The following is a 461,373-nucleotide window of genomic DNA, read 5'->3' on the forward strand; positions in this document are numbered from 1 at the left end:
GGCGGCGGTGGGGAGCACGCGGCGGCGATCGCGTTCGAAGAGCTGGACGCCGAGGGCCTCTTCGAGCAGCGCGAGCTGGGCGCTGAGCGAGGGCTGTGAAACGTGGCACTTTTCGGCCGCTCTTCGGAACGAGAGCTCCTCGGCCACCGCCACGGCATATTGAAGTTGTCGAAGGGAGAAGCTGTGCGGGGCGGCCGTCATGATAGGCAGGAGCTATCACGCTGAGTCGGAGGATGTCTTGGAATGAATCGGTGGCGCGGCGCATCTTGAGCGCTGTAGAAGATGCGCTCCCAAGGAGAAGAGCCCATGTACAAGAGCCCCAGCCACCTGTCCGAGGAAGTTCGAACCCAGATCTCCGAGACGCTCAACGCCCGCTTGGCGGACGGCCTCGACCTGCACAGCCAGATCAAAGTGGCGCACTGGAACATCAAAGGGCCGCAATTCGCGGCGCTCCACCCGCTCTTCGAGACGTTCGCCACGGGCCTCGCGAACTTCAACGACAGCCTCGCCGAGCGCGCCGTGACCCTGGGCGGCCGCGCCTACGGAACCGTCCGTCACGTGTCGAAGGCCTCGCGGCTGCCCGAGTACCCGCAAGAGACCACGCGCGATCTCGATCACGTGCGCCTGCTCGCCGAGCGCTTCGAGACGTTCCTCGAAGGCGTCCGCGAGTCGCGCTCCAAAGGTGAGAAGCTGGGCGACACGGACACCGTGGACTTGCTCACCCAAGTCGTCACGGAGTTCGAGAAGCACGCGTGGTTCTTGAGGGCGTCGCTGGAAGGGTGAACGAGCCGCTCGCCCCTTCATGCCGCGATGCCGTCGGTTTCGGGTGACCGACTAGGGGCGAGAACGACGCTTCGCCTCGAGCCTGTAAATGTACGACCCTCGCCCGCGAGGGAGGGTCGTGGTTCGTTCGGTGCAGTCGTTCGGTGCAACGGTCATTCTAAGGGCGTCGCTGGAGGGGTGAGCGGGCCGTTCGCCCCATGGCGCAAATGCCGGGAGGGCGTCGGTTTCGGGTGAGCGACTACGGGCGAGAACGACGCTTCGTCTCAAGGTCGTAGATGCACGACCCTCGGCCGCGCGGGGAGGGTCGTGGTTTGTTCCGTGCGGTTGTTGCTCGAGCTTTTACTTGCAGTAGCCGTCGATGCAGACGTTGGGCGAGAGGCACGGCTTGGTGGTGTCGCACTCGGTGCCCGGGTTCGATGTGGCGCTGCAGACGTTGTAGGTGCCCGTGGTGGCGGTGACGGCCTTGCAAATGTTGTAGCGGTCGGCGCCCTTGCACGCCTTGGGATCGGAGGGCGAGCAGTTGAGGTAGCAGTTGTGGTGCAGGCAGATGCTGCCGGCGAGGCAGGTGTCCTGCTCCCCGTCGCGGGTGCACTGGGGAGGCGGTCCGGCGTCGGGGACGGAGGCGTCCGGGGCGGGGCCCGCGTCGATGGGCGAGCCGCCATCGAGCGAGACGCATTCGGGTTTGCCCCCGGAGAGCCGGCACGTGCCGCCGTTCGGGCAGCCGTTGCGGGTGCAGTCGCCGGGGCGGCATTGGTTGTCTTTGCCGCAGCTTTGACCCGAGGGGCAGTCCGACGGCTTGTTGCAGTTCCCGGGGCCGCCGCTCACGCAAAGATTGGCTTGGCAGGAATACCCGGACGGGCAGTCGTAGTTGGACCCGCACTGGTAGGGGACGCACTCGTCCGTGTAGTACGGGTTCGGGCAGTCGTAACAGGACTGGCTACCCTTGCCAAACTCGCACACGCGGTGGCCGTTGTCCCCATCATAGACGGGACAGCCGGCCAAAATGGCCGCTGCGGCGACGCCCAGCGTTGCCATCGCGATCGCCGACCTGCGGTCTGTGAAAAGACCGAACCATCGCTTCATGAATTAAGCCTCCGGCGCGTCTGCATGCCAAACCAAGCATAGCAACGCGTGTGCCCCCTACAAGCGTTCGCAGATGCAGCGCAAATACGAAAAAAAATGAACAGGGAAAGGTGGGGTGTGCACGATGGTTCACGGGGCGTGTGGACCACGCGTCATGTCGTAGGTCGCAAACGGTGGACCGCGGGCTCGTGGGCCAGGCGCTCGCAGGTCATGCGCTCGTAGGCCAGGCGTGAGGGCGTGCTACATGCACGGGCCCCCAACCCGTATCGTCGGCCTTGGCGAGTTTCTCGAGACGCGAGGCAGCACATTCCCCTAAGGATGCGTAAAAAGGACTTGCTTCCCCAATGTACGTCCAGTGTGAGCGCTGCCAAACCGAGTACGATTTCGATGACGCGCTCGTCAGCGAGAGGGGGACGACCGTCAAATGCACGAGCTGCGGGCATCAGTTTCGGGTGCGCCGCAGCCCCGGGGCCGCCGAAGAAGACCGGTGGATGATTTCGACCGGCGAAGGCAGCACCCTCGTCTTTACATCGCTACGGGAGCTGCAGCGGGCCATCGCAGGTCAGCTGGTGGGCCGCGACGATGTGCTCGCACGCGGTAGTGCGCCTCCGCGCCGGCTCGGCTCCATCGCCGAGTTGGAGCCGTTTTTCTTGCCCAAGGTAAGCGGTGTCCCCGCGGAAGCTGTGCCGTCGCCGGCGGGCGAGCCGCCGCCGGGTGCGCCGCCGCCGTTCGCACCGGCGGCTGCGGGTGCGCCGCCGCCGTTCGGGTTGCCGCCTGGCGTAGCGCCGCCCGGCGTAGCGCCGCCTGGCGCACCGGCGCCCGGCGTAGCGCCGCCTGGTGTCGCGCCGCCGAACGTTTCGCCGGCGGCCGTTTCGCCGGCGGGGGCGCGGCCGCAGGGAAAGTCGACGCTGATCGGTACCGGCATCCCCGTCGTGGAGCAGCTGGATCCGCAGACGCCGCCGCCTGCGCCACCGATGGAGCCGCCGTTGCCGGGCGCCGGGGCGGTGGGGTCGGAGGGGGTGGCTGCGCCATTGCCGGTGGGGTCCGACGCGGTGAACGTCGCGCGCGCCATGTGGCAGACCCGCATCGGCATAGGGCCCGAAGGGGGTGTTCCGGCCGATGGGGCGCTCGCGCCGACGGTGCGTGTGCCCGTGGTGACGGACGAGCGGATCCGCGAAAATGCCGCGGCCTCCGCGCTTCCCGGAGCCTCGGCGTTGCCAGCATCCGCGCTTCCCGGAGCCTCGGCGTTGCCAGCATCGGCGCTTCCCGGAGCATCCGCGCTTCCCGGCGCTTCGGTGCCGCCCGCCACCGAGTCATCGCGCGTGGAGCCGGCCATGACGTACGCCGAGGCGCGGTTTCCCACGCCTTCGAGCGACATCGCGTCATCGCTCCCGAGCCCGCCCTTTCAGGGCCCGGCGCCCACCGTGCCCGTGCGGCGCCCGGAGCGGTACGATGGGTTCGACGGCGACGATGAAGACGACAGCGATGTGCGCCGACGGCGCCCGCTCTCCTCGATGGTCGAGCCTCTGCCCAGCCGAAGCCGCGGCGGCTGGCTTCTCTTGGTGGTCGTTCTCTTTGCCGCGGGCGCCACCGTGGTGCTCTTTGGGCGCCCTTACCTCGATCGCTTCATCAAGCCGCCGCCCGCGACCCCGCCCGCCGCGGAGCCCGATCCGCGGCTCGCGACCTTCCTCAAAGACGGCGAGGCCGCGCTCGATCAAGGGCAGCTCGACACGGCCAAGGAAAACTTCGACAAAGCCGCCGCGCTGGCCGAGAAGGATCCGCGCGTCCTCCTCGATCGGGCGCGCCTCGAGGTCGTGCAGGCGGACATTCCCTGGTTGCATCAGCGCCTTCTGGCGAACGAGGGCCGAAGCCGCGACGAGGCCAAGACCGTTCAGGCGGAGCTCGATCAGCGGGCACCCCTGGCCAAAAAGGCCGCCGACGCCGCCGTGGCTGGCGCGCCGAACGAGCCCGGCGCGCAGCGCGTGAAGGTGGACGCCTTGCGCATCGCCGGCGAGAAGGACGCGGCGCGCGCGCTGGTGGGCAGCGCGGGCCTCAACGCCGCGCAGCCCGAGGCCGCGTACGTGCTGGGGGCGCTGGATCTCGCGGAGCCCGAGCCCCCGTTTCCCACCGTGATCGAGCGCCTGCGCACCGCTGTGGCGGGAAGCGACAGTCCCTCCGGACGCGCGCGCGCGTTGCTCGTGTATGCGCTGGCGCGCTCGGGGGATGCCGCGGGCGCGAAACAGGAGCTGGAGCGGCTCGCGACCTTGCCGCGCCCGCACCCGCTGCTGGCCGCGCTTCGGGCATACGTCGAGCGCGGGGCCTCGGCCGTCGATGCGGGGGCCTCCGCCGCCGAGGCGCCCGACGCAGGGGCGCCCGGTGCGGGGACGCCCGGTGCGGGGACGCCGAGCACCTCGACCTCCGCGGCACCCCCGGAACCGCGCGGTAAGGCGGGCAAGGGAGCGCCGCCGCGCGCTGCGGCGCCCGTGAACAGCGAGGGGCGGGCGGAGCTGCAGCAGGCGGACGCCGCGAAGAATCGAAACGATTTGGCGCGGGCCAAGACGCTTTACCAGACCGTGCTCGCGCGCAACCCGCGCAACACGGAGGCGCTCTCGGGCATGGGCGACGTGGCGCGCGGGCAGCGCGATCTCCAAGGGGCGCGGGATTATTACAAGCGGGCCCTGGCCGAGAACGATTCGTACATGCCGGCCCTGATCGGGCTCGCCGATGTGCAATGGGAGATGGGGGATCGCGCTGGCGCCGTACGCACTTACAAGGATATCGTCGAGCGGATGCCCGAAGGCTCGTACCCGCACCGGGTCAAACAACGAATCGAAAGTCTGAGCGTGCCCACGCCGGCGCAAGGCTCTCCGAGCCCGGAGCAACCATGACGCATCGTCGAAATGCAAGGTGGGTGCGGCGTGCGCCGTGGCTCTCGGCCGTCGTCGCCGCGGGCGTGCTTTGCGCGGGCGCCGGCTGCAAGGGCCGGGCGCGCACGTCGTCGGGATCGGCCGCCGCGGAGAAGGAGCCGCGCACGGGCCCCGCGGTGGGCGTCATCGATGTCACCCAGGGGCTGCCCGAGCAGAGCACCGGCGGCATGTTGGGCCTGGGCGGGCGAAAGCACACCTTCGACGAAGTGCTCCGCGCGGTCGACCGGGCGCACAAGGACACGGACATCAAAGGGCTCTTCGTGCGCTTCGGCGGGACCACCTTCGGCACCGCGCGGGCGGAGGAGCTCGGCGCGGCGCTGGAGAAGGTGCGCAAGGACAAGCCCATCTTCTGCCACGGCGACGGCTACACCAACCAGACGATGCTGGCCGCCGCCCGCGGCTGCTCGAAAATCTTCGTGTCGCCGGCCGGCGAGGTCGAGACCGTGGGGATCGCCGCGCAGATCGTCTACATGCGCAAGCTTTTGGCCGACGAGCTTCATCTGACGATCGACTTTTTGCAGGTCGGCAAATTCAAAGGCGCCGAGGAGCCGCTCACGCGCGATGGGCCCAGCCCCGAGGCGCGCGCGTCGCTCGAATCGGTGCTCGCCGATATTCGCTCGACGTGGCTGACCGGCATCGGCGAGGGGCGCGGCCGCGATGGAAAGGTCCGCACCGAGGTGGTGGAGGCGGCCGAGGATGGGCCGTTCCCGGCGAAGAAGGCCAAGGAGCGCGGCTTGATCGACGAGGTGGGCTACCTCGACGAGGCCCGCGAGGCGGCGAAGAAAGAGATGGGCGCCGTGCGCGACGAGCTTCGCTTCGGCGCGGGCTCGGGCGACGACGATGGCGCGGGCGACCTCGGCGGGCTCGTTCGCGCGCTCGGGGGCGAGGGCAGGGGCCGCGCGCCGATCGCGCTGGTGCGCGCGACGGGGAGCATCTCCATGAGCTCTGGCGGCGGGATCCTCGGCGGGCAAGAGGGGATCACCGAGAAAGATCTGGGGAAGCTCGTGGCCCGGATCGAGAAGAACGACGCCGTGAAGGCGCTGGTGCTTCGCATCGATTCACCGGGCGGGAGCGCGCTGGCGAGCGACTTGCTCTGGCATCGCCTGATGCGGGTGCGGGCGAAAAAGCCCATCGTGGTGAGCGTGGGCGATATGGCGGCGAGCGGCGGGTATTACCTGGCGTCCACCGCGAATGTCATTTTTGCCGATGCGACCAGCATCGTGGGCTCCATCGGTGTGGTCGGCGGTAAGATTGCCATCGGCGGCGCGTTGGAGTCGGTTGGGGTGCACGCCGAGACCTTTCCGGCCAAGGCGGGGGACGCCAAGGCGGGAGCGCGCGCGGGGTACTCGTCGCCCTTCGTCGCGTGGGATGGGCCGACCCGGGAGCGGGTGCTCGACTCCATGACGGGCATTTACGACCTGTTTCTGGCGCGGGTGGCCGAGGGCCGGAACATCCCCGTGGAAAAGGTGGCCGCGTCGGCCGAAGGGCGGATTTTCAGCGGTCGCGAGGCGAAGAACCGCGGGCTCGTCGATGAAATTGGCGGGCTCACGGCGGCCATCGCCAAGGCGCGCGAGCTGGCGAAATTGGACGGCGATGCGGCCGTTGCCGTGATCGACAACACGCCCAAGTTCCTCGAGGCCCTCGGCGGAGGTTCCGGAATGGACGAAGCCGGCGAGGAAGAGCACGCGACGGCGGAGAAGGTCGCCGGGGCTCTGCCGCAGCTGCCCGCGTCCGCGCCGGGTTCGCTGCCGATTTCGCTGCCGGGGGTGGGCGCTTGGGTCGAGCACGTCGCCCCCGACATGCTGCCGTTCGTCTCGGCCCTGGCCCCGCTCGCCGCGCAAGAGCACCAGGTGGTCGCCCTGCCGTACGTCCTCGTCGTTCACTGAAAAACGCGAAACATGGCCGGCATTCGCTACGATGGTGCCGTGGATAAGCTCGACAATGCCATCGCTCGCGCGACCTTGCCGCCGCCCGAGTGGACCGCGCCCGCCGCCGAGGCAACGCGGAAGCGAAACTCCACGGCGCCGCCGCCCGCCCCCCAAAGGCGAACCGGCGAGCGCGCGGAGGAGGCGAGCTTGCGCGCGCGTCTGTCGGACGCGAAGCGTTCGGGCGATCGCGTCTCCGAGGCCGCGGCGGCCGTGGAGCTTGCGCGCTGGCTCGCGCGGCGCGATCGCGATCTCGACGAGGCTGCGCAGCTGGCGCTTCGCGCGCTGCGCGTGGCGGAGGATCCCGAGCTGCGCCGGGAGCTGGCCTCGTGGCTCGAGAGCTTGGGGGAGGCGGGGCTCGCGGCGGCCGTTCTTCGTGCGGTCATCGAGGACGAGGACGACGAAGACGAAGAAAACGAGGCTGGCGACGAGGGGGATACGGCGCTCGCGGGATCGCCCGGGGCGACGCTCGACGCCGAGGATCGGGCCGCCGTGCTGGTGCGCGTGGGGGTGCTGCATGCGCGGGCCGGGGATCCGGGCGGTGCGAGCGAGGCGTTCGAGGACGCGGCGCGCGTGGATGCGAAGAGCGCGCTGGCGCTCGAGCTGCGCGGCACGCTCGGATCGTGGGCGCCTGAGGTCGTAAGCCTGCAAGCGGCCTCGCAAGCGTACGTCGATGCGGCGACCCGGCGGAGGGCCGCGGGCGAAGACGCCATGGAGGATATTCTGCGCGCCTTCGAGGCGGATCCCGCGAACGACGCGGCCGCCCACGCGCTGGTGGAGGCGCTCATCGAGCGCGGCAAGGTCGCCGCCAGCGACGAAATCTGGCGCGAGCACGCCCGGGCGCTGGCGATCACCGCTCCCGCGAAGGCCAAGGCGATTCACGCGCGTCGCCGCAAGGAAGCGCTAGCCAACGGTGACACCACGCGCGCCTTGGCGGCCGCCTTCGACGAGGGGCTCGATGCATGGCACATGCAAATCGGCGAACCGGCGGCCGACCCGCCGTACGAGCCGACCGCGTCGAGCGCGCAAGGCGACGCGGAAGACCCGCACGCACGGTACGCCGCGAACGAGTCGGGCGCGCAGGACTCGCAGCCCGACGCGGAAGACCCGCACGCGCAAGGCGACGCGAACAAGTCGCGCGCGCACAGCGATGTGAACGAGTCGCACGCACCCGACCACCCCAAAGCCCCAACCGAGCAACGCACCCCCAAGGCGCCGCAGGCGCAAGGTGAATACGAAGGGACCGCCGCGGCAGCCTTCGACGAGCTCCTCTTGCGCACGGGCCTCTTCGAGATGCTCGCCGTGCGCGTGGAGGCGCGCGCCCAGATCGAAGCCCCGCGCCGTCCCCAACGAGGCGCCCAGGAGTACGCGACGTTGGCGCACCTCGCGGCCGGGCAGCTCGACGATCCGGAGCGGGCCGCGGAGGCGTACGCCGAGGTCCATGTGCTCGATCCGGCCTCGGAAGAGGCGCGCGAGGCCCTTCGCGCCCACGCCGTTCGGTTCGATCTCACGGAGGTGATCGAGGCGCTCGACCTCGGCGATCCGGAGCGGGTCCGAAGCGAGCTTCGAAAGACGATGGCGGAGTCACCCCGCCGCACCGCGCGCCTCGAGTGGGTGAAGGCGCTCTCCAACCGCGATCCCATCACCGCCGCGCGCGCCTTGGAGCAGCTGGCGACCGACGCCGCACCGCCCATCCGCGGCGTGCTCCACGCCGTGGCCTCGGAGCGCCTCTTGATGGCGGCGCGCGCCCTGAGCGGCTCGAGCGCCATGCGCACCCCAGGCGGCGCGAATTTTACGAACGCCCTGAGCGGCGCCAACGGCCCGACCGCCATCCGTGAAGACGCCGCCGCAACCCTCAATCCCGCCGCCACCGAGGCCCTCGCCGCCGCGCGCCTCTTGGGCGAGTACGCGTGCCAAGCCGATCCGACCTCACCGCGCGTCATCGGCGCCATGGCGGAGGCCTGCATCGGAGGCGAAGATTGGACCAGCGCGTCCGCGCTCGAGCGGGTCATCAAGGTCGTCTGCCCGCGCGGTCGCTTCTGCAAGGCGCTCGCCGAGGCGCTGGAGAAGCTCGACGAGGGCGGTTACGCCGTAGCCTGGACGCAGCAATACGTGGCGCTGCGCCCCGGCGATCGCACGGCCACGCAGTGGTTGATCGAGCGCGTGGTGCGCGCGCAAGAAGCCCCGCGCCTGGGGGACGCGCTCATGTGGGTCCTCTCGCAACCCCAGCCCGCCGGACCGCTCGCCGATCTGGTGGGCCAAGGGATCCGCGAGCTCTCGCAGCTCGACGCCGCGCGCGCGGTCATCGTGGCGCGGCGGGCGCTCGACGTCTTTGGCCCCCGCAAGGCCCAGCTGCGCGCCGCCTTGCTCGACGCGGCGGAGCGGGCCGGCGACAACGATCTCGCGGGGGCCATCATCGAGCGATGGATCGCCTCCGGCGCCACGGCCGAAGAGCGGCGCGAGCTGTTCATCGCCCTCGCGCAGCGGCGCATGGCCACGGGCGATCACGATGGCGAGGCGCGGGCCATCGTGCGCGCGCTCCGTCTCGGTGCGCCGGCGAGCGCGCTCGCGGAGCGTATCCTCGCGCTCACGGAGGCGGTTCTCTCGGAGGACGGCAGCCTGGCGTGGCTGGAGGCGCGGGCGCTCCTGGCAGGCGAAGGCGAGGATCCGGGGGCGGCGGCGAGCGCGTTTCGCGAGCTCGGCGCGGCGCTGTGGGATCTGGCCGGCGATCGGCATGGCGCGGTGGAGGCTTGGCTGCGCGCCGCGAAGCTCGCGCCCTACCGCGGGTACTTCACCTTGGCCGTCGACATCTCCCGCTTCGGCGATCCGCGCTTTGCGTTCGAGTGCCTCTCGGAGCTGATGGAGCAAGAGACCGATCGCACCGCCTCCGGCACCATCGCCGCCGAGGCCGCGCGCGCCGCGCTGCTGGTCGGCGAGCCCCACTGCGCGTTCGATCTGGCGACCGTCGCGCTGGAGCGCGATCCGGAGCACGCCGAGGCGCTGGAGATCGCCGAGGAGAGCGCGCGCAAGAGCGACCGCCTGGTGGACCTCTCGGCCCTCTACGACGCGATGGGCGATCGCGCGCTCGGCCGCTTTGGAAGACGCGCCGCGCACTACCGCGGGGCGCGCTTCTTCGAGCAGCACGGGGACGCGGCGCGGGCGCTCAAGCACGCGAGCGACGCCTTCGTGGCGGTCCCCTCGGAGGGGGCCGCGCTGGTGCTCCTCGAACGGGTCGCCGATCGGGCGGGCAATCGAACCTTCGCCGTCCGCACCCTGGAGCAGGTGGCGGAGCTCTCGCCAAGGCCCGCCGTTCGGGCCGGGTGGCTCCTGCGCGCCGCGTCCCTGGCCGACGGCGACGATGCCGGCCTGCGCCAGCGGGTCGACTGCCTCTTGCGCGCGGCGCTCCTCGTCCCCGACGTGGGGACCCTGTCGTTGCTCGCCGACGCCGCGCGCGAGCTCTTGCGGATCTTGCCCCAGGAGCGCGGCGGGCTCGCCTTGAGCATCTCCACCGCGACGCAGACCCTCACCGAGAAGCTCGAAGGGCCCGAGGGCGCGCGCACCGCCCTTCGCCTCGCGCAGCTGATCGTGCGCCTGTTCGACGACGCCGAGGGCGCCGCCTCCGCGCTCGCCAGCGCCTTCGACACCAACGCCGACATCGACGAGTACGCCGGGCTCTTGGAGTACGCCGGCGCCCTCTCGCGCGCCTCACGCGCCGGAGCCTTCATGGAGCGCGCGGTCGCGACCTTGGAGCTGCCGTACGCCCACGTGGGGGCCGCTGCCTTGAAGCTCCTCGCCGCCATGGCGCTCCACCGCGGGGACGAGGCCCTCGGCGACCGGCTCACCCTGCAGGCCGCCATCCGCGATCCCGAGGATCCGGAGCTCGTGCGCAAGGCCGACGAGGCCGCGCGCCGCCTGGGCGACACCGACCTGTTCGCGCGCTTCGACAAGAGCGTCCCGCCTGGCGAGCGCGCCGAAGTGTTCCGCGCGTACGCGCGCGATCGCGCCATGTCCGGCGAGTACGACGAGGCCATCGACGCCATGGAGCGGGCGCGCATCCTCTTCGGCCCCGAGGAGCGCTCCGGGGTCGAGGCGGAGATCCGGACCCTCTACGGCTCGGCGGGCCGCACCTCCGATCTGGAGCGGCGCACCCTGGCGCGGGCCGAGGACGAATCGTTTCAGCCCCGCGAGCGCGCCGATCGCTACACGGAGGTGGCCCAGCGCTGCGAGGAGCGCGGCGAGCTCGGAAGCGCCGCGTCCCTCCTTCGCAAGGCGGCGGAGCTGGATCCCGCGCCCCTGGCCCGCTGGAGCGCCCTGGAGCGCGCGGCCGAGCTGGCGCGCAGGACCGATGTCCGCATCATGGCCCTGCGCGAGATCGAAAAGCGGGTCGACGCCGACGCCCGGCCCGCCGTGCTCCGCCGGCTCGCGCGCGCGCTGGAGGACGCCGGCCAGGGCGACATGGCCATCTCCGCGCTCGAGGAGGTCCTCGACGCGCACCCCGAGGACGAGGTGTCGGACCAAACCGTGGAGGCGATGATCGTCGCCACCGGGGACTACGAGCGCCTCGCCGAGCACCTCGCGGGCCGCATCGCGCGGCTCCTGCCGCAGACCCACCGGCGCGACGCGCTGCGGGCGGTGCGCTTGCGGCGCGTGGCCATCCTCGAGCAGCGCCTGGGACGGGTGGAGGAGGCGTGCGGCGAGCTGGAGGAGCTTTTGCGCGAGTGGCCCGAGAACGACGGAGCCCTCCGCTACCTGGCCGATCTGTACGAGCGCACCGGGCAGACGCACCGCGCGGCGCCCTTGTGGAAGCACCTCTCGGCCCTGGCCCAAGGCGCGGAGACGCAGATCGAGCTGGAGCTGCGCGCCATCACCGCCACCCGCGACGCGGGCGATCTCCGCGGCGCGCTCGCCTTGGTCAACCAGCTCCTCGAGCGCGAGCCGCTGCTCATCGAGGCCATGGTCCATCGCGTGGACCTGGCGCGCTCTCTGGAAGACGACACGGAGCTCGGCGCCGCCCTGGAGGCCGCCGCGCTCTACGGCGGTGCCGACGAGGAGACGCGCGCCGATCTCTGGGTCGACGCCGCCCAAGCCGCCGCGCGCATGGGCGACCAAGTGCGCTCGCTCGAACGCGCACGCAAGGCCGCGGACGCCGCGCCGCATCGCGCATCGACCCAGCTGTTCGCCCGCGGCCTCGAGTACCGCTTGCGCGGCGCCGGCACGGAGCTCGAGGCCAAGGCCACCTTGGCGGAGCTCGCGAAGGTGAACGAGGAGCTCGAGCCAGAGGACGTGGCGCTGTCGACCTTCCTCGCCGTGGAGGCGCTCACGGCGCTCGGCCGCGTGGACGAGGCGGCGCTGCGGCTCTTGCAAGCCCACGGCGAGGTGGGGCCGCAGCCGCTGCTCGCCCTGGCCATGGCCGAGCGCAGCATGCTCATCTCCGACTTCGAGTCGGCGCACTCGTTCTACGAGGCCGCCCTGGAGGGCAACCTGCTCGGCTTTCGCTCGCGCGGGACGGTGGCCCTCGCCGCCGCCTCCGCCGCCCTTCGCGCCGATCGCCTCGAGGCCGCGCTCAATTGGCTCGACGAAGCCGCCTTTCATCCGGAGTCGCGCTTCGAGGCGCTCAAGAAGACCGCGCAGGTGGCCGCCGCACGCGGCGATCTCTCGCGGGCGCGGACGGTGCTGCGCGAGCTGGTTCGCGCGACCACCGGCGAGGAGCGCACCGTGACCTTGGCGCAGCTCGGGCGGCTGCTCCTCACCTCGGCGAGCCAGGACGACTTCGTCGAGGGCGAGCAGGTGTTCGTGGAGGCGATGGCCAACGCGCCCGAGGGCAGCGTGCTCTCGGCGCAGCTCTCGGCCGAGCTCGAGGCCCTCCGCCAAAGGCGCTCGATCCCCAGCCGCGCCCCGGAGCAGCAAGCGGGCGAGGCGGAGGTGCAGAAGGTGCTCTCGGCGCTCGATCCCGACGCAGAGCCGCACGACGTGCCCCCGCTCGCCGCGCAGCGCGAGCAGCCGGGGACCCTGACCCTGATCACGCGGGTGGGGCACCCCGCCATCCGCGAGGTCCTCTCGCTCCTCTGGGAGAGCGCGCCCGAGGTCTTCGTCCGCGAGCCTCCGACCCCGCCGGGCATCAAGGTGGTCAAGGGCGCCGAAGGTCCCGGGGTGCCGCTCTTGCTTTCGCTCCTGCAAACGGCGACCAAGCTCCTCGGCTTGCCCAAGGTGGCGCTCCATGCGCAGCACGAGGAGGGCCGCCGGGTCTCGGCGAGCGTGCTCGTGGCATCGCCCCCGGCGGTCGTCCTCTCGGGCGACCTGGGGAGCGACTCCCCGGAGCTGCGCTACGCGCTTGGGCAAGGGCTCGCGCGCGCGCTGCCGCAGAATATCCTGGTCGCGGCGCTGCCCGAGGCCGAGGGGGCGCTCATGTGGCGCGCGATGCTCGGCGCGTTCGGGCCGCCCGAGTACGGGCGCCAGCTCGATCCCAAGAGCGGCCGGCTCGCCGAGTCGTTTTGGCACACGGTGCCACCGCGCACCCAGCGGCGCATGCAAGAACTCTTGGGCGCCGCGCCGAGGACCCGCTACGATGACGTGGTCGGCATGGTTCGTCAGAGCGGGCGTCGCCTCGGTCTCTTCTTGGCAGGGGATTTTGCGGTGGCGGCGCGCGCCTTTTTGGCCGAACGCGCCCTCGGCGAAGGCGGCCTTCGGGCGCGGGGTGGGGTGGAGGCTTTGTCCCAACGGTTTCCCGAGTTCTCGGATCTGGTCGAGCTAGCGACGTCGGCCGAGTACGCGGCGGCGCGCCTGCGCACCGGCGGAGGGCGTGACTCGGGGGAGCCGCGGTATTCGCCGCCGCCGGGCGATGGGGCCTCGGGCGCGAAATGATCGGGCTCGCGGACGAAACCTCGGCTGCGAAGCTTCGTCGGACGGTCCGGCGTCGGCGGAGGGCGCGGTTCATCGCCGCCGGGATGGGGCTCGTCGGCGCGGGGCTCCTCGGCGCGTGCATCGTCGCCGATCCATTGCCCGAGCAACGAAGTCTCCCCGCGCGGCGGCCATCGATCGAGGGGACGAATCCCCCCGCCACGAAGGTGCTCACCCAGCTCACGAATACGACGCTCAGCGTTCGCGTGAGGCTCTACAACCCCGCCTTGTCCTTTCAATGGCGCGTCTTCGTCGACTGGGATCCCGTGCTGAACCCGCAGCAGATCGTCGCATTTGGCCCCTCGGGTGCACGCTCGTTCGCGGATCTCCAGATCGTCGAGTTCGAAATGCCTCGCGACACCGTCGATCTCAACGTTTGCCACACCATCGAGTTCGTCACGGCCATCGAGTTCCACCCGACTTCGGCTCATGCCGCCGTCGACGGCCGAGGGGCCTCGTCCATCTCCTGGACGTACGTGCCGATGGGCGACTATTCGAAGTGCTCCGGCTATGATGGCGGCGCGACGGACGGAGGCTTCTTCGACGCGGGCAGCGATGCGTCGAGCGATGCCATGACGCCATGAGGGTGCGCTCTCGGACGGCCCGAGGGATGGCGCTGCTCGTGCCGTGCGCGTTCGCCGTCCTGCACTGCGAAAAGCTGCTCGAGACCCCGCCGCTGGCGCCGAAGAACGACTGCCGCGAGCACGCGTGCGAAACGTTCGTGCCGCCTGCCCGGTGCTCGCCGCAGGCGGGCTATTGCACGTCGTCGGAGAGTCTCTCGTACTTCCTGCTCGTCCGTGTGCCGAGCGGGGCGCCGACGGCGGCCGATTCGACCTTCATGGTGACGTCGGACGAGCTCCGAGGCGCGTCGAGCGCGGGCTGCCCGGTCGGTGAGCTGTGCTTGCAGGTGCCAAAGCTCGGGAGGGCTTTGGGGACGTACGAGGTCACCCCGGCCATGGCCAACACCGTGGGCCGCAACTTGGGTAACCCCGCGGGCACCACGACCCTCCCCGCGCACACCGTCTTTTATCCGTTGCGGCCAGGGGTCGCGCCTACACCCCTGCGGGAGCCCCGCCCTCCGCTCGCCATCGATTTCGGCTTCCCGAACCTTCCCCAGATGGGTACCCGGATCTCGCCCGCGCCCGTGTCGACGGGCCTGGGCCCCTTCGGGACACCCTCGCTCGCGTGGTCGGTGACGCTCCCTCCTGGATTCTATTGGCGCGTGGTCATGCCCGATCCGCCCTTCCACGATGCGTTTCCGCCGAGGGAAGACTTGGTCAAGGTCGATGCCAATGTCGACAAGTTCGAATTGTTTACGCTCACTGCGCTCGACGACCCGGACGGGCGCCGCTTCACGATTGGGTCCGCGAACGGTGCGCTCGATCTGAAAGGATTCACCGCCGTCCTGCAGAACAGCATCACGCAGCGGGCGATCTCGCCCGTGGTCACGCTCGGATCGGGCACCAACCAGGTCAAGCTCTCCACCACGGGCGTCGAGACGCTGCAAGACAAGCCCGTGGAGCTGGTGGTCGCACCCCCGCCGGGCAGGGAAGGAATTCCATCGCTCATCGGCCAGGGGCCGCCGACCCCGTCGCTGACGCAGACCTATCCCCGGTTCAAGCTCCCCGTCGATGCGGCGGGCATCGTCCGCGGTCTGGGGCAGCCGGTGCAAGCCACGGTGGTCATCCGGAGTGCATTCATCGACACGGATCCGCCCAACGTGGTCCTTCGATATGCCACCACGGTCCGAACGGATGCCAATGGAATGTTCCGGACCAAACTTCCGCCGGGCCGCTACGATGTGGCCATCTTCCCCGAGAACGACTCGACGTTCGCGCTGTGGGCGACGTCTTCGGCATCTATGGCGGGAGTGGATGCGGGGACCGGAGTAGGATCGGATGGGACGCCGGAGGGCGCGTGGATCGTTCGCGACACCCCGCAGGCGCCGAAGACGTTCGCTCTTGCACCCAAGGCTACCCTGTCGGGCCAGGCGGTGCTCGGCGACGGGACCCCGCTGGCGGAGGCCGACGTCGAAGCTCACGCGGCGGCGGAGCCCTCGAGCGCGCCCCCGGGCGTGCCGCCCCCGTATTCGCTTCCGCCGTTCGTTCGCTCCATGCGAACCGTGCAGACGCGAACCGATACGGAGGGCGGGTTTGCTTTGGCGCTGGATCCGGGGGAGTACGACATCGTCGTCCGTCCCAAGGATGGGACGCGCTTTCCTTGGATCGTGTCGACCTCGCGCAAGATGGGGAACAAGGATGTGACGTTGCAGCCCCTGATCGTGCACGCGCCCATCGGGCTCTCGCGCATGCTGCTCGCCGATACGTCCTCCGGCGCCGTGCCCGTGCCCGAAGCTTGGGTCCGCGCGTTCGCCGTACCGCCGGGGAAACGCATCGCCGTGGAAATTGGTCGGACATTCACCGGGACGGACGGAAAACTGGAGCTCTTTCTGGCCGTCCCACGGAACTGAAAGCTGGTAATCTCGTTGTCAATGTCGAGCGAAGAGAAAATTCACCTGCTCGCGAGGATTGCGCGCATGAAGGGGCGCGAGGCGGAGGAACCCGCCAGCAGTCGAACGCTGACGGGTGCCACCGGGTCCATTCTTACGCTGGCGGCAGCTTCGTACGGAGCGAAGCCGGCGGATGACGCGACCGTGCCCACCGGCTTCGATCCGGTGGCGGTGGCGCTGTTCGAGTCCATCGTCGAAGGCGCCTATTTGGTCGCCTCGGCCGACGGGGTGGTCGATGACGAAGAACGTCGCACCTTGGAACGGGTCGTCACCGCAGCCTGCGGCGGCGCCGTGGCGCCGAAGCACGTGGCGGAGCTGATTCACGAGCTGCAAGCGTGGCTCCAAGAGGAGGGGCTCGAGCGGCGCATCGCCGCGGTGGCCACGCAAATCACCCGCAAGAGCCACGCGCGCGAGGTGCTTCGCATCGCCGCGCTCTTGGGGCAAGCCAGCCACGCCGTGAGCGACGTCGAACGCGACGTGCTCCTGCGCCTCGCCAAAGCCTGCGGCCTCCACCCGAACGACGTCGACGTCGCCCTGCGCGAGGTCGCCGACTCCCTCGCCGGCGCATCGTCTTAGCGCCGCGAACCCCCGTCGCCCTGCGCGAAGCTACTCGAGCGCCGCGCGCGCGCTGGCGAAGAGCTGGGACTCGAGCGCCTGCCCGCGCGCCTGCGCATCGGCCTCGAGCCGCCCGAGCACCTCGCGCTGCTTCGGGATCAGCACCACGCGGCGCTCGGGGCTCGCGTCCTCGAGCCGCGCGCTGAGCAGCGCAAAGAGCTCGTGGCTCCGGCCGAGGCGAAGCAGGCGCTCCACCAGCTCGTCCACCACGTCATCGCGCGTGGGATCGCCCTGCAGCTGACGCGTGAGCTCCTCGACCCGCGCCTCGTCGCGCGCCGCCTGCTCGGCGGTCTCCTCCTCGGGCGAAGATTCCAGATCGAACACCGACAGCGGCGACGCCGGCAGGAGCGCGACCGACTCCTCCATGTTCGCAAATTCGTCGGCCGAGAAGCCCCCGGACGACCCCACCTCGGCGGACGACGTGGCGGCCGGGGTCAAGAAGGGGAGCGCCGTCGCCAGCGGCACCGACGCAAACGGCGGCGGCGCGATCCCCGCGATCTCCGCGCCCACCGCGCGGTACGCGGACGAAATCGCCGGATCGTTGGGGCAGAGCCTCAGCGCCGCGGCCAAGTGGCGCTGCGCCGCCAGCGAGTCGCGCAGCACCTCGCGCTCGAAGATGGCCGCCTCGAGCAGGAGCGCCGCCGTCGGCTCGTGCGCCTGGCGATCGCCGGCCGGCAACGTCTCGGCGTGATCGCGCAGCCGCGCGTAGGCGAGGGAAGCGCCGGCCATGTCGCCGAGCTCCGAGCGCCAGCGGCCCTCGAGCGCCCGCGCCTCCGCGGTCTCGTGCACCCCGCGCGGCACGTCGCGCACGTGGGCGATGGCGGCGGGTCGATCGTCCAGCTTTTCGGCCAGCGCGCGCGCCAGATCGACGTGCAGCCCCGCCGTGTTCTCGGCGGCGGCCTCGCAGAGGTCGATGGCGCGCGTGAGCAGCGCCACGCCGCGCGCCGTTTTTCCGCGGGCGATGAGCGCGCGCCCCAAGCCGGAGAGCGCCTGCGCATCGTCGGGGACGAAGCGGAGGGCGCGCTCGAAGAGCGGCGCGGCGTCCGCCACCAGCCCTTGATGCTGCCACGCGGCGCCCGCGCGCCACCACACCTCGTAGCGCGCGCGGGGGCCGGTGGCCTGCGCCTCGAGGTGCTCGGTGTCCGCCCGCGCATCTTGCGTGCGCCCCAGCGCAAGACGCCGCGCGATCCGCGCCCACCGAAGGCGCGCGACGGCCGGCGCCCGCGCGATGGCGCGATCGAGCCACCGCGACGCCTCCAGCGGATCGCGGGTCAGCTCCGCCGCCCGCTCGAACGCGCGCGCCGAGAGCACGGGGATGGGCTCGTCCTCGGCCGCCCGCTCGAAGGCCGCGATGGCCCCGCGCACATCGCCCGTCTCCGCCAAGAGCTCCGCGCGCAAAAAGTCGAGGTGCGCGGCGGCGCGATCGCCGTTCGCCTCGCGCGTGGTCTCCGCGATGGTCGCCAGCGCGGCCTCCGCCCGGCCGCCCACGAAGGCGTCGATCTCCGCGATGCGCCCCGCGAGCTCCGGGTGGCGCGGCGCGCGCTCCAGCGCCATCAAGTCGAGATCGCGCGCCCGCTCGTACTCTTTCGCGACCCGCGCATCATCGGCGGCGCGCGCCACGGCCAAGGCCTCCATGGCCCGCGTGGCCGCCTCCGTCGGCTCGGCCGAAACGGGGTGCGCCGATGCATGCAAAATCCACGCATCTTGCGCGGCCGCCACGGAGGTGATGCTCACGCCGGCCGTCCCCGGGGCCCGCACCCCCGCCTCGGGCAAGAGCGTACGGACCATCTTGGTGATCGCCCGCTCGACGATGAACCGCCCGCCCTCACGGCGCGCCAGATCCCCCAGGAGCGCATCGAGCGCAAAGATGGCCATGGCGGTGGCCGGCGCCGGGAGCCCGGTGCCGCGCGCCCGGCCCACCATGAGCGAGACGTTCTCGCCCTCGACCCGCACGGTGACGGAGAAGCCCAGGATGGCGATGCGCCCATCGTCCTTCGACGACACGGCCACGATCGCCCCCGACTTTTCGACCCCGATCCACACGTCGCAGCTGCCCGTGCCGATGAGGCCGCGAAGCCGCGCCGCCGCCCACCGAACGAGCCTCTGCGCGTGAAGCTCGACGTGGATGCGATCCAGGTTTCCGCGCCGGTGCCGAAACCGGGAGACGCCGCCCGACACGTCGAGGGGAAAGCGCACCGTTGGGAGCGCCACCACCAGCTCCAGGATCTCCAGCACCCCCAGGGACACGGGGCGACCGAGCTCCAACCCAAGTCCCCCCTTGCCGATGGCCAGCCGCAGCTCGATGCTCTCCTGCGGCTTTTTCGCCTTCGCCGCGGGTATCGGAGAAGCCGCCGGGATCGCGTCTTGCGGGGTGGATGCGGACGAGCCCGTGTCCTCCAAGGCCGGCGGGCGCACGGTGGCGCCGTCCGGGGTGGGGACGGGTGCACGCTCGGCGTTGGGCGGCCTCTGGGATCGCAAGGTTTTTCTATGGTAGCAAGCACTCCGCGAGGAGCGCGAATCGATGGTGCAGGTACGCGATGTGATGGGGCCCGGCTCGGCCCTCAGCCGGGCGCTCGGGGGCTACGAGGCCCGCGAAGGGCAGCTTCGGATGGCCACCGCCGTCGAATCGGCGCTGGCCTCCGAGCATCCGCTCTTCGTGGAGGCGGGCACCGGGACGGGCAAGACGCTCGCCTACCTCATTCCCGCCGCCCTGAGCGGAAAAAAGGTCGTCATTTCGACGGGGACCCGCGCCCTGCAGGATCAAATCGTCGGCAAGGACCTTCCGCTCGTGGCCCAAGTGCTGGCGCCGCACGGGATCCGATTTCGCTCGGCGATGATGAAGGGGTTATCGAATTACCTATGCAAGCGCCGCTTCGAGGAGCTGCGTCAGACTGACGCCGACCGCTTCGTCCTCGACACCGATCTGGTGCACATCGAGCGCTGGGTGCCCACGAGCCCCACCGGTGACCGGGTGGAGCTCTCGATGCTCCCCGACGACTCGCGCGCGTGGTACGCGGTGCAGTCGTCGACCGATACGCGCATCGGAAAAGGTTGCGCCTACAACGATACCTGTTTCGTCACCCAGATGAAGCGGGAGGCGGAGGAGGCGGATCTGGTGATCGTGAACCACCACCTCTTCTTCGCCGATCTGGCGCTCCGGCGCGGTCTCGGGCGAGGACCGGGGGGGCGGCGACCCGATATGGCCAGCGTCATCCCCGCCTACGACGCGGTGATCTTCGACGAAGCGCACCAGCTCGAGGATGTAGCCACGACATTCTTCGGCATTCGCGCGTCGAGCGCGCGCATCGACGCGCTGGTCCGCGACGCCTACCGCACCTTGGCCGCCGCCGGACGCGGCGAAGCACGCGGCATGCTCGACCGCATCGAGCACGCCTCCGACGCGTTCTTTCGGGCGCTGGTCAAACGCGCGGGCACGGGCGCCGCCGAAACCCGCCGTCCGCTCGCCCACGCGGATCTCGATGGTCCGACCTACGAGCTCTTCGGAAAGCTGCTCGCCCACGTCGACGCCCTGGCGACCTACGCCGATGCCTTCGCGCGCGAGGGCGAGCCCATCGCCCTGATTGCGCGCCGCGCGGCCGATCTCAAGCGCGATTTGACGCAAATCGTCGAAGGCGCACGCGCCGCGGGCGGCAAACGCAACTCGGCGGACGACCCGCGCGCGCGGTTCACCGAGGAGGGCGGGGCGGCCTCACGCGCGCGGTTCACCGAGGAGGAAGCGCACAGCTCCCACGCGCCGTTTTCCGACGAGCAGGACCCCGACGCCCTCGACGAAGAGCCCGACGACGAAGAACCCCCGATGAATGTCGCGTGGGTGGAGGCCCGCGACAAGTCGGTCGTGATCGGCTCGAGCCCCGTGCACGTGGGCGGAACGCTCCGCGGGGCGCTCTTCGACCGGGTCTCCGCCGTGGTGTGCACCAGCGCCACCTTGGCGACCGCCGGCGGCTTTCACTTCGCCAAGGCGCGTCTGGGGGCCACGGCAAACGCCCAGGAGCTCATCGTGGCCTCCCCGTTCGACTACGCCGCGCGCGCCGGGTTTTACGTGGCGAAGGATCTGCCGGATCCGTCCCAGCCGGGCTTCGAGGCGGCGGCGGCCGAGCGCATCCTCGAGCTGGTCGAGATGACGAAGGGCGGCGCGTTCGTGCTGGCCACCTCGAACCGCGCCATGCGCAACCTTTGTGCGATCCTCCGCAGCCGGCTGCGCGAGCCCGTGCTCCTTCAGGGCGAGGCGCCGAAGCACCTGCTCCTCGAGCGCTTTCGCCAGCTTGGAAACGCGGTGCTGGTGGCGACCATGAGCTTTTGGGAGGGGGTCGACGTGCCCGGGCATGCGCTCCGCCTCGTCATCCTCGACAAGATCCCGTTTGCCGTTCCAACCGACCCTTTGGTGGCGTCGCGCTCGGCGGAGGTCGAGCGGCAAGGGGGAAATCCGTTCGCGCAATATTCCGTTCCGGCCGCCGCCATTTTGCTCAAGCAAGGATTTGGTCGGCTCTTGCGCACGCGAAAGGATGGTGGGGTCATTGCGCTGCTCGACCGGCGTGCAACCACACGCGGTTATGGACGCATGCTCCTCGCGAGCCTGCCGCCCGCGAAACGTTTAGGAAACATGGATGACGTCCGCGCATTTTGGCGCGAGCTCGGCCTCGACCTTGGAACCCTGGTGTAGGCGCGCAGGCCGTGCTACTCCCCGGTTTTCCACGACTTTCCCACGGGTCCAACATGAGCGAAATTTCAGCAGTTTTCGCGCGAGAAATCCTCGATTCGCGCGGCAATCCCACGGTTGAAGTCGAAGTCCAAACGGAGAGCGGCCGAGGTCGGGCCGCGGTTCCGAGCGGCGCTTCCACCGGTGAGCACGAAGCCATCGAGCTTCGCGACGGCGACAAGCAGCGCTACCTCGGCAAGGGCGTTTTGCAGGCCGTCCGCAATGTCAATCAAACGCTTGGCCCCGCAATCATCGGCCTCGACTCGCTCGATCAGCCGGCCATCGACAAGGTGCTCCTGCAGGCCGACGGGACCGACAACAAATCCAAGCTCGGCGCCAACGCCATCCTGGGCGTCTCCATGGCGGTGGCGCGCGCCGCGGCGGACGTCGTCGGGCTCCCGCTCTGGCGTTACCTCGGTGGGGTCAACGCCCGGGTGCTGCCGACCCCGCTCATGAACATCCTCAACGGCGGCCAGCACGCCGACAACGGGCTCGAGATCCAGGAGTTCATGATCGTCCCCGCCGGCCTCCCGTCCTTCGACGAAGCGCTGCGCGCCGGGACCGAGGTGTTCCACACGCTCAAGGGCATCCTCAAGAAGCGCAATTTGACGGTCGCCGTCGGCGACGAAGGTGGATTCGCCCCGCGCCTCGAGTCGAACGAGGAGGCCATCGGCGTCATCGTGTCGGCCATCGAGGGCGCCGGCTATACGCCCGGCAAGGACATTTTCCTGGCCCTCGACTGTGCGGCCAGCGAGTTCTTCGACAAGAAGAGCGGCAAGTACACCTTCGACAAAAAGGTCGTCTCGTCGGACGAGCTCATTGGCATCTACGAGAAGCTCACCAAGGCTTACCCCATCGTCTCCATCGAGGACGGCCTCGCCGAAGACGATTGGGACGCGTGGAAGAAGCTCACCGAGAAGGTGGGCGCGCGCGTGCAGCTGGTAGGCGACGATCTCTTCGTCACCAACGTCGAGCGCCTTCGCCGCGGCATCGACGGCGGCTACGCCAATGCCATTTTGATCAAGCTGAATCAAATCGGCACCCTGACCGAAACGCTCGACACCATCCGCATGGCCACGGCCGCCAATTACCGCTCCATCATCAGCCACCGCTCCGGCGAGACGGAAGATACCTTCATCGCGGATCTCGCGGTGGCGACCAACGCGGGCCAGATCAAGACCGGCAGCTTGTCGCGCTCGGATCGTATCGCAAAATACAATCAATTGTTGCGCATCGGGTTCGAGCTCGGCGCGGGCGCCGCCTATGTCGGGCGCGACGCATTCCGCAAAGCCGTCTGAGTCGTCGCTTTCGAGTCGGGGAAGGGGAGCGCGAGGAAATATGGCCAAGGCAAAGGTAGCCGTTCTCAAGAGCAAGCCGCAGACGATCCTCCGAGACGTGGAGCGCCTCTGCGAGCTCGCGGGGATGAAGCAGGCCCTCGGCGCGGGCCGCACGACCATCCTCAAGGACAATATCTCTTGGCACTATCCCTTCCCCGGGGCCAACACCACGCCCTGGCAGCTGGAGGGGACCATCCTCGCGCTCAAGAACGCAGGCTTCGCCGATATCTCCTGCGTGCAGAACAAAACGGTGGTGACGAACGCCTTCAAAGGGGAGGACCTGAATCACTACGTCCCCCTCTTCGAGAAGTACGGGATACCGGTGCTCTACAACTTCCGCGAGAGCGACATGAAGTGGTTGGAGTACCGGCCCAAGGCCCGTATGCACGTGCTCCACAAAATCTTTCCGGAGGGGATTCAAATCCCCGATTACTTCCTCGGAAAGAACATCGTGCACCTCCCGACGGTGAAGTGCCACATCTACACGACCACCACCGGCGCGATGAAGAACGCCTTCGGCGGCCTTTTGGCCACCAAGCGCCATTACACGCACTCCTGGATTCACCGCACCCTGGTCGATCTCCTGGCCATCCAAAAAGAGATCCACTCCGGCCTCTTCGCCATCATGGACGGCACCACCGCCGGCAACGGCCCCGGCCCGCGCACCATGATCCCGGTCGTCAAAGACTACATGCTGGCCTCGGCCGACCAAGTGGCCATCGACGCCGTCGCCGCCAAAATGATGGGCTTCGACCCGCTCTCCCTGGAGTTCATCAAGGTCGCCCACGACGACGGCCTGGGAGTGGGCGATCCGCGCGACATCGAGATCGTGGGCGACGATGTGTCGCGGGAGAGCTGGGGCTTCACCGTCGGCGACAACGGCGCCAGCATCGTGGGCGACTTCATGTGGTTCGGCCCCATGAAGCGCTTTCAAAAAATCTTCTTCCACACCCCCCTCGTGAACGTCTTCATCTTCGGCAGCGAGGCCTACCACGACTACTACCGCTGGCCGCTGAAGGACCGCAAAACCTTCGAAACGTGGCAGCGCGACACCGCGTGGGGCCGCCTCTTCGAAGCCTACGCCCGCGGCGAGGGCGCCCCACCGCTCCAGGCGCAGCACGGCGACGACGCCACGGCGTAGGCGTTCGAGACGGGCGCCGGGCATCGTCGGTGCTACATGAACAGGATGAGAACGGCGGAACTTCGGAGCCTCGCGTACCACAAGGCCGTAGCGGAGCGCCTTCGACGCGAGCCCGAGCTTCTCGACACCGCTCGGCGGAACGTCGAGGCGTGGTTGGCGAGTGGAGGCCGGTCGCGCCCGTATGCCGAGGAATGGCTTCGCATCCTCGATGGTGGCCTCTCCACCGTTCTCGCAACGCTCGAAGATCCTTCCGAGCATTCCATCGATCTGAGACACGCTTCACCCTTCGCGGGGATCGTTCCCGCAAGGGAGCGATGGCGTCTATGGAGGGAAGCTCGCCATGACGCGCGTGCAACTTGAGCACATCTTGCGCGCTGCCGGGGATATCGCGGATGACATCGAGATCATCGTGATTGGGAGTCAGGCCATTCTCGGGAGATATCCAAACGCACCCGATGCGCTTTTGGTTTCCGTGGAAGCCGACGTGTATCCCAAGAACGTTCCCGCACGCTGGGAGCTCATCGACGGATGCATTGGAGAGGGATCTCCATTTCACGAGACGTTTGGCTATTACGCGCAGGGCGTGGAGGAGGGCACGGCGATTCTGCCCGACGGCTGGAAAGCGCGACTCGTTCCAGTGAAAAATGCCAATACGCGAGGCATCACGGGTTGGTGCCTCGAGCCGCACGACTTGGTGCTTTCGAAGTACGTCGCCGGTCGAGACAAGGATCGTCGCTTTGCTCGGGACGCCTTGCGTTTCGGATTGGTTCAGAGGGAAGAGCTCGAGCTCCGACTCGGGACGTTGCCCGTCGAGCCCGGGCGGATCGAGCAAATCCGCGAGAGGATCCGGGTCGACGCGAGCTCTTGATTTCGACGCGGGGTCCAGGCTCTAGCGGCTACTCCGCCGCGTGAATGTCGTACGCCTGATCGTCGTAGACGAAGAAGACGCAGTCGGCGGCGGGGGCGCATTGGCCCCAGTGGATGGCGCGGCTCGGGTAGTAGAGGTAGTCGCCGGCGCCGACGTCGTGAGGGCCGGTGCCTTCGACGTTCCAGATCATGGTGCCGGAGATGCCGACGACGTGTTCGGGGCTGGTGTGCCAGTGCTTGGCGAAGACGGTGCCGGCTTTGAAGCGGAAGAGCGTTTCGGCGGCGCCGGTTTTGGGATCGCCGCGGGTGACCCACCCTTCGCACCCGGGTAAGCCCTCGCACGGTGTGCCGCTCTCCGCTTGGATGGAGCGGTAGACCACGGGATCGGGGCCGGGGGCCGGGGATGCGCTCTCGTCGGAGCACCCGAGGAGGGCCATGGCGATGGCGAGCAGGAAAAAATACGATGCGCGCGAGAAGGGGTAGCAAAGGGAGGGCATGGGGATCCTTCGTGAAAGTCCCCTGCATGTAACGTTCATTTCACGCTTGCGACAGATGCGCCGGAGCATCACATTGTTGCTATAGAGGAACAATGGAATGATCGCCGTCGACGAGCTCCCGTCGCTTGCCCTCTTCGCGAGGGTCGTCCACCACCGCTCGTTCTCGGCCGCCGCCGAGGAGACGGGCCTCGCCAAGTCGGTGGTGAGCCGGCGGGTCGCGCGGCTCGAGAAGGCGCTGGGGGTGCGCCTCTTGAGGCGCTCGACGCGCACCCTCTCGGTGACGGACGAAGGGCTGCGCGTGTACGAGCACGCCGCCGCGTTGGTGGCCGCGGCGACGGCGGCGGAGCAGTCCGTCGGTCCTACGGTGAAGCGGGTGCAAGGGGTGCTTCGGGTCAATGCACCCGTGACCTTTGCGCAGATGCACCTCGCGGACGCCGCGGCCGCGTTCCTCGCCGCGTACCCGGAGGTGGAGCTGCACCTGTCGACCGACAACCGCGCCGTCGACGTGGTGGAGGATGGCTTCGACGTGGTCGTGCGCATCGGGCAGCTCCGCGACTCGGGCCTCGCCGCGCGCAAGCTCGCGAGCGACCGGCTCGTGGTGTGCGGCGCGCCCGAGTACCTCGCGCGCGCCGGTGAGCCAAAGACGCCCGACGAGCTCCTGCAGCACAATTGCATGCACTACGAGGTCGTCGCGCACGCGGCCGAGTGGCGCTTTCGCGGCCCGGGCGGCGCCGTGATCGTCCCCGCGCGCGGCAACTTCGCGACCACCGATGGCACGGTGCTCTGCAGGGCCGCGCGCGCGGGGCTCGGCTTGGCGGTCGCGCCATCGTTCATGGTCGCGCGCGATGTGGCGGAGGGGCGCTTGCGCACCGTGCTCCAGGATTATCCGTGCAGCGATATCGGCATTTATGCGCTGGTGGCGCATCGAACGTACTTGCCGCCGCGCGTGCGCGCGTTCATCGATTTTCTCGCCCGAAGGTTCGCGCGCGTTCGCTGGAGCGACGCTTCGTAGCCGGCGCGATCTCGGCGCCCGTGAGGCGGACTAACGAGGGACGCCCGCGGCCGCCTTCAGATCCTCGAAGCTGCCCGTCCGGCCATGAACGCCGGCGATCGTTCCAACGTCGATATGCTGCGCCGCGATGGCGTCGTACAGCTCGCGCGTCCAGGTGTTTTTGTACGGCGGGTAGGGCGGGCTAAAGAGATCCGCTTCGAAGAGGACGCGCTCCCTCGGCAGATGCACCGCGATCATGTCGGCGGCGTGGGTGTTCGCGATCGGGTAGAGCACCAGCGGGCGCACGGCATCGGGCAAGGTGAGGGGCGCGTTCGACGGGACGGTCAAGAACTTCGCCTTGACGGGGGCCGAGCTCATGACGTCGGGCACGATGGTCGACGGCGCCGCGAAGATGCGCTCGAAGAAGTCGCGCGTGGTCTCGGACACCACGATGGTGGCACCGAGCGCCGCAAAACGGCGCAGCCCCCCGGCATGGTCTTCGTGCCAGTGGGTCGCGATCACGTGCGTAATGGGCTTTCCGGGGTGCTTCGTGCGCACATAGCGAAGGAGCGCCTCGCTGCGCTGCTCGTAGAGGGGAGCCTCGCCGAGGACGAGCCCGTTCGCGCGCTCGATGAGCATCGTATTGTGCGTATTGCCCGTGAGGAGCGTGGCGCCCGGCGCGACGGCGACCTCCCCGATTTCCTCCTGCACGCCGTCCCCCTCATTTCGAAATCCAAAGGACGCATACTGCTGATGCGTTTGATGGCTGCGGACGGCGCGCTCGGCCGCCGCGGCGTCGTAGGCGGGGGGATCGCCCGGGAGGTCGAAGAGCGATCCGGGGAGCGCGACATTGGCTTCCAGCTTCGTCCTCTTCTCCTGGTGCACGACGGCGCCATCCTCGAGCATGCGCACCTCGGCCGGGATGCGAAATCCGCCCACGGTCTTCCAGCCTGCGAAGGTGATCTCCAGGCCGATATCCCGCGTCAGGTGGTTGTTCTCCTTGGTGCTCAAGGAGACGAGCTCGTGATCGCGCAGCCGGATATGAAACGAAATGGGGTGCACCGCATCGTCGAGCGCGAGATCGACGAACACCTCGCCGTGCTCGATGCTCGCGCCCCGCAGCTTCACCGTTTTTCCTTCGCGCCGGGCGTCGCGCACGAGGAGGTGCGGGTGAAGGAGCCGCTGCTCGCGGCGCGCGGCCGCCGAGCCGTCGGAGGGCAAATTGCCGGGGGGCTGGCCCACGCCCTCGTCTCCGGTGATGCGGCCGAGCGGGCCCACCAGGATCAGCGAAAAGGCCTGCGGCGGCATCGCGCCGAGCGCGGTGAGCTGGCGCGAAACATCGAGCCGGCTGCGGTCGCCCGTGACGTCCCACTGCCCCGTGGCGGTGAAGTCGTTCACGTGGAGCGGCCGCTGATTCGGCAAGAGGGCCTCGGTCGGAAAGTAGCGCGAGCCTTTGGTCTCGTAGCGAAAGCTCGTCAGCGCCGCGAGCGGTCGATCCGTCAAGGTGCTCTCGAGCAGCCGCCACGCGGCCGCGCTATCGCGGAGCGCTTCGACGCTCGCCGCGGGGACGCCTGGATCGGGCGCCGCGCCGTTCGAGCTGCACGCCGGGATGGCGGCGGAGAGGGATAGAAGGAACGAAGAACGAACGAAATGCGCGCAAATGTGACGCATGCAGTACCTCCCTGCAGGGTGAAAGCGCGGGTGTAGCGCTGCTCACCGCCGAGCGGGAGGCCCAGGGCAGACACCATACTGTTGCCCCAGAGGAACAATCGACGCCTCGGACGCGCATCCTCCGATGGGGCGGGACCCGCGCACCGGCCCTGCCGCCGCTCAATCTTCGAACGGCTTCTTCTCGAACGTATGCTGCAACGGAGGGAGCGCATCGGACGGAGCGTCGCCCGCAGACGGGGGAACGAACGGCAGCATCGGCACGGGCGTGGGCTCCGGCGGGGCGGCCAGCTCGGCGGCGGCGAGATCGGCCGCCGAGCGCTCCAGGGCCCCGCGGTTCAGCGCCTCGGGCGCCGCGGGGCGCTTGGTACGGCGCTTCGATTTACCCGATCCGGCGGCGCTCGGATCCGACGCGCCCGACGAGGTGTCCGACAAGGCCACGGTGTCCGGGAAGGCGCCCTCTTTGGTGACCACCACCGGGGTGCTCTTGGTGCGGCCCCCCACGCGCAAGGTCACCTCGTGCTGGCTCCCCAGCTCGCCCACGACATCGACATAGCCGCTGGTCGTGACGTTGACCCGACGCCCATCGACCGTGACGCCGTCCGCCGTGGGTGGCTGCACGCGCACCCACACGGTTCGCGCGGTGGTGGTGTCGTCGACCTTCGCGGGCGCCTTGACCGCCTCCATCGCGGTTTGCGCCTGCGCCGCGGCTTGGTCCGCCCCCTCGAGCGCGGCCCGCGTGCGCGAACGCCACACGCCCGTAATGGCCACCAGGGCGAGCGCCGTGGCAAAGGCGCCCAAGAACGCCGTGCCCAGCGCGCCCTTTTTCGGCCGCAGGCGCGCGGCGACATCGGAGCTGGAGCCCGAGCCGGGACCCCATCCCCGCAGCGAGAGCGACACCGCATCGTCCGTGTTGAGAAGGTTCAGACGGCGTCCGGAGCCCGGCGCCAACGGCGCACGGGCCGCCCGCACCTCGGGCGAGAGCGGCACCAGATCGCCGGGCACGATGCGCAGATCGCCCACCAGCGACGCGATGGCGTGCGCCATTTCGCCGGCGGAGTGAAAGCGGCGGGCGGGCGCCAGCGCCATGGCGCGTGCGACGATGGCGGCCATCTCCGCGGGAACCCAGGGGGCGACTTCGTTGACGGGGCGCGCGGGCTCCGAACAGATCGCGTACATCAGCCGCACCAGGGTGTCGGCGGACGGGTGCGAGGTCTGGCCGGAGAGGAGCTTGTACAGAACGGCGCCGAGCGAGAACAGATCGCTGCGGTGATCCAGGGTGGGGAGGCCCTGCGCCTGCTCCGGGGACATGTAGTGCGGCGAGCCGACGATGGGCTCCGCGTCGGGATCGGCCGCGGGATCGGCCTCGCCGTCGAGCTCTTTGACCTTGGCGATGCCGAAATCGAGCACCTTGACCACGATTTCATCGGCCTCGACGGAGAGGAAAACGTTGGCCGGCTTGACGTCGCGGTGGATCACCCCGGCGGCGTGCGCCTTGGCCAGGCCGAGGGCCGCCTGGCCCACGATGCGCATGGCCAGATCACAAGGCAAAGGTCCTAGGCGCTTGATGACTTCGTGCAAGCTTTCGCCGTGCAGGAGCTGCATCACCAGGTAACGGCGGCGCGTATCGCGATCGGTGCCCGCGTCGAAGACTTGCACGATGTGCTCGGCGTCGAGCGAGCCCGCCGCATAGGCCTCGTGACGAAAACGGTCGCTGGCCGCGGCTTCGCGGGCGGGGAGCTGCCGGTAAAGCAGCTTCACCGCCACCGCGCGCCCCGTCACCAGGTGGCGGGCCTCGAACACCTCGCCCATGCCACCGGTGCCGATGGAGCGTTCGAGACGGTACTTTTCACCAATGATCGTGCCGAGCATGGCTCCGGGGATCGGCTGCAGCCCATCGTGCGTTGAACGTCCTACGCAGGTGGGCTTTCCGACATCCCCCATGGTGCCGCATTCGTGGCCGAAGCGCTACGATCTACTTTTGCTGAATTATTTTCGCAGGTAGTCGCGGCCTTCGCGTTCCAAATATTCGTCGTAGGTGCCGCCGAATTCCACCACCTTGGCCGCCTCGCGCTTCTCGCCGGTGCCGCCCTCGCCGGGCTGCAATTCGAGGACGCGGTTGGTCGATTCGGCCACGAAATGCCGGTCGTGGCTGACGACGACCACCGTTCCGGGGAACGGCTTCAGGCCGTCCAAGAGGCCCTCGATCGATTCGATGTCCAGGTGGTTGGTCGGTTCGTCCAGGACCAGGACATTGTGTTTGCAGAGCAAAAGCTTCGCGAGCAGCAGGCGCGCCGACTCGCCGCCGGAGAGGGCCTCGATCTTCTTGAGGGCGGCCTCGCCCGAGAACAGGAGGCGCCCCAGGATGGAGCGGATTTGCTCCTGGGTCGCGGTCTTGTCGAAGGAGTAGAGCCACTCGTAGGCCGTGAGACCCTTGGCGGTCTCCCCCAGGGCCTCGTGGTGGTCCTGCGCGAAGTAGCCGACGCTCACATCGTGGCCCCAGCGGATTTCGCCCGATTCGGGCGCCAGGGTGTCCTTCTTGGTGTCGGCATCGAGGCCGTTGAAGGCGCCGACGATCAACTTCAGCAAGGTCGATTTGCCGATGCCGTTCGGGCCGATGACGGCCATCTTGTCGCCGCGGTTCAAATTGAGGCTCAGGCCCTGGAAGATCTTCTTCTCGGGGCCGAAAGCCTTCGTCACCTCGCTGACGCGGAGCACATCGCGCCCGCTCGGCTTGTCCATCTCGAAGCGCACGAAGGGGCGGATCAGGCTCGATCGTTTCAGCTCCTTCACCTCGAGCTTTTCGATTTGCTTTACGCGCGATTGCGCCTGCTTGCTCTTCGAGGCGTGCGATCCGAAGCGATCGACGAAGGACTGGAGCTCGGCGATCTTCTTCTTCGCGGCGGCGTTCTGGGCCTGCGCGCGCTGGCGCGTCTCGTACTTTTCTTCGACGAATTCGCTATAATTGCCGGTGTAGACGGTGATCGTTTGGTAGTCGATGTCCGCGATGTGGGTGGCGACCGCGTTCAGGAAGTGACGGTCGTGGGAGACGATCACCAGGGTGCCTTTGTAGTCGACCAGGAATTGCTCCAGCCAGCGGATGGAGTCGAGGTCGAGGTGGTTGGTCGGCTCGTCGAGCAGGAGCACGTCGGGGCGGAGGAAGAGCACCTGCGCCAGGAGCACCCGCAGCTTGTAGCCGGCGGGGAGGGTGCTCATGGGGTCGGTGTGCTTCGGCGTGGGAATGCCCAGGCCGACCAGGAGCTCCGCCGCCTCGCTCTCGGCGACATAGCCGTTTTCTTCCGCGATGACCCCTTCGAGCTCGCCCAGACGAATACCGATCTCGTCCGTCACTTCTCCTGCAAGGAGTTGCTCCTTCTCGGCCATTGCATCCCAGAGCGCTTTGTTGCCCATGAGAACGGCGTCGAGAATGCGCTCCTTATCGTACGCAAAGTGATTTTGCTTGAGCACTCCGAGCCGCAGCGACGACGGGATACTGATGGATCCCATGTCGGATTCTTCCGTTCCCGCGAGCATCTTGAGCAAGGTGGACTTGCCGGCGCCGTTCGCTCCGACCAGGCCGTATCGCTTGCCCGGGTCGAACTGCATCGAGACGTTCTCGAACAGAATTTTGGGACCGAACCGTTTGGTGAGGCTTTCGAGGAGAATCACGGGCCCCTTCCTACCAAAGAAGCCCAACGCGTCGAGCGAAAAGGAGCGAAAAGAAAGACCGCGGGTCGCGCGCCGCGACCATCCAACAGGAAAAGCATGGCAGTTTTCCGTACGACATCGGATGATGAGTAAATCGCCGTGAAAGGACCGTGGACCTATGTCAGCGGCCTGCTCGATCTCCCGCGGATGAACGATCCCGCGGAGCGCCGCGCCTCCTGGCGCCAGGCCATGGCCACCCTCGCCCGCGTCAGCGCGGAAAATGGGCCCAGTCCGCTCGACGGGCTGCACCCCGACGCCCTGGTGCGGGTGGTGAAGGTCGCGCTCGGTGACGATTTGCTGGACGATCTGGACTGGCTCGCGCCCTCCGCCTCGGGGGCGGCGCTCTATGCGCTGGCGGCCGCGTTGCCGCCGGGGCCCGAGCAGCGGGAGGTGGGCCGGCGCGTTCTCGCCCGGTTGAACACGGCCAACGCCGAGACGTTCGTTGCCATGGCAACGCGCATGGCCCTCGGCTCGGGCAAAGGGCTGGGGACGTCGGCCGTTCGGGCCCGGGTGGGGCTGGTGCTGGAGCTTCCGCTGGCCTTGGGGGTCCGCGACGGTCCCTTGGCCCACGGGCTCTGTTCCTCGCGGGAGCTAATGCGCGAGTGGATCGTGATCCCCTCCACCGGCTCCTTGCACGCGCGGCGGATGGCGGCGCGTCTGCTCGAGCGGGCCGCGCGGGAGGCGGCCACGCGGGCCCAGCAAGGCGACGATCATGCGCTGCGCGTCTTTCACGCGAGCGGCCTGCAAGAGGCGTGGCGGCGGCTGCTCGGGGATCGCGAGTCGCTCGTATGGCGGTCCATCGCGGTGGCGCGCGGCCTTTTGTCGCCGTTTTTCCCCGAGTTGAAGAAGGAAGTGATGGTCGCGCTGACGCCGGAGTACACCCCCACCGAATGGCGCCGCGGTGCGACGTCGTTGGCGGCGATGGTGGCGGTGCAGCCGGAGCCCGCGCTGCGCTCGGCGGGCAAGGTCATTGCCAGCGGGGTGCTGGAGCGCGATCCGGGGGTGGCGGCCGCCTTTGCGTGGGGGCTCGCGCGCGCGGCCGAGGCGGAGCCCGAGGCGGCCCGCACCCTGCTCGACCGGCTCGTGGCCGAGGCAGGCTTCGACTCGGCGGAGGCGGTGGCCGAGCTTTTGGGCGAATACGGCAAGGTGTCGTTCGTGGAGCGCGCCGCGGCCAAGGCCATTTCCGCGCTGGCGCGCATCAGCAGCCCCGATTACCTCTCGCGCGACGACAGCGCCGAGGCGCTCGCCCGCGAAATTGCACGCGATTTGAAGCGCGAGACGCGGGCCGATCCCTCGCTGCGCGAGCAATTGGCGTATGCGCTGGAGCTCTTCGTCTCCCAAGGTGCGCGGCAAGCTTACGCGGCCGCGCGGGAGGTGCTCGCGGGGGCCAGCGCGGCGCTCGATACGCTCGACGCGCTGGCGCAAGACGAAGACGAGGCGGCGAAAGGTCGCGGCGGCACCACGGCCCGTCGCACCTCGTTGGCGGTGGTGCGCGACTTGGATATCACCTTGCTCGAGCGTCACACCTTGTCCGATCTGCTCAAGCTGGGCGGCTCCGATGCGGCGCGGCACGAGGTGCAGCTCGACACCGTGCGCGAGCGCATTGCGTCGTGGATCCTGGCGCGCGAGACCGGGCCTGGCGCGCACGAGACCTTGCGCCTTCGAAGGCTGCGGGCGCTGATTCACTTGGTCGACAGCGACGTGGGCTCGCAGGACGATCCGGTGCGGGCCGCGAACCTCCGCAAGCGCTGGTGCCGCATCGCCGCCTCGCTCATCGAGCGGTTCGAGTCGGGGCCGCCGCCGGAGCTGGTGCGCACGTTGTCGGCGGCGCTGGCGCGCGCGCTCGATGCGCTGGTGCGGGCCGAGGCCATCGAGGCGGTGGACGCGCTCTTGGTGGGGGTGGCCGTCGGCGACGATCTCGCGCAAATCGCGCTGGACGACGCGGTCTCCGGGCACGACGCGCACCTGCGCACCTTGGCCGAGGCCTCGATGGACCCGGACTTGAAGCACATGTTCGAGCGCTACGAGCGCTTCGTGGCCGCCTGCGAGCCCATGGAGCTCCACGCGCAGCTCGGCGCCTTGGAGGAGCTCGCGCGCGAGCTCTTTCTCCATCCCTCCAAGCGGGGCGAGGTGTTTCGCAAGGCGCTGGTCGGTCTGCACGCGGCGCTGGTGGCCATCGAGGAGGCGCCCACGCTCTCGGCGCTGATCGATGTGGGCGGGGAGCAGGGGCCCATCGGCGCGCTGGAGACGCACCTGGCCACCATTCAGCAGCTCACACGCTTTGCGCGCGGCCGGGTGGAGCTCGATCGCCGGGCGTCGTTCTCCGTCTTGGAGACGGCGACCGAGCGCCACTCGAAGCTCTCGCTGGTGGACGAATCGACCCCCGAGATCCTCGAGGAGGGGCTGCGGGTGCTGGTGGCGCGCGTGGTGTCGGGCGCCGAGCAAAAGCTGACGCGCGAGGCCGTCGCCGGGTGCGAGGCGGAGCTGCGAAAGGGCGTGCCGCCCTCGATTTTCCGGGTGGTCTCGGCGGTGCTGGTCTCGCTCCACGCGGCGCCGGTGGACAGCGAGGTGGTGGATACGCCGCACATCCGCGGGTCGACGGGGCGGGGACCGCAGTCGGCGCGCCTGCGCTCGAGCCCCGATCCGCTGCCCGCGTGGGTGCCGCCGCGCCGGACCATCGGCGGCTTCTTCATCGTCAAGGCGCTGGGCTCGGGGGGCTCCGGCAGCGTCTTCGTGGTCAACCGGGTCGAGGATCGGCACGATCCGAACGCGGAGCGATTTGCGCTCAAGGTGCCCGACTATTCGGCCACCGCCGCGCGCACCCTCTCCGAGCAGGCCTTCCTCGAGCTCTTTCGGGCCGAGGCCTCCGCGCTGATCGCGCTCCCGACGCACAAGAACCTCGCGCGCTTCGTGACGTTCGACTTGGCGGCGCGGCCCAAGCCCATCTTGGTGATGGAGCTGGTCGAAGGCGTCTCCTTCGCCAACGTGATCGACTCGCGTGCGCTCGACATGCAGCGCTGTTTTGCCGTGCTCGACGACGTCTTGCGCGGCTTGGAGGCGATGCACCGCGTGGGCGTGGGGCACCTCGATCTCACGCCGTCGAACGTGGTGCTGCGGCAGGGGCAAGACGGTGTGCTGGTGGACTTCGGCCTGGCGGGCCGGCACATTCGCCCGGGCTGCGCCACCGGGCCTTATGGTGCGCCCGAGGTGTGGGGCGCGGGGGGCGAAAATCAGCCTCCGACCCCGCAGGCGGCCGACGTGTATGCCTTTGGGTGCCTGGCCTTCGAAGCGCTCACGGGCGTCCCGCTCTTTCAAGCGCCCAGCGAGATGGCGCTGATCTCGGCGCACATCAGCCACGATGGTCTGCCGCCGCGGCTGCGCGCGCTCGCCACCCGGGTGGGCTTGGCGCCGCTGGGGGAGGCCATCTTCTGGACCTTGCGGCGCGATCCCGCGCAGAGGCCGCCCGTGGCCCAGGTGCGGAGCAATTTTGCGCAGGTCGCTTCGCGCTTGTCGGGCTTGAAGTGGCCTCTCTCGATCTAGATACGAGATGCGCTAGATACCGACTCGAAGATGCCCACACCCGTCACAGGAGAGCCCGATCCGAACGGCGGCGATTGCGTCGGCTGCGGGCGGTGCTGCCATCATCCATCGCACACCGTCCACTTTTTGGAGAGCGACGAGCACCGCATGGGCAAGCGGCTCTTGGAGCTGTACACGGAGGAGTACACGCAGCCGCCGGGGTTTCGCTTCATGAAGAACGTACCCACGGCCGCGGGCGACGAGACGCACTGCGCGGGGCTCGACGTGTCGGTGCCCGGCCAATATCCGTGCGCGATTTACGAGCACCGTCCCGACGATTGCCGCATCGTCGAGCCGGGATCGCCGGCGTGCCTGGAGGCGAGGCGGCTCGGGCACTTGGGGAGCTCGGTCGAGTTTCATCGGCCGAGGTGACCTTTGGCGCGGCGCGGCGCTGGCGCGGCCGCGCCGCTCAGTCCACGCCGATGACCTCCTCGATGCCTTGGGTGCCCCTATCGAACGCGCCCATGGCGAGGAGCACCGACGGTCGCGTGTCCTCGGGGTGATGGCCGCTCCCGGCGCGCGCGAGGGCGGTGAGGAACCCGATGCGCGGATAACGCTCGACGAGCTTCTTCAAGGTGCCCGGCTCGATGCGATGAACGTAAGCGCCTAGGATGTCGCAGGTCGCGCCCATGGCCGTCAAGGCGCTCTCGGCCGGGTATTGCGAGGGGGGCACGAAGAGGTTCAGGTGCGTCGAGATGGCATCGGCGATGCGGGAGACCACCGGATCGGGGTGACCGTCGGCGCCCAATCGCTCGCGTGCAATGCGCCCGCTCGCGTGGGCGAAACAGCACGCCGATAGGGGGCCCGCGACGGCGGTCAACCCCGCGTCGTGGCAGATGGCGGCGGCGTAGAACACCTCGCGATCGAACGCGATGCCGTCGTGCGCGGCCACCAGCGCGCCCAAATAGTAGGTGCGCAAGCAGTGGGTGAGCACGCTCTCGTCGTAGATCTCGAGGCCGAACGCCTCGGCGTCGCGCACCAAGCGCGTATCGGGCGGTGCCAATGTGTCGAGATCGACCGCGGCCGGCCGCAGCAAGCCCAGTCGGTGCCGCATTTCGTCGAAGCACATTTCGGCTTTTAGCGACGCGACATATCGCGCCAATTCGATTTTCTCCGTGGTGCTCATCCGGTCGCCCGTGCGCTGGCACCACTCCATCGTGCCCAATAGGGGTTCGCTCATTGCGTCTCTCTCGTATGCGCGCTAGCCGCACGCGCGATTTCGTACGCCTTCCGGCGCGGTCGTTTCCATTTTCTTCGCGCGTTCGAGTGCGTTCGAGCGCGCGTGCGCGGGTGGATTTCTTTCGCTATCGCACGAAAATACGATGTGTCAATTATTTCCAACGAGTCCGCACGAAACGGTCGATAACGCCCGATTGTCCAATGCCGGTCGTGGAGCGAAGCCGGATTGGTGAGCCGAGCGGGTGAGATGGGTGTGCCGAGGCGGCGGATTCGCGCGCGGAGGCGGGCGAAATCGGGAGGAACCCGCGCTTCCCGGGTGGGAAACATCCTTTCCGCCGTTCGCAACATCGCCTTCGAACAGGGTATTCCGGGTCCAAACAAATGCCGCTGAATGTCAATCGATGATGCGGCCGAGTTCTTGCTGAGCACCGCGGCATGGGACATATGCCGCCAATGTCATGGAGCATCCTGGTGCTCCTGACCCTCGCCTCCGCGTGCAGCGGGGCAAAGGAGCAATCGCCTCCATCGAGCGACGATCGGGTGCAAATGGACGCGTCGCAGGACACGCGTTCCCAGCTGGGGGTCGCGACGTGGGGACTTCGCGTTCGCGAAGACCGCTCCACCGTCATGCGCGGCTACGATGCATCGCAGGCCCCGGTCATCGAGCTCGAGTCCCGAGCGAGCGCCGGCTCGGACGCGACCTTCGAGTCCGCGGTCCGCGGGGCGCGGGGCTCGGCGCGCATGAAGCTCCGGGCGGGCGCGCAGCGAACGCAGGCCGACGTGCTCGAGAACACCTTCGCGACGGACGTCGAAGCGCTCCGGATCGTGGCGCGGATCGTCGCCGATCTCGCGACGCAGCGCCCGCGTGAAACGGGCGCCGGCGGGGGCAAGCACCCGAGCGCCAACGCGCTCGCCATCACGGCGGACGCGGGCACGCCGCTCGTCGACGGCGCGCGCAGTTTGTACTCGAGCTGCTCGTCGTCGCTCCTCCAATCGGGCAACGCGGCGGCCAACACCACCGCCGCGTGCGCGACGGGCTCGTGCAGCGCGGACACCGTACGTTCGGCCTCGCAAGCGCAGGGCCTCGCCGGCAGCGAGTGCGTGCAGAGCCTGCGCGAGGACCAAGGGGCGAAGGTGACCAAAGACCATCCCGAGGTGGGGCGGATGGTCATCAACGGCGCTCACTGCACGGCGACCCTGGTGGGCAAGCGCACCATCCTCACCGCCGCGCACTGCCTCGCCTACAAAACGGGCAAGGCCGAAGGGGAAGCCTGGTTCTACCCGGGCAAATCCGGCTCTTCGGAGGTGGTCGCCGACAGCAGCAACACCCGCCGCCTTCGCATCGAGGAGCTCAAGAGCTACGCCAGCGCGGGCGGGACGCGCGACGTCGGGGTGGCGAAGTTGGAGCGCGAGGCCGACGTGGTCCCGGCGGGCATCTCGGACGCGGAGCCGTTCGACCAATGGTGCCCCGTGTGCGGCGAGAACAAGGCGTCGGTCGTTTACGGCTTCGGTATTCACGCGGACTGCAGCAACAACGGCCAATGGTCGGGAAAGTCCGATAACCACCGGCGCGAGTTTTCATTTACATGGGGCAACGACACGGAGGTCCTCTGCGGCGGCGACTCCGGCGGCCCCGTGTTCTGGCAGGCTCGGAACGCGATCGTCGCCGTGAACTCCATGGGCGGGCCCGGCGCCACCGATACCTTTGGAAAGGTCACCAAAAAGAACGAAGATATCTACAACGACGTGCAGGACCGAATCAAAGAGTGGGGCGGGCGCTGATGCCGCCGCGCACCGAGGCGTGCCCGCGGGCTCCCGCGCGGCGCCAAAAAAATGGGGGGACGATGCGCGATACGGGCGCGTAGCCCCTCGGGGTCCCTCGCCGTGATGGGGCCGACCGACGACGAGCGCGCAACCTTGCGCGCGCGGGCCGCGGGTGCGCAAACCTGGAATCGCGCGACGATCAGTCGCCCGTGGGGTGGAGCCGTCGCCAGAGCGCGAGGGACTCGAACGGAGGCTCGGCCGCTCCGTCGCGTGCGGGGGCGGCGGTCGCGGGCGGGATGGGAACGTCCATCCAGCGGGCGAGGTGGGCCAGGGCTTCGGTTCGTTGCGGCGCGGGGAGGGCGCTGATGTTGGAGCCGTGGTTTCCGTCGGGGACGAAGTAGCGGAAGCTGTCGTTCTCGCGGCGCACCTGGAATGCGCCCGAGGACCATGGATCGTTCTCGCCGTAGATGAAGAGCATGCGCGTCATGGAGAAGTGCACCCAGCTCGTGACCAGCGGCATGCTGGTAGGCCGGAAGCGCTTGGCGACGCCGAGCGGGGGGAGCGCCTGGGGGAGATCGCGGAAGTTTGGTGTGAGCAGGCTGCGGATATGCGAATAGGTGTAGCCGGGGCCTCCGAGCTCGGTGGAGGCTTGATAATAATAAGGAGCGAAGTACGTGAGGGAGCGGTCTCCAATGGCGCCGACCATGGATCCGTAAATGACGCGGAGATAGGCGTACAGCTCGTCCGTGGTGGCCGTCGACCTCGGAATGTCGGCGCAGAAGCTTCGCTCGCCGTATTGCCAGAAGGTGAAGGGGGCTTCGGTGACCGCATAGTCCAGCGCCAGATGGATACCGCCCGCGAGCTCGTAACCGTCACCGGCGGCCGCGGCCTCGGCGGCCATGCGGGACTCGATCTCCCCGCGGCGGCGAAGGACCTCGACTTGAAAGGTCTTCAACTTGGCGCGGCAATCGGGATCGCCCACGCGCTCGAGGAATGTGATGTAGCGGGGATCGCTCCGTCCGAAGCTGCTGGGGGCCACATAGGGGACCGTGGCGAAGACGTCGTCGGGGTAGAAGAAGCGGTGGTAAATGGCGGTCATGCCGCCTTTGCTGCCGCCGGTCGAGAGCCACTTCTTTGGAAAGAGCGGCTTGAACGCGCGAACGATGCGATGCTCGTCCGTGGCCATTTGAAAGATATCGAGCTTGCTCCAATCCACGGTGCTTGGGCTCGGGATCGATGGGGTGAAGTAGCGGTGCTCCACCAGCAGCTGATTGGCTTGCAACAGAAACGCCGGCTCGGACCGGGTGGCCCGCGAGGTGGTGATGCCGTAGCCGGTGGTGGCGAGGACCATCGGCGCCTCGCGCGCGCGAAAGAGCAGGGCGGCGCGCTGCGTGAATTTGCCGCCCTGGGGGGCAAAGTGGTCGGCCGGCTGCTCGAAACCAAGAATGAAAAAGCGGGTGCCGGGGTACCGCGACGGCGCCTCGCGAACCTCGACGATGCCGCGCACCTTCTGCAATGCGACGAGGATATCGTCTTCGGCCCGTGACCCTTCGTCCTCGGCCGGCGATAATTCATCCTCTTCGGCCAGCGGCGCTGCGTTCGAGGGCGACGGCGGGGTTGCAGCCTCGTCGACGGTCTCCGCGAGCTGGCTTTGCGCGCGATCGGCGGGCTCGTTCCAGGGATCGGACGAGCACGCGCTCGCGATGAACGCGAGCGCGGCGGTGGCGAGCGCGGTGGATGGAGCGACTCGAAGCAGGCGCCGTGCGAGCAGCATGACACCTACTTTAGGCTACGAGCCTCCGAGCCGCGCGCTTTTCTTCATTGTTTCATTACTATTTAATAATGTCGACGCAGAGGCCATTGATGCAAGGGACGTTGTTGCAACATCCGATGCCGTTTCCACACGCTTGTCCATAAAGGGCGCAGGTGTTGGTGCCTCCATCGGGCACGGTGGTGGCGCCGCAGGTGCCGCTCACGGAGCCGGGCGGGGTGGTGCAGCTGAGGCCCGAGCAGCAATCGGCGTTGACCGAGCAGGCGCCGCCGGATGCGCTGCACTTCGTGGTCGGCGGTGCGCAGCGGAGGGTGCCGCTCGCGTCGGGGACGCAGAGGGCCCCGTTGCAGCAGTTGCCGGAGAAGGCGCAGGTTTCACCCGTTTGGCGGCAGGCCAAGCCGCCGTCGGAGCCGACCGCATGGCAGCGCGGGACGCCCACCGGATCGAGCTCGCAGTTGGTCTTCGAGCCGAGGTGCCCGCAGCAGTCGTTTCGGGACGAGGAGCCGCCGCACACGTAGTCCTTGAAGTGGCATACGTTGCCTTCGGGGTTGCAGCTCCTGGGGTTGCGGCAGACGCCCACGGCGGCACCCGGCTCTTTGTCGCACACGACGTTTCCATCACCGGGCAATCCGCTGCCGGCCGCGCCGCAGCAATCTTTGTCCGCGCGGCAAAGGTCGCCGTTGACGTGGCAGCCGTTGGCCGGCCGGCAGATCTTCACGCCGGAGGCGCCGTAGGGCGCGCACAAGCGGCTGCAGCAGGATCCGCAGCCATCGCACACGGTGCCGTCGACGCCGCCGTTGCAGTTGGTGGCCCCGGTGGGGGGAGGGCTGCAGGTGCCCAGGCTGGCGCCCGACGCGATGTTGCACATGCCGCCGCAGCAATCCTCGGAGCGCGCGCAGGCGTCGCCCGTTTGAATGCAGTACGACGAGGCGAGCGCGCACGTTCCACCTTGGCACAGCTTCGAGCAGCACTGATCATTGCCCGAGCAGCTATTTCCAGCCGTCTTGCACGTGGTGTTGAGGGCCGCGCATTTACCGGTTCCGGTATCGCATTTTCCGCTGCAGCAGGTGGTGCCGCCGGTGCACGCTTCTCCATCGGAGACGCAGGCGGAGGCTCCGCACTTGCCACCGACGCAATTGAGGTTGCAGCAATCGGTAGCATTTCCGCAGGTCGCACCTGCACTTCCGCAGGTACCCACGCCGCCGGTACAGCGCTGGGTGGTCGGGTCGCAGGTGCCGGTGCAGCACTGATCTCCGGACGTGCACGCCTTTCCGGAGGCGCGGCAGAGAGGCGGTATACCGCCGCCAGGATCTCCGCCCTGGCCGGTGTCGGGGCCCGCGTCGCCGCCGGGGAAGCCCACGGCAGCGTTGTCGCTGCTTCCGCACGCGAAGGCGACGGCGGCGATAAGGACGAGGAAGAGAGCCGTTCGGCGTATTGACATGCCCCCCCAGTGGTCCGAGCTGGCGCGGACCAGGCAGCGCTAATTCGATTTCTTCGATTCTCTCGGTCGCGGTCGATTTAAATATTGGGCATCAGGGACGAACGCACATGAGCCGCTCGGGATCGCAAATGAATTGCTCACTCGGGCAATGCGATGAGTTTACGCAGTGCACGCATCGGCCGGTGATCTTCTCGCAATGGGAGCGCCCGGGCGGGCAAGGTCCGTCGTCGAGGCATTCGATGCACCGGCCCGTATTCGGTTCGCAGATCCGGTCGTTGCCTGCATTATTACAGTCGGCATTTACTTGGCAGTCTTTGCATAGATGGCTTTGCGCGTGGCAGGTCGCATTGCCTGGACATTTGCCGGCGTCGTCGCATGCGGTGATGCAGACGTGCTGCTCGCACGCCCTTCCGGCCGGGCAATCCGCGCTCGTGGTGCACGCGACGCAGCGGTGCTCGGTCGGGTTGCAGCGCGGTAGGGGATCTTTGCAGTCGGAGTCGGCGAGGCACGCGACGCAGTTGCCCGACGCGGTGTCGCAGCGCAAGGTGGGCAAGGGGCAGGTGCCGCCGTTCGTGCGGCAATCCATGGGCAGTGCGCTCGCGTCGAGGCCGGCGTCCATGCCGGAGGTGCCTCCGTCGTCGGGGTCGCTGAACGAGAGCTGACCGTGGCACGCGGCCGCGAAAAGGCCGAGCCCAAACCAAAATTTGCGCATCGGCTCAGTCCCCGCGTTCGATGAGCGCGCGGGCGTCGCGGCGTGCAAACCCGTTTGGGTAGTGGTTCAAATAGTCCTTTGCGGCGGCGCGGCCCAGGGCGCGGTCGACGCGCGCGAGCAGTCGCCAGCGCTCGACGGTGGCGCTTTCGGAGAGGGCGCTCTGGGGATAACGCGATAGGAACGTTTCGAAGGTGGCAATGGCGCCTTGGAGATCGCCGGTTCGCTTTTGATCGGCGGCGCGGGCGAAGAGATCGTTTTGTGCGGCGAGCTCCGAGGGGGCGGGCGCAGGGGTCGGGCGTGAAGAGGTGCGGGGGTGGGGGGCGGTGGTGCGATCCGGGTTGGGCGCGGGGGCGAGGGCCGGTGCGGGGCTGGGGGAAGCGAGCTTGGAGGAAGCGGGATTCGTGCTGGGGGCGGTGCGATCCGGGTCGGGTGCGGGGCTCTTTGGGGGTGCGGGATTGGTGGCGGGGGCGGGGCTGGAATCGGAGAGGGCGGCCGGATAGCAGGTGCGGGGCCACTCTTGGCCGGCGGTGATTTGGTTTTCGGTGCCGGCGTGGCGGACGGTGACGGTGCCTTCGTCGACGCGGACGCGGGTGGTGGAGCCGTTGGCGCAGGCGAGGTCGGGTTTGACGGTGGTGACGTGGAATTGTGTGCCGCGGACTTCGACCTCGGTGTCGGGGGTGCGTACGATGAAGCGGGTGCCCTGTTTCAGCTTGGCCACGTGCGCCTTCATCGAGCCGGCGGCCAGCCAGTAAATTTGGTTTCGGTCCTGGGAGACGACCGAAAGATCGCCGCGCGACTCCAGTGCGATGCGCGTTCCGGTCGCGAGCGCGAGCTCGACGTGGGAGCCTTCGCCGGCCACCACGTGATCGCCCGAGCGGATGGGGGTGCCCGATGCGAGCGCTTCGCGTGCGCCGTCTCGTTCGATTTGCACGGGGCCTTGCGCGCCTTCGGCCATGGCGTCGATGGGCGTGTGCTGCGCGCGCACCACCAGCGCAATGGCGGCGGCGGCGGCGGCCAAGGTGGAGGCGATGGCGACGCGCTTTTGCGTCTTTTTGCGGGCGCGCTGGCGGATGGCGTCCCGGATGGCGTCGATGCGTTGGGTGCGGGCTTCGGCGTCGTTCGGGGGATCGCGAGGGGCCTCTCCGGCGCGGAGGGCCTTGGCGGCCAGGCTCGCGTACTTGGGGAGCATGCTCATGGCTCCGCCCCCGGAAGTTGCGTGAGCAGATCGGCCAGCTCCGGATCTTCGGCGATGCGCTCGTGCAGCTCGCAGCGGCCGCGCACCAAGCGCGTTTGGGCCGCGGCCACGCTGGCGCCCGTGATGGTGGCGATTTCGCGCAGATCGTAGCCGCACACGTCGTGGAGCAGGAAGGTCCACGCTTTGTCGGGGTGGATATCGGCGAGGTGCTGCCGTACGCGCTCCATGGCGTTGCGCGCAAAGAGGGTCCGCGCCAAGTTGGTGGGCCCCGCGTCCAGATCCTCGAAGCCCGCGCCGCTGAAGATCGAGCGCTCGCGCTTTCGCCGGCGCAAATGGTTGTAGACGGCGCGCGACGCGATGGTCGAAGCCCACGACTCGAGGGAGCACTCGCCCCGGTAGCGATCGAACGACTGAATGAGCTCGATCATGCTGAGCTGAACGAGATCTTCGCAGTCCACGTCCCGCGCGCCCAAGAGCCTTTGGATGGTCCGGTGGACGCACGGGTACAGCCGATCATGGAACGCGGTGGCCGCCAGCGCGTCGTTGGCGCGGAGCGACGCGATGAGCTGCGCGTCGTCCAACGAGGGCGCGCGCACCGGCGCGGGCGAGGGCGCCGCGCTCGGTGCAACGAGACGGAGTTTGGGGTTGCGCGCAGTTGCCACGTTTCCCCCCCAAAGTAACCCGACCCCCCGCCGACCAGGCAGCCGACGTCAAAAGTGCACCCGTATACCTAGCTCGGCCACGCCATGGTAAGGCGACAAGGTGGTCACCGTGCGACCATTGACGACAACGTCGGTGCTGCCAAAGTCGATGTGCGCCCCGAGCCCCGCCACCAAGGCCACCCGCGGCGCGACGAACCATGCGCCGCCGAGTTGCACATGCGCCCCCGGGACCCAGCGTCCTTCGTGTTGCGTCTCCTGCAGCGCATTGCTCGTTCGGGAAAGCGTTTCCCAGGAGCTGACCCACTCGCCCAAGAGCGCAACCTCGTAGCCGCGATCCTCGCCCGCGCCCGCGGCGGCAGCTGCACCTCCGGCCGCGCCCGCGCCGCCGGCGCCCGACGAGCTGGAAAAGATGCGCACGCGAAGCCCCGCGGCCAGCGAGAAGGCGCGCAGCTGCCCCGAGGTCTCGCCCACCGAGCCGGTGCGAAAGCCGGCGGCCCCCGTGAGCGAGAGCAGCGGCACCACGCGAAATGCACCGCGCAGCACCCCGCCCAAGGTCGTGGCATGCGCGGCGACGTCGACCAGCGCCCGCGCCTCCATCGAAAAACGCCCGGCGCGCGGGCCGCGGGCGGGGGCCGCTTCGGATTTTTCGGGCGCCTTGACCGCGGCCGGCGAGGGGGCACGGGCCGGCGGCGCGCGCGAGGGGAACTCGGTCTGCACCATCGAGGCGAGCGTAAAGCCGATGGTGCGCCCTCGTTCCTCGGCGAGGTCGCCCTCGTTGAAGGCGAAGTACCGGTCCGTCCAACCGGCTTGTCCGGCCCAGTGCGCGTGCAGGGCCACGCGGCCGCCATCGAGCCACCGCAAGGTCACGACGCCGCTCGCGTGCAGCCGGTCCCCGAGGGCCACCGCGTCTTCATCGGGCACGGGGGCCACGGGATCCACCAGCACGCGTGCGTCGGCGCCGAGCGAGCGGCCGGCGGCGCTCACGATGCCCGAGACCAGCGGGGCCTGCATTTCGCCGGGCGGAACCAGCAGCAAAATGATCAAGCCCGCGCTCATGGGCGGCTCAATTTTCTCCGAAGAGAGCCTTTTTTAGCTTGCCCGACACGTTGAAATCCACCAGCTCGTTGTAGCCGCCGACGGCGTTGCCCGCGACGAACACGATGGGCAGATCGTCCTCTTTGCAGCGCGCTTCGCGCACGACGAAGGCCTTGGTGGCCTCGTCGCCGGAGACGTCGAGCTTGGTGAAGGCGATGGATTCGCTGCCGAGGAACTCTTCGATCCGGCCGAGGAGCCGCGCGTTGCGGTCTTTCTCGAAGTAGACCATGACCGGGGCCTGTTCGCGGGCCACGCTTTTGCGGGTCTTGGTGGCGCGGAGCTGGGCCAATCGCTCCTTGGCCTCCTGGCGCTTTACGAGCTCCTCTTTGGAACAGAGGGGCTGACCGAAGGTTACGTTGACACGCCGGAGAAGGTCCTTCGGAATGCGGATGGGGGCCAGCCCATCGCCCCACGGCGACGTGATGGCACGGTGAAGGGTGGCGCGGAGGGTGCCTTTGACCATGAAATCCTCATACCATGGCTCGCACATGCGTGAGATAGCCTGCGAGAGCCGAATCCTGAACGTGGACGTGTTTGCGCGCGGCGCGGTGGTCACGCGCGAGGTGCTCTTCCCATCGGACCTGCCCTCCGATGAGGTCAGCCTGGTCCTGGAGGGCATCACCGCGCTGGCGCAGCCGGGGACCGCGCGGGCCCGCATCGCCGGCGAGCGGCCCATCGTCTATGTGCGCTCGCGCGCGGTGGTGCCGCGGGAGGTCCCCGTGCCGGGCGAGGTGCTCGCGCGCCTGCGCGATCTGGAGCGGCAGTGGGAGAAGCTCGACCTCGAGGGCCGGCACCTGCAGATGCGACGCGCTGCGCTGGGCGCCATTCGGCCGGAGCCCAAGCTGGATGTGCGCTGGCGCCGCGTCGATCCGGCGGCGCGCGTGTCGGACGCGCTGGCGGCCCTTTCGCTGGCGGACGAGCTGACCTTGGAGCTCGATCGGCGGCTCGCCTCCTTGGACGAGGCGCGCGCCGAGCTGGAAAAGCGCCTGGAGCGCGCCCGCTTGGAGGCGGCGCAAGCCGGGAGCGCCGAGCTCCTCGGCGAGGGAAGGGAGACGAGCGCCATCGTCGTGCGCCTGGGCGCGGGCGCGAAGCCCGACGCGCTCCACGTCTCGTACGCGGTGCCTGCCGCGCGCTGGTGGCCCGTGTATTCTGCACGCTTTACCTCGCCCGAGGAGGGCGCGCGCGACGCGGCGACCCATGCGCTCTGGACGCTCGAGGCCTTCGTGGCGCAGGCCAGCGGTGAGGATTGGCGCGGGGTTCGTCTGAGTCTCTCGACGGCGGCGCTGGTGCGCAATGCGCAGCTCCCCGAGCTCCTCTCCTACCGCCTGGGGCGCAAGCAGCCGCCCCCGCGCCGCGGCTACCGCCCGCTCCCCGAGGGGCTGAGCGAAATGTTCGCCGGCTACGACGAGGCGCTGTTGCGCTCTCCTCCGCCGCCACCACCTCCTCCTCCTTTGCCGCATCTTTCATCTCCGCCCTCGCCGCGCACGACCCCCGCTGCGCGCATGGCGCGGGTGCGCGCAAACAGCCGCTTGCCCGCGCCTGCCGCCGCGTATGCCGCGCACCAAGCGGAGAATGGCGACGGTGAGGGTGGGTTCTCCGCGCACTTCACCGACGATCTGGCGAAGGCCGAGCCCGTGGCGTTCTTGGGGGCGATGGCGGAGGAATCTGCGTCGGCCCCGGGTGGAGGAGGCGCGTCCGGAGCGCGGCCCCCGCCGCCGCCCGCGCCCGCGGCAAGGGAGCCCATGCCGCAGGCGATGATGGCGCCGTCGCCCATGGCTTACGGTGCGGCGGATGGGGATGGCGGCGCGCCGCTGGCGCAGGATCGTCAACGCAAGATGCTCCCGCGGCCCAAGGCGACGCGATCCATGGCGCGCGCGCGCATGCCGTTCATGGCGTCGGCCATGGAGGACGCGCCGACGGTGGTGGGCTACCCGGAGCTGTCCGAGATCGCGCCGGCCGATGCATGGCTCGACTTCGATGCGCTGGTCCTCGCCCCCATGGACGATCGCAGCGCGCGCGGGCGCCTGGTCAAGGAGCCCTCGCCCGTGTGGCGCGGCGACGACCCGACGCATCACATCGAGCAAATCCCGCTGCCGCGCTATGCGTCCGATCCGGCGGAGGCGGTGGGCATGCACGCGGCGCATGGGGGCCACGGGCCAAATGGGATGAACGCGGCGAGCGCGGCGAACGCGATCGACAAACGAGGACGGCAGGTCCGCTACGGCGCCGACGCGCCGGTGGAGATCGCGTCGGACGCCCTTCCGCACCGCGTTTTGGTCACGACGGGGAGCGGCCCCGCGGCGCGGACCTTGGTGGTCCTCCCGCGCGAGTCCACCGACGTGTACCGTGAGGCGGCCGCGCGAAATCCCTTTGCGGTCGCCCTTCTTCCGGGCCCCGCCGACGTCTTCCTCGATGGCGCGCTGCTCACCACCTCGGCCCTGGAGCTCACGGGCGAAGGTGGCACCGTGCGCCTGGGGCTCGGCGTGGAGGACCGCATCCGCGTGGTGCGCAACGTGCGGGTGCAAGAGGAGAGCGCCGGCTTTCTCGGCGGAAAGACCGCGGTGCAGCACGACGTCGCCATCGAGCTCTCGTCGTCGCTCGGTTATCCGGTCATGGTTCGCGTCTACGATCGGGTGCCGGTGACCGAGGACAAAGACGTGGAGATCGAGCTGCTCTCCACCCGGCCCAAGCCCGACAAATACGATCAAGCCGAGCGCGGGGCGCCCATTCGCGGCGGGCTCGTATGGGAGATCACCTTGGGCGCAGGCGCCCGCGAGCGGGTCGACTTTTCGTACCGCATCGTGTTCCCGGGCAAGAGCGAGCTCGAGGGAGGAAACCGTCGTGAGTAACGAAGCGCACATTTCCGAGGTTCATGCGACGATCGCCCGCACCGTCACGTTCTTCGAGGATCGCGCCGAGATCGTGCGCACCGCGCACGCCACCTTGAGGCCCGGGGCCGCGTGGATCGTCTTCTCCGGGGTGACCCCGTTCATCGACGAGCGCTCGGTGCAGGTGCGCCTCTTGGAGGGCGAGGGGCGGGTGCTGGCCGCGCGGGTCAAGCGCCGCGTGCACCACGAGGAGACGTTGGGCCGCGAGGAGCTCGACGCGCTGGAGGCCGAGCTGCGCCAAGCCGATCGCCGTCTGGCCGAGGCCAACGAGGGCATCGAGCGGGCGCGCGCGCGCGGGGAAATGACGCGCGAGCTCTTGGAGCGATGGGCGGCGGGGCTCTCGGGCGTGCCGCGCGGACTTCGCGAAAATGGCCAGGGGCGCGCGGTGGTGGACGCGTGGCGCGGCGCCTACGACACCTTGGTGCGCGCCGAGGCCGACGTGCTCGCCGCCGCCGATGCCGCGTGGTCGCTCAAGCTGCGCGCGGAGGACGAGGTGGCGCACGCCGCGTCCCGTCTGCAAAACGGCTCCGAGCGGCACGTGCGCCACGAGGCGCTGGTGCAGGTGCGGGTGGAGGCCTCGTCGGCCGGGCCCGCGCTCTTCGAGATCACCTACCGCACCCCGGGGGCGCTCTGGCGGCCGGAGCACGTGGCGCGCTTCGGCCATGGCCAGGGCGATGCGCGCGAGGGCAGCCTCGATCTGCTCACCTGGGCCACCGTCTGGCAGCGCACGGGCGAAGATTGGCGCAGCGTGGAGGTTCGCCTCTCGACGGCGCGCCCGGCGCAGCACGCGGTGCCTCCGCTCCTCGACGACGATCGCATCGCCACCCGCCGCAAGTCCGACGCGGAGCGCAAGCGCACGGTGGTGGAGGGGCGCGAGCAGGAAATTCTATCGGCGGCCATCGCCGGAGGGCGCACCGACGTCGATCAAATGCCGGGGGTCGACGACGGCGGGCTTCCCTTGGTCTACGAAGCGCGCTCGCGCGCCGACCTCTACTCCGACGGCCGCCCCGCGCGCCTCGAGATCGCGCAAGTCCGTCTGCCGGCGCGGGTGGAGCTCGTGGCCTACCCGGAGCTCGCCGAGGTCGCACACCTCCGCGCCACCGCCACCTTGAGCGAAGGCGGGCCGCTGCTCGCGGGGCCCGTGCACGTCCACTACGAGGGCACGGCCGCGGGCCGCGCGCGCACGCGCTTCGTCGGCAAGGGCGAGGCGTTCGAGCTGGGCCTCGGCACCGACGACGCCGTGCGCGTCCGCCGCGAGGTCGAAAAGGACGACGACACCAGCGCCATCCTGGGCACCCAAAAGCGCAAACGCACCGTGAACGTATGGCTGTCGAACCTCGGTCGCGATCCCAAGCGGGTGCGGGTCACCGAGCGGGTACCGGTGAGCGAAATCGAGGGGCTCGAAATCGACGTCGCGACGGGGCAGGGGTGGCACATCGATCCGCGCGATGGCTTTGCCACCTACGATCTCGAGCTCGCGGGCGACGCCACGCGGAAGCTCACGTTGGTGTACGAGCTCCGGGCGAGCTCGAAGATCGTGCTCCCGGATCTTTGAGTCGCAGGTTCCAGGAGAGAACGACGTTCCTTCGGGCCTGGAGCCTGGAGTCTCCTAGCTTCACGAGGGAACGCCGCGCCTCCCGGAGCCTGCACTTCGGAGCCTATGCTTCCTTTCGTCCGTCGCCTATAGACTCGTGCATCCTCGGAGCCCGGGGCGGCTCATTTTACGCTTCATCAATTGTGCAATTGTGTCGCGTTTGGAATCCAGTTGATCCGAGGCGCGGCCGCGCGTACGACTGAAAGTCAGCTCGATGCGCGACGCAAGACCCACATGGAGGCCGGAGCGGGCGACGATGCGGCGCATTCCGGTCACCATCCTCGCGGGCTTTCTCGGCGCCGGCAAGACCACCTTGCTCAACCGCATCCTGCGCGAGGGCCGCGGCCAGCGCATCGCCGTGATCGAGAACGAGTTCGGCGAGATCGGCATCGACGATCGGCTGGTGGAGGCGGCGGCGCCCTCCCGCGAGGCCATCTTCACCATGAGCGCCGGGTGCATCTGCTGCACCGTGCGCGGGGATCTGGTGCGCGTCCTCGGCGATCTCCCGTGCGAGCGCTTCGACCGGGTGCTGGTCGAGACCACCGGGCTGGCCGATCCGGCGCGCGTGGTTCGCTCGTTCATCCTGAACGAGGACATCGCCGCCAAGATGTACATCGACGCGGTGGTCACCACCGTCGACGCCGAGCACGTTCACCTGCACTTGGACGAGATCCGGGAGTGCGCGCGACAGGTCGCGTTCGCCGACTTGATCCTCCTCAACAAAATCGACCTGGTCTCGCCGGCCGACGTCGACAACCTGGAGATGCGGATCCGCGGGATCAACCCCGTGGCACGGCTGCGCCGCACCCTGCACGGCGACGTGGAGACGGGCCTCCTGCTCGACCTTCGCGCGTTCGATCTGCGGCGCGCGCTCGCGCGCGATCCGACCTTCCTCGACGGCGACCCCGGGTCGGACGACGGCGCGCGCGCCGGGCGTCCGTTCCGTGGGCCTTCGCGTGACGCTTCCCGTGATCCTTCCCGTGAGCATTCCCGTCATGGCGATGGCGTGGTCTCCGTGGGGATCGAGCTCCGCGGCGATCTCGATGGGGACAAGTTTCAGCGGTGGGTCAAGGACCTTCTGCAGAGCCGGGGCCGGGATATTTTTCGAATGAAGGGTATCCTCGATATGAAGGGGGCGTCGCGCCCGTTTATCTTACAAGGCGTTCATATGCGGCTCGACTGCGTGCAAGAGCGGGCGCCGAACGCGCGGACCGCATCGAGCACGTCCAACGCGCCGGCCGCCTCGAACGTACCGGCCGCGCCGAACGCGTCGAGCGCGCGCCTCGTAACGGGCCCAGGCCGGCGGGAGCGCGGAAACAAGCTGGTGCTCATCGGACGCAACCTCGACCGCGACGCGATTCAGGGAGGCCTGCGGGCATGCCTGGCGTGAGCAGCCGGCGCACGGACGGCGACCTTTTTTCCGCGCAGGATGGCTTCTTGCGCGCCATCGCGATACCGTTGATGACACGTCACGAGAAAATAAGGTTCAGAGCATGGCGATGATGAAGCAGCCCCTGAGTGAACCCCACGATGCCACCTGCGTTCCCAACGAGCACGCGCTGCGGACCATTCGTCGCAAGCCGGTGGTGTCCGACGAAGCCTTCGAGCGCGCGGCCTCCCTCTTCCGAACGGCGGCCGACGTATCGCGTCTCAAGCTCCTCGAGCGCCTCGCCGACGGCGAATGGTGCGTGACCGAGCTCGCCGAGGCCGCGGGCAGCGCGCTGTCCACCGTCTCCCAGCAGCTGCGCATGCTGCGCGCCGAGCGCATCGTCTCCCGCCGCCGCGCCGGCAAGCACGTGTTCTACTCGCTGGCCGACCGCCACGTGATCGACATGGTGCACAACGCCCTGGAGCACGCGGCCGAGCGCAGCCACGTCGTGGACGACAGCGGCGAAGACTGACGCGCCATCACGGCAAGCCGTCGCCACGAGCCATCGCGGCCAGCTGTCACCGCCAGCCATCACCCCAAGCCCGTTACCGCAAACGGCGCGAGAGCGCACGGAGCTCGTTGCGCACGAGCTCGAGCCGGGCCACGGCGTTGGCGTCGGAGAGCTCGTAGCCCGCGCGGCACGCCATGCTGGGGGGCACGCGGCGCGCCTTGGATTTGAGCGCCTTTCCCTCGGCCGTGAGGTGAACGTGCACCACGCGCTCGTCCTCGGCGCTGCGGCGGCGGGCGACGATGCCCTGTTGCTCCAGGCGCTTGAGCACCGGGGTCAGGGTGCCCGAGTCGAGCTCCAGGCGCTCTCCGAGGCGTTTGACGGTGGCGCCGTCTTCCTCCCAGAGCACCAGGAGCACGAGGTACTGCGGATAGGTGAGACCGAGCGGCTCGAGGAGATCCGCGTACGCGCGCGTGAGGGCGCGCGAGGCAGAGTACAACGCGAAGCAGAGTTGCTCATCGAGCCGCAGAAGGTCGTCGGGTGAAGGCATGCGGGCTTACCCGAGGCGGATGGCCACCTCGATGTTACCGCGCGTCGCGTTCGAATAGGGGCACACTTGGTGCGCCGCCTCGAGGAGCGCCTGCGCCTGATCGCGCGCGAGCTCGGGGATCGCGGCCACGAGCTCGGCCGACAGCCCGAAGCCCGCGCCCACCGGCCCGATGTTGACGGTGGCCGTGATCGTCACGGGGCCCGTCTTGATGCCCTTCGCCTTGGCGACGTGCGCGAGCGCGCTGCCAAAGCAAGCCGAGTAGCCGGCCGCAAAGAGCTGCTCGGGGTTGGTTCCGGACCCGCCGGGACCGCCGAGGCCCTTGGGGACGCTCAGCTGGACGTCCAAGTTTCCATCGCTGCTGCTGACCCGTCCCTCCCGGTTCACGGCGGACGCGGTGGCTGTGTAGAGGACCTTCTCGAGTTTCGCGGGATTGCTCATGCCCAAAGACGTAACGCGCGATTCGATTGTGCGCAATTAAAATTGACACAACCAAATGGTCGAGCGCGGCTCAGGCCTTGGGCCGGCGGGCGCCGTTGGTGGTCAGATGGATCGCGTAGACGGAGCTGGTGGCGCAGATGAAGAGCACGTTGCCTTTGGGGCCGCCGAAGACGAGGTTGGCCACCGGCTCGGGGAGGTGAAGCCGACCGAGGAGGGGGCCGTCGGGCGCGTAGCAGTGCACACCGGGACCGGCGGCGGCCCAGACGCGGCCTTGATCGTCGAGGCGAATGCCGTCGAAGACGCCGACGGTGTTCGTGGTGAAGACCTGGCCGCCGGTCAGCGCGCCGCCCTCGGCCACGTCGAAGCGCCGGATATGGTTTCGGCGGGTGTCGGCGATGTAGAGCGTTTGCTCGTCGCGCGAGAAGGCCAAGCCGTTGGGGCGCTCGAAATCGCCGGCGACCTGGTCCACCCGACCCGAAACGGGATCGATGCGGTAGACGTGGCAGCCGTCCATCTCGCTCGCGGCTTGGTGCCCTTCGTAGTTGGTGTCGATGCCGTACGACGGATCGGTGAACCAGATGGAGCCGTCGGAGCGGACCACCACGTCGTTGGGGCTGTTGAAGCGCTTGCCCTCCCACCTTTCGGCCAGCACCGTGATGGATCCATCGTGCTCGGTGCGGGTGACCCGGCGATTTCCCTGCTCGCAGCTCAAAAGACGCCCCTGGGGATCGAGCGTATGCCCATTGGCGTAGCCCGCCGGCTGCCGAAAGACCCCCACATGCCCCGTGGCCTCGTCCCACCGCATCATGCGGTCATTGGGGATGTCGCTCCAAACCAAGCAGCGCCAAGCCGGCACATACACGGGCCCCTCGGCCCAGCGAAAACCGGTGGCCAGGCGAAGGACCCGTCGATCCCCGCGCACGTCGAACCGGTCGTCGAGCTTCTCGAACTTCGTCTCGATGGTGTCCATCATGCAGACACCGTATAATTTTGGATGGTGTATTGTAAATATGCTTAATAGCAGGATACCATCCTGTCGTGGACCAAGTTGACCGAATGATACTCGCCGAGCTGCAGCGGGATGCCACCCAGCCGTACGCGGCGCTAGCGCAAATCGTCGGCCTCTCGCCCGGGGCGGTGCACGAGCGGGTGCGCAAGCTGCGCGAGCGCGGGGTCATCGTGCGCACCACCGTGGACGTGGATCCGGCGGCCGTGGGGCGCGGTGTCCTCGCGTATGTGCTCATCAACGCGGGGGCATGGATGGGGGGCGAGGAGACGGCCGAGGCGCTGGAGGCCATCCCCTCCATCGAGGAGGCGCACGTGGTCGCGGGCGCCGCCACCTTGCTCGTCAAGGTGCGCACGCAGACCACCGAGGAGCTCCAGGCCACGCTCAAGAAGCTGTTCGACGTCCCCGGGGTCACCGGCACGCAGACCATCGTGGCGCTCGAGACGTTCTTCGAGCGCCCCATCGATGTGGTCGCGCGCCCGGTCAGAGGAACTTCAAAAGGTGCTCGATGACGTGCGCGGGGTTCTCCTCGGCGAGCCAGTGCGCGGACTCGGGGACGATGACGGAGGTCACGTCGGTCGCCACCTCGCGCATCATCTCGCCGATCAGGGGCCCGCTGGTGCTGTGGGCTCCGCCCATGGCCAGCACCGGCATGGCCAAGGGGGTGCGCATCGACTCCTGGTTGTCGCGCGCGTCCTGGGGAAAGGCCCGGTAAAGCTCGAAGCCCGCGCGCATGGCGCCCGGCGCCGTGTAGGCGCGCACGAACTCGTCGATGTCGGCCACGGTGAAGGCCGCAGGGTTGTAGATGCGGGCGTCGTAGAAGAGCGACAGGTACTCGCGCTCCTTGCCGGCGACCAAGAGCTCCGGCACGTCGCGCGTACCATGGAAGGCAAAGTGCCAGACCCGCGGATCGACGCGGATCCGCTCCCACACGTTGGTGCCCGGCAGGGGCGCGTCCATGACCACCAGCTTCGTGGTCGCCTCGCGGTAGGCGGCCGCGTACGCATAGGCGACCATCAAGCCAATGTCGTGACCGACGATGGCCGCCCGATCGAACCCCAGGTGGCGGACCAGCTGCCGGATATCCTCCGCCATGGTGCGCTTGTCGTAGCCGTCGACCGGGCGGCTCGAGTGGCCGGCGCCGCGGTAGTCGGGGGCGATGACCGTAAAGCGCTCCGCCAGCGCCGGGATGATGGCGCGCCACTCGTACCAGGTCTGCGGAAAGCCGTGGAGAAGGACCACCGGATCGCCGCGCCCTGCCACGACGTAATGAAGCCGGACGCCGTTGACGTCGGCTTTGTGATGCCGGAACGTATGCTCGCTTGCGTTCATGATTGCTCCTCGTGCTGGCCAGTCGTGTTGGCTCATGGTCACCCCGGACTTAGTGTGCGGCGCTTCCTTGACAACCGAAACGCGGAATCTATCGTTCGCGACACATGATCGATTTCGATGACCTCCCCAAGCGGGCCCCGCGCAGGCCCAAGACGAGCGAGCTCGAAATCGTGGTGGCCATCGCCCGCGCGGGCTCGCTGGGCGGCGCGGCGGCCGCGCTCGGGTGCACGCAATCGCGGGTGAGCCATGCCCTGGGGGAGCTCGAGGGCGCCCTGGGCGTTCGCCTGTTTCAGCGCTCGCGGGTGGGCACCTCCCCGACCGAGGCCGGCGCCAAGGTGGTCGCCAAGGCGGGCGAGGCGCTCGCGCTCTTGGACGCCATCGCCGCGCCGCGCGATCGTTGCGCGGGGACGGTGCGCATCGCGGCCTACCGCAGCGTGGCCACGCACCTCCTCACGCCGCTCGCGCAGCGGATGGCCACCAAGCACCCCGAGCTTCGCCTCGAGATCGACGATGGGTGCGCCGATCGGGAAGACGTGGATCGCATGGTCCGCGAGGGCCGCGCCGATCTGGGGATCTCCCAATTGCCGGTGGGCGAGGGGTTCGCCGTCACCCCCTTTGCGCAAGACGATTACGTGCTCGTGGTTCCCATTCGCCATCGGCCCGCGCGCGCGTCGTTCTGGTCGGATTTGAGCCACCTGCCGTTCTTCGAGCTGCGCTGCTCGGGCACGCGCGCGGCCATCGCCGCCTGCCGCGAAAACGGCATGATGAACCGCACCGCGTCGGCCTTTTCGTCGGACTCCACCATCGTGGCCCAAGTGACCGCGCGGCGCGGCTTCTCCATCCTGGCGCGGTTGGCCGCCGAGCCGCTTCCACCGGAGCTGATGGCGATCCCGCTCCCCATCGCGGCCTTTCGCTCCCTCGTCTTGATCCGGCGACGAGACCGGCGGAGCCCCGCGCTCCTGGGCGTCACCAAGGCGCTTCGGAACCATTTGCGCCACCCGGGGCCGGCGGGCTTGGTCGCGCAAAAATGGCTTCGGACGACCGAGGCGTGCGATACAGTCGCCCCGTGATTCGTCATGGGATGAAGGCGCGTGCGCGGGCGCGCGGGTGGAAGCTGATGATGTCGTTCGCTCTCCTTACGGGGTGCTTGCGCGCGCCCAAGATGGAGGTCCCGACGGAGAACCTCCAGGTGGAGGAGATCGATAAACATCGCCATTCCGTTTCGGGAGGGGGTGGCCCGACGTGCGAATTCACCATCGACGAGCTCGAGCACCCCTGCGGTCTGACCCACACCATTCAATGGGAGTATCTTTCACCGGGCGATTGGGTGGTGACCTTGCGCGACAACCGCGACCGCGCGATCGTCGAACGCACGGAGTGGATCCTGGGAACGGATGGCACGTCGCTGCATCTGCACGCGCTTCCCATCGAAGGAAAACGGCGTCGCGGCGACCGACACTTCGTGCGCGAGCGCTGCGGGATCTTGCTCGGAACGTGGTACCCCGTCGCCTATCCCTTGCGCGAGCCCGCGCAAGTGGAGGGAGAGAAGCTCCACTGCGGCTGAATCGCGACGACCCGCTCGATCAACGCGGAAAGAGGCTCATATCGGCGCGATAGACGAGCGTCTCCGACGTCATGCCCGCAAAGGCTTTGACCTTCGCGCCGTGCTCCAGGGCGCGAATGTCTCGAAAAATCGATTCGGATTTTCCGTACTCTTCTTGGCTGCCAAAGCCGAGGAGCAGCTGCACCTGATTGGCGTCCCCGCCATCCACCAGGCGGTAGACGAGAAAGCTCGTGAGCCCCTGCTTATCCTGCGTATCCTGCTTATTCTGGTATTGCGCACGCAATCGCGCGAGCACCTGGGTGGCGCCCTCGGTATCGAGCACCGATAACGTGATGAGCCGCACCAGCTTCGAGGTGAGGCCGCCGGTCTGGCCGATGCTCAGCTCCGGCACCAGGGCGATCTTGTAAATGGTTTGAACGTCGCCGAACGGCACGGTGTGGAGCCCGTTGTCGGCGCGATCCTCGGCGGGGTTGACGGCTTTGTCGAAATCGGACCACGCGTGATCGAAGGTGGCGTCGATGAATTGGCCATAACGGGGACCGGAGACGACATACCAGCCGTACCAGCTCCAGGTGTCCCCGTTCGTTTTGTGCCACTGCAGGTGTTGCTTGTAGCCGTTCTCGAAGTGCTGCTCCTGCCCGCTCTTCGGTCTCCAAACCGCCACCTGCGCCACCGTGCTGCGCGCAGGCCGGCTGGCGGTGGTCTGCGCACGTGCCGTACCGGTCATCGGGCCTCCACAAGCCGATAAAAGAAAGGTCGCTGCCAAAATGGCGACGGTCGTATGCCTCATCGTCCCGCCGAGCATGGCGTTCGCGGGCCCAAAAATCGAATCGAAAGTGCGCGCGGCGCCTCATAAAGAATTTCGATGGATGGGCGCTTTGACGCGACGGCGCGATGGGCGCTTCGGGGCGACGGTGCGCTTCGGCCGCGACTGGCGCGGCGGCCCGGTTACGGCGCCGTTTTGGAGGCGCCGGTCTGCAGCATGTACGCGGCGATCGCGCGGAGCTTCGGATCGCCCAGCGACGCAAAGGCGGGCATCTGCGGATAGTCGACCCGCTTCTTCCCCGGGGCGCGCGCCCAGGTGACGATGCCGTCGGGGTTGTCGGCATAGATGCGCGCGATCTCGGTGAGCGGGGGACCGACCACGCGCCGATCGACCCCATGGCACGCGCTGCACGTGCTCTGAAACAGCGCTTGGCCCTGCGTAACCCCCTGCGCCGCCCGCTCGCGGCCGAGGGTCTGCTCGTAGGCCGCTTGGGCGGACTCCTCGGCCCAGCGTTCGGTGGCGAGGCGCATCGCCTGGCGGTGCTCGGCCAGGGCCACACCGCGGTAGACGTGGCGGCCGGTGGCCATGCAGAGCACGGTGAGCGACAAGCATCCGGCGATGAAGGGCAGGCGCTTGCCGTCGGGCTCCGGGAGCGACAAATCTTTCCACATCATCCAAATGGCCGGAATGGCCAATAGCGCGCCCATGGCGATGGCCGAAAGCACCGCGCCGCTCAGCCCTTTGGACGGAAGGGTAAACAGCACCAGCGGCCCGACGATGAATTGCGCCAACGAAACGCCGAACGCCACCGTGTAGAACGCGCGCCGGATCTGGGGCCGGGTGAGCGCTTGGAACGTCTCCTCCACGGGGTATTTCGCGCGGCCAAAGTAGCCGACCCCAAAGAGGCTCGTCAGAATGAGCGAGGCGCAAAGAAAGTGGAAATAACGCGGGAACACGTTGGGCAACACCAGCGCGCTCAAAAAGCCGCGAACGTTGGTCCAGTGCTCCGGGAACATCATGAGGTTGACATTGGTGAGGAAGACCAGCGGGATGAAGAGAAAGAGCACCACCGCCATGGCCTGGATGCCGATGTGGAGCCATTTGAGATCGCGAAGGCGGTCCCACGTGTATTTGTGCAAATAGAGCAGCAGGAAGGTGGTGGCGATGGTCGGGATCAGCAGGATCCACGCGGTGCCGGTGAGGGTGTTCGCCGTGTAGAAATGAATGGTGTAGAGCAGGTTGAGGAGCAAAAGCGGCGCCACGCCCAGCACCACCGCGAGGCTTTTGTTGACGGTGACGGTGGAGGCCAATGCGCGGGCCAGGCGGTCGTAATCGGGATTCTTCGCGCCCCGGATCTCGAACGCCAAAACGAGGATGGACCCGCCGACCATCAAATTGACGAATAGAATGTGCGCGATGAAGGCGGCGATGAGCAAAAGCTCCAGCGCGTGCCCGTTCACGGGGAGGGGAAGGGGAATGTCGCGCGGAACGGGGGTGGGATCGGGGCTCATCGTTCCACCCGCACGCCGGTGACTTGGGCGCCTTCGAGGGGCTCGCGATGGTCCTGCAAATGCACCAGGTACGCCGCGAGGGCGCGCTTTTCGAGCTCACTTCCCGGGAAGGGCGGCATGAACGGGCGGGTCGTGTGCATGGCGCCGACATAGGCGCCGATGGCGTCGCGGTCCCACGGTTTGTCGGGGCCGTACAGGGTGGTCAGCACGTCGCGGATGCCGTTGACCCCGTCCGTGGTGTGGCACCGCGTGCAGGCAAGGGCGAAGACTTCGCGCCCGGCGTCGACCTCGTTCTCGGGGGTGATGCGCCGGACGCTGGTGTAGGTGGCGTGCGCGAGCAAGCCGTCGCGCTGGAGCATGGGGTAATCGTCTTTGCGAATGCCGTTCGCGTACATGTAGCCGGCGATCGTGTACGGCTTGCGTATGAACTCGCGCACCCGCTCGAAGGTGCCGATCAAGAGCACCGCCAGAAACGCGGGCGCGATCAGGGCCCATGTGTGAACCTCGTTGGGGCGGACGGCGCCCCAGAGCGCAAGGAGCGCGATGGCGGCCGACACGGCGGCGAGCACCCCCAGCGCCGTGCGCGACCAGCCCTCGAGCGCCTGCGTGAGCAGCGCGACGGCCAAGTTCGACGCCATGGCCGAGGGGACCGCGTGCGCGTACCAGATGCCGCCGGCGGCGCAGGGCAGGATCCAGGCGAGGATCCAGCGCGACAGGGTGCGCACGGCGTTCGTGCGAAGCTCGGTGCCGGCATCCGTGGCGCCCACCGCGATGGCCAGGCCGAAGGCGCCGGCCATCACCATGGCCAGCGGCGTGCGAAACGCCAGCTGCGGCAGGTAGACGGGGTTGAACATGCCGCTGAAGAGCGTGCGGTTCGACTGCCAGGAGCCCGGATCCATCATGAAGCTCAAGATGGAAACGATGAGCGCCATGGTCGCCCACGAGGCGATGGAGAGCACCACGCCCATGCGCGCGTGCGCCCGTTTGCGCGGGCCCGTCCATTTTTTCCACGTGAGGTAGTACGCCAGGATGAGGACCACCTCCGTCACGAAGACCAGCCACTCGGTGAACCACGTCCAGAAGAACACGCGGAGCAGGCTGCCCATCGCGTACGGGTTGACCAGCGAGGTGGAGAACCAAATGCCGACCCCCGTGAGCGCGCCCACCGTGGTGGTGATGACGAAGAAGACGGTCAAGAGGCGGAACGCGAGCTTGTCCCACGCGTCATCGCCCGTGCGAACGCCCCTCCGCTCCAGGTACGAGACCAGCGGGATGCCGCCCACCGCCATGGCGTGGTTGATGACCACGTGCAGCACCGCGATGATGGCGATGAGCATGCGGTTGTTGAGAACGTCGAGATGAAAGACCGGCAGATCCATGCCGCGGGAAGTAGCGCCCGCGCCGGCCCCGGTCAGCGTGACCTTGTGTCGCGTGACACTTGGCCGCAGGGCCGAATCCGTCTTCTCCGAGTCCGTCTTCTCCGAACCGACGGCGCGCCGCGAGGACGGCGTGGCGTGCTGCGCGCGATCACGCGTCCAATCGGCGGAGCTCGTCCTCGAGGCGATCGTCGTACTCGTCGCGTGCGGCGGTCGTAGCGGCGGCGGCGGCGGGGCGCGGGCCGAAGGGGAGCTTGCCGCCTGGCTGGCGCCGCGTCCATCCGCGAACGAGCCACAGCACGCCGATGGCGCTCACCAACATGACGAGGCTGCCGCCGATGGAGATGGCGGCCCGCGGATCGCGACCGGTCTTGGGGACGGCGCGAATGCGCTCGCCGAAGCGGGCCGCGAGATCGTCCTCGATGGCCTCCGAGAGCTCGCCGCGGCCGAGGCGCTCTCGGATCTCGGCGCGGAGCTCGGTGGCGAGCGGGGACTCGTGCATGTCGAGGGTTTGCGTCCAGCAGCACGGTGCGATCAACCGGCCCTCGAGGATGGCCTCACCAGGGGCGGCGTGCGCGTGGGGATCGCCGGTGGCGGTATGCGCGTGGGGCTCGCCGCTCGATTCTTGGGCGAAGGCCGGCGCCGCGGCCCCCGCGATCGCAAGGCTCGCGCCGAGCAGCGCGGTGAGCCACCGCTTCAGGGTGCCGCGGTTCGAGGATCGGGCGATGGCGGTGGGCGACATCCGCTCATGCCTAGTGGAGAATTTTCAGCCGACCAGTGCGTCACGTCGTCGCACCCGCCGAGGGGCGCCGTTTCTACCTCGGGGATCGGCGCGCCACCAGCTTCTCGAAGAGCCGATCCAAGGCGGCCTCGGGCGCGTCGGTCAGGCCCGTATGCGGGGGCGACATCTGCAGGATGGTGCTGCGCGGCGCCACCAGCCAATGCCATCGCTCGCGCAGCGGCAGCTCCCCGATGGGACCCCCCTTGGGACCCCCCGCGCAAATGCTGGGAATGGCCTCGAGATGACGGCGCACGATGTCGGGCTCCGCCGCGGGCGACAGGGTCAGCAGCAGATGCTCGTCCAGGTCGATGCGGGCGCTCAGAAAATGGCGCTCGGCGCAAAAGAGGAGCACGCCCGCGTTGATGAACTCCTGGCGCTCGACCCGCGGCACCACCCGCACGACGGCGTAGTCAAACGAACAGCGCTCGGCCATTCTTCGCCTCCTCGAGCAGCGCGGGGATGTTTTGCACGCGGGCCTGGAGCCACGCGGCGTAGGCCGCGCGGTGCGTTGGCTGGTCGGGGAACCCATGCTCCTCGCCGAGCCAATCGTTGGGGATGCGCGCCACGATCTCCGCGATGAGCGATCCCGTGATCGTGGCCTGGAGGTGCGCGGCGGCCGGCTCCAACGCCGACGCCCAGCGCAGAAGCACGTGCTGGCGCACCTCGGCAAAGGGATCGGAGGCGCCGTCCAAGACGTCGGCCGGGCTCCAGCCGTGGTGAAAGTAGAGCGACGCACCGTGGTCGATGAGCCAAAGGCGCGCGTGCCACGCGAGCAAGTTCGGATTGCGCGGCGTGCGATCGACGTTGGCCACGAACGCATCGAACAGGACCACCCGCGAGGCGATGGTGGCATCGGGCCGAGGGCCCGCGACCGGATCGAAGGTGATGCTGCCCGGCAGGTAGTCGAGGCCCAGGTTCAAGCCGGCGCTCGCCTCCAGCGGACGGCAGATCTCCGGATCGGGCTCGCTCGACGCCAGCGCGCGATCCAGCTCGACGAGCACCAGCTCCGGGACGTGAAGCCCCAAGGCGCGGGCGAGCTCGCCGGCGATCAGCTCGGCGACGAGCACCTTGGTGCCCTGGCTGGCGCCGCGGAGCTTGACCACATAAAGCCCCAGATCATCGCCCTCGATCAGGGCGGGAACGGACCCGCCCTCCCGGAACGGTAAGACGTAACGAATGGCTCGAACGGTGCGCACGATGGCCTCGTTTCCTCGTCCACACCATAGCAATTCCCCCGGCGATGCGCGCGCGCGACGTTACTCCACCCTCGCGGAGGCATGCGCGGGCCCGCCCCCGGCGGCATGGGCCAGCTCCGTCGCCACGAACAGGACCGCCCGATTGGCCACCTGGCTCACGCCGATGTTGGTCACGGCGGCGTCGAAGGTGGCCGGTCCCGGGGGCAGCACGGCGAGGACGGATGCAGGAATGCCTCCCGATGTCTCGGAGGCTGCAAATCTGCAGGTCGCCGTGACCAGGGGGTTGGCATTCGAGGTCTTCTCCGACGAGGTGATGATCACCACCCGATCGAGCGGCTCGGCGGACCATTGGAGCGGCAAGGGCGCGGAGCGCGAAATGGGGAGCGCGTCCTCCGGGGGAATGGCCGGGGCCATGAGCGTAAAGGTCCCGGGGGCCGGCACCGATACCTCGAAGGATGGAATCTCGTCGCCGCCGCCCCGGGCGATCAGCATTTGCCCCGGCTCCCAGGGCTTGATGGAGCCGACGTCCACATAGGCATGATCGGAGTCGGGCTCGACCTCGATCCCCGGGGTGCCAAAGAGCCCGCCGCCGATGGTGAGCTTTCCGGCTGGCTTCGCTCGAAACGGCGCGGTGCGGTTGTCCGTGCACGCCTGGATCGTGCAGTGGGCCTCCTCCCGGTAGGTGCACTCCACGTCCGACGTGCTCTCGTAGTGGTCCGAGAAGGCCGCCTGGACGACGTAGAAAGAGGTGCCGGCCGGGGTGCTGGGCACATGGGTGATGTTGATGATGCCCAAGGTTTCGAGCCCCGTCGTGGTATCGAGGCCCGCGCCCCCCTGGCCGTGGTCGCGGTTTTTGCCCCCGCACGCGGGGAGCGCCAGGGCGAGGCCGAACGAGCATGCGAGGGAAAACCGGGACGCAATCATGGGCTGTATGACGTTAGGACGCACTCTCCTCCGGTTTGGCGCGCAAAAAGGTAACACGCCAGCATGAAAAAAGCGGCCGAGTCCGGGTAGGCTCCCGCCGTGGCTTTTTGGTTCGTCTATGTCGCGCGCTGCGCCGACCGAACGCTGTACATCGGAATCGCGCGCGACGTGGCCGCGCGCATCGCCGCCCACGACGCCGGGACGGGGGCTCGCTACACGCGCGGGCGTGGACCGCTCGAGGTGCTGGCCACGCGCCGGTGCGCGAGCCATGGTAATGCGCTTCGGCTGGAGCTCGCGTTGAAGGCGCTCCCGCGCGACCGCAAGCTCGAGCTCATCGCATCGCCACCCAAGCTGGCGTCCTTCGCGCGCGCGTGCACCCGGGCGCAGCGGCGCTTGCGACGCGCCCCGTGATGCATATCGATTTAGCGGTCCATCCATCCATGGTTCGTGATTTGAATTGATCGCCCCCGCTCAGTCGGGAGGCACGTACTGCGGTGGCGCTTGGGTTCATTCTATTGACTCCCACCGTGTCCGTTGCTCTCCTGATGGATGATCATGTCGCGCGCCGCCACGTCGCTCGGTGCCGCATCACTCGACGAGCTGCTGGCGCGGATCTCGGTGAAGGCGTTCGTACCCGGGCGCATTCGTTTTCGTCTCGACTTCAAAGGCGACGCGTTCCTGCGCGACGCCATCCGCCGCGAGCTCCAGCGCATCGCGTCCGTGCGCCTCGCCAGCTACAGCTCGCGCACCCGCACGGCGCTGGTCTTCTACAACCCGTCGCGCGCCGACAAGGTCGAGGTGGCCGAGGCCATTTGCCGCGGGGTGCGGGAGTTCTGGCGGGTGCACGGCGAGTGCGATCTGGGCGATCACCGGCACGCGATCGCGGGGCACATCCACGACGGCAACGGGCACGATCCCGCGCACGATGCGCACCGCGATCATGGGCACGCTCACGATCACGACGACGAGCATGGCCACGCGCACCCGCACCTCGGCAGCGACGAAGGCGTGCGCAAAGAGACGCTGCGGCTCAGCGCCGTGGGGGCGGTCCTGGCCTGGCTGGTCTCGCGCCGGCTGCGCGGGGTGCCCGTGTTGGGGAGCGGGCGCGGGGGCCCCCTGACCGATCTGGGCATGCTGCTCACCATCGTGAGCGGTTATCCCATCTTCAAGAGCGGCGCCAAATCGGCCGCGCGCGGCAAGCCCACCGACGATACGCTCATCGCCATCGCCGTCGCGGCCACCTTGCTTTTGCGCGAGAGCCTCACGGGGCTCAGCGTCATATGGTTGATCCAGCTCGGGCGGCTCCTGGAGGAGATCACACTTCGCCGCTCGCGCCTGGCCATCGCCGATTTCATGGATCTGGCGCCGCCCGAGGCCTGGAGGCTCTCGCCCGCGAGCTCGCCCGGGAAAAAGCCGGCCCTCCGGCAGGTGCCGGTGGAGGCGCTCGAGAAGGGCGACGTGGTCCGCATTTTCCACTTCGAGAAGGTGCCGCTCGACGGAAAGATCGTGGCCGGGCAAGCGCTGGTGCAGGAGAGCTTCCTCACGGGCGAGGCGCTCCCCAAGGAGAAGCGCGCGGGCGACACCGTCTACGCCGGATCCATCGTGGAGTCCGGGGAGCTCGACGTGGAGGTGACGAGCCTGGTGCACGAGACGCTCATCGCCCGCATGGTCGCGGCGGTGCAGGATCTGCAGGAGAAGCGCGCGCCCATCGAGGCCATCGGCAACCGCTTTGCGTCGCGCTTCGTTCCGATTTCACTTGGGCTCGCGGGGCTCACCTTGCTGATCACCCGCAACTGGACGAAGGCCATCACCATGCTGGTCATCGCCTGTCCTTGCGCGGCGGGGCTGGCCACGCCCACGGCGGTCTTTGCGAGCATTGGCGGCGCCGCCAAGCGCGGTATTCTCATTAAAGGAGGCGTGCACCTGGAGGGCGCGGCCCACGTGGATGCGCTGGTGCTCGACAAGACGGGGACCCTCACCGTCGGTGCACCATCCATGACGGCGCTCACCTTGTCGGAGATCGGGAGGGCGCGCGGGGAGAGCGAGTGCATCCGCCTGGCCGCGGCCGTGGAGCGTCACGCGACGCACCCGCTGGCGCTGGCCATCGTCAAGGAGGCGCGCAAGCGCGGCCTTACGCCGGGGCACGTGGTCGACTATCGGCCGCACCCGGGCTTTGGCGTGGAGGGCATGGTCGATGGGGTGCGGGTGCAGATTGGAAGCCGCGCCTTCCTCGAGCGGGCAGGGGTGGCGATGCCGGCGATCGATGCGCAGCCGGATCCGGCCATTCAAGCGGCGCAGTCGCTGGTGCACCTGGCGCTCGATGGCCATGATGCGGCCACGTTCGGGGTGGCCGATGCGGTGCGGCCGGAGGCGCTGGCCGCGATCGAGCTGGTGCGAAAATTAGGTGTAAAGCGCATCCTTTTGGCCACCGGCGATCGCGCGGCGCCGGCCCAGTACGTGGCGGCGGAGCTCGGGATCGAGGAGGTGCACGCCGAGATGCTCCCGCAGGACAAGTTCGGGCTCATCGACCGGCTGCGGGCCGAGGGCTACCGGGTGGCCATGGTGGGCGACGGCATCAACGACGCGCAGGCGCTGGCCCACGCCGATGTGAGCATCGCCATGGGCGAAGGGCGCTGCGATCTGGCCATCGAGACGGCCGACGTGACCCTGGCGCGCAACGATTTGTTCCTGGTGCCCGAGGCGCTGGGCATCGCCAAAAATGCGCTTCGCACCATCCACGAGAACTTCGGCGCCTCGATCGGGGTGAACCTGGTCGGGCTGGGGTTCGGGGCGCTGGGCCGCCTCTCGCCGTTCACGGCGGCCATCGTGCACAATTTGAGCACGATCGCCGTCGTCCTCAACTCGTTCGCGCTGCAAAAGAAAACGGCCGGCGCGTCGCGCACCGACCTTGGACTTGGAGATGCGTGATGGGGAAAAAGAAAAAGAAGAAGCGAAACGGGTCCAAGGGCGCGAACGGCGCCGCCAACGCGGATGCCGAGTCCATCGCGCTGGGGACCAAGCTCCAATACGTGGGCGTGGGCGTGGTCCTCGGGGTGGTGGCGGCGCCCGCCATCCGCAAGTGGTTGGAGCGCGCGCGGCCCGAGGTGGACAAGTTGCTCGAGCGGCTCACCGCCCAGGCGGAGGAGCTGGCCGAGAACGCCGGGGACTGGATGGCCACCGCGCGCGGCCGCATCTCCGTCAAGGACGAAGACGGGCCCTCGGGGCGCGCGCATTAGTGCATTTCCCGTACGCCTATGCGCAGCGACCAATCGGCGATGGCCTCGGGGGAGAGCGCGGCGAGGAGGGCGGGGGAGAGCGGCTTTCCCTCCGCCTCGAAGCGGGCGACGATGCCGCGCTGGACGCTCGCGTGGATGGTGCCAAAAGCGACGTCGTCGATGCCGATGGCCGCTCGATTGAGCCAGATCCACGAGAGGGCGGCGCCGTCGCACTGCAGCTCGGTCCAGGCGCGCTCCTCGAAGGGGCCGTGGTTGTGGAAGTGCGACCAGTCGTGCAGCCCCCAGAACAGGGCGTTGAGGTTGTCGGCGGCGAGCCATAAGACGTCGCGCGGGCGGACGTTGTACGTGAAGAGCTCGTCGGTGGCGTCGTCGATGGCGTAGGGCGCGAGCGCCCACTCCTCCTCGAGGCCCAGGCCAAACGCGTGGAGCTTGGCGAGCTCGCGCGGAAGAAAATCGACCGGGCGGCGAAAGACGAAGACCATGCGCGCGGGATCGGAGCCATCCAGCGGGGTGGTCGCATCGAAGGCGCGCCCGCTCGGCCGCGACCACTCGAGGGTGTCGCTCGTGCACCAGCCAAAGGCGTCGAAGACGCCCTCCGGCGTCAATCGTGGCACGGGAGGGGTGGCGAGAAGGGAGGTGATTCGCATGCCGTCCTTCGCCGATCGTGGGAGCGTCGCGTTGGAAAAACAAGCCGATGGCCAGCCGGAGCGAGGATGCGCTATCGTGCCGCTGTGTTGCGCCTTCGTCACCGCCCCGTGCGTTTTTCGTCGCTTCTTCTTACACTCCTTGCAGGACTCGCCGGGTGCGGCGGCGCCGATGCCCCGCCCGCGCAGACGGCGCCGGTGGCCACGGACGCGCCCCCTGCGCCGCCGCCCGCGCCCCCTGCGCCCGTCGCGCCCGCCCCGGCGGCGCACTCCATCGACCTCGAGGCCATGGATCGGTCCGTAAGACCCGGCGCGGACTTTTTCCTGTTCGCCAATGGCAGCTGGTACGCCAAAACGGAAATTCCGCCCGATCGCAATACGACGGGGACCTCCCTTCGCGTGACGCAAGAAGTGGAGCAGCGCACCCGCGCCCTGCTCGAAGAGGCGGCCCACGCGGGCGCACCGGCTGGATCCATCGCGCAGCGCATCGGCGATCATTACGCGAGCTACCTGGACGAGGTGACCATCGAGTCGCGCGGCGTCGCGCCGCTCGCGCCCCTCCTGGAGCGGGTGGCCAAGATCAAGGACGCGCGCGCCCTGGCGAGCTACCTCGGCGCCTCCTTGCGGGCCGACGTCGATCCGCTCAACAACACCAATTTGCACACGGATCATCTGCTCGGGCTCTTCGTCGAGCAGGACTTGAACGATCCCTCCCGCTACGCGCCGTACCTCCTTCAAGGCGGCCTGGGGATGCCCGATCGAAGCTATTACCTGGACGAGACCCCGCGCATGCAAGCGGCGCGGCTGGCCTATGTGCGCTACCTCGCGACCATCCTCCGGCTGGCCGGGGTCAAAGGCCCCGACGCCAAGGCCGCGCGCGCGTTCGAGCTCGAAAAGAAGCTCGCCTCCGTGCACGCCACGCGCACGGAGTCCGGCGATGTCTCCAAGGGAAACAACCCCTGGACGCGCGCCGACTTCGCCGCCAAGGCCAAGGGCCTCGACTGGAACGCCTTCTTTGCCGCGGCGGGGCTGGAGGCGCCGGCGGGCTTCATCGTTTGGCATCCGCGCGCGGTGAGCGGCATCGCCGCGCTGGCCAAGAGCGAGCCCCTGGATGTGTGGCGGGATTACCTCACGGCCCGCGCCATCGATCACGTCACGCGCTTCTTGCCCAAGGCGTTCGTGGAGGCCAACTTCGGCTTTTACGGCAAGGAGCTGCGCGGCTCGCAGGCGCTTCCCCCGCGCGCCCGGGTGGCGGCCGATCTGACGACCAAGTGGCTCCCCGACTCGGTGGGCAAGGTGTACGTCGAGCGCCATTTCCCGCCGGAGACGAAGCAAGCGGTGATGGCCATGGTGAACGAGATCGTGGGCGCCTTCGGGCGCCGGATCGACTCGCTCACGTGGATGACGCCGGCGACCAAGGTCAAGGCCAAGGAAAAGCTCGCGACCTTGAAGGTCGGCATCGGCTACCCCGACGTCTGGCGCGACGAGTCCGGGTTCAACGTGGTGCGTGGGGACGCGCTGGGGAACTTCGAGCGGGCGGAGCTCTTCGAGTACAAGCGCAACCTGCAGAAGCTCGGCAAGCCCGTGGATCGCGGGGAGTGGGCGATGCCGGTGAACATCGTCAACGCCGTGAACCTGCCGGTGCGCAACGCGCTCAACATTCCGGCGGCGTCCCTGGGCCCGCCCTACTTCGATCCCAAGGCCACGGCCGCCGCCAACTATGGAGCGGTCGGCTTGACCTTCGGGCACGAGATCAGCCACTCCTTCGACAACGAGGGCTCGAAGTTCGACGCCAAGGGCCGCTTCGTCGACTGGTGGACCCCGGCCGATCGCGCGCAGTTCGACGCGGCCGCCGCCGCGCTGGCCGCGCAGTTCAGCACCTACAAGCCTTTCCCCGACGCGGCGGTCGATGGAAAGCTCACCTTGAGCGAAAACATCGCCGATCTGGCGGGGCTCTCGGCCGCCTTCGACGGCTGGCGCGCCTCGCTGGGCGGCGCGCCCGCGCCCGTCTCCGGCGGGCTCTCGGGCGAGCAGCAGTTCTTCCTCGCCTTCGCGCAGAAGTGGCAGACCAAGATGCGCGAGCCGCTCCTTCGCATGATCCTCACCACCGACGGGCACGCCCCCGCGCGCTACCGCACCCTCACCGTCCGCAACTTGGACGCTTGGTACTCGGCCTTCGACGTGGCACCCTCCGATCCGCTCTTCCTCGCGCCCAACGCGCGGGTCCGCGTCTGGTGAGCCTCGGCCAGGATCCACGCGCGCACCACCCCGGCGTGACGGCTGATGGGCCGGGTGCGCGCCAGGAGCCAGTAGCCATAGGCCACGGGCACGGGCGGTGACCGGGTGGCGCGCGCGAGCCGTCCATCGCGCAAGAGCGGCTCGATCAGGGCCAGCCGGCCCAGCGCCACCCCATGCCCCGCCAGCGCGGCGTGCACGACTTGGTCGTACTGGTTGAAGCGCAGAACCCGCCCCGGGCCCAGCTTCTTGACGGGACCGAGGCCCCGCGCCGACAGCCAGCGGGACCACGAGAGCTCGGGGTGCGAAGGATCGTCGAACTCGAGCAGCACCTGCTTGCCGAGCTGGTCGCGCTCCTCCAGCTCCTCGATGCGCAGCGAAGGGTGCGCCGCGGGCACCAGCTCCTCGCCAAAGAGGCGGACGGCCGACGGCGGCGGCTCCGCGTCCGCGTGGTAGCGGATGGCCAGATCGATGGGCTCGCGCTCGAGATCGACCAGGCGCGTGGCGGTGACCAAGCGGAGCTCCACATCGGGGTGCGCGGCCTGGAAGGCGCCGATGCGCGGGAGGATCCAGAGCGACATGACCCCGATGGTGGTGGTGAGCGCCACCGCGTGCTCCCCGCGCGCGGGCCGAAGCGCGGCCACCGCGTCGCCCAGCTGCTCGAGCCCGATGTCGGCCGTGCGAAAGAACCGCTGGCCCTCCTCGGTGAAGGCGATGCTGCGGTGGCCGCGCACGAACAGCGGGCAGCCTAGAAACTCCTCGAGCGCGCGCACCTGACGGCTCACCGCCGATTGCGTCACGCAGAGCTCCTCGGCCGCGAGGGTGATGCTCATGCACCGCCCGACGGCGACGAAGCTCCGGACCAGATCGAGCGGCGGCAGATCGAGCAGGCGTCCTGACATTCCGTATTGGTATGCGAACCCCTCGAAAAGATCGATTGAAACGATGGCTGCAAGGCGCAGATTGCAACCATGACGCGAAGTTCAGTTGGGCGCCCCGACACCGAGGGCGTCGTCAGTTACCTCCTTCCGACATCGGAGCGTCCCGTCGAATACCTTTACCCACCGCCCGAGGGCGCGGTCCTCTCGCGGCACGCGTACGAGCCACGTACGATCGCCGTGCGCGACGCGCGGTGCCTGCCGCCGTCCGAGCTCTCCATCGACCGCAACGGCTTCGAGCTCCGGAGCGCGCCCACCGCCGTGCGCGATTTTCTCGACGACGAGGAGGTCCGGCGGGTGGCGTACCCCGAAATGGCGGCCGTGGCCTTGGCGGTCACCGGCGCCCGGGAGGTGCACGTCTTCGATCACGTGGTGCGCAAGCGCGAGCCGGACCGTCCACCGTTGCTCTTTGGCGTGCGCGAGGGCCTGAAGTACCCGAGCGCCACGGGCCGGGTGCACAACGACTACACGGAGACGTCGGGCCAAAGGCGCCTGGGGATGGTGCTGCAAGACCCGGAAAAAGAAGCGGCGGTGAAGCGCTACGCCATCGTCAACCTATGGCGCTCGATCGCGCAGCACCCGGTGCTCGACACGCCGCTCGCCCTCTGCGATCCGCGCACGGTGGCGCCAACGGACCTGGTCCCCACCGAGCTTCGCTACCGCAAGCGAACCGGCGAAATCTACACCGCCGTGCACAGCGCCGAGCACCGGTGGTGGTATTTTCCAGCCATGCAGCGCGACGAGATCCTGGTCTTCAAGCAATACGACTCCGAGGCGGGCGAGGTGGCGCGCTTCACGCCGCACGCGGCCTTCGATCACCCGGAGACGCCGCCCGACCATCCGCCGCGCGAGAGCATGGAGGTGCGCTGCCTTTTGGTGTACGCATGATCGACTTCTGGTTCGAGCTCGGAAGCAACTACAGCTATTTGAGCGTGATGCGCATCGAGGAGCTCGCCCGCCGCGCGGGGGTGGCCATTCGGTGGCAGCCCTTTCTTCTGGGCCCCATCTTCGCGTCGTTCGGCTGGGAGACCTCGCCGTTCGTGCTGCAAAAGGAAAAAGGCGCCTACGTCTGGAAGGACATGGTTCGGCAATGCAAAAAGTACGGCCTCGCCTGGAAGCAGCCCACGGTGTTCCCGCGGCGCGCGGTGCTGCCCACGCGGGTGGCGCTCTATGCGGCCGAAAAGCCTTGGATCGGGGCCTTCTGCAAGGCCGTCATGCTGAAGAACTTCGCGGCCGATGACGACATCGACGCGGAGGAGTCGGTCCGCGCGGTGCTCGATGCGCTGCAGCTGCCCGCGGCCGAGATTCTGCGCGAGGCCCAGAGCGCCGAGCAGCGATCGCAGCTCAGGGCGCAGACCGAGAAGGCCAAGGCGCTGGGCATTTTCGGGGCGCCGATGTTCTTTGTGAAACAAGAGATGTACTGGGGCAACGATCGCTTGGAGGATGCGCTCGCCTCGCTCGGGGAAGCGTAGCGCGCGCGCCAAGCATCTTGACCCATATGGTTCGCGCGTTAGATAGATGAGAGCGTGTCTGCAGCATCGCGAAGCCATCATCACGCCTCCGAGGAGCGCGTCGCTCGGGCGCTGGAGCGCTTCCGCGAAGTGCTTTATGCCCGCGATCTCCGTATGACCGCGGTTCGCGAGGCCATCGTCAGGGCCGTTCTCGAATATGATGGCCACTTTCATGTTCAAGAGCTCGCGCGTGTTCTGCAAGAGCACGGGGTGCGCGACGCGGCGCTGGCAACCGTTTACAGAGCGATGCCGTTGCTCGTGGAAGCCGGCATCGCCCAGCCTGCGCTGATGTCCTCGGGCGATGAACAACGCTACGAGGCGGCGTTCGAGCGCCCGCACCACGACCATCTCGTCTGCACCAAGTGCGGCGACGTGATCGAGTTCCACTACGAGGCGCTCGAGGCGCTTCAACGCGACATCGCCCAACAATACGGTTACGAGCTCACCGGCCACGTCCACGAGCTCCTCGGGCGCTGCCCCAAATGCCGTAAAAAGTCCGGCGGCAAGTGATCGGTCCGTCGTCGGGTGCGGCCGGCGCGCCTCATTCGTGGCGGCATTCGCGCCGGGGTGTGCTCCAAACGCTTGCGTCGATGCGAGGACGGCGCAGGCGCGATTTTCGGAGGAGGAGCGTGCTCGCGGTTCGGATGTACCTCGTGGTCATCGGTACGGTGGAAAACGAGCGGGCAAGAGCCCTTGGCTGCGGCGGAGGTGACGGTGCGGTAGGGAGCGCTCCTCCTGGCGGCTCGCGCGCTCGGCGGAGGCGGTGACCGCGGTCGAAATGCGGCGGAGCAACGAGTAAATGGCGGACATGGGGCGGTGCTGGTGCGAACGCAAGGCATCTCCATCCGCCGGGATGGGGCTGGGCATCGCGCCGCCCTCCGCGCCTTCGCCATGGGCTTCGATAAGGAGCTGCAGAGCACTCTGCTGGAGCCGGGGCCATTCGAGCCGCTCGATGTGAACCGCTACACCATGGGAATCGGCGGCGCGATTGGCGTTCGCGTAGCGGATTGGGTTTACGCCAGTACCGCGCAACGATGTGACATTGCAGGGCTCCCTGGACATAACGGGTCGACGCTTTCCCAATGGAAGATGGAGCATCGATCGCGACCTCCCCGGCATCCCGGCGGTGCCGATTGCGGGCATCGCGCGAATGGGCGCGCAAGCGCTTCTTCGATATCGATGGCCGCGCCTTTTGGTTTGCTCCAAACGAGGCGATCCCTCGAACCAATCGATGAAATCACGGGCGGGCAGGGGAGGTGGGTTCACCATTGCGGGCTTCGGGCGCGGCTCCCAAAGATTCGTCGACGTCATTTCCGAGATCGAGCGAACAGCTGATGCGCGCATGCACGGGCGTCGTCCAAGGGGACGACATGCGTGCTCGTTCGGACGCCCCATGATGGGAATCTGGGGGGACGCGCCGTATCCGTAAGTCGGACGCACCCCCACGCGCAATCCGCGACGAACCGAAAGGGGTGCATGCGATGACGAACGACGATGTGCAGAAGCTCATTCAGGGCATCTACGACAGCATTTTCAGCTCGGTTACGAGCGCGGAGCCGGGCGGCAAGCCGGTCATGAGCGCGTCGTCGACCGTCCTATCGCTGATGAAGCCGGGTCTGGCCATCAACTCGAAGGACTACCGAAACCCCTGGACCCCCGGGAACACCGCGGGGAGCCAAGAGGCCGCGGTCAACACCGCCGCCCTGGCCGACGTCGCCCCCCGCATGGCGTCCCTCTACACCTTGAGCAATGTGACGATCAGCCAGGTTTACAAACAGATCCTGGACGGCGTGAGCATCCCGGCCGAGAAGCCGAACCCGCAGATCGAAAAGCAACTGGCCGATGCCGACGCGGTCCTCTACCGCACCGTCGACACCATCGATCCCGACACCGGCGCGACCACCCCCAAGCGCATCGAGTCCCAATTGTACCGCGACTTCCTCGATAACGTGGCCGCGTACAATGCAGCGCGCGTCGCGTATGTCGGGGCGTATCTCGAAGCGCAGAAGACCGCCGCCGGCAAGAACACCTGGCCGCTCATCGCCACCTCGCTGCAGCTCCCGGTGAAGCAGGCCTACGATCGCTGGCGCTCGGCCGGCGCCGACAAGGTCGAGCAGGCGATGGCCATCATCAATACGTCCACGCAAAATGCCCTGCAAAAGGCCTGGGATCAGGCCAAAAAGACGTTCGAAGGCTACGGCGTGGCGCTCGACGACTCGGGCACCGGCATGTCGACCCCCGTTCAACGCAGCGCGCTGCTCCCCACCAACTGGCACAGCACCAGCTCCACCGGGTGGACCTCCTACGACTCCGCATCGGGGAGCGTGGCGACCAGCAACACCTCCGACTACAAGTCGTTCGGCGGCTCGGCGGGGTTCAGCCTCGGTATCTTCAGCATCGGGGGCTCGGCCGGTCACTCGACGCAGCATCAACATGCGAGCTCGGAGACCGACAGTTTGCGGATCAGTTTCAGCTACACCCTGGTGACCATTCGCCGGCCGTGGCTGACATTCAATCTGCTCGGCACCAAAGGCTGGAGCCTCGGCAACCTGTACGCCAAAGGGCGCGTCTCCAATGGGGCCAAGGCCGGTCAGAACGAGTCGGTCCTGCCCTTGATCCCCACCTCGTTCGTGGTGGTGAAGGACGTGGTCATCTCCGCCAATTGGTCCAAATCCGATTACGATTTGATCAAGAGCAAGACCACCGGCGGCGGCGGCTTCTCCATCGGTCCGTTCTCCATCGGCGGCACCTACGCGAGCTCCAAGTCCAAGGAGACCTACGCGGCCGCCTTCGCGGGCGGGAAAATCACCGTTCCGGGCGTTCAGATCATCGGCGTCATCAGCCAAGTCGTCCCCTACTGCCCGGGGGCCTGACGGCGATCCGCGTCGCGGCGGCGCCGCCGTCTCGGAGCGCCGCCGCGCGCCACCTGCTTTGCATGCTCTCTACGAAGGACGAGGAAGGCCCCCATGGCGAACACCACGGATTTCATCACGGCAGTTTACGACGAGCTGGCCAAAATCCTGAACGCCGAGACCAGCGCGACGAGCTATTTGCAAATGGCGTGGCCAGGATATGCGCTGAGCCCCGCGGACTTCAAGCGCGCGGATTCGCCGAATGGCCCTTACGATCCGGAGGTGGCCAAGGAGTCGTTCTCGCAATTGGCGAACATCGAACCATCGTTCAACAAATTGCGCTTCGAGAACTCGGGATTCGACGTCGACGATCTCTACGAAATCGTCCTCACCAGCGCCATCCCCATGGGCGCGACCGTCGAGACCGTGGCGGCCAACCCCATCTACCGTCTCTTCTCCGACGCGAAGTTCGAGCTCACCCAAGCCCGCCGCGGCCTCCACGACGATCCCAACGGCTTCTACTATCCCTGCAGCGCCACCCCGAGCAATTGGTACGACGAGGCCGCGGCGGCGGGGTGGGCCAGCGTGACCTTGACCCAGTCGGACGTAAAGCCGGCGCCCCCCACGTCCCCCTTCGTGAAGGCGGGGGGGCTCGAGCTGGCCAAGACGAGCACCTGGCGCATGAAGCCGGCCGCCGCCGACGTGCCCGTGCTCAAGTCGAAGCTGCAAACCGCGACCAAGGGGGCGGTGCTCAAGCCGGGGATCGCGGCTGCGCCGGTGGTGGCTGCGCCGGTGGTGGCTGCGCCGGTGGTCGCGAAGCCGGTTACCGCATCGGTGGCGGCGCCGGTGGCCATGTCGATGGCGACCCCCGTCGCCTCGTCGTCCGCGGCGACGGCGGCATCGCTCCATGTTGCGACCCCGATGGCCACGGGTGCGATCGGGTCGAAGGTGGGCACCGCCGGCGTGCCGGTGACCTCCGTGCCGGCGAAGAAATTGTTCGTGCGTGCGGCGCCGCCCACCAGCGTGCTGGCGCGCGCGGCCCTCGACGTCAACCGCATCGACCCCATCAAGACGGATCTCGGCGTCAAAAATCTGGCGCAGCGCTACGCGCTCAAGACGACCCTCGACAAGCAATTGGTGGCCAAGCCGCCATCCCCGACCACCGACGGCTTCCACATCTCGTTCAAGTTCTGCCGCGTGACCATCGAGCGCCCTTGGTTCAAGCTGGCGCTGCTCAACACGAAAAATTGGTGGATGTTCGACACCCCGGGCGGGGAGTACTCGACCGGCGCAGCGGAAGCCAACCCGGGGATGTTCCCGCTGATCACCACCTCGTTCATCGTGATCCGCGATCTCAAAATCACCGCCAACTGGTCCCAAGAAGACCGCCAAAACCTCGCCAACGCCGCTTCCTTCGCTTTCTTCGACCTGCGGGGCGGCACCTTGAACAACAACACCTTCGAGGTGAAGGGGCTCCAGGTCATCGCCTGGCTCTCGCGGTTGATGCCGAAGCTGCCCCCCTTGTCGCCACCACCGTGATCGCGCCGCCGCGAGCTCGCCGTGATCGCGCCGCGCGAGGCGCCGTTCCGTCTTCCGGAGCGGCGCCGCGCCAGTCGCGCCGATGTACGCTTCCGGGAGCCAACGACGGGTAGCGCTCTCTAAACGAACTGTCACACCCCGGCGCCCATCTCGCACATCGCGAGGTGGGCGTTTTCCTTTTTAAGCCCACAACGCTTACCGATCGGCGCCCGATGGAAAAACAGATGCCCTCAAACTCCGAGCGACAACATGCCGTCTCGACAACATGCAGCAATGTCGTATAGAATGGGGGATTTTGCCTTGTGAAAATTATCCACCTATGAGAATGGACGGGCCGCCACGCGCTTTCTTCGCGTCGCTTAGCGTTGCACATCTGGTCACCACATCGGGTAACAGGCGAGTGCAACGCAGGTTCTGCTTTGGTGGGGATAGAGTGATGTCTCGATTGGCTTGTGCGGTAGATGCCGCATTCTTGTTGTTCTCACATCTTGTTGCCTCTCTGAGAATATCGATTCCCGCGAATCGTGACCGGCGCGGTGGACGCGCAGGGCCGCTCCGATTCTTGTGTGTGGGATTGCTTCTCCTTGTTGCTCTTTGCGCGTGCGGTTCTCGTCGCGATACCGAGCAAACCGGCATCGAAACATGCGATGCCTACATTACGGCATACGAAAATTGTTTAAAGAAAACGCAAATGCCCGCGGACCAAATCGCGAGCAACCTCGCAGCGGCGAGAAATTCGATGCTTCGATCCGCCAAAGCCGGAGAAGCCTCACGTGAAACCTTAAAGGCAAGGTGCGTTGAAGCCACACAACAAATGGAGCGATCATGCCGATAGCGTCCTTTCGGGACGAGGCACCCGGATCCCATAAGCGGTGGATGCCGATCCCCCTTTCATGGCTCGGGCTCGTTGCCCTCTTCCTCCTTATTCCGTTTGTCGCTGGCGCCGATCAAGTCATCGTCCCGTCAAACAGCGGTGGTACGGGTACGTTCGGTGACGCCGCCCGCGGCTGGGCCGACCCAACCGGCGCCGCCCAAGCTTCCTATACGTTCAACCTCCCGTCGGCCAGAGGAAAGGCCCAGCCTCTGCTAAGGTTGACCTACACCTCTACAGCAGCCGTGGGCGACGTGCGCGAAGCTGGCGTTGGCTGGGGATTCGATATCCCGTCGATCGAATCGAGGGCGCTGCAAGGCGGAGACCCTACTAAAGGCACGCGGGAGTACTTCCAAGGAAAGCCTCTCGTCTTTGTCGGCCAGGTAGCCTCTCCGACTATGACCATGCTCGACGGTACGGTCGAGCAGCTTCCGTCCTGGGCAATGGGTTCATCCTATTATCGCCTTCAAGATGACTCAAGTCATTTGCGGTTCTTCGGCCGCACCGCGCAAGCAACGGATGGACGCACGCTTAAATTTCATTCCTCCTTCGCGGGGCGTCACAGATTAACTGAAGAATCAGACAATCATTGCGAATCTGGATCATGTAACAAAGTTACATATCAGTACACGCCGTTACCCAAGGACGGGGAGGTGCCCGTACTCACGGACATATTCGATACGCCCAGCCTCAGCGCTCCCGGTGACTACGGCAAGTACGCCCACCACACGCGCATCATCTACGAACCGAACGACCCTGGTGCACTCGACCCGGCAAAGCTGCCCTACGCGCCCGCATGGAAGCGAAAGCCCGCCATGCGCATCAAGCGCATCGACGTCGCCAGTAACGGCCACAATGGCGCAAAGCCACGGGCCATCGTTCGTCGCTATCACTTCACGTATGAAACTCGTCTGCGCCATTCCTACCTCACGTCAATACAGGAAGAAGGTGCGTGCACGTTGGCCGAGGAGAGCCCAGCCGCACCATACGAAGCGCCCCCAACGAATTGCCCTAGGCTACCACCTACGACCTTTGAGTACGGCGACTCTACGCCATTCTTTGGACCATCACATATGGTCGGCCCAGGATACGACACCCCGCCAACCTCGGGACCACTTTTTCCATCGCTCCAAAATGTCGGTTTCGCTGATGTCAACCGAGATGGATCGTTAGACATCGTCCAGCAGCCTGCCCCGGGGCAAGGCGGCAATGGGAAAGTATTCGTTACCAGCACACTGCTGAACGGAAATACGTTCATCGACGAGCAGCCGCTACACACGCCGAATCCGAAGGTCCTGGCAACGTCGGGCGACCTCACAATTCTCCAGCCCACGGACCTTACTAATCTAACGACTTTGCACTGGGCCCAATGGCAGCAAACGCCACAACCAGGGTACCAGGTCAACCGCATGCGGCTCATCCCCTTCCAGATTTCGGGAGACCCTCGCCAGCGGTGGAGTTTGTCGACTTCGTCGCCTCCCACGACGCTTCCCAATTCAATCGTAACAATCGGCGACGTCGACAGTAATGGGACTCCGGACGCCTACGAGTACTCGCTCGTCAGCGTCATCGATCCCGCGACCGGTGAGGCACGCGAGGTTCCCGAGGCCAAAGTACGTCTATTCGACCGCTTCAAAAGCCCGCAAGATCCTGATGAGATGCCGGCGAGCAACGCGATCAAAACGAATAACATCGCACTGAACTACAATCCGCAAGTTCCGTTCTATACCTTCGCGGACATGAACGGCGATGGTGTCACCGACTTCGTGACGATTCGCGCGCAGGTCACACAACTCCGCGGCGTCGATCCCAACACCCCTTCACCAAATACGTTCATCTACTTCCCGGGGGACGCCACTGGAAAGTTTGCCTGCAACCCCGCGGCTGAAGGGTGCAAGACGACAATCCCCCAATGCTACAACGGTGGCGGCAGCGTCCCCACATGTCCGAGCCCCTGGATTGAGCTCACCTCTGCCCCTCTCTTCACGGGAGTGCCGGAAAGGCCCACCCTGATCGAAGACGTCGACATGGATGGTCTTGCCGACATCATGCAGGTCGAGCAGCATCCACCGTTCACCTACCTCAGAATTTGGAGAAACGACGACGGCCGAAGCTTCCACGAGGTCGACCCCGACGTGGCTCCGTTCACCGGCTTTGTCCGCGTCGCGCTTGGAGACATCAACGGCAGCGGAACGACCGATGCGATCTTCATCGAGCCGGGCGATGCAGCAGGTCACCGCGCCGTCGATATGGTCGAACACTACCAGCAGTACCCCGGCCTTCTGACGACGATCAAAAACGGCGTCGGGGGGATCACTGAATTTACCTACCAAAGCGTGCAACAGCTCGACGCTCAAGCGAAGAAGGATTCGAAGCCCTGGAATTCGCATTCGCCTGTCCCCATGCACGTGGTGACGAAGGTTGTCCAGCAACAAACCGGCGGCGGCGTATCTCCCGGCGACACCACCGAGACCAAATATTCCTATCGCGATCCAGCTTATGATGCCTGGGAAGCAAGACTACTTGGCTTTCGCGAAGTGAAGGTTCACGAAGTACCGAATCTTACTATTCTCACGAAATACTATTTCGGCCGGTGCCAACCCAATGCAGGCGCTTGCCGCGAAACAAGCGACGCAGATTTCGAGAAACCCCTTACCGGAGCGCCGTATCAAGTCGATGTCTATTGGGGCGCGGATCGCCCACACTCGACAACAACAACACATTACAAAGTTGCGCGTCTCTATAAAGAACCGACTTCGGAACGAGACATCAGTTTCGCTTATCCAGATCGAGTCGATACCTTTTTGTATGACGCGACGAATTATCAGCCACATGCTGTATCATTCGACGCGGAGCTCGTCGCGGATGTTCGGGTGCCAAAGGTTGGTATCACGCTTTCGTCGGAGGTCGGACGGCAACACCTGCTTGTGGAGCAGGATCAAGACAACTATGGAAACGTCGTCGCCACGCGCGATCGCGGCCGGGTCAAGGACGACTATTCGCCGATCGATCCGGTGATCGAAACGATATATGCGGGTATGGGATTCGTTGGCAACCCTGACCTTTACGTCTTCGGGCCGAGCTCGAAGACGACTAAGGGATTTGGCAACCGGCCGGGCCTGCCTGCCGATCCTGGCCGGACGATATCGTTTACCTACAACACTATGGGCGAGGTAACCGATGTGAAGGGGACTCTTTCGGGGACGTTGCCGTTGAAGCGCTTTCACGAGAGCGACGCGCGTATCGCACCCGATCCGCCGAATGCGTCCGTGGATGGCCAAGTCCTCCTGACCCACATTCACTACGATTCGCTGGGCAACGTGGGCCAGATGTATAGTGCAGCCAACACAGCTTGTACTACGCAAAAGTATGACAAGGACTATGGGCATCTTCCGGATACGACGACGCGGTACATAAAGGGGTGCAGCGGTGCGTCCCTGAGCGACACGACGATCCACGATGTCCGGTTTGACCGTCCGCATCTGCTGCATCACGCGGATGGCACGCGATCGCAAATCGACTACGACAGCTTTGGACGCGTCGCGACGACTATCGATCCAGATCCCGACAACGTGGGAATGCTTTCGACCGCAGCGTCGATCTTCTCCTACAGCGTACCGTCCGGGGGAAGCGTCTCGGGCGTATCCGTCAAGGTCCCAACCGGGAATGGTCAATGGATGACGGCTTGGCAGTACGTCGATGGCTTCGGCAAGACCATCGCATCGATAGTCCAGGCGGACCCGGAAGCGGGAGATGCTGCCCCATGGATTGTCCAAGGTGCAACGAAATATCTGTTCGGAAGACCGTCACATGGGTGGCGCCCCTACCCGCGTTCCGACGACCCTGCGCAGCTAAGCTTCTCGTATCCAACTCGCGCTCGGGACGTGGGTGCGACCATCGACGGCATCGGTCGAGTCCACGACGCTGATGACCGGGGCCGGAGCATTTGGAATTCTTTCTATGCACTTTCCGTCGACATTTGGGACACCGAGGACCGTACCCCGAGCAGCCCTCATCAAAGTACGCCTCGAACGGTCCAGTACGATGGCCACGGTCGTATCGTCGCGGTGATGGACCGCGTCAACACGCCCAATGGGCTTGATATGGTCAGCACGAGCTACGACTACAACGCCGTCGGTCAAGTTGTGCGCATGCGAAAGAGCCACTCCCTCGGCAGCGAGAGCGTTGTTCGCTGGATGCAATACGACTCGCTCGGACGTCTCGTTCTGAACGCCGAGCCGAACACGACGAAGAACTTCACGGCGAATGCTCATGATACCGCGGCCGTGGCGGCAATGGGAGCGTGGCGTTACGCTTACGATGACGCCGGACGAATCGTAGGCACCAGCGACGCAAGAGGATGCGGCAAGAACACTTTCTATGATGGTTTGGGGCGGACGCTCGCGGAAGATTACTCCCCGTGCCTCTCTCACCATGAAAAGTATACCCCGGTTCGCCTCAGCACGGGTGAGGGCGCGGAAGTCCTCTATCAATACGATGTGCCCGGCTATTTGGATTCACCCACCTACAAGGGCAAGCTCACGGCCGTTGCCGATCGTGGTGCGATCACTCATTTCAGCTACGACGGCCGCGGTCGGGTGAAGGAAATCGCGCGCAAGGTCACACGTCCGGCGTCAAGCGGCGGTTCCTTCGATCGTGACTTCGGAGGATTGGACGAGCTCGGAATCTCCCTCGAGGTCGACGAAGCCTCAGCCACCGACGATGACGACCGTGCTTTGGCGCCCAGCCGGTATACGTCACACGTCTATCGGAAAACGTTCAGCTACGACCTTGCCGATCGTCCCATTCGCGAAGGTACGGGCGCCGACGTTGACGAACTCCTCGAGAACGGCCAGAGCAACATTCTCTACGCATACAGTGCGCGCGGTTTTCTTCGTTCGGTCGGAAGCAGCTACGGACCGATTGTCGCGTCCATGACGTACAACGTCGACGGCACACCGAGTGCGGTCACCTATGCCGATGCGGCAAAGACTGTCGCCCAGACGACATATGGCGATCACGACGTGAAGAGCTATACCATTTCGCGGCCTCCACCCTCGCTTTGGTCGGCCGACGTTCCGCCGAAGTATCTGGGCAAAGAAGCCAGTGCTCCACTTACGTTTCAACCAGTACTCGCGAACCTGTCCTTTACCTACGATGGCGTCGGCAACCCGCTTTCGATCGTCGACGGCCGCAACCCCGATGAATGGCCGGCAGGCGCGCGACCGAAGTCGCAAACAATGGCCTATGACGACCTCTACCGACTTACCTCGGAAACGGTTAAGTACGGTGCGCCAAACGATGTTGATGTCCAGATATCTCCGTTTGCCTACGAGGAAGACGATTCGCGTTCTACAATTGCACCGCGGCTCAGCCGCGACAAGCGCGTGACAGGACTCAACGTTTCGTACGACTTCTCGGGTAACACAACGTCAATCAACGACAACGACTCGACAGTATTTGACCGTTCTTCGCTCGGCACCATCACGAATGGCAAGTTGGGCGCTCATCCAGATCGGCTCACATCATCCTCGCTGGGGGTTCAAGTAGCCTATGATGATGCAGGGAACGTTGTTGAGATGTTCGTCCCACGGACCGGCGAATGTCATGCCGAGCACGACAAGTGCTCGCACCACTTCGTGTACGATTGGGATGAGCTTGGCCAACTGGCGCGCGCGAGACGTTGGGATTATCATGAAATGCCCGCAGACGAGCCACGCTACCCGGACATCCCGGGGCAAAGGCCCGATGTTGCCACGCGCTATGCGTACAGCCAAGGCCAACGGGTGGTGCGGTCGGTGGAAGGAAGGCTTTCCGCTGAACGCCATTCCGTCGAAGTCTTTGGCACTCTGCGCTTAGACAGCGCGCCATTCACTGATGACTACTCGGTAAACGCTGCGACGGAGAGCGTCTACCTCGGCGGCTTCGCTCACGTGATGATGACCGACGATGGGCTGCCCGAGAACCCGATGTCGGGCTTCAAACGCCACGTGTTTCTTACCGTGGGGGACAAGCTCGGCTCCACCAACGTGGTCATTGAGCGCGACACGGGCGAGCTTGCTGAAAACATTCAATACCATCCTTACGGCACCGTCGACTCGGACTATCGTCCCGAGCGTTGGGGCGCTCATCGCGAGCCGTATCAGTTCACCGGAAAGGAATCGGACACCGCGGTCGGTTTGACGTACTTCGGCGCAAGGTACTACAGCCCCGCGCTCGCGCGATGGATGAGCGCTGACCCGTTGACGGTCCATGCGGCCATGGGGGACATGAATCCGTACGCGTACGTTGGCGGCTCGCCACTCGACCGCACCGATCCCGTGGGGCTGTGCGACGAGAACTACTGGTGGTGCGGCTTCAACCCGCTGCCCGGCATTATCGGTGGCGGTGGTGGTGGTGGCGGCGGCGGAGGGAACGGCGGCAGCGATGGCGGGAATGGGGGCGGCTCTGGCTACAGAGCAGGGCGCACCTATGTGCCGCGACAGCCGACGTCCGGCCCCGCGGGTGGGACGTGGCTTGGGATCGAGCCGTCCTGGTTTGGCGGCTCCACGAGAACGGGCTATGCGGCGCAAGTCGCGGACGAATTCAACTCTGGTGTAAACAAACACTCGACAGTTATTGCGGCAACTGGTGTTCTAGCCGTCGCTCAGAGCACTGTCGTCGCAGCAACGGCGACGACCGGATTCTTCTCGACGGTCGCTCAAACCGCAGCGCGCGGTTGGGCCTGGGCGGGCAACTCTTGGACGTCCATTGCCCAGTGGGGTGCATCAAAAGCACCGTGGACGGTAGGCGCGGGCGGCACGATCACCAAAGTCGCCGCAAGCCTCAATAACAACCCGCTAGAATCAGTACTGGGTGGATTGTGCTTCACTGCGGGAACTCTTGTCACTACCTGCAATGACGGGCAGCAGCCGATCGAGGTAACCGTACGGCGAACGGCCTGAACGGGGTTCCGTTCGATCCGCGATGGTCTAAGGGTCGAAGAACGTCGAGGGTGATGCGATCGCGTGTGGTTTCCAGCGATCGGGCAGGAGGTTCGAGAGATTGTCGTCGGCGGTCTTGTCGATGCGTTCGAGGACGTCCGCGATGTACTCAACGGGATTGATGGCAACGCGTGTGCACGAGACGACCAGTGAGTAGAGCAGAGCGAGTTCCTTACCGGCGTCCTCGCTGTGGACAAATAGAAAATTTTTCCGGCCAAGAGCGACGAGCCTAAGGGCATTTTCTGCCAAGTTATTGTCCAGGCGGATGCGCGGATCGCGGAGAAAACGGCCGAGCGGGCGCAGGTTGCGCCATACATAGTGCGCGGCACGACCGAGCAACGTCTTCGGTCCGTGTGCACGACGAAGTTCGCGAGAAAGCAGAAGTAATCGGACAAATAGAGGCCGTGCATAGGTGCGCCGCAGCGCGAGATGCTCGGCCGTGCCAAGGAACGCGCGATGCTCTGCCTCGTGCTCGACACCGTACATTCCGGCGATGAGGTCGAGTGCTTCCTTCGCTTCGGGCACCTCCCCGGCCTCGAAAAATTTCCGACGAACGTGAGCGAGACAGCCACATCGCTGACGGAGTCCTCGCTTCTCGAGCGGGTCATATCCACGATAATCGTCGCACAGAAATGCGCCAGGCGAATCACCGAGGACCTCGAGTGGAGCATCGCCACCACGCGTGAGCTCAAAGCGATATCCCGTGAGGCGCTTGCCAACAAAGGCCCAGATAAACGCCTTCGAGGTTTGCTTCGTCAGCGTAAACGACGTCTCGTCGACATGGACGAGGAAGTCCTTCTTGATGACGTCGAAGAGCGGGGCTCGGAGGGGCTCGAGCTTTTGCGCCGCACGCCGGAACAAGTCATTCATCGTGCTTCGTGCGATGGGCATACCGAGCCGCGCGAACGACTGCTCGAGACGATAAAGCGGCGTGACGACAAGGCACTTCGAGACGACGAGGTGCGCAACGAAGCTCGAATCGTACCGCGTCTTGTCCGACCAACGCTCCGGCGGCGGCGCGGTAATGACGCATCCACCGCATCGACACGCGACGACCTCGCGCGTGTGCACAACACGTCGGAAGTAGCCCGGGACGTACGAGTAAACCTCGGATGGCTTGCCGGTGCCGACGCTGCGAAAATTCGTGCCGCCGCAAAGATGACACTTCTTCAGCGTCTCGGGCACGGGCTCCGTCTTCTCTTCTGTGACGATGTGTTCCGCGCGAAGCAAAGCCTGCTCCGTGCGGCGCTCGGCGATCTCCGCTGGCGTCCTCGGTGGCCGCGCGATCTTGGGCATCTTGCCCATCTTCTCGGTACGCCTGGCGAAGGCGCGTTTGAGCACCTCGAGCTCGGCCTGCATGATATCCATTCGAGCTTGCGCCCGCGCACCCTCCTGTTCGAGGTACTGCGCGTACTCGCGCCAAGCGCAGGAACCGTGTTCGTCGTTGTCGGGAGGAGGGACCAATAAACAGCTTTGATCATGCACTCCGCCGAATGTCGATCCCCTTTTTCGCTTCGGCGGTCGTCTTCGCGGGTTTCCACATCGGTGTGCGTCGAACGAGACGAAGATCGACACCATCGAGCAGCATGGTGAGCGACGTCGCGTCGAGGTCGATGCATGAGGCCCCTTCAGGGATCCGCGGCAGCGTGAAGCGCCCAGATTCGAGCCTTTTGTAATAGACAACGAAGCCGCCCGCGCTGAAGAAGAGGATCTTCACGCGATCCATGCGGCGACCAAGAAACACGAAGAGGGTGCCACTGTACGGGTCGGCCTTCCACAAAGACTGCACGAGCGTCACGAGGCCATCGTGTCCGCGCCGAAGGTCGACGGGCGCACTCGCGAGGACGATCTCGATGCCGGGCCCGAGACTCAACACGCGCGCGCCGCGGCGGCCACCAGCGCCGCAAGATGCTCGGCCGTAATCGCTCCACGCATCGTGATGCGTGCCGGTCCGGCTTCGACGACAAGCTCGATATCGCGCTCCACCGTCGCAGGTCGTGTCACGACGACGGGCAGCAGGCGCGTGGGGCCTGCTGTGCGCGCGCGCCGCTCAAGCTCGGATCGCCACCAGATCAACGTCCGCTCCCTGACGCTGTGTCGGCGGGCGATCCCCGCCGCGTCGCCGCTTTGCGCCAGCTCCTTGATCCGCTCAGCCCACCAGTTCGCATCATGTCTCGCCATGCGCGCAATGAACATCAAACGCGACCGCCCCGCACGGCGTCTTTGCCCGTACGGTTACCGATCGAGACGATTCGCGAGGGCGATTCGGTGCTCTCGTGGAATGAGAAAACCGACGTCATCGAATGTCGACCGGTTAACCGAACGTTCGTAAACACCTCCAATGAGCTGGCGGATCTGGACGTATCCACTCCCGACGGCATCAGCGAGACTGTACATACTACGCTCGGCCACCCCTTCTGGATTGAGGGCAAAGGATGGACGCAAACGCACGATCTCGTTGCGGGCGACCGCGCGAGGAGTGCGAATGGGTCGCTGATCGTCGTTCGAGGGTGGAGGGACAAAGAGGGAAGGTCCACCGTCTACAACTTCGAAGTTGACGAGAATCATTCGTACTTCGTGGGTCCGCTAAAGCTTCTGGTTCACAATACATCGTCCATATCAGCATCGTCGAAGATACTTGCTGCCGCGCTCAGCAAGGCGGGATTCGTACGAGGGACCGGTGAAGCTGCACACCACATCGTTGCTGGGGGCGCGAAAGCCGCGGCGCCCGCGCGGCAAGTGCTACAAAACTTCGGGATCGGCATCAACGAAGCTGCGAACGGGGTGTTCTTGCCGGGGAACATGTCGTCGGCGAATCCTGCGGCCATGGCCGTTCATGCAAAAATTCATTCTGGCGATTACTATCGGGCCGTGAACGCCGCTCTGAGTGGCGCGACATCGAAGCAAGAAGCTCTTGAAATCTTGCAGGGCATCCGACAAGCTCTGATTGATGGAGGTTTTCCGTGAGCGGGTCGACAAAATGTTACAAGCTGAGGGCGCCAGAGGGATTCGAATGGCTTCTTCCAGTGGACGAAAGCGATTTTGACCTTCTTCGTTTCAATGGTCGCCCGCGCGCTGAAGACTGGAGACCTGTCAACATGACTCGCTTGAAAGTCTGGGATGATGGGCGAAGGCTGAAGCCATCTGACTTCCCGTCGTGCTCGGGAGGAGACATGATGATTCTTAGCCAAAACGCTAAGGAAGTGCTCGGCTCGTACTTGGCGCAGTATGGCGAGCTACTTCCACTCGCGTGCAATGACGGCGAATTTTGGACGCTCAACGTGACAACGTTCGTCGATGCGCTCGACGAAGAAGCGACGCAAGCCGTGCGAGCTTCTGACAGTGGTCGAATCTTGCTAATTCGTAAGCACGCCTTCAATTCCGCCGCCCTTAGAGACGCTGGACTGTTCAAGCTGCCCCAAACCCCCCGCGGCCTGATCTATGCCACGGAATCGTTCGCTCAAGAGCTGCGGCGGCACTCGCTTTTGGGGCTCGAACTCGAGCCGATTTGGGCGCCAAATTGAAGAAATGAAAACGAGCCTGCCTCTTTGGCCGCGGGTGGACCTCTAGCCGGGTTGAAACGTGACATGCACCGGCGAGCTCACTCGTTCCAAGGGCAGGTTCGTCTTTCAAATGACCTTGCTCACTAGGCTCGCTCAGAACTCCGAGCTCTGGGCTGGTCAGCTCCCGCTCGGAGGAGGCGTCATAAGGCGTGCTCGGATCGCGCTTCTCGTCGCGCGCCCGACGACGCCATCAGCTACCAACCCCGCCGCCCTCTGGAACGGGTTGGACGACTTGGCCAAGCGGGCCACGGCGCGGGCGAGTCCACGCCTGGACATCAACGGCGCCGAGACTGTCCAGCGCCGCGTGGATCTCCTCGAGGCCAGAAGTCGGTCATGAGCGAGAATCGCGCGGCACGGATTCCGAAAGGATCCTCCGAGAAGCGCTCGATCTACGTCGGCATCGAAGGCGCCCTCGAGCGGGAGCCCAACCGCGCTCCGGAACTTCTGGATAGCCGCAAGCGTTCGCGGGCCCACGATGCCGTCCGTCTTGATCGGAGCGGTGCCCGAAACCTCGTTCAGCCGCTCTTGACGAACCGCGTTCAGAGATGCCATCGCCACGCCGTAAGGATGCAGAGCAAGACCGCGCTCGGCCGCGCGTCGCACGTCCGCCACATCGACCCATCCTTTGCGGCCGTACGGAGGATCGCACAAGCAACCGTCGAATGAGTTGTCCGGAACTTGCTTGAGAACGCGAAGGACCGAGCCGCGAACGAGCCCGTAGTTGGCCATACTAGGTATGTAGTAGGCGCGGGGGTACATTTCGCTTTGTGCCTACTACATATCTAAGGTGAGCCCCGACCTTCGCCGCGCGCTGCACGATGCTCTCGACCTCGTCCTCGACGCCGTAGCGAAGGAGGAGAACAGTTCCAAGCCTGGCCGACATCGACCGGACCGCATCAAGCACGTTCCCGTCGACCCCCAGGTGGACGAGACCACGAAGCGCAGGGTGGAAGATGCGATGCGAGTCCGCGGCTGGCGGTGATGGCAATGGCATGACCATCGCAGTAGGCGACCGCCATGCAAACGAAAACAACGTCGGGTACACCGACGACACCGTGGAAGACGACGAAGATGCGACCCTCGGTTACGGGCCCCTTGGCCAACGGAAAATACTGGGTACGAGAACCGAAACGCGCGAATGGATCCCGTCCGTCGCTCGGGACGTTCAAGACGAAAGAGGAGGCGAACGCCTTCGCCGATCAATGGGACTACGTGGCGGTGACGAAGGACCTCACACCGCACCCGGTGATCCAGAAAGACTCGTTTGTGCTGTTCGGTCAGCGCGTGCTTGATGAACGAGAGAAGGACGATGTTCGCGGGATCAAACAGGAGCGGAACCGCGTCAAGACGCATCTGGCCACCGCTTTTTTCGCGAACGAGCGCGTCGAGTCGATCACATCACAGATGATCGCGCGTTGGCTGCGAGAGCTCGGACGCAAGCAGGTGCAGGGGCGAAGCGCCAAGAAACGGCCGCGAAAGATTTCGATCGCAACGATCAAGCGATGCCTGGCACTGGCGTCGGCGATCTTCGACGAAGCGATCCAACATGATCCGCCGTTGATTCTGGTAAACCCGTGCGCGGGACTGAAAATAAAGCGGAAGAGGGCGGGCCAAGAGGCCACCAAGGAAAAGTGGGGCTACCTCTTCCTCGAAGAGCAGCGTCAGATCGCCACGTGCGAGGATGTGCCCTACGAGGACCGACTCGCGATCCGCTTCGCGGTCGGTACAGGACTGCGCCAAGGGGAACAATTCAACTTGCACTTGGAGGACGTCATCGTGGACGGTCCCGAACCCGAGGTAGTCGTGCGTTACGGGTCGAAGGGGATGCCCCCTAATGTTAGCGGGCGCCCCGAAGCGGGGAATTTCGAGCAGGCCGGTCTCGTGCGCGTCAAGCTTGATCGCCGGATGGTGGGGCCACCGTTGGACGCTGGAGGAGGTGCGAGATCTACTCGGCCACAGCTCGGTCGCGGTTACCGAAATTTATGCGCACCTGGGCGAGACGGGCGTGAAGTCGGCCGCTGCTAAAACTCGCGGCATTTTGGCTCAAGGTTATGAGCCGGGTTACGAGCCCCTCCGAAGCAGGGGCCGAGGCCGCCTGATTCCGTAATGATTTCAATGATGTGGGCTGAGAGGGACTCGAACCCTCGACCTACGGATTAAAAGTCCGCAGCTCTACCGACTGAGCTATCAGCCCTTCACGCGCTCGCGTGGGGCCCTCTAATAGCCGCGCCGGAGCAGAAACACCACCTCATTCCGCATGCGCCAGCAGGATCGTGACCTCGTTCGCCACCGCGAGGGGCGCTTTCACCCGGTCGCCCATGCGCCGAGCGAGTCCGGAGCGTTCGTGGTTGCGTGAGCACATCGTCTCGTGGTAGCCGCGAACGAGGTCAGTTCCTGCTGCGTTGAAACGGCGCGGCGCCGCCGGAGACGTTTTGTTTGCAACATGGACGAATCACCCGTCCCGAGGCGCAGGGTCATTCCCCGTTCCAACTCGCCAGAACGCGCAGCTTGGTCCACGGGATATGCGCCAGTGAATCCTCGCTGCCGTCCAGGCCGACATTGCTGACGACGCCACAGTTCGGACCAACGGGGGAGCAGCCGCGGGGGCCGCGCATACCGTTGCCGGGGGTTTGCCACGGGGCGCGGGCGGGATCGGTGAGGTCGTCGCCAGCCATGCCGATGCCGCTGATGGGGCCGGGGCCTCCGCTGTCGAGCACGTAGCCGCCGTATTTTTGCATGGCGAGGCAGATCATTCGCTCGCCTTTGGAGGCACCGCGCAAGCGGCGGCAATTGACGGAGGGATCGAGCTGCAAGCGGGCGCCCATGGGCATGCAGTCGCGGCCCATGCCGTTGCCGTCGGATTTGCCGGCGGGTTTGCGGAAGGTGCGGCAGGATCGGGTGGCGGTGAAGTACAGCGCGTGATCGATGCTGCCGGCTTGCAGCTCGCTGTATTGGATGAAGCCGAAGCCCGCTTGCACGTCCGAGCCGGTTCCAAGGCCCGCGAGCTTGCTCTCGGCCGCGCCGTTGCCGCTCAATTTGAAGGAGCCGCCGCACGAGCCATTCCAACCCGTGGGGTCTTTTTTTGCCACCCAAATACCCTTCACCGTGTCGTCGTCTTTGTTGGCCACGATGACCCAGGCGTCGCCGTCCCCCGGTACTTCGCGGGTGGCGTAATCGGGTATGTGAATGCCCTCGTCGCCCACCGAACATCCCCAATCCGGGGCGTGCTCGAGGACGGGATGGTAGAGGGGATCGCTGTTCTTCGTCATGTAAAAGGGCATTTGCCATTCGGGGCCGTTCAGGCGGGGGCGGGTGCACCCCATGCTGGCGATGATGGCGTCGGAGTTCGGGTCGAGCTTGGGGTTCGGCGGGATCACGGAGCGTAGGTAGTTGGGTGAGCCATCGGTCGCCGGGAAAAGCTCGTTGGGGCCAGGCTGGCGCGGATCCCAGCCCACCAGCGGGTTGGCGGTGAGCGCCGCGGCGGGGGCCGAGGAGGTCTCGGAGTCGTGATTGACGGGATTGCAGGCGATGAACATCAGCCATGTGGCGACGGCCGAATGCCGGACGGTGCTCCTTCCGGGAATGCGGATTCGATCGGTTCGTTCGAGAACGACTGCGCGCGTTTTCATGAGCGTTGTCCTTCTGCAAGGGGTGGCGCCTTCGCAGGCTCGGGGCCACGCGCGCAAACCTTGGATCCCTTCGGGAGACGCGGCAAGCGGTTCCTTTGTCGCCTATGTGCGAATCGATCGCTGCGCCCGGAGGCGCGAATCAGCTGTCGTATGAGACCATCGAATGTCGATGGGTGCAGCCTTCAGGTAATCCGTATTCGATTCATCGCGTGGCGCGAAACGTACGGTGCGCGCACATCGCTTCATTTCGCCAGGGCTCGCGCGGCCTGGTCGACGAACTCCGTCGTGTAGGTCTTGGAGAGGTCGATGCTCTCTTTTTTGCCGCGGACATTGGCGGAGCATCGACCGAGCACCTCGAGCACGTCCTGGGCACCGTCGGGCGGCATGCGGCCGTCGCGGTTGAACATGGTCTTCGAATCGTGAATGGCCTCGATGTAGAGCGCGGGGTTGCCGGCGGCGAAGTCTTTCGGCATCTTCGAGGCGATATCGGCCGCGGAGTGATCGGCGATATACCGCAAGGATTTGACGAGGGCGTTGGCTAGCTTCTGCACGGTGTTCCCGTAGCGGGCGACGTAATCGCAGTTCATGTAGAGGGAGCTCGAGGGGTACGAGCCTCCGAGCGCGGCGCGCGTTCCTTCCTCGGTGCGCATGTCCACGAGCACCTTGGCCTTGCCCGCGCGCAGCAGCTGGGCCACCGTGGGATCGGTGGTCATCCCCGCGTCGATGCTCCCCTGATCGATGGCGGCGATGAAGGTGGACCCGGCGCCCGCTTTGACGCCCGTGTAGTCCGCGGAGGAAATGCCATGTTGGATGGCCAAGTATTGCGTGAGAAAATCGGTCGACGAGCCGGGGCTCGTGTATCCGAGCTTTTTGCCGCGGAAATCGGCCGGGCCCTTGATGATGTTTGCCATTTTGGTGCTCACGACCTCGACCTCGCCCGGGATGTTCGCCATTTGCACCACGCTTTGGATGCATTTTCCCTTGGTCTGCAGATCGATGGTATGATCGTAAAAGCCGACGACGCCTTGGGCGTCGCCCGAGATCAACGAGATTTCGGCCGTCGATCCGCCTTGTTCGGAGAGGAGGCGGACCTTGAGTCCTTCGTCCGCGAAGTAGCCGAGTTGCTCGCTCAGTTTGGCGGGGAGGTAAATGACTTTGTCGATTCCTCCGACGATGATGGTGATGGTGCCATCCGCCGGGGCATCGTGGTGGCGGGAGTCGCGGCAGCCGCCGAGGGGGATGGCGGCGGCCACGGCGGGGGCGAGGAGGGCGAGGATGAATCGGCGGGGGCGCGGGAACATGGGGTCGAGCTCAAACCGGTTTATCGGTGTTGGTCGCCGGAGGGCGCCATTTCAAGAGGCGCTTTTCGAGGGCCGTGAGCAGCGATTCGGCTACGAGCGCGAGCACGGTGATGACGATCATCCCCGCATAGATGCCCGCCGAATCGAAGTTGCCTTGGGCGCGGTTGATCAACAAGCCGAGGCCTTTGTCGGCGCCGACGACTTCGCCGACCACCGCGCCGATCAAGGCGAAGCCGAAGGCCGAGTGCAAGGACGCGAGGATCCACGAGGTGGCGCTGGGGACCACGATGGTGAGCAGGATTTGAAGGGGGCTGGCGCCGAGGATGCGTGCGTTGTTCACCAGGTTGCGGTCGACCTCGCGGGCGCCTTGGAAGGCATTGAAAAATACGGCAAAGAACACCAGCACGAAGGCGGTAGCGATCTTCGACGCCGGGCCGATGAGGCCGAACCAAATCACGAACAGCGACGCCAGCACGATGCGCGGAACCGCGTTGGCCGCCTTGATGAAGGGGGCACAAATTTCGGCCAGCAGCGGGCTTCGGCCCAGCAGAATGCCGAGCACCACGCCTGCGAGGGAGCCCAGGACGAATCCAACCACGGCCTCCTCGAGGGTGACGGCGATTTGCACGCCAATCGAGCCTTGGCTGGTTCCTTGCGCGAACCACTCGACGAGGCGCGCGGCGACCAGGCTCGGCTTCGAATAGAAAAAGGGGTCGATCCAATAGGTCGCCGCGAGCTCCCAGCTCGCAAGCCATGCGACGACCAGCACGATGCGGACCAATGCAATTTTCACGGCGCACCCCACCTAGCGCGCATGGGCGCCTCGTCGACGTTGCGCTTCACGAGGCCCCCGCGCCGAGCGCATGGGCGCCTTGTCGACATCGTGCTTCGCGAGGCCCTCCACGCATCGCGGACGGGCGCTTCGTCGACGTTGCGCTTCATGATGCCCCCGCGCCGCGGATGGGCGCCTCGTCGACGTTGCGCTTCACGAGGCCCCCCGCGCCCGCGGATGGGCGTCTCGTCGACGTTGCGCTTCACGGTGCACCCCGCGCCGCGCGGATGGGCGCCTCGTCGACGTTGCGCTTCACGAGGCCCCCGCGCCGAGCGCATGGGCGCCTTGTCGACATCGTGCTTCGCGAGGCCCTCCACGCATCGCGCATGGGCGTCTCGTCGACGTTGCGCTTCACGGTGCACCCCGTGCCGCGCGCGTGCGTGCCTCGTCGACTTCGTCGCGGAGTGATTTCCAGATTTCGCGGTAGATGTCCAAAAATGAAGGCGTGAGCCGGATTTCTTCCACGCGGCGTGGGCGGTGGAGGGGGACGGGGAAGGAGCCTTTGACGGTGGCAGGGCCGGCGGTCATCACGATGACCCGATCGGCGAGCACGATGGCCTCCTCCAGATCGTGGGTCACGAAGATGACGGCGGCGCCGGAGCCGGACCATAAGCGTAAGAGCTCGTCGTGCATGAGCGCGCGCGTTTGGACGTCGAGGGCGCTGAACGGCTCGTCCATCAGCAATATGGATGGCTCGTTGACGAGCGTTTGCGCCAAAGCTACCCGCTTGCGCATGCCCCCCGAGAGCTGATGCGGATAGTAATCGTCGAATCCGCTCAAACCGACTTTGTCGAGCCAGACACGCGCCCGCTCGCGGGCTGCCGCTTTGGTCGTACCGCGGTAACGCAGGCCGATGGCGACATTGTCGAGGACCGTTCGCCATGGAAGTACGGCGTCCGTTTGAAATACGTAGCCCACGCCGTCGGGGATCCCATCGACCAACGCGCCGCGCACCCGGGTCTCGCCCTCCGAGGCGCGCTCCAAGCCGGACACGAGCGAGAGGGTCGTCGATTTGCCGCACCCGGTGGGCCCGACGACGGCGACGAACTCGCCGCACGCCACCGTCAACGTGAGATCGCGAACGGCGGTGTGAATGCCCCCCGAGCCATGTCGAAACCGCTTGGTCGCGCCCCGGAGCTCGATGAGCGGCGACCCAGGTGCTCCGGAATCGCGAAGAGGTTCGGAAGGATGGGCCATGGCCGCAGCTTACGGCAAGCTGCGGAGCCATTCCCGAAATCGGTTCGTTCGCGAGCTCGCACGCCGGCTCGTTCGCGCGTCCTCGCTCGTTCGCGAGCCCGCCGCACCCCCGCTCGTTCGCGCGCGAGCCCGCACGTCCGCGTACCCGTTCGTTCGCGCGCGAGCCCGCACGCCCGCTCGAGCGCCAGGGTTGCGTCAGGTGCCTAGTTGGCGACGTGTGCGGAGCCCGCACGGCCAGGCGGTCCTTCGAGCCGCGCCATCGCGTTGAGCGCGCTCGCGGACAAGGTGCGAAGGTCCATGCCCGCCCGATGCTGAGCGACCCAGCGGATGAGCGACGGCGGATCGGGGTGGTGCTCCGGGCGATAGCCGCGCCCCAAATACGGCCGCATCGTGGGCGGAAATTCACGCGACCACGTGAGCAGGAGCTTGCCCATGCGGCGCACGCTGTGGCGATCGGTTCGCTCGTCGACCTTCATCATGTACCAGGCCAGGCTGAAGATGTCCGAGAGGGTCTCGGAGACCGCCGAGGCAAAGCCGCGCACCCGCGTGACGTAGCCCTCGTCCACCCGTTGGAGCACATCGAAGGCCACGGTTTTGTGCTCGATTTCTTCGGCCGCATGCCACGCGAACATGGCGAGCACATTGGGATCGGCGCCCGCGAACCAGCGCTCGGGTCGGGAGAACAAGTAGGCCAAGAAGTGAAAGGTGAGCGCCTCGAAGCCAGCCGTGTAGGCGAGGCGGGTGGAGAGTGGGTCCTTGCGCCGGCTCGCGTCGAGGCGCAGGCGGATGCGCTCCTCGCGCGCGGGCAGCTCGGGGTAGCGCCGGGCCAGGATTTGATTGTAGCGGCGGTGCTGCTGCGCGTGCCGCACCTCCTGGCCGATGAAGGCCTTGGCGTCGTCGTTCAGCTGGGCGCCGTCGATCGTCTTCGCCGCCTCGCGGACGTTGTGGATGAAATAGGGCTCCAGCCACGGCAGCAAGATGAAAATGGCATTGGCCAATACGCTGAACTCGTAATCGTTGCACCAATGCGGCGATGTCTCGTCCGTGAGGTTGAATTTGATGTCGCGAACGGTGATCATGCGGACCTCGGAAGGGTGAAATCGTGGATGCGCGGGGGGTCGTGCGCGGGATCGCCCGGCGCGGGCGCGGCATCGCGCGCGAGCAGCGGCACCAGGTGGGCCGCGACGTTTCGCGCCCACTCGGCGTAGCCGCGTTCGGAGGGGTGGAAGCCGTCGCGCGACACGAAGCGCGGATCGGCCTCGAAGTGCACGGGCGCGTAGCTGGTGCCGGGCAGGGTGGAGGCCACGTCGCGCAGCACGGCGTCCAGGAGCTTGGCGCGCGTGCCCATCACCGCGCGGAGCGGGTGCGGGAGCGACGGAAACCGATGGATGGGCGGCAGCCCCGAGAACACCACGCGCCGCGCGCCGCCCTCGCGCAAGCGGGTGGCCAGCGCGCGCGCCCCGCCCGCCCACGCGCGCGACCGCGTCATCTGGATCGTATCGTTGACGCCGACGAGCACCACCACCGCGTCGGCGTGCGGCTCGACCTGCTGCGGCGCGTGCTTTTGCACCTTGGCCAGGGTGGCCCCGTGCCGTCCGATGACCGACCAGCGCACCGGGCGGCGCAGGCGCTCGCTCACCAGGCACGCCAGATGGTGCGGAAGGCCCTCCGTGTGCGCCTCCACCCCCACGCCGGCCGCGCTGGACTCGCCGATCACGGCGATCGAGAGCGTCCGCCCCGCCGAGGACGATCCCACGAGGCCCGTGCGCGCGCCGCCCGCCTCCGGGAGCCGTGGAATGTTCTGGCGAAGGCGGCGCCCCTGGAGGGCCACCAGCGGCAGCAGCGCCGTGCATCCAAGCCACAAGACTCGGTATTTGGTGATATCGTATTTGGTGATCTCGGATAACGCGTTGACCATGGGTGCTTCCTTTGCTGCGCGTATGCGTCCGCCGCGCGTCATGCGCGGGCCGTCGCTCGATCGGGTGAGGCGAATGGGGCTCGCTGGCCTCGTTCGCTCGGGTTGGCGTGCTCGTAAAACCAGTCGGTCACCAGACCGCCGACGATTTCCTTCGCCTCGAGGTGCGGGAAATGCCCGGCGCCCTGGACCAGCACCGACGCGTAGGGTGCGGAGAAGAGGCTCTCTTGGCCCGCGGCCGTCTCCGGCAGCACGCACGGATCGACGGCGCCTTGCAGGTGCAAGGTCGGGACGCGGATGGGATCGGCCGAGCCCGCGAGGACCGAGCGAATCAACCACCCGAGATCCGCGAGCATCGCCCGGTAATAACGAATGGGCGCGGGGAGGCTCTGGCGCAAGCAGTCTTTGATCGCGCGCATGTATTCGGGATTGGGCGTATAGCCGGGTGCCCAATCGCGCCAGAGGCGATCGACGAAGGCAAAGTCGTCCCGGATGACCCGCTTTTGCGCCACGATCGGCAGGCTCAAAAAGAGCATGTAAAGGTTGCTGCGTATTTGCGCGAAGGTCAGGTTGCGCACGTAGGTGCGCCGGTGCGGCACGGCCATGGTCACGGCCGCGTGGAACCGGTGCGGCCAATGCTCGATGGCCTCGTAGGCGGCGACGGCGCCCCAATTGTGACCGATCAAACGAATCGGCTGCGCGGGCGACAAGTGATCGGCGATGGCCACCAGATCGCGCGCGATGCTGCGCGCATCATAAGGACCCGCCAAGGTCGAAGGAAAATAGCCGCGCAGCCAGGGCGCGACCACCCGATACCCGGCGCGCACGAGCACCGACGCGAGCGACTCGAAGGTGCTCGGGTGATCGGGGAAGCCGTGCGCGCAGAGCACGAGCGGACGAGCGGGATCTCCTAGGTGCAACGTGCTGAATACATTTCCGTCGACTTCGATATCCAGACGGTTCATGGCAAACTCCCAGGGGCCGAGGGTGTGTCGAAGGGAATCGCGTACACTGGCTCATTGGTTCCTCCGTGCGCCTGAGAAGACGGGGCCGTAGCGGCCGAATCGAACGATGGAAATGCGGGTGTGAACGACGGGATCGTGTCGCCGCGGTCCTCTTCCACCGCGGGCACGAGCAGCTTGTAGAGGACGGGGGTGACGATCCGCGCGAGGATGGTCGAGCTCACGAGACCGCCCAAGATCACCAGGGCCAGCGGCGAATAGAAGCTCGAGTGCTCCAAAATGAGCGGGATCAGGCCGCCGATGGCGGTCAGGGTCGTGAGCAGAATGGGGATGAAGCGCGCCTCGCCGCCCCGCTGGATGGCCTCGTCGACGCCCAATCCGCGCTCGCGCAGCTGGCCGATGACGTCGACCAGCAGGATCGAGTTCTTCACCTCGATGCCCATGAGCGCCACGAAGCCGATGGTGGCGGTGAACGAGAGCGTATTTCCGGAGAGGTACAGGGCGAGCAGCCCTCCGATCACGCCCAGCGGGATGACCGATGCGACGATGAGGGTGCTCTTGAGCGTTCGAAACTCCAAGACGAGGATGGCCAAAATGCCGAACGCCGCCACGAGCACGGCCACGCCCACGCCGCCAAAGCTCTCCTGGCTGGTCTCGGCTTCGCCCGCGAGCTTCAAATGAATCCCGGGGGGCAGCGGGAGCTCGGTGAGCTGCGACCAGACGGCTTGGGTGAGCCGCTCGGTGTTGTACCCCTCGCGCACGTCGGCCGAGACGGTGGCCACCCGCTCGCGGTTGTAGTGCCGGATGTTGGTCGGCGAGGGCTCGAGCTCGAGCCGCGCCACCTCCGAGAGCGGAACGGCGCGCGCGTGGGCGCTCCCCACGTACGTTTGATCGAGCACGTCCAGACCGGGAAAGGCGCCGGTCCGCGCGCGCTGCACATCGGTGCGCGGCAGCGCCAGGCGGATGTCGTACGCTTCGTCGGCCGAGTCCTCGCGGTAGGAGCCCGCCACGATGCCGCCCACCGCGAGCCGGATGGCGCGGTCCACGTCGGGGGAAGCGACGGCCAGGAGCGCGGCCTTGTCCCGGTCGACCCGAACGCGCACATCGCTGCGGCGCTCCTTGCTCGGGTTGCGCACGTCGCGCGTGCCTTGGGTCGCGCGCAGGATCGTCTCGACGCGCGAGGCGACGGAGAGCAGCGCCTCTTCGTCGTCGCCCAGCACGCGCACCGCGATGGGCGCGTCGATGGGCGGGCCATTTTCGAGCTCTTTCAGCTCCAGCTTGGCGCCCGCGTCATTTGCGAGCTCGCCCCGCAAGGCGGCGTAGAGCGCGGCGCGTGCGGCCGGGGAGGGGACGTCGGCCTCGGCGAAGACGTCGGCCACATTGGCGCGCGTGTTCCGGGGGAACACATTGTAGAAGATCTGCGGGTGGCCTTTTCCCACCACGGTGGCGACGTGGCGCACCTCGCGGCGGCGCGCGAGCACCTGCTCGACGAAGCGGGCCGCGCGATCGGTCTCGGCCAGGTTCGCGTCGTTGGCGGTCTCGATCTGCACCATGAACTGCGGGGTGCCCGCCTTGGGAAAGAGGCTGAAGCCAATCTTCGGCACCAAGGTCATGGTGGCGGCGATGAGCGCAAAGGCGCCCAGCACGGTGAGCTTGGGGTAGGCCAGCGCCCGCTCGAGGATCGGCCGGTACGACGTCTCGATCATCCCGTGGAGCGCGCGCAAAAAGACATTGCCGTGCTTGCCCGAGGGCGTGAGGAGCACGCTGGCGAGAAAGGGGACCACGGTGAACGAGACCACGAGCGAGGCCACCACGGTGCTGATGACCGCGACCGGCAGGGACCGAATGAACGCGCCCGCGTCACCCGGGAGCGCCAGCAGCGGGATGAAGGCGAACACCAAGGTCGCCGTGCACCCGAGCACGCTCGCCGCGATCTCGCGCGTGGCATGGATGGCGGCTCGCCGCGGCGGCACGCCCCATCGCAGATGGCGGGTGATGTTCTCCACCACGACCACGGAGTCGTCGACCAGAAGGCCGAGCGCGATCACGAAGCCCACCACGCTGAGCTGGTTGATGGTGAACCCAAAGAGCTGGAGCAGCACCAAGCCCAGCGCGAGGCTCAGTGGGATGGAGGCCATCACCACCAAGGACGCGCGCACGCCCAGCGGCAAGAGGGTGACCAGCACCAGCACGATGGCCAGCCCGAAGTCGCGCACGAAGCCGCCGAGGCGATGCCCCACGTTGCGCGCCTGGTCGAAGCCTCGGACCACGTGGATCGAGCGCGGCAAGGTGCGGGCGAAGGCGTCGAGCTCGCGGTCGATGCCCTTGGCCACGTCGAAGACGTTCGCGCCGTCTTTTTGCGAGGCGGCGACGAGGATGGCGCGCCGGCCATCGAAGCGCGCGAGCTCGGCGCCATCGACGGGTGCGAGCTCCACCTGGGCCACGTCGCGCACGCGCACCGTGCCCCGGGCGCTGCCGCTGGCGCGCACGAGCGAGTCGCGGATCTCGTCCAGCGAGGTGTAGTCGCCGCTGGTCTTCACGCTGAAGCGCCGCGTGTCCACGTCGACGCTGCCGGCGGGGACATTGGCGCTGTCCTTGGCGATCGTGTCGTACACTTCGTGCGGCGCGATGCCGAGGACGACCATGCGCGGCAAATCGAGGGTGATCCGCACCTCTTGCTTGGGCAGGCCCGCGAGATCCACCCCGCGCACCCCGGGCACGTTTTGGAGGCGGCGTTTGAGCGAGCGCGCTTGCACGTCGAGCGCGCGGTAGCTCGCGTCCTCGGAGATCAGCGCCACCTCGCGGATGTTCACGTTGGCGGTGTCGACTTGGCGGAGCTCGAGGGAGGTGAGCTCGGCCGGGAGCTTGGGGCGCAAGGTGGAGAGCTCGCGCAGGATTTCGTCGCGCTTCTTGTCGGGATCGGACGAGGTTTGAAAGTCGATGTCGACGACCCCCACGCTCTCTTCCACCCGCGCGGCGACCTTCTTGACATCCTTCAGGGACCAGAGCGCGGCCTCCAGAGGGTCGATCACCAGGCGCTCGAGATCCTTGGGCGCCGAGCCGGGGAGCAGGGCGATCACATAGAACGAGGGGCGGGGGAAGCTGGGATCCTCGGCCTTGGGGATGGTGACGAGCGCATGGGCGCCGAGCGCAATGAGCCCGATGAACACGACCAAGGTGAACTGCCAGCGCCGAACCGAGAAGTCCGCCAGCATGGCCGTCCCCTATGGAAGGACGCGCACGGGGGCGCCGTCGCGGAGGTCCGAGATCCCTGCCTTGACCACGAGCTCCTGGTGCTCGAGGCCCGACGCGAGCACCGCTCGATCGCCCGCGATCGAGCGGATGGTCACCGGGACCCGCTTGGCCTTGCCGGCTTCGACCACATAGGCGCTGGCCTGCAGGGCGTCGCCGTCGAGCAGCGCACCGACGGGAACCACGGCGCTCGCGGGCTCGAGCTGCTCCGTCTCGACTTTGGCGGTGAGCCCGGAGAGAAGGTACGGCGGCGGCTCGGCCAGCGCGAGCTCCACCTCGTAGCCACCGGTTCCGGGCGAGGCGGCGGCCGCGATCTGCGAGACCCGGGCCACCAAGGGCGCTTCGGGCGCGACGTCCAGCACCACCCGCGCCGGATCGCCCACGCGCATGCGGACGACGTCGCGCGAGGCATAAGGCGCCCGCACCACCGCGCCTTGCGAGGAGCCGCTCACGTGAAAGGCGGGGGAGCCGGGCGCCACCACCTCGCCGACATCGACATGGCGTTGATCGACCACGCCGGCCTCCGGTGCGACCAGGGTGGCATGGCGGGCATGGAACTGCGCGCCTCGAGCGGCCGCGCGCGCGAGGGCCACGTTGGTCTGCGCGTTCTCCAGCTCGATGGCCGGCACCGCGCCGGACGCGTGAAGGACACGGACCCGCGCGAGATCGCGCTCGGCCTTGCGCGCACCCTCGACGGCCTCCGTTCGCCGTGCGTCCACTGCGGTGGGATCCAAGGTCGCCAGGACTTGCCCTTTGCGCACGCGATCCCCCTCGTGCACGGTGACCTTGGTGACGATGCCGCCCACCAGAAAGGCGAGGTTCACCTCGCTCTTCCTATGCACGACACCCGCCACCCGCAGGTGCCGCGTGTAAGGTCCGTGCTCCACCGGCGCCATGCGCACGGCGATGGCGCCGTCGCCCTCGGACTCGCGCGCCTCCACGGGCGCGGGGCGTGAGCAACCCCCGATGAGGAAGAGGAAGGTGCCCATCCCCATTCCGAGGCCAAGGAGCGAGACGGCGCGGCGCCGGTTCAATGTGCGGCCGCTCCCGTACCGTTGGTCACCGGGGCGCCGGGCCACGCGGCCGATGGTGCTGGCGGCGCGGCTTGCTCCGACGGCGCCAGCGGCGGGCGGAGCACGGGGAGCGAGCCGTCCAGCGCGCGTTCGATGGCGCGATGGAACTCCGCGATGGTGACCTCGTTGCCGCCCAGGTTCAGCGGCACCCCGGAGCGGGCGCGCGCGCCCAGCTGGATCGTCTCGGAGACCTGGATGTCCTCGCCGATGGTGCGCCAGTAGTTCCCGTAGAACGCAGCCGCGAAGTCCTGCGCCGCGCGGCTGGTGGCGGTGGGGCGCTCGAGGCGGGCGCCTTGCATGATCGATGTCCCCACGTCTTGGGGAAAGGCGGAGATGACCTGCACGCCGTCGCCGGCCCAGAGCGCCAAGGTGTTCGGGAAGATGAAGTACACGAGGTCGGCGTAGTCGAGCAGGCTCCAGTCGGCTCGATCCTCGGGCAGCGGGCTGCGTCCGGCGCTCGAGTGAACGAGCACGCTGCGCGTGTGCGGGAAGTCGAGATCGAGCAGGGAGCACTGATCGCGGTAGCGCCGGCCGGCGGTGCGTCCGTGGAGAAAGTTGATGTGGTACGACTCCTGGTTCGCCTCGATCATGAGCTTCCAGTTGATGCGTCCGGGGACGTTCTTGGCGTTGCTCACGTAGTATCCATCGAGCCCGTAGGAGCCCAAGTCGGCCCCGAACGCGCCCAGGTAGGCGTCGATGTCGAAGGGCTCGCCCGGGGTGGTGATGACGAAGATCATCCCGTGCCGTTCGGCGGCCGGGAGCTCGATGAGCTTGACCGCGTCGGTCTTCAAGTTGGGAAAGCAGCGCTTCTCGGGCAAGCTATGCAGCTTCCCATCGAGATCGTACGACCACGCGTGGTACGGGCAGACGAAGCGCCGGCAGTTGCCCTGCGGCTGCTGCGCGACCTTCACCCCGCGGTGGCGGCAGACGTTGAGGAACGCGCGCACCTCGCCGCCCGCATCGCGCACCATGAGGACGGGCGCGCCGGTGAAGTCGTTGGTGATGAAGTCGCCCGGCGCGGGGATCTGCGAGGAGAAGCCGAGCACCAGCGGGTACTTTCGGAACAGGGTCTCGCGCTCGGCCTCGAACCGTTCGCGGTTCTCGTAGATGGAGGGCGAGAAGGGCTGGGGTTGCTCCGCGATGTCCGTGGTGCCGCCCTGGACGTGGTGCAGGATTCGCTCGATGAGCGCGATCTGGGTCTCTCGTTTCACGGGCTCGCTCCTTTCGGACCTTTCATCCGACCTTGCGCGCTTCTTGCGCCCAGTACGTCTCGCGCAGGGCGGTCTTCTTGATCTTGCCGATGGCCGTTCGCGGCAGCGCGTCCACGATGTCGAGGCTCGAGGGCACCTTGAAGCTCGCCAGCTTGCCGCGGCAGAACGTGCGCATGTCGCGCAAGTCGAGCTCCGCGCCCGGCTCGAGGGACACCACCACCTTGATGGCCTCGCCCCACTCGGGGTGCGGGACACCGATCACCGCCACCTCGCGGATGGCCGGGTGCGCGCTGAGCACGCGCTCGATCTCGGCCGGGTAGACGTTCTCCCCGGCGCTGCAGATCATGTCCTTGATGCGATCGGAGATGTAGATGTACCCATCCGCGTCGAGGTAGCCGGCGTCGCCGGTGTGGATCCACCCGTCGCGGAGCGTTTGCCGGGTGGCCTCTTCGTCGTTCCAATAGCCGAGCATGGCGGCCGGGCTGCGGATGCAAATCTCACCGGTCTGCATGGGCCCGAGCCGGTCGCCTTGCGGGTCGATGATCTTCACCTCCACCCCGGGGTAAGGCTTGCCGGCGGCGAGCAGGCGCTCGGGGTGGTTTTTGTGATCGTCGGGGGTGAGCCAGACGGCCATGTTGCCGGTCTCGGTCAAGCCGTACACTTGCAAGACGTCGCAGCCAAAGGCCTTCATGGCGGCTTGGATCAGCGCGGGCGATGCGGGCGAGCCGCCGTACCCCGCGTTTCGCAAGGAGCGGAACTTCTCGGGCGAGGCGTCCGGCTCCGCGAGCATCATGGCGATCATGGCCGGGACGAAGGCCGTCATGGTGATCCGGTGGCGGGCGATGGCCTCGATGGCCTTCCACCCGACGAACTGCGGGAGCAGCACATTGGTGGCGCCCGACGCGAGCCCGCGCACCAGCCACCAGACCCCGCCGATGTGAAAGAGCGGGACGGCGCAGAGGCTCACGTCGTCCTCGGTCCAGCCGAGCCAGCGCTCCTTGCGCTCCCAGAACTCGCGCGCGATCGCGAAGAAGCTTCGGTGCGCCAGCTGAACACCTTTGGGGTACCCGGTGGTGCCGCCCGTGTAGATTTGAATGGCCGCGTCGTTCGTGTCGATGGCCGGAAAGCCGACGACCCTCGGCGCGTCGTGCGCGCGCGCCTCGAGCGGCACCACCGGGCACGAGCGCCCCGCATCGGCGGCGAGGGCCGCGAGCTCGGACGATACGAAGATGGCGCGGCAGCTCGCCTTCTCGACGATGTACGTTACCTCGGCCGGCTGAAGGCGCCAGTTGATGGGCACGAAGATGGCGCCGAGCAGGGCGCACCCGAACAGGAGCTCCACCGAGGCGATCCCGTCCTTCGCGAGCAAGGCGACCCGATCGCCCTTGGAGACCGAGAGGGCGGCGAGCTGCGCGGCCCGCTCCAAGCTTCGCTCGGCGAGCTCCGCGTACGTGATGCGCTGCTCTTCGCAGACGATGGCGATGCGGTCCGGCCGCTCCCGCGCTTGGGTGCGGATCAAGCTGGCCAAGGTCGTAACGTTGGGATCGTAGATCATGGGTTCACGCGGCGGGTTGGGATTGAAGGAAGGTTTCCTCGCGCTGGGCGAGGAGCTCGAGCAGCCGTTCGGCGATGGGATCGGGGTGTTCGACGTGCACGTGATGGGTGCCGGGGAGCGCATGGATCGCGCCCCGCGGGAGCGCTTCGCAGAGCTTCTCGGCGTCCGCGCGCGTGCGGTACGGGCTCTCGGCGCCGACGAACACGTGCACGGGCGCGTGCAGGTGCGCGAGCCATCCGAGGAGCTCCGAGGCGTGCGTGAAGAGCGCGCCGTAGCGATCGAACTCGCGCAGCGCCGGATCCCATGTCCAGCGATGACCTCGCGGGCTCGTGGCGAGGACCCTTCGCGTCAGCCGTTCGCACGCGGCGCGCGAGAGGGCGGGGTACTCGTGCTGCGTGAGCTCGATGGCCGTCTCGAGCTCCGCCATCACCGGGTGCGCGGGCACCCTCTGCGGCGCGCGCACCACGTCGATGGCGCTCCGGAGGAGCGCGACGTCGACCGGCGGCTGGTAGAGGAGCGGGATCACCGGCTCGGCGAGCACCAGGCCGCGCACCCGGTTCGGTGAGAGGGCCGCGTACAGGACGGCGATGCTGCAGCCGAAGGAGTGCGCGCCGAGGACCACGGGTTCGTCGCCGCGGCCTCCGAGGAGCGCCTCGAGATCGCGGAGCATGTCCATCACGTCGAGGAAGTGTCCGGGGGCGGCGTGCTCCGAGCGACCGTGGCCGCGCATGTCGGGCGCGATGACGTCGTGCCCGCGGGTGTGCACGCGGTGGGCGACCTGTTCCCAGACGCCTGCGTGCGAACGAATGCCGTGGAGGAGCACGGTGCGCGCCGTCTCGGCGCTGCCCCAGCGAAGGCCGCCCAGCCGGATCTGGTGGCCTTGCCACGTTTGTTCGTGGCCTCCTTGGTCGACGGTTTCGTCGGACGCGGGGGCCGGTTCCGAGGTGGCGTTTGGCGCGGGGGGGCTCTCTGCGGGGTTGCTCGGCGTGGGGGTGGTCTGCGCGGGGGTGGGTGAGGCGGAATCGGTGCGCAGGGTGTCCCAGGCGATCGGCTGCTCCAGGAGCGCCTTGGCGAGCGCGCCGATGGAGACTTGGTCCAGCTCCAGTCGTCGCGGGAGCTTGATCTTCAGGACGCGCGCGAGGCGGTTGGTGAGATCGACGGCGCCGAGCGAGTCGAGCCCGAGCTGCGCGAGCGAGGCGTTTGGGTCCAGCTTTTTGTCGGGCGCCTCGCCCAGGGCGCGCAGGACCTCGAGGTCGAGGAAGGCGCGGAGGGCCTGGGGGCGGTCCTCGGGGCTCGTCTCTGCGAGCGCGCGCAGGGCGGGCGAGTCGAGGGATGCGTTGGCCGAGCGGGAGCTCAAGCCGCTTCCGGAGGCGCGCTGTCCGGGGAGAAGCCACTGCTCGGCGGCGACGTCCCATGCGATGTCCGCCACGAGCACGTGCGCGGGGGTGTCGCCGAACAGGAGCGCTTCGAAGGCGTCGAGGGCGGTTTGGGGCGAAAGGTAGCGCAGGCCCGCGCGCTGCATGCGCGTCCTCTGCTCGAGGTCGAGCTGCGCGGCCATGCCGATGTCGGCCCACGGTCCCCACTGGATGGACAACCCCGGCAGGCCCTGGCGGCGCCGGAGCGCGACGAGGCCGTCGCAGAACGCGTTCGCGGCCGCGTAGCACGTCTGCGCAGGGGAGCCAAAGGCGGCGCCGATCGAGGAGAACAAGACGAAGAAGCGCAGATCGAAGGCGCGCGCGTGCTCGTGAAGGAGGAGCGCGCCGCGCGCTTTGGGGTCGAACACATCGTCCAAGGCGATGTCGTCCTGGGTGTGCAGCAGGCCATCGTGGAGTCGGCCTGCGAGGTGCACGATGCCTTGGAGCTTCGAGGGCGATGCTGCGAGGTTGGCAAAGAGGCGGGCCACGTCCGAGGGTTGGGCGACATCGATCCGCGCGAGCGTGATCTCGGTGCCCAGCCCGGTGAAGCGCTCGACCGCCGCCAGCGCCTCCGCCGTCGGCGTCGATCGATGGGCGAGCACGAGGTGGCGCGCGCCGAGCCGGATCAAGCGTTCGGCGCAGGCGAGGCCCAGCGCGCCCAGGCCCCCCGTGATCAGGTACGAGGCGGCGGCGGAGATGGCGCGCGCGGGATCGGCTTGTGGGGCAGGGAGCGCGCGCCAGCGGGGTTCGAGGCGCTCGCCATGGGTGAGCCAGACTTCATGGGCGCTGCGGTCGCTCGCGAGGTCGCGGCCCAAAGACGCGATGTTCGCCTCCGGCACGGGGGCGCGCGATCCGGCGCCGTCGAGCGCGATGAGGCGGCCCGTCAGCTGCGGGAGCTCGCGGGCGGCCGAGTCGACCCAGGCGCGAAGGGCGGCCGATCCGGCGGGATCGTCTGCGCCGCTGACGATGCTCAGGCGAATGTCGCGGCCGGCGCTCTTGGACGTGAGCTCGACGAGCAGGTCGCGCAGGGCGCGAAGGTGGGCGGCCGTGGCGTTGGCCGCCTCGGCGAGATTTGGCGCGGAGGCTGCGAGGTAGACGACTTGGATCGCGCCGGGTACGTCGGGGATGCCGTTTGCAGCTCTTTGGACGGCGTCGGCGAGGGGCGCGGTTGGGTCGAGGGGGAGTACGTCGCTCCCGGCATACACAGCGCGAATTTGGGCGTCGACCTGGTCTCGAAAGGGCGATGGCGGGGCGACGAGCAGCCAAGGAACGGAGTCCCTCGCGGCAGACGCCTCCGCGGTGACCGGCGCGGCAGACGCCTCTGCACCCGCAGTGCCCGGCGCGGCAGACGCCTCCGTGGTGCCCCTCGCGGCAGACGCCTCCGCGGTGATCGGCGCGGCAGACGCCTCCGTGGTGCCCCTCGCGGCAGACGCCTCCGCGGTGACCGGCGCGGCAGACGCCTCCGCGGCGACCGGCGCGGCAGACGCCTCCGCAGTGCCCGGCGCGGCAGACGCCTCCGTGGTGCCCGGCGCGGCAGACGCCTCTGCGGTGACCGGCGCAGCCGGCGTCTCCATGCGCGACGTGGTTACGAGGTCGCGCGCATAGAACACCTGCGGGACCGCCGCGCCCAAGGTTCGTCGCATGGCCTCGCGGGTGGTGCGCCGCGCGGTGACGCCTTGGGCCTCGGCGAGGAGCGTGCCGTCTTCGGCATAGAGGGCGAGCGCGATGCGGTACACCGCGTCGCCAACGCGCTCTTCCAGCACCACCTCGCAGATGCCGCCTGCGGCGCCGGGGTGGTGCACCCGCAGGGTGTCGATGCCCACCGGCAGGATCAAGTCGGCGGCGTCCTCCGTGAGGCACATGGCCACCTGGAAGCATCCATCGAGGAGCACCGGGTGGATCCGATGCGCCGCCGCTTGCTCGCGGAGATCGGCGTGGAGCTCCAGCCTCCCCACGGCGCGCCGGTCCTCGCGCACGGCGTGCACGAGCGCCCAAAAGCGGTCGCGGTGCTCGAGCCCCTTTCGCGCGTTGAGCGCGCGAAGCGCGGCGATGTCGACCGAGGTCCCGGTGAGCGCCGGGAGCTCCTTGCGCACCGGGCTGGCCGGCTTGCGCGCGTCCGCCGGCTCGCTTGTCGACGCGTGCACCTGCCCGCGGCAGAGCAGCACCCACTCGATGCCGCCATCCTGCGATACCGGTGTGAGCACTTGGCACTGCGCTGCGCCCTCGGCGCCGCCGAAGACGACTTGGAACCGGCTTGGCTCGTCGTCGGCGATGCGCAGCGGCCGCTCGATCTCGAGCGCCGTGAGCGCCGGGCTCGCGAGCCCCGCCGCGCACCCCGCCTCGAGCAGCAGCTCCGCGTAGCCGGTCGCCGGAAAGATGGCCTGCTCGAAGACGCGGTGATCGGAGAGGTAGGGCGAGCCCACGGGATCGAGCGCCCCCTCGTGCACGATGGTGCTCCCGAGCGCCGGCGTCTCCAGCCGGGTGCCCAGCAGCGGGTGCTCGCTCGCGCGGCCCGAGGCGATGACCGGGCCCGCCTCCGGCAGCCAATAGACGCTGCGCTCGAACGCGTACTTCGGGAGCTCCACCCGCGGCACCGGCGCGCCCGCGTGGACCTTCGACCAGGCGACGCCGAGCCGCTCGACCCACAGCGTGGCCAGGCATCGCTCCAGCGCCTCCAGCTCGCCCCCGCCGCGCGCGCTCGCCGCCCAGGCCACGTCGGCGCGCGGTACATTGTGCCGCCCCAGACCGCTCAGCACCGGGGCGGGCCCGATCTCCAGGAACACGCGGCAGCCTTTGCGATCGAGCGTCTGCATGCTGCGCGCGAACTGCACGGTGGCCATCACGTGGTCGCGCCAGTAGCGCGCGCTCGCCACCGCGCGGTCCGCCACCTCGCCCGTCACATTGGAGACGAGCGGAAAGCGCGGCGCGCGGTACGTGATCTGGTTCGCCACGCGCTCGAACGCGTCGAGCATGGGCCGCATCCGGGGCGAGTGGAACGCGTGCGAGACGCGCATCCACGTGTGGCGCACGCCGCGCGACTCCAGCACCTTCGCCACCCGCTCGAGCGCTTCGCCGTCGCCCGAGAGCACCACCTGCTCGGGCGCATTGATGGCGGCGACCGAAATGCCGCGCGCGTGCTCCGCGACCTGATCGCTCACCACGTCGAGCGCCGCCTGCACCGCCAGCATCTTGCCGCCGCCCGGGAGCGCTTGCATCAGCGCCCCGCGCGCGGCGATGAGGCGCAGCCCGTCCTCGACGGAGAAGACGTCCGCCACGCACGCCGCCGCCAGCTCGCCCACGCTGTGGCCGGCCACGTAGTCCGGCGTGAGGCCCCAGTCGAGCCACTGCTGCGCGAGCGACCACTCGTAGGCAAACAGCGCGGGCTGCGCGTTCGCGGTCTGGTGGATGGCCTCCGGCGGCGCCGCGCCGAACAGGATCGCAGGGAGGTCCACGCCCGCGTTCCCCCGCAGCCACTCCGCGCAGCGATCGAGCGCGCTTCGAAACACGGGCAGCCTCGCGTACAGCGCCTCGCCCATGCGCGCGCGCTGCGCCCCTTGGCCGCTGAAGAGCCACGCCATCGCGGGCCGCGCAGGCCCCTCCGTCCGCGGCCGAACCAGCCCTTCGCCCGAGCGCAGCATCTCCGAGAGGCGCGCCCGATCGGCCCCGATCGCGCACATACGTTCTTGCATGGCCTCGCGCCCGCGTTGTGCGCTGGCGCATAGGTCCGCGGGCGCCTCGTGGGTCGCGCCCGCGAAGTCCGCGTACCGCTCGCGCATCCGCTCGAGCGCCGCGCCCGTTCGCGCGCTGATGGGCAAAATATGCGGGATCCAAGCCTGGGGCGCGGGCGCGGGCGCGTCCGCGTCGGTGGTCGAGCAAAGGACCGCGTGCCCGTTGGTGCCGCTGAAGCCGAACGAGTTGACCCCCCCGTAGAGCACCTCGCCGCCGGCGCCCCAGGGCGCGCCCGCGTGCGGCACCCGAACCGGCAGATCGCTCCAAGGGATGCGCGCGTTGAGCGGACCGAAGGACGGCGCCGGCGGGATCTGCCGCCGCACCAGCTGCTCGACCAGCTTGATGAGGCTCCCCACCCCGGCCGCCGCCTCCATGTGCCCGACGTTCGCCTTGATCGACCCGAGGGTCAGCGGCCGGCTCGCATCGTGGGTCGCACGAAACACGGACGCGATGGCGTTGACCTCGATGACATCGCCGAGCGGCGTGCCCGTGCCGTGCGCCTCGATGTACGAGACGTCGCGCGCATCGAGGCCTCCGCTGGCGAGCGCCGCGCGGATGACCTCTTGCTGCGCGGGCCCGCTCGGCACCGTGAGCCCACCGGCGGCCCCGTCTTGATTGAGCGCCGTGCCGCGCACCCAGGCGAGCGGCGCGCGGCCGCTCGGGGCCAGCACGTCCCGTCGCTCCAAAATGAGCACACCCACGCCCTCGGCCCTCGAATAGCCGTCGGCGGCGTGGCTGAAGGTCTTGCAGCGCCCATCGGGCGAGAGCATGCCCGCCTGCGAGAACGCGATATGCCCCGAGGGCTCCAGGATCAAGTTCACGCCCGCCACGATCGCGCGCTCGCACTCTTCGCGCCGCAAGCTCTGGACGGCCACGTGCAGCGCCACCAGCGACGACGAGCACGCGGTGTCGACCGCGAAGGCCGGCCCTTTGAGCCCCAACACGTACGAGATGCGGCCGGCCGACGGGCTGCGGCCCATGCCGGTGCCCGCGTAGCCGGTCAGCTTGTCGAGCGGCAGCCGCAGGGCCAGCGCGTTGTAGTCGCTGCTGCAGATGCCGACGAACACGCCCGTGGCCGTGCCGCGCAGCTGCGAGGGCGGAAGGAGCGCATCTTCCAGCGCCTCCCAGGTGACCTCCAGGAGCATCCGCTGCTGCGGATCGAGCTCGCGCGCCTCCCGGGCGGAGATGCCGAAGAAGCCCGCGTCGAACTCGCGCACCCGGTGCACGAAGCCGCCGCGGCGGGTGATGCTCTTGCCGGGGGTGATGCCCGAGCTCGCGTGGTACGCGCGCCCGTTCCAGCGATCGGCAGGGGTCTCCTCCGTGGCGTCGCCGCCGCGGGCCAAAAGATCCCACAAGGCCGCGGGGCTGGTGCAGCCGCCCGGAAAGCGAAGGGCGCGCCCCGTGATCGCGATCGGGCTTCGCTCGCGCGCCCGCATGCGTTCGAGCTTGGCGGAGCTGGCGTTCACGAGCTCCAGCGCCTTGGCCAGCATGGCGTTTTCGTGTTGGTTCGAGGTGGTCACCGGCCGAGCTCCCGCTCCAGAGACGACAGCCCCAGCTCCAGCTCCGCCAAGAGCGCCGCCGCATCCATGGTGGCCGCCGTGCGTCCGCGCACCTCGCCCTGCGGTGCCGTGGGCGGCGCGGCGATCCCCGGCGGCGGCGCCACCCCCGGTGGTGCGGCGACCACCGGCGCGTACGCCGCAGAGAAGCCGGTCTCCGCGCGGGATCGCGGCACCTCGAGGTGGTCGTACAGCAAGTGGTCGCGCAAGGTCGCGAGGGTCGGGTAGTCGAAGACGGCCGACGGCGCGAGCGACACCGCCAGATCGCGCTCGATGCGGGCGCGGATGGACACGGCTTGGAGCGAGTCGAGGCCCAGCTCGAAGAAGGAGTCGTGCTCCGAGAGCGCGTGGCTCCCGCTGGCGGCGAGCACCCGCTCGCGGATGTACTCGTCCACCCGCCGCACCACGAGCTCGGGCCGCTCGCTCCCGAGCGCGCGCAGCTCCGCGCGCAGGGCGCCGGCCTCGGCGATGCTCTCGTCGGGCTGCGCGCCCAGCGGGAGCAGCGCCCGCAGCCGTGGATCCAAGAGCTCGCGCGCGTACGTGGTCCAGTTCATCTTGGCCACCAGCACCACCCCCGCGGGCGGCTGGTGAAGGACGGACGCCATCTGGCCGACCGCGCCATCCAGCGGGATCGCCTCGACCCCGAGCCGGGCGAGCCGCTCCGTGTTGCCCGCGTGCTGCGCGGCCATGCCCACCTCCGCCCAAGGTCCCCACTGCAGGCTCGTGGCGGGGAGGCCCGCGCGCTGGCGCGCCTCGACCAGCGCGTCGATGAAGGCGTTGCCGCCCGCATAGCACGCCTGGCCCGGGCTCCCGAGCGCCGCGGCGAGGGACGAAAAACCCACGAAGAAGTCGAGCTCGAGATCCGACGTGAGCTCGTGGAGGTTCCACGTTCCATCGATCTTGGGCGCGAACGCACGGGTGAGATCCGCCGGGGTGATGGCCTCGACGGTGCGATCGGCCAGCACGCCCGCCAGGTGCACGATGCCTCGAAGCGGCGGGCCGGACGCGCGCAGGCGCTCGATGTGCGCCTCGAGGGCGCGGCGATCCGACACGTCCACCTCCCAGAGGGTGATCGCGGTCCCCAAGGACGCCATGCGCGCGCCCAAGCCTTCGAGCTCGTTCGGCCGGCGGCTCGCGAGGACGATGTGGCCGGCGCCCGCCACCGCGAGCTGCTCGGCCACGATGCGCCCCAGCGCGCCCGAGCCGCCCGTGACCACGTAGCTCGCGTCGCGCTTCAACTCCGGCTTGGCCGGCGGGCGCGCCGGCACGATGGCCTGCGCCCCGATGCGCGGTGCCTGCCGCGTGCCGTCCACGTAACGAACCTGCGCATCGCGCCGGTTGCGGCGGAACTCCGAGGCCAGGAGCTCGCACGCCGCCTCGACCGTGATGCCCGCGTCGACGTCGAGCAAGGTGCACGACAGCGACGGGAGCTCCTGCTGAAGCGACCGCCCGAAGCCCCACACGGACGCCCGGCTGAGGGCTCGGAAGGCCTGCGGGGCGGTGGCTGCGGTGGAGAACACGCCGCTCGTCACGATCCAGAGGCACGTCCGACCGCGCGGCGCGCTCCCGCCAGGCGCGGTCGCGACGGAGCGCAGCAGCGGCAAGGCCGCCTCGAGGAAGCTCGGTCCCGAGAGCCGGTAGTTCGCCAGCACCACATGGTGCACCACGTCGTCATCGAGGTCGCGCGCGCGCGCATCGAGCGCGTCCGTCGCGTCGAGCGCATACGAGCGCGCGTCGATCTTGTGCACCTGCCGCAGCACGCTGCACAGCTTCTCCGAGACGTGGAGATCGTCGGCCACCACGTGGAACTTGGTGGGCCCCGCGTGCGCATCGAGCGGAAGCTCGCGCGCGGTCCACGCGAACGGCAGCGCGCGCAGGGCGCTCACGTCCTCGGCCGCCGCGCGATCGCGGGCCGTGAGCGCGAGCCCGCTCACGGTGGCCACCGGACGATGCGCCGCATCGAAGACCTCGACGTCGACCCTCACCTCGTCGGGCGTGCCGTTCGGGAGCAGCCGCACGGACGCGCGCACCTCGCGCGGCGGCGGGCCGTAAAAGACCGCGCGCGCGCACCCGGACGGCAGCCGCGGGATCCGATCGCCGCTCGCGTGGAGGAGCGCCGCCGAGGCGATGAAGCACGCATCGACGCCAATCGGCCCCCACGCTTCCTCCCGCTCCGAAGGAACGCTCACCTCGACCTCGGCCCGATCCGCCGCACCGCGCGGCACGAGAAGCTGCGCCATCGCACGAAACGCCGGCCCATGGCGCACGCCCGCCTGCTCGAGCTGCGCATAGAGCTCCTCGAGCGGAAACGCCTCCGCCGCCTCGGGCTCGGCGCGCGCGGGGACCCGTGGCGCCGCGTCCGCGAGCGCCGCAGCAGGAACGATGCGCGCGCGCGCGTGCCGGGAGAAGCGCGCAGGTGCATCCGGCCGCGCGGAGCTGATCTCCAGCTCGAACCCGCCCCCGGAACCCCGCGGCGCCGGCCGCGCCAGCACCTGCAAGTCTTGGCGCCGCTCGCTCACCCGAATGGCCCGCTCGAGCCGGAGATCCTCGATCCCGACCACCTCGCCCTCGAGCAAGGTTCGGCCCACCCGGCGCAGCACCTCGAGCACCCCCGCCGCCGGGAGCACCGGAACGCTCTCCACCACGTGATCGCGAAGCCACGGCAGACGCCGCGGATCCAGCTCGATCCGGAACACCCGCTCCCCGGCGACAAAGGCGGGGCTGTACAGCTCCGACGTCATCGGCGCCGCCTCGGGCTCTTCGCCCAGCCGGCGGGCGGCGCCATCGAGCGGCCGCCAGAACGCCGTCTTGCGAAACGGGTAGGTGGGCAGATCGAGCACCCGCCCGCGCGCCGGCGGCCGCACCGTGTCCCAATGCAAATCGTAGCCTTCTTCGAACAACGTGGAGACCAATCTCCCCCGCGCCTCGTGGCCCTCCGACAGCCAGAGGGCGCCCGGCAAGAGCTCACGCCGGCCGTACCCCACGGCCAACACCCGATGAATCTCCGCGTTCGCGAGCTCGTCGCGCGTGCCCTCCGACAACGCCAGCACCGGCGAGGGCGCGAGCGCGCCACCAAACCCAATGGCGGCCACCGCGCGATCGAGCGACGTGCCCGTGAGCACATGGGCGGCGAAAGCCCCCATGCCCTCGCCGACCCAGCGCTCCGGCGCGAGCCCGAGCGCCACCAGCGCATCCCCCAACGCGCACGCCGCCGCCAGCCCGCGAAGCTCCGCCTGCCTCGGCGATCCCGAGCCCGTGCGCAGCGACACCCCGGCGACCGCCTCGATGGCGCGCGTCCGCCCCTCGAGCGCCGCGGCCAGCGCCGGCCAACCCTCGCGGTGCGACGACGCCAGGCGCTCGAGCGCGGCCGCGTCGCCCGTCAGCGCAATGGCCACCGGTCCGCGCTCTTTGCGCTGCGCCCGGCCATGGTCTTTGCGGCCCTGAATCGCGGTCGCCAGCGCCTGGGGCCTCGCCGCCCGAAACGCGCGCCGGTACGGCAGCTGCGATCGGCCCGTATTCGAGGCCCGGCACGCCGCGTCCACATCGCCCTCGCTTCGGCCCGCGAGCCACGCCGACCAGCGCGCCACCAGATCGTCCAGCGCCTCCGGCTCCGCGGCCGACAACGTCAGCACCGGCCACCACCCGGCGGGCGGCTCCTTCGCCTCGTTCACGTCGTTCGCGCCGATCGCTGCGTTCGTTTCGATCGCCGCGTTCGTTTCGTTCACGTCGTTCGCGCCGATCGCTGCGTTCGTTTCGATCGCCGCGTTCGTTTCGTTCACGTCGTTCGCGCCGATCGCTGCGTTCGCGCCGATCGCCGCGTTCGCGCCGATCGCCGCGTTCGCAGCATTTGCCGAGGCCAACACCACATGCGCATTGGTCCCCGTGAAGCCAAACGAGCTCACCCCCGCGAGCACCTCCGTCTCGTTCGATTGGTTCGATTGGCTCGATCCGTCATGCGACCACGCCCGCGGCTCGCTGTTCGGCAGCACGTTCAAGCCCTCCCAATCCACATACGGATTGAGCTCGCCCTTGCAGTGCAAGGTGGCCGGCAGGCTCCGATGCCGCATGGCCAAGAGCACCTTGAGCACCCCCGCGAGCCCCGCGGCCGGCTCGAGGTGCCCGATCTGGCTCTTCACCGACCCAATGCGCAGCGGCTCCTGGCGCATCGGTGCCCCGAGCGCCTCGCTCAGCGCTTGGACCTCGATGGGATCCCCCAGCTCGGTGCCGGTGCCATGGCACTCCACGTAGCTGATCTCCTCCGGGTTTACCCGCGCATCGTCGAGCGCCCGCCGGATGACCTCCTGCTGCGCGGTGCCGCTGGGGACCGTGAGCCCGCTGGTCATTCCATCTTGGTTGACCGCGCTGCCGCGGATCACCCCCAGCACCGGATCGCCCTCGGCGAGCGCATCGCGCAAGCGCCGCAGCACCACCACGGCGCACCCCTCCGAGCGCACGTACCCATCGGCGCGGGCGGAGAATGCCTTGCAGCGCCCATCGGGCGCCAGCATCTTCGCGGCGTGCGTGGCGCGGCTCGCGAAGCCCGATACCAGCAGGTTCACCCCTGCGGCGATGGCGCGGGCGCAGTCCCCCCGGCGCAGCTCCTGCACGGCATAATGAAGTGCGACCAACGAGCCCGAGCACGCCGTGTCGAGCGTAACGGCCGCGCCGCGAAAACCGAATCCATGCGCCAGCCGCCCCGCGAGGCTCGCGACCGAAGCCCCCGTACCATGGTAGGCGGGATCCGCCTCCTCCAACGTCTCCTCGTGGTACTCGGTGCCGCGCGTCGCGACGAACACCGCCACGTCCCGGCGCGCCCCCAGCCGCGGCGCCATGCACGCGTTCTCCATCGCCTCCCAGCAGACCTGCATGAGCACGCGCTGCTGCGGATCGATGTCGACCGCTTCCTTCGGCGAAATCCCGAACAGCCGCGCATCGAACGCATCGATCTCCGAGATCAGCCCCCCAAACGGCGGAAAGGTATCGAGCAGCGCCGTGACCCGCTTGCGCGGCCCGAGCTTGGCCGGATCGAACGTCTCGATGGCGTCGCGCCCCTCGGAGAGGAGCCTCCAGTACGCCTCCAGGCTGTCGGCACCCCCGGGAAATCGGCACGAGGCCCCCACGATGGCGATCGGCTCCGACGCAAAATCATCGCGCATCATCGGTGCCGGCGCATCGGCGGGGGCTACGGCCGGCGCTGCATCCTCCAGCCGCTCGTACAGATGGTCGCAAAGCGCGTTGGGCGTCGGATGATCGAACAGCAGCGTGCTGCGCAGCTTCAGCCCCAGATCGCGCTCGAGCTGCTGCTTCATTTCGACCGCTTTGAGCGAGTCGCTGCTCAAATCCATGAAACGATGGTCCCCGTCGATCGAGTCCTGCTCGTCCACGATGGCGCTCAAAATATCCAACACGTACCGCCGAAGATGGCGCTTTCGCGCCGCCCCGGAATGAGACTTCAACTGCTCGAGCACACTTTGCTGGGCCATGAACCATACTCCTGAAATGCTCCAGCACCGCTCCCGAGCGACGCTGCGCAAAACGAAGCAAACAAAGAGAGAGAGCCGGCCGAAGAACGAGCGAATCCGGCCAGAATAGAACCGGCCAGAACGACCGGCCAAAACGAACGAATCCCGCCTAAACGAGCGCCGCGAACTCGATATCGCCGTCCGCGAGGCCGCCGGCCGGATCCGAGAAGACCGCCGTGGTCTGCGTGTGAATGAATTTGCTCGACAGCTTCCGCATACGCACGATCGTGCCTTTTCCTTGGAAGCTGACGGCGTTGATGGGCTTTCGAAAGCGGCTATGCAGGCGGGTGATCAACATGGCCGGGAGCTGCTTCTGCTTGAAGGTGTCCACGCTCCACGCGTGCATGGCCGGCAATGCCTTGCGCCGCACGCCGTCGGCGCAGGCCAGGTAGAACATTTGGTTCAAGCAAATGTTGAACTCCACCGCATTGAAGTGCCCCGTGGAGTCGATGTAGCACGACTCGGGGATGGAGAAATCGGCATAAATGGATACACCGGCCTCGCTGATCTCCGTGACGGCCGACTTCAGGTACACGCACCCCTTGTTCACATAGGGCCTCAGAATTTGCTCGATGAACTCCGGCTCGACCGGATATTCGGCGGCATTCGTCGCCTTAGTTGCCAGCATGGACGGCATGGCGCTCCTCGGGCGTCCCCGCCCGGCTGGGATGGGTCGCGTTGACATAGAAGGGGAGGCCGTCGTAGACCCCGATGCGGTAGCTGCGATTCGGCTCGTTGGGATCGCCGTGGGCGGCTTTGTGGATCAGCACGCGGTTGTCCCACAGCAGAATTTCGCCGCCGCGCCACGTCTTTTGATGAACGTGCTCCTCGCGCTCCACGAACTCCACGAGCTCCGCCAGCCAGCGCTTTCCCTCCTCGTAGGAGACACCCTCGAAGCCGGTGGTGAAGCCGGAGCTGATGTAGAGGATCCGCTTCTTGGTGACCGGGTGGACGATGACGGCGGGATGCGGAACCGGCGGCGCGATCTTCTCGAGCTCGTCGAGAATGTCGATGATGGCGCGATCGGTGTCGCTCGGTTGAACCTTGTAACGCCATTTCCCTTCGTGAATCGCGTTGTGCGTGTCCACGAAGGCACGCAGCCGCTTGGGCAACGCGTCATAGACGCTCTGCATATCGATGTAGAGCGTCCCGCGCGAGCTCTTTGGGATCACCCGCGGCGTGACCATGGTGAAGGGCAGCGGGTCGGGCAAAAATGCACAGTCGGTGTGCCAATAGCGCCCCGTGCCCTTGACCCCCCACTTTTCCCCGTTCGGCCCGGGAATGTTCGTCGATACGAAAATTTCGGGCCACTGGGGGTGGTGGTAGTTGGCTTGCGGATAGACCTGCGGCACCCCGAGCACGCGGGAGAAGGCGACGTACTCCGTCTCGTCGAACTCCTGATCCTTCAGGATCACCATTTTGTGCTCGTGCACGAGCGATACCAGCTTCTTGGCATCGTCGGCCGACACCTTTTGAATGGGGAGCTCGCTGACCTGGACCCCCAAATTGTCACTCGATTCGATTTTCACAGTACGTTCCTCCTCGTTGACTCCAGACCCACCGATCGACGTGAGGCGGGCGCGCGGGACGGCGGCACTTCGTTTACGCGGCGGGCCATGTAGGCGATCACGTCGGCGACGGTACGAAATGTGTTTGCCAACCTCTCGTCGACCGTGGTCGCGAATTTCTCCTCCAGCTCCAAAAGCAGCTCGATGACGTCGAACGAGTCGGCGCGAAGATCTTCGCGCAAGCGCGCCTCGTGGGTGACCGAGGTCTTCGCGCAACCGAGATGCTCGGCAATAACGAAACGGACTTTCTCGCCGATCGCGTCGGACGCATCGAATGACATGGTTCCTCCGTAAATCGCTCGTTCAACTGAGCGCAAAACGATCTTTCGCGGGCAACTGGGAAGTGCGCTGCGTGCGCCGCTCGACCCGCATGCGCACCGGCGGGCGCGCCCGCAAGGTGAACGAGGGCCATGGGTCGGACATTTTGCCAGATGGCGCGATGAGCTTGCAGCGTTGCCAGAGGCGCGCCAGCACCAACTGGCCTTCCATCAATGCAAAATGGTTGCCGGCGCAGACGCGCGGCCCCTCTCCAAATGGAAGATACGCCCCGCGCGGCAGTTGCTTTTCACCGTCGCCCAAAAATCGTTCGGGCCGGAACACGTCTGGATCGGGGTAGACCTCCGGGCGGCGGTGGGTCCCGTAAATGTTCAAGAAGATGAGGGTGCCCGCCGGAATGGCATACCGATCCAGCTGCGTGTCGACCATGGGCTCGCGTCCATTGAGGTAGACCGGCGGGTACATGCGAAGCGTCTCTTTGAAGACGGCCAACGTATAAGGCAGCTTTGGCACGTCGGCGAAGGTGGGGGTGCGATCGCCCAGCACCATGTCCACTTCTTGGGTGAGCCGCGCTTGCACCACCGGATCGGTGGCGATCACCTGAATCGCCCAGGTGAGGGCGCTGGCCGTGGTCTCGTGGCCGGCGAGCATGAGGGCCATCACCTCGTCGCGAAGCTCCTCGTCGTCGAGCCCTTCGCCCGCCTCGTCGCGCGCCCCCATGAGCATGCTCAAGATGTCGCCCTCGTCTCGTCCGCTGGCCCGCCGTTCGCGGATGATGCGGTAGACCACCCGGTCCAAATCACGCCGCGCGGAGCGAAGCTTCAATCCATGCTTGGTCGGGTATGTCGGGGGCAGGGGAATGGCTTGCCCGATCAGCCCGTTCATGGCCTGCAACGCCCGGGTGAGCGCGTCTTCGATGGCCGGAACGTCGGACGCAACGCTCGTGTGAAACAATGTTTCGGCCACGACACGAAGTGTGATTTCGTGCATTTCCGAATCGATGCTCACCTCCGAACCAAAGCGGAGCAACATCGCGTCGACTTCGTTGACGATGGCGTCGGCATAGCGGCCCACCACATTGGCTTTGAACGCCGGCGCCACGAAGCCGCGGCGTTTTTTATAACGGGTGCCATGGCTGCTGAAGACGCTCTGGCCAATCAGCCCTCGCGCGAAGATTGCAATTGCGCGGCTCTTCTTGTGATCCTCGTGCCGCTCGACCAAGACCTCGTGCATCAAACGCGGTGAGGACACGACCACCGCGCGCGTGGGACCGAGCCGCATGCGGCACAAATCGGCCCGATCTTGGGCGAGGCGAAGGAACTCCACCGGGTTTTTGCGTATCAAATGAAGATGCCCGAGCAAGCGCCGCGACGGCACCTGCGGTATCTGCTCGAACGGCAACGCGAAAGTCATGAAAGGGCTCGTCTCCGCCTCGGCCAGGAGGAGTGCTTGGGTGACCGGGCAACAGGTGCCAGATGACAGGGTGCCAGATGACAGCTGCCAGCTAACTGTTAACGGATGACGGATGACAGATGACAGATGACAAATGCCCGATTTCGGGAGCTTGGAATCGAGTCCAGATGGACCACGAGGCGCAACGTGTGCGCGAGGGCGTACTCCCCGTGTGCGGGTCTTCCAATTGTGGCGCTCCAATGCGCATGTGTTGCTAAAAGAACCTTCACGGTTCACTAAGAAGTTCCTAAGCGCGCGACGGCATATGCAGTCCTACGCATGGCTGCCATACAAAGTTCGTATCCCCGCGCGATCGAACGCGAACGAAATCATTAAATTTGCAAATATGGGAGAAAATGGAGTGGAGCAAAAATTCGTGTCACGTTGGTTGCCATGCTTGCGGCCTCGAGCGAACAAGCTCTTTACGTTGGTATGCGTGCCGCACGCGGGCGGCGGCGCATCGAGCTTTCATCCTTGGCAACGCCATCTGCCCGCGCGCGTGGAGCTGCGCGTCGTGCAGTTGCCCGGGCGGGAGGAGCGCTGGCGCGAGCCCCTCGTGCGAAGGCTGGAGCCCGCGTGCGACGCGCTCGCGCACGCCATCGAGGCGGAGATCGACGGTCCGTATGCCATTTTCGGACACAGCATGGGCGCGCTCGTGGCCTACGAGTTGGTGCGCACGCTTCGCCGTCGCGCGCAGCCTCTGCCCATGCGACTCTTCGTCTCGGCGCGCGCGGCGCCGCACGCGCCCATCGTCACCCGCGCGCACACCCTCCCGGACGACGAGCTGCGCGCGACCATCGTTCATCACGGCGGTACGGCGCACGCCATCTTGGAGGACGACGCCTTTGGCGCTGCGCTTCTACGCGTGATTCGCGCCGACTTCGAGCTCAGCGAAACATACGCCCACGCGCCCGAGGCGCCGCTCGATATCCCGCTCTCGGTCTATGGCGCCACCCTCGATCGACTGGTGCCGCCGGGACGCCTCGACGGTTGGCGCCAGCACGCGCGCGATTTCTCGCTTCGCATCTTCGAAGGCGATCATTTCTATGTGCGCACGCAGGGTACGTCGGTCGTTCACTCCATTTTGCAGGAGCTCGCGGCCGACTCCCGCGCAGCCGCGCGCTCGGCCTGACGAGGCGCGCAGGACGACCTTTGCCCGAAGACCCGAGCTCGTGCACGGGCTCCCGCGGTCGACCACAACCGCGGGCCGGTCACGGCGAAGCCCTTGCCATCCGTTTGTTGTCTTGGATAATGAAGTCATATCTTTGATATCGAAATAACGCAGATATCCGTCAATCCAAACGGAGACGAACGAAAATGCCGACCGACCCGAATCACGAGATTCGCGAGCAGCAGCAGAAGCAGCAGCAAGAACCGAGCGATGGAGCGACCGTCGTGCGCGACGGGGCCGTGATCGCGGTGCTTTGGTGCGGCATGCCCCATGCGTCGGATCATGCAGCCCTCGCGCGCGAGCTTGCGGCCATCGAGCCGGGTGCTCGTTCGGCCGTGCTGCTGGTCTCAACGGGCTCGATGGGCATGCCCACCGAGGAGCAACGCGTGGTCATGCGCGCGTTGCGCGGCCTGACGAACGGACGCGATCTGGCGCTCTTCGCGGTTCTTCTGGCCAAGGGCATCGCCGCCACCGTTCTTCGCGCCCTGCTCCCTCGAAATGGCGAGTTGAAGTTGCCCGACGGCTCGGGTCGATCGATGCATGTCTACAAGACGGCGGAGGCCGCGCTCGAGGCCATGGATCAGTCGGGCTTTGACTCGCCGCGTATTCGCGATGCCGTCCTCGCTTGGTCGGCCGCATCGCGCGGACGAAGGCGCACCGTATCGTGATTGCGCGAATCGAGCCGGTTGCTCCCCTGGCGGCGCGGCGGGCGCCTAAAATCGTTGGCATGAGGAATCGAAACGATGCGCGGGTGACATCGCGACAACGGCGCCGAGCCGGTCGATGCGCGCATGGTCTTCCATGACCGCATCGCCACGGCGGCACGCGTATCGGCCGGCATCGCTAGGGCGCTCGGCCTCGTGGGCACGCCGAGCCGGTTGCTCCCCTGGCGGCGCGGCGGGCGCCTAAAATCGTTGGCATGAGGAATCGAAACGATGCGCGGGTGACATCGCGACAACGGCGCCGAGCCGGTCGATGCGCGCATGGTCTTCCATGACCGCATCGCCACGGCGGCACGCGTATCGGCCGGCATCGCTAGGGCGCTCGGCCTCGTGGGCACGCGTAGGGGATGCGGCGGCGCAGATCGTCCAGCTTACCTTGGAGTACGATCCTGCGCCGCCGTTTCAGTCGGGATCGCCCCGCTCGGCCCCGCCCGAGAACGTGGCCGCCGTGACGAGGCGTGCGCTTCGTGCGGCGGCCAGGCTGGGCGAGCCAAACAAGCCAAACAAGACAGACAAGGCAAATAAGACAGACAAGGCAGACAAGGCAGACAAGACCCCAGACGACGCGGACACGTCGGGCTCGGACGAAACATGGTGGAAACGTGGCGTCGAAGTGGGGGAATCAGCCTTCGGAACTCTTGGTGACCAGGCGGAGATCGCAATCCGCCTCGAATCGAAATTTCCCCCGTGACTCGGGAACGATGCGGATATCGGAGCATCGCTCGCCGAGGCGTTTGCGAAGTAGAATCAGCCGGCTTTCGAGGTTATCTTTGACGGCGGGAAGCCCCAGCGCAATATCCAGCCGGAGCTCGCGGTTCGTGAACTCGGTGCGACGCTCCTCCACATACGAGCGGAGGAGCTTCCAGAGGATGCGCCCGGGCACATTGCGAATCAAGTACTGATCGTCGACGAAGATGCAATCGTCGTTTCGATACCAAGAGAAGGTTCGTGTCGCGCGGATCGCCGAACTTGGTTTCGAGCCATGCCGCGCGCGCACCAGCTCGATCATGCCTGCAACTTGATGGCCAACGATGTCGAATGCGGCCTCGTGCCACTCATCGAACCCCGCGGGATCGCGGCTCTCGGCCAGGATCATTCCCACGAGCTGGCCGTCCGAGATCAGCGGCACCACCACGCGGCTGGCCGCGTCGGCAATGCCTCCCCACGAGGGGAGCTCCCCGTCGATTTCGCGCGAAACGCGGAGTGTTCGCTTGGATTGCGCGACTTTTCCAAACAAACCCCGACCAATCACCAGCTCGGCGGGAAGGCAGGTGCCTGCGGCATGCCCGAGGCTCTCGGGCACGCCCAGGGTTGCCGCCATCTCGCTCGTCAGAAGCACGGTCGCATGCTCGACACCAAACATGTCGCGCAAGCTCGCCAGAAGGGACTTCAAAAGATCGCGCAAATCGCGGGCATGATTGAGCTCCGCGGTCAGCGCCTGCAGCTTGCGCAACCCAGTGCGCAACGACGGGGGACCAAACGACGACGCCGTCATGACCGATACCGCAGCGTGAGATATCGACCATGCCTACGCCAGCAAGAGCAGGAAGAGGCGGAGGCGGTAAACATCTCGGTTGAATGTTGCGGCCATGAAGATGTCATATCAACACCTTGCCAGGGTGACCCTAACCGGCAAGGCAGTTGCCGTACGCTTTTCGAAAAGCGTTTCGAATCGAATCGGGAATGGGTTTTCGGCATGTGAAATTACGGATGTATTTTTGACACACAGTGTTGCAGCTATATGAACTACGGAAGTGAGGAGGCATGGATTTCCAAGGATCCATAAGCATCTGAATACGACCGTTATCAGATTTGATTCTAGCTAAGGCAGCAACTCACTCGAGAGGCATAAGCCCGATGTGGCGCCGAGATCCGTGCCGAGCGCTCGGGCAACTTGAGGTGGCAGCAATTGCCGGATCCTTCTCGATGAGAAGGATGCACATTCATCCACCATGATGGAGAGTGTTAATGATATTTCACCAGCTGCGACACATTAAATTCGCAGTCGGCAGCACGAATATTGCGTACGCGACGGGTTGACGCACGGTTTATTTTATGTAAACCCCATATGTCCTCCGAACGAGCTACGTGCGCCACACCTCGGGGTGCGCCATCTCGAGAAGCTCGCTCCGTGGCCCATCGCGTGCACGAGCGTGCACCTCGACCGACCCCCCGACATGGACGGCGCGCGTGCCATGCGCGCGTGCTCGCGAAACGCACTGCCATGCGCGTGCGCGCGTGCGCGCGTTCGCGCGATCCAGGGCGATGCACGCCAGGTGTGGGGCAGAATGCACCGCCCGCGACGTCGCGCGATCCCGAGCGATGCATGCGATGTCCGGGCGGTGGCGCGCCGAGCGGCCACGTCTCGTATCGTACGATCAGGCCGTGGCCGCGAGCTCCGTCGCTTGGCGAATCGCGCGCTTGGCGTCGAGCTCCGCGGCCACGTCGGCGCCGCCAATCAACCGCACGCGCGCGCCCTTGCGCTCCAATTGCGCGTGGAGATCGCGCAGCGGCTCTTGGCCCGCGCAGATCACGACATGGTCGACCTCGAGCAGCCGAGGCTTCCCGCGCGCGGTGATGTGGAGCCCGCGATCGTCGACGCGCTCGTAGGTGACGCCCGCGATCATCTCGACGTTTTTGCCCTTGAGGGTGGCGCGATGCACCCAGCCGCTGGTCCGGCCCAGGTGCTTGCCCAAGGGCTCGTTCTTGCGCTGGAGCAAATACACCTTGCGCGCGGGTGGCGCGGCTTGCCGGATCACGCCCTCGACCCCGCCGGGCGCTCGAACTTCGCTATCGACGCCCCACTCCGCCAACCACGTTTTGGCGTCCAAGCTGGAAGAGTGCGCGTGGGTCAAATACGTGGCCACGTCGAAGCCAATGCCGCCGGCGCCCACGATGGCCACCGCCTTTCCCACCGGCTCTTCGTGGAGCAGCACATCGACATACGAGAGGACCTTCGGGTGGTCGATATTGGGAATACCCGGTACGCGCGGCTTGACCCCGGTGGCCAATACCACTTCGTCGAACCCCAGCAGATCGTCGACGGTCGCGCGGGTGCCCAGCTTCAAGGAGACCCCGGCCAGGTCGAGCTGGCGGCGGAAATAGCGCAAGGTCTCGGCGAACTCCTCTTTGCCGGGGATGCGCTTGGCCATGTTGAACTGCCCGCCGATCTCGCTTGCGGCTTCGAACAAGGTGACGGCGTGCCCGCGCCGCGCGGACTCCACCGAAAACGCGAGCCCCGCCGGGCCGGCGCCGACCACCGCCACCCGCCGGGGGCGCCGCGCGGGGGAGAAGACCAGCTCCGTCTCCCGGCAGGCGCGCGGGTTGACCAGGCACGAGGCGGTCTTGAGTGAAAAAGTATGATCCAGGCATGCCTGGTTGCAGGCGATGCACGTGTTGATCTCGTCGGCCCTCCCCGACGCGGCCTTGGCGACGAACTCGGGATCGGCGAGCAGCGGGCGTGCCATGGAGACCATATCGCAGACCCCGCGCTGGAGGAGCTCCTCGGCCACCTCGGGGCGGTTGATGCGGTTGGTGGCCACGACCGGGATGCTCACCTCTTTTCGGAGGCGCTCCGTCACGAAGGTGAAGGCCGCGCGCGGCACCGAGGTGAGGATGGTGGGCACCCGCGCCTCGTGCCAACCGATACCGGTGTTGATGAGGGTGGCGCCGGCCTTTTCCACCGCGCGCGCTTGGTACACCACCTCGTCCCAGGTGTTTCCGCCCTCCACCAGATCGAGCATCGAGAGCCGGTAGATCACGATGAAGTCCGGCCCGACCGCCTTGCGCACCCGCTCCAGGATCTCCACCGGCAAACGGGTGCGGTTCTCCACCGATCCACCCCAGGCATCGGAGCGCCGGTTGGTGCGCCGGCAGGTGAATTGATTGATGAAGTACCCCTCGGAGCCCATGATCTCGACCCCGTCGTAGCCGGCCTCGCGCGCGAGGGCGGCCGCGTGGGCGAAATCGTCGATTTGCCTTCGAATGCCGCGCTCGGACAGGGCGCGCGGCTTGAAGGGGTTGATGGGCGATTGGATGGCGCTCGCGGAGACCGAGAGCGGGTGGTAGCTGTATCGCCCCGCGTGCAGCAGCTGCAGGCAAATCTTTCCGCCCTCGGCGTGCACGGCCAGGGGGATCACGCGATGCGCGTCCGCCTCCGCGCGCGTGGAGAGCTTGCCCGAAAAGGGATAAAACCACCCCTCGCGGTTGGGCGAGAATCCGCCCGTGACCATGATGCCGACCCCACCGCGCGCCCTCGCGGCAAAGTACGCGGCCAGTCGATCGAAGCGCGCATGGCGATCCTCGAACCCCACGTGCATCGATCCCATGAGCACGCGGTTCTTGATGGTGGTGAACCCGAGGTTCAGCGGCTCCAGCAAATGCGGAAAGTGCAGAGGGCGCGAAGCGGGCGTCGAAACCGGCGGAACGGGGGAGGGCTGCATCCGGCGATCCTAAATTAGGGTAGACGATTGTGCACAATATTGGGCGGGGTGCCGTCGCGAAAGAAGGCGACGGCATTTTCGGCGGCGGTCTCCGCCATGGCGGTGCGGGTGCTCCGATCCGCGCTGGCGATGTGCGGTGTGAAGACGACATTGTCCTGCGCCAGGAGCTCCTGGTCGATATGCACCGACGACGTGCTCTCGCGTGCGAAGACGTCGAGCGCGGCGGCCCCCAGCGGACCCTCGCGCAGCGCGTTGGCCAGGGCCGCCTCGTCGACGCACGCCCCGCGCGCCGTGTTGATCAAGATGGAGCCGGGCTTCATGGTGGCGAGGAGCTCGGCCGAAACGAGACCGCGCGTCTCGTTGGTGAGCGGGCAGTGGAGCGAGACGGCGTCGGAGCGCTTGAACAGCTCGTCCATGGTCACGTACGCGGCGCCGAGGGCAGCCTCGAGCCGGGGGATGAGTGGAGTTCGTTGGGTGTAAAGTACATGCATTCCGAAGCCGCGCGCTCTCCGCGCCATGGCTTGCCCGATGCGGCCGAAGCCCACGATGCCCAGGGTGGCCCCGTGAACGCGCGCGCCGACCAAGGTGTCGAAGCGGAAACCATGAAAGCCGCCGGCGCGGACCATGCGGTCGCCCTCGGCGATGCGCCGGGAGGCGGCGAGCAAGAGGCCGAAGGCGAGGTCCGCCGTGGCCTCGGTGAGGACACCGGGCGTATTGGTCACGATCACGCCACGCTCCGCGCAGGCGGCGACATCGATGTTGTCGACCCCCACCGCCACATTGGCCACCAAGCGAAGCGCGGGCAGGCGCTCGAGCAGCGCGCGATCCACCGCATCGGTGAGGTAGGTGACGAGCGCCTCGAACGAGGCCGCGTGCGCGAGAAAATCCGGGCTTCGAACGCCGACACCGGGCTCACCGAGCGTAACGTCTCCGATGGCGCGCAGCCACTCCATGGCGCGACCGGGGAGGGGACCACTGACGAAAATGCGCGGGTGAGATTTCATGCCGAGCACAGTACGGTATGATTCTCCGAGGAAGAACCCGGATGGCCATGCAAGTCCCCATCGAGCCGTTTCCGGAAGGCACCGTCCTTCTCGGAAAATATCGGGTCGAGCGGCTTCTCGGCCGCGGCGGGATGGGCATGGTGGTGGCCGCGCTCAACGTCGACCTCGACCAGCGGGTCGCCCTCAAGTTCGTGAACGCCGAGTCCCTCCACCGCGAGGCGCTGGCCCTCCGCTTCGTGCGCGAGGCGCGCGCCGCCAGCAAGCTGCGAAGCGAGCACGTGGCCAAGGTGATCGACGTGGGCAAGCTCGAGACCGGGCTGCCCTACATGGTCCTGGAGCTGCTCGAGGGGTGCGATCTGCGCGCGGTGGTGGCCGAGCGAGGCGCCCTGCCGGTCCCGGTGGCGGTCGACTTCGTGCTGCAAGCCATCGACGCGGTGGCGGAGGCGCACCAGCTGGGCATCGTTCACCGCGACTTGAAGCCGGCGAACCTGTTTCTCGCGCAACGCGGGGACGGCGAGCGGATCATCAAGCTGCTCGACTTTGGGATCTCCAAAGTGCAAGAAGGATTGGACGAGTCGGGCGAGCGGGAGGCGACGCTCACGTCCACCACGGCTTTTCTGGGCTCCCCGGCCTATGCATCGCCCGAGCAGTGCCGCTCACCCAAAGACGTGGATGGCCGGACGGACATCTGGTCGCTGGGCGCCATCCTGTACGAGCTCTTGACCGGGCGAAGACCCTTCGATGCGCGCTCGCAGGCCGAGCTGCTCGCCGCCGTTTTTCTGCTCGAGCCGCTCCCGATCCGGGTGGCCATGCCGCAGGTGCCGGCCGAGCTGGAGGCGGCCATCTTTCGTTGCTTGCGCAAGAATCCCGCCGAGCGCTTTGCGAGCGCGGCCGAGCTGGCGGTGGCGATCGCGCCCTTTGGCTCGGGGCAATGGAACCGCTGCATGGACCGGGCCGTTCGTCTGGCCGGGTATACGGTGCCGCCGCCGGGGCTGCCGGCCCAAGGGGCGGTGGCGCCAGCGTATGCCGCGGGCACGGTGACGGGGGTGCACGCGAAGCGTGTGGCGACCTCGGTCATCATCGCCGTTCTGGTGGGCGTGCTTGCGGCGGTCGCGGTCGCGGGCGGGGCGGTGTTGTGGGCGGTGCGGAGGCATGAGGCGAAGGAGGTCGCGCCGGCGGCCGTGGTTTCGTTGTCGGCGCCGGCATCCTCGGTGTCTGCACCGGTACGCGAGGTGCCGTCGGCGGCAGAAGCGCGAAGTGCTGCGCCATCGGCGAGCGCCGCGCCATCGGCGAGCGCCGCGCCATCGGCGGGCGCCGCGCCATCGGCGAGCGCCGCGCCCGAGCCGAAACGGGAAGCCCCGCGCCCCCCGCCGCGCGATCGCAAAAAGAGCCTGCTCGAAACGCGTCAGTAGCCGCCCAGTTCGAAGCGTCCGCGCGCGACGAGCCCGGCGCTTCCCGTTCGCACATCCCCCGCCGGCACCAGATGCAGCGCCGCGCCGGATGGCCGCGCGGGCGCCGAGAACCAAAGCACCCCCGCGCCTGCGAGGGCCACACCGCCCACGATGAACGCCACGGTGGCCATGTTCGCATCGGTCTTGGCGTCGCTCCCCATGTCGATGCTGTCGCGCGGGCAGCCATCGGGCTGGCACTTGTCCTTGGCGTCCGACCAGCGCGAGCCAGCCGTCAGCCCAAAGTACGTACCGAGCCCAATCCCCACGACCCCCACGCCCGCGGAGACGACGGCCAGCGTCTTTTGCGTCGACCAGCCGCCCGATCCCGCGGCGGTCCGCGGTGCCGGCGCCGCCGTTTGCGCCTGCGCCGCCGCTTCGACCGGCTTCGCCCCCGGCGCCGGCAGCGGCCCGTATCCCCGCCACGGGGCCGCCGGATCGGGCGGCGGCGCCCATTCGTTCGAGGGCGCCACCACGATCTCGCCTTGCGCGCCCTGCGCCAAGTGGATCCGCTTCGACCACACCGGCTTGTCCCGCACCACCACCACCACCGCGTGCTCGCCCGGATCGACGGGCACCGCCGTCCCCAGCACGGCCACGTCGATCGCGACCCCGTCGCGCTCGATCACGGCGTCGGCCGGGATCCCTCGCGCCTTCACCGTCAGACGCGGAAGCTTCGGCGCGAGCGCTCGAACGCGCTCCCGCGCATACTTCTCGCGCTCCCGCTGATTCTCGCGCGCGGCGAGCTCCGAGGCTTCCACGTACCGTGCCCAGGCGCTCGCCGTCTGTCCGTTTTCCTCGTAGCAGTTGGCCAAGTTGAGCACCGTTCCCGGCCTGGGATCGATGCGATGGCTGCTCTCGAACTTCACGCACGCCTCGGCGTAGCGGCGCGACTTCATCAGCGCTTGCCCTTCGTCGAAGAGCGCCTGCGCCGTGACCGAATCGTGGCCCGATTGCGCCCGGGCAGCCGGCGTCGTTCCGAGCGCTCCGAGCGTGAGCAGAAGGAGCGAAGCCCCGATGGGCGCGAGCCTCATCGGCCGATCGTCAACGGTGGATGATGACGTTGTCAATGCTCCATCCCGCGTTGGGGACGGTGCTGCTGCCATCGTTGCCCCATCGCCATCGAAGCGCGATGCTCTTTCCGGGCAGGTTCGGGGGCAAGTTGACGACGGTGGTCACATAGCCGCCCGACTTTCCGGTCCAAGCGCTGCGGCCCATGAGCGGCGGTCGATTGAGCGTGCCAATCACCCCCGTGTACCCCGCGGAGGAGAACGTGCCCCCCGCGGCTACGATATCGACGAAGGGCCCACCCTGGATTTGAATCTCCAGCACCCCGCCGTCGTAGAGCGCCTCCGACTCGTACGCGTGGCGAAAGCGTATTTGCGCCTGATTGCTCAAGATCAAGACCTGCGGGCTCACCAGCGCGGTGTCCAGCGTATTGGCGGATCCGCGCACGCGCGCGCAGTTCGGGGACGAATCGGCGTTGTCCTGGGATACGTACCAGAGCGTGCTCCCGGACGCGGTCAGGATGGCCACCTTCCAGCCCACGGGCAGATCGGGCGCGTCGTCGAAGCTCTCCAGAAAGGAGTCGAGGCACCAGATGGGGACGCGAACGTCCGCCGTATCCATCACGCCGGATCCGGTGGCCACCAGACAGCGCTGGGTCGGCGGCTGCGTCGCCACGGTGACCGTGTACGGCTGCCCCCTTCGCGAGGGCGCAAAGGAGTGCACGCCGTTCTCGCGTACGAGCAGGGTGTCGGAGCCATTCGCGAGGGTCAACGAGCCCACCAGCCCGCTCACATCGGCGTTGACCGTGTACCCGAGCGTCGTACAGACGACGACGACGTTGGTGACATCGTCGTCGCCGTCGCGGAGCGTGCCCACCGAGTTGGCGACCACGCAGTCTTGCACCGGTGAGTGCGGCGACGACTTCACCGACACCGTGTAGCTTTGTCCTTTTCCAATCCCGATTTCGAACGACGTGGCCCCCGGCTCGACCGTCACGTCGTTGTTCGGTCCACTGGTCAGCACCAGCCCTTTTCCGGCGAGCCCGGAGACCGTGCCGCGAATTTTTCGCCCCGCGTTCAGGCCGTCCGCCCCTTGGGTCGCCGTGGGATCCCACGACATGACGCACGCACCGCATGTCATCGTCGTGAGTGCGAGCACGATGGAGCGGATGAAGGGCCTTCGCAATGGGACTTGCCCGAGCGTTCCCATGTTCTTCCCCCTTTCGATGCGCACGCGAGCAAATGGCTTTTAGGCTCGCGTGAGCCTCGCCATCGGACCCTAGCTCCATGATTCCACGGTTCCAAGAGACGACAGCGCGTGAGCTTCGCTTTCGAATTTCGAGCGTGCATCGGCGCGCGCAAAGGTGAGCGCGCGCGTGTGAGCACCCGTGGGGGAACCGATGCTTCTATCGCGAGAGCGGCGAGCTATTGCGCGGCGGTACCTTGACTCGACCATCGCCGTCGGCATCCACGTAGACGAGCCCCGTGAAGCCAATGGCGCGCGCGTCGGGGTTGGGGAGCACGTCACCGAGCGGCGTGCGGGCCTCGGCCCACGCCAAGATCGCCGCGTCGGCATCGACCTTCAACGGCACGTCGCGCTCGAAGCGCACGCCATCGCGCGCGGGCCCCGCCTCGAAGCGCGCGGCGATGTCGTCGTTCACCCAGATCTCGACGGTCTCCACCGGCACCCACGCCGGCGCGAGCACCCGCACGTGCGCGAGCACCTCGCCCTTGCCCGCCGCAGAAGGCTTGCTGCCCGCCGCGCTCCGCGGCCGCACCACCGAGCCGGGCCACTTGCCGTCCACGGTGAGGGTCACCAGCGGCCCGGAGCTCACGGTGGTATCGCCCGATCGCAGCGCTTCGATGGCGCGCGCGGCGCGGTCGCTCGGGGAGCCCGCGGGTGTGTGCACGAAGGTCCGAGGATAGCCCGCCTCCTCGTACAAAAGCCGGTGCGAGTCGCTGTTGCCGGTGGCGATGGGCCTCCTCCCGCGCCGCGCGAGGGCGACCAGATCGCGCGCGCCCTCCCGCACCTTCTCCGGGGTCTCGATCCAGAGCCCGTTGTAGGCCTCGAGCGCGTCGAAGTCGTCGGCGAACTCGGGATCGGCGGCGCCGGTGGCGGGATCGAGGTGCGTCAAATCGAAATAGCCGATTTGCGGCGGCATGCGCGCGTGATTGACCTGCACCACGCGCGCGCCCGCGTCGCGCGCACGGGCGAAGAGCTCGGCCGGCGGGATATCGTAATAGGGAGGCACGGCCTCCTCGGCCGCGCGGGTCGGCGCCGGCAGCGGAAAGGCGTTGAAATGACCCCATAAGCGCGATCCGGCCGAGGTGATTTCATCCCCGCGCACCGTGGCCAGCTGCGACAATTTCAGCTCGCGCGCAAGAGGCTCGTAGTCGGTGACGTGATTGTGATCGGTGGCCACCGCCAAATCGATCCCCTCCGAGACCAAGCTCGCCAATCGCGCCTCCAGCGACACCGACGAGTCCGGGCTCGGCGCGGCGTGCAAATGAAAATCGGCCGTCGTCCACTCGTGGGTATCGATCACGGCCGCCAAGGAGTCCGAAATGGATTGCACCCCGCCCGCGGCGATATCGACCTCGCGGCGCGAGACCGCGTGCATCGGTCCATGGGTCGCCGTGACCGCATACCGCCCGGGCGCCAGATGCACGGTCGCCGCGCCGTCGAGGAGGTACACCGAGCGGCCGCCCGGGTACGCGCGCCCCGATTTCTCCATCTCGGGCGCCGGATCGGGCGTGCCCGCGAGGCCGCGAAGGAGAACGTGGGCGGCGATGGGCCCGCCGCGTCCGTCCGTGAACCGCAAATCGAGCTGGCCCGACGGGACCGCGACCAACCTCGGTCCGCCGGGCTCACCCGAGGAGGCCGAGACCGGCACCCGCTCCGGGGCGGGCACGCCATGGGCATCGCGCACCCGAAACGACTCGCCGAGCCCCTCGGGCAGCCGCACGGTGCGCGCAGGCCCTGGCGGAAGAACGCCCTTCACCAGCGCCTGCCCGGCCGCATTGCACAGCGCGAGGTGCCCGCCGCGCCCATCGGCGAGGCCGACCGCCGCTTTGCGGGTGGAGAAGGGAAGGGCCGCGAGCGCATCGAACGCATCGCCGCGCACCACGTGCACGGTGCGCGTCGCCTCGGCCCCCTCGTAGAGCACCGCGATGGGCGCCGGAAAAATCTCGCCCGCGATGCGGATCCGCTTGCTGCGCGCGCGCATCGCAGGCGCCTCGATGGCCACCCCGATGCCGTAGCCGCTCAGCACCAAGAACCGGGTGGCGCTGTCGCCCTCCCACTCGGCGCCCAGCTGATCGATGGCCACGTCCACGATCCCGGTGTTCAAATCGTCGGCCAGCACCGCGTTGGGCGGGAGCCCCGTGGCCACCGTTCGCACCCGATAGCGTCCATCGGCGAGCGCGCAAAGATCGGTCGCGAGGTGAACCCCATCCACGTCCCCCTCGATGCGCACGCCCTCCTGGCCGATGCCCGGCTCCGCGCACCGCGATGCGCTCACGGCGCTGGCCACGAGCGGGTGCAGCTTCTGCCCGGCGTCGACCCACCCCGCGCGCCACCAGAGCAGCGGATCGGAGCCCTTCGCGCCGTCGATGCCCACATCGACGATGGCCCCGCGCAGCGGGCGATGCCCCGGCAGATCCGGGGCCGCCGCCACGGTCAGCGAGGTGCCCGAGCTCCCGTGCAAAATCAAATCACCGCGCCGCGCATAGGCGCGGGGGGCGGTGGGCGCCATGTCCAAGGTGGTGACCCGCGCATCGATGCGCTCCGTTTTGGGCGGGCTCGCTCCGCGGCACGCGGCCAGCGAAACGGCTCCTGCGGCCGTGGACAGAACGAGAGCGGCGACCCACCGGTGGCGCATGCGCATGGCGCGCCGATCCTAGCGCCCGAGCGCCCGAGGATCATGACAAGCGTGCAGCGCAGCCGTGTCATCGCGGTGACGGTGCGCGCTTCGGTCAGGAAGAAAAAAACCGCCAGGGCCCCAGGGACGCCATAGAACCTGGAGCCCTGGCGGTTTTGCGTGTCGACTACGCGCGCCGGCGCATCACTTGCCGAGGATCGAATGGACCGGCAGCAGCGGGAGCACGTTCTTCAGCGCGCCCTGCACCACCGTGAGCAGCTCCGTGATCACCTTGGCCTGATCGAGGCCCAGCCCCAGCGCGGTGAGCTCCGGAATTTTCAAGTCCAGCCCCTGCGCGAAGTCGGCAAACGCCTTGACCACGGCCTGCAAGGTCGCGTCGAGGTTGCCCGCCGCCAAGCCGTCGAGATTGAGCTTGCTCACCGCGCCCAGCGCCGCCGCGAGCTTCCCATCGAGCTGCCCGTTCAACTGCGTCGACGTCTTGAGCAGCCCCTCCAGGGTTGCTTGCACATTGCCGCCGAGGTTCCCCAAAACAGCGCCCAGATCGCCCGAAATGGCCCCGCGGATGGCCGCCTCGAAGTCCGCGCGCGCGCTGGCGATGTCGCCCACGTTGGTCGCGGCCGAGATGGAGCTGGTGAGCTGCGCCGTCGCATCGAGCGCCGCCTGCAGCGCGTTGCCACCCTTCAGGATCTCGGCGACCGCCTTGGCCGTCTGGTGCGCTTCCACATTGGCCGCGGCCTTGAGCGACGCAAAGCCGAGGGCCTCCGCGCCGGGGATCCCCGCCAGGGAGCCTTCGAGCGCGGTGCGGAACGTGAGGTTGGCCGCCGCGTGGGCCAGCGCGGTCAGCTCGGCGGAGAGCGAGCCGGAGGCGGCTGCCTTCAACGCCGCGTCGAGATCGGCCGAGAACTGCGCGGTGGCGTTGGTCGCCACGTTCAAGGAGGCCTTGCCGTCGAGCACCGCGTTGAGCGCCTGCGAGGCCTTGGCTTCGAGCTCGGCGAAGGCGTTCAAATCCAGCTTGGCGCCGCCGTTGGCGATGGCGAGGGCTTGCGTGTGCGTGGCGACCAAGGTGGCCTTCGCGAGCGCATGAACGATGGCCTTGGCGTCGGCGCCGGCCGAGATGGCGGCGGAGACCGCGCCCGCGAGATCCGCGTCGATCAGCGAACGGAGCGTGGCCGTGAGGCTCGCGTCGATGGAGCCATTGGCCGACAGGGCCGAGGTGAGCGTGCCCGCGATGTCGAGGAGCGTCTGCGCCTCGATCGACGACTCCGTCGAGATGGGCGCGGCCACCGAGATTTGGCCCGCGACGCGGCCCGCGGCCTCCAGGATCGAGGAGCCTACGATCTTGCCGGAGACGTCGAGCGCCTGCACCACCAGCAGCTTCGCGTCGATGGGGACCTTGGCCGAGAAGGCGCCTGCCCCGTCGAGGGTCGTCTCCACCAGCGCGGTGAGCTGGCCGGTGGCGCCGAGCGCCGAGATGGTCACCGTCTTGGCCAGATCGAGCGCCGCCGAGCCGGCGAGCCCCAGGTCGGCCCTGCCCGAGCCTTGGTTCGTCACATGTCCGTTTACAATCGAGAGCGCGGCGGAGCCGGACTTCGACGTGTCGCTTCCGCCCGTTTTTCCATCGTCCTGCCCCGAGGCGCAACCGGCAGCCACCGACACACCGAGGACCAATGCCAACATGCTCCAAGCCGGAGAAATTTTCTTCATGAGTTCGCTCCCTTGATTGGGCGGCATGCGCCTCGGCAGCATTGGGAATACCGCCGATTGCCAATACCGATTATCCCTGCCGCATCACCCCCCCGACGCCCGCCTTCTGCCGAGCAGCGAGGACCCGATGTGTGATGATTCCGCACGCAGAAGCATTGCGTGAGCCGTACATCATCGAACTCCGCTTCACGCGTGATTTTCCAGGGATCACCGCTCCAGCCGCGCCGCCGCGGCATATCGAACTAAGAAATGCCGAGGGGCTCCGCGCCTTGGACTCCGCGGATTTCGCGCTCGGGAGCCGATCGCCCGCGCCACGCCTCGAGGCGCGCGCCCTCGCGCGAGGGCGAAAACAAAAAAGCGAACGGCCGAACCCCCGGGTGAGGCATACCCGGGGATTCGGCCGATTCGTGGCAACTGGTCTGGAAACTACGATTGCTGCACTACTGCATTACTCCACTACTTCAGAACGGGGGTGGTCGGAACGGGGGTGAACTTCGGGTCCCCACCGCCGCCGCCGGGGCACTTCGTGCTCACCTTCACGTATGCGTCCACCACCGCGCTGGCGCTGGCTTCGATCTGGGCCTTCGCGTCGACCGTGAGCTTGCCCTGGCTGAGGGCCACGCCGAGCTTCGCGAGCGCGTCGAGCTTCGCCTTGAGATCCACGCCCACGTGGGCGTCGACCTGGAGGCAGATCTGGACGGCGGCTTCGATGCTGGCCTGGATGTTCAGCACCAGGTCGAGGACCGCGCCGATCGGGCCCAGGTTGGCCTTGAGCTCCGCGCGCAACTTGGCGATGAACTTCGCGCGGGCTTCGACGACCGCCTCGACGCTCGCGGAGGCGTCGATGTCGATCTTCAACTCGGCGGCAGCCTTGACGACGGCTTCGACGAGGGCCTTGGGGGCCTTCTTCTCGGCGAGGACCTTGAGGACCGCGTCGAGGGTGGCGTCCGCCTCGATCTTGGCGGCAGCCTGCACCGCGACCTGGACGTCGACCTTGGCCTTCGCCTTGACGTTGACGTCGGCGCACGCGTCGATGGCGGCCTTCAGGGTGGCGTTGATGGCGGCGTTGAAGGCCAGCGAGGCGGCGGCCTTGGCCTGGGCGTGAACGTCGGCCGAGACGGAGGCCTTGATGGCTGCGTCGACGGCGGCGGAGAAGTCGAGACCGGCCTTGAGCGCGATGTCCGCGGAGGCCTTCGCGTCGACGTTGACGTTCGCGTCGAGGTGCGCGTTGAGCTTGGCGGTCGCCTCGATCTGCGCCTTGATGAGCGCCTCGACGTCGACATTGACGCCGGCCTTGACGATGGCCGTCGCCTGGGAGATCTGCGCCACCAGGGCGGCGTTCGCGACGCCGTGGATGACGGCGTTGACGTCGACGCCGGCGTTGATGGCGGCCGCGACCTGCGCGGACACGTTCACGTCGACGAGGGCGTGGAGATGAGCCGCGACCTGCAGCGCGACGTCCACCGAGATGCCGGCGTTCACGCAGAGATCGATGAGCGCCTTGGCTTCGATCGAGGTCTTGGTGGTGATGGGCGCTGCGACCGTGATATTGCCAGCCACGTTCGCATTTGCGCCGAGCTCGAGGATCGACGAACCAATCACCTTACCGGAGGCATCGAGCGCCTCGACGATGGCGAGCTTCGCGTTGAAGTCGATCGGGAGTTTGATGTTGAAGGCGCCGTTTACGTCGATATTCGCCTTCGCGACGACCGAGATTTTGCCGTCCACGATCGCAGAGATTTGCACGGACTTCGCGACCGCCAGGGTGCCTTGACCCGCGAGCCCGACATTCACACTACCGGCGCCTTGCGCCGTCACGTGACCACTTACGAGCGCCGAGTTATCCGTGCCGGGGCTGGGGTTGCCGCCGTCGTCGCTGGATGAGCAACCCATCGCAACCGACGAACCGAGAATCAACGCAACCAAACCCAATTTCGCAGCAATCTTCCTCATGGGAGGGCTCCTTGTGTAGTAGTGGGCCGCACAGCGCGCGCTCGTTATGTCGAGCGCACCCTCGCAGTCGCGTCCAAATGCTTCCTATACGGGACACGACCGAACGCGAGGTCTATGCGAGCACGGGGGGTAGCCACGCGCTTGATGCCGGCGAGCACTAGTGAACGTCCGGCCTTCAAACATGTGAATGGCCAACCCGCGCGCCCCTCACAAAGAAAACGACCTCGCTGCGTAACTTTCTCCACGGCGGAAAGATTTCGCGCGATCGCACATCCGTATTTCACGGGTGCACATCCGCGAATACCAACCACCGACATGGCCTCTTACAAGGGTCATACCTGCCTACGAAATCGAGCTGCGTTTCAGAAACGCAATCGGAAATGGAGCGATTTGGGGCGGGTGAGTTGATCGTAGCCAAGCGCGCTCAAGCTATGCCCGCGTCCCGAATTCTTCGTACCGATCCACGGGAGCCCTGGATCGAGCGCGTCACAGCGATTCATGTAGACCGTGCCGTAATCCAGCTTTCGTGAGAGCTTTTCGGCGCGCTCCCGATCGCTCGTCCAAATGCTGGCGGTGAGCCCCAACTCCGAATCATTCATTTTGGCGAGCGCCTCGTCATCGGAGTCCACCGGCGCAATCGGTAGAATGGGACCAAAGGACTCACGCTTCATGAGCTTCGCCGTCTGCGGCACATCGGCAATCAGCGTTGCTTGAAAAAATCTGCCTTTGCCGTCTACGCTCGCGGTGCGTCCACCCCGTACGACACGCGCGCCCGAATCGCGCGCATCGCCCACGAAGCCCTCGAGCTCCGCGGGATGATTCGGTTGGGCGATAGGGCCCAACGTGGTTTGCGCGGCCGTCGGATCGCCCAGGACGTAAGCGCTCACGAGCGCGTCGCAAGCCTCGACGAAGCGCGCATAAAGCGAGCGGTGCACGTACACGCGCTCGACGGCGCAGCAGCTCTGTCCTGCATTGTAAATCGCGCCATCGACAATCGACTCCACCGCCTTGTCGAAATCACAATCAGCGGCGATGTAGGCGGGATCATTTCCACCGAGCTCGTACCCCACCTGCATGAATTTTCCGGCCGCGGCCTGGGAGATGCGGTGTCCACCGAAGATGGATCCCGTGAACACCACGTGATCGACCCGGGGATCGCCAACGATGCGCTCGCTGGTCGGGTGATCGCAGTCGAGCGCTTGCACCACGTGGGCAGGGGCGCCGGCGTCGGCGAAGGCCTTGGCGAAGTGGCCGCCCGAGAGCGGCGTGCGCGGCGAGTGCTTCACGATGACCGCGTTGCCTGCGAGCACGGCAGGAACGACCACGTTCACCGCGGTGAGCAGGGGATAGTTCCAGGCCGGCAGGTCGAACACCACGCCCAGCGGCTCCTTGGCGATGCGGCGCTCGAAGCCCTCCTTGGGCGGCAAGACGATGTCGGCCAGCGACGCCTCGGCGATTTCGATCATGTGGCGCGCGCGCTCGGCCATTCCGCGCACCTCGCCCCTGGACTGCGCGAGCGGTTTGCCCATCATCCGGGTGATGTCGAGCGCGATCGACTCCGCGTCCCTTTCCATGGCGGCCATGGCGCGCTCGGCGAGGGCGATGCGCTCGGAGAGCGGGCTCTCCTTCCAGGCGCGGGCGGCGGCGCGGGCCTTGTCGAGGGTGTCGTTGACGCGCGATTCGTCGGCCAGCGGGACCTTGCAGGCCGATTCGAGGGTGTACGGGTTGTCGACGTCGAGGATGGTCATGGGCGGCATGATAGAGGAACCGGTCCGGGCGGCTAGGGGAACGGAACCCTATGAAATCGAGGGGGATCACGCGGATTTAGGGACGAACCGGAGGACGAGGAGCCGATGCGATACACAGCCGACTACTGGATGCACCACTTGCAGCTCGCGCCGCACCCGGAGGGCGGCGCGTTTCGCCAGACGTATGTCGCCCCGCTCACCCTGCGCCGCGAGGCCTTGCCGGCGACGTTCTCCGGCGATCGCGCGGCCGCGACGCATATTTATTTCCTACTTCGCAATGGCGACTATTCGGCATTCCACAGGTTGGCCGCCGATGAGATATGGCACTTCTATTCCGGCGATAACGTGTTGATCCACGAGATCCGCGAAGACGGGGCCCTCCACACGCACCGGCTCGGCGCCGCCCCCGAGGCGGGCGCCGACTTTCACGCGGTGGTCACCGCCGGCAGCTGGTTCGGCGCCGAGGTCGCTCCCGGGGGCGCGTACGCCTTGGTCGGGTGCACCATGGCCCCTGGCTTCGACTTCGCCGACTTCGAGCTCGCGCACCGCGGATCGCTCGCGCGCCGGTTTCCCGAGCACCTCGAGCTCATCGCGCGGCTCACCCCGGCGCCCGCTACTTGAAGCCCGTCAGGTGCACGACGTACCACTCGCCGCGCCAGGAGATCATGGAGCTGATGCGGAAGGAGCGCTCTTTGCCATCGGGCGCGGTCCAGAAAATCTGTGCACCATACACGCGATAATAGCCGATGCGGTTGTACTCCTCTTGGGGCTCCACCCAGCGCGCTTGATTCGGCACCGAGACCCGCACGAAGCGGGCGTCGGGGACGTCTTTCACGTTTGCTGCGAGGGCGTGAATATCGCGTGCATAGTTTGCAACGAGGCGGCGCTTCCAATCGACCTCGGGGTGGGCCACCGCTTTGACTTGTTGGTAGGCCGCCACCGGAAAGAAGAACGGCATGGCGCGCTCGGGATCGTCGTGGACGATGCCGTCGAAGAGGGCGCGTGCGCGCGCTTCGAAGGCGGCCGTATCGGCGGCCGGCTTGTCGCGCGTTTGCGGCAGGCTCGCGCCGTCGGTCGCGCCGGCATCGGTCGCCGCGGGCGGGCTCGACCCTGCGTCGCCCGCGCCGGCGCGGTTCGAGCCCGCGCTGCTCGACGCCGCGGCGGGTGTGGCGGGTGCGGGTGCGGCGCGGGCGGTGCTCGATGCGCGGGGCGGGGGCGGTGCGATCGTGAGCGGTGCGGCGCTGGAGACGCCGAGGGTTGGCGGCTCGCCCTTTTGGCAAGCACAAGCAAAAAGAGCGACGGCGGCGGTGAGTCCGACCCATCCGTGGTGTTTCTCGTGAAGATTGACCAACGCGTGCAGCAACGGTTACCTAGTGCCTCCATTCGCGGAGGACTTTCATGAAGGCTTTGGGAACTCTCGGTGCCGTCGCCATTTGCCTCGTCGTCGTGGCAGCGTGCAAGAAGGAAGACGATTCACAGCAGGCGGTCGCCCCGCAGGGCCAGTATCCGCAGGGTCAATACCCGCAGGGCCAGTATCCGCAAGGCCAGTACCCCCAAGGGCAATATCCGCAGGGCCAATACCCGCAAGGGCAGTACCCGCAGCAGCCCGCCCCCACCGGCGCCAACCCCACGCCCCCGGCACCTGCTCCGGCCGGTCAAATGGCCACCCCGGGGCCCCTCGCATTTCCGTGTCAGAACGATCAGGCTTGCGGCCTCGCGCGCTGCAACACGCAGTATCAAAAGTGCGCGTTCCCCTGCCAGAGCGCCGTGGATTGCATCCAAGGCGCCCAGTGCAACCCGACCACCGGCTTTTGCTTGCCCGGCGGCCAATAGCCATTCCCATTGCCGTCCCCATCCCCGTCCCGGATCCCCATCCAAAGACGCGGGGGAGGTGGCACTCCGGCCTACGCCCGTCGCGCGTCTCTTCGAGGGGGAGAGCCCCACGAGACGGACGCTCGATGGGCCCACACGAAGTCTGGGGCTAGCTCTCGGGCTTTTCGAGCCCGAAGGCGGAGCTACTTGGCTTTGAAGGAGGGCTTTCGCTTTGCCGTGTAGGCCGAGAGCCCTTCGCGTGCATCGCCGGTGGCAAAGAGCTCCGCTTGGAGCTCGCGTTCGAAGGCGAGCCCTTCGAGGAGGCTCATCTCGAGGCCACTCTGCACGCTTCGCTTGATGCGGCCCACGGCGAGGGCGGCTTTGTGGGGCGGGGTGAACTCGTGCGCGTACTCGTCGACCTTGCGGCGGAAGTCGTCGATTTTCGTGCACTCCCAGTATTTGTTGATGATCCCGAGCCGCACGCCCTCTTCGAAGGGCACGTTCTGGCCCTCGGCGATCATCTCGATGGCGCGCGAGCGGCCGATGAGACGCGCCAGGCGCTGGGTGCCGCCGGTGCCGGGGAGCACGCCGAGGTTGACCTCCGGCAAGCCCACCAAGAAGGGACCGGTGCGGGCGACGCGCAAATCGCACGCGAGCGCCACCTCGAGCCCGCCGCCCACGGTGTGACCGTTGAGCGCGGCGATGACCAGCTTCGGGGTTTGCTCGAGCCGGCACAGCGTCTCGTTGGCGTGCAGGCAGAAGTAATATTTGAAGCTCTCGTCGGCCTCACGAAGCATGTTGATGTTGGCCCCGGCGCAGAAATATTTCTCGCCGTGACCGGTGAGGACGATCACGTGAACGTCGTCGTCGAAGCGCGCTTCGAGGATCGCCGCGTCGAGCTCCTTGAACATTTCGAAGGTGTAAGCGTTGACCGGGGGATCGGTGAGCGTCAGAAACGCAACCCCTTTGTCCGTGGCATATTGGACCAGTGTGCCCATCCGCTGAAGCTAACCCGGTAGCCGGGCGCCGCGTATGGAAAACACGCGACGCCGCCCGAAGACCGCCGCGCCCGCAAAATGGCCCGACCGGACCCGCCCGGGTGGCGTGAGGACCGATCTCCTCCTATGATCCGAACATGGGGATGTTTCAGCCTTCGGGTGTCCCTTGGCGTCGTGTGGTATTGGCGCTCGCTCCTTGGCTCCTCGCCTCGGCCTGTGTTGCGCTGACCATCGATGGGGTGGCGTTTCGTCATCCTTCGGGAAATGACGGCGATCCCATGTTCGGCCCCGGCGGTCCTGTTCCCGTCGAGCATGCACCTGCGCCCAAATCGCAGGAGCGCACCATCGACCCTTCCGAACGGATCCCCGTGTAAACGCAGCCGCAAACCCGCGGCGCAAAAGGTGGCTCCTGCGTGCGCGGCGAGACGTGCAAATTGCGGCGCGCGGGATCGCGGCGCGCGACGCGGGTCGATCCGCGGTAGTTTCCGCGGGCATGTCGCGCTATGCTCGGGCCGAAGCATGGCAGAGTCGACTATTCGTTTGCAATTGAAACAGCTTATCGTGCGCGAGCTCAACCTGGAGGGGAAGGACCCCATGACCATCGACGACGAGTCGCCGCTCTTCGGGGAAGGGTTGGGGCTCGACTCGCTCGACGCGTTGCAGCTTGCCATGAGCATCGAAGAGAGCTTTGGCGTTCGCGTGCCCGAGGGCGACGAAGCACGTCCCATCTTCCGGTCCGTGGCGGCGCTCGCCGATTACATCGCGGGCGCGCTCGTTCCCGCGGCGGCAGCCCCCGGGCGAGCCTCCTGACGGGGTCCGCGTTGACCGGACCGATCTCCATCACCGGCATCGGTCTGATCACCTCCGTGGGTGAGACGCGCGATGCCACGTGGTCCGCGCTCATGCGGGGCGAACGCGGTATCTTTCCCATCGATCTTTTCGATACGACGGGACAGCGCGCCGTGCTCGGGGGCGCCGTGCGCCACCTCACGATGGACGCGGCGCCCAAGGATCAGCAGGGCGGCGCGTGGTCCCGCTCGACCTTGCTCGCGCTGCTCGCGGCGCGCGAAGCGATGGATCAGGCGCGCATCGATCCCAAACGGACGAGGGTCGGTCTGGTGGTGGGCGCCACCACCGGGGGCATGTTCGAGACCGAGGCGCGGTTGGCCGAGCTCCACGTCGATCCGGGCGCGCAAGAGGCGCTGCTGGAGATGCTCGCACATCCGCTCACGTCGACCGGCGATTGCTTGGACGAGGCCATCGGCCCCTTCTGGCAAATTCGCACCTTGTCGAGCGCGTGCTCGAGCGGGGCCAACGCGCTGGTGGTCGCCGCGCACTGGCTGCTCTCGGGGAGGGTCGACGCGGTGGTGGCCGGAGGCACCGACGGTCTTTGCCGTCTGACCTTGAGCGGCTTCAACGCCCTCGCGGCCATCGATCCCGAGCCATGCCGGCCGTTCGACCGGCGCCGCCGCGGCCTCAATTTGGGCGAGGGAGCCGGGTTTCTGGTGCTGGAGCGCACACCCCGGGCCCTCGGCCGCGGCGCGGTGCCCATCGCGGAGCTCGCGGGCTGGTCGCTCGGCGCCGAGGCGCACCACATCACCAACCCCGAGCCCTCGGGCCTGGCCGCAGGGCGCATCATCGCCGAGGCCTTGCGCGACGCCGGCGTGGATCCGGCGCTCATCGACTACGTCAACGCGCACGGCACCGGCACGCCGCTGAACGATCCCATGGAGTCGGCCGCGCTGGGCCAGGCCTTGGGCGCGGAGCTCGCGCGCATCCCGGTGTCGACGTGCAAGGGGCAGATCGGTCATACGTTGGCCGCCGCCGGCGCCATTGAGGCCGGCATCACGGCGCTGGCCGTGCAGAAGCAGGCGGTGGTGCCCACGGCGGGGCTCGAGGAGCCGGATCCGGCGTGCCCGCTGGTGCACGTCGCGGGGGTGGGGCGGCCCATGCGGGTGCGCGCGGCCATCTCCAACTCGTTTGGCTTCGGCGGCATGGATAGCGCGCTCGTGATCGTGCAGCCGGGCCTCGTTCCGGCGCGCGCGCGCCGCGGCCGCAAGGTGGTCGTCACGGGGGCATCCACCTTGACCCCCCAAGGGCTGCGCGGCACCGCGGACGCGAGCGACGTGCTGGGCGAAAAAGAGGCGGAGCCGGCGCGCGCGGTGACCTTCGATCTCGCGTCGCGCTTGAACCTCGCGCGCGCGCGCAGGCTCGACCGCGCCTCGCGGATGATGGCGCTGGTGACCGAGCGCGCGCTGGGCGACTCGGGCGCGCTCGAGCGCAGCGTGCGCGAGCGGATGGGCGTGGTGGTGGGGAGCTCGTTCGGCACCATCTCGGCCTCGGCCGCCTTCATGCACCGCCTGTTCGAGAAGGGGCCCCGCTTCGCGAGCCCGGCGGACTTTCCCAACTTGGTCCCCAGCTCGCCCGTGGGGCACGTCTCGATTTACTTGGGCGTCGGAGGGCCTGTGCTGGCCACCGCCGATCTGGCGGCGAGCGGGGAGAGCGCGTGGGCGCAGGCCATCGAGCTGATCGAGGGCGGCGAGGCCGATGTGATGGCCGCCGGCGGCTACGAAGAGGCGAGCAGCATCGTGGAGCGCAGGCTGGCGGTCCTCTTTCAACGCGCCACGCCGGGCGAGCCGCGCATCCGCGCGCGCTCCGAGGGCGCCGCGGCCGTGATCGTCGAGGAGCGCGAGCACGCGCGCGCACGCGGGGCGCGCGTCTTGGGCGAGGTGGCGCAGCTGCTCACGTGGCGCGCGCACGATCGCAGCCCGCTGGTGCCGCTCGAGCCGCCGCGCACGCCCGAGCGCGCGCGGGTGGTGGTGCCGCGCGCCGATCCGGACGTCGATGCGCTGCTCGCGGGCTCGTCCTGGCGCAACGTCGCCCAACAGGTGTGCGATCGCGCGGGGGGCGAGCACGATGCGCTGGGGGCCATGGCGCTGGCGGCAGCGGCCGCGGAGCTCGGCGAGGGGCGCACCTCCGACGCGCTCGTCATCGGCGTGACCCAAGGGCGCGGCTATGCGCTGCGCTTGGTCGCACCGTGAGGCGGACCGCGGCGGCCCTCGCCGCGCTGGTCCTCGCGGCCAACGCGGGGTGCTCGAGGAAGCCCGTGCCGGTGGTGCCCGTCTCCCAGGCCGACTGGACCCACGCGCGCGCCGAGCTCGCGAAGATGCGCAGCGACACGCCGCGCGAGCCGTACGTGGAGCTGATTCGCGTGGCGCTCCGCGAGCCGCGCACCGGCAAGGTGATCGAAGGCCGCGGCGCGGTGGCCGTCGATCCGCGCCGGGCGATGCGTCTGGTGCTGATCGGCCCGGGCGGTCGAACGGCGCTCGATGTGTGGGTCACGCACGATGCCTGGCGTTTCTCGGTCCCGGCGCTCGATCTCACGCGCCGCGGCGATGACGGCAAGCGGACGTACGACGTGCCCGTGGGCTTCTTCCGCTGGTGGTTCCTCGAGCCGCTCGATGGGCGCCTGCTCTCCATCGCCCCCGATCGCCGCGGCGGTCGCGTGTTCGTGCTGCGCGACGGCCGCGCCACCGTGACCTTGCACGACCTTCCGCACCGCGCGGCGCGCGCGTCGGGGCCCAGCACGGCGCGGCACTTCGTGGCGGTCCGGCGCGAGGCGATCGATGCCGGCGATGCGTCCGGCGAGATGGACGTCGACCGGCTCGAGTGGGTGGCGCGCGCCGTGAGGCCGGGGGCAGGGGATCGTGCATTCTACACGCAACGATCCACGGGGTTGCAGATCGAGATCCAAGTGGAAGCGCTGTCGGATCAGTCCCCCGATCCGGCGGCGTTCGTGGATCCCGACGCGCGGGGTCTCGCCCTGTGAGCACCGGCGAACGCGCGCGCGGCGCGGCCATCGTGGCCTACGGTGCCGTCTCGTCGCTCGGCGAAGGGGCCGAGGCGTGCGGGGTGGGCGGTCCCGGCGAGCGGGCGCGGCTCGGGATCGCCCCCGACGAGCACCTGCGGCGCGCCGGCTTTGCGCGACCTTTCGCGGCGCGCGCCGTGTGCGGTTCGGGCGATCCCGGCGCTTCGGGTGATCCCGGCGCTTCGGGGGACGCCTCCGCTTCGGAGGAGCTTGGCGTCGCGCACGCCGAGCGGCTGCTCCGCAAGGCGTTTGCGTCGTGCGCGGCGGAGCTCGATCGCGTGCTCCCGGGGTGGCGCAGCTTGCGGGTGGGCCTTGCGCTCGCCACGTCCAGCGGCGGCATGCGCGGCGCGGAGCGCTTCTTTGCGACCTTGCGGGCGGGGGCGACGCCGTCGCGCGAAGAGGCCGCCGCTGCCACGTACTTCGCGCCCATGGTGGCGGCGTTCTCGGGCGACGCCCCGCCGCCATTTTCCCCCGCGACCCTGCTGGTGACGGCGTGCTGCGCCTCCACGGTGGCCATCGGCCTCTCCCTCCGCTGGCTCGAGTCGGGCGCATGCGACATCGCCCTGGCGGGCGGCTTCGACGCCATCAGCGTCTTCGTCGCCTCGGGCTTCGAAGTGCTGCGCGCCACCACCGCGACCCTTCCACCGCGCCCGTTCTGCGTCGGCCGCGACGGCATGGCCCTCGGCGAGGGCGCCGCGTTGCTCGCCCTCGTGCCGGCCGCCCGCGCGCAGCTCGGCCCCGCCCCGCAGGCCGGACGAACCTCACCGCCCCAGCCCATCGCCTTCGTCTCCGGCTTTGGCGCCTCCAGCGACGCCGTGCACATCACGGCCCCCGATCGCACCGGCGGCGGCATGGCCCGCGCCGCGCAGGCCGCCTTCGACGACGCGCTCCTCGCGCCCGAGTTCATCGATCTGGTGAGCGCCCACGCCACCGCGACCCCCTTCAACGACGCCGCCGAATGGCACGCGATGCAGAGGGTCCTGCCCGGCCAAGCCCCCGTCGTTCACCCGGCCAAAGCCCAGCTCGGGCACGCCCTGGGCGCGGCGGGTGCGCTCGAAACCTTGGCGTGCGTCGAGGCCCTCCGCCGCGGCATCCTGCCGGCGACCGCCGAGGCGAACGGCATCGACCCCGCGCTGGGCGTGCGCCTCTTGGAGCGCGCCGAAGAAGGCCGGATCGAGGCCGCGCTCAAGCTCTCGGCCGCCTTTGGCGGCGCGAACGCGTCGCTCGTGCTCACCCGCACCCCGACCTTCGGACCGCCGCGCCGCGCCCGCGACGTGTACCTCACGCGCGCCGTTCACATCGAGACGATCCCCGAGTTGCCCGAGCTCGCGGCCCTCGCGCGCTACCCGGCCGACAAATTGGCACGCGCCGACGGCCTCGTACGATTTGCGGTCGCCGCGCTGGCCGCCTTGCGCGAGCGGGACGAGGTCGGCCACCTCGGCGGCGCCGGCATCGTCGTGGGCCATTTTCTGGCGACCCTCGAGACCAACGCCACCTACGATGCGCGCCTGCGCGAGCGCGGCGTCGCGGCGGCCGAACCTCGCCGGTTCCCGTACACGTCGCCCAACGCGGTGGCCGGCGAATGCGGCGTGGTCTTTGGATTGACGGGCCCCGGGCTCGCCGTGGCCAGCGGAATTCACGGCGGCGTGGAAGCGCTGGCCGTCGCCGTCGAGCTCGTGCGGGCCGGCGACCTCGATCGCATGCTGGTGGTGGCCGTCGATGAAATTGACACTGTGTCCAAGGCGCTCGCCTCGGCCGCGGGCTATCCAATCCCGGGCACCGGTGCGGTGGCGCTCCTCGTCACGGCCGCGAAGACCTCGTACGCCCGCGTGGATCGCGCGCAGACCGCGTTTGCCCCGGGAAATAGGCTTGGACCGCCGGGTCATCATGCGCTCCGCGCGCTCGCGCGCCCCATTCCGCCTGACGAAGTGTCAAGCGCTTCACCTTGGGGTTTTGCGAAGTTGACCCTCGTGCGCCAAGGAGTTTAACTACGAGACGGTCCACTCGGAATCCGCCGCGCCCGTCAAAGGTTCCCATCCGTCATGTCAAGGTTCAAAGGTCTCACCTCCGCTCTGCTGCTCACGTTCCCGCTCGCGCTGGGCGCCTTCGGTTGTTCGAAGTCGTACATCCCGAACACCGATGTCGAGGACACGGGCGAGAACCGCAAGGTCATCAAGTTTTGCGAGGAGTATCGCCACGCCGTGGAGGAGCGGAATGTCGGGCGGCTGCTCTCCATGGTCAGCCCGCAGTACCACGAGGACGGCGGCAACACGATCGGCGACGACGATCTCGACTTCGACGGCTACAAAGACTTCATGACGACGGTGTTCCAGCAGACCGTCAACATCCGCTACGAGATTCGATATCGGCGCGTGACCTTCACCGAGACCCACAAAGTGTTCGTCGATTACACGTATGCCGCGAGCTTCCGCATCCCCGGGGTGAAAGCGCAGGAGTGGAAGCACACGGTGGCGGACAACCGGCTCGAGCTCGTACCCGAGGGCGAGGGCTTCAAGATCCTCGCCGGCATGTGAAAGGCTCGTTCGTCCTCGCGCACGTCTCGGATCTGCACGTGTCGACCTTCGGGGACACGTTCCACGATCGCGCGCGCATCGTCAAACGCAGCGTTCACCTGGCCGACGCCGATGCCTCCCGCTACGAGGAGAAGTGGGCGGAGGCCGGCTGGCGCGTGCTCCATCAACGCGGCGGAAGGCCCGGGCGCCTCGCCCTGGTCGATCCCGAGGGCTACGCCCACGCGGTGCCCTCCGCGCGCGAGTCGGGCGGCATCCACGATCCGGTGGAGCGCGCGGCCGCCAAGGCGTGCCGGCTGGAGGCCCGCCGCGCGAACACCTTGGCGCAGGCGGTCCCCAGCGATGGTGCGCTCCGCACCTTGCAGCTGGCCACGCCCAAGAACTCCAACGTGCGCCTGCTCCGCGCGGTCCGCTATGTCGAGGAGAGCGAGGTCGACGCCGTCATCATCACCGGCGACATCACGGACGACGGCGATGGCTACGAGCTCGTGGAGGCCGCGTTCCAGCGCTACAAGGACAAGGGCTGCTTGCTCGCCATCCCTGGCAACCACGACCTGTACCTCTTTCCGCTGGCGGGCAGCGGCCGTCCCCGGCCCACCGCCGAGACCAAGCGCGCCGCGTGGCGCGCGTTCGCCCGCCGCATCGGTCTTCACATCGAGCCCTGCGGCGCGTGGTTCAAGGTGCTCGCCCACGGCGACGTGGCCGTGGTCGGCCTCGACTCGTGCATCCGCCCGCAGCGCCGCTTCTTTCGCCACAACGGCGGCATCGGCGGCGAACAAATCGCCTACTTGCGCAGCATGGCCGAGACCAAGGAGTGGCAGGGCGCGCGCCATCGCCTGGTGGCCCTTCACCACCACGTGGTGCCGCTCCCGCACGGCGTCGGCCGCCGCGCCCCCTCCGAAATCGGCATGCGCCTGGACGACGCCCGCACCGTGGCCGAGGTCTTCAACGAGATCGGCGCCACCGTGGTCATGCACGGCCACCGCCACATCAGCGAAGAACGCCAGCCGGCGGGTTGCGACTTCCGCCTCCTGGCATCCCCCTCGCTGACCCTGGGTTGCCGAAGCGGCGACGCGCCCTCCTTCTGGCGGGTCGAGCTCGGAAAGAACGTCCACGCGGCCCGCGTCCGTCTCCCGATCGAAGCCGTCGAACAAGAGAACGATCCGGGCACCGAAGAGGCGACCGACGAAGGGTGACGGGCGTGGCGGACGATTGTTCGCCCGCCGATCCCGCGCGGCCCTTGGCACCCTGGCGGTCGATTCAGAGCGCGCACATGTATGCGACCAGGTCCTGCTTCTCGTCATCCCCCAGCCGGAGCCCGAGCACCAGGTTGAAGAACTCGACCGTGTCGTCGAGGGTCAGCAGACGGCCATCGTGGAAGTACGGCGGCGTATCTTTGACGCCGCGCAAGGTGAAGGTCTTGATCGGGCCGTCGTCCTTGGTCTGCTGACCGTTGATCAAACGGTGGCGGAAGAACCGCTCCACCTGCAAGTCGTGCAAGGTGCCGTCGGTGAACGCCACGCCCGAGTGGCACGTCGCGCACTGGGCCTTGCCGAAGAAGAGGCCCTCGCCGCGAAGCTCGCTCTCCGTGGCCCGGCTGCGATCGAGCTTGCCCAGCGGATCCAGCTTCGACGGCGGAAAGTCGAGGATCTTTTGCATCTCGGCCATGTTGTGCACTTGGCTTCCGCGCTCCAGCGGGTTGAGCCCCTTTCGGGTCGCGGCCTCCGGATCGCCATCGAAATAGGCCGCGCGCTGCTCGAACTCGGTAAAGTCTTCCACGCTCGCGAGCCCGCGCTGCGAGCCGAAGATCGGTTGCATGGCCACCCCGCGGAGCGACGTCGTATCGATGCGGTTGCGCATGGCCTGCGGCCGAATGTCGCCCACTTGGTGCGTGGCGCCGTTGGTGGAGCCGTTGATGTGGCAATCGAAACATGCCACCCCGAGGCTCGGGCGCGCGGAGTTGCGATCGCTGGTCAAGTTGAACTGCTGCTGCGGAAAGGGCGTGAGCAAGAGGCGCAGCCCGTCGAGCTGCTTCGGGTTCAAAATGTCCTTGAACAGCGCCCAGAAGTTCTCGGTGGTGACGAGCTGACCTCGCGACACATCGCCCAGATCCTTGCGGGTTGTGAGAAAGATCGCCGGCGGGAACTCGGGCAGCAAGTGCTCGGGGAGATCGAAGTCGAGATCGAACCGCGTCAGATCGCGCCCCGTCTGGCGCTTGATGCCGTCGATGCTCGAGACCGGAAAGACCATGCCGCCCACCGGGTGGTTCGGGTGGGGAAGGGGAAGGAACCCGGCTGGAAACGCGTCGGCGTCCTTGATGGCCGCGGGCGTCATCCCCGCGAGCTCCCGAAATCCGAGCCCGGGCGGCGTCTTCACGCGCACCCCCGTTTGAACGGGCTTTCCACGCGACGTTTTGCAGCTCGCCGGCCCGCCCTCCGCGCGGTTCGCGAGATCGTAGCGCAGCTGGAGCAAGGCCATCTGGCGCTGCATGATCTCGGGCTTCAGGGCGGCAGCCTTGGCCATGAACGCGGCGAAGTCGCCATCGAAGTCACCCAAGGTCGGCGGTGGCGACGTCGGGTTTGGAAAGACGCGGTCGGCGCCGGTGCTCTGCGCGGCGGTGCCCGTTCCGCCGCCTTCGCCGCACGCGGCCAGGCCGGCTGCAACGAGCAGCGACGCCCCCAAGCACTTGACCCATGTCGCGCAGCTCGAGCGCGAATGCGAATGCGAACGAAGCAGCAAACGTTTCATGGGGCCCGCGTTCCGCAAGAACGAGGCCGCTCCGCGTTCGTTCCATCGCGTGCTCCTCCCACGATCGCCCGCACCCGCCCTCGCCGCGCCGGGCGATCGCGCCGCCACACCGCCCACCCTCGGTAGGTGCGAAGGGCCTCGAAATGCCCTACAAAACCATCGCGACACAGTGATGCGATCTGCACGTCAAGCGTGCGCAGGTCGCGACAGACCGTGACGGGCCGCCGCGGCGACCCGCCTTCACCGCTTACTTGGCGCCGTCGGAGCCCGCATCCCGTTGCGGATCGACGGTGGGACCGAGCCACGAGCACGCGGCCGTGTTCTCGGGGTGGGCGACGGTGTTGCAGTCACCACCTCGGATGGCGTCGATGCACGCGTCCACTTGGACCGCGCCCGGATCGCCCACCGTCAGCCCGTGCAAGCACGCATCGCGGTACCAGAGAATGCACGACTCCACCTTGTCGCCGGTGCCGCTGCCGTTGGGAACGGGGCGGTTCAAATCGATGCCGGCCGTGTCGGGGCACTCGGGGGCCTTGCGGCAGCGCGCTTCTTCGATGCGGCGGCATGACTCCACCCCCGATGGATCGGTGCCGCACGCGGCGACGACAACGAGGCCGACCACGCTTGCGGCGACCGCTGCCCACGTGGCAGTACGTCGCACGTAACATGTCCGATGCGTGGAACGAGACGAACCCGTCGAACCAGGCAGACCAGGCAAACGAGACAAACCAGGCAAGCGGGGCCATCGCACGGGGGCCGACATGCCTCAGCGTCTACTATTCAATCGCCTTTCTTGCCAAAAATTCCATGCTCGCGGCGATGATTCTTGCGGTCATCCAAAGCCCATAGGTGTATCTGAAGCGGACGCATGTACATTTCACGAGCAGAGTGGGAACAGGGGCTCGCCGTGTGGTGGTCCTGGGGGGTCGTGAGCGACGAAGATTGGGAGCACGCCTTCAACGACATGCGCGCGTTGGTGGTTCATGCCGTGCGCCTGCCTTTTCGTTGCGCCGTCCTCCTCTACCTCGACACGGACCGGCCCGATGCCGTCCGTCGCAAGCAGCTCGCCGAGCTGGCCGATCATCCGAACTACAACCCGTACATCGCCTGCGTCACCCGCGATCCCCATTTGCGCGGTGCCCAAGTGGCGATGCGCTGGGTCGGTAGGCACCCGACCTACGAGAAGAACTTGTTCGACACCGTCGATCAAGGCATCGCGTGGCTCGAGGAGAAGCGAGGCACCGCCCTGCCCGCATTGCGGCTGATGGCCACCAACGTGCGCCGCATCGCCAAGCAAATGGACGCGGCGAGCGCCGGCAAGACGTAGAGCGCCGCCAGACGTCGCGCGCCGGCAAGACGTCGCGCGCCGCCAGACGTCGCGCGTCGCCAGACGTCGAGCCTGCCGAACGGGCGCTCGATCGTGCGCCGTTCGGCCGATTTTCGTGCGATCGCGCGATGCGGCCCTTGTCGGTGCTAATTACGGACACATATTATCTGTAATCGAGGCGCGCGGAAAAACATCACCTCGCCGCGCACGAAAAGGAGCTGCTGCCGTGTCTACGTCCCGTCTTTCCTTCACCGAACAGTCCAAAGTCGCCGTCCGAAAGTTGTTCGACCTGAGCGCCGCCGCCGGCAAAGAGTCCATCGAGAAGTCGCTGATCAACCTCATCGAGATCCGCGCGTCGCAGATCAACGGTTGCGCGTTTTGCCTCGATATGCACGTCAAGCAGGCCACCATCGACGGCGAGCGCACCTTGCGTCTTCTGCACGTGCCGACGTGGCGGGAATCGCCGCTGTTCTCGGAGCGCGAGAAGATGGCGCTCGAGTGGACGGAGGCGATCACCAACATCGCCGGTGGCGTCTCCGATTCGCTTTACGAGCGCGCGCGCAAGGTGTTCTCGGAGAAGGAGCTCTCGGATCTCACCGTGCTTGTCGGCGCGATCAACATGTGGAATCGTTTGAATGTACCTTTCCAATCCGTCCCCGGATCCATGGACGGACAGCTCGGCATCGCCAAGAGCGGTTTGAGCTGACGCCGCCCCCGAACCGCGATGCCCGAACGAAGCGCGCCATGATCCTTCGCAATCAAGTCGAGTGGGCGCTTCATTGCATGGGGATCCTGGCTTCGCTCCCCGAGGGGAAATACCTGTCGGCGCACGTGCTCTCGGAGTTTCATCGCGTGCCCAAGGAGTACCTCTCCAAGGCGCTGCAGGAGCTCGCCAAGGCGGGGCTCATCGAGGGCCGGCTCGGCCCAAAAGGTGGCTACCGCCTTGCGCGCACGCCCGATCGGATCACCGTGCTGGATGTGGTGGAGGCAGTCCAAGGCAGCGAGGGCTCCTTCCACTGCACCGAGATCCGCCGCAATCTCCCGGGCCTTTCGCCGAGCGATACCTTCACCCCCGTCTGCGTGATCGCCGACGTCATGTACCGCGCCGATCATGCGTGGCGCGAGGCGCTGCGCCAAACCACCATCGCGGACATCGGAGCGCGGGTGGAGAACGAGGTCTCGCCGAACCTGCTTCGCAAGACCCGGGCATGGCTCTTGAAACAGATCGACTGAAGTTTCAGCTCTCTCTCTCCTGCTCGTGCGCTCGTGCGCTCGCGCGCCCTGGTCGTGCGCTCATCCGCTCGTACAGGAGAGGGCTCCCAACGAGGGTGGCGCTTCGATGTCTGAATGTCATCCTAGGTTTATGATTCTCGGTCATGCCCTGTACGCTTCCGAACTGGCGTTCACGTGGCTCTGGTCGCTCGGCGAGGTCGGGGCAGCTTTTTTGCGCTTCGACGAGCTATCGCCGGATCCGGCCCTCGACCGCATCGTGGAGGACATCCAACGGCGCGGGTTCTATGTGGATGTGCCGGAGCGGCCCGTGCTTCGGGGTGTCGATGGAGACGGAATCGCACCGCGCACCATCACCGGCGAGAACCCGTATGTGCACATCGGCAAGCGGCGAAGGCCCGTCCATCGCGTCATCGCGCACTTGGTGCCGGCGCGCGCGGTACGTCGGGCGCGCCGGCTGCTCGTGGTGCACCACTGTTATGGCGTCCCTTCGCCGCGTGCCATGGCGGCGCTCTTCGGGCTCGACGATCTGGCCGAGACCGACGTGGCCTACTCCATCATGAACCACCACCAGCGCAGCACGTACCCGCTCTGGCCAGGGACCGGCATGGTGAGCCTGAGCCCCGCGTGCATGCTGGAGAACCTGCGCGCCGCCATCACGGGCGCGCGGACCTTGGTGCGCGGACTGCGCGAGGCGCGCGACTACGAGCATGTGTCCGTCCTCGGCTACTCCATCGGCGGACAACTCAGCTTGCATATCGCGAACACCGAGCGCGTGGACCGCGCCATTCTCTATTGCCCCGTGGTGAGCATGGAGCGCATGTCCCTCGAGCTGGGGCTCTTGCCCCGGCTCCACCCGTGGATCACCCGCTTGGCCCAGCGCCGCGATCCCCGCTACACCGCGCAGGTGCTGCGCCTGGCCGATCCGCTGCGGCACCCGCTGGCCATTCCGCAGGAGAGCATCGACGTCTTCGCCCAGCGCTACGATGCCATGACCCCGCCGCACCACCTGGAGGCCATCCGCACCAAGTACCCGCGTGTCCGCTGGCACGAGGCCGACGGAACGCACCTGGTGCCCATCGGCCGTCAGCGCATCCGAGCCATCGTGGCGGCGCACCGGCCGTGAGCGCGCACCGTCACGGAAAGAGCGCGCGCTTCTCCGCCTGAATGGCCAGGGTGCCTCCGCGGCGAAGGGTGACATGGATGGTGGTGCCTTCGGCCACGCGGGTGAGCGGCTCGAGGAGGTAGCTGTTCGGACCGACCACGTCGTAGCCGTCCACGGAGACGATTTCGTCGCCGGTGACGAGGCCGGCTTTGGCGGCGGGGCCGCCGGGGGTGACCCCGCCGACGACATTCGGGGCGGGCGGGGCCGAGTCGGAGCCGGGGAGCATGCCGCGCGGTTGAAAGCCGATGTCGGCCGGAATGCCCTTCACCCGGGAGCGCACCACGCGGATGGGCAAAGGCTCGTTCGTCTTTCCCGCTTCGAGCGTGAGCGGCACCATGACCGATGCATGGTCGCCCTCGAACATCTTCGAAAAACCATGCAGGTACACGCGACCCGACGGCGCGTGCTCGATCTCGAACCACCCCGCCGCGTCGCTCATCCGCTTGGCGTCGCGGCCCTTGAGCGAGAACGAGGACCCCATGGAAAAGCCCTCCTCCGCGGGCGAGATGGTGGCGATCATGCCCGCGACGGGCTCCCCGGTCTCCAGCGCGACGAACCGCCCGCGCACGCTCGCCTGGCCCGCGAGCGTCAGGCGCACGCCTTGGCGCTTCTCGCCCTGCGCCAAGGTGACCTTGCCCGTGGCGCGTCCCTCGGCGGTGTCGACCGAGATATCGAAGGTCCCCGCCGGCACGTCGTGCAAGGTCCATGTGCCGCCGGTGCGGAAGAACCCCTCGCTTCGCATGAAGTGCACCTTGGGATCGCTCACCCCGATGACGAAGCGCTCCGGGGAGCCACCGCTCGCCGTGGCCACCACCCCCGAGATGGACCCCGTCGCCCGCATCGTGATCGTGACCTTGGCGCCCAGCGGCACATGCGGGGTCACCGCTTCCACACCGTACTCGCGGTACGCGCGCACGCTGTACGAGCCCGGCGGGAGGCTCCCCAACGTGAAACGACCCTCGAGATCCGTTCGTGCTGGCCCGCGCCCCGGCCCGTCCCCAACCACGAAGCGCAGATCGGGCCCGGCCCCCGGCGGCGCGTTCTCCGCTTTGTCCATTTCGCGCGCGGCCTCGACGAAGAGATCGGACAGCGGCTCGCCCGCTTCGCCCACCACGCGGCCCTGGATCGTCCCTTGATGGCGCGGTGCCACCAGCTTCACCTTGGCCGTCTCGCCGGCGCGCACGGTCACGCGCACCCGGCGCGGATCGCGCGCGTCCTCCTTGGCGCCGGGTGCCCGCGGCGCGCCATCGAAACCTCCCGCGACCGTCACGGCGTACTCCGCGGGGTCGAGGCCGTCCAGGGTGAAGGTCCCGTCGTCGCGGGTGCTGCCTTGCCCGTAGCGGAGCGGCCGATTCGACTCGGGCTGGAGCGGCTCGGCGGTCACCTCGACGGCGGAGACGGGCGCGCCGCGGGCATCGACGACCGTGCCCTCGATGCGGCTCGGCGGGGCCAGCGCGATACGCACGCCGTCCACATCGCGCTCGACCTTGACCTCCACCGGATCCTTCGTCCGCGATGCCCCTTTGCCGTCCGCCTCGAGGAAATAGGTGCCCGCCACCAGGCCGGCCATCCGAAAGGTCCCGTCCGGGCGAGCTTCCGCCGCGCCGGGAGAGCTCGTGAACCCTGCGCCTTCTTTGGGCCGCGCCAAGATGCGCGTCCCACCCGCCGGCTGCCCGGCCGAATCGACCACCTGCCCGCGCACGGTGAGGCCCGTCTTCACCTTCCAGACCAGCCCGGACACGCTCTGGGTCCCAATCTTCAACGGCTCGTACGCGTCCTCGCTCAACCCCTGGAAGAAGCAATTCACGTCCACCTCGTACGTGCCGGGCGACAGCCCCTCGATGCGCACGGATCCATCGGGCGCGGTTCGTCCGCTTCGACTCTGTTGTGTGGCGGGATCCTCCAGGCGCACGGAGCCGTCGGAGCAGCCGCGCCCATCGGGGAACTGCACGCGACCGCTCACCGAAAAGGCCGGGGAGACCTCGATCCGCACCTGCTCGGTCTCGCCCACGCCTACGAATACGCTCTCGCGCGCCACGCCCCAATGGCGCGCGCTGGTGGCGAGCGGCTTGTAGCGGCCGGACCGAAGGCCAGGGATCCGAAAGCGGCCCTCCGCGTTGGTAAAGGCCATGCCTTCGCCCTCGCCGTCCGACCCCTCCAAGACGCCTTGCGGATTGCTCCCCGCGTGCACCCGCACCCCGGAGACCGGCGTCTCCGTCCCCGCTTCGACCACGCGCCCTTCCAACACCGCCTCCGGCTCGAGCACCACCTCGATGAACGTGCCGGGCGCGACCCCCGACGCATCGCCCCGCGCATACCCGACCGCCGTCGCACGAACATAGACGTTCCCCGACGGGATGGTCGCCTGCCACTCGCCCTGCGCGTTGCTCTGCACCACGGCGCCGCCGCTCTCCTCGCTGCCGCCCGGCTGGACCATCACCGTCGCCCCCACGACGATCCCTCCGCCCACGTCCTTGACCCGCCCGCGCACCCGCACGCCGCCCGGTGAGAGCGCCAGATCGATCCCCTCGCGCGCGGCGCCCGCCTCGAGCTGCACGAACATCGCATCGTGCGCGTCATCGCGCCATCGCGCCGGTTGGTGCTCCGGCGCCGAAGCGTCCACGGTGTAGCTCGCCGGTGCGAGCGCGTCGAAGCGGTAGCGCCCATCCTCGCCCGCGGCCGTGCACCGCGGAGCGATCGGGCTCGGAAGGTTCGGTCGCGCCAAGGGCGATGCGATGCACACCGTTGCGAAGGCGAGGGGGCGCGCCGAAAGGTCCGTGATTCGGCCCGCGATGCTACCCTGTGGCAGCCCCTCGCGAACCGTCCCTTCCTCCACCGCCGGGCCGCCGTTCGAAAGGGCAGGGGCGTCCTGCGCGCCCGCCGCTGGCGCCTCGGCCGCTCGGTAGCGCCATCGGAGCGCGCCGAAGACCACCAGCGCACAGAGGGCGCCAAGCAGAATGGCGCGCGCAAACCGACCTTGCATGGGGGCGTGAACGCGTCACGCAAATCCCTATTCCGCGCTCCCATGCACGTAAAAATGATTTCGAATTTTTGAATCGAGGGCGCGACAGGAAAGTCCAACCCGCCGCGGGTCCCTACGCACCCCGCGCGCGGTGCACTCCCGCGCGCCCATCGCCCGGCGTAAGCCGCGCAGGCGGCCTACAGCACGGGCCACGCCGACCGGGTCATCGCGCCGGACAAGCCCGCGCGCCGGTACACCTGGGCGGCGCGCGCGTTGGCCTCGGCCAGGATCTCCGCCTCGTTCATGCTGCGAAGCACGCCACCCGACACCACGATCCGCCCATCGACCACCACCGTGTCCACATCGCCGCCGGTGGCCGCGTAGACCAAGGTCGAGACGGGCCGAAACGCCGGCACCGTGTGCGCCCGATGGAGATCCACCACCGCGAAATCGGCGCGCTTTCCCACCTCGAGCGAGCCAATTTCCCGTTCGAGCCCGAGCGCGCGGGCCCCGCCCAGGGTGGCCATTTCGAGCATCGTCTCCGCGGGCAGCACGGTTGCGTTCCGCGATACCGCCTTTTGCACCAGGGAGCCAAACTTCATTTCGCGGATCAAGTCGTAGTCGTTGTTGGCCGGTGCGCCGTCGCACCCGAGCGCCACATTGACCCCGCGGTCCAGCAGCCGCTGCACGTCGCAGACACCGGAGCCGAGCTTCGCGTTGGAGGAGGGGTTGTACGAGACGTGCGTACCCGTTTGCGCGAGCAGCGCCACATCGCCGTCGTCGAGCCAGATCATGTGCACCAGCACGCTCCGCGGGCCCAAGAGCCCCACGCGCTCCGCATAACGCACGGGCGAGAGGCCGTATTCGCTCTGGAGGAAGGTGCGATCGGCCTCCACCTCCGCCAGGTGCATGGTGATGCCCATGTTGCGCTCGCGGGCGATGGCGCTCATCTCGCGATAGAGCTCCGGGGTGACACCGCCCGGTGTTCGTGGCCCGAACCACACGTGGATGCGGCCATCGGCGCGGCCATGCCATTTGTCGTGCATGGCCACCACCCCGCGCAAGCTCTCGCGCGACTCGATCATGCCGGGGTGCATGGCGGCCGTCTGCGTGGCATAGGTGCCGACATCCATGACGATGCCGCCGAGGCAGGCGCGGATCCCGCTCTCCTCGACCGCCTGCGCGATACCATCGAAGCCATAGCGGTGGGCGAGCATCGCCTCCAGGAACGTGGTGGTCCCCGACTTGAGCATCTCCGCGATGCAGAGTCGCGCGCTGGCGTAGCCGTCGGCCTCCGTGTAATTGCCCTGCAGCACCCAAATGCGCTCGCACAGCCACGGAATCAACGTGAGCTCGTCGGCCGAGCCGCGGAGCATGGCCTGCGCCAGATGAACATGGGTGTCGACCAGCCCGGGGATCACCAGCTTCCCACCGAGGTCGATCGTTTGCTCCTCGGGATACGACCCGCGCAGATCCTTGGATTTGCCCACCTGGACGATGCGCGGGCCTTCGACGGCGATCGCACCGTCGGTGACGATGTCGCGCGTGGGGTTCATGGTGACGAGGGTGGCGTTGGTAAAGAGCATGGCGTTGCCAAAGAGCATGTTCACTCGGCGTTGCTGGGGTCTGCGGCCAAGGCTCGGGTTTCCATCGCGGCCGGTTTGACGCCATTCAAGAAGAGGTTCAGGACGATGGCCGCGATGCTGCCGGCGGTGATGCCGCTATGCAGGATCAGCTGGAGCCAGGACGGGAATTTATCGTAGAAATGCGGATTTCCCAGCGGGATTAGTCCAAATCCAAGGCTCAGCGCAATCACCATCAGGTTGTGCCCCGAGCGAAAATCCACTTTGACGAGCATCTGAATCCCGCTCGCGCCCACCATTCCAAACAGCGCGAGCCCAGCTCCACCGAGCACCGGTGTGGGGATGGCCGCCACCACCGCGGCGAGCTTGGGAAAGAGCCCCAACACCATCAAAATGACACCGGCCGCCGACACCGCAAAGCGGCTCTTCACGCCGGTCAAACCCAGTAGTCCAATGTTCTGCGAGAATGCCGTGTAGGGAAATGCATTGAGGATCCCCCCGATCACCGTCGAAAAGCCATCGGCCCGCAGCCCTCGGGTCAAATCGTCTTTGGAGACGGGCTTTCCCACGATCTCGCCGGCGGCCAGCATGGAGCCGGTGGTCTCGGTCATCGTGATCAGCATCACCAGGAGCATCGATAGAATGGCGCTCACCTGGAAGGTGGGCCAACCGTACTTGAAGGGCGTGGTGATGCCGAGCCAGCCCGCGTCGGCCACCTTTGCAAAGTGGGTAAAGCCGAGCGGGATCGAGACGAGGGTGCCGAACACGAGCCCCAGCATCACCGCGATGTTCGCGATGAACCCCGACGCAAACCGGTAGATGAGCAAGATGAAGACGAGCACCACGAACGCCAGCACGGCGTAGCGGGGATCGCCGTAGTCGGGTGCGTGCGGGTTGCCTCCGGCGGCCCAGTTCACGGCGACGGGGAGGAGGGAGACGCCCACGATGGTGATGATCGTCCCGCTCACCACCGGCGGAAAGAACGCCAGGAGCTTTCCCATGTACGGGCTGAGAAAGACGGTGGCCGTCCCCGCCACCAGGATGGAGCCGTAAATGGCGGGCAGGCCGTGCTCTTTGCCGATGAGGATCATCGGGGTCACGGCCACGAAGGTGCACCCCTGGATGAGCGGGATCTTCATGCCGATGGGGAGCTTCCAGAGCCCCAAGGTTTGGATCAACGTGGCGATCCCGCACGTGAACAGGTCGGCGTTGATCAGGTAGATCGTTTGCTCGTGGGTGAGCCCGATCGCGTTCGATAAAATGAGCGGAACCGCTACAGCCCCCGCGTACATCGCCAGCACGTGCTGCAACCCGTAGAGGAAGAGCGCTCCGAAGGGGAGCATTTCGTCCACGGGGTGCAGTACGCGCGCGTCGTGTGCCTGCATAACGGGCAGACTACGCGAAAGGCGCTTTTGCGAAAGAGGCTAGGCCACGAGCCCGGCACGCGAGAGGGGGAGCTCCCGGATGCGCTTGCCGGTGAGCGCGAATACCGCATTGGCGATGGCGGGTGCGACGGGGGGGACGCCCGGCTCGCCAACCCCGCCGGGTAGGCCGTCGCTGGGGAGGACCTCGACATGAATTTGGCGCGGTATCTCCCCGATGCGCGCAATTTGGTAGTCGCGGAAGTTGGATTGTTCGACGGCGCCCTCGCGCATGGTGATGGCGCCGTGCAGGGCGATGCTCATCCCGAAGACCACCGCGCCTTCCAGCTGCGATTTGACCCGATCGAGGTTGACGATGGTGCCGGGATCCGCCACGAGCCACACCTCGTCGACCCGGATTTTGCCGGCGGAGTCCTTCACGACCGCTGCAACTACGGCGACGTAGGTGACGAAGCTGCGGTGTGCGGCGAGCCCCAGCGCGCGCGTTGGGGTGCCCGACTTGGTTCGATGTTCCGACCACTTCGAGAGCTCGGTGACCCGCTCGACCACCCGGCGAAGGCGACCGCTGTCGACCGGGTGCCGCTCGAGCGACTCGCCGTAGTTGCGGAGCTTCTCGGTCCCCAGCTCTTTGAGGCCCATGCGGCGGGGGGGGCCGATCACCTCGAGCAGGACGTCGCGCGGATCCTGGCCGCGTTGGTGCGCGATCTCGTCGATGAAGCTGCTCATCGCAAAGGCGTGGTTGATGTTGTGCACGGAGCGCATCCACCCGATGCGCACGTGCGCGCGCGCCTCGCACACTTCGGCGCGAACGTTGGGGATGTCGAGCGGCCAATCGAGCACGCCCTGCGCGAGCTCGCCCGCGGAGCCGTGCGTCCTGTTCGGCTCGAAGGTGGCCTCGATCGAGGGGAAGGCGGTGCGATGGAGCCAGCCGATGACCTTGCCCTTCTCGTCGAGCCCCGCGGTGATGCGCTGGGTGCACGTGGAGTGGAAGTAGCCATGGCGAATGTCGTCTTCGCGCGCCCAGATCAGGCGCACGGGCACGCCGGCCGCGCGCGCGAGGAGGGCCGCCTCGACGATGAAGTCCGGCTTGGATTTGCGGCCGAACCCGCCGCCGAGGAAGGTGACGTGGATGGTCACGCGCTTGGGATCCAAGCCGAGCGCGGTGGCCACCTCGGTGCGCGCCGTCTGCGGATCTTGCGTGCACGCCCACACCTCGCAGCCGTTGGCGTCGACCTTGGCCACCGCCGCCGGCGGCTCCATCGGCGCCTGCGAGAGGTGCGGGACGTGGTACTCCGCCTCGATCTTCTTGGCGGCCTTGGCCAGCGCGAGGTCGACGTCGCCCACCTTGCGAACGGGCTTGCCGGGCGCGCGCACCGACGCGAGCAATGTGTCGCGGTAGCGGGTGGAGTCGTACGAGGCGTTTTCGCCCGCGGTCCAGGTGATGTCGAGCGCCGCGCGGCCGCGCAGGGCGGACCAGGTGTTGTCGGCCACCACCGCCACCCCGCCCAAGGGGTGGAAGCCCGGCGGCCCCGCGGGCAGCGCCGGCATGTCGAGGATGCGCTTCACGCCGGGGGTGGCCTTGGCGCGCGCGGCGTCGTAGCGCGCCACCTTGCCGCCCACCACCGGGGGCCGCGCGATCACCGCGGTGAGCATGCCCGGGAGGCGCACGTCGGCGCCGAAGACGGCGCGCCCGGTGACGATGTCCGGCCCGTCGATGAGCGGCAGCGGGCCGCCCACGCGGCGGAGCTCGGACTTGGGGCGGAGCACGATCTCCTTGGCCTTGGGCGCCGGCAGCTTGGCCGCCAGCGCAGCTAGCTCGCCAAAGCCCAAGGTGCGCTTGCTGGCCTTGTGCACCACCGCGTGATCGCGGGCCTCGCACCCGGCGGCCGGCACGTTCCACTTCTTGGCGGCGGCGGCGATCAGCAGCATGCGCGCGGCGGCGCCGACCTGGCGCATGTCATCGTAGGCCCCGCGCACGCTGCGCGAGCCGTCGGTGTTCTGATCGCCGTAGAGATCTTCGGCGCCATCGCCCTGGACGATCTTCACCTTGGCCATGTCGGCGCCCAGCTCGTCGGCGATGAGCACCGGCAGGGAGCTTCGGATGCCTTGGCCCATCTCGGAGCGGTGGCAAACCACGGTCACCGTGCCATCCGGCGCGACATGCACGAACACGTTGGGCGTGATGCCGCCGTCGCCCTTCGGCAGCTGCGGCGCCACGCCGGGCGGCACGGCCGGGAGCTCGGCCCGCGCCTCGGAGGGGGCGAGCCCGACGGCGAGCGTTCCCACCGCCAAACCCAGCGCGGCGAGGAACGATCGCCGCGGAATGACCACCATTTGCATCGGACTGCGCTCTCGTTCGGTGTTCATCGCGCTCACGGGTTCCCTGCCGCCTTGCGAACGGCGGCGCGGATGCGGGTATAGGTTCCGCAGCGGCACAAATTGCCGGCCAGCGATTCATCGATCTCCGCGTCGGTCGGGCGCGGCTTCTTCGCCAGCAGCGCCGCGGCGCTCATGATCTGCCCCGCCTGGCAGAACCCGCACTGCGGCACCCCCAGCTCCACCCAGGCGCGCTGCAGCGGGTGGTTCCCGTCGGGCGAGAGCCCCTCGATGGTGACGACCGCGCCCCCGGCCGCGCGCCGCACCGGGGTGACGCACGCGCGCACGGGCTCGCCGTTCAAGTGAACGACGCACGCGCCGCAGAGCGCTTGCCCGCAGCCGTACTTGGTGCCCGTGAGGCCGATCACGTCGCGAAGAGCCCAGAGCAGGGGCATCTCGGGATCGACGTCGAGCTTTTGCTCCGTACCATTGACCCGTACGACCAACTCCGTCATCGCGTTGCCTCCTCTTTTGGACACACGGCGCCCGTCTCGATCCATGCGCTGACGAGCGCTCCAAACTTCGCCTGCGATCCCGGCGCGGGGGCGCGATCCGCGCCGGGCGCCCAACCCCACGCCACCAAGGGATCGTGCGCCGCGTGGTCGGCGATCGCTTGCAGGCTCTTGCCCCCGTTGCGCGCGCGATCCTTCACCTGCTCGCAAATGGCGCCGAGCGAGCGGCCCTCCCACGCCATGCTCTTGGGCGCCAGGTGCCAGTTCGGTGCCCCCGGCACCCGCGCCAGCTCGGGGTTCTTGTCCTGGTGGCACGAGCCGCACGCCATGCCCACCACGCCCTGATCGGCGGGGCCGCGCGTGACCGGAGGATCGTGCAGGAGCATCGCGTCGCGCTGGTGCGGCGAATCGCCCGCGGGGTGGCAGTTGACGCATCGTGGGTGAAGGAGCACGCGGCCCGCCTCGGCGAAGAGCGCGCGCGAGCGGTCCTCGCGATCGGAGATGCCGGCGAAGGCCTCCGGCGGACGGAGCCCGTCGGCCGGGGCCGCGGTCAGGGGAACGGAGGGCGTCGCCGCCGGCTCCTGCGACGAACCTCCGCACCCGGCGGACGAAGCCGCGAGAGCTGCGAGAACGCCAAAGGTGCCGAAGGTGCAGATCGCGGCGAGCCGCAACTCGGGTCGCCCGCGCCCTGCGAGCAGCCCTCTGAGCATGGTAGCGCGTCGGGAAAACATCCGGCCGATTGGAGCATTTTCCGATGCTCCGCGATCCGAAAATGCTACGAAAATATCGACTTTAGAGGGCGCTCGAACTTCACCTCGGTGGTCGTTCCAGGCCGCATTGGAGCGCGTACAATCGACGCCAAACGCTCCGAACGCCAACGCTAAGGCGCAAACGATTCGAGGGTGCCATGGCCGCCCGCGAAGGTGATGGCCGGCGGATTGACGCGCACGCCCCGCACACCGCGGTGCGCAACCTTGAATGGAATTTCGGTCGCGCCCTGCTGCGCGATCCGGAATGCATGGCTAAGCCCGGTCGCATCGTCCCCGACCACCAACGCCGCGTCCGTGCCCAGCTCGAACGCTTGCGCGAAGGTCAGCGCCGTGGGGAGCTTGGCCGCGTCCCACACCACGGCCTTGCAGTTGGCGGTGCACCCCAGATCGATCAGCCGGGTAGGGGCTCCGTTCGCCGCGGCCGGGGTGCTCGCATCCGCCGGGGCGAGCCCGCCGCCGAGCACGATGCGCGCGCCATCGAGCGCCGCCGCGGCCGCACCCCGCACGGCGTCGGCGGGGTAGGGAAGGGCCGTGGTCGCCGTGGCCCCCGCCGCCAAGAGCTCGATGCCCGCGCCGGCCTCGCTCCCGCCGGCCACGACCAGGCCGCGCCCGGGGGCCCAGACCGCCGCGGCGCCCGCGCGCGCCGTGATCAACGACGCAAAGGCCATCGATCCATCGGCTCCAATCTTGAGCACGCGCGCCGTCGGCGCGCCGGTGCGCGTGCCCCCGACGATGTAGAGAGATCCATCGGGCGCCCGCACGGTCGCGCCCCCGGACACCTCGGCGAAGGTCCCGCCCTCGGGCGCCGTCAGATCGCGCGAGGCCGAATCGGCCAGCGAAAACTCGGTCGCCCCGGCATCGTCGACGAGGAGCAGCGACGCGCCGCGCGCCGCGAGGCTCTTGGGCGCGCGCGGCAAGGTGGGCGGCTTCTCCAGCGGCGCCAGGCTGGCGAAATCGTAGATCTGCGTCTTGGTGGCGTTCGCAGGGTTCGCGCCGCCGGCCACGATGAGGTAACGGTCCGACACGGAGGCCAAGAGGGGCGCCTCGCGCGTGTCGTCGAGCGGCGCGGGCATGCGGGCGAGCTCGGAGGTGCGCTGCACGAAGATGGGCAACGTGCGCCCTTCGAGCGCCCCGAGCTGCACGGCCACCGACGTCCCCGTCACCAGCACCCGCCCGGCCGCGTCGACGGCGTTGGCGCGCACGCGAATCAGCGGCGTGGTGTTTTGGTCGCCCAGATCGACGTTCGATGCGGGCAGGGCGACGGTGGTCAGGTTGGTCACGGCCCCGGTGGACACGTCGATGGCGTCGACCACGAGCTTCGCGGGCGCCGGCTCGCGGGAGAACACCTCCGACTCACCGCCGGTGGAGAGCGCAAGGGTGACCTCCTCCTTGGAGCTGCACGCCGCCACCGCGCCCAGCGCGAGAGCAACGGGGACGGCAAACGCAGAGAACGAGGCGCGAGGAATCACACCCGCGGGTGTAGCAGAAAAATTGGCCCAAATGAGAAGGCAGCGCTACCGAAGGGAAGAACCAGGAAAGCATGGAGCCGGGATCGCATCCATCCACCACGAACGCCGACGGACGCGACGGCGAGCACCACGAAGGCTCCGATCCGGCGCCGGAGGAGAAGACCCCCCTCGGCATCACCCTGACCTTCTTGGCGCTGGGCGGCGCGTGCATCGTCTTCGCCGTCGCGGCGCTCTCGGGTCGCAAGTCGAGCGCGCCCACCTATGTCGATCCCCTGGGCGATCTGGTGGCGCAGCATGCGCGCGCAGCCAACTCGGGCGCGCCCTACACCGCCAAGCCGACCGATCTCGGCTCGCACGAGGTCACATTTCCCGGCATCCTCAGCGACAAGGATCGCCCCACCACCGCCCTCGCCGCCGTGCGCGGCAACAGCGCGCGCTTCGTCGCCGGTGCGCAGGATGCGCGCGACGCAGGCGCGCCGATGGCGTCCCTTCCCGCGGGCCCCATGCCCGGCGTGTCGCTTCCGGCGCAAGCCGTGCTCGAGGCTTCGCCGGTGGTGACGCGCCCCCGCGATGCGCTGACCCGGGTGGCCAGCGAATCGGGCCAGATCGGTCAGCCGGCGGCGCCATCGGTACCGGTCGGACGCGAGGGGGGATACCAGCTGCAGATCAGCTCTTTTCGCGCCCGCGACGAGGCTGCGCGGTTCGCCGACCAGCTGCGGGCGCGCGGCCACAAGGCTTACGTCCGCGAGGCGCACGTGCCGGGTCGGGGCACCTGGTATCGGGTCCGCGTCGGCCCGTTTGGGAGCCAGCAAGCGGCAGCGCAGTATCGTTCCCGCTTCGAGGCGAAAGAGCACGTCGTGCCATTCGTGATGAAGCCCCAAGAGGCCGACGCCGAGTGACCGTCACGCGCCTTGCCGCGTCCGACGTTCATTGGACGGCCGTGCACGCCACCGCGCGCGCGTCGGTTTCGTAGGTTCTCGGTTTCGCCGTTTGCCGGCAGTTTTCGATTTTTCCTTACGCGTTCGGAATTTCGACATGAAACCCGCAACGTGACGGTCCGATGTCGCCTCACGCAACTTCTGCGCGCTCGGTCGATAGGCTTGCGCCATGACGCCTCGCCTGCGATCCGGCCATGATCGAAGCGGGAGGCATGCAGCACATTGACGGTGCCGATAGAGAGAGCATGATGCCGGATATGCCGTTGCCGTTATGGGCAGTCGGGCTTGTGCTTGCAGCGGTCTCGCCGTGGTGCGTGCGAGCCGCGGGGAGGGAAATGGAACGAAGAGCCCAACGTCGCACCCGTCGCACAATCGACACTCTTGCGCGGTCTTCCACGCACAGCCGCCACGGTCAAAGCTTGCCGACGCAACCGGCCAGCCTCCGGGGTTCGCACAGCGTTGGTTCAAAGAGCGTCGAAACCTCCGGTGAGGTTGGAAGCACACGTTCGGCGGGTTGATCGAAATCGTGAAAAGGATGGCTCGAAGCACGAACCACCCAATGAGACCCCGTGAGAACCGGGCCTCGAACCCGATCGAGAACCAGCCCGATGCGAAGGCGACTCGCCTAGGGCATAAACTGGTACGGAGAGTGCACCTCTACGTTGCTGTTCGTTTTTGGCACTATACGAATTATCGTTTGCGGAACCCTTCGACGTGTCGGCATCTCGCGCCGCCGCGGCGCGTTGGGTTCAACCCTTTACGTTCCTTGCAGATGACGTTGCGCGGCCAAACGCCCCCAGTGAGGCCGTCATCGGCCTTCGCACCACGCGAAGTGCACGACGACGTTTCAAATCTGCAACCCGCATTTCGGGAGAGGAACGTCGCCTCATGTCCCACCTTTTCTCAATGAAAAGTAGCGCGGGCGTGGGGGCACTACGTAAGGTCTAAGAGGGGGAAACCGGTTCACGTACTGGCAGGAGAAAGAGAGACCCCCATGGCAAGGCTGTTCGGACTCATCGGCAATCGCGCGGATCTCGCCGCACGCGTTCTCGCCTCCGAGGCAGACGCCCTGCGCGTGCATGCCCGCGCCACGCCGGACATGCCGGGGCGTGCCCATGTGCCCCTCGGCTGGGGCATGGGCTTTTACCAAGGCGGTGAGGTGCTCATTCGCCGCCGCCCCATCGACGATCGCCCCGAGATCGATGTGGCCAAGAACGCGCACGATGTCCGGGCCGACATCCTGATCGGTCAGGTACGGCAAGCGACCGTCGGATCGCTCCGCACGGAAAACACGCATCCCTTTCGCTACCGCCAGTGGCTCTTTGCCCAGACCGGCACCGTATCGCGCTTCGACGGCATCAAAGAGCGCCTCGCCGCCAGCGTGCCCGATTTCTTGCGCGGCGGCATCCGCGGGGAGACCGACGCGGAGATCGTCTTCCACGTGTTCCTTTCCTTTCTGCACGACGCCGGCCGCCTCGAGGATTTGAGCATCGACGAATCCGTGGTGCGCGACGCGTTGCGGTCCACGCTCTCGGTGGTCGACGGGATGACGGCCGAGATCGGGGCCGAGCCGGGCGCACTCAACATCGTGGTCACCAACGGCGATGTGATTGTGGCTCTGCACCGCAACGATGCCATGGCCTACCGGCAGTTCGCCGGCAAAGCCGACGCGGACGCGCTCATCGGTGACGATCTGCAGCTTCGTCGCCGCGCCCCCGAGCTTGCCCAGATGCACTTCGTCCTCCTCGCCAGCGACATGGACGATTTGGTTGCCCCGAGCAGCTCGCTCGGTGGAAAACCGCTGCTGTCAGGTCCCGAGTCGACCAAGGCCAGCTTGGTACGCTGGAAGAAGATCCCCGAACGTGCCATCGTCACCCTTACGCGTGGGGACGAGCCGAAAATCGAGACCCTCTGACATTGCTGTCGCGGCGTTAGGCGTTTCGCTGGGGCTTCTGGTTTTTCTGGTGGCGGCGGGGGCGGGCTGCCGGTCGGTCCCCGTCACAGCCGTAACGGGGCCGGAGGCCCAGCCCGCGCCACGAAGGCCCGATGGGGTGGTGCTCGATCCACCGGCCGCGATCCCGCTGGCCGTGGATCGGGTCGCCGCCCGCGGGGTGGTGGCGCTGCGCGAGCCGTTGGGCGACGAGGCGCTCTTCGACGTGGTGCGCACGTATGTGACGGCGTTTCAGCACGAGGACGTCGACGGCCTGATCCAACTGCTCGCCTTCGACGCCGTCGCCCTCGACGCCAAGGGCCCGCGTTCGCGCTCCGCCATCGTGGACGCATGGCGCGCCCGCTTCCGCAACCTCGACTACGCAAAGCTGGTCGGCACCGAGGTGATCGACTTCGACGCCATCGAGCGCTACACGGCACAGAACCTCGGAAGCGCCGGAAGCTCGAGCAGCTCGAGCAGCTCGAGCAGCTTCGGCGTACCGGCGCGTCCGGCCGAGATGCGCGACGCCGATGTTCTCCTGCGCATCCCGGTTGCGGCTGCGCGCGTGGCCGGCGAGCGATACTTCGGCGATGTGATCCTGATGCTGCTGCGCCGCGATGGCGAGCGATACCGCATCGCGGGTCTCGCCGAAGAAGACGCGCCGTAGGCTCGAAAATCAGCGGGTATGTCCAACGGCTCGGAGGCTCGACCCGAAGGGTTTCGAAGGGCGGAGCCCGCGACCGTCCGAAAGACATGAAGACGCCCTACGACGTCGGCGTCCTTCAGCGGTACTTCTCGTGATCGATGTTGTACTTCTTGAGCCAGCGATGCACCTGCATGCGCTCCTTTCCGAGCTCCCGCCCGACCGCTGCGATGTTTCCGCGGTGGCGCGTGAGCAGCTCGCGCAGCTCGTCCTCGGTGGGCGCACCCCGGCGGCTTGGTAGCGCCTGGCTGATGGGCTGACTCGAGAACGGCGGCGGAGGGCCACCGTGCGAGAGCGGCCCGAGCGAATCGATGGAGGTGCGCGCGCCGTAGCCCTTCATGAACTCGGCGATGGCGTCGGGGAGCTGTGGGGCGTCGAGCACCGAGCCGCCGCAGAGCGCGATGCCCCGCTTGATGCAGCTCTCCAGCTCGCGCACGTTGAAGGGCCAGTTGTAGTGCATCAGCGCCACCAGGACGCTGAAGGTGAACGAGAGCCGCGGTGCCCCGTAGCGGGTCGCGAAGCTTCGGGCCAGGAGCAGCACGTCCTCTTTGCGCTCGCGAAGGGGCGGCAAGCGGACCGCGTGCTCGTTGAGCCGCGCGAAGAGATCGCCGCGAAAGCGGCCGTCGCGCACCAAGGTGTACAGATCGCGGTGCGTGGCGCAAACCACGCGGATGTCGACTTTGTCGGCCGTCGTTCCGCCCAGCGGAAAGACCTCGCGCATCTGCAGCACGCGCAGCAGCTTGGCCTGCGCCTCCAGCGGCATGTCGCCGATCTCGTCGAGGAACAAGGTTCCGCCGTCGGCCAGCTTCACCAAGCCCGGCTTATCGCGATCGGCGCCGGAGAACGCGCCGCGCCGGTATCCGAACAGTTCGCTCTCGAGCAGGTTGTGCGGGATGGCCGCGCAGTTGATCGCTTGAAACGAGCCCCGCCGACCGGAGAGCCGGTGGATGCCGCGCGCGACCACTTCTTTTCCGGTGCCCGTCTCACCCAGCACCATGCACGAGAGCTCGGTGGGGGCGATGCGCTCGACGTCGCCGGCGATGAAGTCCATCTGGCAGCCGCCCACCAGCTCGGCGAGGTGGTGCGCGCGCCTCTCACCAAAGATGGCGCCGTCGATCCGGTGGCGCACGTAGTGCTCCGCGCCGCCGGCCACGAACTTGAAGATGGCGTCGCCCACCCGGATCTCGTCGAGGTGCCCCAGCGCATGCTCGCCCACGAAGCGCCCGCCGACCATGGTGCCGTTGCGGCTCCCCAGATCGGAGAGGATCCAGCGCCCATCCAGGTACGAGATGCGCGCATGCTGCCGGCTCACGGCTTGCTCGGGGACACAGATGGGGTTCGTGGCATCGCGCCCGATGATCAGCTCGGGCACCGTGAACACATACGCGGGGTGGAATTGTTCGAAGTTCGGGGCGTAGAGCAGCACCAATCCGGGGTGTGTCGTTCCCGTGGTCTCCCCCGCCGCCCGTTCCGGTGCCCCTTCGCCATGGTACGAAGAGGAGACGCCGGTCATGTGCTTGTTCAGAGGACCGCCACCGCTCATTTTCCTCCAAAGCCTATCACCTTGGCACGCCGTCTTCTCGGTTCGGTATGCATGGTCCCCGCAAACTAGGATGGCCGCCCCGGATCGGGCGTGGCATTGGCCAAATTCGGCGAGATGCCGTAACGCGCGCCATCGATGCCCGCGCGTGCACAGATTGTGGCGAACACTCGGTCGGTATCGCCGTTCAACTCGTCGAGGGTCCCCGTGTTGTGGATAACGAAGTCGGCCACCGCGACTTTTGCCTCCAGCGGCATCTGCGCTGCGAGCCGAAGCCGCACCTGCTCCGCGCTCTCCCCATCGCGCGCCACCGCGCGCGCGAGCTGCAACGAGGGCGTTGCCGCCACCACCACCAGCGGACGAAATGCATCCGCGAGCCCATTCTCGACCAGCAGCGCGGCCTCGTAGCAAGCGAGCGGCTCGCCTTGCTCCTCCAGCGCCCGCGCGCGCTCGGCCGTGAGCGCCCCGATGCGCGGGTGCACGATGCCGTTCAAGACGCGCCGTTTTTCGGGGTCGGAGAACACGATGCCCGCCACCTTGGGACGGTCGAGCGCTCCTTCGGCGGTGAGCACCTCGGGCCCGAAGGCTCGCACGATGGCCGCGAGCCCCGAGGAGCCCGGGGCCACCACGTCGCGCGCGAGCGCATCGGCGTCGATGACGGGGAGTCGGTGGGCGCGCAGTCTCGCGGCGACCGCGCTCTTGCCCGAGGCGAGACCACCGGTCAGGCCAAAAAGGATCACTCTTGCGGTATCGCAGGGAGCGCGACGAAGCGCAAGACAAGAGCAAGACAAGGGGAGCGGCTTTGTCCAGTGTCCTTGTAGGCGGACAATGTCCCGATGCGCTCTAATGGTCTGGTGAATCGACGTCGGTTCCTTCTCCAACTGGGCGTCGTCGGTGGCGCCCTTCTCGCCACCGGCTCGGTGGTGGCGTTCTTCCGCACACGCGGTTATGCGATCGCGCCCGAGCGAGAACGCTCGCTTCTCTCCCTCTCCGCCTGGCAGCTCATCGTGGTGGAGCAAGCGGCTCGACGTATGGCCGCATCCGACGAAAGCGCTGATGTCGTTCCCACGACCGACGAAACGGATGTGGCCGGTTTCATCGACGCGTACGGCGCCAAGCTACCCGAGGACATGCGCCGGGATCTCTTCCGCTTTTTCGCCTACCTGGAGCATTTGGCGCCACTTTGTCTCCAGCTGGGCTCGCGCTTTTCGCGCTTGGCCCCGGCCGACCAGGATCGCGTGCTCGCCTCGCTCGAGACCTCGGACATGCCCCTCTTGCGCGCCGGCTTCCAGGGGCTCAAGGCGTTGGTCTTCATGGGGTACTACCGCGATCCCCGCACCTGGCGGATCGCGGGCTACCCGGGGCCATGGTTGAATCGTCCGGAGGGCGCGGGGAAGGAAAGGGACGGAGGGTGATGGTGCGCGGGGTGGAGCTCCGGCTGGCGGAAAAATCCTTCGTCACGCGCGGCCGCGATCTGCGCGCCGATCTCGCGCTCGACGCCGGCGCGGTGGTGGTCGGGATGGGCGCAGGAGGCTCCATCGCGCTGCGCGAGCTGGCGCGCGCCGGCGTCGATGTGGTGGGCCTCGAGGAGGGCGGCTACCACACGGCGGCGGACTTCAACCAGCGCGAGGAGCAGATGCTCGCGCTCCTCTTTCAAGAGATGGGCGGGCGCACCACCGAGGACATGGCCATCCGCGTTCTGCAAGGGCGCGGCGTGGGCGGCAGCACCATCCACAACACGAACCTCTGCAAGCGCATCCCCGATCCCATTTTGAACGCGTGGAGCGAGCGGCTCGGTCTTCACGATCTGCGGCCCGAGGCGCTCGCGCCGGTGTTTGCGCAGATCGAGTCGGAGCTCGGCGTAAGCACCATGGGCCCCTCCGATCGCAACGCGAACAACGAGGTGCTGCGCATCGGGATCGAGAAGCTCGGCTGGCGCGGCGGTCCGCTGCAGCACAATCGCATCGGCTGCCAGCGCAGCGGGTTCTGCGAGCTGGGGTGCAGCTACGACGCCAAGCAAAACGCGCTCAAGGTCGTTCTGCCCCAGGCCGCAGCCGCCGGCGCGCATGTCTATGCCGACATCAAGGTCACGGAGATCCAGGTCGACGGCGGCGCGGTCACCGGGGTGGAGGGCGTCGCCCTCGACGAACGGGGCGCGATGATCGCCCACGTCCGCATTCGCACGCGGGTGGTGGTGCTCGCGGGGAGCGCCACCGGCTCGGCGGCGTTGGCCCTCGCCAGCGGGCTGCCCGATCCGCACGATCAGCTGGGGCGCGGGCTGCATCTGCACCCGGCGGCGCTCGTCGCCGGAGTCTTCGACCGGGAGCTCGACGGCTTCGACGGCATCCCCCAGTCGTACGAGTGCACGGAGCACCTCTCGTTCGAGCCGGGCAGCGATCGCCGCGTCTGGATCGTTCCAGCCTTCGGGCACCCCATCGCCACCGCCGCGCTGCTCCCTGGCTTTGGCGCCGCGCACATGCGGGCCATGCGCGCGTACCGCAAGCTGGCGGTGCTCACGGCCATGGTCCACGACGAGAGCGAGGGGCGCGTGCTTCTGCGCGACGGGCGCAACGGCGGCCGCCCGCAGCTTCGCTACGAGCTCGGCGAGTCGGACCGGGTGCAGCTCGCGAAGGGCATCGTCGCGTGCGGCCGCATCCTCTTTGCCGCCGGCGCGAAGGAGGTCGTCGTCCCCGCCGTCTTCCCCTTGCGCACCCGCGATGCGCGCGAGCTCGACCGCGTCGACATGGCGTTCGTGCGGCCGCACCATCTCCCGCTCAGCGCGGTGCACCCCATGGGCAGCATGCGCCTGGGCACCGACCCCGCGCGAAGCGTGGTGGGGCCCACCGGCGAGCACCACCAGGTTCGGGGGTTGTTCGTGGCCGATGGCTCGCTCTTTCCAACGAGCATCGGCGGTCCGCCGCAAATCGGGATTTACGCGCTCGCGCTGCACCTGTCGCGGCACATGGTGGCGCGGGCGAAGGGGTGATTCGAGCCGCCCGGGGAACGCTGTTTTTAGCCGCCAGGTCGCGAGCGGGAACGCTTTTTCAAAGAATCAATCCCGCCCCGCGTCCTTCGGCTCTGCGCAAGGATCCCCCGAGACCGGCGGAATCGGGGCCGCCACGTCCTTGGGCAGCGCGATTTGCTTGGCGGTAAAGCCGATGCCCACGGAAATCCCGTTGCATGCCGTGTCCGGGCGGTTCGACCCGTCGGAGAGGATGTCGGAGGTGGCGCGAATGCGATCGGCGACGGTAGCAAGGGCGCCGCAGCCATTGAAGCCGGCGAGCACCGGCTTGAGGGCGTCGATGAACTCCTCCGTGTCGATCACGCCGGCGATGATGCCGTTGGTCGCTTCGCCCGGGGCGCTGTGCTCGAAGGTGACGATGGCCCGCTGGATGCGGATCGCCAATTTTCCTTGCGCGATCGAGAGGGACAAGATCACGTCCCCCGCGCCCCCGTTCACCCACACGCCCCCGTTGATGTACCCGTCGGAAAACTGCACCTTGGGGCTGTTCACGTCCCCGTTGTGAACGGACTCGTAGAGCACCGGCCAGTTGTCGCTGGGGCCAAAGGTTGGCGTGCCCGAGAACTTCGCCCCGCCGTACAACTTGGCGCTCACACCCGTGGCGGTCTGCTTGGGATCGTTGGTCAGCCCCTTTACATCGAGCAGGGCCGTGAAGGAGCCGTCGGTGATGGCCCCGTTGATGTCCGTCTCGGCGCTGGAGAGGACCAAGCGCAAAAGCGGCAGCACATTTTTTCCGAAGGAGTTGTCCACACCCCCCGGACCGTCTTCTTGAATGCCCTTGTCCCCGACCACCTTGCACACATCGGTCGACGTCTTGGTGGTGATTTTGTCGTCCAGATCGTAGCCGTGCTTTTGCCACGCGATCGGGTTCGTCGCACCGGAGGGGTCGGTGTGCCCGAGGAACAATTTTTGAAGCGCGAAATTTCGCTCTTCGGTCGACGCAGACGAAGAGGCGCCGCTCGGACGAGCGGGCGGGTGGACCTTGCCATCCCCACCGGAGGGCGGAGATTTGCTGTCGTCGCTGCTGCACCCACCGAAAAGCAACGTCCCTGCAAGCCCGGCCACCAAGGATGCAAGGCCCAGAACCCTGAACGTGCGCGTGTGCTTCATGTCGAATGCCTCCACCGCCCACCTGGCCACAAAGTCGGCGAACTCTACCCTTCGATGCATCGGCGGGGCAAACCGCCCGCTCCTCGTCCGTAAATTGCTAGCTGTGACCGACGGTGCCGGCCGTGCTACGTGCGGTGGCGATGGCCGACGAGTTTGTTCACCTTCACGTCCACACCCAGTACTCGATGCTGGACGGCGCCGTGAAGGTGAAAGACCTGGTAAAGCGCGTGGTTGGGGCGGGGATGAAGGCCGTGGCCGTCACCGACCACGCCAACATGTTCGGCGCGATTTCCTTTTACAAGGCGGCCAAGGAGGCGGGGGTCGCCGCCATCCTGGGGTGTGAGATCGATGTCACCGACGGGCGCCACAGCCGGCACCTGCCGCTCTTGGCGGCCTCGCCCGAGGGGTACAAGAACCTGGTCTGGCTCGTCTCGCGCGGCCATGTCGATCCCGATCCGGCCGGCCCCCCCGGGCACACGTGCGTTCGCCTCTCGGACATCGCCGATCACTCGAAGGGGCTGATCGCGCTCACCGGCTGCATGGGCGGCCTGGTCCCGCAGCGGGTCCTCGAAGAGGGGCCGGCGGCCGGCCTCGAGTCCCTGGCCAAGCTGCGCGACATCTTCGAGCCGGGGAGCCTGTTCGTGGAGCTGCAGGATCACGGTTTGATCGAGCAGCCCGTTCTCAACGAAATCATGATTGAGAACGCGCGCAAGCTCGACCTGCCGCTGGTGGCCACCAACGACGTCCACTACGCCTCGCGCGACGACGCCGAGGCGCACCTCTATCTCTCGTGCATCAAGTCGGGGCGCTCGTACGCGGAGGCCAAGGAGCGCCACCACGGCTCGAGCGAGATGTACCTGAAGTCGCCGGCCGAGATGGCCGCGCAGTTCTCCGCCTGGCCGGAGGCCATCCGCAACACCTTGCAGATCGCGGAGCGGGCGGCCATCAAGTTGAAGCTCGGCGAGCCGATGCTCCCGAGCTTCCAGGTGCCCGAGGGCTTCGACACCGAGGGCTACTTCCGCCACGTGGCCCGCGAGGGGCTGGGGACGCGCTTCCGCGAGCTCGAAGCCCTGGGCAAGACGCCCGATCGCGAGGCCTATCGGGCGCGCCTCGAGCTCGAGCTGGACGTCATCAGCAAGATGAAGTTCCCGGGCTACTTCCTCATCGTCTGGGACTTCATCCGCTACGCCAAGGAGAACGGCATCCCGGTTGGGCCTGGCCGCGGCTCGGGCGCGGGGTCGATCGTGGCCTACGCCATGCGCATCACCGACCTCGATCCCATCCCGTACAACCTGCTGTTCGAGCGCTTCCTGAACCCCGAGCGCGTCAGCATGCCCGACTTCGACGTCGACTTCTGCATGGACCGGCGCGACCAGGTCATCGCCTACGTGCAGAAGCGCTACGGCGAGACCAGCGTGGGCCAGATCGCGACGTTCGCCGAGCTCAAGGCCAAGAGCGTCATCAAGGACGTGGCGCGCGCCATGGCCATCACGCCCATCGAGGCGCAGGCCCTGGCCAACCTGATCCCGCGCAAATCCCCGGCCGAGACGTACACCATCGCCGAGAGCCTCGAGGTCGAGCCCAAGCTCAAAGCGCGCTACGAGACGGAGGCCACCACCAAAGAGCTGGTCGACCAGTCGCGCAAGCTCGAGGGCCTCACGCGGCACGCGGGCAAGCACGCGGCGGGCATCGTCATCAGCGAGGGCCCGCTCTGGGACCACGTGCCGGTCTTCCGCGACGAGAAGACGGGCGCCTATGTCACGCAGTATTACAAGGACGACGTCGAGCAGGCGGGCCTGGTCAAGTTCGACTTCCTCGGCCTCAAGACCCTCACCGTCATCGACATCGCCACGAAGCTGATCAACGCGCGCCCGGACATCAAGCGGCAGAACAAGGTGTTCGATCCGTCCACCGTGCCCCTCGACGACAAGGCCACCTACGCGCTCTTGGGATCGGGCGAAACCAAGGGCGTGTTCCAGCTCGAGTCGAGCGGCATGCAGCAGCTCTTCAAGGACCTCAAGGCCGACTCGTTCGAAGACATCGTCGCCGCCGTGGCCCTCTACCGTCCCGGTCCGCTCGGCACGGGCATGGTGCAGGACTTCGTCAACCGCAAGCACGGCCGCGCCCCCATCGGGACCATGCACGAGCTGGTCGACGAGCTGCTCAAGCCGACCTACGGCGTCATCGTCTACCAGGAGCAGGTCATGCAGATCGCGCAGGCGCTGGCGGGCTACAGCCTCGGCGGCGCCGACCTGCTCCGCCGCGCCATGGGCAAGAAGAAGCCCGAGGAGATGGCCAAGCAAAAGGGCATCTTCGTCGAGGGCGCGCTGAAAAAGGGCGTTCTGCAGGAGGACGCCGAGCGCATCTTCGGGCTGCTCGAGTACTTCGCGGGCTACGGCTTCAACAAGTCGCACAGCGCGGCCTACGCGCTCATCACGTACCAAACGGCTTACCTGAAAGCGCATTACCCGGCCGAGCTCCTTTGCGCGATCATGACCAGCGACAAAGAGCGCATCGAGAAGGTGGTGCGCACCATCGCCGACGCGCGCTCCTTGGACGTGACCGTTCTGTCGCCCGACATCAACGAGAGCGACACCGACTTCAAGGTCGTCTACACGCACCCCGAGGGGAACAAAAAGCTCTCGTCGCGCGACAAGGTCCGCGATCCGCTGGGGCCGCAGATCCGCTTCGGGCTGGGCGCGGTGCGCGGGGTCGGCGGCGCCGCGCTGGAGACCTTGTTCGAGGCGCGCGCGGCCGGCGGTCCCTTCGCCGACCTGTTCGACTTCGGCGCCCGGGTCGACGCGAAGAAGATCAACCGCAGCGTGCTCGAGGCGCTGGTGCAGTGCGGGGCGTTCGACACCTCCCTCAAGACCTTGGGCATCTCCCGGGCCCGCGCCTTTGCCTCCATCGACATCGCGCTGGAGCGTTCGCGCGCCGCCAGCCGCGATCGCGAGCGGGGCCAGACGAACCTCTTCGGCCTCTTCGACGCGGCGCCGCGCGCGGCCACCAACGGCTCCAACGGGCACGGCACCGCGCGCTCCTCGCAGAGCGCGGGCGACTACGTGGACGCGGCCGCGTGGGACCAGAAGGAAATGCTGGTCCGCGAGCGCCAATCCTTGGGCTTCTACGTGTCGGGGCACCCGGTCGAGCGCTATTTGCGCGACAAGGCGGCCTACGGGCGCCACGAGCTCAATCTCTGCGCCGACTGCGCCGGCATGGATGACTGGGCCAAGGTGCGCCTCTGCGGCATGGTCGAGGGCTACCGCGAGAAGATCTTGCGCGACAAAAACGGCGGCAAGCCCTCGGCGGGTGCCGCCAAAATCGCCTTCTTCGAGCTGGAAGACCCCTCGGGCCGGGTCAATGTCAAGGTGCGCGGCCGCGAGATCGAGTCCTACGCGCAGCTCCTCACCGGCGGCGAGCCCTTGGTCGTCACCGGCAAGGTGAGCTTCCCGCGCCGCGACGACGACGCCCCCGAGGAAGACGACGACGCCAACCGCGAGCCGACCATCTTCCTCAACGAGGTCGAGCCCCTCTCCAAGGTCGTGTCGAGCCACACCGAGCGCATGACCATCCGCCTGCGCGCCGAGCGCACCCGGCCCTCCGACCTCGACGAAATGAAGCGCCTCTTCACCGAAAGCCAAGGCGCGTGCCCCGTCACCGTCGTTCTAACCCTCCCCGACGGCGCCGAAGCCGTCCTCTCCCTCCGCGACTACCGGGTCGACGTGAGCGATCCGCTGCTGTCGGGGTTGGAGCGGGTTTTTGGCGAGCAGGTCGCGGAGATTTAGCCGCCTTGCGCGACGCTTTCCTATAGCCTCGCGTCGACCGTCTGCACCACGCCGGCATCGAGAAGCACCTGGTCTGCTGTCATCAGCGCGGCCCCGAGCGAGCAAGCGGTTGCCACGATGAGACGATCCGCGGGGTCGCGATGCGCGAACGCGAGCGCGACCGCCTCGATGGCGATGACGCCGTCCACCGGCTTCTCGATGAACCCCACGTTCATCGCGTGGTCGCGAAAATCCCGCGCGGTGATCTCGAGAGCGACGCGCCCTCTTTTCGCGAGAGCCGCGATCTCACAGAACGAGATGGCGCTGACCAAAGCGCTCCGCCCGATATTTCGATCGATGATGCGCGTGGCGCCCTTGCCGAGCTGCGGATTGCCGAGCAGAAACCAGACGAGCGTGTGCGTGTCGAGCACGATCATTTGACGTTGTCGGCGTCGAACGTCCACTCCTCTTCCGTGAGGATGGGGCCAACGATGTCGCCCAGGATCTTCCCTTTGACCGAGCCGAACGCGCTCTCCTTCTTCGCTTCGAGGGGAGCGAGACGGGCGATGGGGCGGCCATGCTTCGTAATGACGATGTCTTCACCGGTGCGCTCGACCGTATCGAGGAGCTCGAGGCACTGGCTCTGGAACTGCGAAGCCGAGAGGATGTTGGCGGCCATCGAAGAAATATGGCCACCTGACGACCCGTGGTCAACTTCTCACGATTTCCCCAACTTCGCCTCCACCTTGACCCGATCCTCCTCGTGCTTGAGCAGCGCCCCCAACGTCGCGCGCGCGAGCTCCGGATCGAGCGCGCTCGCGCCCAGGAGCACCAGCGCGCGCGCCCAGTCGATGGTCTCCGCGATGCTCGGCGCCTTGCGCAAATCCATCTTGCGCACCTCGCCGGCGATCCGCGCGAGCTCCGACGCGAGGGCCTTGGAGATACCGGGCACGCGCAGCTCCAAGATGGCCAGCTCGCGCGACGGGGGAGGGTAGTCGACGAACGCGTGAAGGCAGCGCCTTCGAAGGGCGTCGGTCATGTCGCGGGTGGCGTTGGTCGTCAGGAGGACCAGGGGCGCGTGCTTGGCGCGGATGGTGCCGAGCTCGGGGATCGTCACCTGGCGCTCGGCCAGGATTTCGAGGAGGAAAGCCTCGAACTCGGGATCGGCGCGGTCGACTTCGTCGATGAGGAGCACCGCGGGATGCTCGCTGGTGAGCGCGCGCAAAAGCGGGCGGGCGATGAGAAAACGTGGGCTGAAAAACGCATCGTCGCCCGCCGCCAGGCGGTCGACGGCCTCGCCCAAGGAGCCCGCATGCTCCGTCTGGCGCGAGACCGCGTCGCGAAGGAGCTGCGTGTAGAGCATTTGCTTCGCGTAGTCCCACTCGTAGAGCGCCTTGCCCTCGTCCAGGCCCTCGTAGCACTGCAGACGCACCAAAGGACGGCCGAGGCCTTCGCTCAACGCGCGCGCGAGATCCGTCTTGCCGACCCCCGCCGGGCCCTCGAGCATCAGCGGCTTGTCGAGCGAGAGCGCCAGCCACACGGTCAGCGCGAGCCGTGCATCGGGAAGGTAGCCCGCGCGCCGAAGCACCTGCTCGAGCTCCGTCGCGTTCTTCACGCGCTCCGCACCCAGGCGGGCCGACGCCGGCGCCGAGGTGGATGCCTGCGTGGTGGACGTCGGCCCCGTAGGCAAGATGGGCGCAAAAGGTGAGGAGGGCGAGGCAGGCGAGGGAGGCCGCGGGGCAACGGGGGGCGCCGGGTGCGCGGGTTCGTCCGTCGCGGTCGGTGCCACAAAAGGGGCATTTTTGTCGGGATTTTTCACGGTCGAGGACGCTTTTGTCGGGGAGGACGGCTCAAAGTTCACACACTTCGCGTGTCCTTGGTTATCCTCACGAAAAAATGTCGGATCGTGAAGATCTGCTCCGCGTCGATGTGACGGGAACGGTTCATCCCGTTGGCCGCACCGCAAGCCAGCAGCTCCGCTCGCGCGCCGGCGAATGGCGAGCGTTGCCAAGCCCAAAGAACCTCATCGTGATGCGCAGCGAAGAGGACAACGCTCCCGTCCTCAAGCTCGCAGGGGAGATCCGGACGCCGGGAGCGCTCTGCGATGTGGTCGCGCTCATCGCCCAATCCAGCTGGCGCGGTGAGCTCCAGGTCCTCGAGGACGAAGGCTGGCGATCGCTCTCGTTCGACGCTGGAAAGCTCGTCAGTGCTGCAAGTACCGTGCCGTCTGAGCGGTTGGGAGAGACGCTCTACCGCTTTGGTGTTTTGACGCGGGAGGACCTGGAACGGGTGATTTTGGTTTCCAACGCATCCGGAAAGCGACTAGGTGAAGCAGCCATCGAGCTTGACTTCGTTACCGCGGAAGAGCTTTACCCAATGATGTCGCGCCAAGCTGAAGAAATCTTCTATGGTGCACTTCGGGTCGGAGAGGGGATGTTCTATTTTTACGACCGGTACGACGAGAAAAGCCTGCTCCGGCGCAGCAACCTCCATACAGCCAGCTTGCTGATGGAAGGCGCCCGTCGCATGGATGAGATGCGCTTCTTTCGTGAGAAGATCCCGAATGATTCCTACGTCCCGGTGCGTTCTGGGTACCTCTCGTCCGGTGTGTCCAGCGTGTCTAGCAATGGCTCCAATGTCGTAAATGGTGGGTCTAGCTCACTTGGATTATCCGGTCGCGATTTTTCCATAAACTCCGCCACCTCGATGCACTCACTCGGCTCACCTAGTTCATCCAGTGCACCTAGCTCGCCTGGCGCACCGAGCTCGAACAGCAGCGTCAATATGGCGAGCTCGAGCTATCTGCCCCATGTTTCTCCCGAGATCGCTCCCGACATGTCTCCACACATATCTGCACAGTGGGGGGGACATTCAGGCGTCCGGTCGATAAGCGAGGTTCCAGAAAACCTCGCTGAGGTGTATGCGCTTTGTGATGGAAAGCTCTCCGTTGCGGAAATAGGCCGCCGTATCGGCCAACTCGAGTTTGAGGTCACTCGTCTCGTCTTTCAACTGATGAGCGGTGGCTTTGTTCAAGTGATCGCACCGCGCCCTCGTGGACCGGAAGCGATCGTCGAAGCATTCAACCCAGGGATCATGGAAATTCATCGGATCGTAGACGAAGTCGACGCAGATGGCGCAAGGCGCGGGCAGGAGTTCCGCGATGGCCTTGCGCGCTTCGCGACCGGTGGAGGTGTCTATGACGCGCTCTTTCAAGGGGCAGGTCCTCTGCCCGACGGGTCGTTTCGACCCGAGCGCGTTGCCCGCAATCTGGTGAAGATTGCCGGCGATGATCCGGACGCGTGGCTCATGCAGCTGTTGCACGAGTATGTTGGTTTTGCCCTCTTCCACGCAGGCTCGCTCCTACCGCGGGAGGTCGAAGCGGGTCTGGTCAACGCGGTTACCGAGCTGCTCAAGCCGGTCCGAACCCACGAAAACCCCCCGCAGGCAGCCCTCCAGCCGTGACCCAGAGTGCACCGAATTCGACCAGTCGCCGCGATTTGATCCTCGAAGCCGCCACACGCCTCTTCGCCGAAAGAGGCTACGAAGGCGCGAGCATGGCCGATCTGGCGGAAAGCGTCGGCCTTAGAAAGGCCTCGCTCTTCCACCATTTCGCCAGCAAAGACGCCCTCTACAACGCGGTCTTCGAGCGCCTCGTGACCAACTTGGGTGGTCTCATCATCGAGGCCTCCTCCTCGACGGAGGGCTCCTTCGTCGAGCGGCTCGATCGAATGACCGATTCCTTCGTATCCGCCCTCGGGGTGCAAGTCGCCGCCTCGCGGCTGATTCTCCGTGAGCTGATGGACTGGGGCCCCTTCGTCCGAGTGCGCTTCGGCGAGACGTGGCTCCCGGTCCTCAAGGCCGCCGAGCGCTTCTTCGAGGAAGGCCAGCGTGAAGGGACGTTTCTCGCTGAACTGTCGCCGCGCCACATCATCTTGAGCGGCCTCTCGCTCTACATGACCACCTTCGCCATCGGCGGGGTGGTGGAGCAGTTCGCAGGAATCGACCCCTTCGAGCCGGCGTTCGTCGAAGAGCGGAAGGCCCAGTTGCGCGTGCAGCTCCACGCGATGCTGCTGCGGAAGCAGCCGGGCAACTCTTCGCCGTCGTAGTGTTCGCGTTCGACGTTCGATCCTCCGATCGAGCGCGAGACGCAAAGAGCGGCGCTCCTCGGGCGCCGCTCTCGTCGCGGGCGCCGCCCGCCATGGCGGCGCGCGTCACATGCCGCGACGGCGCCCGAGCATCCGCGAACCGCGAAACGTCAGATGCCGTGACGGCGTGTGATCTCGTAGAGCGCGATGGCCGCGGCCACCGACGCGTTGAGCGAGTCGACCGCGCCAGGCTTCATCGGCAGGCGCACCAAGCGCCGGCACGCCTGCTTGACCGGCTTGCGCAAACCTTTGCCCTCGGCGCCCACCACCAGGACCAGCGGAAGCTCCAAGGTCGCCTCCTGGAGCAGCTCGTCGCCGTGCGCATCGAGCCCCACCACGTCGAGGCCGCGCGCGGCGAGCTCCTCGAGCGCCGTGGGCAGGCTTTGCACCCGGCATAGGGTGGCGTGCTCGACGGCGCCTGCGGAGGCGCGAAAGGTCGCGGGGCTAAGGGGCGCGGAGCTGTGCTCGGGCCAGAGGACCGCCGTCGTTCCCAAGGCCACGGCCGAGCGAAGCACCGCGCCAAAGTTTTGCGGATCCTGCAGCTCGTCGAGGGCGAGGGCCAGCGCGCGCGGACCCAAGGTGAGCTCTTCGAGGGTGACGATGGGGAGCTCGGGGGCGATGGCCGCCACACCTTGATGGTGCGCGCCGCGCGTGTGCCAATCGATGTCGGCGCGCGAAACCCGCTCGACGGGGATCCCGCGATCGTGCGCAAAGCGAGCCAGCGCATCGAGCTGCGGCGAGCCGCGATCGTCGACCAGGATCTTGGCGGGCGGCTTTCGCCCGCGCTCCTCGGAGCGAATGGCCTCGCGCACCGGTTGAATGCCGATGATGAGTCGCATCCCGTCCGGAATGGGTGGGGCGGGTTTTGCGGGTTTGTGTTTGAGGTAGGGGACCTTCACGTGCGAATGGCCTCGGCCTCGGCCAGGGCGTCGCGCACCGTGCGATCGATCTGCTCGGCGGCCGCCTTTGGATCGGCGGCATCGCGAATGGGTCGGCCCACCACGACATAGTCGGCCCCGCGCAAAATGGCTTCCCGCGCGGTGGCGATGCGCTTTTGATCGTCCTTGCCGCCGCCGCCGCTGCTGCTGGCACCTGCGGCTGGCGCCCGGGTCGCGGCTTGGGCCGCACGAACGCCGGGGGTGATGAGGGTGGCCTTCGGCCCGAGCTCCGCGCGCAAGGTGGCGACTTCTTCGGGCGAGCACACGAAGGCGCGCACGCCCTGATCGAACGCGAGGCGCGCGAGCCTTCGCGCTTGGGTCCCCGCGTCGCTGTCCACGCCCAGATCGGCCAGATCGCCGTCGTCGAGGGAGGTGAGCACGGTGACCGCCACGATGGTGCACGTGTCGCCCGCGGCCTCGGCGCAGCGCACGGCGCGGAGCAGCATTTCTTTGCCGCCGGCGGCGTGCACGGTGAGCATGCGCGCGCCCAAGGCGATGGCGCGATCGACGGCCCGCTCCACGGTGGCCGGGATGTCGTGCAGCTTCAAATCGAGAAAGATGGGCAGCCCCGCCTCGCGCGCCCAAGACAGCGCCGAGGGACCTGCCCCCACGAAGAGCTCCAGCCCGATCTTCACCAGCCCGAGGTGCGGCTGCAGCGCCAAGGTGGCACGCCGCGCCTCGTCCACGTCGGCAAAGTCGGCGGCGAAAATGAGGCGGCTGGAGAGCCGCCCATCGGGAAATCGGGATGACGGAGGAGAAATCACAGGCTTACAAGCATGTGCAGAGCGGATCGCCGGGCTTGCAATCGCACTTTTTGTCCGGGGCGGGGCTGGTGCTGCCCGCACCGGTGTTGCTGTTGTTCGCCGGACGGGTCGGGCCGCGTTTCACGGTTTGGGGCGGCGCGGTGGGGTTGTCCTTGAGCTCCTTCATCTGCGCCTGCTTCTCGGCGATCTGGCGTTCGAGCTCCGCCCGCTCCTCGGGGCTGGTGGCGTTTTTCAGCTTGCTCTTGAGGGACTCGCTCTCCTGGTTGATCGCGGTGAGGGCTGCCTCGAGCTCCGCCTGCTTATCGAGGGAGCTCTTGATGGCCATGCCGCCGAAGATGAGGACCAGCACCAGGAACGCACCCGACCCGATGGCGATGTAGAGCAGCTTCTTTTTGCTCCGATCCTGCGACAGGGCCGCGATGCGCTCCGCGTGCTCTTGCTGGTTACGCATCTGCTGGATGCGGGCGGCGTTCTCCGCCTCGAGCCGTGCGCGCTCGATCTCGGCATGGCGGATGGCTTCGAGCCGGGCAGCCTCTTCGCGTTGCCGCTGCTCCTCCGCGAGGCGCTCGTCCTCGACGGCGCGGATGCGCGCCTCCTCTTCCTCGCGCGCGCGACGTTCCAACTCGAGGCGCGCTTGCACCGCTTCTTCTTCCTGGCGACGGCGCTCAGCTTCTTCCTGCCTGATTCGGTCTTCCTCGAGGCTCATGAGCTCTTTGAGGGAAAAGAGGACCGAACTCTCTTTCTGTTCCGCCATGGGTCTATGTTCCTGTCATGACAAAAGTTACCGGTTTTAGATCGGCTACGCAACCGCACGCTCGCGCGTTGGACGTCTCCTGACGAGAGCTGCGCAGGATCGCGCGCGTACGGTCCAGTTCATGGTGGGTTCCGAAACAAAGCCGACTAAGATAGTGTACCGCTCACCCATGGCGACCCAAGTCACTGCACACATCACCGGTACCGTTTGGAAGATCGAGGTCAACGTAGGGGAGCGAGTCAGCGAGGGGCAAACGTGTGTGATCCTCGAGTCGATGAAAATGGAGATGCCGGTCGAGGCTCCAGAGGGGGGCGTGGTGCAAAAAATCGAAGTCACCGAGGGTCAAGCGGTCTCCGAGGGAGACGTTCTCATCACGCTCGACTAAACGTTGGAATCGCCTGGGGGCTTGGCCTTTGGGCGCTTCTCGTGCCGTTGTTTCCGCTGGTAGTGGCTTCGTGCAGCGAGAACAAACTCGCCGGCCCCGGCGGCGATTGTTTTCAGGCAACCGATTGTGAGGACGGCCTTGTATGCGTCCCCAGCGGCAATCGCAAGGTCTGCAGCAATGACATCACCGGCCTACAGACCCCGCCCGCAAAAGACGCATCCCTGAACGACGCCGCGCGCGCCGACGCCCCCGTCCCCAACGACGCATACCGCCCGCCCGACACCAGCGTGCCCGATACGCGCCCACCCGTGGACACGGGCGTGGTCGATACCGGCACCGACTGACGCTCGCGGAGCGTGAGATTCGTTAATCCGCCCGCGCGCCAGGCTCGCGATCCGCAGAAAGCACGATCCCCACGACGCGTGCACCCCCGCGACGCGAACCCGCCGTCACGCTCCCTTCCTCCAGGAGAGGCTTGGGGCGGGGAGTGCACCCGATGGATCACTCGCGCCACAAAAACTTCCAAGGGTTGTGCTTCAGGTCGCGCACCATCTCCTGCACGTCGTCGTAGACCTCTTCATCCATCATCAACGCGCCCACGGTGCCTTCGCCCTTCTTCACGTGGGCCACGATGGCCTGCGCATCGGCGGCGGCGGCGTTGGCGCGCGACGCCAATTCGGCCACGTCGTTCAGGGTCTTCTTCAACTTGGCCTGCGCCTCCGGCTCGCCCACCGTGGCCGACGCGCGGTTGATGTTGGCCAGCGCCTCGCGCGCGTCTTTGAGCATGGGGCCCGAGTCGCGCTGGAGATCGGTGGAGAGCTTGTCGATGTTGTCGATGGTGCGCTTGATCTTCGGATCGTTGATGGTCTTGTGCGCGTCCACGGCCAGGGAGTTGGCCTCGGCCGAGAGCTTCTCCAGGTTCTCCATGGTGCGGTTGACGCGCTCGCGGTTGTCGCTGATGGCCATGTTGAGGCCCTTGAGCACGCCCAAGGTGTTCACGGCGATGTCGCCGATGAGCTCGCGGTTGTTGCGGATGCCGGTGACCGCGGTGTCGAGCAGCTCGTAGGCCTTGGCCAGAAACAGATCGAGGCGGGGCGGGTCGATGCCCTTGACCGTGGCGCCCTCGCGCAGCGCCGGGCGGGTGGGGGTCCCGGGCTCGATTTGCAAGAACTGCTCACCGAGCACGCCTTGGGTGGTGACATAGAAGTCCGCGTCCTCGTGGATGGTGTCCTTCACGCGCGTCTCGATCTTGAGCTTGGCGCGCACCAGCACCCGGCGCCCGCTCTGCGGATCGATGGTGCCACCCATGAAGCGCAGCTCGTCGACCGAGCCCACCTTGACCCCGGCGATGCGCACCGCCGCGCCGGCCTGCAGGCCGCCTGGATTGTCGAAGTCGACGAAGAGGGGATAGGTCCTTTGAAAGGACAAGCCGCCCATCACCAGAATGAACGCCGCCAGGATCCCCAACGAGACCAAAATGAGGACACCGACTTTGACTTCGATCGATCGTTCCTTAAGCATGACGCACCGTTCTTCTCTCTGTCAGGTCCTGCTACTGCTGCTGCTGCGGCCGATCAAAGATCCATCGGTCCTTGTGCGCGCCCGTGAATGAATTGCTGAACCACTTCGTCGTTCGATTGTTTGAAGTCGTCCGGTGTGCCCAATAAACGCACTCTTCCTTTATAGAGCATGACGATGCGGTCCGCGATGTTGAAGATGCTGACCAAATCGTGGCTCACCACGATGGACGTGACCCCCAGCTTGTCGGAGAGCTCGCGAATCAGCTTGTCGACCCGCCGCGCGCTCACCGGATCGAGCGAGGTGGTGGGCTCGTCGAACAAGACGAACTCCGGATCCAGGGTGAGCGCGCGCGCGATGGCCACGCGCTTGCGCATTCCATCGCCGAGCTCCGCGGGGTAGCGATCGCCGAACTCGCCCATGTGCACGATCTCGAGCCTCCGCCCCGCCTCGAGGAGCGCCTCCTTCGAGGAGAGGCCCTTGTGCTTTCGCAGCGGCAGCGCAACGTTTTCCGCGCACGTCATGGAGTCGAAGAGGGTCGAGTGCTGGAAGACCATCGCGCACTTCTTTCGCACGGGGTACATGCCCCGCTCGTCGAGCTGGCTGATCTCCTGACCATCGAGCCAGATCTCACCGCCGTCCGGATAGAGCAGCCCGACGAGGTGCTTGATCAGCACACTCTTTCCGACCCCGGATGCGCCGATGATGAAGAACACTTCGCCGCGACGGACCGCGAAGCTCACATCGTCGAGCACCTGCTTTTCGCCAAAGGACTTGGCAATATTCTTGAATTCGATCATGGGACGATCATGGGAGGATCATGTGGGGACCAATGCGATGGCCATGCCGATGCGCCGCTCAGAAGATCAGGAACCCGGCGCCCGAGATGAAAAAGTCCAGGACGATGATGGCCAGTGAGGAATTGACTACCGCCCGCGTGGTCGCCCAACCGACACCCTCGGAGCCGCCGAAGGTGGATAGACCGCAATACCCGCTCACCACGGGAATGGCCGCGCCGTAGACGATGCATTTGGTCACCCCAGTGACCACGTCTCCGGTGTCGACCAAACTGGTGTTGAAGAACGTCTGAAACGATAAGTCGTAAGCAAAATAGGCGGTGAGGGCCCCCGTGAAATACGCCACCGTGCTCGCCCAAACGATGAGCGCCGCGGTCATGACCAGACCCGCCAGAAAGCGGGGCACGACGAGGAAATCGATGGGATCGGCGGCGCACATGCGGAGCGCGTCGACCTGCTCGGTGACCACCATGGATCCGATTTCGGCGGCGATGCCGGCGCCGACCCGGGTGGTGAGGATGAGCGACGCGATGGAGGGGCCGAGATCGCGCACCAAGAGCTCGATGTAGGTGGCCCCCAACATGGTGAAATCGGGGATCACCCGGCGGAGTTGGAGCCCCGATTGATAGACCAGGATCATCCCGATGAAGCCCATCGTGATGGATACGAAAAAGACGGAGCGGTTTCCGATTTCGTACATCTGCTTCACGAGCGCACCCCGCTCGCGGCGCCCGCGAAACACGTAGTAGAGGGTGCGAACGAAGACGGAATAGAGCTCGAGCCCGGCGCGCAGAAAATCGAGGGCGGTGGCGCCGAGCCCGGCGATGGGGCGCACCAGGGCCGACGATTCGCCGGCGGCGGCGAGCTCCGCGTGGGAAGGATCGCTCGTGGGGTGCTCTTGCGACGGGGCGGTCATGATCTATCCCAGGATGAAGCTGACCAGGTAATCGATGATGAACACGCCCGCCGCGCTGGCGACGACGGTGGCGGTGACGGAGCGTCCGACGCCGGGGGCGCCGCCGGTGGTGGAGAGGCCGAAGTGGCAGCTCGATAACGCGATGACCAAGCCGAATACGAAGCTCTTGCAAAGGCCATTGGCCACGTCGCCGAACCCGAGCAGCCCGCCGACCAAGCCATTGTAAAAGCTCTGGGGCGAGACCGTGAGCAGCGCTTCCCCCGTGAACGCCGCGCCGAAGAGGGCGAGGATGTCGGCGTAGAGGGTCATCATGAAGAGGGTGAGGGTGATGCCGATGAAGCGCGGCAGGATGAGGAACGAGATGGGGTCGATGGCGAGGGTGCGGAGCGCGTCGACCTGCTCGGTCACCACCATGGTCCCCAGCTCCGCGGTGTTGTTGGCGCCCACGCGGCCGCTGATCATGAGGGCCGTGAGCAAAGGCGCGATCTCCCGCAAGGTTCCGAAGCCGGCTCCCCAGCCGAGCAAGCCCTCGGCGCCGTAGCGCTTCACGATGGGCGCGGCCTGGATGACCATGATGGCGCCCGTGAAGAGCGCGGTCACCGCCACGATGGGCAGCGACTTGACGGACATCTTGTAGAGGTTTCGCCACAGCTCCGTCTTGTCGATGCGTGGCGGAAAGAGGCGCGCGATGATTTGGCCGAGCAGAACACCCATGCCCCCGGCGGTGGCCGCAATGTAGAGAAAGCTCTTTCCAACGTTGCCCGCGAATGAATCGAGCTTCGAGGTTCCCGTCCCACGAGACGGTCCGCGCGGATTCGGATTGCGAGCGGGCGCCGTTGCTGCAGCCATGACGCAAAGGTTAGCTGAATTGCGACAGAATGTAGTCGAGCAACGCGAGGAATCCGAAATTGATGGCGAGCACTCCGGCGCTGTAGAGGATGCCGGTGAGGATTCCCACGACGCTCCGGCGCGTCCTCCAGAAGTGCACGGGCAGGCAAAAAGGCCCGAAAGCCACCGCGGATGCGAGCCTCGTGGAGGCGGGCCAAGCGCGCTCGAGCCGCTCGGGTGAGAGGCGCCGCTCGTCCCACCATACGATGATGAACACCATCGCCGATGTCCCGAAAAGCGAAAAAACGACGCCGGCGATATCGACGAGATCCTGCGCCATCGTGCGAGCTCGCGCTCCTAGAGCGGACCCTCCGTCAGCCCGTGCACGAATTGGCGGACTCGGGGTTCCATCGTTTGGCGCGCCTCCTCGGTGGTGCCATCGAAGATGAGGCGCCCGCGGTAGAGCATGCCCACGCGATCGGTGACCGTGAGCAGGCGATCGAGATCGCTGGAGACCATGATGACGGTGGCCCCCGAGGCGCGCTGCTCGCTCCGGAGCAGGTCGAAGATCTTCTGCGAGGTGACCGGATCGAGCCCGGCGGCCGGCTCGTCGTACAAGACGATGGGCGCGCGGCTGACGGTGGCGCGGGCCACGCCCACGCGCTTCTTTTGGCCGCCGGAGAGGCCCGAGGGCATGCGATCTTCGAAGCCTTTGAGGGCCACGCACGCGAGCCGCTCGGCCACGCGCTGGGCGACTTCTTCGTCGGAGAGGGAAAAGAGGCGGCGCAGGGGGAATGCGATGTTGTCGGCCACCGACAGATGATCGAAGAGCGCGTTGTTTTGAAAGAGCATCCCGAACTTCAAACGCACCGCCTGCAGCTGCAGCTCCGACATCTGGGTGATGTCCTCGTCCTCCACCCGAATCTCGCCCCCGTCGGCCCGTAAAAGGCCTACGATGAGCTTCATGAGCACGCTCTTCCCCGCCGCGCCTGGCCCGATCAGGCCGTAGAGGCAGCCCTTCGGCACCTCCAGGTTCACGTCGTTCAGGATCGGCGCCATGCCCGGCTGGCGCCCGTGTTTGGTGAGGCCGCGAATTCGAATCATCGCCGATCCTTGCCCGGCTTGGTGACCGCCGAGTCCAGCTCCGCGCGAAGGCGCGTAAAGCGTGTAAAATACACGAACCAGGAGAACGCAAAGGCAAGCGCGAGCACCATGGGGATGGCCACCTCGAGCAGGCGCACCGATCCCCGCGACAAGACGAACGGGCCCACGTGCGTGAGCATGCTCCCTGCGGGCGAGGCAGGCGCGGGCCGGGCGATCATGACCACGGCCACATCGCCCGGCGCGAGCCCCGGCGCACCTCCTGCCACCAAGCGCTGCACCGCGATGTCGCTGATGGGCGCCGTGGGGCCGCGGTAGGACAGGAGCACGCTGGCCGACGCGCGCGGAAACGGGGGAGAGGTGTCGCGGTACGACGGGAGCCCCTCGGAGGCCGCGAGGGAGGGGAGATTCAGGTGCACCCGCGCCGACAGAACGCCCTCGACCCCCTCGAGGGTGCGCTGAAGATCGCCCGAGAGACCCGCCACCAGCTGCGCGTGCTCGGCCGCTTGACTCGGCACCAGGGCGTTCTTATCCATCGCATCGAGCACCCCCGGATGGCGGGGGCGAGGGAGCTCCTCGTCGCGCAAGGTGGAGAGGGCGCGGCCCGATTCTTCACGGGCCACCAGCACCCGGTATTTGCCTTCCGCGCCAGGGTCGGCCTCCTTGGTGGCTTCGATCGACGCACGCTCGAGCGCCACCACGATCCGATTGGCGTCTTCCTCGTCGAGGGAGACCGCCACGGGTGACGTGCAGCCTGCGAGCACGAGGCCGAGTGCGGCGGTGGAAGCGAGAAGGAACGGGCGCGCCACCGAGGTAGCCAAGCGCGACACCGATGCGAAAGAGCGAGCGTTCATGAAGGAGTTTCAACCTCGAGAGGCCAGGTGGCGCCGTCGATTCGCGGCGCCGCGGCGCTCGAGGAGCGGCTGCAGCGTCTGCGCGAGAGTGGGAAATACGTAGCCGATCGTGGCCAGAACACCCGAAAAAGCCGGGAGGCTGATCTCGGGCTTGCCGCTCTGGATGCACGCGAGGACCGCGTCGGCGACTTGGTCGGGGCTCACCATGGGTTGCGACAGGACAATATCCGGTACGTGATTCAGATCGCCCAGAAACTCGGTGTCGACCGGGCCAGGGCAAACGGTGGACACACGGACACCGACAGACGAAAGCTCCATCCCGAGCGCCCGCCCGAAGGCGCGCAAGCCCGCCTTCGATGCGCAGTAGGCCGCTTCGTCTTTGACGGGCACCTTGCCCGCGAGGCTCGCCACGTTGACGATGGACCCTCCGCCGTGCTGCGCCAAGTGCTCGGCGACCACGCGGGTGAGAAAGATGGGCGCGGCGAGGTTGGTCGTGATGATGGCCGCGAGCGTATCGGGGGATATGCCGAGCGCGGGGCCACGGTGGTTGAGCCCGGCGTTGTTCACCAGGATGTCCAGACGTCCGAAGCGTTCGACCGTGTGCTTCGGTAGCTCCCGCACACTCTCGAAGTGCGACACGTCGGCGACGTACGGCAGCGCGCGCTCCAGACCGATGCGCTGGGCTACTGCGTCGAGCTTTTCGCGGCCGCGGGCGACCAGCACCACCTTCGCTCCCGCTTCAGCGAGCTTGCAAGCAACCGAGTGACCAATACCTGCGGATGCACCGGTAACAATCGCGACTTTATTACGTGCCCATTGGTATGATTCGGACTCCACGGCATCTCCCTCGTGTTAAAGACAGCGCTGCGGCCAAGGTGGAGACGTACCGTCCCCGATGAAAAACGAGCGTAGCGTGTGCAAGTTGGTCGTTGCCACCGTCTAAAACCGGTGCTACGCGTAAAACCGCGGACGTCGCAAAGCGGCTGCGCGCTCTGCCCTCGTTGTTACCCAAGAGGGTTCTCGCGTTGCGCTCTCTCTCCTTTGTCTCGCTCTTGCGGGCCGCCCCAGTTGAAGGACCGCTACTTTTTTTCCCGGGCATGCGGTCGGCCCCTCGCAGGTTTGTGGTCGGTCCCTGTTTTCTTGGGAGGCGGCCATAAGATGGTGAAACGCTCGCTTCTTTGCTCTGTGCATTTGCGAGCAGCAATTGAAATTGACAAAACGGCCCGTTCCACCCCGTCCTCCCTGGCTTCTCTGTTTTTTTCTCTGCCCATCCATTCCATGGGGTGCGTGGGACGCGGCCGATACTGACGACGAATAAAGAAAGGGCGCGCTCGTTTGTCCTGCGCGCATGGCGGGTCTTGTCGAGTCCCTTCACGGAAGCGATATCCACGCTCAACGATCGTGCACTCCGGAGGCTACTGGGGGCGCGTGCATTTCTTCGCGGTTACGATTACGTCCGGCGGAACGCCGTGGGCGAAATCGCCATCCAAGACTCGTCCGCCAAAGGGGAGGTCCGTGGCACCGAGGCCGAGCCCTACCGTGTCCAGCTGGATCTAACGCCGGGCGGCTTTACATCCACTTGCAGTTGCCCCGCCTTTCCGAAGGTCAACGGCCATTGCAAACACGTGGCTGCGCTGCTCATCGCGCTTCGGGACCAATCCCGCGGGGGCAGCCGTGCCTTTGCGGACGACGATCCGGACCTTTCGCAGCCGTACATGGCGTCATCTTCTCATTCTCATTCGTCCCAGCCTTTCTCGGATCTCGCGTCGGCTTCGCCGCCACCGTCGTCTTCGTCTCCTTCGTCTTCTTCGTCCGGCGTGCCGTCGGGCTCGGGCTTGCTCGCCGGCCAGGTGTCCGCGACCGGTGCCGGTCCGCACCCGTCCTTCTCGTCTTCCTCGTCTTCTCAGACTTTTGCGCCAGGCGCTCCTTCTACGGTTACGTCCGGCGCACGCTCAACATTTTCTCTTTCCCGCGATCGTGGAGATTTTTCGATGCAACCCCCTGGTGGGCCCATGGGGCCCAAACCGCCCTCGTATCAAACCAATGGCCATGGACCCGCATACAACGGAGGGGGCGGAGCGGTTCCGGGGGCGGGCGAGGCCGGAATGAGCGGCGGCGGTCGGCGCGGACGGCGGCGTAGGGCCAAGCTGGCCGCGGCCGCGAGCGCCGGACTTCAGGGCGCGCGTGTGGTGCCTGTGACAGCACCGATCGGTCCCCGCGCCCCGGGCATCGTATCCACCGGCGTCGACGCGTGGCTTCCGGAGCCGATGGCGGCGCTCCCCAAGGTGATCGAGTTCCGCATGCAGGTGCGGCCCTTGTCGCTCACGATCACGCTCATCGACCCCAACGCGCGCACCGCGCTCCTTCCGAGCACGCTCCTCCCGCTCTTGGCGCAGACGCCCACGCCCGATCGCGATCCGATCCGCTTGCTGGCGCGCTTCGAGGCCGAGGGCCCGCGCAGGGTCGGCATCGAGGTGCGCGGCGAGGACGTGAGCGATCTGCTCTCCGTGCTCAAAGGGCGCCGCGTCATCGTGGAGCCGCAAATGATGGAGCTGCGCTTCGGCGACGAGCCGCTGCGCCCCCGCTTCGATCTGGAGCTCAGCGCCGATGGCGCCCAGGTCCTGGTCAAATCGAACTTTCAGCGCCCCGGCGATCCGCGCAAATTCACGGTGGCGCAGGGCGCGTGGTTCGAGGGGAGCCCGGGCTGGTACGTCGATGCGCAAGAAGGCGTCGCGCGCCCCATCGACCGGCGCGTCTCGCCGTCGAGCATCCGGCGCTTGGTGCGCGCGCCCTTCATCCACGAGCCCATCGATCGACTGCCGGCGCTCATCGCGCAAGGCCTGCCGCGCGTGGCGTTGGAGGTGGGCGCCGAGCTCCCGGAGCTCTCCCAAGTGGCGGACGTTCGCGACATCGTCCCCACCTTCCGCATGCGCGCCGGCGGCACCCTGACCGAGGCCCGCGTCGCCTTGCGCGCCGCCTACGAAGACGTGGAGATCGACGTCCGCGCCGATGGAATGACCCCGCCGGTCATCGTCAAGGCGCCGCAGAGCGCGAACAAGCGCGCCACCTGTATTCGCTGTGACATCGCCGCCCAGCAAGAAGCGGCCAACAAGCTGCGCGAGCTCGGGCTCGATCCCGACGAAGAGGGCAGCAGCTTCGTGGCGCGCGGCGACGACGCCATCCAGTTCTGGACCGAGGGCATCGGCGAGCTGCCCGACCAGTGGGATCTCTTCGTTCCCGACGACTTGGTCGATGTGCAAGTGCGCGGCGAGAGCCTGACGGCCAACGCGCGCGTCTCGAGCGGCGTCGATTGGCTCTCGCTCCGCCTCTCGTTCGAGAGCGAGGGCGTGGCGGTCACGCAGGAGGAGCTGGCGCGGTGCTTGGCCGAGGGCCGAAGGTACGTGCGCCTGGCCGACGGCTCGTTCTCGCGGCTCGACTCGGAGAAGGTCAAGGCCGTGCTCCTGCGCCAGGCGGAGATCCTGGCCACCGGCGGAGGGCAGGGCGGAAGGCTGCCGCTCTCGCAGGCGGGGCGCGTTCAGGAGCTCTTGCAGCAGGTGGGGCGCGCGGCCGTCAGCGAGGGCGCGAAGGATCTGTTCCACAAGCTGCGCGACATCGACGAGATCAAGGGCGCGCGCAAGCCGCGCAACCTCAAGGCCTCGCTGCGCCCGTACCAGGAGCAGGGCTTCCACTGGCTCTGGTTCCTGCACGAAATCGGCTCCGGCGGCGTCCTGGCCGACGACATGGGCCTCGGCAAAACGGTGCAGACCCTGGCGCTGCTCCTCGCCGTGAAGGCGGCGGACGAGAAGGCGGGCATCCCGTTCAAGGCCCTCATCGTGGCGCCCACCAGCGTGGTCACCAACTGGCTGCGCGAGATGGATAAGTTCGCGCCGTCGCTGAAGCACGCCCTCTGGCACGGCATCGACCGCAAAGAGCGCATCGAGGATCTCGAGGACGCCGACGTGGTCGTCACCAGCTACGCGCTGCTGCGCAGGGACGAAGAGCTCCTCTCGAAACTGAAGCTCCGATATGCGATTTTGGACGAGGCGCAGCAAATCAAGAATCCCATGTCGGCCACCGCCCGCGCGGCAAAACGGCTGCAAGCGGCGCGGCGCCTGGCCCTCTCCGGCACGCCCATCGAAAATCGGCTATCGGAGATCTGGTCGATCTTCGACTTCGTGAGCCCGGGCCTCCTCGGCCCGCTCGACAAGTTCGAAGAGCGCTACTCGCGCCCCATCGACAACGGCGACGCCAAGGCCGCGGGCCGTCTGCGCGCGACCATTCACCCCTTCATCCTGCGGCGCACCAAGGCCGAGGTGGCGCGCGATCTGCCCGAGAAGATCGAGTCCGATCAGATCTGCGAGCTCACGGGCGAGCAAGCTTCGCTCTACTCCCAGGTGCTCAAAGAGGTGCGGGCGCAGGTCATGGGCGAGGTGGAGCGCCAGGGCATGGCGCGCAGCCACATCCAGATCCTGGCGGGGCTCACGCGCCTGCGTCAGGCCGCGTGCGATCCGCGCTTGCTCGGGCTGCCGCGCGAGTTCGGCGACGTCGACTCCGGCAAGCTGGTGGCGCTGCGCGATCTCATCGAGACCAGCATCGCCGGCGGGCACCGGGTGCTGGTGTTCAGCCAGTTCGTCTCGATGCTCAGCATCATCCGCCGCGCCATGGACGAAGACGGCGTGTCCTACGAGTACCTCGACGGCTCGACCCGCGATCGCCAAGCGGTGGTGGAGCGGTTCCAGGCCGAAGACGGCCCGCCCGTGTTCCTCATCTCGCTCAAGGCCGGAGGCAGCGGCTTGAACCTCACGGCCGCCGACACCGTCATCCACTTCGACCCCTGGTGGAACCCGGCCGTCGAAGACCAGGCGACCGATCGCGCGCACCGCATCGGCCAGACCAAGGTCGTCACCACCTACCGCCTCATCGCCAAGGGCACCATCGAGGAGAAGATCCTCGAGCTCGGCGCCAAGAAGCGCGAGCTGGTGGGCGCCGTGCTGAGCGAGGACGTCGGCGGCGCCAAGAAGCTCACCAAGACGGATCTCGAGGATCTGTTCCGCTTCGACGACTGAGGCCCTCGGCGCGCTCGGGCAGGTTCGGTCGGCGCCGCTTCGAGAGCGTCCGGCGCCGGGCTCGGGCAGGTAGGTCGCACCGCGCTGGAAACGGGGTGAGCCATGGCCAATGGCACACGCCGTTTCCACTGGATTGGCTCGATGGTCACGCGCTGCGTCGGCCCTAGGTTTCGTGCATGAAACGAAGCACGAAAGTTGGTCCATGGAGTGACATGGGACTGGGGTCCGGCTCGCAGAGCGTGTGCTGGGGTGAGGCGCTCTCCGAGGATATTTATGCGCGCCATGCGCGCTGCCGAGCGAAGAGTTTTCTCGAGTCGCTGCGCGCGTTGCTCGAAGGTACGAGCCGCTAACCGGTAGCTGCTGGCCGCCGCGGCGGATGGAGTGCGCGCGCCGCGTGGCGCGTTCGAAAGAGGAGAGGCTCGTGCGGTTGCGCCGCCTATCGTGTGGTCGCGGGCGCGCGAGGCTCGTCCCCACGGTTTGGAGGCGCCATGCGCCGGATGCTTCTGGTGCATGGTGCGCCTCCAGGTGGGCCACCGGATCGCCGTCTTCCGGCCATGGAGCCGTCGAAGGCGCAAAAGACGTGTCGCTCTGCCGGGACCGAGCGCAAGCGAAAGTGGAATTTTGCTTGTAGACGCGTAAGATCCATATGGAAAATGATCCCCTGGCTATCCAACTCCACGATCTCGCGCCTTCGTGATCAACTGCGGTTGCGCGGTCAGAGGCCGTCCTTGGTCCTTCCGGAGAACGTCACGCCGGACATCGCGGAGACCTTGCGCCTGCTCGACGAGTACGGCCCCCTCTGCGACGCCATGTACATGATGATGTCGGCCGATGGCGCCGTGACCAACAACGAGCGCGAGGTGCTCACGGGTGCGCTGCGCAATTTGTCGGGCGACACCCTCCGATCGATTCACATCGAAGCGATGTTGGAGGCGGCGGCCAAGAAAACGGCAGAAGATGGGCGGGAGAAGCGAATGCAGGATATCATCGCCACCCTGTCGGAGGATACGACACGCGGGGAAGTTGCCTTCGTGCTCGCAGCCGCCATAGCCTTCGCCGACAACGCGATTGCCGATCAGGAAAACGAGGTCTTGAACCAATTTGCCGAGGGGCTGGGCATCGACGAAGACCGAGCGAACGAGCTTTTGGATAGTGTGGAAGAGGACTTACGCGCGATGGGTGGTTAGGGTTTGGCTTTGAAAGCAGACGATCGTCCCCCCGAGACGGTGGGCAATTTCCGAGTGATCCGGCGCCTCACCAGCGGCGGCACCAGCGACGTGCTGCTCGCGCGTCCCATCAAGCCGGCGGGCGACCATCGCCCGGTCGTGCTCAAGATGCTGCTGCCGCAGTACCAGGACGACCCGGCGTACGAGCGCATGCTCGCCAAGGAGGCGGAGGCCTACGGGCGCCTGCACCACCCGTTCATCGTGCAGCTCTTCGAGGTCTTCGCCGTCCGCGACAAGCTCGTGATCGTGCTCGAGTACGTCGACGGGCTGGCGCTCAACCGCCTGCGCGCGCAGCTGCAAGGGCAGGGGCAATGGCTCGACGACCGCGCCAGCGCCTACCTCGTATGGTGCATTTTTTCAGCGCTATCGGCCGCGCACAACGCGCGCGATCCCGAGACGGGGATCGCGGCGCCGGTGATTCACCGCGACATCAACCCGTCGAACGTGCTCATCCCGTGGGATGGGCGGGTGAAGATCGCCGACTTCAGCATCGCCAAGGTCATTGGCGTGACGGGCGACACCAAGGCCGGCATCACCAAGGGCACCTTCGGCTACATGGCGCCGGAGCAGGTCCGCGGCGAAAAGATCACCGAGCGGGTCGACATTTACACCGCCACCTTGTTGCTTTGGGAGCAGTTCGCGCGCCGCAAAGCCATTCAATATTCCGCGTTGCCCGAAATCGAAGTGATGCGGGCCATGGCCTATCCGCACCTCGTGTCGCTGGACGTGCTGCGCCCCGATCTGCCCGAGACCATCCGCCGCGCGGTGGCCACGGGGCTGGAGGCCGATCCGGCGAAGCGCGAGCTCTCGGCCGACGATATGGTGGCCATTTTGCGCGACTTCGTGTCCCCCGACGAGGGGCGGCGGCTGCTCCAAGACACCCTGTACCGGCTGCGGGAGGGCGAGGAAGAATCGACGTCTGCGGACCGCTCGTGGGCCAAAATGACCCCCATCTCGAGCCCCGACGCATCGTATAACGGTGGCACGCCTCCGGGTTCGGTGGCACGGGGGGAGGACAGCTTGCCCGCATTTCCATTGGAGTCGCTGGAGTCGCCGAGCGAAGGGGGCGCAACCGTCAGGCCGAGCTTCGAGCCGCGCGACGCGCGCGCATCGGACTCGGAGGTCGACCGCGAGACATTGCCCACATCGAGCTTTGCGTTGGGTGCCCTGATGGCGCCGCCCAACGAGGGCTCCGATTCCATCCCCGTCGACACGGAGATGCGGGGCTCGGCGTCGTCCGTCTCGTTCAGCGAGCTGCTGCTTCCGCGCTCGGCGGAGCCCATGACCACGAAGGCCGAGAGCACCACCACGACATCGTCGGTGCCGCCCCCCGATCCGCATCAAGCGACCTTGCTGGGCGGCATCGAGGTGCGGGCGAGCGGCGCTCCGGTGATTCAAGAGGCGGCCGCCGCGCCACCGGCCGGGCCGTTCATTACGCAGGTGGACGAGCACGAGGCGCCGACGTCGCGGCCTCCGCCCGTCGAGGAGACATTGGTGTCGCCGGCGCCTCCGGGCATTCCCACGCCGTCGTCGAAGTCGGTGCCCGTGTCGCTCTCGGGCGAAGAGTCGCCGATGCGGATCCCGGTGCCGGATCTCATGGGGCAGACCATCCCCACGGATCCTCTCATCCCGCCGGCCGTGGGCGGGACGAGCAACGCGCTCGCGGCCACCGTTCCGGCGATTCCGTCGCAGCTGCTTCCGCAGATGATGGCGGACAAGATGAAGGCGGAGCAGGCCAGCGCCGAGAACAAGGCCGATGTGGCCCCCGCGTCGGCGGGCGGCTCCAAGCCCGGCACCATGCCGTGGCAGCCGGAGGCCGCGGCGAGCCCCGCGTCGGGCCCGGGCGCCGAGCCGCAAAAGTCGAAGGTGGCGTGGTGGATCGGCGGCGCCGTGGCGCTGTTTGCTGTGGGGGTGGGCGCCGCGTCGCTGTTCGTTCGGCAGCAAGAGCCGCCGTCGGCCGCACCGGTGACGCAAGCCGGGTCGTCCGCGGAAGCACCTGGCGCGCCCGGCGAGGCACCTGGCGCGCCCGGTGCACCCGCGGCCGCGCCGCTTCCATCGGGGGCCGCGGCGGCTCCTTCCGAGCCGGCGAAGCCCGAGGCGCCCAAGGCGGAGCCGGCCAAGCCGGAGCCGGCAAAGGCGGAACCTGCGAAACCGGAGTCGGCCAAGCCGGAGCCGGCGAAGCCCGAGCATGCCAAGCCGGAGCCGGCGAAACCGGAGCCCCCGAAGGCCGAGGTCAAAGAGCCGGCCGCGCCGGCACCGGCCAAGGGCGACGACAAGACGGGCACCTTGGTGGTGGAACGCGGCGGCGGCCACCGCATTTTCCTCGATGGCAAGGTGGTAGGGCAGGGCGCGGGCAGTCACACCGTGCCGTGCGGCCGTCACACCATCAAAGTGGGGAGCGACGGCGCGCCCCAGGAGCTCACGATCCCGTGCGGGGGCACGGTCAACGCGAAGTGAGGGGAGCCTCTTCGCCGCGGTAAAAGTCCCAGAAGAGGCCCGCCCACGTCTCGCCGCCCTTGTCGGTGGGGTGGATGCCATCGACCCGTCGCTGAATCTTCATCAGGCTCGAGTCGAAGAATTTGCACGGCGCCGCGTTCTGTCGAATCACCTCGACGATGCCCGTGTCCTTCTTCCAGGTGGGGGGCCCGATCCAGTAGCACTCGCGCCCCTCGGTGCGCTTGGCGATGCTGGCCACGTGGTGCGCGAACCCCTGGGGCGAGGGGATGAACACGTCGTTGGTGCCCAACGTGATGAGGATCAAGTCCGGGTTGTGGCGGGCGATCAGCTTCTTGAACTTGTCGGAGTGGTCGAACGTTACGATCGAGGCGCTGGTCCACACATCGTGCACATAGTGGGCGCCTTCGGCCTTGAAGCGGGCCTCGAGCGCCCGCGAAAGGCCGCCGTAGTAGCCGACGGTGGAGTCCCCGACGTGCAGCACCGTCTGCGGGATCCGCTTCTCGGCCCGTACCGCCGCCCCCGCGTCTCCGCCGGCGTTTGCGGCCAAGGTACCGGGTGCGCCCGATGCGCCGGGCGTGGCCTGTGGGGCGGCAGCATCGGCAACGTTGTGCGCGACGTCGTTCGTCGCCGTGGCGTCGGCGACTGTGTCGGTCGCCTTGTTGGCCGCGGCGCCGGACGACGAGGAGGCGCACCCCCCGTGCAGAAGAATGGCGCCAACGAGGGGAGCGATCGCCACCAGCGGTGCCCAGAGGAGCAGCTCTTGGGCGGAGGCGCCTCGCGCGCGTACGCGTGTGCGACTACGGCGCCACGTCCGCGCAGCAGCGGAAGCCGGTCGAGTAGTCGTGGTACCAAATTTCGTGCGCCTTGGTCTTGTAGGTGCAGCCATCGCCATTTTGTTGCGTGTCGAGGTAGTAACCGCCTCGGAATGTTCCAGCTGGGTCCGCCACCCACTCGTGCAGGTTACCCACCATATCGTAGACGCCGTACCCGTTGGTGCACCCTTCGTGATCGGCGGTCTTCGCCAAGGTGCCCTCGACCTGGTTCAGCATGGGGTTGTTCATGCGGTCCATCGACCAGAAGGTGCGGTCGCCGGGGGCGCCGAATCCATAGAGCGCACCCATGGCGCTTCGACCATGATCGTTGCAGCGGCGCGTCTCGCGGGTGGCGCCATAGCCAAAGGTCGTTTTTTCAGGCCCCATGCAGGCAGTTTGCCACTCGGCCGGCTTGCAGAGGCGCTTTCCGGACCGCGCGCACGCACCTGCCGCGTCCGTCCCGCTGATGTATGCCTGCGGAACCACGTGGGGGGCGCTGATGGCCCGAACGGTCTGCCCGTCCACCGTGGAGTAAGGGGAGAAGCCGCGCTCCTCGCCGTTGGGGAGCACCTCGACCAGCGACGCCTCGTACTTATCGACGCAGAAGCGGTCGTCGATGCTGGCCATATCGGGCGGGCAAAGCCCACCGGCGACCGGCCGGTCCTCTTCCGGAAGCAGTTCCTCGAGCAGCGAGGACGGCCCGCCGTTGCTCGGCCGCGCCCCCGCCATATCCTGCCCCTGCTCGCGCCCGCCCAGCGCAAAGCCCACGCGCCCTGCGATGCGCGCCCGCCCCTCACTGTGCCGCCGTGCCTTGGCCGCCGCGCCCATCGCGCGACCGACACTTGCCTGCACGACCGTCGCCGACCCACCTTTGCCCCCCTCGAGGCCAGCCACCCCCTTGGCACATCCCCCCGCGAGTCCCATGAGAACTCCCACCAACATCGCGGCCAGTGCGACAGACCGCTTCGAGAACTCCTTCGTCGGGGGACCTTGCAACCTGCACCTCCTGGAACAACTCCAGCCAATGGCCGGAGACGCGCCAAAACGGCCGCGACCGAACCGTCTTAGAACGGCGGCGCTTTTCCTTGGAACCCTTAATCGACCCGGGTGCGAAAAATAGGTGACACCTCGGATGAGGTGTATCCAACCGACAACAGCATTTTGCTGCGACGAAATTTAGATAAATTTCGATTGGTTACCCATCGATCTCGAACCTAAAACCTCTAAGGTTTCGGATCGCATCTCTGGCGGGCTCATCACGAAACGCCTGCGGCGCGTTTCGCATCCGCCACCAAGGCGTCGAACATGTTGGCGGTCAGCCTTCCAGTCTGGGTGTTCTGCTGACTCACATGGAAGCTTCCCAGGAGCAGAGGTGCCCCCTCGATCTGCGCGCGTGCGCCATGACCGAACTTGGGCCGCGGCCGAGGAACGGCGAACCCTTGCCGCTCGAAGTGCCGGAGCGTGGCATCCCACCCGATGGCGCCCAGGGCGACGAGCACCCTCCGGTTTCGAAGGAGCGCCAGTTCCTCGTCCAGGAAACGCTGGCACTGCACGATCTCCTCGGGCGAGGGTTGGTTGTCGGGCGGCGCGCACCGCACGGTGGCGACGATGAAGACGTTCGAGAGCGAAAGGCCGTCGTCGCGGGAGACGCTGGTGGGCTGGTTGGCCAGCCCGGCGCGGTGAAGCGCGGCGAAGAGAAAGTCGCCCGAGCGGTCCCCGGTAAACATCCGTCCCGTTCGGTTGGCCCCATGCGCCGCGGGGGCCAGCCCCACGAGCACGATGCGAGCGTCGGGATCGCCAAAGCCCGGGACCGGTTTGCCCCAATAGGTCCAATCCCGGTACATTCGCCGCTTTTCATGCGCCACCTTCGAGCACCACTGGACGAGGCGCGGGCAAGCTCGGCATCCGACGATGGCTTCCCGCAGGCGTGAAAGTTCGGCAGAACCGGAAGAGGTCGAAGAAGAACGCGACGGCGCGGAAGAAGAAGAGGAAGGGCGGGGCGGAGGAGTCGGCATGGAGGAGCAGCGCGAGATTTCTCGCATCTACTTTACCCCGGGGATGTTTGGATTCGGGCGGCTTGGCCCGTATAGCTACTTTTCGCACCTCGAGAAGGCCATCGAGAAGCACTTCGCGGCCGCCGGGCGCGAGGCGCAGACGTTCATCCTCGATGTTCCTCCCACGGCCTCCATCCGCCGGCGCGCGGGGCGTTTGGCGGAGCTGATCGCCAACACCTGCGAGGAAGACGGCGTCCTTGGCCCCATCCATCTCGTGGGCCACTCCACGGGCGGCTTGGATGCGCGTCTGGTGGCGTCCCCCAGCGCGGTGTTGCCCGTCGAACCCGACGCGATGCGGTGGTTGCCGCGCCTTGCGAGCGTCACCACCATGAACACCCCCCACTTCGGGACACCGCTCGCGAGCTTCTTCGCCACCGTCAGCGGACAGCGGATGCTCTATGCCGTGAGCGCCCTCACCGTGATTGCCCTGGGCCTTGGCGCTCCTCCGCTCGCGGCGGCCAGCGCCCTGGTGATCGCCGTGGGCCGGCTCGATCGGGCCCTGGGGGTCGAGCTCGGCATGCTGGACCGCGCCACCGACGCCCTGATGCGCGTCCTCGACGACGCCCGACGCCGCGAGGTGCGCCTGTACCTGGAGGCCATCCGCGAGGACCAGGGCTCCATCATCCAAGTGACCCCCGAGGCCATGGACCTCTTTCAATGCGGCGTGGAGAACCGGCCCGGCCTCCGCTACCAGTCGACCGCTTCCATGGCGCCGCCCCCCACGCCGACCCAGTGGATGCGCACCCTCGGCGGCCCGTGGAGCGTCATCAGCGCGCCTCTCTTCGCCAGCCTTTACAGCCTCACGGCGCGCTGGGACGAGCGCTACCCCTGCGCCGCCCCCAGCGCGGGGCCCGAGACCGAGGCCATGCTCGCCCGAGCGTTTCAGCGATCGCCCGGCGCCCGCGCCAACGATGGCGTGGTCCCTATCCGCTCGCAGCTATGGGGCAAGCTCGTCTGGTGCGGCTACGGCGATCACCTCGACGTCCTCGGCCACTTTCGTGACGCGCATGGTGTGGCGAGCCATGTCGACTGGCTGGCCAGCGGCGCCGAGTTTCAACGCAGCGGCTTCGAGGCGCTCACCCGCGCCGTGGCCCGGGGCATGCTCGAAGGCGAGGGCGCGCCCGCGTCGCTTCTTTAAGAACGAGAGCGCGCCCGCGTCGCTTCCTTAACGAGGGCGCCTCGCGCTCTCCTTTAAAGGACGAGCTCCCGGTACACGGCACCGTACCCGCGGCACATCGATTCAATCGAACATCGCTCCACCACGAACCGCCGCGCGGTCTCGCCGATGGCGAGCATCCGGTCGCGGTGTTTGACGGCGTCGTGCATCCGCAGGCTCAGCGCGGGCACGCTTCGATCGTGGGCCAGAAACCCCGTGATCCCCTCCTGCACGATCTCGGGCACGCCCCCCACGGGGGATGCGACCACCGGGCGGCCCATGGACATCGCCTCCAGGTTGGCGATGCCCAACCCTTCCTCGCGCGACGAGCACAGCGCCGCGTGCGCCTGGAGCAACACCGGGCGCGGATCGTCCAGCATCCCGTGGAAGCGCACGCGGGCCTCCAAGGCGTGCTCGCGGACCAGGGACTCCAGGCTCGTGCGCTCGGTGCCATCGCCCACGATCTCCAGGCGCGCCTCGGGGACGTGGCGCAGGGCTTCGATGGCGCGATCCACGCCTTTGCGGCGCTCGAGGCGGCCCACCAAGGCGAACGTGAACGGGCCGCTGCGGGGCGGGGGCGCGCCCGTGAAGTGCGCGGTGTCGACGCCGTTGTGGATGACCCGCGCCCGCGGAAACATCTTCGGATCTTTGGCCATGGCCGTGCGGCGCACGTGCTCGCTCACGAACACCGCCGAGTGCGCGCGCCGGAGCGACCAGCGCGAAAAGGGCCAGCAGCTCGGATCGTCGTACACGCGCGTCGAGTGCTCGGTGCGCACCACCGGCAGCCCCAGACGCAGCGCGGCGCGGGTGCCCGTGACCTGCGAGCCAAAGGTGTGCAGCTGCACGATGTTCGCGCGCTCGGCGCGGGCCACCTCCACAAGCCACGCCACGTCGCGCGGGCCGAGGGCGCTCCAGAGGAAGGCGAGGGCGCTCTCGCGCGAGCGGCCTCGATCGCACACGCGGAGCCCCGCGCGCTCGAAGAGGGCGGCGAGGGCGGTGTTGGGGGTGATGAGCGCGATGGCGTGCGCGGCGCCGCTCTCGTCGGGGCGCGAGGCCAAATCGCACAGCATGCGCTCGGCGCCGCCGACTTCCCCTGCGATCACCACGTGAAGGACGCGTATCTCCATGCCTCGGGCCACCTCCCGCACGCTACGTGAGAGCTTGCACCGCGACGGCGCGCTGGGCGCGCTCGATCTTGGCCTCGAACCGAAACCAAAACACGATGGCGATGGCGAGCTGCACGCACGACGTGGAGAGCGCGATGCCCTCGAGCCCCATCACGTTCATGAGCACCACGTTGAAGCCGGCGTTCAGCCCGGCGTTCAGGGCGCCCATGCCCAGCATGATGCCGCTGTTCTTCATGGAGACATGCGCGCGCGCGAGCACCAACAAGACGCCGAAGGGCGCGAGGCCCACGAGGTGGTACGGCAGGAGGTGCGCCATCAAATCGACCTTCGCGGCGGTCATTTCGCCGTGCAAAAACACCAAGCGCAGAAGCGGCGTGCGAACCAAGAAGAGAAGAATCGAGATGCCCACCAGGAGCGCCGCCACGATGAGGACCGCGCGGCCCACCGTGGCGCGCAGCTTGCGGAGGTGCTCGAGCGTACCGCCCGCGAAGTCGTCGGATAAGTGGGAAAGCAAAACGGGGAGCAGCGCGGCCTGGAGGAGCGAGGTGGGAAGGGATGCCACGTCCCCCGAGTTGCGCAGCAACGTGAGCGCGCCCTCGACCCCGACGAACCCCGCCATCAACTGGTCCACCACCGGGTTGATGCGGGTCACGGCGCTCCCGCCCACCTCCGCCGCGACCAGCCGCGCAAAGCGAAGGGCCGGCTCGGGGCGCTCCAGGGTCAGGTGGATCTTCAGCCGGACCCACTTGAAGGCGATGACGAGCAGCACCGCGATGGCCAAGAGCTCGCCCGCCAAGGTCCCCATGGCGATGGTGAGCACCCCGAACCGATGGCGAAGGGTCGCGATCACGGTGAGCTGCGCGATCACGCCCATCGAGCTGGCGAGCGGCTGCGCCACGTAGTGGTGGTCGGCGTTGAGCACCGCGTAAAAGAACGTCTTGATGGCCATGGCCACCAGCACCACGCAAAACAGCGGCACCATGTGCATGGAGAGGGTCCACGCCTCGCCCTGGTAGTGCACGGAGAAGAAGGCCATCGCCAGGAGCCCCACCACCAGCGAGAGCGCGCTGCCGATGACCCCCGTGTGCGCCAGGATGGAGCCGAGCACGGTGGGGATGCTCTCTTTGCGGGTCAACTTCACCTCGGCGAGGATGGGCACCAGCGCCGAGTCCTGGAAAATGCTGAAGACCAAGGAGCCGGCAAAGTTGAAGACCGCCCAGGTGAATTGATACACGTCGGTGTCTTGCTTGGCGCCGAACCAGATGGCCACGAACAGCGGCAAGAGCGCCTCGCCGCCGCGAAAGACGATCTGCATCGGGAGCAAGAACAGGGTGGTGCGAACGATGGCCCGTCCACTCACGATGCGCCGTGCCCCCGCGCGGCCTCGGTTCCCCGCGCCGCCGCGGGCGCGTTCGGGCTTGGAAAGAGCGCTGCGGTGTCCGAGAGCCCGATGACCCGGATCCCCTCGGCGCGCGCAAAGGCGAGCAGGCCCTCCAGGCGCGAAAGAATGGCCCGGGCCTCGCGCTCGTTCTTCGCGTACGGGCTGGCGTCGGGGATGATCTCCACGTTGTGGAACATGGCGTTGAGCACCACGGGCCTGCCGGGGACCGCGGCGTTGGCGCTGCGGATTTCCTCCTGCGCCAGCCGGATCATGGCCTCGCTGCTCGTGCGGGTCGGGCGCAGCCAGCGCGGCTCGAGCCGGGTGCCGACCACGGGCAGCCTTCCGAGCGGGTGCGGGCGGATGGTGAGCGGCACCTCCAGGATGGGGCTCGAGCCGGGCCTCCCTGGGTGGACGGGATCGGGATGGTAAGGCTGCGTGGGCGCATCGAGAAAGGCGAGGCCGGGGGCGCCGTTGGGGGCCCAATCCATGTGCGGGGTGACGCTGGACTCGACCGCGTACCCGAGCTCCTCGAGGATGGGGATGGAGTGCGGGCCGATGCCAAAGCGCCCGGCGCGGAAGCTCGTGGGCTGGCGGCCAAAGGTGCGCGCGAAGAGCTCGGTGAGGTAGCGAAGCTTGGCCGCCTCCACGTCCCGCGGGTAGTCGCGCTGGAAGGCGTCGGTCACCTCGGGCTCGAAGGCGCCCGGCTCGGCGAACTCGCCGTGCAGGTGGGTGCCGAGCTCGTGATCGCCCTTCAAGTGCGCGAGCGCATCGGCGCTGCGTTCATCGCGGATGACCTCGGCCGAAAGCAAATACGTGGGCTTGGCGCCGTAGCGGGAAAAGAGCGGCTGCAGACGGCCCGCGATGCCCTCCAGCACCCCGGCGAAGGCGAGGGGCCGCTGCGAGCGCCACTTTGGGCCCTTGTCGCACTCGCAATCGATCGTGACGAGAAGATAGCTGGCCATCGTTGCTGCGGAAGCCTCGCGTGCCGGGAGGAAGAAGGACGAAGAAAGCGGAAGAGGGAGGGGAAAAGAGCGAGAAGGAGGTAAAAGATACGAGAAGCCACCTCGCCTTGCTGGGTGGCGAGCGGATACCTAGCATGCCGGCGCAGCCCGAAACCGAGCAACCTTCCTCGCCGAGAACGCTTCGCGCGCGCCGCACCGATCCCGACGCGACCCGCTTCGACCCGCTGTTTTTCGAAAAAGATCCGCTCTTTTGGCCCATCGCCGCCGCGGCGGCCGTCTTTCGCGGCTACCTCGATTGGCCGCCGGTCGAGGACTATGCGCGCGCCTTTCGCGGCGCCCCGTTGCCCATTTCGTTCGAGCCCGCGCGTCCAAAGCCCAGGCGCTCCCGGCGGCGGGCGGCGGGCGAGCCGGAGGCCGCGGTCGACCTTGGGGCGCTGTACGACGGCCGCATCACATTGACCCGCTCCGTGCCCACCCGGCCGCGCTCCTGGCACGACTTTCTGAACGCGCTCATCTGGGCCACCTTTCCCGCCGCCAAATCCGCGCTTCACGCCCGCCAGTACGCCGCCATGTCCACCCACGTGCCCGCGTCGGCCATCCGCCTTCCGAATGCGCGCACCCGCGAGCTCGACGCCCTGGCCATGCTCGACGAAGGCGGCGTGATCGTGGCCGCCCGCGAAGCCTCGGGCCCCGCCGACGCGCGCGATGCGCTCATCTTCGGCCACGCCTTGTACGAGGGCTTGGTGCTCGGCGGCCGCGCCATGATCGCGCGCTACCTGGCGATTTCCGAGGGCCTTCCCGAGGGGGCTTCGGATGGAACGATGTTCGGGCCGGGCGACTTGGGTGACGTGGATGATGCGCTCGCGGCGCGGTTGGCCGATGCCGCGAGGCCCATCCTGCCGGAGTCGCTGCCGCGGGTAGCGCTCCAGTCGCTTCGCATCCCCTCTGCACAGTTGGGGATATAACGCGACAATCGTTCGGCGCGCGAGCACACCTACTGGTCGTGCGAAGCGGTTGTGGTAGCGTCCCACATTTAATGGACCGCCTTCTTTCCGCGTCACGATCCGCTCTACCCGCCTTGGTGCTCCTCCTGTCGAGCGCCGGGTGCTTCAATCGCGCTACGTTCGAGGGGGACTTCCAAAACGCGCCGCTCGCCCAGAACCCCTTCGTGGCCGGGCCCGAGCACGCGCAAGCACCGCCCACCGCGAGCACGCGCCAGGGTGACTCGTTTCGCATCACGCTTGCCGATAGCAAAGAGGTCTGCGTGAGCGGGCAAACGTCGGACGACGCGGCCCGCGTCCGGGTGGCCACCTTTGTCTTGGAGTCCTACAACTCGCCGGACGAACAGGGGAAGGTGGCGTCGGTCAAGAGCAAGCGGGTGAAGATCATCCAGGACACGGAGCGCTCGACCAACCGCGGGGTGGTGGAGCCGGTCACCGTGTTCGAAGCGTGCTTCGACAACAAGCACGTGTTCACGGCGGAGACCGCGTACCTCACCTTGCAGCCCGAGGCGCAGCACGTGGCGAACAAGCTCTTCGTCGCGTGGCACTTTACGAAGGATCCGGTCGTCCGTGAAAAGCACGCGCTGGACCTGCCCCAGCTGCTCCCCGGCCGCGACGAGGTTCGCATGCACAGCAGCGTGCCCCGAAGGCCCCGCGAGCTCGAGCGCTTCGAAGAGCACGGCGGGTCCGCGAACTAAAGGAAGGCGACGCCCGGTCGTCGGGCGTCCTTTCGGACCGGTCTCGTGGGCTTGGCCCTCGAAAATCTCTCGTTTACCTCTCGTTTCGAGCCTCGCCGAGGCAGGTGTCTTCGCGGGCCATTTCGTTGCTCGAGACGGTAACGGAGTGCGAAAAGCCCTGCTATAGGACCTGCCATCTTGATAAGGCGCAAGGTCCGGGTTCTTTTTATCAATGACACGGCGCGTAACGGTGGTCCGGGACGCAGTCTCTTCTATATCTTGAAGTTTCTGGACCCGGCGGTGGTTCATCGCGCCGTCGTTCTTCCGCGGCCCGGGGTCATCGGGGAGCTTTACGCGAAGGGGGGCGTGGTCGACGATTTGTTCTTCGAGCAAAACCTCGTCGAGAACCCCATCGAGCCCTGGGACCGTCCCATGCAGCGCGAGGACTTCGACGCGGCCATGCCGCTCAAGGGAGTCCGTCTCGTCGGCAATGTGGTGCGCGGGGCCCGCGCCATCGCACGACTGACCGCGCTCGCGCGCCGCGGCCGTTACGACTTGCTCTACTGCAACGGCACCAACGCGGACTTCGCCGGCGGCGCGCTGGCGCGAACCTCGGGTGTGCCGGCGCTGTGGCACGTGCGCTACACCTCGATCCAACCTGTGCTCGCGCCGCTACACGATCGGCTGGCCGCGAGCCGTGGCGTGCGCCGCATCATCTGCGTGTCGCGCGCGGCGGCGGCGCTCTTCCCGCACTGCCCGGAGAAGGTGAGCGTGATCCACAACGCCCTCGACGTGGACGAGTTCAACACCGCCCACGTTCGGCCCAGCTTGCGGGCCGAGCTCGGGGTGGGGCCCGAGGTGACGATTTTCGGAAGCCAGGGAAGGATCCTGCGGCGCAAAGGCTATATCGAGATGGTTCGTGCAGCGGGGCTCGCCCTCTCCACCCTCTCGGCCGCCGAACGTGAGCGCGTGCGCTTCGTCGTCATCGGCGATACGCCTCAGGATTTCCGGCCCGATCACGTGGCCGAGTGCCGGGCGCTGGCCGAGAGCCTGGGCATCTCGAAATCCGTGCATTTTCTGGGCTTTCGCGAGGACGTCAAACCCTACGTGGCCGATTTCGACGTGGCGGTGGTGCCCAGCGTGTACCCCGATCCGCTCCCGCGCGCGGTCATCGAATCGATGGCCATGGGCAAGCCGGTCATCGCGTTCGACGTCGGCGGCGTGGCCGAGATGCTCGCGGACGGCGTCACGGGCACCCTCGTCCACCTGGGGGAGGCGGGCGCCGAGAACGGTCACGCCACGAAGCATCCGGATCGCGGTGTGCAAGGACTGGCCAACCAGTTCGTGCGCTACGCCCGCGATCCCGGGCTGCGTCTCGAGCAGGGAAGGGTCGCGCGGATGCGCATCGAGAAAGAGTTCAGCGGTGAGCGGCAGGCGATGAAGATCCAGCACGAGATTTTGCGGGCGGCCGGCTTCGTCGAGGGTGGCGAGGGCAACGAAGAGCTCGAGGCGGCTCCTTGATCCAGCGCATCGTTTCCAAGGTCGTCGACTGGAGTGGTCGCAACGCGCTCATCGTCTTGATGGTGGCCCTCGCCGCCATCGTGGCGAGCTGGAGCTACGCATCGCACCTTCAACTGAGGGCCGATCTCCTCGAGCTCCTTCCGCGCGACAGCCCCGGTTTCAAGGCGTTCGAGCATCAGCTCGGGCGGGTCGGCGGCGGCGCGGATCTCATCGTGGTGGTCGAGTCGCCCGAGCGGGCCGCGAACGAGCGCTTCATCGACGCGCTCGCGGGCAAGCTCGAGGCGAAGATCGCCGAGCACAAAGAGTGCGTCGCCGTCTGCAAGGACGATCAAGCGTGCCGCGCGACCAAGTGCGGCCCCGATCTGATCTCGTACCTGGAGACGGGGACGAAAGAGGTCCGCAAGTTCTTCCAGGACAACAAGTGGCTCTACGCCGACGTGAAGGATCTCGAGGAGGCCGACAATACGCTCGACCACCAGATCGCCTTCGCCACCGGCTCGGTGACCGATCTCTCCTCCGAGGAGCCCGCGCCGGCCTCGAGCGCCGCGCCCGCGAAACCGAAGGCCCCCAAGGCGCCCGCGGCAAAGGGAGCGGCGGCCAAGGACACCGCAAAGGGCGAGCCGGCACCCGCCGCGGCGGAGAACGCGGAGAAGCGAAAGCCCGCGCTCGGCCTCGACCAGTACCGCGACCGGTGGCAGCAAAAGGCGAACAAGAGCGACGATTTCCCCACCGGCTACTTTGCGACGCCCGACGGGAAAATGCTGGGGTTGCGCATCATCTCCAAGACGGCCGGCATGGGCGACGCGAACGGCGACGCCTTGATGCACATGGTCGAGCAGATGGTCGCCGACATGAACCCGCGCTCCTTTCACCCGGAGATGCAGGCGGGGCTGGCGGGCAACATCGCCAACGTGATGGAGGAGAAGGCGTCGATCGTGAGCGACGCGGCCTGGGCGACCGGCGCGGCGTTCGTGCTGATCGTCGCGGGCTTGGTCGTGTTCTTTCGGTCGCCGTGGTCTTTGGTGGTCATCATCGTGCCGGCCATCATCGGGGTGGGGTGCGCCTACGCCTTTGCGATGGTGACCTACGGCTATGTGAACACCTCGGGCGCGTTCCTGGGCGCCATCATCCTGGGCAACGGCATCAACTACCCCATCGTGCTCCTGTCGCGCTACCGCGAGTTCCGGGCGCGCGGCCTCTCCGCCGAGCAAGCGCGTCGCGACGCGGTGTGGAACGCGTTTCGCGCGGAGCTGGTGGGCGCCAGCGTGGGCGGGATCGCCTATGGATCGCTGGTCATCACCAACTTCCGCGGCTTCAGCCAGTTCGGGCTGATTGGCTTCGTCGGCATGCTCTTGGTGTGGGTCTCGATGATCCCGGTGGTGCCGGCGCTGGTGGTCATCATCGAGTGGATTCAAGCGCGGCTGCCGCCGTGGCTGCGCGATCCGGCGCCCAAGATCGAGAAGGACGGGAGCAAGGGGGTGATCATCAAGCAGATCGCCCTGATGACCGAGCGCCGTCCGTGGCTCTTCGTGGGCGCGGCCGTGGTGCTCAGCCTCGTGACGGCGTGGAAGCTGCCGGGCTACCTGCACGATCCCTGGGAGTACAACTTCGATCGGCTGGGATCGCGGGGCTCGAAGTCCTCGGGCGCCGGCGCGTGGTCGACCAAGGCGGAGCATGTCTTCGGCGGCAAGATGAACATCGCGGGGGCGCTCATGCTGGCGGACACGCCGGAGCAGGTCCCGCTGGTCAAGGCGCAAATCTTCAAGAACGACGCCGCCGATCCACAAGGTCAGCTCATCGCCGACGTGACGACCATCGCCGATCTCCTCCCGGGCACGCCGGAGGAGCAGCAAAAGAAGCTCGAGGTGCTCGATCGCATCCGCGACCGTCTCAGCCCCGCGGTGCTCGCGTCGATCGATCCGGCGGAGCGCACGCGGGTGGAAGAAATGAGGCCGCCCGAGAGCCTGCGGGAGCTCGCCGGCAAGGATCTACCGGGCCTCTTGCGGCGAAGGTTCGAGGAGGCCAACGGCACCATCGGCACCGTCTTCTATGTGAAGCCGCGCGAAATCTCGCTCTCCGACGGCTACATCGCGCTGCGCATCGCCAAGACCACCGACAACGTTCGCTTGCCCGACAACGTGGTCGTACAGACCGCGAGCCGCTCGACCATCTTCGCCGAGATCATCCGCTCGATGGAGCGCGACGGCCCGCTGGCCACCGGCGCATCGTTCCTCGCGGTGTGCGTGGTGGTGCTGGTGGCGACGGCCAGCCTTCGCGGCTTCCTGGTCGTCATCGGTTCCCTGGTGATGGGCGTTCTCTGGATGATCGGCGGCGCGGCGCTCATCGACATGAAGCTCAATTTCCTGAACTTCATCGCGCTCCCCATCACCTTCGGCATCGGCTCCGAATACCCCTTCAACGTCTTCGACCGCTCCCGTCTCCTCGGCGGCGACGTCACCGGCGCCCTCAAGCGCACGGGCGGCGCCGTGGCCCTCTGCAGCTACACGACCACCATCGGCTACGGCGCGCTCCTCTTCAACGACAACCAGGCGCTCCAATCCTTCGGCAAGCTGGCCATGTCGGGCGAGATCCTCTGCCTCGCCGCCGCGCTGCTGGTCCTTCCATCCATCCTGCACCTCTGGCCGCAAAAGAAGAACCAAGAGGTGACGGCCCGGGATAGCAGCGCGCCGGCGGAGTAAGGCGCGAAGGGGGACTGGCGCGGGGGGTGGTTCGGGGTTAGCCTGGCGTTATGCGTGCTCGAAAATTACTCGGTGAAGTGCTCGAGCTACCCGAGGAGCAGCGGGACGAGGTCACGCGCGAGCTCATCGCTTCTGGCTCCCCGCCCAAGCCGGAAGAAGGTGCGGAAGAGGCATGGGGTCGCGAGATCGAACGCCGAGCCATCCGCGCGTTGAAGCCGGACTGGACTGGGCGCGACGCGGCCGATGTCCTCGCTGATGCCGAGGTGGCCATCCGCCGCGTGCGATGAAGGTCGTGCGGGTGGATCCCGCTGCGGACGAAGAGCTCATCGACGCTGCCGTTTACTACGAGACCCAAAAAGCTGGGCTCGGCGCGGACTTTCTTCGCGCCATTCGCGAGCGCCTCGCTGCGCTTCGCACCGACTCGATGGAGAGCAGCCGGCCGCCTGGCGTCTCGCCGGAGCTCCCCGTACGGCGCGTCTTCGTGCGACGTTTTCCGTACGTCATCGTATTCGTCGAGACGTTCGACGAGGTGCGGGTGATCGCGATCGCACACAGCCATCGCAAGCCGGGGTACTGGGCGAAGCGCCTTTAGCCATTCGCGCGCGGCGCGGGGCTTTAGACCAAGTCGGTGGCGCGGGGGGCGGTGTTGCCCTCGGCCCAGTCGAGGAGGCGGCCGACCTCGTGGCGGAGGAGGCGGAAGCGCATGTCGGCGGGGTGGATGGCGATGCGGGCGGGGACGGGGATGCGCGGGGGGAAGGTGGCGCGGGCCAGGCGGCAGAAGGCGACGCTGGAGATGAGACGGCTGGGGGTGCGGCTCGCGTAATTGAGGACGAGGCTCGGCTTTTTGCGGCGGGTGGTCGGGGCGTACATGTAGAGGTGATCTTCGGTGTACGGGATGCCGCGGTCTTGGAGGAGGCCCAGCATCCAGTGCGGCATCGACCACGCCGGGGGGATGAAGCCGTCGATGCGCAAGCCCGCGCCGGTGAGGATCCGTTCGCCCTCGGTGAGGCGCGCCTTGGCCTCCTCGGGGGAGACGTCGCTGAACTCGGCCTCGCCGCCCGAGACGACGCGCTGGGCGAAGAAGCGCGAGGCGCGGCTACCGGGGCGCGCGTCGTCGCACAGACGGGGGGCATCGGCGAGGTGGAAGAAGCCGTGGAGGAAAATTTCGTGGCCGCCCGCTTGGAGGGTGCGGAGCCAATCGCAGAACGAGGCGTCGGCCTCCAGCGGGTGCTCGCCGTGGAAGTTGGGCACCACCAAGAGCGCGGGTTTGCATCCGCGCGCGTGCGCCATTTCCAGCGCGAGCTCGATTTCACTGCGGAATGCGGGTGCGACGTCGTGAATCGATACGTGAACGCTCACTGGGTTTTTCCTTTTTCGAGAGCTCCTCGTACATCGAATAGAGCCGCCGGAAGTGATCTTCTTCGCTCGGTACCCGCTCGGCCGCCCGCCGCGCATAATCGGTCACCTCCGCCCGATCGCGCGAAAGGAGGCGCTCGCACGCGTGCATGCAGGCCATGGCGTCGCCCGACGGATAGATCTCGGAGCCGCCCGGGAGCGCTTGCTCGGCGGCGCCCCCCTCGTCGGGCACCACGATGGGCAGCGCGCAGGACACCGCCTCCGCGATGCCCAGCCCGAAGGTCTCGAAGGGGCAGCCGTGGATGAGCAGATCGGCGCTGGCCATGATGCTCGCCAGCCGCCCGCGGTCCTTGTCGAAGCCGAAGAACAGCACATCGTCGCGCCCGGCCACCCGGGCCTTGAGCTTGTCGCGCTCGGGCCCGTCGCCGAAGATGGCCAAGGTCACGCCCTTCATGTTCGGACGCTGGCTCAAGGCGAAGAACGCATCGAGCACCACGTCCCAGCGCTTCTCGACCGCAAAGCGCCCGATGGCCACCAGAAGAGGCCCCGAGCGGGCGCCCAAGAGCTCGCGCTTCAGCGATTCGCTGCGGGCGTCGGGGTTGAACACCCCCTTGTCGACGCCAAAGGGCAGGTAGGAAACCCTTCGCACCCCGTGCGCCACCAGCTTCTCGGCCTGCCACCTGGATGCTGCGAACGTCGCGTCGCATGCGTCGGCGATGCGCCGGATCCACGCCCAGAGCGGCTCCACCACCAGGTCCACGGTCTGGGTCGATAGCCTTCGGGTCAGCGGTCCGCGCAGGTACGTGTCGATGAAGTCCGCGTGCCATACGAAGGTGCGGATGCCAAAATTTTTCCGGGGCAGCGAGAGGCAGCTCGCCGCGGCGACATAGGGCGAATGAATCTCCACCACATCGGGCCGCTCTTGACGTACCAGACGGTGTACCGCATCGACCCGCCAGAGAAGATGATAGGTGGGGTCGTAAGGTAGCGCAGGTCCACCTACATGTAGTACTCTGCTCTGGCCGGTAGAAGTGTGTGCTTCCCCGGCTACCTGCAGCGTGGTTTTTTCACCGGGCGCGACCACCCAGTGGTCATGGCCCAGCTGGCACGAAATATGACCTTTGGCAGTGAGATGGCTTCGAACCCCGCCTCCCCTTTTCGAGTAGAACTCGGTCACGTCGACGACCTTCATGCCCGGGACTCCGCAAATGGAGGACCCGCCTCTTCCCCGCACCAAACACGCGCGCAGGGAGAGGCGAGCTCTGGGAATGGTACGAACGGCACGCCCAACGCGACCGTCCTGCGCCTCGCTTCGAGCGGGGCCGCCTCGAAATCAAACAACTCCGCGAAAAAACACGATGAATCGGTCTCGTTTGGACTGGAGGAGCTCCCTCCGTTTGCTCGTTTGGCAGCACGACAGGGGCGTCCTTTGCGGGTAGCCATTCTCAGTGACTTCACGCGGATACCGTATGCCAACGGTGCAGCATTTCAGACACGCTTTCTGTATCAGGAATTGCGTCGGTGTGGTCATGAAGTCACAGTCATCGGTCCACACGATCCGGATGCCAGGCCGGAGGATCTCGCACCAGGTACCGTATCGCTACCCAGCCTCCCACTGAAGACGTACCCCGGGGTGCACATCCCACTTCCTCTTGCCTCATGGGTGTACGACGCCGACCGATGGAACTTCGACATCGTGTTTGCGCAAACGACATCCTTGCTGGTCGAGTTCGGGCTCTGGCTGCGCCGCATGAAGGGCATCCCGCTCCTCATCGTGAACACCACGCACCTGGCGGCCGCGTACGACGTTCTGTTGCCGGAGAAGCTCTCCAAGATCGAAGCGGTGCACGGCGGCCTGGAGATGTTTTTGCGCGGGCCGTACGAGCAGCTCTTCGCGAGCATCTACAACGAGAGCGACGGTCTGGTGGTCCTGTCCGAGGGCCTGCGCCGCTACTGGCGCGAGCGCGGTGTCACCGCGCCGATTCACGTGATCCCGCGGGCGGTCCAGCCGGAGCTGTTCGATCGGCCGCTCGGCGCCGATCCGTACGCGCACTTGGGCGGCGGCCGGCTTTCGCGGGGCGCGCGGCTCCTCTGCGCGGGGCGCCATACGCGGGAGAAGTCGCAAGACCGGCTGATTCGCATCTTCGCGCGCCACATCGCGAAGGCGGAGCCGGATGCCACCTTGACCCTCCTCGGCGAGGGGCCCGACACGTCGTACTACAAGCGGGTGGCGGTGGAGGAAGGCGTCGCGGATCGGGTCTTTTTCCCGGGTGAGGTGCCGTTCTCGCAGATGGCCGACTTCTACGCGTACGCGGACATCTTCGTTCACGCGTCGCTCAGCGAGACGTACGGCAACGTCATGGGCGAGGCCCTCTGGTGCGGCACGCCGACCGTGGCCTTCGCCGACGGCATGGGCGTGAGCTCGCAGATCCAAGACGGCGTCAATGGCGTGCTGCTCGCCCCGGGCAACCGCGGCGGCGGTCGCGATGAGGCGGATGTCGCCTTTGCGCGCGCGGTCCTCAGCCTGGTCCGCGATCCCAAGCGCCGCGGCCGAATCGGCCAAGCGGCGGCCAAGATCGCCCGCGAGCGCGCGCATCCCCGCGTCGTCGAGGAGCGCATCGCCGACGCATTCCAGCACGCGCAGGACCACGCCGCCGCCTGCGGCCTCCGGCCCGTCGCCGACCGCCCCAAGGCGCTCCAGTGGTACACCACCTTCCGCTACTTCCGGCCGTGGACCACGTTCATGGGCGGCATCTACCTCTTCGGCCACCTGCGGCCGGCCAAAGAAGAGAAGCGCAAGCAGATCAAGCACCCGCAGATCAGCAGCTGACCCTTCGGGCAACGGCCCGGCGGGCGAGCGAATCGACCACCAGGGCCGGAAGCCGGATGGGGATCAACCGCCAGGGCGCCGCGAGAATTCGACCGTCATGGCGCTGCGAGAATTCAACCGCCAGGGCGCCACGAGCGCCAAGAGAAACTCAAAAGGTTCTCTTGGCGCTCGTGGTGTCCTGGCGGTTGCCTTTTTTGGGACCTCGCAGCTAGCTCGGAAGTCGTGCCGGCGCGATTCAGAGCGCCGTGCGGTACAACCACCAGCCGCCGCGGTGATCGGCCAGGCGGAGGTTCTGCGGGATGATGGGCGCAGAGGCTTCGGGGCGGGTGCGGATGAGAACGTAGTTCCAGTCTTCGAGCTTGAACGTGGACCAATCCACACCGTGCAGATCGCTCTCCGTGTAGGTCGGCGGAAGGCGCAGGGCGGGGTTTTCCTTCGTCGGATAGAGCGCGGAGCCCTGGTGGAACCAGATGTCGCTGACGACGGCGGGGCGCTCGGTCAAGAGCAGCTTGTCGTAGTGGATGAAGGGGTGCGCCGTGAAAATGTCGCTGTTCGGATCGAGCGGCACGTTCAGGAGGCTCGACTCGGCCGGGACGCTCGCCAGCACCTCGTGGTAGCCGCGCGCCTCGTGCTGAAAACGGTACGAGGCCACCAGCGCAATCGTCGCCATGCCCGACGCCAGCGCCGGGGCGGCCCGGTCGAGCAAGCTCGCGAGCCATCGATGGAGCGCCGGACGGCGGATGGCCATCAAGCAGAGGAACAAGAACAGCGGTACCAGCCGGCCATCGACGAAGCCAAACCAGCCGATGGTGTGCGGTAAAACGAGGAACATCACCCCAACGGCCACCGCACCCGCCAGGAGCGCCCGCGTGTGCGCCTCGCTCGCCGTGGTGGCAGTGGCAGTGGCAGGGGCGAGCGCGCGGCCCGTCGTGCCCTCGGGGCGGAGCTTTCGCACGGTGGCCACGGTGCACGACACCACGATGAGCCAAACGACGCAGCCGATGAAGAAGTCGATGCCCGTTCGCGTCATCAACGTGGGCGTGATGAGCAAGGTGAACTTGTCGTAGGGCCCTTGAAAGTGTGGCTCGAGGTTGCCTGCGCTCACGCTCACCGAACCCGGCGGTGTCGTTCCCGCCCGCTCGAGCCAGGCCACGTACCCCGCCAGGAGCAGCGCCGGGATCAGGGCGCGCAGCCGCAAAAGACGCTCGAAGCGATTGCCGGTCGACAACGTCGCGATGCCGGCCACGAACAGGAACAGCAAGAACGCATGTCCGTGCGCGATGAAGAGCATCGGCGCGGCGATCGCCATCACCAGCTCTTTCTTGGCGGTGCCCTCGCCCTCGCCCGCCGCGCCGGTCGCGCCGGTCGCGCCGGTCGCATTGGTTGCACCCGACGAGACGCTCGCATCGGCGGCGACGAGGAGCTCCAGCCAGAGGGCCAGGCAGACCAACATCACCGCAAGGCCGAGCAGGTAGCTCGCAAAGCCCAGGAGGGTCATCATCCCAAACGAGAGGACCAGCCCCATGAAGCCCATGGTGGGGGAGGGATCCCCGTGCAGCCGCTTGCGCGCGAACAGCAGGGCGGCGGGGGTCGCGAGCATCGGCAAGGTGGCGAGCGCTCGGACCGCCCCCACCGGACCCACCACCGCCGCGAAGTGCTCCCCGAGGAAACGGAAGAGCGAGTACGGGCCGACGTGGGGTGCCAGCACGAAAAAGCGTTGGTCGAACGTCGACTCCGCAAAGCGATGACGCAACGCAATGAGGCCCGCGTGGGCGGGAAGATCCTGGAAAGGCAGCGCGTCGAAGATCCAGAAAACGAGCACGCTTGCGATCCCGACCACCCCCAGCCCCAGCCAGGCCCAGCGCGTGCGCGATGTCACTTCGGCGGAGCCCGGGCTCCCGACGTTGACACTGGAATCCAAGCTCGCGCCGGCGAGATCGGGTTCGGGCGCGCCGGAAACGCCTGAAACCTGGGAAACCGGAGAAGGCTGTCGGGTGGCGTGCGTCGTCATCGGTTCAACGCGGCGGCGGCGGAGAAAGGGTCAGTCGGATCGGTCGGGTGCGGGAGCGAGCTCACGTCTGCGAACGTGGCTTTGCAGCGCTCTCCAACGCCGAGCGTAGAGCAAAGAGTGTGCGCGTGTGCGGGTTTTTCGGCTTCAATCTTCCTGTGCGTGGGCGCTGACATCCCGTACGGAGGTGTCTCGGTGCTTGCTGTCTTTGGCTTCGACCGCCTGACCGAAAAGGTGCAGGTACTGCGCAGCGCTGGCAACGGAAAAGACAAGCGAAAGGTAGACAAGCATACGCCCCACGTGAACGAGGTCGACGACGCCGAGATCGATCCCGAGGTACGAGAGATGATAGGGGTAACCCAGCACGAGGGCGATGATCCCAATCATTTGGAGCGCTGTTTTGGTCTTGCCCTCCCGCCCTGCCGAGATGACCACGCCGGAGTTGGCCGCCACGCTGCGCAGTCCGGTGACGCTGATCTCGCGTCCGAGGAGCACCACCACCACCCACGCGGGGATGCGTCCCATGGGGACCATCCAGACCAGGCCGGCCATGACGATGAGCTTGTCGGCCAGCGGATCGAGGAACTTCCCGAGCACGCTGACCACGCCCATGCGGCGCGCGAGGTAGCCGTCGAGCGCGTCGGTGAGCGCGGCCAAGGTGTAAACCAAGGCGGCCCAGAAACAGGCGACGGGGGTCTGCCGATCGAGCAGCACCAGAAAGACCGGGATCATCACGATGCGGAACATCGTGAGGAGGTTGGGGAGGTTGACCGCGTCCTGCGCGAGGGTGCGGCGGTGTTCTTTGCGATCCTGGGCGGTGCGCGACGGCGCCTTCGGGGGGAGATCTTGGGTCATCGTCCGGCGACCAACACGGTTCCTGCACCCACGAAGTTGATGAGGCCACGCTGCCCGCCGGGGGCTTCACCCGGTGGAACGGCGGTGGGAACGAGGTGCCCCGTCCACCCGAGGACCGATGGAGCGCGCACGGTGGCGGCTTGGTCGGGGGTCACCTCCAAGGTGGCGAGCGGCTCGATGTACTCGATCGCCAGAGGGCCGGGGCCGCGCAGATGGACGACGAAGATGGGCTCGTCGTCGCCGCGCGCGAGCCGTCCGTTCTCGAAGGTCATGGAGAGGTCGAAGGCGAGGATGGCGTCCTCGCGCAAAAAAAGAACGTCGTCCTCGCCCAGGGCGGACGCGACCGCCGACCGCCCGGGGCGCGGGGAGAGCACGACGACGCCGTTGCCCGTCGCATGCACCACGGTGCTCGAGATGCCCCCGAACGAGTCGCCGTGGCCGCGTCCGCGTCGCTCGAGGACTTGCGTCGTCAAGGAGCCCGTGTAGCTTCGCAGGGCATCGAAACGCAGCGCGACATTGCGCGATTCGCGGTGCATCCCAGGGCTGCGCAGGTGCACGACGATCTGGCCGGCGGCGGTCGTGGACAGCGCTTCGTCGGGTGCCGGGGTGACGCGGGCCGCGCGCAGAAGGTGCTGCAGCGCGACGGGGGCGGCTGGCGAACGCGGAGCGTGGGCAGGAGCAGGAGCGGACACGGGGACGTGGGCGTTGGCGGCGGGCGATCCGGAGATGGCGCGAGGGTGCGGTGTGTGCGCAAATGGCGGGGCCGCGGACAGGGGGGCCGAGCGCGGCGCGTCGGACGGGAGCTTGATGGCCTCGCCGATTTCGACGGGGTGCCACATTTCGGGTTCCGGTCTGTGGGTCTCGGCTTGGGCGAGAACGAACGAGAGCTCGCCGGAGTCCAGCTCTTCGAATGGCTCGGCGGCGGCACGCACCTCGCTCGTCTCCGGGACGAGGCGCGCAAAGGGCGGTTCCCCCTCGCGCGCTTCGTGGGCGGCGGCAAAGGGCAATTCGGCCTCGCGCCCTTCGCTCGCGCCATTGGGGATGGCGGTGGTGTTCGTGGCCTGCCTAGCTTGCGAGACCTGCGTGGCTTGCGACGCCTGCGAGGACCGCGACGCCTGCGGGATGGATGCAACGTGCGCGGCGCGCGCGCTCGGCGCCGTCTGCGCGCCGTTTGCGTCTCGAGGCCCGCCCGAATCGGGCGCCTCGCGCCCCTCACGCACCTCTTCGAGGTCGCGCGAGAGCGGCGCAAGATCCGACGAGACGATGGATGGGCGCCCGCCGCGGCGCTCCGTCATGCGACGGGCCATGGCGGTGTGGCCACCCCGCTCGAACGCAAGCTCGGCTTTGTCGTAGTCGCCCAGCCGCTCGTAGGCGAGGCCCAGGTAGCCCCACGCGCGGCGGTGCTCGGGCGAGACGGTCACCACCTCTTCCAGCTCCTCGCGCGCCCGCTGCGCCTGGCCGGTCTTGAGGTAGCAAAGCGCCAAATTCAGGCTGAGCGAGGTGCGACCCGGGTGATCGTGCTTGAGCTGCTCGTAGATCTGGATCGCCCTTGGGTAATGCCCGATGCGAAAGTACACCACGGCGAGCAGGTCCTGCCCTTTGGGATCGCGCGGCTGCAGTTGGAGGGCTTGCTCCAGCTCTTCCTTCGCCTCGTGCACGCGGCTGTCTTGCAGAAGCTCGCTGCCTCGAAACAGATGAAAGAGGAACTCTTCGCCCGCCGGATCCCGCGAGCGGTCCGATCGCGGCAACGTGGACGCCCGGCGCTCCGGCGAGAGCGATCGAGGGCTGCGCCGTCCGACGTTGTCATCCATGATTCGGGTGATCTCCTGGTTCGGTGGTGGTGAGCCGGCGCACGGGTCGTGCGCATCGCGCAAGCCGGCGGATGGATCCTACTCTTACCAGAGTGCCTGCGCCCAGCTTCCTTGTGCGATGCGAACATCGAAAACGGCGCCGTGCGTTACGGTGGCCATCAGATAATGAAACGTGGCATGGGCCCCCCAGGCCATCCATGCGCCCCGGTCCTTCATCCACAACGCCGCATACCCCACGCCGAGCAAGCCCGCCAACACCGTCTCGAGCGGCGCGCCGCCCTGGGAGCCCCACGATGCCGCCGCGGCAACCAAGCCACATATGACGAGCTGAGCCGCGCGGGTGAGCGTGCCGCGAAGCGCATGCAGGATCACCCCCCGCAAGAGCAACTCGTCGCGCACGGCCACCAAGGTCGCCACGAGCAGGCCGTTCACCAAGGCGAGGATGCCGAGTTGCGGCGCCATGTGAAGCGAGGCCGCGCGCGCGAGGAGCGCGACGACCAAGAGAACCACCGCCAGGGCCGCGGCAAACGCCGCGCCGCGAAGCGCGCGCCGGGCAATGGCGCTGCTGCTCGGGGCGGGGGCATGCGGATCGGACCACATGACGCCGATGCGACCCGCCCCAAACTCCGTGATCGCCGCCTGAATGGCCGCGGCGCCGACGGCGTTCTTCTGGAAGTACACCCCCACGAGCAGGATGCCTGCTTGGAGCGCGAGGCCCGACCCCAGCGTCTTCGCCACCTGCGCGAGGGGCTTCATCCGAGGCCCCCGTCGTTCCGAGGCCCGCCGCGGCTAGAGGTCAAAGAACGCCCTCGAAGTTCGGGCCTTGCGCCAGAAGACCGGGCAAGCCGCCCGTGTGGAGGAACAGCACCCGTGCGCCGCGGGGGATGGCGCCGCGCGCGACCGCTTGCGCGAGGCCGAACATGGCCTTGCCGGTGTACGAAGGGTCGAGCAAGATGCCGCTCGTCCGGGCCACGCGCACCAAAAAGGCGCGCTGCTCTTCGCTCATGACGGCGTAGGCCGGGCCCTTGGCGCCGTCGTCGACCACCAGGCGCGCCTCGCGGGTCAAGCTGGGGTCGAGCGCGCGCGCCTCGTCGATGATCCGGGCGATGATTTGCTCGAAGTGGTGGCGGTTGTCGCTGACGGCAAAGGACCACACCTGCGCGGCCACGTCCGACTCGCCCGCGCCCAGCACGGTGCCGGCCGCCGTTCCTCCCGAGCCGCACGCGTGCGCGATCACGTCGAAGGCGATCCCGCCGCCGGCGATGCCATGATCGAGCTGCAAGCGCGTCTCGCGCATGGCCTCCACATAGCCGAGGGCGCCCAGGCCATTCGAGCCGCCCTCTTGAATCAAGTAGGGGCGCTCGCCCGCGTCCTCGAGGGCATGCGCGGCGTCGGTCATGATGCGCGTGCGATCGCGGTACTCTTGGGCCGTGGTCGGCCGAATCTCGGCGCCGACCAGGCGATCGAGCAGCATGTTGCCGATGTGCTCGGGGCGGCCTTCGGCGTCGCCCATGCGCAAGAAGAGGATGCAGCGCAGGCCCAAGCCCGCGGCGGCGATGGCGGTGGCGCGCGCGTGGTTCGACTGGGTGCCGCCGCAGGTGATGACGCAGGTGGCCCTTCGGTCGATGGCGTCGCCCAGGAGGAACTCGAGCTTGCGCAGCTTGTTGCCGGCTTCGGCCCCGCCGGTGGTGTCGTCGCGTTTGATGTAGAGCTCGACCCCGAGCATCGACGAGAGCGCCTTCGAGCGCACGATGGGCGTGGGGCCGTGGATCAGCGGGATGCGGGCTCTCACGCGAACGTAACCAGTTTGGCGTTGGCTTCCACGGCGGCGCCCGTGTCGGCGTGCACCTCGGCGACCGTACCTGGCGCTTTGGCGCGCAGCTCGTTCTCCATCTTCATGGCCTCGATGATGAGGAGAGGTTGCCCCGCGGCCACCTCATCGCCCTTCTTGACGAAGACCTTCACGACGCGCCCCGGCATCGGCGACTTGACGACCTTCTCCCCGGCGCGTCCTGCGCCCTTCGTGGCCGCATCGGCGGCGCGCTGCCGCTCGCTGACCACGCGGACGTACGAGCGGTGGCCGCTGGCGATGACGCCGACATCGGGCGGGGAGCCTTCGGTGGTCAGATCGACCAGGTGCCCTTCCACCCGCACGGACAGCGCTCCGGAGCTGGGGATGGACACATGGTCGACGTCGACGAGCTCGCCGGAGACCCGCACCTGGAGCTCGCCGCTCGGAAGTTCCGTGACGTCGACCTCCACGGGCGCGGCGGGCCTGTTCGAGGTGGACGAGGAGTCGGAAGCAGGCTCGCCCCCGGTCTTGGGAGCATCGAGGGTGACGTAATAGCGCATCGGGCGAACGGACGTTAGCCGAAGCAGTCTTTGTCGGCCAGCCCAGAGCTATTTCACACACCGCCGGCACGTGGCTGCGCTATGGGGCTACTATGTCCGCCGTCCTCGTTGGCAAGCCGTTTTCTCTTCAGGATCTCGAAGATGTAGCCCTCCGCGGTCGCGCCGTGGAATTCGATCCGGGCGCCCGCGCCAAGGTGATCGCCTCCCGCGCGGCCATCGACCGCATCGCCGAAGGCGGCGATCGGTCGCCCCGCGTCTACGGGGTCAACACCGGCTTCGGCGCGCTCAGCGAGACGCGCATCGGGGCCGCCGACATCCGCGCGCTCCAGCGCAACCTCGTCCGCTCCCACGCCACCGGCACCGGCCCCGATCTGTCGATCGCCGAGGTGCGCGGGATGATGCTTCTGCGCGCGCAGGTGTTGGCCATCGGCCACTCGGGGGTGCGCCCGATTTTGGTCGAGCAGCTCCTGGCGATGCTCAACGCGGGGGTGCACCCGCGCATCCCGTCGCAAGGGTCGGTCGGGGCATCGGGCGATCTCGCGCCGCTGGCCCACCTGGCGCTGGCCATGATCGGGGAGGGCGAAGCGTCGGTCGAGGCCTCGGTGCGCGCCGGCGCCAATCCGCACGCGGGGTATCGACCCGTCCACATTTCCGGTGGCGATGCGCTGCGGATGGTGGGGATCGCTCCGGTGGAGCTGGAGGCGAAGGAGGGTCTTTCCCTCATCAACGGCACGCAGTTCATGGCGTCGCTCGGGACGATGATGCTGCTCGAGGCGGAGCGTCTCTGCACGGTGTCGGACATCGCGGGGGCGATGAGCCTGGAGGCGCTGAAGGGAACGAGCCGTCCCTTCGATCCGCGTCTGCAAGCGGCCCGTCCGCACCCGGGGCAGGAGCAAACGGCGTCGAACCTGCGGGCGCTCTTGACCGAGAGCGAGATCATGGAGAGCCATCGCGACTGCGGCAAAGTGCAGGACGCCTACAGCCTGCGATGTATGCCGCAGGTCCATGGCGCGACGCGCGATGCGCTCGGGTGGGTGCGCACGGTGCTCGAGCGCGAGGTGAACAGCGTGACGGACAATCCGAGCGTGTTCCTCGATGCGAGCGGTGACAAAACGGGAGAGATGGACATCATCAGCGGGGGGAACTTCCACGGGCAGCCGCTGGCCTTGGCGCTGGACTTGGCGGCCATGGCGGTGGCGGAGCTGGCGAACATCAGCGAGCGGCGGGTGGAGCAGCTGGTCAATCCGGCGTTTTCGACGGGCCTCACGCCGTTTTTGGCGCCCGGGAGCGGGCTGCACTCGGGGTTCATGATCGCGCAGGTGGCGTCGGCGTCGCTGGTGAGCGAAAACAAGGTGCTTTGCCACCCGGCGAGCGTGGACTCGATCCCGTCGTCGGCGGGCAAAGAGGACCATGTGAGCATGGGGAGCATCAGCGCGCGCAAGCTTCGGGAGGTCGTCGCCAACGTGCGGAACGCCGTTGCGATCGAGGTGATGACGGCGGCAGCGGGGCTGGATCAGCGCAAGCCGCTCGCGCCGAGCAAGGGCGTTCGCGCGGCCTACGCGAAGGTTCGGGAGCTGGTGGCGCCGCTGACCGAGGACAGGCCGCTTTACAAGGATATCGCGGCGGTGTCGGCGTTGATTGCGTCCGGGGAGCTTACCCGTGCGGTCGAGGCCGAAATCGGCGCGTTGCGCTGAGCTGGAACTCGGTTTAAAAGGCCGAGTGGGCCCCTTGGCGGAAAGGCATACGCAGTGAATTTAAAATTCACGGCTCGAAAGGGCGTGCGGGTTCGAATCCCGCAGGGGCCACCGCGTTGAGCGGCGGCCGGTCTCGGGGAGACCGGCTGCCGGTTCGCACATCGGAGTTGGCGCTCGCGGTTGCCGTTGGCACGTACCGCGCGGGGGCGCTCGCCCCCTCCGCGCTGCGATTCGAGCCTCCCGGTTCGGGCGGAGAGGTGGCAGCTTGGGGGGATGATGACGGACGGGGATGCGGAGCTGTATCGGGGGTGGGGCGGTGAGCTCGTGGCGTCGTGTTACGACGAGGGCACGGGGGCGTTCATGTTCATTTGTGTCCATTCGACGGTGAGGGGGCCGGCGGCCGGGGGGATTCGGCTGAAGGCTTATGATTCGCCGGGGGATGGCTTGCGGGATGGGATGCGGCTGTCGCGTGCCATGTCGCTCAAGATGGCGATTTGTGGTGCGCCGTTGGGCGGTGGGAAGGCGGTGATCGCGCTCGATTCGGCGCGGGGTGATGTGTCGACGGGCCAGCGCGGGCCGCTGTTGGAGCGGTTTGCGGCGTTGCTCGCTTCGTTGAAGGGCACGTATTACGGGGCGCCGGATATGAATACGGGTCCGGCGGATATGGACTTCATTCACGCGCGGAGTCCGTATGTGTTTTGCCGCACGGAGGAGCGCGGCGGGTCGGGTAGTACGACGCAGCACACGGCGTTGGGTGTATTTTGCAGCATTCTGGCGAGCGCGGAGTTCGCGTTTGGATCGCGGAGTTTGGCGGGGAAATCGGTCGTGGTTCAAGGTGTGGGCGAGGTCGGTGCCGCGTTGGTCGGGAGGTTGGTGAGGGCGGGGGCGCGCGTGACCATCAGTGATGTCGCGGAGGACCGGGTCGCGAAGCTCGCTGCGGAGTTCGGGGTCGCCTCGGTCGCGCCGGAGGCGGCGGCGGCAACGGATTGCGATATCTTCGCGCCGTGCGCCACGGGCGGCGTGCTCAATGCGCGCAGCATTCCCGAGTTGCGATGCGCCGTGGTCGCGGGTGCCGCCAACAATCAACTCGCGACACCCGAGGATGACGCGCGCTTGCATGAGCGCGGCATTCTGTACGCGCCGGACTTCGTCGCCAGCGCCGGCGGCGTGCTGCACGGCGTGGGGCTCGAGCTTTGGCGCTGGAGCGAAGCCCAAGTCGATCGCGCCGTGGAGCAATTGGGCGATACCTTGCTGGAGGTGTTTGCGAAGGCCCGCGCCGAACGAATTGGAACGCACGCGGCGGCCGAGAAGCTGGCGCGCGCCAAGTTGGCCGTTCCGCGCGCGTGAGGCTGCGCGCGCGCTTCAGCGCATGCGCGTTTCAACGCGAGCGCGCGGCGCGCTCCAGAAATTGCGCCATGGCCGACGAGAGCTCGCTGTACGCCGGGGACTCGAGCGGGGCGTGGGCGCCGTTGGAGAGGACGATGAGCTCCTTGCTCGTGGGGATGCGTTCGTAGATGGGCATGCTCATCGCGACGGGCGTCCATGTGTCGGCGCCGGGGTGGATGAGGAGGAGCGGACACGGAAGGGCGAAATCGTGACGGGGTGGAGCGTAGGTGTGGAGGCTGCGAAAGAAGTGGACGGGAACGCGGCGGCGGCCGATGAGCGGATCGTTGCAGAGTGCACGGGATAGCGTGGGATCTGTGGTGAGCGTTTCGATGGGGGTGAACCAGGTCATGGGGAGGGCGAGCGCGCCCGCGAGGTGTGGCGCGAAACGGAAGGCGGCGAGGGCGAGATGGCCCAGCCAGGGGGCGCGCGCGGCGCGGACGAAGGTGTCGCGGTCGCGCAGATCGATGAGGGTGGTCGCGAGGACGCCGGCGACGGTGGGGGCTTTTTGAGCGGCCCAGAGCGCGGTCACGCCGCCGACGCTCAGGCCAGCGAGGACGACGGGCCCGAGCGAGGACGCTTCGCGGGCGAGATCGGCGATGAGATCGACCCACGTAGCGTAGTCGAGGCGCGTGCCGTGCGGTACGCGGGTGAGGCCGTATCCGGGGAGATCGGGCGCGCGAACGGCGAAGCCGGCATCGAGGGCGGGGAGGGCGAAGGGGGCGAGCAGACGGCCGTGGCCCCCCGCGCCGTGCACGAGGATGACGGTGCCTCGGGCGGGGCCCTCGGGCGACCAGTCGTCGACGTGGACGTGGTGGCCCCGCCAGGGGTGCCATGCCTCGACGGGCGCTCGGTGGAAGCCGATGCCGAAGGCGCTCGCCACGCGGGCGCGGTAGTCGGAGGTCGCTGCGGAGTCGTCGTAGGTCGGGAGCTCGGCCCGTGCTTGCGTGTCGCGCATGCCGATGAATGTTGAGCTTTTGCTCGGGTTCATCTACTCGGGTTCATCGGAGGTGCGAGCATGGCCGCCGCGCGCAAGAAAGCCCCACGACGAAAGCCGATTCAGACGCGATCGCAGGAGACGGTCCGCGCCATCGTGGACGCGGCTGCTCGGGTCCTCGCGCGACGCGGGTACGCGGCGACCACCACCAACCACGTGGCGGCGCGCGCCGGGGTGTCCATCGGATCGTTCTACGAGTACTTTCGCGACAAGGACGCCGTGGTCCGCGCGGTGCTCGAGAGGCACCTCGCGGCGGGCGAGGCGCTGTTCGCGGAGCGCGCGGCCGCGTTGGGCGCGGGGCAGGGGACGTTGCGGGAGCTCCTGGGCGCCCTCGTGCAGGCGTTCATCGACTTTCATGCCGATGATCCGCGGCTTCATCGGGTGCTCTCGCACGAGGTGCCGCACTCGGCGGCCACCGTGCGGCGCGTGCTGGAGCTCGAACGTCGCATCGTCGCCATCATCGCGGGGATCTTGGCCGCGCACCCCGAGGCCCGCGTTCGCGATCCCCGCCTGGCCGCGCAGCTGTGCGTCGAGACGGTCGATGCCCTCGCGCACCGCTGGATCGTCGACGAGGGCGGCGAACCGATCGCGGCCGAGGCCCTCGCCCATGAATTGACGGAGCTGCTCGTGGCGTACGTTGCGCGAGGCACCTCGCCGCGCCCGCGCGGGACCTCCGCGTGAGCGCGCGCGATGCTACCGTCGAACCGATGAGCCGCTCGCTTCATGTTCGCGCCAATGGCCTGTTGCACCACGTCCTCGAGTGGACACCGGACACCCCGAAGCACGCGAGCCGCGATCGCGGGCTCACCGGCCACGCCGACCACGCCAGCCCCGCGCCGGGCGCGAACGTGCCCACCGTGCTCCTCGTGCACGGCTTCATGGACGTCGGCGGCTCGTGGGACCTGGTGGCGCCCCACTTGGCCCGGGCCGGATTTCGCGTGCTGGCGCCGGACTTGCGCGGCTTTGGCGATACGGAGCGCGCGCCCGAGGGGAGCTACTACCACTTCGCCGATTACGTGGCCGACGTCGCCGCCCTGGTCGATGCCCTCTGCGGCGAGGCGCCATTCGACTTGGTCGGTCACTCCATGGGCGGCACCGTGACCACCCTCTACGCGGGGGCACACCCCGAGCGCCTGGCGCATTTGGCCCTGCTCGAGGGCTTCGGCCCGCCCGACAACTCCGCCACCGTGGCACCGGCCCGCATGCGTCGCTGGCTCGACGATCTGCGAAAGCACCGCGCCGCGTCGTCGTCGCCCGGGTACGAGCGCGCGCGTTCCTTTGCGACCTTGGACGAAGCCCTGGTGCGCCTCCAGTGGAACCATCCCGCCGTGCCCGATGCCGTGCTTCGCTCGCGCCTCGTCCACATGGTCAAGCCGGTGGAGGGCGGCCGGTTCGCCTGGCGGTTCGACGAGCTCCATCGCACCACCTCGCCGACTCCCTTCCGCGCCGATACCCACCGCGCCTTCATCGCCCGCGTCGCGTGCCCGGTGCTGGCCGTGAGCGGAGGCGCCGACGGCTTTCACGTCGAGGACGAAGAGAAGCGGATTGAGACGTTCGCCGATGTCGCGCGTGCGGAGCTCCCCGGCGCGGGGCATATGATGCACTGGACCCAGCCCGACCGCCTCGCGGAGCTCCTGCTCGCGTTCTTCACGCGCCAGCGCGCCCGTCACTCGGACTTGGCGCGGTAGCCTCCGGATGGCGAAGCGGGGGCCGCGCTCGGGCGGGTGAGGGTGAACGCAAGCACCACCGAGACCAGCGCGACGCACGCGCCGGCCGCGAAGGGTGCGGCGATGCCCACGTGCGTGTAGACGATCCCCGTCAGGGTGGGGCCGATGGCGCGCGCCAACCCGCCGGCCGACTGCGCAAAGCCCAGGATCGACCCTTGCCGCTCCGGCCCCGCGTGCTCCGACGCGAGCGACGACAGGCACGGGTTGATCACGCCCATGCCGATCCCCAGGAGGAGCAGCCCGCCGGCCACCATCGCCGCCGTGGTCGCCCGCGAAACGAGGAGCAGCCCGCACATGCTCGCGAACGAGCCGGCCAGCACCAGGTTGCGCGGCCCCCACGCGCGCGTGAGCCGCCCGATGAGCCCTCCCTGGATGACGAACATCATGAACCCGAAGAGCCCGAAGACATGGCCGATCTCGCGCTCGGTCCACCCGAGCCGCGCGTTGGTGAGCAGCGGCAGGGTCACGTTGATGGTGCTCATGTAGAGGAACGTCAAAAAATAGAGCGCGAACACCTTGAGAATGCCGCGGTTGGTCAGCGCTTCCCACAACGTCGCGCGCTTCGCCGCGCCGTGCGCAGCAGCCGCCGCGGAAGCAGTAGCCGCCGCCGCGGAAGCAGCCGCCGGCGAAGACGTGCCTGTTGCCTTCGTCTCCGGCATGAAGAAGAACGCGCCCACCAGATCGGCCACGGCCAGCGCCGAGGCGAAGAGCGGAGGTGCCCACGGCCCGAGGTGGCTCACGGAGCTCCCGATCACGGGGCCCAGCACCATCCCCAGCCCGATCCCGGCGCCGATGCGGCCCATGCCCTTGGCGCGATCTTCGGGCCGGGTCACGTCGGCGACGGCGGCTTGGCACGCCGAGATGTTGCCGGCGGTCGCGCCGGCCATGATGCGCGACGCAAAGAGGAGGGGCAGCGTCGAGAGCTCGGTCGCGAGCGCGAAGAGCGCCATCGACAGCGCGTTGCCCGCGAGCGAGATCAGGATCACCCGGCGCCGGCCCACGCGATCGCTGAGCCGGCCCAGGATGGGGGTCGCCAGGAGCTGGGTCACGGCGAACGACGAGAGGATGAACCCCACCGTCACCGCGCTGCCGCCCATCGATTTCACGTAGAGCGGGAGCAGCGGGATGATGAGACCGAACCCCACCAGATCGAGAAACACCGTGATGAAGGCAAACGTGAGCACCCTCCGCTCGCGGGAAGCGGCGGAGCCACGCATCGATGTAGGGTCGGTCACAACGCGTCGATGCTCCTCACGAACGTGGGCTTCTTTCGCAACTGCGTCGCCCGTTCGTACGCGTAGGCCACGCGCAGGAGCGCGGGCTCGGACCACGCGCCGCCAAAAAAGAGGACGCCGAGCGGCAGCCCGCGCACCTCGCCGCAGGGCACGCTGACGCTCGGATAGCCGGCCACGGCCGGGAGCGTCGAGCTCGACCCGGTGAAAATATCACCGTTGGCCGTGTCCGTGATCCACGCGGCGCCGCCGGTCATCGTCACGATGATGTCGAGCTTTTGAGCGCTCAGCGCGCGATCGATGCCCTCGTCGCGCGCGAGCTTGCGGCAGGTGGCGAGGGCCTCGCGGTACGGCGCCGCGTCGAGACCTCCCTTTTGCAGCGCCTTCTCGAACAGGTCCTGCTGGAACCACGGCATCTCGTCGCGCGCGTGCTCCCGGTTCCAGCGAACCACGTCCTCGAGCGTGCGCAGCGGCTGGTTGGGGCGCGTGGCCAAGTAGGCGGCCATATCGGCTTTGAGCTCGTACAGGAGGACCTCGAGCTCCGGCTCCTCGAGCGCCCGGGTGACGTCGCGGAGCGTTCGCAGGCCGCGCTCGTTCGGCGGGAGAGGCTCGAGATCGACCACGATCGCGCCCAGCTTGCGCAGGGCCGTGAGCGCATTTTCGAACGCGCTCGAGAGGGCGGGGATCATCCAAGGCTCCCCGCGCACCACGCCGATGCGCACGCCGCGCGCGCCCTGGGCGTCCAGAAAACGCGTGTAGTCGCGCTCTGCGCGGGCCTGCGCGGTGGCCGGATCGCGCGCATCGGAGCCCGCGATGGCGCCGAGCACCACGGCGGTGTCGGCCACCGTGCGGGTCATGGGGCCCGCCGTGTCTTGGCTGTGGGCGATGGGGACGATGCCCGCGCGGCTCACCAGCCCCAAGGTCGGCTTGAGCCCGACGAGGCCGCAGAGCGACGCGGGGCTCACGATCGAGCCGTCGGTCTCGGTGCCGATCGACACTGCCGCCAGGTTCGCGGCGATGGCCGCCGCGGAGCCGGAGCTCGAGCCGCTGGTGTTGCGATTGAGCGCATAGGGGTTTCGTGTGAGCTTGCCGCGGGCGCTCCACCCGCTGATGGAGTGCGTGTCGCGGATGTTGGCCCACTCGCTCAAGTTCGTCTTCCCCAGGATGACCGCGCCGGCCTCGCGCAGGCGCTCCACCACGTGCGCGTCCCGGGACGCCCGCGAGCCCGCGAGCGCGAGGGAGCCCGCGGTGGTCTGCATGCCGTCGCCCGTGTCGAGGTTGTCCTTCACGAGCACGGGGATGCCGTGCAGCGGCCCGCGCGGGCCCTTGGCCTTGCGCTCCTCGTCGAGCCGGATGGCGATGGCGCGCGCGTCGGGGTTCAGCTCGATGACGGATCGAAGCTCCGGCCCGCGGCGGTCGATCGCCTCGATGCGCGCCGTGTAGGCGTCCACCAGCTCGCGCGCCGAGAGCTCCCCGCGCTTCATGCGCGCGCCCAACTCGGCGACCGTCGTCTCCTCCAGCTCGGGGTGGGGCCACGCCGTCTGGGCCGCCGGGAGATTCGCCTGCGAGACGCTCGCGGGGCCCGCCGCCGGTGGCGAGGCACGGGAGGGCCCGCCGCCACAGCCCCCGGAGAAACCAAATGCGAGCCCGGATGCCGTTCCCGTGAAGCCCGTGAGAAATGCGCGCCGATTCATGGCGCACAACGTACCAGGGATCGTTCGTCTGGCGTTGAAAGTCGGCGCCGCGAACGATGGGCCGCCGGGCCGAATCGTGGGTCTGCGGCTAGCGGCGCGCGCGTGTGCGCCTGCGACGTACGAAGCTTGTCGCTGCGAGCATCACACACGTCGATAACGTCAGAATGGCCCCACCGGCCGTCCCGCCGGAGTTGCCCATCGCGCAACTGGCCGCGCCGCCGCCCAGGCCCGAGCCGTCGTCTTCGCCGTCGGTGCCGGGATTGCCCTTTGGCCCGCGGCCGCCTCCTTTGCCGGCGTCGCCTCCGCCGTTCGAACCGCCTCCGCCGTCGTCGGGATCTTCCCCTTGGCCTCCGTCGCCGCCGGGTGGCGTCACGACCACTCCGCCGTCGGTTCGGGTGCCCGCGTCCGCGCCGGGCGCGGCTCCACCGGTCACCGTGATGGTGCGGGTCGCGGTGGCCACGCCGTCGCCGGCCTTGGTGCCGTTGCGATCGGTGGCCATTCCGGCGACCCACAGCATGAACGGTCCGTTCGTCGCCGGCGCGGTCACTCGGAATTTGTAGGTGCCGGTCGCGCCCGCGGGCACCGGGGTGATCGCGGTGATCTCCGAGTCCTTGTTGTTGCCGGGGACCGCGGTGTTCTGCCCGCTCGCCACCAGCAGCCCGCTCGGCACCGCCGCATTGAGCGAGGTGCCTTGGCTGTTGCCGGCCACGGTGACCGTGAGCTCGGCCTGCGAGCCGGCCTGCATCGTCTGCGGAACGTTGAGGGTGAGGGTCGGCGCCGTCCCTCCGGTGTGGCAATTGGCCTTGCTGCACGTCTCCGAGACGCCGTTGTAGGGCTTGCCGGAGAACCCCAAGGTTCCAGGATTGGCGCGGGCGAAGCGGGGATGGGCCGTAAGGGTCGCGAGACCCGAGAGGGCTGCGAGCGCAGCGATCGGAACGAGTGCGGAGCGTTTCACGGCTCTTGGGGTTTGCAGCCATCGGGCCAACGGCGCCGGCGCGCGCGCCGAAGGTCGCGCGCGACGTCGTGAAGCGCGAAGCGGGTGCTCGAGCCGAAAAAATTCTGTTTTCGGAGTGGTCCCGGGGTGATCCATACTGCGCCATCCATGACGTCCCGCACCCTTCGACGCGCCGCTCGTATGGCCCTGGCCGCGCTCATCACCCTCGCATCGTTCACCTCCACGGGCTTGGTGACGCGCGCCGCCCGCGCCGAAACGCCATCGGTCGCGGGCGCCGCGCTCCCCGCGATCGAGAAGACCCGCCTCGGAAATGGGCTGGAGGTGATCCTCCACGTGGATCATCGAACGCCCATCGTGAGCGTCAACGTGTGGTACCACGTCGGCTCGAAGGACGAGCCCGCGGGCAAAAACGGCTTTGCGCACCTGTTCGAGCACATCATGTTCCAGGGCTCCAAGCACGTCCCCGAGGACGCGTATTTTCTTTATCTGGAGCGGGTCGGCGCGACGGACGTCAACGGAACGACCAACCCCGATCGAACGAATTATTACGAGACCGTGCCCAAGAATCGTCTGAGCCTGCCCTTGTGGCTGGAGAGCGATCGCATGGGCTTTTTGCTCTCCCACGTCGACGAGCTCACGTTCGCGGGCCAGCGCGACGTGGTGAAGAACGAGCGCCGCCAGAACTACGAAAATGCGCCCTACGGCTTGGTCGGTCAATTCATCCACGAGCGGCTGTATCCACAGGGGCACCCGTACCGACTCCTCACCATCGGCACACCGCAGGATCTGGACGCCGCGTCGCTCGAAGACGTCAAATCGTTTTTTCGTACTTGGTATTCGCCGAACAACGCAACATTGGTGATCTCCGGCGATATCGATACGAAGAAGACGCTCGAGCTGGTCGAGAAGTACTTCGGCCCCATCCCCTCCGGATCCATCCCCGCGCGCTCGGTGCCCGCGCCGGTGGTGCTCGACAAAGAGGCGCGGCTCGACGTGGTGGCCGGCGTGGAGCTGCCGCGCGTCTACCTCACGTGGCCGACCCCGGCCATGTTCTCGCCGGGCGACGGCGAGCTCGATCTGGTGGCGCACATCCTCTCGAGCGGGAAGACGAGCCGGCTCTACAAGAAGCTCGTCTACGATCTTCAGATCGCCCAGGACGTGTCGGCGTACCAGTCCTCCGGCCAGCTGGGATCGACCTTCGAAATCGTGGCGACCGCGCAGCCGGGGCACACCGCGCAAGAGATGCTCAAGGCCATCGACGAGGAGCTCGACACCCTCCGCTCGGGCGGGGTGAAGGACGCGGAGCTCGCGCGCGCCAAGACCTCCGTGCTGTCCGCGCTCACGTTCCAACTGGAGAAAAATGCCAACCGCGCCGATCAGATCAACGCCTACAACCAGTACACGGGCGACCCGAATTACCTGCCCAAGGACATCGCCCGCTACGAGGGCGCCACGGGCAACGCGCTTCGAGAAGCCGCGCGCCGCCACCTCCCACCGGACAAACGCATCGTGACCTTGGTAACCCCCGAAAAAGGCGCCCCCGTGGCCGGCCGTCTGCGCGGAGGCGCGCGATGAAGCGCGCAAGCCTCGCCGCCCCGTCGTTCCTCGCCCTCTCGCTCGCCGCCACCTTGGGCGCGGCGTGCGGCGGCACCCCCAAGCTCCCGCCCGCGCCGCTCGGCCCCACCCCGGTGGCGCCGCCGAAGCCGCTGGAGCCCGCGCCCCAGCCGGCCGCCGCGCGACCCGACACCCCCGACGCACCGTTCCGCGAGAAGACCCCGGACGAGGACGGAACGGTCGTCTTCTCCGCGCCCAAGATCGAGTCGTTTCGGTTGAAGAACGGCATGCGCGTCCTGTTCGTCGAGCGGCACGATCTGCCCATCGTGAGCGTGCGCGTCACGGTCAAGGGCGGGGCAGGGGACTATCCGAGCATCCGCCCCGGGGTCACCTCGTTCATGGGGGCGATGCTGGAGCAAGGCACCAAGAACCGCAGCGCGCTCCAGCTCTCCGACGACTACGAAGAGATCGGCGCGCAGCACGGCGCGTGGTGCTCGTGGGACTCGTGCGGCAGCTCGGTGAAGGTCCTGTCGCGCCACGTCGATCGCGCGCTCTCCATCCTGGGCGACGTGCTCACGCACCCGATCTTCGCCGAGAGCGAGATCGAGCGCCTGCGCGCGCGCCGCATCGCCGGGCTGACACAGGAGAAGAACCAGCCGGGCGCCATGTCGCAAAACGCGGTCGCCGCCGCCCTCTATGGGCGAAATCATCCGTACGGACACTCGCTCTCGGGGCGGGTGGAGGACGCCAAGGGGCTCACCCGGCCGGACGTCGTCAAGGCGTACGAGACCATCTTCGCCCCCAAGAACGCGACCGTGATCGCCTGCGGCGACATCACCAAGCAAGCGCTCGCCGAAAAGCTCGAAGCTTCGCTGGGCACCTGGACGGCCACCGCGAAGGGCCCCGCCGCGCGCAGCCCGCAAGCGCCGCCGGCCTCGAAGAGCCCGCGCCTGGTGCTGGTGGACAAGCCGGGCGCCGCGCAGTCGCAGGTCGGCCTGGCCGACGTGGGCGTGCCCATGCGCAACCCGGATCGCGAGGCCCTGGTGGTGATGAACGCCATCCTGGGCGGCATGTTCTCGAGCCGCATCAACTTGAACCTGCGCGAGGCCAACCACTTTACGTACGGCGCGGGCTCGCGCTTCGCCAAGCGCCATGGGGCGGGGCCCTTCGTCGCGGGCGGGGCGATGGTGGCCGACAAAACCGCGGCGGCCGTGGGCGAGCTGTTTCGCGAGATCCGCCGGATGATCGACGAGGACGTCAAGGACTCGGAGCTCGCCGACTCCAAGGCGGACATCAAGCACGCCTTGCCGGGTCAGTTCGAGACGGTGAGCGCCGTGACCCAGGCCCTCGACGACATCGTGGTCTACGATCTGCCGCTGGACGAATATGCGACCCTGGCCAAGCGCATCGACGCCGTCACGGCGAAGGACGTGCGCCGGGTCGCGAAGAAGTACCTTCGCCCCGACGCGCTCAAGGTCGTCATCGTGGGCGATCGCGCCAAGCTGGAGTCCGAGCTCGTGCAAACGCTCCGCCTCGGCGCCCCCGAGGCGCGCGACGCGTACGGCGATCCGGTGCAATGACCGGCCGCCGGCGCGGTCATTCGTCGCGGGTGGGGTAGGTGACCGGTGGGAGCGTTCCCACCGTCAGCCCATCGGCGCCTTGCGTCACCTCGATGTCGTAGCGATCGGTCGCCTGATCGAAATCGGGCGACTGCCAATCCGTCTTTCCGCCCACCGCGTCGAGGTGCAAGGTGTCGATGGTGAGCCCCGCCGCGCCGCTCTTGATGGAGAGGCGGGCGGGGACCCCCTGGGGACGAAGCAGTGTCACCCGCTGCGCGCCACCTCGAATGCGCAGCGGCACCGTCTCGTGGGGCCGCGGTAGCTGCACCCATAGCTCGGAGGCGCCGCCGGAAATGTCGATGCCCCGCAGGGTGAGCGCGCGCAAATCGGCGACCAGCTTGGTGGTGCCTCCGCGGATGACGATGTGCCAAGGAATGGCCGGGTTGAGCACCAGATCCGACGCGCTCTGCTTGAACGACACGGCGCGCAGGATCGAGCGCGTGTACTCGATGAGCACCCGCCCGTCCTGCGCGGTGACGCGCGGCGTGGCCCCCACGAAGCGCCCGCTGTAAAGGTTCGGCCCCACCGCGCCGTGCAGCCGGGTATTGATGGCGCCGCGCGCGATCTCCAGGTAGCCGCTCGTCTCCGCCGTGAAGGGCGCCGACAGCTCGGTGGCGTCCTCGGCCCGGCCTCCGCCCGCGGCCTTCTGGACGCGGGTCATCGCGCGGACGCGCTCGGTCTCCTTGCGGAGGAGCTCCAGGGAGGTGCGAAAGAAATCTTCCACGCGCGCCATCTCCTCGGGCGAGTAGCGCGAGGTCAGCTCCTCCCACGCTTTGGCGAACGGCAGAAAGACCTCCATGTACTCGGGATCCCGGTCGGGCAGGATGCGGATCCGCACCTGGCGACGGTCGCTCGGATCCTTCTCCCTCCGCACGAACCCGCCCTTCTCCAGCCGATCGAGCACCCCCGTGATCGCTCCCGTGGTCAGCCCCGTGAGCTCCGCCAGCTTTCCGGCGGTGAGGGGCCCCTCGAGGCTGGCCCGCCCTGCGATGTCGAGGCACTTGTGATCGGTGACGCTCAGGCCCATGCGCTCGGCCACCGCCTGATGAAAGAGGATCGTTCGAGCGCTCAGCTCGCGCCCGAGCTCTTCACTGCCCCGCGGCGCTCGGCGCGCGAGGGCGTCGGCCGGACCGGGCAGGGGCATGGTGCCGGATGCCGGTTGGAGAGAACGGCTGGGGTCGCTTTCCTTCTTCACAGTGTCTCCTGCTCATATTTCTTAGTCGGTAAGATAAGTTGTGCCAAGCCGCCAATTGAGCGGTTTTGCAAGCGGACACGGCGTTGAAATGAAATTGTTTATCATCTAAGACACTTGATCTTCGAAATGTCTTAGCTAATAAGAGATACATCTTAGTCACTAAGATGTGGGGCGGCGGCGAGATGTCCGCCTGCGCGCTTTGGAGGGCGAGGTCGGCAGGGGCGGATGTGCGTCTGAAGAGCGCGGGGGTGAGCGTACTAATATTTCTTTGCGGTTATATTTCTATTAGTTCATATTAGCGTGGCGTTTCGCGAATACGCACTTGTCCATTGGAGGGTCCACCGGTGAGCGACTCACTTTCCACGGAGCTCGCGTCGCTTCGCATCGATCGCGGAGCGCCGGCTTCTTCGGCTTCGCCATCTTCGGCCTCGCGAGGGTCTTCTTCTTCGACCACCACGTCCCACGAGGGGCGCCGGCGCCGCACGATCGCCAAGGTCTTGGCCGGAACGATGGCCGTCGTCGCACTCGGTGCGGCCGCGGTGGTCTCGGCGCGACCGCTGCTCGCGAGCTGGCAGCGGCCGAAGGTGAGGGTGACCGAGATCGCGACGGTCGTGGGGGGCGCGCAGGCCGAGTCGTCGCTCACGGCCACGGGGTACGTGGTGCCGCAGCGGTTGGCCAAGGTCGGCTCCAAGGTGCAGGGGCGCATCGTGCGAACGTTGGCGCACGAGGGGGACGCCGTTCATCGCGGCGACGTGCTCTTCGAGCTCGACCCGACGGATCTGCGCAACGAGCTCGTCTCGGCGGGCGCGCGCATCGAGGTGGCGCGCGCCAAGGCGCACGTCGCGCGCGCCACGGTCGCAGAGACGCAGCGAACGCTCGCGCGCGAACGAAAGCTCGCGGCCACCGGCGCCGTGGGGACGGCCACCGCCGAGGATCTGGAGATGCGCGAGGGGTTGCTGACCTCGCAGGTGGCCGCGGCGGAGGCGGAGGTCAAAGCGGCGGCGGCCGAGGCGGCGCGGATCCGCGACAGCCTCCACGACATGCGCGTGCTCGCCCCCATCGACGGGGTCCTCACGACGAAGCCGCTGGAGGTGGGCGACGTCGTGACCAACGAGACGACCTTGGTCGAGATCGTCGATCCCGCGTCGCTCATGGTGGAGGCCGACGTGCCCGAGGCGCGCGCGGGAACGGTGAAACCGGGGACGCCGTGCGAGCTGGTGCTCGATGCATTTCCGACCGAGCGCCGCCGGGGGCAGGTCGTCCTGGTCGGGCCGCGCTTGAATCGCGCGAAGGCGACCGCCTTGGTCAAGGTGAAGTTCGTCGACGAGGTGCCCGAGCTGCGGGCCGAGATGGCCGTGCGCGTCGGCTTTCTGCGCGAGGAGCTCGATCCAGCCAAGCTGCGCGAGCCCCCGAAGACGGTGGTCCCGCAGAGCGCCGTCGCGACCCGCGACGGGCAGAAGGTCGTCTTCGTGTTGCGGCAGGAGACCGTGCGCCTCGAGCGGGTCGCGCTCGGGGAGTCTTTGGGGGTGGGGAGCGTTCTTGCCGAGGGGCCTCCGGTGGGAACGCGCATCGTCGACGACCCCAGCCCCGAGCTGATGGATGGCCAGAAGGTCAAAGAAGGTGACAAGTGATGGAACTCGAACGCACACGAACAAACGCACACGCGCGCGCAACGGACAACGGCGGCGGCACCCCCAACGGCGCGGCGGCCGAGAAAAGACCGGTCGGTGAGGAGCGCGCGCCCGCGGAGGCCATCATCCGCCTGCGGGGGGTCGCCAAGGAGTACCGGCGCGGCGGTGAGACCTTGCGCATTTTGCACGAGCTCGATCTCGACGTCGGGCGCGGCGCGTTCGAGGCGCTCATGGGGCCCTCGGGCTCCGGAAAAACCACGCTCCTGAACCTCATCGGAGGGCTCGACCACCCGACGCGCGGCTCGCTCGAGGTGGCCGGCGCGCGGCTCGATCAAATGAACGACGCGGAGCTCGCCGAGTGGCGCTCGCAGACGCTCGGGATCATCTTCCAAGCGTACAACCTCTTGCCCGTGCTCACGGCGGTCGAGAACGTGGAGCTGCCCCTGCTCCTCACCACGCTCTCGGGGACCGAGCGAAAGAAGCGCGCCCAGACCGCGCTCAAGATCGTGGGGCTCGAGAACCGCATGGGGCACTACCCGCGCCAGCTCTCGGGCGGTCAGGAGCAGAGGGTGGCCATCGCGCGCGCCATCGTCAACGATCCCGCGGTCATCATCGCCGACGAGCCGACGGGCGATCTCGATCGCCAGAGCGCCAACGAGATCCTCGCCATCTTCGAGAAGCTGTACCGCGAAATGGGCAAGACCATCGTCATGGTCACCCACGATCCCACGGCGGCCGAGCGCGCGTCGATCATCCGCCGGCTCGACAAGGGAGCGCTCGTATGAACTTGGGGAGCTTGGTCGTGCGGAACGTCTTCCGCAACAGGGCGCGCCTGGCGCTCACCGTGATGGGGGCCGCCATCGCGGTCATGACCTTCGTCACCTTGCGCACGGCGCTGGGCTCATGGACGAAGGCGGAGGCGTTCGCGCGCAAAGATCGCCTGGTCACCCGCCACAAAGTCACCTTCATCCTTCCGCTCCCCAAGCGCTACGTGGAGGACGTGCGGAGCGCCAAGGGCCCCGACGGAAGACCGCTGGTGCGCAAGGTCACCTGGGCCAACTGGTTCGGCGGCCGCGAGCCCAACCACGAGCGCGACTTCTTCGCCAGCATGGCGGTCGACGCCGACACGTACTTCGACGTGTACGACGACTTCGGCGTGTCGAAGGACCAGCTCGAGGCGTTCAAGAAGGATCGCTCGGCCGCCATCGTGGGCGTGCTCTTGGCCGAGAAATTCGGCTGGAAGGTGGGCGATCGGGTCACCTTGGAGAGCCCCTTGTTTCCCTCGACGGACGGCGCCGGGTGGACCTTCACCGTCGCGGGCCTCTACACGCCCATCGCCAAGGCCGCCGACCGGAGCTCGTTCTTCTTCCACTGGGAGCGGCTGGACGAGACCCTCCCGCCCGAGCAGCGCAACGCGATCGGCTGGATCGCCAGCCGCAGCACGGATCCCGAGGACGCCGTCGCCGCGAGCAAGGCGATCGACCGCATCTTCGACGGTCGCGACGTTCAGACCTTGAGCCAAGACGAGCGGGCGTTCACCACCGGCTTCCTCGGCATGATCTCCTCGGTGCTCGACGTGCTCGGCGTGCTCTCGTTCGTGATCCTGGCGGTCATGGCGCTGATCCTGGCCAACGCCGTGGGCATGAGCACCCGCGAGCGGACGGGCGAGTACGCGGCGCTGAAGGCGGTGGGGTTCAAGCCGCGCCACATCGCCTTCGTGGTGGCGGGCGAATCGGCGCTCATCGGGCTCCTGGGGGGCGCAGTGGGGTTGCTCCTGTCCTACGGGATCATCGACCGCGGGATCGGCAAATTCTTCGAGCAGAACATGAGCCAGTTCTTCCCCGTGTTCCGCGTCGACGGCGGCACCTTGATGCTCGCCCTCGCGGTGGCCGTCATGCTGGGGCTCCTCGCGTCGCTCTTCCCCGCGCTCCGCGCCTCCCGCCTGCGCGTCACCGACGCCTTGCGCCGCGTGGCTTGAGCGCCTGCGCTCTTCTACGCCCGACGTTCGAGAGAGGATCTCATGTTAATCGTAAAGTACAATATTCGTAGTTTGTTCGTGCGCAAGACCACGGCGGTGGCGACCGCGCTCGGCGTGGCCTTGGCGACGTTGGTGTTCGCCGCGTCGTGGATGCTCGCCGCCGGGGTGACGAAGACGGTGGGGGAAGGGGGGCGCGCGGACAACGCCATCGTGCTCCGGAAGGGGAGCGACGCGGAGTTGAACAGCAACTTCGAGGCGCAGTCGGTGGCGCTCATCTCGTCGGCGCCCGGCGTGAAGAACGAGAACGGGCGCCCGCTGGCGACGGCGGAGTCGGTGATGGTGGTGGCGCTCCCCAAGGCCGGCGGGGAAGGTTTGAGCAATGTCACCCTGCGGGGGGTGACGGAGGTGTCGTATTCGCTCCGGTCGGAGCTCAAAATCGTGGAGGGGCAGAGGCCGCGCCCGGGGACCGAGGAAGCCATGATCGGCTCGCGGCTGCGCGGTCGCTTTGCGGGCCTCGATCTGGGCAAGCCGGTCGAGCTGCGCAAGAACCGCCCGGTGACCATCGTGGGCGTGTTCGAGGACGAGGGCCACGCCTCGGAGTCGGAGGTGTGGCTCGATCGCGATGTGCTGGCGGCTTCGTTCGGACGGCCCACCACCGTGTCGTCGGTCCACGTGCGCTTGGAGGACCCGGGGAAATTCGCTGCGTTTCAGGCGGCCGTGGAGCGTGACAAGCGCTTGGCGCTCGACGCCATCCCGGAGCCGGAGTTTCTGGCGCACCAATCCGAGGGGCTGAGCATGTTCCTCACCATCATGGGGACGATCATCGGGATCTTCTTTTCAGCCGGGGCCATGCTCGGCGCCACCATGACGATGCACGCGGCCGTGTCGAACCGCGAGCGCGAGATTGGAACGTTGCGCGCGCTGGGCTTCTCGCGCCGGGGCATCCTCATCGGGTTCCTGGTCGAGGCGATGACCCTGACCGCCATCGGCGGCGTGGTCGGCGTGCTCCTCTCGACGTGCCTGTCGCGGGTCAAGATCTCCATGGTGAACTGGACCACGTGGTCCGAGCTGGTCTTCACGTTCTCGCCCACCGTGGAAATCCTGATCAAGTCGGTGATCTTCGCCGCCGTGATGGGCCTCCTCGGCGGGGTGTTTCCGGCCTACCGCGCGTCGAAGGTCTCGCCGCTGGCCGCGCTGCGCTCCTAGCGCGCCGCGCGGCGCCGGCAAAGCTACGGGGTCCCGATGGTCGCGTTGGTGCACACCGATGGGCAATTGGGACCGTTCGGGTTCGACTCTTCGTACTTGGCGACCTCGGAGATGGCCCCTACGTCCGTCTCGTTGCGGCGCACCTGGAGATCGTAGCGGTCTTTGTTCGGCTGGATGCTCTGGTCGTCGATGGGGACGACGGCGCTGATGGAGTACGATTTTCCGGCCTCCGCCACGTCCAAGGTCACCTCGGCGGTGAGGGCGCCCTTGGTGATCACCTTCTGCCGTTCGCCGGGCTGCGTGGGGAGGAACTCGGGCTTTCCCGAGCTGCAGACGTCGTTGCGGCACACCTTGATGGTGGCCTCGCGCATCTGCTGCGGCGGGAGCGCCACACGCAGGTGGACGTTCACGTTGTTGATGCACTGGAGCAAGGCGCTGCAATCGTCGTCCTTCGAGCAGGCGCCGATGAGGCCCGCGGCGGCGGCGAGGGTGGCCAGGGCCACCGAGGAGGTGAACAGACCGAGGACGATGGTCGGGCGCATCATCCGCGAACTGTACGCACGTTTCTTTCTCGTTTGGATGGGAGGTCAGGTTATCCATGGGGCAGCGCCGATCCGCTTCGGGTGCCCGCTCCCCGAAAATCCTGGTAACCTGCCACCCATTCGGCGGGCCAAGCTCGCCTCCCACGCGCATGGCGGCCGCCCTCGAGAATCAGACACTCCCCATTCGTCTCGCCCAGATCGCACGCACGCTCGAAGGGTTTTTCCTCGGCAAGGAAGAAGTCATCCGGCTCCTGCTGATCTCCACCTTGGCGGGTGAGCACGCCGTTCTGGTCGGTCCGCCCGGCACCGCCAAGAGCGCCCTGATCCGCATGTTCGCGCGTTTGATTCAGGCGCAATATTTCGAGTACCTGCTAACCCGCTTCACCGAGCCGAACGAGATCTTCGGTCCGGTCGACATCGCAGCCTTTCGCGAAGGGCGCTACGAGCGGCGCATCGCGGGGATGCTGCCCCAGGCCGAGATCGTCTTTTTGGACGAGGTGTTCAAGTCCAACTCCGCGATCCTGAACTCGCTGCTCACGCTCTTGAACGAGCGCCGCTACACCAGCGGCGGTGCGGTCTTGCGCTGCCCGCTCCTCTCGTGCTTCGGCGCCTCGAACGAGGTGCCCACCGACGAGACCCTCACGGCCATCTTCGATCGCTTCATCCTGCGCATCCGCAGCGACAACCTGGACGCCTACCACTTCCAAGATCTGCTCGAGAAGGGCATGCGCAACGAGGCGCTCGGCGACGGCGCCATTCAGCCGCTCGCCAGCGCCGGGGAGCTCGCCAAGTTCCAGCGCTCGTTCTCGCGCTCCTTGCAGTTCTCCGAGGAGTTCTTGTCCGCCTACAAGGGCCTGGTGTTCCAGATCCGCGCCGAGGGCATCACGCTCTCGGACCGGCGCGTGGTCAAGATCCTGAAGCTGTTCGTGGCGAGCGCGTTCCTCGACGGCCGCGCGCAGGCCGACGCTTCGGATTTCTTCGTGCTCAAGCACATTTGGAACAACCAGGACCAGGCGGCCATCCTCGAAGCCATCGTCACCCCGGTGCTCGAGGCGCACTACCGCGATCACCCCAACTTGAAACGGGTGGGCGCCGTGGGGGTGGGGATCGAAGCGCTGGCCGGCGAGATCGATCGCATCCGTCAGGTGCTCACGGGCAGCACCGGGCTCGGGGACGTGCAGCTCTTCAGCCAGCTGAAGGCGCTCAACGAGATCAAGGTGGCGCTGGGGCAATCGGGCGATCCGCGCGCGGGCGAGCTCTCGGCGCGCGTCGACCAGCTCTTGGAAGCAGCCTTCCGAAGCGGGCGCTTTGCGCAGCTTTGATCCGGCGTGTGCGGTAAGACGTTCCGCGCCGCGTGCGGCGAAGCTCGGTAAGAAATCCGTACCGCGTCATGCGGTAAACGTCCGCGCGGCGAAGCTCGGTAAGAAATCCGTACCGCGTCATGCGGTAAAACGTCCGCGCGGCGAAGCTCCGTAATCCGTGAGAAGAGAAGCTCCGTAAGAAGCGAAGACGAGAGAGACGAGAGAAGAACGCGAAAAGATGCGAATCGTAGCGGTGGATACGTCGACGGCGCTCGGCTCGGTGGCGCTCCTCGAAGATGGTGCGGTGGTGTTCGAGTCCGAGCGCCGGCTCTCGAACGCCCACGGCGAATCGCTCCTGCTCGCCATCGACGAAGGCATGAAGCACCTCGGCTGGCGGCCCGGCGACGTCGATCGCTGGGGGGTCGGCATCGGCCCCGGCTCGTTCACGGGCACGCGCATCGGCGTGGCGACCGTCAAAGGGATCGGCCTCGCCACCGGCCGCGAGGTGGTGGCGGTGTCCTCGTTCGAGGCGGTGCACTTTGGCCTCTCGCTCCTGCCGGGCGAGCTCGCCGTGAGCATGCTCCCCGCCATGCACGGCGAGGTCTTCGTCCAAATCGCCGACGACGAACCGATGCACCTCCCGGTCGCCACCGCGGCCGCTACCGTCCTCGAGCGCGTGCACGCGCGCGCCGCCGGCTCGAAGCTCGTCGTGGCCGGCAGCGGAGCGCTCTTGGTTGCCTGGGCAACGAACGAGGGCGTGCGCCTCGTCACCGAAGCGCCCCACGACGTGCCGCGCGCGGCGGCCATCGCCCGCATCGCGGCCGACCGGGCAAAATCCGACGACTCCGCCGAGGTCGAGCCGCTCTACGTGCGCCCGCCGGACATCACGGTGCCGGCGAAACCCGCGCCGGCGACTAAAAGCTCGTCGTAAAGGATCGCTCGGGGCGATCGACCTCGGACGTGAAGACCTGGAGCGCCATGCTGGGGCCCGGGCCCTGGAAGTAGTCGAGGCGAATGCGGTGCGTACCGGCGCTCAGGGTGATGATCTTGGCGCCGCCGGCGGCGCCGTGCAGGCCGTCGTTGTCGATCAGCTTGACGTCGTCGATGTAGAGGTTCGAGCCGTCGTCCGTGCGGAGGCGGAAGCTGTAGGGCGCCGTCTTGGAGACGTTGAAGGTGCCCTCGTAGCGGATGGCGAACCACTCGTTCCTGCCGTTGTCGATGCCGGGGAAGCCCTCGCGGAAATCGCGCTGCGGAATGTCCAAGGTGCGCGTGAAGACCACGCCGACCGGCTTGAGGGTCGAGAGATCCGGGAGGCGCTGGGTGCCCGCCGGCAGGGTGTACACGAAGCCGCGCAGCGCGTCCGAGGTGCTCGACCCGTTGCCGAAGACGTTGGGCGAGGTGATGATCGGCACCGTTTCGCCGCCCGGGAGCGTGTAGCGCGGGGCGCCGGGGTTCGGGGGCGGCGTGGTGGTCCCCGGGTTGTAGTAGCCCGGCATGGGGGCCGCGCGCGGGGCCGAGCCCGGTTGCTGCGGCTCGTTGTACGGGGGAGGCGGGTTGTTGGCCGTGGCTTCGCCCCCGGTGCTTGCCTTGAACGAGGCCTGACATCCCGCAACGGCCACACTCATGAGTGCAGCTCCGAAACCCAAAAGACCGATCTTCATTTCGTATCGCATGAATTCTCCAGAGGGCAGCGTGTCCGTCTCGACCGCGGTTGGACGGGCGAGGGCCGTCTTCGAGTCAACGGGCGCGAATCAGTCGAAGTCCTCGATTTTCCAAAGCCCGTGCTCGCGCACGAGCTGCATCGTTCCTGCTCCGTACGGCATGGTCGCACGATCCCCGGCTTCTTCGATAGAAGCGGCTGGGAGCGCTTGCCGCAGGGCTGCAATCAGCTGGGCCATCTCTTCCTTGTCGTAGCCCTCCCACGCCTGTTTCAGCTTGGCGCTGTCGAGCCCCTCCTTGTGCCCATCGGGCACATAGCGCAGGATCACGTCGTAGCGCTTTCGTTCGAGCGCCCGCACGAAGCCCTGCACCGCGTGACGCGGCGTGTCTTGCGCGTACAAATCGATGGCGTTCGACTCGACCTTCCACTTTCCCTTTTCAAGCACGAGCTCCAGCTCCTGGCCCGACGGGCTCGTCACCACCGCCGTCACGACGGGCGAGGCGGTCGGTCTTTGGAGCGCCCGACCGATTTCGCGCACCTCTTCCGGACTATCCTTGAGCATCCGGCGAAAGGCCTCGGGCGAGATCCCCCGGCGCGCATCGTCGCTCAGCATGCGGTAGGCGTCGTCGGCCCGCCCATCCTCGAGGGCCCGAGCATACGCGCGCAGGGCACTTTCCGGGTCTTCGGCTTGGCCCGCGCCGCAGCCGACCGCGAAGACTGCTCCGGCAGCAACCGCCGCGAGGGCCAACGCAACCACGCGGGGCCGAGGGTGCCGCGTCCGACTTCGAGCAACGAGCCACATCGGCGCCGAGGAGTACCACGGTCGGGGTCGGGTGTCAGCGACTCGCGATCCCGCGCGATTCGCGGTATCACCGCAGTGTGAGCGAATCGCGGTCGGTCGAAGGTGAAATGGTCCCCATCCTCCCGCTGAGGAACAGCGTGGTGTTCCCAGCTAGTGTCGTACCGATCAACGTCGGGCGCGCCCGCAGCGTGCGCCTGGTCGAAGATCTGCTCGGCCAAGAGCGCGCGGTCGTCGGCATCGTGAGCCAGCGCGACGCCGAGGTCGACGAGCCAGCATTCGGAGATCTCTACGACGTCGGCACGGTGGCCCGGGTGGTGAAAGTCATCCGCCTCGGCCCCTCGAACTACTCCGTGGTCCTCCACGGGGTCTCGCGCCTGAAAATCGTATCCCCGCTGGGCCTGGAGCCCTACATGCGGGCGCGCATCCGGCGCATCCCGGAAAATCTGGAGCGCGACGTGGAGCTCGACGCGCTGGGGGCGAGCTTGCGCGAATCCATGCGCGAGGCGCTGGCCCTCATGCCCAACTTGCCCAAGGAGACGGCGGGCATCCTCGACAACGTGCGCGAGAGCGGCGCCCTGGCCGACCTCATCGCCTCGAACCTCACGGCCGAACAGGCCACGGTCGCGGACAAGCAGCGCATCCTGGAGATCTTCGACGCCAAAACGCGCGTTCGGGCGGTGGCCTCCATCGTGGGCAAGCAGCTGGAGCTCCTCCGCGTGCGCCGCGAGATCTCGACCATGGTGGCGGACGAGGGCAAATCGCAGCGCGAGCTCATCTTGCGCCAGCAGATGAAGAGCATCAAACAGGAGCTGGGCGAGGGCGGCGAGGACGACGAGGTCGAGGAGCTCCGCGAGCGCCTCCGCCTGGCGCAGCTCTCGGAAGACGCGCAAAAAATCGCCAAAAAGCAGCTCTCGCGCCTCTCGGGCATGCAGCAGCAGTCGGCCGAATACAACGTGACCCGCAGCTACCTGGAGTGGCTGGCCGATATGCCCTGGGCCAAGACCACGCACGACAAGCTGGACGTGGCCGACGTGCGCCGCTGTCTGGACGAGGACCATTTCGGCCTGGAGAAGGTCAAAAAGCGCATCGTCGAGTACATCGCCGTGCGCAAGCTCCGGGCGGACAAGAAGGGCCCCATCCTGTGCTTCATCGGCCCCCCCGGCGTCGGCAAGACCTCGCTCGGCCGCTCGATCGCGCGCTCGATGGGCCGCCGCTACCACCGCATCGCCCTGGGCGGCGTCCGCGACGAGGCCGAAATCCGCGGCCACCGCCGCACCTATGTGGGCGCGCTCCCCGGCCGCATCGTGCAAGGCCTGAAGAAGGTCGGCGTCAAAAACCCGGTGTTCGTGCTGGACGAGGTGGACAAGCTGGGCGTCGACATGATGGGCGACCCGGCGGCCGCGCTGCTCGAGGTGCTCGATCCGGCGCAAAATTCGACGTTCCAAGACCACTACTTGGACACGCCCTTCGACCTGTCGCAGATCACCTTCCTGGCCACGGCCAACAACCCCGAGACGATCCCGGCGCCGCTCTGGGACCGCCTGGAGGTCATCGAGGTGCCGGGCTACACGCGCATGGAAAAGCGCAGCATCGCGCGCGAGTTCTTGTGCCCGAAGCAGCTCTCCGCGCACGGCCTCACCCCCGAGCGCCTGGAGTTCACGGAGGAGGGCATCGAAACGGTGGTCGACAACTACACGCGCGAGGCGGGGGTGCGCGGGCTCGAGCGCGAAATCGGGTCGGTCTGCCGCCATGTGGCCATGCGCCTGGCCGAGGGCGAAGACGTGCACGAGCGCGCCACCACCGAAATGGTCGAAAAGGTGCTGGGCGCGCCCCGCTACTCGCGCGAAACCGCCGAAGACCAGCTGGTGCCCGGCGTGGCGACCGGCCTTGCGTGGACCCCGTCGGGCGGCGATGTGCTCTTCATCGAGGCCACGCGGATGCCGGGCAAGGGGCAGGTGGTGGTCACCGGCAACTTGAAGGCGGTGATGCAAGAATCGGCGACCGCCGCGGTCACCTTCGTGCGCAGCAAGGCGTCTTCCTTGGGGCTCGAGGCGGAGTTCTTGCGCTCGATCGATTTGCACCTGCACATCCCGAAGGGCGGAACGCCGAAGGATGGTCCGAGCGCGGGCATCACCATGTTCTCCGCGGTGGCGTCGTTGCTCCTGCACTGCCCGGTGAAGCGCGAGGTGGCCATGACGGGCGAGCTCACCTTGCGCGGCAACGTGCTTCCGGTGGGTGGCATCAAGGAGAAGCTCCTGGCCGCGCACCGTGCGGGCATGAAGGAGGTGCTCATCCCCGCCCGCAACGAGCGCGATCTCGATGACGTGCCCAAAGACGTGCTCTCCGAGCTGCATATCCACTTGATTAAGCGGGTGGACGAGATCCTCCCGCTGGTCCTCGAGCCACCGGTGAGCGCACCGCCCGACACGCCGAGCACCCCGCCGCCTGCGCCCGATGCCGATGGGGACGATGGCGTCAACGCGGCATAGGAGACGCGCCATCCCGTGATGGTGCCGCTCTGGCGATCGCGTTCCCAGCGCATCGCAGCGGCCGTGACCCTGGGGCTCATGCTGGCCGTGGGGTTTCTGCCGCTGTTCGGCGGGCCAGGGTACGAACATGCGCTGGCGAGCGGGTTGATCGTGCCCGGCGTGGCCGCTGTTGCGACGGCGCTCGAGCTCTCGCGGGGGCGGGGGCTGGCGCCCGTGGTGGGGGTCTTGCGGGGGGCGGGGAGTGGGCTTTTGCTCGCCGGTGTTGCCTGGGTGACCGCCTTGGTCCACGGGCTGCGGGTCGGGTTTTGCGACGCGTACCATGGCGCGCTGGGGTTCTTGCTGACCGCCGTGCCGGGGTGCTTGCTGGGCGGGATTTGGGGGGCGTGTGTTGCGGAGGTGGCGCGGCGCGGGTCGGGGCGCCGGCGCGTGCTCTTGGCGATCGCATTGGGCGTGGGCGGGCCGCTCGCGAGTGCGGGGGTGAGCGTGTGGCGCTTTTACAGCTCGCCGATGGTCTTCGCGTTCGATCCGTTCGTCGGGTACTTCAGCGGCACCTTGTACGATACGGTGATCGACGCGGGGGCGCCGCTTCTGACGTATCGGTTGGGGACGGCGGCGTCGGTGGCGGCCGTGGTGCTTGGCGCTTCGTTGTTGGCTCGTGCCGGGGCGGGGGCGGGCGGTGCGGCGGAGGCGAGCGAGGGCGCGGACCTGCGCGCCGAGGCGGGCGAGACGCTGGTGCTTGCGGTGCCGGATGCGACCACGGTGGCGCGGGCGGTGGTGGCGGTGCTGGCGCTTTTCGCCAGTGTGCTGATCACGGTGGAGGGACCCAGCCTCGGACACTGGCAGACGCCGTCGACGATTGCGCGCGAGCTCGGGGGGCGCAAGAGCGGGCCGCGCTGCGACGCCGTCTATCCGGACGATCTCCGCGAGGACGAGGCGGCGCTACTGGTGAAGGATTGCGAGGAAGAAATCGCCGCCGTGGAGCGGTTTTTCGGCGCGCGCGGCCCCGAGCGCATCACGGCGTTCTTCTTTCGCGACGCCGGCGAGAAGAAGCGGCTCATGGGGGCAGGGGACACGTACATCGCCAAGCCCTGGCGCCACGAGGTGTACCTGCAGATGCACGCCTATCCGCACCCGGTGCTCGGGCACGAGATCGCGCATGTGGTGGCGGGCAGCTTTGGACGTGGCCCCTTTCGGGCGGCGGGCGCCTTGGGCGGCCTCTGGCCCAACCCGGGCTTGATCGAGGGCGTGGCCGTCGCAGCCTCCCCGGACGAGGACGAGCTCACCGACGAGACATGGGCGCGCGCCATGCTGGACCTCGGTATTTTGCCCTCGCTGAAGTCGATCTTTTCCATCGACTTTCTCGGCCAATCCGCCTCCAAGAGCTACACGGTCGCCGGCGCCTTCATCCGCTGGATGGTGGACCACTATGGGGTGGCCCACGTCCGCGCCATCTACGGAGGCGCCAGCACCGAGCAAGCCGTCGGCAAGAGCTGGGACGCCCTCGACCTCGAGTTCCGCGCGCACCTCGGGAGCATCCCCTTTCCGCCGGAGGCGCGCTCGTACGCCAAGGCCAAGTTCGACCGCCCGGCCATCTTCGGCCGCCGCTGCCCGCACGTGGTCGATGCGCTCCTGCACGAGGCGGACGTCTGCCGCGAGTCGCGCCGCGAAGAAAAGGCGCTCGCTCTCTACGCCGACGTTCTCGCGCGCGATCCCGAATCGCACGCCGCGCGCTACGGTCGCGCCCTCGTGGATCTGCGCGATCCGGGGCGTAGCGCGGAAGGGCGTGCCGCGCTGGAGCGCATCGCGGAGGATGCCGGGACGCCACGCACCTTCCGGGACCGTGCCGAGGAGGCCATCGCCGACTGGGATTTTTTGGCCGGCGCATACGAGGCGGCATCCCGCCGCTACGAGCGGCTCGCCGCGCAAACGGTCGACGAGGACATGGCGCGAACCTTGGAGGTCAAGGCGCTGGCCGCCCGCGATCCCGCGGCCCAGAAGCCCATGGCGTCGTTTCTCCTCGGCGCCCCCCATCGCCCCTCCGACCCATTGCTCTCGGGCGCAAGGCTCGGCGCCTGGTCCGCCCAGACGCACGATCCGCTCGCCGACTACATCCTCGGAAAGAACATCAGCCAGCACGGCTGGTACGAAGAGGGCCTCCCATACCTCGAACGCGCGCTCTCGGCGGATCCCGACGCGCTCCGTTCCGTGCGGGTGCGGCGCGAGCTCCTCCGCTCGCTCGCTCAATCGGCATGTGCCTTGGGCGATCGCGCCCGCATCGCGCATCTGCGCGACGAGCTTACCGGCCCCGGCACACCTTTCCGCAATCCCAGCAGCGGCCGCCTCGAGTCCGTCGTGAACCTGTTAACCCGCTGCTCCACGCCCTGAGACGAAAATCCGTGCACGCCGTGTGCGAACTGATTGACAAGTGGGAGCCCGGTCGGGCATGAATCGCCCCCGTAGCCCAGGTAGCTCAGTTGGTAGAGCAGGGGACTGAAAATCCCCGTGTCGGCGGTTCGATTCCGTCCCTGGGCACTGCGATTGGCCGTGTTTTTCCGTGCGAATCGCAGTTTCAGGTAAAGGGTACGAGTTTTGCTCCCCTTGTCTGGAACCTCCTGGTTTGTCCTGATTGCCGTACAAATTCGGCACAGTATTTCGGACCACGCCGGCGCCGATCGAACCCGTGGTAAGGGCGATCTGCGCGGCCGTGACGTGTGCCTGGCGGCGCGCGGTGGTCTTGCCGTAGACGAGGTTGACCATCTTCGTGTCCTTGTGCCCCATGTCGAGCGCGATCAGATGCGGAGCCACGCCGTACATGTTGAGCCACTGGCTATGCGTGCGGCGTAGGTCGTTCGGGGAGCAGCGCGGGATCCCGGCGCGATCGCACGCTTCGTTCAGGCGATGGCGGAAGTTCCCTTCTCGGTTCAGGAACAGGAGCAAGTCCGCGCCGTCGCCATGCTGCCGGGCAAACTCCAGCAGGTACGCAAACGCGAGGAGGTGGGTCGGCACCTCACGGAAACGCTCGTCGTTCTTCGAGCCGCGGACCTTCACAAAGGACCCATCCGGCTCGATGTCGTCCTTCCGCGCGCGCCAGATGGCGGACCATTCGGCGCTGGTCGCGATGCTGTAGGCCACGATCGCGAAGAGCTCGTGGCCGCGCATGGGGCCTTCGCTCCCGCCGCGGTACTTCGTGGGGCGAACCATCGCGTGATAGAGCTTCAGGACTTCTTCGAACGTCAACCAGCGTTCCTTGGGCTTGTAGCTGCCCGAGAACGCGATCGGAAAAACTTCGTCGATGTCGCTACTCCAGAGCCCGCGCCGCTTCGCGATCTTCATGGCGGATCGCCACGTTGTCAGCTCCTTGTGGATCGTGTTGTCCTCCACGCCATCACCTCTACGTTGGGTGACGTAGTCGTCCACGAGTCCCGCCTCGACCTCACGGAGAAAGATCGGCGCCTCCTTCGGGCGCTTCAAAATCTCGGGTAGCGCGTCCTCAAGCACGCCGGCCTTCTTTTGGTAGAATTCGACTGTTTCAAAGCTCCCCTTGCCAGCCTTCGCCTTGGCCTCGCGATCGCGGATCAAGGATTCGAGAGCGTCGTGGAGGGTGGCCGTTTCCTTCGCCGCACCTTTGGGATCAGCGGCGATGCGTTCGAGCTCGGCGGCGCGCTTCCGTGCAGCGCTTTCCGTGCGGCGCATTTTCCGCATGCGGACGGTCAGCTCCCCAGCGCTCTTCGACCTCGTCGCGGTGAGCTTCGATGAGCTTTTGCGGACGTCCCGCGGGTTGCGCCAACCCGGCTCGCTCGTCCAAGTCGACATCGCGAAACACACGGGTCGTCGCCCTCGACCGAAGCGACAGAGGTTAAAATCACCTCTGTTCGAGCGTCAACGCCGGCGCGGCGACACTAATTAGATAAATTACCTATTGTTCGAATCACCGGCAGAGAGGCCGAGTCTACCAGGGCATCACGAGTAGAGAAATCCTCTACCCGTCGATGCCGGCGTCTTCGGCATCGGAGATCCGGTGAAAATCAGGGGCCGTCGACGTACAAGCAAGTCGATGGTCCTCGGAGAACGGTTGAAAACGAACAGCCGGGCAATCCTCCCGAAAATCGGGGGATTACCCACTCCATCCCTGTTACCACTATAATAGTCATAGGTATATATAGGATATAATTTCCTACATGGTTGGGAGGTCCGATTCTAGAGGCAACCCGCGGCAACGTGGGAACACGGGCGAGGTGCCGCAGGCATGCCTCGTAGTCGGGCGAGGTTGTGCCTTACGGGGTCGATCCTTATCGTGCGGTGCATGAGGACCGCCGTACCCAAGGGAGCCAGAACGAACCGCCTAATCGCGGTGATGGCGTTCGTCCTGCGGTGGGAGAGCCCTTCGACGGGCCGACCCTACACGGCTCGCCAGCTCTGGGAGATCTTCCGCTACGGCGCTTTCACCCAATGACCAATACGCCGTCCTCGAATACCCACTGATGTGACGTACACGTCCGTCCCAGCTGGTTCACCTAGAAAGCAGAGATGCACGTAGAATCGGCTTTTTCTCGACGGACTAAGCTGACGGCCAACGGAGCCTGTGCGAGCATCCGGCGAATCATCACTCGAAACGGAGGGAATCATGCCCGAAACGAAAGCCGACTTGAGACCTGCAAAGCTTTCCGTGTCATATGCCAAGGAGAACGCCCCCAAACTGGTCGCCCAAGGGGGTAACGCCGTCCCTGCCAAACTCCAGGTGGTCGACGAGACGGGAAAGGTTCGTGCGCTCTACACCGTAGGCCCGCTCCCCCCGGGGGCGGAACTCTCCCCTGATAAATTTGCTCTCGAGCTTGCAAACGCTCCCCTATTTCCACTGGTCCCCAACCGGTAGCAAAGCCCCCCACATACGTGACGCAGTACTGAAGGGCGCTGAGCCTTCCCCGATGTGGGGGGCGAGTGGCGCCCTTCGCATTTGTCCTTTACGGTTGGAGTCGCGGTGCTTACTAATGGGATGACCGGTATCCCCGCCATGTGATCCGCCGAACCGCGAAATCGGAGATGCTCGATAGTCGCACAAGGATCGCTTTATGGAGTTGAGGCGCTCATAGGATTCTGGGTAGCTCGTGGGGGCCCCAGATCGATTTAAACGCATCCTCGGCGGAACAGTAGGGGGGAAGTTCAGGCCGGGGGCGGCGGTGACGACGTGAATTCCTCTCATCCAACGTACTTCGGACGGGGTCGAGCATGAGCATGTTATCCAACTTTTATGACGTATTCGGCAATTTCATGGTTGTCTATTCGACATCAATGGGTATGTTCGCCAGATCGCGTGCTCCGGATTTATCCGCGGCCCCAATGCCGAGTTTGCAGCGATTTGCCCCGCGCGCGTAGCACCATGCCTCACGCGGTGCTCGTGGGGACGCGGTACGCTTTGAGCTCCACCAGGGGAGCGCCACATGCGGTACTCCCACGTTGTTTGAAGGAGGTACACCATGGCCGATTCAAAGCTCGTTGACGATCTCGTAAAAGCGACCGGAAAGACACGAGAAGAATGCGAGAAGGCCCTCACCGCCGCGAACGGTGATTACAAGGGGGCGGTGGTGAAGCTCGAGGGCGCACCCCAAGTTCGCTTTGCTCCGCCGCTGAAGTGAGCACGCAAGAGGAGCCAGTACGGGGGCTCTGCCGACGTAACCGTGGTTATCGATCTACATAGGGGGGAGCGCCACATGCGGTACTCCCACGTTGTTTGAAGGAGGTACACCATGGCTGATTCACCGGTCGACGACAAATACTACATTGACAGCCTAGAAAGAGATACTCACAAGCCACGCGCCCAATGCGAACGAGTTTGGTTTGAGCAGAACCGTAACCACGACAACGCATTCCGCCGGCTCCTGACCATGGACCAAAATACGATCTCAAATGTGATGGCCACTGCGGATCTGAGCCGGGTCCGAGGACAGCAGTAGTTGGAGGAACTAAGGCTTAAAAAGCCACACCCTACTTTGGTTGTAGCTGCCAGTCCGAGCTTGGACTGGCAGTTACCTACTCCCATGTTGTTTGAAGTGGGCACACCATGGCCGATTCAAAGATTGTTGACGATCACATAAAGGCGACCGGAAAGATACGTGAGGAATGCGAGAAGGCTCTTACCGCGTCGAATGGTGATTACAATGCGGCGATGGTGATGCTCCAGCGTACTCCCAAGTATGCGATTGATCGTGTGCCATATTCCAAATCCAAGTAAGCGATCAGTAAACGCCATCAGCGGGAGCGCCACATGCGGTACTCCCAATTTTGTTTGAAGGAGGTACACCATGGCTGATTCACCGGTCGACGACAAATACTACATTGACAGCCTAGAAAGACATAGTCTCCGACCACGCGCGGAATGCGAAGAAGCGTGGTTTGCTGCGAACCGTGACTACAATTCTGCATTAAGGGAGCTCCAAGGCGTCATAAAATCCAGTACAGATATGGTGGACCGCCCTGAGAAAGCCCCCCCCGTCCGTAAGCCAATACCAGCTAAGAGGTAAAAGCCACGTCCTACTTCGGTTGCAACCTGCCAGTCCGCACTTGGACTGGCAGCTGCTTACTTTAACAACGTCGATTACAGTATGGGGCGAATCTAGGCCGATGGACGTCGCGAATCTGACTCGGGCATTCTTTAGAAAAACCGAGAACGGAGAGTTCTCGACGAATTACGATGGACGCGAAAGAGCGAAGATGCCGGCTCAACCAAGGGCAGGCTGAATCAGGACACGTGACGGGCCGAATCCCGTCGGTCCGCCGCGAACCCGCTCAACCCGTGGGTGCCCGATGGCGCGCTTTCCGAGATGAGGGAAGCCTGTTGGCGCTACGCTCTTCGACGACTCATAAACGTAACCGTACGGCGAACGGCCTGAACGGGGTTCCGTTCGATCCGCGATGGTCTAAGCGTCGAAAAACGTCGAGGGTGATGCGATCGCGTGTGGTTTCCAGCGATCGGGCAGGAGGTTCGAGAGATTGTCGTCGGCGGTCTTGTCGATGCGTTCGAGGACGTCCGCGATGTACTCAACGGGATTGATGGCAACGCGTGTGCACGAAACGACCAGTGAGTAGAGCAGTGCGAGCTCCTTACCGGCGTCCTCGCTGTGGACAAATAGAAAATTTTTCCGGCCAAGAGCGATGAGCCTAAGGGCATTTTCTGCCAAGTTATTGTCCAGGCGGATGCGCGGATCGCGGAGAAAACGGCCGAGCGGGCGCAGGTTGCGCCATACATAGTGCGCGGCACGACCGAGCAACGTCTTCGGTCCGTGTGCACGACGAAGTTCGCGAGAAAGCAGAAGTAATCGGACAAATAGAGGCCGTGCATAGGTGCGCCGCAGCGCGAGATGCTCGGCCGTGCCAAGAAACGCGCGATGCTCTGCCTCGTGCTCGACACCGTACATTCCGGCGATGAGGTCGAGTGCTTCCTTCGCTTCGGGCACCTCCCCGGTCTCGAAAAATTTCCGACGAACGTGAGCGAGACAGCCACATCGCTGACGGAGTCCTCGCTTCTCGAGCGGGTCATATCCACGATAGTCGTCGCACAGAAATGCGCCAGGCGAATCACCGAGGACCTCGAGTGGAGCATCGCCACCACGCGTGAGCTCAAAGCGATATCCCGTGAGACGCTTGCCAACAAAGGACCAGATAAACGCCTTCGAGGTTTGCTTCGTCAGCGTAAACGACGTCTCGTCGACATGGACGAGGAAGTCCTTCTTGATGACGTCGAAGAGCGGGGCTCGGAGGGGCTCGAGCTTTTGCGCCGCACGCCGGAACAAGTCATTCATCGTGCTTCGTGCGATGGGCATACCGAGCCGCGCGAACGACTGCTCGAGACGATAAAGCGGCGTGACGACAAGGCACTTCGAGACGACGAGGTGCGCAACGAAGCTCGAATCGTACCGCGTCTTGTCCGACCAACGCTCCGGCGGCGGCGCGGTAATGACGCATCCACCGCATCGACACGCGACGACCTCGCGCGTGTGCACAACACGTCGGAAGTAGCCCGGGACGTACGAGTAAACCTCGGATGGCTTGCCGGTGCCGACGCTGCGAAAATTCGTGCCGCCGCAAAGATGACACTTCTTCAGCGTCTCGGGCACGGGCTCCGTCTTCTCTTCTGTGACGATGTGTTCCGCGCGAAGCAAAGCCTGCTCCGTGCGGCGCTCGGCGATCTCCGCTAGCGTCCTCGGTGGCCGCGCGATCTTGGGCATCTTGCCCATCTTCTCGGTACGCCTGGCGAAGGCGCGTTTGAGCACCTCGAGCTCGGCCTGCATGATATCCATTCGAGCTTGCGCCCGCGCACCCTCCTGTTCGAGGTACTGCGCGTACTCGCGCCAAGCGCAGGAACCGTGTTCGTCGTTGTCGGGAGGAGGGACCAATAAACAGCTTTGATCATGCACTCCGCCGAATGTCGATCCCCTTTTTCGCTTCGGCGGTCGTCTTCGCGGGTTTCCACATCGGTGTGCGTCGAACGAGACGAAGATCGACACCATCGAGCAGCATGGTGAGCGACGTCGCGTCGAGGTCGATGCGTGAGGCCCCTTCAGGGATCCGCGGGAGCGTGAAGCGCCCAGATTCGAGCCTTTTGTAATAGACAACGAAGCCGCCCGCGCTGAAGAAGAGGATCTTCACGCGATCCATGCGGCGACCAAGAAACACGAAGAGGGTGCCACTGTACGGGTCGGCCTTCCACAAAGACTGCACGAGCGTCACGAGGCCATCGTGTCCGCGCCGAAGGTCGACGGGCGCACTCGCGAGGACGATCTCGATGCCGGGCCCGAGACTCAACACGCGCGCGCCGCGGCGGCCACCAGCGCCGCAAGATGCTCGGCCGTAATCGCTCCACGCATCGTGATGCGTGCCGGTCCGGCTTCGACGACAAGCTCGATATCGCGCTCCACCGTCGCAGGTCGTGTCACGACGACGGGCAGCAGGCGCGTGGGGCCTGCCGTGCGCGCGCGCCGCTCAAGCTCGGATCGCCACCAGATCAACGTCCGCTCCCTGACGCTATGTCGGCGGGCGATCCCCGCCGCATCGCCGCTTTGCGCCAGCTCCTTGACCCGCTCAGCCCACCAGTTCGCATCATGTCTCGCCATGCGCGCAATGAACATCAAACGCGACCGCCCCGCACGGCGTCTTTGCCCGTACGGTTACTCATAAACGGCAACGTTAAGCGACGGTGGGGCTATCGGCCACCTGCGCCTTCCTTCGCTGGGCCGATACCTTGGCGCTCCGGTGGCGCCTGCTCGGCGGGCCACCTCTTGAAGCTTTGGGCTCAGGTGCTCGAAGGAGAAGAGTCGCAGAGAAAGGTCGTCATCGCTCGAAGCAGTGAGGGCGGGCCATGGATACACTCCGCCGGGTGCAAGAGCCCTCTTACGCGGCGCTAGATGGCTTACGAAGCGCTGCGCATGACCAATCGAGTCGTCCGTACACCATAATTGCGTATCCGTGGAAAGACAGTGTGGCAGAAACGAGAAGATAGTGGCATCATACGGGTTCCCATTGGAACGCAACTGGATGTCATAAAAGGATATACAGCAGTGTCAGCGACGTCGAGAACACGGCGTCGCTCTCGCCGATCTGTGGCGGCATCGTCCGAGGAGACGCAGTGCCGTCTCAGCGACAGAGCGTCGTTGAAAGCCATCATTTGGTGGAGGTAACCCACGGCGGATATTTATCCATCGACTTCATGACGGCGCCCGTGCCGTGCATCTGTACGCCGTGATCGAAGGCCACCCCCGCTGGCCCGAGGACTCCGATAAACCCCGGAGAATCAGGGGGAATTGCGTGCAGCTCGATCTGCTTTCCAATGGGGTGCGCCGCGCTCGGCGTGAGAATACCGTGATTCTGGTTCCCGGTCAGGACATCGCCCGGGAGCTCGTAGGCGCGCACGTTGCCCGCGCGTCGCTGGAAATCGCCGACGTCTTTTCCCATCCCTCCGAGGGCTTGGTTGGGATGAACCGCCGCGGCATTGAACGTGACCGCAGGAATGTCGTTGGCGACGGCTGCTGCCGCGCACGCGCCGCCGCCGAGCGAATGGCCCGTGCACGCGAGTTTGTCGCCGTAAACCCCCTTCAATTGTCGGGTGAGGTCAGTGGCTTGGGTCACGTGATCGTTGAGTCCGACGCTTCCCATGATATCGGACACCACATCGTTCTGATCGTCGGTGCCCGCTATGGCGAGAACGTGCTCGCCACGGCTGTTCCTATAAACTTCGGCATGAAATCCGGTCTGCGGATTGTGCAGCATCCTCGGCTCGATGTGATCGGCGCGCAGTTGATCATCGCTCATGCGCGTCCAGCCGTCGATGGGAGCACCGATGGGCTCGTTGAAGCCGTTGTTATTGTAGACGTCATCGGCGAGCTTCACGAGTTGACCATCGATGGACTTCGGATTCGAACCACCGACGTCCTGCGCGAACGTCGTCGGCACCGTATCCTCCGCCACGCTGTCCCACCAATCGCCCACCTCATGCATCCAATCGCGCGCCGCAGAAATTCCTCGCCCGATCGCCTCGGTACCCTGCGCAAGGGGGCCGGCCAATCACCCGGTGCCCGCGCTCGGTCCCGCGGCCCCAGCACCCCCGCCGCACGCCGAATCCAGGGCGGATGCGCACGTGACCTTGGCCTCGAGCTCCTTGCCGAGGAGGCGATACCCACCGCTGATGACCAGCAAAATTGCGACCAGGATCATCGCATACTCGACGGTGCTCACACCTCGGGTATCGCGAAGCAGCGACTTCGGTATCGTGGGCATGCTCGACCCCTATTCATGCCTCGTGCCCACACCATGCCCGGGTGCACTCGGGTGAAAAGCCCGTAAAATAGAGATGAACCCAATCTTGTTCATGTACCGAGCCTGCTATTTGAAGCGGTACAGTGTACCGCCGTCGGCGTGAAAGGCTTTGCTGCGAACTCGTCCTCTCCCCGAGCAATTGCGTGGTCGCACGAGGAGGAAAGGAGCGGCCTACTTTCAGCGAGCCGCGTTCATCCACGCCGCGAAGCGAACGCCGTCAGGGCTGGCGGCGCGAATCTCCGCGCACCAACCCGGCGTGACCTCGATGCTGGACTGGTACTCGGTCCGGCGACGGGGTACCATGACGCGATGTCTGTCACTCCGCTCGAATGGCTCCACGCGCTGGTCGACATCGAGGCCGAGTGGCTGCGCGAGGGCCCCTGACGCCTCGCCACTCTACGCATCGGGGGTGCGCCATGCGGCACGCAGCGATCCGGCGTCGCTCGCCATGCGGGACATCGCGTCGGTGCTCCGATCCGGCGTGGGCGACGGCCGTGAGCTCCTCGCGTGGCGAGTCGCCGAGCTCCGCGAGCGGCAGCAGGAATACGCGACAGCAATCCGGGTTCCTATAGCTCACGGCATCGAAGACTACGTGCTTGTCGAACGAGCTGATGGCCATATTGAAGATCCGCGATTGCTCATGGTGGAGCCGTCCAAAGACCCCCTCTGATGTCGGGCAGTCCGATCTGGCCACGACCCCCCTCATCAGGAACGTGGTTGGCGATGTCACGCAAGAACAGCGCGGAGCCCTCCTTCATCATGGCAAGCCGTGAACACTTTTGCGTCATCCGTGGCACGGTTTGCGCGCCCTCGAAAAATCCGATCGAAATCGAATGAAAAAGGCGGCGCCTGCGTACGGAATGGCATGAGACAGCTTATGATATGGAATAATGGAATTGCGTGGATTCTCGCAGTCGGAGCCGCCGCCGGCGCGGTGGGTTGCAGCAGCGACGCGGGGCAAGACGAAGAAAAGGACCAGCAGACCAGCCCGCTCTATCAGGCGCCGATCGATCAACATCATCCGTTCGCAGTCGGGATCTGCACCGGTACGCTGAACACGGATCCCGCCCTCGGCGAGGTCGGCGCCTGCGTGGCCAACGGAAACAACACGCGCTGCACGGGCTCGCTGATCGCTCCGAACCTGGTCCTCACCGCGCGCCACTGCGTCCACGACATCACGCCGCCGCCCGTCGAGGATGATTTCCAATGCACCGACGCGCACGTCTTCACGGAAAATCCTTTGTTTCCGGGCGGCATCCGCGTCACCACCTCGCACTCGGCCCTCTTCGATCACCCGGTCTGGATCGACGTGAAGCGCGTGGTCATTTCGCCGTTCGGGAGCCACATGTGCAAAGACGACGTGGCGCTGCTGATCCTTCAGCGGAACGTCACCGACGCGGCCCCGGCGTGGGTCGATCTCGACCGCGACTTGAAGACATCGCCGCCCTCGGACGGGAAGGTGGCGGTCGTAGGGCGCGGGCGCGTCACCCCCACCGACCGGGGCAAAGGCGAACGCCGCTTCCTTCGCGACGTTCCATTCACCTGTGTGGGGCCGTGCGATCTGCCGTGGGGCGACAACGGGTTCGTCTTTCATGCCGTAGACGGGCAGTTCGCCATCGGGCGATCGGGCCTCCCCGGCGATTCGGGTTCGGGCATTCTGCTGAACGAGACCTTCGATACCAATCCGACCATCATCGGTTTGGACTCGCTCGGCTTCGAGGATGCAGCGGGGCTCCCGCTGCACAGCGTCGCTGTCGCCATTCGCCCGCACGCCGCGTGGATCTCGACGGGCGCATACCAGGCCGCAAAGTACGGCCGTTACCCGGTGCCCGGGTGGGCCAAGATCCCCGAGCCGGGCACACCGCCGCCCGTCGATTGATCACGGCGCGCAACCGAGCGCGCGGGCGCGCCGCGGGTGGCGAGGAGCTCGAGGACCACGAGCTCGTGCATCGACGGTGAGGCCCTCGGGGGGGGCGCCGCGGGTCTCGAAGACGGGCTTCTGCTCCGTCAGCGTGGGCTGCTCGCCGGGCATGGAGAACATCTCGAATGTCTCGCACTCTGCATTGGTCGTAGCCCAAGCCCCAAGAACGGCCTCGATGGCCGCGACATCCCCGGCCGCCATCAATGCCTCATTCAGCGCGAACACCGCGGCAAGGCCCCGGACATCTGCCGCCACGCCCGTCAAGAGCGAGCCGACCGTGGCGGTGCCGGTTCGACGCATCTTCAGAAATACGACTTCAAAGCACCTCGTCGAACCACGTCGAGGGTGGCGCAGTGAATCGAGCCGCCCAGTGGGTAGAAGGACAGGAAGGGTACCGGGATGGGCGCGAGGCCGCGGTTGCGCAAGGCAGCGATGAGCGGCTTTTCGTGCGCGGCCACCAGCACCCGCTCCTCGTCGAGCATGAACACGTTCATGTTGAGCCATTTGCTGCTGAAGTAGAGCGGAACGTCGTCGGGGGTGCAGCCCGGCGGGGCCTCGAGGATGTCCCACGAACGAAACAGGCGAGGGATGGTGCGCACCCGCTCGGGATTGACCATGAGCAATCCGGGCCGGAGCGGCAAGAACGTGGTGTCGATGTGCATCCGGTGCGTGTCGTCGCACTCCAGCTCGTGGAATCGGTAGGCGCTGCCGAGGTGGCGCGACAGCCACTCGACCCCCAGCGCGTTGGTGGTGTGGCTTCGGAAGTAGACGATATCTTTGCCGCAGCGAAGAAAGTCGGCTGCGTCGAAGACCGGCTCGATCTCCGTGAGCACGCTGGCGACCCCATTTTTCGCGGACTCGTGGAATCCCTCGTCGTAGAGGGCATCGCCGAGCATGGGCTTCGGTGCGGCCGTCCACTTGGCACCTCGGAGGAAATACTCCTTGAGCAGCGGGCGGAAAGCCTGGGTCTCGAAGTGCCGGCACCTCCATGCCATGGGCACCTCGAGGATCTCGTCGCCCACCACGAGCAGGCAGTCCCGGGGCATGGCCGCATAGAGCCCGCCCCTGGAGCGCCAATGCGGGGACGCAAATCCGCGCGCTTGGCGCATTGGCTCCGGCCTGCGAACTCTCACGCCCTCGGCCTCGAGAATTTTCGCGAGCCCGTCCAGATCGCGCTCCGCGGCGCGCACGATTTCGTCCGGGAATGGCTGGCCGCCGTGCTCTTTGAAGAAAGACCAATACCGTTCGGGTAAGGTCGCCTTCAAGGTGACGTGCCACTCGGGTATGCACGCGCCGAGCGCGGTCCCCACGATGACCTCTTCGACCGTATCCCACTCATTGTGAGAGCAGACGGGCAGAGATTCAGTTCCCATGTGCCGGCCTCCTGGTTGAATTCCCTCGTTTCACGATCCCGACGTCGACGATCGATCCTATACGCCTTCCGCACCCTCTCCGCTGCGATGAAACGCATCGTTCGTGGTCAAGTCTCCAGGTTTTTCGGGACGATCTTCAAAACACGATTAGCGGCCATAAAAACCGGTCATGCAATGATGTCGACGATGTGCGTGGATTATGATCCTGCCGCCACGTCGCAATAAAAAAGCAGCTGCGCAGCAATGTCCGCAATAGAATCCGATTATGATCCGCCGCTGCACGATCGTGCGGATTGTTCCGGCCGACTCAACCGAAGTGCCGGCATTGGACGAGATGCAAACGGCCGCTCGTTTCGAGTCGTCCCGCCCAAAGGTGGGTTGCATGCGAGGCATTTCGGTGGAAGACGCATGCGCATGGATTTCGAGCTCGCCGTTCACCGCCTCATCGCGCAGCAGGCCGCCCGCACGCCGCACGCGGAGGCGATCGTCGCAGGCGATTCGCGCGTTTCGTACGGGGAGCTCCATCGGCAATCGGATGCCATGGCGGTGCGGCTCCGGCGCGCAGGGGTCGGGCGCGATGCCATCGTCGGCGTGTGCGCGGAACGGTCCATCGAGCTCATGGTCGCTCTGCTGGGGATCTTGAAAGCCGGCGGCGCCTACCTCTATTTGGATCCCGGCTTTCCGCGCGAGCGACTCGCGTTCATGTGCGACGATGCCGCCGTCCGCTTCGTCCTCGTATCGCGTGCAAGCTCGCCATCGCTGGACGCGATCGACGCCGTCGACGCGCTCGCCGCGCAGCGCATGCCCATCGCGGACTTCTCCGACGAGGAGCTCGAAGCCAACGTCGCCTCGCCCGAGCAAGACGGCCGCGCGCTGGCGTATGTGGTGTATACGTCGGGATCGACCGGGCGGCCGAAGGGGGTCGCCGTCGAGCACCACTCGCTATCCCATCTTGCGCGCGCGTTGGTGGAGGCTTACGGCATCGGGCCGTCGGACCGCATCTTGCAATTTGCGTCGCCAAGTTGGGATACCATGGTCGAAGAAGTATTTCCCACCTGGCTCGCGGGCGCGGCGCTCGTCCTGCGCCATCCGGATATGATCGAGAGCAAGGCGCTGCTTCGTGGGTGCGCGCGCAGCGGTGTCACCATCATCATGCCGCCCACGGCCATCTGGCATCGTCTGGTCGCCGATATCGACGAAGAGAGCCTCGCCCTCCCAAAGACGCTCCGGGCCGTGATCATCGGCGGGGAGGCCGCCGCCCCCGATCGGCTCGACGCGTGGCTTGCGCGGGTCGGAACGGGCGTGCGTCTCCTCAATGAGTACGGCCTTACGGAAGCGACGGCCGTTTGCACGATTGCCGACCTTTCGGCGGGCGGCTGGGATGCCGAACCGCACGTGCCCATCGGGCTGCCGTTGCCGCGGGTGGGCGTGAGCATTCGAAACGAGGCGCTCGAGCCCGTCCCCGATGGAGTCGTGGGCGAAATCTGCGTTCTGGGCGAAGGCGTCGCGCGCGGCTATATCCATCGTCCGGAGCTGACGGCCTCGAAATTCGTGCCGGATCCGATCTCCGGCGGCCGCATGTACCGAAGTGGGGATATGGGGTTTCGCCGCCCGGATGGGCAATTCGTGTGCACGGGCAGGCTCGATGCTCAGATCAAAGTGGGCGGCGTGCGGATCGAGCCCGCTGAAATCGAAGCGGTGCTGCGCGAGCACGATGAGGTGGCGGACGCCATCGTGCAAATGCACGAGGCCGAAGGGGAGCGCCGCCTGATCGCACATGTGGTGCAAAAGGCGGGTGCTCGATCGAGCGCCGCCGAGCTGCGCACGTTCGCCCGCGCGCGCCTGCCCGCCACCGTGGTCCCCGAAATCGCGTTCCTCGAGGCGCTCCCGCTCACGGCCAGCGGAAAGATCGACCGCGCGAAGCTCTCCGCGCCGGCTTCTCCGAAGCCGCCTCACCGCGCCGCCGAGGGCGAGCCCCTCGAGGCTGCCCTATGTGCGCTTGCCCGCGGGATCCTCGGAGCAGCCTCGTTGGCCCCCGATGACGACTTCTTCGACGCCGGCGGCAACTCGCTGCTCGCCACGAAGCTCATTGGCCTCGCCCGGCGCGAGTTCGGCGTCGATCTCTCGTTCGAGCGACTCCTCATCGCGCGCACCATGCGCTCCGTCGCCGCCCACGCCGAAAGCGAGGCTCCGCCCGAGGGGCCCGGCATCTCGCCCCGGCCGGCGGACGTGAGCCCAGGCGCCTCGAGCGCGCGGCGCCTGGCATCGCTCGGGCAGCAGTGGTTCTGGCTCGCACAACAGGAGCAACCCGAGACCGCGACCGCCTACAACATGATGTGGCTCGTTCATATCGAGGGTGCGCTCGATCCCGCGCGGGTCGAGCGCGTTCTCATCGAGCTCACCTCGCGGCACGAACCCCTGCGCACCATCTTCGTCGAAGGCGCGGGCGAGCAACCCGCGGACTGCGCCGTCGTCTTGACCAACCCGCCGGTCTCGCTGCGCCACGTCGATTGGGCCGAGCGCGCCCACGATGCGAAGGACGTGACCGCATTCGCCGAGCGCGACGCGAAGGTGCCGTTCGATCTCTCGCGCGAGCTTCCCTTTCGCGCCACATTGATACGGCGCGGGCGATCCACGTGGACGCTCGTCGTGTGCCTCCATCACATTGCCGCCGATGGTTATTCCTTGGCGATTTTGGTGCGCGACGCGGAAGCCGTGTACGCAGCCTTGCAACGCGGCGAAGAGCCATGTCTCCCGCCATTGCCCGTCGCCTATTTGGATTTTGCCGTTTGGGAGCGCGATTTCATGGCTTCCGAAGCGGCGAAGCGACAGCTCGCGTATTGGCGGCAGCAGCTGCGCGGCGCCCCCTCGATCGTGGCGCTTGCATTCGATCGCCCGCGGCCCCCCGAGCACACGCGCGGCGGTGACCGACTTCGCGACGTGTGGGAGGCCGCGAGGTGGTCGGCCGTGCGGGCGCTCGCGCGCGAGCATGGCGCAACACCGTATATGGTTCTCCTTGCGGTATTTGCCGAATCGCTGCGCGCGTGGAGCGGCCAGACGGATCTCGTCATCGGCTCGGCGGTCGCAGGCCGCACTCGGCCCGAGCTCGAGCCGCTCGTAGGCTTCTTTCCCAACCCCGTGGCGCTGCGCATCGATCTTTCCGGGGCGCCGACGTTCCGCGAGCTCGTTGGCCGCGTCCGCACCACGTGCCTGAACGCCTTTGCCAATGCCGACGTCCCCAGCGACGCCGTCGCCCACGCGCTGGGGGTGCGCGGCGATCCTCCTCCTCCGCTCTACCGCGTCGTTTTTGCCCAGCCGCCAAAAGAGCTTTTTGCGCGCCCGATCTTCGAGGGCCTAAAGCTCGAGGTCGAGGAAATCGATCAAGAGGCGCGGGGCTTTCACGATCTGGTGCTCGAGCTCGTGGAGCTCGACCAAGGCGCATCGGTGACCTTGGAGTACAACTGCGACTTGTTCGATCGCGCGACGGCCGAGCGCATGCTGGATGACTTCCGAAGCCGTGTGCGGAGAACCGTGGACTCGGCCGCGGCGCGCTGAGCGAGGATGCGAGCCCTCCGCGCCGTTTCGGCGGGTGGTGGTCTTGCGTCAACGAGGTTGATCATCTCGTGTCGCGGAGCTCACGTCGCGCGGGTTTTCGGCTTTCGGTATGGTCACGGAAGGCTGACCCGCGCCGCGCCCGAGCCGGCAACGGTCATTCGCTCCACGCGGAACGTCGGCGTCGTCGCGGCGCGTGCGTCGAAATCGCAGCCGACGGCGTCGATCCGCTGGAGGAGGTCGTCGAGAGGAAGCGAGATCGTGACTTCGCTTACGCGACCCGAGACGCTTCGCGACCGACGAGATATTGGATGTCGACGACGCGGCTCTGCGCCGCTTCCGTCAGCGCGCGGAACACCGCGATGCGAGGCTCCTGGTGGGTCCCGATGCGAGGTGCGCGCGCGGCAGGTCCTCGGAGAGCTCTTCGCGAACCGTGACGGCAAACGTTGCGTGAGCGCGGCGGTCGTGCACGTAAGGCGGAACGAGCTACCAGATCGGACGGAGATATCCGACGAACACCTCGATGCTCGAGGTGTTCGGTCCGCCGGGCATGACGTGGCGCATGCGGTTTTCGTCCTTCTCTCGTTCGTCGAATGGTATCTCGAATTCGATGAAGGCGACATTGCTTCCGTCGACGATGGCGTTGCCTCGCGCGTGATAGGTCTGCTCGTTCACTCGGCCACGGCCATCGTCGATGCGCACGGTGAGCAGAAGCCTCCGCTGCGTGCGTCCGTTGGGCGATGCTCCTTCGGCCGCGAGCGAAGCCGAGACCTTGACCTCGACGCCGTCGAGCAAGGCGCTCTTCGCGTCGCGTGATATGCTCGTGGCCGTGCTCCGTGCGTCGAGGTGAAGCTCGAGGTGTTGCGTTGATGGCTCCTGGCCGTTACTTTGCGCCGCTCTCCCCGCCACCGTGATGTCCAGGGCGAGCTGCTGCTCCAGGTTCGCCGGAAGCAGCGAGACGTCTTTGTCCTTGGTCAGCAATTGCGAGAGAAAGACACTCTTTCGTCCTGCGGCGAAATCGCGCGCGGCTTCGAAGATCCGGTCTCGCGATTCGGCATCGAGCTCAGAAAGGAGCGTCGTTCCTCGAGGCGTGCTCGACGCAAGGCCGTCGATCCACCGGCCGCGATCGCATGCGCAAACGCTACCAAAGCAAAGTGCGTGGACACCTTTACCGAGGCGAACGCCCGCGCCGTCCCGTTCGAAACGTGTCAAACTTGCGTCGGCCTTGAATACGGCGGAATCGAAGACTGCGACGCGGGGCTCGCGGCTCGGAGGGTAAAGTGGCATCGTCTCCGCCACGTCGAGAACGCGATACTCGCCGGCGTACGCGAACTCGAGCCACTTGGGGTGTGTCGGAATGTCCTCGCGAGTGGCTCTGCGCCGGATTTCGTCGACGAAGGGGGCGAGCTCACGAGGGACTGGCTTGAACGACGGGCGCGCGACCTGTCCCTCGATCGCGAATTGGCCTTCCCGCCGCACGTCGATCTCGCCTGTTGTCGGATTGCGCCGAGTCGCGAACGAGGTGCTCCCGTTCGTGAAGGTGGTCCCCCACGCCGCGCTGAAGTGGTGCTCGAGGGGCGTGATGGATCGGATCTCGACGTAGCGGCGGAACGCTCGCAGGTTACGAACCTCCGATTGCGCGGCGGGCTCCCCGCACGGCGCGTCCTCGGGTAACGTCGTGTACGGCGTGCGTACGGGGACCGCGCGGGAGGCGACACAGCCGCCCACCGATGCAAATAGAAAGAGAAGGAGAGGGCCTCGCACGCGGCAGAACATGCTAGCTCGAATCGGCACGGCGGAATGGAATCCGCGCACGGTCTTGCGTAGAGCGGCGCCTCGATGATTGCGCGGCGCGTCCAGGTTGCTTTATGCGCCGACGATGGCGCCTGCCGCGTGTGGGGCGCTCCTCCGCGATTTTTCCGTGGGTCAAGTGAGTGACGCGGATGCAGCCCCCGGCGATGCAACAGGTGCGCGCATTTGCCGCTTTGGCACATCTATCGGCGCAGGAATTCCCAGCACGTGGTGCGCCCACGGGGCGCTTCTACGATGCATCGCCGTCACGCTCTCTCAAGCACACTCGACGACCAAGAGAGCGCACGCCGATTTTTCCTGTTCGTTGACGATCACATGACGGACGTCTGCCGGATAGCGCGCGGTCTCGCCTTCCTGTATCAGCTTTTGGGTTCCCGCGACGTTCAGGGTCAACTGTCCAGACAACAGCGACAGGTGCTCCTTCGTGTTGACGGAATGGGGCTCGGACGCCAGGACGCCGCCCGGATCCACGCGAAGCTCGTACCATTCAATCTTACCCACCATTTCGGTCGGACCGAGAATGCGTAGGATGCACTTGCCGTCGGGGCTCCTTATTTCGGGGGTCGAGTAAGACGGCAGGAGAGCTACGACGGGCTGCGACAGCTCCGCCCTCTCCACGGTCAGGAAATCGGCCAGCGCTACGCCCAGCGCCGATGTCAACCTCCACAGGACGGCGACCGTGGGGTTGGCCTCATTTCGCTCGATCTGGGAGAGCATCGACTTGGACACCCCCGACGCTTTGGCGAGCGCGTCGAGCGTCAACCGCCTCGCCTTGCGGAGGGCGTGGAGGCGCTCGCCGACCGCAGGGGGTCCGTTGTCACGATGGCCCTCACTAAATTCTTGCATCGTACGACCCCTGACATACACCATACGGGACAACCGTGTCCGGTATGACGGAAACCATCCCCTTCGTTCAATATAGCGGACCTGCCGTTCTGGACGGAATTTTTGAGTGAGGCTTGCCTATGTCAACATCATTCGACTGTGCTTCGTTCATGTGCTCGGAACCGCGTGCGAGCGAGCAAGTTAGCCGATTCAAGCGCGTATTCTCGGTGGATGGCGCCAGCGCACGCCTCGATGTCGCCCGTCGAGGGGGGAGCATCGGATGAGCACGCCAAAGATTTTACTCACCGGTGCGAACGGCCAGCTGGGCACCGAGCTCTCCGCCGCCTTGGCCGAACGCTACGGCGAGCGCAATGTCATCACCAGCGACATCAGCCCCGAAGGACGGCACGAACACCTCGTCCATGAGGTTCTCGACGTCACCGACGCGGACCAGATCGAGGCGCTCGTTCGGAAGCATGGCATCACTCAGATTTATCAACTGGCGGCGACGCTTTCGGCGGCCGGTGAGCGGAAGCCGAAATGGGCGTGGCAGCTCAATATGACCGGCCTGTTGAATGTGCTGGAGGCCGCCGCCGCCTTGAAGATCGAGAAGGTGTTCTGGCCCAGTTCCATTGCCGCGTTCGGCCCGACGACGCCGGCCGACGAGACCCCGCAGCGCACGGTCATGGAGCCGCAGACCGTCTATGGGATCTCCAAGCTCGCCGGAGAGGGGTGGTGTCGCTGGTATTTCGCGAACAAAGGCGTGGATGTCCGCAGCCTGCGCTATCCGGGACTGATTTCGCACAAGACGCCACCGGGCGGTGGGACCACGGACTACGCCATCGACATCTTCCACCACGCTGTGCAGGGGCGGCCCTACGTCTGCTTCCTGAAGCCGGATGAAGCGTTGCCGATGATGTACATGCCCGACGCGGTGCGAGCCACTCTCGATCTGATGGAAGCGCCGGCCGCACGGATCCGGGAGCGCGGTAGCTACAATATCGCCGGCCTCTCGTTTACGCCCGAGCAGATCGCGAGCGAGATTGCCAAGCGGATTCCAGGCTTTCAGATCGCCTACGACCCGGATTTTCGTCAGAAGATTGCCGCGAGTTGGCCCAATTCGATTGACGATTCCGTCGCGCGATCGGACTGGAACTGGCTGCCGGAATACGACCTGTCGCGCGTGACCGACGATATGCTCACCAATTTGGCTCAGCGCTTGAAGCTCGCCAAAGTCGGTTGACCCTTATCCGATAGAAGACACGCCGCGGCATCGAACGGTGCGAGGATGGCGACCAAATCCCACCGACTCCGCCGCGCGGCCAGCCTGACGGCATCCGCTGGGCCTTCTCGGCAACGGGAGGGCACAGAGCTGGCGCGGCGCCGTACGCCATCCGCGCGCCGCCTCTCCGCGATGGCGCAGCCCACCCCTCGCACACGATGGCTTCGTGTCTGCCCACTGCTTGACTCGGTTGAGGAGCGGAGCCTTCCTGGTCACTCCTACATGGTGCCGAGCACCAGCAACAACCCGTCATCAACCCGGACGCCCTCCGTGCCGCGGTACGGCGACCGCTCGACGCTGCGGGTGTCGTAGGCGGTGCCCGTGACGAGCTTGTCGCGAAGATCTCCGGGGAGCGCGGCCGCCGGCGGGCCGAGAAGCAGGGGCGCGATGTCGCTCCGAATGCGAACCGTCGTGGTGCCACCGTCCCGCATGCTCGACGGGCGCAACGTCGCCCAGGTTGCCGGATCGAGCTCCAGGTAAGCATAGAGTACATAGTCGGTGGGGCCGACGAACGAGTCGCTCCCCATGGGAACAATCACCCATCGGGCAGAACGGACACCGGTGGATGGCAGATGGATTACCTTTCCAAGTCCCGCCATGTCATTTCGGACGGCGGGCGCCGGAGATGCATCGCCCCCACCGCTCGTCGAGCGTGAACACGACGTCGTGGCGACGAAGAGGAGCAGGCCAACTGCGAGCCACGCTCGGTAGCAGCCATGCAACATGCGCCAAGTCGATAGGTGCATCCGCGTACGAACCGCAAATGTCGTTCGCTCACCGCCCGCCGAGCCGCGCCTCGAGCCGGGCGCGGCGATCGCGGATGGAGGGATAACCGCGCATCAGTTCCCAGCGGGCGCGCGTGGCTCGCTCGCGCAGTGCGGAGAGGGCATTCCGCCACTCCGGCCGACCATCTTTATCGAGCTCTCGTTGCGCGGCGGACTCCACGTCGTCGGGGCCGAAGGCCATGTCCAGATCACCGTAGTTTTCGGCGACGGTGCGTAGCACGTCGAACAATTGCAAACAGGCGCGGCCGTCGTATCCGACGTCGAGGCAACGATCGAGCGCCCACGCGTCGGCCTTCGCTTCTTGTTCGCGCGATGTCACGAGACGCACCGCGGTCACGGCAAGAAAGGAGGCGACGCGGGCGATGGGAAGTTGCCGCGCCCAGCGCAAGGCCGGCAACATCTGTTTCACGTGCCCGAGCCGATGGTGCGCCAGCTCGTGCGCGAAGAGCAGGGCCACCGCGTCCTCGGGCATGGCCTCTTCGAGGAGGCGCCGGCCCACGTAAATGTAGCGTCCGGGAACGGCGAAGGCCGTGCGCTGCTCGGACCAGAACACGACGGGGCGCTTGCGAAGGCTCGTCGGATCGGCACCCTGCAGGCGTGTGGCCACCCGTTCGCAAAGCTCGGGTGCCCAGCCGCTCTTTTCGAGGACGACCTGCTCGTCCATCCAGGTCAAGAGCTCCTCGCCGAGCGCATCGCTCTCGGCCGATAGCTCGGCGTCGCGGCGCGCGGTGAGCCATGCTTGGAAGTCGAGTTTGACGTCTTGCATACATCTTTCTAGCAGATGCCGAGCACCCGAGCTATCCGCCGGGCCAGCCATGCCCTCCGCACCGCAGGGCGGCGGGTGGTCCCCGCCAGCCCCGTGTCTACCAGAACAACGCGTCCATCGGTGGTGAGTACCCGAGGTAGAGAATTGCGCCGTAGGCCTTGGTCGGCACATCGTTCACCCAGCTGATTTCGTACTCCTTTCCGGGTTCGATGAATCTCCTGGAAATGTGCTTCAAGTCGACGAGGAGGTGGTTCTCGCCCAGCTGGTGCAGCTTGTCCTCGATCGAGCCCGCGGAAGGCGTAGGCATCGGTTCTTCGATCCCGGGCCAGTTGATCTTGGTATCGTATGCGGTGAACGCGATGGCCTCGTACTCGCGGCCCAAACGCTCTCGGATCTGCGCGCCCATGGGGATGGTGCCTTCCGGCTCGAACCCCCCGGAACCATAGGGGGTGTAGACGAGATGCCCGTTGTGAGCCCAGACCACCGTCTTCACGTGAGGAAAGTCGAGCTCGCGCTGCTTCTCGAGAATGTAGGCCATGGCGCTGTCGCGCGCCTGGTACGATGGGAGGCTGCTTGGTGGGTAGAATTTCCGGCTTTGCCAGCAGCGAAAGCCGACCAGGGCCACGCGTCCCCATCCCAATGCGCGGCGCGACGTTTTGCGCACGATCTCCCGTTCATGGTCCTTCCAGTACGTCTCGATCGCATCGAGGCCGCCATGGCACGCGTCCCATGATGACGGCGGGAAGGGAAGGTGTGTTGCCGAGCGTGTCGATGCGCAGAATTCGGTGCAGCCCGGTCGCCGCGTGAACGCGGATGATCCGGGCTGCCCATTCCGTCACGAGTCGGCCGGCGGGTCCTTCTTCGCCTTGCGGGCTGCCCGCCTGTCCTTCGCGGTGGCTTCGGATTCGCGCATTCGGTAGCTCTCTCCTTCGATGGTGACCACGTCGGCGTGATGAATCACTCGCTCGACGAGGGCCGTTGCGCAGGTGGCCGATGGGAAGATCGTGTGCCAGTCCTTGAAAGCGAGGTTCGTGGTGAGCACGAGGCTCTTCTTTTCGTACCTTCGACTGACGACTTGAAAGAGGAGATCGGCATTGCGATTGTCGAAGGCGAGAAACCCCACCTCGTCGATCACGAGAAGGCCGATCTTGGAGAAGTAGTGCAGCCGGCGCTCGAGCGCCCGCGCCGACTCTTGAGCTCCGAGATCGAGCAAGAGCTTTGCGGCCGAAAGAAAGAGCACGGAATGCCCGGCGAGCACCGCGCGATGTACGATGTTTTGCGCGATCATCGTTTTTCCAAGCCCGCTCGGCGACACGAGCACGACGTTGCGATGCGCCGCGACGAAGTCGACAGAGAGGACGGATTCGACCAGAGGTCGGTCGATCTTGGTCGGCCAGTCCCATTCGAAGTCGCTCATCGGCTTGAATTTCTCCAGCCGGCTGCGCGACATCCGCCGCTCGAGACCGCGCCTAGCCCGGTCCTTCTCTTCCAGGTCGGCGATGTACTCGAGGATCTCGGTCAATCCCCAACGCTTTTTCGTCGCGAGCGCGACCAGATCGTCGAAGGCGCTCGCGGTGGAGAGCAGTCCGAGGGCGCGAAGGCGCTCGCGAAGCTCGGTCATGGCTCGTCCTCCCCGTCGTGGCTCTTGGCGAGTTTGTCGTAGACGGCGAGTGAGCGCGGTGCGACGACGATGTCGCGCACGCGCGGATCGTTGGGCAGTACGGGGGGCACTTGCAGCGGAGCGCCGCGGGCGCGTCGGCGCTGGTCGAGGATGTGAGCAACCGATTGCGCGGTGAACGCGCCACGCCGATGGGCGTCGGAAAGGGCGGCTTGGAGCTCGCTTTCGCCGTGCTCCTCGAGCAGGTGCAACAATCGGGTCGTGGTCCCTCCGAGGTGTCCGCCGTGGCGCGCGACCTCGTGGAGGAAGGGCTCGGCGCTCGTGCACACGGCAAAGAGTCGATTCCGACCGCGATGCTCGCGCGCACGTCGTTTTTCGTCGGCGAGCGCCGTGAGGTGCTGCGGCGTCTCGATCTGCCGTCCTTTCTCCCATGACCTCGGGTAGCGCGCGACCTCGGTGTCGCCATCCAGGATGCGAAGCAGGGCGTCGGATGCGACGAGTGTCAGTGGCTTGCGCACGAGGGTATGAGGAATCGAATAATCGTTGCCGTCGAAACGGATGTAGGGTGATTTGCCGGAGGCGGTAGCTCGAACGTAGTCGCAGAGAAAAGGGTGCTCGGGCAAAGCGAGCAGACGTCCGCGCTCCTGCTCGAGGGCGTCATGGATGGTGCGCTTGTGCAGATCGCCAGGGACGATGCGCGCATGTGCGACGCTGCCAATCCAGTCGTCCAGTTTGCGATTGAGCTCTTCGACGGAGCGAAACGCGCGGGCGGCGAAGAACGATTCGCGTAGGTACCGAATGGCGCGCTCCACACGACCCTTTTGATTGCCGCGCGCCGGCGCGACGGGCTGGGGGGAGAAGTGGTAGTGCCCGGCGAGATCGAGCAATCGAGGGTGGAATCGGATGACATCGCCCACGCGCTCGAGCACCGCCGTCTTGAGATTATCGTAAAGGAGGGCACGCGGGACACCGCCATACGTATGGAAAGCCGCCACGTGGCAGCGCAGAAAGCTCTCGAGCGTTTGATCGAGAACGAAACGGGCGAAGATGGCCCGCGAATACGAGAGCACCATCACGAAGCACGAGAGCGGTCTCCGTGTCTCGCCGATGGTGATGGAACCGAACGAGCCCCAATCGACTTGAGCCTGCTCCCCTGGGAGCGTCGTGAGACGGAAAAAGGCTTCGTGCCGAGAGATGGGCCGGACGCGCCGAACATATCGCCGAAGCGGCCACACGGAGCCTTCGTAACCACGCTGCGCGATCATTTCCAGCACGCGGGTGGCGCGCAGTCGCGGGTGGGTCTCGAGGGTCGCGCGGATGAAGGCTTTGTACGGATCGAGCATCGAAGCGCTCGCGCGATAGGCGACATTGGCGAATCGCTGTGGCTCGATCGCGTGCTCGACGGTGTCGCGGTGGAGCCGGAGCTCGGCCGCGATGGTGCCGATCTTCCAGTGCTCGGCGAAGAAGAGGCGGCGAATGCGCGAGCGAAGCTCGGGCGCGATCATCGAGCCACCTCGAAGAGGAGCAACTGTCGCAAGTCGTTGAAATCGCCAACGCCCGCGAGATCACGATGGCGCCGTCGTCTCGGGGGGAGCGCGGGCAACCAATCGAGCGAATAGAGCAATCCGCCCTCGTCCCCGAATGCCGCGCGATAGAGGGTGGAGTCGGATGCCCCATCCCGGTCTTTGGCACAAAGTGCAGCGCGGACCTTCTGCCCCTGCCAGAGGGCCACGGCCTCGAGCAGCGTCGCGAGGGCGCGCGGGTGCGCAGGGTCCGCGCGCAGATTGGCCTTTACGATCGTCTCGCGGGCGCCGGCCATCGCGAGTACGCGGGTGGTGAGCGGTCCGGGGGAGATCCCCATCCAAATGTCGGTCATCGAGCGTCTCCATCGCCGAGGGCTGCGCCATCTCCGTGACGGCGGGCGGCTCGGGCGAAACGAGGGTTGCTGGAGGGCCAACTTCTGGGCGACCGGTGTCCGTTACATTTCGCCCGCGATCGCGGAGGCGAGCGACCCGACGGGCGGTGGCCCACCGACCTTCGAAGCTCTGCCAATGCCTTCGCTTCGATAAGGCTCGAGCCTCGGCGCGTTGCAAATCGCGACAGGTCTCACTGCAATAGAGATGACCCCGATCGCAAGACGAGCAAAGCAGGATGAGCCGACGACAGGTGTCGCGAATGCACTGAATTTGTCGAAGATCGAGAGCGTCGTGCACACGGCGCCGCCAGGAATTGGGCCGGCGCTGGGCACTCGTGCGACAACGTCATCGTCGAACGCGTGCACACCGCGGGCGACCTGGGCTCGAAGTGGTCAGACTTCGGGCCCTTCTCTTTTTTCAGGCGGTCATCCCAAATCGTCCCAGAACCGGCGCGCGGTGGCCAACTACGTCACGAGACCGGCCTGCCCGAAATTCCCCGCTTCGAGGCGCCCGCCAACAAGGTGGGCATAGTTTTCGTTATAGTCTGCCTGCGAGATGGCCTTGATGGCATCGCAGGTCGATAGGCCCTCGATCAAGGCTTCGGCGTCGGCGGGGGAGGCCTCGCGAAGGAACGCTTCCAGCGCCAGATGGTCGAACCACGGTTCCTTCATATCGAACCCGACGAACCGTACCGGATCTTTCGGGTGCTCCGTGTTCCACTGGCACATCCATGTGACCAGATTGCGCATGTTCGTGCTGGCGAATACCCCGTAGATGCTGCGCAAAGCTTCGGTCGGATCGCCTTGGCAGGTGGCGACGTAGTTGGTGACGGGTAGCGCGCGCACGCGCGGGGTTTCCAATGCGAGTACGCGGAAGCCCATCTCTTTCACCATGAACTTCACCATGCGTTCGTGCGCTTGGTGAAACCCGCCCGAGGTATGCACGCTCTCTCCGAGGCCCACCATGCGCGCGCCCCCGACGATGCCGCGAAGCGCCTGCAAATCCCTCGTCGACGGCAGCGAAGGATCCACGCCGTCGAGCCGATGGACCCCTCGAATGCCCGAAACACCGACGTCTTCCTCGAGCGTTTGCACCTGCGGGACGGGCCCTTCCAAAGATGATGCGGCGACATCGCCGTCATCCACGCATCCCACGAAGCCGAGACCAAGGATCAAAGGCGCCACGAGGCGATAGGACATGGAACACCTCCAAGAGAGTTATCCATAAGAAGGCGCGTTGTACCGCGCAAGTCGCTCGAACGGCTCAATCTCACGGATACGGTACGATCATGGCAACGGGCGCCTTCGCCCCATCCTTCTTACGTGGAGACGCTCCTCGCACGTCGAGGTCGTAGCCCGATTGCAACCGGGCGCCTCTTTCGACTGGACACCATGTAACCTGGGCGGTCGGTGCGCATCCTTACTTTGTATCGAGGTTGAAGCTCGAGGCTATTTGAACGCGATGTCGTTCGATACGTTCCGTGGACCGGCGCGGGTCGTAATTGCCCATTCGTTGCGGTTTACATGCCGCGGTTAGGAAGGGATCGAGCTCGACGGCCCGAGGACGCTCGTCGTGCGCCGTGCTTCTTCCCCGCTTCGGCCTGTTCCTTCGATTCCGTTTTGGCCACCGTTGGCTTGGGATGAAAGAGCGACATCTGCTCGCCTCGCTTGGCCTTTGCCAGTGGGGCTCTCTTGTAGGTGACATTGACCTGGTCCGTCGGCGGGTAGTCAATGCCGCGGCCCTCGAGCAGGCTTTCGATGGTGACCACTTGCAGCCGCGGGTATTCTTTCTTCCACCCCGGCGATCGGTAAAATCCGGCGGCTGCTGCCTCTGCACGCATGGGTTGCGTTGGACGTTGCAGCGTGATGAGCACCCCGATGGCCGCCTTCTCACGTTCGAGAACGCCGCGCAGGTCTCGCACGTCCTTCACGCCGGTACTGCCGCTCTTCACCGAGAGCACGACCTGCTTCGTCCTCGACGATGGCCCTGGCTCGTCGTGGAAATACAACCGGCCATCGATCCCTTGGTCCGGTCCCTTCTTCTCGACGACCGGGCGGGCGCCGACGAGCCCAAGGGCCCACCACTGGAATTGGTAAGGGTTCAAGTCGGCCAGCGCCGCGGCGTCGGGGAACGACACGGGCTCTCCGACGGCATCTCCGACGTCGACCTCGAAGGAGTCCTTCATGCGACGCTTGATCAAGTTGATCGCGAGGTGCGTAATGTCGATTCCAATCCAGTTTCGCTCCAAGCGATGGGCGACCGCCACCGCCGTTCCGCAGCCGCAGAATGGATCGAGCACGACCTCGCCAGGATGGCTGCTCGCCAAGATGACGCGTTCGAGGAGCTTCTCCGGCTTTTGCGTGGGGTACCCGAGGCGCTCCTTTCCGCTCGGAGGAATGATGCTCACCTCCCAGACGTCCGACAGCGGCGGTCCTTTCGACTCTTCCTCCTCGACGCTCGGTTTTCGATGGCCCGACGAAAAGTCGGCCTTTTGCTTCTTCGTCCCGTACGTTCGAAGGGTGGATTCCGCCAGCTGCTCGTAGCCGTACAGCACGTTGAACGTGCGCGTGGCCGTGTGGCTTTTCCCGTAGAAGAGGAGCACGTCGTGCATCTTCTGGAATTGCCGCGCCGTGGTGGGCCATCGCCGATACCGCCAGATCACCTCGTTGCGAAAGTTGACGGGACGAAACACCGCGTCCATCAGGATTTTGAGGTAATGGCTCGCGACCGGATCGCAGTGCAGGTAGATGCTCGCCGTCGGTTTCATCACCCGATGCAGCTCAACGAGCCTGGGCGCCATCATCGAGAGGTAGGCGAGCATGTCGCTCTCGCCGACAACCAGCCGGAACGCCTGCATCGCCTCCGAGATTTTGCCGCCGGCTTCGACGAGCTCGTGGTAGGCGCGCACGGCGGATTCGTCCCACTCCCACGTGTCCTTGAACGCCTTGACCTGCGCCGCCGAGCGCGCTCCGTCGTGTTCGAGGAACAACTTCGCGCGCGGGCTGGTGTGCTCCGCGGTGTAGACCGTATGAGCCGTCACCCTGGCCCGCATCTCCCCGACGAAGCCGCGCGGCAGATCGGTTCTATCTGGGAGTGGTGCTTCGCCCGCGTAGAGCGCGCGTCAGCGGTTCGGCGGAAAGGTTTGCTGCTGCTTCGACGGAATGCTCTGTTCGCCTATGGTTACGACATCGACGGCGCCGCCGCTTTCTAGAATCCTCTTCGCGCGGGCGCGCTCGTCGGCGTCATCGACGTGCACGGATAGAAGAATGTTGCCGCTCTTGATCTTGCCCTCGTACTGCTTGGCTTCGACCTCGGGAATCCCCATTCCCACCAAGGCTCCGGCGACTCCACCGACGGCTGCTCCTGCGGCTGCTCCGCTGAGCGCAGCCATGATCGGGCCTGCTGCAATGAAGGGGCTCAAGCCCGGAATTGCGAGGGCGCCGATGCCGGCCAAGAGCCCCATGGCGCCGCCGATGGCGCCCCCGGCGCTCGCGCCCGTCACGGCGCCCTCCGGGGCTTTGGTGTTCTTCTCGTGGGCGAAGTCGCGCGTCCCCTGCTTATCGGGAAATAAAGCCGAAATGACGTCGTTGGGAAAACCCGCGCGTTGAAGCTCGCTCACGATGCTCTCGGCTTGGGTCTGCGACGACACGAGGCCGATGACTGATTTTGTAGTTGCCATGGTATTCCGTTCTTGTTTGATTATTTGGCTGCAATTTCGATTTGGTTGTCGATTCGCTTCACTCCGTCCACCCGCTGCGCGATGGTCGCGATCTCTTCCTTCTCCTTGGCTGTGTCGACCGGGCCGCGCAGCGTCACCACTCCGTTGATCGTGATGATCTTTACGTTCTTCCCGGAGAAAGAGATCGCGTCGTCCTTCACGACGCTCTGTCGAATACGCTGGGTGATGGTCCTATCCGAATCGTTTTCCCCCTGGTCTCCCGGGGTGAGCGTCGCGGTGTTGCGATCGCGCTCGTTGTTCTTGGTGTTGTCCGCGGGAGCGGGGGTGGTAATGGCGTTGTCGGACTTGTGGGGCTCCGATCCTTTGCCATCGGCCCGCTCGCAACCCGCGGCGGCGAGTATGGCAAGAACTGTAATTTTATATTTCATTTTTCAACGACTCCTTTCCAATCCTGCGAGGTTGACGGCCCGCAGCTACGCTGCTCGACATACCGCGCCGAGCTCCCACGATGCGCTCGCGCATCATCATCTCTGAACGTGGTTCGCGCCTGCGCCTTTTACCCTCCGCCCACCGTCATCGTCGGACGCCGCCTGCGCTCCGCGATTCCAGGCATGGGTCACCATCGTCTTGACCTTTTCGCTGACGTCTGCGACGTCGAATTTCTCTTCGCGCAGCTCCTCGAGCGCAATCTTGGGGAGAATATGATCGAGGTGCATGGTCAACCGCGCGGCGTCCTCGTATCCGTGCTGGGCGACGTTCGCGGTCTCTGGATCTCCGAGACCGCTCGCGGTCGTGTAAAGGAGGAGATACGCGACGCCCAGGCCGCCGAAAAACGTCGCGTCATCCCGCAGGGATTTGACCGTCTCCGAAGACCGCATCGCGTCGAGCAGGCCCTCGGCGACGCCCGTTATGACCGAGACGGCGTCTTTGATGGGGGTGGTGGCGCTGCCGCCGAGGGACTCGATTCGTGCTTCGAGCGCGGACTTGTGGCCCTCGAGGACGCGCTTGCTCTCGGCGAGCGCGGGCTTCGCCTCCTCGTGGCTCACGCTTTTCAAATTTTCGAGCTGGCGCTCGATGTGTTTCAGGCCATGTGTCACCAAGGCATGAACATCGCCGGCGTAAATGGCAATGGTTTCACTCTTTGTTTTCGTTGCAGACATGAGGACCTCTCGATGGAGTGCGCGCCGCCCCGACTGGGGCGACGCATGGCAGCGCATAGGCAACATCCGGACCCGCAGGTTTGGCGGCACGCCACGCTGAGCGAGGTGCTACTTGCCTGTAGCCGAGTGCACCCTCGAGGCAGAAAGTACCTCAACGCGCTCCACCGTCTCCGCCCGCGATTACCCCCTGTGATGACCGGCGTCCAGTGCTTCTTTTGCCGTGTCGCGAACATCGTCCGCGGCGTGGTGGAGCGCCTGCGCGGAGTCATGCGCCATGTGCGTCGCACCGCCCAGCATGCAATCGCCGACCTCGCCCATCCGATGATCCTCCGCGGCGTGCGCGGCAGCGAGCACCCCACCGCGACCCCCGTAACCACGGCGACAACAGCTCCGCCCAGCACCGGTCGCGGAGCGCGCGGCCTCGACGACGGCCGTATCGGCGGTGCTCATCGCGCTCCCCACTCGCGCCTCGTGAGCGCGCCATGGTGGTCATAGCGCACGATCAAGAAAGGGCGCCGGCCACTCACGGTTCCGAAGTTGCACGGTCTGCGCGCGCACGCCATCGCTCCGGCGGTGGAACCTCCTCGAAAACACATCCAGCTACAAAGCGAGAAAAACATGGGCGAAATCATCGATAAGGTCAAAGGCAGGATCAAGAAGGCAGCAGGCGCTCTGATGGGCGAGCCGAAGCTCGAACGCGAGGGAAAAGTGGACGAGGTGAAAGGCAAAGCGAAGGGCGCTGTGGAGGACGTCAAGCACACAGTCAAACAGGCCGTAAGCAAGGAGTCTTAGCCCCATGGTCGGTGGATGCGCTCGCCACGCGGCGGCGAGCGCGCATTGCCGGGACCGGGTTCGAGCGCGGCGAGCCCGATGGAGCGGGAGGCATTCGAAGAAGGAAACGCGAAGAACGAGAGCGCGCCCGCGTGGAGTAGGGCTTATTGCCGGCGGGATCGCCTCCCACCATTTGACCGGCGACGGAGCGATGTCGCGCGTTGCCCCCAGGGCGCGCAGCCCCGAGAGCGAATGGCTCGAACCACAAACGAAAAAGCACCACGCGGCCCGGGGGGGTGAGCCATCCGTGTGATGCCGCGCGCTCGAGAGCGAGGGGCATGCCAGTGTCCAGTACTCGCGTGAAGAGCCGTGTTTTGACGGAGCTTGAAGAACGTGGGGCCCGCGGCGACGAATCGTGGCTCCGGCTCGTGATAATTAGCCCCTGTGGCGATTTGGCGCTGAATGAATCCCAATCCCCTGGCCCCGCAGGTACTGGAACGTCAAGCGGCCGCGCTCGTGATGTCTTGCGCGAGATGGCGCGGCCCGCCGCCCAAGCGCGACAGTCGCCCAATGTGCGCGAACGCGCCGCGGAGGGTATTCCCCCAAGTGTCCGTTTTATAACGCACGCCGTGGCGCTCGCAGATCGCGCGAACCTCGGGCGCGATTTCGCGCAGCCGCGGCGGTGGCAACGTGGGGAAGAGGTGATGTTCGATTTGCTTGTCGAGGCCACCGCAAAGGATGGATAGCGGCACGCTCACTTCGAAGTCGTTCGACGCTTCGATTTGCATGGCATACCATTCGCCACGCCCGCGCGTCCGTGTGCCGGGCGGCCATGAGCCCACGGCCCAGGATTTCGAGAGCCCGCGAGAACCGGTCGAGCCGCGTGATGTACGCGATATCGTCGTCGCCGAGGCGGGCGATCGTCCGCTCACGAAGCGCACTTTTCCGCGCGATCGATGCGCCTGCGCAGCCAGCTCCTGCGTCGTCATGAAAAAATGGGCAAGGGTCCCCCATCACGCGTAGCTCTCGATGCTGCATATTCCATGAAGTAGCTTAAAAGCTATTCCCCATCATCGTTCTCCGGAGCTCCGTTTGTCCGAAGATGGATCCGAGGATTCCGACGATAGAGAGGGTAGAAGCGCCCGCTTATCGGGCTTGCCGCTGGGCGCGATCGGCACACCGTCTACGATGCGGATGGACTTGGGCACGCTCGCCTCGCCGAGCTCGGCCCGCACGATGGCCGAAAGGACGCTGGCGTTCGGCACGGTGCCGGCGGCGGGGACGATGAAGGCGTGGATCGCTTCGCCGGTTTTGTCGTCGGGGGTGCCGACGACGTAGGCCTGGTCCACGTCGGGATGTGCGGCGAGCAGGCGTTCGATGGCCCCGGCGTGGCAGATCTCCGCGTTGACGAGGATGATGTCGCGGGCCCTGCCGACCAGGTGCACGAAGCCCTGCGGATCGAGGTAACCGAGGTCGCGGGTATGGAGCCAACCGTCGCGCAGCACGGCGGCGCTCTCCTCTGGATCGGCCCAATAGCCCATCATCATGTACGGACTGCGCACGCAGATTTCGCCGGTGGTGCCGGCGGGTACCGGCTCGCCGTCTTTGGCGCACACGCGCAGCTCCACGAAGGGGTGCGGCCGGCCCACCGATGCGAGCACCGACGGATGGCCCTGGCCGATGTCCTCGGGCGTGAGCAAGGAGATCATACCGTGTTCGTTCTGCCCGTAGCCTTGGTAAACGACCGGCCCCAGTCGGTGGAGCGCGGCCTCGAGCCGGTGCGGGGCGAGCGGCGAACCGGACACCATGATGGCCCGCAGACTTCCCACATCGACGGGCTTGTCCCGAAGAACATCGAGCATCTGATACAGGCGTGGCACGTTCATGATGCTGGCCGTGATGCGGTGGCGCTCGATCGCGTACGGAAATAAGGCGCCTTGGCCCGGATCGGGGATGACCGCCGTGCCCCCGCCGAGCAGGCACAAACCCAAATAGTCGAAGACCACGGGGCTGGCGAGATCGCCGAACAAGAGGTAACGCCCGAAGCGGGACGCGAGCTCCGCGATCACGTTGGTCCAATGATCCGGCTGCCATAGATAATGGGTCGAGAGCGCGCGATACGTTTGCGCGCACGCCTTGGGCGCGCCCGTGCTGCCGCTGGTGTAGACCAACCTCGCAACGTCATCCGCGCGGGCTTGCGCGATCAGCGGTTCATCCCGAGCCGGGGAGGCGAGCAAATCGGTCCCGCCTTGCCCCCCGCCAATCGTGAGCATGGGAATGGCCCGCGCGATCTCGGGGAGCACCTGCGCGGATGGATCGACCACGATGGCATCGAGCCCGGTCCCGAGCATCTGCGCGAGCTGTCGCGAGCCGCCGCTCGTGCGCAGGCCCACCACGCGGCAGCCGAGCGCGTACGCCGCCAGGTAGACGGCAACCCCCTCCGGCGAGACCGCCGTGGCGATACCGATGCCGCTGCCAGGGCCGAGCGATGCGGCGCGCATGCCCACCGCGATCCGCGAGGCCGTCTCCAACAGCTCACCGCGGGTCACGATGCGCGATCCCCGTTCGAACGCGGGCACATCGGGCGAACGAGCGAGCGCATCGAGCAGCGGCTGCGGATGGATGGGCGTGGTGGGTGCGTGCATCGCGTGCCTCCGTTCAGGTGGGGATCGTGCCATCCAAGGTGGTGCCCTCGCGCAGCAGCTCGACCACCGCCGCGATGTCCCGATCCATGCGACGATCGCGCTCGACGAACGAGCAAAGCTCTCGCACGCGTCGGTGGATGGCCCGGGTCCGCGGGCTCATATGCTCCGTGCCGCGCAGCTCCGAGGCTTGGCACGCCGCGAGCAAATGGATCGCCGCCACCTCCTCCACGAGGTCCACCGTGGCCAATGCCTCCCGCCCGGCCAGCGCCGACATGCTGACCTTGTCCTGATTGTGCGCCTCGGTGGAACGGGAGAACACGCTCGCCGGGCCGCTGGTCTTCAAGGCCTCCGCGGTGAGCGCCGAGCAAATGAGCTGCATCCCTTTGAAGCCATGATGCAAGCCGGCATCCCATTCGTCGGCGGCGCGCGGGACGATGAGGTTCGCGGGGAGTCCGTTGTTGAACTTTTCATCGACCAGGAGCTCGAGCTGCCGGTCGAGCAGATCGGCGATGTTGGCAACCGCGAGCTTCAGCGCGTCCATGGCTTGTGCCAGGTGGCCGCCGTAGAAGTTGCCACCGCTGTAAACCATGCCGCTCGACGCCTCGAACAGCGGGTTGTCGTTGGAGGAGTTGATTTCGGTCTCCACCCACCGACCCGCCCACGCCACGGTGTCGCGCAGGACGCCGATGACCTGCGGTGCGCAGCGGATCGAGTAGCGGTCTTGGATGCTGCGTCGCAGGCGCTGGAATTCCCCGTCTGCGAGCTTTTCGCTGAGGCCTATGACCTGATTGTGATCGAGCGCCAGCGCCGAATCGCGCAAGAGGTCGGCGATATGCCGGGCGCTCGTCACCTGACCAGGGTGCGGCCGTTGCTCGTGGATAAAGGGGAGAAAGTGTCCTCGGTTCCCGAGCAGCGCCTCGCTGGCCATGGCCGTGCACACTTCGGCGGCGGCGGCCAATCGGGCGGCGGCGTGCAGCGCAAGGGTCGCGAACGCCGCCGAGAACGAGGTCCCATTGAGCAGGGCGAGACCATCTTTGGGCTCCAAGATCACGGGCTCCCAAGACAGCTCGCGGTAGACGTCGGCGGTCGGTCGGACCGTGCCTTGGTATCGAACCTCGCCTTCGCCCATGACGACGGCGGCCACGTATGCGAGCGGGATCAGGTCGCCGCTGGCGCCGACCGATCCTCGCTCCGGCACCACGGGCAATACGTCATGCCGGATGAGCGCGAGCAGACGATCGACCACGTCGGGATTGACCGCGGAGCTGCCCCGCGAAAGGCAGTTCGCGCGGATAAGCAGCATGGCCCGCACCACGTGGGGGCTCGCCTCCGGTCCGCGCCCGCAGAGGTTCTTGCGGATGATGGTCTGTTGCAGCGCGGCGGCTTTGCGAAGCCCGATCTGCCGGTCCGCGCTATCACCGACGCCCGTTGTGACCCCATAGATGGGCTGGCCTTCGTTGATGAGCCGCCACTTCAGCTCCCGGGAACGCTCCATCTCGTGACGGGCCTGGGGCGACAGCTGGATATCCAGGTTCCTGCCCGCGGCCACCGACACGACATCTTCCGTCGACAACTGGTGGCCATCCACCACCACCGTTCGACCCCCGGCCGCACCACCATCCCGTTTACGCGTCGTTTCTGCAGTCGGAGCTTGGCTCATTCGGCGTCCCCGACCTTGTACTGCACCTCGTCCATGGAACAAACGGCTTCGGCCGGGACGAGGCCATTGGGATCGGGGCGCGACACGCCGAAGCGTGCGACATCGTGCGCTACGCGGAAAACGGGCGACGTCTTAGCGACAACGTCCAGACGAGGAAATCATGCATCGACGCAGTGCGTTTTACATTTGGCGCGCGACGCCCTCTCGTCCTCGACACGATCTACTCGGCGGCGTCTGCGCCGAGTGGGCGCACGTGGTCGGGGGTGATGGCGTGGGGCGAGCGTTCCGTGCGGAGCGCTCCATGCAGCATGACGATGTAGATGACGTCGAACAGAAGGGTCGCGATGCTCAAGACCACGACCAAAGCGTGGTGCGTCTCCGTATAGTTCATGATACCCGCCGCGAGCGAGCCGAGACACTTGCCGACGGCGACGATCATCGATTGTCCCTCGGTGTTCCTGCGGCGGGCCAGCATATCGACGAAGGCAACGGACATAATCAGGTTGATGAAGAATGCGCAGTAGTTCTCCACCATGTTGTGCGCTTGATCGTCGAAGAACTGCAGATTCGAAAAATGCTGGACCGAGAAGCCCGTGGCGATGGCCGCGAGGGTCCAGGGCACCATCCATTTCGGATCGGCTATTTTGGAGAACTCTTTGCGCCCGTATTTGAGGTAGGTGTAAAGAATGAGCAAATCGAGAAAGAACCAGACGGCGTTGCTCACGAGCTGGATGGGAATCGCGTTGGGGCGGAGAAACGAGAAGGTGAATTCCCACGTGATGTTCAGGGCGAGCGCCGGCAGCGGCATCCCACACGTTTTGTCTTTGAACCCGCGGTAGATGAGGACGATGTAAGCGCCTGTCCAGCCGACGGTCGTGATGAACGTGAGGATGTCGGAGAGCATATTGAAGCTATGTAAACAATGTTCTGACGAAATCCAGACGCAAAATGACGTTGGGACCATCGACGCCACGGGTTGATGTGTTGTTGCGTAAACATCTAAACAAGGCACTTCGTCCGGCCGTAGCGGAAATAGTAGAAGAGCCTATGTGCGGTTGCCGCGGAATCACTCCAAAAGGACTTCGCCCGCCATGTTTGGCGACTTCGATGTGCCATGCGCGATGCGCCAGGCCAATGGTGCTTCACGCTTCCCGCAAACGTTCGACGTAGACGAACGACGACGCGATGGCGCGTGAATCATCCCTCTCGGGCAGGTCGAAGGTGTACCGGCTTTGGGTGGCACGAGCGGTGTCCGGGTGACAAATGGGGCATCGTTCGAGGCTCGCCGGCTCGGTCGCTTTCCGGATCGCCGGCGCGAAGGCGCAAAAGCTCGCGAGGGCGCAAAAGCTCGCGGGGGTGAGCGCGCTTACCGCGGGAGCGCCAAGGCCATGCGCCGAACGCCTTCGACGAGCTCGCGCGTGTTGCAAGCTGCGAAGCCGACGCGCGCGTAGTGGGCAGGAGCTTCGTTCACGCCGAAGATGCTCCCCGGCTGGAACGCCGCGCCGGCGGCGTAGGCTCGCTCCGCCCAGATATCGGTGTCCACGCCGGGTGCGCGCACCCATGCTGCCATTCCGCCCACGGGCCGCACCAGCTCCAGCCCGGGGATCGCCGCGTGGAGCGCCTCGCACAAGACGTCGCGGCGCGCCTGGTACACGCGCCGTGCGCGGCGAATGAAGCGTTCGAGATCGCCCTCCTCGATGAGGTCGGCCACGGCGCGCTCGAGGACATGGTCGCCTTGTTGATCGACGAAGGTTCGATAGTCCGCGAGCTGCCGCGCGACCGCCGGAGGGGCGACGACGAAGCCCACGCGCAAACCCGGCGCGAGCACCTTGGAGAACGTCCCGAGATACACGACGACGCCGGCGCGGTCCGCCGCGGCGAGGGGCAGCGTGGGGCGGCCGTCGTAGTGAAATTCGTGATCGTAGTCGTCTTCCAAGACGACCAACGCGTGCCGGCTCGCCAGCTCGAGGAGCTTCTTTCGCCGCGGCGGTGTCAGGGTGACGGTCGTGGGGAGCTGATGATGCGGCGTCAGGTAAACGGCGCGCACGGCCATGCGCGCACAGAGCGCGCCGAGCGCCTCCACGTCGAGCCCTTGGGCGTCGAGCGGGAGGGGCTCGACGCGCGCGCCGACGAGACGCAGGACGCGTATGGCCGATGGGTGGCTGAGCTCCTCGACGGCCACGCAGTCGCCCGCCCGCAGCAGGGCGCGCGCCGCGAGGTAGAGCCCTTGCAGCGCGCCGCGCACGACCACGACCCCGTCCATCGGGGCAGGGACCCCGCGCGTGCGGCGCACCAGATCGGCGAGCGCCTGCCGCAAATGGGGCTCGCCACGTGGATCCCCGTAGTCGAGGAGGCGAGCGGCGTCCGAGCGTCCAAGCGCACGCCCATAGGCCCGCGCGAGCTCGCGTCGCCAGGTGATCCGCAGCTCCGGAACGCCGCCCAAGAGGAGCAAGGTCCCGGGCGCGCGCGGGGTGCCGGTGAACGGCGCTGCCAGCGAGGGCAGGTGAAAGCCGGGGTGCTCCGAGAAGGGCAAAGCACGGCGCGCGGGAGGCGAGGGCGGCAGGTCGCGCGCGACGAAGGTGCCGCGGGCTCGCTCGCTGATGACGAGGCCCTGTGCGCGCAGCTCGGCGTAGGCGGCGACGACGGTCTTGCGGTGGACTCCGAGTTGGTTCGACAACGCACGGGTCGAAGGCAGATCCTCGCCTTCGCGCAGCCGTCCGCTGCGGATGCTGTCCGTGATGGCGTGCGCGATGCGGAGGAACAGCGGGAGGGTCGATTCCGGCAGCTCTAACGTGAATCGCGCGCGCATGAGCCCACTCGAAGAGGTTTGGAAGCGCCATCGCCCTCGCTGGGCTACTCGCCATCTTCGAACTGGCCCCTGGTGGCGTGCGCGCCCGTGCGTACAGCAAACATACCACGCATCCAACGATGCCACACGATCCTGACACAAGGAGCCACGACCATGTCACGAAGGCGATCCAGGCTCTCTCTCGTCGCAACCGCGAGCATGCTGGCCGCGTGTTCGGGCGGCGGCGGCGGCAACGTGGACACTGCGACGGCCGAAGAATCGCCGCTCGCTGCGGCGGATCGCGGGCGCGATGTCCTGCTCCAGGCGGGGACCGCGTTCATCCCTCTCGCGGTCACCGACGACGACTACGCATTTTACCAGGACGGGCGCGCGGTCTATGTCAGCGCCCTCCGGGCGGGGGCACCTCGGACGAAGCTCGCCGACGTGCCGGGGGACAACACCGCGTTCATTTACATCTCGGGAAAGGTCGCGTTCATCTGGACGAACCCCGACTACGCGCTGCCCGGCTTTGGGGTGAGCCCCCTGGTCGTGTGGACCGCCGCCCATGGAGCGCGCGCTGCATCCGCGTCATCCGCGGTCGGCACCCTGGTGACCACGGCCAGCGACGACGGCCGTCGCATCGTCTTCCCCACGCACTCCGACGCGGCGGGCTCGGTGGGGGATCTCGTCCTGGCGTCCGCGGACCTCGCGCACACCGAGACGCTCGTGCGCGGTGCGAACATGAGCTTTCCCGCGGGGGCCTGCCGGCCCGAAGCGACGTTCCTCGGCCATGGCGACGACGCATACCCGGCCACGGCCGCGTGCATCGGGGACGAGCCGACCGCCACCCTCACCACCTGGCGCAACGGAGTCCGGCGGGATGTTCACGGGATCTTTGCGCGGCCAAGGTTGTTCGTGGATCCGCATCGGAGCCACATCGCAACCCTTCGACGCGAGGGCGCCGGTCCCACGGCACCCACGCCGGTGCTCATCACGGAGAACGACGTCAGGCCGATCGACACTGTGCCCTCGAGCCTCGCGTTCTTCGCGGCGGACGGCGCGCTTCTATATACGGACAAAACGGTCGACCCCACCGTGCCCGGCATGCATCTTCGGCGGACCGTGCGCGCCGGACACGGAGCCATCACCGTCGTCCCGACCCTGGCGTCGGTCTATGGCTTCGGTGCGGGCTCGGAGTCGATCCATGCACCGCCGACCTCGCGCGATGGCCGGTGGCTTCTCTACGCGGCGAACGCCGATCCGCAGACGGGGCTCACGGATCTCCACCTGGCCGATCTGCACGCGCGCGCCTGCGACCCGAGGACCTTCGTCCTCGACGGCACCCTCGCGAACACCACCGCCGGCGGCAATCCATTCACGGACGACGCGCGCTTCGTCGTCACCAACCATGTCACGGATCCCGCGACGGGGGCCGGACCGCTGGTGGCCACGCGGCTCGCGGATCGTTCGCACCGGAACATCAGCGACGATTTGCCCGCGCGCGCGATCCCGGCCGCAGGCAGCTTCGTGACCGTCGGCGACCATTTCGAATTGAACGCGTCGAACGTCTTCCTGTCCACGGTCGACGTGAAGCTCGTCGACCTCGCGGCAGCTCGTGATGGCACGACGGTCATTGCGACGAACGCGAGGCTCAACTTCTTCGTGAACCGCACGAAGACCCGAATCATTTATGCGACGGACGAGGCTGGGCGCGCCGGGCTTCGCGCGGCGCGCGTTCGCTGACCTGCTCCGTGCGCGCGGGGGCCGGCGCGGTGGCGAAAGAGGTATTCAATCTTCGGCGGCGGGCGGCGCTTCGAAGAGGTCTTCGCCGATGGGCAAAGCGCCGTGGGTCAGGAGGCCCGCGATGGCTTTCCCGAGGACCGTCATATCCGAGTCCGGATCGGCATCGTGGCGCATCGATGGCAGCAGGATGCGCGCGCCCATGGTCGGGGCAGAGGACCTGGCCAGGCGGCTCAGCGTTTGTCCGGGGCCGACCTCGAGCAAAACCGGAGACGGCAAGGCGCCCAGGCTTTCGGCAAAACGCACCGGTTTGCAAAGATGAGCGGACCAATAGGCCGGATCGGTGGCCTGGGCGGCGGTGATGAGCGCGCCGGTCACGTTCGAGACGTATGGAATGCGGGCCGGCTTCAAGGTGTAGCCCTCCAGCAAGCGAGCTACCTTGGGGGCGATGGGGGCCATCATGGGGGAGTGATAGGCGTACGAGGCATGCACGCGACGCGTCGCGATGCGGCGCTCGCCGAGCTCTCGTTCGGCGCGCGCGATGGCCTCGGGCGGGCCGGAGACGACGCAAAATTCGGGGCCGTTCACCGCGGACAGCGCGAGATGGGGGCCGAGCATGGCCACCACGTTCGCCTCGGGGAGCATGACGGCGAGCATGGCCCCCGGAGGGAGCGACTCGATCCATTGCGCCCGGCGCGCGACCAGCGAGAGTGCGTCCTGGAGCGACAGGACACCCGCCAGACACGCCGCGACGTACTCGCCGAGGCTGTAGCCGAGCATCGTCTCCAGCCGGAGCCCCCACGCCAGCCACTGTTTTGCCAGTGCGTATTCGACGATGAAGAGAGCCGGCTGCGCGTGCCTCGCTTCATGGATCCGGCACTCCTCGGGAATCGAGGAGGCGCGGTGGTCCCGCGACATTCGCCGAAGGTCGCGCCCTCCGCCGGAGAGGCCGGCATCTTCGGAGGCGAAGGCACCCAACGGGTAGATGATATCGCGAATATCGACGCCGAGCTCCGGCTGAAGCAGCGCGGCGCAGCGATCGATGCATGCGCGAAAGATGGGCAGCGTGCGATACAGCTCGCGGCCCATGCCGAGATAGGGATCGCCGAGACCGGGAAACAGGAAGGCGACCGGCTGGATAGGGCGTTCAGTCATTCGATATGTCGTTCGACGACAATGGCGATGATGCGACGATGCGGTCACCCGTGACCGGTCATCGATCCTCGGCCGCGTGACAGCAAACGAGATGCCATCGCGGCACACCGCGGGTGGTCGCTGATTCATCCGCAGAAAAACAACCACCACGAAGATGGTGAGCTCCTCGCGATGTACCTTCCCAATCGATACATGTACCAATGCGTTGGTACATGTATCGATGTGCCGTCGAGCTCGACGATCCGGTTCCTTATCCAATGTGTGGGTGCACCTATCCCATTGGAGCGGCAAACCGCATCGAATCGACGAGCGCCCGATCCGCATCGGCGCGAGGCATGGAGTCATCCTGGTCATGGTCGACCGGCGCGCATGTAGGCGCCGACGGTAGGATGCCGGAGATCACGTCGCGCGGGCATGCCGTCGGCGGACAGGCCTTCGACCGTCCCTACCTCGGTTCGAGCGCCCCGCGTTTTCGCGACTCGCGACGGTTCTCGACCGGGTGCTGCGCCCGATTTTCGGAGAAGGGGACGGCGATCTCGAAGACCCAGAGATCGCGCCCTTCGAGCAGACGGCGGAAGACGCGCAGCCAACTGCGACGATGACCGCGATCGCCGACGACGGCCATCAGCGCCGAGCCGAGGGCACCGATGGCGGGCGGACAACGTTCGAGCGGAAGACGCGTTCCGGCGCTCGTGCGCGGTTCGTTCTCCCATTCGCTCTCGTATTCGCGAGGGACCAAGACGGAGATGGCCAATTCCCCACGGCTATTGACCACAGTCTCCACACGCCAGCCACGCCGGCGTGAAATGCAATCGAGGGAACCTGCGCACGTGCGAATGGCGTGGACGGCCATATCCATGGCCAAACCGAGTCCCATTTAGGCCTCCTTCGCTTCGTTGGTGGCGCGCGTCGCGGCGCGCGGGATGCGGACGCTGAGCTCGTAGTCGTCGTCGAACGCCTCGACGCGGACGTGCAGCCCGAGCTCCCGGTGGGCCTCTTCGATGCGTCGCGCGAGGTCGTGGAGGAGGGCAGGCCAGTGCGTTCGAGCCAACATTCCATGGACGTAGCTGAACGAATGAGCAGGTGCAAATCCATCGCATTGAGCGACGATTTCGCGGCAAATTACGGTAGAGCTAGCCTTTATCCGACACGGAAGGGCGCTTCATGCACGTACGCCTCGAACGTCATCGTGCCCGCGCGATCCCGTCGCCGATCGCAAGCTCCCACACCCGACCACGCGCCGTCCCAACGACCACCCCCGATTCGTCCGGCCGAATCGCCACGGCGGTGACCGCATCGTGGAGCGCAGCCAAGCTCACGCTCCCCATTTCCTTGCCCAGAAGGGTCCACACGCGGAGGACGCCGTCGTCCGAGACCGCGACGTAGCGGTTCGAGACCGCAAATGCACGAGCGCCGCGGATGGGGGCTTGGAACACGATCGCGCCGTTTTCCACGGATGCGATTTGCAATGTCGACATCGTTGCATACGCAAGAAAATGCCCATCGTCGGAGAGCGCCCACCGTCCGACGTCGTCGGTCATCAGCCGGATGCGTCGCGCGGGGCGTTCGTCCTGTACGCTCTCCACGGAGAACTCCCTGTAGCCCCGACCGCCATCGATGAATACGACGGCGCGTCCGCCTTGTGTGGGACGCCCCTGATCGCGCGCAAAAATGCCCTCTTCGTGAAATTGGAGCTTCTTTACACGGGAATCGTCGCGGAAGGCGGGCCATCTCGGTCAGACGTTCCCGGCGGTTCGTTATTCGTCGGGCTTCAAATCGCGAGGGCGACCGTGACGAACGACCGCCAATGGCCCCGCGCGGCTCGGGCCCGATCAGCGAAACGCGTTCGCGTGGTCGTGGGCCCATTGCCGAAAGGTGCGCGGCGCGCGACCGGTCACGTCGTGGATCGTGGATGTCGGGTGCGACTCGCGGCCGGTGCCATCGGCTCGAAGTTGGCGCACGAACGCCTCGGCGTGCTCGGCGAGACCGAGGCCCTGTGCGATTTGCAAAAGGACCGGGTCCGGCAGAACCTCGTAGACGAGCTCGCGACCGAGCACCTCACCGAGGATGCGCGTTTGCTCGAGCATGCCGAGCGACTCCGGGCCCGTCACCAGATACGTCTTTTCTTCGTGTCCAGGCTGCGTCAGCGCGACGGTCGCCACCGCGGCGATGTCTGCGGGGTCGACCACCGCGATTCGGGCATCGCTCGAAGGCCACGAGGGGAGCGCGCCGCGCTCGCGCACCTGCTGCGCAAAGAACAGGAGATTGGTCGCGAATGCACCACACCGCACCATGGTCCAGGCCATGCGCGATGCGCGCAGCTCGTTCTCCGCTTCGCCGTGCCAGCGGGCAAGGGGAGCGTCGCTCTCGGGGTCGGCCGCGTGCGAGGAGAGAAAGACGATGTGCCGGACCCCAGCGCCTTCGGCCGCCCGCACGACATGGCGCACATGCTCGTGGAGGTGCGGAGCGCGCGCCATCAGAAACACGTTCTCCACCCCGCGCACGGCCGCCGCCAAGGTCTCCGGGCGCGCGAGATCGCCCTCGGCGAGCTCCACGCCTTCGGGCACCTTCACCTTGGCCGGATCGCGGGTGAGCGCCCTTACGCTCGCTCCTGCCGCCGCGAGCCCGCGCACGACCTCGCTGCCCACGTTGCCCGTCGCTCCAATCACGAGAATCATGCTGCCTCCGATACGAAGTTGGACCGAGTCGTATACGACCTCCGGCCCAGTCGAGGTCAAGGCGATATCGCATCTTCGGCGCAACCAGAACGTTTGTCGCCCATCGCCATGATTTTGTCGCATTCGGATCACGTCGACGACTTCGGTTCGATTCGCGGGTCAGCCCGCCGTTTGGTAAATCATCCGGAGCGAGCGCCGAGTCCACGCCGGCGATGGGTTCGCGGTTGCCCAGCTCCGGGTTCTCGAGTACCCGATCGCTCACGCCTACGGGCTCGACCCTCCATGAAACGAAGCACCACCGCAACGGCACGCGCTTTGCGATGCGCACCGCGGCCGGCGGAATTCGTTCGCCGGATGGATCGCGCGCCGTTCGAGATGCACGGCCGTCGAGACCGTGCGCGCAAGTCGCTCAACCGTCGAGTGTCATGAATCACGTCCATCGATACAAGGGTCGTACCCCGTTTTTCTTTCTCGCGATGCCCCTCGCGGTCGTGCTCGGCGTCCACTGCACGTCGTCCGGCGGGGCGGATTCCGACCGGGATGGCTCACGGGGCGATCCTCCCGGGGGCGATGGCGGCGGATCGGGGGATGCCCGTGGGGAGACGTGCATGTCGAGCTGCGATGCGAACGCGTGCGACGCGAGCGATGGATGCCGCGGCACGTGCACCACGGGCTCGTGTGGGAGTGGACTGCATTGCGTGTCGGGCGTGTGCACCTGCGACAGCACCTCGTGCACCGGCTGCTGCGTGGGGGGTGTCTGCCATCCCGGAACGCAACGCGATACGTGCGGCTCGGGCGGAGGCGCGTGCGAGGTGTGCGGTGGTCTGTCCGTGTGCAGCGCCAGCCGCTGTACGCGGGTGGTCTTGTTTGGAGGCCACGACGGCGCCGGGTATCTGGGCGATACGTGGGAGTGGACGGGGGGCTCCTGGGTTCAGCGGATGGTGGCCGGCCCGCCGGCCCGCGCGAGCCGTACCGTGACATTCCGCAGGAACGTCTTTCTCTTTGGCGGCGAGGATGGGGTGCTCCGTGCTTTCAACGATACATGGGAATGGGACGGAACGCGTTGGACCCAACGAAGCCCGGCGACGTCTCCATCTCCGCGCAGCGACATGGCCATGTCCGCCGTCGGCGACAAAGTGCTCCTCTTTGGCGGTCAAGACGCGCAACGTTCGACGTACTTCGATGACACGTGGCAATGGGATGGTACCAACTGGGCCTCGCGTCCAGTGACCCCGCCGCCGGCGCGCGCCGGGCATAATATGGCCACCCTCGGCAACAAGGTCATTCTCTTTGGCGGTTACAGCGTGACCAACTATGTCACGACGTATAAGACCGATACATGGGAATGGGACGGATCGAGCTGGACCAAGCTCTCTCCGGTCCGGTCTCCGCCGCCGCGCGCGGGCCACGCGATGACCACGTTCAAAAACAAGATCCTCCTCTTTGGCGGCGGGACCGGTGGCGCCCCCTTTTCGGATATGTGGGAGTGGGACGGGAGCAATTGGACCGAGGTGACCCAGCCCGATCCCCCCGCGCGCAGCGCGATCGAGACGTTTCCCGTCTTCGGTGACTACGCGCTCTTCTTTGGCGGATCCAGCGCGAACCCCGCCACCCCGTATCCGCACTTGTGGAGCTGGGACGGGAAGATAAAATTCTGGAGGGAATACACCGGTCGTCCGCAACCCGCCGCGCGCGCTCACGGGGCGCTGGCGGTCCTTCCTTGAGCGACGCTCCGCATCGATACCGAGCAAGACGCGGATCATGCGGTGACCGCGGTGACGGGGGCCGCCCAGATGCGGTGGCCCCACTCCGAGTTTCGAGTGGCGCGCTTGGTCGAATGAATGCGCTCCCGCGCACCGACTGTGTAAAGTACATCGAGCCGCTCGCCCCGATCGCGGGCTCATTTTCCGCGAGACGGAGCGGGTATTGGGATTGACGTGTACATGGCCAATAGACATGTTGGCTGGTTATGGAATTTCGGCTTGGCTTGGTGGGGCTTTCGGCCATTGGATTGTCGGTCTTTGCCGGGTGCAGTGACGAGGCACGGGACACGACGCCGGAACGCGAGGCGTCTGTGCACGTTAATGCGCAGTTTGATGCGCCGTCGGATGTTCTTTCGACAGTGCCACGTCCGGTGTCGGACATTGCGTGGGCGCCATGTGGCACCGTTGGCGAGTGCGCGACGATTCGGGTCCCCGTCGACTGGGCCCATCCGAAGGGCGAGACGTTCGATCTCGCCATTGGCCGGATACGTGCACTCGAACCGGACAATCGCCTCGGTGTCCTCTTTTTGAACCCGGGGGGCCCCGGTGGATCGGGGATCGACTCCTACATTTTACGCGACAGGTTCCCGGCGACCAACGTTTTGCGCAGGCGATTCGATCTGGTGAGCTGGGATCCTCGCGGTGTGGCACGCAGCCGGCCCGTGCTGTGCAGTGTGGATCGGCTGAACGAGCTTTCGTTTGCATTTCCGAAGACGGAGACCGAATACCGCGAGCTCCTTGCGATCAACCGCAGGCTCGGGGAGGATTGCCGCGCGCACACGGGGCCGGTGTTCGATCACGTCGATACGTTGAGCACCGTTCGCGATATGGATGCCATCCGCGCGGCGCTCGGGGAGGGGAAGCTCTCCTACTACGGCGTATCCTATGGAACGCAAATTGGCCAGCAGTACGCCGAGGAGTTTCCCGAGCGGATCCGCGCGATGGTCCTCGATTCGAACATGGATCATAGCGTCACATCCGCCTTCCAGTATTTGCAGGCGAACACGGAGGATCTCGAAAACTCGTTCGTCGCATTCGTCGATTGGTGCGAGCGTACGCCTGCGTGCAAGCTCCATGGCCGGGATGTCGCCGCGGTGTGGGACGACTTGTACCAGCGGGCTGCGGCCGGCACGCTCATCGATCCGGCGACCGGGCGTCCGTTGGGGGTGGAGGGGTTGCGGTTGGCCGTCCATGTTTCGATGTACAATCCTGGCCGCCAATGGTTGGCGTTTGCCGAGCGTCTCTCGAGTTTGTCAGGCCTGTCGAGCCTGTCGAGCCTGGATAACGGTACACCGCGCGACGTGCCGCGCGCGGCGGCGGACGACGAAGTGTCCGAGTACGCGTACCAAACCATCCTTTGCGAAGATTGGAAGTTTCGCATCCGCAACTTCCGCGAGCTCGATACCTACCGTCGTGTCCTCGAGGCCATGTACCCGCACACGCGGATGACCGCCTTTTGGGGTGACATCACCGGCTGTCTCGGTTTTCCCGTCGAGGTCAACAACCCGCAGCACCGCCTTTGGGCGCCGACCGCACCGCCCATTCTGATGGTGACCTCGCGCCATGATGTGGCCACACCCTACGATTGGAACATCGCATCGCATCGGCAGCTCCGGACCTCGGTGTTGCTCCACTACGATGGAGTCGGCCATGGCCATTACGGTCTTTCGTGCACGGCCGAGCGCATCGATCGGTATTTGACCACGCTGGTTGCGCCGCCCAAGAATACCCATTGCGAAGCGGTGTGGCCGAGCACGAGCTTGGATTCGCCGGAGATCGATCTCGGGTTGCTGTCTCCGCTCTCTCCTCTCTCTCCGCTCTCTCCTCTTGCGCCGCGCCCGCGGCGTTGAGGCTGAACGGCCCATCTCGGCGCCGGGATTTCACCCGTCATGACAAGGACGTAAGCTCGTTTCGACGGGCGTCGGGCCTGGGCCATGGTGCGGCGGGTCCGCATGCGCGCGCCGCCGCCGATGCCCGGCGCCTGCTGGCGACGATGTCCACCGACCGCGATGCCAGCGCGCGCCTCGCGGCCGATCTCCAGCGGGAGCTCGCCGATGAGTGGCTCGATCGGCAACAGGCGAGCGGCGGTGTCGCGCTGTCCGACGCGATCGTCCTCGAGACGGTGCGCGAGACGGCGACGAAGCTGCTCCAGCGCCTGGTCCGGCGCGCGTCGCTCCGCGAGCAGCAGCAGCGCGCGACCGCCGAATCGCCGTTCGACCCCGAGGCGGCGCGGCAGCGGGCCGAGGGCACGCTCCTCACGAGGCCTGTCGGGATCCTCGTCCGGCGCGTGTGCGACGCGGCCGAAGACGCGGCGTTCGCGCGTCCCTCCGAGCTGCCGGACCTCGAGGTCCTGGTGGACACCAACGCGATCAAGAACCTGGGGGGCGGTCCCGCCACCGTGACGCAGCTTCACATCACCCTCCTCGAAGAGGGGCTCGAGTGGGTGAACGAGACGCCGCGCGACGGCGCCGAAATCTGGAGGCTCTCGCAGGAGTAAGGCGTGTTTCTCTTCTTGCGCATCGAGAGGTTGGGGGAGCACCTCGGCTCGTTGAAGGTTCTCATCGACAATTATCAGCGCAACGATCCGAAGTTCATCGCGGCCGCGCTGGCGTGGCTGACCGCCGCGGAGAAGGTGATGTCCGAGCTGCGGCTGCCCGAAGGCTCCGAGATGTCCTCCCTGCGCAGCCGCATCCTCCGCGTGCCGGATGCGGCCACGGGCGACGAGGCGCGCGCGCGCTCGGCGGTGCGCCGCGCCCAGAACGTCGCCGCCAACGAGTCGCTGGAGCGCGCGGAGGTGGTGCTGCGTCAGATCGTGGTCGACGCCGAGCAGCGCCTCGAGCGCTTCGAGGAGAAGCTCGCGGAGGGAATGACGGACGCCATCGTGGCCGGAGCGATACCTCCCCGGCAGGCCGTGTGGATGGATTGGCTGCGTCAGGTCTGGCAATGCCTGGTGCAGTTCCAGGAGACGCGTGCCCTCACGACCTACCTGGCCGCCTCGCTCTCGGGACCGGATCGATTGTTCATCCTCGACCGCGTCCTCGCCCGCCTCTCCGACAAGGGGAACGCGCCCCCGCCCGCGTGAACGAAGGTGAACAAGGAGAACGCCGCGTCATGGCCACGAAGACCAAGACCCTCACCTCGGACCTCTGCCCGAAGAAACCCGACGCGAAGATCCTGGACATCGGGGACACCAAGGTCGTCGTCGACGTGACGCTCGAGTCGAAGAGCTCCATCCCATCCAGCAAATTCGACCGCTGCATCGCCACCGCGAGCCAGGAGATCGACCGATACACCCAAGTGATCTCCGAGGAGGTCCGAAAGCTGGAGGCCAAGGCGCGCGAGCTGCTCGCGAAGGGCGACACGGCGGGCGCGAAGAAGATGGCCGCCGAGACGTCGACGAGCGTGCAGGGGGCCGTCAAGTCCATGCAGGGCCAGATCGACAAGGCCGTGCTGGCCCGCCTCCGAAAGGAGGCCCAAGGCGACAGGAACTTGCTCGAGGCTCGGGTGGCGATCGTGGTGAGGACCACGTTCAAGCTCGTCTCGATCGCCAACCAAGCCTTCACCGTCGCGGCGACCGGCGGCGCCGCGATCCAGGGCTGGTACGGCCTCGCCAAAGACATCTACGAGCTCGTTCAATCCCTGTACGAAGCGACCAAAGGCGAGAAGGCGCTCCGGGGCAAGCTCCTCGAGGCGATGGGAAAGTATTTTACCGACAAGCAGCGACAGGTGATCCAACGGGAGCAGGCCGACAAGAGCTTCCGAAAGAAGCTCGCGTTCTTTGCCAAAGAAATCCATCGCAAGCTCAAACCGAAGGCCGATGCCGCCGAGGAGGCCCGGAAGAAATACCGCAACGAGGTCACGCGCATGCGCCAGAGCGTCGACAGGCTCTTCAAAAAGGTCGACGGGCTGGAGGCCAAGCTCAAACAGGCGGGGAGCCTGCGGGAGGGGGTCCGGATTGGCGCCAAGCTGATGACCATGAAGCGCGGCGGCCGCACGGTCCGCGACGTGTACACGCAATCGGAGAAGTTCGCCGACGATATGGCCATGCTGCTCACCGAGGCAGGTATGGAGATCGACGATTCGACCTTTACCCAGAGGCTCGCCAAGCTCAAAAATCCAGGCGAGGTCCTCTCCGCGATCAACGAGCTCCGCGATGGTGCGAAGGGCATTCTCGAGCTCGTCGAGAATCTTTCATAAGCCCCTACCGCACCATCGCCCGGGTCATGCGCGCGATGCGCAGCGCGTTTGCGACCGACTCTTACGGAAGTTGGATGAGCCTCGGCTCGTGGCTCCAGGGAAGCGGCAAACCGGCCGTGGCACCCGAAGGGCTCCCCCAGCACCAGAGGGTGCCGTTGGTCTTGATCGCGCAGCCGTTGCCGCGCTCCTGGTAAATTGGACCCGATCCGACGTCCGCCCAATCCTTGTCTTGCCCCATGGGCGTGTTGTCACACCAGAGCGAGCCATCGGTTCGGATGCCGCACGAGCCGGTGCGGTCCGAGATTTTTCGCCAGGTGGCGTCGCCCGAGCGCGTCACGGTGGGGCCCCATGACCAGAGGGTGCCGTCCTTCTTCAAGGCCCGCGTCCCCCACTCCTGCGCCGCGACCGTGGCCCAATCGGTGTCCCCACCGACGCGAACGGGACGGTGTTGCTCGCGATTCGGGCTTCCGTCGCCGAGCTGACCGCTGGTGTTGTTTCCCCAGCACCAGGCCGTTCCGTCCATCCGAACACCGCACGTGTGGTTGTACCCTGCGGAAACCGTGCTCCAGGTCGTGCCCGCGGCGACGGGAACGGGGGCGACCCGGCGCGCGTCCGTGCCATCACCGATTTGCCCGCTCAAATTGCCTCCCCAGCACCAAAGCGAGCCATTCTTCTTGATGGCACATCGATGCATCCCGTCGTGGCGCGCCATGCCCGTCGTCACCATGGCCCAGTCGGTCTCGGTCCCGACTTGCTCATGCCGGATCGGACAACGCAGCACCCTGTCCTTGTCGGGATCCTCGCAGCGCCGCACATTGCAAAAGAGCGCGCCGTTGGTCTTCACGAAGCAGCTCGCGCCATCGAACGCCAAATCGACGCGTCCGCCGAAGCTCGAGGATACGTCGCGTTCGAGCACTTGCGGGGTCGGCCGGGCGAGCCACACCTCCCTTCCCTCGTATTCGGAGGCCGCGATCGCGCGGAGCACGACCCCCCACGTCCAAAGCGTGCCGTCCTTCTTGAGCGCCCACGCGCCGGGACCGACGCGTTGCCAGTCCGTGTCGCTCGTGATTTGGTTGAGCGGACGATGCGCGTTCGACGAAGGATCCCCGAGCTGGCCAAGGGAGCCGTCCCCCCAGCACATGACGCGCCCATTGCGGCGCAGGCCGCACGTGTGATTGCCGATCGAGGCCTCGCGGGGCCAGGTGATCGTACCGATCGCGGGGGCTACGTCGGCCCAGCGCAGATCGGGCGCGTTCCGGGTCGGCCGGAGCACGAAGAGCGTCTCCTCGCTCAGCGCCACGCCCAGTGAGCCCACGGCCGGCTCGCTGCCCGAGGTGCCGTCGGGCTCACTGACCCCGTTGCTCCCCCAACAAAAGAGGGCGCCGTCCTTCTTGAGGGCGCACGTATGATGGTTTCCGCCGCGAACGGCGGCCCAATCCGTATCTTCGCCCACCCGAATCGGTTTTCTGAAGATGTTGCTGTACTGAATCCCAACCCCGAGCTGGCCCTCCGAGTTCCTGCCCCAGCACCAGAGCGTTCCATTCTGTTTGATACCGCACGTATGCCGATCCCCGCCGCCCAGGCGAACCCAATCGGTTTCCGTCCCGATCTGGAGGTACTTCGGCTCCGTGGTGATATCGTACACGCCCTGGCCCCAGCACCAAAGCGAGCCATTGCTTCGAATGCCGCACGTGTGCTTCGCGCTCGCCGCCACGGCCGTCCATGTCGCGGGCGGTGCAATTTGTACGGGCGAGAGCACCTCGCGCGGCACCTCCCCGGCGTCTCCGATGATCTCCGGCGTGACGGCCATCGAATCGTTCCGGCCCCAGCACCAAAGCGTTCCATCTTGCTTGATGCCGCACGCGTGTTGGCTTCCCGCGGAGAGCTGGCTCCAACCGGCTTCACTCGGACCCAAGCCCTCCGCCCCGGTCTTCGTTCCGCGGCCGAGCTGCCCGAAGTCGTTCGAGCCCCAACAATAGCGGCGCGCCTGACTCTTCTCCAGCGCACACGCAAAGTCGACCCCGATCGACACGAAGGCCCATGAAAGATCGGGCCGCACCTTGCGCGGCGCGACCGCGATTCGGGAATCGTCAGCGCCCCAGCAATACAACTTGTCGTTCGCGTCGATCGCGCACGATTGCCAACCGCCGCTGGCAAGGCGTCCCACCGTGGGCACCGGCAGACCGGAGTCCGGATCGGGCCCGCCGTCGGGGTCTCCCGCGCCGAGTGTGCCGTCGGTCGCCGCGCCGTCGTGAGGGACCGATACCGACGCATTGTCGCCGCTGCACGCGGGATTCAAGAGACAGAACGCGCCAAGCGTGGCGCCCGAAAGGAAGTAAACCAAGCGATTCATTCGTCCTCCATCAGGGGATTCACCGTTTTACGAGTGACGACGCCTGCGGCACCTTATTCAAGAGCGCGGACGTATGCGATCGCATGGCGAGTATTGCTTCATATGGCGTCGATTTACGTGGGATACGATTTGCGCGGAGGTAGCCGCGATGGAGGACCGGGTTCGCGCGATGGCGTCCCACGCGGCACGCGCAACGATGCGTGCCGCGATGCGGGGGCGCGCCGGGAGTGCGAACGCATCGGAGGCCAGCGCTCACCGGAGCACCTCGGGTTACGGTTACCGATTCGGCGGCTGAAGCGATATTGGATATGCTGCCGCAGGTAGGCTACGGTTCGACTCCATGCTTCGAATGGATCACATCGGAATCGAGGCGCGTGATGCGCGCAGGTCTGCCCAGACGCTGGCGGAGATCTTGGGCGCGGCGGAGCCTGCCGCCGATGGTGCGGATGGTGATATGTACCGCATCGATCTCGATGACGGATGTTTTCTGCTCTTCGCCGCCCCCGCGTCTCCGAACGTCACCACCCAGCACATGGCATTTCGGGTGGACGAGGCTCGGTTCGGCCACATCGTCGACCGGCTACGGGCGCACCGCATCGCGTTTGGCAACGACCCCGAGGCTCCACGAAACGGGAACACGAACGATCCGCTCGGCGGCGCCGGCCGCGTGTACTTCACGGACGAAAATGGGCACCTGTTCGAGGTGACCTGCTAAGACGGGCCGCGCCAGAGCCAAGCCAGCTTCCTGGCACACAGCCCGTCTGCACGCCGAAACGTCGGCGACGAATCACCCATCGAATCGATAGGATCGGTTGCACGATCGCGTGGATTGAACGCACACGCGATCCAGTCGGACGATCGCGTGGATTGAGCGCACACGCGATCGTCGAACCCGACATCGATTTCGCAGCACCAGAAACCGCGGACCACCGCTCCACAAAGCGAAAATCGGTCGCCGCGCGGGTCTGGTTGCGAAAATCACATTACGGTGCGACCGTGGCGGCGAACTTCGACTTGTTCTTTTCGATACCGAGCACGACCGCGGATTTTACGGGGTTGTGGTCGGCGTCGAAGCTGATGGAGCCGGTGACGACCTTGAAGTCCTTCGTCGCCTCGATGGCATCGCGGATCGACGGGCCGCTGAGGTCTTTTGCGCGCTCCAGCGCGTCGAAGGTCAGCCGCGCGGTATCGTAGCCGAGGGTCGCGTAGGCATCGGGGATGGAGCCGTTGTATGCGGCTTTGTACTTGGCGATGAACTCTTGCACGACGGGCGACGGATCGTCTTCGCTGTAGTGGCTCGAGAAATAGGAGCCATCGAGCGCGCCTTTTGCGATTTCGAAGAGTTTCTCCGACACCCAACCGTCACCGCCCAGAAGCGGCTGCTTCATACCGAGCTCGCGCGCCTGACGTGCGATGAGCGCGACGTCCGTGTAGTACCCGGGCACATAGATGGCGTCCGGGTTCTTGGTCTTGATGGACGTGAGCTGGGCCTTGAAATCTTGATCGCCCGCCTTGAAGCTCTGCTCGGCGATGATGCTCCCGCCGAGGGCCTTGTACTTGTCGGTGAAGAATTGGGAGAGGCCCACGGAGTAGTCGTTTCCGACGTCCTTCAGCACGGCGACCTTGGTGATCTTCAGGTTTTCGTGGGTGAACTTGGCCATGACCGTTCCTTGAAACGGGTCGATGAAACAGGTTCGGAAGACGTACGAGCGCGTCTTGCTGCCATCCTTCGTGACCCGAGGATTGGTCGAGGCGTGCGAGATCATCGGAACGAGATTCGATTCCGCCAAGGGCGCCATGGCCAGGGACCGGCTCGAGGCAACCTCTCCGAGGAGCACCGAGACCTTGTCCTGGGTGATGAGCCTGGTGGTCGCGACCGCCGCTTCCTCGGGCTTGCCCTGGTCGTCGAGGGTCTTCAGCTCGATTTTCTTGCCCTTGATGCCACCTTTTTTGTTCTGCTCCTCGATGGCGAGCTTGAAGCCTTTGTCGCTGGTATCACCCCACGTTGCCTCGTTACCCGTGAGCGAGCCGACGTGTCCAAGCACGATCTTGTCGCCCGTCACCGTCGAGACCTTCGCTTCGCCCGTTGCCGGCGTTGCCTCGCTCTTGACTTCCTTTTCCTTGCAACCCACGGCAGCGATCGCCAAAGCTGCCATCAGCAGCCCACCAACATAGCGCATTACGGCCTTCCATCTCCGTTGAGGATTAAAGTGAAAGCACCCGGCTGGGGGCGCGTATCGTCACTAGGGCCTGCAGTCTCATACTGTCAACGCCAAATCGACCTCGACTCCTAACTCGGATTCCATGCCGTAGCCACCAATCCCTGCGCCCTGTGACCCCAGGGTTCGACGCTCTGCGCCATCGAACGGTCTGCCTGTCGAGCACGGTGGCGCGAACGGTCTTTGTCGCGAGCCTCGAAAATAAATCTTGGACGTTCGCGGTTCATGAGCGAGCTCCGATGCACGATATCGTGGTGCGCTCGGAGAATGCGAATCCGAGGCGCAACTTTGATAAGCGGCGCACCGCCTTGCCGATGCGCATGCGCGCCCTCGTCGCTGGGGGAAGGGTCGCTTCGCCGGGCGCTCGCCACGCCCCATGTGCCGCGCAAGCTCGAGCGTCGCCAGCGGGTGAGCGCGCAGAAATTGCGTCGGTGCGAGCGCGCGGCAAGGGAAGAGCGCCGGTACCTGAGCAAGCCGCCCGTGCTCTGCCGTGGCGGGCGCGCTTCGAGGGTCTACCACGCGACACGCGATCGGCCATGCGCTGTCCAGTAATACGAAATTGCATAATCCAACGATGGGTCTTCAAATGACATCGGCGAATTCGATGCTCACCGACTACCGCACAGTAAGAACTTCGGATGAGCAGGTAATCATGAAAACGCCCGCGATTGGGTCTTGCTTTGTGATAGCTGCCTAGCTAGCTTCGATGTCGTCGATCGATTGGACGGCCCGACTTGAAGCTTGAAGGGCGGATTCAAAGGCAAGGATCGCATTGCCATGTCGGTTGAATCGAATGCTCGGTTGAGATCCAGGTGCGCCTCTTGGGGGGGGCGAACGAAATGCGACGACGGAGCAGATTCGCTCCGCGCGGTATTCATGAAGAGTGCTCGAAGTTCCAGCCGGAGACATCGAGGATAGGGCGCCTTCGCTCTTGTTCAGCCGAGGGCCCGAGCCGAGGGCCCGAGCGAGCGTGCTGCAGGTCGAGGGTTGCCCTTGGGCGGCCTGCGGGCCACGCAAGGTTGCCTGCTACGCGGAAGAGCGTCGCGACGTGAGAGCGGCGTTCGGACGTGATGAGAAACGAGCTTGCTAGGCACATCGTACCCAAGTGCAACGAGCGGCATGTTCATTGGCGTCATGCTGAGCCCAAACGACGAGCCGAGGATTGCCGAGGACCCATTTAGCAGTGCATTGCACCTGCGAGAGTCTCGACACGGCCAGCGGCCGTGCCGGAATAAAGGAGAAACCATGAGACCGTATATCCTCCAAAGTGGACAAAATCCGAACCTCTGCGTCGGCGTTTCGTCGCTGCAGCCGGGGGCGCCCGTGATCCTGACGCCCTTCCAACCGCCGGGCAGTCCATTTACGCAGTGGTACTTGGATGGAAGCACCGGCCGCATCGTGCTGGCCGCGAACCCGAGCCTCTGTCTCGATGCGTCGCAGCCGGGTAATCAGCTGTTCCTCAACTCGTGGACGATGAGCCCCACGCAGTTCTGGAACTGGCTTGGCGCTCCGTCCTACATCATCAACTACGGCTATCCTCAAGCGGTCATCGACAACTCGGGAGCCAGTATCATCCCAGGTAATCCGATTTTGCTCTGGGGCATGCATGGTGGCGTAAACCAGCGCTGGAGCCTGCTGCAGGTGCCGGCGATGGCGGAGATCGTCGCGAGCACCATGCTGACAGGAGCTCTCACCGGACCTCGACACCTGTCCCTGTCCTGAACTCCCGCTCGCCTGTGAGGTGCGAGGCATCTCGCGGGGTGGCGGGCGATCCTGGTGCTGGCCGCAAATGGCCAAGCGCGAATGGGGAGCTGGCGCGGAGCGCAGGGGATTGCCCCTGCGTCCTCCGCGCGGGTTTGCATGTGCACCCACTCCAAGGCGGCACGTGATTTCGGATGTCGTCCTTCGAGCCAAGGGCTATCGTGGCGACATCATGAACATGCAGACTGCAGCGATCTTTCTCGTAGCCTCCGCGGCGCTGATCGCAGTACCGGGACCGAATCATCTCTACATTATGACGCGCAGCATCGCGGAGGGGCGGAGGTCGGGGTTTGCCTCGGCGTTCGGCGTGGAGACCGGTACGCTCGTGCACATTGCCATCGCGGCGGCGGGGCTCTCGTACGTGATTGCGCAATCGGTCATCGCATTCAGCGTGGTGAAATACTCCGGCGCCGCGTACCTCGTGTACCTCGGTATTCGCACGTTGCGTGCGCGCGACGAGGCGCAAACCGTTGCAGCGACGGCACCGCAAAGCCTCCGGCGAGTCTACTTGGAAGGCGTTGTCGTCAATGTCTTTAACCCCAAGGTCATCCTCTTCTTTCTCGCCTTCTTGCCGCAGTTCATCGACCCGCGCGCGGGATCGGTGCCGCTTCAAATCGTGGTGCTCGGCTTGGTGCTGCTCACCCTTGGTCTGGTCTCCGACATCGTGTACGTCATCGGCGCCGGGTCCCTCGGCCAGTGGATGCGAACGCGCGCGTCATTCCGGCGTTACCAGCGCTACATCAGCGGCGTCGTTTACCTCGGGCTCGGGGCCACGACGGCCATGGTGGGGGGAGGCCAGCGGCGCTGATCGCGCTGCAAGGCGGGGAGGGGGGCGACGGGAGTGCGATTCAGCTCGGGGAGGCGCCGGCGCCGTTCTTCGCCATGAATTGGCGCAGCGACGCGAGCCATTTGGCGAAGCCCTCGTTTTCGAAGTGGTGGACCCAGTGGTCATACTCCTCGGCGCGGCAGTCGAATGTCGCCCACCACTCCACGAACGCTTGGTGCCCGGAGCCCCATCACGGCTCAATCAACGACTTCGCGACCGCGACCAGCGTCGGATCTCCGGCCACCGCTTTGGCAGTTCGTAACGTCTTGGGAAGCACCCCGGACTTCATCCCCTTTGCGATCCATTCGCCCCACACGTCCTCGAAGATTGCCATCATTTCGGCTTGAACGTGAATGAGGCTCTTCTCCTCGACCCGAACCCCCCGCGCGCGACGCAGGAACTGGCTCAGCGCCTCGAACAGGTACGGATCGATCGCGTCCAGCGCATCTTGGTCTTCGACCAGGGCCGCCTGGGCCTCGGTCACCGCCTTGCGATGCTGCTCCGCCGAGACAATCCGCGTCTGCACCCCGGAGCTCTGGCGGATCGGGGTCCTCTTTCGCAGCAAGCCCGCCACGTACCGAGCGTGCTGTGCCAGGTTCATCGCGTTCACGGCATAGGACAATTGGGAGAGGAGGGCGGCTTGGAGCTGAAGATGCGGCGCGGACCGCGAGCCCTCGGCGCGCGCTCGGGCCTCGCGTGTGACCGCCATGGTCGGTAGCATGTCGGCGAGGACGTCTTGCCGTTTTCGATGGCTCGTCAACGATGCGATTTTGGTGCGCTCCGTTTGGAGCGCGGGGTCGCCATCGCCATGGGCGAGGGCAAGGTCGAGGATCGAAAGGACCTCGACCTGCGCATCGTGGAATACGGCTTTGGCGTTCTTCGTGAGCCTCTCGATGTGCGTAAAGTGCTCGCGCGATAGACCCGTGCGCCGCAAGATTTCCGACTTGAGCTCGTGCTCGTCGAAGAACATCCACCGACCGTGGGTACCACCCGCCGTGACCACCGCGGCCGACTCCGCGTCGAACGCCTCGCCCGGCGCCCTCGGTTCGAGATTTTGAATGTAGATGCACGCAAAGGGGCCGGTGGGCGACCCCGCCCATGCATCGTGCGCCCTTTGAATCTGCTCTTGGACGCGCTCGACGATGCGGACGACGAGCTTGTCATCGAAGGAGTACGCGATACGCTCGCAGCGATTGGCGGCACGCTCGAGCTCTTCGAATAGCTCGCTCATGGTTCATGCCACTATAGCGTCCGCCCTCGATTGTGCCATCCACATGTAGGTGTGGTGGTGCTGAACGCGTACGATCAACGAACAGCGTAGTCGGACATCGAGGGCACGGGGGCGGGCGGCGCACCCGAATCGCGCGAATCCTCCAGCGGCTCGCGCGACACCGGCAGATGCACCACCACACGGCCGCCCGGACCGTCTTCGATGGTCACGTCCCCTCGAAACGACCGCGCCAGGCTGCGCGCGATCGAGAGACCAAGACCCGCGCCAGGATGATCGGCGTCCCCGTCAGCGCGCTCGAACGGCTCGAACATGCGCTCCCGATCCGCGCGGGCGATCCCGGGCCCCTCGTCCGACACCACGATCCGGACATCCTCGCTTCGGAGCTCCGCGTCCACGCGAACCGTGCCGCCCGACGGCGAGAAGCGCACGGCGTTCTCGAGCAGATTGCGGAGCACGCGCGCCAGGCTCCGGCGCTCCGCGCGCACGTTCACGGCGACGGGGACCACCTCGATGCGCACCTCCCGCGTCCGCGCGAACGGCCCGACGTCGGCCACCGCATCCCCGAAGCAATCCTCCAAAAGGGCGACCTCTTTGCCCGCGCTGCCCGAGCCCTTGGCGCGCGCGACGACCAGGAGATCCTCGACCAGGACGCTCAGCTTGCGGGCCGAATCGAGGGCGCCGCGCATGGCGCCTTCGTACTCGTCGCGATCGCGCGCCGTCCGGAGCGCGTGCTCCAGCTCGATGCGGAGCGACGTCAGCGGGGTGCGGAGCTCGTGGGCCGCGTGCGCCACGAATCGATCTTGCGTGGCCGCCAGCCCCACCAGGCGATCGATCATCGAGTTGATATCGTCGGCGAGCGGCTTGAGATCGTCGTCCGACGATGGAAAGGCCACGCGCGCGCTGATGTCCCCATCGGCCACCCGCCGCGCCACCGCCTCGACGATGCGGTAGTTGCGCGTCAGCCGGGCGGCGACGAACGAGGCGACCAGCCCCGCCCACGCGCAGCCGACGGCGAAGGCGACCGTCATGGCCCACCCGAGCAGGCGCGCGTCGTCCTCGAGATCCGCGCGCGGCGCCGCGAGGAGGACGCGCATGGTCGTCTTCGGGACCTCCACGATCACCGCGCGCAGCTTGGTCCCATCGTGATCGAAGTCGAAGCAGCGCTCGAAGGGCGCGAGCCGCGGCATCTCCGGGATCGTCTGGAAATTGGACGTCGTCGACAGCGGCACGCCGTACATGGTGTAGATGGCGCCGTACTTCGGGAGCGGCCCCACCGCGTTGGCGGAGGGCCCCGGTGCGTCGGTGAACTCGAGCTGCCCGGTGGCGGCCTCCGAGGCCTCGCGATGGGCGACCGCGAGCAAGGCGGCGTCGAGCTGCTCGCGCTGCGTGTCTACGAAATAGCGCCATACCACGGCGAACGCCGCGCCCATGGTGATGGCGGTCATGGCGATGACGAGGAGGGCCGTTTTGCGGCGGAAGTTCATGGCCCGCTCTTGACGCGATATCCATGGCCGCGCACGGTCTCGAGCAGCGCGGCCTCGGGGCCGAGCTTGTCGCGCAGCCGGCTCACGTGAACCTCGACGACATTGATGACGATCTCCTCCGTGTCCCATACGTTCTCCAGAAGCTCGGACTTCGACACGGGCGTGCCAGCGCGCCGCGCGAGGTAAAGAAGCAAATCGAACTCGCGGGCCGTGAGGTTCAAGAGCCGGCCCCCGGCGAAGGCGTATCGCTTGGCCACGTCGATGTGCAATGGGCCGATGTCGAGCGCGCGGCTCGCGCGGCGGGTGAGCGCGCGAAGGCGCGCCAGGAGCTCGTCGAGCTCGAAGGGCTTGGTGAGGTAGTCGTCGGCCCCGAGATCGAGGGCGTGCACCTTGTCCCTCGTCTCGCCGCGCGCGGTGAGCACCAGGATCGGCCCCTCGAACTCGTCGCGCCGGAGCATGGTGCACACCTCGAGCCCGTCGCCGTCGGGCAGCATCCAATCGATGATGGCCAAATCCACGTCGCGCAGGGCGCGCGCGCGGGTCTCCTGGACGGATCGGGCCAGGGTCACCGCATAACCTTGCGAGGCCAAGACGCGCGACAGGAGGCTCCCCAATTTGCCATCATCTTCGACGACGAGCACACGCACGCCGCGAAATTCTACGCGCAACGCCCGGTGCATGGAGAAACCTTACGCCATCGTAAGGTTCGGTCCGAGGCCTGCCGGATCCCGCGACGAACTACGCTACGTTCCGCGCGTGCATCCGTCTTCCAGGCCGCACCGCGGCAAGCTCTTGGTCATCGCCATCGCGGTGGCCGCGCTCGCGGTAGGAGCCTTTCTCCATTTCAGATCCAAAAAAGATACGGGCAGCGCCCGCACGGCCGCCGTGCGCGACGTTCCTCGGCTCGATGGAAACGCCATCGTGTTCTCCGACGCTTTCCGCGAGCGCGCCACGATCGCGTTCAGCCCGGTGGAGCAGCGGCCCTTTCAGCCGACGGTCCGGGTCGTCGGGACGGTGGCGTTCAATCCCAGCTTCGTGGCCGCCATCGGCACGCGCCTGCGCGGGTTCGTGCGCAAGACGTTCAAGTACGAAGGCGATCGGGTGAGGGAAGGCGAAGCTTTGGCCGAGGTGGAGAGCGCCGAGCTGGGCGAGGCGCAATCGAGCATCACGCAAGCGCACGCCCGGCTGGACGCGGCGGAGCGCAACGCCAAGCGCGAGCGCGATCTCCTCGCCCGGCAGCTCACCACCGCGCGCGAGGCCGAGGTGGCCGAGGCGGAGCTCGCGATGCAACGGGCCGCGCTCCAAGCCGCCGAGCAGCGCACCAAGGCCTACGGCGGGGCAGGGAGCTTCGGTGTCTTCGTGCTTCGGAGCCCGCTCGACGGCCATGTGGTGGAGCGCAATGTCTCGCCGGGGCAATCGGTGGACGGAGAGCTCATCGGCTACAAAGTCGCCGATCTCAACCACCTTTGGATCGAGCTCTCCGTGTTCGAGCGCGACATCGGCTTCGTGCACGTGGGCGACGCCGTGGTGGTGAGCCCCGTGGCCTCGGGCGGCGTCAAAATCCCCGGGACGGTGGCGCACGTCGGCGAGATCATCGATCCCGCGACGCGCAGCACCGGGGTGCGCGTGGCGGTCGACAACCCCAGCCATCACCTCCGGCCCGGGCAGTCCGTGCACGCGACCATCACCAGCGGCGATCCGGCCCACACCGCCCTTTTGATCCCGCACGACGCCGTGGTGTACGTGGACGGCAAGGCCACCGTCTTCGTGGCCGAAACGGAGACGCGCGTGCGCCCGGTCGCCGTTCACCTCGGCGGCTCGGACGGCACGAGGCACGAGGTGGTCGAGGGGCTCGAGGCCGGGCAACGGGTCGCGGCCGCCGGTGTGTTTGCGCTCAAGAGCGAGCTGTTTCGGTGATCCCATGTTGGAGAAACTCGTCACCTTTTCGATTCGCGCCCGCAAAGCCCTGGCGGGCCTCTTCGTCGTGGTCCTCGCGCTGGGCGTGGTGGCCGCGCGGAGGCTCCCCATCGACGCGCTCCCCGACGTCTCCAGCGTCCAGGTGGATCTCCTCACCAAATGCGGAGGCCTGGCGCCGGTCGAGGTCGAGCGCAGCGTCACGGTGCCCATCGAAAAGGCGCTGAATGGTATTCCGGGCAGCGTCCAAATCCGCAGTATCTCGCGCTTCGGGCTCTCCTCGGTCACCGTCATCTTCGTGGACGGCACCGATATCTGGTGGGCCCGCCAGCTCGTCCTGGAGCGGATCCGGCAAGTGCAGGGCGAGCTCCCGCCTTCGGCGTCGCTCCCGGAGCTGGCACCGCCGTCGACGGGGCTGGGGACGATCTACAAGTTCGTCGTCCGCTCCGATCACCACTCCCCGATGCAGCTGCGCACCTTGCTCGATTGGGAGATCGGCCCGCGCCTGCGCAACGTGCCCGGGGTGGTGGAGGTCAACCCGTTCGGGGGCGAGCTCAAACAATACCAAGTCCTGGTCGACCCCACCAAGCTGCGCGCCCGCGGGCTCACCCTCAACGACGTCATCGAGGCGCTGTCGGGCGCCAATGTCAATGTCGGCGGCGGCTATGTGGAGCGCGGGGGCGAGAGCTTCACCATTCGCGGCAAGGGCCTGGTGGCCAGCGAGTCCGAGATCGCCGATGTCGTCATCCGCACGGGCCCCTCCGGCCCTCCGATCCTCGTCCGCAACGTGGCCGAGGTGCGGGTCGGCTCGGCCCTCCGCTACGGGGTCGTCACCCTGAACGGCGAGCGCGAGGCGGTGTCGGGCCTGGTGATGATGCTGGCGCACGCCAACAGCCGCGACGTGATCTATGCGGTCAAGCAGCGCATGGAGGCGATCAAGCGGGATTTGCCGCCCGGCGTGACCATCGACGTCATCTACGATCGCGCCGATTTCGTGGAGCGCACGCTCTCCACCGTCGCCGTGAACCTCGCCGAGGGGCTCCTGATCGTGACGGTGGTGCTCGCCATCATGCTCGGGACGATCCGGGGCGCGCTGGTGGTGGCGGCGGGCATCCCCGGCTCCATGGCCATCGCCCTCTTCGGCATGCACCTGTTCGGCGTGACGGGCGATCTCATGAGCCTCGGCGCCATCGACTTCGGGTTCCTGGTCGACGGCCCCATCGTCATCCTCGAGGCCATCATCGCGGCCACCGCGGGGCGCGCGCTGGTCGGCCGGGCCCGCGCACGCGCGTACACCGAAGTCGCCAAATTGGTGATCAAGCCCGTGGCCTTCGCGGTCGCGATCATCATGCTCGTCTACATCCCGCTGCTGACCCTCGAGGGCGTCGAGGGCAAGATGTTTCGCCCGATGGCCATCACCATGGCGTGCGCGCTCTTCGGGGCGCTCGTCTATTCGGTCCTGTTCTTTCCTGCGCTCCTGGTCTTATCCGTTCCCCCCGCCAAGGGGCACGGGCCCATCTGGTTGGAGCGGGTCTCCGAACGTTATGCGAAGCTGGTGGAGGTCCTCATGCGCTTTCGCTGGGCGCTGTCCCTGGCGAGCGTCGCCGCGCTCCTCGGCGTGGGCCTCGGGTTCGCGGGCTCGGGCGCCGAGTTCGTGCCGCGCATCTTCGAGGGCGACGCCATCCTGGCCATGCTCCGCGCGCCGAGCGTGTCCTTGGAGGAGGCGCGGCGGCTCGATCTTCTCACCGAGAAGGTGGTCCTGGAGCAGCCCGAGGCGCAGAAGGCCCTCGGCCAAAGCGGCCGGGCCGAAATGGCGCTGGACGCGGTGGGCAACAACAACACCGATATCCTGGTGCCGCTCAAGCCCATGAAGCAGTGGAGGAGCGCGCACAGCTTCGAGGACCTGGCGACCCTCTTGAAAGACCGGGTCGAGACCGAGGTCCCTTCGACCTTCGTGTCGGTGTCGCAGCCCATCGAAGATCTGACCAACCAGCTCATCGCGGGCTCGCGCGCCGACGTATCCATCAAGATCATCGGCCCCGAGCTCGGCGATCTGGTCGACTATTCGAACCGGGTGGGCGACGTCGTCCGCGATATCCAAGGGACCGGCGATCTCAAGATCGAGCGCATCATGGGGCAACCGACCATCACGGCGACCGCCGATCGCTCGCGCATGGCGCGGCACGGGGTGAAGGTCAAACACGCGTTCGACGTGCTGGCCGCCTCGCGCGAGGGGGTCTCGGTCGGCCAGGTGTACGAACAAGAGCGCCGCTTCGATCTGCGCGTGCTCGTGCCGCCGTCGCAGCCGAACGCCGAGGCCCTGTCGGATCTCTTCGTCGAGACCGGCCGGGGGGAGAGCGTGCCCATGCGGGAGGTCGTGGTCTTCGAAGAGGGCGACGGTCCCTCGGTGGTGAAGCGATTGAACCGCGAGCGCATCATCCGGGTCGACGTCAACCTGCGCGGGCGCGATCTGGTCTCCTGGGTCGAGGAGGCCAAGGGCAAGGTCGCGAGCGGTGTGACCCTCCCCAGCGGCTACCGCATCGAGTGGGGCGGACAATTCGAGAACTTCGAGCGCGCGTCCGCCCGTCTCGCCCTGGTGGTGCCCGCCGTCGTCGCCGTGATCCTGGGGATGCTCTTTCTCATGTTCCGCAGCCTTCGCCCCGCGTTCGCCGTCTTCCTTCTGGTGCCTTTTGCGGCCATCGGCGGGATGCTCGGGCTGCTCGCGCGCGGTCTGCCCTTCAGCCTGCCGGCGGCCATTGGCTTCATCGCCCTCGGCGGCATCTCGGTGCTCAACGGCGTCGTGATCGCCACGGCCGCACGCACGGCGTTGCTGGACGGCGCGAAGGTGGATGACGCCGTCGCCAGCGGCACCGTGAAGTCGATCCGCGCGGTGCTGACCACCGGGGCGGTCGCGGGGTTCGGATTTTTGCCGATGGCGCTCTCCACCAGCGCCGGCTCGGAGGTTCAAAGGCCGCTGGCCACGGTGGTCATCGTCGGCATCTTCTTCAGCACGGCCCTGACGTTGTTCGTCTTCCCGGGGCTGCTCGCGAGCTTCTTGAAAGGGTGGAACCCTGCCGCGGCCACCGAATCGGAGGAGGACGACGGCGAGCCCGATCCGGCTACCAAGGTGGCGACGCACCCCTGAGGGCGGCGGTTTGGAGCGTCCTCGCGCGGGCGAGAAAGGAGCAAAGCCAGAAGACCGGGCGCAGCTCGCAACTTCGCGCACACATGGTTTTGGTCTGTGGGGGCGGCGGCGCTCGCGTGATAGGTGGTGGCGGTGGCGTTATGTTCTGCGCGTGCACGACTCGGATGGGAAGACGGATGGTCAGACCGCCGGCACCAACGGCTTCGAAGTGCGCGTCGGCCGCGGAGCGCCGGAAACATCGAACGACTTCGGCCAACAGGCCCGTGTTTTGGCTATCTTCGACGCGATCGATTTTCCCATCGTGCGCCACGTGGATGATGATGGTCACGCTTCCACTCGGTTCTTGGAACGCCAGGGCGCGCTCTAGAACGCAAGCGTGAAACTTCGGGCGGATAGCTTCGATTCCTCGTGTAACAATATCGTATCTTGTACCTCTCGAGGGGATCGGCGAACGACCGGCTCGATGGGTCGGGGCGGCCCGTGCGCTCGTATCTCCAAACGCCAAGAGGCACGACAGAAGCGCGCAAGAGCATGCTCGCCTCGCAGCGCCATCCCATCTCGCCCATCTCGCCCATCTCGCCCATCTCGCTTCGAGCCTGTTCATGCGGTTCATCGCCTCCCCCGAGCGCGAACAGCCTTATGGTACGTGCTCCCGCGCCCGTGGCCGCAACTTAGGTGCACATCCGGTGCGATGCCGATGCAGCCCGGCTGCAGGCGCCGAATCAACATCCGGCTCATCCCATCGGGACGGCGGCCGAGAACGCGGCGCGGGCAGCCGTTCCCGGCAACCGTAAGCGGGGGCGCGCCGATCAGACGTTGTCTTCGACCTGCGGTGCGGTCGAGTCCTTGGCCAAGGTGATGCGGGTGCGTTTCAACAGCGGCTCCGCCGGCACCTTGCCGTCCTCGGCGAGAGGTTTGACCTTGTTGAAGATCACCACCATGCTGTCGTTGGTGACGGTCGCCGACGCGTAGCCTTGGGCGTTGTTGTCGACATAAGAGAAGTCGGGATTGAACATCTTCAGCGCACCATCGAAGACCTCGGGCGACTTCACCAGGGCCCCGAGCACGGGGTTGGCCGCGGCGCCTTCTTTGATGTAGCTATAAAACGAGTGGCTGCTGATGCCGGCCGTCAAAAAGTCCACCAGCACCACGGGGCTCTTGGCGTCAGTGGGGTTGCTGCGCACGGTCCCGCACTGGAAGGAGTGCAAATCCCCCGTGATCGCGACCACATTCGTGATCTTTTGCGCCTCGAGGTAGTTCAGCAGCTCCGCCTTGTGGCTCGGATAGCCATCCCATGAATCGCAGTTGAGCACATACACCTGGTTGTAGGGCGGCGGAACATTCAAATCCGGCCTCGAGAGGTCCGCCCACAGGCGGCTCAGCATGATTTCATTGCCCCAGATCTTCCACGTGGCGTCCGAGCCCTTCAACGTGTCTTTCCACCACTGCGTTTGCGTGGTGCCGAGGATGGACGGAGCGCGCCCCAGCTTGGCGGTGGCCAAGGTCTCCAGCTTTTGCAAGATCGATTGCGGCACGAAATAGCGGGCGCCCAACAGATCGTTGCCGTTGACCGGATCGTGCCCCAGCTCCCCCGCGACCACCCGCTCGTCGACGACGTGATCGTCGCGGTACAAGCGCTCGTCGGTCATCAGCAGATGAACCAGCTTTCCAAAGCGAAAATCACGATAGATTCGAATGTTTTGATGGCCGGACGCCTTCAAATCGAAGGACACGTCGCCAAAATCGATGGGCGTGTACTCGGCCCAAGCCTGGGTCGCGTTGCGGCGGCGCGCCGTCTCTTGTTTGTTCTCGTTGGTGTACGTCTGATGATCTTGCCAACAATCGTCGCTGAACTCATGATCGTCCCAAATGGCGATCACCGGAAATTTCTGATGGATCGCCTGCAGGCGCGCGTCGGATTTGTACGTGCGGTACAAGGTGCGGTAGTCGTTGACCGTGTTCGCATACACGCCGCCGCCCTTGCCCGGGAGCCCATCCGGCAATTTGATGACCGCGTGCTTTGGATCCACCTTGCCCGTCTGAAAATCGGCGCCCACCGTCTCGTAGATGTAGTCGCCGACGTGCACGACGAAATCCAAGTCTTCCTGGGCCAAGAGGCGCATCGCCTCCCAGTGGTTGACCGACCAATCCTGGCACGTGAACCACGCGAAGCGCACCCGCTCGTTGGCGGTGGTGGCGAGCGGCGCGGTCTTGCTTCGAGCGACCTCGCTCACGCTCTTGCCGGCCGCAAATCGATAATAGTAAACGGTATCCGGCTTGAGCTGGGTCACCTTGGCGCGCACCGTAAAGTCGTAGTCGGCCGTGGCCGTCAGGTTGACCTGCGCAACGAACGAGGAAAAATCCGAAGAGGTCGAGACCTCGAGGCGGACCGCAATCGAGCCCGTGGTGGCGTCCGCGCCGCTCGCCGGGACGACGCGGCTCCAGAATACGACGCTGCTATCCTTGGGATCACCGGAGGCGAGCCCCTGCGGGAAGGCATACGCGGTCTCGTCATCGGAGCTGCTGCTGCAGGCGGTCAGCAGCCCGGGGGTTGCCCCTACGACCGTAAAGAATGCTGCGCCTTGCAAGAACTGTCGACGATTCATGGTGGGTTCTCCGCGCGCCCGGGATTCAACGCTGCCGCGATGTGGCTTCCGGGTCAATGAAGGTTCAAGTCGTACGTGGCGCACCATGCCGCGGCTTTCTCACGGATGCAACGCCGATCCGGGCCCTCGACGCCTCGACCCTCGAATCGAGCCTGGTCACCGGAGGGCGACATGGGCGCCGCGCGTCGAGCGAAGACGCTGTCCGGCCGGCGGGACGCGACATGACCGTGACGGCGCCGCGTCGGAAGGGTGGTGTTGGGCTTCACCTCATGGCGAGGGCCCCTATACATGCGTTTCGTTTTGGTCCGCGGGCACCCCTTACACGAGAGAATGACATGCCATCGAACGATTCGACGTTGGACGCGCGCATCCGCGAGAGCTTCGCAAAGCAGGGGCTGATGCAGACCCTCGGCGCAACCATCGTCGAGGTCGCGCCGGGGGCGGTGACGATCGCGCTCGCGGCATCGCCTTCGATCTCGCAGCAGCACGGCTTCGTCCACGCGGGCGCGGTCGCCTCCATCGCCGACACGGCGGCCGGCTACGCGGCGCTCACCCTCATGCCGCCCACGGCGGGGGTGCTCACGGTGGAGTTCAAGATCAACCTGATGGCGCCGGCGAAGGGCGACACCATCCTCGCGCGCGGACGCGTGGTCAAATCGGGGCGCACGATCACCGTGTCGCAGACCGAGGTGGTAGCGGTGTCCTCGGGTGAGGAGAAGACGGTCGCGCTCTTGGTCGCAACCATGATGTGCATCGAAGGTCGCGCGGGGATTGCCAATTAGGCGCTCGTCGTCATTCGATGCGGATGCACCCTTTCTTCATGAGCCCACGATGGCGGGTGGATTGACGGGCCGTCGGTCGAGGTGATGGGTCGTACACATCGTCCAAAGAAGCGAAGGTCGCGAGGGGATTGCCAATTAGGCGCTCGTCTTCGTTCGATGCGGATGCACCCTTTCTTCATGAGCCCACGATGGTGGGGGGATTGACGGGCCGTCGGCCGAGGTGATGGTTCGTACACATCGTCCAAAGAAGCGAAGGTCGCGAGGGGATTGCCAATTAGGCGCTCGTCGTCGTTCGATGCGGATGCACCCTTTCTTCATGAGCCCGCGATGGCGGGTGGATTGACGGGCCGTCGGTCGAGGTGATGGGTCGTACACATCGTCCAAAGAAGCCGTTGGAAGCGCAACCGCGAAGATTGGGGCGCTGTCCCGGACAGGATGAGAACTGTCCAGGACAGGGCGTCTTGTCGGGGGAGCTTGGTTTTCCCAGGGCTTACGATCAAAACGTGCTGGCACTGGAAGTGCAGCCGGGCACGCATGAACGAGCTGTTGGCGATGGATGGTAGCAACGACATCCTTTTGGAAGAGGAAGAGCCCGATACTTGGGTGGACGAGGTGCTCGAGGTCGATGAAGACGACGTTTCGACCGCGCGAAGCCCGATTGCATCCCTTTTGGATCATGCCCTCGCGCGCTCCTCCGATACCTTCGTGGGAATCGAAATTCCGATCGCCGAAATGTGGCGAATGACAAATTCGGATAAAGGACGCGCGCCGGGTGGGCGAGGGCGGTAGTGGGCGATCGGCCCCGTCGAGAACGGGCGCCGGATCATCGATGCCCCGTCCATCGTTCGTCGGCGATGACCGACGAAATGCTATAAATGCACACGCTATCCCCGCGCCGAAAGCACGTCGGTTGCGAGACCAGCGCGGGCGCCCCCACCGCGTCGAGCGCCGCGTTCAAGAGCCCTTGTTCCATGATGCAGTGATGCGGCGTATTTTTCGCGAGCTCGGCGTATCCGGGCGCGAAGTGCAACACCTCCCAGCCCCCGATACCACTGCCGCGATTGGCATGGCGATACATGCTGTCGATGCCATGGACGATGTCGCGCGCGGACGAAGCGGAGGCCGAAATTCGTTTCTCGTGCGAGAGGCTAAAAATGATTCGCCCCATGCGAAGAAGCCCGTAGTATCCGACCCGCGCGTCCAGCTTTTCCATCAGATCGAGGAGCCAGGCGATGGGGTACCACCGGTCGGGCCGCACCTCGACGAGGCGGCGCACCTCGTCTTCCCCGAGCACCTGTTCGGGCAGGGAGAGCGTGCGAAGCACGGAAAGGATGCTCCAACCCAGGGTCTCGTGGTTGGTACCGATGTATCCCCGGGGCCGCCGGGCTGAAATGACGTGCAACTGCCGAATCCTTCTGCAATCCGTGCCGCGCGAGAAGCCGACGGCGAGCGTGGCGCTACCTTGCCGTCGCAAACGTCCGCGAAGAGATTAGACCCACGATAGGCGGAACGACGCGGTCGCCGTCGGTGGATCGCGGCTGGGTACTTGCTTGACGTACATCACGTCGCAAAACGGTCGGCAAAGCCCTTCGGCAATCGCCATGAAGCCGGCTCGGAAATAAGGAATATGGCCCAGGGCGCACTCGAGCAGCTCGAGCCGAGCGTCCTTCGGGCCTTCTTTGTGAACGGCCAAGCCTCCGCCAACACATACATGACCCCACATGCGCGGCGCGGACAAGATCGGCAACCACGGCGTGGCGCCGACCTGCTTGGCGAGATGCCCCGCGACGGTCCGGAACATGTTGGCCGGATGGCGGGGCAGAATGCGCCCGAGGCTTGCCATTTCGGCCTCGGAGAGACCGAGTCGATCGCACGTGGTGTAGTGCGCGATCGCGACGTGCATGGGAAGCCATACGCCGACCACCCCCGTCAACAGCTGGTCGCGGTACACCTCGGGCAAGAGGCGCGTGTACCGATCGAAGAAACCGCAATCGCGTAGCGCATTCTGCGATGCAACGATCCAGGTACTTCGAAATTGAATCGTCGGCTCTACTCGATTCGGAGGGGGTTCGAGACGCGTCATGATTACCTCGACGTCTGCCCCCGCACCCTCACCGTACTCCAACATTGGCGCTCTGCACGCGAAAAGGGGCCGAACTTATCGGTGGGATTTTACAACTCGATGCGCAGGTTGGCCTTGAACGGCATGGTGAATACGCATTTCGATGACGTGACCCGAGCACGTTGAATCCGCTGACCGAGCGCTCGCATGCGGGGCCACGGGCTGTGTCGTACCGCACCCAAGATCGAGGGCACATTGGGCTCTGGGGCACCCGATCGCGTCGTGCACCGGCACGGGGCTATTTCCTCGAAGACGCTCCTTCGCCGCTCGTAGGCCCGCCGCGCGCCGAGCGCGTTCCATTCACCCGACCCCTGGCATGGACGGTGCTGAGGCGGTGCGGAGGCCCGATGCATCTCGTCGGCATGGGGTGGTGAGGAACGACTATGGATATTCTTGGTTGGTTTTTGGCTTTCGTAGGTGCGTGCGGCGTCGTGTTTGGCGTCTTGCAGATGTTGAAGTTGAAGAAGATGAACCGCGTGCCGCACCGACGGCCCTCGGAGATCGTGCAACTCGGACCTGGCGCCGCCGACGCAAAACGGCTGGTCTCCACGGAGGGATTCGTGCAGCCGGGCCAGCAGCAGCTCTTTGGCCCCATGAGTGGACAGCCCTGCCTCGCTTATGAAATTAGCGTCGAGGTAAAGTGGGAGAAATTCTCCGAGACCGAGGACGGCGTGGATAAGACCACGGGCACCGATAAGGTGCACACGGAGGCCCACGGCTGCCAATTCTACGTGACCGACGGCGTCGGCGCCGTGGTGGTCGACAGCAACGGAGACATCGAGACGTCGATGGAGAAGACCCATTCGAGCACGGTCGATGTCAAGAACGTCGCGCGCCTACCGACCGCGCTTCAATTCGGGCAGATGATGGCCGACACGCCCGTCGTCCCCGACAACCGAGACGCGAACATCCTCGCGTTCGTGGGCACCGAGCGGATCCTGCGCCCATCGCCGACGCTCTATGCCCTGGGCCAGCTCGATATGGCGCCCCATGGCCCGACGTTGCGCGTCCCCAAGGGCATCGGCACGGGCAAATTGATCCTCGCCACGAAAGGACGCGCGCACGCCCTGAAGACGGCCAAGCGAAATATGATCCTCGGCTACGCCCTCGGCGGCGTTCTCGCCCTCGGGGGCACCGGTGCCGGCCTCTTTGCGCCCAAGGCGGAGGCCTCCGCGGGCCCCGGGGCATGCCCTGCGGAGATTGTCGATCCGGCCGTCGACTGCGACGGCCGCATGAATTCCCGAGAGGGAAAGACGTATGCGTGGACCCTTCGCGAGGCCGGGCACTTCAATGTGAAGGTCGACGCGCCGGCCGTGAACAATCCGATCGTGGTCCAGGTCACCCTCGAATCGTCCGATGGACGTAAGATCGCCGAAGGGCATGGGGTCGGTTTCGGGCCTACGCGGATCGACCGCCAACCGCTCGAGCCTGGAAGTTATCGTTTGGTGATCCACGACTTGCTCGAGCGCGATGTCCAAGGCGGCTTGGGTTTTCATCTCTCTGTCGAACGCGAGGCCGCGCCGACCGAAGGCGAAGTGGACGCGGCCCCCTCGGCTGCCGCCGTTGCGCCCGAACCTGCCTCGAGCACCGCAGTCGGCGCAGCAGCCGTTGAAACGATGGCGGCGGCGAGCGCGCCCGTGCATTCGACGCATCGTGCGAAGCCCAAGACCAAAGCTTCGTTGCATGCCGCCGCGGATGCAGGGAAACCCTCCGCACCGCCGAAGGCCGAGGCGCCCGCACCTCCTCCTCCTCCGCCCCCGCAGGTGAAGGCGGAACCCGCTCCCGCTCCTCCGCCACCGCCGAAGGCGGCCCCTCCGCCGCCCAAGCCCGCACCACCGCCCGAGAAGAAGGGCGTCTCGCTCGAGGTGCACTTCCCGTAGCGCCATGAGGCGCAGCGCGCATCCGGCTCTATCCGGCGGCCCGCTTCCACGCATCGAGCGACTGCACCCGCTCGAACCACGCGCCGATGTTGCGGTAAGGCTGGATGGGGAGCTGCGCGGCGGCGGCGACCATCAAGGGACAGGCCACGGAGATGTCCGCGAGGGAGAGGGTATCGCCCGCGAGCCATGTGCGGCCGGCGAGCTGCGCATCGAGCACCTTGCTGAAGTCATGAAACAAACCTTCGCCGCGCGCGATCTGGGCGGCATCGGGCTCGCCGGCGCCGATCGCCTTCTTGACCGCCCTTTCCCAGTTGATCATGGAGATGGCCACCCCCCAGTGGTTCGCGCTCCAGAACATCCATCGATTCACCTGCGCGCGGGCCCGAAGCTCGGTGGGATGGAGCGACTGGCCCGGTGTCGCGTCCGCGAGGTAGGCCATGATCGCCTGCGACTCGCAGAGCACGAAGTCACCATCCACGAGCACCGGCACCTTGCCGCTCGGGTTCAAAGCCAGATACGCTGGGGCGCGTTGCTCGAGCTTCACCAGATCGACCACGATCCGCTCCGGCGATAGTCCGAGCTGAAATGCCGTCACCAGCGCCTTGCGCGCGTTGTACGAGTACGGGGATACATAGAGCTTCATCCGTCACCTCCAAGGGAGATGTCAGCCTAGTCCCGGCCTACTGACAGCTACGTGTCAGGTATTGCGAGCTCCCGATGGTTGCGCCCGGATCTCCACGCCGTCATCATCGATGCGTCCGTGGGCCTCGCCCGCGCGCAGCGCGAGAGCATCGGGGTGAGCTCGAGGCGCGCTTCGAATCCATTGCCGGAGCGCGCTCGTACGTTCAACGGAGCCGGGTGATGACGGGATGATCGGCTGGCTCGGGGCACATATCACTCCCGCAGTAGCCGACGAGGAGCACCATGACGTTCGATGCGTGATCGAGATACACCGTGTTCAGCACCATGGCGTTCCGCATGACGCAGTCTTGGTCGATCCGACCTTTGTCGTCCTTGGCCTGATACGACCATGCGGCCACGCTGCGAGTCAGGACGTTGCGACCGCTCTGGGTGACTTGAAGACGTGGAAATTCGAAGCGAACGGATATGTCCGAGATGTCCAGTCCTTGGCTCGGGGAATGGGCCGAGCACGCGCTCAGCAGCTGCGGGGTAGGGTCGTATTGGTTCATCTTCCAGAACGTCTCGCGTACGAGGCGCAGCCGTGCGCGGTTCAAGTTGTTGCTCATGTCGAGCTTGAGACGATCGATTGCCCTGCCCGTGCGGACATCGTAAGTCGTAAGATACGCGGCGGCGGCTGGACTGCCCGAGGGCCCTCGGTCGACATGAATGACGCGTGCACCATCGTCGGAAATTGCAACCACCAGGCCTTCCAGCGCCGTCACCCGCGTGGGCTCGCTCGAGGGCGGGGCGGGAGGTGAATCCACCGGTGCATTCTCGACGCCACGCCCCGCGTCGGATGGAACTTCCTTTTGAGCATCGGGAGCGGTTGAAGACGCCACGCGGTTCGATGAACGACACCCGACCGTCAAGAGCGCGCCCAAGAGGAACTGGCACCTGCACTTCATGGCGTGGCGAGGTCCCCGAGGACTTCCTTGATGGCTGCAGCCGTCTGCGCATCGACGAACCCGGTCGGACTATCGCGGGCGTTCATGAAGTGGCGCTGGAATGCTTGAATGGCATGAATGGTCGGATCGTCGTACTCGCCCGTTTCGGTCGTGCCATCGCGCTCGTTGATCGAATACCCAATCGATTTCAAATCCGATTGGATCTCACGAATCACGGGGATCACGATGGCGCTTCGCACCTTGCCTCCGTAGATTTTGGACCCATCCTTGTCGTTGCGGGCGAGGGCAATGGTCGGAAACGTGGAAAATAGACCGCCGTAATCCGAAGGTGAAGGCCGTCGCGAAATCCGACCCGTTCCCACCCCGCCCGTCATGATCGGAGCATAATCGAACGACCCACCAGGACAAGCGTGCCTGCCGGTCATGGTCAGGTTGAGCGGTGGATTTTCCGATCGCTCGACCTGGACGTCGTAGTGGGCGAACACCGTATGGCGGCCGAGCCCGTGGGCCGCCTCGAGGGCCCGGATGAGCGCGAGGAGGGCATCCATCTGCGCCTTTGGAAATGCACCGCTCCCCCGGTGGACCGTCTCGATCCCAATCGAGATGTCGCTTACATTCCGAGTGCCGCGAAAAAAGCTTTGGCCAGCATGTCCGACGGCTTCTTCGTCGCGCACCATTTTTACGACGAAGCCGTCGACATCGACGATGTAGTTTGCCCCCGCGTATCCCTTGCCTCCCGGGGCCGTGAACCTGTGCAGTGTCGAGCCGATGTTGTCGGCGTCCGTGCTATGCAGAATGATCAGCTTCGGGCTCGGTGGAGTCGGCGCGTTGGGTGGGGCCGGTCGCGCGTAGTTGCGCGGACATTTTATCCAATCGGGTTTCCAATCGATCTCGAGCTTGTCCTGGGTCAGCAACGTGACCTGAGCGTTGTCGACGGCCTGGCCGAACGCGGTGCTCGCGGAAGGGTCGAGCGCTCCGCTCTTGATGGTCACCGATAGGCTCAATGCGCGAAAGAGCCGGTCGGGGGGCGACGTCGTGGTGGCGAGCATGCTCGGCGATGCCCGCGTGGTCCCGACCATTCCGGGTGGCGGCTCGAAGGTCATCGTCGCGGGGCCATCGGGGAGCGACGCGAGGTCGAGCTCCGCGACGCTGAAACGATTTGTCGTCCCTGATACCGCACCAACCTTGATTGTAGCACCGCGGATCATGTTTCCTTCCCCATTCCCGGGGGCCCAGTGCACCGCCGTGCTGCCCGCGCGCGTAAAGAGGGCGCGCGTGGTCACTCGAAGCAGCTTGCGTTTCGGCGCAACCGTAACGGTCGGCGTTGCAGCCTTTTTCTTGGAGGGGGGCGTCTTCTTCGGTGGCGACATCGCGGAACCTTATGCGGTTGCTGCACCATCGTCGTCGGATGGGGTTTGATTGGGCTGACCGCGACCGGTAGGTATCGGCTTCTTGCCCCCATCGTGCCACTGCGTCAGATCGGCGCGGATATCCCAGATATCTCCGGTCGTTTCGAGCCCAAAATCGCTCTGATACCGAGCGACCCGCTCCTCGAGCGATGTCGCGTCGTAACCAAGATGGCGGAGCCGCTGCTCGCCTCCATCGTCATCATCGGCGAGCAGCAGCGATGCGGTTTGCTCGAAGCGAAAATCCGGCCAATCCTTGGCGCGCCATCGAACGTCGCACGAATCGGGGACCGCGTCGACGCTGACCTCGACCCACCCTCCGCCATCGGCCACCCGGTCCATGGGCGTGATCCCCGGTCCAGTAATGCGAACGATCGCTCCTGCCATTGGCAGTCTTGCCTCATCGAGCACGCGAACACGGAATTTTTCCTTTTTGCGGTCATCCGGCGGTTTCGGCTCGGGCGGAGGGTCGTCTTTTCGGTCGTCCTCGCTCGGAAACGGCCACGGCGCCTCGTACCGCTCGAACGCGAGCGCCCCCCCGATCACAGCGTCGTAGAGTACATTGCTCAGCTCCTCGGCAAATCCGTCGAGCAGCCGGCGCGGATCATCCGTTGGATCCGGTAAAAGCTCTGCCAAGTCCGAGCCTGTCAGCGCGTCATAAATTGCGATGAGCCCGCGGGCTTGCTCGTCGTCCTTGGCACCTGATTCGTCAAACGCGAAATAGATGAGTTGAGGGATTGGGTCGTCGCGAAGCGCATCCCTCGAAACGGGCGCTTCGGCCGCGCGCTCCTCCACGGGCACGACCCGGAACCGCCACTCGTTCATGAACGTGTCGGTAATAATCCAAGAACCCCAAAAGGTCGCCACTGCGCTTTTCGACGCTAGCTCGTTCCCGCCGAGCGTCGCAAGACGCTTGACGGAAACTTGCATAACGTCTCCGGGGGCACGATGTTTCGGGCAATGGTAAGTGCCCTCGATGTCGGAAGTTCACTTTTTGGAATGGTTCATGACGACATCGGATACGAGCTGACGATCGTCAACGTGAAAGACTCCCTCCTCCGCGTCGCGTCATTCGAGGCGGTCGAGGAGCTCTCGAGCATCTTCGCGTACACCATCGTCGTCGCCACCGATCCCGATCCCGAAGCCATCGCGAGCCTCGAAGCGGCCTTGGGGAGCGATGCGCGTTTTGCGGTCACGAAGGGTGGGGACGTCTCGCGCATCGTTCATGGCATCATCACCCGTGTGCAGCCCGACGGAGCCTTCAAGGGAGAGACCCAGGCCCGCGTCGTGTTCGTGCTCGAGCCCCGCCTGGCCAATCTCCGCCACCGCGGCGGATTCCGAATCTTTCAAAATATGGCGATGCACGAAATCGTGCTCGCGCTCTGCGACTCGGAGCAAATCAAATGCAGCTGGCTCATCAAAGGACGGCCGCCGAAGCGCGAGTACTGCACACAGTTCAACGAGAGCGACTTCGCCTTCATCCGCCGTCTGGCGAGCGACGAAGGCATGCATTTCTACTTCACGCACGACGACGAGGAGACCACGCTGACCTTCGCGAACGATCCCGGCGGCTACCCCGAAATCGAACCAAAGATTCGCATTCCATTCAACGATACGATCGGCGCCGTGGATTCCGAGCACGTACGCAGCATCCGGCGTTCGCAAAACGTCCGCGTCGGCGCGTTCGAACATCGCGATTACAACTTTCTCGAACCGAACAACCCGCTGGTCGCTCGCGCGGAGACCGCGGGAAAAGAGACCGCCGCCAACTCACACAAACGCGAATTTCGAGATTATCCCGGCTGGTCCGTCCAAAAGGACGGGGAAGGTAAAGCGCGCGCCCAAATGCGCCTGGACGAGCTGCGCTCGGATGCCTCGGTCGTCGCCGGCACGGCGCTCTCGCTCCGCCTCTCTCCAGGCCGCACGTTCACGCTCGAGGGGCACCGAGAGGATGGGTTCAATCGCAAGCTGCTCGTCACCGGCGTGCGCATGAGCGGCGCGGTGCAGGGAGCGCTTCGAGACGGGAGCGGGGTTCGCGGCGGCACGAGGCCGACGGAGTTCAAGGCGGTGCCCGCGGAGGTGACCATTCATCCAAAACGGCGGCCCAAGCCGCAGAGCCGCTTGCAGAGCGCACGCGTGGTCGGGCCCAAGGACGGCGATCCCTACGTGGATGAGCGCGGGCGGGTCAAAGTGCAATTCTTCTGGGATCGCGATGGCAAGTTCGATGAGAACAGCTCGTGCTGGATCCGAATGATGACGCCGGCGGCGCACTTGGACGAGGGGTTCTGGCAGGCGCACAAAGTGGGCTCGGAGGTCGTCGTCGGGTTCATCGACGATGACATCGATCGACCGATGATCCTCGGGGCCGTGTACAACACGGTGCAGCCTCAGCTTTATCCGCTGCCCGCGCAGGTCGCGAAGAGCGTGTGGCGCACGAACAGCATCCCCGGAAACAAGGGGTTCAACGAGATAACCCAGGACAATACGGCGGGGCGCGAGGTCATTTTTTTGCACGCGCAGAAGGATCACAAGGAGGTGGTGCTTCACAACCATATGGAGAGCATCGGTGCGAACCAAACCTCGTCGGTAGGCGCGAACCAGACTGTTTCCGTGGGCGCGAACCGATCGGTATCCGTCGGCGCCAATCACACAGTGACGGTGACCGCCAACGAGACGAACACCGTTCATGGCAAGCGGACCGAAAAAGTCGATACCGGAGAAGACGTGACCGTCAAGGCGGGCCGCACCCACACCGTGGAGACGGGGGACGAGAAGCTGTCGGTCAAAGCTGGGAAGCGAGCGGTGAGCGTCAGCGCGGAGGATTCGCTCACGGCGGACTCGAAGAAGGACAAAGTCACGACCACGTTCGACTTGGATGCCGGGACGTCGATCACCATCCATCACGGCAAGGATTCGACGTTGACCCTGAAGGAGAATACCGCGGAGCTGAACACCGCGAAGGAGATCAAGCTCACCAACTCGAAGAGCACGATCACCCTGAAGGAGGGGGTCCTCTCGATCGAGGCCACCGACGAGATCGCGCTCAAGGCGGGGCCCGCGAGCATTTCGCTCAAGAATGACGGCACCGTCACCATCTCGGGGGCTACGAAGGTGGGCATCGGATGCCAATCCTCGACGGTAAACCTGGAACCGGCGCAAGCGGTGGTGAATGGCGCCGCGGTCAATGTCACGGCGTCGGGGGTGATGGAAATCTCGGGCGCCATGATCAAGATCAACTAACCTCATGGTCCATCCCCTCGAAGAGCTGAACGACGCGCTCGGATCGTTCGTCGCGCAGGGCGAGCGATTCGGCCTCTTGCTCACCACGCGCGACGAGGAGGTCCCTCTCGTCGTCAAAGCGCTCGACGCGCTCGACGAGCAGTCGCCGCCCGACGTGTTCTTCGTCGACGCGACCCCTGTCCGAAACGGCAAACAATACGCGGACGACGTCGTACGCAACGCCTGGGCACAGCTCGTGGAGGTCAACGCCGAGCGGCGAGCACGGGGGCAGCCGCCGCTCGCCGAAGTCCCTGGTATGTGTTGGTCGGAGCAGTACACGCCCATGCAGCGCCTCGCGGCGTTGATCCGGCACATGCTCACGTGGTTGCCACCGGATGGTGACCATCGCCTGATCGTCGCGCTGCTGCCGGCGAGCATCCACGATCGCGACGCGCACGCGCGGATCGTCGGCGCGCTCCTCCCGTTTGGAGACTACGAGCCTTGGATGACCAGCATCCGCGTCGTCGTGCGCGACGATGGCGCCGTGCCGTTTGCTGCGACCGCTCTGCGAACTGCGGGTGTGAGGAACGTGCTCCTCTACACGACGCGCGTGACCGTCGCGGGCATCGCGGACGCCATCGCGAGCGACGCCGCGAACACGGATCTTTCACCGGTGCGCCGGATCAACGCGCTCTTGCAATGCGCGGGATTCGACTTGGCGCTCGGACGATACAATGCCGCGCTCGACAAATATGGAGTCCTCTATACGTACTACGATCGGCATGGCGTGCCCGAGATGAAGGCGGTGGTCGTTCAGGGCGTCGGCGACGTGATGTTTCGGATCGGCCGCTTCCCCGCCGCGCGCGACAAGTACCTGCAGGCGCTCGAGATCGCGAGCGAGGCGAGGTCGCTCATGCTCATCATGCATATCTGCGCAGCTTTGGGCGACGCCGACCTTCGACTGCAGGGGTACGCGGAGGCGGCGAAGACATACGCCATCGGGGCGGCGGCCGCGGAAAAATTGGGGAACGGCTTCGCGCGCGCCGACCTGCTCGAGAAGTGCGGACAGGCTCACGCCACGCTGGGGGACCTGCGGGGGGCGGGGGAGGCCTGGACGCAGGCCGCGGTGACGGCTCGAGAGGTGTCGTACGATCCGCGACTGGGCACGGTCCTGGAGCGCCTGCGCGATCTGTGTGCGCGCGGGGGGTATCACGATTTGGCGGCCGACTACGATCGCGAGCTTCGGGAAGTGCGGCGGAGGAGCGGAGCATGAACCAGCACGGACATGGCCGAGCGCAACCGGGACAAGGCCCGCAAGGGCAGCCACCGGCGCCGATTCTGCAGAAAGAGTCCGGCAATGTGATGACCAATGCCGTGGCCGACGTGGTCAATCAGACGGTCGCGCCATTTCAAAACTTGAGCAATCCAAACGTGAGCGTGCTCGACAAGGCGTCCGGGGTGGTCGGCGCCGCCTTCGCGCTCAAGCAAGCGCCGGCCGATCTGGCGAACAACGCCTTTGCCCGCGCGACCAATGGGATCGCGAAGGCGCTTCCGTCGTTTCCAGCGGCGGTCGTCGGAATGCCCGTGGTTGGTATTCCGCACACGCATTCTCACCCGCCCGCCATGCCACTTCCGCTGCCGGGCATTGGCGTGATCACGACGTTTTGCCCGACGGTGTTGATCGGCGGTCTCCCCGCCGCCCGCTCCGGTGACTACGGCCTGGGGCCCACCTGTGGTTCGGTGATGCCTATTCTCGAAATCTTCACGGGCTCGAGCAAGGTGTTCATCGGTGGTGCGCGCGCGGCGCGCATGAGCGACTTCACGCGTCAATGCACACCTGCGCCTCCCGCGGGCAAGGCGGCCGGTGCCATGTCGAAAATGGCGAAGGCGAAGGCGCTCGCGGGCAAGGTGGCGCCGTATATTCCGCAGGTGATGGGCCTCGCCGGCGCGGGAATGAAGGCGAAGGAGGCCGCGTCGGCGGCGGATGCGGCCGATGCCGCCGCCGACGGGGCCGAAGCAGGGACCGAGGCGGCCGTGGAAGCCGCGGCCGAGGCACAATCCGCAGCGGCGGAAGCCTCGGGCGCCGCCCTCGCCGCCGCGATGATGGGCGCCGACATCGCGATGGGGGCCGCGGCGGCGGCGATGGGCAATTTGATGGGAAAAGACCCCGGCGCGCCACCCTGCATCGGGATGGTGATGATGGGTGTACCCAATGTGCTCATCGGCGGATTTCCAATGCCGAGTTGGAGCGACGTCGCAAAGGGTCTGAAGAAGCTGATCGCCAAACTCCAACGAGGGCGCCGCGGCGGCAAGGCACGCGGAAAACGATTCTGCTTCAACTGCATGTGAGCACGGCCGAACGAAGGGGCGTCAAGTCATCTTGTCGTCATGCTCCAAACAACGCCCCGCGTAACCCGCCATATCGTGGCGCGGGCCGTGCAAGTGTCGCTCGGACAGCGAATTCACTTTTTTGGGTTTCGCCAAGTTCTCTCTTGTTTGGCGATCCGCAGACCCCATCCCCCGTGGACCGGCATCGGTCCATGTGGATCGTCCGTGATCAGGTTTCGCACCTCTCCGTTGCCCATCGTTCGCCGGCGACTCTCGTGCCTCCCAACCCTCTCGTCGACCGCATCTACGAAGCATTCGACGTGCTCATGCGAGAGCTAGCACCGCTGGCCGGCCTACACCCGAATCCAGAAGACCGACAGAAGCGCGCGTCGTTATTTCAGCATCATACCGCGATTGCGGGCGAGGATCCGGTGCTCGCGACGTGGATGCAATTTCTCACGCGCATCGGCGAGTCGGTGGCGATCGGTGGAGATGTCGAGTTGCTGCAACAGGCCATTGCGCTCGGGGACACACATCCGATTACGCTCGCGGCCGAGCAGTGGTTGCGCATCGTTGGATTCGACAAGCCCTACTTTCGTTTGCTCAATCGGCCCGCCGGAAAGGGCCCGCCGGTGCCGCGGATGACGCTCACGAAGGACGCGCGAGTCGGTGTGGCCACCAGCGGCGATGGCCGCACGATCGTCACCCTCGATGGCGATCGTGCGGCGGTCTACGATGCCCGCGAAGGTACCCATCGACGCTCGTTCAAGCTGCGGCATGCCGAAGGGGCCCGGAGGCTGGCGATTGCGGCCGATGGCCGACGGCTGCTCACGGGGTTCGGGTACGACGACGTTCATGTGCGGATGTACGACCTCGAAGCGGGGAAGGAGATTCGGCGATTCGCAGGTGACAACGATGCCCAAACCCCCGTGCTCCTCCCGGATGGACGCCATATGTTGGGCGCCGACGGCGCGCTTCATCTCTGGGACCTCGACACCACGAAGAAGAAGCCGACACCCCTATGGTCCGTATTCGCGCCTCCAGGCTACTTCATGCCCGCCGTTCACCCGAACGGTCAATGGTGCGTGTTGCGATTGCGGGACAAGCTGCATATCCGATCGATCGCCGACGGCGCGCTCATTCGTGAGGTACCGCTTTCGTTCGGTTTCGATGTCCTTGGCATGGGATTCGACGCAGCGTGCGCGATTCTTCCGGATGGGAAGCGCAGCCTGTGGGTCATGGACTCCCAACAATCGGTCGTCCAGGTCATCGATCTCGAAACGGGCGAGCGGCTGACGACCCTGGAAGGCCACAGACTGCCGATCACCGCGCTGGCGCTCGCGCCAAACGGCGCGCGGTTCGCGACGATTGCGAAGGATGGCGCCTTGCGCGTATGGGACACTGCATCCCTTCGTCGTTCGTGGATGGTGACGGCACACCAGGGCGAGGGGACCGGTGCAGCCTTTCTCGATGACGACACCATCGTGACCACAGGGACCGACGGCGTAGCATACGTTTGGCACATCGACGACGACGAGCAGCCCGCGATGGACGTTCGCGAGCCGAGCGACAATGTCATCGTGGGACGAGCCACGCCGGACGGGCGGCATCTGTTCGCGCTTCATGCGGATGGATTCTTGCGCGAATGGACGACCGCCACGGGAACGTGCTCGCGTCGGTTCGACGCGTCGACGGTCCCGCGTGACGGCACGTTTCGACTGTGGTTCCCGCGCGAGGGACATTACCTCTTGCTCACCCGTGATGGCGCGGAGGACAAGCTCTTTCCGGCCATCGGCCCCCCCATCGAGGCGACGGTCTTTCGCTTCGATCGCGAGACGGGCGAATGCCATCTTCTTTACCGCGCGGATGAAGTACCGACCGAGGGAATCGTTCCCGTCGACGAAAATACAATCTACGTCGGCCGCGAGCGATCGCGAGGTGTATGGCGCGTCGCGCTCGCTCCCCCGGGGCCGCCCTCCAAGGAGTTGATCGCGCAAGGTTCGCTGCCCGCGCGAACCCTGGTGGCGAAGCGTTGGTCGACGTCCCTCCATGGCAATCACCTCACCGTCTTCGACACGGAGAACCCAACGGCGGGAGCCAAGACGATGGCGGAGGCGGTGAAAGGGATCTTTTCGACCGTCCGGGCGCATGTCGGGCCGGATCGTACGTGGTTGGCGGCTGCGTCGACGAACACCCAGATCACGATCGTGCAGCTCCCGGATGGCTCACCTCGGGGGACCTTCGGCGGTGGCGGAGCTCCGCTGGTGCGACCCGCGGCCGTCGCGTTTTCTGCGAATGGCACGGAGGTCTATGGCGCATCTCCCGAGGGTGAGCTCGTCGAATGGTCGCTGGAGAGCGGAACGACACGTTCGTGGCAGCTGCCAGACGCCCCCGTTCATGGGCTCGCGACACATCCCTCGCTTGGCCCGCGTGTGGCCGCGCAGACGAAGGCCGCCATCGCGTTGCTCGACACCCGGAGCGGTGAGCTCGTAGCCCGCATGGAATACCCGAGCGCCTCGAACGTGGACAGCTTCAGCCCCATCGTTTGCGAAGAGACGCTGGCGCTCCAAATGGATAGCCGGCTGCTCTTTCTGCGCTTCGAGAGCAGCACGCCGCCAGCGTGATTTCCCTCGCGCAGCGCGCGGAGACGTCAACACGTGGCTTCGGGCGGCGGATTGAAGGTGTGCTCTTCGTCGGGCGGATAGAACACCTTCACCTGGCGCTTCGACCTGTCGGCGAGCGTCCGCGCGAGGCCCGCGTCGGCGTCGATGCCCACCGCCGGCTTGCACGTCGGGCAGGGTGCTTTGCTAATCCGGAGCGTAATGGGATCCGGATGCCCAGCCCGCAACGTATGATCATCCAACTTGAGAAGCCCGGCGAACGCGTTCATCTCCGAATGCCACCACCGACTGCCGATCCCTTCGGTCCCTTTGGATGTATGACCTTTTTCAGGATCATGCCCGATGTCCTTGCCGGTTCCGTTGAATACGACCTTGTCCGGGCCCACGCCTTTCACCTCCGTGATGGTCGCGTTGTCCGGTGTGAGCTCCATCTTCGTCCACTCGCTGTCGCCGGACTTTTTGTGCTTGAGGTGATCGACCTCGTATTTGTCCGGCCCCAGCTTCCGCGCGACTCTCCCACCATCCGCCTCGAACAACCTCGGATCCTCGGTGGATTGCTCGTACCACCCCACGCGCCCGGCGGCGATCCCCAGCGCGTCGGCCTCGTAGAATGGGCTGCGCACGGGAGCGTAGGGGTTCCAGCCACCATAAATGTCGATAGGATCGGGGGAGAGATACCGGCCAATGTCGGGATCGTAGTATCGGCAGATATTGTAGTGGAGCCCCGTCTCGTCGTCGTACCATTGGCCCGCGAACGGCTCGCGGCCGAGGCCCGCGCGAAACGCCTCTCCCCAGGTACCTTTGGAGGCAGCCCACTCGAGCTCACCCTTCGTATTCACGATCTCGCTCACGGCGTGGACTTGATCGGGGAGGATATAGTGGACCTGCCCGTCGTCGCGCAGCACTGGTGCGCTATCGTGCGGATTGTAGGCCAGGCGCTCCACGGGCTTTCCATCGCGCCACACCTGCACGAGCCGCGCGAAGTCCCAAACGAATCGCCAAACTTGCCCGTCCGGTCCGCGCTTCTCGATGCGCCGGCCGCATCCGTCGTATCGATAATGCCATGTGCGTCCATCCGGGGCCGCGGCCGCGACCAGCTGCCCCCGCGCGTTCCATTCGAACCGGAACGTCCGCGCACCCTTGGCGTCCGTGTCGATTTTCGTGACGACGCAGCCATTCGCGTCGTACTCGTATTCCAGCGTGCGGCCGATGGACTCCACCCGTGCGAGGCGGCCGTTCTCGTCGTAGAAGGTCGACGCCAATGTCGCGTTGAAATGCGGCGCCACCTGATGAAGCGGGTTGCGCGCTCGAAGCGCGGCGAGCATCTCGGCGCCGCGCGAACCGTGCGCCTGCGCGAAGCGATTGCCTTCTCCATCCACCTCGTAGAAGTCGCACGGGCCGTTGCCTCGTTGACGAAGGACTCCGGTCAAGCTGCCGTTCGCGTCGTGAACGAAGTGGGACAGGCCGCGGAGGGTATCGTTGATGCCCGACACGATGCCGCGCGCGTCGTAGGCGAAGCTGCGCCCGAAATGCCTGGCCTCGCCGGAGGCTCGCCATGGCGTGAACACCTGCGAAAGCACGCGCCCCAACGGGTCGTACGTTTGCTCGAAGGAGCCCGCGCCCGGGAGGCTGCGGGCCACCTCGCGCCCGAGCGCGTCGTACCGGAAGGCCACATCGAGCTCACCCCGCCGGAGCGCGAGGAGGAGGTTGTCGGCGGACCACGCGTAGCGGGTCTCGTCGCCCGCGGCATCGAGGCGTACGGGCCGCCCGAGCTCATCGAAATCCCGCTCGATGACGACACCGTCTTGGACTTCGCGATGGGGTAGTCCGCGCGTGTCGTAGTCGAGGGTCATCGTCGCGTCGGGTCCCTCGATGGACGCGAGCTGCCCACCCGCCGCATATCGGTACTGCGTTTGACCGTCCGGACACGTGCGCTTCGAAACGCGCCCCGCGCTGTCGTAGTCGTATTCGAAGCGCTGTCCCTTGGCGTCGACCAGCGCGGCGACGTACGTTCCCTTCCATTCGATGGCGATGCGGCGGCCGTCGAACGTTCGCCGCTCGATGATGCGGTGATCCGCGTCGTAGCGCACGGCGAGCTCTCGCCCGAGCGAGTTTCGCATCGCGACCAGCTCACCGGGCTCGGTCCCCCAGAAGATGTGAACGCGCTGACCGCCCGGGCGCACGATCTCGGTCGGCTGACCGCACGTGTTGAACCGCACCGTCTCCACGGCGCCGTCGGGGAATTTGGTCCGCAGCACGTTCTCCGATGGATCGTAGTCGTTCTCCCAAACGCGACCATCGGGATCCGTGAGGCGCGCGAGCCTTCCGCGAGCATCGTAGTCGAGTCGAGCTACGGCGCCGAGCGGGTCGGTCGCCGTGACGGTCTGCCCCATGACGTTGTGCGCGTACGACCACGTCTTGCCGCTGAAATTGGACTCCGCGATGGTGTTACCCTGGGAATCGTATACGAACGTGCGTTTCGCGCGCATGGGGTTCTCGACCGCGACCCGCTCGCCGTACGCGTTGTAGGCATATTTCCACGGCTTCTGGCCCTCGACCTCCAGCTCCGTCACGTTGTGCTCATCGTCGTATCGCAATCGAAAACGGATCCCGCTGGAGTCGAACACGCCGGCGACGCGATGGTGGTCATCGTACGTATAGGTCACCGCTCGCCCGTCGGGGTACTCGCGTTTTGCAACGTGCCCGAGCTCGTCGTACTGCTTCCGCACCATGGCTCCATTGACCGACGTGGCCGCGACCTCGCGCCCGAGCTCGTCGTACTCGTAACGCACCCGATTCCCGAGCGGCGATGTCACCTGCAACACTTGCCCGCCCGCGTTGCACTCGTAAACCGTGGGAGCGCCATGGCTATCATACACGGTGGTGGCATTCTTCTCGGTATCGAACTGAATCGTTCGCTCCTGGAACCGATCGGCGCCGCTAACGTAATAACAGCGTCCATCGTTTCGATAACGCATCGTATAGACGGAACCACCCCGGCGCACCTCGCGCACGAGTCGGCCGGATGGATCGTACTCGTACGTTTCGAAAGGGCCTTCCGGATCGTGGACCTCGGCGAGCTGCCCGGCGCGATTGTAAACATAGCCGGCGCCAAACCGGGTCGACTTATCCGGCAAGCGGAGATCGACGCGGATCACGCGGCCCCACTCGTCGTATTGGAGCAAGAGCTCCCTTTGCTCGCGGCGTTGGAACACTCCGATCACGCGCCCGGCCGAATCATGAACGTACTCGAGGCGAGCCAGGGAGGTTCGTTCCACGGCGAGGAGATCGTAGACGGTCCCGCGATTTCTTCGGCGAAACAGAAGGGAATTGGGTGCGCGATGGCTTCCAAAGCCGACGAGTCGAAGGTGATCGAGGTCGAGGCTTCGGAGCTCGAGGCCGTCGGCGGGCGATACGAGGATGCCGGCCTGCTCGAATGGAATGTCGCGACGTTCGATGAATTGGTAGGAGATCCCATCGTGGCGCACGTAGACGAAGCCATCGAGCGTGCGCCGGAGCTCGATTTGCCAACCCGCGCGCCAACCGGGGCCAAATGGGAGCAGCGGCGCGTCTTGGGCTGCTGGCACGAGCGGCCCCGTCTCCGCCCTCAGGAAGCTTGTATTGTACATGCGGTCCGAGACCAACGGCAGGACCCCAGGAAGCGCGATGTCCACCGATTCGCTGAAGAAGGCTCCGCTCGCAACGTCCACCGGGTGGCCCACCGCGATGCGCCCCGTTCTGCCTCCCGCCGCGCCTGCCCCCATGCGGTCAGCGTGCCAGAAGTTTGGCCGTGGGGAGGGCCGTTTTTACGAGATTGGAGCGCGCGCGCCATCGGGAACGTTCTGTCGACTGGACCGACATGTGGCGACAGACGATGCAAATAGATGTTCGTCAAACAGCGGCAAATGCATCGTTTGGATAAGGTCAGGCGCAAAATGGATTGGAGTCATCACGAAGCCACATCAACGATACGTGATATCGTGGCGTGCGATGTTCGTTTATCTCGATTACGCTTCGTTGGTTCCGCCGGTCCGCGAGGCGTTGGACGCCATGCATGCTGCTGCGGAGTCGGGGTGGGGACACCCGAAAGCCTTGCACGGCATCGGAGCACGCGCGCAATACGTGCTCGAGCAGGCGCGCCAGCAGGTCGCGGACTATGCGGGTGCGATGCCGCAGGAGATTGTATTCGTTGGCAGCGGTCGCGAAGCGCTGGCGTGTGGGTTCGGCCTCGCGCTGGAGCTCGCGCCGGCGGCGATGCCCATCGTATCGAGCCGGCTGGAGCATCCATCCGTTCTCGCGCTCGTCGAGCGAGCCGCTCGCGCAGGCCGGGTGGTCCATTGGCTGGGATTGCCGGAAGGTGTTCCCAACGAAGAAGACGCAGCGGCCCTGCGCGAGCCGTCGCTCGTGGTGCTCGCGATGTGCAATCACGAGCTGGGGACCATGCTCGACGTGACGGCCGTTTCGCCTCAGTCGATTCGAGTCATCGATGCCGTTCAGGCGGCTCCTTGGGTTTCATTGGACACCCTGAACGACGAGCGGACCTTCTACGCGCTCTCGGGCTCGAAGTTGGGAGCGCCCATGGGCATCGGCGCGGTGCGCGTCCCGAGCCACGTGCATTACGCGGCCGTGAATCGGCGCTCGGTGCTCGAGAGCGACGGCCCGCCGTGGATCACGGCCATCGGGCTTGGTGCGGCCTGCGCCGCGCGCGCTCCACGACGGGAGCCAGCCTTGGCGCGCGCGCGGCTCGTCGCGGAGCGGCTTCTGCGAGGGTTGCGCGACATCGAGCCAAGGCTCTTGGTGAACGGCGCGGAAGGCGCGCGACTCGGTCCCATCGCGAATGTCTCGTTTCCGGACCTGTCCGGGAAGTCCTTGGTCGAGTCGCTGGGGCTCGAGAGGATCTGCATCAGCCACACGGCGGCCTGTCGCGCGCGGCACTCCGATGCATCCCCGGTGGTTCGAGCCGCGTATGCGAACTTTCCTGCGCGTGCGGACGGCGCGACGCGTTGGAGCGTGTCCGAGCACGTCACCGATGACGACGTCGGTCGGGCCCTGGAGGTGACGGGTAGGGTGCTGCGGAACCGTCGCACGGCTCGCGGCCATGAAACGCCGCGGTGACGACCATCCGAAGCTCCCCTGCATGGCGCCGCGAAGCACCATGAAAGGGAGCTCGGACGTCTCGAGCCGGTTCGTGTATTTTACACGAGTCTAGTCTCGCGAGCGCTTCGTTCCGCTAATTGTTCGCGGCGCCCGGGGTGACGTTGGGCGTTGCCCGCCAATCGCTGGCGGCGTTGTTCGTGTCGACGCCGTTGGGGAGGCGGCTGAGCGAGCGGATGGAGCTGTCGCTGTCGGAGGCCGTGGTGCGTGCGCCCTCGACCAGGTTGACGGTGCCTTCGATGCCCGGCAGCTGCGCCGTGGTGACGACACCCTCGTAGGAGAGCGCGTCGACCACCGTGGTTCCGTTGGCGAGCGCGAGGCCGTCCGGCGAGCCGTTTTGGATTTGATCCCGCAGGCCCTGGAAGTTGATCTTCTTGACGCCGGCCGGGACGGTGACGGCGCGGTCACCGATGACCAGATACTGGCCGGGCGCGAGCGAGCCGCCCGACGACAAGTCGACGATCGCATAGCTGGTATCGTCGATGCCGTTGACCAGATAGAGCGCGTAGGTGCTCAAATCCACGGGCTGGCCGCCCGCGTTGTAGATCTCGACGAACTCCTGCGTGTCGTCTCCGACCTCGTCGTATTCGACCTCGTTGATGACCAGGCGGCCTGGCGGCGGCGGCACCACATAGGAGCCGAGGAGCCGGACCCCCGCGTAGGACGAGAAGCCGCGCAGCATGACCCAGTACTTGCCCGGCTGCACGTTGGTGATGTTGCACGTCTCGTTGTTGCCGCCGATGTAGGGGCGGCAATCGAAGATGTTGACGTCCGCGGGCTCACCGTATTTGACATAGAGATCCGCGTCGCCCGATCCACCGCTGATTTGGAATTTGAGGTTTTGCACCCCCGCCGGGACGTCGAGCGTGTACCAAACCTGGGATCCCGCCGCGCCGCTGATGTTGTCGACCGGCACGTTGTTGGTCAGCGGGGTGGAGGGGGGAATCGGACGCGGGATGCCCACGCCGACGGCCTTCCACGCTTCGGAGACCGCGTTGATCTCGGCGGTCGTGTAGCCGAGCTGCTGGGCGGCCAGCTCGGTGCCCGTCTTCGCTTGGGCAAAGTTGGTGGACGGCTGGAAGATGCCCGTGGTGTTGGCCCGGAAGAAGATCCGCGCCGCCTTCTCGAAGCCGATGCCCGTGACTTGGTTGGTCGACTTGCCGCGCGGGTGCTTGCCGCCTTGTGCCAACAAGTAGAAGGCCAAGTTGGAAATACCGGAGCTGTAGTGCACGTCTTGGCTGGTGTAGTCGGGGAACCAGTCGAGCGACACGTTGTCCTTCTTGGGATCGTTCATGTAGCGAAGGGCGTCGCCCGGGATGTTCGGCGTCCAGACGTCTTCGCCGACCTTCCACGTGTTGTCGCTCACGACCTTGCCATCGCGGTACCACTCGATGACATTGCCGAAGATGTCGGACATCGACTCGTTCAAGCCGCCCGATTGGCCCGAGTAGGTGAGGTTCGATGTCTTTTGCGTGACGGCGTGGGTGAGCTCGTGCGCCGTGACGTCGAGGCCGTTGGCGAGGTTCGAGGCGGTGACCCCGTCGCCGTCGCCGTAGACCATCTGAACGCCGTTCCAGAAGGCGTTCACGTAGTTCTGTTGGTAGTGAATGGTGCTAATCAGCTTGGCCCCGCCGTTATCGTACGAGTCGTGGCCGAAGAGCTCGAGGTATCCGTCGTAGGTGGTGCCGAGCCGGTCGTAATTGTTGTTGGCGACCACGTCGGACACGGGGGGATCGCCCTCGGCGCGGACGAGCGGCCCGGGGAGAGTCGATGTGTTCTGCGCGTCGTGGATCTCGCGGTTCTTCGCGGTATGGATATGCGGCGCGGTCAGGAGCACGCGTCCGTCGGTGGCGTTGACGAAGACCGTATCGTGCAGAGGGGTCTGGTCGCCTTTTGCGCCCGTGACATCGACCTCGTAAACCAAGTCGAGCCGGTCGTCGGTGCGAAGATAAATGGTTTCGCCCGTGGAGGTGGCTGCGAGGTCCGCGATCGTCGCATAGCCGCTTTTGGCGGCTTCGATGGCCGCATCGGCGGAGATCGTCCCGTCGGTTGGCGCATCGACATCGTTGCGTACGGTGCCGTTGGCGGCGAAGGCCACGCCATCGCGCACGTGCAGGGAGAAATCGCCGCCGAACACGGCGCGGCCGTTCTTTTGCTGGGTAAACACGTAGTGTGCATCGCCGATGTCGTCGACGAACGCGGCGCGGAGGGTGAGCGCGGCCGGATCCGCGCGGAAGACCGGCGACAGCTCCGCGAGCACGTCGCGCACGTCGGCCACCGTCAAGGTCGCCGACTGCGCCTTTCCGAGGTTCCCCGTGACGAAGACGGGGACCCCCGACGGATCCACGTCGAGGACGTTGGCGCTCGGGAGGGCCGTGAGCGCCGTTTGAATGTCCAGTCCCGAGCGAGAGCGGGCTCGTCCCTCGTCGTCCGATTCCTTGAATCCCTCCGAAGTTTGGCAAGCGGTCGCAATCGCGACCATCCCGAGAAGTCCAAGACCACGAATGAATGGATGTATTCTATTTTTAATCAATGGAGCACCCCTTCCGCAAATGCGCGGATTCGCGCATGCGTCGCAGACATCCTTTGATCGGCTACGGATGGGCGTACGAAGCTGCCCGACGAGGGGCGGTAGGAGCCGGAGGCCCCGCCTTCCTATGACCCTCGTCGGGAATGCACGGGGCTCCTTCTCCCCATGTCATGACATCTGCGGCGCCCACCCTCACCTAAAGCCAAGTCGTTCAATCGTTCGATAATAAGATGACTGGGCGTAGCATCGGGATATTCACTACGTCAAGGCATGAGTCGGCGAATTATGTATTCCGTTATGCGGCCTCCGGGACGCTATCGGCCATTTCTCGCTTATACGGGCGAAGGTCGAAAAAGATCCCTTTCATCCGAATGCGACGAAGCGCGCCAACGGAGGTGCTCCGTGCAAAGGGTAGCGAAAGGGTCTACCTGGAACTCCATAACTTGAGCTATTCGTCAAAATGACGGAAACGTTGATTCGAATTCCAACCGGCCATCGTAAATCGTCAATGGATGTCGTTGTCCGAACGACTCGTTGGAAACGGGTCGAGGTCGACCGGTTCGGTTATCCAAGGCGCATTCCAAAAGGGCGACTCGATGTTGCGCTTTGACGAAAATGCGTCGCTGCGAAGTCCACGTTGGGATGTCGCGCCTATTTCGAACGGGTAAAGCGGGCCGAGCGCGTCAAAGCGCGGCGAGCAGCGCGCGGGCTTCCCGCATGTCGGCGGTCGCGAAGCCCTCGGTGAACTGCGCGAGGATGGGGGCGAGCCGTCTTCGCGCATCGGCCGGCCGCGCGCGGATTTTCAAGAGATGCGCGTAGCTGTGCGCGAGGCGCAGCTCCCAAACTTTCGCCTGCTGCCGGCGCGCGACCTCGAGTCCCCGCTCGAAGCAATCGAACACGCGCGAGGGAGCGTCGCCCGATGCCAATAGGATTTCGCCTCGTATTCGGAGCAGCTCGGCTTCGAAGAAGCGCTGGCCCTTCGTCTCGACCAGGTCCATGGCGCGGTCGATCGTATGCATGGCGTCGTCGAGGGCCGCCTCTCCCAACTGCGCCCGCGCGAGCACCGAAAAGAAGCTCGTGAGCCCCAAGGTGACGCCCATGTTGCACCACTCGGTCACCCCCTCTTCGATCTCGTGGATGCCCGCGCGATCGCCCGCGGCGACGCGGCACCAACCGCGGTTGATTTTGGAGGCCATGAGCGCCGCCACGTCCCCTTTGCAGTACGGGGCGGCCTCGTCGATCAAGCGCCGTCCTTCATCGAATTGCCCGCGGTAATTGTACCAGGAGGCGAGCTGCACGAGCCCGAACGCGAGGCTGAAGGCGTCGCCGTCGTCCCGCGCGTGCTGAATGGCATTTCGACCGTGATCCACGGCGCGATCCCATTGTCCGCGGAGCCCGTCGGACCAAAGAAGGCATACGTCGCTGAGGACGATGGGATGAAAACCACAATATGGCGTGAGGGGATCGTTCGTGCGCACGTCGAAGGCGACCAGCGCGGCCCGCGCCGCGCTCCGGGATATCGCGAAATCGCCCGCCATCAGGGCGCTCAGCCCCACCGCGCTATGTGCATAGACGGCCATGGCCGAGTCGTTGGATTGTTCGGCCTGGGTGGCGAGCTGCCGCGCGAGATCGGGCGACAGGCCGACCTCGTCCGCCATGAGCGCGGTCCGCCGCGCGAACTCGAGCGCGAGCTCGTGCCGATCGCGCGCTGGGCTCTTCGGGAGCATCCGGAGCTGCTCGAGCGCGTGGCCGAAGTGCGCGGCCGAATCGACGTGCGACAAGCGCTGGATCGCGCGGTGGCCCGCCTTATCGAAGTACGCGACGGCTTGCTCGTGGCAGCCCGCCTCCACGAAATGCCCCGCGACGAGCTCCGGGTGCTGCTCGACCAGGCCGCGCGCGCGCGCGATGAGCACCTCCGCGGCCCGTTGATGCAGCTCCCGGCGTTTGGTCTTCACGAGCGACCGGTACGCCGCCTCCTTCACCAGCGCGTGCTTGAACGTGTACCGAGCCTCCGCGCCATGACCTTGCTGCCGGAGCGTCGCCGTCTCGAGGAGCTGCATGAGCCCCATTCGCAGCGACCCTTCGGATGCGCCCCAGGCCTCGTGGATCAGATCGTACGAGGCGTCCCGGCCGAGCACCGCGATGAGGCCTGCCACGTCGCGTCCCTCGCGCGGCAGCGAATCGAGGCGCGCGCGCAAGAGGCCCTCGAGCGTCTCGGGGATCATGCTGGGCGCCAAGGCTTCGATATCCATCGCGCCATCGTGCTGCTCGGCCTCCCTCAGGGCGTCGGCGACCGTATGGGTGAGCTCCTCGATGAAGAGCGGTACGCCATCGGTTCGCTCCACGAGCTGCTGCACGATTCGTGGAGGCAGCGCGTAGTCCTCGGTCGCAAGCGCGATCAGGGTGGCGCTCTCTTCGGACGACAACCTCTCGAGCACGAGCCGGTGCAGGTGCGGGCGCTGCGGCCAGGGCGGCTGGAGCTCCGTTCGAGCGGTGACGATCACCATCGCGCGGGTGGCGACGATGCCGTCCAGGACCATGTCCAAGAGCTCGAGGGTCGAGCTGTCGGACCAGTGCGCGTCCTCCACGACCAAGCTCAAAGGGACCGCGGACGCCAGGCGCGTGAAGAGGGTCACCAGCGCGGCGAGCGTTCGCTTTTTGAGCAAATCCGGGGTGAGGGGCGGCAATGGATACAGCTCCCCGGCCGGAACGCGCATGAACGCCGCGAGGAGCGGCGCGTACTCCTCGAGGGAGAGATGGGCGGCCGTAAGTGCCATTTCGAGCAGCTGGAGCTTTTCGGCCGGCGAGGCTTCGGAGCGCAATCCCATGATGCGCGCGAGACCATCGGCGATGGGCTGCAGCGCGCTGTTCTGCAGATGCGGCCAGCACTGGCAGCGCACGATCGCGTGAGGCCCGGTCGCGACCTCCTCGAGGTGGCGCTCGAGCAGGCGCGATTTTCCAATCCCCGCTTCGCCGGCGATGAGCACGAACCGCCCCTTGCGCGCCTTCGCCGCCTCCCAGAGCACGCGCAGCGCCTCGAGCTCGCCGTCGCGGCCGACCAGCGGTGTGAGCGTACCGCGCGCGATGGGATCGAACCGCGATGCCGCGTCCCTCGACCCAAGCAGGCGGTAGATCCGGGTCGGCCGCGTTCCGGCTGTGGGGATGGCCTCGCCCCGCGGCTCGAGCTCGAAGGCGCTCCGCACCAAAAGGTGCGTGGCTTCTCCGACGAGGATCTCGTTGGGACCGCTGCGCTGCTCGAGCCATTGCGCGATGTGCGGCGCATCGCCTTGGAGGATCAGCGGCGCCGTCGCGCTCTCGAGCCGTCCCGCGATCGCGAGGCTGGTGCCGATCCCGATGCGCACGGTCCGCGCGGATCCATCGGCGCGCGCGCGATCCCGCATCACGTCGAGGATGAGCGAAGCCGCGCGCAGGGCACGGTGCGCGTCGTCCTCGTAGCTGGTTGGATACCCGAAGCAAGCGATCACCCGAGCGCCCCAGAACGACAGGAAGGTCCCTCCGAGCTCGCGTAGGACCGTCATGCAGACGTCCACGAACTCGTCGAGCGACTCGCCGATCGCGTCGAGCCCTCTCTCGCCGGGAAATGCCGGCGCATCGAGCGAGCAAGACACGACGGTCATCTGGCGGCGTTCGGGTTTGGGCCGCGCGAGCTCCTCACCGCGTTCGTGCTCGAGGCGCATGGCGTGGGTGAGCGCGAGCTCCAGCGCGATCAGCGAATCCAGCAGCTCGTCGGCGGTACCGAAACGCTCGGCCGCGTCCTTCTTCATCGTACGTTGCACGATCCGCTCGGCCTCCTCGGGCAGATCGGGCCGCACCTCGCGGAGCGAAGGCGCCGGATGGGGAGAGACGACGGCATCCCGCAGCTCGACCAGGTGGCCTCCGTCGAATGGCAAACGACCGGTGAGCAGCTCGAAGAGCATGACACCGGCCGCCCAGATATCCGTTCGGCCGTCTTGCGCCTCGCCCGTCCATTGCTCGGGGGACATGTAGCGCGGCGTCCCCAAGAGCCCGTCGTGGGCGACATCGGGCCGAGCGGTCATCATGGCCACGCCAAAGTCGAGGATCTTCGCCGTTCCATCCTTGGCGATGAATACGTTGCTCGGCTTCAGATCGCGATGCACGATGCCCGCGCGATGCGCGTGCGAAAGCCCCCTCGCGACATCAATCAAAATGCGAACCGCGCGCCGTGCGTCGATCCTCTCGTCGCACATCATCGTATCCAAGGTGCGCCCTTGCAGATGCTCCATCACGAGAAACGGCACCCCCATATCTCGCCCGATGTCGAACAAGCGCACGATGTTCTCATGATTCAATCGTGCGCACGCTTGCGCCTCGAGCCGTATTCGATGGAGGGCCTCCGTGGTGCCGAGCGCCTCGTGGATGAGGAACTTGATGGCCACGGTCCGGTCGAGGAGGGTGTCGCGCGCGAGGAACACCTCCGCCGTTCCTCCAACACCCAAGCGCTCCATCAACTCGAATCGCGTTCCGATGGCGCCGTGAAGGTGTTCATCCTGCGCCGCTGTCTCGATGCGGCGCTCGCGCACATTCAAGGGCGGCGGCTCGGACGTGTCGAATCGATTGTCGGTTTCCATCGACGTCTCCAACGGCGGAAGGCCGCTCCGCGGTGCCCGGAGTCAAACTACACGTCCGTCGAGCGCGTGGAAGTCGAAGATGGCCACGTGTCAAAAGAGCACATTGACGTGAATGGACATCCGACCGATGTCGGTATGGGATGACTATCGGCACTTGAGCGCACGACTGCGCCGCTCTGCTTCGCGGGCGGTGACCGAGCGAGGTTTCGCGTGACCCCACCGATCGAGCACGAAGCGATAGGCACGGCACGCGGCGGCGACATCGCCGGCCTTCTCGTTCGCCATGCCCAGCCAGAGATGCGTCCGCACATGCAGCGACGCGTACTCGAGGCCCTGGCACGCGCGCGCGCCTTTCTCCAAGAGCGGAATGGCGCGCGCCACGTCGCCGGCCAGCCAGGATCGGGACCATCGAAGACGTCGCGGTTGGTGAGGCAGCGAAAGAGTACGCACCCGAGCGAGAACAGATCGGCGCGCTCATCGAGATCGGGCGAGCCGCGAGCCTGCTCCGGGGCCATGTAACCGACGGTGCCGAGCACCGTGCCCGACGTCGTCGTATGCTCCCCGAACGTGGTTCGCACGATGCCGAAGTCGACGAGCTTCGGCCGCCGAAGGGCGCAATCGACCAGCAAGATGTTGCTTGGCTTGACGTCCCGATGAACGATCCGAATCGCGTGCGCCGCCGCGAGCCCCTCCGCGAGCCGCTGTCCGAGCTCGACGACATGGCCGAGATCGAGGTACCCGCCGCTCTTGGCCGTGCACGCGAGCTGATCGCGCAAGCTTTCGCCTTCGATCCACTCGAGGGCGAGGTAGGGCGAGCCATCGTTTGCCACGCCATGCTCGAGGTAGCGCACGATGTTGGGATGTTCGATCTTACCGAGCGCCGCGGCCTCGAGCGCAAACCGACGAGCCGCCGATGGCGTACTTTTGTGAAGCACTTTGAGCGCGACGTTTCGCTCCGCTTGCCGGTCGAAGGCGCGATAGACGATCCCCATTCCACCGCGCCCGGCCTCCTCTTCAATGGTGAAGCGGTCGGCAAAAACGCGTTGGGCGCCACCGGCGCAAATCTCGTCGATGCCAGTCAACGGGCGGCTATGCTACGGGGCCGGCCTTGCGTTCGCAATTGAGCGCGAGCACGGATGGCCGTCGTTGTTCCGCTCGAGTCTGCTTATGCGTGCAATGGATGTTTAATAATCATCTTCGTGCTTTGAGCTTCGAAGGACCATTGCTCCCATCGCGCGGATATCCTTCGGAGTTTCGGGTGGCGTATCCGATCCCAATCGTTGCGGATACGATCCACGATGGGAGACTCGATGCACCGGGGTGCGCATGCTCCCAAATACGACGGGAGTTCATGGGATCGCCCCTTGGGGACTACCCGGTCAGGGGGAGAGCACGACGGTGCGCGATTCTTTGTTGGCGACGAGGTCGGGCAGCGCATAGGGCACGGGGTGGGTCTGATTTCGCCTCCAGAGCTCCGCCTGATCGCGGTGGTGGGGGCTTTGCGTGTCCCAGACGGCACCGCCCGGTAGTGCGTTGGATGCGCGGATGCCTGCAGGGTCGAGATCGGCTACGAAGCGTTGGACGGGGCCGCTGGTATATTGGAAGCGCGGAGGTGTGCCAATTGGGTATTCGCGTTCGTAGTCGGAGGCGTCGACCACGAAGAGATCGCCTGAGCGAGGGAAGCCGTTGGGGAAGGTGGTGTCGCCGCTCGGTGGGATCGACAAGCTCCCGAACAGGGAGATCAGGGAGGTAAATTGCACGGTGTGATATGCGCCCCACCGCGCCTTGCGGAGATCGGTGCCTGCATTGGGGGTGAGCCAGGCGAAGGCATCGAGCAGCGCGCGCACGATCCGCTCGTTGCGCGATTCGACCGCCGCGGTGTTCATATCGTCCCAGATCGAGCTGTCGCGGGTGGTGGGATCGAGGGTCGCGAGCTTGGAGGGCTCGGTCGCGAAGAGATGCAGCAGCGACTTGATCTTCATGACGCCAAAGGGGATGTTGAGGCCGAGCTGCTCGAACTCGTCGCCAAAGGTGCGCTCGAGCATCCGCACGAGCCATACATTGAAGATGAGGGTGGCCTGAGAGGCGCGGGCGGCGATGGCTTGGGCCGTTGCGCCCTGGTCCGAGAGCGGCTGGTTGGTGTCGGGATCGATGCCGGAGGCGGCCTGATAGCCCGCCTCGGTGTCCCACGCTTGCAGGATGCTGCGCGCCGCGGCGATGAGGGCCGGATCGTAGCTGCGGTCCTGCACGATGGCGCCCAGATCGGGGTGCGTCCCGGGTTGGGTGCGCTCGGCCTCGGCGAGATCGATCGCCTGGAGGATGCGAGGGGTGAGCGCGGCGCCCAGGCTCGAGCGAACGTCGGCTTGGATGGCTGCCATGTCGGTGGGGGACAAGGGGCCTTTATGGGATTCGATGAGGGACTTGATTCGCGCTTCGCGAAACCCGATGTCGTAGAGCGCGGAGAGATACATGGGTGTGCCGTCGGGGAGCTTACCGTTGCTGGGATCGTTGTCGGCGGTGTCGCCGATGGGATCGTTATTTGCGGTGGCCAGGTATCCGGCGGGGGGGTTCTTGGCCCAGGGGACGAGATCGTCGGCCAGATTGCCGGTCCACTCGGCACCTCCGTTGCCGGGCAAAACGAAGCAGGGGAGCCGGCCCGTGTAGGTGGCAGCGTTCCAGGCGAAGGCGCGCGGATCGCGGGTGGGGACGCGAGCGTGCGACGTCCATAGGATATTCCCGGCGCTATCGCCGATCATCCAATTTTGTGCGCCCACCGCAAAGTCGTTGAGGGCCGCGCGGGCGCCGTCGACCGAGCTTGCGCGCAGCAGCTTCACCACCGCGCTGAAGTTCTTGGTGGGATCGAGGCCGGTCCAACGGACGCTCAATGCACCCGTGGCTGGATTGGGATCGACCACGCGATGATTTTGAATGTTGGGCAGGAGGGGCCCGTGCTGGGGCACCACCTGAACATGATAGGTATACGTGCTGCCCCCGCCGACGCCGATGATCTCGTCGATGGTCTGGAGCGGTACCGTGCCCGCTCCGAAGGATACGGAGCGACCGTCGGCGCTGAGGGTCTCGGAATAGACGTCGGTCACTTGGTAATAGGCCACCGTCGCGCCCCAGGCGACCTTGTCGTTGTGGCCGAGCAGGATGCCCGGTACGCCCGGAAAGGCGACGCCGGCGAAGCTCAGGGCCGCGGCCCCCGCGTTGGCCCCGACGTGCACCGACACGGGCCAAAATGTGGCGGGCGCCCGGAGCGCGAGGTGCGGATCGCTGGCGATCAGCGGGTGGCCGGTGGTGCTGCGCGCGGCGCTCACCGCCCAATTGTTCGAGCCGAACCCGCTCGGTGCATACGCATCTTGCACCTTGCGGGCGGCCTGCAAGTACCCATCGGCTGCATCGAGAAGCGGGGAGGTGACGGTCCGAGCCCCGCCCTCGGTTCCGGCGCGCGGCGCAGCGGTCGCGTTTTTCGTGTTTTTCGCGGTGTTCCCGTTGGTCGCGTTGTTGGCGCCTTTTGCTGCGGGGCGGGCATGGCTCGCGAGCGCGCTGGGGGCGCCGGGATATCCGGTCGTCGTAAAGGCGGGGGCCGATGGGGCGAACCGCACGAAGTCGCGCTCGAACCCTGCGCGCTTCGCGAAGAGCGGATTGGAAGCGGCGGCCACGAACTTGGACTGCGCCGCCGTGAGCACGGTGCTCAGCCGGATGGGCGTGGTCGCGTCATACGAGAGCAAATACGACTGCAGTTTGCCCACCGCCAGGGAGTCGGCGCCGGTCCAATCGGTGAAGGCCTCCGGGGGCACGAGGAGGACCCCGCGGGGGAGCGCGATTTTGCCCGAGCGGATCCCTTGGAAGACTTGGGTGACGCCGTCGGCGTAGGCATCGAGCATGTCGCGATCTTCGCCGGGGGGGAGCGCGTCGTACTCGGCTTTGGCCACCCGCGCGAGCCCGATGGTGCGCATCGCAATGTCGGCATCGATGGTGCTTGCGTCGAGGGACCCGAAAAGCTCGGCGACCCTCCCCGCGGCGTTTCGCCGCACCAGCTCGAGCTGCAGGGTTCGATCCTGGGCGACCAAATAGCCTTGCACCCGCATGGCATCGGCGACGCTCGATGCATAAATGTGGGGCCTTCCGTCCTTGTCGCGGACGACGTCGACCGGGGCCGCGAGATGATCGATGTGGAGCTGTCCATCCACGGGCAGCCCCGCGACCTCTCCCAACGGTCCATAGGCGACGGCGGTCGCGTCGCCGCCGCCGTCTTGCGCGCCGGGGCCGGGGTCTCCGCCATCGGCATCCGAACATCCTGCACCCGCCGTACTCACCAAGGTAATCGAGGCGGCCACCGAAATGAATGCACGCAACGAAATGAGGCGCTTGAAAGACAAAGGTCGCATGAATTCTCCACGTTCCCCGTTCGTCCACCCGTCACCATCCACCACGACCACCAGCGCCCGATGGCAAGGTGACCCGATGCGACACGAGCCCGGTTACTGGTTTGACACATGGGCCGTCGCAAGCGCCACGAAATTCGAGAATCGAATTGCTTATTTCATTATATCGAGGATGACCCCCTTCGGACGATCGTCGACGTCGCGCATCCACCCCTCGCCACGATCGCTGCGGGGGTCCGCCATTCGCGATCCGAGCCTCGAGGGATCGCGGGTTTGCGGGGCGCGACGCTATCCTTTCCTCCAAGATCTCCGCAAAAAAGAGCGCATTCACGAGCGGACGATTTCTTGGATGTTAGAGCGACATGAGCGACGGGCCCCTCGCGGCGAATGATGGGTACGGTGCGCGTCGGCTTTGGCGAGATGGGCATGTAGACACTTACTTAATGGAGGAGGGAGAATCATAAGGGGAGTGAATGATGCGTGACGCACGCAAATGTGGTTGACAGTGCTGGGACCGAGCCGTAAAGGATTGTACGCTATCCACGTTCTCCGTCCGTAACCGTCGCCGCTGAGCACCGTCGTTGTGGGGTGCGTATGGCATTTCGGAGAACGCTGGGCCTCCTGATCCTCCGACTCTCCTGCCTCTTGGCCTTTTTGTCGTTTGTGGTTTGCGGTTTGCGGTTTGTCGCCTGCGGCCTGCGGCCCGCCTTCTTAAGGCCCGGTTCAAGTAGGAAGAGCGGAATCGAAGCGAATGTCTCGCGTACATCGAAGAAGCCTGGACGGATATGCGTCCACTCTGTCTTCGCGCGCACACGGCGGAGAACGGTGGCTCGCTGCGGACACCGTAGCTGACCTCCTAAGGTAGATTTCAACACAGACAGCCGATCGAATGGTCGCGCGGGGTGATCCGCTGCCGGCCACCGAGCGTAGATTCGAACGAGAAGATCCGAAACATCGCCCGAGGGCAAAGCGGCGCCACGCGACACGAGCGATACGAGCCCAGGTAAGGGCTCGACACATTGGGTGTCACAGGGCCACGAAATTCGAAAATGGAAATGCTCATTTTCGGTCTATCGACGAGCCGCCCGGCGTACTCCATTAGACCGGCGCCCAGACAATCATTTCGATGCGAAACGATTGCATTCGTGAGAGACGATTTCTTGGATGTTGGGGCAACATGAGCGACGAGCCGCCGGCACATGATGGAAACGATGCTCGGCATTGGCGAGCACGTCGACGCGCATCGAGCATCGGGCCAGCGAAATCATAAGGAGGGTGAACGACGCGTGAACGCACGCAAATATGGTTGACAGTGCCGAGACCGGGCCGTAAAGGATTGTACCCTGTCCAAGTTCTTCGTCGTCACCGACGCCGCCGAGCACCATGGTTGTGAGGTGCATATGGCATAGTGGAGAACGCGGGACCTCCCTCCCTCAGGTATAGGTTTGCAAGTCTACGTTCAAGCTCGAGTCGGGTCCGGAGCAGCGGTACACACTTCATAAGTATTTTTACGGGAGCCGGAATCATGACAATGCAGCGCTCGTCGGACGGTACAGAAGACGAAAGCATCGGCTTCGATGTCGTGAGGAACCACGAGGAGCAATACTCGATTTGGCCGAACAATCGCGAGTTGCCGCTTGGGTGGTTCAAAGTAGGAAAGAGCGGAAATCGAAGCGAATGCCTCGCGTACATCGAGGAAGTCTGGACAGATATGCGTCCACTCAGCATTCGCACGCGTCTTCACCGTGGCACGCACGTTGGCACGCACGTGGAGAAGAACGATGGCTCGCCCGAGGATACGGCGGCTGGCCTCCAAAGGTAGATTTAACGCATACGGTGTATCGAATGGTCGCGCGGGGTGATCCGCTGCCGGCCACCACGCGTAGATTCGAACGAGAGAGTCTCTCCGCAACCGTGAGGAAGCGGCGAGCCGACAGTCCTTTCCGCGACCGTGAGGAAGCGGGAGCCGACAACAGCCGTTTTCGCGACCGTACGGGGAGCCGGGAGCCGACAAACAGCCGTTTCCGCGACCGTGAGGAAGCGGGAGCCGACAACAGCCGTTTCCGCGACCGTGAGGAAGCGGGAAGCCGACCAACAGCCATTTCCCCGACCGTGAAGGAAGCGGCGAGCCGACAACAGCCATTTCCCCGACCGTGAAGGAAGCGGCGAGCCGACAACAGCCATTTCCCCGACCGTGAGGAAGCGGCGAGCCGACAACAGCCATTTCCGCGACCGTAAAGGAAGCGGGAGCTGACAACAGCCGTTTCCGCGACCGTGAGGAAGCGGGAGCCGACAAACAGCCATTTCCGCGACCGTGAGGAAGCGGGAGCTGACAACAGCCGTTTCCGCGACCGTGAGGAAGCGGGAGCCGACAACAGCCATTTCCGCGACCGTGAGGAAGCGGGAGCCGACAACAGCCATTTCCGCGACCGTGAGGAAGCGGGGGACCGACAACCGTCATTTCCGCGACCCTGAGGGAGCGGGGAGCCGACAAGAAAGGACTATGGAGATGCCCGCGATTGAACCTCGGGTCATCGAAGCCGTATTGCGCGATCACCCGGCGATCGCGCAGGCTGCCGTGCAAACGGGGGCACCTCGGGAGGACGGCCAGCCGCTCGTCGTCCGCATCGTCCCGCGCGATCGCGCGCCGAGCGCCCGCGCGTTGGGATTCAGCCTTTTCTACTTTGCGGACGCGGAGGCGGGCGCCCGCGAGGACAAATACCGTCTTTATCTGGAGGGCGCGCGCTTTGCGGATGCGCACGGTTTCGAGGCCATTTGGACGCCGGAGCGCCATTTTCACGAGAACGGAGGGTTGTATCCCAACCCGTCGGTGCTGAGCGCGGCGCTGGCCACCATCACCCGGCACGTTCGTCTGCGCTCGGGCAGCGTGGCGTTGCCTCTTCATCACCCGTTGCGGGTGGCCGAAGAGTGGTCGGTGGTGGACAACCTCTCGAACGGGCGCGTCGATCTTTCGTTCACCTCCGGCTGGATCCCCAATGATTTTGCCATTGCCCCCACGCCAGGTGTCTTCAAACGAAAACGCGAGACGATGTTCGAAATGGTGGAGCAAGTCCAGCGCCTTTGGAGGGGCGGAACACTCGCCACCCGCGATGGCGTGGGGAACGAGGTCGAGCTTCGCATCTTCCCGCGCCCCATCCAAGAGCGGCTCCCAGTTTGGATTACATGCAGCGGTGATCCGGAGTCCTTCGTGCGCGCGGGCGAGCTCGGGTTCAACGTGCTCACCGCCTTGCTCACCCAGCCGATCGAGGAGGCCGCGGAGAAAGCCGCCCTTTATCGCGCGGCCCGCGCGCGGGTCGGGCTCGATCCCGAGGGCGGCTCGGTGACCTTGATGCTCCACACCTTCGTGGGACGCGACGAAAACGAGGTCCGCGCACAGGTCGAGGGGCCGCTGACCGAATACCTGCGCTCGCACATCGGTTTGATGAAGACCATGGTGAAGAGCCTGAATTTGAAGCTCGACGACATGGATGTGAACGATCCGAAGTGGGCGGCCCGCCTGGCCTCGTTTGCCTTCGAACGCTATTACCGAATGGGCTCGCTCATCGGCACCCCGGACAAGTGTCTGGAGATGGTGAACCGGATCAAGTCCATGGGCTTCGACGAGGTCGCGTGCCTCATCGACTTCGGGGTCCCGGTCGATGCGGCCTTGGGCGGGCTCCCTTCGCTGTACGAGCTGAAAAAACGGAGTGATTCGACGGTGGCTATCGAGCGCGGGGCCTTGATGGATTGGCTCCGCGAGCGGCTGGGGGGCGAGCTGCCGCCGATGGCCGTGATGGTGTGCCCCGAGCTGCCGCGCGACGCCTCGCGCGCCACGCAACCCGCGAAGGTAGCGCCGATTTCATCGGCGTCACCGACTTCGCCGACTTTACGGAATTCGGCATTGGTCGACCGAGCTCAAAAACAGAAGGCCGCCATGGAGCGGCAGAAACAACGCGTAGGAAAAGAACGATGAGTGATACGAACGAGGAGTTCGAGAGCGCCATTGCCATCGTGGGGATGGCCTGCCGGTTTCCGGGCGCCCGCAACTTGGCCGAATATTGGAGGAACTTGCGCAACGGCGTGGAGTCGATCGCCTCGTTCGGCGCAGACGAATTGGACCGCGCGGTGGTCGATCCGGCGGAGGCGAGCGATCCTCATTATGTGCCGTCCCGCGCGATCCTCGACGACGTGGAGTCGTTCGACGCCGCGCTTTTCGGCTTCAGCCCGCGCGAGGCCGAGCTGACCGATCCCCAGCACCGCGTCTTTCTCGAGTGCGCGTGGGAGGCCCTCGAGCACGCCGGCTACGATCCCAAGCGCTATGCGGGGCAAATTGGCGTTTACGGCGGCGCTGGCGCCAATACGTATTTGTTGTTCAACCTGGCTTCGTCCGGGCAAATCGTAGGCTCCGGGCCCACCCTGCAGGCGTTCATCCACAACAAGAACGACCACCTCACGGCCCGCACCGCCTACAAATTGAACCTGCGTGGCCCCGCGGTGACCGTGCAGACCGCGTGCTCGACCTCCTTGGTGGCGGTGGCCACGGCCGCGCAAGCCTTGCTCAATTACCAAGTCGATATGGCGCTGGCCGGCGCCTGCACCATCACCGTGCCCCAGCGCAGCGGTTACCTGTACCACGAGCGCGGCATCGGCTCGCCGGACGGCCATTGCCGCGCGTTCGACGCCGACGCCAAGGGGACGGTGGGAGGAAATGGGGCCGGGGTGGTGCTCCTCAAGCGCTATTCGGACGCGGTCGCGGCGGGCGATACGATCTACGCCGTGCTGCGCGGCGCCGCCGTCAACAACGACGGGGCGATGCGTGTAGGTTACACGGCGCCCAGCGTGGATAGCCAGGCGGAGGTCATTGCCCTGGCGCAGGCGCTGGCGGGGGTGTCTCCGGAGTCCATCGGCTATGTCGAGGCGCACGGAACCGGTACGCCGATAGGCGATCCCATCGAGGTCGAGGCGCTCACCCAGGCATTTCGCCGCGGCACCGACAAAAAAGGATTTTGCGCGATGGGGTCGGTCAAGACCAACATCGGCCACCTCGATACGAGCGCCGGGATGGCGGGGTTGATCAAGACCGTGCTCTCCCTGCGAAACCGGGAGATCCCGCCCAGCTTGCACTTCGACAAGCCGAACCCGAGGATCGATTTCGCCAATAGCCCCTTTTACGTGAACAGCGCGCTCCGCGATTGGCCGGCGCCCCACGCCACCCCGCGCCGGGCCGGGGTGAGCTCGTTCGGGCTGGGCGGCACCAACGCGCACGTGGTCCTGGAGGAGGCGCCGCCCCAGGAGCCTTCGGATCCCGCGCGTCCGTGGCAGCTCCTCGTGCTCTCCGGGCAGACGGTGTCGGCCATGGAGGCCGTGTGCCGCAACGTGAAGGACCATTTGAAGCAAAACCCGGCGATCAAGCTGTCCGACGTCGCCTATACGCTGCAGATCGGGCGCCAGCCGCTCCCGCACCGCCGCATGCTGGTGTGCCGCGACGTGCCCGAGGCCATCGGGCTCCTGGAGACGTTGAAGCCCGAGCGGGTCTTCGGCCGCGAGCAGGAGCGCGCCCAGCGCCCTTTGACCTTCATGTTCCCCGGACAGGGGGCGCAGTTCATCGACATGGGCGCCGAGCTGTATCGCCAGGAGCCGCTCTTTCGGGCCGAGGTCGACCGCGCGTGCGAGCTTTTGGTGCCGCACCTGGGGCTGGATCTGCGCACCATTCTCTATCCGGATCCGGCGCCCGAGGCCAAGGCACGGGCCAAAGAGCTCCTCGATCGAACCGCCTATACGCAGCCGGCGCTGTTCGTGATCGAGCATGCCATGGCCCAATTGTGGATGTCGTGGGGAGTTCGGCCCGACGCGATGATTGGCCATAGCATCGGGGAATACGTGGCGGCGTGCCTGGCGGGGGTGTTCTCGCTCGAGGACGCGCTGGGCCTGGTGGCCGCGCGCGGCCGGTTGATCCAACGCCTGCCCGCGGGGGCCATGCTGGCCGTGCCGTTGCCGGCGCACGCGGTTCGGCCGCTGCTGGGGGAGGAGCTTTCGCTCGCGGCCGTCAATGGGCTCGGCCAGTGCGTGGTCTCGGGCACGGAGGCCGCGGTGGCGGCGCTGGAGGCGAAGCTTACGGTGGAGCGGCACATCTGCCGCCGCCTGCAGACGTCGCACGCGTTTCACTCGGCGATGATGGATCCGATCGTCGACGCGTTCCGCGAGGAGGTCGCGAAGGTCGCGCGCCATGCGCCGTCGATGCGCTATCTGTCCAATGTCACCGGCACCTGGATCACGGCGGAGCAAGCGACGGATCCCGCGTATTGGGCCGCACACCTGCGGGGGACCGTGCGCTTCGCGGACGGCCTGGCCGAGCTCTTGGCGACCCCCAACGCGGTGCTGCTCGAGGTCGGCCCCGGGCGCACCTTGCGCACCTTGGTCCGCTGGCATCCACACAAGAAGCCCGATCAGTTCATGCTGGCATCGCTGCCGCACCCTTCGGAGAAGCAATCGGACTATCAGTACCTCCTGCACACCGTCGGGCACCTCTGGCTCGCCGGGGTGGAGCCGGATTGGGATGCGTTCTATGCCCATGAGCGCCGCCATCGGCTGCCGCTGCCGACGTATCCATTCGAGCGCAAGCGCTACTGGATCGACGCTGCGCCGCGCACCTCGGGCCGCGCGGCCGGCTCGATGCGCAAGCGCACGAACATCGCGGAATGGTTCTATGTGCCGTCCTTTCGCTCGTCGGCCGCGCAGCCTGCATCGGCCGCCTTGCCGGCCGGGCCGTGGTTGATCTTCGAGGACGCGGCGGGGCTCGGGGCGCGCTTGGGTGATGATCTAAGGAGCGCGGGACACGATGTCGTGCGCGTTCGCGCGGGCGAGCGCTTCGCCAAGCAGGACGACCAACACTACACCCTCGATCCGCGAAAGCGCGAGGACTACGACCAGTTGGTGCAAGGGCTCGAGGCAAACGAGCTTCTGCCGCGCCACGTAGTGCATGCGTGGAGCATCTCGCCCGAGCCGGCGACGTCGTTGGAGCAGGCGCTGACCTCGGGGCTCCATAGCCTGACATTCCTCGCGCAGGCGCTCTTTCCCCGGCGCCCTCACGAGGAGCTTCGGCTGACGGTGCTCACCCATGGCATCGTGCAGGTCCTTGGGAGCGACATCCCCGACGCCTTCACGGCGACGGTGCTCGGCGCCTGCCAGGTGATCCCGCGCGAGTACCCCAAGGTCGGCTGCCGCCTGGTCGACGTCGAGCTCACGGGCGGCGATCGCGCGGCGCGGCTCGTCGAGGAGCTTCGATTCGAAGATGCGCCGGCGGTGGTCGCACACCGCGGCGGACGGCGTTGGGTGCGCGACTTCGAGCCGCTGTCGTTGCCGGAGGCGGCCTCGCCGCGCGCGGGCGCACCGGCGCTGCGCACGGGCGGGGTGTACGTCATCACCGGAGGGATGGGCGGCTTGGGGCTCGAGGTCGCCGGTTGGCTCGCCCGCAGCGCGCAGGCCAAGCTGGTGCTCTTGGGTCGTTCGGGCCCGAACGATCGGACCCGCGCGAGGCTGCGCGAGCTGGAAAAAGCAGGGGCGGAGGTGTTGGCCCTCGCGGCCGACGTCACCGACGAGCCCTCGTTGCGGGCGGCGCTCGGGGCCGCAAAGGCGCGCTTTGGCGCGATCCACGGGGTGTTTCACGCCGCGGGGGTGCCGGGCGGTGGCTTGATCCAGCGTGCGACCCCGGAGGGCGCGGCCGCCGTGCTGGCGCCGAAGATCGAGGGCACCTTGCGCCTCGACGCCGCGCTGGACGGTGAGCCGGTCGATTTCTTCGTGGTGTTCTCGTCGCTCACCACCGTGGTGGGGCGCTTCGGGCAGATCGACTACACGGCGGCCAACGCCTTCCTCGATGCCTTTGCGCAAGCTCGAATGGCGCGCACCGGCCGCTCGACCACCGCCATCGACTGGGGCGCCTGGGAGTCCGTGGGCATGGCCGCGGTCCGCGCGCACGAGAACGGACATGCGCACGAGAACGGGAGCGCGCATGCGAACGGGAGCGCGCACGGGAACGAAAATGGCGCGGGTGAGCGGCTGGGGCACCCGCTGCTCGAGCGACGCATCGTGGAGGAGAACCGCGAGGTGTTCATGACGGACTTCCACGTCGACAAGCACTGGGTGCTCGACGAGCACCGCATTTTGGGCAACGCGGTCATCCCGGGGGTGGCCTACTTCGAGATGGCCCGCGCGGCCCTCGGCGCGCGCGCCGAAGGCAAGATCGTGGAGCTCCAGGACGTGCTCTTCCTCTTGCCGCTGCGGGTGCGCAACGAGGAGACCCGCGAGGTGCGGATGGTGCTCGAGCACGAGCCCGAAGGGCACCGGTTCGCCGTTCGGAGCGAGGGCGGCGAGAATGGCGTCGTCAAGGTTCACGATTACGCGGTCGGCTACGTTGCGCTGCGCGACCAAGAGCCGCTGCGGGCGTTCGACCTCGCGGCCATCCGCGCGCGGTGCAATGTGCGCGAGCTGCTCTTGGCGGCCGAGGAGCGCGAGGAGGACCTCGGGCCCCGGTGGCACAGCGTGCAGCGGGTGAACCTGGGCAACAACGAGGTGCTCCTCTACCTCGAGCTGCCGGAGGCGTTCGAGGCGGATTTCGATCACATGAAGTTCCACCCGGCGCTGCTCGATCGGGCGGCCGGCATCGCCAAGAACTTCCTCGCGGCCGATGGGCACTACCTGCCGCTCACCTACAAGAAGGTGCAGATCAAGGCCCCGCTCCAGCGCAAGATCTATAGCTGGGCGCGTTTCCGCGAGGAGGACGATCCCACCCGCGAGACCATCACCTTCGACATCGTCCTCACCGACGAGGCCGGGCGAGGGCTGGTCGAGATCGAGGGCTTCAGCCAGAAGCGGGTCAACGATCCCGGCGCTGAAATCCGGGCGCTCGCCCAGACGGCGGCGGTCCTCGAATCGGAGCCGGCCGAGGCGGGCGAGATTGCGCCGCACGAGGGCGTAGAGGCGCTCGGGCGGATTCTGGCCGCGCGCATCGGGCCGCAGGTGGTCGTGTCTGTGCGCGATCTGCAGGCGAGCATCGAGCAGAGCGATCGGGTGGCGCGCGAGCGCATCCTGCGGGCGGCGGCCGATCGTCCCGAGTCGGCCGAGCGCACCCTGCACGGGCGGCCCAACTTGAGCGTGCCCTATGTGGCGCCGCGCAACGAGATCGAGACCAAGGTGGCCGAGACATGGCAGCGGGCGCTGGGGATCGATCGGGTGGGCATCCATGACAACTTCTTCGAGCTGGGCGGCGATTCCCTGGTGGCTATCCAGGTGATTGCGCGGCTGGAGAGGGTCTTCAAGGTCACCATCCCGCCGGTGTCGATCTTCGAGGGCGCGACCATCAGCAAGCTGGTCGAGACCTTCATGGTCGACCACGCGAAGGAGCAGGCGGGCTTCGCCGAGCGCCAAGATCGCGGCGCCGCCCGCCGCAACCGCGCTTCGGCCCGCCGGTCGCGCGGGGGCGCGGGCGCCGGTGAAGCGCTCGATGCGCCCGAGGACGAGGAGTAGCGCATGCCGGAATCGTCCGATGGCAATCGCATCGCGATCGTGGGGATGTCCGGGCGGTTTCCGCGCTCCCCCGATCTCGATGCGTTCTGGAAGAACCTCCGCGACGGGGTCGAGCTCATCTCGTTCTACACCGACGACGAGCTCCTCGCGCGCGGGGTGGCGCCCGAGCTCGTGCGCGATCCCTCGTTCGTCAAGGCCGCGTCCACCCTCGAGGGCATCGACGCGTTCGACGCGGCGTTCTTCGGCTTTCTGCCGCGCGCGGCCGAGATCATGGATCCGCAGCACCGCCTCCTGATGGAGTGCGCGTGGGAGACCCTCGAGGACTCCGGCTACGACACCGCGCGCGATGCGCGGCTGGTCGGCCTCTACGCGGGGGCCGCCATGAACGGCTACTTGATCTTCCACCTGGTGGGCAACCCCGCGGCCACCTCGGCGGGCTATGTGGCGCTGCAGCTCGCGAACGACAAGGACTACATGCCCTCGCGCATCTCGTACGCGCTCGATTTGCGCGGACCGAGCTGCCTGGTGCAGAGCGCGTGCTCCACCTCGCTGGCGGCCATCCACATCGCTTGCCAGAGCCTCTTGAACCACGAGTGCGACATGGCGCTGGCCGGCGGGGTGGCGGGGCTGGTGCACAACCGCTTTGGCTACCAGCACGTGCCCGGCGGCATCTTTTCGCCCGATGGGCACTGCCGCTCCTTCGACGCGGACGGGCAGGGCACCATCTTCGGGAGCGGCCTCGGGATGGTCGCGCTCAAGCGCCTCGAGGACGCTCGCGCCGACGGCGACACCATCCGCGCGGTGATCCTCGGCTCGGCGGTCAACAACGATGGCTCCAGCAAGGTCGGCTACACGGCGCCGTCGGTGGACGGGCAGGCCGAGGTGATCGCGGAGGCGCTGGCCAACGCCGGCGTGCCGGCCGACACCATCTCCTACGTCGAGGGGCACGGCACCGCGACCCAGCTCGGCGATCCCATCGAGGTGCAGGCGCTCACCAAAGCGTTCCGCGCGTCGACCGACAAGCGGCGCTTCTGCGCGCTCGGCTCGGTGAAGTCGAACCTCGGGCACCTGGATGCGGCGGCGGGGGTGACCGGCGTCGTGAAGACGGTGCTCGCGCTCGCGCACCGGCAGATCCCGCCGAGCCTGCACTTCCGGGCGCCGAATCCGCGGGTCGATTGGGAGCACGGTCCGTTCTTCGTCAACACCCAGCTCGCGGAGTGGCCCAGGGGAAATACCCCGCGTCGCGCCGGGGTGAGCTCGTTCGGCATCGGGGGCACCAACGCCCACGTCATCCTGGAGGAGGCGCCCGAGCCCGCGCCGGCGGCACCCTCGGCGCCCCACCAGCTCGTGCTCCTCTCGGCCCGCACGGAGGCCGCCCTCGATGCGATGACGGTGCGGCTGGCCGATCATCTGGAGGCTCACCCCGAGCTCGTGCTCGCAGACGTGGCGCACACCTTGCGAATCGGGCGGCGAACGTTCAGCGAGCGGCGCGCCTTCGTCGTTCGCGATCGCGACGATGCCATCCAGGTGCTTCGCGCGCGCGATCCGAATCGCATGGTTGGCGCGCGCCAGGAGCAGCAGGATCGGCCGGTCGTCTTCTTGTTTCCGGGGCAGGGGAGCCAGCACCCGAACATGGGGCGGGAGCTCTACGAGCACGAGCCGGTCTTCCGCAAACAGATCGAGCGGTGCGCCGCGCGTCTCTTGCCCCTCTTGGGGCGCGATTTGCGCGAGCTCCTCTATCCGCACCATCCGCAGGCGGAACGGGCCGAGGGCGCGGCGCGGGAGCTCGCCGAGACCCGGTTTGCGCAGCCCGCGCTGTTCGCGGTGGAGTTTGCGATGGCGCGCCTCTGGCGATCGTGGGGGCTCGAGCCGCGGGCCATGCTCGGCCATAGCTTGGGGGAGTATGTGGCGGCGTGCGTGGCGGGGGTGCTGTCGCTCGACGATGCCCTCGCGCTGGTCGCCGCGCGCGGACGGCTGATGCAAGCCATCCCGGCGGGGGCGATGCTCGCGGTGCCGCTGCCGGCGCCCGAGGTGAAGGCGGCGCTCGTCGATGGGCTCTCTCTGGCCGCGATCAATGGCCCCGCGAACTGCGTGGTCTCGGGCCCGACGGAGTCGGTCGATGCCCTGGCGCGGAGCCTCGCCGAGCAGCGTGGGGTGCGTTGCCGGCGGCTCGCGGTGTCGCATGCGTTTCACTCGTCGATGCTGGAGCCGATGATGGCGCCGTTCGCCGAGGCGCTCGCGAAGGTGACGTTCAACGCGCCAAAGGTCCGCTGGGTCTCCAACCTGACCGGCACCTGGATCACCGAGGACGAGGCGCGATCGCCGGCCTACTGGCTGGCGCACCTGCGTCAGCCGGTGCGCTTTTCGGAGGGGCTCGCGGAGGTGATGCGCGATCCCAACGGGGTGCTCTTGGAGGTCGGCCCCGGGCAGACCCTCAGCGGCCTCGCGCGCCGTCACCCTGCGTTTGGCGCCGAGCACTCGATGGTGGCCTCGAGCCGCCACGTCGAGGATCCGGGCTCCGAGCGCGCGCACTGGCTGGAGACCGCCGGGCGCATGTGGATCGCGGGCGTGACGTTCGACTGGCTCTCGGCCTCGGGGAAGCAAGGCCGCCGTCGCGTGCCGCTCCCGACGTATCCGTTCGAGCGCACGCGGCACTGGATCGATGCGGTTAGCTCCGCGTGGGCGTTGCCCAAGGGTGCAGCAGCCTCGGATGCGCCGGCCGCGGCGCCGGTCGTACCGGAGGTCTTGCCCGCGGCCGTACCGACTCCTGCGGTCGTACCGGAGGTCTTACCCGCGGTCGTACCGCACCTTGCGCCTGCTGCGCACCTTACACCTGCTGCGCACCTTGCGCCCGAGGCGAACGTGCCGGCGGGCGCCATCGAGGCGCTGATGACCGAGCAATTGCGGGTTTTGTCGCTGCAAATCGACGTTTTGCGAAGAGGTCACTCCTGATGACGAGCCACGTGACGAACAACGGGGCGGGCGCCACCGTCTCCATCCTGAAGGACATCTTCAGCGGGATGTCCGGCATCGCGCCCAGCGCCATCGCGGCCGACGCTTCGTTCCTCGAGCTGGGCGCCGACTCGCTCTTGATGGTTCAAGCCAGCCAGGCCATCCAAGACACCTTCCAGGTCGCCATCCCGGTGCGCTTCATCATCGAGGACAATCCGACCATCGTCTCCCTCGCGGACTTCATCGATCGCGAGCTCGCCAAGGTCGCGCCGCCCGCCGCGGCACCGGCTTCGCCCGTCGCGCCGGCGCCGGCGGCACCTGCGGTGCGCGCTCCGGCCGCACCTGCGACCGCGGCGCCGGCGGCATCTGCGGCAAGTGCTCCGGCTCCGGCGCCGCCCGCCGCGCGCGTCCTCGCGGATACTGCGCTGCCCGCCGATGCCATGCAGGCGCTCTTCGCCCGCCAGCTCCAGATCCTCACCGAGCAGCTCGAGCTGCTGCGCGATACCGCTGGCGCGCCCGCCCGCACCGCTCGCAACGGGACGCGACCGGCGATCCGGCCTGCGGCCCCCGCACCGGAGCTCCTCGTGCCCACGGCCGACGCGCCCCTGGCACCCGCGCCCACGGCCGACGCGCCCCTGGCACCTGCGCCATCGGTCGCGGCACCTCCGATTCCGGCGCCCTCGGCCACAGCATCTCCGAGCCCCGCGCCCGCGGCACCGGCGGCGTCCATCGCGATCGCCGCGGCGCCCGCGGTCGTCTCGGGGCAGCTCACCGCCCGCCAAGAAACGCATCTCGAGGCGCTCGCGGCGCGGTACGGCGCGCGCACGGTGGGGTCCAAGCGGCTTGCGCAGCGGGATCGCGCGACCCTCGCCGATAGCAACCGGGTCGTCGGGTTCCGGCCTTTCTGGAAGGAGATGGTCTACCTCCTGGCGCTCGAGCGCGGCGAAGGCGCCCGGGTCTGGGACATCGACGGGAACGAATATGTCGACTGGGCCATGGGCTTTGGCGCCCTGCTGTTCGGCCATAGCCCCGACTTCATCGTCTCGGCGCTCGCGCGGCAGACCGAGCGCGGCCTGCTCATCGGCGGCGAGTCGCCGCGGGTGGGCGACTGCGCGCGGTTGCTCTGCGAGCTCACCGGCTCGGAGCGCGCGACCTTTTGCAACTCCGGCACCGAGGCGGTGATGGGCGCCATCCGCTTGGCCCGCACGGTCACCGGGCGCGAGACGGTGGCGTTCTTCACCGGCTCCTACCATGGCTGGTCCAACGAAATTCTGGCGCGCCCGGTGCGCTCGACCGACGGCCAGCACCGCTCCACCGCCGCCGCTCCTGGCGTACCCCAGGGCGCCGCCCGCGACGCGCTGGTCCTGGAGTACGGCTCGCCCGAGGCGCTGGACGTGATCCGCGCGCGCGCCGGGGAGCTCGCCGCCGTGCTGGTGGAGCCGGTGCAGAGCCGCCGCCCCGACCTCGTGCCCGTCGAATTTTTGCGCGAGCTGCGCGCCATCACCGAGCAGGCGGGGTGCGCGCTCATCTTCGACGAGGTGGTGACGGGCTTCCGCGTGCACCCCCGCGGCTGCCAAGGCCTCTTCGACGTGCGCCCCGATCTCACGACCTACGGCAAGGCGCTGGGCGGCGGATTGCCCGTGGCCGCGATCGCCGGAAAGGCGCGCTACCTCGACGCCATCGACGGCGGCCGCTGGAAGTTCGGCGACGGCTCGTACCCGCAGGCCGAACGCACCTTCTTGACCGGCACCTACCACAAGCACCCGCTCCACTTCGAGGCGGTGTGGGCGACGCTCCTTCACCTTCGGAGCGAGGGCCCCGAGCTCCAGGAGCGCCTCAACGCGCGCACCGCCGCGCTGGCCGATTCGCTCAACCGCTGGTTCGACGCTCAGGGCGTGGCGATCCGCACGGTGTCCTTCGGCTCGCTCTTCCGCTTCGTCTTTCCGCGCGAGATCCCCTACGCGGAGATCTTCCTCTTCCAGATGATGGAGCAGGGGGTCTACCTGCGCGGCACCGGGAACAACTTCCTCTCCACCGCCCACACCGAGGAGCAGATCCTCCACTTCGAGGCCGCGGTACACGCCTCGATCGAAGAGATGATCGAAGGCGGATTCATCCCCGTGCCCGCGACCCGCACGGCCCCTCAGGCGCATGTGCGCCCGCGCATGCCGCCCATCCCCACCACCTCGGCGCAGCGCGATCTCTGGGTCGCGTCGCAGATCAGCGAGCAGGCCAAGCAAGCGTACAACGAGTCGATGGCGCTCCATCTGGAGGGTGAGCTCGACCGCGCCGCGCTGGAGCGCGCGCTCCAGGACCTGGTCGCGCGCCACGAGATCTTGCGCGCGCGCTTCAACGACGACGGTACCGCCCAGGAGATCGCGCCCGCGCTCACCCTCGACGTGCCGTTCACCGATGCCGGCGAGGCATGGTCGGGCGCCTCGGACGAGGCTGGGATCGCCGCATGGCAGAAGGCCGAGGCGGCGCGCCCCTTCGATCTGGCGCGCGGTCCGCTGGTGCGCGCGGCGCTGCTCCGCAAGGACGCGCGGCGCCATGTGTTGGTCTTGACCCTTCATCACCTCGTCACCGACGGCTGGTCCAACGCGGCGCTGGTCGAGGAGCTCGCGCAGCTCTACGCGGTCGCGCGATCGGGGGGAGCACCGCCGCCGCGGCCCGCCATGGGCTTCCGCGACTACGTGGCGTGGCTCGCGGAGGTGGCCCGGAGCCCCGAGGCGAAGGCCGCCCAGCGCTACTGGCTCGCGCGCTTCGACGGCGAGCTCCCGGTGCTCGATCTGCCGTACGATCGCCCGCGTCCGCCCGCGCGGCGCTTTGCCGGCGCCGTGGAGCGGCTCATCCTCGACGAGGCGCTTCTGCGCGATCTGACCCGCACCGGCGGCAAGCACGGCGCGACCTTGTTCGCGACCTTGCTCGCGGCGTTCAAGTGCCTGTTGCATCGGCTCTCGGGCCAGCGCGATCTGGTGGTCGGCATCGTCACCGCCGGGCAGGCCGCCGCGGGGGTGCAGAACCTGGTGGGCTATTGCGTCAACCTGCTGCCGATCCGCACGCAGCTCGAGGGCGATCCGCCCTTCGTGCAGTACCTCGCCCGGGTGCGGCAGGCGCTCCTCGAGGCGCTCGATCACCCGCAGATCCCGTTTGGCCGGATTTTGGAGGCGCTGAACCCACCGCGCGATCCGGGCCGCCCGCCGCTGGTCAATGTCGTCTTCAACATGGACCGCAAGCCCCCCGAGGGCCCGCGCCTGCTCGACATCGCCGCCGCGGTGACCCCGAACCACGCCGGCACCAGCAAGTACGATCTGACGGTCAACGTCACCCAGAGCCCCCACGAGCTGGTCGTCGACGTCGAATACGACCGCGATCTGTTCGATGCGACCACCGTGCGCCGCTGGCTCGAACACTTCCGGACCTTGCTCGGCGCGATCGCCGCGCGCCCGGACGGCCGCATCTCGACCCTCCCGCTCCTCACGGCGGAGGCCGAGCGCCGCATCGCCTACGGGTGGAACGACACGGCGGCGAGCTACGAGGGGCCAAGGTTCATCCACGCGTGGATCGCCGAGCAGGCCGCGCGCACTCCGGACGCCGTGGCGGTGGTCTTCGAGGACCAGAGCTTGACGTACCAAGAGCTCGATGCGCGCGCCAACCAACTTGCGCACGCACTGCGCGCGCGCGGGGTCGGACCCGAGGTGCTCGTGGGCGTCTCCATGGAGCGCTCGCTGGAGCTGGTGATCGCGCTCGTGGGCATCCTGAAAGCGGGCGGCGCGTATGTGCCGCTCGATCCGAGCTACCCGGCGGAGCGGCTTCGCTACCTGACGGAGGACGCCAAGGTGCGCTTGGTGCTCGGCAAGGCCGAGGTGCTTGCGTCGGTGGACCAACCGGCGCACGCGCCAGAGGTCGCGCTGAGCCCGCAGAACGCGGCGTACATGATCTATACGTCGGGCTCGACGGGCAACCCCAAGGGCGCGATCAACAGCCACGAGGCGATCCGCAACCGGCTGGCGTGGATGCAAGCGCAGTATGGGTTGCAGCCCGGGGAAGGGGTCCTCCAGAAGACGCCATTCAGCTTCGACGTGTCCGTGTGGGAGTTCTTCTGGCCGCTGATGGTCGGGGCGCGGCTGGTGGTCGCGCGGCCCGAGGGGCACAAGGAGCTCGACTACCTGGTCGACGTCATGGCGAAGCACGCGATCACCACGGTGCACTTCGTGCCGTCGATGCTGCAGGTATTTTTGAGCTATCCCCGCGCGGGGTCGTGCGCGCGGCATTTGCGGCGGGTGATCGCCAGCGGCGAGGCGCTGGGCGCGGAGCAGGTGCGGCGCTTTGGCGAGGTGCTGCCCGGGGTGGCGCTGCACAACCTGTACGGCCCCACCGAGGCGGCGGTGGACGTGACGCACGCTACGTGCGATCCCGGGTCCACCGGAGGGCCGGTGCCCATCGGCAAACCGGTCGCGAATACGCAGATCTACCTGCTCGATGCGCAGCTTCGCCCGGTGCCCGTGGGGGTGGCGGGGGACTTGTACATCGGCGGTGTGCAGGTGGGGCGCGGCTACCACGGGCGCGCGGCGCTCACGGCGGAGCGGTTCATCCCCGATCCGTTCACGAAGGCACCGGGGCGGCGCCTTTACAAATCCGGAGATGTCGCGCGGTACTTGCCGGACGGCACGATCGAGTACCTGGGCCGGAGCGATGCGCAGGTTAAATTGCGCGGGTTTCGGATCGAGCTCGGGGAGATCGAGGCGGCGCTGCTCGCGCTGCCGGCCGTGCGCGAGGCCGCGGTGCTCCTGCGCGAAGACACGCCCGGCGCTCCGCGCCTCGTCGCCTACCTGGCGCCCGTGCGGCGCGAGCTCGCCGAGGGCGGCGACGGCGCGTTCCTCGTCGAAGCGCGGCGCGCGCTCGAAGAACGCCTCCCGGCCTTCATGGTCCCCACGGCGTTCGTCGTCCTCGACGCGCTGCCCATCACCCCCAACGGCAAGCTCGATCGCCGCGCGCTTGCCGCGCCAGAGATCGGCGCCGCCGCGCGCAAGGTGGAGCGCGCGGAGCCGCGCTCGGACGCCGAGAGGACGCTTGGATCCATCTGGAGCGATGTGCTGGGCGTCGGCCCCATTGGCCTCGACGACAACTTCTTCGATCTGGGCGGCAACTCGATCCGCGGCATCCAGGTCGTCGGCCTCGCGAAGGCGCGCGGGCTGCTCTTTTCGCTCCAGGATCTCTTTCTGCACCAGACCCTCCGCGAGCTCGGGGGCGCGCTGCAGGAGGTCTCGGCGCGGGCGATCGCCGCGCGCCGGGCGGCGCCGTTCGAGCAGGTGGCCGCCGAGGATCGGGCCAAGCTGCCCGAGGGCGTGGTGGACGCTTATCCGCTCACCTTGCTGCAGGCGGGCATGTTCTTCCACATGCGGCTCAACCCCGAGGAGAACGTCTACCACAACGTCAACAGCATCCACCTGCGCCTCCCGTTCGATCGCGAGAAGATGCAGCGGGCGATCCTGCGCGTGGTCGAGCGCCACCCGATGCTGCGCACCACCTTCGACCTCGACACGTTCCGCGAGCCGCTGCAGCTCGTGAGCGCGCGCGCGCACCTGCCGCTCGAGGTGGTGGACATCCGTCACGTGACGGAGGCCGAGCAAGCGCAGGCCGTCCGCGACTACGTCGAGGCGGAGGAGACGCGTCGCTTCGATTTTCACGCGCTGCCGCTCCTGCGATTTTGCGTTCACGTGCGCACGAGCGAGACCTTGCAGCTCACGATCACCGACTTCCACCCGATCATCGACGGCTGGGCGCTGGCGACGTTGCTCGCCGAGATGTTCACGCACTACGCGTCGCTCCTCGCGGATGGGCGGCTGGCGGTCGAGGCGCAGCTCGATCCGACCTTCGCGGACTATGTGGCCGAGGAGCGCGCCATCCTGGCCTCCGAGCCCGCGCGCGCCTTTTGGAGCGAGACCCTGCGCGGCGCCAGCTTGCTCACCCTCCCGCGGTGGACGGCGGCGGCCCGGCGGCCCGGCGCGCTGCGCATGGAGTCATGGTACGAGGTGTTCCCGGCCGAGCTGACGGCGCGCCTGCACGCCGCGGAGAAGCGCATGGGCGTTCCGCTCAAGGCGATCCTGATGGCGGCGCACGTGAAGGTGATGGGGGTCACGTCGGGCAAGCGCGACGTGGTCACCGGCTTGGTGGCGGATGCGCGGCTCGAGGAGGCGGGCGGTGAGCGGGTGCTCGGCCTCTTCCTCAACACGCTACCTCTGCGCCTCGAGCTCGCGGACGGCACATGGACCGATCTCGCGCGCCGGGCGCACCAGACCATGGTGCAGATGATCCCCCACCGGCGCTATCCTCTGGCCGCGCTCCAGCGGGAGGCGGGGGGCGCGCTCTTCGAGACGGCGTTCAACTTCATCGACTTCTACAACCTCGAGGCCATCTCACGGTCGGGCATCGCGGAGATCCTGGAGTCGTCGCACGCCATCAACTACACGCACTACACGCTGGAGGCGAACTTCATCAAGGACTCCGACAAGGGGACCCTGGCGCTGCGCCTCGATCACGATCGCAACCAGGTGTGCGCCGAGCAAATCGAGAGCATCGCCCGCACCTACCTGGCAACCCTGGAGCAGATCGTGCGCGATCCGTCCGCGCGGCACGACCACGCGCCCCTGCTCACCCGGGAGGCCGAGCGCCGCATCGCCTACGGGTGGAACGATACGGCGGCGAGCTACGAGGGGCCAAGGTTCATCCACGCGTGGATCGCCGAGCAGGCCGCGCGCACTCCGGACGCCGTGGCGGTGGTCTTCGAGAACCAGAGCTTGACGTACCAAGAGCTCGATGCGCGCGCCAACCAACTTGCGCACGCACTGCGCGCGCGCGGGGTCGGACCCGAGGTGCTCGTGGGCGTCTCCATGGAGCGCTCGCTGGAGCTGGTGATCGCGCTCGTGGGCATCCTGAAAGCGGGCGGCGCGTATGTGCCGCTCGACCCGAGCTACCCGGCGGAGCGGCTTCGCTACCTGACGGAGGACGCCAAGGTGCGCTTGGTGCTCGGCAAGGCCGAGGTGCTTGCGTCGGTGGACCAACCGGCGCACGCGCCAGAGGTCGCGCTGAGCCCGCAGAACGCGGCGTACATGATCTATACGTCGGGCTCGACGGGCAACCCCAAGGGCGCGATCAACAGCCACGAGGCGATCCGCAACCGGCTGGCGTGGATGCAAGCGCAGTATGGGTTGCAGCCCGGGGAAGGGGTCCTCCAGAAGACGCCATTCAGCTTCGACGTGTCCGTGTGGGAGTTCTTCTGGCCGCTGATGGTCGGGGCGCGGCTGGTGGTGGCGCGGCCCGAGGGGCACAAGCACCTCGATTACCTCGTGGAGGTGATCGCGAAGCAGGCGATCACCACGGTGCACTTCGTGCCGTCGATGCTGCAGGTATTTTTGAGCTATCCCCGCGCGGGGTCGTGCGCGCGGCATTTGCGGCGGGTGATCGCCAGCGGCGAGGCGCTGGGCGCGGAGCAGGTGCGGCGCTTTGGCGAGGTGCTGCCCGGGGTGGCGCTGCACAACCTGTACGGCCCCACCGAGGCGGCGGTGGACGTGACGCACGCTACGTGCGATCCCGGGTCCACCGGAGGGCTGGTGCCCATCGGCAAACCGGTCGCGAATACGCAGATCTACCTGCTCGATGCGCAGCTTCACCCGGTGCCCGTGGGGGTGGCGGGGGACTTGTACATCGGCGGTGTGCAGGTGGGGCGCGGCTACCATGGGCGCGCGGCGCTCACGGCGGAGCGGTTCATCCCCGATCCGTTCGCGAAGGCACCGGGGCGGCGCCTTTACAAATCCGGAGATGTCGCGCGGCACTTGCCGGACGGCACGATCGAGTACCTGGGCCGGAGCGATGCGCAGGTTAAATTGCGCGGGTTTCGGATCGAGCTCGGGGAGATCGAGGCGGCGCTGCTCGCGCTGCCGGCCGTGCGCGAGGCCGCGGTGCTCCTGCGCGAAGACGCCCCGGGCGGTCCGTGCTTGGTCGGTTATGTGGTGCCGGCGCCCGAGGCGCTCGCGGAGGCCGGCGAGAGCACGTTCCTCGCCGAAGCGCGGCGCGCGCTCGAAGAACGCCTCCCGGCCTTCATGGTCCCCACGGCGTTCGTCGTCCTCGATGCGCTGCCCATCACCCCCAACGGCAAGCTCGACCGCCGCGCCCTGCCGGCCCTCGAAACCCAAGGGGACGGCGCGCCGGTGTACGAAGCCCCGAGCACGGAGATCGAGCGCACCTTGGCGGCGCAGTGGCAACGCCTGCTCGGGTGCGAGGCCGTGGGGCGAGGGGACGACTTCTTTGCGCGGGGCGGCCATTCGCTCTCGGCGATGCAGGCCGTCTCGCGCGCCAGCGCCGCGTTCGACGTCGAGCTCTCGCTCCAGACGCTCTTCGAGGCGCCGACCCTCGCGGGCTTCGCCGAGCGCATCGCGCGCACCTGGAGCGCGAGCCCAGCGCGCGATCGGACGGCCGCCATCGTACGGGTCGCGCGCGATGGAGACCTGCCGCTCTCGTACGCGCAGCAGCGGCTTTGGTTCCTCGACCAGCTCGAGCCGGACAGCGCGGCGTACGTCATGCCGGGCGCGCTGCGCGTCCGCGGGGCGCTCGACGTCGAGACCTTGCGCCGCGCGTTCGGCGACGTGGTGCGGCGGCACGAGATTTTGCGCACCACCTTCGTATCGCGCGGGGACCAGCCGGTGCAGGTGATCGCGCCGGAGATCGACGGGGCGCTCCCGGTCGAGGATCTCTCGGCGCTCGATGCCGCGGCGCGCGAGCAGGCGATGCGCCGCCATATCGAAGGCGACGCGGGGCGCTCGTTCGACCTGCGCCGCGGGCCGCTCTTGCGCACGCGGCTCCTCCGCCTCGCGCCCGAGGAACATGTGCTCCTCGTCACGATGCACCACATCGTGTCCGACGGCTGGTCGCTCGGCGTGCTGGCGACGGAGCTGGGCGCGCTCTACGACGCGCGCATGAACGCGACGGAGAAGACCTCGACATTGCCCGAGCTGCCCGTTCAATATGCGGACTTTGCGGTCTGGCAGCGCGCGTACTTGAACGAGGCCCGGCTCGCGCACCATCTGGCCTATTGGAGAGAGCAGCTCGCGCACGTAGCGCCTCTGGCGCTCCCCACGGACCACGCGCGCGCCGTCGCGCCGGCCTACCGCGGCGCGCGGATCGACGTGGCACTGTCGGAGGAGACCACGCGCGCCCTGAAACGGCTGTGCGACGGGCAGGGCGTGACCCTGTTCATGGGCCTGATGGCGGCGTTCCAAGTGCTGCTCCATCGCTACAGCGGGCAAGACGACATCTGCGTGGGCACCCCCATCGCCAATCGGTCGCGCGCCGAGCTGGAGCCGCTCATCGGCCTCTTCGTCAACACCTTGGCGATCCGCGGCGATCTGTCGGGGGCGCCGACCTTCCTCGAGCTCCTCGCGCGCACCCGCCAGGTCGCGCTCGCGGCTTATGCGCATCAGGACGCGCCGTTCGAGAAGGTCGTCGACGCGGCGGGCGCGGCGCGGGATCTGTCACGAAACCCGCTCTTCCAAGCGATGTTCGTGCTCCAGAACGAGCCTGTCCCCCTCGACACGGGCGATCTGCACGTGGAGATCCTGGATAGCCCGCCTGCGACCGCGCAGTTCGATTTGTCCCTGACCCTCACCGATCACGGTCCTACGCTCGCGGGCGGGTGGGACTACGATCGCGATCTCTTCGACCGCGCCACCATGGAGCGCATGGCCGCGTGCTTCGAGGTGCTGCTCGGCGCCATCGTCGAGCGCCCCGATCGCCGCATCGGCGCGCTCCCGATGCTCAGCTCGAAGGAGCGCGCGGCGTGGCTCGAAGCACAGCGCCGCATCCCCGACGAGACCATCCACGTCCTCGACGAGGCGATGGAGCCCGTGCCCGATGGCGTCGTTGGCCACGTCTACACCGGCATCGCCGGCGTGCGTCTGCATCGCACCGGTAAGTACGCTCGATCCCTGCCGGGTGGCGATCTCGCGTACGTCGACCGCAACCCGCCCGCGGCGGCCGGCACCGCCGCGGTTTCCACGCCCGCGCTCGAGGCGCCCGCGACCGAGGCCGAGCGCGCGATCGCCGCGCAGTGGCAAGAGCTGCTCGGGCGCAAGGAGATCGGCCGGGCGAGCGGCTTCTTCGCGCTCGGCGGCCACTCGCTCTCCGCGATCCAGGCCATCGCACGGGTCAACACGGTGTTTGGCGTGGAGGTGCCCCTGCGCGCTTTGTTCGAGCGACCCACCCTCGCGGGCTTTGCGGATTTGGTGGCGACCTTGGTGACGGACGCGCCGCGCGAGGCGGAGCGCGTCCCGGGCGAGGCCCGCATCCCCAAGGCTCGCCGGGATGCGCGCATCCCGCTCTCCTTTGCGCAGCAGCAGCTCTGGTTCATCGACCAGCTCGAGCCGAGCTCCCTCTACAATCTGACCGCCGTCCTCGAGCTCCAGGGTCCGCTCGACGTGCCCGCGCTCCAGCGCGCATGCGACGCCATCGTGCAGCGTCACGAGGTGCTGCGGACCACCTTCCACCAGGAGCGGGGGATCCCTTACCAGCGCGTTCACGATCCGGCGGGCCTCCCGATTGCGCACGTCGATCTCAGCCTGCTCTCGGAGGAGGCGCGCACCCGTGAGACCGAGCGGCTCGCGGCCGACGCCGCGTCGCGTCCGTTCGATCTCGCGGCCGGGCCGCTGGTGCGGGTGCTCTTGGTGCGACGCCACGAAGATGCCCACGTGCTGGTGCTCGGCATGCATCATATCGTCTCCGACGGCTGGTCGCTCGGCCGGGTGGTGCAGGAGCTCGGCGCGCTCTATCCAGCCTTCGTGCAAGGCAGGCCGTCGCCGCTGCCCGAGCTGCCCCTCCAGTTCGCCGACTACGCCGTCTGGCAGCGCGCGTACATGGCGGGCCCCCGCCTCGAGGAGCACCTGGCGTACTTCCGCCGCGCGCTCGAGGGAGTCCCGGTGTTGAACCTGGCGACCGACTTTCCCCGTCCGAAGACGCGCAGCCACCGCGGCGCGGCGCTGAGCTTCGCGCTGGATCGCGCGCTCTCCGATGCGGTGAACGCGCTCGCGCGTCGCGAGGGGGCGACGCTCTTCATGGTGCTCCTGGCGGCGTTCGAGATCGTCCTCGGCCGTCATGCCGGGCAAGACGACTTCGCGGTCGGCGTGCCGGTGGCCGGGCGCAGCCGCGCGGAGATCGAGCCGCTCATCGGCGACTTCGTGAACCTCGTGCCCATCCGCGCCTCCCTCGGCGGCGCCCCTACGTTCGTGGAGCTCGTCGCGCGGATCCGCGAGGCGAGCCTCGAGGCGTTCCAGCACCAAGACGTGCCCTTCGATCGCCTGGTCTCCGAGCTGGTCACGGTCCGCGATCCCGCGCGCCCGCCGCTGGTCCAAGCCGTGCTCGTCCTGCAGAACGAACCGATGCCGGCGCTCGATCTGGGCGGGCTCACCGTGCGCCCCATCGACGCGCCCCACGCGACGGCCAAGTTCGATTTGTCGATGTCGTTCGCCGAGACCGCCGCCGATGGCCTGCAGGTCCGGGTCGAGTACAGCACGGACCTCTTCGAAGAGCGCACCGCCCGGCGCATGTTCGAGCACCTGCGCGCGCTCCTCGAGGATGCCGTGGCGCGCCCCACCGCGCGCATCGAGGTGCAAAAGGCCCCGTGCCTTCACGATCTCTTCGCGCAGCGCGCCGCCGAGCGCCCCGATGCGCCGGCGATCCGATACGAGCGAACGACGCTGACCTACCGCGAGCTCGACGCGCGCGCCAACCAGCTCGCGCACCTGCTGCGCGCGCGCGGCGTGGGGCCGGAGGTCACGGTGGGGCTTTGCATCGAGCGATCCATCGAGATGGTGATCGCGGTGCTGGGGATCCTCAAGGCCGGCGGCGCGTATGTGCCGCTCGATCCGAGCTCGCCCCCCGAACGCCTCGCGTTCATCCTGAACGACATTCGAGCGCGGGTGGTCATCACGCAGGAGAGCTTGCGCGCGCAGGTGGCGTCGGGCGGTGCAGAGACCCTGTGCATCGACCGGGACGCGGCGCTCCTCGAGCCGTACCCCCATACGGCGCCTGCGAGCGAGGCCACCCCGGCGACCTTGGCATATGTCATCTACACCTCGGGCTCCACCGGTCAGCCCAAGGGGGTGGAGATCACCCACGCCAACGTGTTGCGGCTCTTCACCTCCACCCAGGCGTGGTTCCATTTCGACGAGCGCGACGTGTGGACGCTCTTTCACTCCATCGCCTTCGACTTCTCCGTGTGGGAGCTCTGGGGCGCGCTGCTCCACGGCGGGCGCCTGGTGGTCGTGCCCTACTGGGTCAGCCGCTCGCCCGACGCGTTCTACCAATTGCTCCGCGACGAGCAGATCACCGTGCTCAACCAGACGCCCTCCGCGTTCCGGCAGCTGGTGCACACCGAGCGGCTCGCTCCGTTGCCGGTGGAGTCCCTGGCGCTTCGATGGGTCGTCTTCGGCGGCGAGGCGCTCGATCTTCTTAGCCTGCGCCCGTGGATCGAGCGCCACGGGGATCAGAGGCCGCGCCTGGTCAACATGTACGGCATCACCGAGACCACCGTGCACGTCACCTACCGCCCCATCACCGCGGACGACGTGCAGCGCGCCCCCGGGAGCGTCATCGGCGCGCCCATCCCCGATCTCTCGTTTTACATCCTCGACGCGAACATGAAGCCGGTCCCGGCGGGGGTCACCGGCGAGATCTACGTGGGCGGCGCGGGCGTCGCGCGCGGATATGCGGGGCGGCCCGAGCTGACCTCGTCGCGCTTCGTTCCCGACCCGTTCGATCCCCGGCCGGGCGCGCGCCTCTATCGCTCCGGCGATCTCGCGCGCTACCTCCCCGACGGCGACGTCGCGTACATCGGGCGCAGCGATCACCAGGTCAAGATCCGTGGCTTCCGCATCGAGCTCGGCGAGATCGAGGCCGCGATCGCCCAGAGCCCGCGGGTGCGCGAGAGCGCGGTGCTGGCGTTCGGCTCGAACGAGGGCGACGCACGCTTGGTCGCCTATGTGGTGCCGCACCAGCCGCGTGATCCGCAGGATCCTGCGCTCACGGCCGACGAGCTCGGGACCCTGCTCGCCGGCAAGCTGCCCGCGTACATGGTGCCTTCGGCCTTCGTGCTGATGGATGCGCTTCCCTTGACCGGCAACGGCAAGCTCGATCGCCGTGCGCTGGCGCCGCCCGAAACGGTGGGCGCGGGCGCGCTGCTCGATCAGGCGCCCGCGGGCGACATCGAACGGGCGCTGGCCGCGCAGTGGCAGGAGCTCTTGGGGTGCCGCGAGGTCGGCCGCCACGACGATTTTTTCAAGCTAGGAGGCCACTCGCTCTTCGCGGTCCAGGCCATCGCCCGGGTCGAAGCGGCGTTCGGTGTGCAAGTACCGCTGCGGAGCTTGTTCGAGCAGCCCACCCTCGCCGCCTTTGCGACCTTGATCGCCGAGGCGGGCGGTGTCTACGACCCCGATCACGATCCACACGAAGCGCCCGCGAGCGCGGACCTCGAGCAAGGTGTGCTGTGAACGACGCCGAGCTGCTCGATCACGTCCACGCCTTGGGCGGTAAGCTCTGGCTCGACGGCGACGCCGTCCGCTACAGCGCGCCCCGCGGCAGTCTGCTGCCCGAGCTGATGCAGGCCCTGCGCACCCGCAAGGACGGCATCCGCGATCTCCTGCGCGCCCGCGGGTCGGCCCGCGCGGCGGCGACGGTGCGCGACGTCCAGGCGATCCCCCGTGCCCCCCGGGGCCGGCGCATCCCCTTGTCGTTCGCCCAGCATCAGCTCTGGTTCATCGATCAGCTCGAACCGGGGCCCCTCTACAACGTGGTCATCGCCCTGCGCCTGAAAGGCCGGCTCGACGTCGCGGCGCTCGAGCGGGCCTGCGACACGATCGCGGCGCGGCACGAGTCGCTCCGCACCACCTTTCCGCACGAGCGACGCGTTCCCTATCAGCACATTCACGAGGCCGCGGGCCTGCCGATCGCGCAGGTGGACCTCTCCGCGCTGCCCGAGGATGCCCGCGAGCGCGAGGCCGAGCGCCTCCTCGCCGAGGAGAGCGCGCGTCCCTTCGATCTCGCGAAGGGGCCTCTGGTGCGGGTGCTTCGGATCCAGCTCGGCGAGGACGAGCACGCGCTCGTCTTGGGCATGCACCACATCATCTCCGACGGCTGGTCGCTGGGCGTCCTGGTGCGGGAGCTCGGGGCGCTCTACCCGGCGTTCGCGCGCGGCGCGAGCTCGCCGTTGCCCGAGCTGCCCATCCAGTTCGCGGACTATGCGATCTGGCAGCGGGCCTACATGGCCGGCGCGCGCCTCGAGGAGCACCTCGCGTACTTCCGGGAGGCCCTGCGCGACGTGCCGCCCCTCGAGCTCGCGACCGACTTCCCCCGGCCCGCGGCGATGCGCCACCGCGGGGGCGAGCTGCGCTCCACCATCGACCGCGCGCTCGCGGACGCCTCGAACGGGCTCGCGCGGCGCGAAGGGGCCACGCTCTTCATGGTGCTCCTGTCGGTGTTCCAGGTCCTCCTCGGGCGCCGCAGTGGGCAGGACGATTTCGCGGTGGGCGTGCCCGTCGCGGGGCGCGGCCGCACGGAGATCGAGCCGCTCATCGGCGACTTCGTCAACCTCATGCCCATCCGGTCCGCGCTGCGCGGCGCGCCATCGTTCCGCGGGCTCGTCGCGCGGGTTCGGGAGGCGACCCTGGAGGCGTTCCAGCGGCAGGACGTGCCCTTCGCGCGCCTGGTGGAGGAGCTGGTCCCGACCCGCGATCCGTCGCGGCCGCCGCTCGTTCAAGCGGTGCTGGTCCTGCAGAACGATCCGCTGCCCTCGCTCGACATGGACGGCCTCTCGGTCCGCCGGATGGCGCTGCCTCGAAAGACGGCCAAGTTCGATCTCCTCTTCGCGGTCACCGAGACCGCGGAGGGCCTCGACGTGGGCGTCGAGTACAGCCAGGATCTCTTCGCGCCCGAGACCGTGCAGCGCCTGCTCGAGCACTTCCGCGCGCTCCTCGCCGATGCCACGTCGCGCCCCGACGAGCCCCTCGGCGTGCTCGCGCCGGCCTTCGCCCTCCCCGAGCCCTCGAGGCCAGCGCCCGAGGAGCACGACCCCCGCCGCACCCGCGACGGGGGCGAGCTCCAGGCCGAACGGGGCCGGGCCGCCCCGCCGCGCCGCGAGCTGCGCGCGACGCTCTTGCCGCGCGATCCGCTGGAGCTCACCCTGGCGGAGATCTGGGAAGATCTGCTCGGCGTGCGCCCCATCGGCGTGCACGACGACTTCTTCGCGCGCGGCGGCCACTCGCTCAGCGCGATGACCATGCTCGCGCGCATCGAGCAGCGCATCGGACGCTCGCTCTCGTCCGCCGAGCTCGTTCGCCATACCACCATCGAGGCCTTGGCGGGCGCGCTGCGCGAGGAGGCCGGGGGCGCGGGTGCGCCGTCCGCGCTGGTCACCCTCGAGGCGCGCGGCAAAGAGCCGGCGCTCTACTGCGTGCACGCCGTCGGTGGCTCGGCGCTGTCGTATCTGCCGCTCGCCCGCGCGCTCGGCGCCGAGCGTCCCATCCACGCGTTCAACGCCCGAGGGCGCGACGACGACGGCGAGCCCATCGACGATGTGGACACCATGGCCGAGCACTACGCGTCGCTGCTCGCCGCGCACGCGCCCGACGCGCCGGTCTGGCTGCTCGCATGGTCGTTCGGGGGCGTGGTCGCCGTGGCGATGGCGCGCAAGCTCGAGGCCGCGAAGGTGCCGGTCGCCGGCGTCATCCTGCTCGACAGCCGGCTCCCCGGTCACGGGGACGAGGGACCGGGCGATCTCGCGTGCCGCGTTCTCTTCGCCCGCGAGCACGCCCTCGCGCTGACCCTCGAGGACATGGCGTCGCTCGAGGGGCCCGGCGGCGACGAAGCCCTGGCCGCCCGTGCGCGCGCGCAGGGGGTTCTGCCCGCAAAGGGCGCGCACGCGCAGGTGACGCGCGCGCTCCGGGTCTACGCGGCCAACCTGCGCGCCTTTGCCGCGCACCGCGCGAAGCCGACGGCGGCGACGATCGCCCTGGTGCGCCCCGAGGAGCTCGGCGACGGCGGCCCGCCCTTGGCCGCGGACCCCACCGGCGGATGGAACGCGCTCGCGCGCGCCCCGGTGGCCGTCCGGGTGGCGCCGGGCGATCACTTTTCCATGCTCCGCCCCCCGCACGTGGCCCGCCTCGCGGCGATCGTGCGCGAGCTGGTGACGGGCGCCGGGGAGATCCGCCGCGCGCCATGATCCCGACGGGTGAAGCTCCGGGTCGCAAGCTCGCGGTGTTCGTGATCATCTGGTTCGGCCAGGTGATCTCGTCCCTCGGCTCGGCGATCACCAGCTTTGCGTTCGGCGTGTGGCTCTTCGAGCGCCACCGATCCATCACCGAGTTCGGCGTGTACTCCTTCTGCTCGGTGGTGCCCCTGGTGGTCGTCTCGCCGTTCGTGGGGCCGCTGGTCGATCGGTGGAACCGGCGCACCGCGATGCTGGTGGCGAACACGGTCGCGGCGGCGGCGTCGTTCGCGCTGTGGCTTCTGTTCGTCTCCGAGCACCTGCGCCCTTGGCACGTGTTCGCGGTGGCCGCGATCAACGCCGCCATGCGCGGGCTCCAGTGGCCTGCGTACTCCGCGTCGACCACCGTGCTGGTGCCCGAGGAGCACTACGGGCGCGCGGCCGGCATGATCAGCGTGGGGGAGGGGATCTCCCAGATCGCGGCCCCCCTCGCGGCCGGCGCCCTCTTGGGCGTGATGCCGCTCGGGACCTTGGTGCTCCTCGACGGCACCTCGTTCCTCGTCGCCATCGTGACGCTTTTGGCGGTTCGCATCCCGCACCCGGTCTCCAAGGAGCGCGCCGGCGGAGGCGAGACATTCCTTCGGCGCATGTCGTTCGGGTGGCGCTACTTGCGCGCGCGGCCCGGCCTCTTGACCCTCCAGCTCTTTCTCACCGCGGTGAACCTCACGGAGAACCTGGTGGTGGTCTTGATCGCGCCCCTGGTCCTCTCCTTCGCCGATCGGGCGACGCTCGGCCGCGTGCTGACCGTGGGCGGCCTGGGCGTCTTGAGCGGCGCCGTCGCCATGAGCCTGTGGGGTGGACCGCGGCGGCGCGTCCGCTCGGTGCTCGTCCTGTTCGCGATCCGCGCGGGGGTGCTCTTTCTGGCTGCCCTGCGGTTCGACGCCGTGCTCATCGCGGGCGCGGCCTTCGTGTTTTTGGCGTGCATGCAGCTCGGCATCGGCACCTTGCAATCGGTGTGGCTGAAGAAGGTGCCCCCGGCGATGCAGGGCCGTGTCTTTGCGCTGCGCCAGATGATCGCGACCTCCATGGTGCCCGTCGCGTACCTGATCGCCGGCCCGCTCGCCGACCGCATCTTCGAGCCGCTCATGGCCGCGGACGGCCTCCTCGCGGCGAGCGCGGGCCGCTGGCTCGGCGTGGGCCCCGGGCGCGGCATCGCGCTCTTGTTCGTGGTGCTCGGCGCGCTGAACCTCGCGCTGATCGCCGCCGCCTCGCTCCTGCCACGCCTGGTGAACGTCGAGACCGAGCTGCCCGACGCCTCCGCCGACGATCCGCCCACGGCAGCCATCTCCGCCCCCCAACCTTCGCGTGTTTGATCCGCCATGACGATCCCCTCCACCTTGACCGAGCTGCTCCTCACCCGCGCCTCGCAGCAGCCGCACGATGGCGCCTACACCTTTCTCACCGACGGCGAGGAGGCCGAAGAGCGGCTCACCTACGGCGAGCTCGGACGGCGCGCGCGCGCGATCGCCGGGATGCTCCAGCGCGCGGGGGCCCGCGGCGAGCCGGTGCTCCTGCTCTTCGCGCCGGGCCTCGACTACGTGGCGGCGTTCTTGGGGTGCGTGTGCGCGGGGGCCATCGCGGTGCCCGCCTATCCGCCCGATCCATCGAGGCTCGCGCGCACCTTGCCGCGCTTGACCGCGCTGGTGGCCGACGCGCGCGCGCGCTTCGCGCTCACCACCGGCTTGATCCGCGGGCTGTTCGAGGCGATGGCGTCCGCCGAGCTCTTGCCGGTCACCTGGCTCACGGTCGAAGACGCCGGCGAGGCGGAGCGCGAGGCTTGGCGCGATCCCGGCGCGGGGCCCGACGACGTGGCCTTCTTGCAGTACACCTCCGGCTCCACCGGCAATCCGCGCGGCGTCATCCTCAGCCACCAAAACCTGCTTCACAACTCCACCGCCATCCAGCGCTGCTTCGAGTCCAACACCGAGAGCCGCGGGGTCATCTGGCTGCCGCCTTACCACGACATGGGCCTCATCGGCGGCGTGCTGCAGCCGCTCTACGGGGGCTTTCCGGTGGTGTTGATGTCGCCTTTGGCGTTCCTGACGCGCCCTCTGCGCTGGCTCCGGGCGATCGCGCGCCACCGCGGCACCATCAGCGGCGGGCCGAACTTCGCCTACGATCTATGCGTGCGCAAGAGCACGCCCGAGGAGCGCGCGGCGCTGGATCTGCGCTCGTGGGAGCTCGCGTTCAACGGGGCCGAGCCGATTCACCCCGAGACCCTGGAGCGCTTCGCCGCCGCCTTCGAGCCGTCGGGCTTCCGGCGCGAGGCGTTCTATCCCTGCTACGGGCTCGCCGAGGGCACGCTCATCGCGTCGGGCGGGCGCAAGGGCGCGGGCGCGGTGGTGCGCGAGGACGGCAAATCCCGGCTGGTCGGCTGCGGGGAGAGCATCGCGGGGCAGGAGCTCCGGGTGGTCGATCCCGAGCGCCTCGTTCCGGTCGCGGGGGGCGAGGTCGGCGAGATCTGGCTGCGCGGCCCCAGCGTGGCCCGCGGCTATTGGCGGCGCGACGAGGAGACCCACGCGTCCTTCGGCGCGGTGCTCCCGGACGATCCGCGCCCTTATCTGCGCACCGGCGATTTGGGCTTCATGGCGGACGGTGAGCTGTTCGTGAACGGGCGCATCAAGGATCTGGTGATCCTGCGCGGCCGAAACCTTTACCCGCAGGACATCGAACGCACCGCGGTCGCGTGCCACCCTGCGCTGCGCCCCGGCTGCGCGGCGGCGTTCTCGGTCGCGGGCGACGGCGAAGAGCAGCTGGTGGTGGTGCTGGAGGCAGATCCGGCCAAGGCGACCGATCCCGCCGCCATCCTCGACCGCGTGCGCCGCCAGATCGCCGAGCAGCACGAGGTGCAGGCCCGCGCCATCGTGCTGCTCGCGCCGGGCGCCGTACCGAAGACGTCCAGCGGCAAGGTTCAGCGGCGGGCGTGCCGCGCGCAGTACCTCGACGGCGACTTCGCGGCGCTCGCCGAAAGCGTGCTCCGTCCGGCCACGGCGTCTTCGGCGCAGGGCGCGCCTTCGGGCGAGGCGGCGGTTCTGCGCTCGGGCGGTACTGGGGCTGCGCCTTCGGGCCGGACGGAGGTCGTGCCCTCCGGCGAGACGGGTGGCGCGTTCTCACGCGAAATGGAGGTCGTGCCCTCCGGCGAGACGGGTGGCGCGCTCTCACGCGAAATGGAGGTCGTGCCCTCCGGCGAGACGGAGGTCATGCCTTCGCGCGAGGCGCTCTTGGCCGTCGACGGCGAAGCGCGGGCTGCAGCATTGCTCGGGCCACTGCGGGCCTGGATCGCCGGCGTGCTGGGCACCGCGGGTGACGCCATCGATGTGGAGCGGCCGCTCACCGCGTACGGCCTCGACTCGATCATGGCCGTGGAGCTCGCGGGCCGCATTCACGAGCAGCTGGGCACCCCGGTGCCGATGGCGCTCTTGCTCGAGGACACGGGCGCCGCGAGGCTCGCCGCGCACGTCGCGGCCGCCCTCGACGGGCGCGCCGTCGACGATGTGTCGGCGGGCGCGATCGACCCCAACGACGTGCCGCTGTCGCTCGAGCAAGAGCGCCTCTTGTTTCTGGAGCAGCTCGCCGGCGCTAGCGCCGGGTACAACATCGCGGTGGCGGTGTTTCTCGAGGGCCCCCTCGACCGCGCGGCGCTCGCGCAGAGCCTCACCACCATCGTAACCCGCCACGCGGTGCTCCGCGTCCGCTACCCGCGGAAGAATGGACGCATCGTCCCGATCCTCGCCCCGCCCGGCGCGCCGGCCGCGCTCATTTTCGACGATGGCGCAGGCGCAAGCACGGGCGCAGACGCGAGCACGCGCACAGGCGCAGACGCGAGCACGCGCACAGACGCCGACGCGATCGAGCCCGAGGACGCCGTGCTGCGGCGCGCCACCGAGGAGGCGCGACGCCCGTTCGACCTGGAGCGCGATCCCGTCCTGCGCGCGCGCTGCTACCGCGCAGGACCGAACAAACACCTCGTGACCATCGTGATCCACCACGTGGCCGCCGACGGCTGGTCGATGGGGATCCTGGTGCGCGAGCTGTCGGCCTGCTACGCGGCGTTCGCGTCCGGCCGAGCACCGGATCTTCCGCCGATCTCCGTGCACTATGCCGATTTTGCGGCGCAGCAGCGGCGCTGGCTCGATTCCAACGCGTTGGAGACCGCGCTCGTATACTGGAAGCGCCAGCTCGCCGGGGCGCCGGCGCTCTGCGAGCTGCCGGCCGATCGCGCCCGGCCGCCGGTGCGGGCGTTCGCCGGCGCGCGCCACCCCTTTGCGCTGGGCGCATCCGACGCCGCTTCGCTCCAGCGCCTCGGCGCGACCTCCGGGGCCACGCTGTACATGGTGCTCTTGGCGGGCTTCTTTGCGCTGCTTCACCAGCGCACGGGGCGCGACGATCTGGTGGTGGGCACCGATGTCGCCGGACGCGAGCACCCCGAGGCGCAGCGCCTGATCGGACTGTTCGTAAACCAGCTGGTCCTGCGCGCGAACCTGGCGGGCGATCCGACCTTTCGCGCATTGGTGGATCGGGTGCGGGCGCTCTCCCTCGAAGCCTACGCCCACCAGCGGCTGCCCTTCGGCACCTTGGTCGAGGCCCTGCGGCCCCCGCGCGATCCAAGCTACAACCCGCTCTTTCAGATCATGTTCGTCCTCGAGAACGCGCCGGTACCCGAGCTCGCGCTCCCGGATCTGCGCGCGCGGACCCTCGAGCTCGACGACGGCGGCGCCCCGTTCGACCTGTCCGTCCTGCTCACCGAGCACGGAGGCGAGCTGCGGGGCGTCCTTCGCTACGACACCGCCCTCTTCGACCCAGCCACCATCGCCGCGCTGGGCGACGACTACGCGGCGCTCCTCACGGCGGCCGGCGCCCGGCCCGATCTCACGCTCTCCGAGCTCGCCGGGCGGGTCCGCGCACACTCTGTCCGGCGCCGCGAGGCCGCCGCGCGCGCCGCCCAATCGTCCCGCCTCGAACGCTTCCGCAACCTTCGCAAGGTCTGAGTCCCGCCATGCTCGAATCTGGATCGCCGAAGAAGCCACCCTTGCCGCGCGCGGCCCGCCGCGAAGTCGCCTCCGATCCCGCCGCGTGGGTTCGGCAGGAGCCGCTCGCCGCGGGGAGCCACTTGCCCATCGTGCTCACCCCCGCGATGCCCGGCATCGACCCCGCCGCCTGGGCGCGCGCGAGCTTGCCGTTGGTCTTGCGGCTGCTCCACCACCACGGCGCGGTGCTCTTTCGCGGCTTCGACGTGGGCGACGCCGCGCGCTTCGAGCGGCTGGTGCGGGCCGTGGCCGGCGAGCCGCTGGCCTACGAGGAGCGCTCCTCGCCGCGCTCGGCGGTGGCCAACCACGTGTACACATCGACCGAGCACCCCCCGGAGGAGCGCATCTTTTTGCACAATGAGCAGTCGTACAACCTGGTGTTCCCGTCGCGCATTTCGTTCTGCTGCGTGACGGCTTCGCCCGAGGGCGGCGCGACGCCGCTCGCCGATTCCCGCCGGGTGTTCGCGCGGATCCCCGCGGAGATCCGCGCGCGGTTCATCGCCGGAGGATACCAGTACGTGCGCAACTTCGGCGAGGGCTTCGGCCTGCCGTGGCAGGTGGCGTTCCAGACCCAGGAGCGTACCGAGGTGGAGGCGTACTGCCAGCGCCACGGCATCGCCTTCGAGTGGCGCGACCGCGATCGCCTGCGCACCCGCCAGACCCGCAGGGCCGCCGGCTGCCACCCCTTCACCGGCGAGCCGGTCTGGTTCAACCACGCGACCTTCTTCCACGTGTCGACCCTGCCGCGCGCGACCGGCGATGCGCTCCTCGCCGCGCTGGGCGAGGCCGATCTGCCCAACCACACCTATTATGGAGACGGCTCGCCCATCGAGCCCGAGGTCATGAACATCCTGCGCCGAGCCTACGACGACGAGCGGATCGAGTTCCCCTGGGAGCGAGGCGACGCGCTCTTGCTCGACAACATGCTCACCGCGCACGGCCGCGCGCCCTTTGCCGGACCGCGCAAGGTGCTCGCCGCCATGTCCTCACCGCTGCCTTGGAGCGCAGTCCCGGAGGTGCCCGCGTCATGACCTTCGCCATGCCGTTCGAAGCCCCCGCATTTCGGTTGTCACCGCAGCAAGCGCGCCGATGGGCCGAGCTCGGACCCGCCGCGACCACCGCGCGCGCCCGCTGCACCGTGCTCCTCGAAGGCCCGCTCGATCCCGCGCGTCTCCACCTCGCCGCCCTGGAGCTCACGCGCCAGCACGAGATCGTGCGCACCCGCTACCGGCCGCTCGCGGGGACCAACACCGGCGTTCAATCCCCGGCGCCGGCCGAGGAGGCGCCCTTGACCTCGACCTTGACCGAGCTGGGACCGGGGCGGTACGAGCTGGTCTTGGAGCTGCCCGCGCTCTCGACCGATCGCCGCGGGCTCGTCAACTTGGTCGCCTCCCTCGCGGAGCGCTACGCGAGCCACGAGCCCCTGGAGCCCGTCGCGCAGTACGCAGACGTCGCCGAGGTGTTCCATGATCTGCTGGTATCTCCCGACGCCGAGGCCGGGCGCCTCCAGTTTCGCAACGTCGATCTCACCCGCTGGCTCGAGCCGGCCTCGCCGCACGAAGCGGAGAGCTCCTCCGATCCGCAGCCGTTCGCGCCGCGCGCGGCGGCCGTCGTGTTGCCGGCCGGGCACGCGCTCGAGCGGGCTGCGTCGGCGCTCGAGGTCCCGCCCGAGGCCCTCTTGCTCGCGACCTGGCACGTGCTCGTTCATCGCCTCTCGGACCGCGGGCACGCGCGGATCGCCGTCGCCTTCGACGGGCGCACCTACGAGGGGCTCGACACCGCGATGGGGCCGTTCGAGCGCTTGCTCCCGTTTCGGGCCGACCTCGACCCGCGGGCGGGGCTCGCCGAGCTCGCGCGCGCGACCGCCGCCGCCGTCGCGGGCGATCTCGAGTGGCAAGATTTTTTCGACCTCGCCTCCGCGCTCTCCGCGCAGGGATGGAGCGCCGGAGACGAGCCCGTACCGTACTTCCCCATCGCCTTCGCGGCGTTCACGTGGCCAGCGGCCATCGAATCGGGCGGGGTGCAATTTCGAATCACCGGGCTCGAGCCGGTGGTGGATCGCTTCGACTGGAAGCTCGTCGGCGTCGCGCGCGAGGGCGGCGTCGCGGCGGAGCTCCACTACGACGCCGCGCGCTTCTCCGAGCGCACGGCGGCGCGGTGGGCCGAGCGCTTCGCGACATTGCTGGCGGCCGCCATCGCCGAGCCGGATCGCGCGATGGCCGCGCTCCCCATCGTGGGCCCCGAGGAGTCCGCCGAGCTCGCGCAGGGCAACCGCACCGAGCGCCCTTGGTCGCTCGAGGGTGCAGTGCACGAGCACTTCGATGCGCAGGCCGCGCGCACCCCGGAGCGCGAGGCCCTTCGATCCGGCGAGGCCCACCTCACGTACCGCGGGCTCGCGGAGCGGGCGAACCAGCTCGCCCATCGGTTGATCGCCCTCGGCGCCGCGCCCGAGGATCGGATCGCCATCTGCCTCGAGCGCTCCATGAACCAGGTGGTCGCGCTGCTCGGCGTGCTCAAGGCCGGCTGCGCCTATGTGCCCATCGATCCCATGCTACCGCCCGAGCGCGCCGCCTCGATCCTCGACCAAGCCGGTGCGCGCTTGGTGCTGACCCAAGGGTCGCTTCGCGCCTCGCTCCCGGCAGGGCCTCGCACCGTGCAAATCGACGATCCCGACGAGGCGTCGATCCTCGCCCGCGCCCCCCGCGAGGCGCCGCATCGTCCGACCGATCCGCGGCAGCTCGCGTACGTCATTTTCACCTCGGGCTCCACCGGCAAGCCCAAGGGCGTGATGATTCAACATGGCTCGGTGCTCAACCTCGCGCAGGCCCTCGACGAATCCATTTACCGCCCCGCGCTCGCCCGGCGCGCACGGTCCGACGAGCCGCTGCGCGTGAGCTTGAACGCCCCGCTGGCGTTCGATGCTTCGGTGAAGCAATGGGTGCAGCTCCTGTCGGGCCACACGCTGTGCGTGGTGCCGGAGGAGGCGCGGCTCGATGCCCGGCGGATGTGCGATCTCGTGCGCGAGCAGCGGCTGGACGTGCTCGACACCACACCATCCATGCTCGCGGGGCTGGTGGAGCAGGGGCTCGGTCGCGCACCGGAGCTCTCGCCCGCGCTGATCCTCGTGGGCGGTGAGCCCATCGAGGCGGCCCTCTGGCGCAAGCTCGCGGGGCTGCGCGGCACCTTCGTCAATGTTTATGGCCCCACCGAGTGCACGGTGGATGCTTCGAGCGCCGAGGTGGCCTCGTCGCCCGTGCCGACCATCGGCGGCCCGCTCGGCAATGTTCGCGCGTACGTGCTCGATGCCCATCTTCTCCCGGTCCCCATCGGGGCGATCGGCGAGCTCTTCATCGGGGGCGCGGGCGTGGGGCGCGGCTACGCGGGGCAGCCCGCCGCCACCGCGCAACGGTTCGTGCCCGATCCCGCGGGACCGGCGGGCGCCCGCCTCTATCGCACCGGGGATCTCTGCCGCATGCGCGAGGATGGCCGCCTGGAGTTCATCGGGCGCAACGACGGTCAAGTGAAGCTCCGCGGCCTGCGCATCGAGCTGGGGGAGATCGAGTCGGTGATGCAATCGCACCCGGCCGTGCGCCACGCGGTGGTCGACGCGCGCCGCACCCCCACGGGCGAGACGCGCCTGGTGGCCTATTTCGTACCGCGCGAGAAGGTCGCGGCGCCCGGCGCCATCGCGGATCTGCGGGCCGAGCTCCGCAAGACCCTGCCCGAGTACATGGTGCCGAGCGCGCTCGTGCCGATGGCCGCAATCCCCCTTACGCCCAATGGCAAATTGGATCGCGCCGCGCTGCCCGATCCGCGCGAGTCGCCCGACGACGGCGTACGGTTCGAGGCCCCGACCAGCGACATCGAGCGCACGGTGGTGGCCATCTGGCAGGAGGTCCTGGGGGTCGCGCGCATTGGCTTGCACCACAATTTCTTCGATCTGGGCGGCCACTCGCTGCTCATGGTGAAGGTGCACGAGCGGCTCGCGACCGCGTTTGCCCGCCCCATCTCGATGGTGGAGCTCTTCCGCCACCCCACGGTGAGCGCCCTGGCAAAGCACCTCGCGAGCGGCAGCGCGGCCAAAGAAGCCGACACCTCGGCCCGCGCCGACCGCCAGCGCGCCGCCCGCGAAGAACAAGCCCGCCGCAACCGCGCCGGCCGCCGCCCGCGGTGAGCCCGGCACCTGGCCCGGCATCGGTCATCCACGAAACAGCGCATCGACGTACGCCGCCCCGATCCCGACCCTCTCGTAGTGGGAACGGCACATCGCAATGTATTGATGCACATCGAAATAGCCGTCCGGCTGACCGTCTTCATCGAGCCAGATCAGCGGACCTTGGACGATGAAGAACACCTTCATCGGCTGCTCGTGCTCGTACGCGACCAAGGTGTGGCTCTCCCCCGGCGTTTCGTAGACGAAATCACCTGCCCGGGCGGTCCAATCGTGTTCGAGGTATCCCCATTTGCCCGAGATGGTATAGGCAAATACCTCATGCGGGTGGTAATGGCGATTGACGAGCCCCGCGCGCGTCGCCATCAAGATGTCGCACCATTTGTTCGCCGAGGGTGAAATCCACAGCGGCCGAGACGACACCGTCTCGGTGAACGGCACGTAATAGCGCTCGTCCTCGGTCGCCGCATTGGCCAGATAAACTTCCGATTTGGCATCGGGCTGGAAAGAACGGAGGATCGGCTTCAACTCTCTCCAGAACTCACTCGTCGCCGGCTCGGGCATGGTGCCTCCTCATGGTTGGACCACCTCGCCACTGTAGGCGCGGCGCGCGCGGGCGGCTTGCACGGACCGGACACGCGGTTTGCCGATTTTGGACGGGGCAGGGGGCTTCGAGCCACATCGGGATACCGCGCGGATAGCCGGACCGCCCAATCCGCGGTACGATCCATCCACACCCGTCCGGCTGGCAGGTCAGCCGATGCGTCAACCCGGATCGCAGGAGACGCCCGTGCACCCCCATCGCCCCTTGCGCGCGACCCACATCTCGACCGATGCGATCCCGGCCAGCCAGCGGCTGGCGTACTGGGAGGCCTACAACGCGACGGCTTTGGTCGGCCTCCGGTGTTCTTCCTACGCGGAAGCCGGTCTGAGTGCCGCGCAAACCAACTTCGACCTCGGCGACGTACGGCTCGCCGACATCCGCGGCAACGAGCACGTGATCGAACGGACCCCGCACTTGGTGCGGACCCACCCGAAGGAGTCCGTCTTCGCCTCGCTCGTGCTCGAGAGCCACGCCTTCTTTTATCAAGGCACGGCGTGCGAGCAGGTGTCGCCGGGCGATCTGATGGTCTACGACACGCGAAGAGCCTATCTCTTTGGCTTCACGACCCCCATGCGGCAGTTGCTGCTGGACATGCCCCGCGCCTGGTTCCGCGAACACTGCGTGCGCGACGACCTACCGCGGCCCATCAAGATCGATACCGGTACGGGCCCCCACCGCGTTTTTGCATCGGCGCTACGCAAACGGCTCATCGACGTGGCGCAGCATCCGGCCGACACCGACGCGATGCGTGCGCAGCGCGAAGCCTCCGAGCTCCTTCGCGTCATGCTCCTCGCCGCGCTCGGCGCCACCCCCATCGGCGCATCGAGCGCGTCGCACATGCTGGCGGCGCGCAGCTTCATCGATGACCACATCCACGATCCCGCGCTGAGCGCGGAGAGGGTGGCGCACGCGGTGCGCGTGTCCTTGCGCCACCTCAATCGACTGTTCGCGGGGGAGGGGACCTCGGTCTCGCACGCCATCCTGAATCGTCGGCTGGAACGCGCCGCCGCCGATCTGCGCAACCCCTCGATGCGAGCTTACGGCGTCGCCGAAATTGCATACCGCTGGGGGTTCTCCAGCCAGGCGCATTTCGCGCGCGTCTTCAAGGCCCGTTTCGCCATGACGCCCACCCAGATGCGCGGCGCCTCTCCCCCTTCGCGCGCCGAATGAAGGGGCGTGATTGCACCTGCTGAGCAGCGGCGGCAACGGCAATCGGGTCGGCCATTCCTAACGGGCTACCGCTTTGCAGCGGCGGGTGCTCGACGCGGCTCAATGACCTTTGCGCGTCCGACAGCAGATCCCCCGACGCGCCTCGGGCCGCGAGGCGCCCCGCGCAGATTGCCCGTATCGGTTGCCCGCGTGCATGGGCTTGGTCGAGGGACGCTCGCGGCCCCGCCGACGTGCTCGAGGGCGGACGACGAACTCCGCGCTCGCCTCGCGGAGCATCGGCCAACCGCATTTCGGATGCTTGCCGACGGATGCAATCGGCTTATGTAACCTACGCTCTCGATCGAAGGTTGGAATTGCGAAGGGGGGTGAGACCTCGACGCGCGGAGCGAGACGGATCCGCTCCTCGTCACCGTCGGTTCGGTGGGAAGCGATGGCGATGGTCGCGTCCTGCACCTCACCGTCGCAAACCGCAGGACGTGCACCATTTCGTCCCTGCGAGGTATCCTACATGAAGTCGGCCTCGCGGGCGGTTGCGCACGTCAATCGCGTTACCTGCACCGACGGGAGCCGATGGGAGCGCGGACAAACGGGCGGATAGCGCCAAAACGTCCTCGCTCCCACCCCCCGTTGACTCTTCCCCAGGGGCAGACCCCAGGGTGGACCGAGGCGCCGCGCAGCGACGAGATGGCGCGCGACGACGCCGAGGAGGAGAGACGATGGATCGATTCGACGCGGGGCTGGAGGCGGTGACGTTCTTTTCGAATGGGTGCAGGCTCCTCGGAGGGTTCTACAGGGCTGCGGGTAACACCCGCCTCCCTGCGGTGGTGCTGCTTCATGGCGCGCCTGGGATCGAGAAGCACTTGGACATCGCGTATCGCCTTCGGGATCGCGGCTGCCACTGTCTCTATTTTCACTTTCGCGGAAGTTGGGGGTCGGAGGGCGCATTTTCCTTTACGGGATTGGTCGACGACGCGGCCGCGGCCGTCGCATGGGCGCGGAGCCATCCGGCCGTCGATCCCGCTCGCATCGTCCTCGTCGGTGGCGCCATGGGTGGGCATGCGGCGCTCCTCCTCGCGGCGGCCGATCCTCGGATTCGCGCGACCGTCGCGGTTTGCCCGCTGATCGATCCGCGCGCGTTCCTCCTCCCCGAGTCGATGGCCGCCGAGTTCGCCCCCATGTTGAAGGGCGTCACGCCTCGGGATCTCTCGCTTCAATGGAACGAGGTGCGTCCCCTGCCGGCGATGGTCGATTCGCTGGTCGGGCGGTCCGTCCTTTTGGTCACCGCCGAGCGCGACGAATTGTTTCCACCGTCGCACTACGCCGGCTTCATCGACCGACTCCCCACGTGCCAACACGCACGGGCGAAAGACGCCGATCACGCGTTCAGCACCTGCCGCCCATGGCTGGTGCGAACGGTCACCGATTGGATCGGCGCCGAGCTCGGCATCGGAGCCTCCGAACCTTGACACGTGCCGCGCCCCCAATCACCCTCCTTCCATGCTCTCGATTGGCGCCTTTTCCCGGCTGACGGGGCTCTCGATCAAGGCCCTTCGCCTGTATGACGCCAGTCATCTCTTGAGGCCCGCGGAGGTCGATCCCAAGACCGGCTATCGCCGTTATCGCTTGACGCAAATCTCCGACGCCCACCGCATCCTGGCGCTTCGGCAAATGGGCATGCCGCTCGGCGATATGGAGAGCGGCGGCCGCGACCACGCGAGCCTCCTGACCTTGCGACGCGCGCTCGAGGCGCGCATGGAGACGCTCGTCGCGCAATTGGCGGCGGTCGACGAGGCCCTTACCGGTCGCGCCCCGACCCCCGCCGTCGTCGTCAAATCCATCCCCGCCATGCGCGTGATCGCGCACCGCCGCACGCTCGCCAAACAGCACGAGACCGACGCGATGCTCGGTGAGCTATGCGGCGCGCATCCCTCCACCCTGTCCGGCACCGTGTGGCACGACTGCGGCTCGCGCACCGGCCGCGTCGACGCCGAGGTGTTCGTCCTCTCCCCGAACCGCGCATCGAACGGCGTCGTTTTCCCCGCCGCCGCGAGCGCGTCTTGCTTGATCCCCGAGGACGACGTCGACTCCGGCTACCGCGCCGTGTCCCGGTGGTTGCGGCGCGGCACCCACCGGCAAATCGGGCCGTACCGCGAAATCTATTACCGCGACGAGACGGACAACGCCTGGGTGGAAATCCAGCTTCCAATCACCCGATCACGCGCGTGATAAATTCGGCACGCGACGGTTCGAGCGTCGATCGCGGCGCGACCCTCGCGCGGCGAAGCGCCGCGGTGCTCGCCGTGGCATGGCGAGCGGCTCTCAACGTCGGAAGACGACGACCTCCAGGTTGGTTCCATTCTTTCGGCTCGCGTAGAGCTCGCACGTATCGTCGGACACGCCAAAGGGCACCGCGTTCGTGTTGGCGATGACCAAGGTCGCGGGGCCCGCGCTGGTGGGCAGGGCGTTCGGCCACCGTTGCTCGAAGATGCCCCATGTTCCGCCGTCGAGGTTCCCTTTGAGGAAGAGAACGAGCCCCCCGGTCGACTCTTCCGAGCTCGCCGCGAGCCCCTCCCAATTGCTGCTACCGGAGCCCGCGAGGTTGGCCGCGAGGGACCAGATGTTGCTGGTTTGCTGCTTCTGATAGATCTCGGCGCCGTTTCGTACGAAGTAATAATCCGTGCGGCCCGTGGACGGCGTGTTCCAGCGCGCGGCGGTGGTCATGACCGAGTGCGGTCCGAGGGTTGGCAAATTGTAGGTCTCGTCGGTGAGGTTGCCGTCGCTCCCCGAGCGCACCCGGTATTCGCGCGGTTGGCCGGGGCGGGTGATGGCCGAGATACGTTGGGTGCGCGCGACGGCCACGATGCGTTCTTCGGGATGATAAATTTGGTCCTCCCAATCGACCCGAAGATTGCCATTGACGAATTCGTCGTGTGCATGATGAAAAACGCGGCGGGGATCTTGCTGCGTGGCGAAGTCGAACTCCGACTGCGCCGGATACCACGACGAGATCGTAAAACCGGCGACCGTGTAGGTGCTCGGCAGGGTGACCACCAACGCCTGCTGAAAAGGCCTTCCCTGGCACGTCGTCCCCGCGTCGCTCCCTGCATCCTCTGCGGCGGGCACGGTGCGCGGCAACCCATCGAGCGGACCATTCGTGGAACCATTTCCCGAGTCGGAGCCGGCGGAGCACGCCGTCACGTCCAAAACCAGCAACGAGAGAATCGACATTACGGCGAAGCGAATTGTTTGGGGCGTCATACCCAGCGTCTTGTCCCCACCGCGCTCGATCCGTCATGGACCATATCGAGGCACGACATTTTTTTGACGATGTCGTGCGGGCATCCCATGGCGCGCGAGGCTGCGTCGACCTTTCATCGAACGCTCCGGGACGAAGCGCGGACGGAGGAGCGTCGGAGGTGCGGTCGGTCGTGGCGCCTTGCGCGATGGCGCGTCGCGCGGCCCCTCCACGTACCGCCGAACGCGCCGAACGCGTCGAACGCGTCGAACGCGCTGGACGCCGACCAAGCTACCAAGAGCCCCCGGCCTGGCGCGCAGCGCGTCCCCCGGACCTCGCACGTTCCCCCGGGACGGTCGAATCCATGAGCTCACATGGGTCTTACGTTCAAGCTAATATCGAACCACCAACTCCATGATCGACTCCGAAGAAGAGCAGCCCGCTCGCGAACCCCGCTGGGGGATCCACGTTGCTCTCTTGGGCGTGGCCGTCCTCGTTGCGATTGGCATCGTGGCCAGCTTGAAATCGAAGCAGCGCCCGGTGCGGTTTGGCCCGGAAGCGGGGCTCGAGATCCTGGTCGGATTTGGGGACGCCATGGAGCAACTCGGCCGGGTGCTGGGCGTGTTCGTGAGCGCGGGCATTTACATACTCGGGTCGACGTTGCTCGCGATTCTCCTGCGACGCCGGCGTGGGGCGTTGTGGTGGGCGCACGGGAGCGCTCTGGTCGCGGTGGGCCTCTTGTGGGTCGCAGATGGGTACGAAGGCGCGCGTCGCCGCGAGGAATACGAGCTCCGGGCGCGGCAGCAGGTCGAGGCGGACGAGGCCAAGCGGCGCGCGCGCGCCGCCGAAGAGGAGAGGCTTCGGCGCAATTGTCTGATCGGCTCGCTCTCGGGGGACCGGGGCATCGAGTCACCCATCGTGCGCGGCCGCCCGACGAAGCCCATTTCATACGGTATCCAACTCACGCTCGCGTTGCAGTGCCCCGGGGCCAACAATTCGCCGATCGAAGCATTCCGACTGAAAGGGAAGGGGCCGGGCTGGGAGCTCCCGCCCGTCGAGCGCCGCATCACGCCGCCGCAGGCGACGCTTCTCTTCGAGTCGGCAGGCACCCTTTCGCACGCGCCCGAAGAGGGCGACATCGACCCCGAGGCGTTCGTTCTCGAAGTGCGCTTTTCGGAGAGCCCGGAGTGGGTCGTGCGGCCCATCGACGAGGTGCGCATCCGGAACGTGGACGTGTTGTGGTAGCACCACCTCGCGGCCGAGCTCCTCGTCGTACGGGAGCATCGGTCGTAGCCGCTGGGGCCGGGCTTGCCGTTCATCCAGCGACATCGAGAGCTACCCTCGGGCGTCCAAATCCCAAGCCCGCCCGTCGAGATCGGGGCACGCGATGGAGCATGGCCCCGGGGAGAGACCCTCGATGCGCGCTTTGCCGTTGGAATCGACCTCGCCTTCGATCGTGGCGCCGCTCGCGAGGGTGATGCGGTATTGGACGCCGGGCACGGGGCGGCCATTCTGGTCCACGATGCGAAGCCCGACCCAATCTTCCGTGACGGGTTCTTGGCGCGGGCGCTCGGGGGCCTCCTTCGCGGTTCGCGCTTGGAATCGTGGCGGCGGCGGGCGCAGCACGAGGAGCTCGCCCATATCGACCGCGCGCAGGATCGTGCGGACCACCTGCGCGTCGATGCCCGCGATGTCCCCGCCGAACCCGCTCCACCCCGAAGCGCCGCGGAGCGCTTCGTACACATCGAGGACGACCCCACGCTCCAGCGGGTCCGATAACCAATACAGGAGATCGGATTCGGTCAGCAGAAATCGTTCCCCCAACGACAGATCCGCCTCGGGCGCGGCGCGCGCCGGAAGAACGAGCACGTTCCCGTAGCGATCGCACAATCGCCAGCCTGCGCGGGCGTCGCGCACCGTGGTGGCGGAGCTCATGGATTTCGCCCTTTGGGTGGGGGATTGCGAAGTGGCTCCCAACATTTGCCGTCGAACCAATGCCTCGGATCGAGGATGACGATGGTCCCGTCCGTTGGTTCGCGCTTCTTCCACGCGAAGAAAAAGAGCGCGCCCCGCTCGATGCCGCCATCGACCCGGTCGGCCCATGACCACATCGACACGACGCTCTGCCCCGGCGCCGTCGAGAATCGAGCGCCTTCGTCGAGCCGTCCATGAAGAAACGTCCAACGATGGGGCTCCTCGCTGCCCTCCGGGGCCAGATGCACGCCGCGGAGGCGCATGACACGCTCGGCGAGCCAGCCGATGGCGTCTGCGCGCGCGGTCTCCGTCAGCGCCATCAGATCGAGCCCTGCGCGCCGCACATCGATGCGCAAGGAACCCACGGTCTCGCGGACGATCACCTCGAGCAGGGTCGGCGGCCGCCCCTCGGTGTCGTGAATGGCGACCGAGAGCTCATGCCGCAGGACGTCGACCGAATCGTTCGGCGCCGCGCGCCTGGCATGATGAACGCTGCGCCGCACCTGCACGTCGCTCCGGTAAGGGCTTGCGGCGTCCGAGAGAAATCGCCCCGTCCACTGGTGCGAGTTGGCACGCACGCGCGCACCATCCGGGAGCTTCGCCACATCGTCGAGGGGCGTGAACCCCTCTTTCTCCGCGACGGCAAGCGCATGCTCCCACTCGCGCACGAGCGAAGCGCTTGGGTCGGCGACCTCGTGGTCCCACGGTTTCATCGGACTCGGCATGGCGCGCTCGGGCATCGTTCCGTTTCCTCCGCTGTCCTTGATCCCCGCGGCCTCCACGGGCTCCGCCGCGTCACTCGAAGCTCCACGGCTCGTCGTTCGCCCCGGACAGGCCGGCAGCGCCGCGAGCGCGAAGGTCGCGAGCCAGCATGGAACCGAGGAGCGCAAATCATTTCGCATACTTCTTTACGATCGCCTTAACGGTAAAACCGATGATGCCGAAATGCACCCAGCAGAGGCCCCAGAAGCACTGGCGAAGCACGTCGTCGGCGGTCTCGAACGCCGCGGTGGTACCTCCGCCGTAGTACAGCGTCTTGGATTGCCCATGGAGATCGGCCGTGACCTTGAGGCAAGCCTCGTAGTTGTTCGCCCCCGCCTGCGCGTTCGTATAGGTCTTCCCAACTTGCACCGGTCGATCGATCAGCATGGCGTGCCACTCTTCACCGTCGACCATTTTCGTTTCGTCGGTCAGCCCTCCGCCGGACAAGGGCAGCGGCCCCTCGAATGCCTTGTCGCCCTTGCCCTCGAAGGGCTTGGAGTAGACGATGACGGCTTCGAAGGTTCCATGAGAACCCACCTGCAGCATGACGGCTCGAACGAACCGCACGATGGCCTGACACTCGGCCTTCTTATCGAGAAACTGCGCCAGCGGCCACGCCCCCGCCTTGGCATTGAAGTACGTGGGGTGCCGATATTCGTCGGGAACGGCAGGATCCCGATCGAGCGTATAGGCTGGAAGCTTTCTCATGAGCCCTTGGACGATTTCGTGCGTACCGTGCGCTCCGGTGCTCTGAACGAGCTCGATCGACGCGGCCATGCGTCGATGCGTGATACCCGTTTCACGGTTGCCCGCGTCCATCGGCGTATCGATGGCCACGAAGATCGTATGGCCCCACGATGCGCCCGCAGCAAAACGGGTGAGGACATCGCTCGGCAAGCCATCCCACGCGATGTCGCCAGACATCCGCGCGACCACATCGGGCGCCGACGTCAGCCGCGGCCCGGTGAGCGAAACGGCGGCATTCCCCCCCACGAGATTGCGCCACTCGTCGAACGCGATCTTTTGGAGCGCGGCCGATCCCGTTCCCTTGCCCTTGATGGAAACGGGGACCGATTGGGCATCGGGCGGTTGCACCTCGAAGACGATCTCGACCTCGATCGGTACGCCCTTGCTGTGGCTTATCGGAGCGCTCGGTTTACCGAAGACCCAGTCGGGCTTGGGAAGAAGCTGGCCACCCGCAGACCAGTCCGGGTCCTGTTGGTTGCTCTGCAGCCAATTGTCCACCATCACATGGTGATCCGATTTGAATGTCGCGCGGATGATCTTGAGGGCCGAAATTCGTTTCGACGAAAAGATCCCCAAAACGATGGTGTTGTGGTGCCCGAGCCCTTCGCCCGTTCGCGCGATCGGTGCAGGCCCATCGAGAGCCTGCCGCGGGGGATCGCCCGGGTCGTTCGGCACGTCATCGTCGCCCATCGCAGCCTCCACCTTCGGCTTCAGCACCCATATTTCTCCAGCAGGACCGCGCGGGTCTTGGGGCCGCACACGCCGTCCACGGCGAGGGGCGGATTGTCCCTCTGAAAGGACCGTGTTCCGGCCTTGGTCTTTGGTCCGACGATGCCGTCGATGGGGCCGCAGTCATACCCGAGATTGCGCAAGCGCGCTTGCACCCCCGAAACGGTATCGATCGGGTCGAGGGAGCCGAGTTGGAGTGGTTTCTCGACCCCCGAACCCTCGAGGGACAGGGTCGCGTGGGCTTCGTGCGAGGGGATGTCCTGCTCGACGAACCCATCGTCCGACGTGGTGCCTTTTGCCTCGAACCAACCGACGCGCAGCGTATACGCGGCGCCCGCGACCGGGCTGCCGTCCACCTGGGAGAGGCGCAGACGCAGGTGAGCCATGGGTCGCTGCACCACGATCGTGTGCACCTTTCCGGTCGAGCCTTTGATGGACTTTGGCTCCTTCTCGGGGATGAACAGCTCGTCGCCGGGGTAGATCAGATTGGGATTGGGCCTCTTCTCCCGGAAGGACGCATTCTTCGGATGATCGTAAATGACGCGCCAATGGTGAAATCCAAAACGCGAGGCGACGCTCGACAGGCAGTCCCCTTGAACGATCGTGTACTGCATGGCCCTCGTTTCGAGAGGTAAACGAATCTTCGAGCTCCGTCGACATCCGCGGCCCCGATTTGCGCGCGGGGGTATTTCCCACCCCAAAAAGGGAGCGCCTTTCGGATCGCCCTCCGAGCCAAGACTGTCCCCGTCCTGGTTGTTGCCTTGACACATCGTAAAGGCATGACGCGCATCCCCGTGCCACGAATGGATGTGAATGACACGGCGTGATAGGCGAAGAGGAGCACGACGCCGATGGGGGCAAGCGCATGGATCAGGGCATTCCGCGGTCGCAGATGGGGCCATTTTAGGTAGGATTGGACACTGCCGTGCATGCGTCGGTTCAGATAGGCGATGTCCTCGCGTCGAAGTATCGAATCGAGAGCATCCTGGGCACCGGGGCCATGGGGGTCGTCGTCTCCGCGCGCCACGTGCAACTTGGATCGCGGGTGGCATTGAAATTCATGCTCCCCGAGGTGCTCGCGGTTCGCGGAGCGGCGGCCCGTTTCCTTCGAGAGGCGCGCGCGGCGGCTCGTTTGCGCGGAGAGCATATCGTGCGCGTGAGCGACGTGGGCACCTTGGAAACGGGGGCGCCGTACATCGTGATGGAATTTCTCGAAGGCTCCGATCTCGATGCCGTGTTGCGCGCGCGGGGCCCGCTCCCCGTTCGTGAAGCGTTGGGTTACGTCCTGGATGCCTGCGAAGCGCTGGACGAGGCGCATCGCGCCGGCATCGTGCACCGCGACATCAAGCCCAAGAATTTGTTTCTGACACGCCGTCCCAATGGGACCGCGCTCATCAAAGTACTCGATTTTGGCATCTCCAAACTGACGGACGCGGCGGAGGACTTTCACGCGACGGCCACGCGAACGGGCGCGGTCCTCGGTTCACCGGCCTTCATGGCCCCCGAGCAGATTCGGAGCGCAAAGCATGTCGATGCGCGCGCGGACATCTATGCGCTGGGATCGCTCGTCTATTACTTGGTTTCGAAGACGTTCCCATTCGATGCGGAGACCATCGGTGAGCTCTTCGGAAAAGTCCTCTACCTCGAGCCAATGCCGCTCCGCGCTCGCCGCCCCAATGTTCCGGCCTCGCTGGAGGCGATTGTATCGCGCTGCTTGCAGAAGGATCCGCTCGCGCGTTTCCCCGACGTACGAGAGCTCATGAGCGCGCTCCGCTCGGTCCTGGACGCGATGCCCCCCGCGCGCAACGAATCGCTCGCCGCGAGGGAGCTGCATATCGAAGCCCGCTTCCAGCAGCGCGCGCGTGCGGCGGATCCCGTTTCGCATGCGACCGCGCAAAGTACGTTCCGTCATGCGGCCATCTCCTCTGCGCGCGCGCTCAACCCCAAGAGGGCACGGCCGGCGCTGCTGACGGGGTTATCGTTCGTCGTCGCGTTCGTTCTGCTCGTCGCCGGAGACGTGTCCGCGGTACGGCTGCGGTTGACCTACCGCGGGCTCTGACCCGGGGCAAGCGTTCGATTTTTGGAACGGGAGGGCAAAGGGCGCGTTCGTGCCTTTTCGACGCAATCGACTCGCCGCGGCGACCGATGTCCTTCCGTTACCGAGCACGGTCCGCAGTCGACCGAGATGGCCGTGCACTCAACGCGAAAAACGCGAAAGTCGCGAAAAACGCAAAAATCGCGAGAAACGAGGGACGAACGATGCGTTTTCGGCAGTGGCGAGCCGCCTTTCTCCGTGTTCCAGGTGTAGTTTTCTTCGCGCAAGCGTGTGGATGTGGCTCCGGCGAGCCGCCGGCGGCCGAAATCGACCAACGCGCGGATCCAACGGGTTCCTCGTGGATCCGCAAGGGGGAGAGCGTCGACCCCCACCTCGCCGCATCGCCGGCCGCCCTTCCATCGTGCAACCAGGTTGCACCAAAGGACGGCATCGGCGGAGTGTTCAACGTGGCCGACTTCGGCGCAAAGCCCGATGGAAGCGATGCGTATCCGGGCATTCAGGCGGCCATCAACGCCGCGTGCGCGGCGTCCGTGGGGACGGGGCTTCCGCCCGCGGCCGTGTATTTGCCGCCGGGCCAGTACACGACGGACCGGCCTTTGGTCATCACGTGCGAAGCGGGGTTCGAAATGTTTGGCGCCTGCCGCGCCGGGGTCGAGATTGTGCCGCGATTTGCGGGCCCCGCCCTGGCGGTCAACCCCGTCGGCGAAAAGCTCCCCACCGGACCGGCCTTGTTCGGGAGCGGCAACTCCGCGGTGACCGACGAGAATGCGTGGCATCTGGAGCTGCGCGACATGCCCGCGGTCGAGCTCGATGGCAAAGCGCAATTCACCGCGGAAGCGTTCATTCGATTGAGCGCGACGGCCGCGGGCTTTCGGAGCATCGTCTCGAGCTATGGTGTCACGTCGGGTACGGCCGCCAACGCGCCCGTGCTCCCCGAGGGCGAAGCCTTCGCGCTCGGCGTTCAAGGCAACGACGACAGAACGCCGCCCACCTTGAAGGGCGTGATCAAGGTCGGAGATAGGCTCATCGCCATCGGCGGAGCCCCCAATGTCGGCAACGATTGCGCGAGCGATGCACAGCCCGGACAGGTATCGCTGGGCGTGCCCCACCATGTCGCCATCGCGTACGACGGTGCCATGGTGCGGCTCTTTCTCGACGGGAAGAAGACCTATTGCGCATCGGCCACGGGGACCCTTCGTCAGGAGGCCGACGAAACCGTGAGCGTGGGGCCCTTCTTGGGCGGGCTCGATTCCCGCTACTACTTCCCGCCCATCGTCGGGAACATCGACTCCGTCCGCTTGTCCGACACGGCCCGCTACACGAACACGTTCACCCGACCGGAGGCCAAGCACACCGACGATGGCGCTCACACGTTGGCCTTGATCAACTTCGAGCCATTGCCTGCACCGCCCCCCGCGCCGCCCGGTCAGCCTGCATTGCAGAATCCGACGAGCATCATCCCGGCGCACTCGCAGGGCAAGACATTCTGGCTCCCCATTCGGAGCAAGAACACGACCAGGTATGGCTTCATTCAAGGCATCCGCCTCCACGATTTCACCATCGCCGGCGGAATGGGGCTCTTCGGCTACAACATGGCGACGTCTCAACTTTGGAAGATGACGTGCCGTGGGTGCGACTACGGCTTCGCCGCGCTGGGCAACAGTTGGGGATCGTACGCCAACGATCTCGAGGCCACCGCCGCGCCAGACCGCGGCCGGTACGGCGTCATCGCCTACTCCACGCACGGGAGCGAGTTTCATGGGATCAAGGCCTCCGGGCAGACGCTCCCGTTCGTGATCAATGGAGGTGCCCAGACCGTCATCAGCAATGTGACCATCACCCCCGACCGCGCGAAGACCGTTTACGGGATGTATTTGCTCGAGGACAGCCCCGTGATCAACGGCGTGTCCATTCCCGCCAGCGGAACCAGCCCCGTGTGGCGGGGTGCCATCGCGGCGGCCAGCTCCTGGGCGCCCTTCCAGCTGCAACGCGGCCAAATCGGCAACATGCAGAACCCCCATGTGCCCACCGCACCCGTGGTCGTGCGGCGCGCGCCGATCCATACCAAGCCCGACGCAGTCACGGCCGGAGCCGTCATCCAAGGCACGTCCTTTACAGGGACGGGGTCGGCATCCGAGATCGTCCGGGTCCTCACGGCGCCCGGGGCCCAGAACGTCAAACCGTTGGTCATCCTCGGTGCGACGAAAGACTCGAACGTACCTTGGTCGAACGAGTCGGTCACCACCTGCACGGCGCCGGGGACGCTCTGCTCGGAGCTCGCGGCCGCGCCCGATCCCAACGCCATCGCGCCCATGGCCTCCGGATCCGACGTGGTGCGAGGCGTCACCACGACCCGCGTCTTCGATATCACGGCGGCGCCGTATGGGGCAAAGGGCGACGGCGCCACCGACGCGTACACCGCCATTCAGAGCGCCATCGACGCGGCGTGCGTCGCCCAGAACGGCGGCACCCCGAGCACGGTCTTCTTTCCGAACGCCGCGAAGTCCTACCTCGTCAAGAAGCCGCTGCTCGTCCATTGCAACGGCTTGCGCCTCGAGGGCGCGCAGCGAGACCGAAGCATGATCGACGTCAGCTTCGGGCCGACCGGCTTCGACGGGGCGGGTCCTGCGTTGGTCCTGGAGCCGCCCGGGATGACCGGCGTCGATTTGGTGCCGTCCTTGTTTGGTACCGGCCAGGCCATGAAGACCAACGGCAGCTCGTACTGGCTCGATTTGCGCGACAATCACCCGTCCGCGGAGCTCGACGGGCTCACCCAGTTCACGGCGGAGGCGGTCATCAAGCTCACCGCCGCGTCGAGCGGATACGGCGGCATCGTGCAGAGCCACGGCTGCTTCGGCAGCGGCGGCGTGCTGCCCGGGTGCACCTCCGCCTTTTCCATCGGGGTGAACGGGCAATCGCTGGTGGCATCCATGAACCTCGGAGGAAAGACGTATTCGCTCCAAGGGCCCGCCATCGCGCTCAACACGACGTATCACGTGGCATTGACCCGCGACGGCGCCGCCATCCGGCTCTTCGCGAAGCCCGTCACGAGCTCGCCCGTCACCCGCGCGGACACCGCCGGCCCCGCGCCCGCGGACACCGCCGGCCCCGCGCCCGCGGGCACCGCCGGCGCGGGTCCCACGGATCCTTGCGCCGGGGATCCCATCCCGATCCCAGGGATGGTCGCGTGCGTGGCCGCCTCCGGCGCGATCGCCCAAGGGCTCCACGAGGACGTGAGCGTGGGCCCACGAACCACGGGCTTCGACGGTGCTGTCCGCGATCCGGCCATGATCGGCGTGATCGATTCGGTCCGGCTATCGAACAAAGACCGCTACCCCACGACGACCTACGCGCCGCCGGGCGCCAAGCTCGGGCGGGATGCGTCGACCTTGGCCCTGGTCGATTTCGTCACCCAGGTCTCGAACGGCACCAACACCGCCTTTGCGACCCAGGGCTACAACGCCACGGTGGGCAACGTATGGTACCCGGTGCGTCGCACGGCCGAACCCAATGGCACCGCGGAGGGCAAGCTCTCGAACATCACCGTGCACGACATGACGATCCGCAACCGGTCGGGCCTGTTCGCCATGAACGCCGTGGGATCGCGCTTTGCGTCGTTCCAGATTTCCTCCGCGACATTTGGAATGCAGCTCGACGGAGACAGCTCCGACTCGACCTTCGACGAAGTCCGCCTCCTGAACGAAGCGCGTCTCGGCTTGGTCGTCGTCAACGGCAACCGCAACGTCTACAACAACTTCGGCGGCGGCGTCGGACCGCTTCCGCTCGTGGTGGTGGGCGGCTCGGGGCAACAATTCCAGAACGTGTTCATCGATTCGCGCGGGACCATCTATGGCTCGATCTTCCTAAATGTGGGGGCCACGGTCGAAGGTCTCTACACGGACAACGAGGGCATCTCCTCGGATTGGCGATCGAGCTTGGTCGTGGTCAATCCAACGACCCCGTTCAAGCTCTTCAAGGGCGAGATCGATCAAGCGTGGCAGACCGTGGAACAATCCCAGGGCCTGAAGCCGCCCTCGATCCCCATCATCGTGGACGGCGGCCAGGGGATCCGCCTGGTCGGAACGTCGTTCTCCGCGGGAACGTCGTATTGGAACGAGTGCATCGATCCGCCGGCGTGCACCACGAAGGACTGGAGCCGCTCGCCGAATCTCCCGGCCGGTCACATCTACTTCAACACACCCCCGCAGCAGCAAAGCGCCGCCGTCAACGTCACGACCAACGACGCGCGCGTGCCGATCGCGAACGATCCGAGTAAAATCCTGTCGCTCGGCAACTGACGCGCCCGACGGTCGCGAAGGTGTCGGGAAGGTGAGGCGAATGGCCGTCGGATCCAAGCGGCCATTCGCCTTTTTTGCGCCGGCGGCCGACCTCCGCCACCCACCGCGTGGCCTTCAAAGGGCCGGCACGTGCGCCCGACGAAGGTCGTTTCGGCAGGCGAGGTCGATTAGTCGAGAAGCGCAAGGGATCCCAGGAGCGCCCGCGCCATGCGCACGTCGCTCGTATCGTCCGCGTCGCCGAACCCTGCGATGGCGGACATCAATCGGGCTCTCGCCTCCGCATGTCGCCCGAGCTTCGACCGCAAGCGGGCATCGCTGTGCGCCAACCGCAGCTCCCAGGCCCTCGCACCTTGGCGGCGGGCCAGCGCGAGCCCGCGCTCGAAGCACGCCAGCGCGCGCGACGGATCGGCGCCTTGGGCCAGCAGGATCTCGCCGTTCAAGCGAAGCAGCTCCGGCTCGAAGAAGTGCTCCCCCTTGCCGTCGACGACCTGCGCGGCATCCTCGCAGGAGCGCATGGCGTCGTCGAGGCGCGCGGTCCGCCATTGAGCCCACGCGAGCACCGAGAGGCACATCGTGATCGCGACCTCGGTCCCGACCTTTCGGCGGGTGATGGTGCCTTGCTCGAGCTCCTCGACGCCATCGTCGTCGCCCATGCCCACCCGCGACCAGCCGCGCAAAAACTTCGACAGCGCCATGTGCGCCTCGAAGCCGTGCTGCTCGCTGATCCGGGCGACTTCGTCGGCAAAGCGCGCGCCCTCCGCGAACTCCCCGCGAAACGCGTGCAGATAGCCCAAATGAAAGAGCGCGAGGGAGGAGCTCAACGTGTCGCCTTGGAAGCGCGCCCTCTGCACGGTATCGCGTGCCATCACCAGCGCGCGCTCCGACTCGCCGCGGAGCGCGAGGGACCAGATCAGGCACAGGCCGACGACCAGGCCGCGCCCCACCCCCTGGAACTTGGGCGCGAGCTTGTCGTAGCCCCGCAGATCGTGCAGGGCCAGCGCCGAAGCCGCCTGGTCACGGCATCGCGCGAGATCGTGGCCCGAGAGCAAGGAGCTCCACGCGCCCCCGATTTGCGCGAGCAGCTTCGCAGAGACATCGTTGGCGCGCTCGGCGTGCGGCGCGAGCCTGTGCGCGACGTCGGCCAGCACGGCGGGTTTACCGCCCAAAATGAGCACGGTGCCGAGGGCGAGCAGCAGCTCGATCGCGCGGCCCTCGCGCGCTTCGTCCGCCGGGAGCATCCGGAGCTCGGCGCAGGCGCGCTCGAAGTGCACGGCGGCATCGGCATACGCCGAGCGCCGGAGCGCCAGCTGCCCCGCCGCCTCGAGGTACGCGACGGCCAGCTCGTGCGCGTTCGCCTCCGCGAAATGGGCGGCGACGAGCTCGGGATGGCGACGGGCGAGCTCCGGAAAGGATTCGACGAGCACCTCGGCCGCACGCCGATGCAGGTGCACGCGCTTACGCTTCACCAGCGACTGGTACGCCGCCTCCCGCACCAGGGCGTGACTGAAGACGTACCGCGCCTCCGGGCCGTGCCCGTGCTTTCGAAGGATCCCCGCGTTCAGGAGCTGCACCAGCCCGACCTGGAGCGACGCCTCGTGCAACTCCGACGTCTTGCCCAGGAGCTCGTAAGGGACCTCGCGCCCGAGCACGGCCGCGAGGTGCGCCACGTCCTGCGCGTCGGAGGGGAGCGCATCGAGGCGCGCGCGCAAGAGGTCCTCGAGCGTCGCGGGGATGACGTGGGAGGCGAGGGGATCGAGATCCGTCGCGCCGCTTCGTGGCTCGGTCTCGCCCAGCGCATCGACGATCCAGTGGGTGAGCTCCTCGATGAAGAGCGGGACGCCATCGGTCCGCTGGACGAGCTGTTGGGCCATGGCGGGGGATAGCTCGTGCCCGCGGCTCGCGAGCGCGATCATGGTGGCCGTTTGCTTGGGCGAGAGCTTGGTGAGCACCAGCTGCGAGAACGGCGAGAACGACCACCCTTGCGGAGATGGCAGCGAAGCCGAGCGGGGCGAACGGGAGAGGTGCGAACGCGCGCGCCACCGCGGCTCGAGCTCGGGCCGCGCGGTGACGATCACCATCACCCGCGCCGGGGCCACCTCGGGGAGGAGCAGGTGCAGGAGGTCGATGGTCGAGCTATCGCTCCAGTGCGCGTCCTCCACGATGAGGATCAAAGGTCGCCGGCCGGCGAGGTGCACGAGGAGCGTCACCAGCAAGTCGAGCATGCGGCGGTCGATCGCGCCGTGATCGAGCGGGGGCCGCGAGTCGCGCGCGCCCGTCGGAACGCCGAAGAGCGCGGCGAGCCGCGCGGCGTGCTCTCGGGGAGGGAGCTCGATGTTCGTCAAGGCCTCCTCGAGGACGGAGAGCTTCTCTTCGGACGAGGCCGCACGGTGCAAGCCGAGCGCGCGCCGGAGCCCTTCGACGATGGGGGTCAGCGCGCTGTTCTGGAAGTGCGGCCAGCATTGGCAACGGACCATGGCGTGGGGCTCGGGCCCGATCTTCCCGGCCTCCGTGACGATCCCGATCTGCTCGAGGTGCTGCTGAATCAGCCGCGATTTGCCGATGCCCGCCTCACCGAGCATCAGCACGAACTGCCCTCGGCCCGCCGTCGCGTCGTCCCAGATGGCGCGCAGGGTAGCGAGCTCGCGGTCGCGGCCGACGAGCGGCGTCCTCGTGTCGCGGGCCACGCGATCGAAGCGCGACGGCGAATCCAAAGGCCGGAGCGCGCGATACACGGGGGCCGGGCACGCGGCATGGTCGGGCGCCGCTTCGCCGAGCAGCTCGAGGTCGAACGAGCCGCGCACCAGCACGTGGGTGACATTCCCGACCAGGATCTCGTCCGGACCGGCGCGCTCTTCGAGCCATTGCGCCATGCGCGGCGCGTCGCCCTGCAGCATCAACGGCATGGTCGATCGCTCCGCGCGGTGCACGATCGAGAGGTTCGTGCTGACGCCGATGCGCGCGCACGCCGGGCGCCCGGCCTCGTGCTTGCGCGCCTGGATGGCTCGAACGATGCGGAAAGCGGCGTGCAGCGCGCGCTGCGCGTTGTCTTCGTGCGCGATGGGGTAGCCAAAGCAGGCCAGGACCCGGGAGCCGAACGACGAGACGATCGTCCCATCGAGCTCTTGGACGATGGCGGCGCAGAGCTCCACGACGTCCACGAACGATTCGTCGACCTCGTCGCGCGCGCGCTTGCGCGGCCCCTCCGGCGCACCGGACAAGGAGCACGACAGGACGGTCGTCTGGCGGCGCTCGATCTTGGGTCGCGACTCGCGCTCGTCGCGCGTGTGGAGCGCCCCCTCGAGCGCGAGGAACGCATCGAGCAGCTCGTCGGCGGTACCAAAACGGTCGGAGACGCCCTTCATCATGGCGCGCTGCGCGATCCGCTCCGCCTCCGCGGGCAGCTCCGGGCGCAGCGCGCGCAGCGAGGGCGCGGGCAGGGGTGAGACGATCCGATCGCGCAGCTCGAAGACGTCCTCGCCCGTGAACGGCTCGACGCCGGTCATCAGCTGGAAGAACATGACGCCGGCGGACCAAATGTCCGTGCGCCCGTCCTGGGCCTCGCCCTTCCACTGCTCCGGCGACATGTACCTCGGGGTCCCCCAGAGCGCCCCGCTGGTATCGCTGGGCGCCGCGATCATCGTCGCCACGCCAAAGTCGAGGATTTTTGCCGTGCCGTCCTTGGCGATGAACACATTGCTCGGCTTGAGATCGCGATGCACGATGCCCGCGCGGTGCGCTTGCGAGAGCCCGCGCGCGACGTCGATCATGATCCGAACCGCGCGCCGCGCATCCAACTCACCGTCGCGCAGCATCGCATCGAGAGGGCGCCCCTCGAGGTACTCCAACACGAGAAAAGGGAGCCCTCGATCGATCCCCATGTCGAACAGCCGCACGATGTTCTCGTGATTCAACCGACCGCACGCCCTCGCCTCGAGCTGAAGCCGCTCGAGCCCCTCGTTCGTGCTCCGCGCCTTGTTGATGAGGAACTTGATGGCCACGGTGCGATCGAGGACCGCGTCGTGCGCGCGAAAGACCACCGCCATGCCGCCGCCACCGAGGCGCTCGAGGAGCTCGAACCGCGTCCCATCGGCCCCGCCGAGCCGGCAACCTTGCTCCGGCTCGAGGCTCGACCGCGCCGACTCGGTCGTCGATTCGAGCGTGTCCTCACGGAGCGTCCCTCGCACACCATCGGTCACGGTGCACGACAAAGGGCAAGGCCCCGTGCCCGTGCCGGCGGCTCGATCGGTGTGTCGATGTATCTCGGCCATGACGGCGATCCCCCTCGCAGCTCGCGCGGTACTTCAGCAGCATCCAGGTTACTACGACACCGACGCAAGCAGTGGCGGAGAGACGAGGCGGCCTGCGTTTGAGGCGAGCGGCATCCAGTGACATCAAACGGGTCCTTCCTGGTACCTCTCGCGCCATGGAGGGGCAGGGTAGGGCAGTGGCCCGCCGTGTGGGGCGAGCGGGAGCGGATCTTGCGTCGATTTTGGTGAACGGAGGCCATGCAGCGACCGACGAGCGAGGATGATTTGGCATCGACCTTTTGGGGAAGATGACAGACGCACACGCTTGCGCGCCGAGGGCTCTTCGCGCGCTGGAGCGCCGCGCGGATCGCGCTCACGAGCCTCGCAGGCTGCGGCGACGACCTTGCAACCCGCGTCCGCAGGACGGTGCCGGCCGGGCGCCTGCGACGAGAGGCTTCCTATTGCGCCCGCACGGCTCGCCCCCGCGCAAGCGCGGCAGAGTCACGGCTTCAGGCCAATGCGAGCGGGCGGCAAGGGATCCGTTTAGGTTCGTTTCCAGTGTCGCCAGGGCCGCTCTTGGGCCGTCGCTTCGTCGTAGCCGGTGTCCTCGGGGAAGAAGACGCGGTCGGTCGCTTCCTTTCGCTCGCCGACGACGAGGAGAAAGCAGTCGCTGTCGCCATGGTTCACGAAGGTGTGCGCGACCGCGGTTCCTGCGGGGAAGGCGACCATGTGGCCTGCCCGCAGCTCGTATTCGACCGGGGGCCGGCCGGGTTCGATGATGCGGACGGCGCAGGTCCCCTTCAGCACATAGACCATCTCCTCCTCCTCGGAATGCGCATGCGTGAAGCCCGTGCGCCTCCCCGGCGGGAGCCGATCCACCCCGAGACCCACGTTCACGGTCCCCGCCGCGCGCCCGAGATCGCGTGTCCAGGAGAACGCTTCCTTCTCGAAGGGCGGCCGGTAGTGACCTTCGACCTCGGGAACATCGTTCTCGTGCACGATGAAGGGGGGCAGCTCGGTGGCTTTCGGAACGGTCATCGCGCGCAGTTTACGCGTGTGGCGCGCCGTCTGCACGCGTTCACGCGGATGCCCGCGCGGCGTCGCGGCCCTTGAATCGAGGTCGGCCGATTCGTCGTGATTCGTCGTGAAGCGCACGTTCGCGAGCCGCGCACGCGTGGCGCGGGACACCCATCGTGCTCGGAGAGGACCTACGCCTCCTCGCGATGGCGCGCGTCGCGCGGGTCTGGCATGCGGCTTCGCAGGATGATCGTGGTGCTGCGACGCAGCAAGCGGGCTTGTGCGCGATGGTGGACTTCGATGCGTGACCCGTTCGAACGCGTCCGATATAGATACCCTCCCTTATTACCCGATCGATTCATCCATCGATGGACTCGGCGGCCCGAGAGGAGTGCACGATGTCTAGACTAGGTAGAAGAACGTTGGGATGGTCCGCCGCGAGCGCGTTGCTCGTCGGCCTAGCTTGTTCGAGCTCGGACTCGGATTCTCCGCGGCCGCCGAGCGGCGACGCGTGCGCGACCATCGAGGAGGACGTCCTAAAGAGCTTCGACGTGCTCGCCAAGTTCGTATCGGTGCAGACGTGGCGCGAGCCCGACAGCAGCAACGAAGCCCAGGTGCAAGCAAACATCGACTCGCTCAAGGCGGAATTGAAGCGGCAGATCGACGAGGTAAACGCGGTGACGAAGAAGGACGACATCGCGACCTTCGATTGGGCGATGCCGAACGCCGACGCGGAGCCCGGCGATCCGAAGACGTTCAAGGTCTTCGGCGCCAAGCTCGGACGAGGGAAGTACAAGGTCGCGCTCCTCGCGCACCTCGACACGGTCCCTCCGGGCGATCCTGCGGTGTGGGACGCCTTCAAGCTCAAGAAGGAGACGCGCAAGAGCCTTCGCGACGGCAAAGACCAGGAGTACTGGGTGGGCCGAGGGTCCGCCGACGACAAGGGACCTGCCATCGGCGCGCTCGACGTGCTGAAGGCCATGGCGCGCGCCTACGACGGTAGCCCCTTGCTCGATCGCGTCACCGTCGAGATCATCTTCGACACGTCGGAGGAGACGTCGTTCTCCACCACCCACTACTTCGACGCGAACAAGGCCGAGGAGCCGGATCTCGCGGTGGTCTTCGACTCGTCCTGGTGCGTGCGCGCGGAGAAGGGCATCGAGCGCCCGATCTTCACGATCGCCCGCGAGGCGCCGCCCACGACGGGCGTGTGGATCGATTCGCTCGATACGGGTCCGGGGGCGACGAACCAGATCCCCGACAGCGTCACGGCCGTCCTCAAGTCGGGCGCGGACGCGGACTCAAAGAACAAGCTGGCCGCGCTCGCGAGCGGCATCGCGAACCGCTACGCGCAGCACCCGTTCGATGACCCCGCATACCGTCGCGCAAAGCTCACGGTGGACACGTCGACGCCTGGGCAGATCAAGCTCACCACCAAGGTCGAGGGCGCGCAGCACGGCTCACGGCCGCAGGAGAACCGCCAAGAGGGCGCGAATCCGCTGATCTCGCTGGCCAATTTCCTCGGCGCGCTCGTGCAGGACAAAACGCTCGCCGACAACGACGTCGGCCGTATGGCCGAATTCGTGGCCTGGGGGTGGGGGACCAAGGCCTTCGGCGAGCCGCAGCGCGATTTGCTGGAGGCCCACGACGATGTCTTCACCGCGCCCGACAGCGCCGCCTACGCGGACAAGAATGGAACCACGTACGCGATCACGCGATTTTACACGGGCACCGACACCGCGAACCCCAACACGATATCGCTCCGGGTCGATATTCGTTATGCGCTCGACCATCACGGCGTCGCGTGGGATCACACGACCGAAGGCTTCGTGGGAGGCGCGGGCAGCAAGAGCGTCTTCCAAGATCGTTTCACGCAGCTCGTGCAAAGGTTCAACGCTCTTCGCCCGGGCCGTGCGGTCACCTTCAAGACGTCGACGATCTACGCGCCCGACGTCCGCCTCCCGAACGATCCCGCCTTTTCTTCGGTGAGCAAAGCGTTCAAAGAGGTGTTCGGCCAGGAGTGCCCCGCGCTCGCGACCGGCGGCGGCACCGACGCAAAGGGCCACCTCAACTTTCTGGCAGCGGGCCCCGCCTTCACGGATCAAGCCGGGCCACCGTTCAACTTCCACGGTTTGAACGAGGGCATGCCGGCTCGCGACATGGCGCTCGGCGCCAAGGTCATTTGCAAATGGGTCGACGGCGAGATCCAGCGCTCCCCCACGGTCACGACCAAGAGCCTCGCGGCGCAGGCGAGCCTGCGGACGCAATGGGCCACCGGACCGCACGAGGACGTCCACTGACATTCCCATCTCGCGGGCGCAGCGTGCTCCACGTTCGAGCATCCGTGGCAGGCGCATCGCCCGCGAGGGGCACCTACCGGCATTGACGTCGAGCGCATGCGAGCTCCTACCGTGCGCATGACGACACCCCAACGAAAAATCCAGTCGGGATTCGGCGCTCGAAGCACGGCCGCAGACGCCGGGTTGGGACGCGCGGGGCCGCGGGCGCGTTATTTCGGTATCGCCCAGGGGCCATCGGCGCTCGGCAAGTTCATGGCCCTGCACGAGCCTCCGTCTTTGCTGCCGCAGCCTCCTTTGCGCCCCCAGCCATTGGGCCCCTCGTTCACGGCATTCACGGCAGGGTCGACGGCGGCCTGCGCATCCTGCCCTCCGCCTCCATACGTGATGGCTGCGCTCAGAATTCCCATGACCGCCGATGCTGCGAGTTTCTTGCCGACCGTCATTCTTCGATTCTCCTTTGGATAGAAGCTCCCCGACGCCCGAAAGGGTGCGAAGCCGCAAGTTGTCGTACGTGCGACCTCGCGTTTTTCGATGGGGGCTGTCCTTTGCAGGTATCGCCTGCATCGGGGAGCGCATGCATGCCCCTCGAGACGCACGCATTTCCTTGGCATTACACCGGCTGTGCGTTTTTTTTTCGAGCGAGCACATCCCGAGCCGCGCTTCGCACGGACGGCCATCCGTCGATGGTCACATGTCGTGGGTGACGCGACCATCCCCATCGATGGGGATCCGAGGCCCGAGGTAGCGAGGCTCCCGACCCGTCGTCACGTCGAGCCACGCCTTGGGTGCCGAGACCATCTCGCGCGCCCGCATGGCGAGCGCGCCGCGGTACGCGCGACGGTCGGCGATCACGCCGGTGGCAGCCATTCCCGACGAGCGTGCCAAATAGAGCGCGCGCGGCAAGTGGAACGCTTGCGTAACCACGATGGGCCGCTCGATGCCGAAGACGCGCCGAGCGCGCGTCATGGAGCTGAAGGTGTCAAACCCGGCATGATCCATGAAAATCGCTTCGGTGGGCACGCCATGGTGTTCGAGCCAGCGCCGCATCGCGCCAGGCTCGTCGTACGACGGGCGCCCGTGATCACCGGTGACGAGGATCTTCGGCGCGCGCCCCGCTCGGTAAAGGGAGAGCGCCGTCGCGAGGCGATCGACCAGCACCGCCGAGGGCTGCCCGTCGGGATACACACCCGCGCCGAGCACGACGATGGCGTCGCCTTCTCCGTCCACGATGCCCGCCTTTCCCACGCGCCACACGAAAACGTTGAGCGCCACGACCACCGCGAGGAGCACGCTAACGCCGGCAGCGATCTTCCGCTTCACCAGGAAGAGTACGCCGATCGCCCTCCAGCTATTCCAGCGGACCGCAACGGCATCGTCACCGGCGCCGTCCTGTTCAACGCCGGGTGCGGGCGGCGGCGAAGACGGACCCGCCATCGGCACCATCGCGCCCATCGAGGTCTCGAGCGCCACCGCCCGCGGAAACGTCGGGTGGACGGCACGAAGTCTCCATGTGGGGCTCGAACAGCCCCTTTATCGCCAATCCCCGAGAAACCTCCCGAGGACGGAGGGGGGTTGTCCTCGGGAGGTTCGGGAGTAAGGAAGAGCGTTCTCGTTTTCTGCCGTTTGGAGTAGGTAAAGAGAAGTAGCGTTTCGTCGGATGCTCGAGTTGGTCGGCGAGTCTTGCCCGTCCGCGGATGCTGCGTTCAGACGAGACTAGAACGTCCCGGCAAAGGAGAAACCATACCCGTTACGACCGAGGTGCGCCGGGGCCACTTGCCATTCAATCTTCTGTTTCTGGGCCACGGGCGCAACGTGCCTTTGGCCGGTTGGAGCAAGGTTTCGTCGGATGCTCGAGTTGGTCGGCGAGTCTTGCCCGTCCGCGGATGCTGCGTTCAGACGAGACTAGAACGTCCCGGCAAAGGAGAAACCATACCCGTTACGACCGAGGTGCGCCGGGGCCACTTGCCATTCAATCTTCTGTTTCTGGGCCACGGGCGCAACGTGCCTTTGGCCGGTTGGAGCAAGGTGACCTTTGCCTTCGACGACCTCCACGCGGCGCGCTTCGGGCCAGACGAAGGCGCCCAAGATCTGCAGGGCGCCGAGGGCTTGGAAGACCCCATCCACCGCGATCAGCACGCGGTTGCCGGTGTCGTCACCGCACGACGGTTGTCCGGATCCGCCACAGGGACCGCGATCGGCGAGGTCGATCCAGGGACCCGCCAGCGGGATGAGGAGGTTGCGATCACCATGGTGATCGCTGGTGCTGCCGACAATGGCAGCTGGCGCATACGACAGCCCAAGGGTGAGCGCGCCGCCAACAAGCAGTTTGCGATTGGGTCGGTAGCTCTCCGAGGTCGTGTCGCGCTGCACCGTGCTCCCGGATTGCGAAACGATGACGGGCGCCGACGTGACCGTGGTCGCGGGCGGACTTTGCGGCGTCTGCGGGCTTTGCGGCGCTTGAGGGGTCTGTGGCGTTTGCGGCGTCTGCGGAGCCTGCGGAGATTGAGAAGTCTGTGGCGCCTGCTGCGTCTGCGGAGTGGCCGGAGCCTGTAGCGCTTGCGGGGCCGGTTGCGTTTGCGCGGTCTGCGCGTACGAGCTCGCCGTTGCACCTAGCGTACACATCGCCGCAGCGGCGCGAATATAGCCCTTCATGATGTTGCTCCTCCCGCGAGCACGTGGTCCACGGCCCGCGGGAGCACCGTTTTGCAATGGCAATGCCCTATGATGTAGAATTGTCTCGTGGCAAGTTTTCCTCTCTCTTTTCGCGACGTTAGGTAAGCTGCTCCATACGCTTTATTTGCGCAACGACGAGTGGCCGCATCTCCCCTCGATTGTGACAAAGCTGGTCTGCGCGCAAACTTGCCACGAATTGGCGAGGGTGATCGGCCAGGCGCCCTCTTCGTGTTCCCATCGTTGGAAACGGGGCGACTGTGATGATGCCGCTCGCGCCGAAACTTGGATTTCGATTCGATGGAACGTCAATCACGCGTATGGTTCACCGCGCGTACCCGAAGGCGCTAAGCGAGCTTGCTCGAAAATCAACGTGAACGGTAGCCTTTGGTCGAGCAAACCATCTATGAAGATGGGCGTCTCGATGGCCTCGATGTGCGGGGCGAAGTGCATTGTCCACACATTCATCGCCGCCCCGCGTCGCGCAGGAGTAACGGACGCCGAGAATGGCATCTGCACCTCGATGGCGCGTGCAAGGGCGTATCAACCGGATAAAATACCATTTTGTTATCAACGATAACGAATAAATGATTACAAAAATTGTCGGTCGATATGCCGCCGCTGGCATTCATCGTCTTCGCGACACGCCTTACGCCGACGCGCCCACGAGCTCCTGGAGCGAACCGCGAACCGCGAACCAGCGCGAGGCGAGCTCCGTGATGCCTCGAGGATCGATGCCGCGCCACACCGCCCGCGACCGCGGATGAAGCCTACAGGAGAGGTGTCCTTCTTCGAAGATGGCGCGTTCGATTTCAGCGCCAGCGACGCCGCGGAAGCGTGCGCGTAGGCTCGGCTTTACTTCTTCGCGTGGCTCAGATCCTGCCTCGCTGTACTGCGAGCGCTTGCATGCGCGCTCTCACGGTGAGTCCTTCGGAAAGGGCCGTTTTCTCTCGCGGAGGTTTTGCAATGCCGAGTCGGACCAAGACGCATGTCACGCACGAGCCCTCCGCACGGTATGGGCGCGGGCCACGAATCGGACACGTCTCTCATGCGGATCGCGAAGGCCGCCCGAAACGGATTCTACGGCGCAGTACCGGATCGGTGTGTCGATGACGAACGGCGGTCCCGAGAAAGAGACTTCGAGCGCGAGTGCTCGTGAAGAGCTCGTGCGTTCCCTCGCGTTGCCCGCGACCTTCCGGCTCCTCATCGAGAGCATTCAGGATTACGCGATTTTCATGCTCGATCCGCACGGCATCGTGGCCACATGGAACGAAGGGGCCCATCGCATCATTGGGTACGAGGCATCGATGATCATCGGCCAGCATTTCTCACGGTTTTATCCGCCCGAAGATGCCGGCACCGGCAAGTGGGAGCGGGAGCTGGCGGAGGCGGCGCGCCGCGGGCGCTTCGAGGAAGAGGGCTGGCGCATGTGCAAAAATGGGTCGCGTTTTTGGGCGAACGTGATCCTCACACCGCTGCGCGACGAGTCGGGTCAGCTCCTCGGCTTCGCGAAGCTGGTGCGCGATCTGACCGAGCGGCGCAAGAACGAGGAGGAGCGACGTCGGGCCGAGAAAGCCCGGTTCGAGCTCGAGAAAATGCACGAGGCCAATCGCTTCCGAGATCAATTTCTGGCGACCATTTCTCACGAGCTGCGCACACCTCTCAACGCGATCGTCGGATGGGCCGAGCTCTTGAAAGAGCGCGAGGACGATACCATCAAAAAGGCGGTCGAGACGATCCTTCGCAACGCCGAAGCGCAGATCACGATCGTGAACGACATGCTCGACATGTCACGCATCGTCACGGGCAAGATGCGCATCGACGCTCGTGTCGTCGACCTGGCGGCGATCCTCCACGCGGCCGTCGACGTCGTGCGTCCCGCCGCCGATGCACGAGAGGTTCGCCTGGTGCTCGAGGGCCTCGCGCGGCCATGGATGCTCGTCGGCGATGCCGTGCGGCTTCAGCAGATGGCATGGAACCTCTTGTCGAACGCGGTGAAGTTTACGCGAGCAGGAGGCGTGGTCACAGTGTCCTTGCGCCGCGTCGGTTCATCCGTCGAATTGCAGATCATCGACACCGGGCAAGGCATCGAATCCGATTTCCTTCCCTACCTCTTCGAACCATTTCGCCAGGCCGAGCTGGGGCCTGCGCGTCGCGTCGGCGGCATCGGCCTTGGCCTCGCCATCGTCCATCATATCGTCGAGCTGCATGGCGGCACGATTTCGGGCGCCAGCGAAGGAAAGGGGAGGGGAGCCACCTTCACGGTGACCCTTCCCATTGGCGCGCTCGCCGCAGATCAAGACGAAGCCCGCAAAATGTCCGCTGCGCCCACCGCCCTGCCAAACGAGACGGCGAGCTTGGAGTTGAAGGGCGCGCGCATATTGGTCATCGACGACGACCGCGATGCACGCGACATTTTGCAAACACTCCTTCGAAAACGCGGCGCCAGCATCCGGCTCGCGACCTCCGCGCGCGAAGGGCGGGAGGCGATCGACTCCTTCGTTCCTCATATCATCCTTTGCGATCTCGGTATGCCCGGCGAGGATGGCTACCAATTCATTCGAAGCGTTCGTTCGCGGCCGTCCGAGCACGGTGGGGCGGTGCCCGCCATCGCCCTCACCGCCTACGCCTATGCCGAAGACGCACGACGGGCGAGCGAGGCCGGGTTCAACTATCATCTGGCGAAGCCCGTCAATAACCGTGTTCTGCTTCGCGTCGTGCACAACCTGCTCGACGTGACGGGCTGGAAACGGTCCCCGAAGGAGGGACCGCGGTGATGGAGTGACAGGCTCGTCCCGCGACGAAATGGCATTAGCCGGAGCTCCGTTTTCACCCGGCTCGTTCCCTGCCGAAATAAATCTACCGCGCGGTGCCGGGGCGGTCTAGGATCGCCGTAGGGAGCTCTGGCAATGATTGAAAAAGGTACGGTTCGAACATTCATTGCATACAAGGGAATCGGTACCATTGCTCGCGAGAGCGGGGGCGAGGTGTCCTTTCACCGGGATCAAATAACGAGCACGGGCATTCTCAATCTGTGCTCGGGCGATAAGGTCGAGTTCGAGGTGGTGCCTGGACCGCAGGGCCCGCAAGCCATGAACATCCGATTCGTCCGAACGTAACCCTGCACCCGGCTTTCGATCCGGCGCTTCGTCCGAGATCGAGATGGAGATGGAACTCGAATCCTAGGACGGGAACACTACGGGGGGCGCGGCAGGGCCACGGCAGTCCCGTAGGGCATCTCCGAGTACTCCGTCAGATCGTAGCCGGCGCCATGGCAGAGCGCCGCCACCTCGTCGCGCGACGGCATGTGGAGAAAGCCGACCCCGACGATGAAATCGACGTGGTCATCGGGATGGCTGTGTCCGATGCGGCGGAGGGCGGCCCGCGTTCGTTCGTAGATGGGATCGTATTCGGCGTTCGGCCTTCGAACCATGAAGGACGCGAAGACCGGCGCGGCGGGCGCGAGCGCCCGGAGATTGGAAAAGAGCTCCCGCCGTTCGCCCGGCGTGATGTGCATCATGCTGCCGAACGCCAGGATGATGGCACGAATATCCTCTCCCGCAACGAGCTCGGCGAGAGGTCCCTCGCCCTGGAGCGCGGGCCCGAGATCCTGATAGCGGCCGGTCGCGAGCTTTACGTCGCGCCCGCCGGCCACCACCTCGGCCTCGTCCAGGAGCCGCGACGGGTCGAAGCCCAGGATCCGGTGTCCGCGCGCCAGCAAGGGTCCCAGCAATCGGCCCCCGCCGACGCCGCCCACGAGGATCGTCCCTTCGCGTGGAAATGCCGAGCCTTCGCGAAACAGGCGCTGCTCCCAAGCGAACAGTCCTACATCGAAGAACGCGCCGCCACGGCGGTACTCCGGGGCTCGTTCGTAGAGCAGGGTCGTTACCCGGCTTCGCTGGGCCCGAGGACAGAGCTCGGCGAGCAGGCCTGCGAAGAACGCATCTTGCCACACCAAGGCGCGCCTCAGCGCCTTTCTCGATCCAACGCTGGCATCCAACAAGACTCGGACCAATGCGTTCGGTTCTGGATCCATTTCGAACTTTGCTTCTTTGCTCAGCCCGTATCGCGCATCATTGAAACAGCGAGGTGCGGACGTGGACCTTGTAGGGTCTTCGCCCGCACCTGCTCAATCATGGGTCAGCAACACGTCCAATCGCTGCTGCAGCCGGACTGCGACCACGCCGTGCAGGCGGCCGCGGGGCTCACCGCGGACGAAACCGCGAAGCGCTGCAAATCGAGAATAGCCATTCGAAATCACCTCCTTTCCACGATACGAAATGCGCAATCTCAAGAGGCCGAACCGCGCCTCCGGAGAAACGGGAGAAAGGGGGCCTTCGCGTCGGTGGCCGCGGATACCGAGAGGAGGACACCGGCGGTTCCGTGCGCGACATCCATGGATAGGCGCGAAAAATTCGGAAAGGCGAGGTGGCCGTAGAAGGGGACCGCGTGGACCTCGAGCCGGCGGAGATTGCGGGCGAGGATCCCTTGCAGACGAGGGTCGCGGTGCGACAAGCAGCCCATGGCGGCGAGCAGTCCGGCTTGCCCGCGGAGCATCGCCGGTTCGACGGTGAACTCCAGTCCACAAGCGCGCAGCAGGGGACCGAGCGCCGCCTCGAGCCGTTCGTCCGCACGATGCGCGAGCACCTCGTCCACCACCAGCGCGATCCCCGCGCTCCCATTCTCGAGGTAGGGGAACGTTCGCGTGTCCGCGCCGACTTGAAGGCTTCGGTCTTCGCGAAGTCGGCAGACATCCAGATCGCGGTGCACCGCGCGAATGGCGAGATCCAAGTACACGCTCTCGCCGGTCGCCTCGTAGAGCCGAACGAAAAAGAGCGCGGGCCCCGACCATCCTCGGAGCAGCCCAGCGTCCGGCTCGCCGCCCTCCGTCAGCGGGCCGACGTGCCTCGCGCGAAGGTGCTCCGGTGCATCCAGCCCATGCAATCGACCGCTCGCCACCGCCCCCTTCAATCGCTCCGCGATCACGAGCGCGTGCTCGCGAAAACGCGCGTCCCCGGTGCGCTCGGCGAAATGCAGGACATTGAGGCCCACCCCCGCGAGCCCGCCGAACAGGTTCCCGCCGTACAAGGATGACGTCAGCGGCATCGCCCGATCCAGCACGGCCAGCGCGTCGCTTCGATGACCGAGATGATCGAGCACATAGGCCACGCCGTGCAGGCCATGGTAGAAGCCGGGCAGCGGCTGCAGATCGCGCCGCGCTGCCCGGATCAGCCATTGCTCGTATTCGGGAGACCGCCGATCGGAGCACGTCGACAGAACCCACAGGATCCCCGCGGCGCCATACGCGAAGCCCAGTCCATCGTAGACGAACTGTTCGACGCCGCCGGGGAACAAGCGGTCGGCGCGCTCGGGGGTCGCGCTGCGCACGATGGCGTCGGCCATCGACGCGCGCACCTTGATCCAATCCGGCTCGGGTACGTCGATCGCGATCTCCGGCGGCGCGCTCAGTACTTCACGCAGCCTCAATTTGTAGGGCGCATTCTCGTCGGGTGAGCGCCCTACGGTGATGTACAAATCGTCGAGAATGCGCTGGCCGTAACCTTCCGGCAGCTCGAACGACCGCTCCGCCCTGGTCAAATATCCGAAGAACTTCCGATGGTCCAAGGCCGCCGCCGACGTGAGCGGGGTGAAAATCCAGGAGCGCAGGACCGCGAGCGCGTGCTTATCGATCGCGACACCGGCTTTGCTGCGACCTGGCGCAAACGCCGGAAAGGCCAACCCGGGATGGTACGATTCGTTCCGCACGTCGGCCGCCAGCTCGAAGTCGACGAAGGAGACGGAGCCATCGTCCGCCAAGAGGATATTGAGCGGGTGCAGATCGCCGTAGATGACGCCGCGTTCATGCACCGCGTCGAGCAGCCGGGCCACCCGATCGAGGATACCGAGCGCCTGGTCGCGATAGGCCAAGATGGCTTCCCTGGTCGGGCTCGGCTCGGCAAATGGATAATTCAGCGCCATCCAGCTGTAGAGGGGAATACCTCCCATGTGCTCGATGGCCAGAAAGTCGTGACCGTCCACCGTGACCTTTTCGTACAGGCGAGGAATACCCGGCACGCCGGCGAGCCGTTCGAGGGCCCATGCTTCGTGCGCGAGCCGCGCCATGGCATCGCGCCCCTCGCGATCGAGCCCCGCCCGCGGTCGCGCTTCTTTCAACACCACGCGTTGCCCATCGGTGAGCCGGCGAGCCGTATAGACGCCGCCGCCGTTGGAGAAACGCAGCGCGCCATCGACCTGATAAGGAAAGTGCGCGGGGTCGACGACGGTCTGCCGTGCAGCCAGATGGGGCGACAGAAACTCGGGTACGTTTACCCATGGCGGGACATCGAAGAACGGCTCCCTCCGTTCGGGTACGAGCACGCCGTCCGGCCTCTCGAGCGCGGGAGCGAGCTCGCCGTCGCCCTGGAGGCAATACCTCCTGCGAAAGCTGCCATACCGCACGTACAGAGGCCCATCGCCGAAGCGAAGATCGCTCAAAATGTAGGGCCCGTGCTCGCCCGCCAGCACCACCGACAGCTCCTCGAGCACCCGCTTCAGCTCCGCTTCGTCCTCCGGATAAATGGTGATCAGTTTTCCGCTGGATGCGCGGGGCGCTTGTTTTGCATTCAGTGCCAAGAAGGTCCGCGGATGTGGAATGAACTTGAACGGGATCGCGAGCGGAACACAGTATTGCCATACGGCTTCCAGCACGCGCTCCGCGTTGTCGGTACATGCAGATACATGGACCTTCCAGCCCTGCGCAGGCATCGCGCGCTCGGCCGGCTTCAGCGTAAACCAGATGTCTTGGCGGGCGGCCTGCCATCCTTCGGGCGGAGGCCGCTTGGCGAGGCCGTACGAGTCCGTCTCGTCATGCCACCACGATGGCAAGTCATAAAAGATCGGGTCCGTGTGTGTGTAAAATTCGTTGGCAATCATTCGTATTGGCACCAACTGAAATCGTGTTTCGTATCTGTCCTCCATCGCGCGCGAGCGTGCAAGTGGTCTCCCCGCACGAGTCGTAATCGTTCGCAATTTTGGCGGGCGTTGCGCAGAGCGCATCACCCATTTTGTAATGCCCCGCGACAAGTCCGTCTCGAATGACGTCATTGACACATGTTCGCAATAGCGGTGCGCGTTGGCGCAACGTCAACGCAGAATTCGTCGCTGCCTGCGCTTCGCGCCGTGCCCGCGCGGCGTGGATTTTGCGGTCACGAATTTTGCCATCATGGATTTTGCCGTCATGAATGGTAACGGTTCTTCACCGAGCTCTGCACGCTCGGGTGCAATGGCTCCTAGCATCGTTGCTCATTGGCACATAGCCTCGCCCGCGGTGCCGTCACGCCGCGCGACGAGGGCCACGGAGCTCGACGAAGCCGGCGCGTGCATCGCGAGCGCGACCGCGTTGGCGCCGCCCACCTCGCAAATCGCATCGGTTCGCCGCTCGCCGCTCCCGCCCGTGGCTCGTCGAAGGCGCCGGGGCGCGGTGTCCGGAGATCAATCCGTGCGTCCGATAACCCGGTATCGGCGATCTGCCCGCAAAGCCGCAAAGTCGTCGGCGACCGGCGCGGCTTCGGCGGGCGAGGCGTCGGCGGACTGTCCCTCGCACGCCACCCTTGCCGATTCGATGGCCCCGACGTAGATACCAATCACGAAATGCGACTTGCCGAAGGTCATGGGTTTCCCTTTCGTGCGCGTCGCGCAAATCGAGAGCCCGTGCTGGGGGTCTCGGCGTTGGATTATCGCGAACCGAAGATGCCGTGTGGATCGTAAATGATTTTGTTGCGCTGGCAGGTTTCCCACTGTGGCCCATAGTGGGCCTGCCACTGTGCCGTGGTGAAAGGGAGGTTCCCAATCGGGTACATGGCACCGTTGTGGACGCGGATGAGGTCGTACAGGCGCAGGTTGGTGTCGAGCATTCGATCGAGGGAGACGGGTGAATCGCCGGCGGCGGTGGGAAGGACCGCAAACAGGTAGGCGATGGGCTCATCGGGGCTGCGGAGGAGCGGGGCGGTAAGGTGTTCGGTGCGGAACGGATAGAGTAGGATAAGGCCGCTTTTACCGCCGAGATCGGCGGGGGTGAGCTGCCCGAGGGCCTCGGTGACGATCTTGGGGGTGGCGGATTCCGGGATGAACGCGTTCCACCATGGGTGCGGGCAATGCCACTCGCCGGTGCTGCGAAACAAATCCTCGGCGAGGCGTACCCGGTGGGCAAAGTCGCGGTAGGGCATGTCCTTTACATCGGGTGTCCCGTGAAGTCCCATGTCATCGAGCTCGGCGACGGAGTCGGTGAAGCGGGCGGCTTCGAGAACGAAGCCCCAGCCGTTGCTCGCGCCGGGGGTGATGAACCCTTCCACGTAGTCGGCGCGTCGCTCGACGACGAGACGCCGTTGGTCGGCGAGGAACTCCCTCAAATCGGAGTACGTGAATCGGTAGACGCGCGCATGTGCGTAAGCCGGTACGAGCGCGAGGGTGGCGGAGACCATGATTCCGCAGCGCCCATGGCCCGCTCGAACGGCGTCGAACAGGGCGCGATTCTCTTCGGGTGAACAGCGCACCATGGTGCCGTCGCCGATGACGACGTCGCACGACGCGATCTGATCGACCTGGAGTCCGTGGCGGTGGGACATGCCGCCGATTCCGCCTGCCGAGAGGGTACCACCGACGGTGGTCTCCAGGTAGTCGGTGAGGACGGGGGGCGTAAGCCCGTGCGAGAGCGTCGCGTCGAGGACACGGCTCCAGAGAGCACCGGCGTCGACGACGACGCGATCGGCGGACACCCGATGGATGGTGGCGAGGGTCGTCATGTCGATGACGATCCCAGAGGCCACCTGGGACTGCCCATGCAGGGAGTGTCCGGCGCCCCGGGCGGTCAGCGGGAGCCCGTGTTCCGCGGCGAAGCGGGTGATCGTGAGGATGTCCGCGACGGAGCCTGGGCGCAGCACGGCGCGGGGGAGCGCGCGGACGATGTGGCCGAAGTCATCGGCGTACGGTTGGCACCCGCCCTCGTTCGTGACGAGGGCACCGTCCAGCGCGGGCAAGGTGGTGAAGTCCGGCGACGTCGTCATTCAGGAGGCTCCTCTCGTTCGAGCGAGACACTGCCGCACGTCCGCGGCGCGGGGGTCACCGAGATGGTCGAGGATCATCAGCGCGTCACGCCACATGGACCGCGCGGCCATATGGTCGCCGGTGGCGTCGAGGAGTTGGCCGAGACCGTTGAGACCACTCGCCTCACCCTGCTGGTTCCCGCTCCGCCGGTGGAGCTCGAGCGCCTCCTGGTAGTGATCGTGCGCGTCCGCGAGGTGGCCGGCTTCGTGGAACGCCACCGCGAGCTTGTCCATCACATAGCCTTCTCCATGGCTGTGTCCGAGGGCACGGAATAGGTCCAGGCCGTGTCGGAGCTGGTCGATGGCTTCGTCGTGGCAGCCCTGTTCCCGGTATGCGTCACCCAGCGCCGTCATGCAGAGCGCCCGTCCCAGCGAGTCCCCGACCTGGTCGAAGTAGCGCTTTGCCCGTCGATAGCGCGCGACAGCGTCGTTGGTCTCCCCCTGCGCCTGGTCGACCAGTCCGAGGGAATACGTCGACCATGCCTCACCCAGGTTGTCACCGCGATCGCGGCGGAGATTCAGCGACTGGGTGAAGTGGTCGCGCGCATCGCGATGGCGGTGCAGATCGTAGAGGGCATGCCCAATGTTGTACAGGAGCCAGGCCTCGGCGTGGCGGTCGCCGAGCTCTCGAGCCGCCGCCAGCCCTTCCCGATGCGAGGCGAGCCAGGGCGCCCAGGACTTGGTGAGGTGGAAGTAGTCCCAGAAGACGATCGGAAGCTTCCAGGCGAAGGCGAACATGCCCCACTCGCGGGCCTGCCGGGTGGCGGCCACGATGTTGCCGTGCTCGGTGTGGCACCAAGCCAAGGCGCTGTCGCGATCGGGGAAGGTCGTTGGGTCGAGCGGTGGCGCGCCTTCGAGGGCCAGCTCGTGCCAGGCAGGGGTAATCGCGAGGTTGGCGGCTCGTGCGGTGTGCAGGTACCAGGCGAGCCCTCGTTGGCCGGCCGCCCTCCGTTCCAACTCGGGTTCGAGCTCGGTCACGAGGTTGGAGGCGTACACCCGGAGCAAGTCGTGGAATCGATAGCGTGCGGGCGCGAGCTCCTCGAGCAGGTGGACGTTCACCAGGCTCGCCAAGAGGCGCGCGATGTCGGCTCGCGACGTGCTCGAGGTGCCGGCCAACGCGGCGGCGGCGCTGGCGCTGATCTCCGTGCCGGCGTGCAACCCCAGGAGGCGGAATACTCGGGCCGCCTCCGGGGCGAGTGCGCGGTAGGACCAGGAGAAGACGGCGCGCACGGCCGTGGGTTCGACGTCGTCGCCTGTGGCGAGGAGATCGAGCCGGCTCGACTCGGCCGCGAGCTCCGTGACCAAGTCGGCCAATTCGAGGTGCGGGCGGCGACTGACCCTTTCCGCCGCGATCCGCAACGCCAACGGCAGGTAGGCGCAGGATCGAGCCAGCTCTGCGAGTGCAGCCGGCTCGCGTTCCGCGCGTTCCCCGCCGATCATCCGCCGCAGCAGCAGCTGGGACTCCGGTGACGTCAACGGTTCGAGGCTGAGACGGGAGGCACCTTCCATGGCGACCAGCCCTGACAGCTGGTTGCGGCTGGTGACGACCACCAGACACCCCGGCGAGCTGGGTAGTAGCGGTCGGACCTGTTCGGCCGACGCGGCGTTGTCCAGCATGAGCAACACGCGTTTCTCGGCCAACCTGGAACGAAACAGCGCCGCCCGGGCTTCCAGCGAGTCCGGGATGATCGATGGCGGCACGCCGAGCGCTCGCAAGAACGCGTCGAGGAGGTCCGCGGGTCGGGCGGGATCACCCGACGGATCGTATCCTCGAAGGTTGGCGAAGAGGCTCCCGTCGGGGAAACGTTCGCCCACCCTGTGGCTCCAGTAGACGGCCAGGGCCGTCTTGCCCACCCCTGGCGAGCCGCTGATCACGATGCGCTGCGCGCCCTCGCGGAAGAAGCCATCGATCCGTTCCACATCGTGGCTCCGACCGGTGAAGCCCATCGTCTCCGGGGGCAGCTGGGCGGGCCTTACCGCAAAAAACTCCCGACTCGCTGGACGCGAATTGGAACGGAGATCCTTCAGGGGGCCAGACGCACCCAGCGCCTCGTTGCCGCGGCGGACCGAGTCGGAGGCTGATCGCTTGTCTCCCGTCTCTCGGTTCGTTGCAGCGACCATCGGCCGCCTACGAATTTGAGTAGGCTGGCGTAGATCCCTCAGGAGTATATGCATGTTTGCATAGCGCTCTTCAACGGGGATGGCCATCGCTCGGGAAAGCACGCGAAGCAAGGGCGCGGGGATTTTGTTGCGCGGGTAGCTGTTGCGCGGGTAGCTCGATGGATTCCCCAGCGCACCGTCATGGTGTGACCGTGGGTGCGCGCCACTGAGGACCTCGTATGCCACGACCCCCCATGCGAATTGGTCCGCGCGCGCATCGATCGCGGCGCCAAGCAGCTGCTCGGGCGCCATGTAGCCGGGAGTGCCTGTGATGCACGCCGTCGCATTGTCCTCCGCATCAAGGCGCCGGAGCGCCCGTGCGATTCCAAAGTCTGCGACCTTGACGGTTCGCGCGCGGGTGAGGAGGACGTTCTCTGGTTTCACGTCCCGATGGATGATGCCTTGATCATGGGCATGCGCGAGCGCCTCCGCCATCTCGACCAGCCATCGCAGCCTCTCGGCTTGACTTGCATCGGCGGCCATGGCGTTTCGGAGGTTTCCTCCGTTGCACAATTCGAGGACCAAGTAAGGAAGCCGCCCGTGATCTCCCGCATCGTAAACCTCGACGATGTGCGGATGCCTGAGCGCCGAGGCGATGCGCGCCTCATGGAGAAGGCGCCCCTTGGCCTGCTCGCGGTCCGCCGTGGCTTCGGAGGCATCGACGCGAACGATTTTGAGCGCAACGGCACGTTGAAGGGTCTTGTCTTCCGCGCGGTAAACTTCACCCATGGCGCCACGACCGAGGAGCTCCTCGATCCGGTAGCGATCGGCGAACACGGTGCCCGGCGCCAGCCTCGTGTTCAGATGCGATCGGGGCGAAGGAAGGGTCGGATTCGTTCCTCCCTTCGGAGTTGTCTCGTCACCAGACGCATCACTAGAAAAGTCGGCCGGCGTGCCGGCGGATCCCGGCGGGACGTGGTTCATGACAATTCCTCGTGAGCCAACCATAGCTTCCGATCGAATCGGCGTCCTCCCGCATCGGGCAACTTACCGGGAGGATGTCTGAGCAGTTCGATCCCACGCTCAACGAAGAAGATAACAAAATAACATCCAGCGCACGCCTCGTTTGCGCGTTATCTCACGCAGGCTCGCGGATGGTGATTCGATTGCAAAGCGCAGCACATCCCACAAATTTGCTTTGCTTTGCGCAGCGTGGTTTCGAATGCACGCGCAATGCGTTGCGTGAATTGACAGTCGCGACCAATTGATGGATGTGACGACCACTACTGCCGATTGCTCGGTATGCGGGCCCCTCCGCATGGACGGCACAATCAAGGCTCCACGTTGTCGTGCGCCTCGAGCATCACGAAACGGGCTTGGAAGGACAACGTATCTTGCTCCACGGAGGGAAAGTCCTTAGTGTCATGAGGTGGAGTGGGGACTCCAAACATGGCTCGTAACCGACTGCTACATGCAAGTGTGGCGGATTCAGCTCGTGCCGGTTGGAGAGAGCACATCCGTCGAGGCGATGTCACGGTGGGACCTTTCGGATAACCCGCTCTCCCATATCATTTACAACAGCTTCGACACCGCGGGCGCGCTCGCCGATGAGCCGGCACGCGATCTCATTGCGATCTACGACGCGCTCACAGGCGCGGAGTTGGGTGAGACGTTGCCTCGACCCACGAAGGATCCGCGACAGCTTCTTCGAGGTTTCGAGCGGGAGCTGAATCATGTGCTTCGTGAGGCGGTACAAGCTAGGAGGCTCACGGTCGAACGCTACGAGGTACCGTGGCCATTTCCGGAGCTGGACGACGAGCCGCCTTCCAAACGCGAGTACCCAAAAAACGATATCGAACCTGTTTTTGCCGATTATCCGTTCTCGATGTGATGAGCACAGCATCATGATTCTGAGCCCGCCCTTTCTTCCGCCTCGTTCCCCCAACGATGTCGAGGATGCGTTCATCGACCGAGCCATGAGCGTCGGAAATTCAGGGGATGGGAGCTATCCTGTGAGCCGCGACCTGAACTGGCACGGTGGCGTGCATTTAACCGCGCCGACCTTCGGCAACACTGTGCTTCCCGTCCGTGCGATCGCGGATGGCACGGTCGTCTTCTCACGGGTCCCCACTCCCGAGAGCAAGGACATGAGTCATCCGCTCAACCACTTCGGCGGATGGACAGACAATGGGTGCGTGATTATCCGTCACGAGACGGACATTGGCGCGGATCCCCAGACAGGAGCCGCGACATCGGTCGTGTTCTTTTCAATTTACATGCATTTGAAGTCGATTCAACCCAAGATGATGACCGGCCAACGAATCTTTCGCAAAGAAGAGCTAGGAGCCGCGGGGCGCATCTATGGTGAGCCGAATAAAATTCACTTGGAGATCTTTTGCGACGACGCCAACATCGAGCGGTTGGTCGGTCCGAGGGTCGTCTTCGTACCACCGGCTCACGATGGCCGGATCGACGCCGTCTACGGTTCCATGTGGTTCGTGCTCCCGCAGGGCAGCGCATTTTATCAAATCAATCCCCTAACCGTATGGCCGACCCCGCCCGTAGCGGGCACGCTCAAGCGAAGCACGGTACTACGTGTCGATCTCGGACGCGGAGACTCCGTCGCGCAAAGTTTTTGCATGAGCGAGGACATCGGGCCGCCTTGGCACATTTGGACTCCGCTCGGAGCCAAACAGGTCGAAAAGGAATTTGAATACAACTTGGAGAATATCGCGGCATCACGATTCCCGACCTCCTCGAGTGCGGGCTACGAGCTACTGCGTTTCGGTAGGGTGCTCGGGCCTGATGCGCTCGATTATTCAGACAAGCCGCATTGGCGAGAGATCCTCCTTCCCGATCCACGCTTGCCGCACCCGGGGACCCCGTTCGACCCAGCGCACGACTGGGTCAAAGGCTGGGTCAACCTGAATCACTCCGACGTTCGCAAGTTCAGCGACGCCGATTTTCCTGCGTGGGATGATTGGCTTTTGGTGGATTGCAGCGCCAGCCGCGATAGTCGTTGCAAAGAGCTGGCCGTGCTCATCCCGCTCGATGCCGACAAGACCCCACCTCCGACACCGGCGGAAATACAAAGTTCTCTCAATTTACCGGCCGTTCGAAGGCAACTCGAGCACCGAATCTGCCGGCTTCAGACGGAATGGGACGCGACAACGATTGCCGCGCGCTTCCGATGGCTGACGAGCGAACCGCGAAGCAAGAGCGACCCGCAGCCTCTGCTGGACGGCGGCAAGTTCGAGAGCTTCAAAGCACACGCAATGGCTCTTTGCTTTTGGCAGCAAGCGCAGCTCGGCATCGGCACGGCGCATTGGCATTTTCATCCAAGGGCGTTCATTCGACACTTTCGCAAGTGCGGCTGGCTCAGCCTCGACGAGCTAACGCAACTGATGCCGCGCCGCCCCGCGCCTCGAGCTGCACCGATCTCGTTCGCCACTGCACGCGGACGATTCCAACCCGACGCACTTGCGCTGAATCGAGTGCTGCGCAAGTACAACCTATTGGACACCGCGCGTCAGACGCATTTTCTTGCGCAAATTTATGCAGAAACCGGCTTGTGGCTGGCCTTCAGGGAAGGTGGCCGAGGACGCGGTCGCGCTTATGGACCATTCTATGGTCGCGGACTGCTCCAAACCACATGGGCCGCAAACTTCGAACGGTATGGAACCTATCGACATTTCCCACCGAAGCCGCTGACCGACCCCGAACCCGTCTACGGGGACGCTCGGATAACCCGCACATCGAAGCACCCGTGGGGGCCCACACAGCCAGGGGGAACTCCTGACCTGAGGCAATGGTTCCCCAAGTTTGACCCTGAAGTCGTCGCGGATAACGCCTTCGAGAGATGCGATGCGAGCGCATTCTTTTGGGTCTCGAAGATGATAGGCACGCATCGAAACATGAACCGGGAGGCGGATCAGGACGTTACTACGCAATCCGTCGCTCGGATTTCGACATTCGTCAATGGCGGATTCGGCGCGTTCGACGAGCGCCAAGCCTACGCCAAGTTCATCTATAGGTATAGAGGCGACGACAGCGTGACCAGCCCTACTGAAACATTTACGGTTACCCACACGTTCAACGGTCAAACAATTGCACAAACAATCTCCGTAGACTACACGTATCAACGCCCTTAGGCTTCGCATGAGGGCGAAAGGGTCACTGGCGATTCTCTCGTGCTCCGTCCTGAATGTGGCGCTACTCCGATGCGATGGCGCGAATAAACCAACTCGAGCGGTATCTCCTGCCACCACACAGTCGACAGCATCTCGAATAAAAGCACCGATGGCCTCGACGGCATCGGCAGCCCCATCGGTGGCTGGGCCGACCAACGTTCCGCAAACGCCTCCGAGCATCCCAATGGTTCCGTCGGTCCCGGTCGCCGACGAGAGGAGGCTGCTGCCAGTGCTCACGGAGTTGGCGAGGAAGGTCTACGACGTAGATGCAAAGATAAGTATCGATATCGTCGCCGGCGGCGCGCGTGCAGTCCAGAGTGGCTCGGCCGCGCTCACCGTTGTTCCGATGCGTGTCCACTTCGTTGGCTACCGCGAAAGTTATTGTAGGTTTGCAGTCATTCGAACGGGAACCACACGCGGTGAGATGATCCCGGTAGCCGTATTTTCCCGCTACGATTGCCGGGATATGCGGAAGCTGGCAGAGGCAGATCTCAACCATGATGGCGTACCCGATTTCGTTTTCGAGGTATCCATACCGTCGAACAAACACCCAGCGGTCGTTGTCGAGGGGGTCGTTTACGTGTCGAGCTCCAAAGGTGAAACGTATTGTCACGCCCCCTTCGCAAGTGGTATCGCGACCATCTATCCAGGTGCGCCCAGCGCGTTTCCAGGAATGAAGACGGTGGCGGCTGCGATTGAATGGGAGGCGTCCAGACGTGGACGCATGGTCCTCGAGTGCCCGGAGACGGTGTCCGAGTGATTCCGTCACCCTGTCGAAGGTTCGGGCGCGCGCAGGACGGTCGTCCGGTGCGGGAGCGTGACGACGGTCACCAAACGGCATCGAGCGCGAACGGCGCGGCGCGCGCGCGTGCGATGGCGCCATCGCGAGGACGCCTCCGAGGCCGGCGAAGGCGCAGCCGAGGGAGCCCGTCAGGATCGCGACCGTACCATCGGCAAGCACGAAGAGCTCTGGGACGAATGGGTCGATGCGGCGGGGCTCTCCGCGCCGGGCGCCAGCTCTTCGCGAGCCAGCACCATCTTGCGCTCATGATTTGCCAACGGTCACCCCGAAGCTGACCCATTTCGAAAGAAAAATGGACCACCCATGAGAGGGTGGACAGGCAAGCGGCTGCGTGCTTTCGGCACGCAGGGACCATCGTTCGCCCAGGACACTCGGCGTCGATAACTGACGCGATCTCATCCGGAAATTTGGCTCCGGGCACGCGTTTGGGCGGCCGCGGGCCGCATTCGGTGCCTCGGCGGAGTGGGCATGGCCGTTGCGAACGGGTGGCACGGGAGCACGACGATACGTGAACGAAAATAGGAACATTCAAATGACCAGAAGCCCGATCGGATCTGCCACGCACTCCGAATCGTGTCCATCGGCAGGAGCCGGAAGAAAATCCAATCCACGATTTACAGGGAAGCTCGCTCGCATGCGGCTCATCGTGGATCGGCGCGGGGTTTCGGCGGTCGAATACGTACTTCTCCTGGCCGGGATTCTCCTCTTGGTGGTCGCTGGATATCGCGCCCTCGGGGGCAATACGTCTTTCACGGGAAAGACCACGACCGCCGTCCTCCTGGGCGGCGCCGGCCGCGCGTGCGATGGCCCGGGCTGCACCGTGCCCGGGGGCAATTGCTTCGTCGCGGGTACGAGCGTGGCGACACCTTCGGGCGATCGGCCCATCGAGAGCCTGCGCGCGGGGGATTTCGTCCTCGCGCGCGGGGAACGCGACGGCACGGTGACCGCCCGTCCCGTGACGCGGACCTTCGTCCGTGGTGCGCCGTCGCTGGTGGACGTTCACCTCGAGACCATCGCCGGCGACGGCGAGACCATTCGCTCCACGCCCGAGCATCCGTATTGGACGTTCGATCGCGGATGGGTGAGGGCCGGAGAGCTGGCCGCCAACGAGCCGTTGCTCGATCGCGCTGGACACGAGCTGCGGGTGACGAACGTCGTCCCCATCGCGCAGGAGGCGACCGTCTACAACCTCGAGGTCGGCGTCGACCATACCTACTTCGTCGGCCACACCGGTGCGTGGGTTCATAACCGGCCATGCGGCTCCGACGACGAGGACGAGGGCGCCGCGCCGCCCAAACCTCCCGCGAAGACATATGCGGAGATGGTCGCATCGAGCACCTCGTCGACCACGAGCACATCGACCTCGAGCACCTCGGCGGCTTTCCCCATCGCGCCGGCGCCATGGACGGGTCCCGTTCTCCCGATCGGGCCCGTGGCGAGCTCCAACGCACCCCCGATCCCCGTCCCGAAGCCTGCCGCGAAGACGTGGGCGAACATCGTCGCAACGAGCACGAGCACATCGACCTCGAACACCTCGGGGGGGTCGTCGTTACCGCGGCCGACGGGGCCCGCGCCCGTCGTCGTGGGATCTCCGCAATGGCATCAGCAGAGGCGCGCTGCTGCTTATGCTGCACGACGCGATTTGGAGAACGATCTGCGCCAGCGGTACGACGCCATCGTAGCCCAAGAGATGGGGCTAGGCCGCACGCGGGAGGAGGCCAAAGCGATCGCGGGCAAGTCGATCCCCGCGACGATTACGGCCGGCTACAACGTCCGGACGGGTATGGTCTTCGCGGCGGCTTGCAGCGAGAGGAAATGCGCCGAAGACAACGTCGCGAACGCCCTTGGTGGCAACAGGAAGAAAGGAACCCAACACGACATTCAATTTACAGAAGCCGTGCGGCCGAGAACGCGAAAGGAGGTCCCTGTTTGCACGCGCTGCCAGCAAACCTACGCGAAGGACCAGTTCCCGCCGAATACGCAGTTTGACGGCGAGCGGCGCTGATGGAGTCGGTGAGAGCCCCTCGACCGGGAGAACCGCCGAGGAGACTCTCGACGGAGTTTGCGCCCGCGGGGTCTGTCCGCACCGAGGAAACAGACCCCGTGCCGAACCGCAAGGATGGATCGGCGCACCGATTCTGCTCACCGCCGCCCCGGCCGGCGCGCTTTTCTCATGAGGATCGCTCCGAACGAGGGAGCTCTCCTCAGCGGGTCAATGTCATTTTCAGCTTACGCGTTATCCCTGAGTTGGGTGATCGAGTTGCCCGACGTCGAATTGGCGCTTCGCGATCGCGCCCGCTCGCGCGCCGCCTCCAGAAATGCCGCGGTGAACGGGTGCGGCTTCGTCCGTGGGCTCCTGTCCTGAAACACGTACAGGGTCGCCAAATAGAACGGATGCCGCTCGAGCTCCACGATGCGCGCGCGGCCCTCTTCATCGCGGCCCGTCACCTTGAGCCCCGCCGCACTCAGGCTCGCCTCGTATTCCGGATTCATCCCGTAATTACAATAATAAGGCTCGATCGGCCGCGGCTCGCCGTACAGCGCCGCCGCCCGCGTTCCCGGCACGGGTAGCACCGGCAGCCGCTGCCCCGCCACCGAGCAAACCAGCGGCGTTACGGCGAGGCGCTCGGCGCTGGGGTGGTCCTCTGCGTGGGCGGCGTCCGCCACCCCCAGGCCATTGCGCACCAATTCGAGCACCACGTGCTGGTATCCGCCGCAGGTACCCATCAGAGGGATCTTTTGCTCGCGGGCGTAGCGGATGGCGGCGAGCGCGGCCTCCTGGTTCGCGAAAGGACTGGACGGCGCGATGAACACCGCGTCGACCTCCACCAGCCTCGCCGCCGGATCGCCAATGTCCTTGGTGTGCACCCACTCCGCGCGGGCGCCTGCGGTCACCAGCTCTTCGTGGGTGGCAATATGGAGCTTGTTGCGTTCGTTGTAGTCGCCGATGACGGCAACCCGAGGTTTTGCGTCGCTGGACGCGAGGGCGTTGGTCTTCATGTGCAAGACCGTACGGTCGAGGGTATATTAGGTCCATCTACATTTTTTTCATGAAACCCGTAAGCGACACCTTCATCGACGTCCGCCGCCTGCGCATCCTCCGCGAGCTTCGAGAGCACCGCACCGTGGTGGCCACCGCGCGCGCGGTGCACCTCACGCCCTCCGCCGTCTCCCAGCAGCTCGCCGCGCTCTCGCGCGAGGTGGGCGCGCCGCTCATGGCCCGTCAGGGACGCGGGGTGCGCCTCACGCCGCAAGCCATGCTCCTTCTCGATCACGCGGCGGTGATGCTCGCCCAGATGGAGCGCGCGCGCGCCGATCTCGAGGCGTTCGAGGCCCGCGAGGTGCGGCCGGTGGCGGTGGGTGCGTTCGCCACCGCCATTCAGAGCTTCGTCGCACCGGCGATACGCATGCTGGCCCGCAAAGTGCCGGCGCTGCGGGTGGTCGTTCAGGAAATCGAGGCGCCCGAGGTGCTCGTGCGGCTCGACGCCGGCGATCTCGATCTGATGGTCACCATCGACTACCGCAGCGGCCCCACCCGCGGCGACGCCCGCTACGCGCGGCGCGACTTGCTGCTCGATCCTTACGACGTGGTGCTGCCCGCCAAGCACCACCTCGCCCAACGCCGCACCCTCACGCTCACCGACTTGAACGAGGAGTCGTGGATCCTGGGTGCATCGTCGGGCCCCTGTGGCGAGGTCACGCGGGCCGCGTGCACCAGCGCGGGCTTCAGCCCCAATATTCGCCATCACGTCAACGAGTGGACAGCCGTCTTCACGTTGGTGGCGGCCAATCAAGGCGTGGCCCTGGCACCGCGACTGGCCACCGATGCTCGGTACGAGGGCATCGTGATTCGCCCGCTAGGCGCAATGCTGTTCACTTACGGCGCTTCCTCCGGGCGGTCGTGGGCCGCTTACGATCGTAATTGCTCATCTTGATCTTCACGGCGCGGGGATAGCGACGCTCCGTGCGTCGTGGAGGTAAGACGAAGCGCTTCAGCTCCTCTCGAAGCGCTCGTAGGTTTTTCGGGATGGCACCCGGAGCATGCGCCGCCGCCGCCCAGGCCCACTCGTCGCGAATGAGGCGAAGGCTCATCACGAAGCTGATTCGCGACGGCGGCACCGAGGCTTCCTCGGCGATTCGCTCCATCTCGAGACGCACGAGGTTGTACGCGAGTGCGATGGCCCAGAGCTCCTGCATCACGCCTTTCACCGTCTTGCTGCGAATCGCCTCTTGGCGATCCAGCATGTCGGTCTTCACTTCGTCGTAGCCGAGCTCGATCACCTTGACGCAAACCACCAAATCGTCCTGACAGAGGGATAGCGTGCTCGATCGTGAGCTTGTCGCCGGTAACGACGACGCGCTCAAGAAGAAGACGGACGATCCTTTGGCGCTCGGTGAAGTCGAGCTTGTCGAATCCCTTGCGGAGTGTCGAGGCGAAGGCCGCGAGGTCATCGGCGATGCGTGTAACGCGGGTGGAGTCCATCTGCTGACCAATCAAGTCCTCGCCTCGGAGGCTGACGGAGTCCATGGCACTGTCGAGTCTCTCGCGTCGGGACTTCAGTTGCTCGACGCTGATCGCTCCTCGTTGGTATGCGTCGATCAATCGCTCGACTTGGAGTTCGAGTTGTCGTCTCGCTCCTTCCAGGCGCGCGAGCTCCTTGGCAACGCTCGACGCGGCTTGACGACTTGTTCGCCATAGTTCGAGTTCGCGTTGGAGCATTGCGGGGCTCTGCACCCAAGATCGAATCGCGTCCCACACAACACCGTCGAGTTCCTCTGCGCGCACGCGCTTGGCGGTGCACTTGCTCATTCGCCCGGTGTCGACAGGATCGCGGCGAGCACATTCATAGTAAAAATACTCGTAGCGCTTGCACACGCTCGACTGGTGCCCACACGCCATCTTCCAACCGCACTCACCGCACGTGACGAGAGCCCGCAGCAAGTAGTCATGCTGCACGTTGCGTGGCGCCCAGATTTTGTTCTTCGCCAGCCGTGTCCGCACGCACTCTTGATCCTTTTCGGTAACGAGCGAAGGAATCGAAACGTGTAGCCATTGCGCCCGCGGGCGGATGACGTGCGAGCTCTTCGCGTTCTTACGATATCCACCAGGACGACGCGGACGCTTTGGCTCTGCGGGTTCGCGTTTGCCGTACGTCGCCATGCCCGTGTACGCAGCGTTGGTCAGGATGACGTGCACGCTGCCTGCGACCCAGATCTTGGCGCGGCGCGGCTTGATGCCGAGCGCGTTCAATCGTTTGGCGACTTGCCGTGCACTCAGCCCTTCGTCGAGCACCCATCGATACATCGCACGGACATTCTGCGCCTCGACCTCGTCGATCACAATGCTTCCACCGGGCACGGCCTTCGTCCTGACGATCGCGTATCCGTACGGCGGTATTCCAAAAGGAAGCATTCGACCTTCGCGCACTTTGTGCATTCGTCCTCGCCGCGTACGTTCCAGGATCTTGGCACGCTCGTACTCGGCGATCACTCCTTGCATCTGGACAAGCAGTCGATCCTCCGCACGCTCGCCGACAGGATGTTCAACGAAGTGTACGCGCACCCCACGCTTGGTGAGCTCTTCGAGGATGACCTGCTGATGGACGTAACTTCGCGCGAGCCGATCAGGACAATATATGTAAATTACATCTATCAATCCATCTGCCGCGGCGTCGCGAAGTGCATCGAACGCGGGGCGGTCCAAACGCGACCCGCTGAATCCTTCATCGACATAGCGCCGATCCGGCGCGATGCTCACGCCACCAGCGGCGCACGCGCGTTCGATCGCTTCGACTTGCGAGCCGATCGTTTTCTCTTGCTCCTGGCGCGCCGTTGAAACGCGCGCGTACAGCGCCGCTCGGTTCTTCATGCATCACGCTCCTCGAGAACGCCGACGCTCGTGGGGATGAGGAGCCTCGACCTCTCGTTGTTGTCCGTTTGCATTGCGCGGGCGGCGGCCTCTCGGACGATCACGAGCTTCACCACCTGCCCGAGTCGTTCCAAACCGTCGGATTGCGGTCTCGCGCGTAACTCGACCTTCCATTTTCGCTTCGCCATCGCCGATGGCCTCCCCGCGCGAGGGAGCCCCATCACGACTCGCGCCGCAGGGCAAGTTTTCGGCTACGCCGCGATGTCGCGATCGACGAACCAGCTTGAAAACTCGTCGCTCCAGCGCGAAGCGGACCAAGATTTTACGGTTTGCGTCTGGGCTTCCTCGATCTCCCACCGTTCGTGATAGAGCGCGCGGAGTTCATTAGCCGGGAACAGCTTCGCATCGACGAGCGACGTGAGCAGCGTTTGCGGCTTGAATCCTGGCCTGCGGTAGTGAATGGCCCGCATCGTCCAGACGCGCGGCACGTGTTCGTTCTTCGCACGAGTGCCCCAACTCGGCATCATCTCGACAAGCTCGTCGCCTGGACCAAGCTTCTTCACCACGGTCCACTTCGAGTTCGCCGTCGCGCGCGTGAGCCAGTGCCGATTCGTCCCTGTCGCCTCAAGCCCTACGAGGATGTGCGCCGCGAGAAAGTTTCGGTCGACGATCATGAGAGAATCGTCGGGGACCTTCGGCCAGAGCTCCGTCGCGTAGGGTCTCTCGTCGCCCCAGGGGCCGAATGCGGCGGCAGCAAGGATGTGCGAACGCAACGCCATCAATGTCACGATTCGGGCGAGAGGGTAGCCGCTGATTTGGTTGTTCCTCGTGTTCTGGCTTCCGAAATGCGTGCGATTCTCCTTCGAGTCGGGCACGCGAACCGTCGTCCCGTCGACGCCATAAAGTGCAAGGCCGCGCCACGCATGGCGACGAGCGCTCTCGTGTGCCCATTTCTCTGAGCAGCGCTCGAACAGCCACTTCAGCGGCTCGTCGCCAAGGCGCGCGCGCGCCTGCGCGATGGCGCTCTTCGCCATCGAAGCGGAGCCCGTACCTGGTAAACTGAGGTCGAGATGTGCGACGAGGTCGTCGATCGGCCTCTGCCGATAGATAGCCATCCCCAAAACGAGCCAGATTACCTGCTCTGCAGGCAGTCTTCGCCGACGCACGGTCGCCGTACCCGTCGCCTCGAGCGCAGCTTCGATCCACTCCGGATTGATGCTCTCTCGAAGTCTGTCGAAAGCTCCTTCGTCGGCAGACGGTACGGCACCGAAAGGACTTCCTCGCATGCGATCGCCTCCTGAGCGATCGCGGCATCATGATCTCATTCTCCGCGATTTAACAGCGGTTTTGTCGCTAACCGATCGGCATTGCCGCTAGGCGGCGCCGCGCCGAGCCGCAACATCTACGCCGCGGTGCGCGCGGGCAGCGAGCGCTCACCCGCGCTGACGGCGGTCCTCGACGCGCTCGCGAAGGCGGGCCGCGCCGCAAAGCGGGAAAAGGTACCCTGAGCGATCGAGGCGCGCAGGAACAACGGTCGACGAGCGATCCGTGGGAGGCACCCTGCGCGGCCCCCATGGCCGCAACGCGTCCCTCGGCCATGGGGTACGACGTCGCGACCGACGACAGGCGAACCTTCACGAACCGGCCGCCGCTCGAGGCAAAGCCCTCGCGGCGCGCCCTGCGGCTATTTCGCGCCGGCCCCCGCCATGAGCGCGCGCCACCCCACGTACGCGCGAAGGCTCTGGATCTTCCCGTCCCTCACCTCGATGATATCCACGGAGAACTTCTCGGTATCCGAGGACGCAGCCCTGAACTCGACGGCGACCGTGCTGCCTCGAATGATCGGCGGTTCGTGACCTCCCCAGGGCACGCCGCGCTTCATGAGCGCGCGTATGAGCTCCCGGATTTCAGCGCGCCCACGGCACACACCCTCCTTCCGATCGAAGACGCGCGCGACCAGATAGCTCTCGATGGTCGCATCCTCTGCGAAGAGCGTCACCAGGCCCTCGACATCGTTCCGAGAAAAGGCGGCGTCCATGTCGGAAATAACCCGCTCCACCGTGGTGTCCTGCTCGTCTTTCATGGTTGTTTCCTTCGAGGTACGAGGGGAGGGAAATGGCGCCACCCCGGACGCGACCTTTGGGTGGCTCGACGGTGTCATCGCATGGATGGTTCGATCGGGATTGCCGGTCGCCATGCAAGCGGCGACGCCGATGAGGGCGACGCCGCCCGCGAGCGCCAGCATCGAGCTCGTCCGAGGCTTCATTCTTCTTCGGCGCGCGCTCAGAGATACTGCTCGACGAAATCCCCGGTCACCTGTCGCGTGGGGACGTTGAGCCGGTTCGCGAAGTTCGCGAGCCCGATCGCGATCACCAGCGCACCAAGCGCCGCCTCGGAGAAATGCCGAGACGCTTCTTTCCACACCTCGTCGGGGACCGCATCGGGTCGGTCGCAGAGTCGCGTCGCGGCCTCTGCGAGCGCGAGCGCGGCCCGCTCGGCCTCCGTGTAGTAAGGAGTCTCTCGCCACACCGAGAGCGCAAAAATTCGCGCGTCGCTCTCACCGGACTTCTTGAGGATGCGGGTGTGCATATCGACGCAGACGCTGCACCCATTGATCTGTCCGACGCGCACGTGGATGAGCTCGAGGAGCTTCGGAGGCACTCCGCAGCCTTGGGTCGCCTTGTGGACCGAGAGAAAGGCTTCCCGGGTACCGGGCATGGTCAAAAACGGGCTCTTCATCCGAGGTTCCATGGTTCATCCATCTCCGAGGTGAGGTGTTTGTTTGCGCCGACGCCGTTGGAGGCGACGCTCCCATACGACACGCGGTAGGCTCGAAATGTGACGAGCTGGACTCGTGATCCTTCGCGTGGCTCGGCCCGTCACATCGGGCCCATGTCGCGGGTCTTACGTGCATGACCCACCACGATGGAGGAATGTGACCGATGGATCGCCGCGAGTGGCTGGCCGAAACGTTCGAAGAACAGCGGCCCCGTCTACGGGCCGTCGCCTATCGCATGCTTGGCTCGTTGAGCGAGGCCGAGGATGCCGTCCAAGACGCGTGGCTTCGGCTCAGCGCAACAGCCGACGGAGAGGTCGACGATCCGGGCCCGTGGTTGACGACCGTCGTCGCTCGCATCGCGCTGAACATGCTCCGTTCGCGCAAAACGCGGAGCGAGGCGCGCGTGCCCGATCCCATCATCGACCGCGCCGATGGAATGAGCCCGGAGCACGGGGCGCTGCTGGCCAACACGGTCGGCCTTGCGCTGCTCGTGGTGCTCGAGACTCTTGCGCCGGCCGAACGGGTCGCGTTCGTCTTGCACGACGTCTTCGGCATGCGCTTCGAGGAGATCGCGCCCATCGTCGAGCGCTCCCCCGAGGTCGCGCGTCAACTCGCCAGCCGCGCACGCCGCCGCATTCAGGCGCGCAACGCCACCCCCGATGCCGACATGGAGGTCCAACGATCCGTCGTCGACGCCTTCCTCGCCGCCGTGCGTGAGGGTGACTTTCGCGGTCTCGTGGCCGTTCTCGACCCGGAGGTGGTCATCCGAGGCGATCTGGGCGCGGGCCATTTCCTCGAACGCCGCGGCGCGGAGCAGGTGGCTCGTGGAGCGCAGACGTTCTCGCGCCTCGGCCTTCTCAGGCGCCCTATCCTCGTCAACGGCGCCGCGGGGGCCCTCTGCATGCTCGAAGGAAAGCTGTTTTCCGTCATGGCCTTCACCGTCAGGGGAGGGAAGATCGTCGAGATCGACGTCCTTCGCGATCCCAAGCGGCTCGGTCAACTCGATCTGACCGTGCTCGACGCGTGAGTGCCCATCTCGGATGGAACAGGGCGATCGGGCCGACGCGCGCGGCCCGCGCTACACAAAGCCGCTATTGCCCGCAGTGTGCGTGAGCGCACGCAGGGCTCGAGCGCGGCCACGGAGCCGATCCCGCGCCCGCACCGCGCGTCACGAAGCACCGCACACGGTCGCGCCGGGCTTTGCGCTTTTCGGGCTAGCAAGGGCAATTGCCAGTCTGTCTCACGCGCGTTCTCCTGGAGAATCGGCGCTCGATTCGCCGGATCGCAAAGCCGCGACTCCGTCCAAGCGCCCCGGCGTCACGCCTCGCCTTCGCGCCAATCGTCGCTGAGACCGCCGAGAAGTGGGTGATACATCTCGTCGCCGGGGTGCTGGGTGAATTCCAGATTTATCTCTTCAATCGTCAGCGCGAGCTCCTCCTGGCAAGCCGCCAAGAGCTCCTCGGCGAGGCGGGTGCGTTGCTCCGGTGGGCGGCCGCTGCGGATGTCGCACATCAGGAGCGCTGCCGGATAGGGTTCGTCCTCCGTGCAGCGCCAGACGCCGGCCTCGAGCTCGCGGATGGCGATGCTGATGCGGCGGACGTTTGCCTGCATCACCCGCGCATAGATCGCGCCGAGGCGTTTGGCGAGCCGCCGTTTTTGTTCGACCGAGTAGCGGCGGGAGACGTCGAGTTGAAGGTAAGGCATCGCTATCGTCGTTTATCAGGAATGAGCGCCCTCCTGGGCCGCGGTTTGGGACGAGAGCTTGCGGGCGAGCGCAAAGATGAGCGCTTCGCTGCCGGGCGCCGCGACGAGCTGGAGGCCGACGGGCAGGCCAGCGACCCGACCCGCCGGCACGCTGAGCGCGGGAAATCCGGCCAGGTTCCAGAGGGAGGTCAGCGACAGCAGCGAAGGACGGAGCTGGACCCAGCGGCCGCCGACGGCGACGGAGTCAACGCCGAAGAGCGGCGCCGTCATCGTCGCCGTCGGCAGCGCGAGCAGGGGATGGCCGCCCAGCAGCTCCCGGACTTGCGCCGTCAGGGCGGTGCGGCGCTGCTGCGCTTCGATCAAGCGCCAGGCCGGAATCGCGCCGCCGCCCTCGAGCCGCTGCAGCACCCCTGCGTCGATGCGGCCCGCAAGCCCGCGGAATTCGGCGCGGTGCACGACATAGGCCTCGCTGTACTCGATGTCGGTGAACGGCGCGAACAGCGCATCGACGCCGTCGAGGAACAAGCGGTCCACCGCGACGCCCGCGCCGTCCAAGAACACACGGGCGCGATTCGCAACAGCCGGATCGATGGGGCCGAAGCTCTCCGGATCGATCCAGGCGATCCGCATGTCGCGTGGCACGTCGCCCGTGTCGTACGACGCGCCCGTCAGTACCTCCATCGCGATTCGGACGTCATCGGGATCGTGCGTGAAGATGCCGACGTGATCGAGCGAGGGGGCGAGATCGCCCACGCCTCCAGTCGGGAGCGTGCCAAAGGCCGGCTTGTAGCCGAATGCGCCGCACAAGGCGGCGGGAACGCGAACCGAACCCGCCGTATCGGTGCCAAGTGCGAGCGGCACGATGCCCGCCGACACCGCAACCGCGCTACCGCCGCTCGATCCGCCCGAGAGCCTCGTGGGATCGTGGGGATTGCGGGAGGGCCCGTGCACCGATTTGTCGCCGGTAATTCCAAAGGCAAACTCGTGCATGACCGTCTTGCCGAGGAGGACGGCGCCCGCCTCGCGCAGCCGCGTGATCACGGCCGCGTCACGCTCGGCGATGCGATTCTGGTAGACCGCCGAGCCGCTGGTCGTCACCTGCCCGGCGATGTCGATGATGTCCTTGATTGCGACCGGAACTCCGTGGAGGGGGCCGCGATCGAGCCCCTGCCCAAGCTCGAGGTCCGCGCGGTCGGCTGCCTCGAGCGCGCCCGCTTCATCGATCGAGACAAAGGCATTGAGCGAGGGATTGAGTCGCCGCGCCGCCGCGATCGCGGCTGAAACGACCTTTCGTGCCGTGAAAGTACCTTTGCGATACCCTCGCCCGAGTGCGGCAATCGAAAGATGCGCAAAGCTGCCCGCTGCGTCCCGACTTGATTCATTCGATGTCATGCGTGTATCTCCGAAAAGGGTCATCGACCGATGTTATTTTGGCGCCCGAGCGGGCGCGCCGCGCCCTTGTCTCTTCGACCGGGGGCGTTCGTTCCGGAAGGACGATCCGTGGGGCGACGTTTTCGCGCTGCCGCGGCGAGACCCGCGTTTACGGCGGGCGCGTTGGCGGCGAGGTTCTCGATCCCACCTGCGGGTCGAACTCGACCACCGCGATGCGCGCGGAGCCCTTGCCCGCCTTCGGGGCAATGGGCGCAGCATTATGGACATGCGTTTTGCTCCTCATCGATGGTACGACTGCGAGCGCGCATCGGATGTGTCTCATATTAGGACTACATTCCGATACCGCAAGTCATTCCCTCCGCGATCCCTCGAACGCTCCCCGCAGAACCTCTCCATAAAACTCTCGCGCCACCGAACCGCGGTCGAGATGGAACTCCTCAACAGCGCAATGGCGGGCACCATTCCGCAACGACTTCACGGGCCATCACGGCACTGCGTGGGGAAGGGGGTTGCCGCTCGACATCCGCTGCGCGAGCACCGCGCCGTGGGTCCTCACCTCGAAGAACCACGGTGCCCCCGCAGCTCCACGGCGACGGGATGTGCCGCAGTTGCCAGCGTGACCAAGCGACGTTTGCCACCCGAGCGGTGAGCCGCCGCAACGAGCGTGGTCCCGCGGCCGCGATCGAACGCCGCATGGATGGGTGAACGTACGGCGGGCCAGGCATTGACGGGTGTGCGTCCTGGTCCTACCATGAGACCACGATGACGAGGACCAACGATCGTCCGGACGTACGTTGCGGATGGTTGCCGGAAGATCGAAGGGAATACGATCGGGCCTCGTTGAAACGCGTCATCCAGTGCTCTTTGGATGTCGTTGTAAGCCGTGGAGAATTCGATGGTCAGACGTGTCAGTTTGGGGAAGGCGGAATGCCCCATCGCCAGGGCGCTCGACGTGGTCGGAGATTGGTGGTCGCTGCTGATCATCCGGGACGCCATCGATGGCATTCGCCGCTTCAGCGAGTTTCAAGAGAACCTCGGCGTCGCAAAAGGCATCCTGACAACCCGTCTTCGTGATCTCGTCGATGCGGACGTGCTGCGGCAGGCGCCCGCCTCGGATGGATCGGCCTACAGCGAATATATCCTGACCGAAAAGGGACGCGACCTGTTCCACGTGCTCGTTGCCCTACGTCAATGGGGCGAAGATCATCTCTACGAACGCGGCGAACGGCACTCCGTTCTCATCGACAACCGGAGCAAGCGCCCTGTCCCACGTCTCGAGCTGCGGTCTGCATCGGGTGAAGTCCTCTCGGCGGCGAATACGACGGTCAGCAGGCTCCCGCGGATCTCGGCGACAAGGAAGCGATCGACAAAGCCGGACCAGGCGAAGCATCAATAAAGTGCGCCGCGAGCAGGCGTCGGGTGCTCGTCAGGGCTCGATCATGTCGGCGCTCGTCGCGTGCTGTTCGCATTCGTGATGAGGATGGTCTGGATGGGCGCAGCGCGGGGTGGAAGAAGCTGCGCGCATAGCGAAGGATGCACCGAGCCGCGGAGGCGTGCGGCGCTTTGTCGCGTAAGGCTATTGTCTTGCAGATGACCCCAACACTTTCTGGCGCCACCCTCGCATGAAGCCGACAATATACTAGCGAGTCCATAAACGATGTTTAAATAGTATCACTCCTTGCCATGAGTTCATCGCGGCGGCACATACGCGGCGACGGAAGCCGGGGGTTGGAGCACGACGGCTCCGATGGCGAAGCTGGAGACATGAGACGATGCAGCTCGACCGATGAACCCTGGAGTGCACTGTAGCCGTGTGTCGCTTTGACATGGCAACGATGGCACGTTGTGTGCGCAAAGTCGTTCGAGCGCACGACGTGGCGCCGCCTTGACGCTCGACCCGATGAGGCCACACTATCCTGTTCGGAAAACACGATGCCAGCTTCGCTTTCCAGCCCATCGGTCCCGGAACGCGCGCTGGCTCGTTTGGGGACGTTGGTTCAACAGAAGTATCGAATCATTTACCTCCTCGGCCTCGGGGGTATGGCGACGGTCTATGCTGCGACGCATCGCAATGGGCATCGCGTTGCAATCAAGTTTCTGCTCGAGCGCTTCTCGGACGACCACGATATGCGGAGCCTTTTCAGCCGCGAGGCATACCTCGCCAATCAGGTTGGACATCCCGGGGCAGTCCCGGTGCTCGACGACGACGTAGACGAGGCGGGATGCCCGTTTCTGATCATGCCGCTCCTCGAAGGGGAGACCCTTCGGCGGCGTTGGGAGCGCGCGAACAAACGCCTCTCCGTCCCCGAGGTGAGCGTGCTGATGTCCGGTGTGCTCGACGTGCTGGCGAGCGCGCATGCAAACGGTGTGGTGCATCGCGATATCAAGCCCGAGAACTTGTTCGTCACCACGGAGGGGGACGTTCGGGTCCTCGATTTCGGGATCGCGAGGCGAATCGACAGTGACGGAAGTGCTTCCGTGACAGGCCATATGATGGGCACCCCTGCGTTCATGTCGCCCGAGCACGCGCTCGGCGACCGCGACAGGATCGGGCCGCATAGCGACGTGTGGGCAGTCGGCGCAACGATGTTTTTGCTGCTTACCGGAGAATCCGTCCACATGGCCGATTCTGCGCGCGCGCTGCTCGTCGCCGCCGCGACCCGTCCTGCGCGCTCCCTTGGGGCCGTCTGCCCGACGTTGCCGGCATCCATCGTACGATTCGTCGACAAGGCGCTCACATTCGACATCGCAGGTCGCTGGAGCACCGCCGGCGAAATGCGCAATGCACTGCATGACGCGTTCGAAATGGCCTCGAACGAGCCCCTTACCGCCGTCGCGGGGCGCATCCGTGCTGGTCTCGTGGCGGATTTGACATCTGGACCCGAGTGCGTGGCCCCGACGGCTTCGATCTCGGGATTTGGGGACAGCGGGTCGGCGAAAATCGATTCCGGTGATCGGCGTGAGATGTCACCATCGAGCTCCGAACCTGAGCCACGGAGCCCAGCGCACGGGAGCAAAGCGAATACGCCCCGCCTCGGGGCCCTGGGGGGACTGTCGCTCATGGCTTCGCTGGCCGTGCTCTCCGTCGACGGTTTTCTCGTGCGCGCGCGATCGCCACATCCCGAGGCACGAACGCCAAGCACCGTCGGGTCGCCTGCTACGCTGCCGACCGTCGAGCCGTCCGCCAGCGCCGTCGCGGCGGTGTCGGCCGCGCATCCCGCGGAATCGACGACCCAATCCACCGATGCCGGTGCACGTGCCGCGCCGAGTCGATTGGCCGGATACCGTGCGAGGGGAGGGGCGACCGAAGCCGCCGAGCTCGTCGCGGCGGACGATCATCGCGATGAGGCCCAAGGGCGCCACGAGCCACGCGCTTCGTCTGCAGCGCCTGCCGCGCCGAGGCCGAGTCTTCCTCACCAGAGCTTGTATTATGATGATTTCTCGGAAAGTCACTGAGCTTCTCTATTCGTTTGCCATTTCGGTCGCGATACTCGGTGTGCGCGTCGCGGAGGCCCAGCCACCTCCAACGGGTGCGAGCGTGCAACTCGATGCGTCGGAACACGCCCGTCGGGGCCTCGAGGCGGTGAAACGAGGTGACGCCGAGACCGCGCGTCTGGAGTTTTACCAGTCCTATGCGGCGGTCCCGTCGCCCAAGGTGCTGTGGAATTTGCTCGTCGCGGAGATCGATTCGAATCGCCCGCTGGAGGCGCTCCGTCACCTCGAGGCGTATCTGGCGGATCCGCGCGCCGAGCCATGGAGAAAAGAGCAGGGACGAGGCTTGGTCATCGAGTTGAAAGGCAAGGTTGCGCACTTGCAAATACGAGCTCCCGATGCGGTGTTCGTGGCCGTGGACGGACGCATCCTGACGAATGTCGCGCGGGGAGAGCACGTCGATGTCCATCCGGGAAGGCATGTCGTCGAGGCCTCGTTCGACGGTGGTACGCACCGCATCGATGTCGACGCTCCGGCGGGCAACGAGACCGTCGTGTCCTTCGAAGTGTCGCGGAACGACGATCCGATGGTCGAGCCATCGGTGCGCGCCGCGCCTCCCGCGAAGGTGCTGCGCGCTTCTGGCGCCGCGCCATCGGCGTCGCCGCCGCCCAGGAGCTCACGCGGTCTCGCATCGCCACCGGCCGCCACGTGGGTTTTGGGAGGTGTCACCGCGGCCGCCTTGGGGGTAGGAATTGCATTCTCTTTGAGCGCACAGTCCACGAAAGACGAAATCGGGAGCAACGGCCTCGCCTGCGTTAACCCCAACAGCGCCGAATGCGCCCACCAGCGCGACCTCGAAGATTCCGGGAAGCGCAGCGTGGCAATCGCGTGGGTTGCTTACGGCGGCGCGGTTTCCGCGCTGGTCGCAGGTGGACTCGTTTGGTTCTTCGCGCCGGAGACGCGCCCGGGCGCGGGCCGAACGAATGTCACTCCCGCGGTCGCGCCGGGGATCGCGGGTATTCGGTTGCAGCAAACTTTTTAGAACCGCAAGGGAAGATCATGCGTACGGCCACGATCCGCGGAGTCCTTGGCTTGGCGATATCCGTCCTCTTCTTGGATGGGTGCCCGCCGTCCTTTTCACCTTCTTGTTCAGGGGACGAATGTGTCGGCGTCGATGCGACCTGCAAGAACAACGTCCAGTGCAACCTCGCGCGCGGCCCGAGCTGGGTATGCCGGTCGTCCACGCAGCGGTGCGTCAACCTCGCCTCCGAGGATTGCAAACGGATCCTCGGCGATACGTCGCATGATGATGCGGTCGTCGTGGGATCGGTTTTTCCCGTCGAAGGCTCGTACCAGCTCTGGGGCAAGCCCATCGAAAACGGGGTGGAGCTCGCGTTCGACGATTTCCTCCAGGCCGGGGGCCTTCCACCGCTGCCCGGGAAGACGCAACGGCGGCCCATGGTGCTGATCGCGTGCAACGACGGCGCGAACGCGTTGACGGCGATCCGCGCCGCCCGCCATTTGACGGAGGACGTGGGCGTGCCCGCGATCATCGGCTCCGCCTACAGTGGGGTGACCACCGAGGTGGCGACCAAGGTCACCATTCCGGCCAAGGTGCTCCTGATCTCACCTTCTGCGACCGATCCGACGCTGTCGACCCTGGCAGACGACGGCCTGGTGTGGCGCACGTGCCCGTCGGATGTCACTCAAGCCAGCGCCCACGCGGCGTTGATGAAGATCCTCGAGCCCGATTTGAAAACGAGACTCAGCGCGGACAAGCTCAAAGTCGTCATCCTTCACAAGAACAATTCTAACGGGCGAGACCTGGGTGACGCGCTCATGTCGGTTTTGAAATTCAATGACGCAACGGCCACCCACCCGTCGAATGGGAATTACTTCCGGCGCGCGGAGTACGTGATGCAAGGCGGTACCAACCCCGACCCCATTCCCGCAGGGCCTGGCGGTGAGTGGATCGATGAGCTCGCCGCCTTCAAGCCGCACGTCATTTTCCTGCTCGGAACGGCGGAGACCGTCTACAGCATCATCCCCATGATCGAAGATGCATGGCCGATCGTCAGTTACCGGCCGTTTTATCTGCTGACCGACGGGAGCGCCATTCCGCAGATGGCCAATGCGCTGGCGCTGGCGCCCGAGGCGAGGCAGCGGATGTTGGGGACTAAGCCCGGCACCGGCGGGGAAAATTTCAAAGGATTCGTGCGCGACTACCGCTCCCGCATCCACGATGGCACGTCGCCCGAGGCGACCGGGGCCGTCAACGCGTACGATGCATTCTACACATTGATGTACGCCATCGTCGCGCTCGGGGACAAGCCGATGACGGGGCCGAACATCGCCGGAGGGTTTTCGCGGCTGATCGCGAGCGCTCCCGCTCTGCCATCCGGCCCCGCCGCGATCCACGAAGCGTTCAGGCTTTTGACCGAGGGTAGCTCATTCAATTACGAGGGCGCATCCGGTCCGCTGGACTTCGATATGACGACCGGCGAGCCCCACTCCGATATTCAGCTTTGGTGCGTGAGGGAGGACAACAACGGAAAAATCACCGATCCGATCACGATCCCAGCGGCCTATTTCAGCACCACGACGCCCAACCCCACGGGCGGATGGCCGGCGATCCGGCAATTTTGCGATCTCTGAAGGAGCGCGACCGAACCCGCCGCCCCGACGTGGTCGACAGCCCCGAGAGCTTCACAACTCCGCGCGGACGAGGACGAACTCGGCGCAGGCCGAAGCGTCGGTGAGCTCCTCGAAGGCCCGCGTCGGGCCGAGCTCCGCGTGCAACCCCCGAATTCGGCTACGCTCGGTGACGAAGAAGAACGTGTGCTCACCGGCGCGCTGCTTTGCGTCGAGCCACGTGCGCATCGGCGAGCCGCCCGAGAGAAAAATGGCGAGCCGATTCCCCGTGTAAAAGTTTTCGCCCTTCCAATTGAGCTCGTAGGCGACGAGCGGCGTCGGGGTGTCGCGTCGCGCGCGGTAATACGCGTCCATGATGTGGCGCTGTCCGCCATCGGGCGCGCAGCGCACCAGGTAGCCGTCGAGCAAGACCGCCATGCACCCAACGGCGAGCGCGCCCAATGCGACGACGGCGTACCGCCGCCAGGTACGAATGGCGAGCGCGAGGCTGGCCAAGGTGGCGAAGACGCCGAATGCGACGAGGACGGGGGCGAACGCGCGGGTCGAGGGCCATACGCGATCGTAGCGGTAGGTGAAGAGCTTCACGAGGTGCGAGGGGTCCGCGCCGAGATCGCGCGTGACGAGGCCCGCGACGCAGGCGGCACCCAAGGCGAGCGCCGCGCTGGCGAGGAGACGGCGGCGACCCGGTTTTTCGGCCTCGGAAAGGCGTTCGTCGAGCCAAATGCCCAGCAGCATGGCAAATGGCGGAACGGCGGGCAGCACGTAGTGGTGAAACTTGGTGCGCATGGCCGACACCAGGGTGAAGGCGAAGAGCGCGGCGCCAAAGAGCAAGGTGCGCGCGCCGGTGCGACGTGAGCCGTCGTCGCTCCGAGGTGGAGAGAGCGCCGCGGCGGCGAGCAGCCCGGACCAGGGAAATGTCGCGTAGCCGAGCTGGCGCACGAAGTACATGAGGCCCACGTCCTCACCCTCGTTGACGTCGTGCAGGTGCCCGAGCGTGCGCCCGATCATGTGGGTCATCACGAGCTCGTCGAGGAAGCCGCGACCGTGGCGCGCCCAAAGGGCCAGGTACCAGGGGCCGAGCATCACGACGGCGAGCAGGAGTCCCACGGGGGCTTCGAGACGGAGCAGCGCCCGCGGCGAGCGGCGCGACACGAGAAAGAGGACGACGCCCGCCGCAGGAATCGCCAGGCCCGCGGGGCCTTTGGCCATGGCCGCAAAGGACGCGGCTGTCCACGCTCCCAGCGCGAAGAGACGCGCCAATCGGGTCTCCGTGGCGATGCGCACGAGCAACCCGACGACGAGCGGCAAAACGATCGCCACCTGCAGCCACGGAGAAAGCCCCGGGTGGGCCACGGCGATCTCCGCGCATGGGCGCTGCCCCGGGAGCGTGCACGCGTGCGGCGAACCCTCGACGAGGTGGCGCGTGAGCCCGACGACCACGAGCTGCGGCCCGGTGAGGAGCGCGACCCACGCTGCGAGGCCGTACCCGCGCGCCTGCACATGGTCGGGCGTGTCGATCGCGCGCAGCAGAAGGCCGAGGCTCGCGGCCACGGCGCCGATGAGCGGCATGTCCGTCGTGGCCTGGTGCGCGAGGAGCGCGAAACCCGGCATGGTCCAGAGCGCAAGGGCCCCGAGAAAGCCCGCGCGCCGTCCGCACGTGCGCGCCACGCCGTCGTAGAGGAGGTACACGCCCACCAAGGCGATCGCGAACGCCGGAAGGCGCACCGCCCACTCCGGGTTGGCCCCGCCGGCGAGGGCACCCTCGGGCCCCGTGCGAACGCCGAGCAGGAGCATGGCGATGGCCTCGAGCCACATGGTGAGCACGGGCTTGGTCATGAACCAGCCTTCCTGCGCCCACCACGGAGAGATGAAGTCGCGCCGTTCAATCATCTCGCGCGCGACCTCGGCGTAGTGCGCCTCCCAAGGATCGATCAGCGAAAAGGCGCCGAGCAGCGGCAGCGCGAGGCAGGTGCCGAGGGCGATCACCCCGAGGTCGTACCGCGGCCTCCCGCGAAAGAAGAGAAACGCCGCGGCGAGCAGCGCACCCGGCGCGAGCACGGCCACCGCCCACACGGGCAGCACCCCGCGCACGGCGAGGCGGAGTACGAGCAGCAGCGAGGCAAGCGCCGCGACGATCATCGGACCTCCAAGGTGCCGCCGCGCGCGCGTCCATGGCCGTCGTTCGGCCCTGCGGTCACCGGCATCCGGCGGTCGTCCTGGCAGGGAAGCTCGCCGATCCCCCACCAGAGCGCGTAGCGGCCCGTATGAAAGTGCGGCGGCAAGGTGACCTCGAAATCGTCGACGATGACGTCGCCCACCTGCCAGAGCGACATCGGATACAGGTGCTCGCGGTGCTCCGCGGCGAAACGGGTCGGCGCGTGGTCGATGTGCAAAAAGGTGCAGTAGGCATCCGTCGGCTGGAGCGCACGGACACGAAGAACGAGACGTAGGTGCAGGCGCTTGCCCGTGGCGGCAACCTCGAGAGGACGGCCCTGCGCATCGCGGAGGTCCCATCCCACGAGCTCGAACCGAGCGCCCGCGACGGCGTCGATGGGCCGCAAGCCGCCGGGCACCTCGTCGCGCACGAACGTATCGAGCGGGCTCTCGCTGTGCTCCCCGCGGGCCAGGGCGCTCGCCGCGAGCATCACCACGCCATCGCCCCCCGCGAGAATGGGCACGTTGGCGTGGCGCTCGGCGCGGAAGGCGGCGTTGAGCCGCGGGAGCTCCATCGATGCGAGGGCCACGTAACGACGCGCGGACGCATCCTCCGCGAGCCACCGTCCTGCTGCCGTGGCCTGGGGGAGCCGCACCGCCGGCCCTTCGGTGATGCCGCGGGGATCGACGCCCAAGGTCCCCAGCGACTCGCCCTCGACGTGAACGCGCTCCCATGTCTCGCGCGCCGCCGCGGGGGAAAGCCGCCGGAGCAGCGCCGGGTACACGTGCACGTGCACCGCGAGCCACGCGAGCGAGGCAACGATGAAAATGGCCAGGCTGCGCCGCACCGGGAGCACGGCCCGCGGCACGAGCCATGTCGCCGCCGTGAACGCGGTCGTGATCGCCGTGGCGATGCGCACCATCTTCGCGGCTGCCACCGTAAAGGGCGGTACGTTCGTGTCGGGTCGTCCGATGGCCTCGAGCACCCGCGCCGGCACCGCCTCGATGTCGCGCACCACCAGAAATCCCACCGCGATGACCATCGCGACGAGGGACGCGGGCGCGCGCTCGACGTCATCCAGCGATCGCAGCGCCAGCAGCAGCGCCACCCCGATGGCCGCGACGACCACGGGCGACAGCCGCCCCGACGCATGGGCTGCCAGGCCCGCGGTGGCCGTCACCATGGCCAGGAGCTGCACGCGGCTCGCCGGGCGCCTCGCAAACGCGACCGGGACGAGGGGGCTCCACGGTACGAGCGCGTACGCGAGCGCCGGCACCGCCGCATCGAAGCGCACGCTCGCCGTGTCCATACACCTCGAGGACGCGAGAGGGCTCCAACCGGCTCAGCGATCTTTTTGAGCCGGTCCGCAGCTCCTCACGTACATAAGGTATGTGCTAGCCGTCGCGCGCCCGCTCACCGCCTCCGCCTCGACCTCCCCGGCCGAACTGGACTTCGAGGCGCTCTATGCCCAGCACGCTCGCTACCTGGCCGGCGTCGTGCATCGCATCATGGGCCGCGACGCCGAGGTCGACGACGTCGTCCAGGAGACCTTCCTCGATGCCATCGATGGCCTGTCGCACCTGGAGGAGCCTTCGGCCGTCCGCGCCTCGCTCGTCACCATCGCCGTGCGCCGCACGCGCCGCATCCTCGCCCGCCGCCGGCGCCGCACCCTGTTTGCCTTCTGGATCCGCCAGTTCGCCGCGCCGGCCTCCGATCCGCGCGACCGCCAGGCCGTCGATGAGTTGTACGACGCGCTCGGGCGTCTTCCGGAAGATCTGCGGATCCCATGGATCTTGCATCGGGTCGTCGCCATGAGCCTTCCCGAGACGGCCGCAGCATGCGAAACGTCGCTCGCCACCGTAAAGCGCCGCATGGCCGACGCCGAAGAGCGCCTCGCGCGCCGCCTCGCGGGAGGACGCCATGAATGACGCTCGGGTCGACGAAGCCATCGCGCGCGCGCAAGAAGAACCCCTCGCATGGGACGCCACGCGCGCTGCACGCGTGCTGTCCAGCATCACGTGCCGGAACCAGAAGCGCCTTCGCCGCCGTCGCTGGACGCAGCGCGCCTTCGTGCTCACGGGGGCGTGCACATGGCTCGTCGTGGCATCGCTGCGCGCGGCCTCTGCGCCACCGTCCGCCTCGAAGGGCGAGCCAACCGGCGCGCCCCACGCCATGGCAAACCGTGCCGCTCCGCTCGACGACGGCGGTGCGGCAGCACGCGACGGGTCGTGAGCGGGCGACCGAGTTAAACGGGGTCGTTTGGCGCCATGGGACGAAGTCCCCCACAACGAAGAAGAGGACCACCGGCGTGCGCGGAAGCGAGTTGTCCTCCCGCCAAAAATCGTTGCCACGCGCCGCGGCGAGCGCACCTCGCGCCAACACCTGCGAAGGGACGTCATGCACGCTCTCCGTCGTCCCCGCCGCTCGTGGGCATGTCGGATCTCGGGTTGGACGTCCACGGACGGAATGGCATTCATGCATCGCGACGTTTCGCTCGTTTAGGAGTAATAGAGTGCGGGCAATGACGACGTTCGCGTGCTCCACCGCCCTACGATGCCTTGGGGTGCTCCTCCTTGGTTCCATGTCGATTGCATGCGGCTCGGAGTCTTCTGGTGGCAAAGACCCCGGGCCCGGTCCGGGACCCGCGCCTCCCGGAAGCACGAACCCATGCACCTACACCATCACGGGCGACACCAGCGGCGCCGTCGCGCTGAACGCCCACCTCGCCGTCAAACGTTCGCCTCTGGGCCAGCTCACGCTATCCGTACTTTGCATGCGCGACCCACCGGGATCCCCACAAGGCGGCCTATCGCCGGGGTTCGACTTCGTACGTTTCGGCGAGCGTCGCGAGTTCGTCATCGACAAGGACCATTCCGACGCCAGCTTCATCGTCGGCAATCCTTCGGGCTCCGTCGTATTTTCGGCAAAGGGTGGCGACGCCATGGCCGGACGGTGCGTCGCCTCGATCCCGAGCTCCCCCGCGACCCCAAAGGTCGGCGACCGAATCGACATTTCGTTCCACTGCGAAGGTCTGGTGACGACCATTCTTGGAAAAACCTATAAGTCCGATATCCAAAATGGGATCCTTGGAGGCAATCTGGAATCGGTGGAATAGCGCGCTTCACGATTGCATTTCCAATTCCGGCCAGGCGACCTCATTGGGGCACGCAAAGTCCCATCGATACTGCGCCGTGTCCGGGATGGGCCACCGTGCCGGCTCGAAGCTCGCGCAAGGCTGGGTACGGCCCCTTCGGGCGACCGTTCGATGTGCGAGGGTTTACCCTTCGGAAGGAGACGAGCCAAGGCGCGGCATCCCGAGACGGGCGCTTCAAGATGACCGTCGAGCCGGCGCGCTGCCGGTTCGTCGGCCCGCCCCGAGGAGCGCATGCGATAGGAGGGAGGGCCCTAACCAAGCCGAGTTTCCTTTCCTTGGCCGCTTCTGGCAACATGTTGCCGCACATGAAGGAGCCGGAGGCAGGGACGATCGAGCGTTGGGCATGGGACTACATCCTCTGCGACACGCTCGACGCGAAGCTCGCGCCAAAGGCCGCGCCGTCATGCTTGGAAGCGGACGCGCCCGTTCGAAGGCTGGTGGCGCCCGGAAGACCCCCGGAGCTTCGTGTCGTACGCAAGGCGGAGAAGTCGCGCGGCATGGCGGCGCCCAGCGGGCGAGCGCGAGCGTTGCACACGTTCTTGCATCATGAGCTGCAGGCCGCCGAGTTGATGGCGTGGGCCGTGCTCGCGTTTCCGGAGACGCCGGCCCTGTTTCGCACGGGCCTCGTGCGCATCGCACACGACGAAATACGACATATGCGTCTTTACCAGGGCGAGCTCACGAGGCTCGGCCATACCTATGGAGACTTCGGCGTGCGCGATTGGTTTTGGGCGCGCATCCCGGAGTCGGTGGATCCCGCGGCGTTCGTCGCGGTGATGGGGCTTGGCGTCGAGAGCGCAAACTTGGAGCACACCGCGCGCTATGCCTCGCTATTTCGTGCGGCGGGGGATGAACAGGGGGCGCGCGTCCAAGAGATCATCGGCCGGGAAGAGATCGCCCACGTTCGATTCGGCGTTCGATGGTTCGAGTTTTTTCGAAGCGGTCTTTCCTTCGAAAGTTGGTGCCAAGCGCTTCCGCCGCCCCTCACACCGCTGCTCATGCGCGGCAAACCTCTGCACCGCGAGGCGCGCCGCCGCGCCGGACAACCGGATCCCTTCCTCGATGAACTGGACCGATGGCAACCGGAATCGCCTGGGTCCTGAACCTCGACGCGGATCTGGAGCTCGCCGCTCCGCGCGTGTATTCGCCAAAGAAAAGCGTGCTCGCGGCGATGCAGCCGATGGTCGCGCGGCTCGCTTCGGTATTGCTCGGCCCGAACGACGTCCTAGTCGATGCCGTATCCGCGCGCGCGCACGGAATGCCGGGCCGCGCATTTTGCCCGACGCCACGCGCGCTGAAGCTCCTGTCGCAGGCGGGCGCGCTACCCGAGCCTCACCCGCCGGTGGACGTTCTCCGCCGCGTGAATTCGCGGGCGTTCTCGTCGGCCATGGGGGACACGCTTCCATCGGCGCAGTTCGTCTCGTCGCTCGAGGCTGCGATGGAGATGCTCCGCTCGCCGCCCTCGGTCGGTACGGGGTGGCGCATCAAGCGGGCCTTCGGAATGACGGGCCGTGGACAGCGCGCCATCGATGCCGGCGTCGTATCGGCGGCCGACATCGCATTCATCCGCGCGTCGCTCGCCGACGGTGGTGTGCAGGTCGAGCCCAATGTCGCCATCGTGGACGAGTACTCGATCCACGGTATGCTCGGTCAGGACGGCACATGCGCGGTTGGCGCCATGGTGAAACAATATTGCGATGCCCGCGGCACGTGGCTCCATACGGAGCGAATCGCGAGGCTTACGGAAGCCGAAGAAGCCATTGCAACGCGTCTCGTCGAAGAAGCAGAGCATGTGGCTTCCGCCTTGACGAAGGCCCGCTACTTCGGCCCCTTCGGCATCGACGCATACACCTACCGCGACCGCGCGGGGCTCGTGCAATTGCAGCCGCGCAGCGAGATCAACGCCCGATACACGATGGGCTTTGCGCTCGGATGCGCCGCCCCCGCCTTGCGTGGCTGCCCGTTGCCTCCGGACGCGCCGGGGTAAAGCGCGAATGCGCCCAACGCCCGAAGGCCCGATGCGGCGATCCGAAGGCGCCTCAACGCACGTGTCACGCCGTTTCCGCCAGGAGAACGCGAACCTCCGCACGCCACGAACGCAGCTCGGGCGCCTCACGCTCGGAAGGCGCGATATTCGCCACGAGGCGCCCTTCGCCCATGCGCGACGAATCCGTGCAGGCGGAAGTTCAAGAGGTTCTGCACCAGCCTGGTGAAAAAAGGCCGAAGCTGGCAGGCGCGCGGCCCTCGGCCAAGACGGCGGCACGGCTCCTGGTGAAATCGGCCCCGCGACCCCTCGAACCAGACCGCCACCCGTCTCGGTCATGCACTCATTCGCACAACGACGTGATCACGGGACCGGTGAACCTGCGGACGCCGCGCGGGGTGGCGCGCGCCGATGTGCGCTCGGCGCTGTCGATGCGATGCACTCGCGCCTGACGCGGCTAACGCGGCGCTCCTTTGCGCGACAAGAATTCGCGCATGGACGCGGCGATGGTATCGGCCGCTTCGTCGAGCGGAAAGTGTCCGGCCTCGAGCATGTGAATCTCGGCGTTCGGGAGATCGCGGGCGTACGCGGTGGCGCCTTGGGGCATGAAGGAGGGATCGTTCTTTCCCCAGAGAACCAAGGTAGGCGGCCGCGCCTCGCGCAAATAGGCCTGCCATTTTGGATACTGCGCGACATTGGTGCGATAATCGTAGAACAATTCGAGTTGAATGGTGGCTTGCCCCGGACGCTCGAGAAAGGCACTTTCGTCGGTCCAGGTGTCGGGGTCGATGCGCTCGGGGTGGGGCGTCGATCCGAGGTGACGCTTTCGAGCTGCCTCGGGGGATAGGAGGTTCGCGCGCACCGCTGCTTCGTTTTTCGCGCGATCGGCCCAGAAGGCCCGGCGCGTGTCCCAGAGAGGGCCGAGGCCTTCTTCGTAGGAGTTCGCGTTCTGAATCACGAGCGCCTGCACCCGCTCGGGGTGCCGGATCGCCAGGCGGAAACCCACGGGCCCTCCGTAGTCATGCATGACCAGCGTGTAGCGCGTAAGGGAGAGAGCCTGCGCAAAATGGTCCATCACCTCGGCCAGATGATCGAAGGTGTAATCGAACTGGTCGGGCGGCGGTGCGTCGGAGTGACCGAAGCCGGGGTAGTCGGGCGCAATCAGCCGGTACTCGTTCGAGAGACGGTGGAAGAGCGGCTCGAACGTCCGCGACGAGGATGGAAATCCGTGGAGCAAGAGGAGCACGGGAGCATCGGGCGGCCCTGCCTCCCGGTAAAAGACGTTCACCCCGTCGATTCGCGCCGTGCGGTACGTGGTGATGGCCGTGTTCGCCGCGGGAGGCGGGACCGCCGGGTTCGCGCAGGCCGCGAGCCCGATGCCGCCCGCCGCGACCCACGAGGTCACGATGGTTTTCCAGGAAAGCATGTGGTCGAGCTTAGCCTCTCCCTTTGGAAGAAAAAGCGCGGGCGGCTATGGAAGGGCCCGCGCCTTCGGTGTTCACGATGGCAGTCTTTCTTTGTCTTCCGGCGCGGTCAGGCGGTCATCGCATCGCGCATGGCGGCGGTGTCCGTGAAGGTTTCGAAGCGGGTGATCACGCCGCGCGACACGGACCACGTGTGCGCAAACGGCGCGTGGAGCGCGCGTCCGGTCGCCCCGTGACGACCGGTGTACGCGCCGATGGCGACGACGTCGGCCCCGTCGTTCGACGCGACGAGTTTGTCGATCGTGATGGCAAAGGTCGGCCAATCGGCGGCGATGCGAGCGAAGACACGTTCCTTCACCGCCGCAGCGCCGACGAGATTGCCACCATACGGAAAGCCCTTCGGATCGTTCCAACTCACGTCGGTCGCGAGCAGCCGGAGCGCTTCGTCGAGGCGGCCCGCGCCAAGCTCGTCGTAAAACGACCGCACGGTCTCCGCCTCCGTGCGCTGGCCGAAGACCCGCCCGATGTGAGCGGCAACCGCGGGCGCATGCTCCTCGAGCGCGAAGTGTCCGCCGTCGAGCAGAACGATCTCGGCGTCCGGAAGGTCGCGCCGAAACGCCTCCGCGCCTGCCTGAAGGAAGAAGGGATCGTTCTTTCCCCAAACGACCAACGTCTTCGGCTGATGCGCGCGGAAGTACGCGTGCCAAGCGTCATAGGATGCCACGTTCTTTTCGTAGTCGATGAAGAGCGCGATCTGCGCCTCGGCGATACCCGGTCGATCGAGGAACGCTTGGTCGAGCATCCACGCAGCCGGATCGAGGCGCACTGTGTCGCGCGCGCCGGCCGTGTATTGCATCTTCGTGATCTCGGCCGAGAGGAAGCCGCGCGCCGCCGCGAGGGTCTTCTCGTTTCGCTCCTTCCACAGCGGCTGGAATAGGTTGGCGAACACCTCGCTGATGCCTTCCATGTACGCGTTCGCGTTCTGCACGATGAGCCCGCGCACGCGGTGGGGCTCGGCGGCGGCGAGGCGCAGGCCGACCGGGCCGCCGAAATCGTGGAGGTACAGGACATAGCTCGCGACCTCGAGATGCTCGAGCACCTTGCGCGTGACCGCGGTGAGGTTGTCGAAGGTGTAGTCGAAAGCATCGACGGAAGGAGCGTCGGAACCTCCGTAGCCGATCATGTCGGGCGCGATGACGCGGAAGCGGCCGGCGAGCAGCGGAATGAGCTCGCGGAACATGTGCGACGACGACGGATAGCCGTGGAGCAGGACGATGGCGGGGGCGGTCCGATCGCCAGCCTCCCGGACGAAGACCTTCGAACCGAAGGCCTCGATGCTATGGCGCGTGATCTGCGTGGTCATGGTGAGCCTTTCCGGCGAGAAGACGTCCCCGCCACGAGAGCTCCGACGAGACGTCGCTCGAGATTCTTACCCGCGCGCGGTTCGTTTTTCGTCGACGTAAGATCCCGCCACCTCGGCCCGTCTACGGAGGATGGTCCTGGCGACGTTGTCCTACTCATCATGACCCTGCTCGGATCGTCGTGGCGCGTGCCTCCGGAAGGTCGTGGTAGCCTGCAGGCCATGGCTTGGCGGGGCGAGGAAACGGCAAACGGAGCCCCCTTGCCGCGCGCAAACGAGGAGTGGGTGCGGGCTCTCGCCGACGACGGCGGAGCGGGAGAGTCAGCCTGGCGCGAGCTGCGCGCGTTGCTCGTCGCCGGTCTGCAGCGCATCCTGTCACCTCGTGGCATCGCCAATGACCTGTGCGAAGACTTCGCGCAAGAGACGATGCTCCGCATCCGAGGACGGCTGGGCGCATTTCGTGGCGAGTCGCGCTTCACGACCTGGGCACTTTCCATCGCGACCCGCGTTGCCTTCGACGAGCTACGTCACAAGCGATGGAAGGACGTCTCGTTCGACGCCGTGAGTGCGGATGCAAAGACGCCCCTGGTCTTCGAGCCCAGCATCGAGGCATCGCAAGACCGAAGGCTCGTGCGCGAACGCGTCCTGACGTGTCTGCGCGAGGTCCTCGAGAACGACCTGAGCGACAAGCAGCGCGCGGTCCTGGTAGCAGAGCTGAACGGGATGCCGCAGGCCGAGATCGCGCGCCAGCTCGGCATGAACCGAAATGCGCTCTACAAGCTGAGTCACGACGCGCGCAAGCGTGTCAAGGAACATCTGGCACGGGCAGGGATCTCCGAGCTCGACGTTCTCTGGGTATTCGAGTGAGGAAGTAGCCATGCCGCTCAACGACCAACACGTCCGCTCGCTGCTGCAGGCCTCCAAGGAGACGCACGCACACGAGATCGACTGCGACGAATTCAACGCCCGGATGGCCGAATACGCCGAGGCGCGCGCCGCGCATCGGCCGATCCCGGAGACGCTCGCGAAGGTCGTGGAGCACGAGCGCCTGTGCGCGAACTGCGCGGAGGAGTGCCGCGCGCTCATCGAAATTCTCCAGGCGTAACGGCGCCCGCGCGCGCGAACTGCGCGACAAGGTCGGCACGTCCTGCCGAACTAGCCCGAACGACACGTCATCGAGGTTGCCCCCTCGAAGTGGCTCGCCATCGTCCTTCGGTCCGTTGTGGCTCCTCGTGAGCAAACGCAATGCCATCGCGTTTCGACGGAGAGCCGCGTGGGCCGGTCAACCCCATGAGGTCAAGGTTTCGCGAAGATCATGCGTCGGTTTGGCAGATCGTATGTGACGGTGAATTGCTTCAAAAACGAATGACCCACGAGCCCATCATAGATAATGCGTTGAAACTGAACTCGAAGATCGCGCTGCTGGATCTCCGGCGCCGCAGCCACCCGCACGGGGCCCGGAATCACCGCAACATAGCGGGTGTACTCGTAGCCTGTTTCATCACGCCCCTTAACGGTCTTTACATTGGGCGCATCGGGAGCGACTCCAAGCTCGCCCATGAACGTGTCATTCAATATGAGTGCGTCGCTGCCCGTATCGACTTCGACCGCGATCGTTCTCCCGGTGGCCAATGTCAGTGCCAGCTTGATCGTGACCGAGGGGAGCTCGTGCGCTTCGATGACGATCGGCGAAACGGAACCACGGGCAACGCGGGCCTTCAAGGTGCGCTCGTCCTCGACGAGGATTTTGCGCGCTTGGTAGTCGATGGTGAAGGGCACGTCCTTGAAGAACGAAAGTGAAACGATGCCGTCGATCGATGGGTCGAGCCCGAGATCGAACACGCTGGCTGGGACCGAGCTCGCGCGACGCGAGGCCACGAAGAGCGAGCCCAGGATCGACGTTGGGGCGCGGACTTCCTGGCCGGACATCCGTTTGCCGATGGACTCGCCCGAGATCGTGCAGCCTATTCGT

The 461,373-nt window shown here is 66.8% G+C and carries 338 protein-coding genes, 3 tRNA genes and 3 pseudogenes (2 of these 344 only partly in view); 154 read left to right on the forward strand and 190 right to left on the reverse strand.

From position 1 onward, the window contains the following. A pseudogene (locus LZC94_18000) lies at positions 1-201 on the reverse strand (LysR substrate-binding domain-containing protein) (it extends 636 nt beyond the left edge of the window). 105 nt (positions 202-306) lie between these two features. Here LZC94_18000 and dps point away from each other — a divergent pair. Then, positions 307-783 carry a DNA starvation/stationary phase protection protein Dps gene (gene dps / locus LZC94_18005; protein WXB19119.1) on the forward strand — a complete coding sequence of 159 codons (477 nt, stop codon included), beginning with the start codon at positions 307-309 and terminating at the stop codon, positions 781-783. Positions 784-1,122: 339 nt separating this feature from the next. On the opposite strand, the gene LZC94_18010 is transcribed toward dps, so the two are convergent. After that, complete coding sequence (locus LZC94_18010) at positions 1,123-1,818, reverse strand: hypothetical protein (protein ID WXB19120.1); 696 nt, start codon at positions 1,816-1,818, stop codon at positions 1,123-1,125. Between the two features lie 392 nt (positions 1,819-2,210). Between LZC94_18010 and LZC94_18015 the strand changes: the two genes are divergently transcribed. The 6 genes from LZC94_18015 to LZC94_18040 all read left to right on the forward strand — a co-directional run bounded on the left by LZC94_18015 (position 2,211) and on the right by LZC94_18040 (position 16,700). Beyond that, on the forward strand, positions 2,211-4,754 hold the full coding sequence (locus LZC94_18015; GenBank protein WXB19121.1) for a zinc-ribbon domain-containing protein: 2,544 nt from the start codon (positions 2,211-2,213) through the stop codon (positions 4,752-4,754). Next, a complete protein-coding gene (gene sppA, locus LZC94_18020) occupies positions 4,751-6,679 on the forward strand; it encodes a signal peptide peptidase SppA (GenBank protein WXB19122.1) in 1,929 nt (642 codons plus the stop codon). The genes LZC94_18015 and sppA overlap by 4 nt, the downstream gene beginning before the upstream one ends. A 39-nt stretch (positions 6,680-6,718) precedes the next feature. Beyond that, the gene (locus LZC94_18025; protein WXB19123.1) at positions 6,719-13,579 is read left to right on the forward strand and encodes a hypothetical protein; all 6,861 of its coding nucleotides are present in this window, start codon (positions 6,719-6,721) and stop codon (positions 13,577-13,579) included. Between the two features lie 83 nt (positions 13,580-13,662). Continuing rightward, positions 13,663-14,199: a hypothetical protein gene (locus tag LZC94_18030; protein WXB19124.1), complete on the forward strand. Its 537-nt coding sequence runs from the start codon at positions 13,663-13,665 to the stop codon at positions 14,197-14,199. 26 nt (positions 14,200-14,225) lie between these two features. Then, positions 14,226-16,085, forward strand: coding sequence for a hypothetical protein (locus tag LZC94_18035; protein WXB19125.1), 1,860 nt, complete (start codon positions 14,226-14,228; stop codon positions 16,083-16,085). Positions 16,086-16,151: 66 nt separating this feature from the next. Continuing rightward, entirely contained in the window at positions 16,152-16,700 is a 549-nt protein-coding gene (locus LZC94_18040; GenBank protein WXB19126.1) for a TerB family tellurite resistance protein, read from the forward strand. Between the two features lie 30 nt (positions 16,701-16,730). Here the strand turns inward: LZC94_18040 and LZC94_18045 are convergent, their stop codons facing one another. Then, on the reverse strand, positions 16,731-19,217 hold the full coding sequence (locus LZC94_18045) for a tetratricopeptide repeat protein (protein WXB19127.1): 2,487 nt from the start codon (positions 19,215-19,217) through the stop codon (positions 16,731-16,733). Positions 19,218-19,260: 43 nt separating this feature from the next. Between LZC94_18045 and LZC94_18050 the strand changes: the two genes are divergently transcribed. The 4 genes from LZC94_18050 (at position 19,261) to LZC94_18065 (ending at position 24,802) form a co-directional block, all read left to right on the forward strand. Beyond that, positions 19,261-21,420, forward strand: a complete 2,160-nt coding sequence (locus LZC94_18050) for an ATP-dependent DNA helicase (protein ID WXB19128.1) — start codon at positions 19,261-19,263, stop codon at positions 21,418-21,420. Between the two features lie 53 nt (positions 21,421-21,473). Next, a complete protein-coding gene (eno, locus tag LZC94_18055; protein WXB19129.1) occupies positions 21,474-22,754 on the forward strand; it encodes a phosphopyruvate hydratase in 1,281 nt (426 codons plus the stop codon). Positions 22,755-22,794: 40 nt separating this feature from the next. Continuing rightward, positions 22,795-23,934, forward strand: a complete 1,140-nt coding sequence (locus LZC94_18060; protein WXB19130.1) for a DUF362 domain-containing protein — start codon at positions 22,795-22,797, stop codon at positions 23,932-23,934. 340 nt (positions 23,935-24,274) lie between these two features. Continuing rightward, the gene (locus LZC94_18065; GenBank protein WXB19131.1) at positions 24,275-24,802 is read left to right on the forward strand and encodes a hypothetical protein; all 528 of its coding nucleotides are present in this window, start codon (positions 24,275-24,277) and stop codon (positions 24,800-24,802) included. A gap of 28 nt (positions 24,803-24,830) precedes the next feature. Here LZC94_18065 and LZC94_18070 read toward each other — a convergent pair whose 3' ends face one another. After that, positions 24,831-25,298 carry a cupin domain-containing protein gene (locus LZC94_18070; protein WXB19132.1) on the reverse strand — a complete coding sequence of 156 codons (468 nt, stop codon included), beginning with the start codon at positions 25,296-25,298 and terminating at the stop codon, positions 24,831-24,833. A gap of 97 nt (positions 25,299-25,395) precedes the next feature. On the opposite strand from LZC94_18070, the gene LZC94_18075 reads away from it, so the two are divergent. Then, positions 25,396-26,310, forward strand: coding sequence for a LysR family transcriptional regulator (locus tag LZC94_18075; GenBank protein ID WXB19133.1), 915 nt, complete (start codon positions 25,396-25,398; stop codon positions 26,308-26,310). Between the two features lie 30 nt (positions 26,311-26,340). On the opposite strand, the gene LZC94_18080 is transcribed toward LZC94_18075, so the two are convergent. From LZC94_18080 to LZC94_18090, 3 genes are all read right to left on the reverse strand, one after another. After that, the gene (locus LZC94_18080) at positions 26,341-27,960 is read right to left on the reverse strand and encodes an MBL fold metallo-hydrolase (GenBank protein WXB19134.1); all 1,620 of its coding nucleotides are present in this window, start codon (positions 27,958-27,960) and stop codon (positions 26,341-26,343) included. Between the two features lie 159 nt (positions 27,961-28,119). Beyond that, the gene (locus LZC94_18085; protein WXB19135.1) at positions 28,120-29,829 is read right to left on the reverse strand and encodes a serine/threonine protein kinase; all 1,710 of its coding nucleotides are present in this window, start codon (positions 29,827-29,829) and stop codon (positions 28,120-28,122) included. A 117-nt stretch (positions 29,830-29,946) separates the two neighbouring features. Continuing rightward, entirely contained in the window at positions 29,947-31,626 is a 1,680-nt protein-coding gene (locus LZC94_18090; protein WXB19136.1) for an ATP-binding cassette domain-containing protein, read from the reverse strand. 138 nt (positions 31,627-31,764) lie between these two features. Here LZC94_18090 and LZC94_18095 point away from each other — a divergent pair, with 138 nt between their 5' ends. Together LZC94_18095 and LZC94_18100 are read left to right on the forward strand one after the other, a co-directional pair. Continuing rightward, positions 31,765-35,205 (forward strand): serine/threonine protein kinase, encoded by a 3,441-nt coding sequence (locus LZC94_18095; GenBank protein WXB19137.1) that lies wholly within the window; start codon positions 31,765-31,767, stop codon positions 35,203-35,205. A 30-nt stretch (positions 35,206-35,235) separates the two neighbouring features. Continuing rightward, on the forward strand, positions 35,236-35,616 hold the full coding sequence (locus tag LZC94_18100) for a YkgJ family cysteine cluster protein (GenBank protein WXB19138.1): 381 nt from the start codon (positions 35,236-35,238) through the stop codon (positions 35,614-35,616). Positions 35,617-35,653: 37 nt separating this feature from the next. Here LZC94_18100 and LZC94_18105 read toward each other — a convergent pair whose 3' ends face one another. Then, the gene (locus LZC94_18105) at positions 35,654-36,424 is read right to left on the reverse strand and encodes an HD domain-containing protein (GenBank protein WXB19139.1); all 771 of its coding nucleotides are present in this window, start codon (positions 36,422-36,424) and stop codon (positions 35,654-35,656) included. Positions 36,425-36,876: 452 nt separating this feature from the next. Between LZC94_18105 and LZC94_18110 the strand changes: the two genes are divergently transcribed. Continuing rightward, a complete protein-coding gene (locus tag LZC94_18110; GenBank protein WXB19140.1) occupies positions 36,877-38,205 on the forward strand; it encodes a S1 family peptidase in 1,329 nt (442 codons plus the stop codon). 181 nt (positions 38,206-38,386) lie between these two features. Here LZC94_18110 and LZC94_18115 read toward each other — a convergent pair whose 3' ends face one another. The 7 genes and pseudogenes from LZC94_18115 to LZC94_18145 all read right to left on the reverse strand — a co-directional run bounded on the left by LZC94_18115 (position 38,387) and on the right by LZC94_18145 (position 45,526). Next, positions 38,387-39,961 carry a hypothetical protein gene (locus tag LZC94_18115; GenBank protein ID WXB19141.1) on the reverse strand — a complete coding sequence of 525 codons (1,575 nt, stop codon included), beginning with the start codon at positions 39,959-39,961 and terminating at the stop codon, positions 38,387-38,389. A gap of 58 nt (positions 39,962-40,019) precedes the next feature. Further along, the gene (locus LZC94_18120) at positions 40,020-41,399 is read right to left on the reverse strand and encodes a hypothetical protein (GenBank protein ID WXB19142.1); all 1,380 of its coding nucleotides are present in this window, start codon (positions 41,397-41,399) and stop codon (positions 40,020-40,022) included. Positions 41,400-41,490: 91 nt separating this feature from the next. Continuing rightward, positions 41,491-42,111, reverse strand: a complete 621-nt coding sequence (locus LZC94_18125) for a hypothetical protein (GenBank protein WXB19143.1) — start codon at positions 42,109-42,111, stop codon at positions 41,491-41,493. Positions 42,112-42,733: 622 nt separating this feature from the next. Further along, positions 42,734-43,066: pseudogene (locus tag LZC94_18130) on the reverse strand (FecR family protein). Between the two features lie 236 nt (positions 43,067-43,302). After that, complete coding sequence (locus tag LZC94_18135) at positions 43,303-43,968, reverse strand: RNA polymerase sigma factor (GenBank protein ID WXB19144.1); 666 nt, start codon at positions 43,966-43,968, stop codon at positions 43,303-43,305. Positions 43,969-44,016: 48 nt separating this feature from the next. Continuing rightward, the gene (locus tag LZC94_18140) at positions 44,017-45,024 is read right to left on the reverse strand and encodes a hypothetical protein (GenBank protein WXB19145.1); all 1,008 of its coding nucleotides are present in this window, start codon (positions 45,022-45,024) and stop codon (positions 44,017-44,019) included. Between the two features lie 7 nt (positions 45,025-45,031). Then, entirely contained in the window at positions 45,032-45,526 is a 495-nt protein-coding gene (locus tag LZC94_18145) for a hypothetical protein (GenBank protein ID WXB19146.1), read from the reverse strand. A 337-nt stretch (positions 45,527-45,863) separates the two neighbouring features. Between LZC94_18145 and LZC94_18150 the strand changes: the two genes are divergently transcribed. From LZC94_18150 to LZC94_18165, 4 genes are all read left to right on the forward strand, one after another. Then, positions 45,864-47,912 carry a DUF4139 domain-containing protein gene (locus tag LZC94_18150; protein WXB20207.1) on the forward strand — a complete coding sequence of 683 codons (2,049 nt, stop codon included), beginning with the start codon at positions 45,864-45,866 and terminating at the stop codon, positions 47,910-47,912. Beyond that, entirely contained in the window at positions 47,905-49,506 is a 1,602-nt protein-coding gene (locus LZC94_18155) for a DUF4139 domain-containing protein (GenBank protein ID WXB19147.1), read from the forward strand. The genes LZC94_18150 and LZC94_18155 overlap by 8 nt, the downstream gene beginning before the upstream one ends. A 295-nt stretch (positions 49,507-49,801) precedes the next feature. After that, a complete protein-coding gene (locus tag LZC94_18160; GenBank protein ID WXB19148.1) occupies positions 49,802-50,935 on the forward strand; it encodes a GTP-binding protein in 1,134 nt (377 codons plus the stop codon). Positions 50,936-51,038: 103 nt separating this feature from the next. Next, the gene (locus tag LZC94_18165) at positions 51,039-51,446 is read left to right on the forward strand and encodes a metalloregulator ArsR/SmtB family transcription factor (GenBank protein WXB19149.1); all 408 of its coding nucleotides are present in this window, start codon (positions 51,039-51,041) and stop codon (positions 51,444-51,446) included. Between the two features lie 73 nt (positions 51,447-51,519). On the opposite strand, the gene LZC94_18170 is transcribed toward LZC94_18165, so the two are convergent. The 3 genes from LZC94_18170 to LZC94_18180 all read right to left on the reverse strand — a co-directional run bounded on the left by LZC94_18170 (position 51,520) and on the right by LZC94_18180 (position 53,383). After that, the gene (locus LZC94_18170; GenBank protein ID WXB19150.1) at positions 51,520-51,972 is read right to left on the reverse strand and encodes a MarR family transcriptional regulator; all 453 of its coding nucleotides are present in this window, start codon (positions 51,970-51,972) and stop codon (positions 51,520-51,522) included. Between the two features lie 6 nt (positions 51,973-51,978). Then, complete coding sequence (locus LZC94_18175) at positions 51,979-52,410, reverse strand: organic hydroperoxide resistance protein (GenBank protein ID WXB19151.1); 432 nt, start codon at positions 52,408-52,410, stop codon at positions 51,979-51,981. 70 nt (positions 52,411-52,480) lie between these two features. Continuing rightward, positions 52,481-53,383, reverse strand: a complete 903-nt coding sequence (locus tag LZC94_18180) for an SMP-30/gluconolactonase/LRE family protein (protein ID WXB19152.1) — start codon at positions 53,381-53,383, stop codon at positions 52,481-52,483. Between the two features lie 83 nt (positions 53,384-53,466). On the opposite strand from LZC94_18180, the gene LZC94_18185 reads away from it, so the two are divergent. After that, complete coding sequence (locus LZC94_18185; GenBank protein ID WXB19153.1) at positions 53,467-53,928, forward strand: Lrp/AsnC family transcriptional regulator; 462 nt, start codon at positions 53,467-53,469, stop codon at positions 53,926-53,928. Here the strand turns inward: LZC94_18185 and LZC94_18190 are convergent. Then, entirely contained in the window at positions 53,900-54,748 is an 849-nt protein-coding gene (locus LZC94_18190; GenBank protein WXB19154.1) for an alpha/beta hydrolase, read from the reverse strand. The two genes, LZC94_18185 and LZC94_18190, sit on opposite strands and share 29 nt — an antisense overlap. A gap of 104 nt (positions 54,749-54,852) precedes the next feature. Between LZC94_18190 and LZC94_18195 the strand changes: the two genes are divergently transcribed. After that, positions 54,853-55,818 carry a LysR family transcriptional regulator gene (locus LZC94_18195; protein WXB19155.1) on the forward strand — a complete coding sequence of 322 codons (966 nt, stop codon included), beginning with the start codon at positions 54,853-54,855 and terminating at the stop codon, positions 55,816-55,818. Beyond that, the gene (locus LZC94_18200; protein WXB19156.1) at positions 55,815-56,312 is read left to right on the forward strand and encodes a hypothetical protein; all 498 of its coding nucleotides are present in this window, start codon (positions 55,815-55,817) and stop codon (positions 56,310-56,312) included. Before LZC94_18195 ends, LZC94_18200 begins: the two co-directional genes overlap by 4 nt. Before the next feature lie 19 nt (positions 56,313-56,331). Here LZC94_18200 and LZC94_18205 read toward each other — a convergent pair whose 3' ends face one another. From LZC94_18205 to LZC94_18235, 7 genes are all read right to left on the reverse strand, one after another. Then, positions 56,332-57,039 carry a hypothetical protein gene (locus LZC94_18205; protein WXB19157.1) on the reverse strand — a complete coding sequence of 236 codons (708 nt, stop codon included), beginning with the start codon at positions 57,037-57,039 and terminating at the stop codon, positions 56,332-56,334. 221 nt (positions 57,040-57,260) lie between these two features. Next, positions 57,261-58,589 (reverse strand): cytochrome c, encoded by a 1,329-nt coding sequence (locus tag LZC94_18210; protein ID WXB19158.1) that lies wholly within the window; start codon positions 58,587-58,589, stop codon positions 57,261-57,263. Further along, positions 58,586-59,968, reverse strand: coding sequence for a cytochrome c (locus LZC94_18215; GenBank protein WXB19159.1), 1,383 nt, complete (start codon positions 59,966-59,968; stop codon positions 58,586-58,588). The genes LZC94_18210 and LZC94_18215 overlap by 4 nt, the downstream gene beginning before the upstream one ends. 148 nt (positions 59,969-60,116) lie before the next feature. Beyond that, positions 60,117-60,707: a cytochrome c-type biogenesis protein CcmH gene (locus LZC94_18220; protein WXB19160.1), complete on the reverse strand. Its 591-nt coding sequence runs from the start codon at positions 60,705-60,707 to the stop codon at positions 60,117-60,119. A 73-nt stretch (positions 60,708-60,780) separates the two neighbouring features. After that, complete coding sequence (locus tag LZC94_18225; GenBank protein ID WXB19161.1) at positions 60,781-61,179, reverse strand: DUF3037 domain-containing protein; 399 nt, start codon at positions 61,177-61,179, stop codon at positions 60,781-60,783. Further along, positions 61,157-61,945, reverse strand: a complete 789-nt coding sequence (locus LZC94_18230) for an aminotransferase class I and II (GenBank protein ID WXB20208.1) — start codon at positions 61,943-61,945, stop codon at positions 61,157-61,159. The genes LZC94_18225 and LZC94_18230 overlap by 23 nt, the downstream gene beginning before the upstream one ends. Positions 61,946-62,002: 57 nt before the next feature. Then, positions 62,003-62,866: a hypothetical protein gene (locus LZC94_18235; protein WXB19162.1), complete on the reverse strand. Its 864-nt coding sequence runs from the start codon at positions 62,864-62,866 to the stop codon at positions 62,003-62,005. Positions 62,867-62,965: 99 nt separating this feature from the next. On the opposite strand from LZC94_18235, the gene LZC94_18240 reads away from it, so the two are divergent. From LZC94_18240 to LZC94_18250, 3 genes are all read left to right on the forward strand, one after another. Then, complete coding sequence (locus tag LZC94_18240) at positions 62,966-63,277, forward strand: GIY-YIG nuclease family protein (protein ID WXB19163.1); 312 nt, start codon at positions 62,966-62,968, stop codon at positions 63,275-63,277. Positions 63,278-63,421: 144 nt separating this feature from the next. Further along, positions 63,422-65,794, forward strand: coding sequence for a cation-translocating P-type ATPase (locus LZC94_18245; protein ID WXB19164.1), 2,373 nt, complete (start codon positions 63,422-63,424; stop codon positions 65,792-65,794). Continuing rightward, positions 65,794-66,102: a hypothetical protein gene (locus LZC94_18250; GenBank protein ID WXB19165.1), complete on the forward strand. Its 309-nt coding sequence runs from the start codon at positions 65,794-65,796 to the stop codon at positions 66,100-66,102. Before LZC94_18245 ends, LZC94_18250 begins: the two co-directional genes overlap by 1 nt. Here the strand turns inward: LZC94_18250 and LZC94_18255 are convergent. Further along, complete coding sequence (locus tag LZC94_18255) at positions 66,099-66,749, reverse strand: hypothetical protein (protein WXB19166.1); 651 nt, start codon at positions 66,747-66,749, stop codon at positions 66,099-66,101. The two genes, LZC94_18250 and LZC94_18255, sit on opposite strands and share 4 nt — an antisense overlap. A gap of 84 nt (positions 66,750-66,833) precedes the next feature. Here LZC94_18255 and LZC94_18260 point away from each other — a divergent pair, with 84 nt between their 5' ends. Next, on the forward strand, positions 66,834-68,984 hold the full coding sequence (locus LZC94_18260) for a M13 family metallopeptidase (protein ID WXB19167.1): 2,151 nt from the start codon (positions 66,834-66,836) through the stop codon (positions 68,982-68,984). Here the strand turns inward: LZC94_18260 and LZC94_18265 are convergent. After that, positions 68,876-69,883 carry a LysR substrate-binding domain-containing protein gene (locus LZC94_18265; GenBank protein WXB19168.1) on the reverse strand — a complete coding sequence of 336 codons (1,008 nt, stop codon included), beginning with the start codon at positions 69,881-69,883 and terminating at the stop codon, positions 68,876-68,878. The genes LZC94_18260 and LZC94_18265 overlap by 109 nt on opposite strands. Before the next feature lie 69 nt (positions 69,884-69,952). On the opposite strand from LZC94_18265, the gene LZC94_18270 reads away from it, so the two are divergent. From LZC94_18270 to LZC94_18280, 3 genes are read left to right on the forward strand one after another with little or no spacing between them, the layout of a single operon-like run. After that, a complete protein-coding gene (locus tag LZC94_18270) occupies positions 69,953-70,807 on the forward strand; it encodes a hypothetical protein (protein WXB19169.1) in 855 nt (284 codons plus the stop codon). After that, positions 70,804-71,391, forward strand: coding sequence for a 2-hydroxychromene-2-carboxylate isomerase (locus LZC94_18275; GenBank protein WXB19170.1), 588 nt, complete (start codon positions 70,804-70,806; stop codon positions 71,389-71,391). Before LZC94_18270 ends, LZC94_18275 begins: the two co-directional genes overlap by 4 nt. A gap of 54 nt (positions 71,392-71,445) precedes the next feature. After that, positions 71,446-71,940: a transcriptional repressor gene (locus LZC94_18280; GenBank protein ID WXB19171.1), complete on the forward strand. Its 495-nt coding sequence runs from the start codon at positions 71,446-71,448 to the stop codon at positions 71,938-71,940. 147 nt (positions 71,941-72,087) lie between these two features. On the opposite strand, the gene LZC94_18285 is transcribed toward LZC94_18280, so the two are convergent. Next, on the reverse strand, positions 72,088-72,297 hold the full coding sequence (locus LZC94_18285; GenBank protein ID WXB19172.1) for a hypothetical protein: 210 nt from the start codon (positions 72,295-72,297) through the stop codon (positions 72,088-72,090). A gap of 614 nt (positions 72,298-72,911) precedes the next feature. Here LZC94_18285 and LZC94_18290 point away from each other — a divergent pair. The 3 genes from LZC94_18290 to LZC94_18300 all read left to right on the forward strand — a co-directional run bounded on the left by LZC94_18290 (position 72,912) and on the right by LZC94_18300 (position 83,636). Beyond that, entirely contained in the window at positions 72,912-74,303 is a 1,392-nt protein-coding gene (locus LZC94_18290) for a hypothetical protein (protein ID WXB19173.1), read from the forward strand. Between the two features lie 93 nt (positions 74,304-74,396). Next, the gene (locus LZC94_18295) at positions 74,397-75,821 is read left to right on the forward strand and encodes a hypothetical protein (protein WXB19174.1); all 1,425 of its coding nucleotides are present in this window, start codon (positions 74,397-74,399) and stop codon (positions 75,819-75,821) included. A gap of 876 nt (positions 75,822-76,697) precedes the next feature. Beyond that, positions 76,698-83,636, forward strand: a complete 6,939-nt coding sequence (locus tag LZC94_18300; protein ID WXB19175.1) for a hypothetical protein — start codon at positions 76,698-76,700, stop codon at positions 83,634-83,636. A gap of 27 nt (positions 83,637-83,663) precedes the next feature. Here the strand turns inward: LZC94_18300 and LZC94_18305 are convergent, their stop codons facing one another. The 3 genes from LZC94_18305 to LZC94_18315 all read right to left on the reverse strand — a co-directional run bounded on the left by LZC94_18305 (position 83,664) and on the right by LZC94_18315 (position 85,874). Further along, positions 83,664-85,034 (reverse strand): IS66 family transposase, encoded by a 1,371-nt coding sequence (locus LZC94_18305; protein ID WXB19176.1) that lies wholly within the window; start codon positions 85,032-85,034, stop codon positions 83,664-83,666. Positions 85,035-85,152: 118 nt separating this feature from the next. Next, positions 85,153-85,551, reverse strand: coding sequence for an IS66 family insertion sequence element accessory protein TnpB (tnpB, locus tag LZC94_18310; GenBank protein WXB19177.1), 399 nt, complete (start codon positions 85,549-85,551; stop codon positions 85,153-85,155). Continuing rightward, a complete protein-coding gene (locus LZC94_18315) occupies positions 85,545-85,874 on the reverse strand; it encodes a hypothetical protein (GenBank protein ID WXB19178.1) in 330 nt (109 codons plus the stop codon). Before LZC94_18315 ends, tnpB (LZC94_18310) begins: the two co-directional genes overlap by 7 nt. 69 nt (positions 85,875-85,943) lie before the next feature. Between LZC94_18315 and LZC94_18320 the strand changes: the two genes are divergently transcribed. The 4 genes from LZC94_18320 to LZC94_18335 all read left to right on the forward strand — a co-directional run bounded on the left by LZC94_18320 (position 85,944) and on the right by LZC94_18335 (position 89,263). Next, positions 85,944-86,642 carry an AHH domain-containing protein gene (locus tag LZC94_18320; GenBank protein ID WXB19179.1) on the forward strand — a complete coding sequence of 233 codons (699 nt, stop codon included), beginning with the start codon at positions 85,944-85,946 and terminating at the stop codon, positions 86,640-86,642. A 59-nt stretch (positions 86,643-86,701) separates the two neighbouring features. Further along, positions 86,702-87,199, forward strand: coding sequence for a hypothetical protein (locus tag LZC94_18325; GenBank protein ID WXB19180.1), 498 nt, complete (start codon positions 86,702-86,704; stop codon positions 87,197-87,199). An 826-nt stretch (positions 87,200-88,025) separates the two neighbouring features. Continuing rightward, complete coding sequence (locus LZC94_18330; GenBank protein WXB19181.1) at positions 88,026-88,220, forward strand: hypothetical protein; 195 nt, start codon at positions 88,026-88,028, stop codon at positions 88,218-88,220. 113 nt (positions 88,221-88,333) lie between these two features. Further along, complete coding sequence (locus LZC94_18335; GenBank protein WXB19182.1) at positions 88,334-89,263, forward strand: hypothetical protein; 930 nt, start codon at positions 88,334-88,336, stop codon at positions 89,261-89,263. Positions 89,264-89,359: 96 nt separating this feature from the next. On the opposite strand, the gene LZC94_18340 is transcribed toward LZC94_18335, so the two are convergent. The 18 genes from LZC94_18340 to LZC94_18425 form a co-directional block, all read right to left on the reverse strand. Beyond that, positions 89,360-89,432, reverse strand: a tRNA-Lys gene (locus tag LZC94_18340). A 280-nt stretch (positions 89,433-89,712) separates the two neighbouring features. Further along, on the reverse strand, positions 89,713-90,867 hold the full coding sequence (locus LZC94_18345; GenBank protein ID WXB19183.1) for a hypothetical protein: 1,155 nt from the start codon (positions 90,865-90,867) through the stop codon (positions 89,713-89,715). Positions 90,868-91,109: 242 nt separating this feature from the next. Continuing rightward, on the reverse strand, positions 91,110-92,168 hold the full coding sequence (locus LZC94_18350) for an ABC transporter substrate-binding protein (GenBank protein WXB19184.1): 1,059 nt from the start codon (positions 92,166-92,168) through the stop codon (positions 91,110-91,112). Positions 92,169-92,178: 10 nt separating this feature from the next. Continuing rightward, the gene (locus LZC94_18355) at positions 92,179-92,961 is read right to left on the reverse strand and encodes an ABC transporter permease (GenBank protein ID WXB19185.1); all 783 of its coding nucleotides are present in this window, start codon (positions 92,959-92,961) and stop codon (positions 92,179-92,181) included. A 390-nt stretch (positions 92,962-93,351) separates the two neighbouring features. Beyond that, positions 93,352-94,197, reverse strand: coding sequence for an ABC transporter ATP-binding protein (locus tag LZC94_18360; GenBank protein WXB19186.1), 846 nt, complete (start codon positions 94,195-94,197; stop codon positions 93,352-93,354). 203 nt (positions 94,198-94,400) lie between these two features. Further along, positions 94,401-95,276, reverse strand: a complete 876-nt coding sequence (locus LZC94_18365; GenBank protein WXB19187.1) for a metal-dependent hydrolase — start codon at positions 95,274-95,276, stop codon at positions 94,401-94,403. After that, positions 95,273-96,115 (reverse strand): SGNH/GDSL hydrolase family protein, encoded by an 843-nt coding sequence (locus LZC94_18370; GenBank protein WXB19188.1) that lies wholly within the window; start codon positions 96,113-96,115, stop codon positions 95,273-95,275. Before LZC94_18370 ends, LZC94_18365 begins: the two co-directional genes overlap by 4 nt. 38 nt (positions 96,116-96,153) lie before the next feature. Further along, on the reverse strand, positions 96,154-97,077 hold the full coding sequence (locus LZC94_18375; GenBank protein WXB19189.1) for an alpha/beta hydrolase: 924 nt from the start codon (positions 97,075-97,077) through the stop codon (positions 96,154-96,156). Then, positions 97,074-100,289 (reverse strand): efflux RND transporter permease subunit, encoded by a 3,216-nt coding sequence (locus tag LZC94_18380; protein WXB19190.1) that lies wholly within the window; start codon positions 100,287-100,289, stop codon positions 97,074-97,076. The genes LZC94_18375 and LZC94_18380 overlap by 4 nt, the downstream gene beginning before the upstream one ends. A 9-nt stretch (positions 100,290-100,298) precedes the next feature. Further along, positions 100,299-101,360, reverse strand: coding sequence for an efflux RND transporter periplasmic adaptor subunit (locus LZC94_18385; GenBank protein WXB19191.1), 1,062 nt, complete (start codon positions 101,358-101,360; stop codon positions 100,299-100,301). Continuing rightward, positions 101,357-102,610, reverse strand: a complete 1,254-nt coding sequence (locus LZC94_18390; GenBank protein ID WXB19192.1) for an aromatic ring-hydroxylating dioxygenase subunit alpha — start codon at positions 102,608-102,610, stop codon at positions 101,357-101,359. The genes LZC94_18385 and LZC94_18390 overlap by 4 nt, the downstream gene beginning before the upstream one ends. A 22-nt stretch (positions 102,611-102,632) precedes the next feature. Next, entirely contained in the window at positions 102,633-104,165 is a 1,533-nt protein-coding gene (locus tag LZC94_18395; GenBank protein ID WXB19193.1) for a long-chain-fatty-acid--CoA ligase, read from the reverse strand. A gap of 4 nt (positions 104,166-104,169) precedes the next feature. Continuing rightward, positions 104,170-110,829, reverse strand: a complete 6,660-nt coding sequence (locus tag LZC94_18400) for an alpha/beta fold hydrolase (protein WXB19194.1) — start codon at positions 110,827-110,829, stop codon at positions 104,170-104,172. Beyond that, positions 110,826-116,348, reverse strand: coding sequence for an SDR family NAD(P)-dependent oxidoreductase (locus LZC94_18405; protein WXB19195.1), 5,523 nt, complete (start codon positions 116,346-116,348; stop codon positions 110,826-110,828). Before LZC94_18405 ends, LZC94_18400 begins: the two co-directional genes overlap by 4 nt. A 148-nt stretch (positions 116,349-116,496) precedes the next feature. Beyond that, a complete protein-coding gene (locus tag LZC94_18410; protein WXB19196.1) occupies positions 116,497-117,015 on the reverse strand; it encodes an FcoT family thioesterase in 519 nt (172 codons plus the stop codon). After that, a complete protein-coding gene (locus tag LZC94_18415; protein WXB19197.1) occupies positions 117,002-117,916 on the reverse strand; it encodes a TauD/TfdA family dioxygenase in 915 nt (304 codons plus the stop codon). Before LZC94_18415 ends, LZC94_18410 begins: the two co-directional genes overlap by 14 nt. Beyond that, positions 117,913-118,236: an acyl carrier protein gene (gene acpP / locus LZC94_18420; GenBank protein ID WXB19198.1), complete on the reverse strand. Its 324-nt coding sequence runs from the start codon at positions 118,234-118,236 to the stop codon at positions 117,913-117,915. The genes LZC94_18415 and acpP overlap by 4 nt, the downstream gene beginning before the upstream one ends. 22 nt (positions 118,237-118,258) lie before the next feature. Continuing rightward, a complete protein-coding gene (locus LZC94_18425) occupies positions 118,259-119,644 on the reverse strand; it encodes a cytochrome P450 (GenBank protein WXB19199.1) in 1,386 nt (461 codons plus the stop codon). Between the two features lie 436 nt (positions 119,645-120,080). Here LZC94_18425 and LZC94_18430 point away from each other — a divergent pair, with 436 nt between their 5' ends. Continuing rightward, positions 120,081-120,815: an alpha/beta fold hydrolase gene (locus LZC94_18430; protein WXB19200.1), complete on the forward strand. Its 735-nt coding sequence runs from the start codon at positions 120,081-120,083 to the stop codon at positions 120,813-120,815. Positions 120,816-121,000: 185 nt separating this feature from the next. Further along, a complete protein-coding gene (locus tag LZC94_18435) occupies positions 121,001-121,522 on the forward strand; it encodes a hypothetical protein (GenBank protein ID WXB19201.1) in 522 nt (173 codons plus the stop codon). Positions 121,523-121,978: 456 nt separating this feature from the next. Here the strand turns inward: LZC94_18435 and LZC94_18440 are convergent, their stop codons facing one another. The 4 genes from LZC94_18440 to LZC94_18455 all read right to left on the reverse strand — a co-directional run bounded on the left by LZC94_18440 (position 121,979) and on the right by LZC94_18455 (position 127,022). Then, entirely contained in the window at positions 121,979-122,119 is a 141-nt protein-coding gene (locus LZC94_18440) for a hypothetical protein (protein ID WXB19202.1), read from the reverse strand. Positions 122,120-122,198: 79 nt separating this feature from the next. Further along, positions 122,199-123,071, reverse strand: coding sequence for a GAF domain-containing protein (locus LZC94_18445; protein ID WXB19203.1), 873 nt, complete (start codon positions 123,069-123,071; stop codon positions 122,199-122,201). Between the two features lie 883 nt (positions 123,072-123,954). Further along, the gene (locus LZC94_18450) at positions 123,955-125,970 is read right to left on the reverse strand and encodes an NADPH-dependent 2,4-dienoyl-CoA reductase (GenBank protein ID WXB20209.1); all 2,016 of its coding nucleotides are present in this window, start codon (positions 125,968-125,970) and stop codon (positions 123,955-123,957) included. 62 nt (positions 125,971-126,032) lie between these two features. Further along, positions 126,033-127,022: a D-glycerate dehydrogenase gene (locus LZC94_18455; protein ID WXB19204.1), complete on the reverse strand. Its 990-nt coding sequence runs from the start codon at positions 127,020-127,022 to the stop codon at positions 126,033-126,035. 41 nt (positions 127,023-127,063) lie between these two features. Here LZC94_18455 and LZC94_18460 point away from each other — a divergent pair, with 41 nt between their 5' ends. Next, positions 127,064-128,434, forward strand: a complete 1,371-nt coding sequence (locus LZC94_18460) for a serine/threonine protein kinase (GenBank protein WXB19205.1) — start codon at positions 127,064-127,066, stop codon at positions 128,432-128,434. Here the strand turns inward: LZC94_18460 and LZC94_18465 are convergent. The 6 genes from LZC94_18465 to LZC94_18490 form a co-directional block, all read right to left on the reverse strand. Continuing rightward, positions 128,428-129,504: a hypothetical protein gene (locus LZC94_18465; GenBank protein WXB19206.1), complete on the reverse strand. Its 1,077-nt coding sequence runs from the start codon at positions 129,502-129,504 to the stop codon at positions 128,428-128,430. The genes LZC94_18460 and LZC94_18465 overlap by 7 nt on opposite strands. Positions 129,505-129,514: 10 nt before the next feature. Next, a complete protein-coding gene (locus LZC94_18470; GenBank protein ID WXB19207.1) occupies positions 129,515-130,687 on the reverse strand; it encodes a hypothetical protein in 1,173 nt (390 codons plus the stop codon). Positions 130,688-130,883: 196 nt separating this feature from the next. After that, complete coding sequence (locus LZC94_18475) at positions 130,884-133,364, reverse strand: CehA/McbA family metallohydrolase (GenBank protein ID WXB19208.1); 2,481 nt, start codon at positions 133,362-133,364, stop codon at positions 130,884-130,886. A 177-nt stretch (positions 133,365-133,541) separates the two neighbouring features. After that, on the reverse strand, positions 133,542-135,062 hold the full coding sequence (locus LZC94_18480) for a hypothetical protein (GenBank protein WXB19209.1): 1,521 nt from the start codon (positions 135,060-135,062) through the stop codon (positions 133,542-133,544). Positions 135,063-135,518: 456 nt separating this feature from the next. Beyond that, entirely contained in the window at positions 135,519-137,015 is a 1,497-nt protein-coding gene (locus LZC94_18485) for a hypothetical protein (protein WXB19210.1), read from the reverse strand. Between the two features lie 362 nt (positions 137,016-137,377). Continuing rightward, complete coding sequence (locus LZC94_18490) at positions 137,378-138,763, reverse strand: aldehyde dehydrogenase family protein (GenBank protein ID WXB19211.1); 1,386 nt, start codon at positions 138,761-138,763, stop codon at positions 137,378-137,380. 105 nt (positions 138,764-138,868) lie between these two features. Here LZC94_18490 and LZC94_18495 point away from each other — a divergent pair, with 105 nt between their 5' ends. After that, positions 138,869-139,384 carry a cupin domain-containing protein gene (locus tag LZC94_18495; GenBank protein WXB19212.1) on the forward strand — a complete coding sequence of 172 codons (516 nt, stop codon included), beginning with the start codon at positions 138,869-138,871 and terminating at the stop codon, positions 139,382-139,384. Here LZC94_18495 and LZC94_18500 read toward each other — a convergent pair. Beyond that, on the reverse strand, positions 139,377-140,126 hold the full coding sequence (locus LZC94_18500) for a hypothetical protein (protein WXB19213.1): 750 nt from the start codon (positions 140,124-140,126) through the stop codon (positions 139,377-139,379). The genes LZC94_18495 and LZC94_18500 overlap by 8 nt on opposite strands. A 35-nt stretch (positions 140,127-140,161) precedes the next feature. Here LZC94_18500 and LZC94_18505 point away from each other — a divergent pair, with 35 nt between their 5' ends. Then, positions 140,162-140,596, forward strand: coding sequence for a hypothetical protein (locus LZC94_18505; GenBank protein ID WXB19214.1), 435 nt, complete (start codon positions 140,162-140,164; stop codon positions 140,594-140,596). 182 nt (positions 140,597-140,778) lie between these two features. On the opposite strand, the gene LZC94_18510 is transcribed toward LZC94_18505, so the two are convergent. Continuing rightward, complete coding sequence (locus LZC94_18510; protein ID WXB19215.1) at positions 140,779-141,573, reverse strand: enoyl-CoA hydratase/isomerase family protein; 795 nt, start codon at positions 141,571-141,573, stop codon at positions 140,779-140,781. A 137-nt stretch (positions 141,574-141,710) separates the two neighbouring features. Between LZC94_18510 and LZC94_18515 the strand changes: the two genes are divergently transcribed. From LZC94_18515 to LZC94_18545, 7 genes are all read left to right on the forward strand, one after another. After that, a complete protein-coding gene (locus LZC94_18515; GenBank protein ID WXB19216.1) occupies positions 141,711-141,947 on the forward strand; it encodes a hypothetical protein in 237 nt (78 codons plus the stop codon). 172 nt (positions 141,948-142,119) lie between these two features. After that, entirely contained in the window at positions 142,120-142,383 is a 264-nt protein-coding gene (locus LZC94_18520) for a phosphopantetheine-binding protein (GenBank protein ID WXB19217.1), read from the forward strand. 11 nt (positions 142,384-142,394) lie between these two features. Then, the gene (locus tag LZC94_18525) at positions 142,395-144,614 is read left to right on the forward strand and encodes a beta-ketoacyl-[acyl-carrier-protein] synthase family protein (protein WXB19218.1); all 2,220 of its coding nucleotides are present in this window, start codon (positions 142,395-142,397) and stop codon (positions 144,612-144,614) included. Further along, the gene (locus LZC94_18530; GenBank protein WXB19219.1) at positions 144,611-145,402 is read left to right on the forward strand and encodes a hypothetical protein; all 792 of its coding nucleotides are present in this window, start codon (positions 144,611-144,613) and stop codon (positions 145,400-145,402) included. Before LZC94_18525 ends, LZC94_18530 begins: the two co-directional genes overlap by 4 nt. Then, complete coding sequence (locus LZC94_18535; protein ID WXB19220.1) at positions 145,399-147,429, forward strand: 3-oxoacyl-ACP synthase; 2,031 nt, start codon at positions 145,399-145,401, stop codon at positions 147,427-147,429. The genes LZC94_18530 and LZC94_18535 overlap by 4 nt, the downstream gene beginning before the upstream one ends. Before the next feature lie 54 nt (positions 147,430-147,483). Beyond that, positions 147,484-147,975: a hypothetical protein gene (locus tag LZC94_18540; GenBank protein WXB19221.1), complete on the forward strand. Its 492-nt coding sequence runs from the start codon at positions 147,484-147,486 to the stop codon at positions 147,973-147,975. Beyond that, a complete protein-coding gene (locus tag LZC94_18545) occupies positions 147,972-149,168 on the forward strand; it encodes a metallophosphoesterase (protein ID WXB19222.1) in 1,197 nt (398 codons plus the stop codon). Before LZC94_18540 ends, LZC94_18545 begins: the two co-directional genes overlap by 4 nt. Positions 149,169-149,232: 64 nt before the next feature. On the opposite strand, the gene LZC94_18550 is transcribed toward LZC94_18545, so the two are convergent. Then, the gene (locus LZC94_18550) at positions 149,233-150,720 is read right to left on the reverse strand and encodes a cytochrome B6 (protein ID WXB19223.1); all 1,488 of its coding nucleotides are present in this window, start codon (positions 150,718-150,720) and stop codon (positions 149,233-149,235) included. Between the two features lie 247 nt (positions 150,721-150,967). Then, a complete protein-coding gene (locus tag LZC94_18555; GenBank protein ID WXB19224.1) occupies positions 150,968-151,381 on the reverse strand; it encodes a hypothetical protein in 414 nt (137 codons plus the stop codon). A 207-nt stretch (positions 151,382-151,588) separates the two neighbouring features. Here LZC94_18555 and LZC94_18560 point away from each other — a divergent pair, with 207 nt between their 5' ends. The 4 genes from LZC94_18560 to LZC94_18575 all read left to right on the forward strand — a co-directional run bounded on the left by LZC94_18560 (position 151,589) and on the right by LZC94_18575 (position 154,403). After that, positions 151,589-152,047 (forward strand): hypothetical protein, encoded by a 459-nt coding sequence (locus LZC94_18560; GenBank protein ID WXB19225.1) that lies wholly within the window; start codon positions 151,589-151,591, stop codon positions 152,045-152,047. 226 nt (positions 152,048-152,273) lie between these two features. Then, positions 152,274-152,753 (forward strand): carboxymuconolactone decarboxylase family protein, encoded by a 480-nt coding sequence (locus LZC94_18565; protein WXB19226.1) that lies wholly within the window; start codon positions 152,274-152,276, stop codon positions 152,751-152,753. A gap of 38 nt (positions 152,754-152,791) precedes the next feature. Further along, entirely contained in the window at positions 152,792-153,280 is a 489-nt protein-coding gene (locus LZC94_18570) for an Rrf2 family transcriptional regulator (protein ID WXB19227.1), read from the forward strand. Positions 153,281-153,410: 130 nt separating this feature from the next. Beyond that, entirely contained in the window at positions 153,411-154,403 is a 993-nt protein-coding gene (locus LZC94_18575; protein WXB19228.1) for a hypothetical protein, read from the forward strand. Positions 154,404-154,413: 10 nt separating this feature from the next. Here LZC94_18575 and LZC94_18580 read toward each other — a convergent pair whose 3' ends face one another. From LZC94_18580 to LZC94_18610, 7 genes are all read right to left on the reverse strand, one after another. Continuing rightward, a complete protein-coding gene (locus LZC94_18580; GenBank protein WXB19229.1) occupies positions 154,414-157,425 on the reverse strand; it encodes a carboxypeptidase regulatory-like domain-containing protein in 3,012 nt (1,003 codons plus the stop codon). A gap of 176 nt (positions 157,426-157,601) precedes the next feature. Beyond that, positions 157,602-159,008: an amidohydrolase gene (locus LZC94_18585; GenBank protein WXB20210.1), complete on the reverse strand. Its 1,407-nt coding sequence runs from the start codon at positions 159,006-159,008 to the stop codon at positions 157,602-157,604. 2 nt (positions 159,009-159,010) lie between these two features. Beyond that, a complete protein-coding gene (locus LZC94_18590) occupies positions 159,011-160,372 on the reverse strand; it encodes a purine permease (GenBank protein WXB19230.1) in 1,362 nt (453 codons plus the stop codon). Positions 160,373-160,411: 39 nt separating this feature from the next. Then, on the reverse strand, positions 160,412-162,736 hold the full coding sequence (locus LZC94_18595; protein ID WXB19231.1) for a molybdopterin-dependent oxidoreductase: 2,325 nt from the start codon (positions 162,734-162,736) through the stop codon (positions 160,412-160,414). Positions 162,737-162,741: 5 nt separating this feature from the next. Then, positions 162,742-163,200 carry a (2Fe-2S)-binding protein gene (locus LZC94_18600; protein WXB19232.1) on the reverse strand — a complete coding sequence of 153 codons (459 nt, stop codon included), beginning with the start codon at positions 163,198-163,200 and terminating at the stop codon, positions 162,742-162,744. After that, complete coding sequence (locus LZC94_18605) at positions 163,197-163,907, reverse strand: Isoquinoline 1-oxidoreductase subunit (GenBank protein WXB19233.1); 711 nt, start codon at positions 163,905-163,907, stop codon at positions 163,197-163,199. Before LZC94_18605 ends, LZC94_18600 begins: the two co-directional genes overlap by 4 nt. Positions 163,908-164,077: 170 nt before the next feature. After that, positions 164,078-165,436 (reverse strand): hypothetical protein, encoded by a 1,359-nt coding sequence (locus tag LZC94_18610; protein ID WXB19234.1) that lies wholly within the window; start codon positions 165,434-165,436, stop codon positions 164,078-164,080. 71 nt (positions 165,437-165,507) lie between these two features. On the opposite strand from LZC94_18610, the gene LZC94_18615 reads away from it, so the two are divergent. The 3 genes from LZC94_18615 to LZC94_18625 all read left to right on the forward strand — a co-directional run bounded on the left by LZC94_18615 (position 165,508) and on the right by LZC94_18625 (position 168,971). Continuing rightward, a complete protein-coding gene (locus LZC94_18615; protein ID WXB19235.1) occupies positions 165,508-166,335 on the forward strand; it encodes an SPOR domain-containing protein in 828 nt (275 codons plus the stop codon). Between the two features lie 1,033 nt (positions 166,336-167,368). Further along, positions 167,369-168,289, forward strand: coding sequence for a class II glutamine amidotransferase (locus LZC94_18620; protein WXB19236.1), 921 nt, complete (start codon positions 167,369-167,371; stop codon positions 168,287-168,289). Between the two features lie 49 nt (positions 168,290-168,338). Then, positions 168,339-168,971 (forward strand): hypothetical protein, encoded by a 633-nt coding sequence (locus LZC94_18625; protein WXB19237.1) that lies wholly within the window; start codon positions 168,339-168,341, stop codon positions 168,969-168,971. Positions 168,972-169,086: 115 nt separating this feature from the next. On the opposite strand, the gene LZC94_18630 is transcribed toward LZC94_18625, so the two are convergent. Both LZC94_18630 and coaE read right to left on the reverse strand, forming a co-directional pair. Continuing rightward, positions 169,087-170,550, reverse strand: a complete 1,464-nt coding sequence (locus LZC94_18630; GenBank protein WXB19238.1) for a sigma 54-interacting transcriptional regulator — start codon at positions 170,548-170,550, stop codon at positions 169,087-169,089. Between the two features lie 65 nt (positions 170,551-170,615). Beyond that, the gene (gene coaE, locus LZC94_18635; GenBank protein ID WXB19239.1) at positions 170,616-171,287 is read right to left on the reverse strand and encodes a dephospho-CoA kinase; all 672 of its coding nucleotides are present in this window, start codon (positions 171,285-171,287) and stop codon (positions 170,616-170,618) included. 96 nt (positions 171,288-171,383) lie between these two features. Between coaE and LZC94_18640 the strand changes: the two genes are divergently transcribed. Both LZC94_18640 and LZC94_18645 read left to right on the forward strand, forming a co-directional pair. Further along, on the forward strand, positions 171,384-171,962 hold the full coding sequence (locus tag LZC94_18640; protein ID WXB19240.1) for a gluconate 2-dehydrogenase subunit 3 family protein: 579 nt from the start codon (positions 171,384-171,386) through the stop codon (positions 171,960-171,962). Further along, a complete protein-coding gene (locus tag LZC94_18645; GenBank protein WXB20211.1) occupies positions 171,962-173,533 on the forward strand; it encodes a GMC family oxidoreductase in 1,572 nt (523 codons plus the stop codon). The genes LZC94_18640 and LZC94_18645 overlap by 1 nt, the downstream gene beginning before the upstream one ends. Before the next feature lie 66 nt (positions 173,534-173,599). Here LZC94_18645 and LZC94_18650 read toward each other — a convergent pair whose 3' ends face one another. After that, on the reverse strand, positions 173,600-174,679 hold the full coding sequence (locus LZC94_18650; GenBank protein WXB19241.1) for a hypothetical protein: 1,080 nt from the start codon (positions 174,677-174,679) through the stop codon (positions 173,600-173,602). A gap of 140 nt (positions 174,680-174,819) precedes the next feature. Here LZC94_18650 and dnaE point away from each other — a divergent pair, with 140 nt between their 5' ends. Then, positions 174,820-178,464, forward strand: coding sequence for a DNA polymerase III subunit alpha (gene dnaE / locus LZC94_18655; protein ID WXB19242.1), 3,645 nt, complete (start codon positions 174,820-174,822; stop codon positions 178,462-178,464). A 20-nt stretch (positions 178,465-178,484) separates the two neighbouring features. Here dnaE and LZC94_18660 read toward each other — a convergent pair whose 3' ends face one another. Genes LZC94_18660 through LZC94_18670 form a run of 3 tightly spaced genes read right to left on the reverse strand, consistent with a single transcriptional unit; the run spans position 178,485 to position 180,232 of the window. Further along, complete coding sequence (locus LZC94_18660) at positions 178,485-178,880, reverse strand: type II toxin-antitoxin system VapC family toxin (protein ID WXB19243.1); 396 nt, start codon at positions 178,878-178,880, stop codon at positions 178,485-178,487. After that, positions 178,877-179,122 (reverse strand): type II toxin-antitoxin system prevent-host-death family antitoxin, encoded by a 246-nt coding sequence (locus tag LZC94_18665; GenBank protein WXB19244.1) that lies wholly within the window; start codon positions 179,120-179,122, stop codon positions 178,877-178,879. Before LZC94_18665 ends, LZC94_18660 begins: the two co-directional genes overlap by 4 nt. 39 nt (positions 179,123-179,161) lie before the next feature. Then, positions 179,162-180,232: a MoxR family ATPase gene (locus LZC94_18670; GenBank protein WXB19245.1), complete on the reverse strand. Its 1,071-nt coding sequence runs from the start codon at positions 180,230-180,232 to the stop codon at positions 179,162-179,164. A 107-nt stretch (positions 180,233-180,339) separates the two neighbouring features. Here LZC94_18670 and LZC94_18675 point away from each other — a divergent pair, with 107 nt between their 5' ends. Continuing rightward, entirely contained in the window at positions 180,340-181,905 is a 1,566-nt protein-coding gene (locus tag LZC94_18675; GenBank protein WXB19246.1) for a DUF4388 domain-containing protein, read from the forward strand. A gap of 92 nt (positions 181,906-181,997) precedes the next feature. Beyond that, positions 181,998-182,549 carry a TetR/AcrR family transcriptional regulator gene (locus LZC94_18680; GenBank protein ID WXB19247.1) on the forward strand — a complete coding sequence of 184 codons (552 nt, stop codon included), beginning with the start codon at positions 181,998-182,000 and terminating at the stop codon, positions 182,547-182,549. Positions 182,550-182,698: 149 nt separating this feature from the next. On the opposite strand, the gene rlmB is transcribed toward LZC94_18680, so the two are convergent. The 3 genes from rlmB to LZC94_18695 are packed head-to-tail and all read right to left on the reverse strand — an operon-like array spanning position 182,699 to position 185,044. Next, positions 182,699-183,427 (reverse strand): 23S rRNA (guanosine(2251)-2'-O)-methyltransferase RlmB, encoded by a 729-nt coding sequence (gene rlmB, locus LZC94_18685; GenBank protein WXB19248.1) that lies wholly within the window; start codon positions 183,425-183,427, stop codon positions 182,699-182,701. A gap of 56 nt (positions 183,428-183,483) precedes the next feature. Beyond that, positions 183,484-184,290 carry an orotidine-5'-phosphate decarboxylase gene (gene pyrF / locus LZC94_18690; GenBank protein ID WXB19249.1) on the reverse strand — a complete coding sequence of 269 codons (807 nt, stop codon included), beginning with the start codon at positions 184,288-184,290 and terminating at the stop codon, positions 183,484-183,486. A gap of 4 nt (positions 184,291-184,294) precedes the next feature. After that, positions 184,295-185,044, reverse strand: coding sequence for a hypothetical protein (locus LZC94_18695; protein WXB19250.1), 750 nt, complete (start codon positions 185,042-185,044; stop codon positions 184,295-184,297). Between the two features lie 169 nt (positions 185,045-185,213). On the opposite strand from LZC94_18695, the gene LZC94_18700 reads away from it, so the two are divergent. Both LZC94_18700 and LZC94_18705 read left to right on the forward strand, forming a co-directional pair. Next, the gene (locus LZC94_18700) at positions 185,214-185,429 is read left to right on the forward strand and encodes a biotin/lipoyl-binding carrier protein (protein WXB19251.1); all 216 of its coding nucleotides are present in this window, start codon (positions 185,214-185,216) and stop codon (positions 185,427-185,429) included. Positions 185,430-185,476: 47 nt separating this feature from the next. Beyond that, a complete protein-coding gene (locus LZC94_18705; GenBank protein WXB19252.1) occupies positions 185,477-185,773 on the forward strand; it encodes a hypothetical protein in 297 nt (98 codons plus the stop codon). 157 nt (positions 185,774-185,930) lie between these two features. On the opposite strand, the gene LZC94_18710 is transcribed toward LZC94_18705, so the two are convergent. From LZC94_18710 to LZC94_18745, 8 genes are read right to left on the reverse strand one after another with little or no spacing between them, the layout of a single operon-like run. Beyond that, on the reverse strand, positions 185,931-186,950 hold the full coding sequence (locus tag LZC94_18710) for an MlaD family protein (GenBank protein ID WXB19253.1): 1,020 nt from the start codon (positions 186,948-186,950) through the stop codon (positions 185,931-185,933). Between the two features lie 53 nt (positions 186,951-187,003). Further along, a complete protein-coding gene (locus LZC94_18715; GenBank protein ID WXB19254.1) occupies positions 187,004-187,747 on the reverse strand; it encodes an ATP-binding cassette domain-containing protein in 744 nt (247 codons plus the stop codon). Between the two features lie 58 nt (positions 187,748-187,805). Then, positions 187,806-188,660 carry an ABC transporter permease gene (locus tag LZC94_18720; GenBank protein ID WXB19255.1) on the reverse strand — a complete coding sequence of 285 codons (855 nt, stop codon included), beginning with the start codon at positions 188,658-188,660 and terminating at the stop codon, positions 187,806-187,808. Between the two features lie 3 nt (positions 188,661-188,663). Then, the gene (locus LZC94_18725) at positions 188,664-189,509 is read right to left on the reverse strand and encodes an ABC transporter permease (protein WXB19256.1); all 846 of its coding nucleotides are present in this window, start codon (positions 189,507-189,509) and stop codon (positions 188,664-188,666) included. 10 nt (positions 189,510-189,519) lie between these two features. Beyond that, complete coding sequence (locus LZC94_18730) at positions 189,520-189,828, reverse strand: hypothetical protein (protein WXB19257.1); 309 nt, start codon at positions 189,826-189,828, stop codon at positions 189,520-189,522. A 17-nt stretch (positions 189,829-189,845) separates the two neighbouring features. Then, on the reverse strand, positions 189,846-190,592 hold the full coding sequence (locus LZC94_18735) for an ATP-binding cassette domain-containing protein (GenBank protein ID WXB19258.1): 747 nt from the start codon (positions 190,590-190,592) through the stop codon (positions 189,846-189,848). Next, on the reverse strand, positions 190,589-191,443 hold the full coding sequence (locus LZC94_18740) for a hypothetical protein (protein ID WXB19259.1): 855 nt from the start codon (positions 191,441-191,443) through the stop codon (positions 190,589-190,591). The genes LZC94_18735 and LZC94_18740 overlap by 4 nt, the downstream gene beginning before the upstream one ends. A 9-nt stretch (positions 191,444-191,452) precedes the next feature. Then, positions 191,453-192,280, reverse strand: coding sequence for an SDR family NAD(P)-dependent oxidoreductase (locus LZC94_18745; GenBank protein WXB19260.1), 828 nt, complete (start codon positions 192,278-192,280; stop codon positions 191,453-191,455). Between the two features lie 1,175 nt (positions 192,281-193,455). On the opposite strand from LZC94_18745, the gene LZC94_18750 reads away from it, so the two are divergent. From LZC94_18750 to LZC94_18765, 4 genes are all read left to right on the forward strand, one after another. Continuing rightward, positions 193,456-196,509 carry an SNF2 family helicase gene (locus LZC94_18750; protein WXB19261.1) on the forward strand — a complete coding sequence of 1,018 codons (3,054 nt, stop codon included), beginning with the start codon at positions 193,456-193,458 and terminating at the stop codon, positions 196,507-196,509. Between the two features lie 212 nt (positions 196,510-196,721). Then, a complete protein-coding gene (locus LZC94_18755; GenBank protein ID WXB19262.1) occupies positions 196,722-196,859 on the forward strand; it encodes a hypothetical protein in 138 nt (45 codons plus the stop codon). Positions 196,860-197,162: 303 nt separating this feature from the next. Continuing rightward, a complete protein-coding gene (locus LZC94_18760) occupies positions 197,163-197,696 on the forward strand; it encodes a TerB family tellurite resistance protein (protein ID WXB19263.1) in 534 nt (177 codons plus the stop codon). Positions 197,697-197,705: 9 nt separating this feature from the next. Beyond that, entirely contained in the window at positions 197,706-200,192 is a 2,487-nt protein-coding gene (locus LZC94_18765; GenBank protein WXB19264.1) for a protein kinase, read from the forward strand. Here the strand turns inward: LZC94_18765 and LZC94_18770 are convergent. From LZC94_18770 to LZC94_18780, 3 genes are all read right to left on the reverse strand, one after another. Continuing rightward, positions 200,179-200,928, reverse strand: a complete 750-nt coding sequence (locus LZC94_18770) for an SGNH/GDSL hydrolase family protein (GenBank protein WXB19265.1) — start codon at positions 200,926-200,928, stop codon at positions 200,179-200,181. The two genes, LZC94_18765 and LZC94_18770, sit on opposite strands and share 14 nt — an antisense overlap. A 61-nt stretch (positions 200,929-200,989) precedes the next feature. Beyond that, a complete protein-coding gene (locus LZC94_18775; protein ID WXB19266.1) occupies positions 200,990-201,856 on the reverse strand; it encodes an SUMF1/EgtB/PvdO family nonheme iron enzyme in 867 nt (288 codons plus the stop codon). A 404-nt stretch (positions 201,857-202,260) separates the two neighbouring features. Beyond that, on the reverse strand, positions 202,261-202,929 hold the full coding sequence (locus LZC94_18780) for a uracil-DNA glycosylase (protein WXB20212.1): 669 nt from the start codon (positions 202,927-202,929) through the stop codon (positions 202,261-202,263). On the opposite strand from LZC94_18780, the gene LZC94_18785 reads away from it, so the two are divergent. Further along, positions 202,916-204,196 carry a hypothetical protein gene (locus LZC94_18785; protein WXB20393.1) on the forward strand — a complete coding sequence of 427 codons (1,281 nt, stop codon included), beginning with the start codon at positions 202,916-202,918 and terminating at the stop codon, positions 204,194-204,196. The two genes, LZC94_18780 and LZC94_18785, sit on opposite strands and share 14 nt — an antisense overlap. 53 nt (positions 204,197-204,249) lie before the next feature. Here LZC94_18785 and LZC94_18790 read toward each other — a convergent pair whose 3' ends face one another. The 3 genes from LZC94_18790 to LZC94_18800 are packed head-to-tail and all read right to left on the reverse strand — an operon-like array spanning position 204,250 to position 207,684. After that, positions 204,250-205,341, reverse strand: a complete 1,092-nt coding sequence (locus LZC94_18790) for a glycosyltransferase family 4 protein (protein WXB19267.1) — start codon at positions 205,339-205,341, stop codon at positions 204,250-204,252. A 22-nt stretch (positions 205,342-205,363) separates the two neighbouring features. Further along, a complete protein-coding gene (locus LZC94_18795; protein ID WXB19268.1) occupies positions 205,364-206,701 on the reverse strand; it encodes a hypothetical protein in 1,338 nt (445 codons plus the stop codon). Then, positions 206,698-207,684 carry a hypothetical protein gene (locus LZC94_18800; protein ID WXB19269.1) on the reverse strand — a complete coding sequence of 329 codons (987 nt, stop codon included), beginning with the start codon at positions 207,682-207,684 and terminating at the stop codon, positions 206,698-206,700. The genes LZC94_18795 and LZC94_18800 overlap by 4 nt, the downstream gene beginning before the upstream one ends. A gap of 134 nt (positions 207,685-207,818) precedes the next feature. On the opposite strand from LZC94_18800, the gene LZC94_18805 reads away from it, so the two are divergent. The 6 genes from LZC94_18805 (at position 207,819) to LZC94_18830 (ending at position 214,174) form a co-directional block, all read left to right on the forward strand. Next, positions 207,819-208,649 carry a DUF3025 domain-containing protein gene (locus LZC94_18805; protein WXB19270.1) on the forward strand — a complete coding sequence of 277 codons (831 nt, stop codon included), beginning with the start codon at positions 207,819-207,821 and terminating at the stop codon, positions 208,647-208,649. A gap of 113 nt (positions 208,650-208,762) precedes the next feature. Then, on the forward strand, positions 208,763-209,383 hold the full coding sequence (locus LZC94_18810) for a hypothetical protein (protein ID WXB19271.1): 621 nt from the start codon (positions 208,763-208,765) through the stop codon (positions 209,381-209,383). Positions 209,384-209,641: 258 nt separating this feature from the next. Next, positions 209,642-210,883: a glycosyltransferase family 4 protein gene (locus LZC94_18815; protein ID WXB19272.1), complete on the forward strand. Its 1,242-nt coding sequence runs from the start codon at positions 209,642-209,644 to the stop codon at positions 210,881-210,883. Beyond that, positions 210,880-213,582 (forward strand): MMPL family transporter, encoded by a 2,703-nt coding sequence (locus LZC94_18820; GenBank protein WXB19273.1) that lies wholly within the window; start codon positions 210,880-210,882, stop codon positions 213,580-213,582. Before LZC94_18815 ends, LZC94_18820 begins: the two co-directional genes overlap by 4 nt. A 50-nt stretch (positions 213,583-213,632) precedes the next feature. Further along, on the forward strand, positions 213,633-213,869 hold the full coding sequence (locus LZC94_18825) for a hypothetical protein (GenBank protein WXB19274.1): 237 nt from the start codon (positions 213,633-213,635) through the stop codon (positions 213,867-213,869). 11 nt (positions 213,870-213,880) lie between these two features. After that, positions 213,881-214,174 (forward strand): type II toxin-antitoxin system RelE/ParE family toxin, encoded by a 294-nt coding sequence (locus LZC94_18830; GenBank protein ID WXB19275.1) that lies wholly within the window; start codon positions 213,881-213,883, stop codon positions 214,172-214,174. Between the two features lie 23 nt (positions 214,175-214,197). On the opposite strand, the gene LZC94_18835 is transcribed toward LZC94_18830, so the two are convergent. Both LZC94_18835 and LZC94_18840 read right to left on the reverse strand, forming a co-directional pair. Then, complete coding sequence (locus tag LZC94_18835; protein ID WXB19276.1) at positions 214,198-214,941, reverse strand: DUF2334 domain-containing protein; 744 nt, start codon at positions 214,939-214,941, stop codon at positions 214,198-214,200. Next, on the reverse strand, positions 214,892-216,130 hold the full coding sequence (locus tag LZC94_18840; GenBank protein WXB19277.1) for a glycosyltransferase: 1,239 nt from the start codon (positions 216,128-216,130) through the stop codon (positions 214,892-214,894). The genes LZC94_18835 and LZC94_18840 overlap by 50 nt, the downstream gene beginning before the upstream one ends. Here LZC94_18840 and LZC94_18845 point away from each other — a divergent pair. Next, complete coding sequence (locus LZC94_18845; GenBank protein WXB19278.1) at positions 216,071-217,768, forward strand: glycosyltransferase; 1,698 nt, start codon at positions 216,071-216,073, stop codon at positions 217,766-217,768. The genes LZC94_18840 and LZC94_18845 overlap by 60 nt on opposite strands. Positions 217,769-218,003: 235 nt before the next feature. On the opposite strand, the gene LZC94_18850 is transcribed toward LZC94_18845, so the two are convergent. The 6 genes and pseudogenes from LZC94_18850 to LZC94_18875 form a co-directional block, all read right to left on the reverse strand. Continuing rightward, positions 218,004-219,647: a hypothetical protein gene (locus tag LZC94_18850; protein WXB19279.1), complete on the reverse strand. Its 1,644-nt coding sequence runs from the start codon at positions 219,645-219,647 to the stop codon at positions 218,004-218,006. A 276-nt stretch (positions 219,648-219,923) separates the two neighbouring features. Beyond that, on the reverse strand, positions 219,924-220,631 hold the full coding sequence (pgsA, locus tag LZC94_18855) for a CDP-diacylglycerol--glycerol-3-phosphate 3-phosphatidyltransferase (GenBank protein ID WXB19280.1): 708 nt from the start codon (positions 220,629-220,631) through the stop codon (positions 219,924-219,926). Further along, the gene (locus LZC94_18860; protein WXB19281.1) at positions 220,628-222,442 is read right to left on the reverse strand and encodes a tetratricopeptide repeat protein; all 1,815 of its coding nucleotides are present in this window, start codon (positions 222,440-222,442) and stop codon (positions 220,628-220,630) included. The genes pgsA and LZC94_18860 overlap by 4 nt, the downstream gene beginning before the upstream one ends. 84 nt (positions 222,443-222,526) lie before the next feature. Beyond that, complete coding sequence (locus LZC94_18865) at positions 222,527-223,198, reverse strand: CPBP family intramembrane metalloprotease (GenBank protein ID WXB19282.1); 672 nt, start codon at positions 223,196-223,198, stop codon at positions 222,527-222,529. Positions 223,199-223,238: 40 nt separating this feature from the next. Further along, on the reverse strand, positions 223,239-224,234 hold the full coding sequence (locus LZC94_18870; GenBank protein WXB19283.1) for a D-cysteine desulfhydrase family protein: 996 nt from the start codon (positions 224,232-224,234) through the stop codon (positions 223,239-223,241). Beyond that, positions 224,231-224,425 (reverse strand): annotated as a pseudogene (locus LZC94_18875) (acetyl-CoA carboxylase biotin carboxyl carrier protein subunit). The gene LZC94_18870 and the pseudogene LZC94_18875 overlap by 4 nt, the downstream one beginning before the upstream one ends. Positions 224,426-224,886: 461 nt before the next feature. On the opposite strand from LZC94_18875, the gene hutH reads away from it, so the two are divergent. From hutH to LZC94_18890, 3 genes are all read left to right on the forward strand, one after another. Next, positions 224,887-226,488 carry a histidine ammonia-lyase gene (hutH, locus tag LZC94_18880; protein ID WXB19284.1) on the forward strand — a complete coding sequence of 534 codons (1,602 nt, stop codon included), beginning with the start codon at positions 224,887-224,889 and terminating at the stop codon, positions 226,486-226,488. Between the two features lie 28 nt (positions 226,489-226,516). After that, positions 226,517-226,599: transfer RNA gene (locus LZC94_18885), tRNA-Leu, on the forward strand. A gap of 162 nt (positions 226,600-226,761) precedes the next feature. Further along, the gene (locus LZC94_18890) at positions 226,762-227,835 is read left to right on the forward strand and encodes an NAD(P)-binding domain-containing protein (protein WXB19285.1); all 1,074 of its coding nucleotides are present in this window, start codon (positions 226,762-226,764) and stop codon (positions 227,833-227,835) included. Positions 227,836-227,866: 31 nt separating this feature from the next. Here LZC94_18890 and LZC94_18895 read toward each other — a convergent pair whose 3' ends face one another. Next, on the reverse strand, positions 227,867-228,829 hold the full coding sequence (locus LZC94_18895; GenBank protein WXB19286.1) for an alpha/beta hydrolase: 963 nt from the start codon (positions 228,827-228,829) through the stop codon (positions 227,867-227,869). A gap of 60 nt (positions 228,830-228,889) precedes the next feature. On the opposite strand from LZC94_18895, the gene LZC94_18900 reads away from it, so the two are divergent. Further along, the gene (locus LZC94_18900; GenBank protein WXB19287.1) at positions 228,890-229,549 is read left to right on the forward strand and encodes a TetR/AcrR family transcriptional regulator; all 660 of its coding nucleotides are present in this window, start codon (positions 228,890-228,892) and stop codon (positions 229,547-229,549) included. A gap of 26 nt (positions 229,550-229,575) precedes the next feature. Next, complete coding sequence (locus tag LZC94_18905) at positions 229,576-230,556, forward strand: alpha/beta hydrolase (protein ID WXB19288.1); 981 nt, start codon at positions 229,576-229,578, stop codon at positions 230,554-230,556. Here LZC94_18905 and LZC94_18910 read toward each other — a convergent pair. From LZC94_18910 to LZC94_18920, 3 genes are all read right to left on the reverse strand, one after another. Beyond that, entirely contained in the window at positions 230,535-231,812 is a 1,278-nt protein-coding gene (locus LZC94_18910) for an MFS transporter (GenBank protein WXB19289.1), read from the reverse strand. The genes LZC94_18905 and LZC94_18910 overlap by 22 nt on opposite strands. Positions 231,813-231,826: 14 nt before the next feature. After that, complete coding sequence (locus tag LZC94_18915; protein WXB19290.1) at positions 231,827-233,521, reverse strand: amidase; 1,695 nt, start codon at positions 233,519-233,521, stop codon at positions 231,827-231,829. Positions 233,522-233,609: 88 nt separating this feature from the next. Continuing rightward, positions 233,610-234,476 (reverse strand): hypothetical protein, encoded by an 867-nt coding sequence (locus tag LZC94_18920; protein WXB19291.1) that lies wholly within the window; start codon positions 234,474-234,476, stop codon positions 233,610-233,612. Between the two features lie 147 nt (positions 234,477-234,623). Between LZC94_18920 and LZC94_18925 the strand changes: the two genes are divergently transcribed. Both LZC94_18925 and LZC94_18930 read left to right on the forward strand, forming a co-directional pair. Continuing rightward, on the forward strand, positions 234,624-236,051 hold the full coding sequence (locus LZC94_18925; GenBank protein ID WXB19292.1) for an insulinase family protein: 1,428 nt from the start codon (positions 234,624-234,626) through the stop codon (positions 236,049-236,051). Next, positions 236,048-237,610 carry an insulinase family protein gene (locus tag LZC94_18930; protein ID WXB19293.1) on the forward strand — a complete coding sequence of 521 codons (1,563 nt, stop codon included), beginning with the start codon at positions 236,048-236,050 and terminating at the stop codon, positions 237,608-237,610. Before LZC94_18925 ends, LZC94_18930 begins: the two co-directional genes overlap by 4 nt. 16 nt (positions 237,611-237,626) lie before the next feature. Here LZC94_18930 and LZC94_18935 read toward each other — a convergent pair whose 3' ends face one another. Further along, positions 237,627-238,844, reverse strand: a complete 1,218-nt coding sequence (locus tag LZC94_18935; GenBank protein ID WXB19294.1) for a MarR family transcriptional regulator — start codon at positions 238,842-238,844, stop codon at positions 237,627-237,629. 344 nt (positions 238,845-239,188) lie between these two features. On the opposite strand from LZC94_18935, the gene LZC94_18940 reads away from it, so the two are divergent. From LZC94_18940 to LZC94_18955, 4 genes are read left to right on the forward strand one after another with little or no spacing between them, the layout of a single operon-like run. Further along, on the forward strand, positions 239,189-240,475 hold the full coding sequence (locus LZC94_18940; GenBank protein WXB19295.1) for an efflux RND transporter periplasmic adaptor subunit: 1,287 nt from the start codon (positions 239,189-239,191) through the stop codon (positions 240,473-240,475). Next, on the forward strand, positions 240,475-241,260 hold the full coding sequence (locus LZC94_18945) for an ABC transporter ATP-binding protein (protein WXB20213.1): 786 nt from the start codon (positions 240,475-240,477) through the stop codon (positions 241,258-241,260). The genes LZC94_18940 and LZC94_18945 overlap by 1 nt, the downstream gene beginning before the upstream one ends. Then, entirely contained in the window at positions 241,257-242,453 is a 1,197-nt protein-coding gene (locus tag LZC94_18950; protein ID WXB19296.1) for an ABC transporter permease, read from the forward strand. Before LZC94_18945 ends, LZC94_18950 begins: the two co-directional genes overlap by 4 nt. Before the next feature lie 42 nt (positions 242,454-242,495). Beyond that, a complete protein-coding gene (locus LZC94_18955; protein WXB19297.1) occupies positions 242,496-243,659 on the forward strand; it encodes an ABC transporter permease in 1,164 nt (387 codons plus the stop codon). Between the two features lie 23 nt (positions 243,660-243,682). Here LZC94_18955 and LZC94_18960 read toward each other — a convergent pair whose 3' ends face one another. Next, complete coding sequence (locus LZC94_18960; protein ID WXB19298.1) at positions 243,683-244,204, reverse strand: hypothetical protein; 522 nt, start codon at positions 244,202-244,204, stop codon at positions 243,683-243,685. A gap of 146 nt (positions 244,205-244,350) precedes the next feature. On the opposite strand from LZC94_18960, the gene LZC94_18965 reads away from it, so the two are divergent. After that, positions 244,351-245,523 (forward strand): AAA family ATPase, encoded by a 1,173-nt coding sequence (locus LZC94_18965; GenBank protein ID WXB19299.1) that lies wholly within the window; start codon positions 244,351-244,353, stop codon positions 245,521-245,523. Between the two features lie 217 nt (positions 245,524-245,740). After that, positions 245,741-246,433, forward strand: coding sequence for a tRNA (adenosine(37)-N6)-threonylcarbamoyltransferase complex dimerization subunit type 1 TsaB (tsaB, locus tag LZC94_18970; GenBank protein WXB19300.1), 693 nt, complete (start codon positions 245,741-245,743; stop codon positions 246,431-246,433). Here the strand turns inward: tsaB and LZC94_18975 are convergent. Beyond that, a complete protein-coding gene (locus tag LZC94_18975; protein WXB19301.1) occupies positions 246,417-247,127 on the reverse strand; it encodes a PA14 domain-containing protein in 711 nt (236 codons plus the stop codon). The two genes, tsaB and LZC94_18975, sit on opposite strands and share 17 nt — an antisense overlap. Positions 247,128-247,253: 126 nt before the next feature. Continuing rightward, positions 247,254-247,919 carry a hypothetical protein gene (locus tag LZC94_18980; protein WXB19302.1) on the reverse strand — a complete coding sequence of 222 codons (666 nt, stop codon included), beginning with the start codon at positions 247,917-247,919 and terminating at the stop codon, positions 247,254-247,256. Between the two features lie 152 nt (positions 247,920-248,071). Here LZC94_18980 and lon point away from each other — a divergent pair, with 152 nt between their 5' ends. The 5 genes from lon to LZC94_19005 all read left to right on the forward strand — a co-directional run bounded on the left by lon (position 248,072) and on the right by LZC94_19005 (position 256,404). Beyond that, positions 248,072-250,453 carry an endopeptidase La gene (lon, locus tag LZC94_18985; GenBank protein WXB19303.1) on the forward strand — a complete coding sequence of 794 codons (2,382 nt, stop codon included), beginning with the start codon at positions 248,072-248,074 and terminating at the stop codon, positions 250,451-250,453. A 15-nt stretch (positions 250,454-250,468) separates the two neighbouring features. Then, entirely contained in the window at positions 250,469-252,838 is a 2,370-nt protein-coding gene (locus tag LZC94_18990; GenBank protein WXB19304.1) for a hypothetical protein, read from the forward strand. 74 nt (positions 252,839-252,912) lie between these two features. After that, positions 252,913-252,985 (forward strand) — tRNA-Phe (locus LZC94_18995). 2,942 nt (positions 252,986-255,927) lie between these two features. Next, entirely contained in the window at positions 255,928-256,086 is a 159-nt protein-coding gene (locus LZC94_19000) for a hypothetical protein (GenBank protein ID WXB19305.1), read from the forward strand. A 111-nt stretch (positions 256,087-256,197) separates the two neighbouring features. Continuing rightward, positions 256,198-256,404 (forward strand): hypothetical protein, encoded by a 207-nt coding sequence (locus tag LZC94_19005; protein ID WXB19306.1) that lies wholly within the window; start codon positions 256,198-256,200, stop codon positions 256,402-256,404. 963 nt (positions 256,405-257,367) lie between these two features. Here the strand turns inward: LZC94_19005 and LZC94_19010 are convergent. From LZC94_19010 to LZC94_19030, 5 genes are all read right to left on the reverse strand, one after another. Further along, positions 257,368-258,738, reverse strand: coding sequence for an IS66 family transposase (locus LZC94_19010; GenBank protein ID WXB19307.1), 1,371 nt, complete (start codon positions 258,736-258,738; stop codon positions 257,368-257,370). A gap of 118 nt (positions 258,739-258,856) precedes the next feature. Beyond that, on the reverse strand, positions 258,857-259,255 hold the full coding sequence (tnpB, locus tag LZC94_19015) for an IS66 family insertion sequence element accessory protein TnpB (GenBank protein ID WXB19308.1): 399 nt from the start codon (positions 259,253-259,255) through the stop codon (positions 258,857-258,859). Then, positions 259,249-259,578 (reverse strand): hypothetical protein, encoded by a 330-nt coding sequence (locus LZC94_19020; protein ID WXB19309.1) that lies wholly within the window; start codon positions 259,576-259,578, stop codon positions 259,249-259,251. Before LZC94_19020 ends, tnpB (LZC94_19015) begins: the two co-directional genes overlap by 7 nt. A 529-nt stretch (positions 259,579-260,107) precedes the next feature. Then, entirely contained in the window at positions 260,108-260,911 is an 804-nt protein-coding gene (locus LZC94_19025; GenBank protein WXB19310.1) for a hypothetical protein, read from the reverse strand. A gap of 96 nt (positions 260,912-261,007) precedes the next feature. Then, on the reverse strand, positions 261,008-261,220 hold the full coding sequence (locus LZC94_19030; GenBank protein ID WXB19311.1) for a hypothetical protein: 213 nt from the start codon (positions 261,218-261,220) through the stop codon (positions 261,008-261,010). A gap of 448 nt (positions 261,221-261,668) precedes the next feature. Here LZC94_19030 and LZC94_19035 point away from each other — a divergent pair, with 448 nt between their 5' ends. Together LZC94_19035 and LZC94_19040 are read left to right on the forward strand one after the other, a co-directional pair. After that, on the forward strand, positions 261,669-261,929 hold the full coding sequence (locus tag LZC94_19035; GenBank protein WXB19312.1) for a hypothetical protein: 261 nt from the start codon (positions 261,669-261,671) through the stop codon (positions 261,927-261,929). A gap of 207 nt (positions 261,930-262,136) precedes the next feature. After that, positions 262,137-263,138 (forward strand): trypsin-like serine protease, encoded by a 1,002-nt coding sequence (locus LZC94_19040; protein WXB19313.1) that lies wholly within the window; start codon positions 262,137-262,139, stop codon positions 263,136-263,138. Here LZC94_19040 and LZC94_19045 read toward each other — a convergent pair whose 3' ends face one another. Continuing rightward, positions 263,139-263,480 (reverse strand): hypothetical protein, encoded by a 342-nt coding sequence (locus LZC94_19045; protein ID WXB19314.1) that lies wholly within the window; start codon positions 263,478-263,480, stop codon positions 263,139-263,141. Between the two features lie 2 nt (positions 263,481-263,482). Further along, entirely contained in the window at positions 263,483-264,553 is a 1,071-nt protein-coding gene (locus LZC94_19050; GenBank protein ID WXB19315.1) for a hypothetical protein, read from the reverse strand. 408 nt (positions 264,554-264,961) lie between these two features. On the opposite strand from LZC94_19050, the gene LZC94_19055 reads away from it, so the two are divergent. Then, positions 264,962-268,108 carry an amino acid adenylation domain-containing protein gene (locus LZC94_19055; GenBank protein WXB19316.1) on the forward strand — a complete coding sequence of 1,049 codons (3,147 nt, stop codon included), beginning with the start codon at positions 264,962-264,964 and terminating at the stop codon, positions 268,106-268,108. A 483-nt stretch (positions 268,109-268,591) separates the two neighbouring features. On the opposite strand, the gene LZC94_19060 is transcribed toward LZC94_19055, so the two are convergent. Beyond that, positions 268,592-269,869 carry a hypothetical protein gene (locus LZC94_19060; protein WXB19317.1) on the reverse strand — a complete coding sequence of 426 codons (1,278 nt, stop codon included), beginning with the start codon at positions 269,867-269,869 and terminating at the stop codon, positions 268,592-268,594. A 303-nt stretch (positions 269,870-270,172) separates the two neighbouring features. Next, on the reverse strand, positions 270,173-270,679 hold the full coding sequence (locus LZC94_19065; protein ID WXB19318.1) for an XRE family transcriptional regulator: 507 nt from the start codon (positions 270,677-270,679) through the stop codon (positions 270,173-270,175). A 343-nt stretch (positions 270,680-271,022) separates the two neighbouring features. Here LZC94_19065 and LZC94_19070 point away from each other — a divergent pair, with 343 nt between their 5' ends. After that, positions 271,023-271,985, forward strand: a complete 963-nt coding sequence (locus LZC94_19070; protein ID WXB19319.1) for an NAD-dependent epimerase/dehydratase family protein — start codon at positions 271,023-271,025, stop codon at positions 271,983-271,985. Between the two features lie 257 nt (positions 271,986-272,242). On the opposite strand, the gene LZC94_19075 is transcribed toward LZC94_19070, so the two are convergent. From LZC94_19075 to LZC94_19130, 12 genes are all read right to left on the reverse strand, one after another. Further along, positions 272,243-272,551, reverse strand: a complete 309-nt coding sequence (locus LZC94_19075; protein WXB19320.1) for a hypothetical protein — start codon at positions 272,549-272,551, stop codon at positions 272,243-272,245. 247 nt (positions 272,552-272,798) lie between these two features. Beyond that, the gene (locus LZC94_19080; protein WXB19321.1) at positions 272,799-273,575 is read right to left on the reverse strand and encodes a M48 family metalloprotease; all 777 of its coding nucleotides are present in this window, start codon (positions 273,573-273,575) and stop codon (positions 272,799-272,801) included. Positions 273,576-273,672: 97 nt separating this feature from the next. Continuing rightward, entirely contained in the window at positions 273,673-274,113 is a 441-nt protein-coding gene (locus LZC94_19085; protein WXB19322.1) for an erythromycin esterase family protein, read from the reverse strand. A gap of 297 nt (positions 274,114-274,410) precedes the next feature. Then, a complete protein-coding gene (gene istB / locus LZC94_19090; GenBank protein WXB19323.1) occupies positions 274,411-275,196 on the reverse strand; it encodes an IS21-like element helper ATPase IstB in 786 nt (261 codons plus the stop codon). Further along, positions 275,193-276,698, reverse strand: a complete 1,506-nt coding sequence (gene istA, locus LZC94_19095) for an IS21 family transposase (GenBank protein WXB19324.1) — start codon at positions 276,696-276,698, stop codon at positions 275,193-275,195. The genes istB and istA overlap by 4 nt, the downstream gene beginning before the upstream one ends. Next, entirely contained in the window at positions 276,695-277,069 is a 375-nt protein-coding gene (locus tag LZC94_19100) for a hypothetical protein (GenBank protein ID WXB19325.1), read from the reverse strand. Before LZC94_19100 ends, istA begins: the two co-directional genes overlap by 4 nt. 504 nt (positions 277,070-277,573) lie before the next feature. Next, positions 277,574-278,110, reverse strand: a complete 537-nt coding sequence (locus tag LZC94_19105; protein WXB19326.1) for an erythromycin esterase family protein — start codon at positions 278,108-278,110, stop codon at positions 277,574-277,576. 518 nt (positions 278,111-278,628) lie between these two features. Further along, a complete protein-coding gene (locus LZC94_19110) occupies positions 278,629-279,909 on the reverse strand; it encodes a restriction endonuclease (protein ID WXB20214.1) in 1,281 nt (426 codons plus the stop codon). A gap of 321 nt (positions 279,910-280,230) precedes the next feature. Next, the gene (locus LZC94_19115) at positions 280,231-280,788 is read right to left on the reverse strand and encodes a DUF3341 domain-containing protein (GenBank protein ID WXB19327.1); all 558 of its coding nucleotides are present in this window, start codon (positions 280,786-280,788) and stop codon (positions 280,231-280,233) included. Positions 280,789-280,808: 20 nt separating this feature from the next. Beyond that, on the reverse strand, positions 280,809-281,216 hold the full coding sequence (locus LZC94_19120) for a BON domain-containing protein (protein ID WXB19328.1): 408 nt from the start codon (positions 281,214-281,216) through the stop codon (positions 280,809-280,811). A 96-nt stretch (positions 281,217-281,312) separates the two neighbouring features. Then, on the reverse strand, positions 281,313-281,948 hold the full coding sequence (locus LZC94_19125; GenBank protein WXB19329.1) for a hypothetical protein: 636 nt from the start codon (positions 281,946-281,948) through the stop codon (positions 281,313-281,315). A 180-nt stretch (positions 281,949-282,128) separates the two neighbouring features. Beyond that, on the reverse strand, positions 282,129-282,398 hold the full coding sequence (locus LZC94_19130) for a hypothetical protein (protein ID WXB19330.1): 270 nt from the start codon (positions 282,396-282,398) through the stop codon (positions 282,129-282,131). A gap of 168 nt (positions 282,399-282,566) precedes the next feature. Here LZC94_19130 and LZC94_19135 point away from each other — a divergent pair, with 168 nt between their 5' ends. After that, positions 282,567-282,740, forward strand: a complete 174-nt coding sequence (locus LZC94_19135) for a CsbD family protein (GenBank protein WXB19331.1) — start codon at positions 282,567-282,569, stop codon at positions 282,738-282,740. A 479-nt stretch (positions 282,741-283,219) separates the two neighbouring features. On the opposite strand, the gene LZC94_19140 is transcribed toward LZC94_19135, so the two are convergent. The 5 genes from LZC94_19140 to LZC94_19160 form a co-directional block, all read right to left on the reverse strand. Further along, positions 283,220-283,507: a fatty acid desaturase gene (locus LZC94_19140; protein ID WXB19332.1), complete on the reverse strand. Its 288-nt coding sequence runs from the start codon at positions 283,505-283,507 to the stop codon at positions 283,220-283,222. A 282-nt stretch (positions 283,508-283,789) separates the two neighbouring features. After that, a complete protein-coding gene (locus tag LZC94_19145) occupies positions 283,790-285,364 on the reverse strand; it encodes an AMP-binding protein (GenBank protein WXB19333.1) in 1,575 nt (524 codons plus the stop codon). A gap of 13 nt (positions 285,365-285,377) precedes the next feature. Further along, on the reverse strand, positions 285,378-286,937 hold the full coding sequence (locus LZC94_19150) for an aromatic amino acid ammonia-lyase (protein WXB19334.1): 1,560 nt from the start codon (positions 286,935-286,937) through the stop codon (positions 285,378-285,380). A gap of 307 nt (positions 286,938-287,244) precedes the next feature. Next, positions 287,245-287,928 (reverse strand): hypothetical protein, encoded by a 684-nt coding sequence (locus tag LZC94_19155; protein WXB19335.1) that lies wholly within the window; start codon positions 287,926-287,928, stop codon positions 287,245-287,247. 462 nt (positions 287,929-288,390) lie between these two features. Then, on the reverse strand, positions 288,391-289,833 hold the full coding sequence (locus LZC94_19160) for a PLP-dependent aminotransferase family protein (protein WXB19336.1): 1,443 nt from the start codon (positions 289,831-289,833) through the stop codon (positions 288,391-288,393). A gap of 153 nt (positions 289,834-289,986) precedes the next feature. On the opposite strand from LZC94_19160, the gene LZC94_19165 reads away from it, so the two are divergent. Beyond that, a complete protein-coding gene (locus tag LZC94_19165) occupies positions 289,987-291,555 on the forward strand; it encodes a hypothetical protein (GenBank protein WXB19337.1) in 1,569 nt (522 codons plus the stop codon). A gap of 45 nt (positions 291,556-291,600) precedes the next feature. Here the strand turns inward: LZC94_19165 and LZC94_19170 are convergent, their stop codons facing one another. The 5 genes from LZC94_19170 to LZC94_19190 all read right to left on the reverse strand — a co-directional run bounded on the left by LZC94_19170 (position 291,601) and on the right by LZC94_19190 (position 295,385). Continuing rightward, the gene (locus tag LZC94_19170; protein WXB19338.1) at positions 291,601-292,707 is read right to left on the reverse strand and encodes an acyltransferase domain-containing protein; all 1,107 of its coding nucleotides are present in this window, start codon (positions 292,705-292,707) and stop codon (positions 291,601-291,603) included. 445 nt (positions 292,708-293,152) lie between these two features. After that, positions 293,153-293,584 carry a hypothetical protein gene (locus LZC94_19175; GenBank protein WXB19339.1) on the reverse strand — a complete coding sequence of 144 codons (432 nt, stop codon included), beginning with the start codon at positions 293,582-293,584 and terminating at the stop codon, positions 293,153-293,155. After that, positions 293,585-293,761: a hypothetical protein gene (locus tag LZC94_19180; protein ID WXB19340.1), complete on the reverse strand. Its 177-nt coding sequence runs from the start codon at positions 293,759-293,761 to the stop codon at positions 293,585-293,587. 130 nt (positions 293,762-293,891) lie between these two features. Further along, positions 293,892-294,293 (reverse strand): hypothetical protein, encoded by a 402-nt coding sequence (locus LZC94_19185; GenBank protein WXB19341.1) that lies wholly within the window; start codon positions 294,291-294,293, stop codon positions 293,892-293,894. A 246-nt stretch (positions 294,294-294,539) separates the two neighbouring features. Further along, positions 294,540-295,385 (reverse strand): NAD(P)H-binding protein, encoded by an 846-nt coding sequence (locus LZC94_19190; GenBank protein WXB19342.1) that lies wholly within the window; start codon positions 295,383-295,385, stop codon positions 294,540-294,542. A gap of 476 nt (positions 295,386-295,861) precedes the next feature. On the opposite strand from LZC94_19190, the gene LZC94_19195 reads away from it, so the two are divergent. The 5 genes from LZC94_19195 to LZC94_19215 all read left to right on the forward strand — a co-directional run bounded on the left by LZC94_19195 (position 295,862) and on the right by LZC94_19215 (position 301,345). Next, positions 295,862-297,109, forward strand: coding sequence for a hypothetical protein (locus tag LZC94_19195; GenBank protein WXB19343.1), 1,248 nt, complete (start codon positions 295,862-295,864; stop codon positions 297,107-297,109). A 410-nt stretch (positions 297,110-297,519) separates the two neighbouring features. Then, positions 297,520-298,998 (forward strand): alpha/beta hydrolase, encoded by a 1,479-nt coding sequence (locus LZC94_19200; GenBank protein WXB19344.1) that lies wholly within the window; start codon positions 297,520-297,522, stop codon positions 298,996-298,998. Between the two features lie 143 nt (positions 298,999-299,141). Next, positions 299,142-299,645, forward strand: coding sequence for a hypothetical protein (locus tag LZC94_19205; GenBank protein ID WXB19345.1), 504 nt, complete (start codon positions 299,142-299,144; stop codon positions 299,643-299,645). A gap of 3 nt (positions 299,646-299,648) precedes the next feature. Further along, the gene (locus LZC94_19210; protein WXB19346.1) at positions 299,649-300,230 is read left to right on the forward strand and encodes a hypothetical protein; all 582 of its coding nucleotides are present in this window, start codon (positions 299,649-299,651) and stop codon (positions 300,228-300,230) included. A 29-nt stretch (positions 300,231-300,259) separates the two neighbouring features. Continuing rightward, positions 300,260-301,345 carry a hypothetical protein gene (locus tag LZC94_19215; protein WXB19347.1) on the forward strand — a complete coding sequence of 362 codons (1,086 nt, stop codon included), beginning with the start codon at positions 300,260-300,262 and terminating at the stop codon, positions 301,343-301,345. 61 nt (positions 301,346-301,406) lie between these two features. Here the strand turns inward: LZC94_19215 and LZC94_19220 are convergent, their stop codons facing one another. Continuing rightward, complete coding sequence (locus LZC94_19220) at positions 301,407-303,698, reverse strand: hypothetical protein (protein WXB19348.1); 2,292 nt, start codon at positions 303,696-303,698, stop codon at positions 301,407-301,409. Positions 303,699-304,038: 340 nt separating this feature from the next. Between LZC94_19220 and LZC94_19225 the strand changes: the two genes are divergently transcribed. Then, positions 304,039-304,413, forward strand: a complete 375-nt coding sequence (locus tag LZC94_19225) for a VOC family protein (protein ID WXB19349.1) — start codon at positions 304,039-304,041, stop codon at positions 304,411-304,413. Between the two features lie 268 nt (positions 304,414-304,681). On the opposite strand, the gene LZC94_19230 is transcribed toward LZC94_19225, so the two are convergent. After that, positions 304,682-305,878: an ABC transporter substrate-binding protein gene (locus LZC94_19230; protein WXB19350.1), complete on the reverse strand. Its 1,197-nt coding sequence runs from the start codon at positions 305,876-305,878 to the stop codon at positions 304,682-304,684. Between the two features lie 1,284 nt (positions 305,879-307,162). Between LZC94_19230 and LZC94_19235 the strand changes: the two genes are divergently transcribed. Together LZC94_19235 and LZC94_19240 are read left to right on the forward strand one after the other, a co-directional pair. After that, positions 307,163-307,639 carry an RICIN domain-containing protein gene (locus LZC94_19235; GenBank protein ID WXB19351.1) on the forward strand — a complete coding sequence of 159 codons (477 nt, stop codon included), beginning with the start codon at positions 307,163-307,165 and terminating at the stop codon, positions 307,637-307,639. A gap of 211 nt (positions 307,640-307,850) precedes the next feature. After that, on the forward strand, positions 307,851-308,486 hold the full coding sequence (locus LZC94_19240) for a LysE family translocator (protein ID WXB19352.1): 636 nt from the start codon (positions 307,851-307,853) through the stop codon (positions 308,484-308,486). A 40-nt stretch (positions 308,487-308,526) separates the two neighbouring features. Here the strand turns inward: LZC94_19240 and LZC94_19245 are convergent, their stop codons facing one another. The 4 genes from LZC94_19245 to LZC94_19260 form a co-directional block, all read right to left on the reverse strand. Beyond that, on the reverse strand, positions 308,527-308,670 hold the full coding sequence (locus tag LZC94_19245) for a hypothetical protein (GenBank protein WXB19353.1): 144 nt from the start codon (positions 308,668-308,670) through the stop codon (positions 308,527-308,529). 24 nt (positions 308,671-308,694) lie between these two features. Beyond that, a complete protein-coding gene (locus LZC94_19250; protein WXB19354.1) occupies positions 308,695-309,735 on the reverse strand; it encodes a hypothetical protein in 1,041 nt (346 codons plus the stop codon). A gap of 74 nt (positions 309,736-309,809) precedes the next feature. Next, positions 309,810-311,219 (reverse strand): HAMP domain-containing histidine kinase, encoded by a 1,410-nt coding sequence (locus LZC94_19255; GenBank protein ID WXB19355.1) that lies wholly within the window; start codon positions 311,217-311,219, stop codon positions 309,810-309,812. After that, positions 311,216-311,866, reverse strand: a complete 651-nt coding sequence (locus LZC94_19260) for a response regulator transcription factor (protein ID WXB19356.1) — start codon at positions 311,864-311,866, stop codon at positions 311,216-311,218. Before LZC94_19260 ends, LZC94_19255 begins: the two co-directional genes overlap by 4 nt. A 109-nt stretch (positions 311,867-311,975) precedes the next feature. On the opposite strand from LZC94_19260, the gene LZC94_19265 reads away from it, so the two are divergent. Genes LZC94_19265 through LZC94_19275 form a run of 3 tightly spaced genes read left to right on the forward strand, consistent with a single transcriptional unit; the run spans position 311,976 to position 316,645 of the window. Next, a complete protein-coding gene (locus LZC94_19265; GenBank protein ID WXB19357.1) occupies positions 311,976-313,136 on the forward strand; it encodes an efflux RND transporter periplasmic adaptor subunit in 1,161 nt (386 codons plus the stop codon). A gap of 4 nt (positions 313,137-313,140) precedes the next feature. Next, complete coding sequence (locus LZC94_19270) at positions 313,141-316,278, forward strand: CusA/CzcA family heavy metal efflux RND transporter (protein WXB19358.1); 3,138 nt, start codon at positions 313,141-313,143, stop codon at positions 316,276-316,278. 10 nt (positions 316,279-316,288) lie between these two features. Further along, on the forward strand, positions 316,289-316,645 hold the full coding sequence (locus LZC94_19275) for a hypothetical protein (protein WXB19359.1): 357 nt from the start codon (positions 316,289-316,291) through the stop codon (positions 316,643-316,645). A gap of 442 nt (positions 316,646-317,087) precedes the next feature. On the opposite strand, the gene LZC94_19280 is transcribed toward LZC94_19275, so the two are convergent. After that, positions 317,088-318,884, reverse strand: a complete 1,797-nt coding sequence (locus LZC94_19280) for an alkaline phosphatase D family protein (GenBank protein ID WXB19360.1) — start codon at positions 318,882-318,884, stop codon at positions 317,088-317,090. A 335-nt stretch (positions 318,885-319,219) separates the two neighbouring features. Between LZC94_19280 and LZC94_19285 the strand changes: the two genes are divergently transcribed. Next, a complete protein-coding gene (locus tag LZC94_19285) occupies positions 319,220-319,666 on the forward strand; it encodes a PaaI family thioesterase (GenBank protein WXB19361.1) in 447 nt (148 codons plus the stop codon). 823 nt (positions 319,667-320,489) lie between these two features. On the opposite strand, the gene LZC94_19290 is transcribed toward LZC94_19285, so the two are convergent. Together LZC94_19290 and LZC94_19295 are read right to left on the reverse strand one after the other, a co-directional pair. Further along, entirely contained in the window at positions 320,490-320,990 is a 501-nt protein-coding gene (locus LZC94_19290; GenBank protein WXB19362.1) for a hypothetical protein, read from the reverse strand. 165 nt (positions 320,991-321,155) lie between these two features. Then, the gene (locus LZC94_19295) at positions 321,156-321,749 is read right to left on the reverse strand and encodes a hypothetical protein (protein WXB19363.1); all 594 of its coding nucleotides are present in this window, start codon (positions 321,747-321,749) and stop codon (positions 321,156-321,158) included. A gap of 422 nt (positions 321,750-322,171) precedes the next feature. Between LZC94_19295 and LZC94_19300 the strand changes: the two genes are divergently transcribed. Then, complete coding sequence (locus LZC94_19300; GenBank protein WXB19364.1) at positions 322,172-323,668, forward strand: hypothetical protein; 1,497 nt, start codon at positions 322,172-322,174, stop codon at positions 323,666-323,668. Positions 323,669-323,696: 28 nt separating this feature from the next. Here LZC94_19300 and LZC94_19305 read toward each other — a convergent pair whose 3' ends face one another. The 4 genes from LZC94_19305 to LZC94_19320 form a co-directional block, all read right to left on the reverse strand. After that, positions 323,697-324,311 (reverse strand): glutathione S-transferase family protein, encoded by a 615-nt coding sequence (locus LZC94_19305; protein WXB19365.1) that lies wholly within the window; start codon positions 324,309-324,311, stop codon positions 323,697-323,699. 202 nt (positions 324,312-324,513) lie between these two features. Next, positions 324,514-325,113 carry a hypothetical protein gene (locus tag LZC94_19310; GenBank protein ID WXB19366.1) on the reverse strand — a complete coding sequence of 200 codons (600 nt, stop codon included), beginning with the start codon at positions 325,111-325,113 and terminating at the stop codon, positions 324,514-324,516. Between the two features lie 137 nt (positions 325,114-325,250). Next, positions 325,251-326,624, reverse strand: a complete 1,374-nt coding sequence (locus LZC94_19315) for an N-acetylmuramoyl-L-alanine amidase (protein WXB19367.1) — start codon at positions 326,622-326,624, stop codon at positions 325,251-325,253. Between the two features lie 9 nt (positions 326,625-326,633). Then, on the reverse strand, positions 326,634-327,485 hold the full coding sequence (locus LZC94_19320; GenBank protein WXB19368.1) for a peptidoglycan-binding protein: 852 nt from the start codon (positions 327,483-327,485) through the stop codon (positions 326,634-326,636). Positions 327,486-327,659: 174 nt separating this feature from the next. Between LZC94_19320 and vgrG the strand changes: the two genes are divergently transcribed. The 3 genes from vgrG to LZC94_19335 are packed head-to-tail and all read left to right on the forward strand — an operon-like array spanning position 327,660 to position 332,228. Further along, on the forward strand, positions 327,660-329,900 hold the full coding sequence (gene vgrG / locus LZC94_19325; protein ID WXB19369.1) for a type VI secretion system tip protein VgrG: 2,241 nt from the start codon (positions 327,660-327,662) through the stop codon (positions 329,898-329,900). A 4-nt stretch (positions 329,901-329,904) separates the two neighbouring features. After that, the gene (locus LZC94_19330; GenBank protein WXB19370.1) at positions 329,905-331,152 is read left to right on the forward strand and encodes a hypothetical protein; all 1,248 of its coding nucleotides are present in this window, start codon (positions 329,905-329,907) and stop codon (positions 331,150-331,152) included. Next, positions 331,149-332,228: a PAAR domain-containing protein gene (locus tag LZC94_19335; protein ID WXB19371.1), complete on the forward strand. Its 1,080-nt coding sequence runs from the start codon at positions 331,149-331,151 to the stop codon at positions 332,226-332,228. The genes LZC94_19330 and LZC94_19335 overlap by 4 nt, the downstream gene beginning before the upstream one ends. 371 nt (positions 332,229-332,599) lie before the next feature. Here LZC94_19335 and LZC94_19340 read toward each other — a convergent pair whose 3' ends face one another. Continuing rightward, positions 332,600-333,064, reverse strand: a complete 465-nt coding sequence (locus LZC94_19340) for a hypothetical protein (protein WXB19372.1) — start codon at positions 333,062-333,064, stop codon at positions 332,600-332,602. Positions 333,065-333,070: 6 nt separating this feature from the next. Here LZC94_19340 and LZC94_19345 point away from each other — a divergent pair, with 6 nt between their 5' ends. After that, positions 333,071-334,831, forward strand: a complete 1,761-nt coding sequence (locus LZC94_19345) for a hypothetical protein (GenBank protein WXB19373.1) — start codon at positions 333,071-333,073, stop codon at positions 334,829-334,831. 26 nt (positions 334,832-334,857) lie between these two features. Here the strand turns inward: LZC94_19345 and LZC94_19350 are convergent, their stop codons facing one another. Beyond that, a complete protein-coding gene (locus LZC94_19350) occupies positions 334,858-338,592 on the reverse strand; it encodes a DUF6531 domain-containing protein (GenBank protein WXB19374.1) in 3,735 nt (1,244 codons plus the stop codon). A gap of 226 nt (positions 338,593-338,818) precedes the next feature. Between LZC94_19350 and LZC94_19355 the strand changes: the two genes are divergently transcribed. Continuing rightward, a complete protein-coding gene (locus tag LZC94_19355) occupies positions 338,819-339,943 on the forward strand; it encodes an aminotransferase class V-fold PLP-dependent enzyme (GenBank protein WXB19375.1) in 1,125 nt (374 codons plus the stop codon). A 115-nt stretch (positions 339,944-340,058) separates the two neighbouring features. On the opposite strand, the gene LZC94_19360 is transcribed toward LZC94_19355, so the two are convergent. The 3 genes from LZC94_19360 to LZC94_19370 form a co-directional block, all read right to left on the reverse strand. Continuing rightward, positions 340,059-342,464 (reverse strand): M4 family metallopeptidase, encoded by a 2,406-nt coding sequence (locus LZC94_19360; GenBank protein WXB19376.1) that lies wholly within the window; start codon positions 342,462-342,464, stop codon positions 340,059-340,061. Positions 342,465-343,195: 731 nt separating this feature from the next. Further along, positions 343,196-347,122 (reverse strand): protein kinase, encoded by a 3,927-nt coding sequence (locus LZC94_19365; protein WXB19377.1) that lies wholly within the window; start codon positions 347,120-347,122, stop codon positions 343,196-343,198. Positions 347,123-347,266: 144 nt separating this feature from the next. Next, a complete protein-coding gene (locus LZC94_19370; GenBank protein ID WXB19378.1) occupies positions 347,267-347,503 on the reverse strand; it encodes a hypothetical protein in 237 nt (78 codons plus the stop codon). Positions 347,504-347,676: 173 nt separating this feature from the next. On the opposite strand from LZC94_19370, the gene LZC94_19375 reads away from it, so the two are divergent. Continuing rightward, positions 347,677-348,246, forward strand: coding sequence for a hypothetical protein (locus tag LZC94_19375; GenBank protein ID WXB19379.1), 570 nt, complete (start codon positions 347,677-347,679; stop codon positions 348,244-348,246). A 255-nt stretch (positions 348,247-348,501) separates the two neighbouring features. Here the strand turns inward: LZC94_19375 and LZC94_19380 are convergent, their stop codons facing one another. Both LZC94_19380 and LZC94_19385 read right to left on the reverse strand, forming a co-directional pair. After that, entirely contained in the window at positions 348,502-351,516 is a 3,015-nt protein-coding gene (locus LZC94_19380) for a penicillin acylase family protein (protein WXB19380.1), read from the reverse strand. Positions 351,517-352,631: 1,115 nt separating this feature from the next. Beyond that, a complete protein-coding gene (locus LZC94_19385; protein ID WXB19381.1) occupies positions 352,632-352,898 on the reverse strand; it encodes a hypothetical protein in 267 nt (88 codons plus the stop codon). Between the two features lie 146 nt (positions 352,899-353,044). Here LZC94_19385 and LZC94_19390 point away from each other — a divergent pair, with 146 nt between their 5' ends. The 10 genes from LZC94_19390 to LZC94_19435 all read left to right on the forward strand — a co-directional run bounded on the left by LZC94_19390 (position 353,045) and on the right by LZC94_19435 (position 389,497). After that, positions 353,045-353,335, forward strand: a complete 291-nt coding sequence (locus LZC94_19390) for an MbtH family NRPS accessory protein (GenBank protein ID WXB20215.1) — start codon at positions 353,045-353,047, stop codon at positions 353,333-353,335. A 687-nt stretch (positions 353,336-354,022) separates the two neighbouring features. Next, positions 354,023-355,486, forward strand: a complete 1,464-nt coding sequence (locus LZC94_19395; GenBank protein ID WXB19382.1) for an LLM class flavin-dependent oxidoreductase — start codon at positions 354,023-354,025, stop codon at positions 355,484-355,486. Then, positions 355,483-361,035, forward strand: a complete 5,553-nt coding sequence (locus LZC94_19400) for an SDR family NAD(P)-dependent oxidoreductase (protein ID WXB19383.1) — start codon at positions 355,483-355,485, stop codon at positions 361,033-361,035. The genes LZC94_19395 and LZC94_19400 overlap by 4 nt, the downstream gene beginning before the upstream one ends. Positions 361,036-361,038: 3 nt before the next feature. Next, a complete protein-coding gene (locus tag LZC94_19405; GenBank protein ID WXB19384.1) occupies positions 361,039-363,987 on the forward strand; it encodes a type I polyketide synthase in 2,949 nt (982 codons plus the stop codon). After that, positions 363,987-377,525 carry an amino acid adenylation domain-containing protein gene (locus LZC94_19410; GenBank protein ID WXB19385.1) on the forward strand — a complete coding sequence of 4,513 codons (13,539 nt, stop codon included), beginning with the start codon at positions 363,987-363,989 and terminating at the stop codon, positions 377,523-377,525. Before LZC94_19405 ends, LZC94_19410 begins: the two co-directional genes overlap by 1 nt. Beyond that, positions 377,522-380,251, forward strand: a complete 2,730-nt coding sequence (locus LZC94_19415; GenBank protein ID WXB19386.1) for an alpha/beta fold hydrolase — start codon at positions 377,522-377,524, stop codon at positions 380,249-380,251. Before LZC94_19410 ends, LZC94_19415 begins: the two co-directional genes overlap by 4 nt. Then, positions 380,248-381,609, forward strand: a complete 1,362-nt coding sequence (locus LZC94_19420; GenBank protein ID WXB19387.1) for an MFS transporter — start codon at positions 380,248-380,250, stop codon at positions 381,607-381,609. Before LZC94_19415 ends, LZC94_19420 begins: the two co-directional genes overlap by 4 nt. 6 nt (positions 381,610-381,615) lie before the next feature. Beyond that, positions 381,616-385,284, forward strand: coding sequence for a condensation domain-containing protein (locus tag LZC94_19425; protein ID WXB19388.1), 3,669 nt, complete (start codon positions 381,616-381,618; stop codon positions 385,282-385,284). An 8-nt stretch (positions 385,285-385,292) separates the two neighbouring features. Beyond that, positions 385,293-386,354, forward strand: coding sequence for a TauD/TfdA family dioxygenase (locus LZC94_19430; GenBank protein WXB19389.1), 1,062 nt, complete (start codon positions 385,293-385,295; stop codon positions 386,352-386,354). Next, positions 386,351-389,497: an amino acid adenylation domain-containing protein gene (locus LZC94_19435; GenBank protein ID WXB19390.1), complete on the forward strand. Its 3,147-nt coding sequence runs from the start codon at positions 386,351-386,353 to the stop codon at positions 389,495-389,497. Before LZC94_19430 ends, LZC94_19435 begins: the two co-directional genes overlap by 4 nt. A 24-nt stretch (positions 389,498-389,521) precedes the next feature. On the opposite strand, the gene LZC94_19440 is transcribed toward LZC94_19435, so the two are convergent. Further along, positions 389,522-390,058 (reverse strand): 2,4'-dihydroxyacetophenone dioxygenase family protein, encoded by a 537-nt coding sequence (locus LZC94_19440; protein WXB19391.1) that lies wholly within the window; start codon positions 390,056-390,058, stop codon positions 389,522-389,524. 196 nt (positions 390,059-390,254) lie between these two features. Between LZC94_19440 and LZC94_19445 the strand changes: the two genes are divergently transcribed. The 3 genes from LZC94_19445 (at position 390,255) to LZC94_19455 (ending at position 393,494) form a co-directional block, all read left to right on the forward strand. Next, entirely contained in the window at positions 390,255-391,268 is a 1,014-nt protein-coding gene (locus LZC94_19445; GenBank protein ID WXB19392.1) for a helix-turn-helix domain-containing protein, read from the forward strand. A gap of 716 nt (positions 391,269-391,984) precedes the next feature. After that, positions 391,985-392,734, forward strand: coding sequence for an alpha/beta fold hydrolase (locus LZC94_19450; GenBank protein ID WXB19393.1), 750 nt, complete (start codon positions 391,985-391,987; stop codon positions 392,732-392,734). Between the two features lie 31 nt (positions 392,735-392,765). After that, positions 392,766-393,494 carry a MerR family transcriptional regulator gene (locus LZC94_19455; protein ID WXB19394.1) on the forward strand — a complete coding sequence of 243 codons (729 nt, stop codon included), beginning with the start codon at positions 392,766-392,768 and terminating at the stop codon, positions 393,492-393,494. Positions 393,495-393,587: 93 nt separating this feature from the next. Here LZC94_19455 and LZC94_19460 read toward each other — a convergent pair whose 3' ends face one another. Continuing rightward, positions 393,588-394,496 carry a hypothetical protein gene (locus LZC94_19460; GenBank protein ID WXB19395.1) on the reverse strand — a complete coding sequence of 303 codons (909 nt, stop codon included), beginning with the start codon at positions 394,494-394,496 and terminating at the stop codon, positions 393,588-393,590. A 421-nt stretch (positions 394,497-394,917) separates the two neighbouring features. On the opposite strand from LZC94_19460, the gene LZC94_19465 reads away from it, so the two are divergent. Beyond that, complete coding sequence (locus LZC94_19465; protein ID WXB19396.1) at positions 394,918-395,748, forward strand: hypothetical protein; 831 nt, start codon at positions 394,918-394,920, stop codon at positions 395,746-395,748. Positions 395,749-395,838: 90 nt separating this feature from the next. On the opposite strand, the gene LZC94_19470 is transcribed toward LZC94_19465, so the two are convergent. From LZC94_19470 to LZC94_19485, 4 genes are read right to left on the reverse strand one after another with little or no spacing between them, the layout of a single operon-like run. Beyond that, positions 395,839-396,438 (reverse strand): carboxypeptidase-like regulatory domain-containing protein, encoded by a 600-nt coding sequence (locus tag LZC94_19470; GenBank protein WXB19397.1) that lies wholly within the window; start codon positions 396,436-396,438, stop codon positions 395,839-395,841. Then, on the reverse strand, positions 396,435-397,379 hold the full coding sequence (locus LZC94_19475) for a hypothetical protein (protein ID WXB19398.1): 945 nt from the start codon (positions 397,377-397,379) through the stop codon (positions 396,435-396,437). The genes LZC94_19470 and LZC94_19475 overlap by 4 nt, the downstream gene beginning before the upstream one ends. Next, positions 397,369-398,703 carry a hypothetical protein gene (locus LZC94_19480; GenBank protein ID WXB19399.1) on the reverse strand — a complete coding sequence of 445 codons (1,335 nt, stop codon included), beginning with the start codon at positions 398,701-398,703 and terminating at the stop codon, positions 397,369-397,371. Before LZC94_19480 ends, LZC94_19475 begins: the two co-directional genes overlap by 11 nt. Further along, positions 398,697-399,329: a peptidoglycan-binding protein gene (locus LZC94_19485; protein ID WXB19400.1), complete on the reverse strand. Its 633-nt coding sequence runs from the start codon at positions 399,327-399,329 to the stop codon at positions 398,697-398,699. Before LZC94_19485 ends, LZC94_19480 begins: the two co-directional genes overlap by 7 nt. A 311-nt stretch (positions 399,330-399,640) precedes the next feature. Here LZC94_19485 and LZC94_19490 point away from each other — a divergent pair, with 311 nt between their 5' ends. Continuing rightward, complete coding sequence (locus LZC94_19490; protein WXB19401.1) at positions 399,641-400,774, forward strand: serine/threonine protein kinase; 1,134 nt, start codon at positions 399,641-399,643, stop codon at positions 400,772-400,774. Between the two features lie 200 nt (positions 400,775-400,974). Next, the gene (locus LZC94_19495) at positions 400,975-405,069 is read left to right on the forward strand and encodes a hypothetical protein (GenBank protein ID WXB19402.1); all 4,095 of its coding nucleotides are present in this window, start codon (positions 400,975-400,977) and stop codon (positions 405,067-405,069) included. 167 nt (positions 405,070-405,236) lie between these two features. On the opposite strand, the gene LZC94_19500 is transcribed toward LZC94_19495, so the two are convergent. Both LZC94_19500 and LZC94_19505 read right to left on the reverse strand, forming a co-directional pair. Further along, positions 405,237-409,337, reverse strand: coding sequence for a protein kinase (locus tag LZC94_19500; protein WXB19403.1), 4,101 nt, complete (start codon positions 409,335-409,337; stop codon positions 405,237-405,239). Between the two features lie 522 nt (positions 409,338-409,859). After that, positions 409,860-410,354 (reverse strand): cupin domain-containing protein, encoded by a 495-nt coding sequence (locus LZC94_19505; GenBank protein ID WXB19404.1) that lies wholly within the window; start codon positions 410,352-410,354, stop codon positions 409,860-409,862. Positions 410,355-410,755: 401 nt separating this feature from the next. Here LZC94_19505 and LZC94_19510 point away from each other — a divergent pair, with 401 nt between their 5' ends. Continuing rightward, positions 410,756-412,633, forward strand: coding sequence for a M20/M25/M40 family metallo-hydrolase (locus LZC94_19510; GenBank protein WXB19405.1), 1,878 nt, complete (start codon positions 410,756-410,758; stop codon positions 412,631-412,633). Between the two features lie 209 nt (positions 412,634-412,842). Here the strand turns inward: LZC94_19510 and LZC94_19515 are convergent, their stop codons facing one another. The 3 genes from LZC94_19515 to LZC94_19525 all read right to left on the reverse strand — a co-directional run bounded on the left by LZC94_19515 (position 412,843) and on the right by LZC94_19525 (position 415,285). Further along, entirely contained in the window at positions 412,843-413,076 is a 234-nt protein-coding gene (locus LZC94_19515) for a hypothetical protein (GenBank protein WXB19406.1), read from the reverse strand. A 244-nt stretch (positions 413,077-413,320) separates the two neighbouring features. After that, complete coding sequence (locus LZC94_19520) at positions 413,321-413,953, reverse strand: YdcF family protein (protein WXB19407.1); 633 nt, start codon at positions 413,951-413,953, stop codon at positions 413,321-413,323. 582 nt (positions 413,954-414,535) lie between these two features. Then, positions 414,536-415,285, reverse strand: a complete 750-nt coding sequence (locus LZC94_19525; protein WXB19408.1) for a hypothetical protein — start codon at positions 415,283-415,285, stop codon at positions 414,536-414,538. A 1,184-nt stretch (positions 415,286-416,469) separates the two neighbouring features. Here LZC94_19525 and LZC94_19530 point away from each other — a divergent pair. Further along, entirely contained in the window at positions 416,470-418,080 is a 1,611-nt protein-coding gene (locus LZC94_19530) for an ATP-binding protein (GenBank protein WXB19409.1), read from the forward strand. A gap of 419 nt (positions 418,081-418,499) precedes the next feature. Here LZC94_19530 and LZC94_19535 read toward each other — a convergent pair whose 3' ends face one another. The 5 genes from LZC94_19535 to LZC94_19555 all read right to left on the reverse strand — a co-directional run bounded on the left by LZC94_19535 (position 418,500) and on the right by LZC94_19555 (position 426,324). Then, the gene (locus LZC94_19535; protein ID WXB19410.1) at positions 418,500-419,261 is read right to left on the reverse strand and encodes a hypothetical protein; all 762 of its coding nucleotides are present in this window, start codon (positions 419,259-419,261) and stop codon (positions 418,500-418,502) included. Positions 419,262-419,593: 332 nt separating this feature from the next. After that, positions 419,594-422,236, reverse strand: coding sequence for a class III lanthionine synthetase LanKC (gene lanKC / locus LZC94_19540; GenBank protein WXB19411.1), 2,643 nt, complete (start codon positions 422,234-422,236; stop codon positions 419,594-419,596). Positions 422,237-422,794: 558 nt separating this feature from the next. Next, on the reverse strand, positions 422,795-422,974 hold the full coding sequence (locus tag LZC94_19545; GenBank protein WXB19412.1) for a hypothetical protein: 180 nt from the start codon (positions 422,972-422,974) through the stop codon (positions 422,795-422,797). A 62-nt stretch (positions 422,975-423,036) separates the two neighbouring features. After that, the gene (locus LZC94_19550) at positions 423,037-424,365 is read right to left on the reverse strand and encodes an FAD-binding protein (protein WXB19413.1); all 1,329 of its coding nucleotides are present in this window, start codon (positions 424,363-424,365) and stop codon (positions 423,037-423,039) included. After that, complete coding sequence (locus tag LZC94_19555; GenBank protein ID WXB19414.1) at positions 424,366-426,324, reverse strand: tetratricopeptide repeat protein; 1,959 nt, start codon at positions 426,322-426,324, stop codon at positions 424,366-424,368. It lies immediately after the preceding gene. A 441-nt stretch (positions 426,325-426,765) separates the two neighbouring features. Here LZC94_19555 and LZC94_19560 point away from each other — a divergent pair, with 441 nt between their 5' ends. The 6 genes from LZC94_19560 (at position 426,766) to LZC94_19585 (ending at position 433,501) form a co-directional block, all read left to right on the forward strand. Further along, positions 426,766-427,503: a hypothetical protein gene (locus tag LZC94_19560; protein ID WXB19415.1), complete on the forward strand. Its 738-nt coding sequence runs from the start codon at positions 426,766-426,768 to the stop codon at positions 427,501-427,503. A 529-nt stretch (positions 427,504-428,032) separates the two neighbouring features. Then, positions 428,033-428,395 carry a hypothetical protein gene (locus LZC94_19565; GenBank protein ID WXB19416.1) on the forward strand — a complete coding sequence of 121 codons (363 nt, stop codon included), beginning with the start codon at positions 428,033-428,035 and terminating at the stop codon, positions 428,393-428,395. 13 nt (positions 428,396-428,408) lie between these two features. Then, complete coding sequence (locus LZC94_19570; protein ID WXB19417.1) at positions 428,409-430,655, forward strand: M23 family metallopeptidase; 2,247 nt, start codon at positions 428,409-428,411, stop codon at positions 430,653-430,655. Between the two features lie 223 nt (positions 430,656-430,878). Continuing rightward, a complete protein-coding gene (locus LZC94_19575; protein ID WXB19418.1) occupies positions 430,879-431,454 on the forward strand; it encodes a hypothetical protein in 576 nt (191 codons plus the stop codon). A gap of 57 nt (positions 431,455-431,511) precedes the next feature. Beyond that, positions 431,512-431,745, forward strand: coding sequence for a hypothetical protein (locus LZC94_19580; GenBank protein ID WXB19419.1), 234 nt, complete (start codon positions 431,512-431,514; stop codon positions 431,743-431,745). 385 nt (positions 431,746-432,130) lie between these two features. Next, positions 432,131-433,501, forward strand: a complete 1,371-nt coding sequence (locus LZC94_19585; protein ID WXB19420.1) for an HINT domain-containing protein — start codon at positions 432,131-432,133, stop codon at positions 433,499-433,501. 224 nt (positions 433,502-433,725) lie between these two features. Here LZC94_19585 and LZC94_19590 read toward each other — a convergent pair whose 3' ends face one another. Next, entirely contained in the window at positions 433,726-434,496 is a 771-nt protein-coding gene (locus LZC94_19590; GenBank protein WXB19421.1) for a hypothetical protein, read from the reverse strand. A gap of 50 nt (positions 434,497-434,546) precedes the next feature. Between LZC94_19590 and LZC94_19595 the strand changes: the two genes are divergently transcribed. Then, positions 434,547-435,431, forward strand: a complete 885-nt coding sequence (locus LZC94_19595; GenBank protein WXB19422.1) for a LysR family transcriptional regulator — start codon at positions 434,547-434,549, stop codon at positions 435,429-435,431. Here LZC94_19595 and LZC94_19600 read toward each other — a convergent pair. Continuing rightward, positions 435,407-437,365 carry a recombinase family protein gene (locus LZC94_19600; protein WXB19423.1) on the reverse strand — a complete coding sequence of 653 codons (1,959 nt, stop codon included), beginning with the start codon at positions 437,363-437,365 and terminating at the stop codon, positions 435,407-435,409. The two genes, LZC94_19595 and LZC94_19600, sit on opposite strands and share 25 nt — an antisense overlap. A 251-nt stretch (positions 437,366-437,616) precedes the next feature. Then, positions 437,617-438,651, reverse strand: coding sequence for an IS4 family transposase (locus tag LZC94_19605; protein WXB19424.1), 1,035 nt, complete (start codon positions 438,649-438,651; stop codon positions 437,617-437,619). Between the two features lie 81 nt (positions 438,652-438,732). On the opposite strand from LZC94_19605, the gene LZC94_19610 reads away from it, so the two are divergent. After that, the gene (locus LZC94_19610; protein ID WXB19425.1) at positions 438,733-438,873 is read left to right on the forward strand and encodes a hypothetical protein; all 141 of its coding nucleotides are present in this window, start codon (positions 438,733-438,735) and stop codon (positions 438,871-438,873) included. A 176-nt stretch (positions 438,874-439,049) separates the two neighbouring features. Here the strand turns inward: LZC94_19610 and LZC94_19615 are convergent, their stop codons facing one another. Both LZC94_19615 and LZC94_19620 read right to left on the reverse strand, forming a co-directional pair. Further along, complete coding sequence (locus tag LZC94_19615; protein WXB19426.1) at positions 439,050-439,448, reverse strand: nuclear transport factor 2 family protein; 399 nt, start codon at positions 439,446-439,448, stop codon at positions 439,050-439,052. A gap of 200 nt (positions 439,449-439,648) precedes the next feature. After that, complete coding sequence (locus LZC94_19620; GenBank protein WXB19427.1) at positions 439,649-440,104, reverse strand: carboxymuconolactone decarboxylase family protein; 456 nt, start codon at positions 440,102-440,104, stop codon at positions 439,649-439,651. Positions 440,105-440,307: 203 nt separating this feature from the next. Between LZC94_19620 and LZC94_19625 the strand changes: the two genes are divergently transcribed. After that, positions 440,308-441,171: a sigma-70 family RNA polymerase sigma factor gene (locus LZC94_19625; GenBank protein WXB19428.1), complete on the forward strand. Its 864-nt coding sequence runs from the start codon at positions 440,308-440,310 to the stop codon at positions 441,169-441,171. A 290-nt stretch (positions 441,172-441,461) separates the two neighbouring features. On the opposite strand, the gene LZC94_19630 is transcribed toward LZC94_19625, so the two are convergent. Both LZC94_19630 and LZC94_19635 read right to left on the reverse strand, forming a co-directional pair. Continuing rightward, positions 441,462-441,848 (reverse strand): 4-oxalocrotonate tautomerase family protein, encoded by a 387-nt coding sequence (locus tag LZC94_19630; protein WXB19429.1) that lies wholly within the window; start codon positions 441,846-441,848, stop codon positions 441,462-441,464. A 15-nt stretch (positions 441,849-441,863) separates the two neighbouring features. Continuing rightward, the gene (locus LZC94_19635; protein WXB19430.1) at positions 441,864-443,240 is read right to left on the reverse strand and encodes an amidase; all 1,377 of its coding nucleotides are present in this window, start codon (positions 443,238-443,240) and stop codon (positions 441,864-441,866) included. A gap of 895 nt (positions 443,241-444,135) precedes the next feature. Between LZC94_19635 and LZC94_19640 the strand changes: the two genes are divergently transcribed. Beyond that, positions 444,136-444,636 carry a helix-turn-helix transcriptional regulator gene (locus LZC94_19640; GenBank protein WXB19431.1) on the forward strand — a complete coding sequence of 167 codons (501 nt, stop codon included), beginning with the start codon at positions 444,136-444,138 and terminating at the stop codon, positions 444,634-444,636. Between the two features lie 515 nt (positions 444,637-445,151). On the opposite strand, the gene LZC94_19645 is transcribed toward LZC94_19640, so the two are convergent. After that, the gene (locus tag LZC94_19645) at positions 445,152-446,033 is read right to left on the reverse strand and encodes a hypothetical protein (GenBank protein WXB19432.1); all 882 of its coding nucleotides are present in this window, start codon (positions 446,031-446,033) and stop codon (positions 445,152-445,154) included. Between the two features lie 790 nt (positions 446,034-446,823). Between LZC94_19645 and LZC94_19650 the strand changes: the two genes are divergently transcribed. Together LZC94_19650 and LZC94_19655 are read left to right on the forward strand one after the other, a co-directional pair. Further along, positions 446,824-447,714 (forward strand): hypothetical protein, encoded by an 891-nt coding sequence (locus LZC94_19650; protein ID WXB19433.1) that lies wholly within the window; start codon positions 446,824-446,826, stop codon positions 447,712-447,714. A 17-nt stretch (positions 447,715-447,731) separates the two neighbouring features. Then, a complete protein-coding gene (locus tag LZC94_19655) occupies positions 447,732-449,327 on the forward strand; it encodes an ABC transporter substrate-binding protein (protein ID WXB19434.1) in 1,596 nt (531 codons plus the stop codon). Between the two features lie 51 nt (positions 449,328-449,378). Here the strand turns inward: LZC94_19655 and LZC94_19660 are convergent, their stop codons facing one another. After that, entirely contained in the window at positions 449,379-451,463 is a 2,085-nt protein-coding gene (locus LZC94_19660; GenBank protein ID WXB19435.1) for a glycosyltransferase family 39 protein, read from the reverse strand. After that, positions 451,460-452,788: a hypothetical protein gene (locus tag LZC94_19665; GenBank protein ID WXB19436.1), complete on the reverse strand. Its 1,329-nt coding sequence runs from the start codon at positions 452,786-452,788 to the stop codon at positions 451,460-451,462. The genes LZC94_19660 and LZC94_19665 overlap by 4 nt, the downstream gene beginning before the upstream one ends. Before the next feature lie 82 nt (positions 452,789-452,870). On the opposite strand from LZC94_19665, the gene LZC94_19670 reads away from it, so the two are divergent. The 5 genes from LZC94_19670 to LZC94_19690 all read left to right on the forward strand — a co-directional run bounded on the left by LZC94_19670 (position 452,871) and on the right by LZC94_19690 (position 456,620). Beyond that, complete coding sequence (locus tag LZC94_19670; GenBank protein WXB19437.1) at positions 452,871-453,407, forward strand: RNA polymerase sigma factor; 537 nt, start codon at positions 452,871-452,873, stop codon at positions 453,405-453,407. Then, positions 453,400-453,711, forward strand: coding sequence for a hypothetical protein (locus LZC94_19675; GenBank protein ID WXB19438.1), 312 nt, complete (start codon positions 453,400-453,402; stop codon positions 453,709-453,711). Before LZC94_19670 ends, LZC94_19675 begins: the two co-directional genes overlap by 8 nt. A 349-nt stretch (positions 453,712-454,060) precedes the next feature. Next, the gene (locus tag LZC94_19680) at positions 454,061-454,594 is read left to right on the forward strand and encodes a hypothetical protein (GenBank protein ID WXB19439.1); all 534 of its coding nucleotides are present in this window, start codon (positions 454,061-454,063) and stop codon (positions 454,592-454,594) included. 332 nt (positions 454,595-454,926) lie between these two features. Continuing rightward, the gene (locus LZC94_19685; GenBank protein ID WXB19440.1) at positions 454,927-455,736 is read left to right on the forward strand and encodes a ferritin-like domain-containing protein; all 810 of its coding nucleotides are present in this window, start codon (positions 454,927-454,929) and stop codon (positions 455,734-455,736) included. After that, positions 455,709-456,620 (forward strand): hypothetical protein, encoded by a 912-nt coding sequence (locus LZC94_19690; protein WXB19441.1) that lies wholly within the window; start codon positions 455,709-455,711, stop codon positions 456,618-456,620. The genes LZC94_19685 and LZC94_19690 overlap by 28 nt, the downstream gene beginning before the upstream one ends. A gap of 454 nt (positions 456,621-457,074) precedes the next feature. Here LZC94_19690 and LZC94_19695 read toward each other — a convergent pair whose 3' ends face one another. Together LZC94_19695 and LZC94_19700 are read right to left on the reverse strand one after the other, a co-directional pair. Further along, positions 457,075-458,043, reverse strand: a complete 969-nt coding sequence (locus tag LZC94_19695; protein ID WXB19442.1) for an alpha/beta hydrolase — start codon at positions 458,041-458,043, stop codon at positions 457,075-457,077. 107 nt (positions 458,044-458,150) lie between these two features. Next, positions 458,151-459,404: an alpha/beta fold hydrolase gene (locus LZC94_19700; GenBank protein ID WXB19443.1), complete on the reverse strand. Its 1,254-nt coding sequence runs from the start codon at positions 459,402-459,404 to the stop codon at positions 458,151-458,153. Positions 459,405-459,662: 258 nt separating this feature from the next. On the opposite strand from LZC94_19700, the gene LZC94_19705 reads away from it, so the two are divergent. Further along, a complete protein-coding gene (locus tag LZC94_19705; protein WXB19444.1) occupies positions 459,663-460,268 on the forward strand; it encodes a sigma-70 family RNA polymerase sigma factor in 606 nt (201 codons plus the stop codon). A 10-nt stretch (positions 460,269-460,278) separates the two neighbouring features. After that, positions 460,279-460,506 carry a hypothetical protein gene (locus tag LZC94_19710; GenBank protein ID WXB19445.1) on the forward strand — a complete coding sequence of 76 codons (228 nt, stop codon included), beginning with the start codon at positions 460,279-460,281 and terminating at the stop codon, positions 460,504-460,506. 191 nt (positions 460,507-460,697) lie between these two features. Here the strand turns inward: LZC94_19710 and LZC94_19715 are convergent, their stop codons facing one another. After that, positions 460,698-461,373: the 3' portion of a retropepsin-like domain-containing protein gene (locus LZC94_19715; protein WXB19446.1), read on the reverse strand. 239 nt of this gene lie beyond the right edge of the window; 676 of the gene's 915 nt are visible here — the last part of the coding sequence; its start codon lies off the right edge, out of view; it ends in the stop codon at positions 460,698-460,700.

This window comes from Sorangiineae bacterium MSr11954, assembly GCA_037157815.1.
In the GTDB taxonomy this organism is placed as follows: Bacteria; Myxococcota_A; Polyangia; order Polyangiales; family Polyangiaceae; genus Pendulispora; species Pendulispora albinea.

Excerpts from the sequence above, each read along its gene's own strand:
- dps (WXB19119.1), top strand. The coding sequence starts at position 307 with ATGTACAAGAGCCCCAGCCACCTGTCCGAGGAAGTTCGAACCCAGATC.
- LZC94_18010 (WXB19120.1), bottom strand. The coding sequence starts at position 1,818 with ATGGCAACGCTGGGCGTCGCCGCAGCGGCCATTTTGGCCGGCTGTCCC.
- LZC94_18015 (WXB19121.1), top strand. The coding sequence starts at position 2,211 with ATGTACGTCCAGTGTGAGCGCTGCCAAACCGAGTACGATTTCGATGAC.
- sppA (WXB19122.1), top strand. The coding sequence starts at position 4,751 with ATGACGCATCGTCGAAATGCAAGGTGGGTGCGGCGTGCGCCGTGGCTC.
- LZC94_18030 (WXB19124.1), top strand. The coding sequence starts at position 13,663 with ATGGGGCTCGTCGGCGCGGGGCTCCTCGGCGCGTGCATCGTCGCCGAT.
- LZC94_18035 (WXB19125.1), top strand. The coding sequence starts at position 14,226 with ATGGCGCTGCTCGTGCCGTGCGCGTTCGCCGTCCTGCACTGCGAAAAG.
- LZC94_18040 (WXB19126.1), top strand. The coding sequence starts at position 16,152 with ATGAAGGGGCGCGAGGCGGAGGAACCCGCCAGCAGTCGAACGCTGACG.
- LZC94_18050 (WXB19128.1), top strand. The coding sequence starts at position 19,261 with ATGGTGCAGGTACGCGATGTGATGGGGCCCGGCTCGGCCCTCAGCCGG.
- eno (WXB19129.1), top strand. The coding sequence starts at position 21,474 with ATGAGCGAAATTTCAGCAGTTTTCGCGCGAGAAATCCTCGATTCGCGC.
- LZC94_18060 (WXB19130.1), top strand. The coding sequence starts at position 22,795 with ATGGCCAAGGCAAAGGTAGCCGTTCTCAAGAGCAAGCCGCAGACGATC.
- LZC94_18065 (WXB19131.1), top strand. The coding sequence starts at position 24,275 with ATGACGCGCGTGCAACTTGAGCACATCTTGCGCGCTGCCGGGGATATC.
- LZC94_18070 (WXB19132.1), bottom strand. The coding sequence starts at position 25,298 with ATGCCCTCCCTTTGCTACCCCTTCTCGCGCGCATCGTATTTTTTCCTG.
- LZC94_18075 (WXB19133.1), top strand. The coding sequence starts at position 25,396 with ATGATCGCCGTCGACGAGCTCCCGTCGCTTGCCCTCTTCGCGAGGGTC.
- LZC94_18080 (WXB19134.1), bottom strand. The coding sequence starts at position 27,960 with ATGCGTCACATTTGCGCGCATTTCGTTCGTTCTTCGTTCCTTCTATCC.
- LZC94_18085 (WXB19135.1), bottom strand. The coding sequence starts at position 29,829 with ATGCTCGGCACGATCATTGGTGAAAAGTACCGTCTCGAACGCTCCATC.
- LZC94_18100 (WXB19138.1), top strand. The coding sequence starts at position 35,236 with ATGCCCACACCCGTCACAGGAGAGCCCGATCCGAACGGCGGCGATTGC.
- LZC94_18105 (WXB19139.1), bottom strand. The coding sequence starts at position 36,424 with ATGAGCGAACCCCTATTGGGCACGATGGAGTGGTGCCAGCGCACGGGC.
- LZC94_18110 (WXB19140.1), top strand. The coding sequence starts at position 36,877 with ATGTCATGGAGCATCCTGGTGCTCCTGACCCTCGCCTCCGCGTGCAGC.
- LZC94_18115 (WXB19141.1), bottom strand. The coding sequence starts at position 39,961 with ATGCTGCTCGCACGGCGCCTGCTTCGAGTCGCTCCATCCACCGCGCTC.
- LZC94_18120 (WXB19142.1), bottom strand. The coding sequence starts at position 41,399 with ATGTCAATACGCCGAACGGCTCTCTTCCTCGTCCTTATCGCCGCCGTC.
- LZC94_18125 (WXB19143.1), bottom strand. The coding sequence starts at position 42,111 with ATGCGCAAATTTTGGTTTGGGCTCGGCCTTTTCGCGGCCGCGTGCCAC.
- LZC94_18140 (WXB19145.1), bottom strand. The coding sequence starts at position 45,024 with ATGAGCGCGGGCTTGATCATTTTGCTGCTGGTTCCGCCCGGCGAAATG.
- LZC94_18145 (WXB19146.1), bottom strand. The coding sequence starts at position 45,526 with ATGGTCAAAGGCACCCTCCGCGCCACCCTTCACCGTGCCATCACGTCG.
- LZC94_18150 (WXB20207.1), top strand. The coding sequence starts at position 45,864 with ATGCGACGCGCTGCGCTGGGCGCCATTCGGCCGGAGCCCAAGCTGGAT.
- LZC94_18160 (WXB19148.1), top strand. The coding sequence starts at position 49,802 with ATGCGGCGCATTCCGGTCACCATCCTCGCGGGCTTTCTCGGCGCCGGC.
- LZC94_18165 (WXB19149.1), top strand. The coding sequence starts at position 51,039 with ATGGCGATGATGAAGCAGCCCCTGAGTGAACCCCACGATGCCACCTGC.
- LZC94_18170 (WXB19150.1), bottom strand. The coding sequence starts at position 51,972 with ATGCCTTCACCCGACGACCTTCTGCGGCTCGATGAGCAACTCTGCTTC.
- LZC94_18175 (WXB19151.1), bottom strand. The coding sequence starts at position 52,410 with ATGAGCAATCCCGCGAAACTCGAGAAGGTCCTCTACACAGCCACCGCG.
- LZC94_18180 (WXB19152.1), bottom strand. The coding sequence starts at position 53,383 with ATGATGGACACCATCGAGACGAAGTTCGAGAAGCTCGACGACCGGTTC.
- LZC94_18185 (WXB19153.1), top strand. The coding sequence starts at position 53,467 with ATGATACTCGCCGAGCTGCAGCGGGATGCCACCCAGCCGTACGCGGCG.
- LZC94_18190 (WXB19154.1), bottom strand. The coding sequence starts at position 54,748 with ATGAACGCAAGCGAGCATACGTTCCGGCATCACAAAGCCGACGTCAAC.
- LZC94_18195 (WXB19155.1), top strand. The coding sequence starts at position 54,853 with ATGATCGATTTCGATGACCTCCCCAAGCGGGCCCCGCGCAGGCCCAAG.
- LZC94_18205 (WXB19157.1), bottom strand. The coding sequence starts at position 57,039 with ATGACCGGTACGGCACGTGCGCAGACCACCGCCAGCCGGCCTGCGCGC.
- LZC94_18210 (WXB19158.1), bottom strand. The coding sequence starts at position 58,589 with ATGAGCCCCGATCCCACCCCCGTTCCGCGCGACATTCCCCTTCCCCTC.
- LZC94_18215 (WXB19159.1), bottom strand. The coding sequence starts at position 59,968 with ATGGATCTGCCGGTCTTTCATCTCGACGTTCTCAACAACCGCATGCTC.
- LZC94_18220 (WXB19160.1), bottom strand. The coding sequence starts at position 60,707 with ATGTCGCCCACCGCCATCGCCCGATCCTCGAACCGCGGCACCCTGAAG.
- LZC94_18225 (WXB19161.1), bottom strand. The coding sequence starts at position 61,179 with ATGGCCGAGCGCTGTTCGTTTGACTACGCCGTCGTGCGGGTGGTGCCG.
- LZC94_18235 (WXB19162.1), bottom strand. The coding sequence starts at position 62,866 with ATGATTGCGTCCCGGTTTTCCCTCGCATGCTCGTTCGGCCTCGCCCTG.
- LZC94_18245 (WXB19164.1), top strand. The coding sequence starts at position 63,422 with ATGTCGCGCGCCGCCACGTCGCTCGGTGCCGCATCACTCGACGAGCTG.
- LZC94_18250 (WXB19165.1), top strand. The coding sequence starts at position 65,794 with ATGGGGAAAAAGAAAAAGAAGAAGCGAAACGGGTCCAAGGGCGCGAAC.
- LZC94_18255 (WXB19166.1), bottom strand. The coding sequence starts at position 66,749 with ATGCGAATCACCTCCCTTCTCGCCACCCCTCCCGTGCCACGATTGACG.
- LZC94_18265 (WXB19168.1), bottom strand. The coding sequence starts at position 69,883 with ATGTCAGGACGCCTGCTCGATCTGCCGCCGCTCGATCTGGTCCGGAGC.
- LZC94_18270 (WXB19169.1), top strand. The coding sequence starts at position 69,953 with ATGACGCGAAGTTCAGTTGGGCGCCCCGACACCGAGGGCGTCGTCAGT.
- LZC94_18275 (WXB19170.1), top strand. The coding sequence starts at position 70,804 with ATGATCGACTTCTGGTTCGAGCTCGGAAGCAACTACAGCTATTTGAGC.
- LZC94_18285 (WXB19172.1), bottom strand. The coding sequence starts at position 72,297 with ATGCCCAGCCCCATCCCGGCGGATGGAGATGCCTTGCGTTCGCACCAG.
- LZC94_18290 (WXB19173.1), top strand. The coding sequence starts at position 72,912 with ATGACGAACGACGATGTGCAGAAGCTCATTCAGGGCATCTACGACAGC.
- LZC94_18295 (WXB19174.1), top strand. The coding sequence starts at position 74,397 with ATGGCGAACACCACGGATTTCATCACGGCAGTTTACGACGAGCTGGCC.
- LZC94_18300 (WXB19175.1), top strand. The coding sequence starts at position 76,698 with ATGCCGATCCCCCTTTCATGGCTCGGGCTCGTTGCCCTCTTCCTCCTT.
- LZC94_18305 (WXB19176.1), bottom strand. The coding sequence starts at position 85,034 with ATGCAGGCCGAGCTCGAGGTGCTCAAACGCGCCTTCGCCAGGCGTACC.
- LZC94_18345 (WXB19183.1), bottom strand. The coding sequence starts at position 90,867 with ATGAAAACGCGCGCAGTCGTTCTCGAACGAACCGATCGAATCCGCATT.
- LZC94_18350 (WXB19184.1), bottom strand. The coding sequence starts at position 92,168 with ATGTTCCCGCGCCCCCGCCGATTCATCCTCGCCCTCCTCGCCCCCGCC.
- LZC94_18360 (WXB19186.1), bottom strand. The coding sequence starts at position 94,197 with ATGGCCCATCCTTCCGAACCTCTTCGCGATTCCGGAGCACCTGGGTCG.
- LZC94_18365 (WXB19187.1), bottom strand. The coding sequence starts at position 95,276 with ATGATCACCGTTCGCGACATCAAATTCAACCTCACGGACGAGACATCG.
- LZC94_18370 (WXB19188.1), bottom strand. The coding sequence starts at position 96,115 with ATGGTCAACGCGTTATCCGAGATCACCAAATACGATATCACCAAATAC.
- LZC94_18375 (WXB19189.1), bottom strand. The coding sequence starts at position 97,077 with ATGAACCGTCTGGATATCGAAGTCGACGGAAATGTATTCAGCACGTTG.
- LZC94_18380 (WXB19190.1), bottom strand. The coding sequence starts at position 100,289 with ATGCTGGCGGACTTCTCGGTTCGGCGCTGGCAGTTCACCTTGGTCGTG.
- LZC94_18395 (WXB19193.1), bottom strand. The coding sequence starts at position 104,165 with ATGATCTACGATCCCAACGTTACGACCTTGGCCAGCTTGATCCGCACC.
- LZC94_18405 (WXB19195.1), bottom strand. The coding sequence starts at position 116,348 with ATGGCCCAGCAAAGTGTGCTCGAGCAGTTGAAGTCTCATTCCGGGGCG.
- LZC94_18410 (WXB19196.1), bottom strand. The coding sequence starts at position 117,015 with ATGCTGGCAACTAAGGCGACGAATGCCGCCGAATATCCGGTCGAGCCG.
- acpP (WXB19198.1), bottom strand. The coding sequence starts at position 118,236 with ATGTCATTCGATGCGTCCGACGCGATCGGCGAGAAAGTCCGTTTCGTT.
- LZC94_18425 (WXB19199.1), bottom strand. The coding sequence starts at position 119,644 with ATGACTTTCGCGTTGCCGTTCGAGCAGATACCGCAGGTGCCGTCGCGG.
- LZC94_18435 (WXB19201.1), top strand. The coding sequence starts at position 121,001 with ATGCCGACCGACCCGAATCACGAGATTCGCGAGCAGCAGCAGAAGCAG.
- LZC94_18445 (WXB19203.1), bottom strand. The coding sequence starts at position 123,071 with ATGACGGCGTCGTCGTTTGGTCCCCCGTCGTTGCGCACTGGGTTGCGC.
- LZC94_18455 (WXB19204.1), bottom strand. The coding sequence starts at position 127,022 with ATGAAATCTCACCCGCGCATTTTCGTCAGTGGTCCCCTCCCCGGTCGC.
- LZC94_18460 (WXB19205.1), top strand. The coding sequence starts at position 127,064 with ATGGCCATGCAAGTCCCCATCGAGCCGTTTCCGGAAGGCACCGTCCTT.
- LZC94_18465 (WXB19206.1), bottom strand. The coding sequence starts at position 129,504 with ATGAGGCTCGCGCCCATCGGGGCTTCGCTCCTTCTGCTCACGCTCGGA.
- LZC94_18470 (WXB19207.1), bottom strand. The coding sequence starts at position 130,687 with ATGGGAACGCTCGGGCAAGTCCCATTGCGAAGGCCCTTCATCCGCTCC.
- LZC94_18475 (WXB19208.1), bottom strand. The coding sequence starts at position 133,364 with ATGCGCATGCGCCACCGGTGGGTCGCCGCTCTCGTTCTGTCCACGGCC.
- LZC94_18480 (WXB19209.1), bottom strand. The coding sequence starts at position 135,062 with ATGAAGAAAATTTCTCCGGCTTGGAGCATGTTGGCATTGGTCCTCGGT.
- LZC94_18485 (WXB19210.1), bottom strand. The coding sequence starts at position 137,015 with ATGAGGAAGATTGCTGCGAAATTGGGTTTGGTTGCGTTGATTCTCGGT.
- LZC94_18490 (WXB19211.1), bottom strand. The coding sequence starts at position 138,763 with ATGACCATCCTCGACGTCGACAACCCGTACACCCTCGAATCGGCCTGC.
- LZC94_18495 (WXB19212.1), top strand. The coding sequence starts at position 138,869 with ATGCGATACACAGCCGACTACTGGATGCACCACTTGCAGCTCGCGCCG.
- LZC94_18505 (WXB19214.1), top strand. The coding sequence starts at position 140,162 with ATGAAGGCTTTGGGAACTCTCGGTGCCGTCGCCATTTGCCTCGTCGTC.
- LZC94_18510 (WXB19215.1), bottom strand. The coding sequence starts at position 141,573 with ATGGGCACACTGGTCCAATATGCCACGGACAAAGGGGTTGCGTTTCTG.
- LZC94_18515 (WXB19216.1), top strand. The coding sequence starts at position 141,711 with ATGGGGATGTTTCAGCCTTCGGGTGTCCCTTGGCGTCGTGTGGTATTG.
- LZC94_18540 (WXB19221.1), top strand. The coding sequence starts at position 147,484 with ATGTCAAGGTTCAAAGGTCTCACCTCCGCTCTGCTGCTCACGTTCCCG.
- LZC94_18550 (WXB19223.1), bottom strand. The coding sequence starts at position 150,720 with ATGAAACGTTTGCTGCTTCGTTCGCATTCGCATTCGCGCTCGAGCTGC.
- LZC94_18560 (WXB19225.1), top strand. The coding sequence starts at position 151,589 with ATGTACATTTCACGAGCAGAGTGGGAACAGGGGCTCGCCGTGTGGTGG.
- LZC94_18570 (WXB19227.1), top strand. The coding sequence starts at position 152,792 with ATGATCCTTCGCAATCAAGTCGAGTGGGCGCTTCATTGCATGGGGATC.
- LZC94_18575 (WXB19228.1), top strand. The coding sequence starts at position 153,411 with ATGATTCTCGGTCATGCCCTGTACGCTTCCGAACTGGCGTTCACGTGG.
- LZC94_18580 (WXB19229.1), bottom strand. The coding sequence starts at position 157,425 with ATGCAAGGTCGGTTTGCGCGCGCCATTCTGCTTGGCGCCCTCTGTGCG.
- LZC94_18585 (WXB20210.1), bottom strand. The coding sequence starts at position 159,008 with ATGCTCTTTGGCAACGCCATGCTCTTTACCAACGCCACCCTCGTCACC.
- LZC94_18590 (WXB19230.1), bottom strand. The coding sequence starts at position 160,372 with ATGCAGGCACACGACGCGCGCGTACTGCACCCCGTGGACGAAATGCTC.
- LZC94_18595 (WXB19231.1), bottom strand. The coding sequence starts at position 162,736 with ATGAACACCGAACGAGAGCGCAGTCCGATGCAAATGGTGGTCATTCCG.
- LZC94_18600 (WXB19232.1), bottom strand. The coding sequence starts at position 163,200 with ATGACGGAGTTGGTCGTACGGGTCAATGGTACGGAGCAAAAGCTCGAC.
- LZC94_18605 (WXB19233.1), bottom strand. The coding sequence starts at position 163,907 with ATGCTCAGAGGGCTGCTCGCAGGGCGCGGGCGACCCGAGTTGCGGCTC.
- LZC94_18615 (WXB19235.1), top strand. The coding sequence starts at position 165,508 with ATGGAGCCGGGATCGCATCCATCCACCACGAACGCCGACGGACGCGAC.
- LZC94_18620 (WXB19236.1), top strand. The coding sequence starts at position 167,369 with ATGGCAAGGCTGTTCGGACTCATCGGCAATCGCGCGGATCTCGCCGCA.
- LZC94_18630 (WXB19238.1), bottom strand. The coding sequence starts at position 170,550 with ATGAGCGGTGGCGGTCCTCTGAACAAGCACATGACCGGCGTCTCCTCT.
- LZC94_18640 (WXB19240.1), top strand. The coding sequence starts at position 171,384 with ATGCGCTCTAATGGTCTGGTGAATCGACGTCGGTTCCTTCTCCAACTG.
- LZC94_18645 (WXB20211.1), top strand. The coding sequence starts at position 171,962 with ATGGTGCGCGGGGTGGAGCTCCGGCTGGCGGAAAAATCCTTCGTCACG.
- LZC94_18650 (WXB19241.1), bottom strand. The coding sequence starts at position 174,679 with ATGAAGCACACGCGCACGTTCAGGGTTCTGGGCCTTGCATCCTTGGTG.
- dnaE (WXB19242.1), top strand. The coding sequence starts at position 174,820 with ATGGCCGACGAGTTTGTTCACCTTCACGTCCACACCCAGTACTCGATG.
- LZC94_18660 (WXB19243.1), bottom strand. The coding sequence starts at position 178,880 with ATGATCGTGCTCGACACGCACACGCTCGTCTGGTTTCTGCTCGGCAAT.
- LZC94_18665 (WXB19244.1), bottom strand. The coding sequence starts at position 179,122 with ATGGCCGCCAACATCCTCTCGGCTTCGCAGTTCCAGAGCCAGTGCCTC.
- LZC94_18675 (WXB19246.1), top strand. The coding sequence starts at position 180,340 with ATGTCGGATCGTGAAGATCTGCTCCGCGTCGATGTGACGGGAACGGTT.
- LZC94_18680 (WXB19247.1), top strand. The coding sequence starts at position 181,998 with ATGGCCGATCTGGCGGAAAGCGTCGGCCTTAGAAAGGCCTCGCTCTTC.
- rlmB (WXB19248.1), bottom strand. The coding sequence starts at position 183,427 with ATGCGACTCATCATCGGCATTCAACCGGTGCGCGAGGCCATTCGCTCC.
- LZC94_18695 (WXB19250.1), bottom strand. The coding sequence starts at position 185,044 with ATGGCGGAACAGAAAGAGAGTTCGGTCCTCTTTTCCCTCAAAGAGCTC.
- LZC94_18700 (WXB19251.1), top strand. The coding sequence starts at position 185,214 with ATGGCGACCCAAGTCACTGCACACATCACCGGTACCGTTTGGAAGATC.
- LZC94_18710 (WXB19253.1), bottom strand. The coding sequence starts at position 186,950 with ATGCTTAAGGAACGATCGATCGAAGTCAAAGTCGGTGTCCTCATTTTG.
- LZC94_18715 (WXB19254.1), bottom strand. The coding sequence starts at position 187,747 with ATGATCGAATTCAAGAATATTGCCAAGTCCTTTGGCGAAAAGCAGGTG.
- LZC94_18720 (WXB19255.1), bottom strand. The coding sequence starts at position 188,660 with ATGACCGCCCCGTCGCAAGAGCACCCCACGAGCGATCCTTCCCACGCG.
- LZC94_18725 (WXB19256.1), bottom strand. The coding sequence starts at position 189,509 with ATGGCTGCAGCAACGGCGCCCGCTCGCAATCCGAATCCGCGCGGACCG.
- LZC94_18730 (WXB19257.1), bottom strand. The coding sequence starts at position 189,828 with ATGGCGCAGGATCTCGTCGATATCGCCGGCGTCGTTTTTTCGCTTTTC.
- LZC94_18735 (WXB19258.1), bottom strand. The coding sequence starts at position 190,592 with ATGATTCGAATTCGCGGCCTCACCAAACACGGGCGCCAGCCGGGCATG.
- LZC94_18740 (WXB19259.1), bottom strand. The coding sequence starts at position 191,443 with ATGAACGCTCGCTCTTTCGCATCGGTGTCGCGCTTGGCTACCTCGGTG.
- LZC94_18750 (WXB19261.1), top strand. The coding sequence starts at position 193,456 with ATGGGGCCCAAACCGCCCTCGTATCAAACCAATGGCCATGGACCCGCA.
- LZC94_18755 (WXB19262.1), top strand. The coding sequence starts at position 196,722 with ATGGGACTGGGGTCCGGCTCGCAGAGCGTGTGCTGGGGTGAGGCGCTC.
- LZC94_18760 (WXB19263.1), top strand. The coding sequence starts at position 197,163 with ATGATCCCCTGGCTATCCAACTCCACGATCTCGCGCCTTCGTGATCAA.
- LZC94_18785 (WXB20393.1), top strand. The coding sequence starts at position 202,916 with ATGGCTTCCCGCAGGCGTGAAAGTTCGGCAGAACCGGAAGAGGTCGAA.
- LZC94_18790 (WXB19267.1), bottom strand. The coding sequence starts at position 205,341 with ATGGAGATACGCGTCCTTCACGTGGTGATCGCAGGGGAAGTCGGCGGC.
- LZC94_18800 (WXB19269.1), bottom strand. The coding sequence starts at position 207,684 with ATGGCCAGCTATCTTCTCGTCACGATCGATTGCGAGTGCGACAAGGGC.
- LZC94_18805 (WXB19270.1), top strand. The coding sequence starts at position 207,819 with ATGCCGGCGCAGCCCGAAACCGAGCAACCTTCCTCGCCGAGAACGCTT.
- LZC94_18825 (WXB19274.1), top strand. The coding sequence starts at position 213,633 with ATGCGTGCTCGAAAATTACTCGGTGAAGTGCTCGAGCTACCCGAGGAG.
- LZC94_18845 (WXB19278.1), top strand. The coding sequence starts at position 216,071 with ATGGCTTCGAACCCCGCCTCCCCTTTTCGAGTAGAACTCGGTCACGTC.
- LZC94_18840 (WXB19277.1), bottom strand. The coding sequence starts at position 216,130 with ATGAAGGTCGTCGACGTGACCGAGTTCTACTCGAAAAGGGGAGGCGGG.
- pgsA (WXB19280.1), bottom strand. The coding sequence starts at position 220,631 with ATGACCCAAGATCTCCCCCCGAAGGCGCCGTCGCGCACCGCCCAGGAT.
- LZC94_18860 (WXB19281.1), bottom strand. The coding sequence starts at position 222,442 with ATGGATGACAACGTCGGACGGCGCAGCCCTCGATCGCTCTCGCCGGAG.
- LZC94_18865 (WXB19282.1), bottom strand. The coding sequence starts at position 223,198 with ATGAAGCCCCTCGCGCAGGTGGCGAAGACGCTGGGGTCGGGCCTCGCG.
- hutH (WXB19284.1), top strand. The coding sequence starts at position 224,887 with ATGTCCGCCGTCCTCGTTGGCAAGCCGTTTTCTCTTCAGGATCTCGAA.
- LZC94_18890 (WXB19285.1), top strand. The coding sequence starts at position 226,762 with ATGATGACGGACGGGGATGCGGAGCTGTATCGGGGGTGGGGCGGTGAG.
- LZC94_18895 (WXB19286.1), bottom strand. The coding sequence starts at position 228,829 with ATGCGCGACACGCAAGCACGGGCCGAGCTCCCGACCTACGACGACTCC.
- LZC94_18900 (WXB19287.1), top strand. The coding sequence starts at position 228,890 with ATGGCCGCCGCGCGCAAGAAAGCCCCACGACGAAAGCCGATTCAGACG.
- LZC94_18905 (WXB19288.1), top strand. The coding sequence starts at position 229,576 with ATGAGCCGCTCGCTTCATGTTCGCGCCAATGGCCTGTTGCACCACGTC.
- LZC94_18910 (WXB19289.1), bottom strand. The coding sequence starts at position 231,812 with ATGCGTGGCTCCGCCGCTTCCCGCGAGCGGAGGGTGCTCACGTTTGCC.
- LZC94_18915 (WXB19290.1), bottom strand. The coding sequence starts at position 233,521 with ATGAATCGGCGCGCATTTCTCACGGGCTTCACGGGAACGGCATCCGGG.
- LZC94_18925 (WXB19292.1), top strand. The coding sequence starts at position 234,624 with ATGACGTCCCGCACCCTTCGACGCGCCGCTCGTATGGCCCTGGCCGCG.
- LZC94_18930 (WXB19293.1), top strand. The coding sequence starts at position 236,048 with ATGAAGCGCGCAAGCCTCGCCGCCCCGTCGTTCCTCGCCCTCTCGCTC.
- LZC94_18945 (WXB20213.1), top strand. The coding sequence starts at position 240,475 with ATGGAACTCGAACGCACACGAACAAACGCACACGCGCGCGCAACGGAC.
- LZC94_18950 (WXB19296.1), top strand. The coding sequence starts at position 241,257 with ATGAACTTGGGGAGCTTGGTCGTGCGGAACGTCTTCCGCAACAGGGCG.
- LZC94_18955 (WXB19297.1), top strand. The coding sequence starts at position 242,496 with ATGTTAATCGTAAAGTACAATATTCGTAGTTTGTTCGTGCGCAAGACC.
- LZC94_18960 (WXB19298.1), bottom strand. The coding sequence starts at position 244,204 with ATGATGCGCCCGACCATCGTCCTCGGTCTGTTCACCTCCTCGGTGGCC.
- LZC94_18965 (WXB19299.1), top strand. The coding sequence starts at position 244,351 with ATGGCGGCCGCCCTCGAGAATCAGACACTCCCCATTCGTCTCGCCCAG.
- tsaB (WXB19300.1), top strand. The coding sequence starts at position 245,741 with ATGCGAATCGTAGCGGTGGATACGTCGACGGCGCTCGGCTCGGTGGCG.
- LZC94_18975 (WXB19301.1), bottom strand. The coding sequence starts at position 247,127 with ATGAGTGTGGCCGTTGCGGGATGTCAGGCCTCGTTCAAGGCAAGCACC.
- lon (WXB19303.1), top strand. The coding sequence starts at position 248,072 with ATGGTCCCCATCCTCCCGCTGAGGAACAGCGTGGTGTTCCCAGCTAGT.
- LZC94_19000 (WXB19305.1), top strand. The coding sequence starts at position 255,928 with ATGGCCGATTCAAAGCTCGTTGACGATCTCGTAAAAGCGACCGGAAAG.
- LZC94_19005 (WXB19306.1), top strand. The coding sequence starts at position 256,198 with ATGGCTGATTCACCGGTCGACGACAAATACTACATTGACAGCCTAGAA.
- LZC94_19010 (WXB19307.1), bottom strand. The coding sequence starts at position 258,738 with ATGCAGGCCGAGCTCGAGGTGCTCAAACGCGCCTTCGCCAGGCGTACC.
- LZC94_19030 (WXB19311.1), bottom strand. The coding sequence starts at position 261,220 with ATGCCCACGATACCGAAGTCGCTGCTTCGCGATACCCGAGGTGTGAGC.
- LZC94_19040 (WXB19313.1), top strand. The coding sequence starts at position 262,137 with ATGATATGGAATAATGGAATTGCGTGGATTCTCGCAGTCGGAGCCGCC.
- LZC94_19045 (WXB19314.1), bottom strand. The coding sequence starts at position 263,480 with ATGCGTCGAACCGGCACCGCCACGGTCGGCTCGCTCTTGACGGGCGTG.
- LZC94_19050 (WXB19315.1), bottom strand. The coding sequence starts at position 264,553 with ATGGGAACTGAATCTCTGCCCGTCTGCTCTCACAATGAGTGGGATACG.
- LZC94_19055 (WXB19316.1), top strand. The coding sequence starts at position 264,962 with ATGCGCATGGATTTCGAGCTCGCCGTTCACCGCCTCATCGCGCAGCAG.
- LZC94_19070 (WXB19319.1), top strand. The coding sequence starts at position 271,023 with ATGAGCACGCCAAAGATTTTACTCACCGGTGCGAACGGCCAGCTGGGC.
- LZC94_19075 (WXB19320.1), bottom strand. The coding sequence starts at position 272,551 with ATGGGGAGCGACTCGTTCGTCGGCCCCACCGACTATGTACTCTATGCT.
- LZC94_19080 (WXB19321.1), bottom strand. The coding sequence starts at position 273,575 with ATGCAAGACGTCAAACTCGACTTCCAAGCATGGCTCACCGCGCGCCGC.
- LZC94_19085 (WXB19322.1), bottom strand. The coding sequence starts at position 274,113 with ATGGCCTACATTCTCGAGAAGCAGCGCGAGCTCGACTTTCCTCACGTG.
- istB (WXB19323.1), bottom strand. The coding sequence starts at position 275,196 with ATGACCGAGCTTCGCGAGCGCCTTCGCGCCCTCGGACTGCTCTCCACC.
- istA (WXB19324.1), bottom strand. The coding sequence starts at position 276,698 with ATGATCGCGCCCGAGCTTCGCTCGCGCATTCGCCGCCTCTTCTTCGCC.
- LZC94_19100 (WXB19325.1), bottom strand. The coding sequence starts at position 277,069 with ATGACCGACATTTGGATGGGGATCTCCCCCGGACCGCTCACCACCCGC.
- LZC94_19110 (WXB20214.1), bottom strand. The coding sequence starts at position 279,909 with ATGGCGCCCAGGCTCGTTGAGCTGCATCGGGTGATGAAACCGACGGCG.
- LZC94_19115 (WXB19327.1), bottom strand. The coding sequence starts at position 280,788 with ATGGCAACTACAAAATCAGTCATCGGCCTCGTGTCGTCGCAGACCCAA.
- LZC94_19120 (WXB19328.1), bottom strand. The coding sequence starts at position 281,216 with ATGAAATATAAAATTACAGTTCTTGCCATACTCGCCGCCGCGGGTTGC.
- LZC94_19125 (WXB19329.1), bottom strand. The coding sequence starts at position 281,948 with ATGTCTGCAACGAAAACAAAGAGTGAAACCATTGCCATTTACGCCGGC.
- LZC94_19130 (WXB19330.1), bottom strand. The coding sequence starts at position 282,398 with ATGAGCACCGCCGATACGGCCGTCGTCGAGGCCGCGCGCTCCGCGACC.
- LZC94_19135 (WXB19331.1), top strand. The coding sequence starts at position 282,567 with ATGGGCGAAATCATCGATAAGGTCAAAGGCAGGATCAAGAAGGCAGCA.
- LZC94_19140 (WXB19332.1), bottom strand. The coding sequence starts at position 283,507 with ATGCAAATCGAAGCGTCGAACGACTTCGAAGTGAGCGTGCCGCTATCC.
- LZC94_19145 (WXB19333.1), bottom strand. The coding sequence starts at position 285,364 with ATGCACGCACCCACCACGCCCATCCATCCGCAGCCGCTGCTCGATGCG.
- LZC94_19155 (WXB19335.1), bottom strand. The coding sequence starts at position 287,928 with ATGCTCTCCGACATCCTCACGTTCATCACGACCGTCGGCTGGACAGGC.
- LZC94_19160 (WXB19336.1), bottom strand. The coding sequence starts at position 289,833 with ATGCGCGCGCGATTCACGTTAGAGCTGCCGGAATCGACCCTCCCGCTG.
- LZC94_19165 (WXB19337.1), top strand. The coding sequence starts at position 289,987 with ATGTCACGAAGGCGATCCAGGCTCTCTCTCGTCGCAACCGCGAGCATG.
- LZC94_19170 (WXB19338.1), bottom strand. The coding sequence starts at position 292,707 with ATGACTGAACGCCCTATCCAGCCGGTCGCCTTCCTGTTTCCCGGTCTC.
- LZC94_19175 (WXB19339.1), bottom strand. The coding sequence starts at position 293,584 with ATGGGACTCGGTTTGGCCATGGATATGGCCGTCCACGCCATTCGCACG.
- LZC94_19180 (WXB19340.1), bottom strand. The coding sequence starts at position 293,761 with ATGTTGGCTCGAACGCACTGGCCTGCCCTCCTCCACGACCTCGCGCGA.
- LZC94_19190 (WXB19342.1), bottom strand. The coding sequence starts at position 295,385 with ATGATTCTCGTGATTGGAGCGACGGGCAACGTGGGCAGCGAGGTCGTG.
- LZC94_19195 (WXB19343.1), top strand. The coding sequence starts at position 295,862 with ATGCCCCTCGCGGTCGTGCTCGGCGTCCACTGCACGTCGTCCGGCGGG.
- LZC94_19205 (WXB19345.1), top strand. The coding sequence starts at position 299,142 with ATGTCCACCGACCGCGATGCCAGCGCGCGCCTCGCGGCCGATCTCCAG.
- LZC94_19215 (WXB19347.1), top strand. The coding sequence starts at position 300,260 with ATGGCCACGAAGACCAAGACCCTCACCTCGGACCTCTGCCCGAAGAAA.
- LZC94_19220 (WXB19348.1), bottom strand. The coding sequence starts at position 303,698 with ATGAATCGCTTGGTTTACTTCCTTTCGGGCGCCACGCTTGGCGCGTTC.
- LZC94_19225 (WXB19349.1), top strand. The coding sequence starts at position 304,039 with ATGCTTCGAATGGATCACATCGGAATCGAGGCGCGTGATGCGCGCAGG.
- LZC94_19230 (WXB19350.1), bottom strand. The coding sequence starts at position 305,878 with ATGCGCTATGTTGGTGGGCTGCTGATGGCAGCTTTGGCGATCGCTGCC.
- LZC94_19235 (WXB19351.1), top strand. The coding sequence starts at position 307,163 with ATGAGACCGTATATCCTCCAAAGTGGACAAAATCCGAACCTCTGCGTC.
- LZC94_19240 (WXB19352.1), top strand. The coding sequence starts at position 307,851 with ATGAACATGCAGACTGCAGCGATCTTTCTCGTAGCCTCCGCGGCGCTG.
- LZC94_19250 (WXB19354.1), bottom strand. The coding sequence starts at position 309,735 with ATGAGCGAGCTATTCGAAGAGCTCGAGCGTGCCGCCAATCGCTGCGAG.
- LZC94_19255 (WXB19355.1), bottom strand. The coding sequence starts at position 311,219 with ATGAACTTCCGCCGCAAAACGGCCCTCCTCGTCATCGCCATGACCGCC.
- LZC94_19270 (WXB19358.1), top strand. The coding sequence starts at position 313,141 with ATGTTGGAGAAACTCGTCACCTTTTCGATTCGCGCCCGCAAAGCCCTG.
- LZC94_19280 (WXB19360.1), bottom strand. The coding sequence starts at position 318,884 with ATGAATCGTCGACAGTTCTTGCAAGGCGCAGCATTCTTTACGGTCGTA.
- LZC94_19285 (WXB19361.1), top strand. The coding sequence starts at position 319,220 with ATGCCATCGAACGATTCGACGTTGGACGCGCGCATCCGCGAGAGCTTC.
- LZC94_19295 (WXB19363.1), bottom strand. The coding sequence starts at position 321,749 with ATGACGCGTCTCGAACCCCCTCCGAATCGAGTAGAGCCGACGATTCAA.
- LZC94_19300 (WXB19364.1), top strand. The coding sequence starts at position 322,172 with ATGGATATTCTTGGTTGGTTTTTGGCTTTCGTAGGTGCGTGCGGCGTC.
- LZC94_19305 (WXB19365.1), bottom strand. The coding sequence starts at position 324,311 with ATGAAGCTCTATGTATCCCCGTACTCGTACAACGCGCGCAAGGCGCTG.
- LZC94_19315 (WXB19367.1), bottom strand. The coding sequence starts at position 326,624 with ATGTCGCCACCGAAGAAGACGCCCCCCTCCAAGAAAAAGGCTGCAACG.
- LZC94_19320 (WXB19368.1), bottom strand. The coding sequence starts at position 327,485 with ATGAACGAGTGGCGGTTCCGGGTCGTGCCCGTGGAGGAGCGCGCGGCC.
- vgrG (WXB19369.1), top strand. The coding sequence starts at position 327,660 with ATGGTTCATGACGACATCGGATACGAGCTGACGATCGTCAACGTGAAA.
- LZC94_19330 (WXB19370.1), top strand. The coding sequence starts at position 329,905 with ATGGTCCATCCCCTCGAAGAGCTGAACGACGCGCTCGGATCGTTCGTC.
- LZC94_19335 (WXB19371.1), top strand. The coding sequence starts at position 331,149 with ATGAACCAGCACGGACATGGCCGAGCGCAACCGGGACAAGGCCCGCAA.
- LZC94_19340 (WXB19372.1), bottom strand. The coding sequence starts at position 333,064 with ATGAACGTCGTCGTACCCGAACCCCGTGAGCAGCCGTCGGCCATCGGC.
- LZC94_19345 (WXB19373.1), top strand. The coding sequence starts at position 333,071 with ATGTACGACCTCGAAGCGGGGAAGGAGATTCGGCGATTCGCAGGTGAC.
- LZC94_19350 (WXB19374.1), bottom strand. The coding sequence starts at position 338,592 with ATGGGGGCAGGCGCGGCGGGAGGCAGAACGGGGCGCATCGCGGTGGGC.
- LZC94_19355 (WXB19375.1), top strand. The coding sequence starts at position 338,819 with ATGTTCGTTTATCTCGATTACGCTTCGTTGGTTCCGCCGGTCCGCGAG.
- LZC94_19360 (WXB19376.1), bottom strand. The coding sequence starts at position 342,464 with ATGGTCGCGATTGCGACCGCTTGCCAAACTTCGGAGGGATTCAAGGAA.
- LZC94_19365 (WXB19377.1), bottom strand. The coding sequence starts at position 347,122 with ATGGAAACCGACAATCGATTCGACACGTCCGAGCCGCCGCCCTTGAAT.
- LZC94_19375 (WXB19379.1), top strand. The coding sequence starts at position 347,677 with ATGCTCCCCGAACGTGGTTCGCACGATGCCGAAGTCGACGAGCTTCGG.
- LZC94_19380 (WXB19380.1), bottom strand. The coding sequence starts at position 351,516 with ATGCGACCTTTGTCTTTCAAGCGCCTCATTTCGTTGCGTGCATTCATT.
- LZC94_19385 (WXB19381.1), bottom strand. The coding sequence starts at position 352,898 with ATGGTGCTCGGCGGCGTCGGTGACGACGAAGAACTTGGACAGGGTACA.
- LZC94_19390 (WXB20215.1), top strand. The coding sequence starts at position 353,045 with ATGCAGCGCTCGTCGGACGGTACAGAAGACGAAAGCATCGGCTTCGAT.
- LZC94_19395 (WXB19382.1), top strand. The coding sequence starts at position 354,023 with ATGCCCGCGATTGAACCTCGGGTCATCGAAGCCGTATTGCGCGATCAC.
- LZC94_19400 (WXB19383.1), top strand. The coding sequence starts at position 355,483 with ATGAGTGATACGAACGAGGAGTTCGAGAGCGCCATTGCCATCGTGGGG.
- LZC94_19405 (WXB19384.1), top strand. The coding sequence starts at position 361,039 with ATGCCGGAATCGTCCGATGGCAATCGCATCGCGATCGTGGGGATGTCC.
- LZC94_19410 (WXB19385.1), top strand. The coding sequence starts at position 363,987 with ATGACGAGCCACGTGACGAACAACGGGGCGGGCGCCACCGTCTCCATC.
- LZC94_19420 (WXB19387.1), top strand. The coding sequence starts at position 380,248 with ATGATCCCGACGGGTGAAGCTCCGGGTCGCAAGCTCGCGGTGTTCGTG.
- LZC94_19425 (WXB19388.1), top strand. The coding sequence starts at position 381,616 with ATGACGATCCCCTCCACCTTGACCGAGCTGCTCCTCACCCGCGCCTCG.
- LZC94_19430 (WXB19389.1), top strand. The coding sequence starts at position 385,293 with ATGCTCGAATCTGGATCGCCGAAGAAGCCACCCTTGCCGCGCGCGGCC.
- LZC94_19435 (WXB19390.1), top strand. The coding sequence starts at position 386,351 with ATGACCTTCGCCATGCCGTTCGAAGCCCCCGCATTTCGGTTGTCACCG.
- LZC94_19440 (WXB19391.1), bottom strand. The coding sequence starts at position 390,058 with ATGCCCGAGCCGGCGACGAGTGAGTTCTGGAGAGAGTTGAAGCCGATC.
- LZC94_19445 (WXB19392.1), top strand. The coding sequence starts at position 390,255 with ATGCGTCAACCCGGATCGCAGGAGACGCCCGTGCACCCCCATCGCCCC.
- LZC94_19450 (WXB19393.1), top strand. The coding sequence starts at position 391,985 with ATGGATCGATTCGACGCGGGGCTGGAGGCGGTGACGTTCTTTTCGAAT.
- LZC94_19455 (WXB19394.1), top strand. The coding sequence starts at position 392,766 with ATGCTCTCGATTGGCGCCTTTTCCCGGCTGACGGGGCTCTCGATCAAG.
- LZC94_19460 (WXB19395.1), bottom strand. The coding sequence starts at position 394,496 with ATGTCGATTCTCTCGTTGCTGGTTTTGGACGTGACGGCGTGCTCCGCC.
- LZC94_19465 (WXB19396.1), top strand. The coding sequence starts at position 394,918 with ATGATCGACTCCGAAGAAGAGCAGCCCGCTCGCGAACCCCGCTGGGGG.
- LZC94_19470 (WXB19397.1), bottom strand. The coding sequence starts at position 396,438 with ATGAGCTCCGCCACCACGGTGCGCGACGCCCGCGCAGGCTGGCGATTG.
- LZC94_19475 (WXB19398.1), bottom strand. The coding sequence starts at position 397,379 with ATGCGAAATGATTTGCGCTCCTCGGTTCCATGCTGGCTCGCGACCTTC.
- LZC94_19485 (WXB19400.1), bottom strand. The coding sequence starts at position 399,329 with ATGCAGTACACGATCGTTCAAGGGGACTGCCTGTCGAGCGTCGCCTCG.
- LZC94_19495 (WXB19402.1), top strand. The coding sequence starts at position 400,975 with ATGCGTTTTCGGCAGTGGCGAGCCGCCTTTCTCCGTGTTCCAGGTGTA.
- LZC94_19500 (WXB19403.1), bottom strand. The coding sequence starts at position 409,337 with ATGGCCGAGATACATCGACACACCGATCGAGCCGCCGGCACGGGCACG.
- LZC94_19505 (WXB19404.1), bottom strand. The coding sequence starts at position 410,354 with ATGACCGTTCCGAAAGCCACCGAGCTGCCCCCCTTCATCGTGCACGAG.
- LZC94_19515 (WXB19406.1), bottom strand. The coding sequence starts at position 413,076 with ATGACGGTCGGCAAGAAACTCGCAGCATCGGCGGTCATGGGAATTCTG.
- LZC94_19525 (WXB19408.1), bottom strand. The coding sequence starts at position 415,285 with ATGAAGGGCTATATTCGCGCCGCTGCGGCGATGTGTACGCTAGGTGCA.
- lanKC (WXB19411.1), bottom strand. The coding sequence starts at position 422,236 with ATGATTGCCAACGAATTTTACACACACACGGACCCGATCTTTTATGAC.
- LZC94_19545 (WXB19412.1), bottom strand. The coding sequence starts at position 422,974 with ATGACCTTCGGCAAGTCGCATTTCGTGATTGGTATCTACGTCGGGGCC.
- LZC94_19550 (WXB19413.1), bottom strand. The coding sequence starts at position 424,365 with ATGACGACGTCGCCGGACTTCACCACCTTGCCCGCGCTGGACGGTGCC.
- LZC94_19565 (WXB19416.1), top strand. The coding sequence starts at position 428,033 with ATGTCACGGTGGGACCTTTCGGATAACCCGCTCTCCCATATCATTTAC.
- LZC94_19570 (WXB19417.1), top strand. The coding sequence starts at position 428,409 with ATGATTCTGAGCCCGCCCTTTCTTCCGCCTCGTTCCCCCAACGATGTC.
- LZC94_19575 (WXB19418.1), top strand. The coding sequence starts at position 430,879 with ATGGTTCCGTCGGTCCCGGTCGCCGACGAGAGGAGGCTGCTGCCAGTG.
- LZC94_19585 (WXB19420.1), top strand. The coding sequence starts at position 432,131 with ATGCGGCTCATCGTGGATCGGCGCGGGGTTTCGGCGGTCGAATACGTA.
- LZC94_19590 (WXB19421.1), bottom strand. The coding sequence starts at position 434,496 with ATGAAGACCAACGCCCTCGCGTCCAGCGACGCAAAACCTCGGGTTGCC.
- LZC94_19595 (WXB19422.1), top strand. The coding sequence starts at position 434,547 with ATGAAACCCGTAAGCGACACCTTCATCGACGTCCGCCGCCTGCGCATC.
- LZC94_19600 (WXB19423.1), bottom strand. The coding sequence starts at position 437,365 with ATGAAGAACCGAGCGGCGCTGTACGCGCGCGTTTCAACGGCGCGCCAG.
- LZC94_19605 (WXB19424.1), bottom strand. The coding sequence starts at position 438,651 with ATGCGAGGAAGTCCTTTCGGTGCCGTACCGTCTGCCGACGAAGGAGCT.
- LZC94_19615 (WXB19426.1), bottom strand. The coding sequence starts at position 439,448 with ATGAAAGACGAGCAGGACACCACGGTGGAGCGGGTTATTTCCGACATG.
- LZC94_19620 (WXB19427.1), bottom strand. The coding sequence starts at position 440,104 with ATGAAGAGCCCGTTTTTGACCATGCCCGGTACCCGGGAAGCCTTTCTC.
- LZC94_19625 (WXB19428.1), top strand. The coding sequence starts at position 440,308 with ATGGATCGCCGCGAGTGGCTGGCCGAAACGTTCGAAGAACAGCGGCCC.
- LZC94_19630 (WXB19429.1), bottom strand. The coding sequence starts at position 441,848 with ATGCCTTACCTTCAACTCGACGTCTCCCGCCGCTACTCGGTCGAACAA.
- LZC94_19635 (WXB19430.1), bottom strand. The coding sequence starts at position 443,240 with ATGACATCGAATGAATCAAGTCGGGACGCAGCGGGCAGCTTTGCGCAT.
- LZC94_19640 (WXB19431.1), top strand. The coding sequence starts at position 444,136 with ATGGTCAGACGTGTCAGTTTGGGGAAGGCGGAATGCCCCATCGCCAGG.
- LZC94_19645 (WXB19432.1), bottom strand. The coding sequence starts at position 446,033 with ATGCAGTGCATTGCGCATTTCGCCGGCGGTGCTCCAGCGACCTGCGAT.
- LZC94_19655 (WXB19434.1), top strand. The coding sequence starts at position 447,732 with ATGCGTACGGCCACGATCCGCGGAGTCCTTGGCTTGGCGATATCCGTC.
- LZC94_19660 (WXB19435.1), bottom strand. The coding sequence starts at position 451,463 with ATGATCGTCGCGGCGCTTGCCTCGCTGCTGCTCGTACTCCGCCTCGCC.
- LZC94_19665 (WXB19436.1), bottom strand. The coding sequence starts at position 452,788 with ATGGACACGGCGAGCGTGCGCTTCGATGCGGCGGTGCCGGCGCTCGCG.
- LZC94_19675 (WXB19438.1), top strand. The coding sequence starts at position 453,400 with ATGAATGACGCTCGGGTCGACGAAGCCATCGCGCGCGCGCAAGAAGAA.
- LZC94_19680 (WXB19439.1), top strand. The coding sequence starts at position 454,061 with ATGTCGATTGCATGCGGCTCGGAGTCTTCTGGTGGCAAAGACCCCGGG.
- LZC94_19685 (WXB19440.1), top strand. The coding sequence starts at position 454,927 with ATGTTGCCGCACATGAAGGAGCCGGAGGCAGGGACGATCGAGCGTTGG.
- LZC94_19690 (WXB19441.1), top strand. The coding sequence starts at position 455,709 with ATGGCAACCGGAATCGCCTGGGTCCTGAACCTCGACGCGGATCTGGAG.
- LZC94_19695 (WXB19442.1), bottom strand. The coding sequence starts at position 458,043 with ATGCTTTCCTGGAAAACCATCGTGACCTCGTGGGTCGCGGCGGGCGGC.
- LZC94_19700 (WXB19443.1), bottom strand. The coding sequence starts at position 459,404 with ATGACCACGCAGATCACGCGCCATAGCATCGAGGCCTTCGGTTCGAAG.
- LZC94_19710 (WXB19445.1), top strand. The coding sequence starts at position 460,279 with ATGCCGCTCAACGACCAACACGTCCGCTCGCTGCTGCAGGCCTCCAAG.